We start from the raw sequence: 461373 nt of genomic DNA, 5'->3' as shown, positions 1-461373 counted from the left end.
AGAGATCGAGAATTGCGGTCTGAGTGCCTGGCTGCTGGTGCCGGAATGCGAGGGGATGAGCGTGCTGACGGCATGGGCCGCCGGCAAGTTCTCTGGTGCGGTCATCGGCAAATTCGCCCGGGAGATCGGGTTGAACGACCTCGTCACATCGCGTCAGATCATCATCCCGGGGTACGTGTCGCAGATCAGCGGGGAGCTGGAAGAAAGCATGCCGGGCTGGAAGGTCCGTGTCGGTCCACAGGAAGTTGCGGATCTGGAAAGCTTCATCCGGGCAGGGTTGAACTAGCATGCCCGCCATCACCTTTCTCCCGTCGGGCAGATTGCTGGAGGTTCCCTCCGGCACTCAACTGCTCGATGCAATGGGAAAGGCCGGCATCGAGATCGATCTGTCGTGTGGGGGTGAAGGGACCTGTGGCGATTGCATCGTGCGGGTGAAGACCGGTGACGTGGATTCCAGCAGTCAGGGGATGCTTTCCGGCTCGGCACTGAGTGACGGGCACGTGCTGGCGTGCAGGACCCGTGTACTGGACAAGGATGTTGTCATCGAGATCCCGCAGCAGTCGGGCAAGGATGGTGGCCAATTCATCGACGAGACAGATTCCGTGCTGCTCATCCGGCAGGATCTCTTTCCGAGAGAGTGGCAGCATGATCCACTGACCCTCAAATGGCTGGTGCAGGTTCCGCCTCCGCGCCTGGAAGATGGATTGTCCGATCTCGAGCGGTTGACACGCATGGTCCAGAAGGACTGGGGGAAGCGGGAGTTCCACTATGCGTTGCCGGTGATACAGAAGCTCGCCGGTGTTCTCCGCGAACACGAGGGGCTCGTGACGATCACCCTTGTGCGCTCGCTGCTCCTGTATCACATCGTGGACGTCGAGCCCGGGGACCAAACAACGAGGCACTACGGTATTGCCATCGATGTCGGGACCACGACCGTCGCAGTGCAGTTGGTGTCGCTCCCCCTGGCAAAGGTCGTCGGCACCCGCACCGCATACAACGACCAGGTGGTCTGTGGCCTTGACGTCATCAGCCGGATCAACTATGCGCAGAAGCCCGAGCGATTGAAGGAACTGTCGGTGCGGGTGCTGAAGACCATCAATACCCTGGTGACCGAAGTGTGCAGGGCGTATGATGTCGATCCTGGAGAGATCAGCAACGCGGTGATCGCCGGGAATACGACCATGACCCATTTGCTCCTGGGCCTGAACCCCGAATATCTCCGGCTGGCGCCGTATACGCCAACGCTCCTCGAAGCGCAGTATTTCACATCGCGCGAGATCGGGCTGGAGATCAATCCCAATTCATGGGTGTACATCTCTCCTGCGGTGGGCAGTTATGTGGGAGGGGACATCACATCGGGCCTTCTCTGTACGGATATCGCTACGGATTCCGATGCCGTGAATCTGTTCATCGACATAGGGACGAATGGGGAGATGGCGGTTGGCAACAGTGAGTTCCTTCTGACCTGTGCCTGTTCGGCGGGTCCTGCGTTCGAAGGAGGAGGGATCGAATTCGGCATGCGTGCGTCCCTGGGGGCCATCGAAAAGGTCCAGGTGGCTCCGGAGACCGGTGCATCGTCGTATCAAACCATCGGGAATGTGTTGCCGGTCGGGATATGCGGATCCGGCATGATCTCGCTCCTGGCGGGCCTCTCCATGACCGGATGGATCGACTCGGCAGGGAAGCTGGACAGGGTCAGAAGCTCTCCCGTGATCCGGGTCGTGGGCCGGCAGGCGATCTACATCATTGCCACGGCAGAGCAGAGTGGCATCGGCAAGGCGATCGTCATCAGTGAAACGGATATCGAGAACATCCTCCGCGCGAAGGCTGCGATCTTCTCGGCAGTCGCCATGATGCTGGAGGAGACAGGGCTTGATCCATCCGACCTGGCTCAGGTGTACATTGCGGGTGGCTTCGGCCGCTTCCTGGACATCGAAAAGGCGGTCTGCATCGGATTGCTCCCCGATCTGCCAAGAGAGAAGTACTTCTACATCGGGAACTCATCGCTCACCGGTGCATTCATGGTGCTGGTGTCGCAGGAGTTTCGGGAGAAACAGCGACAGCTGGCAGGGAGAATGACCTATATCGACCTCTCCTCGAAACCGGGGTACATGAATCAGTATGTCGGCGCTCTCTTTCTGCCGCACACGGATCTCGATCTCTTCCCGAGTGTGAAGAAAAGCCGGCACGTCTCAGGGCTGACGACGTGACTCCACGTGCCAATGTCCTATGATCAAATTCCCAGTATCAGGAAAGCCGCCTATGAGCGAGTCCCACTGTCCCGGTCAGGACATGCGCTACTGGACGCCCGACGACATCTTCGATGTCATCTGTCCTGAGTGCCAGAACGAGATCGAATTCTGGAAGGATGAACCGATAAGGGTGTGCTCGCGGTGCAAGAAGGAGATCCTGAATCCGAGGATCGACCTGAGTTGCACGGACTGGTGCAAGTCGTCGAACGCCTGCGTCGGCAGAAGGAAATAGTCGTATCCGCGATCGTGCAATGACGACCGGGCCCCGTCAGGCCAGGTTCTTTATCTGCCCCCAAGCGGCTGGTGGTGATCCGCTTCCCACTCCAATTCGTCGCAGTTTCCTTCCCCGGTCGGCCGGGCTACGCCCCGGCCACACAGCTCACCGGGGAGACCACCGGCGCCAGTTTCCTCCGAGGGATTAACTACTCTTTCATCCTTCCGGCTGATTTCTCCTTCCTTTCCGTGTGGTATACTTCCTCAAGAGTCGCGAGCACCTCTCCATGGGGGGAGGAGTACGTTCTCGCGAACATCATACGTGCCGGACCCCAAGAAACCTGGAGAACGTTGTATGAAGACCACAAAAGCACGGCCCCCGAAGAATGTGTTTCCGAAATCCCGCACGAGCATTCAAGGGTTGGACGAGATCACGAATGGGGGGCTTCCGAAAGGCAGAGCGACGCTGGTGTGCGGCGGAGCAGGGTGCGGGAAGACCCTCTTTGCCATGGAGTTCCTCGTCTACGGGGCAACGCGATACAATGAGAAGGGCGTCTTCGTGTCGTTCGAGGAAACGCCGAAAGAACTCATTGCGAACGTCGCTTCGCTGGGGTTCAACCTCGAAGATCTTGTGGAACGAAAGAAGATCCGGCTTGAATATATCAGCGTCGAAAAAAGCGAGATCAAACTGGGCAGCGAATACGATCTGGTCGGCCTGTTCGTCAGGATCCAGGAGGCCATCGAGAGCATCGGTGCAAAACGTATCGTGCTGGATACGATGGAGTCTCTCTTCTCTGAACTGCCTCACCCCGAGATGCTTCGGGCGGAACTGCGCCGTCTGCTGCGCTGGTTGAAACGGAAGGGCGTGACCGCGATCATCACCGCCGAGCGGGGAGATGGTACCCTGACCCGTCAGGGGCTGGAAGAATATGTGTCCGATTGCGTCATCCTCCTCGACCATCGCGTGGATGACCAGTCCTCGGTACGCCGGCTGCGCATCGTCAAGTATCGTGGCTCAACGCACGGCACGAATGAGTACCCCTTCCTGATCGACGAGGACGGTTTCTCTGTTCTACCCGTCACCTCCCTGGGATTGAACTACTCTTCTTCCCGCGCCCGCATCTCCAGCGGCATCCCACGGCTTGATACCATGCTTTCCGGACGCGGTTACTTCCGCGGCAGTACCGTACTCGTCTCGGGTACCGCCGGAACCGGCAAGACAAGCATCGCCTCCCAATTCGTTGAGGCCGCGTGCAAAAGGGGTGAACGCGTCCTCTTTTTTACCTTCGAAGAATCCCCGAGTCAGCTCACGCGCAATATGCGTTCGATCGGCATCGATCTGGACCCGTGGATACAGAAGGGATTGCTGCAGTTCCACGCGACCCGTCCTACACATTACGGCCTGGAGACCCATCTCGCAACAAGCATCAAGATGATCAATGCCTTCGATCCGAAGGTCGTGATCCTGGATCCGATCAACGCGTTCGTTACCGGGGAGAACCAGAACCAGGTCAAGACCATGCTGCTGCGCCTCGTGGATTTTCTGAAGATGAAGCAGATCACTTCGTTCTTCACCAGCCTCACGACCGCCGGTGATTCGCTGGAGCTGACGGATGTGTACATCTCGTCGTTGATCGATACCTGGTTGCTTCTCCGTGACATAGAGATCGGTGGGGAGCGGAACAGGGGATTGTACGTGCTGAAGTCGCGCGGCATGATACACTCCAACCAGATCCGTGAATTCAAGCTGACCAACCACGGGATCGAGCTGCTCGACGTGTACGTGGGTGCAGGCGGTGTATTGACCGGCTCGGCCCGCCTTTCGCAAGAGACCAAGGACGAAGCCGAGCAACTGCTGCACCAACAGGAGATCGTCCGCAAAGAGATCGGATTGGAGCGCAAACGGGAAGCCGTGGAGGCACAGATCCTGCTGTTGCGGGCAGAATTTGAGGCTGAGGAGTCCGAAGCGCTCAAGGCCATCGAGATCGACAGATCCAGGATCGAGCGGTTTGACCTGGACAAAAGGAAAATGGCGAAGAGCCGGAGGAGCGATGCGAATGTGAAGCATGGCCGCGCGTAAAAAGAAGACAACCTAGGACGTCATGGCGAGCGCGGAGATATTCTCGTGAAGGTGCTTCACTGTGAACACGAAACGTCGATCCCGGTGGCCACCGGGATCGGCCCGTATTACCATTGGAAGGATGTCAGCACCTACTACGGGCGAAAGCTCAGCCGGTAACGTGTGATGGCATTGTCACTTGTCGGTTGTCAAGGGGGAACTCTCCGGGCCACGTGTCTGTTGGGAAAAGAGGGGGTGAGATCCTGTTCTTCAGAGGAACAACGAGGAGTGACAATGAAGCGGAGACCGATACTGCTGATGGCCACGGCATTTCTCACCGCGGTGTCCTGCAGTTTTTCAGCCTACATCGAGCACACCGGAGAGTGGTGGCGGGGTCAGACTGTGGCCGCGAAGTACGAGTACATTGGCCTGACCTTCGAGGGGAACACCGTAGGATCGAACTTGCTTGGATTCGGTCTGTCGACGCAGATCCGGGTCAAGCCAGCCGGTCCGACGTCGAAAGGCCCGACCATGCCGGCCTCGCTCCAGGTCGATGGTGGGCAGCTCGTTGATGGACTGGACAGGTTCTACTCCGATCCGCGTAACGCCACGATCCCTGTCTCGAAGGCGTCGTTGGTGTTTGTCTATGGGCTCGCCGGAATGCCGCGTGCCACATTGCGCACCATGATCGAAGAGTTCCGTAAGCCCGGCTGCTGACGGTCGCTTCCCGGTAACATACCCTCCGCCTCATTGTCCTGTATGTTCTGGAGTCCCGACATCGCGATTCGGGATGTCGTCCTGCGGTTCGACCTTCGCTTGCGGACCTCTCGGGATTCGGTCGGTCCAGAGGCGCCTCACGACCGGATACAGGCCAAAACCGAGCAGCCACGCCACGACGGTGCCGTTCCTTCGTTGAGGGCGACGTACGGGCTGGTGCCCGTCCTTCATTTTCCGGGCACTCCGTTTCGGATCACCCTGAGCCCTCGGGTCTCTGGGTTGCGCGGCCAGGGCGCGGAGGAGATCGTGGACTTCGTCAATGCCTCCGAGATTGTATCGGGCGTGACTGTTGGCGATCCCAACTTTGATGGAGTACGCCGTCGGCGGGAGCACCTTGAAGAGGTCCTCGTCGGTCCAATCGTCACCGATCCCCAGCACGAATTCGTACTCCTCCTTCGCCATCCAATGGCGCGCAGCGACGCCTTTGTGGATCCCCGCATTGCGGACCTCAATGACTTTCTTCCCCTGAAGGATCTGCACATCGATGTTGGCCGTGAAGGCCACGAGATGGTCCGTGAGTTCACCGGCCAGGAGCTGGGCCTGTTCGGGGTGGGCATTCCGGTAGTGCCACACGACGGAATATTCCTTCTCTTCGATGCGCGAGCCCGGGAGACGATCGGCGTAGTGTTCAAGGATAGGGAAGATCCGTTCTTTCCATTCCCGTGGCAACGGCTTCAGCAGTTCCCACGCGCCTGCATACTCTTTGATCCATGTCCCGTGCTCTGCGACGAGATGCATGGGGATCGTCCCGAACCACTCCTCCAACGTTCCCCTGTCCCTCCCGCTCACGAGAACGAGCGTATTGCGCAGATCTGCCGCAAGTGCCTCGAGGAGCCCTATGAGGTCGCGATCGGGCCGCGACTCCTGCGGATCGGGCGCGAAAGGTACGAGCGTTCCATCATAGTCCAGCAGGATCAACCGGTGGTGGGAGGTGGAATAGGACTTCAGGAGGGTGTCGTGCGCGCCCTCAATCAGGAGCCGCGATGCGAACGTGTCCTGTGCTTCCCGGGTGGCGAACAGCAGATGCACGAAATCATTCGCCCACCGGAGCACATCGTACCGGCGCAGGCGATTCTGCATGATCTGATTCCGGCGCCTCTGCTCCTCCACCGGCATAGCAAGAGCCTCGCGCAACGCTTGCGCGATCTCCAGGGTCGTATGAGGGTTGATGGTGATGGCTTCCCCGAGTTCCTTTGCGGCCCCCGCCATTTCGCTGATGATGAGCACGCCGGTCAGATCGTTCCGTGACGCAACATATTCCTTGGCGACCAGATTCATTCCGTCGCGCAGCGGGGTGACCAGGGCAACGTCACTGACGCTGTAGAGCGCGACCAGGGGGCCGAAGGACATGTGCTTATACTGATAGAGGATGGGGGTCCACCCGATCCTCCCGAACTTGCCGTTGATCTTGCCGACAAGCTCCTCGATCTGGCGCTTCATATGATCATAGTGCGAGACGCCTGTGCGGGAGGGAACCACGATCATGATCATGACCACGTTGCCGTGGAGACTGGGATCACCCTCGAGCAGCACTTCGAATCCCTGCAGGCGGTTGAGAACCCCCTTGGTGTAGTCGAGCCGGTCAACGGAGAGGACGACCTTCACGCCGGGAAGAAGCGAGGCGAGGACGCCCTGCTCCTGCCTCACCCCTGGATCATCCAACGCATGGTTGAATTTGCTGAAATGGATGCCCATGGGGAGCGTCTCCACCCTGACGACGCGATCAGGAAGAAGGATCTGGCCGAGGTGGTGTTCGTGACCAAGGAGGCGGAGCGTGCACTGGAGAAAATACTGCATATAGCCGTAGGTATGGAATGCGACCAGGTCAGCACCGAGGAGCCCCGAGAGGATCTGTCGCCGCCAGGAATTGGGAAGGAGCCGGAACACCTCAAAGGTCGGAAACGGGATGTGCAAGAAGAACCCGATCGGCACATCGGGCACGCTCGCGCGGACCATGCCCGGGAGCAGCATCAGGTGGTAATCATGGATCCACACGACGTCCCCATCACGAAGGATCCCGTTCACCGCTTTGCAGAATATCTCGTTCACACGGATGTACTGTTCCCACTGCGTTTCGTCGAACATCGAATACGCTGTGAAATAATGGAAGAGTGGCCAGATGGTGGAGTTGCAGAAGCCGTGATAGAACTGCTCCATCTCTTCTTGTGCAAGGAACACCGGCACGGCATGGAACGCATCGCGTGCCGTTGCGATCACTTCCTCCTGGCGCGCCGGGTCGACGGTGCTCCCCGGCCACCCGACCCAGAGGTATTCGCCGAAGCTCCCGCTGCCGGTCTCGAGCGAGTCGAGGTACGTGCGCAGCCCGGTTGCCAGCCCGCCATCACTCTCCGTGAACACCAGAGAATCCTGACTTTGCGTGACGACGAACGGAAGACGGTTGGAGACGATCACCAGTCTCCGGTGGGTAAGAGGTGTGGATGTCATTGCGGTCCCTCCTCGTCAAGGTGCAGCGACAGGTCAGAGATACACCGTGTCGCCTTCGTGAAGCAGGGAGACGAACAGCAGGAGATAATCACGGATATGACGCGTGATCAGGAAATTCTCCCGGATATGCTCCCGTCCGTTGAGTCCGAGATGCCTGGCGTGGTCGGGCTCCCGGAGGAGCCGCTTGATCCAGTGGGCCGTACCCTCGATGGAGTGTGTGAGGATCCCGCCGTGATTGTGGGTGATCTGGAGGGGGATGCCGCCCACCGCGGAAGCGATGACCGGCTTGCCCTTCCAGAGAGCCTCGGCAACGGTGAGGCCGAAGCCTTCCCGAAGCGATTTCTGAAGCACGATCGTGGATCCTCGCTGAAGGGCGTTGATCTCCAGGTCGCTGGCCGGGGGAAGGAGCAAGATGAAGATATCCTTGTCATCCCCGGCGGCCTCCCGGACCTGTGCCAGAACGGTCATCCCTTCCGGGTCATCCGTTGCGCCTCCACCCGCCAGGACCAACTGACAGTCCACATGTCGCTTGGCGATCGCATACGCCCGGATCACACCGACGGGGTCCTTGAGAAAGTCGAACCTGGAGATCTGAGTGATGACGGGGCGCGATCGATCGATGCCAAAGCGCTCGAACACGGCCTGCACCGCCTCGTCCGGCAGAAGCTTATTCTTGTCACTGAGCGGATCGATCGACGGAGAGATCAGCACCTGGGTGATCAGGAGAACCCTGCCGAAGGCGGGAGCCGAAAAGACCGCCGCATCGTACCGCCGGACAAATGGCTTCAGGAATGACCAGGTCTTCATTTCGGGGTTAGACGAATCGATATGACACCTCCAGATCCATTTGCTCGCTGCGGTGCTTCGCCGCTCGACAAGTCCGACCGGCTGTGGGTCATGGACGACAACCATATCCTCAAAGGAGAGTTCGGCAGCATTCTCACGATTGACGGCAAGGAAGTATTCCATGTCCTCCGGGCTCAGAGCCACCTCCACGCCATGGAGAGCATTATGGATCTTCTTGGTGATCACATAGAACCGCTCATCCCCTTTGATGACATCCCATCGCACGTGAAGTCCCAGTTGGCGCATGAGCGGGACCATGCGCGAGAGGATCTCCGCCACGCCGCCACCAATGGCCGTGGAATTGATGTTCTGGATCCTGATGTCCTGGAGATGATCCGCCAGCAGGTGGAGATCTTGTATCACCGCGGGACCGGTGATGGTCGCGTAATCGTCAATGCTTGTCATAACCTCCTATGAGGACGAGGAGCCGTTTGCGTAGTCCTTCGAGGGTGCAGGTATAGGGGTCCAGCCGGAGCACCGCGTCGGCAAGGGTGGAGAGTGACTGAGACCGGAACCACTGCGAGAAGTCGTTCTCGCCATTGTCCAGTCGCAGACGCGCGTCGAAGACATGGTAGTAGAGCGAGGCAACGCTCACGTGCGCGAGATGTTCGGCGAACTCACTGAGAGTGTGCGCGAAGAGAGGAGTTTGCAGTACGAATAATCGGGATGCCATGAAATGGAACTCCTCCCCCTGAACGCACTGCCTCGGCCGTGGATCGTCGTCAAGGTGTCTTTCGATCAGAGAGACAAGATGCCTCTGCAAGTCCGTGACGGTGGGGAACCCGATGATATCAATGTTGGACAATTGCTCCCCCAACGTGTGGTCATTCAGGACCTCCGTTACCCAATACGCGAAGTCGTTGGATGGTTCCGGCGTGAGGTAGTTGTGGGTCAGAAGGAAACGGTGGGTGTGAAAGTAGATCGAGGAGCGCGGAGCAAGGCGCATGCACTGGAGCAACTCATGGACCGACCGTGCCTTCATGCCGAGAAGGAGGGTTTGGTCCAATTTCGTGCAAAACCGGAAATCGTCCATGGACATTCTCCACCTCCTTTGCAGGAAAGTGCGCGACTGCCATCGCACTTCCCGTTTCTCCGCCCCGGTCTCCGTCCAGCATCGTCTCCGTATCTCACAACAGGATCCCGTCCGTGTCGGTTCCCGTTGAGGTGCGGTCGTACCGCTCCGCGTTTCTGCCGTTCCGGCCACGGGTTCAGGGTGCGACCGAACAATCGATGGAGTTGCGCCTCTCAAGCGAAGTCCGTAGCATGCATGGTAATTGCTCCCGGCTCGATCCGGGTTACGGTGACCATTCACGACCACGGGCGCTCCTTGGGTGCGCTGGCCATGGGGGATCATGAAAACTTCGATCGTCATCTTTGGAGCATCCGGGGATCTCGCGTCACGGAAACTCATCCCCGCGCTGTATATGAATTTCCGCAAGAGACGTCTTCCGGAGAACACCCGGATCATCGGATTCTCCCGTCATCCGTTCTCGGATGGGTCGTTCCGCGAGAAGATGAAAGAGGGGCTGCGCGCCTTTGAACCAGGGGCCTTTTCGGAGGATGTGTGGCACGCATTCGCCGGATCGCTGTTCTACCATCAGGGTGATGTGGAAAGGCTCAACGACTACCTGAGTCTGGCCGGAAAGGTGAACGATGCCGACGGTGAACCGGCGAATGTATTGTTTTACCTGGCCGTCGCTCCGCAGCTGTATCCAGTCATCGTGCGCAAGCTGGATGAGGCGCGTCTGCTTCGGGCGATGGGCGACAAGGCATACAGGCGGATCGTCGTGGAAAAACCGTTCGGCAGTGACCTGGCATCGGCACAAGACCTCAATCGGGAGCTGGGGAAGGTCGCGAGCGAGGACCAGATCTATCGCATCGATCACTATCTCGGCAAGGAAACCGTCCAGAATCTCCTGGTGTTCCGTTTCGGCAACGCCATATTTGAGCCGCTCTGGAATCGGAATTACATCGATCATGTCCAGATCACCGTCGCCGAAACCGTCGGTGTCGGACATCGAGGGGGCTACTACGATCAGACCGGACATTTCCGCGACATGTTCCAGAATCACCTGATGCAGCTTCTCGCACTGGTGGCCATGGAGCCGCCGGCCGCGGTCGAAGCAAATGCACTGCGCGACGAAAAGGTGAAGGTACTCGGGTGTGTACGAGAGATCCCTGAAGAACTGTCGGCACGTATGACGGTCAGGGGACAATACACCGGCTACCGTGCCGAACAGGGGGTCGACCCGCAATCGTCCACCGAAACCTTCGCTGCGGTTCAGCTCTCCCTGGACAATTGGCGATGGCACGGGGTTCCGTTCTATCTCCGATCCGGGAAGATGCTGGCTGAGAAATCCTCCGGGATCGTGATCGCATTCCGGCGGCCACCCATGCAGATGTTCGATGTCCTCTCCGGGTCAACCGAACTCATCACGAACCATTTGAGCATGGCGATCCAGCCGAATGAGGGGATACGGCTGCGGTTCATGACGAAAGTGCCTGACGGCGGTATGGCGATGAGGGCGGCGGAGATGGATTTCGATTTCCGTGAGACATTTCAGAACACCCCCATGCCGGAGGCGTACGAGCGTCTGTTGCTGGATGCCTTGAATGGAGATGCGTCTCTGTTCGCGCGGAGTGATGAGATCGTTCTCGCATGGAAGCTTGTCGATACGATCCGGCGCGGATGGGAGGGCGATGCCGCTCCCGTGCTGCAATCGTATGAGCAGGGGTCCTGGGGTCCGGCTTCCGCGGAGCATTTACTTGGAAGGGACGGTCGGTGGTGGGTGCACGATAACGGATCGCCGCAGAGTGAAGGACACGGTGGACGCGCCTCATGAGGGATCGTTCCGTTGTGACAATAGCCCAAGATCGTGAGCAGCTTGCGCGCTGCGCTGCAGGGAAGATCCGTGAACGGATCGCCCTGGCGATCGCCGTGCGGGGGATATGCACCGTTGCACTCGCCGGCGGTGAGACCCCACGCCGTGTGTATCAGATCCTGGCCGGTGAGGAGCAGCGGTGTGCGATCCCGTGGGATCACGTGCACCTTTTCTTTGGCGATGAGCGGATGGTTCCACCCGATGACCCCGACAGCAACTACGGGATGGTCCACCGCGAACTCGTGAGCAGGATCCCGATCCTTCCCGGGAACGTCCATCGTATCCGCGGGGAGGCGGCGCCGGCAGATGCCGCCCGGGAGTATGGGGTGGATCTGAACGCGCATTTCGAAGGGCGGCCGCCACGTTTTGACATCGTTCTGCTTGGCGTGGGTCAAGACGGTCATACGGCATCGCTGTTCCCTGGGACGAGCGCACTCGCGGAGGTAACGGCACTGGCGGTGAGCTGCTTCGTGCCACAGCTCAGGAGCTGGCGCGTGACGCTGACAATTCCCGTCTTCGACAACGCGCGTGACATCGTATTCCTGGCTGCGGGTGAGGCGAAGTCCTCCGTGATCGCGAAGATCATGGCGACCGGTGGGCCGCACCGGGATCTTCCTGCCTCACTGATCCGGCCCACACAGGGGAGGGTAGAGTGGCTGCTGGACAGTGACGCTGCATCCCTGCTTCATTGACTTGACGGTGCTCTGGAGCGTCACAGCGGGACCCGATCCCGGGCCACCACCCACCCAATTTTCCAATATTGGCCGCCCCTTGAATCTTGACCAGCAGATTTGTATACTAAAAGATTGTCGTGCCTTCTGACGTGCAGTCCGGAGGCATGCTTACCCACTTCCTCGCATACAGTTCGAGTCCTTCCCCCAAAAAAGTTGTCATGTGCTGATGATCAGGCGGCCGGGATCGTCCCGGGTCGTGTGCATCCACTGTTCTTTGTCGGCACCATTCCTATCCCATCACCTGCGGTAGCATGCCTGCTTCCGGAGGGCGTTCCTCGTGGGTCTCCACCTGCGAAGACTCATCCGTACGTCCAACGATCCGCCAGGCGTGAACCATCGAGGGCATTCCGCGCGTTCGGGGCCGATCCATTTCATCCATTTTCAGGAGTTTCATATGAAGCGGTTGTTATTCCTCATGTTGAGCGCCACCACGCTGTTGGCCATGCCGGCCAAGCGGACACCCACCGTTGTATCGCAACCCGACGGCTCGACGCTTTCGGTCGTGGCTTTTGGAGATGAGCGCTACCACTTCAACGAGACTCTTGACGGCTACGTGGTGGTAAAAGGTGCGGATCGGTTCTGGTATTTTGCGGCACTGAATGCTGAAGGAGATTCGAACCGACATCCGTGCGTGTCCGTGGGGGGAGCCCGTCCGCATCGGACGCGGCGGTGCCGGGCATTGCGAAACATCTCCGGGAAGCCCGGTCGGTCGTCCATGAACAGCTCCTTGCGCGGCCCATGATCGTCCGCGGAAACGTGGAACACCGGCAGCTGAGCGGCATGCCGAAAGCGTCCTCGACCAACGCCACGGTGAAGCATGTGCTGGTTCTCTGCGTGAAATATCCCGATATGCCCTCGACCGAAACGGCCGTGAGCTACCAGTCGATGATCAATGACGACAACTGGCACAGTGGTGTTGGCGGCATGAGCAAGTACTATGAAGAGGTGTCGTACAACGCGCTCTCTATTGAGGCGGATTATCAGGAGTGGATCACTGCCGCCCACAATTTTCTGTATTACGCTGACAGCGATCCGAATGGCTCCGCTCACACGCAGGAACTCGTTGCCCAGTGCCTCGATTCCGCAGAGGCGCGGGGCGTCGATTTTTCGACCTATGACAACGACGGCGATGGTGAGGTCGATGGGGTGTTCATGATCCATGCGGGACCCGGAGCAGAAGAGGGGAATACCGACTACATCTGGTCGCATGCCGGCGGTCTTGGTGCATCCTCTGCACGCACATACGACGGCGTGAGCATCGCAAGCTTCATCACGATGCCGGAACTCTATGACGGTGGGCATGTGGACATCGGCGTTTTCAGCCATGAGTACGGTCATATGCTCGGACTGCCTGATACGTACGATGTTGACTACGCGACGAATGGCGAATCTTCGGGCCTCGGCGCTTACTGCCTCATGGCGGGTGGCAGCTGGGGTGGGAACGGAGACCCGGAACGTCCCGTGCAGATGTCGGCATACTGCAAAGCACTGCTCGGATTCGTGACCCCGACGGAAGTGGCGGCGAACGGAACGATCAGCGTTCCACAGGTGGAAACGAATCCCGTGGTGTACAAGATCTGGCTGGATGAAAACAGGTCCGACGAGTACGTGTTGATTGAGAATCGGCAGAAGACAGGCTTTGACCTGAATCTCCGCGGCTCGGGGTTGCTCATGTATCATATTGACCGGAATCTTGCGGATATCTGGCCTGCGTCCAATAGCATCAACGTGACCAATACGCACCTCGGCATCAAGCTCTACGAAGCAGATGGTGACGAGGACCTGGCGAATGGCACGAACAACGGCGACAGCGGCGATCCATATCCGGGGGCATCATCGAACACTGCGTTGGCCGGAAGCTCCACGCCGAACTCGGACCTCTGGAGCGGGACCCCGAGTGGCGTTGAGATCACCGGGATCTCTGCGTCGGCTGCCACCATGACGGCAGACGTTGTCGTCCCGACATACTATGGAAGTTCGCAGCAGTTCTTCCGCCAGACCACCGGAAGCGAGTACGGCAATGCATCGACGAACACGGCCTACGGGATGGTCAAGGTCGTGCCCACGGAATCGGGCAAGATCCTCGGTGTCCGCGTGTTCAGTTTTCGTAACCGTCACAGCAACATCACCGCGCAGGTCTTTTCAACCCTGTCGGGATCCACACTCTCAGGCGCGATCAGCGCGGCCGTATCGGGGGCCTCAGATGTGGTTGACAAGTTCATTGCGCTCGATTTTTCCCCCGGTGTTGATGTAACGGCCGGCGTGCCAGTGTATGTCCGCATTCGATACGACCGCACGTCCGGCGGGTATGTTGTGCCGATCGATCTCAATGGGCCGATCACAGGCCTGAGCTATTACTCTTCGAATGGCACATCCTTCACAAATCTGACGGCCTACGATGTGCTCGCCCGCGTGGTGTTGAAGAACAACAATCCACTCCCCGTGCAGCTTGCCTCCTTCCATGCCTCGCCCGGGATCGATGGCGTGACCCTCCGTTGGGAAACGGCATCGGAGATCGGCAACTTCGGGTTCCAACTTGAGCGTGATACCGTCCGTGTGGCACACGTATTCACGGCGGTAGCGGGGGCGTTCGTTCCTGGCCACGGAACGACGTTGCAGCCCCACACGTACAGCGTGGTGGATGGTACGGCACGGGCGGGTCGATGGGTGTACCGGCTGAAGCAGATCGACCTGGATGGCACGGTTCACCTGTCTGAACACGTCGAAGTCGACATCACGACGACGGATCTGCAGGGGGAGGCATCCCTCCCGATGGCGTTCTCCCTGGAGCAGAATTTCCCGAACCCCTTTAACCCCACGACGCAGATCACGTTCTCCTTGCCTGTGAACGCTGAGGTGCGGTTGGCGGTGTATGATGTGCTCGGGCGTGAGGTTGCGGTGCTTGCTACCGGCACCATGAACGCTGGCACATACGCTGTGCCGTTTCAAGCGTCGCACCTGTCCAGCGGGGCGTACTTCTATGCGCTGAAGGCCGGCACCTTCACGTCGTTGAAGAGGATGCTTCTGGTGCGATGAGTGTGTGATCTGTTGATGCAACCCTCCGGGTTCAACACCGCACCGGGGGGGTATGATAGCCGTGACGAAGGCCCTGGATCGATCCGGGGCCTTTCTTATTGGTACCAACTAAGGGATATTTCTCATATCTTTCCATGCACAACTTCGGAACATGCGTATGGCACCATCCAGGCGAGCGATCCTGTTCTTCCTGACCTCTTTCGCTGCAAGTACCCTTGCGTTGGGGCAGGATATTGAGATCGTTGAGACTATTCCTGTGGGGACTGCGCTGGAGAATCCCGATATCCGTGATGCAAAGGATGTCTGGGTCGCCATGATCGACCGCGCGGAGCGGACGCTGGACCTCGAGCAGTTCTATGTGTCGAATGCACCTGGCAGTGCCATGGAGCGTGTGCTTCTGGCGATCCAGCGTGCTGCGACGCGGGGTGTACGCGTCCGCCTCCTGGTGGATGCGCGCATGTACAAGACCTATCCGGAAACCGTAGACTCGCTGGGAAGGAAACCGAACATCGAGACACGTCGCCTTGATTTCAGCACGGCGGGAGGAGGGATCCAGCATGCGAAGTACTTCATTGTGGACGGGAGCGAGGTGTTCGTCGGAAGTCAGAACTTTGATTGGCGCGCGCTCGAGCATATCCACGAACTGGGGTTGCGAGTGAAGAGCAGTGCGTTCGCACGGGCGTACCAGGATGTGTTCGAGCTCGACTGGGATCTGGCAGGGGGCGGGGATGCGCGCTTTGACGGTTCCCGGGTGATCCCTCACATCTCATGCGCAGTGAATACCGGCGATACGGCATTGATCCGTCCGACGTTCAGTCCGCGGGGGTGGATCCCGGACTCTCTGCTGTGGGATGAACGTGCGATTCTCGGGGTGATCGACGGCGCCCGAAGTGGTTTGGTGCTCCAGTTCCTCGCCTATGGCACGCATGAGAGGAAGGGAGGGCCGTATACCGTGATCGATGATGCGATCCGGCGGGCGGCGCGGCGGGGAGTGAAGGTGCGGATGATCGTGTCCGACTGGATGAAGGGCAGTGCTTCGGAAGCAGACGTGAAGAGCCTCAGCAAAGAGCCGAATGTCGAGGTTGCGTTCACATGTATCCCGGAATGGGCCGGCGGCTACATTCCGTTTGCCCGCGTGGAACACTGCAAGTTCATCGTGGCGGATACAACCGGGTTCTGGCTTGGCACGAGCAATTGTGAAAAGGGGTACTTCTATGGTTCCCGGAACCTGGGCATCGTTGGAGCCAACCGGACCCTTGCGCAGCGCCTCGCCGCGATATTCGAAAAGAGCTGGCAGAGCCCGTACAAAGAGTCTGTCGTTGACGGCACGGTGTATCCGCCCCGGGTACATGGCGAGCGGGCTCCCTGAAAGTCCCATCGCCCTCCCGGCTCTCGCCCGGAGCATGAGGGGCATCTCCAGAATTCGTTGACAGTTCGTGCCTCCTGCGGTCCCGGCCTGCTGTTGGTCGGGACCTGCCACTTCCTCCCGTCAGACTCTTCCCCCCCTCGCTCTTCATGCAGAAATTTTGGACAAAGAAGTGGCGTATTCCGACCGGAATCGCTGCTTCGTGACGGACCGGGGATCCGCCACGAGAAAAGCCTTGACACGACGCGGGTGCAGCCTTATATTCGTAAAGCGAAACGTCGCGTGACCTCGTAAAGTAAGTACGACGATATACCAGACCTTAGAAACAACGGTGCTCGGTATGAAGACCATCAGCAGGCGTCCGGCAATGGCTGGTCCCGGTTCTTGATCAGCCTGGACGCGGAGGATCTCCCGATGGAAGGTCTGCCACGGATCGTCGGCAGAGAAGCGGTGCTGCTATTCACTATCACTCATGCATGGAGGTGCGATGAAGAAGATCGAAGCAATTATCCGTCCTCACAAGGTAGAAGATGTCCGTGAGGCGCTGGTCGAACTCGGGGTCCGGGGGATGACCATCATAGAGGTCCGTGGTATGGGACGACAAAAGGGCCATACGGAAGTGTACCGCGGATCGGAGTACCAGATCGACTTCCTGCCAAAGATCAAGCTGGAGGTGGTCGTTGCCGACCGCCTCGTGGATGGGGCGATCGCGGCGATCCTCAAATCGGCCAAGACCGGGAACATCGGGGATGGGAAGGTATTCGTGAGTACCATCGATGAAGCGATCCGCGTCCGCACCGAAGAGGTTGGAGAAAGCGCGCTGTAGCAGTGCGGACTGCCACTGCCATCATCCACATTCGAGGCCGGGATCGTGCCGGCATGAAGGAGAGCACATGCATCGTCTGAAACGCTTCAAGAGTGTCGCCTGGGGGATCGGGATATCCGTTCTGGCATTCTCTGTTGATCTTTCAGCTCAGGAGCAGCCCGCTGCACCGGCCATCACCACCTCCGGGTTCGTCGATGTCTATTTCAGCAAGAACCTGGGCAAGCCGGCAGGCAATGTGAACACGTACAGAAACTTTGACCTGGTGCAGAACCGGTTCGACGTCAGCCTCGCGGAGATCGTCTTCCAGAAAGCTGCTGCACCCATCGGTTTCAGGATCGATGCGGATTTCGGAAGCACGAATGACCTCGTGCAGGGATCCTCTTCCAGCACGCTCGCCCTGCTGCAGCAAGCGTACGTCACGGCGGTGCTCCCCCTGGGTGCAGGGCTGACCGTGGACATGGGCAAGTTCGTCACCCACATGGGGTATGAAGTGATCGAGTCGCGTGACAACTGGAACTATAGCCGGTCGTTCCTGTTCTCGTGGGCCATCCCGTATCACCACTTCGGGATCCGCGCCGCCTATCCCGTGCTTCCGATGCTCACCGTCACAGCCCACCTCTCCAATGGCTGGAATACTCTCGAAGACAACAACGACGCGAAGACCGCCGGGGCGAGCCTCTTCTTCACACCTTCGGACCAGATCACTCTGGCAGCCGGATGGATCGGCGGTAATGAGCAGCCGGATTCCCTCAACGCAGGAATGCGCAACGTCATCGATCTGACGCTGATCTACCGCCCTACGTCCAGTCTGTCGTTCGCCGTCAACGGGGACTATGGTTCGGAATCGTTCGCGGGAAGCTCCGTGTCGTGGAAAGGTATAGCGCTGTACGGCCGCTATGCTTTGTCGGATGCGAGCGCCCTCGCCCTGCGGACGGAAATCTATGACGACACCGACGGTGCAACGACGGGGACGGCGATGCGGCTTGGCGAACTGACCGCGACATTCGAACACCTTCTGCTGGGTGGACTCCTCCTCCGTGCGGAGTTCCGGCACGACTGGTCCACCGTGACCGTGTATGAGCAGAGTGACGGCGGCGCTCCCGTCGATCACCAGAGCACGATCGCTCTCGGGGCTGTGGTCAGCTTCTGAACTTTCAGGATTCTTGAACAACACTCACCTCATTGCAGGAGTCAGCATGGATAACAAGGTTCTCTTTGATACTCTCTGGGTTCTTGTCACCGCTATGTTGGTGTTCTTCATGAATCTTGGCTTTGCCATGGTGGAATCAGGCATGGCCCGGATGAAGAACACCGTGAATATCCTGTCAAAGAACTTCATCGTCTTTGCCGTTTCCTCGATCGCCTTCTGGGTCCTCGGCTGGGGCCTGATGTTCGGGAATGGCAACGGACTGATCGGGTGGGAAGGGCTCTTCGGCATCTCCGGGGCCGACAACAGTCCCGCCACCGGTGATGCCTATCAGGGTGTCTACACCGCCCTGAGCTGGGCAACGGTCCCACTCCTGGCGAAGTTCTTCTTCCAACTCGTGTTCGCCGGAACGGCGGCCACCATCGTGTCGGGAGCGGTCGCCGAACGTGTGAAGTACCTCTCCTTCATTCTCTTTTCCGTGATCCTCGTGGCAGTGATCTATCCGATCTCCGGGCATTGGATCTGGGGAGGCGGATGGCTCGCATCCCTCGGCTTCTGGGATTTTGCGGGCTCCACCGTCGTCCATTCGGTAGGCGGGTGGGCTGCTCTGGCCGGCGTGATCGTGCTCGGGCCCCGCATCGGGAAGTTCCGTGGTGGGAAGGTGCACCCCATCCCGGGACACAGCATGCCCCTTGCCACCATCGGCGTCTTCGTTCTGTGGCTTGGGTGGTTTGGCTTCAACCCTGGCAGCACGATGGCTCTCGATCCGGAGGCGATCGCGAGGATCTGCATCACAACGAACAGCGCCGCAGCAGCCGGGTTACTCAGCTCGACGATCGTCGCATGGCTCATGCTGGGCAAGCCTGACCTGAGCATGACCATCAATGGTTGCCTCGCCGGCCTCGTCGCCGTCACCGCCGGATGCGCCTATGTGAGCGTGGGAAGCTCGCTGATCATCGGTACCGTGGCAGGTGTCCTCGTCGTCTTCGCCGTTCTCGCGTTCGACCGGTGGAAACTCGACGATCCCGTCGGTGCACTGTCCGTGCACCTTGCCAACGGTCTCTTCGGAACCCTGGCCGTGGGACTGTTCGCCGAAGGGCATTTCATGCCCAACACAACGGGAGATGGACTGTTCTTTGGTGGTGGCACGTCACTTCTGGTGGCCCAGCTCACCGGCATGGGCGCCGTGGCGGTCTTCGCGTTCGTCATCTCACTGATAGGTTGGTATCTCATCAAGGTCACTCTCGGGGTCCGCGTCTCCGCCGAAGAGGAACTCGAAGGTCTTGATATCGGTGAGCATGGCATGTCCGCCTACCCCGAGTTCGCTGCGGCTCCTGACCGCTATTCCGAAACGACCCTTCCGAGGGGACCGGCATCGTCGCATGCTCGATAGACCGCGCACCGGATGGAGCTGTCCGGAGAGCCACATGGCATGATGCCCGCCTGTCAGCTCGGACGGATCACAGATCACGGCCTCTGTGGGCCCGGGGAGTACCCCGGGCCCGTGGGGTCCGGACGATGAACCCCACCGATACCTTCGCCCGATACGTTCGTTCGATACCTCCGGGACCGCGCACTGAAGTGATCCGTGTTTCCGCCTCCCGCCCTCGTTCTTGACATTGGCACGATCCTGCGGTACGTTCAGAAGGTGGCATCTCCTCGTCCTGGAACACCCCTCGATCGCTTAGGAGAGGGGGGGAACGAGTTCCGGCGGGGCTCCACTCGCCATGGCCTCATCTCAACACGTGAACCTCGCAGGGCACTCTATGCTTGAATCGATCTGGGAGCCAGGGCTGCGCGCCCTCTTCGTCGGTGCGGTGGCAACAGAACCATCGCCGACGTTGGAGTTCCACCACCTCCACCCGCGCGACCGTTTCTGGGAGTTGTTGGATCTCGGTGGCATCACGAAGGGACGCATCATCTCGAAAGAGGAGAGGAAGGCGATGGCGGAAGGCCACGCGCGCGGGACCATCACGGATCCCGTCCGGCAGATCTTCCTTGAGAAAAAGACGAATCAGCTTCTTCGCCTCGGGGTCGGTATCGCATACATGAACCCCCGAACGGGCATCGATACCGAGAAGGACAAAAGCGCCTGTCCGACGCCGGCCGAGTTCGAGCACTTTCTTGCCAGAGTACAGGCAACCCCTCCGCGGTGCCTGATATTCGTTATGGAGGGGACGATGTTCGTTGACCTCTTCAGCGCCCGGTATCCGGCGGTCTCGTCTGTCCCCGGAAAACAGTCCTTCACAATTGCCGCCGCCGGGGTGTGGTTCATGGGTTCTTCCCAGGCTTCCCTCAAGGGGGATGCGCTGCTGGCCCAGGAGGACCAGTTCCTTAACCTCGGCGATGAACTCGCCTCCATGTCCCCGGCGCCCGGGGCGGCATGACGCGTGAGGCCGCCTTGTTTCTGGCGGCATCCTCCAGTATATTCTTCCAGTTGCCTCCTTTCGGAGCACGCCGCACGTGACCATTCACGTGCCCTCTCTTCCAATTCCGGAATACCACGTGATGGATCGTCAGCATATGGAATGTTCAGACACGACCCCGCCGATAGAAGGGATGCGATGAGCAGGCCGGGCAGACTGACGGGCGACCGGCGTACATTCCTGCGTACGGTCGGCATGGGAGCGGCGGCGTGGGCGTGCGCCCCGGGGGCGCTCCTTCGTGATGCTCGAAGGCCGCCCAATGTTGTGGTGATCCTCACGGATGATCAGGGATACGCTGACCTTGGATGCTACGGCGCGACCGGATGGAAGACCCCGAACATCGACCGGATGGCGTCCGAAGGAGTGCGATTCACCGACTTCCATGTGTCGGAAGCGGTGTGCAGCGCTTCGCGAGCTTCTCTCCTGACAGGCTGCTACGCCCAGCGGATCGGCATACGCGGTGCGCTGATGCCTGCATCGACCGTGGGGTTGAGCGGTGCCGAAGAAACGATCGCATCCATGCTGAAGAAGGAAAGGTATGCGACCGGGATCTTCGGCAAGTGGCATCTGGGCCATCACCGGGAATTTCTGCCGCTGCAACATGGGTTCGATGAGTTCTTTGGATTGCCGTACTCGAATGATATGTGGCCGGTGGATTTTGACGGGCATCCGATCATGGATGGCACGAAAAGCGCTTATCCCCCCCTCCGGTTGTACGAAGGGGATGAGCCCGGCACAGAGGTCCGCACTCTTGCCGATCAGGATTCCTGACGACGGCGTATACCCGCCGTGCTGTTCGTTTCATCGAGAAGAACAGATCCCGTCCATTCTTCCTGTACCTTCCGCACTCGATGCCGCATGTCCCGCTCGGTGTCTCCTCCCGGTTTCGGGGCGCGAGTGCGCAGGGCAGGTATGGCGATGTGATCATGGAACTCGACTGGTCCGTTGGCGAGATCCTCGGCACGCTCAAGAAGCTCGGCATCGATGACCATACCATGGTCGTATTTGTGAGTGATAACGGCCCCTGGCTGAACTTCGGCGATCATGCCGGGTCTGCGGGGCCACTCCGGGAAGGAAAGGGGACGATGTGGGAAGGGGGGGCGAGAGTGCCGTGCATCATTCGATGGCCGGGCCATTGCGCAGAGGGGAGCACGGCAGGAAACCTTGCCACGACCATGGATCTGCTCCCATCCATTGCCGCAGCGTGCGGTGCCCGACTGCCTTCCCGCACCATCGATGGCGTGAATATTCTTTCGATGCTTTCCGGGGATCCGGGCGCGGCGCCACGCGAGGATCTCTACTATTATTATGATGGAGAGCTGCAAGCGGTCCGGAGCGGACCGTGGAAACTTCACTTCCCGCACACCTACCGTTCGTACGCCGGTGTCCCGGCCGGGAAGAATGGCCATCCGGGCGAATATTCCTCAGGCAGGACGGGACGTGAACTCTATGACCTGAACGCGGATCCGGGCGAGCGGCACGATGTGGCGTCAGCGTATCCTGCGATCGTTGACAGGCTGCAGCGGCTGGGGGATGCGGCACGGGGAGACTTGGGCGACCGGTTGACCGGTGCGAAGGGAAAGGGGACCCGGGAACCCGGTAGAGTGGGGGCTGATCGGGCACGCTCCGTTCGATCACTCGCCGTTGGAGCAGGGATCAGGCTGGAACTCCCGCCAAGTCCGCGGTATGCGGGGATGGGGCCAGGGACTCTCATCGACGGGGCCAGAGGATCTCTCGATCACGGGGATGGCGCGTGGTTGGGGTTCGAGGGGAGCGACCTGAATGCGGAGATCGACCTTGGTGGGCCCCGGGCGGTACGCCGCATCGTATGTTCGTTCCTGGAGAACCAGGCAGCGTGGATCTTCCCACCGGCGACGGTGGTTATTGAGGTGTCGGCCGATGGCAGGACCTACACCACCGTGGGTCACCTTGATGAGCCGCGGCAGAGCTTCGACCGAACCCTCCGTGCTCTGGACCATGCATCCGAGCTTTCCGGGTCGCCTGCTATCCGCTACATCCGCGTGAAGGCGAAGAGTGTCGGCACGTGTCCGCAATGGCATCCGGGCGCAGGTGGGAAAGCGTGGCTCTTCGCCGATGAGATTCTCGTCGAGTGATGCGCACATGACCACACGACGAATCCCGGATGGCCCTGACCCCATCGCCTGCATGCGTGATGGAGGACTGGCGTGAAGACGTTCAATCTTGTGCTTGTGAAGCCCGCAGGTCCTGACTGTAATCTTGATTGTTCGTATTGTTTCTATGTGCAGCACGGCACGGCTGTTCACGAGACGCACCGGATGAGCGACGAGGTGCTCGAGGAGATGATCCGTCAGGCATTGAACGGCAGGGAACAGCACATGAGTTTTGTCTGGCAGGGGGGAGAACCCACCCTGATGGGACTCCCGTTCTTCCAGCGCGTGGTGGCTCTTCAACAGAAGCATGGGAACGGAAAGAGCGTGAGCAATGCGCTTCAGACCAATGGACTTCTGCTGAATGAGGAGTGGGCTGAATTCCTCAGGGAATACAGATTCCTGGTCGGACTGTCGATCGATGGTCCGGAACATATCCATGACCATTATCGGAAGGCCCGGGGCGGACAGGGATCGTGGCATCAGGTGATGGACGCAGCCCGGTTGTTGCGGGCACACGACGTCGAAGTGAACGCCCTCTCCGTTGTGACCGACCTTGCTGCGCAGTTCCCTGAGGAGATCTACGCGTTCCATTGTTCGGCCGGGTTCGAGCACATGCAGTACATCCCATGTGTCGAATCTGACCCCGGCGATCCCGGCCGTGCTGCGCCGTACAGCGTCACGGCGCCTGCGTACGGCGAGTTCCTCGTGCGGCTCTTCGACCGGTGGCGGGCAGATTTCGATGGCCCCTATGCGCGGACCTCGATCCGTTGGTTCGATTCGGTGTTCCATGCGTACGTCGGACTTGATGCTCCGGAATGTACGTTGATGCAGACATGCGGAGTCTATCTGGTTGTCGAACACAATGGCGATGTCTTTGCGTGCGATTTCTTTGTTGAGCCAGAGTGGCGGCTGGGGAATCTGATGACCGCACCATTGAGGGACATGTTGCATGGGCCGGCGCAGGACCACTTTGGCCGGTGGAAGGCGGAGCTGCCCACGGCATGCAGGGAGTGCCCCTGGCTCACGATGTGCAGGGGAGGATGCACAAAGGACAGGATCCGGGATCCGCGCGATTCTGGTGTCAGCCATTTCTGCGAAGCGTACAAGGTGTTCTTTCACCATGCGGACCGGCCGTACCGTGACCTCGCTTCTGCCTGGGCTGCGAGTATCCGGAGTTAAGGTCCTGCGCCGCCAGGCGAACGTATCGTTCAACGGAAGAGGATGCATATGCGATCGATGGTTCTGCGGTTCACTCTGGCGGGCCTGGTTGTCCTCCTGAATGGGGTGGCATGCGCGATCACTGACGGGGAGCCGGCAGGTGATCCGATCTTGCAGATCGGTCTGGTAGACGAAGTCCTGGAAGTGTTCCCGGACATGGTCCCGGAAAGTATGACCGACCGGCTTCCGATCCACGTTCCCCGTAATGCGATCGCCGGTGTTCATGTGATGCTCGCCGGGCTGACTGGCAAGGAGCAGATCAGTGTTGTTGCCGTAGCTGGAAAGGGCAAGCGACTTGGAGTGGAGCGCTGGTATCGGTTGATCGACGTCCCCGTTGCAGAGAATACGGGGCTTGACAGGAATACCGAGAAGTACAGCGGCAAGATCAACCCGTTTGTTGTGCGCAGGGCACCGTTCAGGGTCTACGACCCGTTCCGCCCGGTCTCCCTGCCGCTGACCGCCGAGTCTTCGACTGTTGTCCTGCGTCTTGAGATCCCTGTTCCCGCGCATGTCCCGGAAGGCACGTACCCGTACAAGATCAGAGTGCGATGCGGCAACGTCACAAAGGAGCTGCAGTTCCCCGTCACCGTCCATCGGGTCACGGTCCCTTCTCTGGAACACGCGACCACGGCCTACATCAACTGGCACAGCCTCGACAATATCTGCTCTGCTCATGGTGTGGAGAAGTGGAGTGAGCCCTTCTGGAAGATGCTGGCAGAGTATGCACGCCTGATGACAAAGGGACGGCAGAATGCCTTCTGGTTCATCTGGGGAGAGTATTTCTCTTTCGACAGCAGCGGGACTGTCGTTGCTTTCGAGCGGGCAAGACTTGAGCGATATATCCGGTTGTTCCAGTCGGAAGGCCTGACGACGATCCACGGTGCGCCGCTTGTGGGGCGTCGCGATTGGCTTGGATCCACGGATATGCTGCTCGGCGTGAGAGCCGCCGATGGAAAGGAGGTGCATGCGACCTCACCACGCGGGAAGCACATGCTGAGGGGGATGGGGACCAGGGTCGTTGCCATGATGAAAGAGAACCATTGGGACACCCGGTGGCTCCAGGGGATCTTTGATGAACCAACGGACGAATTCCTCGACAGGTACCACGAACTCGTGGCACTCTTCCGGGACATGGACCCCTCGATCCAGATACTCGAAGCCACCCTGACCATGAGCGTTACAGGTGATGTGAACGTGTGGTGCCCACAGGTGCACGAATACCAGGCGAGCCGTGCGTTCTTCGACAAACGGAGGACGGCAGGGGACAGGGTGTGGGTGTATACCTGTCTTGCCCCCGGGGGGCCCTGGCTCAACAGGCTCCTGGATATGGAGCGGCTGCGTCAAGTGTACATAGGTTGGGCCCTTGCAAGGTATGACCTGCAGGGGTATCTCCATTGGGGGTTCAATCATCACACTGCGAAGCCGTTCGAAGAATTGGTCCGGTTCCACATGGAAGGGCAGTACCTGCCGGCGGGGGATTCCCACATCGTCTATCCTGTGAAGGAAGGACCGCTGTCGAGCCACCGCTTCGAAGCGCACAGGATCGGGATGGAGGATTGCGAGGTGCTCGCGCAGGTCAAACAACGCTCTCCCGGCCGCGCGGAGGAGATCATCGGCATGGTTGTTCGGGCATTTGATGAGTACGACAAGCGCGTACCGGAATACCGGCGTGCGCGGCAGGCATTGCTCGAGGCTGCCGATGTGCAGATCGCACCGTAGCGTTTTCGCGTTCCATGAGAGCTATTGGATTTCTGTGGTGAAATCAATACATTTCTGCGAATAATCAACGGACAGTTCCAACGGTAAGGAGACCCCATGAAGACGATTCTGCGCGCAGCACTTGTTCTTGTGATCGCCGGCCTTGTGCTGACGACCGGCACCGTGAGTGCACAGACGAAGACCATAAAAGCACCGACAGGACAGATCGATGCAGCGAAAACGAAGGCCGCTGAGCTTCTGGATCTGAACAGTGCCTCCCTTGACCAGCTCAAGGCACTTCCCGGCATCGGGGAAGCGTATGGCAAAGCCATCATCAAGAACCGTCCCTTCCGCGTCAAGACGGATCTCGTGACAAAGAACATCATTCCGCAGGGAACATACGACAAGATCGTGAACCTCGTTATCGCGAAACAGTCGAAATGATCTCCCGGTCTCAAGTGGTAGCACCCAAAGCCCCTGCGAAAGCCGGGGCTTTGTGGTATTTGCGCCTGAGGGCCGTCTGCGCGTGACCCGTGTGACCCGTCCCGTCAGGGGGGAATGGCGGAACTTGCGCGAACCTCATGATGCGCACCCCCCGTTCCAGATCGATGGGAATTTCGGCTGCACCGCAGGGATCGCGGAGATGCTCCTGCAGAGCCATGAAGATGCGGTCGATCTCCTGCCTGCTCTCCCCGGCAGCATGGGAGCATGGGACTGTTAAAGGTCTCGCAGCCTGAGGAGGGTTCCGGGTGGATATCGCATGGGCGAACGGGAAATTGATCCACTGCACCGTCCGGTCGACGAGAGGGGGAGAATGCATGATCAGATCTCTTGTACCGCTAGAAAGCAGAAACAGGTCGATTCTACATGATGTGCATGGACCTAACCCTAATCATATATTCATATTATCAGCAATCAAGGAGATTTGTTCTACTACTGCTGTCATAGTCCCTCTCATATCCGTACCCAGAAGCTACGAATATGATCTCCAAACAGAGCCCGCGGGGGAGTACGAATTGTCCGCGAGATGACCTGGAATCCCGATGCCGGGTCTAAAGTCCTGGGCCGAACCTGCCGATAATAGTAGTGAACCGGGAGGGTGTTGACATGGGAGTTCTGGATTCAGTAGCTGCTTCAGATCCTTTTGCATCTGCGACAGCGGCCGTGGAATCGCGCCGGGCACAGGTCGCCCAATATGCCATTTACAATGCCGCTCAGAAGATGGCCGCTGGCGACTATGAGCAGGCCACAAAATCCTTCAAGACCGCCCTCGCGTTCGATTCCCAGAATACCACCGCCCACACGTATCTTGGCAAGATCTATCAGAGCCAGGAGCGGCATGCGGAAGCCATCGCCGAATTCAAAAAGGTCGTTCAGCTGGACAATCTGTCCACCGAGGCCAGGAACAATCTCGGTAGCGCGTATATGCGGGACAAGCAGTATGAGCAGGCTGAAGTGGAATACAAGCAGTCGGCCAGCCTGGATCCCAGCGACCCTGTGGCGGACTACACCCTGGGGGTCATGTACACCGATACCGAACGATACAAGGAAGCGGAAGCCCAGTTCAAGAAGGTCCAGAAGAGTTCCCCGCGCGATGGCAACGTAGCGTACAGCCTCGGCGTCCTATATAATAAGATGGGCAATGCGGAAGAAGCCTCCAAGCAGCTGAAGCATGCCCTTGAACTGAAGCCCGATTTTGCGGCTGCGAACTACGAACTCGGAGCTGCATATGTGGCCACGGGTGATATGGAGAAGGCAGAGGACCAGCTGGATGTCCTGATCTCGAAGGACCTCGGACTGGCGAATGATCTCCTGTTCCTCATGGAGAAGCCGGAGATCTCCTACATCGAGGAGACGAACAATATCGGCTTCAACTCCCAGCTTGGCGGGGGAACGCCGCTCTGGATGCTGGACCCGTCGCAATTGTCGACCGCAGGCTCCACCGTGCGTGTGGCCGTCGCCATCCAGTTCTCGAATGAAATGGACGCGGCATCGGTGATGAACCCTTCGAACTGGGATATATCCCGTGCCCATGACAGCAAGGGCGGATACTACAACAATATGATGCCGGTCGGGTCGAATGAGGTGTCGATCCCGAACAGGCCGTTTTCGGTGAGCTACGACCCCTCAACACATCAGGCGCGCGTCTATTTTCTGTTGAATCAGAACAGCAGCATTGACCTGCTGAGCGGGAAATCCGGCGCCACCATCGACCCCAAGCATCTGGTCTTCAAATTCTCCGGCATCGACAAGGCGGGGAGAACGATGTCGACCACCGGAGATCAGATCACCGGCTATTCCATGAAGTCGTACTGACCCCATCGGTCCTGCACCCCGCATTTCCGTTGCTTCCCATCTGACATCCCCGTAGATGAATCGCCACGGCCGTCCCGGTACGGTTGAGACCGTACGGGCCTCACGGTGCCCCATTGCCTGAGCACTCTTGACAAGCGGTGGCAGGGGTCGTATACTATGATTCAATCAATCCTTGAGGACCGGATGTCTCCAGCGCTCTCCCGCGCGGCCAGGACCTGGCCGCTGTTCATGTTGCTTGCTCTGCACGCATGTCTCGTATTCGGCGAAGGTACGGAGGGCACAGGGATCACTCCTGCCGGGTATCCCGACCGGACAGGCGCATCGGACATCCTACGCGGCTTCAAGCAGCCGCCTCCAGGATACGGTGATGTCGCTTTCTACTGGTGGCTGGGGGATACGCTCACGCGGGAGCGCCTGACCTGGCAGATGGACCAGCTGGCCGGGCGGGGCGTGACCGGCCTCCAGGTCAACTACGCGCATACGGACACGGGCGGATTCTCGTACGGTCGAACGATGAAGAGTGCGCCGGCGCTGTTCAGCGAAGAGTGGTGGGATCTGTTCCATTGGTTCCTTGGTGAAGCCCGCAAGCGAGGGATGTCGGTAAGCCTGAGTGACTATACCCTGGGCCGTGCAGGGCAGGGGTGGTATGTGGACGAGATGCTCCGGGATCATCCCGAACTCGGAGGCTCGAAGCTCGCCTGCACGGAGATGCAGGTGCAGGGTGGTACGCGCTGTACCACCGTGGCACCACACGGCACGATCATCGCCTCGGCCTACCGCGTGAGCGGAGATACCCTGGTGACCGGATCACGGACCGACCTCGGCGGCTTCATGAAACAGAACCGTCTTGCCTGGGATGTGCCTGAGGGGATGTGGAAGATCCTGCTCGTTCACCGCGAGGTTGTTCCGGCATCGCTCGATCCGATGCACCCGTTGGCTGGCAAAGAGTACATCGCAAAATTCTTCCAACGCTTTGAGGACCGGTGTCCGGGGGAGGCAGGTAAGGGTCTGAATTTCTTCTTTTCCGATGAACTCGATTTCGGGATCCGTGGCTGGCTCTGGAACGACATTGTCGCGAAGGAGTTTCTGAAGAGGAAGGGATATGACATCCTCCCCGAGCTTCCGTTGCTCTTTGCGGATTGTGGCCCGCGCACGCCCAAGATCCGCCTGGACTACAATGATGTGATGGTCGCATTGAGCGAGGAGAACTTCTTCGCGCCGATCTACGGCTGGCATACGGAACGCGGGATGTTGTTCGGATGCGATCATGGTGGGCGCGGTGCCGATGTGACGGAGTTTGGCGACTACTTCCGGACGCAACGCTGGATGTCGGGGCCGGGGTGTGACCAGCCGGATCTCGCCCGCGACATCGTGAAGAACAAAGTGGCGAGTTCGATCGCGCATCTGTACGAGCGGCCGCGGACGTGGTTGGAAGGGTATCATAGCAGTGGATGGGGGACGAGCAGCGCGCAGATCGCGGATGCAACATTCGCGAATTTCGGTATGGGCCAGAATCTCCTGAGCCTTCACGGACTCTACTACAGCACGCACGGGAGCTGGTGGGAGTGGGCGCCGCCCGACAATCACTTCCGCCAGCCGTACTGGAAGGATATGCCTGCGTTCCTCGGGTGCGTGGAGCGCCTGAGCTATCTGCTGAGCCAGGGAGTGCACCGTTGCGATGTTGCGGTCCTGTACCCCGTTGCCCCCATGGTGGCAGGCGTACGAGGCGACAGCGCGGTGCAGAGTGCATTCCGTGCTGCCCGCGATCTGTACGCGGCAGGGATCGACCTGGACTTCATCGATGATGAGTCCGTGGAACGCGCGCAGGTCTCCCGCGGCGAGTTGCACGTGAGCGGCGAACGCTATCGCGTGCTGGTGCTGCCTGCCATGTCCGCCGTGCGCATGAGTGTGATGGAGAAAGCACAGGCCTTTGCGGCTGCCGGCGGTACCGTCATCGCTCTCGGTGAACTCCCGACGGTGAGCGATAGGCGCGGACGATACGACACCGGCCTTGATGCGATCGTTCGCGAGATGTTCGTCCATGGGTCCAACGGCTCTGGTGCAACCCGGGGGATCCCCCTTGCCGATCCCCTGGCGCTGGTCCGCGCCGTCGAGAAAGCTGTCCCGCGCGATGTTTCATGGCCTGGCGACCCGGCACACCCGGTGCAGGTCCTTCACCGCTCGATCGGGAAGCGCGATGTGTACTACGTGTACGGCGCGACGAAGGGAACCGAGTTCCGCTTCCGCATGCGTGGCAAGGTCGAATTGTGGGATCCCTGGAGCGGGGCCACGCGGCCGCTCGCAGTGCTCGGTGCCGATCAGCATGGGACACGGCTCCTCACGCCGCTCACCGAGTATGAGCCTCAGATCTTTGTGTTCAGTGCCGGCACACCCGCGATCGAAAAGGGTTCTGCCCGGCCTCAGGTGTACTCCACGATCCCGCTGGAAGGCGAGTGGCAATTCACTCTCATGCCAACGCTTGACAACCAATGGGGTGACTACCGGTTACCCGCATTCGCCGGAGCTATCGGACCAGAGGCATCCACATTCCTGTACAAGGAAGAGTGCGGGCAGCGTCAAGCATGGCAACTTCCCTGGACGGTCGTCGACAGCACGTGGAGGCCCGTGCAGGCCTCGTTCGGTCCACAATTCATGCAACTCGGCCCGCTTGCCTCGGATGCGCGGTCGATCGCACGGCGGTACGCACAGCTCGGGGTCATGGACCCTGCCGATTCGATCGAGGTGAATGGAACGATGCGTGGGTGGAGCGCGTACGAGTTCTCCTGGCGCTGGGGAGTGAAGGGGGATCCCGGTCATCAGGGGTATCATGGACTCAAAGGGATCGTGCATGACGAGCAGATACAATTGGGCCGACCGGTGAAACCCTGGCGCGGAGCGCCGGGCCCGAATTACGAACGTGAAGCCGGCGGAGACCTGTATTACCTCTGGTCGACGATACGATCGGCATCTCCAGGGTGGGGCACGATACGGCGCACGGGGATCACGCCCACGGCCATCTGGATCAACAATGAACCGGTCGATACCGCCGTCCAACGCGTGCGGCTGTTTCGCGGAGTGAACACGCTGCTCCTGCGTTACAAGGGGACCGGCGTAGGCGCCTTCGTCATCGACACCACCGGGCCGGCGCAGAGGTCCGTGGTGAACGTTCCGATGTCCTCTTCATGGTTCACACGCTCCTCGGTGATGCGGTTCGACCCGCAACCTGATGCGAGGGGGCGTGCCGGATGGTACCGGTGTGCGGCTCCTCCCGGACTCCGCGGGCTCCGTTTCGCGGCGCAGGGTGCGGTGCACCTCTGGGTGGATGGTGCTGCGGTCGGGGTTGTCCGCGATACGGTGCCATCGGATCGATTCCCCTGGCCTGGCATCCCGGTGTGGAGCGCAGAGTTGCCGGCCGCGGTACCGCGCGCGTCATCGGTGGTGATACGGATCGACCATGAAGCGGGGCAGTATGGCGGCGCAGCGATCCCTGAACCGGTCGAGTTCAGGTGCGACACCGGCCTGCTTGCGGCGGGCGATCTGTCGAAGGTCCGCGAACTCGCCCTGTACTCCGGCGGGATGTGCTACAGCAGGTCGGTCTCCCTGACGAAGGCCCAGGCGAATGGGAAACGAATCACGCTCGATCTTGGATCGCTCGTCTCCTCCGCGCGCGTCCGGGTCAATGGCGAGTCCGCAGGAATGCGCTTTGCTCCACCCTGGGAGTTCGACCTGAGCGGAAAAGTGCGCGCCGGGCAGAACCGGATCGAGGTCGAGGTACATACCACGCTCGGCAATCACTTCCGTACGGTGCCTTCGCCGTATCCCGGCGGAGGGAGCTCCGGCCTCATCGGGCCGGCCGTGATCCGGATCGGAGGATAGCCCGGCGATGCACACACTCCAGGACATCATCTCAAAGCGGGGAGCGATCGTCATCAAGGTCGGGACGAACCTCCTGACGGACAAACGGACCGGGGTACGCCGCAAGCGCATCATGCAGCTCGCGCGTGATGTCGCGTTCCTCCGTGGGCTGGGACACCAGGTGGTGATCGTGAGTTCGGGTGCGATCGGTGCAGGTGTGGCATCGTTGGGCCTTGCCCGGCGGCCGCGCACGATCCCGGAAAAGCAGGCCACTGCCGCGGTCGGACAGCCCGTGCTGATGGAGTCGTACCAGGCCGCCTTCCGGAAACTCGGGATGCATGTGGGGCAGATCCTGCTTACCGGCGACGACTTCACGGAGCGCAAGCGCTACACGAATGCCCGGAATACCCTCCGTGCGCTGTTCGCCCAGCGCGTCATTCCGATCATCAATGAGAATGATACCATCGCTGTCGACGAGATCAAACTGGGCGACAACGACAATCTCTCCGCTCTCGTCGCAAGCCTTCTCGGCGCCGATCTTCTTGTCATCCTCAGCGATGTCGGACGGGTTGTACACGGACGATCCGTCGAAGAACCCCGCTGCCGTGCGCATCCCGATCGTGCACTCGATCACACCGGACATCGAGAAACTTGCACGCAAGAGCGGGAGCGATCTGGGGACAGGCGGCATGGTGACCAAACTCCAGGCGGCGCGCCGGTGCGTTGCGTCGGGCGTTGCTATGGTGATCGCCAATGGCGAAGACCCGTCCGTGCTGAAGGACATCCTCACCGGCGAGATCCGGGGGACACTGTTTCTCCCGGGCAGCGGGCGCCTGTCGGGAAGGAAGAAGTGGATAGGGTACGTGGCGAAGCCACGGGGAAGCGTGACGGTCGACGATGGAGCGCGGAGCGCTCTGCTCGCGCGCCACACGAGCCTGCTCCCCTCAGGCATCATTGCCATCTCCGGAGAGTTCCGCGGTCAGGATACGGTCAGCATCCTCGACCGGGATGGACTGGAGATCGCACGTGGTGTGACGAACTATTCCTCTGCCGATCTCCATCGGATCCGTGGGAAGAGGAGCGGTGAGTTGCCTCAGATCCTGGGGCGTCCGTCCAGGGATGAGGTCATCCATAAAGACAATCTTGTGATCACCGGTGGGAAGTCCTGATGGAACGTTCGATCGAAGAGCTTGCACGCAGCGTCAAGGTGGCCGCAGGGGCTCTGTACGTGTGCCCTGCGGCGCAGAAGAACCGCTTGCTCCGCGCCATCGCTTCGCGTTTGCGCGAAGCGATGCCCGGAGTGCTCGCCGCCAATACCGCGGACCTCGATGCGGCACGGGGAGCGGGGCTCTCTCCGGTATTGCTCGACCGCCTGATGCTGAATGAAGCGAGGGTTGCGCAGATGGTGCGCGGCGTCAAGGATGTGACCGCCCTGCCAGACCCGGTGGGGGAGGTCACGGAATCCCGGAAGCGGCCGAACGGACTGAAGGTCACGCGTGTGCGGGTGCCTCTGGGCGCGATCGGCATCATTTACGAAGCCCGCCCGAACGTCACGGTCGACGCCGCTGTCCTCTGTCTGAAAGCGGGCAATGCCGTCCTCCTGCGTGGCGGATCGGAGGCCATCCGGACGAACACGGCCCTCGTGCGGGTCCTTCGCGAGGCTCTGGAAGATGTCGGGCTTCCGGCGGACGCCGTCGGATTCGTGGAGAGCACCGATCGCGAAGCCGTGCACCTGATGCTGAAGCAGGACCGCTCCCTGGATGTGATCATTCCCCGCGGAAGCCAGCAGCTTATCCGCTTCATACAGGAGCGGTCTTCGGTGCCCGTGATAGCGCATGGAGAAGGCAATTGCCATGTCTATGTGGATAGGTCGGCGGATATCGATATGGCGGAAGAGATCGTGTACAATGCGAAGACGCAACGCCCATCGGTCTGCAACGCCGCGGAGAAGCTCCTGATCCACCGTGACATCGCAGCGAAAGCACTTCCGCGTATCCTCGGCCGGCTGCGCGCGGCCGGCGTCGAGGTCCGGGGTGACGAGCGCGCCCGCGCGATCGATCCTCAGATCCTTCCTGCCCTGGAGGAGGATTGGGGAAAGGAATATCTGGACCTGATCATCGCCGTAAAGGTCGTGGATGATGTGGATGCTGCCATCCGGCACATCAATGCGTGGGGTTCGCATCACTCCGACGCGATCGTCACGCGCACGGAACGGAATGCAGAACGGTTCCTGCGTTCTGTGGACTCTGCCGCGGTGTACGTGAATGCATCGACGCGATTCACCGACGGGTATGAGTTCGGGCTCGGCGCAGAGATCGGGATCAGCACGCAGAAACTCCATGCGCGGGGCCCCATGGGGCTCGTCGAACTTACCACGACGAAGTTCGTTGTCCGTGGCCGGGGGCAGGTCCGGCGGTAGACTTCCCGTTCACACGTCGGTTGCGCCGCGTGATCCGGCGATGGGCCGGAAGTCCACCCGGTGTCAGCTGAGATTGCATCTTGATGGCCCCTGCAGTATCATACAGAGTGCCGGGAGAGTCATCGCGCTCCGCTCCGCCTGCATCATCAACACCCTTCTCATTCTCGGAAACCACTATGCGCTCTCTCTATCCTCTTCTTGCACTTGCACTCCTGTGGACAACGGCTCCGGCCGCGGATCAGGCATTCCGTCTCGGATCGCTCTTCACCGATCACATGGTCCTCCAACAACGGTCCGAAGTGCCGGTGTGGGGCCAGGGAACGCCCGGCAACATGGTAACGGTCCGGACGTCATGGCAGGAGCACGCCAGCGCCCTGGTCGCTGCAGATGGATCGTGGATGGTCCATCTCACCACCCCGGCTGCGGGGGGACCGCATGCGATCGATATCACGTGCGGCACATCATCGGCGCATCTCGGGAACATCCTGACGGGAGAAGTGTGGCTATGCTCCGGACAATCGAACATGGAAATGCCTCTCCGGGGCTGGCCGCCGAATGATACCATCAAGAACAGCGCGCAGGATATCAGCGCAGCGGACATCCCCGAGATCCGGTTGTTCAACGTTGCGCGGTCAACGGCTCCTGTGCCGGAAGCTTCATGCACCGGGTCCTGGTCGGTGTGTTCACCGGCGACGGCGGCCGGCTTCAGCGCCACGGCGTTCCACTTTGGCAGGGAACTCGCGCGCAAGCTCCATGTTCCCATTGGCTTGATCCAGACGACGTGGGGTGGGACACCCGTTGAAGCCTGGACCGATGCGGAGTATCTCTCGCGCCTCCCCAGGTACGATGCGACGCTGATCTGGCTACGCGCTGCAGAGAAGCAGTATCCGGCGTTCAAGGAATGGCTCGCACGCCTCCCGGAGATCAAACCAACGATCGTTGGCGGCGAGCCTGTGTGGGAGGCATCTGCGTTCCATGATGAGGCCCTTGCGGCACGTGTGGTGGCAGATAGCGCATGGTCCACGATGATGTTGCCGGCGCTGTGGGAGAATGCCGGACTCGGTCAGTTTGACGGCGTTGTCTGGTTCCGCCGGCAGATCACGATCCCGGCGGCATGGCTCCACAAAGAGCTCATCATGGAACCGGGGCCAATCGATGATATGGACATCACCTACGTCAACGGCGTACGCGTGGGAGGGGTGGAGAGCGCGGGGATGTGGAACAAGGACAGGAAGTACACGGTCCCCGCTTCGCTCGTCGACAGCACGGTCCTGACGGTTGCAGTGCGTGTGACCGACCAGATGGGCGGAGGTGGCATCTATGCACCGGGCGGCACGATGACACTCCGCCCGGCAGCGGGTGAGGGCGTGGTGTCCATGACCGGCGCGTGGCGCTTCCTGCCGACGGCGATCTGGAAGACATTGCGGTTCTATTCTCTGGGCACAGATGGCGCGGCCTTCGCTTCGCATCCCGGACTTCCGATGGAGGTTGGCCCCGCAACACCGACAGCGCTGTACAATGCCATGATCGCGCCGCTCGTGCCGTACGCCGTCCGTGGTGCTATCTGGTATCAGGGTGAGTCGAATACGCCCGATCCGGAATTCTATCAGCAGCAGTTCCCCCTTATGATCAGGAACTGGCGGACCGCCTTCGCCAACCCCACGATGCCATTCTACTATGTCCAGATCGCGCCCTTCGATTACGGTAAGGAAGTGAACTCTGCATTCCTGCGGGAATCCCAGTTGATGACCCTCTCCCTTCAAGGCACCGGGATGGCCGTGACCATGGATATCGGGGATCCGAAGAACATTCATCCTGCCAATAAGAGGGAGGTCGGCCGACGCCTCGCACTCTGGGCACTCGCACGCACCTACGGAATGGGCCTGGCATGTTCGGGTCCCGTCTATACCGGTTCGAGATCCTTGCGTGGGAAAATGATCCTGGCCTTCGATCATGCGGAGAGGGGGCTGGTGCTGAGGGCGAACAAGCAGGGGAATGGGTTCAGGATCGCCGGCCCGGACAGCGTCTTCCGCGACGCAAAGGTTGAGGTGAAGGGCAAGACCGTGACCGTTTGGCACCCCGCGATCACACATCCGCGTGCTGTGCGTTATGCGTTCACGAACACCGCGGAAAGCACGCTGTTCAACAAGGAAGGGCTGCCGGCATCGTCCTTCCGAACCGATGCCTGGCGGAAGTGACGGGAGACCGTCGAGGCCGCCCAACGCTCAAGGTGTTTGCACGGCCCCCGGATCCACATCCGGGGGCCGTTGCCGTTCCTGCCGTGGGACGGGTGAGTCAGTCTCGCTCGACAGCATGCTTATGCGCGACCCATGACGCGGCGGACTCGTAGGCATCGCGGGAGAGCTGTGCGACCGCGGTGACATCTTTGAGCATGGACATCTGCGCATCGGAGAGGATCTTCTGCGAAGAGAAATTCGGGGACGCGGCGGCATAGTCAGCGGTGATGAGTCTGGCTGAGAACGCCTCATACCGTGCGTGCACATGCCCGCGCTGGGCGGCCCACTCCTTGTTGAAAACAGCGAGGCGCTTGTTGGCAGCGGCAATGTGCTTGTCCGCGCCCTGCAGGCGGACCCGTTTGACGAGAACCGGATCGGGGGCGCTCATTTCCCCGGAACTGATCTGCGGCAGCTTCGCGATCTCTGCGTGTTCCCAGCGGGTGATCTCATCGTGGACACGCCGGTCAGCCTCCGTCGCGGCGGTCATGGCGTTCTGAAAAGCAACGCCACGGTTGAATTCCGTCTGGATGTCCGCCGCCAGTTTCTGCCATTCGGCGAGTGCCGCCTGGACCTCCGGGGGATCGGGCTTGAGCGCAGTGGTCCCCGGAGCTGGTGCGGAACTCATCATGGACATCGCGAGCTTCATGCGCTCTTCCTTGCTCATCGATTTCATCTTCTTCTTGAACTCGGGGTCCTGCGCCATCCGGGCCATATCGGGATTCACGCCGGGCGGTACCGCGTTCTTCACGGCGGCCTCCTGCGACTTGTACGCATCCACCGCGGCCTTCAACTGAGATTCTGCATTGGCAAAGAGCGCCGCGGCAGAAACCTCACCAGGAGGCGTTGTCTGGCCCGCGGTGATCCGGGTGAAAGCTTCTGTGGCCGTCGCGGGAGGTGCCGGGATATCTCCGAGGATCTTCAACACGTCCTGCTTCACGGGAACCTGCGCAAACATGGAGCTGATGAGGGTACAAAGAGCGATGATCGAGAGGTGGATCTTCATGCGTGTGTCCTTCGGGATGGTTGCCTGATGCGGACGGACGGTCCCATGATGATACTCACGCCGTATGGGAAAAGCAACACGGCGGTTCACCTATGGCACGCACCGAAAGTGCAAAAATGGCCCGGTGCCGTTGACATTCACTCCTCGGGTGGATACATTGACCACATCGTGACCCGCCTGCATCCTTGAAGTTCGTCCGAGGATGTTCAACATTTCTACCCCATCACTTTACTTTGAGGAGCACCATGATGAGACGTTTCTACGCCATTGCAGTGTTGGTCGTTCTCTCTGCCGTACCCCTCTTCGCCCAGACCTGGGCCCCTGTGTGGAAACTCACGACGCCCGCGTACCTGACCAGGGAGGACATCCTCGATATGGCCATGGTCAAGGCCGGATTCGATACGGACAAGGATGGGTGGGGGGAATTCCTCTGTACGTGGACGGACTCCGACTCGAACGCGGTGTGCATGTACGAAGCGACCGGGAATGACACATACAAGCTGGTGTGGTCCTGGCTCATGCCTGTGGCCGGCAACAGCTTCATGGGTGTCGCGGTCGGCGATGTGAACAACAACGGCACCGTGGATATCGTGGTGTCGTTCCCTTCCGTTCCCGCGACGGATGTCAACCCGCTGCGCCTCTGGTTCTTTGAATGGAATGGCGTCACGGGCACGAATGACTATGGCGTGAAGGATAACGTGACGGGCCAGTTCACGTACTCCGGTGGGTACAACCTCGGCGTGGCCGACAACTATGACATCCGCCCGTACAGCCTCGTCGTCGAGGACATGGACGGCGACGCAAAGAACGAACTCGTTGTGGGTGTCCGGCAGGAAGGCTCCTCGGTCCGCTCCGTCTATGTGGTGAAAGTGGACGGCGATTTCAACGGCTTCTATTTCTGCGAGATCAAGTGGAAATTCCAGGGCGGGTTCGGCGGTTCGAACTACAGCACGACCACCGGCGATCTCGACGGCGATGGGAAGAAAGAGATCTACATGTTCGTCTGGAACAAGTTCACCTTGCGGATCTTTGAGTGCACGGGAGACACGAGCTACGCCACACGCTTCGCGGTGGACACGTGGTCTGCCGCGGCGAACGTTGATCATGGCGCGCTGGACGCGGTGCGTGTCGATGATGTGAACAATGACGGGATGAAAGAGATGTACATCGCGTCGACGGAACCGAACAATGAGATCTTCATCATCACGGGGGTCACGGACATCGCCAACCTGACCCCGGCCAACATCAAACGCCTCTACACGATCCCCAAGACGGGCGCGGGTAAGTTCCGCTCGATGCAGATCGCGGATCCCGATCATGACGGCAAGCGGAACCTTATGATCGCCGGTGAGACGAATGGCCAGATCTTCAGCCTCGAATACAAAGGCACCGGCGATCCGGCGGATTCTTCCTCCTGGACGCATCAGGTGATCTTTGATCTCTGGAACGAAGCCGGTGCCTCGGCCAGTGTGATCTCACCGCGTTTGTTCTACGGACATCCGGCCGGTGACATGGACAAGGACGGGAAGGACGAGTATGTGTTCGTGAATTATGCCCCGGATTACACCACCTGGGCTGACGATGTGCCGTTGTGGGTGATCGAGATGTCGAGCACCTCCGACGTGCGCGACGAAGCCGCGGGCGTGCCCGCACAGGCCGGGTTGATGCAGAACTACCCGAATCCCTTCAACCCGTCCACGACCCTGCCGTACTCCCTCACCAACCGGAGCAAGGTACGCCTCGAGGTGTTCAACGTGTATGGCGAGCTTGTGGCCACGCTGGTAGATGGCGAACGCGAGCCCGGCATGTACCAGGCCACATGGACTGCGCGCGTGCCGAGCGGAACCTACTTCGCCCGCCTGTCCGTGGAACAGCTGGAGGGGAACGGCGGCGCCTTCCGCGACGTGAAGAAGATGGTCTTGCTGAAATGACGATGGTTGCTGCAGAAGGGCCGGGCGGCACGCCCGGCCCTTCTGTGTGATGTGCCCTTCACCGTGACGCCGTACCAGAGAAAGGTGTCCCATGATCAGTGAGAACGGTGTCCCACCTTGCGATTACGACCGCCGCGAGTTCATGGCGCGTGTAGGAAAGGGGATCGGCCTTGCCACGCTTGCCTCGTCGACCGTTGCCGGGTTGTATCAGGAGCTGCATGCCGCCACGTCCCGCGTCGCGGGGCTCTCCCCGGAGGCCGCTGCAACGGATGAGGATTTCTGGTTCGAGATCCAGCGCGCGTTCAACAGCACCCGCAGCATCATCAACCTGAACAATGGCGGCGTATCGCCTTCCCCACGCATCGTCACGGAAGCCCTGGTCCGCTACACATGGGAGCAGGAGGATGTCCCCCCGTATACGATGTGGCAGATCCTTGAGCCGCAGAGCGAGAACGTGCGGACGGGACTCGCGGGCGTGTTCGGGTGTGACGCCGAAGAGATCGCCATTGTGCGCAATGCTTCGGAGGCACTGGAGAACTGCCTGTTCGGCCTCGACCTGAAGGCGGGGGATGAGGTCCTGACCACCACGCAGGACTACCCCCGCATGATCACGACGATCAAGCAGCGCGAGCTGCGCGAGAAGATCGTGCTGAAACAGGTGAAGTACCCTACGCCGCCGAAGAGCCTGCAGGAAATCTACGACGCGATCGAAGGCGGGATCACGCCACGAACGAAAGTGATCCTCATCTCCCACGCCGTGTTCCTTACCGGACAGATCACGCCGGTCAAGGCGATCTGTGCCCTGGCGCGCAGCAAAGGCATCGAGTGCATCGTGGATGGTGCGCACTCGTTCGCGCATTTCGATTTCAGCTGGAAGGACCTGCAGTGCGATTACTTCGGCACCAGCCTTCACAAGTGGTTGTATGCCCCGAAAGGGACGGGACTCCTCTTCGTGAAACGCGACAAGATCGAAAAGATCTGGCCGTTGATGGCCGCCGAGCACAAGCAACGCAGCGATATCCGGAAGTTCGAGGAGATCGGCACGCACTCGGCAGCTATACGCCTGGCCATCGGGGAGGCGATCCTGTTCCACCAGGGCCTCGGAGCGAAGCGGAAGGAAGAGCGACTCCGGTTCCTCCGGTCGTACTGGGCGGGAAAGCTCGAGTCATTGCCGAACGTACGCTTCCATACATCGTTCGGCATAGACCAGTCATGCGGCATCGCGCTGGTTGAGATCCCGGGCGTCGATCCGGCAGAGATCACAAAGTATCTCATGGACAAGCATAAGATCTTCACCGTTGCGATCAACCACGAAGAGTTCAAAGGGAACCGGATCACGCCGAATGTGTACACGTCGCTCCGGGAACTCGACCGTTTCTGCGATGTCATGGAGACCATTGCCCGGAAAGGCATTCCCCGCAACTGATCACCCCCTGGCGAATACTGGCCACCCTGCGGATATCAGATAGGTGATACCGCAGGGTGGCCTCTCTCTTTTCATAAAATCCCCGATTTGCCGCCATTTCCGGCACCTTCCGAACGACATCGCTAGCATGCTTTTTGAGACCTGGACTGCCACGACCTCCGAGGTCCGACGCGGGGAAGTGGCTCGTGCGCCTGTGGGTTGGGAAAGCCCCGCACACCAGTTCGAGGAGACTCATGAAAAAATCTATCATCTGCATGTTCCTGTTGTCGACTGTTGCTTACGCGCAACAGCCCACGCTCTTTCCTCATGCCACGTGGTTGCAGGACGTCCATTTTGCCGGAACGGTGTATCAGGGGATCCCGGCACCGCTCATGCCAAGCGTCCAGGCTCATCTTGGTGGCCTCGAGTACATGTTCCATGTCAGGAGCGATGTCGAGAAGGCGCGGCCTCTGATCAGTGCTGTTCATGCCCAGGGAGGAAATACTGGGTCAATCTTGACGGCTCGTTCCTGGAAGGAAGCGTGGATTCGATCCTTGCGGATGGGCAGGGGATCACCGACCCATATTTTGGTGCGTGCAGGACTCTTGAAGGGCAGTACCTGATCATCGGCGGGAAGAACCAGCACTCGGTCGTGGATAGTGCGTGGCGCAACTTCCTGGTCGCCTGCATCAAACGGGCGATCGATGCCGGGGCGGACGGTTCCCAGCACGATTGCGCCTGGACCGAGCCACCCGATGCATTCAATGCCCACGACATGACTCCGTTCCGGGACTACATCACCGCACTCGGGGTGAGCACCGGTACCTGGGATCCGGCCACGCAAACAATCCGCCAATACCTGATCAGCATCGGAAAGACGGATGAAACGGTGATGAACACCGATGGCGACCCCGCGGAGGTCAAGGCGCTGCTGCAGCATTGGTACGAATTCAAAGCCGTCCGCACCCGGCAGGGATGGCAGGCGCTGAAGGACAGTTGCACCGCCTATGCCGCGACGAAGGGGAAAGAATATACGATCGCGTTGAACGGTGCCAGCAATATCGGCGGCGCCAGTGGTGCAGGGTACGCCGTCAGCGACTATGCGATCGGCGAATTCTTTGAGTGGGGGGAGCTGTTCCCGTATGACGGCGCATTGACGGCACGGGTGAAGGCATTCCATAGCATCGGGAAGCGCTTTGTCCTGTGGTCCCCGCCCACGCTCACCGACATCCCGCTCGCACAGCCGACCGATCTCTATCCCGAGCCGGTCCAGACGAATGCGGTCCTGCATACGGCAGCCACGATGTATGCCAGCGGCGGACTGCCGCAACTGGGGTATCCGTCCACAGGGACCTACCCCGCCTATTTCCTGGCGCAGACCCAGCGTGCCATCCTGAACAGTGTCAGTCCCGCAGGGGACATCGGTGTGGTCATGTCGCAGGCCCAGACCCTCGACGATGCACGGGGATTCACCGGTCTCCTCGATGCGGTGATCGACCTGAACCGCGCCTGCCGGGTGATCTGGTTCAAACCGGACAAGCTCGGTGTACCGGATGACCTGTCGCAGAATGACCTCACACCGTTCAAGGTCATCTTTCTCCTGAGTCATTCCGGTTGACCAACAATCAACGCACGCAATTGCTCACGTTCGTCCAGAACGGCGGTACCGTGATCGCGGTCCGCGGCAACGTTGAGTATGCCGGATGGCAGGACGAAAAGGGCGCAACGCAAGGAAATGCCACATGGGCAAGCCTGGCAGACAAGGCCGTGACGACGTCGTCAACATACGGGGGCGGCCGGTTCATTACGATCGCGCATCACATCAACGAGCCCAATGGATATCCCCCGCCGTTGTACGGCCAGGCATACACCTCCTGGCAACATGCGAGCGATCCTGACAAGCGTGCCGTCGCCACGGCCATCCGTGATACGTTGAGCAAGTGGTTCACGTACGCGCTTCCGGTGAACGATGTTGCCGGCACGGGGATACCGGCGACCATGCGCATCTTCCGGTTCCAGGATACTCTGGTGCACTCCTACGTGTATCAGATGCTGAACGACAGCGTGGAGATCCCTTCACGTGCAGGGATCGCCGTCGGGCCGACAGCCATCCACTTCGCTGTCTCCCCGTCGCTGCACGGGCAGTTGATGCAGGTGATGTTCTACTCGATCGACAACCCGCAGGGGGTGATGCTGGGTAGTGCGTATGGGGTGGACTCCGTGACGGGGCATGTGGGGCCCGTGACCGTGCCAGCGTTCAAGACCTGGGGATTCGTCCACCTTGTACCGGCGGGCCCCGGCGGCCCACCGGCGCTGGCCATCGGCGGATTCACCATCAATGATACAACCCGGGCATACCGGCTCAAGAGCGGAAGCGCTCTGAAACTGGGATGGAATGTGACCGCCGGAACACAATCGGCGTACGAGGTGGAGATCTGGACGAACGTGGATGAGAACGGGGCACCCGTGATCAGCGATCACCTGACACGGATGTCTGCGGGGGCCGCCGTGATCCCTGGGAAGACGCTGCTGAAGGCCGAGCGTATCGTGCGTGTTGCCGCACTCTCGTCCGGGACGACACACACCATTCCGGCAGGACTTGTGAAGGACAGCACGGTGTATATGGTTCGCATCCGGGCCATCTCTGCAGCGAATGACACGACCGCCTGGCTGGAGCAGTACTGTTATCGTAACTCGCCTCCCGCACCACCGGTCGAGCCCAGTATCTTCGTTCAGTCGCAATCGATGTGGTATCTCAGCACGAACGGAGATGTGTACGCGGGCATCGACACCGCATCACGGATGATCTATAGTTTCAAGAAAGGTGGCGACCGCCGGGGATCCTACGGCGGCGATTGGGAATTGGATACGCTCACCTACGGGATCATGCTGTACACGGACAGTCTCACCGCACGGCGGGGGGACACCTCCCATGCGCACCACACGGTGGGGGAACAGTTCCGCCTCCGGCTGGGGCCCTTCGAATCGAAAGGCGTGATCGACGATCAGCGTGACACGCTGCAGTTCTCGCTTGCCGCGTATGAGAACTTCGGCGTGTACTTCCGCCCGTATGCAACGGACGGACTGGACACGAGTGTCGCGGGCCAATGGTTCGGGTACTTCCTGGACCGGCAGAACGATCCACCGGACCCGTTCGTACTGATCTCACCGCCCGACAGCGGCTTTGTTCCGGGTCAGGTGCAGTTCCGCTGGAAGAACAACAAGGACCCCGATCCGTTCAACCAGACGAACAAGAACATCAGTCAGGTACGGATACTGTTCGACAGCGTGAGCACATTCACATCGCCGGGGCTGAAGACGTACACGAAGTCGCCGGGCGGGAATGAATTCGAAAGCGACACGATCGCATTGTCGCTCCCTGCGAACTATTTCACCGTCGAAGGATTGCAGCAGTACCGGCGGGTCTACTGGAAGGTGCAGATGTGGGACTACGACCGTGACGTGTCAGAAGGGGGAGGCTACGGACCGGCGATGCGCGAATGTACCCGTCCGTTCCTGCTCAACATCGGCACGAACCCCGGGGTCACCGCGCAGATCACGACGTCGGTGGACTCTGTGAACTTCGGGGCCGTGCGCGTGGGGAGCCAGCGCGACACGGTGATCACGATCCAGAATACCGGACAGGACACGTTGAGGGTCACGTCCATCACCGGGGTCGGGTCGATCTTCCGCAGCACCCGCACGGCCATGGTGGTGCCACCGGGTGCGTCGCGGCTCGATACACTCCGTTTTGCTCCGGGTGCTCCGGGACCTGCCGCAGGCAGCATCATCATCGCAAGCAATGCCCAGGGTGCGCCTGATACGATCAAGGTGCGCGGTGTTGGTGCCACGTATCTCCTGACGTTCTCGCGGTCGACGATCAACTTTGGCAATGTGCGTGTCGGGACGACACGTGATTCCGTCGTGAGCTTCGGCAACAGCGGGAATCAGCAGATCACGATCGCATCTGTCACGTCGTCGTTGCCGGTCTTCACACCGCGTCTCACCCAGTGCATGGTGCCGGTGGCAGGCTCGGTGGCCGATACGATACGGTTCGCCCCTGTGGCACAGGGCGCGGTAAGCGGATGGATCCTCGTGAGCAGCAACGCGCATCCGGGAGCGGACACGGTGTATGTGCAGGGGAACGGGACGCTGACCGGGATCGTGGAAGGGGAGACGCCGCCGGCGACATATCAGTTGCTGCCGGCGTACCCGAACCCGTTCAATCCTTCGACGACGATCCGGTATGGCGTTCCGGAGCGAAGCTCTGTTGTGCTCACGGTCTACAACCTGCTCGGACAGGAAGTGATGCGGGGTGTGGCAGGGGTGCGTGAAGCGGGGTTCTATGAGGAGCGCTTCGACGCGGTGGGGCTTTCATCGGGCGTCTACATATACCGGTTCGAAGCCTCATCCGAACAAACGCCCGGCCGCACGCACACTGAAACGAGAAAGATGGTGTTGATGAGGTGATGCCAGAGGACTCCTGAGGCCGCGTGCATTCATCCACGGGAATCAGGAGGCAGGTGGTGACGGAGGGCCCTCCGCACGATGCGGAGGGCCTTCGTCAATTGATTCTCGACCGTCTTCGGACTGATGTGGAGCTGCTTCGCTACCTCTGTTGTTGACAACCCCTCCAACCGGCTCAAGTGAAACACCGCGCGGCAACGTTCCGGGAGTTCCTCTCTCAGGATGCGCCGCAGCTCGTCCTGGAGGAGTGCGTGTGCCGTGGCGTTCACAGGATCCGCCCCTTCGGGCGGGAGCGGAGGTGGAACGTCTGCCGCGGTCCGCTGGCGCGTATCGGCATGCCGGTACATATCACGCACGAGGTTCAAACCGATACGGTACACCAGCGCCTGAAAGCTCAGTCCGGGTTTGAGGGACCCGCGGTGTTGCCAGATGCGGAGGAACGTCTCCTGCACGATATCATGCGCTGCTTCGACATCCCGTGTCTGAAAGGTGATGCTGCGCAGAAGGGCCGGCTGATACCGCGTGAAGAGCGTCTCGAATGCCTCGAGATCGCCTTCTTTCACTGCCGCTATGAGGTGCTGTTCGTCCTGCGTTCCTGCCACTCGCTCTCCTGAGGGGTTCAAACAAAATAGTGCTCACCGGCATCACTCGCAACAGGAATATAGGGGAGAACGGCATCTCATCCGTTATACACTCAGGAGGATGGATGCCATGAAGCGCACACTCATTGATCGCATGTGGGGCTGGTGGAAGGGGGAACCGAGAGGTCACGCGGCCGAGCAAGGGATCGACCGCCTCATCCACAGCGAGGCAGAGCGCCTGGGAACCATCGACCCGGACACGCACCGGCGGTGGCTGATGCTCCGCAATACGATCACCGCGGTCCCTGAGCCGCGGCAGACCCCGGCCACCCGCATCCCGGCACGGATCATCCGCCCGGCTCTTGTCACTGGGATACTTGCCTCTGCCGCAATGATGGTGTTCTTGCTCTGGCGTAGCACACCGGTTCTGGATCAGACATTTGCTACGGGGAGGGGACAGATGTCGACGATCACGCTCGCCGACAGCAGCGACGTGATCCTGAACCACACGTCGGAAGTCCTGGTCGCGGCAATGGAGCCTGGCAAAGTCCGCACCGTTCGACTCCACGGCGAAGCATTCTTCAAGGTTCGTAAGAACGGGTCGCCATTCCAGGTCATCACCCCCGCCGGGAGTGTTGAAGTCCTCGGCACGGAATTCAACGTCCGTGAAAGGCCCGGCGCATTCGAAGTGGCGGTCCTTTCCGGGAAGGTACGCGTGCGCGTTCCCTACAGAGACGGCGACCGGTCGGTGGAACTGACCAAAGGGATGGTGGTGCTGATCGCGGAAGGCGACACGTCGTGCGCGGCACGGGAGATCCGGTACGCAACGTATCCGGGCTGGATGCACAATCGGTTGATCTTCCAGGATACACCTCTGGCTTCTGTCTGCGAGGAGCTCGAAGCCCGGTTCGATGTCCGGGTCCGCGTCTCACGATCGGGCGCCGGGCGGGAGCGGATCAGTGGAACGCTTGAGAGTAGAACAGCTGATCAGGCGTTGGCATCGCTTGCAACACTCACGGGACTCTCCCTCCGGCATGAAACCGATGCGTTCATTCTGTACTAGCCTCCTGATCATACTCGGGATCTGTACGGCGCCGGCGCAGGACCCCGCCGGGCGAACGTTCTCGTTTGAGCGGCATCCGCTTGCCGCTGCCATCGATTCTCTGAGCCGGTGGTACGGCATCCCCATCATCTACCGGGAAGCGGATGTGCAAGAGTACCGTGTCTCATTCGCCTGCAGTGCATGTCCCTTCGATCGCGCCCTCACGGGGATCCTCGAGGGGATGCCACTCGATGCCATCGCGACGGGCCGGCAGGTGATCATCAGGCAGCGTCATATCATCGCGCGCGAGGACGACGGGACGGTTGCAGGGACCGTGCGCGATGCTGTCACCGGAGACGCGATCGCGGGGGCGGTCGTGGTTCTCCGGCGACAGGATCCTGCCGGGGCCGGGCCCGCTCTGCGGAGCTGTCCATCGAACGCCTTCGGATTCTTCTCACTGCGGTCGGTTGTCGCGGGAAGCTATCTCCTGGAGACCCGTTGCGTGGGCTACCTTGTTGATGTGAGGCCACTGGAGATCGACCCAAAACAGGAGTCACGATGCGAGATCGCGCTGCGCCAGAGCGGCATCGCGCTTGAAGAGATGACGGTGGAAGGGGAGCGGATGACGGGCGCGACGGGTACGGGCCTCTCCCGCGGCCTGTTCATCCGGTCGATCCCGGGTGATCCCAACGAATATATTCTGGATGGGGCACGGATCTATAATCCCGCGCACTTCGGGGGTGTGCTCAGCACGTTCCACCCCGAAGCCCTGAACGAGATCGAGATCGGGAGAACGGGACTCCCTGCCTCATTCGGTGGACGGATCGGGGGCATGCTCGACCTTTCGCTGCGCGATGGCATGCGTGAACGTGTGACGGGAACCGCCGGTGCGGATCTGCTCGGTATGCACGCCGCGGTCGAGGGGCCCATCGACGGTGCAACGTCCTTCCTGGTGACTGCACGGCGGGGTTGGCCGGATGCAGCGATCGGGGGACTTTCACAGCACGGCACCCCGACACGCCTGGGTACGCTCGAGTTCATTGCGAAGATGAATCACCGGCTCTCTGCGGGGTCCGGGGTCACCGCGAATGCCTACCTGAGTTCAGACCAGTACTCGAACGCGACGTCCTCCGCGGCGGGGGTCCTCAGCAACGACCTGCGTTGGTGGAACACGTCGTACAACGTCCGCTGGTCCGCGATCGTGTCGTCAACGCTGTTCGCTCATGCCGCCGCCTCCTACACACGGTATGGGTTCGGTTTGGACCACGCCTTCGCACCTGTGACCGGGACCATCGCGCCCTCGACGTACCGGATCGAGGATGTCACGGTGAAAGCTGAGGCAGAACAGTACTATGATGCGACGCACACCTTCGGCGGGGGCGTCGAGATCACAAGGCATGGCATCGAAGGATCGATCAGCGGATTTGATGCACTACTTGCACCATATCACCTCGATGCCCGGGAGGTCTGGGATCTTTCGGTGTACGCGAGGGACCGGATCGCCATGACCGAACACGTGAGTGCGGAGGTGGGCGTACGGGCGACCTCCTTCATCGGGCGGACAAGCACACTGTCGGGGATCGATCCCCGATTCGCTCTGCATATCGCATTCACGCCAGCCACGCGTGCCTATCTCACGTTCGCTTCGATCAACCAGTTCATGCATCCGTACCGGAACAGCGGCACGTTCCTCTTCTATCCGACGCCGTTCTGGTATCCGTCCGACGGGGATATTTCCCCGACCACCTCGGTACAATTTGCTCTCGGTATGACCCGTGATATGGGAAGTGGTGACGTCGTGCTCGGGATTGAAGGCTTCTACCGTTATGCATCACGCCTCCACGATGCACAATGGACCGGCACGGTTCCGCGCGATCTCCCGGACGTGATCATCACCGGAAATGGACGGGCGTACGGGGTGGATGCCTCGTTGCGGAAGCGAACGGGCCCGTTAAGCGGGGCCATCAGCTATACGATCAGTCACACCGAACGGTGGTTCGGTGAAGTGCGTGGGGGCGTTCCGTTCGTACCACCATTCTCTCCGTCCCACGAGATACATCTGTCGATCGGCTACGTCCCGGATGATGCCTGGCTTCTCGGAGCACTCGCCGTTCTTGATCCCGGGAGCTGGGAGTCGGAGGGGTTTGAGACGGGATCGGTCTCACCGAGTTCTCCGGCCGATGTCAGCGGCGTACGCTTCGCCGTGCAGGGCGAATTCAATGATGTGAACGGGAGCCGTCTTCCCGGTTTCGAACGGCTTGAACTTCACGTATCGCGGCGCATCGCCTTCGGCGGTTTCTCCGGCAGCGTGTCGTTCCGGCTCATCAACGGGTATGGGCTTCTTGATCCCGTGGAATGGATATACACACCCAACCCGGACCACCTGCTTGCGTGGCGCTCGCGCATACGGAAACTCGCGTTGTTCCCGCTGTTCCCGGTTATCGGGCTCTCGCTCCGGTTCTAAAGGCCATCGATGATGCATACGTGCAGCGTTCACATATGTGGTTCGCGATTCCTGCGGACGATCCCCGGCATCGTTGCCGTCCTCTGCTTTGTTCCGTTTGCGCTGGGGACATCGCCGTTGCCCCCGCCGTATCACCGGTACACGATCAGCGGGACGGTCACGTACCGGAATGGGGCCCCTGCCCGGGACATCATTATGGTGATGTTCACAAGAACGGCGAATGACACAGCCCTCCAGATCTCCCGGTCGGCCGTGATGGCGGAGGACCGGCCGCTTTCCGTGTCCTCCATCGATGGAGGTTTCGTTCTCTCTGTCCGGACGGACACGCCCGCCGAGTCGCTTGCGATCGGTGCTATCGCAACGGGCCGGCCGATGATGCGTGACGGTGCTTTTCACCCGGACACCCTCCTTGCGAATGCGATGAAGGGGAAGGGAACGAATAGTACAGACGTTGGGTGTGCGGGATGCGGGCCCGAGCCGTCCGAATACGAATATACGGTGTACTACGCAACGAGCATTTCCAGAAATGTGGTGGTCGACGAATGAGCGTGCAGAGGGATGCTCCTGACGTGAGACATGCGAACTGGCCGGGGCGATCCCGATCCCATCTCTGTGGGGTGGTCGCGATCGCATTTGTCAGTCTCGGTGTGGTTTGTGCTCAGGCGCAGACGAATGTGAATCATGTGTCGGTCAATGCGGGGATCATCCGGGCTCTTGATCCCCATTTGGCAGGTGCCCTTGGTGGAGAGTATGTATTCTATCCGGAGGTCCAGGTGGGTGGTGACCTCTTCACGCCCGGGCTTCGGTGGGTCGTATTCTGGGGGTACGCCGATGATGGTGCCCGGGCACCGTACTGGGGGCTTTTCGGAGCATATAGCAGTCATGCAGTAGGAGTACGGGTGCAGATCCGCCCCGAAGATCTTCTCCCGCATTGGGTCATTCCGGTCGGCATCTTCGCCGGGGCCGCGTATCATGCTGCGACCTACCGGATCGTTTCGAGGCGCGAGGTCGTCGAGACCGCGGGTCAGGGGCAGATCTCGCGGAGAGACCTTGCGGAAGAGATCCTGGCGTTCGAGGCGGGGGTGAATCTGGAGGTCCGCATCATCGGGGCGTTCGGCATCCGCATCGAAGGCCGGCAGTCGATCCCGCTGTCAAAGCAATTCCCCGACCGCATGATGGAAGAGCGCCGCTCGATAACAGGAGGAGTCTCCTACGCCCTGTAAAACAGAGAAGTGTCCTGACATTCGAAAGCGTTGTCAAACGAAGATACAGTGAAGGAGGAGTGATGATGAAAATTGTCGGTGTTGCGCTTGTGCTTGTGTGCCTCGCAGGAACGGGATTCGTATGCGAGGATGCAGGTGTGGAACCCGGGGCGATACACCCGATGTGGGTGGATAGCCTGATAGCGAAGTACAGCGCGGAACCTGTCGGAAACCCGCCGCAGGCCATCTGGCAGTACCGATACAACGAAGCGACCGTCTATTTCGTCCCGGCACAATGCTGCGACCAGTACAGCGATCTGTACGACTTTTCGGGGAAGATCATCGGGCACCCGGACGGTGGGATCGCGGGAACGGGCGACGGACGGTGCAGCGACTTCGTCAAAACGGCAACCGATCCGATCCTGATCTGGCGCGATCCGCGGTCACGCAACTGAAAACGATTCTTCCTTAAAGGGTATGACCATGAGGATACATCGCTGGAGCATAGTGTTGTTCGGCGTCACTCTCGCGCTCGCCGCTGCGAGTGCGCAGGCACAATACTGGGGCGAACGCGCCCAGGGAAAAGGTTTTGAGCAGAATGAATTCTACTTCACACCCGCGAACCTCGTTCCGTACGGCCTGGGGGCATTCGCCGGGACGACACCCGGGGTGCTGCGCGACCCGCTGCTCGATCTTGTGCTGAGCCCGGCGCACCTGCGGCTCGACAGCCTTCAAAACGAGTTCATGATCTACACGGACTTCCGGGCATCAAGGAACATGCGGAGCAACGATTCGTATGTCTTCCCTACATACCGGACCATGGACGCCATGTATTCGTCGATCTACCGTCCGTATCCGACGACATACCTGAGTACGCGCAAGGTGCTCGAGCCGGTCTTCTCCGGAGCCGTCATCGTGCGCCCGCTGGCGGATATCGCTCCTGAGCTTCTCGTCGGCGGCACATACCAGCTCATGCTCCAGGATGAGAAGTACTACGACGTCCCGTCGGACATCTATAAAAGTGTCATGGGGGCGGACTACACGGGGCGCAGCGCGGCTGCCGCGTCGGACATGCCCATCGTGGACCGATACAGCGGTGATGACAACATGCATCAGAATGGCCACTTCATCTCCCTGTTCGCGCGTTACGCACCCACGCCATGGCTTGAAGCCGGCGTGAAGTTTGGCCGTGTGTTGCACGATCGCAACGGTGCCTATGGATCCACGAACCTGTGGAACTCCTCCTACTCCTCCCAGGCCAGCTCGCTCTGGTCGAGCCGCGAAAAGCGGGATCAGGGATACCAGCATTCGGAACTGTCGGGAGGCCTGCTCTTCCACCTCTCGGATCGTGTAACGTTCGGTATCTCCGGCGGGCATCTCCGGGGCACGGGAACGCAGGCGCTGTCGAACGAAGACACGTCGTACTATGGATACGTCAGCAACAACCAGTACTCAAGCATGTATGTCCATTCTGGCGGGAAACTCAGCGAATGGGTGAACACCGGGTCGACAACGGATCTCGGATTTGAACTCCGTTCGCGTCTTGGCACCCGCACCGCGATGACACTGTTCTACCGGCCACGCTGGTCCACGGTCGCCCTGTCGACCGCCTCCTTCATCACCGATACGAACAGCAGCTCGTCTTCATGGACGAACAACGTCGAAACCGTGCACTCGCATTCGCGGTCTCAGTTGCTGGACCGTCGCACCGGGTCGGGCGAAGACAAGTCGAATACGGACCTGTTCCTGGCGACGTTCACATGGGACATCGATCAGAATATCACGCTTTCCCTCGGGGGACAGTTGGAGCTGTATTCGCGTGAGATCCGGACCGATGAAGGCGTTGAGGTGCGGGGAATGTCGGAGTATACCACAACGTCCACACAGAATCCCTATGCGTACCTGCATGAGAACATCGAATCGAAGAACCTGCACTGGGCATTCACGGCGAAGCGGAGTAGCTTCCGGGTTCCCGTGTTCGTCACCATCCGCGCATCACGGGTCGCGGGTATTCTCCTCGGGCTGTGCCGCGACATCTCGCGGTGGGAGATCAACGACATGACGCTGGCGACGTTTCAGCGCAGGTACGTGAACGAGAATGGCACGGTGACGGACAAATACAATTTCGGTGAACGGTATACCCAGCCGCAGGAAACGACGACGGACATCACAACGACCTTCATGGCAGGCCTCACGATCACACCTTCGCCGGTGTTCCAGGCGCGGGTCCTGATGGTGCCGGTGTTCGCCGAGCGTCCGGATGGGGGCGAGTTGGAACAACTCCAGTGGTGGCTCGGGTTGACGGTCACCCCGTAAGGGGACGACCGGCACATGGAAAGGGGAGACAGGGGCAGCAGTACGCTGCCCCTGTTTTCTTTCTGCGCAATCTTCGTTATCTTCTGCGGTCATCCTTCCGCTCACTTTCATCGGGACCACCATGCGCGTTCTCAACCCTTGTATCCTCATGGCCGTGCTTACCGTATCGCTTCCCGGTCCGGCTGCACAGTCGCAGACTCCAGGTTATCCGATCGCCCCCGTACGCTTCACGGAGGTCCGTGTCGAGGACGAGTTCTGGTCCAAACGTCTGGAGACCAACCGGACCGTCACGATCCCGCATACCATCGCCCAGTGCGAAGCGAACGGCAGGGTCCGCAACTTCGAGCTTGCTGACAGTGTACTGCGCGGGCTGCTTCCGGAAGGGAAGTTCTGCGGGCGCTACGGTTTTGATGATACGGATGTGTACAAGGTGATCGAGGGCGCGGCGTATGCAATGCATGTGCAGTATGACCCGTTGCTTGATGCGCGGGTGGACTCGCTGATCCTGAAGATCCGCAAAGCCCAGGAACCCGATGGCTACCTGTACACGATGCGTACCATGAAACCCGAAGCCTCCTGGGCACCGGAACGGTGGGTGAGAGACCGATTGAAGGGAAGTCATGAGCTGTACAACTCGGGGCACCTCTACGAGGCAGCCGTGGCCCACTTCTATGCAACGGGCAAACGCAATCTGCTGGACATCGCGCTGGCGAATGCCGATCTGCTGGTGAACACGTTCGGTCCGGACAAGATGCGCACGGTTCCCGGGCACGAGGTCACGGAACTCGGACTCGTGCGCCTCTACCAGGTGACGGGAAAGAAGGCCTATCTCGACCTCGCAGACTTTTTCATTCGTGAACGGGGCCACGGTACGCCCGAAGGCATGACGTACAATCAGGACCATATCCCCGTCCTTGAACAGACGGAAGCGGTCGGCCATGCGGTCCGCGCAGGATACCTGTACGCCGGCATGGCGGATGTCGCCGCGTATACCGGAGACACGGCGTTCCTCCCCGTGCTGCAGAAGATCTGGGATGATGTGGTATCGCGGAAACTGTATATCACCGGAGGCATTGGCGCCGCCGGGAACATTGAAGGGTTCGGGCCTGCCTACGATCTTCCGAATCTGACAGCATACTGCGAAACATGCGCCGGGATCGCTCTGGTGTACTGGGGGCACCGCATGTTTCTTCATACCGGCGATGCATCGTTCCTCGATGTCGTCGAACGCGTCCTGTACAACGGATTCCTTTCCGGGGTGGCGATGACCGGAGACCGCTTCTTCTATCCGAATCCGCTCGAATCCATTTCCGGCGAGGAACGGTCGGCATGGTTCACGTGCGCATGCTGCATCTCGAATGACACGCGCTTCGTGGCCTCGATCCCCGGGTATGCCTATGCGACAAGTGGGAGTTCGCTCTATGTGAACCTGTATATCGGAGGAAGCGCGTCGGTGGTCCTGAACGGACAGACACTCAAGGTGCGGCAACAGTCACGCTACCCCTGGGCAGGTGATATCAACCTTTCTCTCGGGCTTACATCGGCAGCCCCCTTCACCGTGCGCCTCCGCATCCCGGGCTGGGCACAGGGACACCCGGTACCTTCTGACCTCTACACGTATGATGACGCGATCACGTGCGCCATCGGATTGACCGTGAACGGCGCTCCACAGGCCGTGACCATCGAGAAGGGATTCGCTGTCGTGACCCGCACCTGGCAACCGGGAGACAAGATCGCACTTTCACTTCCCATGCCCATCCAACGCGTCCGTGCGCACAAGGAGATCGTGGATGACAGGGGGAAAGTCGCTCTCGAGCGAGGGCCGATCGTGTATTGCCTCGAGGGGCCCGACCAACCGGCGTCCTGGCTCCTGGATGGCGTCATACCGGATACTGCGCAGTTACAGTCGACCTTTGACCGGAACCTCCTTGGTGGGGTTCAGGTGATCAACGGCACCGCATTCGCGTCACAGCGCACGTCCGGAGGCGGACGGTCCCTCGGTGCAGCCCGGCCATTCAAGGCCATTCCGTATTACGCGTGGGCGCACAGGGGATTGCATCAGATGACCGTTTGGCCGGCGCGGACCCTTGAAGCGGCGAAGCCTGCCCCGGCAGCGACGCTTGCCTACACGAGTGCGCTGGCCACTTCGGGCGGGACGAGCCCGGACGCGATCAAGGATCAGCTCATCCCGGCATCTTCGAACGACCCTCTCACGCCGTACTTCCATTGGTGGCCGAAGAAAGGGAGCACGGAATGGGTGCAATACCATTTCCAGGAACCATCGAAGGTCTCCGGGGTGACGGTGTATTGGTTCGACGATACCGGATCAGGGGAATGCCGCGTACCACAGTCGTGGGAGATCCAGTACCATGACGGCACATCGTGGAAGCCCGTGCAGCTGACATCCCCGGTCGAAACCGCAGTGAATGTGCCGTCGCATGTGACATTCGTTCCCGTGAAGACCATGGATATCCGGCTGATGATCACACTGCCGGCAGGGTTCTCGGCAGGATTGTATGAATGGTCACTCGAATGAGCCGTTGCCCGTGACGGGGATGTCTGGAGATCGGGGCTAGGGAAAAGATACTAGAAGAATACTGTGTTTGTCCGATTTCCAAAGCGAGGTGAATTCACTACCTTTTCCCTCAGTGGCGAGCTGCGAGCGCCCGACATCCAACCGACACTGTGTAGGGAGGCAGTACTCATGAAGAGAGCCGTTCTGGGTCTCGCTTTGATCGCGCTTACGTTGCTGGGGGCAGGGAGTTCCTCCGCCGAAGACTTCACCATCTCACGACGCTTGGAGGGTACAAGGGCGGGGCAGGATTCCGTGTCGCCGGCAGCGTAGGGAACTTCGCCCAGGGATTTCCCCTCGCGATCGAACTCGGCATCACACACATCCGCCTCGATCCCGGACGGGCACTCGATGTTCGCAAGATCTTCATCAATGACGCGACGAACGGTACCCCCGACAAATCCGGTTGGATATGGGGCTTTCACCTGGACTTCTTGTTCCCGGTGAGGTGGCTGGGACTTCAGAACGCGCAATTCTATCTGGGGGTCAGGCGTTCACTCTTCACAGGCGAGTTCATCTACGTCGGCGGCAACGAGGATTTCGAGATCATCAGCAACCAATGGGGAGTGGGAACGGGCCTGCGGTCAACCTTTCCGATGGGACGGATCATGGGCCTCACGTTGAGTGCGGGGCTTGACTACTACCCGAACGCCGTGCTCACGGGGCACGACACGTCGTACGGGCCGGATGGAGACAATGTGAACGACCGGGAAGGATTCACCTTCAGGGAGGCCGATAGCGCTGTCAACCAGCCGAAGATCCAGCCGATGTTCATGGTGGGGCTTTCGTTCAGGCTCTAGGCAGGGCAGGGTCTTCCGTTTCAGATGACGTACGTACCGTTCAACCCCGGATCCGTCTGTGAGCGGACGAGCGTCCTGTGCTCTACCTGAACAAAGGAGTAGGGCGGGACGCTCTCCGTGAGCCAGACATTCCCACCGATGATGCTGTGATGGCCCACCGTCGTCGCGCCCCCGAGGATCACCGCCTGTGCGTAGATCACGACGTGGTCCTCGATCGTCGGGTGGCGCTTCGATTTCGCCAGCTTCTTGTCCACGCTCAAGGCACCGAGCGTCACGCCCTGATAGACCTTCACATGGTTTCCGATCACTGTTGATTCTCCGATCACCAGGCCTGTGCCATGATCGATCGCGAACGACGAGCCGATCGTTGCGCCGGGATGGATGTCAATGCCGGTAAGCTGATGAGCGTATTCGGTGAGCAGGCGGGGGAATACCGGGATCCCGAGAGCATAGAGCTTGTGTGCGAAGCGGTGGATGGCGATCGCGGTGAATCCGGGATACGCAAGCACGACCTCATCGATGCTTTCCGCCGCGGGGTCGCCTTCGTGGATCGCCGCCGCATCGAGCCACAACCGATCGTGGATCGAGGGAAGCGCCGCAACGAAGCTCTGCGAGGCTTCGGCAGCGATGTCCGGTTTGTCGTTCAGAAAGGGCCGGACCAGCAGGGTGAGATCCCGTTGGAGCAGGGTGATCCTCGCCGAGATCTCACCCGGATCATTGAATTCTTCCCTGCAAAAGTGTGGAAAGAGGAGGGCAAGGAGGTCCTGGACGAAGCGGGCGGTGCTTTCCTTGACCTGAAGCCCCAGTGCGTGCGAATCGCGGCGTTCTTTGAGTCGCGATGCGAATGTATGCGTATCCATTGTCGTAGTGTCCTGTCTCCTGATAGAACAGCAAGCCTTCGGAGTGGGTTCCGGTGGAACTTCCGGCAAAAAAAGTGTATGTTTTTAAAAGATCTTATGCAATGCCCGCACATTCTCAGAATCTGACCCATGGCATCCCGAATCTGCATTCTTTGCGTTGAGGACGAGGCCGAGGTCCTTGACGCGGTCGTCAAGGACCTCGCATCGCTCGAAGACCGGTTCCCGCTCTATACTGCGCGTTCCGTGGCCGAGGCCCGCGACTGTGTTGCACGGATCGAACAGGCGAAGGACAAACTCGGGATCGCATTGTGCGACCATGTGATGCCGGGCGATACGGGGGTGGAATTCCTCGTTGAACTCTACCGCGACCCGTATACGGCAACCTGCCGGAAGGTCCTGCTCACGGGGCAGGCCGGGCTTGAGGCGATGGTTCGTGCGGTCAATTTCGCAAAGCTCGATTACTATATCGGCAAGCCCTGGAACCAGGACGAACTGGTCGCCGTGGTCAGGAACCTGCTCGGTGAATACATCCGGGAGTATGCCCCGGACCCGGATGCCTACCGGGCCTTCCTCGAAGGACAATGACCTATACACTCCTCGAAGGCGAGAACGCAGCGGACCATCCTGCGATCGCCGCGCTTCACAGCGCCATCAACGACGGTCTCCCCGTCGGAACGGTACGAACGTACACGCATGGAGACCTGCTGATCCGCGAGGGTGATCTCAATGATGCACTCTTCGTCATTCTCGAGGGTCGCGTCCTGCTGCTGAAAGGATACGCGACGGCAGACGAAGTGGCGATCGGCACGCTGGAGGCGGGCGACCTCGTCGGCGTCCTGTCCTTCTATGGACGGGGGCAGGTCTTCTCGACGGCACGTGCAAAGACCGATGTCGTGGCGATGAGGATCAAGCGCCGGGAGTTCGACGTCCTCCCCCGGGAGCAGCCGGGCCTGGCGGAGCAACTGCAATCGCTGGTGATCACGAATCTCGCCGACCGTTACCGCCGCATCCTCAATCTCCATATTGAGGTCGCAGCGCTGACGCGCGAGGTGGAGATCGAGCGCAATCAACTGCAGCACGCACTGGACGAGTTGCAGAGCACGAGGAACCGCCTCATCCATCAGGAAAAGATGGCGATCCTCGGTCAACTCGTGGCCGGCATCGCCCATGAACTCAACAATCCCGTTTCTGCGCTGCTGCGCGGTGCGGAAACGATCTCATCCTTGCTGCCGGACGCCCTCGGTGCGGAGAATGCGATGCCGTACCGGATGCTCGCCCTGGGGCAGGCACGTTCCACGCCTGACACCGCCGCACAACAGGAGAGGATGAATCTTCTGGAGGGGCAGTTCCCCTCGATTCGGCGCAGCCTGATACGAACCCTCGCGCAGATCCCACCCGCGCATTTTGATGAGCTCTCTCATGCGCTGCGCCTTGACCAGCCGGACGCGGAGCAGCGCATCGGGGAGCTGATCCCGTGGTTCGAGATCGGGATGTTCCTGCGGAACATCGAGATCGCGAGCACGCGGATAGGCAATCTTGTCTCCAGCCTCAAGGGATACAGCCGTCAATCGAAGGACGATGTCGAACGCGTGGATGTGCGGCGCGGGATCGAAGAGACGCTTCTCCTCCTCGGGAATCGCCTGAAGAATGTGACCGTGCATCTCAAGCTCGACGATGTGCCGCCTGTGCAGGTCCGGCCGGGCGAGATCAATCAGGTGTGGACGAATGTGATCCTGAATGCCTGTGATGCGATGCACGACCGTGGAGAACTCACCGTGCAAACACAGGCGGGGGAGGAAGGCACCGTGGTCATCTCCTTCGTGGATTCAGGACCGGGGATCCCCGAGGATGTCCTGCCGAAGATCTTCGAAGCCCACTTCACGACGAAAACAGCGAGTGGTTCATTCGGACTGGGGTTAGGGCTGGCGATCTCGAACGAGATCGTCCGGAAGCATGGGGGAACGATCGTGTATGCCAACATGCCGGCACCGGCAACGGGCGCCCGGTGCACGGTCACGCTCCCGGGGGCCGACGGCGAACGACGGTAGACTCCGTGGCCGGGTACGAAACTCCGGCACGGGCGGCGGTGTGGTCTCCTGCTCCATCAACCTCCAGATACCTGGGCTCCGGGGCGCCTGCGCTCGACACGAAGATGCTGCAATGGCATGAATCCTGCCACCGCCCCCTGCACGTCCCTCCCATAGCCGCATACCCAACACCCATCGATCTCCAATGTGCTCGTCTCACCGTGTACGAGCATGGTCCCTTTGCTCCCGCACTTCGGACAATCAGCGATACCGTTCCAGCTTCCCATAGGCCCCTTTTCCTGGTGCTCCGTCATGATAGCGATTCCTGCATGAATGGATAGCAAACGGGATACCAGAAAGGACCCGCGACAACCGCAAGGTTTTGCGGATATGCTCATCGGATCGTCACCGATGTATGCACACGTGGCGAATAGCGGCCAGCAACTTGGAATTCGAAGGGATGCATTGTATATTGCACGCAGTGGCATGTCTCCCCCCACAGAAGGATCTCTTCATGCCAGCGAGTACCGTGGACCTGGAAAGTGTTGACAACGCCGCCAGCCGGGCGACACCGTCGATCATGATCGTCGAGGACGAAGTGATCGTCGCAGAGGATGTGCGACGGCGCCTGGAGGAGATGGGATATATCGTCACCGGCGTGGTCTCGCGCGGCGATCAGGCGCTCTCGCAAGTGCGCCGCACCCATCCCGATCTCATCCTGATGGATATCGGTTTGAAGGGGGCAGTGGACGGGATCGAAGCAGCGAAGACGATCCTCCACGAAGAGGATATCCCCATCGTCTTCGCAAGTGCCTACTCCGACGATGCAACGCTCCGCCGTGCCAAGACGATAGACCCCTTTGGATTCGTTCTCAAGCCCTTCGACGAACGAGAACTTCGTACGGCGATCGAGATCGGGCTGTATAAACATCAGACCGAGCGCCGGCTGCGCGAGCGCGAGGCGATGTACCGTTCCCTGGTCGAGCTTTCCACGGATGGCATCGCGACGCTCGATATGAGCGGCAACATCCTGTTCTGCAATTCCCAGAAGGCCACCATGCACGGGTGCGCCGATCCGGGGGAACTGGTCGGCCGCCACGCCCTTGAACTCGTCGCACCGGACGAGAAAGAGCGCGCGGGACTGATGCTTGCGGGAGTCATGCGCGGCGAGCCGCTGACCGACGGGGTGCTCACGCTCCTGCGTCTGGATGGGTCGCCGGTGACCGTGGAGGTGTCCGCGATGCTCCTCCATGCCGCCCCGAACCGCGCGATGCGCGTGATGTGTGTCGAGCACGATGTGACGCACCGTATGCAAACCGAGGCGGATCTCCGCCTCGCGGTCCGGCAGCTGCAATTCGTGGTGGAGAACCTGAATGACGGGATCATGTTCGAGGATGCCTCGGGGCGGATCCGCTTGACGAACTCCGCTTTCTGCCACATGTTCAACGTCGATGGTGAAAGCACGAGCGCAGGGGCCTCGTGCGAATTCTTTGCCCAGGCAACCAGCGTCCTCATGGCCGATCCCCCCGGATACGTCCGCCGTATAGGGGATGTCCGGTCCGCAGCGCAAGCCGTGCATGGCGATATCCTCAGGATGAAGGACGGACGGACCGTGCAACGCGACTATACGTCCCTGCACGTGGAAGGGAGCATCCTGGGACACGTCTGGCAATACCATCTGCTGCCATGAACTCCCGGCCGCTGGCCGGTCCCGGGTCCGGCACGGTTGCACCTGAGCCCTTTGCATCGTATGTTAGAGGGATGCGTTGTACCCCGGAATCAGAGAGGTCATGGCACAAGCTCCCACACCACGTACACGGCCCGGAACGGACCCGCCGATCAGGACCCAGGGCAAGACGTGCGTCCTGATCGTTGAAGATGAACAGATCGTCGCACGGGATATTCAGCTCGGCCTCACAAAGGCCGGGTATGATGTTCCCACGCCGGCAGGTACATTTGAAGAAGGCCTGGCTCAGGCCGAACGCCTCCATCCCGATATCGTCCTGCTGGACATCGGCCTGTCGAGCGACAGGGATGGTATCGCGCTGGGGAGCGAGATCTTCCAGCGGCTGGACATCCCCGTCGTCTTCGCGACCGCGTTCTCCGACGCTGCGACCGTGCAACGGGCCAAAGACGCCGCTCCGTCGGGCTATATCCTGAAGCCCTACGACGTGCGCGAGGTGCGCACGGTGATCGAGATCGCGATCTACAAGCATCGCCTCGGCCAGTCGCTGCGCATGAGCGAGGAGCGTTACCGGCTCCTGTTCCAACGCTCACCCGTCGGCATCGTGCATTTCGGCACAGATCTGGCGATCACCGATGCCAACGAACGCATGGCCGCCATCGCGGGCAGCCCCCTGTCTTCGCTTCTCCAGATCCCCGTGACCCGTATCTTCGACCATGCGGTACACAGTGTCCTCCTGGGGACGCTCCGTGGGGAGGCCGGAAGATTCTCCGGAGTGATGCACCGTCCGGCGGACCGCTCCATGGTGTGGGTGTCGGTGCGCACCTCTCCTCTCCATGATGGGAGGGGAAGGACGATCGGTGGCGTTGCCATCGTCGAAGACGTCTCCGATCAGCACACGATGGAAGAATCCCTCGTTCGCCGTATCACCCTCGAGAACATCGTCACGGGATCCGCCGCGCGGCTGATCAATGCCCCCGATGCCCGCCTGCAGAACGAATTGCAGCATACCCTCGATGCCGTGGGTACCTTCCTTGGTGCCGACCGTTGCTTTGTCGATCTCTTCGACATCACGAATACCTCCGTTGAAGCAACGCATGAGTGGGCCGCACAGGAGATCACCGTCCGCGGACAGAACCATAAAGGGACGAGCCTGGCCCGTTGGCCATGGGCTCTCACCAAATTGCACCAGGGAGAGCGCGTCTGTCTCCATAGCGTTGTGGATCTCCCGCCGGATGCGGACGAGGATGCCCGGTTCTGGCACGACGAAGGCGTGCGTTCTCTCTTGTTGTTCCCCTTGTCGGCCGCAACACGGCTCTTCGGTGTCTTCGGCGTTGTGGTGGAACAGGAAGAGCGGATCTGGGCCGGCGAGGATCTCCGCCTCCTGCAACTGCTCGGCGAAGTGCTGGCGGGCGTCCTCGCACGGCAGATCTCGGTGGGTGCATTGTACAAAAGTGAAGAGCGCTACCGCCGGATCACCTCCGAGATCACCGACTATATGTACACCGTGCGCCTCGAGCGCGGACACTGGCGCGAGACGATCCATGGTGGGGGGTGCCTGAACGTGACCGGGTATGCACCGGAGGAATACGAACGCGATCCGCACCTCTGGCTGCGGATGGTCGACGAACGCGACCGCCCCCAGATCCTCGATCAGGTCCGGCGTGTGCTGGCAGGGGAACCGGCCCCACCCCTCGAACACCGGATCGTCCGCAAGGACGGCGTCGTCCGGTGGGTGAAGAATACCCCGGTCCTCCATTTCTCGGCCGACGGCATGTTGCTGTCGTACGATGGCCTCATGCAGGACATCACGGAACGCCGTGAGGTGGAAGACGCTTTGCGCCTGTCCGAAGAACGCTTCCGCATGCTCGTGGAGAACCTGAACGATGTGGTCTTTGGCCTTGATCGGCGGGGATACTTCACGTACATCAGCCCCCGTATCATCGCCATGGCGGGATTCACGCCGGACGAGATCGTGGGCGAGCATTTCATTCGCTTTGTGCATCCCCATGACCGTCAGGGACTCCTCGAGGATTGGGAGCGGACCCTCACCGGACAGATCGGCGAGTATGAATTCAGGATCCTGACGAAGGATGGCGAGGAACGGTTCGTACGGACATCCAGCCGCGTACGGACCGACAGGGATGAAACGGTCGTTGTGGCCGGGATCATGCGCGACTGCACGGAGCAACTGCTGTCGCGTGCACGGATACGGGCATGGGAATCGCGGTTCTATGAGACCATGGACCGGCTCCGCATTCCGGTGGTGGAACTGGACGCTCAGGGGGCGCTGCAGTACTGGAACGAAGCCGGCGCGTCGCTCTGCGGCCGCCCTCACGGGTCCCTCATGCGGCATCGCTGGATCGACATCTGCGTCGCACCCGATGATCGCGCACGCGTGAACGGGTTGATGCGCGACATCCTCATCGGCGAATCGGTCCCCGCGCCGGTGGCGTTCGCTCTGCTCGATCCACAGGGAGGCCCGCTCTTCCCGGTCCGGTGGACCGTCAGGCCGCTCAGCGGGGAAGGAGATGTTCCGGTCGGCATTGCGTTCATGGGTGAGGCCCCGGTGCCCGTGGAAGGGCGGACACGATGATCTCTGCACAACCTGTCCTCGCCGTTGGCATCATGGAAGGCCGGAAGGAGATCGCCGGTGCCTTCAGCGGACCGTATGTTGATGCCGCCGGAGTGCACCGGGACGGGACATTCGTCTGCCGGCACAACGGCGCGGCCTGGGAATTCTCATGCGGTGGTTCTGTGACCGTATTCCGTGATGCCGATCTCCGTTTCAGCCCGGCATCGCCGGCTTCCGTCGTTCGCCTGGAAGACGTTACCATCGGGATCAACTTTCACTGGGAGAGGAAGGAACCGCAGATCTTCCACGGGGGATTACGCCTGCATCATATTCCGGAATACGGCATCACGGCGATCAATGAAGTTCCCCTCGAAGAGTATCTGAAGAGTGTCATCTCGTCCGAAATGAGTGCGACAGCACCGGCGGAACTCCTGCAGGCGCATGCGATCACGTCGCGAAGCTGGCTGGTCGCGATGCTTGAACGCCGTTCGCAGGAAGTGGTGCCACCGCCGGGGATCCGTACCGGATCCGGAGGGACGGAAGTCGTGCGCTGGTACACCCGTGAGGACCACACACATTTTGATGTATGCGCCGACGACCATTGCCAGCGCTACCATGGGGTCACGAAGATCATCTCTGCCGCAGCGGCAGAGGCCGTGGAAGCGACGCGGGGCATGTTCCTGGTGTACGGGAATGAGGTCTGTGACGCGCGATTCTACAAGGCGTGCGGTGGACGCACGGAGAACTTCGCCTCGGCATGGGAGGACCAGGAGATCCCGTACCTCGAGAGCGTGATGGATGCTGATACCATTCGTGCGCCCATCACGACCGAGGAGGCGATGCACCAGTGGCTCGTTGATCCGCCGGATGCCTACTGCAATACCGCTGATCCCGAGATCCTCCGCCAGGTCTTGCCTTCATTCGATCAGGAGACGACCGATTTCTTCCGGTGGACGGTCACCTATCCGGCGGCAGAATTGGATGCGCTCATCGAAGCGCGGTCCGGGCTTCACTTCGGCCGTATCCGTTCGCTCGAGCCTGTGCGCCGCGGCCCGTCCGGCCGCCTGACGGCACTCAGGATCGTCGGCGCAGCACAGACCGTGATCGTTGGCAAAGAACTGGAGATACGCCGCTGGCTGTCTCCGAGCCACCTGTACAGCTCCGCGTTCACCATTGCCACAACGCCGGGACCTGATGGCTTTCCTTCTGAATTCCGCCTCACGGGAGCTGGGTGGGGGCATGGCGTCGGGCTCTGCCAGATCGGCGCCGCCGTCATGGCCACCCGTGGCGTTCCGCCGGAGAAGATCGTTCTCCATTACTTTCCGCACGCCTCCCTCCAGCGCCTGTATTGAAGCCTGCATGACCAACTACGTCAATGCTGCTCCGATCCATCGGGCTTTGCCCCTGGCTTCTTCCTGTCAACAGCTCGATAGGCCCCTTGCATGAACCAGACCGTGCGCGTTGATACCGTATCTGCACGGGTTCGCGAAATGGGCGCTATGCTTCCAGGAGAGCTGTTCGCTCCGGTGCTCCTCAGGGGACAAGATTCGCTCGATCTGATCCATCGGATCTCCACGAACGATCTCACGCGTTGCCAACCCGGGGTCCCTGTCGCCACAGTGTTCACGACTGAAAAGGGGAGGATCATCGATCGGGTTGAAGCAATCCGGCTCCGCGAGGAAGTGTGGTTGCTGTGCCACAAGCCGGCAGCAGAGAAGGTAAAAGAATGGATCAGCAGATACATTATCACGGAAGAGGTTGAGCTCCCGGATGTAACTCATTCTTTTCATGTGTGTTCCATTGTTTTTCATCAAGCATCTTCAAGCCTCCTGCCTGCAGGCGGAGGTTCGGAGACCGGGATCGTCGGAACGTGGAACTCGACGTTCGGCCCGTTTTCCATACGCCGGTATCTTGTGACATCGGGATCGCTGCCCGCGCTCGAGGCATCAGTCCGGGAAGCCGGGATCGCTGTCCTGACCGTACCCGAATACCACGCACTCAGGGTCCTTGCGGGCGTCCCCTCGTATCCGGAGGAACTGAATGAAGGCCACAACCCTTTGGAGGCCGGCTTGCGCGCAGATGTATCGTTCACAAAGGGGTGCTACATCGGTCAGGAAGTGATCGCGCGGCTGGATTCGTATGAGAAGGTTCAACGAGCACTGACCGTTCTGACGGTACGATCTGGAGACGACGAGATCCCGGAGGGCGCCGGGATCATGATCGGAGAGGACACGGTGGGCGTTGTCACCTCGCGAGGCGGCACGCTCGGCCCCGGGGGTGACATCAACGTGATGGGATATGTCGAGAAGGGCGTCAAAGATCGTGAGGGGCTCCTGTCGGTGCAGACTGCAGCCGGTCCGAAACCTGCACGCATACATGGCTCAACCGGAACCGCTGAGGATGCAGGGAGCACGCCGGGATGAGCGTCCAGGTACACCGTAGTATGATCGACCAATGGCGCGACGCCACGCAGCGTCGAACTCCGAGGCTGGCTGTGCGGACGCGCCGCCAGGCGCTGAACTTCATCCATCGCGTGGGGTTCTGCTACCTGTACCGCGCAGAGAAGCCAGAAATACCCTCCTTGTGGCATGCCGTTCATGGCGTGAGGCCGGGCCTTGAAGGAGTCACAGAGGCTGAGCCCGGCATGGCGTCGTTGCTCTGGGAGCTGAAGGCGACCCTGCCGGCAGAACGTAAAGCATATGTCGGAAAACTGATCCTGCAGAAGCCAACCGTGTTGTCACCGGAATTCGTGCCATATTTTCTTGCGACGAGCGGAAGAGCGGGGGAACGGGATGATTTCGTGCGGGCGAACCTCCGGGGGACCCTCTCGGCGGCTGCCCGGCGGGTGATGGAACTCTTCCGGCGACGTTCATACCTTACGACGGCGAGGATCCGCGAACTCCTGGCGAAGGGCGGACATCCGGCACGATTCTCTGTGGATCAGGCGCTGACCGAACTCCAGGCCCATATGTACATCGCAAAGAGTGCCGATGCGCACACGCCGCATGCTTCAGGGTGGGCGCCGGTCCATATCCTCTTTCCGCGGGAAGTGCGTCGGTCGCGGACCATCACGCCGGAGCATGCACGATCGGTGATCCTCGAGCGCCATTTCCGGACTCAGTATGTGTCAACCCTCTCGGAGATCCGGCATACGTTCCGTTGGACCCGGCAGGAGATCTACCAGGCCCTGGGAGACCTTACCCGGCGCTGCATCGTGGGAAGTGAACAGTCCGTGGAAGGGATCTCCGGACACTCGTACATCTATCTAGGGGAAAGGACAGCAGCAGAATGAAAAGCCTCAACCAAAGCCACCCAAGTCGTATAAGGATATAGAGTTCCTGAGCAGCCCTGAAGCAAGAACTCTGCGTATCCTTTCTGAATTCCTCGGGCCTCAACGGCGTTTCCGTCTGGAGAAGGTCCGGGATACGATCGTGTTCTTTGGGTCCGCCCGGATCCTGTCGAAGAAGGATGCGCTCAAGGAATACCGGGCTCTTCAGAAAGGCACGGACGCACGGGGCCGGGGGGGGAGCGGCTTGAGTAAGGAGATGCAGGATGCTGCCGTGCGGGTGGATATGTCGAAGTACTACGAGGACACGGTACAGCTGGCGAAGCAGATGACGGAATGGTCGCGTTCGCTGCAGGAGCCCGGCCGTTTCATGATATGCTCCGGCGGCGGGCCGGGGATCATGGAAGCAGCGAACAAAGGGGCACACATGGGCGGCGGCAGGTCGGTCGGCTTGAACATCAGCCTTCCGTTTGAGCAGTTCGCGAATCCGTATGTGACCCCTGACCTGAGCCTGGAGTTCCATTATTTCTTCATGCGAAAATTCTGGTTCGCGTATCTGGCCAAGGCACTTGTCGTCATGCCGGGTGGTTTTGGGACGCTCGACGAGCTGATGGAGATGCTGACGCTCATTCAGACCCAGAAGATCACGAAGAAGATCGCAGTGATCATCTACGGAAGCGAGTACTGGAAGAACGTCCTCGACTTTGATTATTTGATCTCGCGTGGTGTCGTGAGCAAGAAGGACCTCTCGCTGTTCAAGGCATATGATGACGTGGACTCAGCGGCAGCCTACCTGAAAGAATTCCTTACGAGGCATTATGTGAAGGGGAGCAAGTAGCTGAGATCGTTGCCCCTTGGGGCGGTCCGGATGAAGTGCAATCGGGCAGACGCGGGAGGGGATCACCCCTCTTGACTTTGGGGGAGGGATTCAGTACGATATATGCATGGGGATGATCTGGTTTCGACGAGGATGAGGATGGTCCAGATCGCGTGCCGTGCTCTCCGTGGTGCACGTTAAAAAACGCGGAAACAACTAAGTGCAGACTACAACTACGCACTGGCCGCTTAACTAAACATTAGGTGACCCGTTGCCCGGGGTTCTTCCTGCCGGATCCCGACGCAGCGCCGACTTCAGACAGGATAGCGCATTGAGCCCCCTGGTGGCGATGCGCGAACCGTGCCACAAGCGCGGCTAGCCGGGGTGGTCCCGTGAATCGCCTGTCTGTCGGAGATCGCGGGATGAAGCTCAAAAGACTGACTACGCATGTAGTGCTCGGGATGGTCTTCTCCCCGGACGCGGGTTCGACTCCCGCCATCTCCACAAGACGCTCTCACGGTTACCGTGGGAGCGTTTTTGTATACGCACATCACTCCCATGATCCAGAGGCACGGGCCAATGGAACTCGCTTTCACAAAACTCAGCGGTGCAGGGAACGACTTCGTTGCTCTTGATGATCGTGACGGACGGCTTGGCACCATCGACAGGGGCGCCCTTGCGCGCACACTCTGCGACCGGCACCGTGGTATCGGTGCCGACGGGATCCTGATCATCGCGCCAAGCAACATCGCCGATGTGAAGATGCTGTATTATAACGCAGACGGCACAGACGGGGGCATGTGCGGGAACGGAGGACGGTGCGCAGCGGTCCACGCCCGCCACCTCGGCGTTCCCGGCACGGAACTGACGGTCGAAGCGTTGGATTTCGTCTATCGTGCGGAATTCACGGTTCACGGCGTTCGACTGCATATGAAGGATCCCGTGGGGATCGTTCGCGGGATACGGGTGACCGCCGGCGGTACGACGTACACCGTTCATGGGATCAACACCGGTTCGCCGCACATCGTGACGTTCGTCAAGGACCTCACAGCGCCTGACGTTGAAGGTACCGGCCGTGCGCTGCGGGAGCACGAGCGGTTCTCTCCCGCGGGGACGAACGTCAATTTCGTAGAGACGTTGGATACCTCGGCGCTTGCCATGCGGACGTACGAACGGGGCGTGGAGGCGGAAACGCTCGCGTGCGGCACAGGCTCGGTCGCGTCGGCAGTGATCGCGCATCTGGAATATGGACTGCGTCCACCGATCCGCGTGCAGACACACAGCGGTGAATCGCTTCGTGTCGACTTCACGGTCGTCGGAGCGCGCATCACCGATGTGATACTGGAGGGACCAGCAGTTATCGTGTTCTCCGGAAAGACGTTCTACGATCCGGTGAAACATTGTTTGAGGGGTGAAACAGATCTGGACCACAGATGACGACGGAATACACGTTCATCATGAATCCCATGGCCGGGAAAGGTTCCGGCCTCCGTGCAGATGAAGCGCTCGAGGGGTTCCTGAGGCATTCCGGCTTGAGCTACAGGGTCATGTATACCGAAGGTCCGGGCCACGCGACACACCTCGCGCGCAGGTCACGGAGCCGTGTTGTCGTTGCTGTCGGCGGTGACGGCACGATCAACGAGGTTGTGAATGGCCTTGCGGGATCCGAACGCATCATGGGGATCATTCCGACGGGATCGGGGAACGATCTGATCAAGTCGCTGGGGATCCCGCATTCCGTGGAGGAAGCCCTGGCGGTGCTCAAGGCCGGGCACGTGCGAACGATGGACGTTGGCAAGGTACAGACCGGGGTCCTGGAGAACGGGAGCATGCAGTATGCTCCGTGGCGGCTGTTCGGTAATGGTGTCGGGATCGGATTCGACGCTGCGGTCGCGCGGAAGGTCTCGGAGATCACATATCTCCGCGGAACGTTGTTGTATCTGGCCGCGGTGTTTCAGATCGTGGGTCGGTACCGGGCGCCGGAGTTCGCCGTCCGGGTCGATGAGCGGTCGTGGTCGGGACGCGAACTCTTGATGGCCGTCGGCAACGGCCGGTGTGCCGGAGGTGGGTTCTATTTGAACCCCGAGGCTGAGGTTGCTGACGGGCTTCTGGACATCACGGTGGTCGCGGATGTATCTGTGGTCCGGGTCCTGAGCCTGATCCCGGGAGTGATGGGTGGAAAGCCGGTGAAGCGGGACTTCGTAACATATTTGCGGGGCAAGGAGTTGGAAGCCACATCCTCAGACAAATTCAACGTGCATGCAGACGGAGAGATCGTCGGGCGAGAGGTACATGGCGTCCGGGTCGGGATCGAGGCGGGTGTGCTGAAAGTGATCGGTGGCAAGCGGAAGCCGTGATATTGCACCTGCCTGGACGGTCACTCTTTCATATAATGTGTATTATGTTAAGTGGGCTGCTTCATCTTTGAGGCGATGGATCCGTAGTATGCGTGCGCCAGCTCCTCCGCCGGTACGTCAAGTATCCCCTCTATCACCAGCCCATCTCCACCCGTGGTCCCGATCTTCGTACACGTGATGTCGTGCTTCTTCGCACACGCGCACACCGCAGATGTTTCCTCGGGCCTGCAGCTCAACACCACCCGCGATTGGTCCTCTCCAAAGAGCAGCTGATCCACGCGAAGGCCTGCTGCTTCGAGTCGCACCGTAACCCCGACCTTGCTGCTTTCGTCGATGATACAGCCCTCTGCAAGCGCCACCGCAAGCCCACCATCGGCACAATCATGCGCCGACTCGATCAAGCCACCATCCGCAAGCTCGGCAAGGACCTTGTACAGCCGGGCCTCCTCATGAAGATCCAGGGCCGGAGCATCTCCAGCCACTCTGCCATGGATCGCGGCGAGGTACGTTGAACCACCAAGATGCCCGCGCGTGACACCAAGAAGAAGCACGTCACGCCCTGGATGCAGGAATGCGGCGCGTGTCGAACGCCGGATGTCATCGAGAACCCCGAGCATCCCAATAACGGGCGTCGGATAGACGCTCGCCGTGGGGCTCTCGTTATAAAAGCTGACATTCCCGCCCGTCACCGGCGTGTCAAACACCCGGCACGCCTCGCCAATCCCTGCAATGGCCTCCTTGAACTGCCAGTAGACACCCGGTTTGTATGGATTGCCGAAATTCAAGCAGTTCGTGACCGCGACCGGCGTTGCCCCTGTGCACGCCACGTTCCTTGCCGATTCGGCTACGGCGATCTGCGCTCCCCGGCGCGGATTCAAATACACATACCGGCCATTGCAATCTGTCTTTACCGCGAGGCCCTTATGTCCTTCTTTGACATAGACTACAGCCGCATCACCTCCGGTCATTACGACGTTGTTCGTCCGCACCATGCTGTCGTATTGCTCGTACACCCAGCGCTTCGAGGCTATGTCCGGTGCCGCCATCAAGGCCAACAGGACCGCGGCCGGATCCACGGGCTCCGGCACGGACGCAAGATCCAGGGCGTTCACGCTGTCGAGGTAGTCGGGCCTGATCGCCTCACGGATATAGACGGGAGCACCGCCACCGAGGACCAGGGTCTCCGGAGGAAGGTCCGCCACGAGCTTTCCCCGGTACGAGATGTACAACCGGTCCTCATCGATGACCTCCCCGATGATCTCGGCGTGCAGATCCCACTTTTCGAAGATCGCACGGACCTTCGCCTCGTGTCCCCGTTCGACACAGACCAGCATCCGCTCCTGCGATTCCGAAAGCATCAATTCGTACGCGCTCATCCCCGTCTCGCGGGCCGGAACCTTGTCCAGGTCGATCCGCATCCCGCACTTCCCTTTCGCGCTCATCTCGGATGTCGAGCACGTGATCCCCGCGGCCCCCATGTCCTGAATGCCGACGACGAATCCGGACCGGATCGCCTCGAGTGTCGCCTCGAGGAGCAGCTTCTCGGTGAACGGATCACCCACCTGCACGGAGGGCCGCTTCTTCTCCGATGCTTCCGAGATCTCTTCCGAGGCGAACGTCGCCCCGTGAATGCCATCGCGGCCGGTCGAGGATCCCACGATCATCATGGGATTCCCGGCACCCTTGGCCACGGCACTTGCCCAGGCACCATGCTTGACGACGCCGACCGACATCGCATTCACCAGAGGGTTGTCATGATAGCAGGGGTCGAAATACACTTCCCCCGCGACCGTGGGAACGCCGAAGCTATTGCCGTAGTCACCAATCCCACGCACAACACCATCCACCAGATGGCGCGTCCGCGCGCTCTCGAGCGAGCCGAACCGCAGCGAGTTGAGGGCTGCGATCGGCCTCGCACCCATGGTGAAGATGTCGCGCATGATCCCGCCTACACCTGTCGCCGCTCCCTGGTATGGCTCGACCGCCGACGGATGGTTGTGGCTTTCGATCTTGAACGCGACCGCGAGTCCGTCCCCGATATCCACGAGACCGGCATTCTCTTCTCCGGCACCGACAAGCAGACGGCCGCCACTGCGCGGCAGCGTCTTGATCTGCGCGATCGAGTTCTTGTAACTGCAGTGCTCACTCCACATCACACTGTAGATCCCGAGTTCGGTGTACGTCGGAACCCGCCCGAGAATGCTGAGGATCTTCCCGTACTCCTCCTCCGTCAGGCCGTGCTGCTGGGCCGAGGCAAGGGTGGATTCCGGTTCACCGGGGAAATTGACGGGAGTGCTCATGTTCATTTCCAGGAATAGCTGAGTGTGAGGGCGAAGATCGTGCTCGACATCGCATAGGTACCATTGAAATACTTGTCTGTGCCATACAGGACGTGCGAATCGGTGATGGTCCGGTCCGCATACCGCTCCACCTGCAGTCCGAGATCAAGAACGAGTCCGTCCTCGACGGCGTACCCGACCCCGACGCTATAACGAAAACCGCTCGCGTCAGGCAACGAAGGCCGCAATTCAGCATCGGGCACCGGCGAAGGCTCGACGCCAAGGCCACCCCGCAACGTGACGTCCGCGATGGTGAATTCCACGCCTGCGCGGTACGCAAGCACATCCTTCCAGCCAGACTGATCGATCAGCCTGGTGGAGACCGGTGACCCGAGCCGGATGGTCACACCCTTGACCCCGGACCACCGCGTATACTCCACATCTCCTGTGACCAGGAATGCATCCAGGGGGCGGAGCATGAATCCGGCACGGACCCTCTCAGGCAGCGTCAGGGTCGTTGCGAAGCTTGTGCCGCCACCGGAGTTCGAAGACGGCTCCCCTATGTCGCCGGTATACGTCACCGTGCCGTTGATGATCTCCGCGGTCGTCTTGCTCCTGAGCGCCAGACCGAGCGAAAAAGCATCGCCTGGAGAATACATCAGGCCGATGTCGAAACCATAGGCCACATCAGCGCTTCCGGTCATTGACATCGTGGGAAATATACCGGTCTGCGCATCCGGCACATCACCATACCGACGCGAATGGTCCATCCGGACAAAGGTCGCCTGAATGCCTAACGCCGCAGCCAGGTTTTTTCCGATCTTGAACGCGACGCCGGGTGACACCTGCACTCCCCGTATCTCAGAGGAGATGACGATGGGGCTCCCCACCCAACTCTCTCCCCAGTTTGTCTTGATCTGATACGGGATGCTCGCTGAGATGCCGATCCCGAGTCCATTCGCGAACGTGTGCGAGAGGGATACGCTCGGAGGGAACATCGATTGGGGATTCATCTTGCTCGTTGCCGTGGACGGGAGCACGCCGCTGAACTGATACTCTGGCATCGTCACGGTTGCCCCCAGTGCGAGATTCGTCCCACGCATGAAGGACAACGAGGCGGTGTTGGAAAAGACACCCGCTTGATCACCGATGAGCGCGGTCGCTGCCCCACCGAGCCCGAGCGCACGAGCCGTGGGTGCCCCGGACTGGAATCCACCAGCGTTCGCTGAATGCTCCATTCCACCCAAGGCGATCAATACTAAGAGTATAGAATAGGAAAGCTTAGAGATCTTCATTCGAGTATGACCAGTACTTCACCTTTCTCAACAGGGCTCCCAACTCTTGCTGGCACTGAGGCGATCCTGCCCGCACGAGGGGCCCGTATCTCATTCTCCATCTTCATGGCTTCAAGCACGATAAGGCCCTGGCCTGCTGCCACCTCCTGGCCGGCCGTCACCTCGATCCGCATCACAAGCGCCGGCATGGGGGCGGATATCCGCGTTCCATGCTCCGGCCTGGGCGCGGATGCGCCGGCAAGCTTCAAGAGGCGTGACCGCTCCGATTCCATCTGCACCGCCACTTCGGGACCGCGGCCACGCATCCGCAATGCATCGGCGGTCCTTTTCACGTGGAGGGTGTACGAACGGCCTCCCAGGATCACCGACCAGCTTTCCCCATCCACAGGTACAATATCCGCAGTTCGGCCCGTATCTGCAAGGCAGATGCCCTTTTCAGGATCAGCATCGACCGGGATCCTCGCACCGCCAACCTCCACGTCATAGCGGATGGCGTTCATGCGGCACCTCCCCGCAGCGCCCGTATCCGCCCGGCCTTCCATCCTTCCCTGCCTGCGGGCGAGGCGGGAGAAACCACAACTCCGCTGCCAGAGATCTCGCCGCTCCCTGATGCCAGGTCTCCATTCCGCTCCAACCATACCGCAAGGAGTGCCATGGCTTCGGCTTCGCCTTGTTCCGGCCCGGGCTGCTCCTCCGGACGGTACCAGCGCTGGAAGAATCCCGTATCGTACGTCCCAGTCTCAAATGACGGATGAGCGAGGACGAAATTGCATGCCGGGATATTCGTTGTGACACCCTCGACCTCATACTCCGCCAGCGCCCGACGCATGCGCTCGATCGCAGCCCGTCGGTCCTTTGCCCACACGATCAACTTGGCGATCATCGGGTCGTAGTAGACAGAAACCTCACCGCCTTCGTTCACGCCGCGGTCCTCGCGGACGCCCGGACCCGCCGGAGCCCGGAGGCGGGTGATCCTGCCTGTGGAAGGCAGGAAGCCGTTGGCGGGGTCTTCTGCACAAATGCGGCATTCGATGGCATGTCCCGAAAACCGTACATCGTCCTGCGTGATCCCGAGCGGTTCGCCGGAGGCGATCCGGATCTGCTCGCGGACCAGATCCGATCCTGTACGGAGTTCCGTGATCGGATGTTCCACCTGCAGGCGTGTATTCATCTCGAGGAAATAGAACCTGCGGTCCCGATCCACGAGGAACTCGATCGTTCCTGCGCTCACATACCCGCATGCCTGTGCGGCACGGACCGCGGTCTGCCCCATGGTGTGGCGCAGCGCTTCATCGAGGACAACGGACGGGCTCTCTTCCACCACCTTCTGGTGGCGGCGCTGGATGGAGCATTCGCGCTCGCCGAGGTGGATCACGGCACCATGCGCATCGGCGAGTATCTGGAATTCGATATGACGTGGCTGTTCAAGGTAGCGTTCGATGTAGACCCGCGCATCCCCGAAGGCCGACCGGGCTTCCGACTGTGCCTGCTCCAGCGACCCGGCGAGTTCGGCTCCGGTCTGCACCACGCGCATCCCCTTGCCTCCACCGCCGGCGGCGGCTTTGATCAGGACGGGAAACCCCGCCGTCCGGCAGAACGCTTCGGCCTCCTCACGTGACCCCACGGGCCCGTCGGTCCCGGGAACCGTGGGCACACCTGCTTTGGTCATGAGCGCGCGCGCCGCCGTCTTGTCCCCCATCGCGCGGATGGCGCTTGCCGGCGGCCCGATCCAGATGAGTCCGGCATCTTGCACAGCCGCCGCGAACGCAGCGTTCTCGGAGAGAAAACCATAGCCCGGATGCACGGCATCGGTGCCGGACTCGCGGGCCACGGCAAGAAGCACATCCATCCGGAGATAGCTCTCGCGTGCAGGAGGCGGACCCAGCCGGTACGCGGCGTCGGCCATCAGCACGTGCGGACTCATCCGGTCGGCATCGGAATACACCGCGACCGTCCGGATCCCCATCTCGCGACAGGTACGGATGATCCGCACCGCGATCTCTCCGCGGTTCGCGATCAACACCGTTCGTATGGGGCGCTTCGTTGTCATGTCATTGGTCCGCGAGTTCCACCACCGTGGCACCGGTGCCGCCTTCGTTCCACTCACCGAGGCGGTACGAGCGCACCCGCGGGTGGTTCGCCAGGAATTCCGTCACGCGCCGGCGAAGGGCGCCGGTCCCCTTGCCGTGGATCACATCCACGCGGTGCAGCCCGGCAAGGATCGCCGCGTCGATGAACTTGTCGACCAGAGGAAGGGCTTCATCGCCGGTCATCCCGCGCAGGTCCAATTCCCGTTCGACCTCCTCCGGTTTCTCAAGGTAGGACGACGATGGCGTTGGGCGTGTGGCTTTTCGTTTCCGGGTGGCCTCGAGGTCATGAACGGGGACGCGCATCCGCACGATCCCGAACACCACCGTTGCGGTGCGGCCATCCGCGGAGATGGCTTCGATCTCTCCCGCTTCCGTCTTCCCGCTCAGGATCACCGTCATGCCGGCCTTCAACGGGCCTTCGGGCGAGGGATCCGCAACGGGTTCCGGATCGGGAAGGTGTGCTATCTCCTCGATCGCGGCCCGCACGGCAGAGACCTGTGATCGTGCTTCGCGCACCACCTCGCGCGATGCATGCTGTTCGCGGATCGCCTTCACCGCCTGTTCGATCGTCGCATTCGCACGCTCCACGATGGCACGCGCGTCTTCGGCGGCCTTGCGTTTCAGTTCGCGCGATTCCTTCGTGAGTGCGGCGAGTTTTGTCGTGTGCTCGGTGACGAGTGCTTCAGCACGCGCACGTTCACTCTTGAGGCGTTCCGAGGTCTCACGGTGTTCCTGGGCCGAGGCCTCCAGTTCCTGGAGCAGCGTATCGAGGCGCATATGATCGCCCCCGAGCAGGATACGGGACCGCTCCATGAGATCCGTCGGGAAGCCGAGCCGGTCGGCCATCTCCAGGGCATAACTGCTTCCGGGCACGCCCGGCCGGAAGCGGTATGTTGGCGCGAGCGTCTTCTGGTCGAATTCCATCGCGCCGTTCTCGATCCCCGGCGTTTCATGTGCGAACATCTTCAGTGCGCCGTGGTGCGTTGTCGCGATCGTGAGGGCTCTGATGTGCGTCAGACGCTCGAGCACTGCCGCGGCGAGTGCGCCGCCTTCCGCGGGATCCGTGCCTGTGCCGATCTCATCGATCAGCACGAGGCTGCGGGAAGTTGCGCCGCGTACGATGGTCTTGAGATTCGTGAGATGCGAGCTGAACGTGCTGAGATCGCTCTCGATCGATTGCTCGTCTCCGATATCCACGAACATATTCGCAAAGACCGGCATCACGGCATCTTCCCGTGCCGGGATATGCATCCCGCTTTGCGTCATGAGCGCGAAGACGCCGAGGCATTTGAGCGCAACGCTCTTGCCGCCCGCATTGGGACCGCTGATGAGGAGCGTCGTGTACGACCCTCCCAGGTCGAGGTCCAGCGGGATGGTCCCCTGCCGGCCATGATTCGCGATCAGCAGCGGGTGGCGCGCGTCACGGAGGTGCACGACACCGGCATCATCTACGCGTGGCTCAACGCCAAGGACCTCGATGGAATACTTCGCTTTCGCCTGCAAGACGTCCACGGTGGCCAGGACCTCGACCATGCGGAGGAGAGCCGGCTTCTGCGCGCCGACGGCCACGGTGAGTTCGCGCAGGATGCGCTCGATCTCGCGCTGCTCCTGGAATTGAAGGCTCCTGATCTCGTTGTTCAGCTCCAGCGTTTCCGTCGGCTCGATGAACACCGTTGCGCCGCTGGAAGAGGCGCTATGGATGAATCCCGGAACGCGTTTCTTGTGCTCCACCTTCACGGGGATCACCATCCGCCCTTCACGGGTGGTGATGATCTCATCCTGGCTGAAGCCGAGATCAGAGACGCCGCGCAGGACCGACTCCAGCCGTTTGCGGAGGTCGTCGTACCGGTCCGCGATCGCGCGCCGGATGGATTGCAGCTCGCGTGAGGCCGTGGCGCGTACGGCTCCGGTCTCATCGATGGCCTGGTCGATGTTGAATTCGAGAACCTTGTCGAACGGCAAGGCCTCCACGAGTTCCCAAACGGCCGGATGGGCGTCGCGCCGCTTGTGCACCGAGGAGCGGAGGATACGCGAGGCGCGGAGGGTGCTGCCCACCTGTGACAGCTCGCGGGGGGTGAGAATGCTCCCCTCGACGCCGGCTTTCTGCACAGCCGGACGGATATGCTGCATCCCTTCGAGGGGGAGCGAATCTTCAACCTCCAGGAGACGCTTGAGTGCAGTGACGCGCCCCAGTTCGGCCCTGACCGCATCAGCATCTCCGAGAGGAGGCGTGTTCTCGATCAAGTCCCTGGCTGCATCGGACACGGCATAGCGCGCGACACGCTGCCGCACCCTGACGAATTCCAGTTTCTCAATGGCGATGTCGAAGGGACCCATCCGCTCAGGCTCCAGCGAGGAGCTCCTTCACGATGTCCTGGATCAGTTTGCCGTCGGCCTTCCCTTTCAACTGCTTCATCGTCAGGGGCATCACCTTGCCGAAGTCGGCGGCGGACTTCGCTCCGGTCTGCGCGATCACGTCGCGGACGATGGCTTCGATCTCCGGACGGCCGAGCTGTTTCGGGAGATACTCCTGGATGATCGCGAGTTCTTCCGTTTCCTCCGCGACAAGGTCCTGCCTCCCGCCCTGGGCGAACATCTCGATCGATTCTTTCCGGCGCTTGGCAGCGCTCATGACCACGCCGAGCTCATCCTCAGGGGACATCTGCGTGGGACCACCACGCATCGAGATCTCTTTTTCCAGCATGGCCGCCTTGATCGAGCGTAGCGTTTCGAGGCGGCGGGTTTGACCGCTTTTCATGGCGGTTTTCATATCTTCAGCGATCTTTTCTCTCAGGGACATAGTTTCCTCGTCGTGCGGTCGTCATGGGAATATTAAATATATCCACACCGGCTCCGAATGTCAATAACCTTGCAACTCACCCCCTGTGAGAGTATATTGAGTCATTCACGTGACCATCCACAACGTTCATTGACGCCCATGCCTGTACTGCCGCTTCGCTCCGGGACGCGCACAGCTGTCCGGCACCTGATGATGCTGGCCTCGCTCACCCTCTGTTCGCTCCACGTGCCGGTCGCCACCGCGCAATCACCTGCACTGCTTCCCGGCGAGACCCACCTGGCCAACATCCGTCAGCTCACCTTTGGCGGCGAGAACGCTGAAGGCTACTTCTCTTTTGACGAGACCAGGCTGATCTTTCAAGCGACGCACGCTCCCCGCACATGCGATGCTCAGTACGTCATGAACCTCGCCGATGCTTCCTTCTCGATGGTCAGCACCGGAACCGGCAGGACGACCTGCGGCTATTTCCTCCCCGGGGACACGACCATTCTGTTTGCTTCGACCCATGCCGCAAGCGCGGATTGTCCGCCGGTGCCGGACCACTCCCAGGGATATGTCTGGGCGATCTATCCGTCCTACGACATCTACACCGCGCGTCTCGATGGCAGCGGCATCACGCCTCTTGCGGCGGCTCCCGGGTACGACGCTGAAGCAACGGTATCTCCCCGCGGAGACCGGATCGTCTTCACTTCCACGCGTGACGGAGACCTCGATCTGTATTCGATGAAGACCGATGGAAGCGATATCCGCAGGTTGACGAACGAATTGGGGTATGACGGCGGGGCATTCTACTCGTGGGATGGGGCAACGATCGTGTACCGCGCGTGGCACCAGGCGGACAGCGCATCCGCGGCGACGTACAAGGGGTTACTGGCATCGGATCTTGTGAAGCCTTCCAGGATGGAGTTGTTCGTCATGAACGCCGACGGTTCGGGGCGCCGCCAGATCACCAACAACGGTGCGGCGAATTTTGCACCGTTCTTCCACCCGGACAATAAGCACATCATCTTTGCCTCCAACCTTTCGGATACACGTGGAAGAAACTTTGATCTGTATATGATAGGTGTTGATGGACAAGGACTTACCCGCATCACCTTCAACGAGACGTTTGATGGTTTCCCGATGTTCACCCGCGATGGGAAGAAGCTGGTGTTCGCGTCCAACCGTGGCGCGAAGGTGCGGGGTGAGACGAATCTTTTCATCGCCGACTGGGTCACAGATTCGGTTACGCACAAGAAGCACGACCACCACTGACAACCAAGGATACCTTGTGAAGAACACCCTGCTGATATTGCTGCTGTGCGCGGCTACCCTGCCCGTGGCAGCGCAGACCAACCCGGCAGCCATCACTGCGGCAGAACTCCGGGAGCATGTCCGGTATCTGGCCTCGGACGAGCTGGCCGGGCGCGGGTCCGGGACGAAGGGCAACGATGAAGCAGCCATCTACATCGCGGCCAAGCTCAAGGTCGCTGGTTTGAAGCCGGCCGGCATCAACAACACCTATTTCCAGCCGTTCGAATTCGTGTCCGCGGTGAAACTTGGCGACAAGAATACCGCTGAACTCGAAGGGCCTGCGGGCGATCGCTCGTTGAAGGTGGACGTGGACTTCCGGCCCTTCGGATTCTCCGGGTCGGCCGCGGTGGAGGGCCCCCTGGTGTTCGTCGGATACGGCGTCGCCGCTCCCGAGAAACAGTATGACGATTTTGCGGGGATCGATGTGAAGGGAAAGGTCGTGGTCATGTTCCGCTACGGGCCGGACGGAGCCTCGCCGCGGAGCGAGTTCCAGCGTCACACAGGATTACGGAACAAGGCGCGTGTTGCGCGCGATAAAGGTGCGGTGGCCATGATCCTGATCAATGGCCCCGCGGACGAGGGCGAGGATGGGCTCTACAAGCTGGCGCTCGACCAGGGCGCAGGATCATCCGGGATCGTTGCCGTTTCGATGAAGCGCGACCTCCTCGAGCCGTACTTTCGCGCGGCAGGCTGGCCCCTGAAGGTCCTGCAGGACACCATGCGCGCACAGCTGCAGCCAAAAAGCTTCGAGTTGAAGGACTGCAGCGCTTCGTTCGATATCAGCGTGAACCGTGTGAGCAGCCAGACGTCGAACATCGTCGCGTATATCGAAGGCAACGATCCGCTCCTGAAGGATGAGGTCATCGTGCTGGGCGCCCACATGGATCACCTGGGCATGGGCGGGCCCGGGTCGGGTTCCATGGTTCCGGACACCCTGGCGATCCATAACGGGGCCGACGACAACGCGTCGGGCACCGCTTCCCTGCTCGAACTTGCACAGGCGATCGGGTCGCAAGCAGCCACCGTGCGCCGCTCGTATGTGTTCGCCTTCTTCTCGGGCGAAGAGCTCGGGACCCTCGGCTCGCAGGCGTATGTCTCGATGCCGTTCTTCCCGCTCGCACAGACGATCGCCATGCTGAACATGGATATGGTCGGTCGGCTGCAGAACAAGGCGCTGTCGATCGGGGGGACGGGAACCTCGACCATTTGGCCTGGCTTGATCACCCGCCATAGCGCCGACACTACGTTCTCGATCACGATGAACCCTGACGGGTTCGGCCCCAGTGACCATGCGAGCTTTTACGGCAAGGATGTTCCGGTGCTGTTCTTCTTCACCGGCACCCATGACGATTATCATAAGCCTTCGGATGATGCCGAAAAGATCAATTTTGCCGGCCACGAGAAGATCACGAAGCTTGTGAACGCGATCGTGAGCGATCTCGATACGATGTCGGCCCGCCCCCCTTTGTGCGTGTCCAGATCGCGGCAGCAGGCCGTGGCAGTGGAAGTGGCGACAGCCGGAGCTTCACCGTGACGCTCGGTATCGTGCCCGATGTGGGAGAGAGCAGCACGGGCATGAAGGTGAGCGGTGTGCGTCCGAACGGCGCGGGTGAGAAAGCCGGACTGAAAGCGGGAGATATCCTGATCGCGATGGGCGGCAAGAAGATCATGAACATCTACGATTACATGGGGATGCTGGGCGAACTGAAGGCGGGAGACGAAGTGATGTTGGAAGTGAACCGTGACGGCAAGGTGGTCCAGCTCAAGGCCGTGATGCAAAAACGCAACTGAGGTCCAACGGAAGTTCACCATAGGGCGGCTCGAAAGGCCGCCCTATGGTGTTCTGTGCCTACCCCTTCTTCACCCCGGCGTACGACTCTTTCGCCCCGCGGATGAACTCATGGACCAGCCGCACGCGGGCATCCTCGCTTCGTGCCGCAAGGAGTTCCGCACGCAGCGACCGCAGTTCTTCACGCAGTGAAGCCCGCTCTGTATCGCTCAATGATCCTACAAATCCCTCGAGGCATCGTATGCGGCCATGACCGTCCTGTCAGTCCTGTGATGGTGTCGGAGGCGCCTCGGCCCCCGGTTTCGTATAACGCCAGCCCGTGTCGCTCAGATGGAGCGGATTCCCCTCGATCCACCGCTCCTCGCCGAGCACCGTTCCGGTGACGAGCGTGTGGTCCCCTGTCGGGGTAAGCGCGCTGACCGTGCACCGCAGTGCTCCGAGGGCTCCGTGGGGTGCCCCATACCAGGAACTATCGGTCCGGAACAACTCTGCGAATGCCGGGGGAAGCGGCATAGCTCCAGCCTTCATGATGCGTTTGGCTATATCCTTCCCCCCCTCGCGCGGGAGCATCGCCAGCGTGAACGATCCATTGTTCCGCACCTGGCCGAGGAACTCGCTCCCCGTCTCCAGGGACATTCCAATAAGCTGCGGAGAAAATGAAAGTTGGGTCACCCAGGTGACAACGATCGAAGAGACGTGGCCGGCACCACCCGTTGAACAGATCCAGAGGGCATACGGGATAACCTCTATCGGACTTGAGCGTTCCATCCGTTGACTCACTGTGATCCTTCTCCTTGTGTCTCCCCCCGCGCGCTGACGCATTCCTCGCAGCAGCAGAGAGAACGGAGATGTTCCCATGTGTAGAGCCCCTGTTCATGCCCATCTTCCCAGATCAATTTGAGGGCATAACTGCCAACTGTCTCTGCCGCTTTCAAGTTGTATTTGCCCGGATGGGGGTTCGATTCCGGGACGGGCGCATAGTGATGAAGCAGGACAGTCTCGCCCTGGCACCCCGCACACGGACAGGCATCCCGCAGGAGCATAAGGGGCGACGGACCGATGTGGCCATCGTCCCATTGAAGCTGGAGAGTACTTGAGTCGAGACGTGTTAACTTCTTTAATTTCATGTTACTGCAGCGTCCATTGAATCATCGTTCTAGAGCTTACCGACCATGAGCCGTCCATCACGGATGATGGTCTCTTCTGATCCATCAGGGTAGATGAAATTCACATATCTCACCTGAATGGAAGGCTGCACCTCGGGGACATAGACCCAATCGATATGCACGACCTTGTCCGGCGCCGAGAACTGTGCCGGTCCCGTCTGGCCCCCGAAATGTTCGCTGCGCCCAAAGGCAATATGGAGCCCCAGTTTCTCGTCGAGGAGCGTGCTCCCAACGGGTTTCACGCCCCACTCGCTCAGGACCCCCACACCGAGTTCCGCGATATTCCCATAGGCGGGCTCCCCTGCCAGGAGTCGCGCCTGCTTCTCGGCAGCCGGTCCTTCGCTCAGGACCTCAACCGCCTTGTTCTCCTTGATCCGGAAGCGGACCACTTCGCTTCCGAATTGGACAGGAAGGACACCTGTGGTCTGGCTGCGCTCGCCCGGCTCCTCGCCTTCGTAAGGCACGATGTATGCCTCCCCGGAGGGGAGATTTGCGACACTGCCGGGCTGGCGGATCAGCCCGCCGCTCGCATGGCCATTGCGGAACCGCAGGTCGATGTGGAGCGGGAAGAGCGCGTCGTCACCCACGCCAAGCATAACATTCGCGCCGCTCGCCCGGTTCATTCGTTCCTGGATCTGGAGCACCCGGCGGTTCACGCTCTCATAGTTCAAACCCAGTGCAGGGATCATCGCGCGGGAGAAGCCGGGCATCGTAGCGCCACGGAAACCGAGACGCCGCGCCAGCACCTTCAGGGGGGCGGTGGAGGAGAGTTCTGTCGGCGCGAGAACGATACTGGAGTCATTCAGTACTTCTTCGAGGGTCGTGTCGAGGCCCGAGGCGATGGTCCCGTGGCGGTTCACCTGTTCGACAAGGAGAATCTCCTGCGGGAGGTCGCCGTTGTTCGTCCCGACATTCGGATACGCGCAGAAGGTCAACTTCTCGAACGGCATCGCATCCCAGCTATCCTGGAGCGTCAGGTACCACTCCGTGGCGATCCTGCGGCGGTCCATCCATGCGGAGCTGTCGTGCAGGCGGTCGCCCGGGAGATCCACCATGAATGTGAGCCCACGTTCCCGCGGGCCGCATTGGAATACCGCGTCAAGCAGTGCAATGAACTGGGAGGAGGAGAGGTTCCGGCTCATAGATGGTCCCGGGGTGGAATGTGGGTAGTTGCGGACTGCGGCTCACACCAGCCGGCGCGCTATCTCGCGTAGCGCATCCCGCGTCAGGAACTTCTGGACGAGCGGGAACAATATGTTATTTTCTTTGTGGATGTGGTTGACGAACTTCTGTATCACGGTCTGGGCATGCGTCCGGACGGCCTTGAGCGTTGCCGCGCGGGGACGTCCGGCGCCGAGCTTCTTCACTGCGCCCCTGAGCTTCTTCAATTCGCGCTTGAGGGCGCGATGCTCTTCCCGCATCACATCCGTCGGTCCTTCCACGTAGCGCTCCAGCACCGGAAAGAGCGCCTCTTCTTCATGTCTGTTATGCACGTCGACCTCATCCGCCAGAAAGCCGACCGCGTCGCGGACGCGAACGGCCGTCTCCTTCGAGTAGCCATGCTCCACGAGAGCGCGTGTCGCCCGGTTCAGCGAAGAGAGGTGCATCAGCGTCACATCGTGCTCTTGCATGAACCGCGCGATGGGGTCGACCGGGCGGCGCACGACCATGTCAGAACTTCTCGATGTACGTCGTATACTTCATCCCGCCCTTGTCCACCAGCGTTCCGACCTGCGAGATGAGCGCTTCCATCTCCGGCGTCATGCTATCCTCCAGCGCTTCATACTCCGCCTCGGTAGCGGTGACGAACATTTCCAGGAACTGATTCTTCTTTCCTTCGACCTCAAAGATGGTGTAGTCCTTGCCTGCCGCGGTGAGCAAAGACTTCAGTTGTGCGATGTGCTTCTCATATGCAGCCCGCGCTTCCGGCTTCACTGCATACGTGATCGTGGTAATGACCTTCGACATAGGTTCCTTTCTCTTTGCGTAGACATGCGCCGGGGCGCATCAATAACCGGCCCGTCGGATCTCCGCTTCCGACATGCCGAAGTAATGGCCGATCTCGTGGATGAGGGTCTCGCGGATGTGTTGCCGCAGGTCACCCTCCTGTGCCGCCAGATCTTCCAGGTTCAGCTGATACAGCGTGATCGTATCCGGCATCACCGGATACATACCGTACTCGGCACCCCGCTGTGTCAGCGGAATGCCGTGGTACTCTCCCAGCAACAGCCCCCTCTTCCTCCGCGATGCAGGCGGGAGGTCCTCCACGACGATCCGGATGTTCTCCATCGTTTCCCGGAACACCAGCGGAAGGTTGCTGTACTCCTCCTCCACCACACGTTCGAACGCTGCCTCTCCATCATTCACCGGAGCGGAATGAGAAAGAGTGCGCCCACCGCCGCAAGGCAGGCGGCCGTCAGCACGACGGCAACACCGGGACTGCACCCCGCCATCACGCGGATGCCGGTCCACACAAGCACCACCGACCAGAGCGCCGCGATCCCATCGAGCCCGATGAGGACGACATACGCCAGGGGATTGAGCACGATCGGCGGCGGGTTCGTGTCGAAGAGATAGATCCCGAACACCGCGATCTCGATCGGAAAGATGATGATGAGCGACAGCACCACCGGTACGACGGCGTATGCGAGCATGGCGAAGGCATTGCGGGGTGTGACCTTTCGACCACCGAGTGGCGTGACGACCGAAAGGAATCTCGACAAGACCAGGAACACCACCGCTCCGAGCACCGGGCCGGCAAGGATCCCGAGGCCCAGGATCGTCGCCAACTGCGGCTCGCGAACGCCGTAGTTCGCATTCCAGAGCAGCGCGTACACAAGCGCAACGCCGAACAGGACGGTAAGGGGCACGATGTAGTTCTTCGACCCTGCAAGCGCGATCCGGCGGAACGTGGCCGATGGGGACTCCATCAGGCCCCAGATCGTCTGGAACAGGTCAAGCGTATCGACCTTTGCCTGGATGTATCCTTTGCAGGACGAACAGACCACTGCAAGGTCGTCGTTCTCCGTACCACAGACGGGACATGCCCGCGTCAAGCCGCGTGCTTTCATATATCATATATGATACGGTTTTTCAGCACTTTATACAACTTTCTTGAACTTTGCGGTGAAGTGCCGGAGCATAGGTGGTTCCTCCACGATCCTGACCCCCCGCAAAGCCTCCCTGTTCTGGAATACCTCGATCACGGCTTCGATCACGTAGTCAATGTGGCTCTGGGTATAGACCCTCCGGGGGATGGCCAGGCGAACCAACTCCATCCGCGCCGGGATAAGGTGCCCCGCGGGGTCGTATTTCCCGAACATCACGCTTCCGATCTCCACAGAGCGGATCCCGGCCGCCAGATAGAGTTCGATCGACAGCGCCTGCCCGGGATACTCGGAAACCGGAATGTGCGGGAGGAATTTCTTCGCATTGAGATAGATCGCATGCCCCCCCGGGGGGCGGAGAATGGGAACCCCGGCGGCCACCAACCGGTCTCCGAGATAGGCCACGGAGCGGATCCGGTACTGTAAATAGTGCTCATCCAGGATCTCATCCAGCCCCTGGGCGATGGCTTCAAGGTCCCGCCCTGCCAAACCCCCGTACGTCGGAAACCCTTCCGTCACGATCAGCAAATTCCTGGCAGCGGCGGCCATGGCGTCGTCGTTGAGCGCCAGGAATCCACCCATGTTGACGAGCGCATCCTTCTTCGCACTCATCGTGACCCCATCCGCGTATGAGAACATCTCCCGGGCGATACTTGCCACGCTCGTGTCCGCGTAGCCGGGCTCGCGCAACTTGATGAAGTACGCATTCTCTGCGAACCGGCAGGCATCAAGGAACAGGGGGATGCCGTTGCGCGTACACACTTCACGGACGGCGCGGATGTTCGCCATCGAGACAGGCTGCCCCCCGCCGGAGTTGTTGGTGATGGTCAGCATACACAGGGGGATCCGTTCCCTCCCCGTGCGGGTGATGAAGGCATCCAACGCGGCGACATCCATGTTCCCCTTGAAGTCCGCGATGGTGTCCGGGTCCTTCCCCACTTCACACGGCAGGTCGACCGCCTCGGCGCCGGAGAATTCGACGTTCGCCCGTGTGGTATCAAAGTGAGAATTGTTGGGCACGACCTTTCCCGGCCCTCCCGCTATGGAGAAGAGGATCTTCTCGGCGGCGCGTCCCTGATGGGTCGGAATGATATGCCGCATGCCGGTGAGCGAACGCACCTTTTCCTCGAACCGATAGAAGCTGCGCGCCCCCGCATAGGATTCGTCGCCCCGCATCATCCCTGCCCACTGGTCGGCGCTCATTGCCGAGGTCCCGCTGTCCGTGAGGAGATCGATGAGCACATGCTCCGCGCGGATGAGGAACAGATTGTAGGAGCCTTCTGCCAGGATCAACTCCCGCTCTGCGCGCGAGGTGAATGTGATCGGCTCTACCGATTTGATGCGGAATGGTTCAATGATGGTTTTCATGGCTTCCGTCCTGTCGTGCATGGAAGGTACGCCGAATACGCGAAGATAGCAACGCCGCCCGCGCCGGCCCATCCATCTTGACAATGAGCCGTCGCTGCGGTATACTTCCTGTCATGACGACCGACACGCCTTTGACAGGAGAAGAAGCCGGAGCGCAGCTGTACGAATACATCCGGCGTGAAGTGGTGGGTGAGGGAGTGCTCTCTCTGGAGCGGCTCGGCGAAGCCCTGCACACATGTGAGGCGCCGCTGGGGGAACAAAGCGAGGGCGAGGTCATCATCGGGTGCATGTTCGCGGCCGTCCTTGCGATCGAGGAGCTTGTCGCGCCCGGGCAACGGGAGAAACTCCGTTCCGGGCTCGACGGCGAATTCATCCGGCATCTGCGTGAGCAAGGTGCCGACGAAGAACACATCGTCGAATGGCGGACGATACTGGGGGAGCACTTTGTGGATTACTACCGGAGTGTTGAGGGGCATTCCGGCCCTGCGTTGCCGGTCATGCTGGGCAAGGAGTTCCTCTGGAACCTGACAGGCATGGAACACGACGACCCGACACCGATCGAGATCGCCACATCCTATCTCGCCGCAGCACGCGCCCTCTCCCGCCGCGCGGTACGTGACCTTCTCGCCGCCCTTGCTCTCTGACCTGGTGCTTCACGGCCCGCGATGATCCGCGCGGGGCGTTCCCGCCCGATGCCGCCGATGATCACTCTTTGTTGTACCTGATGATCGAAAAGATGTCGAGGGCGCCAAGCTTGTCGCGGCCATTCAGGAATTCAAGTTCGATGAGGAAGGAGACGCCCACGATGACGCCCTCGAGGCGTTCGATCAGCCGGCAGGTTGCCGCAGCCGTGCCGCCCGTGGCCAGAAGGTCATCGTGGACGACCACCCGCTCCCCTTTCTGAAGGGCATCCGTGTGGATCTCAAGGGCATCGACGCCGTACTCGAGCTGATACTCCTCGCGGAAGGTTTTGGCGGGGAGCTTCCCGGGCTTGCGCACGGGCACGAAGCCGGCGTGAAGGCGCGATGCGAGAACGGCCCCGAGGATATACCCGCGGGACTCGACGCAAACGACCTTGTCGATGCGCTGGTCCTGATAGCGCTCCACGAGGATGTCGGCGGCCCGGGCGAACGCATCCTTATCCTTGAGCAACGTTGTGATGTCGCGAAACATGATCCCGGGCTTCGGGAAATCAGGAACGGTCCTGATGGTCCGGGCGAGTTCGCCTGCTGGTCCCTTCACCATTCCGGTTCCTCATCCTTGTTGATCGCCTGTGCACCCTTGCGGCATTCGGTGGTCATCCGCGCTGCAGCATAGACGTTGATCGTGAAATCGATCGTATCCGACCCGTTCATCCCGTTGAGTTTGCTGAGCAGATCCTTCGCCATACTCATGGCAACACTGCTGCTCTTCTCCACGAGCTCTGCGACGAGTGCGGATCCTTTTTTCTCCAGCTGGTCATCCGCGACGGCCGACGTGATGAGTCCCATATCCTGCGCCTCTGTCGCCGACACGGTATGCCCGCGAAGGATCAGCTCACGCGCGCGGCCTTCCCCCACCCGCCGCACAAGATACGGCGCGATGAGTGCCGGCACCATTCCGGTCCGCACCTCGGACACGGCGAACTTCGCACGGTCGCGCGAGGCAACGACGAAATCGCACACCGTGGCAAGTCCGCAACCAGCACCGAGTGCCGGGCCATGGACGAGTGCGCAGACGGGTTTGCGGATCTCGTAGATCGTCCGGAGAAGTGTGGCGAAGCGCAGGGAGTCTGCGCGGTTCTGCTCGAGATCGGCGCCACTCATCCGCTCCTGGTGGGCAGGGTCGATGCCGGCACAGAACGCAGCCCCCGCACCGGCAAGGACAACGACCTTGACGCCGGGGTCGCGCGCGGCAGTAATGAACGCAGCCGTGAGTTCGCCCACGGTTGCATCGTCAAGAGCATTGCGCTCTGAGGGACGGTTGAGCGTGATGCGAGCGACGCGCTCACCGGCGGCATATCGGATCGCGTGGAAGTCCATGCCCGAAAATAGCGAGAATATCGTGCAAAAACAAGGACGGCGCAGGGAGAGAAGGCGAAAAGACACGCGGCACCCGGACCCATCGTCCGGGTGCCGCCGTGTACCCGTGATGCTGATCTGCAGCGTGGCTGCTAGACGTCGTAGTACAGGCCGAACTCGTACGGATGCGGACGGAGGGCCATCGGTTTCACTTCCTTGTCCATCTTGTACGAGATCCATGCCTGGATGGTGTCCTCGGTGAACACATCGCCGCGCAACAGGAACTCATGGTCGCGTTCCAGTGCGTGCAAGGCTTCCTCGAGGGAGCCCGGGGTCGACGGCACGTTCTTCAGCTCCTCCGGCTCCAGATCATAGATGTCCTTGTCCAGCGGCTGTCCCGGATCGATCTTGTTCATGATGCCATCCAGGCCTGCCAGCAGCAGCGCCGAGAACGCAAGGTACGGGTTGCATGCCGGATCGGGGCACCGGAATTCCAGGCGCTTCGCCTTCGGGCTCTTGGAGTACATCGGGATGCGGATCGACGCACTGCGGTTGCGCTGCGAGTACGCGAGGTTCACCGGTGCTTCGAAGCCGGGGACCAGACGCTTGTACGAATTCGTCGTCGGGTTCGTGATCGCGCACAACGCAGGAGCGTGCTTCAACAGGCCGCCGATGTAGTGCATCGCCATCTCGCTCAGGTTGGCGTAGCCATTCCCGTAGAACAGCGGCTTGCCGCCCTTCCACAGGCTCTGATGGACGTGCATGCCGGACCCGTTGTCGCCGAACAGCGGCTTGGGCATGAAGGTGACGGTGTGGCCGTTCTGTGCGGCCGTGTTCTTGATGACGTACTTGAAGAGGAGCATGGCGTCCGCGCTGGCGAGCAACGGAGCGAACTTGAGGTCGATCTCCGACTGCCCTGCGGTTGCCACTTCATGGTGCTGTGCTTCCACGTGAAGGCCGACAGCCATCAGGTTCTTCGTCATCTCATTGCGAAGGTCCTGGAAATGATCCGTCGGTGCCACCGGAAAGTACCCTTCCTTGTAGCGCGGCTTGTATGCCAGATTCGGCATCTCTTCGCGGCCGGAGTTCCAACGGCCTTCGATCGAATCGACGTAATGATACGAGCAGTGTTCGTTCGTATCGAACCGCACATCGTCGAAGATGAAGAACTCGGCCTCGGCACCGAAGAACGCGGTATCCGCAATGCCGGTCGATTTCAGGAACGCTTCCGCCTTCTGGGCGATGTTGCGCGGGCACCGCTCGTACTTTTCCTTCGTCAACGGATCATAGACATCGCAGACGAGGCTGACGGTCTTCTCCTTGATGAAGAGGTCCACGAACGCCGTGGACGGGTCAGGGATGAGAAGCATGTCGCTTTCGTTGATCGCCTTCCAGCCGCGGATCGAGGATCCGTCGAAGCCGAAGCCATCCTCAAAGCTCGATTCCTCGAGCTGCTGGATGGGGACCGACAGATGCTGCCACTGTCCCGGCAGGTCCATGAACTTGAGATCGATCATCGTGGCGCCGCTGTCCTTGATCAGCTTGAAGACATTGCCGACCGCGCCTGACGCGTCTGCTGTTGCCATAGGGCTTATCCTCGTGATGTAGTTGATGGTGAAAGAAAGAACTTGATGCGTGATGTCTCTTTTGCGGTCGAAAGGACGAGCTGGGTGCGTGTATGGACCACGCCGGACCATGCCTGGATCTTCGCCAGGAGTTTCTCGAGCGAGGCGGTATTGCAGGTGCGCACCTTCAGCAGATGTGTGCCGTCGCCGGTGATGGCGTGGCATTCCATGATCTCGTCAAGGCCATGGGCGTGATCCAGGAACCCCGCATAGTGCCGCGAAGAGTCGACGGTCACGACAATGAATGCCGTGATATCGTTCCCCATCCGCTTGTGATCCACCCGGGCGTGATAGCCGGTGATCACGCTGGCCTCCTCCAGCTTTCGGAGGCGCTCGCTCACGGACGGCAGGGAGAGTCCGACAGATTCCGCGAGGTCGTTCCGGCGGGTACGCCCGGCCCGCTGGAGGATGTCCAGAATTTTCAGATCAATGTCATCGAGCATGTTTCGCCCCGTTGCCTTAGTTTCTAAAGATAGGCACAATGAGTACTTAAGAATATAAGGCGTACTGGAGGGAATGTCAAGGGGGATGCCTAAAAAAGTTAGGCGAGAAGTAAGAATGACCTCAGTTGGTCAGGCGAGGACGGCTCCGGCGGGAAGGCGGTCGTGCCCGGCGCTGTCGCGCAGGGCGCGCACGGCCGCGGCCCGGGAGGCGGCGGTGAGTATGTAATTGCCCGCGACAAGAACCGTCGCGCCCGCACTGACCACCGCACGGGAAGTGACGGCGTCGATCCCGCCGTCAACCTGGATCACGGCCTTCGAACCGGCGGCCGTGATCGCCGCTGCGGTCCGCCGGATCCGCTCAACAGACCCGGGGATGAATGACTGTCCGCCGAATCCAGGATTGACGGACATGATCAGGATCAGATCGGCCTCGCACAGGACCTCATCGATCATGGCAAGGGGCGTTGCCGGGTTCACACTCACCCCGGCGCGTGCTCCCGTCTCGCGAATGTGGTGGAGGGTCCGGTGCAGATGCGGACACGCCTCCGCGTGGACCGTGATCGAATCCGCCCCCGCCGTACGATACGCATCGATCCAACGGTCGGGGTCCTCGATCATCAAATGCGCATCCAGGGGGAGCTTTGTCGTCGCACGCACCGACTTCACGACAAGAGGCCCGAACGTCAGGTTCGGCACAAAATGTCCGTCCATGACATCCAGATGTATCCAGTCTGCTCCCGCAGCTTCGAGGGAGCGGATCTCCTCTTCAAGGCGCGCGAAGTTCGCTGTGAGGATCGATGGAGCAATGACAAGCATTCGTGTGGTCAATTCGTCGGTGGTGCGAATTCTTCTGTGGGGCGGCCGGCCTTCACCACGAACAGGTCCACCCCCTGTCCGGGCGCCGGCACTTCCCCGGCCCGCGGGAACTGATCGACAATGGTATTCGGTACAAGGTCGAAACTCGCCTGGTATGATATCGTGCCTACCTTCAGGCGCGCCTCTTCTATCAGCTTGGTCGCCTCGCCAAGGGTCTTGCCGATCACCAGCGGAACATGGAGGTCGCCGGCGCTCCGGCCCTGACTCACCGCGATGCCGACCGACGTCCCTCGCGCGACGCGTGTATCCGGCGCGATCGACTGGGCAATGATCGTGTTCTCCGGAAAGGTGTCTGATGTGTCGTATCCGATCCCGCCGAGTTTCAATCCGAATCGCTCGAGGGCAAAACGGGCATCGCGCAGTGAACGGCCACGGAGCGAAGGCACCACGACCTGAATTTCCCCTCCGCTCAACGTGAGATAGACGCGCCGCCCCTCTTTGACGACAGCATTTCCAAGAGGGTTCTGTTGTACGACGACACCAGGCGGATATGTCGGGTCGGGCCGGGTCTCGGCATCCACGACGCGGAGCCCTGCATTCTCGATCACCATCAGCGCAGAATCCTTGGACATCCCGACGACGGATGGGACGGAAATGCGTCCGGCATGATTGACATACAGGGGTAACACGATGTAATTCACCAGGATGAAAACGGCAAAGAGGATCCCCACGCCGGTCAGAAAGTTCTTCCGTGCCGGGGTGCGGAACCACTGGGCGAGCGATGCGATGGTCGGTGTCATGGTTGTATCAGAATATAATGAACCGTCGGCAGACCTACAAGGGAAACGGGCGGGTGCGCGGCCCATGACCCGTTCTCATGAAACTTCCCTCCCCTGCAGAGCGTTGTACACACTAAACCCCCGGAATGTCATGCCCATACGTGTGATCGTTGCTGTAATTCTGATCTCCCTGCAAGCCTATCTGTTGCGCCGCTTCTGGAGGTGGGCTGGAACGCGGTCCGGCCTCTTGCGCCGGTCTCAGATCCCCGGGCTCGCCCTGTTCGTCCTGTTCAACGGCGCCCTGATCGTGACAGCATTCACCGGCTTCCGAAGCGTCCACGTTTCGGGCGCATTTCTGTATTGGGGTGTCTACCCCTTTCTCCTCTGGCACTTTGCGACATTCATCATCGCACTCGTCTTGCTGGTGTTCCATATCCTCAAGCTTCCCTTGAAGGGGCTCTGGGCTGGAGCCAGACTGATCCCCGCATTACGGCCGCACGCTCATGCACTATCGAGCAATCCTGCCGTTCAGCGCTTCGACGCCGGTCGACGGGTGTTCCTGCGTCGCGGAGTGTACGGGCTGACCGCGGCATCGTTCGGGGGGGCCGCGTACGGCATGCTCGTCGAGCGGTCGGAATGCGAGGTCACGGAGCATATCGTCCGTATCCCGGGCTTGCCCCCTGAATTCTCAGGATACTCGATCGGCCTTGTCACCGATGTGCATTCCAGCCTCTACATGACGGAGGCCGATATGCGTAGGTATGTGAAGGTCCTGAATGGCATGGGAACCGACATGATCCTGGTCGGAGGCGATCTCGTGAATGGGATGGGTGATGAGATCGATCCCTTCGCGGAGGCCTTCAGTGCCTTGCGTGCTCCCGATGGCATCTTTGGCGTGCTGGGCAACCATGATTTCTACACGAGAGAAGCAGATCGTGTTGCCAGCACCGCGACCGAAGGAGGCGTGCATATCCTCCGGGATGAGTCGCGCGTCATCCACCGGGGAGGCTCATCCCTGACCTTGCTCGGGATCGACGATACCGGCACGGGGCCCCTCACTGTCCAGCGGATCCGGCGGGCTGCAGCACATGCAGCCGCATCTGGACCGCGTATCCTTCTCTGCCACCGCCCGTATTTCTTCCGGGAGGCTGCGGCTGAGGGCGTCGACCTCATGCTGAGCGGACACACCCATGGTGGGCAGGTCGTCCTTGGCGAAGTGGCTGGCATCGCGTTCACGCCGGCGGCACTCGCCTCGCCTTACCTTGCCGGGCCCTATCAGGAAGGCGCCGCCCGGATGTACGTCTCCCGTGGTATCGGAACCGTCGGCGTCCCCATGCGCATCAATTGCCCTCCGGAACTTACCCGCATCGTGCTGAAACCTGCGTGAACCCCCTGTTTTTCTTGCGTCTGGCGTGGGCATTTGGTATATTCCTTGAAGCTTCCAAAGCGGAGTGCAATGGACCACAAAACCCTGGTGTCCCGCGCGCGGGCAGCGAAGAAATTCTCGCATTCCCCGTATTCCCGGTTCCGGGTCGGTGCAGCAGTTCTGACAGCCAGCGGCAAGATCTACACTGGCTGCAATATTGAGAACAGTTCGTACGGCTTGACGGTATGCGCCGAACGGACCGCCCTGTTCAAGGCGGTCTCGGAAGGCGAGACCTCATTCACCGCCATTGCGATCACCTCGGATGAGAAAACGGCAACGCCGCCCTGCGGCGCGTGCAGGCAGGTGATCATGGATCTTGCCGGTGACATCGACGTCATTCTGACGACGAGTAACGGCAAGTACATGACCTTGAAGGCAACCGAGCTACTCCCCTACCCGTTCGGAGGCAAAAACCTCAAGAATGTCCGACGCTCACGACGATGACCATTCCAACGCTTCATGATTCCCCCCGTACCACCGGCTGGATCGAGGTGATCGCAGGCTGCATGTTCAGCGGCAAAACAGAAGAGCTGATCAGACGCCTGCGCCGCGCGCAGATCGCCCGGCAACAGGTTGCCATCTTCAAGCCTGAGATCGACACCCGGTACAGCAACGACCACATCGTTTCACATAGTGACGTGAAGTTCCCTTCGACGATGGTGGGACGCGCTTCCGAGATACTCCCGCTGGCACAGGATGCTCACGTCGTAGGCATCGACGAAGCCCAGTTCTTCGATATGACGCTCATCGATGTCGTGGAACAGCTCGCGAACGACGGCAAACGCGTGATCATCGCGGGACTGGACCAGGACTATCGGGGAAAGCCCTTCGAACCGATCCCCCAGCTCCTCGCCGTAGCGGAGTACATCACGAAGACGCTTGCGATCTGTGTCGTTTGCGGGAATCCTGCAGACCGCACCCAGCGTATCACCCTTGCGAGTGAGCGCGTGCTTGTGGGCGCCAAGGATGCGTATGAAGCCCGCTGCCGTCGCTGCTTCCAACCTCCGCCGGCTGGAAGTTGAACGCAGCCCTTTCGGCCCCGACCCGAGGCACATGAGCGACTCCGCGAACATCGATCAGGCCGTGGCATTCCTCCGGAAGCGTGTCACGTCATGCCCGGACCTCGCTATCGTGCTCGGATCTGGCCTCGGCGGTTTCGCCGATGCGCTCCAGGACCCGCTCACGATCCCCGCACACGACATCCCCCACTACCCTCGTTCAACGGTCGAAGGGCACAAGGGCGAGCTCGTTTGGGGAAGACTTGGCGAGAAGCACGTCCTGGCCGTCCGTGGCCGCGTCCACTTCTATGAATCAGGCTCCCTCGAGACCGTGCTTTTCCCCATACGCACGCTTGCAGCCCTGGGCACAAAGACCCTGGTGATCACGAATGCTGCGGGGGGCGTGAACCGGACGTTCGTTCCCGGTGACCTGATGGTCATCTCCGACCAACTCAATCTGACCGGCATGGGACTTCCCGCGGGTGCTCCGCGGGACCGGAGCACTGCCGACTATTACGTGCCCACGTTGCGAAAACTTGCGCTCGCCACCGCCGAGCGCCTCGGGATACGTGTTGTCACAGGGTCTTATGCAGGGGTGAAGGGCCCTTCGTACGAGACGGCGGCCGAAGTAGAGATGGTTCATCGCCTCGGTGGCGACGCCGTAGGGATGTCAACGGTGATGGAGACGGCCATGGCCGTTGCACACGGCATGGATGTTCTGGGGATCTCATGCATCACGAATAAGGCAACCGGCACCAGTTCGGCCAAACTGGACCACGCCGAAGTCACAGAAGTGGCTAACCGCGTCAAAGAGAACTTCGCTCTCCTCCTCCGCGAGATCATCGTCAATATCTGATCCCCACTGGCGGGTTCGCTGCATCAAATCCCCACGCCTTTGCAGCGCAGCTCAACAATACTCGATTCACGTTAAGGTGAATGCGGGAACTCTTGCTCCTGCATAGAGTAATGACTCACGTCGGAACAGACTTAGAGGCTTATCGCCCGGTCTATGCCGATCGAAAGGAAGAAAGCAGGGATGTAGATCAGCGAAGAACGGAACACCTTTCGTGCATTGGCATCGCTGATCTGTCTTGAATGCTGATAGGCGGGGACCATGAATGCCAGCCAGGCGGCACTTACGAGTACGAGAAAGACCGGTCCGGCCATCCCGAGGATGAACGGGAGCACGGACGCAGGGAGGAGTGCCCAGATATACACCATTATGATCCTCGCGGTCACCTCGCCGGTCGTGTCCAGCGAAGGCAGCAGCCTGTACCCCCCCGCCGCATAATCCTTCCTGTACATCCAGCCAAGCGCGAGGAAGTGCGGCATTTGCCAGAGGAATACCACGAGGAAGAGGACATACGCCTGTGGCGCAAATGTTCCGGTCACGGCCGTCCACCCGATCACCGGGGGGATCGCCCCCGGCAAGCCACCGACGGCCGTTGCGAAGTGCGAGGTGCGTTTCATGGGGGTGTACACCAGAACATAGCTTCCAAGAGTCAGCATGGCGAGCCCTGCAGCAAGGAGGGTCGTGCCTGCGAGCAGGGCCACGCCGAGAACCGCCAGGAGGCAGCCAAAGACCAGGCCCTTGCGGGGAGAGATCGCCCCGGATGGCAGCGGCCGTTTCCGGGTACGCTGCATGAGGGCGTCAAAGTCGCGTTCCAGGTACTGGTTCAGCGCCACGGCGACGCTGCCTACGAACAGGGTGCCTGCCGCAACGAGCGCCAGAGCTATGGATGGGAAAGGCCATCAGGGGCGAGCATCGCCCCCGCAAGGGCGGTACTCACGGACATAAGGGTCAGGCCGGGCTTTGCAAGGGAGGCATAGGCAGCGATGTGGTTTTGCGAAGCACTGCCCTTTTCCCCCTCCGCCTGCCCTTTCGGGGATGTCATCAGGATCCTTTAACGCCGACCTTCTTCAGGAGGAAGGCAGCGATCGAATCCGCTTCCGCCGGCCTCAATCCTTGCGACGGCATGTTCGGGAACGCCGGGTCCACCTTCACGGGATTCAGGATGAACCGCACGAGATCGGCTTTACGGCCAGCATACTTCGTTACGACGCTCTTGTACGCAGGGCCCACCTTTTTCTGGTCGAACAGGTGACAGGCCGAGCATTTGCCGTTATAGATATCCTCGCCGGTGAGCGGTTTTGCGCCGACGCCGAGGGCGGTCTTCAGAGCTTCTTCATTCCTGTCATACACGACGGCAAGGGCCACGGCATGATCGCGCGTCGCATTGTGCAAGGCGACCTGGTACATCGATGCGATGCAGGTCGTCCCCGCGATCACCAGTGCGAACGCATACGCCGTCGTTGCCGGACGGTCGAGCTGGACATACGCATACATCGCCTGCAGGGCGCCGAAGAGTGCGAGCACCGCGCCGGCCGCAAGCCCATAGACCCATCCTGACACCGCGAGGTCTTCCAGCCGGAGCAGACCCGCCGCAAGGAAGACCGGCATAGCGAGGATGGCCGAGGTGAGGATCTTGAGACCGAGGGCGCGGACATCGCTTTCGTAGTCCGATGCCACTTCCGGACCCGCCGGGCTGCGGTGATGGAAGAAGAGGACACCCACGCCGGTCATGGCTGCCGCGAGCGTCAGGAAGACCAGCCAGGTCAGCCATACATCCGGCGCAATGAGCAGTGCCGGGAGCGAGCCCAGACCTGTCCACGCAGACGGCCGTACGCCGATCGCGGTCCCCGCGCTGAAGAAGAACGAGGCGAGAACGATCGTCCACGCCGCCACCGTGCCGCTCTTCTCATGTGTTGACCGTGCTCCTGCCTGCAGCTCTGCAGTGGCGTCACCGGCCGGGCGCGTTGTTCCCAGAACCTCCGTCAGGCGGAACGTGTACTGGTAGGCGAACGCCGCCACCCCGGCGGCGATGAAGAAGACGACCGCGAGAAGCGCGCACCCGGCAGCCAGCGCGGGTGTCGACTGCAGCACCTGGGCATACACGAAGACGATCGCAAGTGCCGGCAGGACCGCGAAGAATGTGAAAAAGGTCCGCGACGGCAGGACCGCGTTGATCAGACGCCGGGCAAGGAGGCGCAGACTGCCCTCGCCTGCGGCGCGGCGGTCAGCATACACAGCGAGGAGGATCGAGCCCGTGATCAGCGCGGCGTATGGCAGGAGCACCGCCATCACGATGTTGTAGATGAACAGGAGCAGATGAAAATGCTCCGTGGACTGAGGGAGTGCTATGTTGTTCAGGACTTCCATGCCTGTCGGATCCTCATGTCAAATGTCAGCGTGTGCGTGTCCTCGTCCGTTGCCGCAGTTCACCGTGCCGGTGCAGCAGCTTGCAGCGGCGCATAGGTCTTTGAAGCCTTCGCGGACCGTTCGCGGTACCACTGGTCGAAGGATTCCGGTGTCATCGCCACGACCTTCGTATACATGTACGCATGCCGGAGGCCGCAATATTCCGCACATGCGACGTCATAGGACTTCGGTTCCGGCGTGCTGAACCACATCACGTTCGTGCGGTTCGGGATCACATCCTTCTTGATGCGGAACGCAGGGATATACATTGAATGATTCACGTCCATCGATGAGAGGGAGAGCTTGATCGGCACCTTGACCGGAACGAACAGGGTATCGGTCTGAAGCCCGTTCGGATACTCGAACGTCCATGTCCACATCCGTGCCGTCACATGGATCGGGACCGCGTTGTCCGGGACCGCACTCATCCGGCTATACCCTTCCCATCCCATGTAGAACATGCCCATGAACAGGATCAGCGGAATGACCGTCCAGGCCACCTCCAGCGGGACGTTCCCCTCGATGTTGGTCGGATGCGGATTCCGTTTCCGGCTGTACCGGAACAGGAAATAGATCATTGCCACGACCAGACCGAGGAGCACCAGCGAGGAGATCCCCACGATCATGAGGAACGTGGCATCGACATAATCTGCGAACGGTGATGAACCAGTGAACATGAGATCTTCTCCGGGCTCCGGCTCTCAGTGGAATGCGTAGTCAAAGAATGTCATGACGATGAAGATGAGGAACGTCACGAAGGCGACCACCGTGAACAGGCGGAAGACGCGGTCCTCGAACCGCAGGTGCATGAAGATGTTCAGCACGAGGACGCTCTTGATGCTGGCGATGACGAGTGCCGTGATGATCACCCAGCGTCCGAGTTCGATGCCGGCCATCGCAACGGTGAGGGCCGTGAGTGCAACGAGCCCGAACCAGATCACGACATACCGGCTGTAGGATACCACGTGCTGTCCCTGTGCGTGTGCAGAATGTTCCGTGTGGCTCATGGTCGGTCCTCAGTGCAACAGATAGAACAAGGGGAACAGGAAGATCCAGATGATGTCCACCAGGTGCCAGTAGAGTGCTCCCGATTCCAGGCGGACATACGAGCCGGCGTTGATCGTTCCGCGCCGGATCGCTTCAAAGACATACACCAGGACGCCGAGGCCGATGACCACGTGCAGCGCATGCAGTCCCGTCATGACGAAATAGAGGCCGAAATACAGGATCACTCCCTGGGGCTGGGCGAGGAGTTCCGGCGCCCCCGGAGAGAGTCCGACCTCGAACTTGTGTCCCCATTCAAAGTACTTGTTCACCAGGAAGGCGAGGCCCATGAGGATCGTCATCCCGAGAAGGGCAAGTGCGAACGCCTTCTTCCCTTCCTGGACGGCGGTGATCGACATCGCCACGGTCAGGCTGCTCGTGAGAAGGATCAGCGTGTTCACCGTCCCCACGAACGTGTCCAGTTCCGCAGCCGCGAGGTGGAATGCCTCGGCGTGGGTGAACCGGTAGACAGCGTACACGATGAAGAGACCGCCGAACAGGATCAGTTCGGTGAACAGGAACAACCACATACCCATGCGCGAACCGGTATCGTCGCGGTGGGCGTGCGTGGATGCTGCGGCGGATGGGGGCATGCTGCTCACGGGCGCTCCGCGGAACGTTGTTCGTATTCAGAATAGTCGTACGGACCGGTTGTAACGGTCGGGATCGTATGGAAATTCTCCATGGGCGGCGGCGAAGGCACCGTCCACTCGAGCGTCTTCCCTCCCCACGGGTTGGCCGGCGCAGCCGCTCCTCTGCGGAGGGACACCAGGAGATTGATGAGCATGATGATGATGCCGAGCGCAAGTATCCATGAGCCCACGGTCGCCACCACATGGACCCCCTGATACTCCGGCAGATAGTCGTAGTAGCGCCGGGGCATTCCCATATACCCCAGGATCAGGAACGGGAAATACAGCATGTTGAAGCCGAGCGTCAACAGCGCCCACGAGACGACCGCCGGACCCTTCTTGTACATCCGGCCGAACATCTTCGGGAACCAGTAGTGCATCGCCGCGAACAACCCGAACCCCGTCCCACCGAACATCACATAGTGAAAGTGCCCGACCACAAAATATGTGTCCTGCACATGGATGTTCACGGCCAGGGCGCCGAGCATCAGCCCGGTGAACCCACCGATCGAGAACTGGATGATGAAGGACAGGATGAAGAGCAGCGGTGGCTCCAGGGCGATCGAACCCTTGTAGAGGGTCGCGACCCAGTTAAAGACCTTGATGGCGCTCGGGATCGACACCAGGAATGTGAGGAGCGAGAACACGAACATCCCGGTGTTGCTCATGCCGACCGTGAACATGTGGTGCGCCCACACGAGAGAGCCCAGGAACGCGATCGCAAGGCTCGAGTAGGCGATGAACTTGTATCCGAAGATCGTGCGCCGCGCGAAGACCGGCAGGATCTCGGAGACCACGCCGAGTCCGGGCAGGACCATGATGTAGACGGCGGGGTGGGAGTAGATCCAGAAGAGATGCTGGAACAGGACCGGATCGCCGCCCAGGGCCGGATCGAAGATCCCGACGCCGAACATGCGTTCGATCCCGACGAGAGCAGGAGCGTGATCCCGATGATCGGTGTGGCGAGGATCTGAACCCAGGCCGTGGCATACAGCGACCACACGAACAAGGGCATCTTGAACCAGTCCATGCCCGGGGCACGCATGCGGTGAATGGTCGTGACGAAGTTCAATCCCGTGAGGATCGAAGAGAACCCGAGGATGAACGCTGCCCCGAGGGCCGGCAGAACGTTCGTCGATGTGCGGATGCTGTACGGGACGTAGAAGGTCCAGCCCGTATCTGTTGCCCCGCCGGGGAAGAAGACAGAAGCGAGCGCCAGCAAGCCGCCGGTGATGAACAACCACCACGAGAGGAGGTTCAGCCGCGGGAAGAAGACGTCCTTCGCGCCGATCAGGAGCGGCAGCATGAAATTGCCGAACACCGCCGGCAGCCCCGGGATGATGAAGAGGAAGATCATGATGATCCCGTGGAGCGTGAAGAAGGTGTTGTAGGTCTGCGGCTCCATGACGGTCCTCCCCGGCGTCAGCATCTCGAGACGCATGAGGACGCCGAACGTCACCGCCGTCAGGAAGAACACGATCATCGTCACGAGATACAGCAGTCCGATCCGTTTGTGATCGGTACTGAAGATCCATCCCCGTATCCCGCTGTACGTCCCCTTCTCGTCAAAGAACCCGCGTCCGCCGGGAAGGGTCTGTGCTGATGCCTGTGTCATACGTGTGTCACCTTTCGCCTGTCCGTTTCTTCGGCCTCACGATGAAGACCACGACGAACACTGCGACGAGCGCGACCACCAGCAGGCCACCGACGCGGGTGATGTTCATCGTGTACGACTGTGCATCCGGGTCGTACCGGTAACAATATTTGATCAACTTTGCGATCGTCGGACCGGTGCGGCCCTCCGCGGCCTCCATCACCGCCATTTTCACATCGAACGGCAGATACTGGATCCCGTTGATGTACCGCGTCACCTTCCCTTCCGGGGAGACGATGATCAACGCACCGGCATGAGCGTAATCGTTCCCTTCCGCACGGAAGTAGAATCCCGCAGCATCGGTGAGCTGCATGATCGTCGCACTGTCCGCCGTGAACCAGCGCCAGCCTGCAGGATCGATCGGCCTCTTCAATGCCGCCAGATAGCTCGCCTTCTTCTCGCCGGCCAGCGGGGGTTTCTCCCGATGGTCAAAACTCACGGTCACGATCTGATAATCCCGCCCGATCTCCAGGTCCATCTTATCCACCGTCCTCGCAAGCTCGGTCAGCAAGGGGCTGCAGATCCCCGGACAGCGATAGTACACGAACGTGAGGACGGTAGGCTTGTTCACGATATCCCGCAGTTGGACGGGATATCCTTTCTCGTCATACAGCGTCGCGCCCAGCGGCACCGTGTTGCCGAGTTTCTCCACGATGCCGATCGGCGGGTGTGCTGGCGATGCCTGATCCTGTGCACGTGCCGTGGCAGAAAGCACGCCCGACAGAACAGCAAGAAGGAGAAGGACGGAGGTCTTCATGGTCACAGCCCCACTCCTGTCAGTGTCCGGTGCAGAAGCACCCAGTTCTCACGTGAGAGCCGGGAGACGGACGCATGGAAGCCAAGGTCGATGGGATCGTAACTCACGATGCGGACGAAGTCATCCAAGGCGGCAAAGCGATCTGCCCTGGCGTGGATCGCCTGCAGGACACGCGTCGGGTTCTTCGCCGAGCGAAGGAACAGCATTGCCCCGGGATCCGAGCTTGCCTCGAACCGCTCGAGGGCGCGCGCGATCGTGTTCTGGGCCTGAACGTGCTCCCCGACCATGGACTTCATCGCGTTCACGATCGGCACCTGGGCAGGGATCGTTGTACCCTTCGACAACTGATACACGGTCTCAAGGTTCGCGATATCCGCTTCACTGTCCACCGGAGGCGCCGGATGGAACGACCGTATCAGGTGGATGAGCGCGAAACGGTCGGCCGGGGGCAGATACCCATACGACGCCATCCCGTTCTTGACGATCCCCTCCTGCAGCGTGCGATAGATGTCACTGATGCGTGCGCCGTTCGTCCATCCGTTGGCGGTATGGAAGTTCCGTGGCCGCGGGTTCAGCACGAGTCCGGCCGCCCCGTCACCAAGTCCGGTCTCGCCATGGCACGATGCGCATGCCGTGCGGTACACCTCGCGCCCATGTGCCAGGACGGAATCATTCGGCACGACCGCGAGCTTCACATCCACCGGCGGCAATACGCGTGGCGACTGGAACGGGATCTCCAGAACGAACGCCGAGGAGTCTTTGAGAGCCACCGGCACGATCGTACTGCGTCCGATGGCATCCAGCCGGTTCACATACAGGATCCCGATGATGACAAGCACCGTCAGGACGTAGACGTACGTGTAGCCGAACAGCTTGCGCGGGCTCCGCAGCATATCGCGGAAGTCCATTTCAGGTTTCAGATCCGACCTCTGGTCCATCCCAGGTCCTTCAATGAGTTACAGGTGGAAATCCAGGCCCCGTTGCAGCTTCGGATCACCGATCGGGACAAGGTTATAGCGTTTGCTCTTCCAGGATATGAGGAGCATGACGATACCGATGCCGACGAGCGGGAACCCGATCTCGGTCCAGCTCAGCGAAAGGTTCGGGCTGTGCGACGGCATGACAAGCCAGAACAGATCGATGAGCCGCGCGGCCAACAGCCAGATGGCCATGAACTTCAGGCGGCGCAGGTCCATCTTCGCCTCCTGGGGCAAGAGCACGATATACGGGACCGCGAACTGAACGATGATGAGGAGGACGGAGACGACCTGCCATCCGTTCTCCCAGCGCGCCATGAACCAGTACGTTTCTTCCGGCAGATTCGCATACCAGATGAGGAGGAACTGGCTGAACGCGATGTACGCCCAGAAATTCACGAAGCCGAACATGAGCGCGCCAAGACTGTAGAAATGGTCCCGGCGAAGTCCCGGCAGATGCCCGCTCTCATGCATCCATACGACGATGAGCGTGGTGGCTGCAAGTGCGGCGAGGACCGTCCCTGAGAAATAGTAGACGCCGTAGATCGTGGAGAACCAATGAGCTTCAAGGCTCATGGCCCAGTCGAAGGCCGTGAAGGTCAGTGTGATCGCGAACAGGGGCAGGAACGCCGCTGCGAGGCGGACGCTGGAGCGCGTCAACGAGGCCTCGCGGGTCACATCCTGCTTCGTTGAATTCCGGACGAAGAGCATGCCGAAGATGATCCATATCGCGAGGAACGCCGCGGTCCGGAGCGAAAAGAACTGCACATTCAGATATGCGGATTTCCCGGAGAGCACGGCATCCGCCTGCACCGCCTCTTCATGCGTCCAGTGGAACAGGTCGTGCAGATGCAGAAAGAGCGGCAGGACGAGCAGAACGAGGAACGGAGCGATGCCCGAGAGGAATTCCGGGATGCGGCGCATCGGCACGCTCCACACCGCACCGGTGATGTGCTCGAGCGCGACAAGGAAGATGGCGCCGACGCCGATACCGACCATGAACAGATAGAGGATCACTGCATCGAAGGATGCGCGAACCGGCTGAAGGATGAACGCGGCGATCACGAGCAGGACGCCCGCGGACAACAGCCCCATTCCCATGCGGTCGATGGACGAAGGCAAGCTTTTGCTCGGGGTCGCCGGGATATGTGTCGTGGTGCTCATTGCAGGTCGGACTCCTTCGCATTGTGTGCACGCTGCAGGACCCGGATATAGTGCACGACCGCCCAGCGTTCGTCACGCGTCAACTGCGAAGCGTACGAGGGCATCACATTCTGTCCTTCGGTCATGACGTGATAGATCGCGCCGTCGGTCCATGTGCGGACCTTGTCCGAATGGAGCGTAGGCGGATTCGGGAACTGGCCATTCAAGCGGCTGTCGCCGCGCCCGAAGTTGCCGTGGCAGGGACTGCAGAACGTGAGGAATTTCGCGCGTCCCTGCGCTACCGTGGCGTCGGTGAGGGGCAGCGGATTGGCGAGGAATTTCCCCGCATCGTCCGGCTTGCCCTTGTAGGCATACGGCATCAGGCCGCGTGCGATCGTCCCCTCGACGGGTGGGCGCATGCCGATGCCGTTCTTGAAGAGCGTACTCGCCTCCTGTGCGCCTAACTTCTTCTGAAGCATCATCCAGTCGAACGGCGGGGCGTACAGGATGATATTCAGTGTCACATACGTGGACATCGCCACGAGCAGAGCGACGACCGCGAGCAGCGCGATGAATTTCAGGTCGAACATCTTCGCGCCGTGGTTGCGGTCCTCGAGGTCGTAGTGGACCGCCGCGATCTCCGATCCGCCCACGGACGAGAAGAATGTGCGCACCTTCTGCTCATCGAACTGCGGATCGGCGGCTTCGATGCAGATCCCGAATCCATCGCTCGCAACGCGCTTCATGTACGGCGTGTCGTGCAGAGGATGACTGTTGTTCGGAAACTTGAAGAAGATGACGATCATGGCCACCACGGTGAGCACGGCGGCCAGCAGCACGGTGATCTCGAATGCCACCGGAACGAACGCAGGCCATGACCAGAACGGTTTGCCGCCGATCACGAGGGGTAGTCCACGAGGGTCACCCAGGTCATCAGGCCCACGGCCCCGACCGCGCCAAGAAGGCCGAAGGCAAGGGCGAAATAGCCCAGAGGCGAGGTCTTCAGTTTCATGGCCCGTTCGATGCCATGCACCGGGTACGGCGCGTGGACATCGTAGCGGGTGTACCCTGCCTTCACGGTGGCTGCCACCGCCTGCATCAAGGCGTCCGGCGTCGGGAAGAGCGCCGTGATACTGTATAAGGGAGTGTCCATGCTTCTCTGTGTCATGTCGATCTCACATTCACCGTTACGAGTGGTGTTCCGGCTGCGCACCCGGCACTACCGCTTTGATCTCCGCAAGCGAGATCACCGGCAGGACACGGACGAAGAGCAGGATCAGGGTGAAGAACAGGCCGAGACTGCCGATGAAGATCCCGATGTCGACGAGGCTCGGGGTGTAGTGGCCCCAGCTGGACGGCAAGTAGTCGCGCGACAGCGACGTCACGATGATCACGAACCGCTCGAACCACATGCCGACGTTGACGAAGACCGCGATGACGAACATCGCGGGGATCGAGCGGCGGATCCGTTTCGACCAGAACAGCTGCGGGAAGATCACGTTGCAGGAGATCATGGTCCAGTACGCCCAGGCATACGGCCCGAGGGCACGGTTGATGAACACGAACGTCTCGAACTGGCTCCCACTGTACCACGCGATGAAGAACTCCATCCCGTACGCATACCCCACCATGCTCCCGGTCAGGATCATGACCTTATTCATCTTCTCGAGCGTATCCAGAGTGATGAGATGCTTCAGGTTGAAGAGGTGTCGCACGACAATGAGCGAATTCTGCACCATCGCGAAGCCGGAGAACACGGCGCCTGCCACGAAGTACGGTGGGAAGATCGTCGTGTGCCATCCCGGAATGACGGAGACCGCGAAGTCAAAACTCACAATGGTGTGCACCGAGAGCACAAGCGGTGTAGCGAAACCGGCAAGGATCAGATACGCGCGCTCGAAGTGATGCCAGTGGCGGCTGGAATGGCGCCATCCGAGGCTGCAGATCGAATAGATCACCTTCTTCACCGGCTGGGTCGTACGATCCCGGAGCGTCGCGAAATCCGGTACCAGGCCAAGATACCAGAAGACCGCGGAGACGGTGAAATATGTCGACACCGCGAACACATCCCACAGCAGCGGGGACGTGAAGTTCACCCACAGCGCGTGCTGATTCGGATACGGGGACAGGTACAATGGCAGCCAGGGCCGCCCGGTGTGCAGCAACGGAAAGATCGCCGCGCACATGACGGCGAAGATCGTCATGGCCTCTGCGAAGCGGGCGATACCGTTTCTCCACCGCTGACGGAGAAGGAAAAGGATGGCGGAGATCAGCGTGCCGGCGTGCCCGATACCGACCCAGAACACGAAGTTCACGATATCGAAGCCCCAGGAGATCGGCTGATTCACGCCCCACATACCCAGGCCGTACCAGAAGCTGATCCCGAAACAGACAAGACCGATCGTGAGCATCGTGGAGGTCACACCGATGGCGATCCACCATGGGCGGGTCGGGATGCGGTCCAACGGTCCGCTGACGACCTGATCGATCTCCGATGCGGTCGGGCGTCCTGCGACAACAGATTCTTCGCGGGTGTAGTCGACGACGGCGGTACTCACGCGCTCTTCTCCGAGTGGATGTTCCGTAACCTTGCGATGTACGTGACGTTGGGGCGCACGTTCAGTTCGCCGAGCACATCATAGCCCAACGGGTGTTCACGCAGTCCGGACACCGGGGAGGCGGGGTCGAGGACGTTGCCGAACTCGATCGCGCGCGCCGGGCAGGCCTGCTGGCACGCCGTCTGCACATCTTTCCCCTCGATGGTCCTTCCCTGCTCCGTTGCCACCTGGCGGGCGTCCATGATCCGCTGTACGCAGAACGTGCATTTCTCCATGACACCGCGCGAACGCACAGTGACCTCCGGATTATGCATCAGGTTCAGCGGCTCTTCCTGCTGGTAGCCGTCCGCAAAGTGGTCGCGGAAGTTGAAGAAGTTGAACCGGCGCACTTTATACGGACAGTTGTTCGAACAGTACTTCGTTCCGACGCACCGGTTGTAGATCATCTGGTTCAGTCCATCCGGACTGTGGTTCGTCGCCACCACCGGACAGACATTCTCGCAGGGAGCATTGTCGCAGTGCTGACAGAGCATCGGCTGATGGCTCGCAACAGGCTCTTCCGGCGTGCCGCTGTAGTAACGGTCGATGCGGATCCACTGCATCTCCCGCCCCTTGGCGACCTGTTCGCGGCCCACGACCGGAAGATTATTCTCCACGTTACATCCGGCGACGCAGGCATTGCACCCCGTACACTTGTTCAGATCGATCGCCATCCCCCACTTCAGTCCGGTGTACTCCACGCGCGGACTGATGCTTTCGTACTCCTTGCGTTCGATCCCGAGAGAGTGCGGGTCCTTCCTGTACTGCTCAAGCGTTCCCTCCTGAATGATGTGCCGCTTCAGGTGGAAATCCTTCACGAAGGTGTCATCGAGCGAATGGTGTTCCTGGGTCGACGCCAGCGGATACGAACCCTCAACCTTCGTCACGGATGACGCAGCGATCACCCGCGCACCGTTCAGCGCCGCAAGCGACAGCAGAGGTGTCACGTCCGACCCGACACCGGAACCGACCGGGCCAGCGTTCGTCCGGCCATACCCGAGAGAGACGCTAATGAGGTCTTCTGCCGTGCCGGGCTGCTCGAACACCGGCAGGGTCACGTTCCCGTTGGCCGTCGTCACCGCGATCCGATCATCTGATTTCACGCCGAGCCGTTTCGCCGTCGCCGGCGCGATGGCAGCGTAGTTGTCCCAGACGATCTTGGAGACCGGATGCGGCAGTTCCTGCAGCCACCCGTTGTTGCTGAATGCGCCGTCGCCGATGTACGGAGCTGGCGTCACCAGCACGGCGAGACCGGCAGAAGCTGCGACCTGGATCCCTGCCAGGACATCCGCGCGCAGTGCCGGCCGTGTCGTCGGCGCCGGTGCGAGTTCGATCACACCATCGTGCAATGAGGACTGCCAGAACGCCGCGAAGTCGGCATTCGTACCGGCCAGAGGATAGATCGCCGTTTCCCAATACTTCTTCACGTGGTCGCGGTAGGCGGACTCGTTGAAGGGTCCGGAAGCGCTCATCCAGCGGAGAAGCACCGCTTCCTTCTGGCGTGTGGTATAGAGCGGCGCCACAACGGGTTGCTGGAGTGAGACCACGCCTTCGCGCACGCTGTGATCCCCCCATGCTTCGAACATCGAGTGGATCGGAAGCATGTATGTGCAGGCGGTGGCGGTCTCATTCTCCGATTCGACGAGGGCGATGGTCAACGGCACCTTCGCAAGCGCAGCGGCATAGCCGAGCGATGGCGGAAGATGGTAGACAGGATTCACATCGAGATGCGCAACGAAGCCGACCTTGCCGGCGTTCATATCCGCGACGACCGCGCTGAATTCTCCGGCCGGCGACACCGCGGCGGCATCGGCGCTGCGTGCTGCGCCATACAGCGCGGTATTCCCCAGGAGCTCATTCACGACATTGACGGCAGCATGCATGTCCGCGCCGTGCGCCGCACCTGCATACACGATCGCCTTGCCGCGTGCGGCGAGCAGATCGTCGACCATGTGCACAAGGGTTGCCCCGGCGATGCCATGGGCGCTCGCCAGCACATCGAGTCCCCGCCCCGAAGGATACTGCGTGGTCTTGATATTCAGTTTCCGCCCGATCTCGTGAAGAAGCGCAAGCACGAACTCGAGCTGTCCCGCAGGCGTCAACCGAATGCGATAGTCCGCGTTCGTACCGGTCAACGACATCGCACCTTCAACGGCGTACAGACGGATGAACTCATCCGGGCGTGCCACATCCCGGCCTGATGAGAACGCGCCCGTCTGTTCCACCACGGAACCTTCCGCTCCGAGAATATCCGCTTCCAGCGTCACGATCACGCGCGCTTTCTGCCACGCGATCGCGGGCACGGACCCGCCACCATAGGTGCGTTCCCACCCGCGGCGACGCGATTCCTCATGGAGTCGATCATACGTCAGCACGCGCGTTGTCGGGAATGCCGCTTTGAAATCGGCGATGACCTTCCTGGCCGAGGGGGATGTCTGCGGGCCGGTGACCAGGACCACCTGCTTTCCGTCGCGAATGCAGGCCGCCAGCTGCTGGACGGCTTCCGTGTCGACCCTCTCCCACGTAACATCGCCGGAGTGCGCGGAGGCCGCGCCGGTGTGCGGCTGACGCAGGCGTGCCGGGTCGTACATCTGCAGGAGCGTTGCCTGTCCGGTCGCACACAGCCGCCCGCGATTGATCGGATGGTCAGGATTGCCGTCCACTTTCACAGGACGTCCTTCGCGGGTCTTGATCAGGGTGCCGCACGACTGTTTGCAGCCCGTGCAGGTGGATGCGTAGTACAGCGGCCGGCCCGGGGTGATGTCTTCGGGCTTCTTGCTGTACGGGACGATCTCCCCTTTGTCGCGATAGTTCGTGCACCCCGCCGCACTGAAGGCAGCGGATGCGGCCATCAACGCAAGGAACTGCTTGCGTGACAGCGGCGACATCTCCGACGGATCGAACGCGTCGGTGACGCCCGGTTCGAATTCACGAGCCTTGCGTTCTTCCGTCGCCCCCGCATCCTGCAGGTCACGGAGACTGCGCCAGTGGTTCTTCTCATTCATGGGACGACGGCCTCGCATTGGTCCGTGGAACGGCGTGAGGATGAGGGCGGACGGTCACATGCGCATCGTTCTTGGATGCGGCGGACACGATCGCTGGAAGCCGGAAGATGTTGCCGGCAGCAACTCCGGCAACGATCGCGGCAGCTGTCCGCGCAAGAAACGATCTGCGGCGAACAGCGGTGCCAGGGTTCCTCGTTTCGGGCAACGACATCGGGTCTCTCCTACCGGTGACAGGCATTGCAGTATTCCGGGCCGCGCTTGACGTCCTTGATCGACGCGAGACGTGTGGGTGCGTTCCGGTGACAATCGAGACATGCGCCCATGGTGAACGGCTGGATCTGCGTGAGGACATCCATGTTCTGGACCGCACCGTGACAATGTGCGCAGTCGATCCCTTTGTTCACATGGGCGCTGTGGTTGAAGTAGGCGTAGTCCGGGACGCGATGGACACGCTTCCACGGAATGGCGGTACCTTCTTCGTAGAATTTTGTGAGCTTGATGATCTCAGGACGGGTCTTGCGTGCGACGGCATGGCAGTTCATGCAGGTGGAAGCTGCAGGCACGGTGGCGTGGCGCGATGAGGTGACGCCCGTATGACAGTACTTGCAGTCGATCTGCATCGTCCCCGCATGCAACTTGTGCGAGAACGCGATAGGCTGGACGGGGGCATAGCCCACGCCGTCCCTTTCGCTCCGCGAGAGGTAGTAGGTGGCAATGAACGATCCGACCGCAACCATCATGATCAACGGAACGCGGACCTTGAGGGTATGATCAAGCCATGCCTTCTTCATATGCACTCATGACAGGTGGAGCGAGGGGATGAAGCCGGACGCACCCCTGCGTGAACCGAGCGGTCGATGGACTGCATGAGCAGAGGGATCAACGACTTACAAGGAACACGAAATGAAGTACTCGACAGGAGCGTACCGGCGTTACGAATTCGCCAAATGTTACAAAAGTTTGGACTTGAAAGCAACGGGTATTTTGCCGATATTCGGCATATGACCTGGATAGAATACTCCCGCCTACCGTCCGCCGCAGGCGGATACTCTGAATTGTTCCTTGATTTCATTTCCGGGGCCCCTCCGTCCCGCCCGTTCTACCCGATCAGCTTCCGGGAGAACAGCGGGTTCGAGGCGATCCTCCGGCTGCAGCAGGAACACACCCGCGACCGCACCGTGGTTGCTGGCGTGCTCCGGGAACAGAACGAGCGCCTGGGAGCGTCGCCCAGGACCATGCAGCATATCGCTGCGCTCGAGAACCCGGCCACGTACGCCGTTGTGACAGGCCAGCAGGTCGGCATTCTGGGGGGCGCATTCTACACCGTGCTGAAGACCCTGACAACCATCCAGCTCGCGGCACGGCTGCAGGAGAAGTATCCCCTGTTCACATTCGTGCCGGTCTTCTGGCTCGAAGGTGAGGATCACGATTTCGCCGAAATGCACTACGCGCAGTTCCCGGATCCTTCCGGGACACTCGCGAAATTCGAGTACCTCCCCGGGGGCATCCTCCCGGAACGGAACCCGGGTCCGGTCGGTGAGATCCGCTTCGACTCCTCGATGGCCGGCGTCCTCGATGCAATGGAGAAGGGACTGCAACCCACCGAATTCACGGCGTCCCTCATGGCCTCGATCCGGGAATGCTACGCCGAAGGGGTCTCCTTCAATGAGGCGTTCGCACGCTGGCTCAACCGCCTCTTCCCCGATGATGGATTGGTCTTCATGTCCGTCAATCATCCGGCCCTGAAGAAGCAGCTCTCCCCTCTCTTCTTGCGGGAGATCACGGAATTCCCTGCATCATCGCAGATCGTGATCGGACAGAGCGCAGAGCTCGAGAAGACGTACCATGCGCAGGTGAAGCCGAAGTCCGTGAACCTCTTCCTCTTTCACAAGGGCGGACGGTACTCCATCGAACCCCGGGAGCACGATTTCAGTCTGCGGGGCACGCGGCATTTTCTCACGCCCGAAGAACTTGCAACGATCGCGAGGGACACACCGGAGCAATTGAGTCCGAATGTCATCCTGCGCCCGATCGTGCAGGACACGCTTCTCCCGACCGTCGCGTATGTTGCCGGCCCTTCCGAGGTTGCCTATCACGCGCAGCTCACGCCGCTGTATGCACACTTCGGGGTGCCGCAGCCGATCCTCTACCCGCGAGCGAGTGCAACGGTGGTCGAGGAACGCGTCCGGCGGGTTCTCGAGAAGTATTCCCTGGAGATCCAGGAACTGTATGGCGACCCCACGGTCCTGACGAACCGGATCCTCGAACAGATCTCCGAGATCAAACTGGACGATCTCTTCGATCGCACGGGAAAAGGCATTCAGACGCAGTTGAATGAACTGCGATTCGGCCTCAAGGAACTCGATCCGACGCTGCTGGGTGCACTGGAGAATGTCGCCGGGAAGATCGAAGGAAGCCTCGGCCAGTTGAAGGAGAAGAGCATCGGGGCACAGAAGAAGCGGAACGAGACCGCAGTACGGCAGATCGAACGTGCCGTAGCTTCGGTCCTCCCCGGAGGAACGCTGCAGGAACGTCAGGTCAACATCGTCTATTTCCTGAACAAGTACGGCCCCGGCTTCATGAAGTGGCTTGCAGGCGAGATCGATATCAACGGCTTCCAGCACCAGGTCCTTTCGCTCTAGGAGCCTTCCCGCTCTCCCCGCGGCGCTCGCCGCGGGAAAAACAGAGGACGCAACAGATCCCCGGTTCACCGGTTCCCTGTTGCGTCCTTGTTCGTTACAGCAGGTGGCGCTTAACCTTCAGAGTGTTCGCCACCCTTATTCTCACCACCACGCGGACCGCTGCTGTGAGGCCGGCGATCGCCGTGAGGCCTGTCGCCGCCTTCGCGTCTCGGTGCGGGACCGCGTTCGTACGGCACATCGGGCTGCAGCACCGCCTTGCGGCTGAGCTTCCAGCGCCCCTGGTCGTCCTTGTCCACGATCTTCACCTCGAACACATCGCCCACCTTGCACACATCGGCGGGGTTCGCGACGCGTTTCACATCGAGCTGCGACACGTGCACGAGGCCTTCCTTGCCCGGCAGGAATTCCACGAACACACCGAAGTCCATGATCTTCTTGACGGTGGAGTTGTAGACCTTCCCGACCTCGGGCACCTCGGTGATCCTGCTGATCTCGTTGATCGCGCGGTCCGCGGCTTCCTTGGACGTCGCCGCGATCACGACCGAACCATCATCTTCGATGTTGATCTCTGCACCGCTCTCGGCAACGATCCGGCGGATGTTCTTCCCGCCCGGTCCGATCAGCGCGCCGATCATATCGGTGGGGATCTTCAGGGTGGTGAGGCGCGGCGCATATTGCGACATTTCCGTGCGCGGCGTCGAGATCGTTTCCGCCATCTTCCCGAGGATGTGCATGCGGCCTTCACGCGCCTGCTCGAGAGCATTGCGCATGATGTCCAGCGAGATCCCGCGGATCTTGATGTCCATCTGGCACGCCGTGATACCATCCTTCGTGCCGGCGACCTTGAAATCCATGTCGCCCAGATGATCCTCGTTCCCGAGGATGTCACTCAGGATCGCGACGCGGTCATGTTCCTTCACGAGGCCCATCGCGATGCCTGCGACCGGCTTCTTGAGCGGTGCACCGCCGTCGAGCAACGCGAGCGTTGCCGCACAGACCGTCGCCATCGAGGATGAGCCGTTCGATTCGAGGATATCCGACACGATCCGGGTCGTGTACGGGAATTCCTTCGCATCCGGCATCATGATCTTGATCGCGCGTTCCGCCAGGTTCCCATGGCCGATCTCACGCCGACCCGTGGTCCCGAGGCGCCCTACTTCACCGACCGAGAACGGCGGGAAGTTGTAGTGCAGCATGAACCGCTTCGAATATTCCGGCAGCAGACCATCGATGATCTGCTCGTCCAGCTTCGTGCCGAGCGTCAGGGTCGTGAGACTCTGCGTCTCACCCCGCTGGAACAGCGCCGAACCGTGCGTGCGCGGCAGCAGACCCACCTCGATCGTGATCGGGCGGATCTCACGCAGCCCGCGCCCGTCGAGACGCTTGCCATGTGCCAGGATCATCTCGCGCATCTCGCGATACTCGAGGTCGTGCAGAATGGTCTTGATCTCGTCCGCCTGATCCGGATACTTCTCGGCCAGGGCTGCAACGACCTCTGCCTGCATCGTTGCGGTACGTTCCGCGCGCTCTTCTTTGAGGAGCGGGGTCATCGCAAGCTCACGCGTGCGTGCGGCACCGAGGGCTTCGACGTCCGTCTTCAGGGCGGATGCGCCTTCGCTGGCAGGGGCCTGGCGTTTCTTGGCGCCGACCTCTTTTGCCAGTGCGGACTGGATCGTGCACATCTGGCGGATATACTCATGCGCGAACGCCAGTGCCTCCAGCATCTCCTGTTCGGAGATCTCCTGTGCCTCACCCTCCACCATCACGATCGAATCGTCCGTGCCGGCAACGGTGATGTCCATGTCGCTGGTCTGCAGCTGCGTGAACGTCGGGTTGATCACGAGTTTGCCATCGATGCGGCCGACGCGGACCTCGCCGATCGGCCCTTCGAACGGGACGTCCGAGATCATCAGTGCGGCGGATGCGGCAACCGCACCCAGCACATCGCCGTCATGCTCCTGGTCCGACGAGTACACGGTCACGATCACCTGGGTCTCGCACTGGAACCACTCCGGGAACATCGGACGGATAGGCCGGTCGATGATACGGGCGGAGAGGATCTCCTTTTCGGAAGGGCGCGCTTCGCGCTTGAAGAACCCACCGGGGATCTTGCCGGCCGAGGCCGCCTTTTCCCGGTACTCCACCTGCAGCGGGAAATAATCGATGCCGGGCTTCGCTTCCTTGTTGGCCACCACGGTGGCGAGCACCATGGTATCGCCGAACCGCGCCATCACGGCGCCATCGGCCTGTTTTGCGAACCGCCCGGTTTCCAACGAAAAGATCTTTCCGCCGATCTCTACTTCTTTTGTGACTTTCATGCTCTCTTCTTTCTGGTCGCTTTCGACCCTTGTGTCCTACTTGCGCAGCTGCAGCGCTTCGATGACCTTCCGGTAGCGGTCGATGTTCTTCTCACGGAGATAATCCAGCAAGCGGCGACGCTTGCCGACCATCTTCAGGAGGCCGACGCGCGAATGGTGATCCTTCGGAAATTTCTCGAAGTGGGGTGTGAGGTCGTTGATGCGTGCGGTCAGCAATGCGACCTGAACCTCGGGCTTCCCCGTATCCGCCGAACCGTTCCCGAACTTCGTGACGATCTCGGCTTTCATCTCCTTCGTTACAGCCATGACGTATTACTCCTTGTTTTGAGTTGACGAGTACGACAATGCCGATATCAACCGACGCGCATCCTCGCGGTCCCTGTCCAGCTGCTCTACCAGTTCCTGCACGGAGCCGAACTTCTTTTCGTCGCGGAGCCGCCGCAGAAACGTGACCGCAATGCGTTCGCCGTAGATATCGCGTGAAAAATCCAACAGGTGCACTTCAATGACGCGTTGCACGCCGGAACTGACCGTCGGCCGCACGCCAATATTCATGATGCCATATGCCTGCGTGACACCGACGCCGGCACGCACCACATACACGCCGTTGCCGGGGACGATCTTCTTCGTCGCGTCCGGATCCAGGTTCGCTGTCGGGAACCCGAGGGTCCGGCCGCGCCTGTCGCCCCCCACCACCACACCTGCAAGCTGGTACGGATGGCCCAGCATCCCTTCGGCGCGCGTGACGTCGCCCGCCTCCAGTGCCTGACGGATCCTCGTGCTGCTGATCGCCTCTCCATCGAGCGTCAGCGGATGCGCCGTGAAGACCGAAAAATCCAGGTCCCGACCGAGCGCCATCAACGACTCCGTCCCGGCTTCCCTGTCGCGGCCGAACATGTGGTCATACCCGACGACCACCTCGCTCACGCCGACCCGTGCATCGATGATGCTGCGGTAGAACTCGCCTGCGGTCATCCGGGAGAACTCCCAGGTGAACGGGATGACGAGGAACATGTCCACGTGCAGAGCATCGAGCAAGGCGATGCGTTCATCGAGCGTCGACAGCAGTTGCACCGGCCCGCGCGAGCGGGTCACCACCTCTTTCGGGTGCGGATCGAATGTCACCACCACACTCCGTCCTTCGCGCATGCGGGCGCGATGGACCACCTCGCGGATGATCTCGCGGTGTGCCAGATGAATGCCGTCGAATGTCCCGACGGTGACCACCGAGTTCTTTTCCCGGCGGAGAGATTCAAAGGAACGAAGGACGATCATACCCGGCGTGATTCCCCTGCCCGTTCGACCAGTTCTTCTACCGTCCGCGCATCTTCGATCCGGTACGGACCGATCTTCGTGCGCCGCAGCGCCGTCATCGTTCCACCGCATCCAAGCCGCTCACCGATATCGTACACAAGCGTGCGGATATACGTCCCTTTTGAACATGCAACCGTCATCACCACCTCAGGCATCGCGACGCGGTCCACCGTGAGCGATCCGATCCGGATCTCGCGGGGAGCCCGCTCCACTTCGATCCCCTTCCGCGCAAGCTCGTACAACCGCCTGCCGTCCTTCTTCACTGCCGACCACATCGGGGGGAGCTGCTGCTGCGTCCCGACGAATGCTCCCGCTGCAGTGCGCACCGCCGCTTCATCGATCCCGTCCGTCGGACGTTCCCTGAGCACCGGTGTTTCCGTGTCGTAGCTTGCCGTGACGATCCCGAGCCGCATGGTGGCCACGTATTCCTTGTCGAGGCCCATGTACTGCTCGATCTGCTTGCGCTTCCGCCCGGTGCAGATGATGAGCAGCCCCGTCGCGATCGGATCCAGCGTTCCGGCATGCCCCATCTTCAGACCGCCATACGCACGGTGCAGCTTGTTCACGACATCGAAGGATGTCCACCCTGCGGGCTTGTCGACCAGCAGGAGTTCTCCCGGATCTGCTGCAGCATCAGGAGCCGCTGTCGTCACCGTGCCCGCTGTCATTCTTGTGGATCTCGTTGATCAGCGTATTGATACGGTGCACCCGGTCCATCGTTGTGTCATGATAGAACTGGAGGTCCGGAGTATAGCGCAACGTGAGCTTCCGCCCCACCATGCCCCGGAGATGGGAACGCTCCTGTTCCAGCATCGCCATCGTCTTCTTCTGGACATCGGCCGCACCCATGATGCTGAACATCACCTTCGCGATCTTCAGATCGGGGGTCACGCGGACATCGGTCACGGTGATGAAGCCATACGCCGGATCGTTGTACTCCCGGATCAGTATGGCCCCGATCTCCTCCTTGATCACCGATGCCACGCGCTCTGTGCGGATCGACATGTCAGAGTTTCCGTTTGCTTTCCACGATCTTGAAGGCTTCGATCGTATCGCCGACCTTCACATCGTTGAAGTTGTCCAGCCCGATACCGCATTCGAAGCCGGCTTCCACTTCGCGGGCGTCTTCCTTGAACCGCTTGAGCGAACTGATCGTCCCCTCGAACACCTGGATGCCGTCGCGCAACAGGCGCACGCGGTTGTGCCGCGCGATCTTGCCATCCTGCACGTAGCACCCGGCGATGAGGCCGATCTTCGGTACTTTGAAAACATCGCGCACATCGATCGTGGCGACGATCTCTTCCTTTTTCTCGGGCGAGAGCATCCCTTCGAGCGCCTTGTGGATATCGTCGATGGCGTCGTAGATGATGTTGTACGTCCGGATGTCGACCTTTTCCTTCTCGGCCAGACGGCGGGCGTTGAGGTTCGGGCGGACACGGAAGCCGATGATGACGGCATTCGACGCGGCGGCAAGGATGATATCCGATTCGGAGATCGTCCCGACGCCGCTGTGGATGACGTTCAGCTTCACTTCCTTGTGCTGGATCTTCATGAGCGAATCGGCGAGCGCTTCCACCGACCCGTCCACGTCGCCCTTCACGATGACGCCCAGCTCCTTCACCTGTCCATCCTTGATCTGGCGCGAGATATCGTCCAGCGTCGTGAGATGGATCTGACGGAAATCCTGCTCGCGCTTGAGCTGCTGCCGGCGCAAGGAGATCTCACGCGCCACACGGTCGGAGTCGACGACCATGAAGGTATCGCCTGCCTGCGGGAATCCATCCAGACCGGTGAGCTGCACCGGGGTCGACGGGCCCGCCACTTCCACACGGTTGCCGCGCTCGTCGTACATGGCGCGCACTTTGCCGCTGAAGATGCCGGCGATGAACGGATCGCCGACCTTGAGGGTTCCCTTCTGCACCAGGAGCGTCGCCGTGATGCCCTTCCCCTTGTCCAGCTGCGCTTCCACGATGGTGCCGGAAGCGAGACGGTCAGGGTTTGCCTTGAGATTCAGCACGTCCGATTCGAGAACGATCTTCTCGAGCAGGAGATCGACGTTCTTTCCCGTCTTGGCGGACAGTTCGACGCACTGGTACTTCCCGCCCCACTCCTCAACGAGGATATTCTTCTCGGAGAGCTGCTGGCGGATGCGGTCGGGATTGGAATCCGGCTTGTCCGTCTTGTTGACCGCGATGATGATCGGCACGGCGGCGGCCTGCGCGTGGCTGATCGCCTCCAGTGTCTGGGGCATGACGCTGTCATCCGCGGCCACCACCAGGACAACGATGTCGGTGATCTGCGCACCGCGCGCACGCATGGCCGTGAAAGCCGCGTGACCCGGCGTATCGAGGAAGGTGATCTTCTGATTCGATGCTGTCGTCACTTCATAGGCACCGATGTGCTGCGTGATACCGCCGGCTTCACCGGCGACGACGTTCGCACTGCGGATATAGTCCAGCAACGACGTCTTGCCGTGATCGACGTGGCCCATGATGGTCACGACGGGCGCGCGCGGCTGCAGGGTCTCGGGCTCATCCACGGGCTCCGGGATCTCCCCTTCCTCTTCGACACCCGAAGAGAAGGTCACCTGGAATCCGAACTCATCCGCGACGAGAAGGATCGTATCCTTGTCGAGGCGCTGGTTGATGGACACCATGATACCGAGTTCCATGCACTTCTTGATGACGTCGGAGACGTTCACCTTCATGAGGTTCGCGAGGTCGTTCACCGACACGAACTCGGTGACCCGCAGGATGCCTTGCTCGCGCAGGGCTTCCTCTTCCTTACGCAGCTCTTCCTCTTCACGCTCCTTACGCTTGCGTTTCTTGAAGGCGGTGCGTCCGCTGACCGGCGTGTCGTCCATGGCGGCGAACGTCCGGCGGATAGCCTCCTGCACTTCCGACTGATTGACTTCCTTGTGCCGGAGCTTCTTCTTCTTTTTCTTCTTCTTGTCCTGGTCCTCGGTCTCCGGTGCCTTGGTTTCGGGCACAGCATCCCGGACCTTCTTTTTGACCTTCTTCTTCTTGTGATCGTCCGATTCGGCGGTCGTGGTCGCAGCCGCTGGCTGCGCCCCCTTCGCTGCCTTGCCGGGCGCCGGCTTCTTCGGCGCAAGATCCATCTTCCCCTTGATCGTGAGGCCGATCTTGCCGCGACGGTCCTTCAGGCTATCGAGAGGCGAACGGACATCCGAACGCACTTTGGCCGGCGGCGCTTCGGGTTTCACTTCTGCCACCGGTTCGGTAGCGGGCTCACCAGCGTCGGGCTCCTCGGCGTCAGCCGCCTGCACGGGCGCTTCGTCCTCAACGGCGGCCTCGGGAGCTTCCTCTTCGGCCACCGGTTCGGGTTCCGCCTCAACAGGTTCCTCGACCGTTTCTTCGACCGCCTCTTCCTCCACCGGAGTGGTATCTTCGACGGGCGCGACCTCGGGTTCGGGGGTCTCGGCGGCGGGCTCCATCTCGGGGGCCTCCTCCTCCACGACGTCCTTCGCGGGCACGTCAGCACGCGGCGCACCGTCGGCCTCTTCGGCCGCCTTGCGCTCCGCACGCTTCTTGCTCTCGCGGATCTCCTGGATCTTGCGCTGGTGCTTCTCTGCGACGTCCTTATCCTTCTTGAAGTGGATGAGGATATCGCGCATCATGTCATCGTCCACCGACGACATGTGCCCCTTGACCTCATGCCCCTTCTTGCGCAGGAACTCGATCAGCGTCTCATGAGAGATGTTGAGTTCCGTCGCAACCTTGTAGATCTTCTTTTTCTTTTCTACCGTCTCGGCCATGCGATTCCTTTACGAGTTCTTGCCCCCATCACCGGGCGCAGGCTGCGCCTGGTCGGTGGCTCCCGCTGCGGGTGCGGTGCGCGGTGCGCTCACGCCGCCCGGCGGCACATCGTCGGGTGTGGCCGTGGCGATCGGCTTGCCCGGCTCCACCTGTTCCTCTTCGTCCTCCACCTCGGCCTCTTCGAGATCGCGGCGGATCATGTCGCGGATCTCCTTGATCCTCGCCTCGTCCAACCCCTCGATCGCGAGCAGCGAGTCCATGGTGGCATTCAATACGTCTTTGGCCGTTTCAAGGCCGGCATTGATCAGCTTGTCGTACAACTCCGCACCGAGCTCAGGTTTGAAGTCCACCAACTCGATGTCGTAATCGTCTTCGTCGCCGCCCTCCTTGATGAGATTGATCTCATAGCCCGTCAGCTTGCTCGCCAGACGGATGTTCTGGCCGTTGCGTCCGATGGCCAGCGATACCTGGTCCGAGGCCACGAGCACGTTCGCGGTCTGGGCATCCTTGTCAACTTCCACGCCCTTCAGCTTCGCCGGTGCAAGTGCACGCGCGATGAACAGCTCGGGCACCTCCGCGTAGTTGATGACGTCAATGTTCTCATTGTTCAATTCGCGCACGATCGTATGAATGCGGACACCCTTCATCCCGACGCACGCGCCGACAGCGTCGATGCGGTCGTCGTGGGATTCCACGGCCACCTTCGCACGCTCACCCGGCTCGCGGGCGATACGCTTGATCTCGATGATGCCGTCATAGATCTCGGGGATCTCCATCTCGAACAGCTTCGAGAGGAACATGGGATCCGCGCGCGAGACGATGACGGCCGGATTGCCATTGTTCTTCCGCACTTCCTTGACGGCCGCGCGGATCGTATCACCCTTCTTGTACCGCTCCTTGAAGATCTGCTCGGCCTTCGGGAGGATCAGTTCGTTCCGGTTGTGGTTGATCAGGATCTCGTTGCGGCGGATCTGATAGATCTCGCCCACGATGATGTCACCGACCGTGTTGTTGTATTCGTTGAACATCAACTCGCGCTCGATCTCCTTGATGCGCTGGTTGAGGTTCTGCTTCGCGCTCACCACCAGGCGGCGTCCGAAGGAGACGAGGGGGATGACCTCTACATAGTCCTCGCCGACATCCAGGTCCTCGCCCGAGAGCTCTTTTGCCGTCTCGCGGTCGATCTGGGTCGCGGAGTTCTCGACGGTCTCCACGACCTCACGCTCGAGGAAGATCTCGATGTCGCCCTTGTCCATGTTGACGACCACATCGAACTTCGCTTCCTGGCCGTACTTCTTGCGGACCATCATCGAGAAGACATCCTCGACAATGCCGGCGAGAATATCCTTGTCGATCCCCTTCTCGCGGACCATCTGCGCGAATGATTCGACGATCTCCGAATTCATTACACCCTCCACATATGAGAACAGATTGTGCCCGGTGTCATCACCAGGGCAACACGATTCGAGCTTCACTGATCCCGCTGAACGCAAGCCGCACCGCAGTGCCGGACTTGTCCGTCAGCACCACCACATCATCCTCCACCGCCTCGAGTTTCCCCGTGACCGGCTCCGTCTCAGGCGCACCCGTCATCATGATCCGGAACGGGCGGCCCATATGCTTCTTGTACTGCCAGAGATACCGCAAGGGGCGGTCCAGACCGGGTGACGAGACCTCGAGCCGGTACTCCTCGGCGATCAGATCTTTCCCGTCCAGCTCACCGCTGATGCGCCGGCTCACTTCCGAACACATGTCGGTCGTGACCGGGCCCGGGGCGTCAAGATAGACTTCGAGAACAGGCCTGCGGTAGTGGCCGCGCATGACGACGTCCACCAGAACGGCCTGACTCTCCGTTACACTTGCTTCGATGATCTGCCGGATGGTATCCGGTAGCTGCATGGAGTTCCTGCTTGTGCAAATGAAAATAGCCCGTTACGGGCTATCTCTACAAACCGCATTATAGTAAGGGTTTCGCGCGTCAAAAGCAAGCAAAATATGAAACAAGAGCCCGTTTGCCCGCATCACAGGGACGAACTCGTCTTGCACTTGGTGCCGCAGGACGCTATATTTGCGCTTCACATGACACGTTCATACACATTTCGCGCGTTTCTGGGCATTCTTGGGGCCGTTGCGCTTCTCCTCATGGTCAACACCGCATCAGCCCAGGAGCCGTCCGCACGCCCGCCGGGCATCGCTTCCCCGGCCCCCCTCCGCCTGTGGCAATGGGAGCTATCGATCGGCCTCAGCCTCAGCACGCTGCCCCGGGTGATCGTCGAAGAGGAACTGAATCAGTCCCCCGCCCTCGACCTCCGATCCCGCCTCGGCCTCCCGTGGGGATTCAGCGCGGACGCCCGCCTGCTCATCCAGGTGCTCACCAACCATTTCGAGTTCGGCGGCAGCTGGTCGTTCGCGATCGGCCGTTTCGCCGTTTCCCTCGGCGACAACTCCGCATGGTGGTTCGGATTCCTCACCATCGACGGCTTTGACAACAGCGCGAACGGCTGGCTGAATTATCCCAACGTCTCTCTCGGATACGATTTCGGTCGCTTCCGTGTCGTCCTGCGCGCGGAAATGCTACTCGTCCTCTCCTTTCGTTCCTACGCGGGAGACTATCTCCTTTCATCCGACAAGAATGGGTTCGGTGGTTTCTCCTCGAGCGTGACGATCGAGCAGCCGTTCTGGAAGAACACCCACGTCCTGATCGGGTTCAAGGCATCCTACCTGAAATATTTCTATCAGTCCTGGTTCACCTACGAGACGTTCAACCGCTACCTCTTCATCCCCGAACTCTCCTTCGGATTCATCCTGTGACGCACCGTGCCGCCATACTGGCAGGATGCCTCCTTGCATTCGCCTCCTGCACGCCCGAGGATTCCGTCGTGATGCCGGATGACGCGTCCTACGGATTGCCTGCCGGCACGACACCACTTGCACCCGCATCGCGTAAGGTGCTCGAGGGCGTCTATCAGGTGATCGACAATGCAAAGCCCTTCGGCGAATTCCTCGTCCTCCGTTGGAGCTATGTGGCCACAGGTACCGATACCACGCACTATCTCTCCATGTTCGGCGCGCGCGGGGTCTGCTATTTCATCCTCGAGGGAGCACGCAGCGACTCCACCGTCCACTTCTCCGGCTACTGGAGGAGAATGACCTCCTTCGAGACCGGCAATGCTTCGTTCACCATCTCTCCAACGAATGGCGGCAGAGCCGTCACGGCGCTCTCCCCGCGTGCACAGCGTGATACGCTCACGATCACAGGGCGGTATGACAACGGGAACGGAACCCAGGCCGAGACGTTGAATCTTCGTTACCTCCGGCCTCTCTACATCACGACGCCTTTCGCCATCATCGCACACCGGGCGGGGGGCCGCAATTCGGACCTCTTGCCGGCGAGCGAGAACACCGTGGACATGGCGCTGCACGCCGAACGCTTCGGTGCCAACGGGATCGAGATCGATGTGCGCATGACCACGGACAATGTTCCCATCCTCTTTCACGATGAGGACCTGAATCTCCGGCTCAACATCAAGAACGGCCTCACCGGGCCCGTGGAATCCTATTCGTATGTACAGTTGCAGGCGTTCGTCCGGCTCCTCCATGGCGAGAGTATCCCGACCCTGAAAGAGGTCCTGGATGCCGTCATCGACCGGACCAACCTCCGTATCGTCTGGCTCGACATGAAATCGGCACGGCCCTCCATGAGCGCTGTGCGTGCAGTGCAACGTGCAGCCATGGCCCGCGCCAATGCCCAGGCAGCCCTCGGGAAGCGAAATCCCCTGGTCATCCTCATCGGCCTTCCGGATGAAGAGAAAGTGGATGAATACATGACCCTGCCGGACCGCGCCGAGGCGTACGCCATCTGCGAACTCGGCCTGGATCAGGTCCGCCGTACTTCCGCGACAGTGTGGGCGCCGCGCTGGACCATGGGCACCCCCCCGGCGGACGTTGCACAAATGCACGCCGAGGGGCGCAAAGTCCTGGTCTGGACACTGGACGTCCCGCAATACATTGCGCAGTTCGTGCAACAGGGAGAGCTGGACGGGATCCTGTCGAATTATCCTTCCAGCGTCGCGTTCATGTATTTCGCCCGGCCTCCCCAATGAACCACATGAAGGCCATGTCCCGCATCTGCACCCTTGCCCTCGCGATCGCGATCTCCTTCGCCGACATGCCTGCCTATGCACAGCCGCAAACCGATTCTACGTTCGCGGTCGTTCTGTACGGTGGCGCGGGCATCACCCGCTACGTCGCAGCGATCAACACTCCCGTGGGGATCAGGGCTTCGCTCCACCCCGGCGGCGCCGCGTTCAGCTTCCGCGCGATGTGGTATCCTGACCATCTTCTCCGGATCGGGATAGAAACGGGATGGGTGCGGTTCTACTCGTACACACTCCATGGTGCTGCCGATGGGAACCTGTATACATCAGCGGCTCCCCTGCTCCTGGTGTTCTCCATGCCGGTGACAGATCGATTGAATGCGTACGTGGGGGGAGGCGGGTACTTCGTATCGTCGAAGCTGGACTTCGAAGGGGTCGTGCGTGAAACGCAGTTCAGTCAGGGGTATATGCTCGGGGCATCCTACCACTTCCCGCTGAACCAGGCGTTCGGCCTCGCCGCGGAAATGAAGTGGTACAACGCCAGCGAATTCGAGGATGGGACCTTCTGTGCTCAGGTGATGGTGGTCTGGCGATGCCTCTCCTGGTAGCCCCTCATGTGAGGGGGGACGTCAGGACGCGCACGAGACGCGTTGCAGCATCCTGCACATCCTGCGCACTGACATCCAGGTGCGTCACCGCCCGCAACGTATGGTCGCTCGCCTGACTGAGGCGTACGCCGGCATCTCCAAACCGCTTTGCCCATTCCCCCGCACCGATGCCCGTTCCCGTGGTATCCATGATGACGATGTTCGACTGCACCGTGGCCATGTCGATGGCGACGCCCGGTACGGCACCGACCGTTCCGGCGAATGCACGGGCACGTTCATGATCATCCGCGAGCCGGGCAACGTTGTGGTCCAATGCATAGAGCCCCGCCGCCGCAAGGATCCCGGCCTGCCGCATCCCCCCGCCAAAGATCTTCCGGTAGTGCCGTGCCTCATCGATGAAGTCCTTTGACCCGGCGATCACGGAGCCGACCGGAGCACCGAGCCCTTTCGAAAGGCACACCGACACGGAGTCCACGTGGCGGCAGTACCCGGCCGCATCCACTCCCGTTGCCGCACAGGCATTCCACAGGCGTGCACCGTCCAGGTGCACCTTCAGTCCCGCACCGTGGGCGAACTGCGCGATCGAGGCGAACGCCTCCAACGGATACACCGCGCCACCCGCACGATTGTGCGTATTCTCGAGGCAGAGGAGGCGGGTCTTCGGCATATAATAGATGTCCGGACGGATCGCCTGCTGCACATCGTCCGCCGACAGCACGCCGCGCGTCCCCTTCACCTGGAAGATCTGCACGGATGAGAGGAACGCCGCACCGGCCGTCTCGTAAAAGAACACATGCGCTCCGGCCTCTGCGATCACCTCATCGCCGGCATGGGTATGTGTCTTGATGCAGAGCTGATTCCCCATGGTCCCGCTCGCAACGAACAACGAGCGCTCCTTCCCGAGGAGTTCGGCCACCCGGTCCTGAAGCCGGTTCACCGTCGGATCTTCACCGAACACATCGTCACCGACCTCCGCTTCGGCCATCGCCTGGCGCATGGCCTTCGATGGACGCGTGAGGGTATCGCTTCTAAGATCGATCATTGCTGCTGCCATGCGAGCGTCCGTTTTCGGGTAAGGAACGATTGTCCGAGTCCTGCTGCGAGTGCGACCACCGAGAGCCAGAGGCACATGTCGCCCAGCAGGTCCCCATGTTTCGTATAGAACGTCTGGTCCGTGCTCCGCACGATGCGGCTGCTCAACAACCGCTCGGTGAACAACGTCGTGGCACCATGGGCACGCCCGAAAGGATCGATCGTGCACGAAATGCCCCCCACGGCACACCGTGCGATCCACCGGCGGTTCTCCACAGCACGCAGCACGGCGATCTGCTGGTGCTGATACGCACCCGACATGTGGTCCCACCAGCTGTCGATGGTGATGAGCGTCATAAATTCCGCCCCGCGCCGCACGAACCCGGCAACGAAGCCCGGATACGTGGATTCGTAACAGATGATCGTCGAGAAGCGGGCTCCGGTACGTACATCATGGAAGATCGTGGTGTCCGGCCCGATCTGCCACCCTCCGATGCCGACATCCCAGCGAAGGAAATCAAAGAACTGGAACATGTCCGCATAGGGAATTCGCTCGGCGAAGGGCACCATCTTCATCTTGCCGTACCACGCGGGAGCCACCGTGTCGGGCTGGATGAACGCTGCGGCGTTGTACCAGTCGTATCTCGTGCCGCTCACCTTCTCTCTCCGGGCACTCTTCGGCGCGCTCGCAGAGTCCGCATACACGACCTTATGCGGCAATCCTGTGAGAAGCGAGGTGTTCCAGGTGGAGAGGTGTTCTTTGATCGACGACAGGACCGGGGCATTCTGGGAGCCGAGCACATCAAGTGGTGCAGCGGTCTCCGGCCAGAGTACGATATCCGGCCCCGGAGACCCCACACTGTCCATGAGCCGTTTGGTCAGGTCCATATAGAGCGCATGGGTTTCGAACCCGTTTGCCTTCCACTTGTCCCAGGGGTCAACGTTCGACTGGATGATGCCTACGTTCAGCCCACGCGGATCATCCGGGGCAACCTCTCCGGCAGATGCGTTGGCAAGGACGAAGAGTCCATACACGGACGGTGCGAGTGCCACGACGATCGTCGCAACGGCGATCACCCGTGTCGACGTGCGCCAGCTCGCGCGGAGGTCTTCGATGACCCGGAAACAGACGATGTACACGAGGACATTCACCGCGAGGAGCCAGAACGAGAGCCCCCACACACCGGTGTACTCGATGAACTGGATCCTTGCAAGATCGAACGTTTGACTGTTGCCGAGGGTGAGCCACGGGAACGACCATTCACTCAACGAATGACTGTACTCGTAACCCACCCACAGGAAGGGCAGAAAGAACAATGCCCGTGCGGGGCCGAAGTGCTTCCGCAGGAGAAGGAATACGCCCATCGGCAGGTAATAGAAGAACGGATGGATGAGAATGGTGACGGTGCCGGCGATCATCATATAGGGATCGTTGCCGTGCGCATACCCGCCGGTCCAGTTGATCGTGATCGCGTGGAACACGAGCATGGCAAGATACACATAGCGCAGCGGTACACGAATGCCATCCAACCCCCGCAGGGCTGTCAGCAGAGGCACGAGTCCGAAGGCTGCAAGGAATCCAAGGTGGAACGGCGGGAAGGAAAAGCCGAGCATCACTCCCGACAGCATCGCGAGAAGGAGGCGGTGCCACCGTTTCAGGTCCACGACTTCGTCACGCATGCGGGGTTCCTCCTGCGGGTTCCAGCTTCAACCATGGTGCGACCGTACGCCCGGCGAGTGCCCAGGCCTGGAGGATGACCGATGCGACGCCCCACCCGATGAGCCCCCCGCCAACGATATCCAGAGGGAAGTGCACGCCCACCGCAACGCGGGAGAATGCAACGAGGGCGGCCCACACGAACAACCATATCCTGGCCCGCCGGTAGAAGAACGCGAAGAGCGTCGCCACCGCGAAATTGTTGACGGCGTGCGAGGAGGGGAACGCTCTCCCTCCCCCACAGCCCACGAGCAGATGCACATTCGCAACGACGGGGGCGCCCTCCACCGTATGACATGGGCGCGGCCGGTCCACAAGGGGCTTGATCACGAAACTACTGAGCTGGTCGGAGCACACGATCACCAGCACAAGGAGGAGCGCCGCGGTGCGGCCACGCTTCCCACCCCTGATCATGAGCGCGAGCCACACACCGACGAGAAGGATGCGGATGTACAGGTTCTTGTCGTAGTCCGTGATGAACGGCCACACCAGATCGCCGAGCGGCGTCGCGATCGTGGCATTCAGGAAAACGAACAGCGTCGTATCGACACCAAGGAGGATATCCATCAGAGTTTGGGCTTGCGGCCATTCGTCCGCTTGTACACGAACCGCGCCGCCCAGACAAGGACCACAAGAACGACGATGGTCGTCACGATCTGGCTGTACGTCGAGATGAAGAAGCTGATGCGGTCCCAGTTCTCCCCCAGATAGTATCCGGAAAGGATCAGGATCGCGTTCCACACCAGAGCACTGATGAAGCACAGGCCTGTTGTGGGCAGGAGTTTCAGCTCGGACATCCCGGCAAAGAACGAAACCACGGCGCGTGTTCCGGTCAGGAACCTGTTGATCACGATGATCATGTAGCCGTATTTCTGGAACCATCGCTCGACGCGGTGAACCTGTTCAAGGGGAAGGAACTTGATCTTTCCTTGCTCCAGGATGTGGTCACCGAACCAATCGCCGATCTTATACATGATCATGAAACCGAGCGTGCTGCCCGCGGTCGCGCTCAGCAAGGCGGGGATGAACGACACATGTCCCATGCCCACGAGCGTCCCGGCCGCGACGATCATCACGTCGCTGGGTGACGGCGGGAAGAGATTCTCCACCAGGGCCAGGCCCATGACCAGGGCATAGACATACAATGGATCGATGCTGCTCAGATACTGGAAGGCTTCTTGCACGGAACGTCCTTGCGTGTGAAGGGCTACGGGAGTTGGACGAGAGCCGCGACCGCATGGGCGGCCGCGCCTTCACGACGGCCGACGAAGCCCATGCCTTCGCCGGTGGTGGCTTTGATGGAGATGCGGCCGGGATCGACCCCCAGCGCTGCACCGATGTTCTCCTGCATCCGGGGAACATGCGGAAGGATCTTCGGAACCTCCAGGATGAGCGTGGCATCAATGTTCACGAGGGCGTACCCCTTCGCTTCGAGAAGCCGGCCGACATGTGCGAGGAGGTGAACACTGGAGATCCCCCGGTACTGCGGGTCGGTGTTCGGAAAATGCTTCCCGATGTCGCCCAGTGCCGCCGCGCCGAGCAGCGCGTCCATGATGGCATGGATCAAGACATCGGCATCCGAGTGGCCGTCGAGGCCATGCGTGTGCCCGATCTCCACACCGCCGAGCACGAGCGGACGGCCCGTGATGAGCCGATGGACGTCATAACCGAATCCGACGCGCGGAATGGAATTCTCAGCGGATCTCAAAGGGCCTCGTGTCCTTCCGTGGTTGTTGCCATTCGATGTGAAGGTCGCGCACCTGTGCGGAGCGCGGACCCACCTTCACGTGGGCGATCAACGCTTCGAGGAGCGACCGATCGCCTTCGGCCTCGATCTCCACGGTCCCCTCCGGCCGGTTGCTGACATGGCCGCGGAGGCCGAGCGCCCCCGCCTCGCGCGCCACGAACCACCGGAATCCGACACCGTGGACGAGTCCGTGGACGATGATGTGCACGCGCGCTTCCATTACACCGATCGCCCTATGATACACCTGCACTGTCTGAAAGTCAAGATGCACTCCCCAGCGAGCGATTGAGCAACGGGATGTTGTCCGAGAGTTCGGACAGCAGCACCCCGCCGATGATGAGGGCACCGCCGACGATGCCGGCGGTTCCCAGGACCTCGCCGAGGATGAAATACGAGAGGACCGCGGCAACGACCGGCTCGACCGAGAAGATCACCACCGCGCGCGTCGGTGTGGTCTCCTTCTGGTAACGGGTCTGGACGTATGTCGTGAGCAGGGTCGCGAACAGGGTCAGGTAGAGCATCCCGCTGACCGCCGTGATGTCGTAGACGAAATACACGTGCTCAAATCCGGCGGTGGCGATCACCGCGAACACCGTCGTCGCCGCCATCTGCATGAACAGCAATTGCACGGCGGACATATCCCGCGAGATGACATCGAGATAGACGATGTAGATCGCGAAGAGCACGGCACAGACCAGCGTGAGTGCATCCCCGCTGTTGAGCGCAGCCCCTTCTGGCGAGGTCAGCAGCCAGAGGCCGCCCACCACCACGAAGATGCCTGCAATGTTGCCGATCTTCGGCGGTTTCCGTTCGATCACGAACTGCAGGAGCGGAACAAACAACACCATGAGTCCGGTAATGAATGCCGATTTCGAGGCCGTGGTCACCGTCAGCCCGATATTCTGCGCCACGAATCCAAGGAAGAGGAAGAGCGCGAGCACACTCCCCTTCCCCACGGCACCCGGAGGGAGCGGGAAGATCCGCTTCCGGAAGAACAGGAGCAGGATCAGCGTCCCCAGCGAGAACCGGATCGCTACAAGCAAGACGGGCGAGACGAACTCCATCGTGAGTTTCACGATGGGGAACGTCCCGCCCCAGATGAGGGTCATGGACAGCAGCGCTGCCTCAGCCCGGGCCTTCGATGTCACGATGCGATCGCAGCTCCTTACATCTTCTCATACTGCTGGAACATCGTGCCCCATGGCGTTGTCGCACGCCAGTTCTCGAACGTCGCGCGGTCCTTCAGCGGCCAGCGGTAGTAATCGTGGTACGCTTCCGAGGCGAAGATGAACGCGTGGACGAGGGGGGTGTGAAAGAAGAGTTTCTGCGCGAACTTGAGGGGTCCGAACCACGCCAGGTTGCCGAACATGCTGGCGCCGTTGTTCCCGACCTTGAAGCCCCACGATTCGTTGCTGATGTCCGCACCCACGATCTCGATCTCGCGCGGATCCCCGACCCCGAGGCCGTCCTCGTGCGCGACGCGGATGAACTCGATCGACATGGGATCGAAGCCCATCATCTTCGCGGCAACGGCATCGATGGCGGTCTGGTCGGCACTCGCGAGGATGTAGTCCTTCACGACCGGGAACATCGTACGCGGCCCGGGGCCATTGCCGACCGTGGTGCCATCCATGAATGCGAACACGCCGGCATGGATCTCCTTCTGGATCGCCAGGAGGTCAACCAGCGTCCGATGGATCCAGGAATGCGTGTAGTGCCGCTTGGTATTCAACAGCCCGCCGAACGCGTTCTTCATGGCGCCGGTGGTCGTGGAGTAGATGTGGCACTTCACGGTCGGCAGGTGCACGATATTCTTGCCGGCGAAGTAATCCGGTATGCGGATCCCTTCGGGGAAGATCCGGTCGAGGACGTGCATCTTTTTCTTCGGCGTGATCGGGACCCACTTCATGTCCGCATCCCGGAAGTTGAAGAGCACGGGGATCTGATATTTCTTGAAGATGGGCACGTAGCGGTTCAGATCCTCGCCCTTGAAGGCATCCGTCACCACGGTCTTGTTCTGGACAGCGGTGATGTCCTTGTAGCCGGCGTTCTTCAGCGCGATAATGGACCCTTCCAATTGCCACGGCGTCGTATTCGCCGCCGGGAACGGGAAGTGCCATGAAATATTGTCCTTCAGGATCGTCGTCGCATTCTTGCTCAACGCCTGCTCCATCCCCGCCAGTTCTGCAAGACGCGCGTAGTCCTGCAACACGGTTGCAGGGGTCGTTTTCAAAACGGCGACTTTGGATCTGGTCATTGCTTCCTCATCATGTGATACGTTGCTGTACGCTGCTTAGAATGCCACACTCTCTTCGTGCGTGCCGAACACCGCAGCGAGCGTGCGGCACATCTCCCCCACCGTCGCGTACGCGCGGGCGCACGCGATGAGGGGCGGCATCAGATTCGCATCCCCCGCCGCGGCATCCCGCAGCGCGGCAAGGGCTTGTTCCACGGCATGTCCATCCCGGGAGGCGCGGACGGCAGCGATGCGCCTGCGCTGCGACGCCTCCACATCCGGTGAGATCGTCAGGATCGGGATCTCCACCTTCTCATGCTCTTCCGTGAAGCTGTTCACCCCGACCATCACCTTCTCCCCTTCGTCCAGCGCCCGCTGGTACCGGTACGCCGCATCGGCGATCTCGCGCTGGAAGAACCCCTGCTCGATGGCAGGGATCACGCCTCCGAGGGCATCGATCCGCCGGAAATACTCCTCCGCACCGGCCTCCATCGTGTCCGTCAACGACTCGATGAAATAACTCCCCCCCAACGGGTCCGCCGTGTTCACGACGCCCGTCTCATGCGCGATGATCTGCTGCGTGCGCAACGCGATCTTCACCGCCTTCTCGCCGGGAAGGGCGAGCGTCTCATCCATAGAATTGGTATGGAGCGACTGCGTCCCGCCGAGGACTCCGGCCAGCGCCTGGAACGCGGTACGGACGATGTTGTTCTCCGGCTGCTGCGCGGTGAGCGTGCATCCTGCGGTCTGCGTATGGAACCGCAACGTCATCGAACGGGGGTCACGCGCGCCGTAGCGCTCCTTCATCCGCTTCGCATAGATCCGGCGTGCGGCGCGGAACTTGGCGATCTCCTCGAAGAAGTCCAGATGCGAATTGAAAAAGAACGAGAGCCGCGGCGCAAAGGCATCCACATCCATGCCCCGCTCGATGCACGCTTCCACGTACGCGAACCCGTCCGCCAGCGTGAATGCCAGCTCCTGGATGGCGGTGGAACCCGCCTCCCGGATATGATACCCGCTCACCGACACCGGGTGCCAGAGCGGCATTTCCTGTGTGCAGTACTCGATCATGTCCGTCACGATCCGCATCGAAGGCCGCGGCGGGTAGATCCATTCCTTCTGCGCGATGTACTCCTTCAGAATATCCGCCTGGATCGTTCCGCGGAGCTCCGACGGCTTCGCGCCCTGCTGCCCGGCGACGACGATATACAACGCAAGGGCCATCGCCGCCGGCGCGTTGATCGTCATGGATGTGGAAACGTCCTTCAGCGTGATCCCGCGGAAGAGCGCTTCCATGTCCGCCAACGAACTCACCGAGACGCCACAGATCCCGACCTCGCCTTCGGCGAGCGGATCATCACAGTCGCACCCCATCAGCGTCGGAAGATCGAACGCCACCGAAAGGCCGGTCTGCCCGTGCCCGAGCAGGTAGTGGTAGCGCTCGTTCGTGTCCTCGGGTGTGCCGAACCCTGCGAACTGCCGCATGGTCCACAGCCTCCCGCGGTACATCGAACCATAGATCCCGCGCGTATACGGATACTCCCCGGGGTTGCCGAGCTCTCGTGAAGGATCCTTCCCCGCTACGTCAGCAGGGGTATACAGCGGCTTGATGTCCTGTCCGCTGACCGTCGTGAATCGCTGCCCACCCATCCATCCCTCCATCCATCATTCCCGCTCAGTATACATACTTTCGGCGAGACTTGCATCATTTCCGGCCGAACCGGCGGTCCAGTTCATCGGTCGAGATGCGGAGCACCACCGGGCGGCCATGAGGACAGACATACGGCATGGAGGTGGCGAAGAGCTGATCGATCAGGGAACGCATTTCCTTTTCCGTCAGGGGGTCACCCGACTTGATGGCGGATCGGCATGCGTACGCCTTCGCCATGTTGTCGCGCACTTCCGTCGGAGCGTGGTGCTGATACTCCTTGTACTGTTCCAGCATCTCCTGGAGGATGACCTGTTCATGCCCGGGTTTCACATCCACCGGGACCCCTTCCACGAGTACCGTGTGCTTTCCGAATGGTTTCGCATCGAAGCCGAGGGCGAGGAAGTGTGGCACGAGTTCCTCGAACAGCGCGAAGTCGCCGGGGGTGAGATCGATGGTGCACGGGAACAGCAATTGCTGCGACGAGCGCATGCCCTTCTCGAACATCTCCAGGGCGCGCTCATACAGGATCCGCTCGTGCGCAACGTGCTGGTCCACGATCATCACGCCGTTCCTGATCTGCGAGAAGATGTACCGGTCGTGCAACTGCCAGAGGAGAGATGATGCTCCGTCTTCAGGCGCGCCATCCCCTGCGCGCCCGGTGGGTGCACGTCCCGGAACGGAGGACGGCGCAGACCCGAACAGCATCTCGCCCTGACTCACCGCGGCCGGTGCCGGACGGGGTGTGATCTCTCCGGTGATCGGGTTCACCTGGTCCCGTGAGGGGAATTCCCACGCGGGCGGGACCGGAGGGTCCGCCGGTCCCCAGGCGTGCTGCCGGGGTGTGAACCTGAAGCCGACATCCGGCGAATCCGCGCCGCCGCTCGCGCTCAGGGCCGGCACGGCACCTGCAGCGCCGAGTGCCTTCCGCGCCAGGGATGCGATGAAGCGATGCACCCCCTGCTCATCATCGAACTTCGCTTCCATCTTCGATGGATGCACATTCACGTCGATGCGGTGCGGATCGATCTCCAGAAAGAGCAGGAAGAACGGAAAGCTTCCCTTGGTGAGGAGATGTTCATAGGCAGAGTAGACCGCATGGCTCACATTCCGGCTGACGATGAACCGGTCATTCAGGAAGAGGTATTGCCCGGACCGGGACCTCTGCCCGAACTGGGGCTTGCCGATGTATCCGGTCACACCGAGAAGTCCGTCGTTTCCTTCAGCGGGATCATCGATTCGAACGCACGCTGGCCGAACACCTCGACGAGACGTTCCTCCAACCCCGAAGGCTTCAGCCGGAAGACCGCATCGCCGTCGCTGATGAATTCGATCGCGAGACCGGGATGGGCGATCGCGGCACGTTGGACGACATCGAAGATGTGACGGAATTCCGTGTTCGTGCTCTTGAGGAACTTGCGGCGGGCGGGGACATTGAAGAAGAGATTCTGCACGATGACCGTCGTGCCGCGTCCATGAGCATCACGCGTGACAACGGGCCGCGCTTCACCGGCCACTTTGATGACGACCGCCATGTCGTCCTCGGCCCGTCGGGTCTTCATGGTCACCTGGGCCACGGCCGCGATCGATGCCAGTGCTTCGCCCCGGAATCCGTACGTACGGATCGCCTCGAGTTCGTCGTAGCTGGCGATCTTGCTCGTGGCATGGCGGAGGAACGAGAGCACCGCGTCCTGTTCATCCATGCCGATGCCGTCGTCGGACACCTGGATGTACTCTTTCCCCCCATCGCGCACCACGACCTGCAGCGTGGTCGCTCCCGCGTCCAGGGCGTTCTCCACGAGTTCCTTCACCACGGAATCCGGACGCTGGATCACCTCACCCGCGGCGATCTTATTCGCCAGGTGATCCGGAAGTACCGCCACACGGCGCCGTGGAGTGTCGGACACGGTCATGCCTGGAACAATGCCTCGGTGAAGTCCGTCGGACTGAACGGTTGCAGGTCATCCACTCCCTCGCCCACGCCGATGTAGCGGACCGGGAGTTTCATCTCACGGGCGATCGCAAGCACAATGCCACCTTTGGCGGTGCCGTCGAGCTTCGTCAGGACGATCCCGGTGACGGCGGAGGCAGCGCTGAACAGCTTCGCCTGCTGCAGCCCGTTCTGTCCGGTGGACGCATCGAGCACGAGCAGAACTTCGTGCGGGGCCGCGGGGTTCTGCTTCCCGATCACGCGCGATATCTTCTTGAGTTCTTCCATCAGGTTCACACGCGTATGCAAACGTCCGGCCGTGTCAATGATGACGACATCGATCTTCCGCGCGGTCGCAGCTGCCACGGCGTCGAATGCCACCGCAGCGGGATCCGCTCCCTGCTTCTGAATGACGATGTCCGCTCCGGCCCGCTTCGACCAGATCTCCAGCTGTTCGCCTGCCGCGGCACGGAAGGTATCCGCTGCGGCGATGAGGACCTTGTTGCCCGAGGCCACGTACCGCCGTGCAAGTTTGCCGATGGTCGTCGTCTTCCCCACACCGTTGATGCCGACCACAAGGATCACGTACGGCCGTTCCGGCGGGAGGGTGAACGGCTCGGATGCCGGGGCGGACCCCGATCCTGTGAGCTGTGCAGTCACTTCCGATTGGAGCAACGGCAGAACGCCGGAAGCATCTGCGGGGGGGGTCTCCTTCAGCCGGCGCCGGAGCCCCTGCATGATCTCCCCCGCCACGCCCGCACCAACGTCGGCTCCGATCAGGCTCTCTTCGAGGCGCTCGAGGAGTTCCTCATCGATGCGCGGTGCTCCGGTGAGGATGCGCGTCACGGTCCCAACGAGCCCCTCGCGTGTCTTCGACAGGCCTTCCTTTAATTTTCCAAAACCCAGCTTGTCAAGAATACCCATGAAGGGTCACCTTTTCGTACGAATGACGGAGAGAAATCGTTGGAAGTATCCTGCGGTCGAGATCGCCACCATGGCAACACTCAGCCACATCCCTATGGCGACGATGAGCATCGTGTTGTCGATGAGCGCGAACAGGAGCGTGAACCCGATCACCCCCACGGCCCACTTCCCCGCGATGTTCGAGGGGAGGATCTCGCCGGTGCGCGTGCGGACGTACATACCGCCGGCCAGGATGAGGAGGTCGCGCGCAAGGAGAAGCACCACGAACCACGCGGGCACGAGTCCGAGCCACAGGAGCACGAGTGCCATGGCCGCCACGGCGACCTTGTCGGCGAGCGGATCGAGGATCCGCCCCCACTCGCTCTCGCAGTGCATCCAGCGCGCGATGTCGCCGTCGAGTTTGTCCGTGATCACCCCGAGCACGATGATCCCGACGGCCCACCACCGCGCGTGGGGAACGCCGGCGATCATGACATACGTGAACGGTACCGCAAGGAAGAGGCGGAGAAGGCTCAGCGCGTTCGGTATGGTCCAGAACTCACGCTTCATGCTCTTCCTTGGATTGGCTCAGGTCCACCTTCACAGGATAGTGTCCGTTGAAGCAGGCCGTGCAGTACCGCTCCCCATTTTCCTGCGGCACCGCATCAAGCAATTCATCGATCGTCAGGTACCCCAGGCTGTCCACGCCGAGTTCCTCGGCGATCGCATCGATGTCCCCGTTCTTCTCATTCGCAATGAGCTCGTCCTGGGTTGGGAAGTCCATCCCATAGTGACACGGGTGCATGATGGGCGGCGCCGTGACCCGGAAGTGGACCTCTTTGGGTGCCGCCTGGCGGATGAGTTGCACGAGCTGCTTGGAGGTCGTCCCCCGCACGATCGAGTCGTCCACGATCACGACCACTTTGTCCTTGAGGACACCCTTCACGATGTTGAACTTGGTCTTCACCTTGTTCTGACGGATCTCCTGCACCGGCTGGATGAACGTGCGGCCGATGTAGTGGCTGCGGATGAGTCCGATCTCCAGTTTCGCGTTCCCGCCGAGCTTGTTCGTCTGCTGCACGAACCCCATCGTTGCAGTATTACTGGAGTCGGGGACGTTGATCACGATCAGCTTTTCGCCTTCGGTCTTCGGGGTTACGGGGCGCGCTGTGGCGAGGGCCTTGCCAAGCTTACGGCGCACCTTGTCCACACTGTGGCCGAAGATCTGGCTGTCGGGGCGCGAGAAGTAGATGTACTCGAACACGCAGTGTGATGGCCGCGCCGGCTTCGCATCGATGCGGGACGAATGCGGGACCCCGGTCTTCAGCGATTCGTCGTCGAACACGACGATCTCGCCCGGTTCCACATCGCGCACGTATTCTGCGTCGATGATATCGAACCCGACGGTCTCGGATGCCACCACGAACGCGCCTTCCTTCCTGCCGATGGCCAGCGGACGGAATCCCTGATGGTCGCGCGCAACGATCAGGCGGTTATCTGCCAGGATCACCAGGGAGAACGCACCTTCGACCTGCGCAAGCGCATCCCTGATCTGCTCGAGCTGGTCGGTCTGCGGACTGCGCGCGATCAGGTGGAGGATCACCTCGGTATCCGACGTGGTCTGGAAGATCGTCCCCGAATCCTGGAGGCGTTGACGGATCGTGCGGAAGTTCGTGAGATTGCCGTTGTGGGCGATGGCGAGGTTGCCGGACTTGTACAGCACCGTGAACGGCTGCACGTTCGCCTTGTTGTTCGCGGCGCCGGCGGTGGAATAGCGGTTATGCCCGATCGCCGCACTTCCCTTCAGGACATCGGTGAAGATGCGGTTGTCCGAGTACACATCATTGACGAGGCCGAAGTCCTTGTGCACGTGGAAGCGGGGGCGCTTCTGCTCCGGATCGAATTCCGACGTCACGATCCCCGACCCTTCCTGTCCGCGGTGCTGCTGTGCGAGCAGGCCGTAGTACGTGAGGTGCGCGGCGGATTGATGTCCGAAGACGCCGAACACGGCACAATGACAGCGGGGTTTGTCCAATGCAGGATCACTCATCGATGGTCTCCGGCCTCAGCCACGGTTGAACAGTGGGACATGGATAAAATGACGGCGGGCTCCCGGGTTGTCCGGCAGCCCGCACAGACACTCCTTCAGTGTGACGGGGGTGCGCGCGGTGCCGCGCACCTATTTCACCCCCACAGCGATCCAGTTGCCCCACACCGACCCGACACGCCCGTCACCCCAGGTCTTGATCCGCAGGGTGAACCCGGTCTTCGTCACGCGGAACGCGGAGGCATGCACGCGCACGGTATTGTCCGGACCCGCGGTCGCATCATAGCCCGACAACGAGACGAGCACGCGTGGGGGGATGGTGAACGCCTTCTCGAAGGTCACTTCCTCGATGTACGTCCGCTCGCCGGTGCCGCCGTTCAACGACCAGCCTTCCTTATCCGGCTCGCCACTGTATTCCCCGGTCAGGATCGTTTGCGCTCCGGCAGCTGCGGTGCAAAGACAGAGCAGGAACAAGGTCGAACATATCGTTTTGATCATGAAATGCGTTCCGGAACGGATGGGTTCGGCGCCCGTGCCATCAAGGAGGGGCTCCAATACGCCCAATATACGCAAATCGACCCAAGGTCGCAACCCGTCGTCCTTGCATCCGCGCTCGGAATTCAGTATCGTTTTTTGTTCATACGGTCCTCCACAACCCGCAGGTGTACGTGTTCGCTGCAGTCCTGATCACCCTCGCCATCCTCTACGCCGCCGGCATCCTGGTCAATGCTCTTGTCGCATTGCTGGCACGCCAGAGAACAGTGACCGCGACGCGTCCCTTCGTTTCGGTGATCGTTGCCGCACGCAATGAAGAGCACAATATCCGGCGCTGCCTTGAATCCATGGCCCGGCTCACGTGGCCCCGCGATCTGCTCGAGGTCATCATCGTCAACGACCGGTCGGACGACGCGACGCCGGCGATCGTTCGCGACTATGCGGCCCGGTTCCCTTTCATCTCCCTCCTTTCTGCCGCGCCCGGCACCGGACACCTTGCAGGAAAGACGAACGCTGTCACCCAGGGCATCGACGCCTCACAGGGAGAGATCATCATGATGACGGACGCCGATTGCGCCGTGCCCCCTTCATGGATCGAAGAGACGGTGAAGTACTATACATCGGAGAACATCGGCCTCGTACCGGGGTTCACCGCGATCCGCTACAAGAACCTGTTCGAGGCGATCCAGACCATCGATTGGTTCGCCCTGTTCACCGTTGCCTCCGCCACGAACTCCATGGGATTTCCTGTCACCGCCGTGGGAACGAACTTCTCCGTCCGCCGCGCTGCCTACGAAGCCGTGGGTGGGTACAGGAGGATCCCGTTCAGCGTCACGGAAGATTATGCGCTCTTCCATGCCGTCACGTCACACCCGTCCTACCGCGCCGTCTTCCCGATGGATCCGAAGGCGCTGGTCTCGAGTGAGCCATGTCCGACATGGAAGGACCTCTACCGGCAGAGGAAACGCTGGTTCACGGGCGGCAAAGGGATGGATCTCCAGAGCATCGGCATCTTCGCCATCATCTGGCTCATGCATGCCGGGATCATCGGCGGGCTGATCCTGAATGCCCCCGGGGCATTGGTCGCGCTCGGCATCAAGACCGCGGCGGACCTGGCACTCGTGCTCCCCGGGATCATCCGCTTCCACAAGCCATCGCTCCTTGCGGCGTTCCCCTTGTACGAGATCTATTTCTTCCTCTACGTGATGCTCTTCCCGCCGATCGTGCTTGTGCACCGGAATATCGTGTGGAAAGACCGGGACTTCAAAGCGAACGGTTAAGGAAGGACGGCCGGGGAGAGAAGAAAGGAAGGCCACCGCACGATGGCCGCGGAGTACAGCGCAAAGGGCGTCCCGTTCGCGGGACGCCCTTTGTGTATGTTCAGCACCGTATGTGTGGCCGCACGTTAGGACCGCGTGCGGGCACTCGCGATACCGAGGCGCTTCAGCTTGTAGCGGAACGTCTGCTCGGTCATGCCGAGGAACTGCGCGGCCTTCGACTGGTTGAAGCCGAACTTCTCGAGGGAGCGCTCGATGATCCCCTTTTCGATCACGTCCAGCGACTTGTCCAGAACGAACTCCTGGCCGGCCATGATGTTGTTGATCATCTTCACGACCTCGGTCTTCTCGTCGAGCAGCTCCGGTGGCAACACGAACCGGCCGTCCGTCGAGAACAACACGCACTTGTCGATCACCGACTTCAGTTCGCGCACGTTCTCCCGCCACGGCTGGCGCACGAGGACGTCCACGGCATTGATGTCGATGGCGAGTTCCGGCATGTTCATTTCGCGGCAGATCTCGGCCGTAAAATGCTTCACGAGGAGCGGGATGTCTTCCTGACGCTGCCGCAGCGGCGGGATCTCCACGCGGTCGAGGTCTTTGATCTTCGCATAGACATCATCCAACAGCTTCCGCTGATCGAGCAGCACCGACGGTTCGGCCTTCAGGGTGAAGATCACCCGGAGATCACCGGCGGGCGTCGACTCGGTGCGCCGGTTCTTCCGTTCGTTCATGAAGGTCAGGACCTTCATCTGGTTACGGAAGCTGGCGTCTTCGATGTTCTCGATGAGCAACGTACCGCGCGGCGGCAGATCCAGCACCGAAGCTTTGGTCGCCCCGGCTGCCTGCTGCATCCCCCTGTCGCCACCGAACAGGATCTGTTCCAGCTCCTGGTCATCGGCCACGGACAGATTCACGGACAGGAAGGGACCGTCGTTGCCTGCGGGCTTGCCATGCAGGTAGATGTTCTTCGCAACAGCGCCCTTGCCCACGCCACTTTCGCCGACGATCACCACATCGCGGCGGGATTTCGCGAGGACAGAGATCTGCTTCACGAGTGCATCCACCGCCTTCGATTTGCCGACGATCGGGTACTCGAACGCCTGTCTCCCCTTGCCGGCGTCGCTGCCCTTATGTTCTTTTGTTTCCATACGGTTCCCGTAGTGGGTTGGTCATTTCCCGGCGTCGGATTTCGGACGGGCTTGAAGGGCGAAGAGACGTCCGTGCACGAACTTCCGGTTGAAGAAACTTTCGACGACGATCGTATCGAAGGCGTCGCGCCAGCGCGTGATGCCGGCGGGACGTGCTTCGAGTTCGGTCTCGTAGAACTCTCCCTTCACCGACATGATGAAACGGAGGCGAAGAGCGAAGAACACTGCGATGAGAAAGAGCACCACGGACGTCGCATAGTGTCCGGCGACCATGATCTCAGCGAAGACGCTCCATTCCAGCGACTTCACGAGGCTGGCATGGTGGAGGATCTCCATGCTCGTCGACAGAAGGAACAGGAACATCATCTTCTCGATATAGGCCCCTTGTGGCGGGTCCTTCATGTACTGATAGCCAAAGAAGAGAAGGATAAATCCTACCGTCAGCACCCCCATGAAGATCATGAAATAGTGCGCGGGCTTCCAGAGCAACACGAGATAATTGTCCCCCTCGAGATACGGGAAAAGCTCGCGCACCCGGTCAAGACGGGCATCGTCATAGAGCGTCGCCACTTCAACGCCGTCCTTGTACACGAACAGATTGGTCCGCTCTGCCAGCTGCTCCGGACTCGGCTCGGCATCCTTGTGCGCCGTCTTGAAGTCCTTGAAGGCGGTCTCCATCTGCTTCCAATCCCGGGTGTCCTGCGTGGTATAGGCGTATTCCGGGTTGACGAGGAAGCCATTGAAGTACGCTGCGAAGAATGTACCCACGATGGCAAAGGTGATGAAATATTTCTGGGCGGTCTTGAAATCCCGGAGGAGCGTGTCCACAGAGAGATAGACGATGGCGAATGCAAGGAAGAATCCGTACGCACCGTACCCGACGTACTGATCGAAGTAATGGTTCGCCTTCTGGATCCCGGTAAAGAGCACGCGGTCCTTGCCAACAAAGGCTCCGATCCATGAGAGGATCGCTATCGAAAAGAAGATCCCAAAATTCGCAAAGATGAACTTATTTTTCGTTGAAGGTTCGTGACGCATGATCGCGAAGGAGATCAATGCAAGAAGGACCTGGAACGAGGTCAACACAAAGAGGGAAAGTTCAACCTCCTTGTGCGGAAGGGAAAGCAGCGACAGGATGTAGGTCGCAACGAGTGCCACCCACACCCAAAGTATCTTGCGAAGCGATATGGAAAATTGGGTCTTCATCGAATATATCCTTGGCAAATATAGGTAGTGACCCTATGGCAGTCAAGAGCAATCCGCAAAAAACCGTCTATCAGCGTAGAATTGTGCTACGTATCACATTGAGAAATGGTGAGAATTCGTAGAGAAGCAACATGAGTGCCACGAAAAATTGAAATTGAAATAGCGGAAAGTCGCCTATTTTCGGCATTATTTCAGAATTTTCTTGACAACTCCCACGCCGTTGGCTATATTTCTCCTCCAGATGGATGCCTTTAAGCACCTTCGTGTTCCACAGGGGGGGAGGCAATCGCAAGGGTCACTTCCCCGGTTCCTGCTTCGATGGTTCGCCCCAGTTTACCTGATCATGCGGTACTGAAGCCATAGCACACGTGTACCCCCTTCGTCCCGAGCAAGGCGCTGACCGTGCGGAGGATGCGCGCATCCGCACACGCGGATCCTGACGACCAATGAAAATACCACTCACCACAACATATCATTCATTTACCGACTTAACTCACGGAGGAGTCATGTCAACGAACGCCCGTCGTTTCCGCTCAATCGCCATCACGATCCTTGCTGTCGCCGCCACGAATGCTGCCATTGCCTTTGCAAGCGGTGTACCGGTCGGGAAGCCGGATTCCCCGCGGCCGAAGACGAGCGGCGTGCCCGTTGGCAAGCCCGACTCTCCGCGCCCGCATGCTGAGAAGACGAGTGGCGTGCCGGTCGGCAAGCCGGATTCTCCTCGCCCGTAATTCCCGCGCGGTACGCGGGAGACTCCGCGGACGAGAGCAGAAAGCATTGGGTCGAAGGGACTGAGCCCCGAGCAAGAGAGCATATGCGGAATTTGCGCATGACGTGCTTTTTCCGCATACTTTCTCTGAGTGCTATGCGTTTCCCTTACTCCATACTCCCTACTTCCCGCTCCCGTTCCTCATGCCGCTGAAGACGTTGCTGGTCCACATCGGACTTTTTGCTCTGACCTTTCTCACCACATCCTTCGCGGGTGTGGCGTGGTTGAACATGGACCCGCTGGAATTGACGAACCTTCCAGCGGGTTTCCTCTATGCATCACTCCTCGTCGTGATGTTGCTGAGTCACGAGATGGGACACTACATCGCCGCCCGCCTGCACGGCGTGGATGCGACACTCCCCTACTTCCTGCCGTTCCCGACGCACGTGGTACCCTTACCTGTCTTTCCCTTCGGTACTCTGGGTGCCGTGATCCAATTGCGCTCCCGCGTGCCGAGCCGCCGTGCGCTCCTCGACATCGGCGCAGCGGGGCCGATCGCGGGCTTCATCGTGAGCATCGTGTATCTCTCCATCGGCTTCCGGATGCTGCCATCGATCGAGTACCTGTACACGATCCATCCGCTGTACCGCGGACTCCCGGCGATCCCCACCGACGGACTGGCCTTCGGGTCGAGCCTCCTCTACGAGATCATGCAGGTGGCCGTGCCGGCGCAGGGCACATTCATTCCGCCGATGAACGAGATCTACCACTATCCATTCCTGTGCGTGGGGTGGTTCGGATTGTTCATCACGGCGATGAACCTGTTGCCTGTGGGACAACTCGATGGCGGGCACATCATCCGGGCGCTGTTCGGCGACAGGGCGCGCATCATCAGTCGCGTGGTACTCGGGGTGCTGGCGGTCGTAGGGGTATTGGGATTTTTACCGCTTGTAGGATTGCCGGACACATACGGATGGAGCGGCTGGCTGTTCTGGGCGGTGATGCTCTACTTCGTGTTCGAGCGGAAGAAGCGACGGCTGATGACAGCCGCACCACTGCGGGATGAAACACCTCCCGGGACCGTGCGGAAGGTCATCGGGTGGATCTGCATCGTGATACTGGCGGCCGGCTTCTCAGTCGCGCCTTTTTCGATCGGGATGTGATGCCAGGCGGCGGGGCCGTCGCCGCCAGAGGTATCCCAGCACCATGGAAAGAACCGTACCGATCCCCAGCAGGATCATCCATGGCTTCTCCCGCCCCGGCGTACCCGCGGTGTCATGCGGCACCAACGCACCGCCATCCCCGAACAGTTGGAATCCTGCCCAGACGTTGTAGGAATGATGTCCGCGGGCGATCATCGCGCGCATCGCGGTCTGCACGGCCATCCGTTTCGTCTCCCCCTTGCTCAGTGCGCCGTAGAACACGGAGAGGAATTCCACGGCCAGCTCATCATCCACGCTCCACCGGGCAGCAAGGACACTGGCTGCCCCGGCTTCAAGAAACGCATGCGCCATGCTTTCGACATCGTCCGTCAGGCTCGCCTGCCCTGAAGAGCACACGGGCAGGACGACCAGCGTTCCCTTCATCTCCAACGAGAGGATGTCCTCGAGATCCACTTCTCCATTCGAACCTGACGATGGAGAAAGATACAGGACATGAGATCTCCGGCCGGGGCCTCGTGCCGTACCGTGTGTCGCAAGGTGGACGATCCAATACTCTGGCGCGCTTGCACAGAACCGTGCGTCGGTAGCCGCATCTCCCCGAAGAACGTCCACCCGTGAACCGAAATGCTCTTCGACGATGGACATCTCCCTGATCGTTCCCGGGAGAAGCTGGACGATCGCTGACACCTGTCCAGCCCCCGGGGATCCCGGCTCATGATCCTCCGGACGTCCACCCACGTCGAGCGGGATGTCCACATCTCCCACCATGAGGACCCGGCCGTTGTCCGCTTGCGGCATCCATGCGGGAGGCAGGGATCTCCCGAGCGATGGCCGGTAGGAAACCGTGAAGCGGTCCACGAGTGGACGGGATCCCTTTCCATGATCGATCGTGAGAGCCTCAAACGGGATCATGGTGTGGGGCCCATCGCCGATGATCGCAAGGTGCTGCCGCTGTCCGGCGATCACCTCCACCAGGTCCACGAGCGGCTCGAACATCCCCATGCCGGCCGCCCAACCCGCGTATGCGGGGCCTCCACGTGGATCATCCTCCTGCCGCTTCTGAATATCCCGTGTCAGCGACACGAGTCCAGCCCGTCCTGCAGGCAACCGGCAGAAGGCGATCGTGTCCCGGGTGAAGCAGATAGCCTTCATGTGGTCCGCACCGAACAGGAGATCCACCGCGATCTCATCAGGATCGATGCCCGGCCCCGGATATCCGGCTGCAAGTTCCCTGAGATCGCACCGTGTCCGTTCCCGACCCAACACCTCATCGATCCGCATGAAGGCCGGGAGAGCATGCGAGAAGAAGGTGCACAGCGGGCGGAACACCGGATCGGAGTGTGCCGCATCCACCAGCGATCCACCGAGGATCGACCGATGGACGAGAGCCGCCGTGGCCCGCCGCGCCCGTTCCAGTGCGAGCAGGTCTCTGCCGGTCGCGCCATCCTGACCGACCATTGCAGTCGTGAGCGGCGAGAGCACGTCTCCGCGCGCACGCGCAAGCACGGCCGCGGCCTCACGGACCCCTCCGATATCGATGAGCGCATCAGCAAGGGCAGCGTGCTGCGCGATGTACCATTCCCGCATTTCGCGCGTGAGAGAACAGAGGAACCGGAGCCGGCGCACGGCTTCGAGACACGTGAAGGCCCGCTCGTATTCCACGAGCGCACCGGCGGTATCCCCGCGGGCAGCGGCGATGCGGCCACGCAGGAGCCTGCATTCCTTTTCGGAGTGCCGGTCCTCCGATCGGAGAGCGTCGTGCAGAGCGATATTCGCCCAGTGCTCTGCGGCGTTCGCGCCAGTACGCAGATCGTACGTGCCCGCCATCGCGAGTGCTGCAGCACGTTGCTCGCCCGGGTCCTGCCGTCGTCGGGCCAGGTCCCACTGCCTCGCGAAATGTCTGCGCGCAACACGCATGGCCCCGCGTTTCAGTTCGAGGTCACCGAGGACGCCCTCGCAGTTGCTCAGCAGTTCATCATCGGTCATTGTCGAACGGGCGAAGCGCATGGCCGTCCGGCCATACCGCATGGCAAGAGCCGTGTCCCCGAGGGATGCGTGGATCGATGCGAGCGTCGTATTCAGCCTGCATCGGTCATGCGAAGCATAGAGCATATTCTCAAGCGTGCTCTCGGCATGGATCCCGAGGACGATCGCGATCCGCTGGCCGCCGATCCTCGAGAGGATCCATGCAGCGTCGATGGCTGCGCCCGCATGAAGGCGGGGATCCGCGCGGTCATCGAGCTGCAGCAACATGCGCGAACAATAATCCAGCGCTTCTGCATAGCGGAATGATTCCAGCAGGAGGTCCAGCCGGAGGGCATAGGCGGCCAGGATCCCATCGTGCGCACCGGCGCGCCGAAAATGAGCGGCAGCGGAATCCGTCGCCACGATCGCCTCCTGCATATCGCCTCGCCCGGCGGCATTCCTCCCGCTTTGCAGCAGGAACTGCCCTTGCCATTCGAGCATTCCGAGATCCTTTGCCAGCACAAGCCCGTCATGGCAACTGGCCTCTGCGGAATCCGCACGGCCCGAGGTCAGGAATGCGTTCATTCGCACCCATTGCAGGAACGCCGTGCCCTCCCAATCTTCACGAAGAAGGGCCTCACGGTATGCCCTGTCCACCTGGTCCAGATTCGTACGACCGGGGTCAACCGCGCACCGGATCGCGAGGTGAAGGAACTGCACCCGCGCATCACGTGATCCACTCCGGAGCGCCTGCTCGGAGGCGAACTGCGCTTTCGTAAGGTCCCACTGACTCCAGTAGGCGAGGGCAAGGGCGTACCACACCGGACCCGACCGGTCATCCGCATGCGTCAACGCCAGCAAGTGAGAGATCGCGGCATCCCTCCCGTGCAATTTCTCGTGCATCTCCTGGATCCCCGCGTACGCCCGGTAACTGTTGCCTCCATACTCGATCGATGTCTGGAAGTGTGCGTACGCATCGATCCAGCGAGCCCGATGAACGTCGAGCCAGGCCATGGCAGCAACGGCATCACCAACACCCCAACCCTTCCGCACGCATGCGCCCAGTATCGAATCCGCTTCACTCCCGCGTCCAGCATACTGCCCCGCCTCCGCGAGGAGGGCATAGAATGTGGACCGCTCCGGCATCGTCTCGATGATCGTGCGCGTGTGCGCGAAAGCCTCGTCGTAACGGCCGGAGCCTAGAAGCCGGCGGATCCCAAGTTCGCGCCCGTCTGCCCCGCTCTCCGCGACCGTACCAACGGTGCACAGGAGGATGCCAAGAATGAAGGCGCTCCTCACTGTGGCCCCGGGTGCCGCGCGTCCAGATCGGCCAGGATCCGACGCGCATCCTGAACGCAGATGCCCCCGGCTTCCACGATCGATCGCAGCCGGACGCTTGCTTCCCCGGGATCCCCCTTCATCAGGAAGGCCTTCGCTTCGAACCATGCGATCTGTTCCATCTCGACCGACGAGGGCTGCCCCTCCCGTGCATTCGCCAGGGACACCATCGCGCTATCCACGAGCGCCGCGTCGTAGTGCATCCCAAATCCCATGACCGCTTTTCTGGCCCCCATGAGCATGGCAGCCGATCGGATCACAAAAACAGACTGGCGTCCGGTCGCGTCCGGATGAACCGAAAGGAACCAGTCCGCACGCCGGACGGCCTCCTCCCAATCGCCCTGGTAGAGGTACGCACGCATCGCTGCGACTTCATCCGTGGCCCCGTCCCGGATGCGGAGATGCAGATCCGCGGCCTCCACCTGTGCAAGGTCCGCATACGCCGGCGCAAGTGCAGCATCGATCAGCCGTCCTGCCCCGAACATCAGCAACAACGTGGCCGCCACGCGCAGGACGACAAGCGCAGGGCCGGCCGACTCCCGGAGTGTCCTGCCCTGTTCCTTCCCGGGTTCATACCGGGTCTCGCGTTCCTCACGAGCGCCTTCGCCCATCATCAGGATGACGAGATCCAGTTCCGCCGACAGCTCTTCATCAGCCGCCACACGGTCAAGGAGCTCCCGCGATTCGTCTGCGCTCAATCTCCCGTGGGCAAGTTCCACGAGGAGTGAACGGTCGATAGCAGTCCGCTCCCCGTCCCGTCGCACGTCGCTGTGGTCACCGCCGGTCGTCGTCATAGTCCACGCTCCGCAAAGAACCTGCGAATTCGTTTCAGCGCCGCATCCTCCCTGCTCTTCAGGGTGGACACGGGCGAGCCGAGGATCTGAGAGATCTCAATGAAGGTCAGGCCGGAGAAGAACCGGAGCTTCACGATCTGATAGTCCTGTTCACTCAGGGATTGAAGGACCGCTTTGAGTGCGTCCCGCTCTTCCCGCTGCTCCAACCCGGCCATGTCGATGGAGGATTCCAGGATCACGGGCGCACTCTCGTCGAATTCACACACCCGCTGACCGCGCTGGTACGCCTGTCCGGCCCTGTTGAGCATCGCCCGTGCGACGTAGTTGCGCACATGCGCGATGGACTCGAAGCGGACATCCCTTCGACTGAGGAGAGAGCCCATGATCGCCTGCAGAATATCCTCGGCATCCTCGGTGGGAAGCTTGGACGTGCGGCCGAGATTGATCCAGAACGAGCGGTAACGCTGATAGGCGGCCACGATCATGCTCGTGTACGCGTCAACGCAGAGCGGCTCATCGCTTTGCATCCGGTTGGTCCTGAGCATTCGTTCAGAGAATGGTGGGTGGCCGGTTGTACATGTATGACATGGAACGACCGTGTTCCCGGCCAGAAGCCTCTCCGGCCTCTGGTACTTGTACACATCACAAACAGGATTTCCGATACGGTGGGGCCGAGTCAGGGGTTCCCCTGCCGACTCTGAGGGAAAAGTAGGAACCAGAAAAAGAAGAATCAACAGACATGTTCGGCTCCGGCGACGGTCATCACACGATCCGCGACCCGCACGTGACTACCATCACCGCGTCCGCAAGGCCATGGTCCGGGATACGCCTCCCATGCTCCATCCGTGTCTGCACCCTTCGCATTGCATCTTCACGTCCCATTCCCTAGTTTCCGGTCACGTACCGAACTCCACCGTTCCATTCCTGACACCTTCGGCCATCATCCATGAACCATGCCCTCTTTCCTCTTCTTCGTTCCGTGCATCGCGTCGTCCTTGCCGTCCTCTTCGCCGTGCCGTCCGTCTTCGCCGGGGACGATCCCTTCCTGAGCGCGTTCGCCCCCGGCCGTGAATACTTCATCCTGCGCAGCGGCAACGTGCGCATGATCATCGAGGCCAACGCTGCCGGGACACAACCGGCCGTCACGTATCTTCTCTTCGATGCGAATAAGCCGTGCCAGACTCTCCGGAAGGAGCGGGCATTCAACTACGAACGGGGCCGCAACTGCACCTCGAGCGCACTCGAACTCATTCTGGGCGACACCCGCTTCACAGCAGTGCCGCACAACACGAGTGTCCGCTGGACACAGCACAACGGGATCCCCACGGTGGAAGCCCGATGGTGGGCAGGCGGCGTCCGCGTGACAGAATCGTTCCTGGCACTCGCCGATGCCGGCACATTCATCCGCCGCATTGCATTGGAAGGGGCCAACCTCGCCGGTCCCGATACCGTCCGTCTCCGCCTGGCTCTCCCGTCCGCACCGTACCACACTGCCGGGTCCATGCTCGCCGCGGTCACAGGCACCTCCGCCTTGGCGATCGGGGTCATGAACCCGGCGCATGGCAATGTGGATGTGAACAACGGGTGGATCACATCGGACCCCATCTTGATCCGCCCCGGCGGACGTGCGACACTCTCCACCTGTATCGCCGTGCGCACTCCTGCGCGCGGATTCGAGGCCGATCCGACATGTGCGGATGATATTCCCGTCCCCGCCTCGGCACTCCACACGGATACAAGCAGCTCCGCAACGCCGGGCCTCCACGGAGCATACTATAATAATGTCACGCTCAGCGGAAAGCCCGCATTCGTGCGGACGGATACGCTGCTCTCTCCTTACTGGGGCATAAAGAGTCCCGCCCCCACGATACGTCCCGATTCTTTCTCGGTGCGGTGGACGGGCACGATCACGGCGCCGCGTTCCGGCAGCTACCGGTTCTCTCTCAAGGCGGATGATGCCGCACGGCTCTCTGTGAATGGCTCCCTGCTGGTCGACCGCCCGGAGAACACCTGTAACGTCCGCGCGTTCGAGGACATCGCACTTCAGGGCGGGACACCGTACCCGATCACGCTCGAGTACACCGACATCACGGGGTACGCCGGCCTCCGCTTCCGATGGACGCTGCCCCCGCCCACACCCGACATGCAGGAGCGGGATGCCGGCATCAAGGACCTCTTCGCGTTCATGCACTCGTTGGCCGACGTGCCCGGAGACCCGCACCTGTTGAAGACGTCCGGCGCGTGGAAGAACGAAAGCACCATCACGTCGCATGATACGCTTCTCACCCGGCTCTACAATAACGCGCGCTACGCGCTCCCCGGCATGGTGGGCTCTCTCGGCAGAATGGATGCCGGCATCTTCGAGTATGGCGATCAGTGGGTGCGCGATGGGTCGAACGTTGCCCTCGGACTGATCCACGCTGGCCAATTCGAGCAGGCACGTGCCCTGATCTCGTATATCCTCACCGACCTCGTCGCGGAAGAAGGCGCAACGATGGTCTCGGGGGCGTTCGATGACCCGGACCGTGAGGAGTTCGATCAGATGGGCGAACTGATGCACGTGCTGAAATCCTGGCACGACTGGACGGGCGATACATCCCTGATCGTTCCTCACCGGAAGAAGATCCTCACGATGATCGAGCGCCCGATGCGCCCCTCCTTCCGCGATGCCACCGGGATGGTCCACAATCACCGCGAGTTCTGGGAACGGACGTTCAACGACGGCTACGAACTTGCCTACCAGACGTTCATGGTGCAGGGGCTCCGGGATGCCGCAGATCTTGCGCCTCTTCTTGGCGCACCAGAAAAGGCAACGCGGTGGCGTCAGGAGGCCGATGTGTTCCTCCAGGCAATGCTGCACCACCCCACGCACGCCCTCGTCGAGAACGGCCGGCTGATCAAGCGCCGTAATGTGGACGGATCCGTCGCCGATATGATCCCCGGATTTGCCCGGAGCTCCGGCCGCGACGACCCGGCATCCACCGAGGCATATCATCGCCTGAACCCGGATGCAAGTGCGGCGATCCCGATCTTCCTCGGCGTGGTTGCGCCGCGATCCGTGGTGGCGAAGAACACGCTCGATGCCCTGGAGGAGATCTGGAATGCGCGCTGGGACATGGGGGGCTACGAGCGTTATCATTCAAGCTCGCAGCAGGACCAGCCGGGGCCGTGGTGCTTCGCCACCGGATTCATGGCGCGCAAGCATGAGGCCGGTCTCTACGACCGGAGCTATCGCTCACTCGCCTGGCTTGCGAACATCCAGGGAGGCAACGCAGGTGCCTGGTTCGAGGAGATCCCGCTCAACCGCTCGCAGATCCCCACGGCAGGGATCGTTGTGTGGACCTCCGCCGAAGTCGCGGTGTTCATGGTACGGCACATGCTGGGAGTGCACTTCAAGGGGAACGATCTCGTGATCCGCCCGAACCTGTTCCCCGCGGACAGGGATTGTCACGCGGATCTGCGGTTCCGCACCGGCAGGATCGATCTCACCATTGAGGCAAGCGGTATGGCGAAGCACGCGATCGTGAACGGGACCAGGATCACCGCCGGAAAGGACGGCACGATCATCATTCCGGCGCGGATGCTCCGGGATGATCTGAAGGTATCAATCCTTCCTTGAGATCTTCCCCCCCCGGGGGGGGAAGCCGGGATCAGCGGCATACGGGGCCGGGGCCACGCAAGCAGATCAGGCAGCCTGCGTGGCCCGGGCGATCCCGCTACTTCATCAGTACCATCTTCTTCACCGCGGAGTAGTCGCCCGCCTGCAGACGGTAGTAGTATACTCCGGATGAGACAGCCGATGCGTTCCAGCGGGCGGTCTGTTGGCCGGCCTGCTGCACGCCATTCACAAGGACAGCGACCTGTTTGCCGAGTACGTCGTACACGGTCAGGGTGACGTGCTGGCTCTTCGGCAGGTCGTAGGCGATCTCCGTTGACGGGTTGAACGGATTGGGATAATTCTGCAGCAGAGCATAGGACGATGGAGCGGCAGGTTCCTCCGTCTGCACGTCCGTCGGGACCCGTGTGAACGTTGCGAACACCACCGCGCGCAACGCGAGCTGGAAGTTGTACGTGATGTACAGAACCCCCCAGGTATTTCCGCCGAGAGCAGCGATCCCATACCGCCAGTAGTGGGGCGAATAATCCGTGATGTTCTCCGCCGTCGACCAGCTGTTGGCATTGGAGTACGTCCGGAAGAGCACACGTCCTTCACGGGTGGTCGCCAGGTAGTGCCGGTAGAAGATCACCATGCCCTGCCCTTTCTCGAGCATGGCGGTGCCTGTTTCCGCCGTCACGGTCGAATCGATCGGGGCCCCTGTCAGCCATGAGGCACCCCGGGTATACGAGATGAAGTAGCGCGAGCTGGAGATGGTCGGACTGCTGTAGTCGTACACGCACAGCACCGTGTCGCCATGGGCACTGATCGACGTGCCCGTTCCTGCGTTCGATGCGGTCATCGCACGTTTGAAGAACGTGCCGTTGAGGCTCGAGGTGTCGATGCACACACGGTTGAGAGAATCCACATACGAGACATACAGCCGATGAACGCCGTTCCCTCTCGCGTAGGCGAGTGAGAGGCCACGGAGGACACCGGTAGCCGATGAGTCAAGGACCTCGGCCCATGTCGTGTCCGAGGTGGGTGCCGACCAGAAGACACGTGCCTTCCGGTTGTGGGTGCGCAGGGAAAAGTACATGCGGTTGTTCAACGTGAGGATGTTCGATGATCCGACGACGTCACGCACCGTATCCCCCGCGGCCATCGTGATGACACTCCTCGAGAAGCCTCCCCCGCCAGTGAATCCACCGTCCCCGTGTCCATACGGAACTTACGGAGCCGGAGGAACGTCGAGCTTCCTCCGGGAAGGTACCCGATGTAGAGGCTTGCATTCAGGGGTGCGAGTGCGAACGCGGGAGCTCCACCGATCCCCGTGATGGTCACCGTGGGCGTCCACGTCGAGCCCTTGTCGATGGACTGGTAGAGATGCAGCGATCCTCCCAGGGAAGCATGAGAAACCACCGCATACAAGAGTGTTGCGTCAGCGTTCGCTGCGAGCGACACTGCGGCCACGCTGTCCAGGGTACCGACCCGCACGTTGGCCGAAAGCAGGTTGCTGCCCGGTACGGGCGTTACGTCATGCCAATTCAGGCAGAGTTCGATCCCTGACGGATCGATGAGTCGGCCGAGATCATAGAGGGCCTGCGCCGCTGTCTTTTCATCGCCGGCATTCCAGGCGGAGGCCGCCTGCGTGGCAAGAGACTTCGCTGCCTCTGGTGCAGAGGGATCCGTCGTCACCGAAAGAGTTGCGTGCAAGCGTTCTTGCGCGCCCATGCGGGTGATGATCTGCCACGGCTGTTCCGGGGCCGCGGCGGGTTGGACGGGATGGTTGTCAGGAGCGAAGACCGGGGCAACGGCCACGGATGCCGGAGGATCGGCTGGCACAGGAATTTCCTGGGCCACCAACGGTACCGCAAGAACCATCACCATGACAAGCAACAGGTAGCCGCGTTTCATAGCACCTCCGCAGAGTGGATATGGGCTTGAATCCTGGAATATCCCCTGCCCTCACAACGGGTTGTTGCACCCACCAGGGATTGCGAATGTAGCGTTTCCTTCGCTCGAGTGCAAATGTTCCGTAAAATTTAGCGAGACCGGATCACGGAGCGACGGAACCGTCGAATGCAGGCGATTTTCGTCATTTTCGATGCGCCCCCATGGCCACCCGCAGCGTTGCTTGCGAGCCTCCGCTTGCGTACCTTGTTGCGGGGACCGTTTGCATTCGAGGACCGGTTCCTATCCACCCGCATCTCAGGGTGAAGGAGGTCACAATGAATCGCTTGATCGTCCTTTCGCTCGTACTTCTCGCAGGGTGCGCTTCTGCCCGATACACACCACCCACTACTCCCGCTCCCGAACTCATCACCATGTCATCGTTGCCGGCGTGCGCCACGGGATCGCTGACCGGGGACATCCAGATCGAAGTGATCTTCGAGGTTCGTTCCGATGGAAGCATTGCCGGAGCACGCATGCTCCGTTCGAGCGGAGATCCCGTGTGGGATCGCGCAGCTCTGGAGACCATGAAGCAATGGCGGTTTTCGCCGGTGTTGACTCTTGCCGATTCCTCCACGCTGGCGGTCCGCACACGTGTGATCGTTCATCCCGAGCAACGGATCGAGGTGCCGCTCGGGTCACTCGTTGTCCCGACGCAGGCTGAAGCGGAAGCGTTGTATGAGGTACTGAAGTCGGGTGCCAGTTTCGACTCGCTTGCGGGCACGGCGCGATGGGATTCCACGGAGAGGCGGGGCAGGCATCTTGGTATCACGGACATCGGGCGCTACCCGCATCACATCCGGAACGTACTCCGGGGACTTCGTCCGGGCAAGATCACGCCGCCACTCCGGCTCGGGACCGAGTACGTGATCTTCAAACGTTACGCAGTGGCGTTGTAGGGCCTAGGGGGACGGCGTCTCGAGCATCCGTACGGCCTGGGTGTTACGAACGGTTTCGTACCATGTCGCATCGCGGTGAAGGCGCGCGTGAAGCACCGCGCGCGCCGATTCTTCGGGCATGGCAACGATGACGTACGCCGTCCATGTGTTGCCACGCTTCACGGCCTTCTGAAGGATGGGAACGCTGCTTGCAAGCGTGACAGGTTCAGGAGTCCACTTGCGATGCACCCCCACCTCTCTCTCAATGGACCGCAGGAGCTCTTTCCAACGGTGGTCGATCGACCGGGCCAGAGCGGAACGAGCTTCTGCGACCGCCTTATCGACCGCCACCTGTTCATCGTGCGAGCGTCCCCTTCCCCGTGCAATGAGGGTGTCCCGGGGGGCCGGCGGAACACTGTACCAATCCGGGGGCCTCGCAGATGCACCGGGCTTGACTCTGCCCGGCACCTGCCCGAAGGTCTGGGGGAACGCCATCGTGATCCCGATGAGGGAGAGCACAAGCACTCGAAACGAGCGGGACATGTTCATGGTCATCTCAGTTGAGCCCGGAACACATTGGGACACCGGTGGTCGAGAGCGCATGGAAAGCCACCTCATCCACGCGATGAGGGGGCTCCGTTGTGCCGTCGGGCAGAGTCGAACTGCTGACCTGCGGTTTACGGAAGAAGATTCGAGCCATGACGTCGCCGGACATGAATTCCATTGAGGACATGGAGAGGCCACCTCTGGAGCCGGAGTCGGAAGACTCTTCGGATTCCCGGCAACATAAATCTATCCCCTCATCTTCGTAGTGCACTGGCGCACCGTCGCACGTGATCAGCGGATCACTACGGCACGAACAGCCGGACATCCCCGAACGCGAGGTCCAGCGTGTGCGTCGTGCTGGCGCGGCCACCCGTTTCAGAGCGAAGCGGGAACGGGAACGTCACATTGAACGGACCAGGTCGTGGACGCTCCGTGCCCCCGTTCGGTGCACCGAACGGCGTCGGTGGATCCGTGCACACGACAATGGCCCCGGCACGCGAACCCATGACGACGGCGGACCGGTCCGACCACGGCGCGGCTCCGGCGTCGGTTGCGAGCTGGCGCAGGAGATCCGTGGGGATGGGAGGCGTGGCACAATAGATCGATGTCCAGCCATCCATCTGCCGGCGCGCGAACGCTACGCTCGTGCTCCCCTTCCAAACGCCGAGAGTCTCGAACCCGTCGCCCTGGACGTTGAATCGCGGCGTGAAGAGATCGGTACTACGGAGGCCGAACGTGATCGGTGTGACGTTCGCCATGCGGACATCGATCAGCATCTCGCCCGGATCATCGATCTGCTTGAAGCGGAAGCCCGTCAGGCGCTGCATCTGCGCCAGGTCGATCGCACCGGGCCGGCTGCCCACCTGAGGACGCAGCAGCCCGGGTGCGTAGAGCCAGACCACTGTCGCGCCGGACCCACGCAGGCGCTCGTGCATCTGGTCGACACCGTCCGGCGTCATGAGAAACGCGTTGGGGACCAGCACCAGCTTGTACTTGCGGTAGTCCTCAGCGGTAAGGTCCTCGCGGTACAGCTGATCTATTGGCTGACCGGCGCGGTAGAGGGTCCGGCTTTGCGCGTTGAAGAACCAGTGGTTGACGACGTCCGTGTAACGGATCCCCTGCCCGGGCCAGGGGCGCGAAGCCATCCAGTGTTTCGACACGAGGAATCCGTCCGTGTCGCCGGCGATCGCGATCCGGGCCACCGACGAGACATCAACGCGCTTTCGCGCGTCCATCATCTTCAGCACGTCGCCGACCGCTTCGATGAGTTCGGGTGAGCCATACCAGCCGCCGGGCGTCGGCTCATCGAGGCCCCAGTCGGAAAAGTTGTACGGACCGAAGTCGTACAGCCAACCACCGGTGTTGGCGGCCATCACGGCGCCGAGGTCACGCCGGAGGATATTCTTCGTGCCCTCGGACGTCATCGAGCCCGAGCCGCCGATCTCCTTCCACTGGCGCGATCGGTGCAGGTACGAACCCGGGTCGATCTCCGAGATGTACAACTTGCCCTTCCTGCGGTAGCTCTCGACCGCAGACCGGAATGACGCGTCACCGCCGACACCGCGGGCGCGGCCCACCCAATTCCCGGCGCCGTCGTAGAGGTCGCTTTCCCACCGGGCCTTCGCCGGGTCGTTCGTGGCAAGGTACGTATAGGGACAAGCGATCACATCCACATGCGGACTGTCGAGCACCGCGCGGGGCGCAAGGTGTCCGCTCTCCTGGATGCGCGGATTCTCGGTGAGGTATCCGTAGAAGGTGCCCGTGATGACCGGACGGCTGGATTCGCTCTTGATCGCCGCTGCAAACGCCGCGATGCAGTCGGCGGATTGCCGGTGGTACCTCCGGTAGAAGTCAATGACGTGCTGTTCCTTCGCAGGGTCGCGCAGCAGTCCGAAGCCGGAGTTCAGACGCTCATGCGGCGGAGGCACGGGTCCGGCCTTCGCCTCCATCGGCGCTTCGTAGCCGGGCCAGAAGTTGTCGCCCGGGTTGTTCCACTCCTCGGTTGCGCCGTGGACAAAGAAATAGCCCATGAAGCGGCTCGCGAGCGGACTGTGATCGATGAACCGGACCAGCGCACGGAGCATGTTCGCCGTGTCGCGTCGCCAAACATCCGACGCCCACGATGCCTCCCACGCTTCGCCGTAGAAGTTGGTGAAGTGGTGATCTCCTTCGCGCAGCGGGTTCTCGTGCGGACGTGTCCGCCAACCGTCCCAATTCCGTGGCGCGACATCCATACCGTAGTGTATGCACTCATCCGGGTGTGCCTCTTTCCACCACACCGGCGTCAGCAGCTGGACGCGCGGAAAGAAGAACGCCTCCGGTGCGAGGCTCGCCACGCGCAGGAGGTACTCCTCAAGGGCCGTGAAGTCGTACGTGTCCGGACCCGTCCAGGCGCTCATCATCCCCATTTGAGGTTGAAGAAGCTGCATCCCCATGCCTTTGAAGTTCTCGATCACTTCGATCAGGCTGGTGCTGAGTCCCCAGAAGGGTGTGGTCTCGTTGCCGTTGACAAAGAGCCTGGGGCCGCCCCGTTCCGTGCGTATCTCTGCGCGACACGGACGCTCGGCCCGGAGGCGTGCGATGGTCCCGGCGAGCGTTCCGTCGGAGATGCCCGCGAGTCCGGCCGAACCGGGAAACACCATGTCGAGCGGCGCGAGGGCCATCGCAGCGCTTGCGGCAGTGGTCTGGTGGATGAACGTGCGTCGGTCCATAGGAGCGGTGGTTGTATGAGTCAGGTGGTCGATCGTGCCCGGTGGCCGGGTTGTTGCCATCCGCAGCGTCGTTGCTTACAGCGTCGAACAGGGTGAGGAGGTGTGTGCCCAAGTGTGCACCTGGTGTGCACCCATCGAGTTGGTCCCGGGCGGAAGAATTGAGCTATTTGTGCCCTCGGGCAGAGTCGAACTGCCGACCTGCGGTTTAGGAAACCGTCGCTCTATCCATACTGAGCTACGAGGGCGTTTATTAATGTACAAAAGGCCATGATGGGATTCAATATGCTTCAGCGAACAGTGAGCATCACGATCGGGAGCCGCCCCGTACGGTTCTTTAATGCCACAACGTGCTCGCCCCGCCGGTTCGGCGGACATACTCATGGATACAGCAACATACACAAGAGGCCTTTGAAGCGCAAACCCATGCGATGCGCTTCAAAGGCCCGGACATCTGCTCCTGCCGGAGACGGGGGCCGTTCTCAGCCAGCCCTCTTGTCGTGCTTCCGGAGAACAGTTACTTGATGAGGGTCATCACCCGCGTCGCGCTGTAGGAGCCGGACGAGATACGGTAAACGTACATCCCGCTGGATGCGGCCTGCGCGTGGAACGCAACGGCGTGCTCCCCCGCGCCCATTGTTTCATTCACCAGTTCAGCCACTTCACGCCCGAGCATGTCATACACGACGATCCGGACCTGGCCTGCAACAGGAAGCTGGAACGCGATCGTCGTCGAAGGATTGAACGGGTTCGGATAGTTCTGTGAGAGGCCGTACGCAAGAGGCTCCGCCCCACCGTTCTCCACCACACCCGTCGTGCCCAGGGTCTTCGTCAGCACGATTCCGCCTTCGCCCACCACAACGATCCTGTCCACCGCAGAATAGAAGACCTCATTCAGCGTCCGGGTGGTGCCGCTGACCTGGGTTTCCCACGTGGCTCCGCCATCCGTGGTGGCAATGATGGTTCCGTTCGTGCCAACAGCCGTGCCATGCATCGCATCATAGAAATGAACGGCCAGCAGGGTGTTGTTCGTAAGGCTCGCCTGACTCGTCCACGTGGCGCCGCCATCACTGGTGACCCGGATGAGCCCGAGTTCGCCCACGGCGATCCCCTTCTGCGCATCAAGGAAGAACACCGCATGGAAATCCAACTGCTGCTCTCCCGTTTCCTGGACCACCCAATGAGCACCACCGTCGATCGTACGGAGGATCGTCCCGTCCTGTCCGACCACTGTCCCGGTCAGGACATCAGTGAACTCCACTTCATAGAGGGTCACCGTTGTCGTGCTGCTCTGCGGGTTCCACGTCAGGCCACCGTCCGTGGTTCGCAGAATGGTACCCGCCTGACCCACGATAGTGCCGTTCTGATCATCCGTGAAACATGCTCCCCAGAGCGCAGCAGTCGTTCCGCTGACCACCGAACTCCATGTCATCCCGCCATCCGTCGTTCGAACGATGGTACCGTCATTGCCGTCGGCGATGCCAACCTGGGTCGTTGCCATTTCGACGGCATTCAGCATCACCGTCACTCCGCTTGTCACGGCATCCCAGTTCATCCCACCATCACTGGTCAGCAGGATCGCACCGCCTTCGCCGACCGCTATGCCTGCGGTGGCATCGATGAACTGAACTTCCATGAGGTTCTGGACAGAGCCGCTGGATTGAAGGACCCAACCAGGATCAGCCAGAAGATCGGCCCTGAAGGTGATCAACGCGGCCAGGATCGAAAGTAGTGTAAAAATGCGCGTCTTCATGATGCGCCTCGCTCAGTTGTTGGGAAATTTGAAAAGTATCGCCGGGTTCGTAAACCGATGTTTGGTGATGGTAATCTAATAGAAGCGAGACGGCATTGCCGTGAGCGAGCGCACAAAGGGAGATGGGTTAAAAAGAAGTACGATCAGAAGAAAAAAGTTGCTTCCGGGTGAACTTTTCGCAGGGACGGTGTGTTAGGAGGGTAGCATGACAAAGAAGACATCATATACGATCTGCAGACAATGCGGCAGGGATTTCCCCGGAAACCCGAGTATGCGCCGGTGTCCATTATGCAGGAAGAAAGAGGCTCAGTACCGGGCCCAGCGGGAGAAAATGAAGCGCAATCTCCCGTACTACCTCAAAACGGACATCTGACGGCTTTTCAGGGGTAACCGCGTTCTTTTCCTCATGGTGCTTGGAGAAGTGTCTCAGGCAAACGGCGGGAGTCTATGGACTCTCGCCTCTGGCTATTATTAGCCACCCGGATTGGCTGATGGGATCCTGACACGTACGGCGGTCCCCTCCCCCTTCAAGACCTCGATCCGCCCATCAAGTCCCCCTACCAATTCGTGAATGAACCTCATCGAGGGGTTCTTCGGCTTCTTCGCATCCAGATCCTTCCCCCCGGCAGGATTCTCGTCATCAACACCCAGAACGATCGCCCCATTCGCGTCGGTCCGTACGGAAACCTCGATCGTGCCTTTTCGCCCCGATGGCAACCCGCCCTCCAGGGAATGCACGACCAGTTCATTCAAGATCAGCAGAACATCGACAAGTGTCTCCTGCCCCGCATCCACAGCCCCGACTTCTACGGTATAGGTCAACCGCCCGGCACCCGCTCTCCGGAACGCATCGGCGACCACACTCTTCACGCTCTTTCCGAATGATGCCGATGATCCGCGTCCGCCTGCATACACCAGAGATTGGATGTGCACGAGTTCATGAAGATGGTCAGCCAGATCCCCGACATCATCTCCCTTCTGCGCTGTTGCGGAAACATCGCACTCGAGGAGCATCAGGACCCGCCGCCCCGCACTCAGTACGTGACTCCCGATCGCAGTGTCGCGATTGCTCCGGAGCCGGACGCCCTCCTCCGCAAGGTCCTCCGCGGTCTTCGATTGGGTGATATCCTGCACCGTCCCGGTCACATGGAGCGGTTCTCCCGGCTTCCGTGGCGAGGGATGGGCGTGATCACGGACCCACTGATAGCTGCCATCGCGAAGGCGGATCCGGTACTCCTCAACGACGCTCTCACCGGAAAGAAATTTCTTCATGCGCCCGGCCGGCGCCTCCACATCGTCCGGAAAGACGTAGTCCTCGCGGCGGATGATCGCGTTGGCAGGGAGTCCCGTCAGCCGTTCGAATGCTTCCGTGACCCACTCCACGGCGACGTTTCCTTCCGCCGGAACAAGAAGACTGTAACCATAGGAGGCGGTCAGCTCCGACAGCATCCGATACCGCTGTTCACTCTCGCGGATCTGGCGGTCCAGTGCATGCCGGTACAATGCCATCTCGATCGTGGTGCGCAGCTCCTTCTCCTCGAAGGGCTTGAGCACATATCCGAACGGGTTCGTTGCCCGCGCCCGGGCAAGGGTCCCGTCATCAGAATAGGCGGTCACATAGACGACCGGGATGTCCATCATCTCCCGGATCTTCTGTGCTGTCTGAATGCCGTCCATGCCACCCCTCAGACTCACATCCATCAACACGAGATCGGGTTTCACATGGGCGACCATCCGTAGAGCCTCCTCGCCAGACTGCGCGAGTCCCGCAACGCCATACCCCATTGTATGGAGACGCCGTTCGATGTCCCGTGCCATGATCAGCCCGTCTTCGACGACGAGAATACGTTTACCACTGCCTTCGTGGGACGATCGCACCATGTGCTCCTGCCTGGACTATTCCGTCCGTTTCGTGATCTCGATGATGGTGACCCGATGCTCCCCCAGCTGTGAAAAGTAGATCAGGACCGTTGCCTCGAACTGCGATCGCGTCTCGGGGTCTTCGATCCTCATGTGCGGATAGTGCCACCGCCCCTTCGCGTCGATCGTGTACAGCCCGCGGGGCTCTCCAAGATATTCTCGCACCTCATCGCGCGTGCGTCCCCTCAGCCCCTGGAGTTCGGCTTCCGTAAAGACCTTGTCGCTTGCCGGCCGCCACGACTTCTCCTTACACCCCGTGAGCATCGCTGTACAGAGCAGCAGGAAGCAGCATGCATGCACGATGCGCAGCACCGCGGCTCCTCTGCCCGACACCACCTGTGCCGTGACGTTCACCGGTACAATCCCTTCTCGTGTATGAAAGCCTCCACCAGGGGAGGAACCAGATACCGGATGCTCTTCCCCGCCGCCACACGGTGCCGGATACCCTGAGCAGCGATCCCGATATGCGGCACTTCACACAGGGTCATGTGCGGCAGATACGCCTCTCCGGCTCCGCCGGGGACGTACCCCGGCCGTGTCATCACCGCTACGGAAGCAAGATCCAGGATCCGGGAGGGATCGCGCCAGGCACCGAAGTCCACGAGATTGTCCATCCCGATCAGGACCGTGAGCGATGCTCCAGGGAAACACTCGAGCAATGCGCGGACGGTATCGATCGTATACGACACGCCTCCGCGGCGCACCTCCATATCCGAGACGCTGAAGCGTTGATCCCCTTCGATCGCCCGCTCCACCATCGCCAGGCGTATCACGCCCGGTGAGACCTCACGGTCCTGCTTGTGCGGCGGCGTCATCGCGGGCATGAACAAAATGCGGTCGAGGCCAAGCTCCTCCTGCACATGGGCAGCAACGATCAGGTGCCCCATGTGTGGCGGATCGAATGTCCCGCCGAAGAGCCCCAGGCGCTCGGGCCGTTTCCTCTCACTCACCATAACACCCCGATGGTACGATAGCGGACGCAGCCGCGGAGCAGAGCGGCAAGGTAGACGAACGGCACGGCAACGAACGCGATCGTTCTCCCGGCTTCGAGCGGCGAGAACGCGCGGATGCCATGGTACTTGTATCGAAACAGGACGCCACTCAGCAGGACCGCGATCACGCCGCCAGCCCACAGCACAGGAGCACCCAGAAGGCCCCCGGCAAGAACTGCAACGAGTCCGCACGCCCCGCCAAGCGCAACGTAATGTTGCGGCCGGTGCACAGTGAACCCGGCGATCTGCTTCACTTCGATGAACGCCCGATAACGCCGCGGATGCCGTTTGAACAGGAGCGGATCGAACGTGTAACGCCGGGCATGACGCAATGCTTCGCGCAGAGTGCTGAACTGAGGGGGATGTGCCACGCGAACATCCGAAGCAATATACATCGAAAAACCCATATCCAACAGCCGGAAGCCCAGATCGGCATCCTCCCGAAAATACAGTCCGGCCTCCCTGTCAAAGAACCCGCTCTCATACCCGCCGGCCTTCATGAAGCAACTCCGCCGGATGAACAAGTTACAGGGGATGAACGAGGCGATCCCCGGGGGCTCGAAACGCCTGACGTTTCCGCCCGTGGACTGATACTCCGTTCGACCTTCAAGCATGTCCAGATTCAACTTGATCAGCAACGCATAAGCTTTTGCTAACCAATCCGTTGCAGGTTGCACATCATCTTCTGTCAAGGCTATATACTCTCCCCCGGCGAGCGCGGCTCCGGCATTCCGGGCCCGACTCGCCCCCCCATTCTCCTGTTCCAGTACCTTCAGTGCATATGGCGGTGAGAACGTCCGGAGCATCTCGGCCGTCCCGTCCGTCGACCCGTCGATCACCACGATCACTTCGAACCCCCCGGGAACAGGTTCCTGACAGGACAGAGCATTCAGGACCTCTCTCAGGGATCCCTTCCGGTTGAACGTGGGGATGATCACTGAAAAGAAGGGACTACTCATGTCCGCCTCCAGAGCCCTGACGCGAGGCCCATGACCCTGACATACCCCCTCATCGCCGAGGCGGCTTGCTTCCGGAGCGAAGGGCGTGCGACCAGAACCAGTACCCACGCACATATCCTGATCGAGGAACGAGCGAGCATGAGCAGCCGGACGCTCACCCGGGAGATGCTCCCATGGTGCTTCCGGAAGTACCGGAAGAGGCTTTCGTGATAGTGGATCAGGCGACGCTCATCGTAGTGGCCGACCGCTCCCCCGCCGAAATGCGTGACCAGAGCTCCCGGGACCACGAACACGTGCCCTCCGTTCTCCGCAAAGCGCTTGCACCAATCGGTCTCTTCGAAATACATGAAGAACTCTTCGTCGAGCCCCCCCACGGACTTCACCGAGGAGGCACGGACCACCAGACATGAGCCCTGGACGAAGTCCACGGCACGAGGCGTCATCCCCTGTTCGTACAACTGGCGGTGCGCCCCGAAGATCAACGAATGGGGGAAGGCCCGGTCGAGGAACAATGCCTCAACGAAAAGATTCCAGAGCGATGGGAATCGCACACCCGTCCGCTGCGCCGATCCGTCCCCGTTCAACAGACCCGGGCCACAGGCCCACGCATCTTCGCCCTTCCCATCCATGAACGTGATGAGGGCATCGAAGGCTCCGGCATGCACAAGGGTGTCGGGATTCAGAAGACAGAAGTAACGCCCGCCTGCAGCACGAAATCCCTGATTATTCGCCCGTGCGAATCCATTGTTCCCCTCATTGGCGATGACCTTCACCCCGGGCATCACCTGTTCGGCATACGCCACGCTGTCGTCCGCGGACGCGTTGTCCACGAGGATGACTTCGTACGTATGCCTGGTGACTCCTTTCCGGACCGATGGGAGGCACAACTCAAGGTCGCGCCGCGAATTCCAGGTGACGATGATGATCGAGATATCAATCATGGAGTCCGAGTCCTGTGACACGCGCATACGTGCGCATGCAACCGTTCACCACACGGGCCACGGCACCATCCCCATCCAGAAGCCGCGCACTCATCCAGCACAGTATGTCACGATCGGGCACGACGCGCGACGCCTGGAGTTCTCTGCGGCGCGCCAGAACCCATCCCGCGTGGGACAGGATCCAAACATAGCCGCGGAGGATACCCAGAGGAGATTTCCTCCCCGACACAGTCCCCGCGATGAGCTTCGCTATCCCCTCCATGACCATGAGCGGGGCAAGCCGCAGAAGCGTCCAGCCGCCGAAAAGCAGCAGTGCGTTGAGAAGCTTGTTCCTCTCCTGGTAGAATGTGACGAATGCCGATGCCTGCGTCTTCGTCGTTGCGCTCCCGCGGTGGTACACCAGCGACCGCTGTGCCATCCTGACGTCACGCCCCAGCAGGCGCAAGCGCCACGACAGGAACACGTCCTCGTGATACAGAAAATACTCGTTCAGGAATGGGCGAGGTATCTCCGCGCGGCGGAACATGACCGAGGCCCCGCCCGCAAAAAAGATATGGCTGAGGTCAGCGAATACACGCATGATGTTGTAGCCCAGAGGGTTCAGCGAGCCGTTCATGCTGTAGAAACGGTCGGGAACGCCATCGGTCACCACCTTCGATGTGACGACAGCGACGGCAGGGTCCATCATGTACTCCAGAAGTCCCGGGAGCCAGTCCGCTGTCACTTCCGTGTCATTGTTCAGAAGGACCACATACTCGCCCGTGGCGGCTTCTACGCCCCGATTATTCCCCTCCGCAAAACCCAGATTTGTTCCCTGCGCAAGCACCCGGACCTCCGGGTATTTCACCCTCACCATGGCAATGCTGCCGTCGGATGACCCGTTGTCCACCAGGATCACCTCGACCGGCCGGTACACTTGAGCCTGCACGCTCGCGAGGCAGGCATCCAGGAGTCGTTCTCCGTTGTAATGGACGATGACAACACTGACCGATGGTCTCCCGGCCCCGGTCACTGTGCTCTCCGCCGCAGGACCATGATCACCTCCCCGTCAGTGAGCAGGAAGCTTTCGAAATCGACAGCGAGGCCCACATCTTCGCGGGCACGCAGCACCATCGCGACCAATGTCTCGAACGTCCATACGTGGTAATGAATGCTGTACGCCTCGGCCAGGAGCTGGTCGGTCCGGCGTTCCTGCGCCGATGGGTCGTCGATGTGCTCGACATGCTTCACCCAATCCCGCACATGGTCACGGCGTGACCAGACCGGTCCCTCACGGTGATCGCGCACGACATGCTCATAGCTCGTCAACTCCCGTTCCTGGTCGAACGTGAATCTCTTGTCGGGTACGCAGAGGAACAGGATCCCACCGGGCCTCACCACACGCTGATGTGCCAGCAGCGCTCCGAGCGGGTCCTCGCAATGCTCAAGGAAATGATTCGCGATGATGAAATCTTCCGAACCGTCGGGGAGGGTGGCCAGCGTCTCGCCGTCATCCACGATATCCACGGACGTGAGCGCCTTCGCAGCGAGCTCGGGATACTGAACTCGCAGGTCATCCACAGACATGCGGTCCACGTATCGCACCTGCGCATTCTTCGGGACACGAAGGGGGTTGTGCAGCCCTCCGATCTCGATCCCCCGTCCCGCGATCACGTGCGCAGCAACTGCCTCACGGTCCAGGGCGCGGAACATCCGCAGCATCTTCCTTGTATCCACGGTCAGTGATTTCAGCAAGCGGCGGATATCCATGGTCACACCTCCTCGATCTTCGCCGGCCGCCAGAATGCCAGGCCGAACAGCAATGATTTGAACGCGAATGTGCGCATGTGGCGATTTGCTTCGGACGGTTGCAGCGCGGCACGGATGGACCAGGCTACCGAGCGCACGGCGAACCCTGCGGCGAGAAGCAGGCGGTACACAATGATCGCGCCCCGGCCATAATGCTTCTGATAGAAGAACATCACGTTGTTATAGAGCATCGTGAAGAATGTGAACCGTTTGTTCACCGCCCCCACGGTCTTGCCGAGGTGATGCTCCACAACGGCATCCGGCACGTACCAGATCGACCAGCCGGCATGCACCATCCGGTAGCACCAATCCATGTCGTTGTAATAGATCGCAAAGCGTTCGTCCAGTGGCCCGACCTTCTCATAGGTTACCCTGCGAACAAGGAATGCCGCAGCCATCAGATGATCCGCGGTCCCTGCATGGTCGTAGTCGAACGATCTCAACTCGCCGCTCCCGAACAGGACGGTGCGCGGGAACAATCGATCCAGCCCGGTCATGTCGCAGAAGTGTGTCCAGAGGGTCGGAAAGCCTTTCGCGGAATACTGGAGCCTGCCATCGGGGTAAATGAGGCGTGGGCCGCACGCGCCGGCCTCCGGATGCGCATCAAGAAATTCGACCATGGTCCGGAATGCTCCAGGGCGGACGACGGTATCCGAGTTCAGCAGGAGCAGATGCCTGCCCTGTGCCCGACGGAGGCCTTCATTGTTCGGCCGTGCAAACCCCTCATTCCGCGCATTCTTCAGAAGGAGTGTGGCGGGGTACTTCTCCGCCACCATTGCCACACTGCCATCGGACGACCCGTTGTCGATGACGATGGCCTCAAGGGATATCGTGACCCGTTCGCGTTCCACGGAGGCAAGGCACGCATCCAACAGCTCACGCGTGTTCAGATTCACGATGATGACGGAAACATCCGGCGGCATCCCGCCCGTCCGGCTGCCCGCAATCTCCCGCCCTGCCTGATGCAGCTCGCTCACGGCGTCCCTCCCGTCCGGGGAATCTGTGTCCGGTGCGTTACCGGCGTGACGGGGGCAAGAAGGCGGTATCCCGGGAAGGCAAAGCCCGGCACATCGGCGAATGCCTTGCTCGCAATCAGTCCCTCGGCACTCACTTCGTGTTTCCACAGGGGATCATGAACCAGGAAATAGTCCGGCGAGTAATACTGCAGCCAGGCATCGAACCTGCGTTGGCCGATCAGGTCGGCGTTCGGCGGACTCACGAGTCCGAGTATATCGATGATATAGCGACGGGAGAACCAGCCGATGTGTCCGATCTCCGCCGTCGCGACCTTTGCGTCAGGCGGTGTGTGCCCGTCGATCCAGAGAGCGATCTCCGTGTACGAACCGTACCCTCCCGCGAGCGGGAGAGCGTGCGCGGAGAAGGTTGTCTGTCCCGCGAGCAACCCCGCTGACAGCAGGATCACCGCCGCTGCTCCCGCCCGGCGCGGCAACGTTCCCGGGATCCGCAAGATGTGGCGCAGGAGGGCATCAATGCACACGCCGGCGAGAATGAACATGAAGAAATAGTAGGCGGCATAGTACCAATGGTAGTTCGGAATGCTCAGGGCGATATAGAACGCCGTATAGAGCACGAGGAACGCAACGATGATCTGCGTGAGCAGATCCCTCCTCCCGGTGAGGATACCGCCGGCCGCGAGCAGGATCGGACATGACAGAAGCAGGACGTTGCCGGCAAAGTAGCGGTCAAAATGGTAACCCACACTGAGGAAGATCAGATGCTTTCCCCATCTCCCCGTTTCCCAGAGCCCCGATTCTCCCTGCTGGATCTTGGCCATGAGTGTCGCCGGGAACGGCGAACCAAAATACGCAAGATTGAAGGCATAGTGAGAGAGCAGCAGAACCATGGGAATGATCCACAGGCGCCAACCGGGCAACGGACGCCGCAGGCGGAAATGCGCTGCAATGAGGACAAGGATCAGAAAGAGAGATTCTCCTCTTGTCAGCAGCAGGAGCGCGGATACGGCCATCCAGCCCCCCGTTCGCCCGCGGAGAAACAATGCAATCACAAGCGCGAACAGAAAGAGCAGGAGCGGTGTCTCCAGTCCGACCACGGAATAGAAATACCGCATGCTCACGATCCCCAGGGCAGCGAACACTCCCCCCGGGGTGAACGATCCGTTCGCGGGGTGCAGGAACACGACGGTGACAGCAGCGCCGGTAAGGAGCAGCCACGCAAGGAACATTTGCGAGAAAGCAACATCGCGCATCACGAAGGCGACCGCCAGCGAAAGGTACGTATAGAGCGGAGAGGTCAACCCGTTGACATACTCACCGGCGTTGTACACCAGGCCCAGTCCGTCGATGGCATTCTGGATATACCGGTAATAGATGAGGGCATCGTCGAGCGTATACTGCCTGTTCAATACGCTCATCACGGCGCTCATCACCACCACCAAGGCCACTGCGGCGAGCCTCAGGGCATGGCTATGCCCTCCGCGCCCGAGCGCTGTGCGCGTCCCCCCGCGCGGCGTGGCCACGTGTTCTTCCATCATCGTGTCATATCCCGGCAAAGGCACGGTGCGCGGTATCGAGTGCATGAGCGCACATGAGGGTCACTTCCCGAATTTCCGTCGAATGGCACCGAACTTGCGATACACATCCCGGACAAACTTGATGCCGGGCCGGTTGTACACGGCACGGTAGTGTTCCATGGACTCGAGCCCATAAAAATAGGCATCTGCATTGCGCCTCAGCAGCATCCGGAAATCCTCCGTGTCGTGCAGGGCGGACGATCCGAACTCGATCACGAAGACCGCTGAAGGAAGCACATACGCGGTGAACCTGGCCTTCTCTGCTTCCAGATCCCTGACGATCTCCTGCAACGTCAGGTAGATGATGTTGGCATCGTGGAAGACGATGACGCCATTCTCCGCAACGAGTGGCCGGCAGAAGGCATAGTCCGATCGCGCAGCCTGATCCGTATGTTCGCCGTCAATGAAACAAATATCCGGGCGCGGGTCGATCACCGATGCCGGCACTTGCCGGGCATCCGTGTCGAACACGCTGATCCGGTCGATACGGTCCCCCTGAACACCACGCAGCAGGTCGAGCATATGTGCCGAGGAGTTCTTCGGGTACAGGATCGTCTCGCCGCGATCGTCCGCCACGGTCTCCGGACGCGGATCGATGGAGTAGATGCGGGCGCACCGCGGATCGCGCAGATGCGGCTGGATACTCCCGCCCAGGTGCGAACCGATCTCCAGGTAGGTATATGACGTAGCGCGTGTGCTCACTCCCTTTTGCACGGCCAGGAGCGAACGCTTGTCGGCATCGCTCAATTGCGACGGGATGGTCTGGAACAGGCCGAGGTCCAGCGAGTGCAGGGATGATTCAAAGGTACCGTTCATGAGCATCGAGTGGTTGTGTACGTTTCCGGTTCAACGAATGGCCAGCATATCACGTCCGCCGTGCAAGCAGTGCTGCTATACGTTGCGGGAGGACACCTTTCAGAAATCCTGCATCGTCCGCGGTCACGGTGCGGGTCCAGTACAGGAGCATTGCATACAGCGCCAGGAACACCGATCCTGCCGCCGCAAGCGCGGCCGCAAGGGCGATCCGTCCCGGGGGACCGCTGAGGGCCGCGGCCCCGCTGAAGACAAGCCAGCCGCTGAGGCCTGCCGCCAGCCCACATGCGACGGGACGTGCGATGATCCCCGCGAGAAGCCGCAACGGATGCTGAACGATCGTACGCCCATACATCCAGAAGAACAGGAGCGCCCCGAAGAGCGTCGCGGTGGCGGTCCCCGTCACGGCCCCATAGAATCCGAACAGCAGCACGAGCGTCGTGGACAGCGCGACGTTCACGATGGTCTGCGCCAGCATCGCACGCATCTGGAACTGGGGTTCACCCCGTCCGATGGAGATCATGGAGAGCGCGCTCACCACGGCACTCACAAAGAAGGCCGTGCTCAAGATGCGGAGGGTCATCGCTGCCATGGCGTGTCCGCTGCCAAGCCAAACCTCGACGAGCGGCCCAGCGAAGATGATGCAGAACCCGAAGAGCGGCGCCGAGACAATGGCCAGGTATCGCGTCGACCGGACCAGGGCGGCACGGATGCGCTCCTCGTTCGCTTCGGCATCGAGAGCGGAGACAGCAGCCACGAGTGAGGTGATCGCCGTTGCCGGAAGCTGGCGCAGTCGTCCTGCCGGCTTCGAGCCGAAATCATAGGTCGCCACCACGGACAGGCCGGACAACCGTGCAAGGAGCAGCTTGTCGAAATTCGCCATCACCATGTCCGAGATCCGGCTCACCTGCATCTGGGCGCCGAAGCGGACGAGTGAGCGCATCAAGGCATGGTCGTAGCCCTTCCACCGCAGCGAAAGGTACGGCATATACCGTCGCGTGAGCAGAACCATGACCGGGATGGTCAACATCGTCACGGCAAGGTCCGCGCCGAGAAGACCACGCAGACCCCAGCCGGCCTCCAGCGCGATGATGATGGCGCCGAACTTCACCGCGAGGGCGATCGTTGCCGCACCGTTCACCACATCCATGCGCTGCACGGCGGCCAGTGCATTCGTCAGGACGCTCCCGGTCGAGGTCATCGCGAATATGAGCAGGATCAGCACCAGGGCATCACGCGCAACGACCGTCTGATCGGCGGGAATGCGCAACAACGCGAACCCGAGAGGATACAGGAGCAGCGTGAGAACGATCAACACCAGGCTCACCGCAGCATAGAACAGCAACCCGAGATGGACGACACGCGACGCCTGATCGTACTTCTCCGTCGTCACGAACCGGGCGATGAACGTCACAAAGGATGTACTCACCCCGAAGTCGGCAAGCCCGATGTATGCCGTCAGCGCCGCAATGGTCATCCACAGACCGTACTGCTCCTGCCCGAGATATCCGACCGCCACCGGCACGATGAGGAACATGTACGCTGCGGAGGCAAAGAAGCCGAACAGGCTGTACATACCGCTGCGGACGACCGCCCGGGATGATGAGAGGCTTCCGGCGGGGGCGCCCATCACACGTGCGCTACGGCGTAGAGGCGGAAATAGAATGCCGGCGGGATGAGGTGCAGCCGCGCGGCCACCTTTCCGGCAAAACGCACCGGGGCAAGCGGGAACAGGCCAAGCGGGTTGATGCCGTTCCCCTTCCACACCTTGACATTGGTGAACTCCGCGCGCAGCAACGTTTCCAGTGACTCCTGCGTGAAGAAGTTCTTGTGGTCCATGTCGGCAAAATGCTCGAACAGCAGCCCTTGCGCGCGCAGGGCATCGATGTCTCCGCTGTGTGGCGTGGTCAGCAGCACCGTCCCACGGCAGAGGCGGCGGGCCTCCCGCAGGACCGCGGCGGGATCCGGCAAATGCTCCAGCACTTCGAACAACAGAACGGTATCGAAGGATCGGTCAGGAAGCGGCACCCCATTCTCAATGAGGAACGCCTCGACTCCACGGCTTTTCGCGATGCGGACATACTCCGGCTGTATGTCTGCACCGGCGATATCATAGCCCAGACCCTTGAGATGCAGGCAGTAGTTGCCTGTCGCGCAGCCGAGGTCCAGGATACGACCGGATGCATACTTCCGCACAAAACGGATGAGGGGCGGAGCAACGATGTGCTGTGGATACTCCAGATACAACCTGGTGGTATCCCGGAAGACGCTTGCGCGGATGTCCTCGCCGATCATGTCCGTTCCGTTCCCTCTCGTGGCACGGCCAACAATGAGAATGCACGCAATGAACGCGTCACCATGAACAACCTGACGCTCAGCAACGGAGCGAGGACCCACTGCGCGACCGGCCCGCGGTTCCGGCGGAAATACAGTAAGATGTTCCGGTACATTTCCATCCGGATGCCCGCTGGTGCGGAGCGTGTGGTGACGCTTCCGTAGTGCAGGACCTCCGTCTCCCCTGTGAAAAAGATCCTCCCTCCCATATCATGGAGGCGTTTGCACAGGTCGACGTCATTGTAGAGGATCCGGTACGATTCATCGAATCCCCGCAGTCCGTTCAGAACCTCCCGCCGGACCATCAGACACGTTGCTGCCGGCTGGTCCACTTCCCGGGATGCAAAAAAGTCGAACCCGTGCATCGTATACCGACGCGCGAGGAAATGCAGCGAGAGATATGTGGCAACGGCATCCCGCAGGCGGGGGAAGCGCCGGCAGGACATCTGGGGAGAGCCATCCGGATTCACGAGCCGGCAGGCAACCGCTGCTGCTTCGGGGCGCGCATCGAGGAATCCTGCCATGACGCGCAGAGTCTCCGGGCGCACTTCGGTGTCGCTCCCGAGGAGCAGGACATGGCGTCCTCTCGCTGCCGCGATGCCCTGATTGTTCGCGTGCGCATATCCGGTGTTCGCGGCATTGCACAGGAGGATCGTCGCCGGGAAACGCGCTTTGATGGCATCCACCGTGCCGTCCTGCGAACCGTTGTCGATGACGATCACTTCCCACGGATCCGGCAAATCCGTACGGCCGAGGGCTGCGAGCGCACCGCACACAAGGTCGCGGGTATTCCACGTGGCGATCACCACGGACACCGCAGGGTGCAGAGATGCGGCCGGGGGATCGGTCATGACGCGCTGGAGATCTTCACGGTCACCACGCGGATCCTGCGCTGGCTCTTCCGCACGATGGTGAAGACCATCTGCTTGTAGGGTATCACTTCGTTCACATCGGGGATCCGGCCTGCGAGCTTGAGGAGGAACCCACCGATGGTTTCAAACCCCGCATCTTCCGGGATCTCCGCCCCGAAACGCTCGTTGAACTCGAATATCGAAAGGCGCCCATTCAACAGGAAGGTCCCTTCCGCCGTCTGCTCAACGTCCTTCAATTCCTCGTCGTACTCATCGTGGATCTCCCCGACGATCTCCTCGATGATGTCCTCCATCGTGATGATCCCTTCGGTCCCGCCGAACTCATCCTTCACGACCGCCATGTGCAATTTGTGACGTTGCAGTTCCTGCATGAGCTGGGAGATCTTCATGCCTTCGGGGACGAAGAAGGGCGGACGGAGGATGTCCTGGAGGATGATCACGTTGCGGTATTCCAGCAGGCCCAGAAGGTCCTTGGTATACACGATCCCGACGATGTGATCGATGCTATCCTTGAAGACCGGGAGGCGCGAGTATCCTTCCTCGAGGACGATGCGCACGAGTTCCTCACGTGGCGTCGTGATGTTCACTGCGACGACATCGGGCCGGGGGACCATCACCTCGCGCACGGTGGTCTCGGTGAACTCAAAGATGCTGGTGATGAGCCGGTGTTCCGTCTTGTCGATCACCCCCGACTTCGTCCCCTCTTCCAGCATCAGCTTGAACTCCTCCTCGGACATGCGGGATTCCGTGAAGGTGGTCGTGTCCTTGAAGGGGCGCAACACGAAATTGCTGGCGAAGGTCATGGTACGGGCGGGGACACGAAAGACCGTGGCAAAGAAGCGGATCGGGCCGGCAAGGGCGAGCGCCACCGGCTCGGCCGAACGCAGGGCAAGGGATTTCGGGACGAGTTCACCGAAGATCACGACGAGCGAACCGACGCTCACGACGATCGCCACCAGGGCGATCCAGTTGCTCATCTCGACGATCCACGGGCTCGAGCTTGCGCCCAGGGCGGGAACGATGACCTGGAATCCGATCACGCCGCCGAGAACGGACGCGAGGATCATGGCGAAGATGTTGCCGACGTGGACGGTGGCGAGGAAATGTTCGGGGTTGGTCTGGAAGCCCAGGATGATCGCCGCGGCGGCGTTGCCTTCGTCGGCGAGTTCCTGCATCCGGCTCTTGCGCGTGGCAAGCACCGACACTTCCGCTGCGGAGAAGAAGGCAACGAGAAGGACGAGCAGGATGACGCCGATGAACTCGATCCAGAAGGTTTCCATGGGACTTTCTGTCCGGGCGTCCGCTTACCGTGCCTGGCGCAGGAATTCGAGACGCGTCTTCAGTCTGTCCGTCGACATCAGCAGCTTGTCCTTACCATAGACCGCGTCCTCCGTCTTCAGGAACGCCAGCTCGTACTCATCGCTCATCACGATCGCCTCTTCGGGGCAGGCTTCTTCACAGAAGCCGCAGAAGATGCAGCGGAGCATGTTGATCTCGAAACGGACGGGATACCGTTCCTTCGGCAATTCGGTCTCCGAGGCCTGGACCTCGATCGCCAGCGCGGGGCAAACGCGCGCGCAGAGGCCGCAGGCAACGCAGCGCTCCACGCCGGCCTCTTCCACCAGCACCGGGCGCCCGCGGAACGATGCCGGCGGATTCCAGCGCTCCTCGGGGTACTGCCGCGTGAATTTCGGGCGGAACATGTGCTTCAGCGTGAGCACCATCCCCTTCACGATCTCCGGGATGTACGTCTTCTGGAACAAGGTCAGGTCCTTGCTGCGGACCTGCGGTGCTGCCTGTGTCTGCGACTCGTGCATTGCCGGTTCTTCTCCTGTTACTCAGACGGGCTCAGTGCCCGAACCACCACAACCATGCGCCGGTGACCACGACATTGAGCAGGGCCAGTGGCAACATCACCTTCCACCCCAGATTCATCAGCTGGTCATAGCGGAACCGCGGGATCGTCCAGCGGATCCACATGTAGAACACCAGCATCGCGCCTACTTTCGCAACGAAGGCGAGGATCTGCAGGATGCTCAGCCAGAACGCCGGCAGGCCCCAGGTTTCGGCATACGGGATCTGCCATCCGCCGAGGAACAATGTCACGATCACCGCGCTGGAGGTGATCATGTTCGCATACTCGGCCATGAAGAACGATCCGAACTTCATGCCGCTGTATTCCGTGTGATAACCGCCGACCAGTTCCGGTTCGGCCTCAGGAAGGTCGAACGGGAGGCGGTTCGTTTCCGCGAACGACGCAACGACGAACGTGATGAAGCCGATCGGGGTCAGGAAGGCGTTCCATGCCAGGCCGGACTGCAGTTCAACGATCCTGTCCAGTTCGAGGGTGCCGGCGATCATGATCACCCCCACCACCGAGAGGCCCATGGAGAGTTCATAACTGATCATCTGCGCGGACGACCGTAGTCCGCCCAGGAGCGAGTACTTGTTGTTCGAAGCCCAGCCGCTCAGCGTGAGGCCGTACACGCCGACCGAGGTCATCGCCAGGACATACAGGATGCCGATATTGACGTCCGCGATGATCAGCCGGATCTCATGCCCGAAGAGCGTGATCGTGTTGCCGAAGGGCACCACAGCGAATGTGCTCAGGGCAACGGTGATCGCTATGACCGGGGCAAGCGTGTGGACGAACTTGTTCGCCTGGGCCGGAACGATGTCCTCTTTGATGAACAGCTTCAGCACATCGGCCGGGGCTGCAGGAGTCCCCACGGACCAACGCGATTGGGCCCGATGCGGTCCTGTATGAACGCGCTGATGCGCCGTTCCATGTACACCAGGTTCGCAACGGTCGTGAGGATGACCAGGAGCACGATGACGATCTTCACGAGAGCTATGATGAAGAATTCCATGACCGGGGACCTTCTTTCCTATGCCGTGATCAGGACCGGACCGTGTGTTCGCGTGCGGGGACGAGCATCTGCCCGCGGCTGCCCAACGAACGGTAGGTCATGCCTTTGAATGCCTCCACCACCGATGCCAGCTCTGCGAACACATCCTCTGCCTGGAGGTACTTGTACTTCATGCCCATCACGGATGCGATGCCCGCGATGACCTTCCATCCCGGCCTGGCGTCGCGCTTCGCGCCGCGCCCCCACCGGTCGAATGCCGTGCCGAACTTGTCCCACCGGCTCATCGCAAGCCCGTCCGATGCACGGTCCTGGTCCAGGGTCGTCACCGACGGACGGATCCTCTGCACGACCCCCTGGAAATTCGTATACGTCCCGTTCCTCTCGGCGAATGTCGCCGCCGGGAACACCACATCGGCAAGCCGTGTGGTCTCCGATTCATTCGACGCGTGCACGGCGAGGAAATCCAGTTTCGGCAGCGCCGCGGCGATGGCAGGATCGGCAGCGATGTCATCTTCCATGACGAACGCGGCACGGATCTCTCCGGCTTCGATCCTCCTGAGCACATCCACCAGTGCGCCCGACGACGTGGCGCCCATCAATGCCACACCACGGGCATTCGGCGTCTTGTCCGCACGGAGGAGCAACGCATCGTCGTCGCCCGGTACGACATGGGGCAGGACGATGACCTGTTTGGTTCCCAGGACCTCACGCGCGAATTTCTGAAGGAGGAAATGATCCTCGTTGGTCGCGCGGGCAGAGCCGAACACCGCGATCTCCGCCTTGCGGTAGACCCGGAACTCGGAAGCCGTCCGTGCGATCGCCTCGTCCCACCCGACCTCGACGCACTCTGCTTCCTTGCGGATCAGCGGCGCCTTGATACGGTCGTCGGCATTGACATGCCTGAACGTCTCGAGCCTGCCCTGGTCACACATCCAGTGGTCGTTCACATCGGGATTATACCGTGGGGTCTGCCGCAGGATCTCGTTGTTCCTGACCCATGAGTACATCGAGCAGCCGCGGGCACACCCCGGACAGACCGTCTCCGTGGACGACATCTCCCACACACGCGCCTTGAACCGGAAATCCCGGTTCGTCAGGGCGCCCACGGGACAGATATCGATCGTGTTCATCGAGTAGGGATTGTCCAGCTGCTCACCCGGGAAGGTCGTCAACTCCACGCGGTCCCCGCGCTGGGAGAACGTGAGTTGCGGCTTCGCGGCGATCTCGGAGCAGAAGCGCACGCAGCGGGAGCACATGATGCACCGTTCGGTATCCAGCATCACCCGAGGCCCGAGTTCCACGCGCTTCGGCTTGTGAACCTTGTCCTCCGTGAAGCGGCTCGCGCCTGTACTATGGGCGTACGCGTAATCCTGCAGCTTGCACTCGCCCGCCTCGTCGCAGATCGGGCAATCCAGAGGGTGATTGATCAGCAGGAATTCCATCACCGCTTCACGCGCCTTCGCCACACGCGGGTTCACGGTGTTCACCACCATGCCATCCACAACACGCGTGGCGCAGGCAATGACGAGTTTCGGGAGTTTCTCGACCTCAACGAGGCACATACGGCAATTGCCGGAGACCGACAGCTTCGGGTGCCAGCAGAAATGCGGGATCTCGATACCGTTCTCGCGCGCCGCTTCGATGATCGTGCGCCCGTCCTCAACCTCGAACTGCTTGCCGTCTAGAGTGATCTTTGCCATGGTCACGCTTCTTCCAGAACGTGGACATATTTCTCGTGAAATGTCTTCAGCCGGTGCACGAGGCTCTCGATCTCGTCCTGCGGGGGGAGGAACGTCGTACGGAAATGGAAGGTCCCGGCCTTCTGTCCGAATCCGGACCCCGGCACCACGCAGATCCCCGTCTCCTCCAGGAGGGCCAGGCAATAGGCGGAATCGCGCCGGGCCTCATGCTGCTCCCGCTCCTCGGGCGAGAGCCTGGCGACATCGACGGTCCGGTCGGGCGGCAGCTCGAACCGGACGAACGCATACATCGAACCCTGAGGAATATCCACGGTCATCCCCGCGATCCGGTTGATGCCCTCCCCCAGGATCCCCGCTTTCCGCTTGAGCGCCGCCAGGATGCCATCGCGCTCCCTGACGTACGTGGGATGACTTTCGTCGCCGTCCTGCGGTGGAGCTACCATGAAGTAGGTCGCGAACTGTCCGCTCACATTCGCACACAAACTGATCGATTGCAGCTTGATGAACTGCCCGAGCACATCATCGGGGATGTTCCGCAACTCCAGATATCCTCCGCGGTGACCACATTCGCCGAGGAACCCCTTGGACACCGAGTGCAGGGTGAAGAGCGAGATGTCCGTCACCCCCATCTCCCCCATCACGCGGGTGAAGGAGACGAACCGCGCCCCCGTGTCGTACACGTTCTCCTGATACACCTCATCGGCGATGACCGAAAGTCCATGCGTTCGTGCGAAGCGGACGATCATCTCGATGTTCTCGCGCGAGAGCACGGCCCCCGTGGGGTTGCCGGGATTGATCACGACGATCGCCACGGGCCGGACCCCTTCGCCCTTCGCCTTCGTGATGCTCGCCTCGAGGATCTGCTCATTCAGCTGCCAGCGGTTCTCTTCGTCGAGATAGTATCCGATCTGCCGCCCGCCATAGAGAGCGAGGCTCGCGCTGTACAGGGGGTACTGCGGGATCGGCACCATCACGCCGTCCTGCGGGGTCTTCAATAACGCCGTCAGGACCGCCTGCACGCCTTTGCTCGCACCGTCCGTCAGGATGATGTGGTCCTTGTCCGCCTTCACACCGTCCCGCTTCTGGATGAAGTCGGCAACGGCCTGCCGCACGAACGGAATGCCGGGGCTCTGCGTGTACGCGCCCGTTCCGAACGGATGCTTCTCGAGCAGCATGCGCACCCGGGCGACGATGTCGCGGGGATACGATGCGGTCAGGGAGGCATCGTTCAGCAGCGCGGGATTCTCAAGAAGGCTGAGCGCCTGGCGCAGGTACGTGAGCGGCTGCTGTTTCAGCGCCTGGGGGTTGCCGATATTGCAGTAGATGATCTTGTGCCCCTGCGCCTCCATCTCCTGGGCGCGTTGCACGATCGGTCCGCGCACAGCGTACTGGGCGTGAAGCAATCGGGGGTTCAGGTCGTTCAACGTTATCATGGATCAGGGTCAGGTAGGTCGTATGATCACGGATGAAAAGCGCTTCTCATCAAAAACATCATTCGCAACACGCAGGATGTCCTCCGGGGTCACCGCATCGACCCACGACAGGATGGTGTCAAGGGAAACATACCGTTCGACGTAGAGCTCCGCACTTCCCAGGCGTATCATGCGGCCCGACATGTTCTCGAGCCCCAGCATGAGGGTGCCTTTGATCTGCGACTTCGTGCGGTTGAGTTCCGCCAGCGGGACAGCCCTGCGTTTGAGGCGGTCGAGTTCTTTGAACACCAGGCCGATCGCATTCTGGATGTTCTTCCGGTCCGTGCCCAGGTAGGCTCCGAACACCCCCGTATCACTCAGAAGGTTCACGAACGAGTACACCGTATATGCCATCCCATGCTTTTCACGGATGGTCTGATACAGGCGTGAGCTCATGCCCTCCCCGAGCAAGGCATTCGTCAGCATCAGCGTATACCGGTCAGGATGGCCGATGCTGTAGGAGAGCGTCCCGAGACAGATGTGCGCCTGATTGATCGGCCGGCGATATTCGACGGTATCGCCATCGGTAGAGCGCACGGGCCCCGCAATGCGTGAGTGTTCTCCGGAGGCCTTGCGTACCCGGTTGAAATACTTCCGGCTCAGGCGCACGAGGGCCTCATGGTCCACATTCCCTGCAGCAGAGATCACGATGCGGTCGGACTGATAGTGGTGTGCGATATGGGCGCGGAGATCATCCTGCCGGAACCGGCGGACATTCTCTTCCGTCCCGATGATCGGATACCCCAGGGAATGGTCCGGAAAGATGGACCGTTCGAAATAGTCGTGGATGATATCCTCGGGATCGTCTTCGGCGTTCTTCAGTTCCTCGATGACGACCTGTTTCTCGCGCTCCATCTCCTTCTTGTCGAAGGTCGCGTGCAGGACGATATCGGCAAGGACGTCCATCGCTTCGCTGATGTTCGTATCGAGCACACGGGCGTAGAAGCACGTCTGCTCCTTTGTCGTGAAGGCGTTGAGATAGCCGCCGAGGGATTCCAGGCTTTGTGCGATCTCCCGGACGTTGCGGTTCTTTGTCCCCTTGAACACCATGTGCTCAAGGAAGTGACTGATACCGTTCTGGGTAGGTCCTTCATCACGCGATCCCACATTTGCCCATATCCCGAGGGAGACCGAGCGTACATGCGGGATCGATTCGCTTACAACCCGGACACCGTTCTCCAGAGTTGTCTTGCGATACTGTGAATTTTCGACCTGCCGGTGAGTCTTGACGGACGTGCGCGTGGCGTATGGCATGTGAAAATATATCCATTTTGGCCACTATAGTCAAGGTAAGCGATTTCGGGCCGATTCGGGCACTTCGGCCTCCCCCGTCGAGCGCCCGATCTTCTTCTAAGGGAGGATCGTATCTCTCATGAATGCCGCGTCATTCCGTTGACGGTAGTCCGTGGTCACGTGCAACCCCCGGCTCTCCTTCCGCATCATCGCGCAGCGGATGACCAGCATGGCGCATTGGGCGAGATTACGTAGCTCGATCAGGCCTTCCGTTACCCGTGTGCGCTTGTAGAAATCCTCGACCTCGTCACGGATCAATTCCATGCGGCGGAGCGCCCGCTCAAGACGCAGATCGGAGCGGACGATGCCGACGTAGTCCCACATGATCTGCTGGATCTCGCGGCGGTTGTGGGCGATCAGAATCCATTCTTCGCTGTTCAGCGTGCCGCTGTCGTCCCACGGCCCGACATCCGGGAGAGAGGTCCCCTTCTGACGGAGCTGCTCGGCCGTCAGGCGGCAGGCGCGATCGGAGAACACCAGGGCCTCGAGCAAGGAATTGCTTGCCAGCCGGTTCGCGCCGTGAACACCGGTCATGCTCACCTCACCCGCGGCGAACAATCCGCCGATGCTGGTGCGCCCGTCGATGTCCGTGACTACGCCCCCACACGAGTAGTGCGCGGCCGGGACAACCGGAACGGGCTCGCGGGTGATGTCCAGCTTGAATTTCTCGAGGCAGGTGTTGTAGATGTGCGGGAACTTCTCGCGCACCTGATCCGCGGGCAAATGCCGGAGGTCCAGGAGCACGTGGTCATCACCCCGTTTCTTGAGCTCCGTATCGATCGCGTACGCGACGATGTCCCGGGGGGCGAGTTCTTTGCGCGGATCGTAGTTGTGCATGAACTCATCGCCGTTCGCCGCGCGCAGCACGGCACCGAACCCGCGCACCGCTTCGGAGATGAGGAATGAGGGGGAACCCGAGTTGAACAGCGTGGTCGGATGGAACTGGATGAACTCCATGTTCCCGATGGTTGCGCCGGCGCGGCAGGCCATGGCCACGCCATCGCCCGTCGCGATCGGCGGGTTCGTCGTGTGCAGATACACCTGCCCCAGTCCTCCGGTGGCCAGCATCACCACATGCGCGAGGAAGGTGTCCACCCGGCGCTCCTCCGTATCGAGCACATACGCGCCCCAGCAATGGATAGGGCCATCGGGACGCCTGCCGTGGACATGGTGCTCGGTGATGAGTTCCAGGCCCACATGGTTCTCAAAGATCGTGATGCGGGGGTCGGTGGTCACCGCATGAAGCAACGCCCGTTCGATCTCACGTCCCGTGAAGTCATGCGCGTGGACGATCCTGTTCGTTGAATGTCCCCCCTCACGCCCGAGATCAAGCTGCGCCCCGGCATACGTGAATTGGGCGCCGATGGAGATCAGGTCGCGCAGGCGGTCAGGCCCCTCACGGACCATGGTCTCAACGGCATCGCGATGCGAGAGCCCGACACCCGTCGCCAGGGTGTCCTGAACGTGCATCTCGAAAGAATCGATCTGGGACATCACGGCAGCGACGCCGCCCTGGGCGTAGTTCGTGTTCGACTCTGCCTGTTCCTTCTTGGTCACGATGGCAACGGAGCCGTAGCGTGCAGCTTTCACAGCGTAGGAGAGGCCGGCGATGCCGGTGCCGATGACGAGGACATCATAGCGGTGTGTCATGCTACCCCGGGGAGATGGATACACAAAGGGGCGTCCCGCACGCGGGACGCCCCTGTCGTACCGCCATCAGGCGGATCAGAAATAGACAGCGAGGGTCAAAGCACCTGCATTGGCGGAGCCAAGGCCCAACGAGGTCTGGCTGGGAGCATCTGCGCTCGTCGAGGTCGTAGCGGTCTTCGACTCGGCCTTACCAGTGGTCGTGCTGAAGCCGAAGCGGTATTCGCCGGCAAGACTGATATTGTCCCATGCGAACCATTCCACACCAACGAAGGCGGCGACGCCGAACGTGGTATTCGATTCGTTGTAGCTGTGGTCCTTCGTGAAGCCGGTGCCGAAGCTGTTCGCATTCCCCTTGCGCTCCTGGCTGCCGGTCGTGAATGCCACCTGTGCACCGACGTACCCGACGACCGCATTGCTGGTCGCAACGTTGTACTGGATGCCCGGGGCGATCGTGAAGCTCGTACCGGTGAATTTGCTCTCGTCAAGCTGATTGGCCGGGGTCGGCGTCACCGGGTTCTTCGTGGTGGTGCTGGACGAATTGAAGCCGAGTCCCAGCCGTGCCGAGAATCCGTTGGCGATGTAGTACTTCACGCCGAGGCCACCCTGGTAATTGCCTGCGCCAAGATTCGCGAGACCGCTCAGGTCGAACAGCAACGCGGTGCTGCCAGCCTTCTGGATCGGCTTGGCATTGTCACCAGCCTGTGCAAGTCCGAACGCAAACGCGAGAACGAGGACGAGAGCTAATGTTTTCTTCATAGAATCCTCCACAGATATTGAATGAGAAAGGTTCAACGCAACTGAACCAACAGAACAACAACGCTTAACGTAACGAAAAACCGCAGGAGAATCAACCGGCCATGCTCGTGAAGAGCACATCGAAGAACGCCACCCGGCTCTCGAGGGATTCCAGCGGGCCGTCATTCATGATCACAAAATCCGCGTTTTCGCGCTTCTCCCCGGCCGGCATCTGCGCTTTCATGCGGCTCACGACCTGTTCGCGCGTCAGCCCCCCCCGTGCAAGCACCCGCTCGATCCTCACCGCATCGCTTGCGTGGACCACGAGCACGGCGTCCAGGTCCTTCTCCATACCGCTCTCATAAAGCAGGGCCGCCTCCACGAGCACGTACGGACGGCGGCGGGCGGCGGGCAGCGCTTCGATCTCCTGTCCGATCCGCCGGAGAACGGCAGGATGAACGGCGGCATTCAACCTCGTCCGCTTCTTCTCGTCGTCGAAGATCACGCGTGCGACATGCGGGACGTTCAATGTCCCGCCGGGGTGATACGCATCCGGGCCGCAGATGGTGGTGACCCGTTTCCGGACCGCCGCGTCGGTCTCCATCAACGTGCGGGCGATGGTATCCGCTGCGAGCACCACGCGCCCTTTGCGCGCGAACGCCGCGCACACCTCACTCTTCCCCGCCCCGATGCCACCGGTCACGCCGATGCGGAGGAAGCCGCTGTCATTTGGCATACGCGACCGAACGGTACTCGCGGATCACCGTCACCTTGATCTGTCCGGGATACTCCATCTCTTCCTGGATCTTCCGGCTGATATCATGTGCGAGCTGGTCGGCATGGACATCATCCACCCTGTCCTGCTCCACGACCACGCGGACTTCCCGTCCGGCCTGGATCGCATAGGTTTTCGACACGCCACGGAACGACTGGGCGAGTTCTTCGAGTTTCTCGAGGCGCTTCACGTATCCCTCCACGGATTCGCGCCGGGCGCCCGGGCGGGCGCCGCTGATCGCATCAGCGGCCTGAACGAGCGCGGCGATGGGCGATTCCATAGGGATGTCTTCATGGTGTGATCCGATCGCGTTCGCCACCACAGGATGCTCGCCGTACTTCTTCGCGATCTCGTATCCGAGCAGGGCGTGCGGGCCTTCGATGCTCTTGTCCACGCATTTCCCGACATCATGGAGCAGGCCTGCCCGCTTGGCAAGCACCGCATCGAGCCGGAGCTCCGCCGCGAGTGCGCCGGTGAGGAACGCGACCTCGATGCTGTGCTGGAGCATGTTCTGGCCGTAGCTCGACCGGTATTTCATCTTGCCGATCAGACGCAGGATCTCCTTGTGCGCACCATGCAGGCCGACCTCCAGCATCGTGTTCTCGCCCACCTTCAGGACCTCCTCCTCCAGTTCGGCGCGGACCTTTTCGACGACCTCTTCGATGCGGGCAGGATGGATGCGGCCGTCGGCGATCAGCCGCTCGAGCGCAACGCGCGCCACCTCACGGCGGAAGGGATCGAATGCAGAGAGGATCACTGCTTCCGGCGTGTCGTCCACGATCACATCGACACCCGTCGCGGCTTCGAAGGCACGTATATTGCGGCCTTCGCGGCCGATGATACGGCCCTTCATTTCATCGCTCTGGATATTCAGCACGCTGACCGTGGTCTCCACGGAGTGGTCTGCGGCGGTGCGCTGGATGGCCTGGACGATGAGCTTTTGCGCTTCGCGCTTGGCTTCATCGCGGGCCGTGTCGCGGATCTCTTTGAGCTGGAGAGCAGCTTCGGCCCTGGCCTCATTCGTGAGATTCTCGATGAGCTGGCGTTTCGCTTCGTCCCGGCTCAGGCCCGAGAGCCGCTCGAGGCGGTCGTTCTCTTCCTGCAGGAGCCTGTCGAGGTCCGTCTGCCGTGTCTCGAGCGCCTTCATCCGTTCATCGATGGAGCGCTTCAGCACAACCTGCTCGCGCTCCTTCTTGCCGAGGAGTTCGACCTTGCGGTCGATGTTCTCCTCGCGCACTTCCAGCGCCTTTTCCTGGGCCTGGAGCTTGTTCCGCTTGTTCTGGACGTCGGTGTCGAAGTCCTTCTTCTTCTGGTACCACTCGTCCTTCACCTCAAGCAGTTTCTCCCGTTTGAGGGTATCGGCTTCCTTCTCCGCGTCGGTGATGATGCGGGTGGACTGTTCCCGCGCTGCCAGCACCTTCACTTTCGATGCGCGTGCGATCATGAACCATCCCGCGGCGAGGCCGAAGAGGCCCGACGCAACCAAGTACCAGCGGGACGGTCAAACTGAGTTCCATACATCCTCCAGCGCCTATGGTCAGTGTGCATTCCGGGGCGACGCGGCAGGGAGCGGAACGGGCATAAAAAATCCGCAGCCGGCAACCGTCCAGGGAAGGCACGAATAGAAGAACCCTTCCGACACAGTGGGTGCTCGCCCGGACGTCTTTTACTTCCACGCACTCGCTCGATCCGCCGGAGCGGATGTCATCGCAAGAATCCCGCCTGAGCGGGATGAGGCATGTAATCGACGCCCGTGAGTCGGGCTCCCAAGACTACAAGTGTTGGTTCTTTATTAGTGTAGTGAAACGGTTGACGCTGCGGATATCATTTCCGTGCGTCGTACATACAACGGGAACATTCCAAAGAACAGTCAGGGCTCGCGCAGGATCGCGTCCAGATGATTCGACATCAGATCGATCTCATGTTCGACCGACGTCGTCAGCGACCGTGCACGGTCCCGCTCCTTGAAGAGATCTTCCGTGATATTCAGTGCCGAGAGGACCGCAACCGTCAGTGTAGGCTGCTCCGGGATCTTGCCATGGATGGTATTGATCATCTCATCCACGTACACCGCCACCCGCCGCGTGAACTCTTCGCTCTCGCCGCGGAGCGGATACTCGGAACCGAAGATCCTTACTTTTATGCTCTTCTTATCCGTTGTCATGTGTGCTCACCGTCCACCACATCACAGATATGCGTCGAGTTTTAGCAGCAACTCCTTGACCTTGCGCGCCATCGCTTCCCTGTCCCCGTTCGACAGGGACACGGCATCGACGGCGGCGGCCGGAACAGCCCGCTCGCTCTGGGCTTTCCGGAGCATCTGGTCCTTGCGGGCCAGATCCTCCTGGAGATTCTGCATATCACCACGCAACTGCTCGACCTGCGACAACAATGCCCGGCGTTCCTCCCGCAACTGCTGGATGATGTCGCCTGCCCGCCGAACACGCTCCCACAATCCCTTGAGGGCGTGCTCCACAGCCCGCACGTCGGCGGGTTGTTGCGATGGAGTTGAGACCGGTGCGTTGTCCACGCTGGTGCCGTTGTCGTTGTCGATTCTGTGTTACCCCTTCACACCCCGCAACGTGGCGCCGCAGACTTCCTGCACACGGCCGATCACACGCTGCATCACAGCTTCGATCTCCACTTCCGTCAGCGTATGTTCACGCGACAGAAGCTCGAGGGTGAAGGCGAGACTCTTCATCCCTGCAGCGAGATGCGCACCCTGGTACACATCAAACACGTCGACGGACTGCAAAAGTTCACCCGCAGACTCCCGGATGACCGCGGCAACGTCCCCCGCGGGCAGGTTCTGACGCAGTTCGAAGGCAACATCCCTGCGCACTTTCGGGAACCGCGGCAGCGGCTGGTACTTCTGGTCCCGCCTCTGCCCGAATGGCGCAAGAGCGATCTCTGCTACAGCGACGTCCTGTTCAATACCAAAGAACTTCAGCACTTCACTTCGAACAGTTCCAAGGAAACCGGCATAACTCCCATGAATTTCAATGGCTAGAGCGTCACCGGTTAAACCATTTGCGGTAGAATAAGAAATAAAGCGCCATTTGTCAAGTGCCAGGGACCGCAACAGGGCCCCCGCCTCCCCCTTGATGTCGAACAGGTCCACCTGGCGGGGGGCGGCAGACCAATGCCGGACGGTGGCCGATCCTGTCAGAACGACAGCGATGCGCTCTTCCTCGTGATATCCTGGCACCAGCTCCCGCTCCCCGTCCTCAGCCAGAGAAAACACATGCCCGATCTCGAACAACCGGAGGTCCGGCTCGCCATTCCTGATGTTGCGGGCAACCACGTCGAGCATCCCGGGGAGCAGGCTCCCGCGGAGCATCTGCATGTCCTGATTCTGCGGGTTCAGGATCCGTACGGCCGGCTTGCCTCCCATGCCGGCACGCTGCTCGTCCTGCATGGAATTCGTGATCACTTCCGTGAGGCCGGCCGCCACCGCACGCTCACGCACGCGATCCGCAGGCGTGAGCTTCGGCAGGTCCTGCACGAACTCGACGCTGCTCCGCGTCTTGTCCTCGATATTGTTGTAGCCGTGCACGCGGGCGACCTCTTCGATCAGATCGATCTCGCGGTCCAGGTCCACACGGAACGTGGGGACCGAGAACGTCAACTTCGTTGCACTCTTCTTCACGACACCCAATCCGAGCGAACGCAGGTGCTTCACCATCGCCGCCGGCGCGAGGTCCGTTCCCAGGACAGCATTCACGCGGGCCGGGCGAAGATCTACCGTGTGTGGCTTGATCGGTTTCGGATACACATCGATGGCACCTCGGAGCAGGACGCCACCGGCGAGTTCCAGGACAAGTGCTGCCGCGCGGTCAAGAGCAAAGCGCACGGCATTCGGATCTGCGCCCCGCTCGAAGCGCTGCGACGCATCCGTGCTCATCCCCAGCGCCTTCGCGGTCTTGCGAATGCTCGAGGGGTTCCAGTACGCCGCCTCCAGGACCACGTCCACGGTCTCGGGGCGGATCTCGGAGTTGGCGCCACCCATGACACCGGCAACCGACACGGGCTTGACGGCGTCGCACACCATCATCGATGACGCCGGGAGCTCGTGTTCCTTGCCGTCGAGCGTTGTGAACTTCTGTCCCGCACCCGCCTGACGCACCACGATCTTCCCACCTTCGAGCAATGCATGGTCGAAGGCATGCATCGGGTGGCCGCACTCGTACATCACGAAGTTGGTGATGTCCACCACGTTGTTGATCGGACGGAGCCCGGCCAACGTCAACCACTGCTGCAGCCACACCGGCGACGGGCCGATCGTCACGCCCCGGATCATGCGCGCGGCGAAGCGCGGACAGTTCACGCGGTCCTCGACGATGACCGAGAGATACTTCCGGATCGGCTCCTTCCCTTCTTTCAGCCGTACGGCCGGGAGCTTCACCGGCTTGCCGGTGAGCACGGCGAGTTCGCGCGCAAACCCGAGATGGCTCAGCCAATCCGGACGGTTCGGCGTGATCTCGATATCATACACGACGTCGTTCATCCCGAGATGATCCGCCAGCGGGCGGCCGATCTTCGCATCCTTGTCCAGCACCATGATCCCGTCGGCGTCCTTCCCGAGATCGAGTTCATGGGCCGAGCAGATCATGCCGGACGATTCCACACCGCGCAGCGTCACCTTCGAAAGAACGAACGGATTCCCCGCGGGGTCGTGCTGGTTCTTCGGAACGGTTGCCCCGATGAGCCCGACGGGCACCTTCTGCCCCGCCGCGACATTCGGAGCACCGCACACGATCTGCAGCACATCCTTTCCGACATTCACGCGACACACCGTCAGTCTGTCGGCCTTCGGATGTTTCTGCGTCTCGAGCACCTCACCGACCACGAAGCCATCGTAGCGAGCTCCGGGCCGATTGACCGACTCGAATTCGAGGCCGGTCATGGTGAGGCGTTCGGCGATCTCTTCCGGCGACCAGCGGACGTCGGTGTACTGCTTCAGCCAACTTTGGACGATATGCATAGGTCAGAACTGGTTGAGGAAACGGACGTCATTCTCATAGAACAGCCGGATGTCGTCGATGCCCAGGCGGAGCATCGCGATACGCTCGATGCCCATCCCGAACGCATACCCGGTATATTTCTCGGGGTCATAGCCCACCGAGGTGAACACATTCGGGTCCACCATACCGCACCCGAGGATCTCCAGCCATCCCGCCTGCTTGCACAGGCGGCACCCTTTACCACCGCACACGAAACACGAGATGTAGATATCCGCGCTCGGTTCCGTGAACGGGAAGAAGGTCGGCCGGAAACGGTATTTCGTCTGCGGCCCGTAGAACTGCTTGATGAACGAGATCAGCGTCCCCTTCAGGTCGCTGAACGTTACGCCCTCGTCGACGTGCAGCCCTTCGAGCTGATGAAAGAGGCAGTAGCTGCGCGCACTGATGGCTTCGTTGCGATACACTTTGCCGGGCATGATGGCGCGGACGGGCGGCTTGCGGTCCTTCATCACGCGGATCTGCACCGGGGATGTGTGGGTGCGCAGCAGCGCGTTCTTGCTCAGGAAGAACGTATCCTGCATATCCCGCGCCGGATGGTCCGGCGGAAAGTTCAAGGCTTCAAAATTATGATAGTCATCCTCGACCTCGGGGCCGTCGGCGATGCCGAAGCCCATGGAGACGAAGATGGATTTCATCTCATCGAGGACCTGCGTGAGCGGATGGCGCGAACCGGCATGGACGCTGCGGCCCGGGAGCGAGAGGTCGATCCGGGAGGCACGCGGACGGTCCTGCGCTGCACCGGCGAGCTTCAGGTCGAAGGCCTGCTGGACGGTGGTACGGAGGGCATTCAGGTGCTTGCCGAGGACCGGGCGCTGGTCGGGCGGTGCCATGCGGAGAGCGTCAAAGAGTTCTGCGATCTTTCCCTTGCGGGCGAGGTACACGACGCGGAAGGATTCGAGAGCTGCCGCATCGCTGGCGGCGGCCAGGTCCTGTTCCGCCTGCTGGCGCAGGGATTCAATCTGTTCGAGCATGGGGGGCGGACTCCGGTAAAAGCGCAACTTCCCACACGCAGGCGTTCAGGCCCGGCGTGTGGGAAGCTGCATGAGAGATCAGGCGAGGGCGAACTTCACCACTTCGGCGAATGCCGGGGGGTTGTTCGCCGCGAGATCGGCAAGGATCTTGCGGTTGATATCGATCTCTTTTTTGTTCATCGCGGAGATGAGCCGCGAATAGGTCGTACCGTGCAGGCGGGCCCCCGCATTGATGCGGGCGATCCACAGCTGACGGAAGGTCCGTTTCTTCGCCTTGCGATCACGATAGGCGTATTGTCCGCCTTTGTCGATGTGATGCTTGGCAACGGTCAGGACCTTGCTTCTCGCTCCCCAGTAGCCTTTTGCACGCGCGAGAATGCGCTTGCGGCGGCGATGGGAGGCAACTTTATTCTGCGAGCGGGGCATAAGTTGCTCTTCGTCCTTCTGTTGTGTGAGTGATTGAAACGGCGGACGGTCAGCCCGCCGTGGGCCTCAGGCCCGTTAGATATTCAACATCCCGCGCACCGACTTCAGGTCGGGCGTTGCCACGTAGTGCGTGCCGCGCAGCTTGCGCTTGCGCTTCGTCGACTTCGACGTGAGGATGTGGCTGCGATAGGCAGTGGCGCGCTTCACCTTACCGCTGGAGGTCACGCTGAACCTCTTCTTCGCGCCGCTGCGCGTCTTCATCTTGGGCATCGTACTTCCCTTTCGCGAATGGATCTCGTTGCGCCGCCGGCTCAGCCGGCAACAGGCTTAACTTCCACTTTCGGTGCGGCCTTCGCCTCTTCCGCCGCTTTCGCGTCGGCCTCCGCTTTGGCTTCCGCCTTCTTCTTGCTCCGGTCGGGCACGAGGATGATGATCATGCTCCGGCCTTCCATGTGTGCCGGCTGGTCGACCTTCGAGATGTCCGTCAGCTGTTCGACCAGGCGGGCCAGGAGCACCTCGCCTTTTTCCTTGTACGTGATCTCACGGCCCTTGAATACCACGGTCGCCTTGACCTTGTGCCCTTCGCCGAGGAAGTTCTTGGCATGGCGGACCTTGAAATCGAAATCGTGCACATCGGTATTCGGATGGAACCGTAGCTCTTTCAGGAGAGAGACATGCTGATGCTTCTTCTGCAGCTTGTCTTTCTTCGCCAGCTCGTACTTGAACTTCCCGAAATTGATGATCTTGCAGACCGGCGGTACCGCGTTGGGCACGATCTCCACGAGATCGGCTTCCCGCTCGCGGGCCATGCCGATGGCCTGCGCCGGTGTCATGACGCCTAACTGGCCGCCGTGCTGATCGATGACCCGGACCTCAGGGACCCGGATCTCTTCGTTGATGCGAGCGCGCTTCTCCTTGCTAATGGATCGCCCTCCTACGGTGTGATTGCTTTGGCGTCGACGTTCTCCCGGAGCATCCGGATGACGTCAGCTGTTGCCTGTGACCCCTGATCGCCGGCCTTGTGCCGGCGTACTGCGACCGTACCATTCTGCCGTTCCTTGTCGCCCACGACCAGCATGTACGGGACCTTCTTTGTTTCCCACTCCCTGATCTTGTACCCGATCTTCTCGTTCCGCTCATCGATCTCCACCCGCAGTCCCGCCTCCGCGAACGCCCGCAGTACTTCGCGCGCATACTCGTGCTGCGCATCGGTGATCGGCAGGATCACCGCATGCACCGGCGCAAGCCACAGCGGGAACTCGCCCGCATAATGCTCGATGAGGATCCCGATGAACCGTTCCAGCGACCCGAACGGCGCACGATGGATGATCACCGGACGATGCTTCTGCCCATCGGCACCCGTGTACTCAAGGTCGAACCGCTCCGGCATCACATAGTCCACCTGGACCGTACCGAGCTGCCACGTGCGGCCCAGCGCATCCTGGACCATGAAATCGATCTTCGGACCGTAGAATGCGGCCTCGCCAATCCCGATGAAGTAGTTGAGCTTCATCGCGTCGGCCGCTTCTTTGATGTCCTTCTCGGCCTGCACCCACTGCTCGTCGGCGCCGCCATATTTCGCCGTGTTCCCCGGATCGCGGAACGACAGGCGTGTCTTGAAATCCTTGAACCCGAGCGTGCTGAACACGAGCTGGATCAGCTCGATCACATTGCAGAGCTCATCCTTCAGCTGGTCCTGACGCGCATAGATGTGCGAATCGTCCTGGGTGAACGAACGCACACGCGTGAGGCCATTCAATTCACCCGACTGCTCGTACCGGTAGACCGTGCCGAACTCCGCCAGCCGTACCGGAAGATCGCGATAACTCCGCGGCTTCGCCAGGTACACCTGGTGGTGGTGCGGACAGTTCATGGGCTTGAGCATGAACTCCTCGTCCTCCACCTTCATCGGCGCGAACTGGCTGTCCTTGTAATACGGATAGTGCCCGCTCTTCTTGTACAGCTTCAGATTCGCAATGTGCGGCGTCACCACCGGCAGATAGCCCCGCTTGCGCTGCTCCGTGCGGAGGAACGCCTCGAGCGACTCCCGGATGATCGTGCCCTTCGGCAACCAGATCGGCAGCCCCCCGCCCACTTCGGGCGTGAGGAGGAACAGCTCCAGCTCGGCACCGAGCTTCCGGTGGTCGCGGCGCTTCGCTTCTTCCAGCCGGTGAAGGTACTCATCGAGTTCCTTCTGGTTCGGGAACGTGACCCCGTAGATGCGCTGCAGCATCTTGTTCTTCTCGTTGCCGCGCCAGTACGCGCCGGCAACACTCAGCAGCTTGATCGCCTTGATGCGTCCGGTACCCGGGATATGCGGCCCGGCACAGAGGTCCGTGAACTCCCCCGAGTGGTAGAACGTGATCGTTTGACCCTTCAACCCCTCAAGGAGGTCCAGCTTGTACTGATCGCCCTTGGTGGTGAAGTAGGCGACCGCGTCGTCCCATCCGCGCTCTTCGCGCGTGTACGGAACATCACGCTTCGAAAGCTCGAGCATACGGGCTTCGATGCGCCCGAGATCCTCCTGCGTGAGCGAATGCTCGCCGAGGTCCAGGTCGTAGTAGAACCCGATGTCGATCGCCGGACCGATGCCGAACTTCGCACCGGGGAACAACGACTCGATGGCCTCCGCCATGAGATGCGCGGAGCTATGCCAGTAGGCACGGCGCCCCGCCTCATCCTTCCAGGTCAGGATGCGGATCGATGCCTGGTCCGGCAGTGGACGTGCAAGATCCCATGTATCGCCGTTCACCGCAATAGCGAGCGCCTCACGGGCGAGGCCTTTGCTGATGCTCTCGGCGACCTGTATGCCGGTCGTCCCGCGATCGTAGGATCGCTGCGAGCCGTCCGGAAGTGATATGGTGATCGGGTCCATGCCTGAAAGAAAACGTGTTATAAAAAAAATGTCCCTGACGTCGGGGACGCGCGGGACATTGGATGAAACGCGCTGTGGGCGATACAGGAGTTGAACCTGTGACCTCTACCATGTCAAGGTAGCGCTCTAACCAACTGAGCTAACCGCCCGGTATCCACACGAAGCGACCTCACGCTGCTCGTACCGAGGGCCGGACTTGAACCGGCACGGGCCTTGCAGCCCAAAGGATTTTAAGTCCCTTGCGTCTACCAATTCCGCCACCCCGGCCCGTGTACCTTTGTGCCACCCAGCTGCCGCTGCAGGGCAGGTTCGGGATGTCGGTGCCCGTTGTTCGCGATCGAAGCAACCTCCCGCGGTACAAGGCATTGTCGCAATAATGTAAAGTATTCGTCTCGAAAAAGCAAGTCAAATACACCGCATAAAACGAGCAACGGCCCGTTTCTGGCGGACCGCTGCGATACACGACTCTTTGAGGCGACGATCGGATTCGAACCGATGCATAGAGGTTTTGCAGACCTCCCCCTTAACCACTTGGGTACGTCGCCGGGACCCCTCCCCCCTATAAAAAAAAACCCCGCCACCTGGTGGGATGGGGGCGGCGGGGTTGTCATAGAATGAGGAAGAGTACAACGGTGGCCCGGCGCGATTGCCAGACCGCCTGTCCCGTTGACGCGGGACAGAGCGGGAAACGGGATTCGAACCCGCGACATCAACCTTGGCAAGGTTGCGCTCTACCAACTGAGCTATTCCCGCATTACCTACGTCAATATACCCATTCAGCGAATGTCATGCAAGCAATTTCTGAACCGCCGCCGCTTCTGCCATCCACTGGTGCAAATATACACTCGGACTCCCGAAAAGTCAAGAGGGGTTTTCCTCGACTTTGGGACCCTCGAGCATCTCTCCGTAAGATCCCGCGATGATATCCTCCTGCCGTACCCGAAATGCCGCTTTCAACTCCCCCATCAGCTCCGACGCCTCTCCCGGTGGCGTCTCCACGACCTCAAATTCCAGAAAGCTCCCGAGACCCTTCACATCATCGATGTGGATGCGCGCGGTTTTGTACAGATACACCGCCCGCACCTTCTCGACAACGCACCGCACACCCAGCGCATTGCCCAGCGCGAGCATCATGCCCTGGGGATCAGCCACCGGGACACGCGTGTACGTGCTCCACCGGTCACCCTGTGCATCCGGACGGTCGTACTGGATCAACTCGGCATGCGTGCCATCGATGCTCCGCAGCTTCAGCCTGCCCCGGGGTACGTGGAAATACGTATCGGTCTGTGTGAGCGTGGCGTGAAACGCCGCTCCGAGCTGCCGCGCCATCTGATGGAGCTCCGCACACGATGTGCTGCGGCATTTCAACTCGAGGTTCGACGCCACGATGATGTCAGCGGGAGATGTCGAGGATCTCGTAACGCAGCTTTCCTACCGGGACCGTCACTTCCACCGAATCCCCCGGCTTCTTGCCCAGGAGCGCCTTCCCGATCGGCGAGGTCACGGAGATCTTGTTCGCTTCGAAATCCGATTCCTCCGGAGAGACGAGCAGGTACTCAAAATCCTGGCCCGACTTCAGGTCCTTGAGTTTTACCCGGGTGAGGATGTAGATCTTGTCGTTCGGCAGATCGCTCGCCTGGATGATCTTCGCGCGAGAGAGCGTGAGTTCCAGCCTGGCGATCTTCAGCTCATGATGCTGCTGCTCTTCCTTCGCGGCATCGTACTCGGCATTCTCGGAGAGGTCCCCATGGCCACGAGCCTCGGCGATCTTTGCCGCGATCGACTTGCGTCCGTTGGTCTTCAATTCGCGGAGTTCCGCTTCGATCTCTGACAGACGCTCACGCGTCAAATAGACGTTGGTCCCGATCTCGTCGCCCTGCATAAGCACACCTCACTGATGGAAACGGACAAAAAGAATAGCCATCATCCGTTGACGAATGGTGGCTACGCTGGTGACAGTTGCATTACCTATCGCAAATGTACGATTTCCTGTACCACAAATGCAAGGGGAAAGTGCACCCTAGCTCCCTGCCGAGCCCTTCTGCAGGATGATGTGCCCGAGCTTGTCCCTCTTGGTCTTCAGGTACCGCTCATTCTCCGCGGTCGGATCGATCTCCAGCGGCACGCGCTCCACGATGTCCAACCCGTATCCCTGAAGCCCGATCACCTTCTTCGGGTTGTTCGTCAACAACCTCATCTTCCCCACCCCGACATCCCGGAGGATCTGAGCGCCGATCCCATAATCCCGCAGATCCGCCCGGAATCCCAGTTTCTCATTCGCTTCCACCGTATCCAGCCCTTCATCCTGCAGCCGGTACGCATGGAGCTTGTTGAGAAGCCCGATCCCCCGCCCTTCCTGACGCATGTACACCACAACGCCCGCACCTTCGCGCCCGACGAGCGCAAGCGCGGCATTGAGCTGCTCGTTGCAGTCACAGCGTCGCGAGCCGAACACATCGCCCGTCAGGCATTCGGAGTGGACACGCACCAGTGCCGGCACGTCGGGCCGGGGCTCGCCCATGACGATGGCAATGTGCTCCTTCTGGTCGAGGGAGTTGCGGTACAGATGCATCTTGAATGTCCCATGCCGCGTGGGAAGGTTGGCCGTGACCACCCTTTCCACCATCGTCTCCCGGCGCATCCGGTACGCGATGAGGTCCTTCACCGTGATGATGCGCAGCCCGTGGTGCGCGGCGATCGCGAAGAGCTCATCGCGCCTCGCCATCGTCCCATCGGGATTCATGATCTCGCAGAGTACCCCGACGGGCTGGAGCCCCGCCAGGCGGCAAAGGTCGACCACGGCCTCGGTGTGCCCTGCGCGCCGCAGGACACCGCCGTCCGCTGCACGCAGCGGGAAGATGTGGCCGGGACGCGCAAGATCGTCCGCCTCGGTCGACGCATCCGCAAGCGCCCGCACCGTGGCCGCCCGATCGGCCGCCGAAACACCCGTGGTCGTGCCGTGGATCAGGTCCACGCTCACGGTGAAGGGGGTCTCGTGCGACGAGGTGTTCACGTCCACCATGAGGGCAAGCCCGAGCGACTCAGCCCGCGCCGCCTCGAGGGGCGCACAGATGATCCCGCGCCCGTTGGCCGCGATGAAGTTGATGGTCTCCGGCGTGGCGTGTTCGGCCGCGCATACGAAGTCGCCTTCGTTCTCACGGTCCTCGTCGTCCACGACGATGAGCATACGCCCCTGCCGGAGCTCGGCAAGGGCGTCGTCGATGGTGTCAAAGGATCTCATACCGCTCCCTGGCTCAGGCCTTCTCTCCGCTCGTTTCGCCTTCACGCAGAACGACGTTGACCGCGGAACGGTCGAACTTCATCTTCACATTGTCGGCGACCTGGAGAAGAATGGTCTTCTCGTCGATGCCGGCCACGGTGCCGTGCAGACCACCGGCCGTCACCACTTTGTCGCCCTTCTTCACCTGGTCCAGCATCTTCTGGCGTTCCTTCTGCCGCTTCTGCTGCGGACGCAGGATCATGAAGTAGAAGATGCCGATGATGAGCGCGAACATGATCAGGGTACTGATCAGGCTGTCCGTCGGGTTCTGTCCGCCCTGCGGCTGAGACATCAGGATCATTGCAAGCTGTGTCACGTGGTCCTCCGATTATGGATCATGGTAATGAAACGGTGTCTGCGGCCTCCTCACGGCGCATCGCGGCAAGCAGGGCATCCTTCCAGGGCGTGAACCGCTCCTCGAGGATCGCCTCCCGGGCTGCCGACGTCAGCCAGAGGTAGAACGCAAGGTTATGTATCGAAGCCAGTTGCAGTCCCAGGATCTCGCGCGCGCGAAAAAGATGATGGAGGTACGAGCGCGAAAAGGTCCTGCAGGTATAACACGAGCATCCGGCATCCAACGGCGCAGGGTCCATCCTGTGCCGGGCATTGCGCAGATTGAGCTTGCCGGTGCGCGTGAACACGACGGCATTGCGCCCGTTCCGCGTGGGCATGACGCAATCGAACATGTCGACGCCGCGCGCGATCCCCTCAAGGATGTTCTCAGGGGTCCCCACACCCATCAGATACCGGGGTTTCTCCGCCGGCAGGATCGCCGTACAGAGTTCGGTGATCCGGTACATCTCTTCGGTCGGCTCGCCCACGGCCAACCCGCCGATGGCATAGCCCTCAAAATCCATGGCAACCAACGCCCGTGCAGAGGCCTCGCGGATCCCGGGGTACACACTTCCCTGCACGATCGCGAACAGGGTCTGGTCCTTGCCGTAGAGCGGTGCCGTCCGTTCCAACTTCTCTCTGCACCGCGCGGCCCAGCGGACGGTCATGGCGTTGGACGTGCGCGCATACTCTTCTTCGCACGGATGCGGCGTGCATTCATCCAGCACCATCATCACATCCGACCCGAGGGAACGCTGAATGTCGATCACGCCCTCGGGCGTGAATTTATGCACGGACCCATCGAGATGCGACTTGAACGTGATGCCCTCTTCCGCGATGCCCCGCAGATCGGCAAGGCTGTACACCTGAAACCCGCCGCTGTCCGTCAGGATCGGACGCCCCCACCTGTTGAACCCATGCAGGCCGCCCGCGGCTTCCAGGACCTCACACGCCGGACGGAGGTACAGGTGATACGTGTTGCCCAGGATGATCTGCGCGTTGATCTCTTCAAGTTCACGCGGTTCCACGGCTTTCACCGTCCCCTGTGTGCCGACCGGCATGAAGACAGGGGTCAGGACCTCGCCATGGCCAAGCGACATCCTCGCGGCCCGCGCCGCACCATCGGTATGTTCCACTCTGAATTTCAAGACAGGAAATTTACGCAATTCCGGAGGCAGAATCAACGAACCCGGCACACGCCCGATACGGCGTCACGCCGGCCGTGTCCGCCGGCGTTCCAGATACCGGGCCACCCCGATCGCGCAAGCCACACCGACCGCATCGGCGAGAAGGTCATACACATCCATGCTCCGCCCCGGAACGAAATGCTGATGGAACTCATCGCTGGCGCCATACAGGACACCGACGCCGAACGTGACCCACCCCGCGATTTCCCACCGCCAGTCCTGCCCCCGCCGGATCCCGCGATAGAGCACGAACCCGAGGACCGCATAGACCCCCATGTGGAGGAGCTTGTCCTGTGACAGGATAATGGATCTCGGCATGGCATTGGACGGGATCGAGGAAGCAACGAAGATCGCAAGAGCCCAGAGTACCGCCGGGGCATATGCCCGCAGCATGGAAGGGCCGGAAGGAACGGATGTCATTGATTCTCCACTGTGAGAAGCGCCGGGGATAGCATATCAAGAAGATCGGAAGCGAGGAGCGACCGCTGGCCGAAGCGCTGCGCCGCCAGGTCGCCGGCACGGCCATGAAGATACACGCCTGCCGAGGCGGCCTCGTGCGCCGGCATCCCCTGCGCGGCCAGGCCACCGATCACCCCGGCCAGCACGTCGCCTGTGCCGATCGTTGCCATGCCGGGATTCCCGGTCGTGTTCACGATGGCGGTCCCGCCCGGAGCTACGCTCAGGGTAGATGCCCCCTTCAAGACGAGGATACTCGCGAATCGCCGGGCACTCCGCAGTGCCGTATGCAAACGGTCGGCCTCGATATCCCCGGCGCTCGTACCAAGCAGCCGCGCGAGCTCCCCGCTATGAGGCGTGAGGATCGTGGCGGCGGGCCTCCCCCACTCCCGTGCGGATCGGTTGCAGAGCGCGGTCAGGCCATCCGCGTCCACCAGGAGCGGGACGGGGCACACCGAGAAGACCTCCTGCACGAGCTCGTCGGTCTCTGCGTTTCGCCCGAGGCCGGGACCGATGACCACCGCATCAGCCCATGCCATACGCTCGGTCAATTCATCCAACCCGGATCGGGCGATGGTGCCGTCCTGGGTCTCCGGAAGAGCATGAAGAAGCACATCCCGCGTGCGGGAGGCGATCGCCTGTCGCACGCCGGAAGGGACAGCGAGGACAACAGCACCGGCACCCGAACGCAGGGCGGCGAGCGCAGCATACGCCGGCGCGCCGGTGTACTGCCTTGATCCTCCGATCACGAGCACCTTCCCAACGCTGTACTTGTGTACATCGCGCGTACGGCGCGGGAGGATGCGTGCCACGCTTGCATCGTCGTGCCGGAACACCTGCACGTTCTTCACCGGGCTCATCGTCGGGTTGATCCCGATATCCACAACGTCGATGCGTCCGCAGAGCTCCGGACCCGCACCGATGTACTGTCCGACCTTCTCAGCGGCCATCGTCACAGTACATTGTGCCCGCACCGCGTCGCCTGCAGCCATCCCCGATCCCCCATCGAGCCCGGAGGGGATATCGATCGCGACCACATACGCGCCGCTTGCATTCATCCAGCGGATGGCAGCAGCTCCCGGCCCTCGAGGCACGCCGCTGAAGCCAGTGCCGAAGAGCGCGTCGATAATGAGTGCGGGGGGGTTGCCGGAGTGAGGTGCAAATTGAGTGGGTTGGAAGCTGAGCCTCAAGGACGGACTCGAGGCCTTGAGGAGTCTCTGGAGGATCGAAAGATGAAGGCGCGCATCGCCGGTCACCGCTGCGGGGCGCGCCAGAAGGATGACATCGACATGTGCCCCACGCAGGAGGAGATGCCGTGCGGCCACGAACCCGTCGCCGCCATTGTTCCCCTTCCCGCAGATGACCGTCACCCGCTTCCCCGCGACATCGCCAACCGTGGCAACGATCCTGTCGGCAACACCCCGGCCCGCGTTCTCCATGAGGACGGAGCCAGGGATCCCGAAGCGACCGGCAGCGGCCGCATCGAACGCCTTCATCTGTTCCGGTGTCGTCAGTATGTGCATGGCCGCTCCCGAATGGTCCGGCGTCCGGGCCGGGCGACCGTATCTAGAAGCACAGCGTCGTGAGGTTCACGATCGTGGACGGGAGGAGGCCGAGGAGCAGCAGGGCGATCGCCGGGAGGAGGAGCGACACAAGGCCGATCCCCGTCGACGTCCCCACCTGATCCGGTGACCCCTCCTGGAAATACATCACCACCACCAGGCGGAGATAGTAGTATGCCGACACCACGCTCATGATCACGCCGACGATGGCGAGCCAGGTATAGCCGGCCTCGATCGCGCCGGTGAAGACATAATACTTGCCGAAAAAGCCGGCAAAGGGCGGGATGCCTGTCAGCGAAAACATGAACAGCGCCATCAGGCCGGCAAGCCACGGGCGCGTACGGGCAAGCCCGGAAAGATCGTCGATACGGACATTGTCGACGGTGGCGGTCTCAAGGATCGAGAGCACACCGAAGGCACCGACGTTCATGAGGGTGTACGCCAGGAGGTAGAACATCACACCGTTGGTGCCGTCAGCGTTGGCGGCGATGACTCCGGTCAGTATGTATCCCGCATGGGCAACGCTGGAGTACGCGAGCATCCGTTTCACACTCGTCTGCGAGATCGCCACGACATTCCCGACGATCATGGAAAGTGCGGCGAGGACCGCCATCACTTCGCGGATAGGTGCGGCAGCCCCCAGCACGTCAGGACCGAAGACCAGCAGGAATGCAGCGAACGCCGCCGATTTGCCGCCCGTGGACATGAGTCCACTCACCATGGTGGGTGCGCCCTCATAGACATCGGGTGCCCACATGTGGAACGGCACGGCCGCGACCTTGAACACGAAGCCGACCAGAAGCAGGCCGAGGCCGATGAGGAACAGCGGCTCGCCTGCATGAGCGGCGGCTGAGGACCGGAGCACATCGATGTGCGTCGACGCCAGGGTACCGTAGACCAGCGCCATGCCATAGAGCAGAAACCCCGTTGCGAATGCCCCGAGCAGGAAGTACTTCATGGCCGACTCATTGCTCGTCATCGACTGGCGCGTGAAGCCTGCCAGCACGTAGAAGGCCACGGACATTGTTTCCAGTCCGAGGAAGAAGACCACCAGATCGTTGGACGCGGCCATCACCATCATCCCGGTCACCGCGGCAAGCAGGAGAATGTAGTATTCGGTGAACTCCGTTGCGCGCTTGACGAGAGAGGCCCGCGAAAGCAGTGTCACGAGGAGCGCGCCTGCGCTGAACACGAGCGCGAAGTACGAGGCGTACCCGCCGGTGATCACGGTCGCGCCGAATGCGGTCCCCTTCACGCCGATGGTCGAAAAGGCACATGCGCCGGCAACAGCCAGGATGACGACGGTCACCCAGAACATCAGGGACGATGCCTTACGGAAGATACTTTCCAGAATGACAAGCAGGAGGGCGCCGCCGAAGACAACAGCGATGGGCCCGAGGGCGAGGACGTCATTCCAGGTGATGGGCAGGTTCATGGTCTTCCTGTCTTAAGCAACTGTCAGCAAAGGGCTCACCCGTGGAAATGGATGAGCCAGAGGATCGTGAAGATCGGGAGCAGCACGGGCAGCGTATAGCGAACGACGTACCCGAAGAAGGACGGGCAATCCACGCCGGCCTGTTCCGCGATGGACTTCACCATAAAGTTCGGGCCGTTCCCGATATACGTCGCCGCACCAAAGAAGACCGCGGCGATGGAGATCGACTCCAGATGCACCGGATGGTTCCCGATGATGTAGCACACGGCGATGTCGCTCACCGGCACGGAGCCGGCCGCGATCAGATCGTAATGATGGCGCAGCAGTGTCTGGTAGGTCGCCAGGATGTCCGCCGGAAGGTTCGCCGGCAGCGACGAAGCGATGCCTGCCTTTGCAGCGACCAGCGCCTGGACCGAGGAGACGGTCTCGGGCGACACGAAGAGGCCGATCTGCGCACTGAGGAAGTTCAGGTACGTCGGCGCATTATCCAGGAAGGATGAGAGGATCCCGGTGGCCCAGTAGAACTGCCCTGCGCTCTGGATCCCGAGCACCGTGGCGTTCGCCTCCAACCAATCGAGCGCGGGGATCATCGTGGCAAAGATGCCGACGAAGAGTATCGCGACCTCCTTGATCGGAAGGAAATTGAAATCGTTCTTCCGGTGGATCTCCTTCTTCGTGGTGAAGTAGGAGCCTGCGGCAGCGGCGGCCATGAGCGCTTCACGGACGAACGGCGGATCCGTGATGAACACCGCAACGAGGATCACCGCAAGGAAGAAGATGTTCTGCATCCCCTCCGTGCTTGCCTCCTCCGGGTGTTGATCGGCTTCCCTCTGGACGCCCTTCGGGAGGGCACGGAACGACCGGCTATCGAGGACATAGAACACGGCGAGCAGCAGGGTCATCCCGATGAGCCAGTACTCCCAGAGTTCCTGGAGCACCCAGAAGAACGGCACACCCTTCAGATAGCCGAGGAAGAGCGGCGGATCGCCGATGGGCGTGAGTGCGCCTCCCATGTTGCTCACCGCGAAGATGAAGAACACGACGTGGAACGGCCTGATCCGATACCTGTTCGCGCGGAGGTACGGGCGGATGAGGATCATCGATGCGCCCGTGGTGCCAACGATGTTCGACAGGACAGCACCGATCGCCAGGACAAAGAGGTTCGAGAGGGGCTCGGACTTCCCGCGGATCCGGATGTGGATCCCCCCCGCGACGACGAACAGCGACCCGATCAGCATGATGAAGCTGACGTACTCGATCAGCGTGTGCACCAGCCGCGTCGGCGCCTGCAGGACCGCAAGATAGTACACCACCGTGACCAATCCGAGGCCGAACGCGACGTAGGGATAGTTGTGTTCCCACCAGTGCTTGTTGATGAACGGAGCGACCGCGATCGCCAGCAACAGCGTGATGAACGGGATGATCATCCACGGCGACACCGCGACGGGCGCAGCCCCCTCATTCGCGAGCAGCGTGCCCGGCACCAGGGCCGTGAGCGCCAGAAGGATCAGAACGATGACGAGCAGAGATCTCATGGGGTCATCGGGGTTCTGTTGGACTGCGGAACGAGTGCGATGCCGGCGGGGCCGCCCCGGCGTGCATCCTCAAGCCGCTGCACCACCTGCTTGGTGGCCACGGCGGACCTGTCGAGGAATGTCTTCGGGTAGACGCCGATCCACACGATGAAGATCAGCACGGGCACCAGCACCACCCATTCACGGACCGAGAGGTCCTTCAATTTCTCGTTCTCGGGATTCTCTGCCTTCCCGAAGAACACGCGCTGGTAACTCCACAGCAGATACACGGCGGCGAGGATCACGCCACTCGCACCGATCACCGCGTACCAGCGTGAGCCGAGGAACGTGGACTTGAACGCACCGAGCAGGATCAGGAACTCGCCTACGAAACCGTTCAACCCGGGAAGCCCCACGGAGGAGAGCATCACGATCATGAACATCGTTGCATAGACCGGCACGATGCGTGCGATCCCGCCATAGTCCTTGATCATGCGCGTGTGGCGGCGGTCGTAGATCATACCCACCAGGAGGAAGAGACCGCCTGTCGAAAGGCCGTGACTGATCATCTGGAGCACGGCACCCTGAACGCCTTCCTCGGTGAGGGACATCAGTCCGAGAACGACGAATCCGAGGTGGGACACCGAGGAGTATGCCACGAGCTTCTTGAGGTCGGGCTGGACGGTGGATACCAGCGCGCCGTAGATGATGCCGATCACCGCGAGCGCGGCAACATAGGGAAGATAGGCAATGGCCGCGGCCGGGAACAACGGGAGGCTGAACCGCACGAGTCCGTACGTGCCCATCTTCAGGAGCACGCCGGCAAGGATGACCGAGCCGGCGGTCGGCGCCTGCACGTGAGCATCCGGCAACCACGTGTGCAGCGGGAAGATCGGCACCTTGATGGCAAAGCTCAGCGTGAAGGCCAGGAACATCCAGCCCTGGATCCCGAAGGGGATCCCCGGCGCCACACGGTAGAGCGTCAGGAGGTTCGTGGTGAAATGCCCGCCTTCAACGGTCGACGCATAGTAGCCGAGCCAGATGATCGCGACGAGCATGAGCAGGCTTCCTGCCATCGTATACAGGAAGAACTTGACCGCCGCGTACACGCGTTCAGCGCCCCCCCAGATGCCGATGATGAAATACATCGGGATCAGCATGAACTCCCAGAACACATAGAACAGGAACAGGTCGAGCGACAGGAACACGCCGAGCGTTCCCATCTCAAGAAGCAGCATCAGGGCAACGAACCCCTTCAGGCGGTCCTTCACGGAATCCCACGACGCCAGGAGCGCGATGGGGGTCAGGAACGTGGTGAGGACCACAAGCAAGAGCGAGATCCCATCGATGCCGACGTGATAGCTGACATCGAGTGAAGGGATCCAGGGGATGCACTCGACGAACTGCATATCCGGCGCGGTGGTATCGAACGCCAGGAAGAGCCAGACGGAGAGCACAAAGGCCACGAGGGAGAACGCGATCCCGGTGACTTTGATCGCTCCGGCCGCCTGTCGCGGGAGGAGGAACACCGCGGCGGCGCCGAGCAGGGGCAACACCAGGATGATACTGAGTATGTTCTGCGTGATCATCGAACGTCCGGAAGTTTAGTGTACAAGGAGCCATCCCAGGATGGCCACCACGCCAAGGACAAACGCCAGAGCATAGCCCTGCGCAACGCCGGTCTGCACCACCCGCACCGTGCGGCTCACGTATCCGACGAAGCGGGCCGACGCGTTCACGAACCAGTCGATCACACCGACATCGATCCCCTTCCAGAGGACCCGCTCCGAGCCTTTCTGGAGCGGGTTCACCACCACCGCATCGTACGCTTCATCGATGTAATATTTGTTGAAGAGCACCCGGTGGACGGCCGGGAACCGCGCTGCGATCGCTTCGGGGACGCCTGTGCTCGTGCGGTACCAGCGCCGCGCGACCAGGATGCCACCCAGGGCGACGCCGACGGAGACGACCATGAGCGTGTACTCCAGGGCATGACTCTGGTGCCCTTCATGGGGCAGCTTGTCGAGCGCAGGGCGGAACACGGGTTCGAGCCATTGCTCGAGGGCGTTCCCGCCGCCGAGGGCCGCGGGGATCCCGAGCACCCCGCCGAACACCGACAGGAATGCGAGGACCATGAGCGGGATGGTCATGGTTGCGGGGGCTTCATGGGGATGTTTCCCATGCGCCCAGCGCGGCTCGCCGTCGAAGGTGAGCGACACGAGGCGGAACATATAGAACGCGGTGAGGACGGCCCCGAACAGGCCCATGGCCCAGAGCACGACATGACCGCCCGCGAATGCCTTCCAGAGGATCTCATCCTTGCTGAAGAAACCCGAGAACGGGAAGATGCCCGCGATCGCAAGCGACGCGAGGAGGAACGTGCGATAGGTGATGGGCACGTACTTCTTCAGCCCGCCCATCTTCTGAATGTCCTGCTCTTCATGCATCGCATGGATCACCGACCCCGCACCGAGGAAGAGCAACGCCTTGAAGAACGCGTGCGTCATCACGTGGAAGATGCCCGCCGTGAATGCGCCGACGCCGAGGGCAAGGAACATATAGCCGAGCTGGCTGACGGTCGAGTACGCGAGCACTTTCTTGATATCGTTCTGGACGAGCCCGATCGTTGCCGCAAAGAGGGCGGTCGATGCGCCGATGACGGCCACAACGGTCATCGTCGCTGGCGCAAGGGCGTACAGGAGAGAGCAGCGGGCGACCATGTAGACGCCCGCGGTCACCATGGTTGCCGCATGGATGAGCGCGCTGACGGGTGTGGGGCCTGCCATGGCATCGGGGAGCCAGACGAACAGCGGGATCTGCGCGGACTTGCCGGTGGCGCCGACGAAGAGTGCGAGCGTGATGGCGAGCATGATGGGTGCGCCCACCGGATACGCTTCTGCCTGCGCGAACACCGGCGCGAAGCGGAGCGTACCAAACGTCGTGAAGATCAGGAACATCCCGATCAGGAAGCCGAAATCGCCGATCCGGTTCACGATGAAGGCCTTCTTCGCCGCGTCGCCCGTGGTCCCCTTCTCGAACTTCCGGTCGTACCAGAACCCGATCAGCAGATACGAACAGAGTCCGACACCTTCCCAGCCGAGGAAGAGGAGGAGGAAGTTGTCGGCGAGGACCAGGTTGAGCATGGCAAAGATGAACAGGTTCAGATAGGCGAAGAAACGCCAGAAGCCCGGGTCGCCATGCATGTACCCCATGGCATACACATGGATCAGGAACCCGACGCCGGTCACGATCAGCAGCATCACGACCGAGAGCGGATCGATCTGATAGGCGATGCTGGTCTGCAGGCCACCGGCCGAGATCCAGGGAAAGAGCTCAACAACATGGGTGCGGTGTTCCGGATCGGCGGCGAGCATGGCAAACAGCGCATTCAGCCCGATCAGGAACCCGATGCCGACGGCGGCGCTGCCGATCGCGCCGATCACGGCTTCCCGTTTGATGAGCCTGCCGAGAAGGCCGTTGATCAGGAATCCGATGAACGGCAGCAGGACCGCGAGAGGGACCAGTTCGTAGGTCATCACCACTTCAGGATGTTGATGTCATCGAGATGAACGGTTTGCTTGTTGCGGTACACAGCGATCACGATCGCGAGCCCGACGGCAGCCTCCGCGGCAGCCACGGCCATCACGAAGAAGACCAGGGCTTGCCCGGTGACGTCACCGAGGAATGACGAGAACGCGACCAGGGTCAGGTTCACGGAGTTGAGCATGAGCTCGATCGCCATGAACACCACGATCACGTTCCGGCGGATCAGGACGCCCACCACGCCGATCGTGAACAGCACGGCGCTGAGGGCAAGATAGTACGGCAAGGGGACGGACATGGGGTTCTCTCAGGACTGGCGACGTTTGGCAAGGACCACCGCACCGACCACGGCGATGAGCAGAAGCAAGCCGGTGATCTGGAGCGGGAAGAGGAAGTCGGAGTACAATGCATGCCCCATCGACTCCACCGTACCGATCTGCGGTGACCGGGTTGCGGCCACAACGATGGTGCCGGCCCCGGGGGCCATCGTGAACAGGTACAGGAGTTCGAGCAGGAGACCCACGACGAGCACGCCACCGGAGATCATGCGGAGATTCGGCTTGAACGAGAGGCCCATCTCATCACCGATATTGAGGAGCATGATCACGAAGACCACAAGGACCATGATGGCACCTGCGTAGACCGCGATCTCCAGGACAGCGAGCAACTGGGCTTCCAGGAGCAGGTACAGGGCGGCAAGGCAGAAAAAATTGCCGATCAGACTGATGGCGCTGTTCACGGGATTGCGCTGGAAGACCATCAGGACGGCAGTTGTCACCGCACAGGCGGCGAGGAACGCGAAAAGGAGTTGTTCTGCTATCACGGGAGCGGTTGTCCGTTTTGCGCACAAACGTTTATGGAAGAGAAAACATACGACAAAATGCCCAGAGAAGCAAAGAACGGGCCTTCCGGCCCGTTAGAAATAGTAATGCAGCCCGAATTGGGGCAATGGCAGGACCGTTGCGTCGGAGAAGTACGTGAAGATCAGTTCCAGCGTCGCATGGAACCCCTGCCCGGTATACATCTCCCCACCCAACCCCAGGCCCACCCGCTCCGGGGCCGCCATCTCATTGTGGTTCGCGCTTCCGGAATAATAGTAGGCAAAGGCACCGGCAACGAAGAACCTCGTGGAACCACTCCGTGAGAGGTCGACCTGCAGCTCCCCGCCGATATCGTACAGGAGCCGGTCATCCACCTTGATGATCCCACCGTTGATCTCGTAGCTGATCACCGAGGGAAGGTGATGGCGGAAGCTCAGCCCGAGGCCCGACGCAGGTCCGGCGGCAATGCCCAGGCCAAAGACGCTCTCCCGCAACCGTCCCGCACTCCCGGGTTCCGGGGTCACCACCTGGGTCAACGCCGTTGCGGCCAGGCACACCATACCGACAAGAACCATCAATGCGCGAGTGATCATGGTCATCCTATCCCGTTCGTATCCAGCGGAGGATCTCTTTGAATCCCGGCGTCTTCCCGGTCGCGAGGATCCCGATCCGGAAGATGCGCCCGGCGACGATCATACCGAAGTAGATCGAGACGACCATGATCACCGTGGTGAGAAGGATCTCCCACCACTCCGGCATGAGGATCGGAATGCGCAACGCCATCATCGTGGGCGTGAGGAGTGGAATGAAACTGAGCACCTTGATCCACGGCGCACCGGGGTCCTTCATCGCGGGGATGGCCAGCACGATCGGCAGGATCAGGAACATGACGAGATAGGACGTCACCTGCTGGGCCTCCTGCTCCGTATTGAACGGCGCACCCGCAGCGATGAAGACGGCGGCATAGAACAGGTAGCCCAGGACGAAGTACAGGATGAGGAGCCCCGCCTGCGACGGTTCGATGAACGTCATGTTGAATTTCGAGGAGACCGCGACGGCGATCGCCGCCCAGAACGCCATCTGCGTGAGACCGAGCCCGCTGAGCCCGAGCACCTTGCCGACCATCAGATCCGTCGGCGAACACGACGATACCAGTACTTCAACGATACGATTGGATTTCTCCTCGATCATGGAACGCACAAGCATCTGGCCTGAACTCATGATGAGCAGGAAGAGCATCATGAGGAACACGTACGCCGAGATGAACACCTTCTCGAACCCACCGCCGTCCTTCCCCTCTTCCGCGATCTTCACGATCCGCACGTCGAGCGGCACATCCAGCTTCCTGAGGATGTCCTTGTCCAGCCCCAGGTCCTTCACGCGTTGCTCGGCAAGGATCCCGTGGAGGGTCTCGCGGATGCGCGAGCGGATCTCGAAGTCACCGACGACCTTGGAACGGTACTCCACGACCGAATCACCGGGCGAGAGAACGATGAAGCCTTCGAATTCTCCCTGCTCCAGGCGCTGGAGCGCCTCGGCCTCAAGCGATCTCATCCCCATCGCGGGAGGCGCGATGAGCGGGAGGACGACATAATTGGGGAGCCCGTTCTGCAACTTGTACGATCCCTGCAAACGCTGGGCGAGGACCGGCGCGACCACATTGTCCGTGGCGAGCACGGCGATCGTCCGGCTCGAGTCATCCGGCTGAGAGGCAAAGAACCCCGGCAACACCCCCATGGCGATCATGATGATCGGCGTGAGGAAGAGGCCGATGAGGAAGGCCTTGCTCTTGACCTTTTCGAGGTACTCCCACCGCGCGACGGCGAATGCTTTGGTCATGGTGCCACCTCCCCCTTCACATCGGCAGGATCTCCGACGACCTGCAGGAAGATCGAATGCAGCGACGGTTCCAGCAGCTCGACCTTGCGCAATTCAACGCGTGGATTGATGGCCTCGATGACCGTCCGCGTCGTCGCACCGGCCTCCAGTTCGAGTTCCGCGCTCCGTTCATACAGCAGTGCGCGCTGGACCCCGGGCAAGGTCTCCATGAAACCACCGTCACCATCGAATTCGACGTGGAGCGTGTTCTTGCCGTACCGCTGCTTCACCTCCCGTACGGAACCGCCGAGCACGACGGCACCACGATTGATGAGGCAGAGGGAATCGCTCAAACGCTCTGCCTGATCCATCTGGTGCGTGGACAGGATGATCGCCTTCCCTTCCTGTTTCATGTCCAGCAGGATGTCCTTGAAGAGAAGCTGGTTCACGGGATCGAGCCCGGAGAACGGCTCATCCAGGATGACGAGGGCCGGATCGTGAATGACCGATGCAATGAATTGGATCTTCTGCTGATTGCCTTTGGAGAACTCCTCCACCTTCCGGTTCTCCTGGCCGGACAGCTCGAAACGCTGCAGCCACGCCCGCGCACGTTCGCGCGCCCCCGTACGCGTGAGCCCCCGCAGCTCACCGAAGTAGAGGAGCGTATCGATCACCTTGCTCTTCTTATACAGGCCGCGCTCTTCCGGAAGATACCCCAGAACATTGCGCGTCTGCTCTGTGAACGGGTTCCCGTGATACAGGATCGCTCCGCCATCCGGCTCGAGGATGTGCAGGATCATGCGGATCGTGGTGGTCTTCCCTGCTCCATTGGGGCCGAGAAGGCCGAAGATCTCTCCGGCATTCACGGTGAACGAGACGCCGTTCACCGCAACGACGGACGAGAAACGCTTCACAAGATGCTGAACGGTCAACATGGATGCAGTGCGTCCTTCTCCGGTATCACGGTGTGAGGCGATAGATCATCCGCGGGAACGGAATGGCTTCACGCAAATGGTCGAGCCCGCAGATCCAGGAGACCGTGCGCTCGATGCCCAGGCCGAAGCCGGCATGCGGCACCGACCCATACCGCCGCAGGTCCAGATACCAGTCGAATGCCGATTGCGGGAGGTTGTGTTCCTTGATGCGGCCGAGCAGTGCATCGAAATCGTCCTCACGCTGGCTCCCGCCGATGATCTCGCCGTAGCCTTCCGGTGCGAGGACGTCCACGGCCAGCGCGACCTTCGGATTCTGCGGGTCACGCTTCATATAGAACGCCTTCACCTCCGACGGATACCGGTGCACCATCACCGGGCGGTCGAACTGCTGCGACACCACCGTCTCGTCCGTGCCACCGAGGTCGTTCCCCCACTCGAAGGCGATCCCGTTCTTGTGCAGGATCTCCACCGCTTCGTCGTACGTGATGCGCGGCAGCGGTGCCTTGACGTTCTCGAGCATCGCGGTATTCCGCTCGAGCAGCTTCAGTTCCGCGGCCCGGTTCTTCAGGCACGATTGGACCACATGCTCCAGCATCGCCTCGGCGAGGTCCATGTTGTCGTTCAGGTCGTTGAACGCCACCTCGGGTTCCACCATCCAGAACTCGGTGAGGTGGCGGCGTGTCTTGGATTTCTCCGCACGGAACGTCGGGCCAAAGACGTACACTTTGCCGAACGCCATAGCGCCCGCCTCGCCGTACAGCTGGCCCGACTGCGTGAGGTAGGCGCTCCCCAGGTCGAAGTACTTGGTCTCGAACAGCGTGGACGTCCCCTCGCACGCTGCGGGCGTGAAGATCGGAGCGTCAACCAGGGTGAACCCCCTGCCGTCGAAGAATTCGCGTATCGATTTGATGACCTGATGGCGAACGCGGAGGATCGCATGCTGGCGGCTCGAACGGAGCCACAGGTGACGGCGGTCCATGAGGAAGTCGGTGCCGTGTTCCTTCGGGGTGATCGGATAGTCATGCGCGATGTGCAGGATCTTCAGGTCCGTGACATCCATTTCGAACCCGCCGGGCGACCGCTTTTCTGCCCGCACGGTCCCGGTCATCGTGAACGCCGACTCCTGGGTAAGTTCATCGAAGCGCGCGAAGACCTCATCGGATACCGCGCCCTTGGCGATGACGCCCTGCACGAAACCCGTACCGTCCCTCATCACGAGGAACCGGATCTTGCCGCTGGATCTCTTGTTATAGAGCCAGCCATGCAGGGTCACCTGCTGTCCGGCAACTTCGTGCAGTTGTTCGATATAGATGCGACTCATCGGGAGTACCTTTGCAAACACAATGGAAGAGGAAGGAATCGGGCGAAATATACTAAATGATCACACCATGGTCAATCCGGCTCAACTCATGGCAAGCATCCGCTGGATCGGGCGTAGCGCCCTCGCACGCGTCGCCTCGTCCATGATGATCTCCGGGGCCCGGTTCTTCATGCAGAGGTAGAGCTTTTCCAGCGTGTTCAGTTTCATGTACGGGCACTCATTGCATGCACAATTCGCAAGCGGAGGTGCCGGGATATACTCCTTCTCCGGGGCGGCTTTCTTCATCTGGTGGATGATGCCGGGCTCGGTGGCGACGATGAACCGTCGCGCGGAAGCTTTCTGAACGTACGCGAGCAGCGCCGAGGTCGAGCCGATGTACGAGGCACGCGACAGGAGCGCCGACTCGCACTCCGGGTGTGCGATCAGTTCTGCGTCAGGATGCGCCATCTGCAGTTCGATGACCTTCGCCTCGCTGAACGTTTCATGCACCACGCAGGAACCATCCCACAGGACCATGTCCCGACCCGTCTTCTTGCTCAGGTACCGCCCCAGGTTCCGGTCCGGAGCGAACAGGATCGGCTGGTCCAGAGGTATCTGCCGGATGATCTTTTCGGCATTGCTCGACGTACAGATGATATCGCTTTCTGCTTTCACCTCCGCGGAACAATTGATATAGGTGATGGACACGTGCCCGGGATGGGCCTCGCGCCATGCCCGGAATGCCGGTCCGGGCGCCCCTTCCGCGAGCGAACATCCGGCTGCAAGGTCCGGCAGCAGGACCAATTTGTCGGGATTGAGGATCTTGGCCGTCTCCGCCATGAAATGAACACCCGCGAACACGATCACGTCAGCACTCGTCGAAGCGGCCCGCCGGGATAGTTCAAGACTATCACCAATGACATCCGCGAGGTCCTGGATCTCGGAATCCTGATAGTAATGCGCCAGGAGGACCGCGTTCATCTCTCCTTTGAGCCGGAGGATCTCTTTGCGGTAGTCGATCCCCGCATTCTTGCCTATCATCATTGCGCCCTTCTCCCTGCCGGTGCTCCCGTGCTCCCGGTCATCTCTGTTATGTGCTTCAGCACCTCTTCGGCTGTGATATCGGCGATATCACTGGTCCTGCTCTTTATACAACGATGCCGGGGTCCGACTGGTGCCCACTGCTGGGGGTCAGTAGGACCAAACAATGACAGCACGGGGATCCCTACTGCGGCCCCGACATGCATGATCCCGGTGTCGTTCGAGACCAGGAGATCGACACGGGAAAGACATGAAGCAACTGCCCTAATTGACTCATTTACAACACGTTGTACATCAACGTGTAAAGCCGAAAACACTGCCTCAACGGGGCCTTCATCCATCGGCCCACAGATCAGAATCGCATCATACCCGAGGTTCCCAACCACCGCATCTATTATATTAGCGAACCGATCGGCAGGCCACCGATTCGGGACCTTCCCTGCTCCCACATGGAAGGCCATCATCCGCCGGCCTCCCCGGTTCGGCCATTTTCTTGCAGCAGAGGCTTTCTCTTCCTCTGTCAGCTCAAGGTTCAGGGCCTGCCCCGGGTCAGGGAGGGACAACGAACGGGCGACATCCATGTTCCGGATGGTCTGGTGAACAGGTCCCTTCCCTGTCCAGGAAAGCACCACTCCCTCCGTATAGAAGAACGCCGAGGGGTTCTCCACCCCCTCCAGGGAACCGACGCCGAGGCGCCATCGCGCACCCGTGGCATAGGCCAGGAAGTCGCTGGTTGCGGACATCGAGACGGTGGCAGGGACGAGGACGAGGTCGAACGTGCGTGCGCGCAGCGATCGCACGAACCGTATCAAACGGAGGGGGTGAAGGCGCCCCCCGGCCAGGAACTGCCGCTTGTCGAACAGGATCGTTTCATCCAGGGCCGGATGGTGCATCATGACGGCATGATTCACCGGGCTGGTCAGCAGTGCAATGAAGGCATCGGGGAAACGGGACCGGACGGCACGCAGGAGAGGCGTCGCACACAGCATGTCGCCCAGCTGATTGTGCTGCCGTATGATGAGGATCCGGCGGATCGCATCACTCTGGAGCGGATCGTGCCGGCGCTGACGGAACAGCGCACGTGCCACTGTCAGCGCCATCCTCTTCACACCCCGCTCCATCCGGCGAAGATGGCCTGGCGCAGGACTCATGCGCGGGGTTGTTCCTGCTTCTTGTCGCCGGCAGGCGGCGGGGTCAGGTCTTCGAATTCCGCGTCCTGGATCGTGCGCCGGACCCTGGAAGCGCCCGGCGCCGACGGCGTGTCCATATCGATGCCGGCGTTGTCAGTGTTGCGGGACGATGCACCCATCCGCAACATGACCCGGATGATCCTCCACAGGATCCATCCGGTGATAAAGAACAATATCAAACGCATGATACCCATGCCTCCTCCGCTTACGGCTGAACCCTGGGGTTGTAATACTCGACCGGTGCACGCGTCGGCCGGAGGATCTCGCGCACGAGCTGGTCATAATGATCCTTGTTCCCGACGAAATCGATCTCCGTGCCATTCACGATCAGCAACGGCGTGGCCTTGTACCGGAAGAAGAAGTAGTTGTACGCTTCGTTCAGTTCCTTGATGTACGATTCGGACATGTGGTTCTCGAACGAACGTCCACGCTGCTTGATGTTGGACATCAGCCGCGGTACACTGGACTGCAGGTACACCACGAGATCGGGCGTCGGAATGTTGTGTTCGATGCTGTTCACCAGCGTCTCGTACAGCTTCAGCTCCTCGTCCTGCAGGTTGAGGTACGCGAAGATCTTGTCCTTTTCAAAGATGTAATCCGTGACGATGAAACTCTGGAACAGATCCCCCTGGAACAGGTTCCGTTGCTGCTTGTAGCGCGTCAAGAGGAAAAAGATCTGTGTCTGGAAGGCATATCGCTCCGGATCACGATAGAAATCCTTCAGGAACGGATTCTCTTCGAACTGTTCGAGGACGACACGGGCACCCAGGGTCTCGCCCACCATACGGGCAAGCGTCGTCTTTCCGGCGCCGATCACGCCTTCGATCGCGATGTACCGGAGGTCGGTCTGTGGTGCGGGGGCGTTATGGTCCTGTGGTGACACGCGTTCTTCCTTGATGCATTGACGGAGGCTACACGGTGATGTAATGGTTGGATCTGACCACACGTCCCTGATCCGAACACGCCGAGGCCATCTCTTCGACCGTCAACCCTGAGATCGGATGGACAAGGTCGGGCGCGATGTCCCTGAGCGGAACAAGCACGAATCTCCGGTTCGCAAGGTCGCGGTGCGGAACACAGACCTCCGGCGTCTCCACGACCATGCCATCATACAGCAGGATATCCAGGTCGATTTCGCGTGGCCCCCAGTGCTCGTGCATCGTACGGCCCAGGCGTGTCTCGATCTCCTTCAGCGCCGCCAGGAGTTCTGCAGGCTCCAGTTCCGTCGAGACCTCACACGCTGCGTTCAGGAATCGCGCCTGGTCGGTCTTGCCCCATGCATCGGTGTCATAGACCGGGGAGAACCATACCACCGAGGTCCTGGGGATGCCACGCAACGCAACGGCAGCATCCGTGATGTGATGGAAGCGCTCCCCCACATTCGACCCGAGGCCTATGAACGCCCGGTAGGTGCTCATCGGTGCTCGCTCGTCTCAACCTCCACATAGTCGACGACCCCGCGGACCGGTGGATGCGGTTTCCGGATCCGGACCGTCACCGCGCTCAACGGCGGGAACTCTGCGATGAGTCCCGTGGCGATCACCCGTCCGAGCGCTTCGAGCAGGTAGTACTTCTTCGCCAGCACGGTGGCGCCAATGAACCCGTACACGCGTTCGTAATCGACCGTGTTCTTGAGTGAATCCGTTCGGGCAGCCTCAGAGAAATCACCGTAGAGGTCCACATCGATCTCAAACTTGCCGCCCAGATTCTGTTCGTCCGCCATGACGCCGTGATAAGCATAAAAGACCGCATTTCTGATGCGGATCACGTGGCTGGCGGTACTGCTCCCGGCTGGTTCCATATGTGGTAATATAGCCATAGGGAGCGGGAGAATCAACCGAGAGCGGCCAGTGCCCGCCCGATCCGGCGAACGCAGGCATCCCGGCCGAGGAGTTCCATCATCTCAAACAACCCTGGGCCTTTGGAAGTACCGCTGACCGCGAGGCGGAGCGGATGAATGAGTTTTCCTGCCCCGACACCGATCACGGTGGCCCGTTCTTTGACAATGGATTCCAGGGACGAGGCCGTGAATCCGTCGGCGCCCGGCAAGAGGGGCAGCAACTCACGCAACCATCCCCCGGTCTCGGGTTTCCAGTTCTTCTTGATGGCCTCCTCGTCATACGCCGCAGGGTCCGCGTAGAGGTAGCCGCATCCCGTGACGAATTCCTCCAGCGTGGCGACCCGCTCCTTCATCAGCACGATCACGCCGGCGATATGGTGATCCGGAGGTACGGCCATCCCGTGCGCGGTGAGGCGGTGACGGATCTCCTCCGTCAGCCGTGCCGTGGAAGCCGCCTTGATATACTCCTTGTTCACCGAGTCCAGTTTCTCGATGTTGAATACCGCCCCGGACTTCCCTACCCGTTCCAACGTGAACTCGCGGACAAGTTCCTCCAGCGAGAATATCTCCCGCTCGTCGCCCGGATTCCACCCGAGGAAGGCGATGAAGTTCAGCAAGGCTTCAGGGAGATATCCCTTCCGCATATAATCTTCGACCGCAACATCCCCCTGGCGTTTGCTCAACTTCGATCGGTCGGGGTTCAACAAGAGCGGAAGATGGGCGAATACCGGCATTGCCCACCCGAACGCCTGATAGAGAAGGACGTGCTTGGGCGTACTTGAGAGCCATTCCTCCCCGCGGATCACATGGGTGATGCGCATGAGATGGTCATCCACAACGTTCGCCAGGTGGTACGTCGGGTAGCCATCGGATTTCAGCAGCACCTGATCGTCGATCATGGCACTCTCGAACTCCACATGGCCCCGGACCACGTCCTCGATCACCACCGTCGTCGCATCCGGCACGCGCAGGCGCACGACAGAGGGGGCGCCCGAGGCGAGTTTCGCCTCCACCTCCGCGGCAGAGAGCTTCAATGCGCGCCGGTCGTACTTCGGCGTGAGCTTCAGCCGCTCCTGCTCCGCCTTCATCAGCTCCAACTCTTCGGCCGTATCGAATGCGTAGTACGCGTGGCCGTCGCGGATCAACTGTTCCGCGTACGTGCGATACAACGAAAGGCGCTCGGACTGAACGTAGGGACCACGGTCCCCTCCGGCGCCGGGTCCTTCGTCAAACCGGAGCCCTGCCCATCCGAGGGTCCGGATGAGATTCTCGACGGCCCCTTCAACGAGGCGTGTGCGGTCCGTGTCTTCGATGCGCAGCAGGAAGGCCCCGCCGTGCTTCTTCGCAAAGAGATAGTTGTACAACGCCGTGCGGAGGCCTCCGACATGAAGGTAACCCGTCGGACTCGGGGCGAAGCGAACTCGGACCGTGGACACAGCTGACCTGTGATAATGAGAGAGGATGAAGCTCTCCCGCCACCTGAAACGTGGCGGGATTCATTCTTAAATGTAGAGAAATCGGGGGGAAATTGCCACCTATCAGCGCTTGAATGCAAAGACCGCAGGCCCCCTCTGAACGGCGAGGGTCCGCTTCAACGTCAATGCCTGCGAATAGATCCGGACCTCGCCCCTGCTTGCAAAGTTCTTCGCATCCGCAACGTACAGATCACCCGACGATGCGTCCACGGCCATCCCGTAATGCGTTCCGCCGACGACAGATGTGCTAAGCGTTTTCGATGCAGCACTATACCGATGCACCGGGCCACCGTAGAAGCTCCCCGGGGTCACGCCGATGAAGAAGATCTCCCCGGCGTTTCCCGCACACACCGTCCCCCAGAGGGGGTCGGTCATGACCACGGAATCCTGGACCGACCTCGTGGTGGTGTTGATCCTGTACACACCCCCCGGGACGGCGGGCACACTGTACGGATTTCCCGTGCAGGCGATGAAGATCGACCCATCACTGGACCGGGTGATACCTGTTGGGCCTTCACGCAGCGTGAGGGTCTTGACGACGCTCAGGGGTGACAGCCCCACCACGCTCACGGTCTTGCTCGACCCGTACCCGGAATTGCACACATAGAGGACATCCCCCTCCAGGAGCATCTCTTGGGGGTTCGCTCCCACGGCGACAGTATCCACCACATTCAGCGTCGCCAGATCAACGGCGACCACGGCATTGCGGTAGAGCTCCGTGAGATACAGGCGGTTCCGGGCGGAATCCAGGACCATGCTATGCGGGACCCTCCCCGGGAAGTAGGCGGATTGGATGATGTGATGGTCCGCCGTGCTGACGACGACGATATTCTCCGAGCCGCTCATGAGGAGATAGATTCGGTCCCGGAAGACGATCATATCATCGCCGGTGTTGCCCAGGTGCTGCCCGGCGTTGGCCCCTTCAACGACATCGATGGATACCGTATCGCGAGCCAGGTCGTACAGCGAGAGCCTGGCTCCGGTTGCATCACTGAAATCCCCTTCGTTCAGGATGAATACTCCCCTCGCAGCGGGGACCGCCGCAGCGGACGTTTCCGGTGTCACCGGGTCCTTGGTGCACGAAGACAGCACGACAAGCAAAGGGAGGCAGAGCAGTGAGACACGTTTCATGGACTTCGTCCTTTCTGATACAGAGAACGCCGACCCGCAGGCGGCGGTGAGCACACAGATCAATAGGAGACATCACACGACAGCCGGAACGACCGCGGAGGCATCGGGTATCCCGCCATCACCTCATACGAGGCGCCAAGCGCATTGTCCACCTGAAGCTGAAGATGCATGCGCACATCCCGGACCGCCAGAGACACCCCAACACCTCCGCTCATCACATGGTACGCCGGCAGGAATCCCTGAGCGTCCTCCGTAATGAACCGATGGCCCACAAAAGTGAACCCGGCGGAGAGATCGATCGCGCTGATGGCATGCACTCCCGTTTCGTACGTCCAGGCTCCCTGCAGCCCCGCGGTCTCTTCGGGGGCATAGATGACAGGGACATGCGTGTTGGGATCGCCGGGATAGTCCTCTGACATTTTGAGTGATCTCTGCCGGGTGTAGCGGGCATCTACGTGAAGGACTCCCGCATCGAATGCATACGTGACCTCAACGCCCCTGGAATCGACCCGCCGCAGATTGCGCGGAGTGACATTGCCCCCCGGTGCGGACACCCATACGATCCTGTCGGTCATGTCGGTGACGAATCCGGTGACATCGACGCGGTGTTCGCCAAGCCATCGGCCCGACCAACCCACGCCGGCCTCGTAGCCGGTCGACCGCTCCGGGCGCAGGTCCGGATTGCCGATACCTCCACCGCCTGCATAGTACAGCTCGTTGAACGTCGGCGTGCGGAAGTTCCTGCTGGTCATGGCCCGGACCCGGAACGATGCGTCACGAAAAAGGAATGACAGATCCACCGGACAGTGCAACAAGAGTCCAAGCTGGGGACTCCAGGCTTCGAGCGATGACGAAACGTGGTCGTACCGGAGCGCGGGGAAGGCAACGATATGGAACACCTTGTTCGATCCGAGAATGATGTGCTCCGCGGCGACCGCTCCCCCCCACGCATCACGCCGGGCCTCACGGCGATAGGTGTTCCCGTCACCCTTCACCAGGGTCACGTCGCCACCCACGTACAGCTGCGTACCGGTGCCGACCTGCACGCCGGCATGCGATTCAACATGCACTTCACGGGTGGTCGTGTAGTTGTCCACGGGAACGAACCCGATGGTCAATCCGGGATCACGGTAGCGCTGGTACCCATACTGCCCCTGGACGCGCGTTTCCCACGACACCGACGGCCCGGGCACCACCGTCAGCGATGCCTGCACCAGCGCCGTCCTGTCGACCTGCCGCCCCTGTCCTGCACTATACGGTCCTGTCACAACACCGGGGACACCCCGTTCTGCATCGAGCACGGCGGCCATGGCCTCGAACCGGAGATCCGTACCGAGAGGGCCCGTGCAGGAGGCCGACAACCGGTCTGCATACACGTCGGCATTCGTACGGACGAGGGGATACACGACGGGGCCATTCCTGAGATCGAACGGAAAATCTTCTGTACTCGTCTCGCGGGAAGCACTCACTCTCCAGCGGACCGACGATGCGCCGTCACCTGCTGCAAGATGATAGTTGCGGTATCCAAACGAACCGACCGAAACTCCGCCTTCCAACGACGTTCCCACGTCCATCGTGCGGGTGAGCACATTCACCACACCCGCCACTGCATGAGCTCCCTGCAAAGCGGACTGTCCGCCCTGAACGATCTCCACCGATCCGATATCAAATATTGAGAACAGGCCCAGATCGAACCCGCCGTTGTGGGTGCTGTTCGCGGGAAGACCGTTCAGAAGGAGGAGCGTGTGTTCGGTGCCAAGTCCCCGCTGGGAAATGGTTTTCAGCCCGGAAACACCTCCGTAATCCTTGACGAAGAGTCCGCTCGCGACCGAAAGCACAGAGGCCAGAGAGGTCGCGCCAGTGGCTTCGATGGTCCTGCGTGAGAGGACAACGGCGCGGGATGGCGATGCGAGAGCAGGCCGGGGGATGCGCTGGCTCGTAACGATCATCTCATGGAGGAGGTATGTACGGACTGTATCCGTACCCGTGGCGCGGGAGGAATCCTGTTGGGCGAGCGCGGGGCCGGTGGACAGTACGGTGCACGCGGCAAGGAGAATGCAGACGGCGAGTCTATGTGGTGGGCAAGGATGCAACGAAAAAGCCTCTCCCTTCATCACGAAGAAAGAGGCCGCACGCATGCGGGCACACGCGTGCCACATGCTCACGTCCCTCTCCTTCCCGCGAAGGTTTGTGTGGACCTGGCACCGGCAGGTCTCCTGGCTCGTGACCGGAACTCTCGAGTTGTCTTCCCGATGCCTGGGCATCGGTGACACACTCGCCGTTTGTCACTTACAGTTGCGGGGCAGCTTCCGCTTATACGGAATTCCCTACACCGGTACCATTGATGCAAATGAACTTGACCCAATATACTTCACGTAGTACCGAAAGTCAAGCGGCCTTTTCCCACCACCTGGCGAATATTAGCCGCAACACACCGCTCGTGCATCCTGTTTTCGGCGTATGCTTGCGGGAGACAGGTTCCGGATTCTGGCACGATGAATGCACTTTTCCGTTGTGGATACATGGCTATGGCACGACGGAACATACGACGAGCACTTCAAGCGGCCCTCTTCCTGTTCGGGACTTCGATGGCGTGGAGCATTGACCCACCCGTCCTGGTGAGTCCGACGAATGGAGCAACAGGACAACCTGTCCTCATTACGCTGAGCTGGAACGCGGTGGCGTTCGCGGACTCGTATCTCGTCCAAGTCGCGGATGATTCCCTGTTCGAAACGATCATCATCGCGCGCTCGGTGGCCCACACCGCCGTAGCGCTGCAGTCGACCCAGGTCGGCCCGCTCGTCGGCGACTCGACATACTTCTGGCGCATCAAGACACGCGAGAGCGGCACGGGGACACTCAGTTCCTGGTCCACGGCATGGCGTTTCCGGACGGTGGCCGCAAAGCCGGGCACGCCGGTCCTTTCCGCACCGGTAACGAACGCCACAGGTATCGCGCTCACGGACTCGGTGCGCTGGAATGCGGATGCGATCGCTGACGCTTACCGTATCGAGATCTCCACCTCAACCGGGTTCACCGCGGGCACAATGATCGTCGATACGATCGTTGCGGTCCAATGGGGTTTCACCGTCCAGAAGCTCCCCGTGCGGAACCTCGTCAACAAGACAAAATATTACTGGCGCGTCCAGTCGAGGAGAGGGACCGACACCAGCGCGTGGGCGGCGGCATGGAACTTCACGACGATCGTCGATACACCGGGTGTCCCGACCCAGTTGACTCCGGCGTCCGGTGCGCAAAGCATTGCGATCAATACCACGAGCTTCACATGGTCCGCCGTACCGGACGCAGCGTCCTACCGGCTGCAGATCGCCACCGACGCGGGGTTCACATCACTGGTGTACAACGACTCGGCCATAACAGCGGCGACCAAGGCCGTGCCTGGTCTGCTGTTCGGCAGCACATACTACTGGCGTCTGAGTGCCAAGAACGTGGCCGCAACCTCTGCGTTCTCCGGGGTCCGGTCGTTCTCGACCAAACTCGCCCCTCCAGGGGTGACCTCCCCTGCCACTGGGGCAACCAATACTCCGATAATCCAAGTCCTGGATTGGGATACCGTCGCCTCCGCCTCAAGTTACCGGCTTCAGGTGTCCACGGCAACATCGTTCTCGCCCCTCTTGTACAATGTGATCCTGACGAGCGACACGCTCACCTTGAATGGCCTAGCCAATAAGACGAAGTATTATTGGCGGGTGAGCGCACGGAATGCGTCTGGCGATACCAGCGCTTATCCTACGACCCCCTGGAATTTCACGACCATCGTTGATACCCCGGCGGTCCCGGTCCTCTCAGGACCGGTCAATCGAGCGACAAGCCAGCCCGTCCCTCCAACGCTCTCATGGATCGCGGCAACGGACGCTGCGAACTATCGCCTGCAAGTGGCAACCGATTCCCTGTTCACGATCATCGCCTTTGATGATAGTGCGGTGACGGGTGTCTCCAAATCGGTGACCGGACTCTCGTACGGTGCGAAGTACTACTGGAGGGTTCGTTCCAAGAACGCAGCAACGACATCCGACTATTCCGGCGTATGGACATTCAGCACCAAACCCGTCGCACCGTCGGCAGTGAGCCCTGCCAGTGGGGCCACAGGAACAGCGACGACACCATTGCTCTCCTGGACCCCCATCGCCGGCGCAACATCGTATTGCGGCCAGGTCTCGACCGCAACGGGGTTCTCCCCGCTGCTTCTGGACGCCACCATTCCGCAGGATACGCTCCGCCTCGGCCCCCTCGCCAACAAGACCAAGTACTACTGGAGGGTCAGCGCCCGGAACACGAACGGGGATACAAGCGCGTATCCATCCACTGCGTGGAACTTCACCACGATCGTCTCGGGTGCCGGAGAACCGTCACTCGTTGTTCCCCTGGACGGGGCGAAGAGCATCCCACCTGCAGCAGCAGCCTTCTCCTGGGTGCAGGTCCCGGATGCGGCGACATACCGGCTCCAGGTCTCTCTGGATATGGCATTCGGGTCGACGGTGTTCGATGACTCCACCCTCACCACTTCTTCGAAGACGGTGGCGACACTCCTGACCGCAAAGCAGTACTTCTGGCGCGTCAATGCGAAAAATGCCGCGAGCGTAAGCCCGTGGTCCGAGGTCCGCTCGTTCACCACGAATCTTGCACAACCCTCGGTCTCCGCACCAACGAACGGGGCCACCGACCAACTCGTGGGTCCAACATTGAAATGGTCCGCCAGCCCGACGGCCACATCGTACCTCGTACAGGTGTCGCGTACATCGGCACTCAAGATCCTGATCGTTGAAACGACGGTCAGCGCCGAGTCCCTGCAGATCGCCGGACTCGGCAACGATTCCGTGTACTACTGGCGTGTGAGCGCGCGCAACTCTGGCGGCGATTCGAGCGTTTATCCGGCGGCCGTATGGTCGTTCCGGACCAAGATCGCGACGCCATATCTGAACCAACCGCTCTCCAATGCCCCGGGGCAGGTCCTCAACCCGACACTGAGCTGGCTTGCCTCACCCGCCGCAGCGATGTACCGGCTGCAGGTGTCCGAAGACCCGGCATTTCCCGGCGCCGTTGTGTTCGACGATGCCGCGATCACCGGCATCTCGCGTCAGATCGGTCCACTCGGCAGCGCACGCACATACTATTGGCGTGTCAATGCCCGCAACGCCACGGGGACTTCTACAAGCCTCTGGTCCGAGGTAAGGGCCTTCACGACCCGGATCGACACTCCCGCCGTGCCTGTGCTGATAACACCTGCGAGTGGTGCACTCGACCAGGGGTTCTCACCCACCATGCAATGGAATCCGGCGACCGGAGCTTCATTCTACGGCCTGCAGGTGGCTCTCGATTCCCTCTTCACCCGGGTGGTCTTCGAGCGTTTCCCCCTCGTTGCAACGTCGTTCCAGGTCGGGCCATTGCAGAGCAACACAACCTTCTGGTGGCGCGTTCAGGCAACCAACTCCACGGGTACCGCGAGCAGCGCCTATTCGCAGCCCCGGTGGTTCAAGACCATGCTCGAGAAGCCCGCGGTTCCAACGCTGTACACCCCGGTCAGCAGGAGCATGGCACAGACACTGATCCCGGTGCTCCGATGGTCCTCGTTCTCTTCTTCGGAGTGGTACCGTCTCCAGCTATCAACAGACTCCTACTTCCCGACAACGTTGATCGACACAACGGGCCTGACCGATACGGTCTTCGCGGTCACACCCCAGGCCGGACTCGGACACAACACGGCGTACTATTGGCGCGTGAAGGGCGTCAACCGTCTTGACAGCAGCGCGTTCGCCTTGCCTTTCAATTTCACGACGGTCATCGCCACACCCACGCTCACCACGCCGCCGAATCAGGCGTCGGAATACACCCCGGCGAATGTGTCGTTCCAATGGTTGCCCGTATCCGGTGCGCGGACGTACGCCTACCGGCTCAGCATGGACTCAACGATGAGCACGATCGTCCGGAGCGATTCGGGACTGTCGGGCACGTCCGTCCTCGTGGATTCACTCTCGGTGAGCACGCGGTACTACTGGCAGGTCTCTGCTCGCAGTGATAGCAACGGGGTGACCGTATCTCCTCTCTGGTCGTTCACCACCCTGATCACGGTCCCCGGGGTCCCACTCCTGACGTCGCCGGTAGCCGGAGCGCTGAACCAGCCAACAAGCATGACGTTCCAATGGCGCCCATCGTTGGGCGCGAATTCGTACAGGCTGCAGATCTCCACCGATTCTGCCTTTGGATCGGTCCTGTACGATTTTCCGGCGCTCGCCGCGACAAGCCACCAGGTAACATCGCTTGCCTACAACACGACATATTTCTGGCGCGTGAATGCATCCAACGGCAATGGGCCAAGCGCATACTCACCTGTGCGGCGCTTGACGGTCACGGTGCCTCCCCCGGCGGTTCCTTCTCTGACCGCACCGACGGATGGTCAGAACGACGTCGGCCTTCCCGTGTTGCTCTCATGGGGACAGACCTCCGGATCAACGCAATTCCGTGTCCGCATCTCGTCAACCCCGGACTTCTCGACGGTCGTCTACGATTCGCTGGCACTCGACAATTGGGTCACGGTGAGCAGCATCCCCTATGGTGCGAAGTTCTACTGGCAGGTCACCGCGATCAACGCCGGTGGTGCGCAGTCTTCGGCGGTCTGGAGTTTCACGACACGTATCAACATCCCTGCCGTGCCGGTCCTCGTCATGCCGACGAACGGGACCATCAACACCCCCATCACCCTCGCCCTCGAGTGGAGTGGTGCAACAGGGGCATCGCGCTATCATCTGCAGGTGGCCAGGGATTCGGTCTTCTCGATCCTGATCCTGAGCGATTCGCTGCTGACGGCCCCGCTCTGCACATTGAGTACGCTCGACAACTATTCCCGCTTCTTCTGGCGGGTCCGGGCCATCAATGCCGGGGGCTCCAGCACCTTTTCGCAGGGATGGTCCTTCCGGACGATCATCGGGACACCCGTTCCGGTCTCCCCCGCCCTCGCAGCGTTGCATCAACCGCATGCAACGGTCTTCCGCTGGCACCGTCTGCCTGCCCCGGCCGGATACCGTCTGCAGTTGTCTCGACTCCCGGACTTCTCGGCCCTGGAACTTGATGCTGCCGGGATCGCGGACACGGTGTATCAAGCCCCGCCGATGGTCGGATTCACGCGATACTACTGGCGCGTGAGCGCACGGTCCATCGATGGGTCAAGCACCAGCGCCTACTCGGGGGCTCGCTACTACACGACCGTGCTCGATACCCCGGCCATACTTGCTCCGACTCCCGACATCATCGAGCAGCCTGTGACCATGCACGTCCGGTGGCGGCGCGTACAGTACGCGGAGACATACCGGCTCGAGCTTGCAAAGGATGAGCACTTCACCACGCCCGCCTTCGTCGACTCGAGCTCTCTGGATACCGTGCGTACGGTCGGCCCGCTTGAAGGCATGACCAGCTACTGGTGGCGCCTCCGTGCTCAGAATCCGGCTGATGCGAGCGAGTACACGGCAACGCGCAAATTCATCACGACCATCGCAACCCCCGTGCAACACTTGCCGGTGAATGGGGAACTGTTCGCGCCGCTTTCGCCAACCCTCTCCTGGCAGGATGTCCCGGGAGCAGCGCGATACCGCGTTCAGGTCGCGACAGATACACTTATGACCCAGATCGTTCTGGATGATTCCCTCGTGGCAACAACGAGCAGAAGCGTCGGCCCACTCCCGCGCCTCATGAAACACTACTGGCGGGTGCGGGCGAAGTCAGCAGATGGCCGTTCGATAGGGTCATACTCTCCGGTCTGGTCGTTCAGGACCGTGCCTGCCCCTCCGTCGGCAACAACACTGGTGGCGCCAACCAGCGGCCTGCTTGATCAGTCCCGTACCGTACCGCTCAAGTGGCGCCGGGCCTCAGGTGCCGACACGTACGGCCTTCTCGTCGGGACGGATTCTCTCTTCACGCAGATCGTGATCGACGATACGACCATCACGGATACGGTGTACACCCCCAAGCCGTTGGAAGGGTTGTTGAGACATTACTGGCGGGTCCGGAGCATAAACCCGGGCGGGACCAGTGCACCGACAAGCTATTGGCACTTCACCACGATCATCGCTACACCGTTGGCCGTAGCGCCGGTGAACGGTGTACCGGATCAACCCGTCAACACCCGTCTCGTCTGGTCGAAGGTGCCCCGTGCCACGACCTATCGCCTGCAGCTCTCAACGGATTCCCTGTTCAGGACGGCGATCTTCGACGATTCCACACTTGTGGACACCGCCAGGATGGTGAGCAGTCTCGGCCGCTCCACAACCTATTTCTGGCGCATCCGCGCCCGGGCGGCCGGAGGCGCGAGTACGAGCAGTTGGAGCCCGGCACAACGGTTCATCACGGTGCCCGATCCCCCGGCGCTCCCGGTGCTTACGGCCCCGGTCGTCAACGCGAAGAACGTCCCGGTCAGTACGACGCTCTCCTGGCAATATGCGGCCCGCGCTGCCAGATATCAGGTGCAGCTTGCAGCAGATACGGCCTTCGAGTTCATCATCCGGCAGGACTCCACGATAGCCGATACGCTCTGGGCGTTGGATTCGCTCGACTACTACGCCGTCTACTACTGGCGCGTGAAAGCGACCAATGTCGGTGGCACCAGCGCATGGACGCTGCGCAGACAATTCCTGACCACCCTTGCCACGCCTGTTGCCACCGCTCCGGCACAGGATGCGATCAACCAGCCGATCCAGGTCGCCCTCTCGTGGACATCGTCCAAGGGTGCGACACGCTATCGCCTGGTACTCTCGAGCGATTCGCTCCTGCGCGCTCCGCTGGTGGACGATTCCACTATTACGGGTCCGGGCAAGACCGTCAGCGGTCTCGCATATACAACGAGCTACTTCTGGCGTGTGGTTGGCCGCAGTGCCGACGGCGCCTGTATCAGTCAGCCGTCCGCCATACGCAAATTCACGACGATCATCGAAAAGCCACCGGTCCCGCAACCCGTCTCCCCGGCACATCTCGCCGAAGGGATCCCTGCCGGCGAAGCGTTGGTATGGAACACTGCGGACCGTGCCACGCGGTATCATCTCCAGGTAAGCACCGATTCGCAGTTCATACAATTGCGCCTGAACGACTCGACCTCGACCGATACATCGCGCGTCGCGTCCGCCTTGCTGCCCCACACAACATACTGGTGGAAGATACGCGCCGGCAACCTGGCGGGATTCAGCGCGTTCTCCACGCCGAGAAAATATACCACCAGTATAGCGACGCCGGAATCCGTTGCCCCGCCGGATTCCGCGACCGGCGTTGCTGCTTCACTGACGATGCGTTGGACCGCTTCGCCGGGCGCCGCCAACTATGTCCTCGAGATATCGCAGGACCCGTCCTTCGGCACATTCTTCTTCCGGGACAGCGCCGTCACAGGTGTCACGCGGGATGTCGCGGGATTGGAGCCCTTTACGAACTACTACTGGCGGGTCAAGGCGGTTGACGCCCGCGGAGCAGGTGCATATTCACGTACCGCGACGTTCGTGACCAAACTCGTGGCGCCCCTGGCGCCTCTCCAGGAATCGCCGCACAGCGGTGCCGGGCTCATTGCTCACAGGTCTAACCTTCCGGTGGCATCCAAGCCGGCTTGCCGATTCATATCATATGCAGATCGCAACGGACTCGCCGTTCGATTCAACCGTGTACGAACAGACCGGGATCCGGGACACCAGCGTGACCGTCTCCACCCTGACATACGACACCCGCTATTTCTGGCGCGTGCGCGGAACCAACATCGAAGGAGACGGGACGTTCTCTTCCGTTTGGACATTCTCCACGGTGGTGGCCCCACCGGTCACGCCCATGTTGCTCATGCCGGGCAGCGCTTCGTCCGGACAACTGCCCAATGTGAAGTTCCTCTGGCGGGCCTCACAGCATGCCCAGCGGTATCATCTGCAGGTGGCGACCGATGCGCCGTTCACCACGCCCATCGTGAGCGATTCGACCCTGACCGACACTGTCACGACAGTTGGGCCGCTCCAGTATACGACGACCTACTACTGGCGCGTTCGTGCCGTCAACTCGGATTGGTCCACACCATGGTCACCGGTGTGGAGCCTGACGATCATGTCGCCGCCCGTCGTGTACGATCTGTTCCAGAATTTCCCGAACCCGGGGAATCCATCCACCGTGATCCGCTACGATATTCCCGCGGAGGCGGAGGTGGTCCTGACGCTCCATAATCTCCTGGGGCAGACCGTGCGGGTCCTTGTCAATGCCGTGCAGAAGCCGGGACGCTACGATCTCACCCTTGATGGCGGTAATCTGCCGAGTGGCGTCTATTTCTACCGGATCAGCGCACGTTCCATCGGGCTGGACGCCGGGAATCCGGCCCCACCGGTCGATCCGTTCGTGAAGACAATCAAGATGTTGATCCTTAAATAACTCTCTCTCTCTGTACATGGAGGTACACCATGAGTGATCTGAGCATCCAGGCAGCATCGGGACTGGCAACCATGAAGGTGGCGCAGACCCATCAGGAGCTTGGGATGAAGATGATGAAGATGCAACTCCAGCAGGACCAGCAGCTCGTTGCCATGCTGATGGAGCAGGCACAGCAGATCCAGGACGCAGGATATAACGGGTCGGGTGGCGCCGTTGCGCCTGTAGGGGGTGGAAGTGTGGACGTGACGATGTGACCGGAAGCGCAGAACGCCCTGCATCACGAGATGTGACACAGGGCGTTCTGATCTGAAGACGACGACCCTCTGCTTACCGCACGTACACCATCCGGCGGGTCTGTACCTGCTCCCCCGCCGTCAACCGATAGATGTACACCCCGCTCGCAAGCTGCGAGCCATCCCAGGACACCTGGTGCATACCCGCGGCCATCGGCCCTTCCACAAGGGTACGGACTTCATGACCGAGCACATCATAGACGGTCAGCGCCACGGTGGCCGTTGAGGGCAGCGTGAAGCGGATCACCGTACCCGCATTGAACGGGTTCGGGTAGTTCTGCTCAAGAGTGAACGCGAGCGGGGCCGACTCCACCACCGACGTGAGGACATCGACACTCACTTCCGGGGTATAGTGCTTTGCGCCATTCAGGTCCACCTGCTCCAACCTGTACCACCAACGCCCGGCACCGCGGCCAGCATCCACGAAACCATAGTCATGCGGCGTGACAGCGGTACCCTGTCCGGCGACAAAGCTGTTCTCGATGGTCTGGAAGGCGGTCTCACCTTCGCGGCGGATCTGAACGTAGAACCCGAAGTTCTCCGTCTCCGACAGGGTCGACCAACGAAGCGTCACATCGGTCCCGTTGGAACCGGGCGTTGCATTGAACGATGCGATCTGCACCGGCAGCTGGGCGTCGTCGAAGGTGACGATCGCGGTGATCGGCAGGTGGTCGGAGGCGTACTCAAGGGCATATGCAAGCGTTGCATCGATGAGCGCTGTTCGGCATGGTACCGATGGACATGTTGAAATGCGCGCCGTCATTCCCAACGGGGGTGATCGTCCCGGATTGATAGGTGATCCCGCCGGGTTCGACCATCGCGCGGGAGAAGAGCATGAGATCGAAACGGTCGTCCAGCCCTCCCGAAGACCCCCCATCACTGTAGGGCGCCGTCCGGGTGGATTGGGTATGATACGCCGTGTACCCGGACGAATTCCAGGTGCCGCTCAAGGGTTCGGTATCCACGAAGTGGCCATCATTTGCCGGCTGGTCAACGATCAGTGCCTGATACCCGGCCTCGGAAGAGGAATAGATATTGAAATCGCCCGTGACGAGGAAATTTGATCCTGCCGGGAGACCGTTCGTCCACGTGCGGAGGTTGGCGACTTCCCGCGCGCGTTGGGCCGCGTTAGCGCTGCCGGTGCTGGCCTTCAGGTGCACGGAGTACACGCGCAGTGTTTCCGCGGATGCAGCGTGATAGAATTTGAATTCATTGATGTCGCGCAATTCCGTCGGAATGCGGGTATTCGCAATGAAGGTGACCTTGTCCGCCTTATAGAAAATGGCGTTCTCCGTGTCCGTCGTGCCATCGATGGAACGGGCCGGCCGAGAATGTTCCGATACCAGCGGCGTTCAGAACGTTGCTCAGATACAGGCTCACCCCTGCGGAGGTCAGCATTTCCTGGACGACCACGATATCCGGAGCCGTTGTTTGCATGACGGTCTTGAAATAGCCATCGCGCGTCCGGTCACTGCCCGGATAGTTCAACGCGTTGTACGACATGATCTTGAGTGTTTCCTGGCCATTGGCAGAGACAACAAGGCACAATAGCGCAGCAAGCAACGTTCTGGTCTTCATTGCTGATGCGACTCCATTGAGAAATGTGTTAGGGGTGTGATACAATATACGACACGCATACGAGTCGTGCAACACCGATGCATTGACATCGTCCACACTCTTGCGTATACTTCAAGCTATGGATCTCTTCGAGACGATACACGGACGCAGGGCGATCCGGCAATTCCTGCCTGGCACGGTGGACGATGACACGTTGCGCCGCATCCTTGCGGCCGCAATGTCGGCCCCCTCTGCCGGCAATGAACAACCCTGGCACTTCATCGTCATCCACAACCGCGCCACGCTTGCTGCGCTCAGCGCTGCGCACCCGTATGCCGAGATGGTGCAACATGCAGCATGCGCCATCCTGGTATGCGTCGATCTGAAACTGGTGAAGCACCAGGACTATTGGCCGGCCGATTGCGCGGCAGCGACCCAGAACATCCTCCTCGCGGTGCACGGCCTTGGATTGGGCAGCGTCTGGGTGGGTGTCTATCCCCGTGAATCCCGGATGAACGAGATCCGCCGGGTGGTCACACTGCCCGAGAATATCATTCCTTTCTCCCTGCTGCCCATCGGCGTGCCGGGGGAAGAAAAACCAGCGGAAGACCGGTACAGGTCAGAACGCGTACACGAGGACCGATGGTAGAGAACCCGACAGGCGAGCATGTCCGGTGGATGGCCTATGCTATCCGCGAGGCTGAACAGGCGTTGAAACGCAAAGAGGTCCCCGTGGGAGCGATCATCGTCCGCGACAACCGGATCATCGGCAAGGGATACAACCAGATCGAATCCCTCCAGGACCCGACGGCACATGCCGAGATGATCGCTATCACTGCCGCGTCCACCCACCTGGAGAGCCGCCGGCTGGAAGCGTGCACCCTGTACGTGACCCTGGAACCCTGCGCTATGTGCGCGGGCGCGATCGTCCAGGCCCGCATCCCGACCCTGGTCTTCGGGGCCTATGACCCCAAAGCAGGCGCCTGCGGCACGCTCTTCAATATCGTTCAGGATGACAGATTGAATCACCGCGTGGAGATGTTCGGGGTATCGAAGAGGCACGGTGCGGGGCCATGCTCAAGGACTTCTTTGCGGGGGTACGCGGCAATACGGTAGGCAAGCCGGGAAGCAAACGCACGGAAGAGTAGGTGTTACCCCTCGGCGTTCTTCAACCGCTCCGCCCTGTCAGCGACACGAAGCTGCTCCACCAATTCGTCCATCCGGCCATCGATGATCTCACCAAGGTTGTAGAGGGTCAATCCGATCCTGTGATCGGTCACCCGGTTCTGCGGAAAGTTGTACGTGCGGATCTTGTCACTCCGGTCACCACTCTTCACCATCATCTTCCGCTGTGCCGCCACATCCCCTACCTGCGCGGCGATGGCGTTCTCATACAATTTCGCGCGCAGCATCTTCATCGCGCGTTCGCGGTTCTGCAGCTGTGATCGTTCCTGGCGGCAGACCACAATGATCCCTGACGGCTTGTGCGTGATCCGCACAGCGGTTTCCACCTTGTTCACATTCTGCCCGCCCTTCCCTCCCGACCGGAAGGTATCCATTTCCAGGTCGGCGGGATTGATCTCCACACCATCCACCTGCTCCACCTCAGGCAGGATCGCGACCGTCGCAGCGGAAGTGTGCACCCTGCCCTGCGCCTCGGTCTCCGGCACGCGCTGTACCCGGTGGACACCACTCTCGAACTTCATGGTGCCGTAGACCTCATTGCCGCTCAGGGAGAACGAGATCTCCTTCATGCCCCCGATGCCGGTATCATTCGCATCAAGCACTTCCACCTTCCACCCACGCTTCTCTGCGAAGCGCGAATACATCCGGAACAGATCCGCAGCAAACAGCGCGGCCTCATCACCACCCGTGCCGGCCCGGATCTCCACGATCACGTTGCGCGTATCGTTCGGATCCTTCGGCACCAGCAGGACCTTCAATTCTTCTTCCAATGCGGTCACGGCGTCGCGGGCGCCATCGAACTCCGCATACGCAAGCTGCTTCATCTCCGGATCGGCCGACGACTCCGTCAGCTCCTTCAGTCCTTCGAGGTCTTTCTTTGCCCTGGCGTACCGGTCATACGTCTTCATCAGCGGGGTTAGATCACTGTGTTCTTTGCTGACTTCCCGCAGCCGGTCCTGGCTTCCGAGCACCGACGGGTCTCCCAGGAGCATCGTGAGCTCCTCGTAGCGGGCGCGGACATGTTCAAGCCGGTCAAGCATATCAGGCCACCCCTGTGATGGACCCACCGACCGTCTCGATCGTACCCTCGGCCCCCGGTTCCAGCGCCGCCTGAAGCGCGGCGATCGCCACCTCCAGTTGCGCTGCGTCGGGCTCTGCCGTGGTGATCCTCTGCAACAGCAGGCCCGGGGCAACGACCCAGCGTCCGGCGCCATCGGCAGCGAGCCTGGCAGAAAGCCTGATGAATTCATACGACAACCCGCCGACCAGCGGGATCAGCGGGATATGGGTGATCAAGCGCACCGGCAAGGTGATCGTACCGAGTTGCAGGATGAGCAGGCCATCGACGATCGCAAAAAGAATGATGGACGACAACATGACCACCAGCAGGAAGCTTGTGCCGCACCGGGGATGGAACCGGCTCTGGCACGCCGCGACATCGACCGAGAGCGGCGATCCTGATTCATACGCGAACACGGTCTTGTGTTCTGCCCCGTGATACGCGAACAGCCTCTGCACATCCTTCATCCGGGAGATCGCGAGAAGATATCCCAGGAACAGGAGGAGGCGGATCAGGCCGGCCAGTGCGTTGAAGAGCAGCGGATCCTGATCGACGGAGAACGCAAGCGACGTGAGGATCAGCGGCGTCACAAAGAAGAGGGCGACCCCGAGGAGGAGTGCAACACCGACGGTCACTCCCAGCATGACCTTTGATTGCTTCTGTTCCGGAGCGGCCACCCCTTCGGCCACAGCCTGGTCAGCGACCGCGATCTCTGCTGAGAAATTCAGCGTCCGGATGCCGATCATCAGCATTTCAATGATCCCCACCGCTCCCCGGAGGATGGGGGCAGCAAGGACGGGATAGCGCTTGCCGATCGGAGTGAACTTCTCCCGGCGTACGACGATGGTCCCATCGGCACGGCGCACCGCGGTGGCGATGCGGCCCTGGGCCCGCATCATGACTCCTTCGATCACGGCTTGCCCTCCGACCATGGCGAGGGCATGCGGATCACCACTATTCAGGTCTTTGCTCATAAGTAGTATGATACGGTTTTTGAGAGTGAGATTCTAGGAGGCCGAAGAGGTATCGTCCGCCACCGGCTTTGCCCTGCGCGCGCCCGGGATCGCGCGTACGAGCCGCATCGCTGCCGCCCCTTCATGAGGCTCGAAGAACCGCGTGGCGTACAAGAATGCCACGAAGGCAGGGAGCAAACCCACCTTGATCCACAGCGCCGCCGTCCCCGTACCTGCCGCGTATGCCGCCACGGACACCACGACGGCCGCTCCGGCGATCTTGCCCAACCGCGCGAGTTCATACGGCACGGGATAGATCCGCTGAACGATCACATACATCATCCCCGCCATGACCACGTAGCTCACGAGTGTCGCGATGGCGGCCCCCATCAGTCCGAAGGGCGGGATCAACGCATAGTTCGCGACGACATGGAGCGCCGCGGCGGTGAAGGTCACAAGCGGCAACTTCCCCGTCTTCTTCTCGATATAGATGCCCGCGATCAGGTTGTTGTAGATCCCCAGGAACACATACGCAAGCAAGATCACGGGAATGATGTCCATCCCCTCCCAGAATCGCGGATCGATGATCGAGCGCCCTCCGAAGATCGGCCATCGGACGATGTCCGCGAGGAAAAAGCTCAGGACAAAGAAGACACTCGTGGCGATCAAAACGAAGTAGATCATGACACACGCGAAGAGCGGCCGGGCATCCGCATCGTGCGCATGCTGGAGCAGGAACGGCCGCCAGGCGAAGTCGAACATCGATACCAGCAGCATCATGAAGATCCCGAGGCGGTAATTCGCCTGGAAGATCCCCACCTCGGCATCGCCGCGCAACGAAGCCAGGATAGGACGGTTGATCACCTGGAGCATCATGCCGGCAATGCCCGCGGGAACCGATGGGAGCCCGAACCGGAGCAAGGCAGGGAAGATGCCCCGTGGCCACGTGGGCACGAGATTCCGGATGATGGTCGGGATCAGCAGCACCACCGTGAATCCCGAGGAGATCAATCCGCTGATGAAGATCCCCTCCACACCGGTGTGCCACAGGAACAGGAGGAGAATATTCGCAACGACGTTCACGACGATGCCCGCGATCTTCACTCCTGCGAAGATCTTCGCCTGTGAGGCCATCCGCAGTGCGGCGAAGGGTACTATGGAGATCGTATCAAGGAAGAGGATGCCCGCGGCCATCGTTACCAGCGATTGGAACCGCGGAGGAATGCCGGAGACCGCAGCGACCGGTTCATAGAATACTGCCAATAGTCCGGAGAACAGAAGTCCGCTCACCGCGACCGCCACGAACGGCACGGTGAAGACACGCTTCCGGTCGCCGAGTTCCAGGGTGGACACATACTTCATGTACGCCCCTTCCATGCCATACCCGTACACAACATTCAGGAATGCAATGTACGCATAGACCGTGGCGACAACGCCGAGATCGGACGGATCGAGCGCATGGGTGTAGATGGGCGTGAGGACGAACGTGAGGAAGCGGCCGAGGATCGTACTGATGCCATAGACCGCCGTGTCCGATCCGAGCCGCTTGATCCGGTCAAACCTGGGAGACGAAGTCAAGGGAGATATCCAGCGCCCGTACGGAGTGAGTGAGTGCACCGACCGAAATGAGGTCGACACCGGTCTCGGCAACCGGCCTGATCGTCTCCAGCGTGATCCCGCCGGAGGCTTCGACCTCGACCCGGTGGCCGATCAGCTCTACCGCCTCGCGCATGGCGGCGAGATCGAAGTTGTCCAGCATGATGCGCGTGATCCCTGTGCATGCAAGGGCTTCCCGGACCTGAGCCAGGGATGTCGTTTCCACCTCGACCGCCAGTCGCAGACCGTGGACCTCGAGATGGGCATTGCAGCGGCGTACCGCCTCGGTGATCCCGCCTGCCGATGCGATATGATTGTCCTTGATGAGCACCATGTCGTCGAGCCCGAAGCGGTGATTCACGCCTCCGCCGGCCCGGACCGCTGCCTTATCCAGGACCCGGAGTCCCGGAACGGTCTTGCGCGTGTCCGTGATGCGTGCGCCCGTCCCCTGCACGGCTTCCACATAACGCCGCGTCGTCGTGGCGATCCCACTCATGCGCTGCAGCAGGTTGAGCGCGGTGCGCTCGGCCTTCAGCATGCCGCGCGCAGACCCACTGACCACGGCGATGATCTCGCCGGCAGTGACGGCGGCCCCGTCCTCGTAGCGCGGACCGAACGTGGCGGTCGCATCGCAGTACTGAAAGACCAGCGCGGCAACATCAAGACCGGCAATGGTCCCCGGCTCTTTACACAGGAATTCCGCAACGCCCCCGGCATCTTCGGTGATCGTTGCATCGCCGGTAATGTCGCCCATGCCGGCATCTTCCCGGAGCGCATCCTCGATGATCTGATGGATCCTGCCGTGTTCTGCGGTGGTCATATGCTCTTCTGTGCCTGCCTGGGAGAACGGTCGGACATCGCTGCGTCCAGGGTCTCAAGAAAGACCACGGGTGCCCGCGTCGGTCTTCCCGTCTGCGCATTGAGGAAGCTGTGGATCGTGTACCCGGTGGCGATCAACTCATTCCGGTCGGCGTTGTACACCTCATAGTCCAAACGTACGCGGGCTACCGGGCGGGCCTGAAGGATCGTCACGATATGCAGGAGGTCGTCGTAGTGCGCCGACCGTTTATATTCGGCATGCGCTTCGATCACCGGAAGCAGGAATCCCATGCTCTCCAGGGTGGCATACGGAAGGCCAACGCTTCGCAGCAGGTCCGACCGCCCCTGCTCGAAGTATTCGAAATAGACACCGTAATACGCGAACTTCATCTGGTCGGTGTCGGCATACCGCACACGCAGATCCGTTTCATACCGCAGCATCACACGCTCCCTATCCTACGGTGACACCCATCCTGGAGAATTTGTCGATGCGCTTTTCGACAAGCTTATCCGGTTTCAGTTTCCGCAGCGCCTTCAGCTCCTGCAACAGGGTTTCTTTGAGGATCGTGGCCATTTGTTGATGGTCACGGTGTGCCCCTCCCAGCGGCTCGGGAACGATGGCATCGATGATCCCCTGCTTCTTGAGATCGGGTGCGGTCAACTGGAGAGCTTCCGCGGCTTGTTCCTTATACTCCCAGCTTCTCCACAGGATACTCGAGCAGGATTCCGGCGAGATCACGGAGTACCACGCATATTCGAGCATGAGGATCCGGTCCCCGATCCCGAGGCCGAGCGCGCCGCCCGACGCCCCTTCGCCGATGATCACGACGATGATCGGGACCTTCAGCCGCGCCATTTCGAACAGATTGCGCGCGATCGCTTCCGCCTGTCCGCGTTCTTCCGCCTCGAGGCCCGGGAACGCCCCCGGGGTATCCAACAGGGTGATCACCGGCCGGCCGAACTTTTCGGCGAGCTTCATCAGGCGCAACGCTTTCCGGTAGCCTTCCGGATTCGGCATCCCGAAATTCCGGTACAGATTGGATTTGGTATCGCGGCCCTTCTGCTGCCCCATGATCATGACCGAGGTATCGCCGAGTCGCGCAAGTCCGCCGACGATCGCCTTGTCATCCTTGAACGCACGGTCGCCGTGGAGCTCAACGAAGTCGGTGGTCATGAGCTGGATGTAGTCCAGAGTGTACGGACGGTCCGCATGCCGTGCCATCTGCACCTTCTGCCACCGCGTGAGACCGGAGTAGACACTCTGCTGGAGCTGGCGCACGCGCTTCTCGATGCGTGCGATCTCCTGCGCGATGTCCGGATTGTCCGCGTAGCGGCGCATCTCCTCCACTTTCTTCTCGAGCTCAAGGATCGGCTTTTCGAAGTCGAGTATCATTTTTGCCATGAGTGATCTCCCTGTCGTCTGAGCAACTGCAACATCGCCTTGAGCATGATCTCCATATCCAGTACGAACGACTGATTCTTCGCGTAATAGAGTTCGTACCGCTCACGTTCCTCCACCGGCAGGTTCGCGCGCCGATTCACCTGCACAAGGCCCGTCAGGCCCCGCGGCCCCAGGTATGGCCCCCCGCTGTTCCGGGGATCGACGCCGCCGGATTCAACGCCGACAAAGCTCTTCCTCCCCGCAACGACCTCGCTGAGGCCCGTGAGGAACGTTGCGAACGGTCCCTCACGGCGCACACGTCCGAGCACCCGCAGGGGGGTGAGGACGATCAGCAGGAGCGCCGCCACCGTGACATCGAACAGCCGTTTACCCATCCGGTTCGCCGGACGATGAATATTGTACTCGATCTCCACCAACGGCAACGGATCGAGGTCATCGATGCGTGTCTTGCCGATGATCGCTTCCAGGCTCGTCGGCACGAGCCGGAAGTTCACATCCCGCCGCGTACTTCTGCCGATCACGCCGAGGATACCAGCATAGGAGAGCTCGTCGGTCGCAAAGATCACATCCGTGATCTGCCGTTCGTCGATCACCTTGCCGACATTCTCCACGCTGCCAACGATCTCCACCCCGGCGACGGATTCTCCGATCCGCGCGCTCGTTGCATCGATGAACCCCAGCACATCATACCCATCATCCACCCTGGCCCGGAGCTTGCGGAGCACTTCCTGGCCACTCGGGCCGCATCCAACGATCAGCGTCCGGCTCCCGAACAGGGTCTTTTCGCGGCCACGGTCCGCACTGCGTTTCCCCCAGGCGCGCGCCACGATGCGCCATCCGGGGAGAAGCACCATCGACAGCATGCCGGAGATCAGGACCACTGCTCTGCTGAAGGCGAACGTCTTGATGAAGAACACCATCGCCGAGATCACGAAGTAGCTCACGAAAACGGTCATCGCAGCGCGGAATGCGGCAAGCCTGTGCGTCGAATAGAGCCGTGATGCCGCACCCACCACCACGACCATCAATCCCGGAACGGTCCAGACGATCGGATATGCATACGCAGGATAGGAAAAAATCCGCCCGAAGTACAGCCATTCCGCCGCGATCATAGCGATGGCCACGAGAATGAAATCCAACGATCCCGACAGAAGCGGTTGCAGTGCCCGCCTCAACCACGCCACCCCCCCCCGCAGAAAGATCCCGAGACGAAGGAACAACAGCCCGATCCGTGAATGGCTGAAGTGTTTCTGGACGAACAGGACCATTGCCCCGTAGAACACCCGGACCTCATCCAGATTACTGCGGCGAGTGCTTTCACCTTTGAAATGGATGATGCGCGTCGTGTGCACATAGGAGACACTCCATCCGGCCTGCTTCACGCGGTAACACCAATCGAGGTCTTCGCCGTACATGAAGAACGCCTCGTCCAGCCCCCCGATCTTCTCATACACCTCACGGCGCAGCATCATGAACGACCCGCTGACCGCGTCCACCTCGTACGAGGCATCGGGGTCCAGATACGTCAGATTGTATCTCCCGAACATCCTCGACCGCGGGAAGAGCGAACTCAAACCAACGGTCTTGGTGAACGCTACCCATGGCGTCGGGAAGCTCCGCCGGCAGGGCAACTGGAAGGAGCCGTCCGGATTGAGGATCTTGCACCCCGCCAGGCCAACTTCCGGATGCGCGTCCAGGAAGTCCACCATCACGCGGCACGTATCCTCCTGGACGATCGTGTCAGGGTTGATCAACAGCAGATGGCGGCCGCGTGCCTCGCGCAGGGCGAGATTATTCGCGCGCGCGAATCCGAGATTTTCCGCGCTCTCGATAAGCCGCACGGCCGGAAACTTTGCCCGGACCATCGCTGCCGAGCCATCGTCCGACGCATTGTCCACCACGATGATCTCGCCCGTCAGCCCCTCCAGCGCACGTCCGATCGACGTCAGCGCATTCTCCAGGAACTGCCGGACATTGTAGTTGACGATGATGACGGAAAGGTCCATGGAACGATCAGAGCCTGCCGATAAGACTGCGCAACCGTAATTTCCAGAGCATGAACAGCGCTTCATACACGATCGAGCGGGACATCTTGGAGAACCCCGAGCGCCGATCATGGAAGACGATCGGGATCTCGACCAGGCGGAACCCCTTCTTCCATGCCTTGTAGCTCATCTCGATCTGAAAGGCATAGCCGTTCGAGCGGATCCGGTCGAGGTTGATGGCTTCCAGGACCGCACGGTGGTAGCACTTGAATCCTCCGGTCGCATCATGCAGGGGGAGGCCGATCATGAACCGGGTATAGACGTTGGCAAAGTAACTGAGCAGGAGCCGCTTGATCGGCCAGTTCAGTACCCGCACGCCATTCGTGTAGCGGGAACCTATCACGAGGTCCGCTGTTTCCGAGGTCTTCAGGAAGTTTGTGATCTCGGCGGGATCATGCGAGAAATCAGCATCCATCTCGAAAACCAGGTCGTAGCGATTCTTGATCGCGAATCTGAACCCTTCCACATAGGCGGTCCCCAGACCCATTTTGCCGGGGCGCTCGAGGAGATGGATCCGGGCCGAGTCCTTCTGCATCGCCTTCACAAGGTTCGCCGTACCGTCCGGCGATCCGTCGTCCACGATGAGGACGTCGATGAACGATGCTTGCGAAAGGATCGTGGGGATGAGACGCGGCACGTTGTCCGCCTCGTCGTACGTCGGTACGACAACGAGGGCGCGGATGCCGGTTGCTTCAGCGGCCTGCATAGAACTCCCTGATGGTGGTGCTCACGAATTGCTGCTGTTCTTCGGTCAGCTCGGTATGCATCGGCAACGAGACAACCTCGCGGCACGCCTGCTCCGTGACCGGAAAATCGCCCTCATGGTACCCGGACATCGCGAACGCCTTCTGCAGGTGCAATGGCACCGGATAGTAGATCGCGTGCGGAATGCCCTTCTCTTTCAAACGCTCATCCAGACCATCCCGTTCCGGCACACGCAGGTGTACTGGTGGAATATGTGCTCCCCTGCCGGATCGATGAACGGCGTCACCACCGGCGTACCTGCCAGCAGTTCGGTATACCGCGCCGCCGCTCTGCGACGCTCGGCATTCCAGGCGTCCAGGTATCGCGCTTTCACCCGGAGGATCGCGGCCTGGATCGTATCGAGGCGGCTGTTGACCCCCAGGACCTCATGATAGTAGCGGACGCGCGAACCGTGCGCGGCGATCATCCGCAGCCGGTCGGCGAGTGCCGGATCGCTGGTGACGATCATCCCACCGTCGCCAAAGGCACCGAGATTCTTGCTCGGGAAGAAACTGATGCAGCCGCAGTCGCCTATCGCGCACACTTTCTTGCCGCGATACGTTGCGCCCAGTCCCTGAGCGCTGTCCTCGATCACCTGGAGTCCGCGCGCATGGGCGATCGCCATGATCGCGTCCATGTTCGCCGGCTGACCGTACAGATGCACGGGAATGATCGCCTTGGTCCTCGGGGTGATCGCCGCCTCGATCCGGGCGGGATCGATGTTGTACGTCTTCGGGTCGATATCCACATAGACCGGCCTCGCCCCGAGAATGCCGATCGTCTCGGCGGTCGCAACGAACGTGAACGGCGTCGTGATCACTTCGTCGCCGGGCCCGATGTTCATTGCCATCATCGCGATCTGCAGAGCATCGGTCCCTGAAGCGCAGGCGACCCCATGCTTCACGCCGAGGTATGCTGCGATCTCATTCTCCAGGTCCGCAACATCCTTCCCCATGATGAATTGCCCCGAGGCGAGCACGCGATGTATCGCCTCATCGACCTCGGTCTTGATCTTCGCATATTGTCCGACAACATCCACCATTTGCATTTTCATAGCACGCTCCCATCTTTGCGCGACGTCATTGACACCACGGGGTGCACGCGTCCCCCGATCAATACTCCATGGTGATCCCGGCACGAAGGCCGAGGGTGGAAGCACTACCCGGGGTGTGATCCACGACCCGGTGCAGCCACTCGGCCGAACCGGTAAGGTACAGTTCGCGCACCGGCTCATATTTCAATGCGAGCGTGACACGCGTCAGGGTCTCCTTGACACCATCCAGGAACATCGCCGTTTCGGGATCGGAGCCCCGGTGCCCCTGCACCGCGGAACCTCCGACATTCCGGAGGAGCGAATCGCCCTGCATCACATTCATCCCATGCCGGCGATACGCCGCCTGCACGCGCATGGTCAACCATGGGGACGCCAGCCAGCGGCATTCCGCCATCACCTCATCCGCGTTGGGGGGAAGCCCGGTACCGAGGGCGACGTTGCTGTGCGTCATATCGTTGCCCGCCGTCCTGTTGCTGTACACGTACGGTTCAAGGCGCTGATACTCCACGATGGCGTCCACATCCCGCCAACCGAGAATGTCCGTGGCGCAGACCCCCGCCTGCCAGCCGAATTCGTTGCCCCACCAGCCCGTGCCCATCCGGGAGATGGTGATATCGTCAATGACCCACGTTCCGTAGAACTTCCAGTCGGAAAGCGGGAAGACCTCAATATCAAAGGCGAGTAAGGCGTTATCACGGTCCCGCAACTGGTGCTCGGCCGATTTGAAGAAATTGATCGGGAGGAGATAGGCATACTCCGGCGTGAGGCGTTGGTAGACGACCATCTCACTCGCCCCGATGTTCATCACATCGAAGAGGGAAAACTGAAAACGATGCATCGCGAGGTATTTCGAAGCATTGGCCGGTGCCTGTTCGATCAGACCTGTACCGGGGCGGTCGTCCCCCCGGATCGCGCCATGTAGAAAGAAAAAGCGGAACGAACGGTAGCGGGCATCCACGCTGAAAAAGTCAAGCGCGGGCGCATTGCCCGAGAGGAGTAAACGGTCGCCATATCCCGTACCCACAGATGTGAACTCCCTGCCGAACTGAATCCCGGCCCAGCCAAAAGAGAGTCGGAGATAGGCCTCGGTAAAATCGAAATTCGCACTTTCCAGATCATTGAATTTGAAGTTTCCTGCCAGGCGCGGATCAGCAAGCGCCAAGGCACGGTCACCCATCATCACCCCATTGGTGGCCTGCAGCATATACCCCAGCTGCCCTCCGATCGTCCCCCGGAACCGCCCCCCGATGTTCCCGAGGGTCACGTCCGTCGACCGCCCTGTGCGATGGAAAGCGATTTCCACCGACGCGAGAAGGTCCACGACCAGGTTCGCCGCACTGAATCGAACACAGCGAAGAGGTGTTTCTCCTTATCCGACACGAGGTCAGCGGCAAGCGCGCCGAACGACCGTTGCGGACCCAGGAGCACAACATCCTGGTCGGGCCGTGCGCCGAGGTCGGCGCGAATTCCGTGCGGAATTTCTCCAGCGTGGCACGTTCTACCGATGAGAGGGCTCCCGATGACCGTGCGCGGCAGCGAGAAGGCGTCGAGCCTCCCGCGGCGCTCGATCGGCCGGACCGAAAACACTCCAGCGGCAAAATACCGCGGACCCCGAGCCGGTCGAGAAAATCCTGGATCGGGTGAGCGTACGGCGTACATCGTGCTGAGCATGATCTTGAAATCCATTCTCAGCGACATATTCTCGATGTAGAAGAGATCGTACTGTACTTTCTTCTTGACGTCGTCGATGGACTCATCATACTTGTGCTTGACCTGCGCCCAGCCGGTGATGCCGGGCCGGACCTTGAGCCGGCGCCGGTAGAGCGGGATCTGTTTCGCAAGCTGTTCCACGAACACCGGCCGCTCAGGACGCGGGCCGACCAGACTCATGTGTCCGCGCAGCACATTCCATAGCTGGGGGAATTCGTCAAGGTGCAGGCGCCGGAGCCAGTACCCAACGCTGGTCACGCGCGGGTCGCGCTTCTGCGCCCACTGCGCACCCTGTTTTTCGGCATCCACGCGCATCGAACGGAACTTGATGATATTGAATGTCCCGCCACGCCCCCACGCTCCTGCTTGTAAAGCACCGGCCCGCGGATCAGTTTGATCACGACCGCAATGCGGCCCAGAGGGGGCACCCGTGACAAGCGCCATCGCGGACGGCTCCAACGTCGATCATCCGCTTCGTCACTTCTTCCCACGGCGGCATGATCTGGGGGAGATCGCGATCAAGGGAATCCATAGATCTGATTCGTCCGAGCCTGCCCGCTGATGATATCGTACAGATCGGGCACGATCTTCAAGCCGACCGCGTGGCCGGAGCACTTCCCCACGATATCCAGGAGGCGGTTATGATCCTTCGAATCCAGTGCGATGAGCACCTCACGGATGCCTTCATGGTCCAGGATCTCGGGCAGTTCTTCAAGGCCTCCGAGGATGCGGACGCCATGGTCCCAGCGCGCAGCCTTCCCCCGCGGCGGGCGGTCAATCCGGACATACCCGGCCACACGATAACCAAGAGCAGGATACAGGGCGACCTGATCATACAGCTCACGGGAGCGCGCTGGACTGCCGACGATCACGGTAGGATGGGCGCCGATCCCCGCGATCAGCATCCGTCGCTGGATGCTCCGGAGGACCAGGCGTCCTCCGCCACGAACGCAGCATGATCCCCAGTAGAGGAGGATCAACAACCGTGCGCCTGTGCCGACCGTCGTCCCCTCATCATCAACGAAGATCATGAAGAACAGCATCAGGCATCCGAGGAGGCTCGTCTTGAAAATGAGGGTGACCTCATCGAAGCGGGACGCAGCATACCAGGGACGATACAGGCCGACGATGAAAAAGAGGACAAGCCAGAACAGGGTGACCACCCCCATCGGCGAAGGAAGTCCGGCTGGCACACCGAGAGCGATCCCGCTCTCACGCGGACGACGTAGTACACCGTCCAGGCGAGCGAGACGCTGAGGATGTCCGTCAGCACAAGGATCGGTATTTCATGTCGCGAGATCATGATCTCCGGATCAGCGGGGTCCCCTCTCGGCAACGCATCACCCACCAGGGCGCGATAGGCCTCCATCGTCCTGGCCACCATGCGCTCTGTTGTGAACTCCTCCAGCGCGCGCCGTCTCGCAGCAGCCCCCATCCGTAGCCGCAGATCGTTGTTCTCGAGGATGCGCCGTATCGCGTCGGCCAGGCATCCGGCGTCACGCGGGGGAACGGCATACCCGGTGACATCGTGTTGATTTACAAACGTCGTGCCTGTACGGATCTCCGTACACACAACCGGTTTGCCGCACGCCATGGCCTCGATCTGGACCAATCCGTAGGCCTCACTCCGTTCCGTGGATGGGAGGACGAAGACCTCGCTAAGCCTCATAGTATGCGTGGAGTTCCTCGGCGTCGAGGTGTGGCAACACGGTGATCCTGGCGGAGAGGCCGGAAGTCTGGATCTGTAGGTCAACCACATCCTGCAGCGGCCCCTGACCGATGATCACAAGGTGGGCGTCCGGCACACCGGACATCGCTGCGATAAGGTACTCCAGGCCCTTGTAGTATACAAGTCGTCCGACGAAGAGCACGATAGGCATGGTGTACGAGTTCCGGATCTGCTCGACGCGCGATGCCCGTTCCGCGCTTCTGGCCGTCCACGCAAGGTCGAGGCCCAGCGGCAAGACCTCGCATTTGGCCCGGTACGGCGTCAGGTACTCGGACCCCTCGATGAGCGCCGGCGAACTGACGAAGATCCTATCGACCTGCGCGAGGAAATTACGTATGAACGGCGCATAGATCCCGAGGGCCCATTGCTGGCGAACGATGTCGGAATGCCACGTCACCACGATGCGCCTGAAGTTCTTCCGGATCCGGGGGAAAAGGTGCATGGCAATATCGACAAGCGGAAATGGCTCGTGCACATGAAGGATGTCGCCTTTCAGTCCGGCCAGATGCCAGAAGTACCCGGGGCTGAGCGGCAGGGAAGCGAACGTACCCCATCGGGGCAAATAGAACACGGGAACACCCTGCAATTCGCTGCGGTGCATCACAAACGAGCGGTTCCCATTGCAGACGTGCGCCTCCACTTCCACCCCGGGGGTTCGCGACAGCCCTGCCGCAAGCCCGGCGATGGTCGTCTCCACGCCACCGATCAGCGGGAGATATGCCTTGTTGGTCTGGATGACCCTCATGAGTCGGCTCCCCCCCCCTGTCGGGCCGCTTCCCGATACATGGCGAGCATGGCGTCTGCCGTAGCACTCCATTGGAACGACGCCGCCCGACGGCGCCCCTGTTCCTGGAGACTCTTCCGCATCGCTCCATCCTTCATGATCCTTGCCATGCCATCGGCAAAGCCACGCGCATCGTCAGGATCGGCATACAGGACAGCATCCCCACCTAATTCCGGCAACGATGCCGCGGTGGAGGAAACCACGGCTGCCCCTGCAGCCATTGCTTCCACGAGAGGAAAGCCGAACCCTTCGTACCGTGAGGGATAGACGAAGGCGATCGCCTGCGACATCAGCGCCGTCACGGTCGCGTCATCCTGATAGCCGAGGATCCTGATGTTCTCGGCCGCGAGCATTTGCGGGTCGCCCAGCCCCCCCGCCAACCCACGGGCGTCAGCACCTATGATAGCAAGAGCAGCTTCCGGGTGTGTTTGCCGGACCAGGCGAAAGGCCTCCACAAGGCGGCCGGTGTTCTTATGCGGTTTGAAATTCGTGACCGTGACAAAGAACGGCCCATGCAAACCCAGCCTTGCGGGCACAACCCCCGCCTCCGGCGGCGGAGCGAACTCTGCGACATTGATCCCCAGATATGCCTTCCTGAGCTTCTGCGGATCGGCATGGAGATGAGTGACCACATCTCGCAAGGTATTCTCGGAAGATACCGCAACCAATCTGGAGCGGCGGATCGAAGCACGGATCAGCAGATTGATATAGGTGGATGCAACAGCGTTCCCCACGGCTCCCCGTCCGAAGCTCCAAGGGCTCAGGATCGGCAGGATATCATGGACCGTCATGACCATCGCTCCGCGGTATGCAAGTGGAAGCGAGAAATGGAGTGCGTGAAAGACATCCAGGCGGAGCCGGTCGCAACAGCCGCGGGAGAGACAGTTGCGCACCTGCGCCGAACCGACCGGCATCGACGACGATCTCATGGAACCGTTCATCCAATGCGAACGAAACGCGGGTCAGTGGATTCTTCAGCACGATATACTCATCGGCGCTGTCGCGCTTCGCATACTCGGCGAGGAGTTCACAGGCATACCGCCCAATGCCGTCATTCACGGCCATGGCAGCACGGGCATCAATGCCGATGCGCATGGGTACCTCCCTGTCGTACAGCATTCTCAGACGTCATAAAGCTCCCTCCCCCGGATCGGCCGGTCAGGTAGTCGCGCACGCCGGCAATGGCCGCACGTGCATTCGCCGGATCCATGAGCAACCAGCGGGGGACCCGAACGGCAAGCACAGCAAGTACGAACAGCCGCCCCAGCACACGGTCCATTACGCCGGAGGCACCATCCAGCAATTTTAATCTGTTGCGCGTCACAAAGTACGTCTTCAACGGCGTCTGTTCGTCCATCTCCATGCGATGGAAGAACCGGGCCCCGGGGAGGTACAGCAACGAGTGACCGGCCGCCAGCAAACGCCTCGACAGGTCCACATCTTCGAGATACATGAAATAGTCTTCGTCGAACATGCCTGCCGCACGAACCGCCTCGACCCTCAACATCAACGCACATCCGGTCAGAAAGGTCACATGGACGGCACCTTCATCCTGCGGTACGATACGGTTCGTGACCGCGTGGGCCCGCCGGTAGGCGATCATGCCTCCCGCGTACCACACCCGGTCCTTCGCGGGATAGTAATAGATCGTGCCGCTAACGCCGCTAACCGAGGTTCCCGGCGAGACACTGCGCCAACTTCGCCACCGTGTGGATCGACAAGAGTATCACTGTTGATGAGCAATACGAACTCGTACCTGCCGCTTTCGATCACCCGCCGGAGGCCTGCATTCATGCCACCCGCATACCCCCGGTTCCTCCCCGTCTGGATCACCTCAACATCCGGCCGGGCCTTCCTGATCGCATCTTCAGATCCGTCCCCCGACGCGTTGTCGACCACCAGGAGATCGAGGTCAACCCCTCTCGTCGACGAAAGTGCCGCAAGACAGTCCAACGTCTCTGCAGCCCGCCGGTAGTTCAAGACGACTGCTGCCACTCTGGTCACGTGCACCTCACCAGGGACGCGCAGAGGTCGATGACCGACGTGAGATTCCTCTCTGCGTCGAACGAGGCGGTCGCCTTCACACGGCCGGCGTCACCCAGGCATCCGGCCAGATCGGGATCGGCGATCACCCGGAGTATCGCGTCGCCCAGGGCAACCGTGTTCCCCCGTTCGACCAGCAGTCCATCCACGCCATCACGGATGAGATCATCCATATGCGGCCCATGGAATGCCACAACAGGCTTCCCTGCACGCCAGGCTTCCACAATGGGGCGGGAGAAGTGGCTCTCCATCAACGGGGCGATCATGACCGCAGCGGAGGCGATATACCCTGCCGTGTCCGCGACCTCCCCAACATACTCGAAGCGTCCCGATCGTGCGAGGTCCGCGATCAGACCCCGGCAGGCCTCTCGGTAGGCAGGCGCCGACGTGTTGCCGCCAACACGATCGTTTCCGGCCAGGACGAAACGAACGCGGGGGTGCTGAGCAAGGACCCGGCCGGCCGCTTCGAGAAACTCCTTACTCCCTGTCACATCACGTATGCCGGAGAGGCAGAGCACCATCGGTCCGTCACCCTGGCCAGACAGGTCAGCGGCCCCTGGTGTTCCACCGCCGGGCCGCCGGGAATGATCTTCGATGAACTCTCCGATCACATGTACCCCCGATGCCGGACCGGGATCGGGAACAAACTGCCGGGCATCGGTCAGCGTGATCGCAACGACCGCATCGGCAGACATGCGCACGATGTGGCGGAGCGCCCATCGTCGCAGCCAGAATCGCTCATTCACCATCTGACTGCGCACGTGAGTCACCGCAGGAACGCGGCTGAGCCGTGCGGCGAGCGCGGACTGGATCACGGAATATTCGTTCGCGTACACGAGATCAGGGCGCACGTGCCGTATCATTCGCCGGAGCAGGAGAATGCCTCCCAGGAACTTCACGACGTCCTTTATCGCTGACTTCACCCCGGCACGCGACATCAACCGGTCCGTATACATGAAATGCGTGCTCAACGTCAGGGTCGTCAGGAACCCCCATCTGCCATCGATCACGGTCGCTGACGCACGCAGGCGTTCCCGCGTCCACTCCTCGTGCTTCCAGGTCAACACGAACGTTTCCCACCCGGCAGCGGCGAACGCGCGGAGCATCAACTCCATACTGACCGTTGATCCGTTGCGTTCCTGGTCTTCGTCAATGAAGAGGATCCGTCGTTTCATGACGGGGTCTTCCGGGGATGACGGGACCGCCACCATCCATGGATCCGTTTCACGGCCGGGAACGAGAGGGCGTATTTTGTGCCCAGGAAGCGGAGAATGCCCGCCGTCAGCGGGATACGATTCTTCCGATACACGCGCAGCATCTCTCGCACCTGCAGGCGAGAAAGAGACAGGCTCTTGTTTTCTTCATAGCAACGGTACTGACTGAGCACCCGGGGGAGGTAGTGAAACCGCTCCCCGTATCCTATCCGGAGGAAGAAATCCAGGTCCATCACAACATGGAGTGATTCGTCCACTCCCCCCCGCTCTTCCAGGAGAGAGCGACGCCAGAACGTGCTCGGTTGGCGGACCAGGTCCGGGCACGCAACGATCGATGCGTAGCTGAGCTTGTCCCCCGTCAGGTCGTACAGCGGCACCCCATCACGGTCTATGAAGGTGATGTCCCCGTAGAGGATGCGGCATTCCGGATGTGCCGCGAAGTAGCGCATGACATCCCCGAGGATCTTTGGTGCGTACCGATCGTCGGAATTCAACCACGCCACGACCTCGCCGGTGGCGATGCGAAACCCCTTGTTGATCGCATCGCTCTGGCCCCGGTCACGCTCGGATACCCAATGGATCTGCGGATACTTCTTGAGCACTTCGACTGTTCCGTCCTTCGATCCGCCGTCCATCACGATATGTTCAATGTCGCCGTGGTCTTGCTCCAACACTGACCGGATCGTTTCCTCGATGAAGATCCCCTGATTGAACGACGGCGTAATGATCGAGATGCGCATAGTGCTTCAGGCCCCGCCGCCGTTGAATCCAACACGGGTGGGCCGAACGAGAAGCCGCTCCGCAAAGGCCGCCAGCCGGGAGCCCGCTCCCAGGTAGCGCTCGATATCCGTCCGAGAGAATGCCTGACCCAGGCGATAGACGATGAGAGAGCCCGCACACACCACCACGCCGCCCAGGAAGGCGCTCCCGCATCCCCCATCACCAGCGGCAGGAGCTGTGCGAACGTGATCGAACCGGTCAGCAGGCCGAGCACGATCCACCGCAAGCGCCAGACGGAGAACAGCGTACCCATGCCCTGCTCCCTCTGGTATGCGAGCAAGAGTATCCAGGAGGCCAGTGTGCTGGCAGCGATCCCCAGGAGCACCGCGTAGTATCCCAGCCATGCATAGGTGGTGAGGAATACCAGTGCATTGACCGCGACGTTCACGATCTGCACGACGACGGTCTTCCCGGCATGGCCGCGGGCCATGAGGTACACGTAGATGGGCAGGACCGTGAAGCTCCACAGGATGTAGGATGAGATCATCCAGACCATCGTCGTGCTGATGCTTTCATTACCCGGTCCGAAGATCAGACGCACGATCGGGCCTGTCGTGAGGATCAACAGCCCGGGGATCGGGGCCGAGATCAAGAGCAACTTCTCCTCAACATCCACGACAAGCGATCGCATGCGGTCCGGCTCGTCCGATCGGGAGAACCAGGGATACAGGGGATACAGGGCCTTGAGCGCGAGGCTACTCGCGAGATTTCGTGCGCGCATCCCTATGTCAAAGATCCCCACCTGACCGACGCCCAGAAAATGTGCAAGGAGGAGCTTCGTCAGGGGTTCATAGAAGAAGCCGATCACCCCGGCGGAGAACAGCTGCGCGCCGTACGCCACCTGCATTCTCGCGCGTTCAATGCCGCGTTCGCGGATCCCGATCAGGGACAGAGGCCCCCAGGCCTTCCTCATGCCGATCACCGCAGCAATGAACCAGAGGAGGGTCGCGGCGACGGTCGCCGCTCCCAGGGCTGCGAGGGGCCATCCCAGAAGCAACACCACCAGGATGAGCCCCCAGTACGACACCGAGTAGATGATCTGCAGCACATTCGTGACGTGGACACGCTCGCGGGCGTCAAGCACCGCAGTGCAGGTCCCGCCCAAGAGTACCAGGACATTGCTGATAAGCATGCTCCGGTACAGCCAGCGAGCATCCTCCATGAACGCCGGTGGCACACTCAGGAGCGACCGCAGAGCAGGCTCTTCAAAGAAGAATGCTACGACCGTGAGAGGAGCGATGATGCACAACAGCATGAAGAACGTGACCGCGATATCCAGGTCCGCATCGGCTGCATGGCCCTGCTCGGACAGCGAGCGCACGAGAGATGCATTCAGCCCGAGATTGGCGAAAGCGTTCACATTGCCGACCACGGCGATCAGGGAGAACACCCCGAATGCTTCCGTACCCCGGAGCCTGACAAAGAGCGGCACCGCGATAAGGACGAGGATGGTCGTGAGAACAACCTGCAGAACACCCGTCAGGGACCCCTGTGTGAGAGCAGACCTCACGCGGTCGCCTCCGCAGAGGCTGGCGCCGCATCGTCGGGCTGCGGCTCACTGTACATCCTGTGGATCGCAAGCACCATCCCCGCGATCAAGCCGAGAAGCACGATCCCCTGTCCCCACAGCCAGGCATCGGTGAAGAACATGGAGACCATGATGTAGACGACGGCGACCAGGCCGATGAACGCCGCTCGCCTCCCCTCGAGGTCGCGGGCCGTACGCACAGAACGCAAAGCAACCCGGAGAAGCGAACCCACAAAAAAGAGAAATCCCGCGAAGCCAAGAAGCCCCGTCTCCGAAAGGACTGCGAACACCGCCACGTGGGGGGACATGTCGCGGACATAGAAATCGTACAGTGCGGCCGGCAAGTGAGAGTATTGCCGCGATGCCATGGCGAAGCCGTACACGCCAACCCCGGCCCAGGGATGTGCAAGGAAGGCGTTCAACGCCGCATCCCAGATCATCATGCGTGATATCAGCGAGTTCCGCACGATGAGGGTCTCGCCCGATTCCACCGATTCACTCTCGGCAATGCTGGCCGCCCGTCCTTGCAGGTCCGGATTCAGGGCCAGCGCGCCGGCCACGAGGAGGACGAGAGCAAGGGCGCCGATCCCTGCGTACCGGATCATATGGCGTCGGGAGATGCCCGCGAGTTCGGGACTCCGGATCAGATACGCCACGGCGAAGGAGAGCGTCACGAAGGCCGAGATCCAGGCATTGCGTGTTTGCGTCATGATCAGTGCGACCCCGACAACCGCGGCGACGGCACCCAGGATCATACGCGAGCGCCCGCGGCTCACCATCAATGCCACGGCAGCGGTATTCACGGCGATCCCGGCATAGTCGCCGTACATGAGCCCCGAAAAGCCATATTCCCTTCGTCCGGTGCTGAGCGACATCAGGATCAGCTGAATGCCATTGACGACCGCCATACCGAGATAGATCCCTGTGAACCGGCGGACCACCGGCATCGAAGTTGCCAGCAGGTACGGGACGTGGAGGGCGATCAGAAAGGCGACCACGTTATACGTGAATGCGATGCAGCGGAGCGGATTCCCGGCATTGAGGAGCGATGGCAGAACGGCCAGACCATAGACCACGATCGGGACCGTCAAGGGGGTCCGCAACGATCTCCAGGCAAAACGCCGGGTCACAAGAAACGACACAGCCACAAGCGCGGAAAAGACCACCGCGCTGCTATACAGGGAAATGGGATACACGATGAACAGGACAACGATCAGCGCCCACACGGTACGTTCGACATCCCGTATAACGATGAGTCCGGCGGCGAGAAGAGGAAGGACGAGGAGGGACTCACGGCGTCCCCCGCCGAGCACCACCAGCCCCACAAATGCCGCGGTGAAAACAACAGAGGCGATGAGCATGGTCCGCCATTCGCGTCGCATGTCCACTGCTGCCATGTCTCCCATACCGGTCATGGCCGGAATTTCCACGCCCCCCATGACCATCGCTTGATGTCCGCAAGGACCATGCGCAATTGCGGATCAGAAGAGCGTTCGATGGCAAGCCGCAACCTGAGGACCATGAAGACCAGGACCGTGACGGACAATGCGCCAACGAGGGCAAAGATGGTCCTCGGCGGATACGACTTCCTGGCTGGAGGGATCGCAGGATCGATGATCTGAAGGACGGGATGATCCTTCTTCTCCTCGATCTTCGCCTGCTCGTTGAGAGGGATAATATACTCAAGCAGGAGGCCATTGATCTCGACCTCACGATAGCGTCGAACGAGGTCCACGGCGGCTTTGGGCAGGGACCTCAGCGCAAGGACCGGACTTCCCTGGTCGTTTCGCTGACGCATCTCGTTCAATTTCTTCTCGAAGGCCAGGATCTGAAGACGATTCTCCCGGACCTGTGGCGAGCCGCGTCGTACATCTGCTCCAGGATCCCTTCCTGGATCCGCCGTGCTTCCAACTCGGACTCGAGGGTCGTGTGGGCAGCGAGGATCCCCTGCACCTGAGCCTTCGCATCAAGCAGGCCCGTCCGTTCCTGGTAGAAGCGCAGAGAATCCTCCGCGGCGCGGAGGGTCAGGCGCACTTCTTCCACACGTTTGTCAAGGAATTCACGGTTCTGGCGGGAGCGGCTGATGTTGAGCTCGACGATCCGCTCGTTCATCCGCCGGACGATCATATTCGCCATTGCGGCGGCCCGGTCACGCGTGCTGGCACGCGCTGTGACGACGTACGCAGACTCGTCGGTCTCCTGGGTGAAGACCTCCTTGCGCAGCCGCTTCACCGCTTTCTCCATGTGGTCCGGTTTCGTGGAGTCCAGATCGTACACCGCAACGAGGCTGAACGCACGTACCACATCTTCCATCATCGTGCGGCTGTAGATGATCGTGGTGTACAGGTCCGTCTCGGACTTCGGCGCTTTGGCGCCCAATCCCATCGAGACTCCCTTCACACTCCTGAGAAGGCTTCCGACCGCGGACATCCCGTCCTCTGAACGGGGAATAAGGACCGCGGTCGCCTCATACTGTTCTTCGATGAGGAAGTAGATCCCGACGAAGGAAAGCACGAAAGAAAGCAGAAAGATCCCTACGAAGAGTTCCTTCCGCTTGACTGCGTACTCCAGGAGTCCGATGAAGCTGAACTCGTGCGATCCGGATTCTGACATGGAGGTATCGGCGCTGTGACGGTTCATGTTCGCTATCGGGGAGAGGCTGCCGGGTACTCCGGACAGACGCCCTACTTTCCGATCTGTATGGCAAGCAGGGCGATGCTGACAGCCGCGCTCAGGATCGCCGCGGACTGTGCGATCACGCCGAGATAATATCCGAACGGCCGTTCGGTGACCTTTGGCACCCACACATAGTCGCCCTCTTCGACAACCCCCTCATCCGCGGGCAGCCATTGCCGTGTTTTTGCCTTCACGATCCGGATATCCGAATCCCTCGCCCGGTCCGTCAATCCTCCCGCCATCTGGAGGTAGTAGTCCACATTCTGTCCGCCCTTGAATTGGATATGCCCCGGGCTGACGACCTGCCCGAAGACATAGATCGAACGTGTGCTCGTAGGAACGGTGATGATATCCCCCATCCCGCAAGACGACATTCTGTGTCGTATCCCCCCGGAGGAACAGCCCGACGAAATCGCAATACACGGTCTCTTTCCTGAGACGCAACGAGGTCTCAAGATAGTAGTAGGAACTATCCTCGTCAGGGACACCACCCCGGACACTCTGGAGGCGCTCGGTTTCGATCTCTCCTTCCGCTACCGAACGGCGGATGAGCTCCGTACTTGCGAGCGCGGCCTCATCGGTGAATCCACCAGCGGCTTTGATCACTTCGGTCATGCGTGTCGAATTCCTCGTGATCGGGTATACACCGGGGGCCTTCACCTGACCCCGGATGGTCACCGCATAGTCACCCCGGAGATCCGGATGACCCGGGACCATAAGCCGGTCCCCAGGCTCCATCGGGACGTCGGGATCGAGTCCGGCAAGGATGCGCGCGCCGTTGACCACCGTCCGCAAGATGATCTCCCCGGATTCGTCCTGCCGCAGGAGCAGCACGCTATCGGCAATTGCTCGCGGCGTGAAGCCGAAGGCGATCTGGAGGACATTCTTCACCCCATCACCCTCTGCATATTCGAACCGTCCGGGCGTATTCACTTCGCCATAGACGCCGAACACATTACGCGTGAAATCGTTCCGCGGAACCACCACGACGTCACCCTCGCGCAGGTACGGATTCCACCGATCGTCCTGCGTCGCCATGAATCGCCGCAGATCCGCCCGGCTCTCCGAACGATCGGCATGACGGACGATGACCCGGCGCGTCGACATCTCCGATCGCATATAGCGTGATTCATCGAATGTCTGCGGGGCAAGGGGCCTATTGGCCTCTTCAAGTGCCTTGTCAACCCTGTTGTACGCGGGGAGCGTGTAGAACCCCGGATTGAGAACACGCCCCTGCACCGAGATGATCACCGACCGCGGGGCAACAAGGGTCACAGAACTCTCGCCGAACCGGTAGCGCTTCTTCTCCTCCGTCAAAATGCGCGTCCGGGCATCCGTGAGTGTCAGGCCTGCCACCGGTGCCTCACCGGTACAGGGGATGACCAGCGTCCCCTCCGGCGTCACACTCAGCCTGAAGGTGAGCGGCGGATCGGTCCAGACGTTCACGCTGAATACATCCGACGGGCCCACAACATAGTGATCGGGGTTGATCACGGACTCCATGGCGGGTGCTGGAGGTGCTGCTACCTGCGCTCCTTGAGCCTTGTCGCGCAACGACTGCAGGTCCTGCATGGAAGACGGTTGCGGTTGTTTCAGCTGTGCCCACGCCGTCGCTGCGATCAGCGCCCACGACACCGCGATACCCGCGCGTCTAGCGACCATGGTACATGTCCCGATAATAGTCCTGATAAGCACCGCTCATCACGTTCTTCCACCACGATTCATTCACCAGATACCAATCAACGGTCTGTGCGATCCCCTGATCGAACGTCACCGACGGGGACCAACCGAGCTCGGTCCGGATCTTCGTCGCATCGATCGCGTACCGGAGATCGTGCCCGGGCCTGTCCTTGACGTACCGGATCAGGCTTTCCGGCTTCTGGAGGCGCTTCAACAGGAGATGGACAATATCAATATTCTTCCACTCGTTCTCGCCGCCGATATTGTACACCTCGCCCTCTTTCCCCTTTCGGAGGACCGTATCGATCGCAGAGCAATGATCACCCACGAACAACCAATCCCGGACGTTCAATCCCTGGCCGTAGACCGGCAATTCCTTGTCATTCAGGATGTTGGCGATCATCAACGGTATAAGTTTCTCGGGGAACTGGTACGGTCCGTAATTGTTCGAGCAACGGGTCACGATCACCGGCAGTCCGAAGGTGTGCTGATAGGCGAGAGCCAGCAGATCGGACGAAGCCTTGGACGCCGCGTACGGGCTATTGGGATGGAGCGGGGTCTGCTCGGTGAACTTCCCGGTCGCCCCCAATGAGCCGTACACCTCATCCGTTGAGACATGCAGGAAGCGCTCCACGCCATGCGCTCTGGAGGCCTCCAGAAGGACCTGGGTCCCGACGACGTTCGTCGTGACGAACACCGTAGCGCCGGTGATACTGCGATCGACATGGGACTCTGCGGCAAAATGGACGACCGTATCGATCGCATGCTCCTGCATCACGCGATCCACCGCCGCGCGGTCGCAAATATCCCCCTTGACGAAGGTATAGCGAGGATCGGACGCGACGGCCACCAGATTCCCGAGATTCCCTGCGTACGTGAGATCGTCGAAATTCACGAGCTTCACATCAGAGTGTGCACCGAGGAAATACTGCACGAAGTTGCTGCCAATGAAGCCCGCACCGCCGGTGACAAGTACGTTGCGCATAGATCAGTCCAGTGTGAATGGTGAATCGGCAGCTTCTTCGTGCCGGATCTCGTCGACGGGTTCCTTCTTTCCCCGTCCGGCATACAGCCGGTTCGGGAGGTTCACCACCATGCCGTCTTTTCCTCCAACATTGCGGTAGGCATGGACGACACCCGGCGGAATGACAACAACCCGCGGAGAGTCCTGCCCTGCATACACGACCTGGCGGACCATATACGTCGGCGATGCCTTACGATTGTCCCAAAGATATACCTTAAAATTGGAAGGGCCGATGAAACCAAAGCAGTCGGCCTGATCCACGTGCTCATGCGGCCCGCGGGCTATCCCGGGGAGGGTCACGGAAATATAGGACATCACCGGCATGAATTCCGCAGGGATCTCATCCTCACGGAACAATTCGACAAGCCAACCGCGCTCATCGATGTACTTCATAAGGTTTTTCACGATCACATCATGGATCTTGCCGTTGGTGAACATGTGCGGTCCTTGGTGGTGGCTCTCTGCGTGTTTCCTCCGGACAGAGCAGCGCGGAAAAGCAGGCGTGACGCACGCCAAGTGTCTCTGCTGGATGGCTTGCGAGGTCCCAAAAAGCGAGCGAGATTCGTCCTTACCTATTGAATTCTTTAAAGTTATGAAATTCGGCTTGGAAAGTCAATGAAGCGTCCCCTCCCAATGGGGGGGGGGCGGTAGGATGTCCCGATACCTCCGCGACCCCAAAAATGAACACGAAAGCACCCGAGGAGGGGTCCTTTTCCCCTTTGGCTACATCTGCTCGGGCGCGGAGATTCCGAGGATCGTGAACCCGTTCCGCAACACGATCTGGACGGCCTGCACGAGCGCGAGGCGCGCAGTGGTCAGAGCCCCATCCGGCGTCACCACGCGGTGGTGGTGGTAGAATACATGGAACATCGCAGCCACGTCGTGCAGATAGTCCGCGACGCGGTGCGGTTCATGCGTCATGGCACAGGACTCCACGATCTCGGGGAATTGCAGAAGCTGCTTGATCAGCGCGAGTTCCTCCGGTGCTGCCAGCAGGTCGAAATTCGGGGCCGCACCGGAGAGACGGCTCCCTTCCTTTTCGGCGAACCGCAGGATGCTGGAGATGCGCGCATGGGCATACTGCACGTAGTACACCGGATTCTCATCGGACTTCTGCTTCGCGAGTTCGATGTCGAAGTTCAGGTGGCTCGACACGGTGCGCATGATGAAGAAGAACCGCACGGCGTCGCACCCGGCGTCGGCGATCAGTTCGTCGAGCGTGATGAAGTTGGCCTTACGGGTGGACATCTTCACCACTTCCGTCCCCTGCATCACCGTCACGAACTGATGGATCAGGACCTTCACCTTGCTGCTGTCATAGCCGAGGGCTTTCAACGCGGCAAGAACATCCGGATACGTCGCCACATGATCGGCACCGAACACATCGATCATCAGATCGTAGCCGCGCCTGAACTTCTCGCAATGGTAGGCGATATCCGGAAGCCGGTACGTCGGCTCTCCCGTGCTCTTGATGATCACCTTGTCTTTCTCGTTGCCGAGCGCCGACGCCTTGAACCAGAGCGCGCCGTCCTGCTCGTAGGTCAGGTCCTTCGCCTTCAGCGCATCCACAACCTCCGTGATCTTGCCATCGGTGTAGAGCGAGTGCTCATTGTAGTACGAGGCGAACGTGATCCCGATCGACCCGAGCGTCTTGCGGATATCGGCGAAGATCTCTTCTTCGGCGACCGCTTTGAAGAGCCCTTCTGCCGGCTCCGACCGTTTGCTGTCGCCGTGCTTTTCCATGACACCCCGGGCGATGTCTTTGATGTATTCGCCCTGGTAGTAGTCTCCGGGAAATTCGATCGGGTCCCCGAGCAGCTCCAGATACCGGAGGCGCACGGAGTCGCCCAGGATGCGCATCTGGCGTCCGGCGTTGTTGAAATAGTATTCGCGCTCCACATCATGCCCCGTCCACTCCAGCAGGCGCGCGATCGTATCGCCGAACACCGCGCCGCGACCATGCCCGACGGTCAGGGGACCGGTCGGATTGGCGCTCACGAATTCGACCTGCACACGGCGTCCGTTGCCGGCGGCCGACCTCCCGAAAGTGTCCTTCGCCTGCAGCAACAGGGCGAGCTGACGGCGATGGAAGGTCTCGGTGAAGCTGATGTTGATGAAGCCGGGCCCGGCGATCTCGATGCCTGCGATCAGTTCCGGATCGCGCGGGAGTTGTGCGACGATCTCCTCGGCAAGCGCACGGGGTTTCTTCCCTGCCGCCTTCGCCAGGACCATCGCACAGTTCGTCGTCAGATCACCGTGGCCGTCCTGCCGGGGGCGTTCGACGGTAATGGTGGCAGGGATGTCATAGCCGGCCTTCGTGAGTGCCGAGGCAAGTGCTGTACGCAGGTACGACTTCATGATGCGACTTTTCTCCGCGGGCTACGGGGTTTCGCCGGAGTGGTGGCAGCCTTCTTTTTCGGCGCTGCCTTTTTCTTCGCGGCGGGTTTCTTCTCCGATGCAGATCTCTTTGCCGGCGCAGGCTTCTTTGCCGTGGCAGGCTTCTTTCCCGCGGCAGGCTTCTTCACCGGTGCGGGAGGCGTGTCCTGGATGTGCGTGATCACCGCATCGCCCCAGAGTTTTTCAAGGTTGTAGAATGGACGTGTGCTCTTGTGAAACACGTGCAACACGACGTCGACGTAGTCGACCACGACCCAGTTCGGACTTCCCCGTTCCACCTGATACGGCCGTTCGCCCTCGAGCTTGAGCCCGTCTTCCACCGCCGCAGCGATCGCACGGACCTGCGTGTCGGACTCAGCGGAGCAGATCACGAAGAAGTCCGTCACGGTACTGAGCCCCCTCAGATTCATCAGCACGACATCCTGCGCCTTCTTCGTGAGCGCCAGTTCGGCAATGTGCTTCGCAAGGATTGCGGGTTTCACTCGGACACCTTTCTATTGTGCATGCTTCAGTGAGGCGTGATCCTGCCCCACCACGACGGAAACGTCGACGTAATAATCGGGATTCAATTGCTGAATGATCTGCGCCCTGTCGATGCCCAGAGCGCGCGCCACTTTTTCGGCATTCTTCATCTGCCCGGTGCGTTCGATGACCAGAGACCGTTTGACATCGAAACGGTGGTAGTTCCGTATCTCCACGACATCATAGCCGCGCGACCGCAGATACGAGGTCATGGCCGTGCCCGCACGTGCCACGCCACATCCGTTCAGGACATCGATCTGAATGACACGTCCGCGCGCATCGCCCTCGCGGAGGGTGTCGACCTGTGGGGCGAAGAACATGCGCACGATCAGGGCATAGCTCAGGTAGAGGACGACGACACCGAGGATACCGATAGCGATGTTGAGCCAGAGACCGGAGGACGGTCTCTTGAGCCGCGACAGGAGTGTATGGAGTGGAGCGGGTGGTATGCGTTCGTTCATTGTGTCAGATCAGATGCTGCAAACAGAAAAACCGGGAACGGCCCGCCAGGGCCGTCCCGGTTTCAAGACTGTGAACCGGAACACCTGTGTGGACCATAGATCCGTCAGAACCCATCCCCACCGTACCAGGGGGAGGAGAACGGCGAGTAATAGTACATCCCATACGGGACCTGCCGGAACTGCAACCTGACGGCGACATTCTCCCACGGCTGGTAGTTGAGCTCCGCCCGGCTCAGATAGATCGAACTCAACGAGTTGTTCGTCCCCTTCCCGAATGCTCCGGAGAAGGAGTTGAACGGCGAATAGCTCATGCTGACATCGGCCCGGGCGTTGAGGTTCTCCGCGAACTCGTACATCATGCTGTTCGTGTACGTCCCCAACGACAGGGATTGGTCGCCCATCGTCGTGTACTGAAAGCTCACCGAATGGCGCATCGTGAACTTATCCGGATTGAACCATCCGAACAGGAACGACGGCTCACTTTGTTGCATGATGCCGTTCGAAATGCGGGATTCCTGCTCGACCTGGGTCTTGAATTGCGCGCAAGCGCCGGCGGCTGTGCCAAGAACCAGCGCCGCCACGAGAAAATAGCGGACCATTGTCATCACCCTGCCCTTTCCCTATCCGACCGATCCTATACAATAAAATACGCAAAACAGCGGGGTTTGTCAACCATGCCGCTGCGCATAGACCCCGCGTGCATCCTCCAACTGCTGCACCGTGTTGATCCCCTGGATCTCGATGGGATCGTCGGCCGCGATCGCCCGTACCGGCAGCTTCTTGCTCCAGAGATACTGGAACACATCCGTCAGGTAATACTCCTTTTGTACGTTGTTCGGGGTGATATGTTTGAGCCCCTCGAACAGATGGGCGCTATCGAACACGTAGATGCCGGAATTGATCTCGCGGATCGCACGCTGTTCCTCGGTCGCGTCCTTGTGCTCCACGATGCCCGTCACATCGCCGGTGCCGTTCGCGCGGAGGATGCGCCCGTACCCGGTGGCATCCGCCAACACTGCCGTCAGCACGGTCGCGGCCGCGGGCGAGGACCGGTGGTGGTCCAGAAGCCGCTGCACGGTCTTCATCGTGAGCAGCGGAACATCACCCGAGAGAACGAGCACATCGCCGGTGAACCCCTGCAGCGGCTTCTCGGCCTGCATCACCGCATGCCCGGTCCCGAGCTGGGGGCTCTGTTCCACGCAATCCACCCTCTTCCCGGTCCCCCCCAGATGGTCGATCACCGAGTCCTTCTGCCAGCCGACGATCGCGACGACGCGCTCCGCGTGAAGTGCATACGCGAGGTCCACAACGTGTTCAACCATCGGCTTGTCGGCGATGGTGTACATCACTTTGGCCATACCGGGGTTGTTCATGCGGGTCCCCTTCCCGGCTGCCATGATCACAACTGCCAGTGGACGTGCCATGATGTTCCTATACAGTGAGAGAGATGTTATCGATGAGACGTGTGGCGCCGAACCGGACCGCCATGGAAACGAGCACGGACTGGCCGCCAGCCAGCGTGGGGAGCTCTTCCAGCGTGCCGGCATCCGCCACGGAGACATAGTCGATGGTCGCAAGCGGTGCCGCGGCGATCGTGGATGTCATGAGCCCCCGCAGCACATCGCCGTTCCTCTCGCCCGAGGCCACGCGGCTCGCGACCGCGTGGAGGGCCTTCGACAGGACCGGGGCCTGCGCCCGTTGTTCAGGTGACAGGTAGGCATTCCGCGAACTCATGGCGAGCCCGTCCGCCTCGCGGACGGTCGGGACAATGACGGTCTTCACGCCGGTGTTCAAATCCTCCAGCATCCTGCGAATGACGACGACCTGCTGGGCGTCTTTCTGTCCCAGGAGCATCACATGAGGCCGGACGATATTGGCAAGCTTTGCGACCACGGTGGCGACCCCCCGGAAATGCCCGGGCCGGGCGCGCCCTTCGAGCACTGCGGTCACACGTTCGACATCCACGGCGGTGGCGTATCCGTGTGGATACATCGCTTCGGCGGATGGCGCAAAGAGGATATCGGTACCTGCCTCCGCCGCCAGCCGTCCATCACGATCCAGGTCGCGCGGATACCGCGTAAAATCCTCCCCCTGCCCGAACTGCGTGGGATTCACGAACACCGAGGTCACGACCACATCGCCGTGCTCGCGGGCGCGGCGGATGAGCGTGCAATGCCCATCATGGAGAGCACCCATCGTGGGGACGAACGCCACTTCCTTTCCCTGCCGGCGGGCATCATCCGAGAGGCGCTGCATCTCCCGGGGATCGGTGACGAGGATCATGCGAGGTGCACGAGGATCGAATGGACCGTATCGCGCATCTCACGGCGATGCACGACCAGGTCCAGGAATCCGTGCTCGAGCAGGAATTCCGACCGCTGGAATCCGGGCGGCAAGTCCTTGCCGATGGTCTGCTTGATCACGCGGGGTCCGGCAAACCCGATGAGGGCATTCGGTTCGCCGATGATCACATCCCCGAGCATCGCAAAAGAGGCGGTCACACCACCGGTGGTCGGGTCCGTCAGGATCGAAATATACGGCTTCTTCACATCGGCAAGGCGCGTAAGTTTGGCGCTGGTCTTCGCCATCTGCATCAGCGACAGGGCTCCTTCCATCATGCGCGCGCCGCCGCTTGACGAGACGATGATGAGCGGGGTCTTCGTCTTCCAGGCTCTGTCCACGGCACGGGCGATCTTCTCGCCGACCACGGATCCCATACTGCCTCCGATGAACGAGAAGTCCATCACCGCCAGCACGACCGGCATATCCTTGATCGTCCCCGTCCCCCACCGGAGCGCATCATACAGCCGCGTCTTCTTGATCGCGTCATTCGTACGGTCGCGGTACTTCTTCGTATCGACGAACTTCAACGGGTCGCCGGAACGCATCTTCTTGTCGCTCTCCTTGAACGAATCCTCATCCAGGAGCACGTTGATGTATTCCTCGCTGCCCACACGGAAGTGGGCGTTACATTTGCTGCAGGTAAAGAAGTTCTTCTGCAGTTCCTTCTTATGGATGATCTCCCCGCATGCATCGCACTTCGTCCAGAGGCCGTCAGGGATCTCTTTCTTCTGGGTTTCGGCAGCGATGTTTTCCTTGGAGCGTCGGAACCAGGACATGGGTGGTGCCTCGAGTTAATGAGAAGAACGCAGGAAGACCTCTTTCACATACATCGGTTCCAGGGTGCCGGCGTCGGCGACCTCGCCCCGGACCAACATGGCAGCTCCCACCTGTGCGACCGCACCAGCGGAACACCGCGCCGTCGCATCATCGGCAAGCACAACGCTCCGGCCTCCGGTGAGCCCCGCCGCGATCTTCTGCCGTGCATCGCCGGTCACAAGGATCGTCCCCGTCGGCAGCGCACGGACGATCTCGGCGACCGTCCGTGCATCCGCATCGCCGGTAGCGGTCATCGTGCCGTTGGCAACGCTGAATGTCTGGCAATACGCTTCGTCGCGCCGCGCATCGAGGACTGCGAGGATGTGGCCACCCTCCTCTGCAAGTGCGGGGACGCATCGGTGCGCCAGCGCCCGGAGCGTCGGCACCGCGATCACCGGCTTCCCGAGTGCGAGGTGGAATCCCTTCGCCGCGCTCAGCCCGATCCGGAGGCCCGTGAATGACCCCGGCCCGATCGAAACCGCCAGAGCGTCGAGGTCGCGGGGGTCCACGCCTGCACCGCGGAGAACGCTGTCGGTCAGCCCGAAGAGCTTCTCGGCGTGCGCGGACCGCTCATCGATCCATTGGTCTGCAATGACGGCGCCATCGCGCAAGAGAGCCACGCCGCACACGGTCGTCGCCGTTTCAATGGCCAGCAGGATCATGGGCGCCCCTCTCTGGAACGCCGGACCGCTATTTCCCGTTCGCCCGGATCGATCCGGTGGCGCAATTCTACAAGATAGTGTTCCTCGGGGAGCAGGTCAAGGATACGGTCGGCCCATTCGATCAGGGTGATGTACGGTGGCTGGAAATACTCCGCAAGCCCGAGATCGAACGCCTCCCGGACGCTTCCGATCCGGTACATATCGGCATGGATCACGGTGCATCCCGGAGCACGGTATTCATGGATCAGGGTGAACGTTGGACTGGCGATATGCCCCTCTGCCGCCAGCCCGGCGCACACACCGGTGACAAAATGCGTCTTCCCCGCCCCCAGCTCTCCGATCATCGCCACAACATCCCCGGGACGCAGCGTGTCCGCAAAGGCCCGCCCGGCGGCGGTGGTCTCATCCACGGAACGTGTGATCGCGAGGGTCACCCGCGCGGCTCCATGCGGATAACGGGCAGGATCATCTCTTCCATCGACACGCCGCCATGCTGGAAGCTGTCGCGGTATTGATTCAAATATTTATGATAGTCCGTCGGATACACGAAATAGAAATCTTCTTTCGCGATGATATAGTTCGCCGCCACACCGCGATTCGGCAACTTGAAATCATGCGGGTTCTTCACGAAGATCGCCGCCTTTTCGTCACACTTGAGGTTCCGGCCATACTTGTACCGGAGGTTCGTCGATGCCTCCCGGTCGCCGAGCACCTTCGACCCGCGCAAGCTGCGGATACTGCCATGGTCGGTGGTCAGAATGACGGTCACGTTCTTGTGTCGTGAGAGCGTCTTGAGCATGCCGAACAGCGACGAATGCACGAACCAGCTCCTCGTGAGCGAGCGGTACGCGGATTCATCCGGCGCGATCTCCTTGAGCAACGAGGAATCCGATCGGCCGTGCGCGAGCATATCGACGAAGTTCACGACGATCGACGTGAGGCGCGACTGGGTGTAGGAGCTGATGGTGCTCTCGATGCTCCTCCCGAACTCCGGGTCGAGGATCTTGATGTACTTCGGCTCGGGTTTCAGGATCACCTTGCGCCGTTCGAGAAGTTTCTCCAGGAACTGGCGTTCATACCTGTTCCGGCTGCTCTCATCATCCTCATTCTTGTCCCAGAGGTCAGGATGCCGCAGTTCGACGTCGCACGGATACGAACCGCTGAAGATGGCATTGCGGGAATACGGCGTCGCGGTCGGCAGGATGCTGTAGTAATACTCCCGCGCGATCGTGAAGTACTCCTGCAACAGCTCTTCGAACACCAGCCACTGGTCGAGCCGCATGCAATCGATCACGAAGAACACCACGGAACGCCCGGTCTGCAACTCCGGCAACACGTAGCGATCCACGATCTCGGGCGACAGCGGGGGGCGTCCACCGGTCTGTTCCACCCAATCACGGTAGTTGCGCTCGACGTACTTCCCGAAGGCGAGATTGCACTCACGCATCTGATCGCTGAGCGTTTGCTTCAATCCGAGTTCCGGGTGCTTGTCGAACTCCAGCCCCCAGCCTACGAGCCGGGTGTAGATATCGATCCACTCCTTATAATCCGGCCCGGTATTCAGCGCGAGAGCGATCTCGTTGAACTCTTTGATATAGTCCTTCGAGAGTGCCGCACCGGTGATCTTCCGTCCCTCCAGGAATTTCTTGCACGCCATCAGGACCTGGCTCGGATTCACGGGCTTCGTGAGGTAGTCGCTGATCTTCCCGCCGATGGCCTCTTCCATCAGCGACTCTTCTTCGTTCTTGGTGATCATGACCACCGGCACCGCCGGCTGCAGGTCCTTGATCCCGGCAAGCGTCTTCAGGCCACCCATGCCCGGCATCATCTCATCGAGGAAGACAAGGTCGTACAGGTTCTCCCGGACGAGGGCAACCGCATCCTCACCGTTCGTCACGGTCTCGACGTGGTACCCGCGTTCGCGGAGGAACGCAACGTGGGAACGCAGCAGATCGATCTCATCATCGACCCACAGCACCCGTCCCTTGGACTCTTCCATCAGCACACTGCCCTTTCTCTGTCCTGCCCCACCTACTGGATGGAGATATGGATATCCAGACCGGCCTCGTTGGTCGTGCTGCCGGGGATACGTGAACCGGAGTCGTCCGGTGCGATCTTGGTGTACCGGTAGTACACGGATGCATTCACCCGGAGACTGAGCACGTATTTGATACGGGGCTCGATCACCGTTCGGGTGGTCCCCTCCAACGGGGTTCCCGTCACATTCACATCCAACTTTGAAACATCGTAGGTCACGCGGGAGTTCTTGGTGACCGAATACGAGAAGCTCATATCCACGTCATTGTTCAATGCCAGGCCAAAGAACGGGATCTCGAACCCGCGCCGGGCATAAGAGGCCGTCACCGAGATCTCCTGCGAAAGGGCTTCCACGATGTTGCGCGATGATGTGGTCAGGTCGTACGAGGTCGTCGAGTTATAGCGCAAATTCGCGCCGAATGAGCCCTTCCACAGCTCCTTGAACGTGAAGTTCGCGCCGATGAGCGGCGAAAACCCATACATCACGCGCTGCCCGTCGGTCCGCTCGCCGCCACCACCCGGCCGGTTCTGATACTGGCGCGTAAAGTTCGAGTTGTACGAATGGTCCAGCGACAGGCGGGTGACGAACTTCTGGAACAACGGCAGTTTTTCGAGGCCATCCCACCGCAACGCCCAGTTCACACGCGGAGCAAAATCGCCGAAGACCTTCCGCATGAACGGCAGCGCCTCAAATCCTTCTTCGAACGCCTGATTCAGCTTCTCTTCGTCGCTCTTGGTGTTGTCTTTGTCGTTCTTCAGTTCACCATACCGCTTGCTGACCTCCTTGAGGCTCGTCTTGAAGGACCCGAGGAAGAGGACGTCCGGGAACGTCAGGAAGGAACGATCCACACTCCCTGACGTGGTCGTATTGAACACTGTCGGAATACCATAGACCGAGTCGGTGGTGATGTTCTGCGACCTGTTGTACGCCCATCCGACGGTCCAGTTCAGGTCCAGACGCGCGCCTTCCCAGAGTCCGCGTGAGGTCTTCAATGCCAGCCGGTTGTTCTGGCGGAAATTGTTCACGAGCACGCCCCCGGGTGCCCTGAGGCCCTGCTCCACATCCCATCCGAACCAGGGGAATTTTGGCCGGGTGCCGAAGTTCGTGAGCGAACCTGCCGGGTCGGAGATCAGGCCAAGCTGATAGAGGCGCGACGGTCCGTTCTTCGGATCGGCATCCTGCGCGAACGGGATACGCCCCCAGAAGTTCAGGAATCCTGCACGGCCCACCACGCCGCTGTTCTGCGTGTTGTTCGTCTGGGTGAAGGTGACGTTGATGTTGTCGTAATCCAGGAGCGGCACCTTGATGAACAGCTTCGCGAGGTTCGTCAACTGGCCGACCAACTTTGCGAGGCCGCCCCCTGAGCTCGTCGAATCTGCGACGCGCGTCGTATCGCCTTCCTGTTCGCGCAACGCTGCCCCTTCCACGCTGCCACGCCTGCCGCGTCCGCCTGTGGGAGGCTGGGGCGCTCCAGGCGCACCCGGCTTATCCTCGAAGAGCGGATCGAACAACTGCTTCATCCGGAAGTTGAACGTCATGTTGATGTTCGAATTCCATCCGGCCGATTTCCCGATATCACCGCGCGTCAGGGTGTTCTGCCATGAGTAATCCACGCCATAGGAAAACGACACATCCAGGAATTTCTTGATGTTGAACAGGTTCGGGATGTTGGGTTTGGAATTGAACGACATCCGCTGCCCGTAGCGCGTATCCTGCCCGAAGTTGATGAACTTGTCGCCGAAGAAGATATCGCTCAGGATCGACGAGAACGGCCGCTGCTGCTTCCGCTGATCGAGCTCGAAATCCAGAAGGCTGGATTCCACGCTGACGCTGTAATCGCCCGACAGGTTCGTGAGCCCGCCTTCGGTCAGCTTGTAGCCGAATCCGAACTGCCGCGAGGCCGAGAAATTGCGCGAGATGATCTCCTGCGCCCCGGCCGCACGCTGCAGGGAATTGTCGCGCGCACGGGTGGCGCTGATCGACCAGGTGAAATTGGACGGAGCATAGAAGATCTTGAAATCCTTGTAGTCGTCCAGCAACCAGATGCCCTCAAAGAGGTCGCGGAAGGGCTGGATGAACGCATCTGCCGGGAAGGTGATCGCGTACTGGATGCGCGCGTTCCAGGACCAGGATGTGCGGGACACCACCGAGGGGCTCCGCTCCGTGGATTTCGTATACGTGAATCCGAAGTTGAGCCTGTTGAACGTGTCGCGGATGTACCAGGCATCCGACGGAAGATTGATCCGGAAGTTCGGCGCGGCATAGGTGTCGGTCACGCGGCGCGTCTCCGATTCGCGGACGATCGCATCCGCCGCTTCCTGCCCGGCCTGTTCCGTCCCCCCCGCACGGATGACCTTCTCCCGCGTCTGCGTCGCCGCCTCGGTCACGAGCACGTCCGAATTCGGCAGATAGCGCGGTTCGGCCATACTCTCGGTATGCGAATACGACAGGGGCAGCGAGGTACCGGCCCAGTTCTCATCCAGGAATTTCTCGGCCTGGATCGCTGCGCTCATACCCCAGTTCGTCGAGAGCTGACGCGAACCGAAGCGCTGCTCCAGCGTGTGGAAGTTCGGGTCGACCCGCGAATAATTGAAGGCCACCGATCCGAGGTCGGCGAGTTTCACCTGGGTGTCGAACCTGTAGGCCCATCCCGGCGTGTCATCCACCGATGTCAACCGCAATTCATCCAGCCAGATCTCCCCCGACAACGGACGTCCTGATCCCTTCCCTTGCGGGTTCTCGATGCCTGCGGCAAGATAGACGACCTGCGTCAACGACGGACTGCCGAGCACACGATAGACCGCACCCGGAGGGCCGCCCTTCACGGGGATCGGGGGGGATATGGTCCTCACGGAATCCCGTGCCTGCTTCACGGCAGTGAGGTCTTCAAAATTGATGATCACCTCATTCTGCCCGTCCCACCCCGCGTGGATCGGCGCGCGGTATTCGTAGTAGTTCAAACTGTCGAGACCGAACCGGAAGTAGAACTCGGCATCATACCGGTTCTCATCGATGTAGACAAAGTTCTTATCGCCGTGCAGGAACATCTTCATCTTCTTGTAATTGAAGAGGTCCAATGCGCGATACGTATAGAACTTCACCGCCTGTCGCGACTGCCCCACCGGGAGGTCCTTCACGACGAGCGCGAGCGACTGCTCGTTGGCGTACACTTCTTCATCGGGACGTGTCCGGTCGCGTTCGCGGATAACGAACGGCGGGCTCTGGTACTCGGGATTGTCCTCGATATTCACGACCGTCACTTCGAACGTGGTGTCGTTCTGATCCGCAAGGGCCTTCTGCCACTGGTTGCCGACGAGGTTGAAGTCCGCGATGCGTACCGCGATCGTGTCGGACTCGTTTGCGAAGGCAACACGAATGAACTCGATGTTTTCCTGCGACGGTGTGCCGACCGTGAGGACGTAGTCGCGGATGGGGATCCTGAACTGGTACCATCCCTTGTTCCCACCGCCAACGATCAGGGGATTGCGTGACGGCACGGTATCAAGGGGGACCTCATACTCGTAGTACGAGTTCGCGAGGTCCACGACGCCGTTGGCGTTGAGGTCTTCGGTGTCCGGGATGCGCCCGCTCGGGCCGTCCTTGTTGCCGTCAGTGCCGTTGATGCGCGAAAAATCCTCCTGCGCGGTACTTACCGTGGAATTGTTGTACGCATAGTTGTCGCCGCTGGGGTCCCCGGCCATCTCCGGGTAGGCCGCGATCATGGCCTGATAGCGCAGCTTCTCCTGACCATCGGAAAGCATATCGATACCGACGTCCTCTCCATCCTGGAGCACACCGTTCGGATAGGAACTGACGACGAGGTCTTCGGAATTCAGGATGCGGTTCGGGATCGCGTCTTCGCTGATGGCGCCGATATCGATCAGCATCTTTGCTCCGACGGGGGCCCGGTTCACCTGCATCCAGAGTTCGATGAAGTTGATGTTCTCCTTCGACAGGTTGATCGCGGAGACCGACAGCGGCTTCATCACGCTCGCCCAGTTCCTGTTCGGGCGCAGCGTGGTGCCAAGGTCAGGACTGTAATTGAACATACCCCGTCGGTCCGGATAATACCGGAAATCCAGCACCGTCGCCTGATCGTTCGCCGCGTTCCCGGGTTCCTTACGCGGGTAGATATCTCGTGAGCTTGACATCGGTCGGCAGGCGGTTGAACCACTCCATCCTCGCGCGCGAGTACATTTTCACCGAATCGGCAAAGCCCGGGAAATGAAAATTGTCGCCCAGCGGACTCCCCATCGTCCACGCCGCATAGGAGATACCGACGGGGATGGAACGGCGCGCCGCTTCGAAGTCGTCGATGTACGCGATGCCTTCGCTGTTGTCGGTCGGGATCGGGCTCTTTTTCGTATTCGGATCGGGAAGCATATAGGCCGCTTCGCCCGAGATTTTGATCATCGAGGGTTCGCGCGTCTGCAGGAGCGGCAACGCATCCAGAGCACGGGTCAGGAACGGCAGATCGAACGTCGCGCTCCCGTCCACCCCGAAGATGGTGTTGTTGTTCGGTTCTTCGCCCAGGCGCACCTTGTCGCTCAAGGTCTGCTGATTGAGGTTCATCACGGTGAAACCGAAGTTCACGTTCGGCGCGATCGCGATGTCGCCCCGCGCACCGAGCAGCGTCTTGGAAGCGAGCTGGAACAGATCGTTCTGCTCGTATTTGATCTGCAGGTTCGCCCCGGGCACCAATGCCCGGTCGTTCTTGATCACCACTTCACCGATGATATAGTCAACGGTATAATCGACGTTCGCCAGCAAGGTGCGGCCATCCAGGATCACCTGCACGCTGCCTTCAACGACGTTGAATCCGAGGGCATAGCGCGAGGTCGCTTCACCGGTCGCCTTGCCGCGGATGACGTACCTGTTGCGCAACGCCTGTTCGGCAAAGGTACGCGTGGTGTCATACACCTCAGGATAGAAGTACTCGGACGAATCCTTCAGGATCGTCCCCTGGATACCCAAATAGTCGTTCACGCCCCAGTAAAAGGGCTTGAGGCTCGGGAAGATGATCTCGGCACGGGCCTGATTGATCGTGCGGCCCGGACGATAATCGAACTGGCCGTCACCGGTCTGTGCCGGGGTATCATCGCTGTTGAACTTGTCAAGGCCGAAGACGCGGAGCAATGGCTCGTTCAGAATGCTGTTCTGGTCTTCGCCCCCCGGCACGCGCCGGAAGATGTCCAGCGAGAAGCCGGTCTTCTTCACATTGCGCCCGATACCCTGGATGGGATAGATGTTCTTGAGCAGTTTCTCCCAGGCATGGGCATACGACCTGCCGCTCGACAGAAGGTTCTTCGGCTTCACAAGAACAAGCACGAGGCGTTTCGCGATCGCGATGCTGTCGTTGCCAACATCGCGCGTCAGTTCGCCGAACTGCACTCCATTGGTCGCCCGGCGGTAGGCGATGGCCACGATCTGCTGGTCGCCCACGGCAGCATTCAAGGACAGCACGCCAAGGTAGCCGTCGCCATCCAGTTCATACTGCGACCGGTCCAGCCGGATCATGGGGCCTGTTTCGATCTGCCCTGGCACATCGGTGGCATTCCGGTACGATTCGTCATACCCGACGTACCCGGCCGGGTCGGGAGATCGATAAATGCCACGCCAAGCCGCTCATTGGGATCAGGGATGCCGCCCTGCCGCTGGATCCAGACCTCTTCTTCCACGATCTGGTTGTCGCCGTCCACCAGCGGCGGCTCATTGAGGTAGTACTGCTCGTAGAGACTCCGGTATGTCGTATCGACGAAGAAGTGGTTCGTGGCGAACTCGAACGCCTTCATCTCGAAGGTCTGTTCCTTGGAACCACCGGAGACGGCGACCTCTTTGATCTGACCTTTCTTCTGCGAGGCGAGCGCCGTCAGGGTCAACGGCCCCATCTGGAACTGCGCTTTGACGCCGAACAGGGCCTGCGAGCTTCCGATGAACGCCGAGGGCGTTTGCAGCGACACGTTACCGGCCTCGACGCTCCGCACGATCTCATCGTCGTACCCGGTGTATTTGATCTTCAACTGGTTCTCGTACTCGAACGTGCGCTGGGTGTTCCAGTCGGCGGCGATCACCAGCTTGTCGCCGATGGTGCCGTTCACATTCACCTGTACGTCCTGACTGAAGTCCGGCTCGTTCCGGCTCTGGTCCAGCCGCGAGATCGTCGTCTGGTCCGTCTGCGTATTGCGGAATCCGGCCTTGATGTCCACGGCTCCGCTGATATTCAGATTGATCTGGGGTTTGCCGAAGATGCTGAAGATCGGATTCGGCGGGATCGGGATGCTGATCTGGGTGATCGTGCTGAGCAGTTCGCCGAGGTCATTGCGCGCCGTCAGCGCCTTGGGCTTCCGCGCTTCATCGGCGAACATTTTCCGCATTTCCACCTTCCGCCGATGCGTGATGTACTCCTTCAGCGGCATCCCGACAGGGATGCGTACGGGATCACCGGATTGTGTCTCCCGGAAATTCACCCGCGTGCCGGAGGAATCCAGCACCACCTCTCTGCGGAACTGCCCGCCTTTCGGTGTGCCAAAGAGCGGATAGGTGCGCTCGGGGAAGGTCTGAACGGCGACGGGGTCATGGCGGACCGGATTGAACTGGCGGAGCCGCGCAGTGGAATCCAGATACACAACGTACGTGGTGTCTTTGATCAGCGAACTATTGTCGACACGGCGACCGAGGGAGTCGACGCGGTACCCCAGGGAATCGATCCGGAACCCGAGAGAGTCGACCCGGTGCCCGATGGAATCGACCCTGCGTCCGAGAGAATCCACCCAGCGGCCCAGTGAATCGACGCGGCGCCCGAGGGAATCCACGCGGAAGCCGAACTTGTCGCGGTAGCTTGTATCCTGACCCGCAAGCCATCCCGGAAGACGGTTCTGTCCCTGCTGTCCGGTCCTGGTGTCTTGCGGGCGTATCTGTGCGGACGGTTCGGACGGAGCTGCAGGTTCGAACGGGTTGATGGAGCCAGTGAGCGGGAACGCACCGAGAAGGACGGCGCTCAGGATGCTCGCAACGATGGCCACCTGCCGCAACGGAAGGCGGAGAAGACGTGGCATAGGATATCGGAGTAAGGAGTTCAATTCGATTCTCGCACGGTGCTGTCAGTACCATCTGCCTCAAACCCGCGCATAACCATTACCAACAGAGATCGATATTGGACTCCTCATGCTGTGTAGTGGGAGTAACATAGAGATTTGGAGGGAAAATAGCAAGGAAACTTGGAAAAACATGGCTGGAAAGTTATATTTAACAATGCCCTTGCTCTACCGGTATATCGTGCGTGCCCATGCAGGCCCCTTCATCTTTTCGCTGGTCACGCTCATGTTCATCTTCCTCCTCCAGTTCGTCATGAAATTCATCGATCAACTGGTCGGGAAAGGGCTGTCCGGTGTGGTGATCATCGAACTGGTGATCCTCAACCTCTCCTGGATGCTGGTCCTCGCTGTACCCATGTCTGTCCTCGTGGCGATCCTGATGGCATTCGGCGACCTCTCCTCCCGCAACGAGATCACCGCCATGAAGGCAGGCGGCGTGAGCATCTACCGCATGATGGCACCCGTGTTCGTCGTGGGTACCATCGTCGCGCTCATCATGGTCTGGTTCAACAACAGCGTCCTCCCCGAGACCAACCACCGGCTGAAGGCGCTGACCACGGACATCCGACGGAAGAAGCCCACCATCGCACTGATGAATGGGGTCTTCTCCCAGGATCTCCCCGGCTACAGTATGCTGGTCCGGAAGACCTCCGAGAATTCGAACGACCTCGAAGGCGTGACGCTCTACGACTACACGAACCCGACAAAGAACATCGTGATCACCGCCGAGCGCGGTGCGATCTCATTCTCCCCCGATTTCCGCAAGATCATCATGTTGCTCAACCGGGGAGAGATCCACGAACTGGACATGCAGGAACGCTCGGGCTACCGGAAGGTGCGGTTCGAAAAACACCGCATCGCCATGGATGTGGAAGGGTTCGACTTTGAACGGTCGCAGGCAGCCACCTTCACCCGCGGCGACCGGGAACTCAGCGCGCCGGCAATGATGCTGGTCGTCGACAGTCTGTCCGGAGAGCTGGCGCAACAGCGTGCCGAGGTTCAGAAACTGATGACGGATGAGATGGAAGGGGCGCTTGCGGGGGCATGGCATGCAGGCTTGAACAACCCGATCATCCCTCACGGGCCGGTACCGACCACGGCACTGATCCGGGCACGGACACTCAGCTCGACGATCGCCACGGCCGCATTCCGGATCGAGGCGCTCGAGCGGCAGATCGATCAGTATTGGGTGGAGATCCACAAGAAGTACGCGATCCCCACCGCATGCATCATCTTCGTGCTGGTCGGCGCCCCGCTGGGCATCATGGCGCGCCGGGGCGGATTCGGTATCGCGGCCACGCTCAGTCTCGGCTTCTTCGTCCTGTACTGGGCGTTCCTCATCGGCGGTGAGAAGCTCGCCGACCGCAACATCCTTTCTCCGTTCTGGGGAATGTGGGGCGCGAACATCATCATCGGGCTCATGGGGATGTACCTGACGTTCAAGATCGGACGTGAGACGATCCTCATCAACTGGAGCGTCTTCGAACGGTTCATCCCCCGCCGCTGGCGGCAACAGCTTCCTCCGGCCCCTCCATCAACGGCGCGCGCCGGATGAAACTGATCGACCGCTATATCATCCGGCAGTTCCTCGTCACCGCCCTCTTCTCCCTCGTGGCCGTGCTCGTGGTCTTCATCGTGATCGATGCGATGGAGAAGATGGACGATTTCATCGACAAACAGGCGGGATGGGACATCATCGTCCTCTATTATGTGTACTTCGTCCCCGAGATCATCAAGCTCATCATTCCCGTGGCCATGCTGCTCGCCAGCCTGTTCGTCACGGCACGGCTCTCGGCCCAGGGCGAATGGACCGCATTCAAGTCCGGCGGCGTCAGCCTCTATCGCCTTCTCGTTCCCTACATCGGCGTCGCCCTCGTGATCAGCGCACTGTCCGTCTACTTCAATGGCTGGATCGTCCCGAGCGCGAACAAGAAGAAATTCACGATCGAGCGGGTCTACCTCCACAAGGATGTGGTGAATGCCTCCGGCGCGAACATCTATGTCCAGGACAGCCCGACCCGCATCCTCTCGCTCGGGTACTTCGATGACACGCGCAACATCGCCTCGCGCGTCAGCATCCAGGATTTCAGCGTCGCGGACCCGACCGTGATGGTCGAACGCGTGGACGCCCTCACCATGGTGTGGGATACCAGCGGCGCGCAGTGGATGCTGAACAACGGCACACGGCGCTGGTTCGCCCGCGGACGCGAACGGATGGATGAGTTCGCGGTCCAGCCGGCAGGCGCATTGCATTTCAACCCTGACGACCTCCGCAAGAAGCAGCAAAAGCCGGACGAGATGAGTTTCGGCGACCTTGCATCATTCATCGACAGCCAGCAGCGCGCCGGCCAGGATGTCGCCCGGTGGCAGGTGGATTACTACAGCAAGATCTCATTCCCCTTTGCAACCGTGATCGTGGTGCTGTTCGGCGTGCCCTTCTCTTCCATCCGCCGGCGCGGCGGCGTCGGGGTGCAACTCGGCATCAGTTTGCTGATCTGCTTCGTCTACCTTATCTTCATGAAGGTGAGCCAGGTGTTCGGCTACAATGGCGACATCCATCCCCTGCTCACGGCATGGGCAGCGAATCTGCTGTTCCTGGGGGGTGCGGTGCTGAGATGGATGACCATTTCCGCATCCGGGCTTCGCTGTGGACCTTGAACCAACTACAATCCGTAACTCAACTTGAGCATGCTCATCGTTGTGTACCCCTCCGGCGTCGGCACGATGCGCGTACTCATCGACGCCTGTGCCTTATTGTAAAGGCTCGCAGACCACGCCGCATCCACCGCACTGAGGATATGATTGATCGCCGCAATGGTCACCCAGCGTGTAGCGGTCTCGTAGTAGGTGTTCGCCTTCCCCCGCTCATTCGCATACCAGAGGAAGTTGGGTGTGAGCGGATCGCCATACGCGAAGGCCGCCGGCGCATCATTCCATCCCTGATTGAACTGGGGATACTTGCCGATCAACTCAAAGTACTGTTGCTCACCATAGGGCGGCAGCGTGTGGGAATAATATCCCGCGATGTCGCGCTCCATCCGGTTCAACTCGGACCAGTTCACCTGCGTCCACGGCCTGTCCCAGGGGCTCATCCCCTCCGTCCCCGGAACCCTCCATGCATACGTCCTCCCCGTTGGCGCCAGCGTCTGCGCGTACTCCGCATACTTGACCGCGCTCCAATGGCCGTCCGCGTAGTTCCGGTAGAACGACGTCTGGTCGTTCCCCTTCTTGTCATTGTTCAACGCGATGGTGATGGCGGCAACATCGATCGCCAGGAAGATCGCTGCCTTCCAGTAACTTTCGGCGTAGAACTCTCCCGCCCCGGGGACAAGCAGGGAGAGGCCCGCAGCGAGCCATCCCGATTTGCGGGGAGTCGGAAGGGCCATGTCATCCGCGACCGTAAGCAACCGCGGCCCGGCGGACAACGCGTCCAGCCCGAACAGATCGATCCGCACATTCCCCGTGAGCACGGGCACCGCTTCCGCCTTCTCTCCGGCATGCGCCGGGGCCACGAGGCCGGCAAGCACACACCCGAGCATGAGAAGCAGAACCGAACGACCAGCCACTCGTTTCATCACATCGCCTGTTCCATGTGAGGTGAACATGTCACGATCCGAACCACCCGCCATCAATCCAGTTCGAATCCAAAGAGGATCCCGAAATAGATCCTCCACTCCTGCCCGTACGTTACGTACTGGTCTCTGCTCCTGATATAGCGCTCGAACTTATCGAGCCCGTACGCCGCGCTCAGGAAGATGCGCGTCGGGTAGGCATAATACGAGAAGGACTCCAGTCGCAGCTCGACCCCGACATCCTTCTTGAAGTCCTTGAGCCGGGGACGGAAATCCGTCCATGCATAGCCTGCATCCGCAAACACTGCAGCGTACAGCTTGTCGAAGTACAGGTGCGCGAGCCGCACATCGATATTATGCACGAGCGGGAAACGCCATGTCACGCCCATCGTTGCCAGCTCGTTCCCGCCGATGGCGTAGAACGGATAGCCCTTCATGCCGATGAGCCCACCCGCATAGAAATCAAAGAACTCGTCCACCGGCGGACCGATGATGCTCCCGCCCCGGAGGTTCATGGACAAGGTATGGTTCTTGAAAAGGAACGGTAGGTATTCGCGCCACTGCAGTTCCGCGCGGGTGATGTTCACATTCTTATACAACGGGTGCAGGCCGGTAGACGTCACTTCGTACTCCCCGTCCCCGTTGAACTTGTTCCACTCTCTGCCCAACCGGAACTTGATCTTTCGTCCGACCGGGTTGATCTCCTGAGTGCGCGACGGCAGGAGCGCATCCACACGGAACGTCAACGACAGGTCGTTCGCGATGAGATACAGGTCGCTGGAGCTGGACACGAGCGACGGCGGAGTGGTCTCCGGGTTGATGAACGATTCAATGATGGAGGTGTAGCGGCTATGCATGAACCTCAACTCCGCATTCGCGAACTGGGAGAACACCGGCTGCGCGAGCGCGAGGTCGACCTCCAACAAATTGTAACCGACATCCACGGGGATCGTCGACGCGGGGAGACTGATCACATTGTTCGTCTTCCGCGTGATGTTGTAGAGCTCGAGCGATGCCACGGGCTCGAGTCCGAGCTCGTACAGCAAGGGCAGCCTGCCGCGATACGTGAACTGCAGGAAGAGATCGCGCTCCAGCCGTGCGTTCAGCGTCGCACCGGCAAAGAAACTGGTCCGGTCCAGAACGTCCGTCGAAAAGACGTAGGCGCCAACCTTGATGACATCGATGCCTTTGCTCTTCGGATTGTAGTTGTCCACGCGAATGACCGGGACCACGGACAGGTTTGTGAACACGCTGCGGTAGGCCCGGGAGGAATCGGTCAGCCCCTTCGTGTCATCATAGTCTCTGAGGGCGGACCAATCGAACCGCCCCTGGGCATTCGAAGCGACGACCGGTGCAGGGAATCGGCCGTCCAGCGGCCCGGGTTCGTAGCGATGTTCCCCTGCCGGCACGGGAGGAGGTGCCGTGTACCGATAGATCTTGTACCCTCCCGACGTATATGCCGCATACACGAGGTCACCGCCGGCGCTGACCGTCGGGTAAAAAGCACCGCCCAGCACATTCGTCATCTGATCGATCCGCTGGCTCGCAATGTCGTACCGGTAGATATTGAAGATGCCGCCACGGTCGGCACTGAACCAGAAGGTCTTGCCATCCGGTGCAAAGCGTGCTGCGCGCTGGTCATCATCGCCGGTGACGAGGAATGCCAGATCGCTCCCATCCGGACGTATCCATGCGATATCCCGGCCATCCTTGATCGAGTGATCGAACACGATCCGCGATCCATCCGGGCTCCAGCAGGGATTGTAGACCTGTTCCCCGTTCGCGTACAGTGTGATCTCCCGGTAGCCGCTGCCATCGCGGTTGGTCACCGCAAGGTTCGCGGTGCCGTCGCGGGAGACGACGAATGCGATCTTCTCTCCATCCGGCGAAACCGTCGGACTGATCGCACGTCGTCCAAAGGTAACCCGCCGTTCTTCTTCGCTCTTGAGATCATACTCGTAGATGTCGAACTGCAGCGACCAGTGGGGGTTGTCCCTCCCGGACCTGCCATAGTACAGTTTCGTGCCATCGGGCGACCAGGCGGGGGCGGTGCGGACGCCGGGTTGCACCAGGGTTTCTTTGTGCGTCGTGAAATCGTAGACGAACAGCGACGAGAGGCCGAAATAGTCCCCGTTCTTCGCGCTCGTGAACGCAAGCTTCGATCCGTCGGGTGAATATACCGGATAGAGGTTCGCAAAGCCCACCGTGGCGTCGCGCCGCCCGGCGCCGGGCATGAGCGGGTTCCGCATCATGCTCTCGAGCCGGATCCCCTCACCCGGATCGATGACCTCATACAGAGAATCGGTCACGAGCGCCGCCCCCTCACGGAGCAGAGCACGGACAGGAGCCACGCGTTCGCGATAGCTGCGCGTCAGTTCGGCCTTCCACTCGTCGTACAGGTCCGCGCCACGGATCCCCACCGCTCTCTCGATCGCACCATCGATGGTTGCAGCATCGAACCTGGACAGATTGCGCGACACCTCCCGCAATTTCGCCTCACCGAAACGTTCGCCGAAATAGCGGATGAATGCGAACCCGGCATTGTATGATGACTCGTTCCCGAGGCTGGTCTTGCCGAAGACACCCATCTGCTCCCAGGTGAGCATATTCCCGTCCAGGGCGTAGGACCGCAGGATCATGTCGCGATGCGTATCCCAGTAATCGTACTGCAACTCGCGCCGGTTGTGCTGCGCCACGCCCTCGGCGAACCACGCCGGAACGACAAAACCGGAAATGGGATAGGAGGCAACGATGTTCGGATAGCCGTAGAGCACGTCCACGCGGCGCTCGGACTCATATCCGAGCCACTGGAGATACACGGCCGGGACCTTCCGGCCGAACTTCATCGAGGTCTGGATCTGGATGATGTGCGTGAACTCATGGGTGATGACGTTCCGCAACCAGTTGTGGGTCCCGCGCAATTCAAAATCCATGCTCGGAGCGTAGATCTCGATCCGATTGTCGTAGAAGTACGCCGCACCATTGGAGATGTCGTCATAATCCTTGACGATGAAGCTCACCTTCGAATCGGGCTCGTGCTCGTAGAACGAGGTCACCGGGCCGTAGATGTCCTCGGCGATCTTGGCGATCACCCTGGCGGTCCGCTCCGCACCCTCATGATAGTGCACGAAGAAATGCTTCGTGTCGATGGTCCGCCATGAGAGTTCAGGATGCGGGAAGTCCTCCTGCGCGCGCAGGGGACAGGCAAGGAGAAGGAATGCTGCGAGGAGCACGACACCACGATGGTACACGGACACAGGACGTCCCCGTTATTTCACGACTGCGATTTTCACGACCGCCGACCCGCTTGCGGCGGTTCCTGCGGCGTCAATGTGAGCAAAATAGATACCGCTCTGAACATCGGAGAGATCCCACGCGACCTCGTTGTCCATGCCCGCGATCCCCGGGCCCTGCAACGTTGCAACGAGATCCCCGGCCATGTCATAGATCTTCACTGTGACCGTCGCCGCTTCCTTGACGAAATAGCGTATCATGGTCTTGCCGTCATACGCGGGGTTCGGCCAGTTGTATGCGCGGGATGGCGGGAAGAATTCCGACGTCTGCGGTGCGACCACGGCCGGCGTGGCATCGTATCCGGTATGTGCGGCGTCGTGCCATGCCTGGGGCCACGGCATCATCGTTCCAGCAACCGGCGACGTCGACTTCCCCGTCAGCCAGCCGGACACGGATCCGTCGGCGGAGGATGCGGCAAAGACCAGAAGCGAATCGGCGACGGTCGTGACACCGATCGATTGCTTGCCGCGGCCTGCCAGGAGCGGAAATCCATCGACGGTCTTCCCCGTCCGATCGTATGCAACGATCAGACCGAGGTCCGTTCCCCCGAGAATATCCACCCGCTGATCCCCATTCGCATCGGCGACCACCGGTGCCGCGTTCAGTGTGTCGGCGACGTCGAGCGTCACAGGGAAATTGTCGAGCATGGACCCGGAGGCATTCCAGACGAGGATCCTGTTCCCCGCAAAGACCACCACGTCACGGCTGCCATCCCCGTTCACATCCGCGAGCACCGGAGCAAGCGACAACGGCTGACCTACGCTGACCGGGAAGCCGGGAACCGGCGCGAGAGCGCCATCGAGCAGATACACAAGGCCGTCCCGGGTCGCCACCGCGATGCGTACAGATGCTCCGGTCCCGGCGACCGATGGAGCTCCGACGATCGGATGCCCGATCGCACGATAGCCAAGATCGGTCACCACGCCGCCCGTTGCCGTCCGCGCAGTGATCGCGATCGAGCCCTGCACACCCGCCACGACGAAGGCATCCTGCGCGGGATACACGGCGATCCCGGCCACATCCTCCGACGAACCCGGAAAAACGAAATCCGAGCGAAGCGCGGGAGCGTTCCGGGATACCCAATGAACATAACTGGTGAGTCCGCCCGTCGCGATCATGACCGATCCGATCACCGGCGGAGGGACGAGCGTACTTCCTCCGAACCGATACCGGAACAGAGAATCCGCACGCCCATCGGCGTTCTGATCACGCAGACTCCATGCGCGGACGCGGAAGGCCCCATCATCCGCCACGACGAAGTCCGTGACACCATCGCCATTGATATCGCTGACCGCAACACCCGAGGAAAACCCCGACGAATCATCACCCACGGCGATGAGTCCGTCCGCTGAGCCTCCCGCAAGTACCGGGCGGCCATCGACGGTCCACCCGAAGATCCGCGGAGGCTGCTTCTGCGACGGTCGCGAAGGCAGTGTGGTCCATGTCGTAGCATTCGACGTCGCGACGAACACTGCCGGTCTGCCGTTCAGCGTGGAGAGCGTGAGCGCACCAGGAGGAAGCGCCATCGCAACACCGGTCTCGCCGGTGAGCGACGTCGACCGGGGAAATCCCGCCAGGGGGCCCTTCATCCCATCGCCGAGCGTCAGCCCAACGGTCATGTGGGGTCCGCGAGCGCTAAAGTCTTTGAGCGCTACGTAACTCATCGCGCCGTCGTTGCTCGCGGTCCCGGGCGTGGACGTGGCATTGAAGATATTCTTATTCACCGGCGACGCGTTCCCGACATACCAGAAGTCCAGTGCCGTTCCGATCTCACTACCGCTTCCTGCAGAGAGAAACCCATATTCCTGTCCGAGGTCCTGCGAGCCATCGGCCTCTTCGAGATCGATACCCCGGCGGTTCATGTTCGCGTTCACGGTGTTCGTGGCAAGTCCCGCCGCGATCACGCTCTCATCGATATGCCACACCAGAACACCGCCGTCGTAAAACACACCCTTCGTGTCAACGCCACCGGGAAGGCTCCAGTCCAGATCCTCCACGTCGGTCACCGTGCCCTGAAGCCCGGCGATATCGAACGCATTGAACCCGGTCGTGTCGCGCGGATAGGTCTTCACCACGGTCGCGCCGTTGTACACCATCGTGATGCGCTGGCCGTTCTGGAGGGGGTCGCGGTTGCGGTTCTCGACCAGATAATATTCCCGGGCGCCGATCGGGATACGATAGACCGTGTCTGCGAGCGCCACTGCCGGCAGAGACAGTGTCCGCTGTCCCGGCGCTACCACGATCGGATCGATCCAGCCCAACCAGTATTTCTCCCAGGCGGAGGGCTCCGGCGGGAAGACGCCGTTGAAACTGAAGATCGACTGCCCATCCATCAGGCCGAACCGGCCGATGGCGGTGCGGCCGGTCTTGGTATCGAAGAGATCCGGAAGGCCGAAGAAATTGCCGAGCGAAGCACAGAGGAGACCGTTGATGCTGTACTCGAGAAAGACATCGCCGCCGAGTCCGGGCACAGAACGGCTTTCCGTTTCCGGAATGACGATCGAGTTCGGGATCACGAACGAGCCGTTGCGTACCGGGACGCCCGCCACGCCGTGCGCGTCCTGGAACGCTGACGGGCCGAGATAGAGCGACGGGATATCCAGGGGCGCCGGATCGTACCCGAGCGATGCGACCAGGTCGATATCGCGTCCCACGCCTGCATGGAAGACGACGAAGGCATCGTACGAGGAGAATGCGGCGAAGAGTCCGAGGGAATCCGCCGCGCGCCAGGCATCGCGGGCGAGGTCCGCCACCGGCGTGTTCCCGGTATTCTTGGGAGGGCTATAGCGCACCATCGTTGCAGGGAGTGTGATCACCGTAGGGATCAATTGCGAGCGGACCACCACCTTCCCCTTTGAGGCCTTCGCGTAATAATTCGCAAGGAAGGAGAGGTGCGCATCGAAATAGTCGCGATCACGCGGTGGCGCATCCACCGGGATATCGGCGGCAGTGACACGGGAGGTATCAAATCGACCGTTGCCTGTCGTCCTGTCGTCCTTGTCCTCCTGGAACTGGACCATGACGGCAAGGACATGCACGGTATCGGCCGCGGCGCGCACGGCACGCCTGGCCTGCGGAAGATCGGAGGGTGAAGCCATCAGGCTGTGCGATACCGGCTGCGCGGCAAGCGCTGCCGGTATCATCACGAAGCCCAGGACCCGCCAGAGCATGTTCATCATAGACGCTATTGTCCGGATTCGGGTTGCAGGTCGCTTATTTCGACTCTTCTCCACCCCATGCGATCAGCAGCGAGAACCTGATCGTATCAGAGAGCGGATGACCATCCGCCGCGGAAATGTAGCTGAAGTCGAAGCCGTAGATATCGTACCGGATACCGGCGCCGAAGGTGAGGAACTTGCGTGCGCCATAATCCGGATGCTCGTAGAAGTAGCCAAGGCGCAGCGCGATGAGCCGGGGGGCGCCATACCAGTACTCGGCACCACCGCTGACGATCACTTTCTTCATGCCCGAGCCATCGCCCCACGCACTGAACAGCGCCTTGTAGAACGGATCGGACGTCTGGTCATCGCGCCGGCGCACCAGCAGGCGGCTGAAATCGAAGCCCAGGGTCAGGTTATTGTATTCATCGTTGAGCAGCTTATACCCGAGGCCGATACGCAGGTTCGTCGGGAGCGGATCCGCCTGATCGGCGTCCACATAGGTCACCTTCGGGCCAAGGTTGGACAGATTCACGCCAACACTGAACGCATTCCCGATGTCGCCGAGCAAGGGAACCTCCAGCTTCACCGGACGGTACATGAGCGCAAGGTCGGCGCTGACGGTCGACGAGATCCCGTTCCCCTGTTCCGACTCGGTCCCGATCGGCGAGAGGGCGCTATGAATGTAGCGGACGTTCACGCCGATGCCGAGATCCTCGGAAGCCTTCGTTGCATATCCCACCGTCACCGCATACTCGAACGATTTGAACTTGTCGATGACCGTCGGGCCCGACGAATTGGTGACCGCGAACTCACCGAGGCTCAGGTAGGTCACACTGGCACCAACGGTCCCGCCGATAGCGTCGACGTCCATTCGGTAATTCAGGTGGTCGTAGAAGAGGTCCGGCAGATTGAACTGCGGCAGCCAGTTGGCATGCGTGATACTGACCTCCTGCCCCTTCAAGAATGCAAGGGCCGCAGGGTTCCAATAGATCGCCGACGCATCGTCCACCGTCCCGGTTCCGGATTCACCCATACCGGAGGCACGCGAGTTCGGGGCGATGAGCAGGAAGGGCACAGCCGACTCACCCTGAGCGCGCGCCTCTGACACAAGGCCTGCCAGCGCGAACGCCACAAGGAGCAGCGCGATGAATTGTGGTACCCGATTCTGCGTTTTCATGTGAACAACTCCTCCTGATCGATCAAGATAGACAATGACCACGTCGGGTGCGACTAGCGCAACACGGTCAATTTGCCGAGGGCCTCACTGCTGAAGCGGCCATCGGTGGTGCGTACAACGAGCTTATAAAGGTACACGCCGTTCGCGAGCGTGTCGCCATCCCGGTCGCGGCCATCCCATGGCACGCGGACCATCGGTTCGCCGGCCGTGATGGTGTGCAGCGCCTGGATCAGGCGCCCGGCGATCGTATAGATCTTCACGTCCACATCGAGTGGATCGCTCAAATTCTGCCGGAACGTGAACTGTGTCTCGCCTGCGAAGGGGTTCGGATAATTGAAGACGTCGTTGATGCTCAGGTTCCCGGAACTCGCAACCTCGAAGAAGGTCTCGGCTACGGACGAGTTGTTCTGCGAGTCCCACGCCCTGATACGGATGGTGTTCTTGCCGGACGCGAGACCGGTCAGCGGGTACTCCACCGTTCCGGCGCGGAAGTCATCCAGCGTGCTCGTGTAATTCTCGGTGAGGTCCTTGCTCTGCGTGGCACCATTGACCCATGCCTCGATTCGGTGCCCGATACCGGCGGTGGACGTATTCACGCCGCTCGAGTCCCGGAGATCGACAAGCAGGGTCGGTGCTTCGGTCACCACGTCCCCCGGTCTGAATGCCCGGGAGTTCAGGTATATCTGCATCGACGGCCCGGTGCCGTCATTGATCGCCGATGTATCGGTCCCGCCCACCCGCACCATGCCGGTGAACCCCGCTCCATCCGACCCGGCGCCGGAGAAGTAGGCAACCAGGCGGCCCCGGCCGGTCGTGTCCGCGTAGGAGATATCCTTCGGCACCATGAACGTCGCACGGAAGCGGCCGGCATTCACGGAATTCTCCCCCCGGTAGATCGTTCCGCCGGTGGAGGTGTATGCCCAGTTCCTGCCCGGGACGAAGTTCACGATCAACTGTTCCCGGCTCACATCATTCACATGCAACTGCACAACGCCGTTGAACGTTGAATCGATCCTGTTGCCGGCATTCCGGATCGTGCCGCCGACGGTCACCTTGCTCATCGCCTTCAGTACGATCGGGGTGCTGCGCGGCGCACCGCCGACACTATCCACCGGTTCGCCGTTGATGCTGTCGACCCGTGCGTAGCCGCGCGGATACGCGAGCTGGGTGGTTGGATCGCCCATGTACAGGTACTTCGCATCATTCACGGGCTCTCCCCCACCCGTCACCTTGTACAGAAACAGAGCGGTCGCCGGCCGATCCACGACCACGCGTCCATACGCGTCACGCAGGAACATCCGGCGATAGGTCCCCAGGTTGAGATCCCTGTTGCTCGAGGCGTACACTTTGCGTGATGCCGAGACGACGCCGATCGCCCCACCATCCGTTTTGTTCAGCAGCAGCTCGCTGCCTGTGTAGTTGCGGGGGTCATCGAACTGCGAGAAGTTGCAGGTCGCAAGGATGAACAATGCGAGCCGGTTCGCATTCACCATCGGCGGGATCGAGGTGTTCACCTCGAAGATCATCTCATGCGCCCACACCTTCGGGTTGCCGTGCCCCGAGTAGTTCAGGATCAGCACGCCCTGATTCACCTGGTCGATGATATCCTGCGCCGCACCCGGTTTGCGCCGCCCCTGGGCCGTGAAGACGGTGGGATACTCTGCGATGTAGATCTTCTTCTTCTCGAATTCATCCGGCGTGTACGCCGGACTGCTCAGCGTCTCGGCATCGTCACTGTGCATCGTGCCGTCCTCGCCCTCACTCGTCCACGAGTCATCGCCGACGTAGAGGATGCGCATCTTCCATCCATCGTCCGCACCCTCGGCCCGATACCGGATGGTCTTGTCCACGACGACGTTCGCCTCACGGACCGTCCGTGCAGAGATGCGTCCGAAGACCATCGAAGGCGGCGCCCCCTGCGTGAACCGTGAGAAGAAATCGTCGGTGGCATAACTGGAGATCTCGTTGCGGGATTCGATGGACTGCCAGGTCGGCACGTAACTGGATTTCGAACCCAGGATGTTCTTGTAGTCGTAGGAGGCACCACCCAGGAACAACACGAAGGTGGGCTTCACTGTCCAGGTGTCGTAGGCATACTTGAGGTAGTCACGGATCGCGGAGATATCCGGCAACCCGCCACCGAATTCGTTGTACACATTCGCGACATCCACAACGATGGACTTCAGCCCACCGTTCGTGGGCTGTTCGCGGAAGGTCTTGATGCGATCGGCGACGCTCTTGAACTCTTCACTCGTCAGGATGATGAAATCCGCCCCACCGGCGTATCCGCGGAGGTCCTGATTGGCGACCTTCTGTGCACCCGCGATCGACTTCCATGCGCCGACCGACGTCGCCCAGTATTCCGTGACCCGCCCGGCCCACAGCGTATCCCGGAAGGTGTACGAGCCAGCCACGCCGGAGATCAGGCGGACATTCGCAGGGTCAGAGACATTGAAAACCATCGGCTTGGATGTGAACTGTTGCAGCATATACTCGGCGATGCCGGTGGCATCAGGTGAACGGAAGCGCAATGCATTGTTCACGCCCCAGAGCATCCGGGGATACAGGATCTCCACCCAATCGATCCATGCCTCCGACGCCGCGCTCGACGATTGAAAACTTACGCTGAACTGGCTTGAGGTCCCGGAGAGCGACGACGAAGCCGACGCTTCGAAGGTCGCAGCATGCGCATACTGATATGATGCCTCGGACGATGACGGGAGCGCATGGGACCCGAGTACCGTGGTCCCTTCCCGCACCGTGAACCGCGGATAGGTCTCATCGTGCGCAACAAGTGTGTACCGGTAATTGATGACATCGTTCGCCACAAGGCCGGGCAGAGGGGTGACATGGGTGAACGAACCGGACGGGCCACTGATCGATTGCCCGTACCAGGCCTTTCCCGAGTTCAGTTTGTTCACCTTCTCTTCTTCGATCGCGACCATGTCGGTGAACTTCTCAACCACCACCGAGGGGGTCATCGCCGATGAGGGCTGGTCCGCCATACGCTTCCCCCGTGCCCCCCCGAACGTCAGCCAGTAATAGTTCGTCTCGGTGTAATGATTGAGGTAATGGTCCCATGTCCGGCGCGCCGGCGCATAGGTCCACCCCCGCGGCGAACGGCCATAGAAGAGGATGAAGTCCGAAGAACCCAGCTGGCCATCAGCCTCGCCTTCCACGTAGATGGCATTCTCCACGAGGTCCGACGGCCGGGCATCACCGGGATTCTCGGAGAGTTCATAGCCACCGTTCCCATAGATCCGGATCGTCCGCGGATCGAGGGATGCGACCGTGATGCCCATGGCCGTCAGCGAAGCCGCATCGAGTTTGTAGATCCCCTCTTCCGTCACGGCAAGCCGGTACCAATCGCCGGAAGCGAGGACGCTCGATGTGAGCATGGTCTTCGCCAGCGTTCGCGTTGCGCGCGGCATGGAGGAGAGCATCGAGGCATTGACGATCCCGCTGCCAAGCAGTCTCACGTCGGCCTCGTCGATGGCCTGGGCGATGCCGGGCGCGAAGGTGACCTCAACGACGATGCGGGAATACAGTCGCACGGTGCGCGCGACCGGATCATACTGGATGGGTGTGAACGTGACCGGCCCGATGAGCAGGCTTCGCACCTGTGCCGGCATCCCGGCCTCGGCAATGGCCGCGGGTGCAAAGCCGGAACGCGCATACGCCTCGCGGTCCTCGGCATAGACGGACATCTCCGGCATGCCGTCGCGGTATCGGATCTGAGGAACGGGAAGCAGGTCGACGCCCTTCCGTTCTTCATGGTCGGCCGCAAGGACCCTGACCGAAGCGGCACCCGGGGTCGGGAAGGCAATACCGGCGACGCGCCTGACCAGGTCGGGAATGCCGTGGTCGTCCGGCGATGCCGATCCTTTGCCCTCTCCGATATTGAAACGGATGCAGGTACGTCCATCGACAACCACCGTGTCGATGGAGGTGTACCGGGGCGTATATTCGAGCACGAGGACGGAAGGTGTGGAATTGAGAACGCGGATATCCGGCGTGGGGACACCGGTCCGCGCTGAAGCCGCGGCGGCCTCGCCAGCCGATGCCGCCGGCAGACACACCGGCCAGAGCATCGCCGTGACAAGGGCAATCATCGCGACCCGGACCATGTGGAACCTGACTGGACGCACGAAAGAGATCGCCTCCCGATAAATAAAAAACCGAACGTTATCTAACATCTATAACATTCGGCGGCGGACATGGTTCATGGAGCCACCAGCGTGTCATAGAATGTTCGTTAAAGGACCTTACCTGCTTGCGCAGACAATCAGCACAAACCTTTAACCGAACACTTCTATAGGCTGCACTCCAGAATGATCGATGTCTTTATCTGTGGCAATATAGCCATTGCGACCCTCTTTGTCAAGCATCAGCGACCGGAGGGCGCTCATTTGATTCTCAGACCGGAATTGGGTACATTACAATGATTGATGCAAGAAGAAGTTTATCTCCCCACGCCAATGTTCACGGAATGCCTCGTCCTCTGAATATCCTGTTCATTTCCAGCGAAGTGGAGCCGTTCGCGAAAACGGGCGGTCTCGCCGACGTGTCGGGCGCCCTTCCGCAAACCATTCGCCAGTTGGGCCATGAGATACGCGTCATGCTCCCCCGCTACGGCTCTATCAATGAGCGGAAAGCCCGGCTGCATGACATGATCAGGATGAAGGAGATCGACATTCCGGTCGGCGACCGTCATTTCCCGGCGAGCGTGAAGTCCTCGTTCATCTCGAACCCGCAGGTCAAGGTCCAGGTCTACCTCCTTGACAACAGCACCCTCTTCGGACGGACCGGTCTGTACGTCCATCCTGAAACCAAGAAGGACTTCCCCGACAACGATGCGCGGTTCACATTCTTCAACCGCGGCATCCTCGAGGTGCTGAAGAAGCTTGGCTGGCAGCCGGATATCATTCACTGCAACGACTGGCCGACCGGACTGGTTCCGGCGTACCTGAAGACCCTGTACAAGAACGATCCCTTTTATAAAGAGACGAAGACGGTCTTCACGATCCACAACATGGCGTATCAGGGGACGTACCCTCATAAGTCGTTTACCCAGACCGGCCTCCCTGCCGAACAGGATGCCGAAAGCGGCGTGATCGCCTGGGGGAACCTGAACTTCCTCAAAGCCGGACTCGTACATGCTGACGCACTCACAACGGTCAGCGAGAAGTATGCGCAGGAGATCCGCAGTTCCGACGAGTACGGGTGCGGCCTGCAGGGATTGCTCGAGAAGCGGAAACACGATCTGACCGGGATCCTGAATGGGGTCGACTACACCGTGTGGGATCCGTCGGCCGACGAGCTCATTCCCCAGCGATATGATGTGCGCTCGCTGGACCTGAAGGTCGAGAACAAGAAGATCCTGCTCGATCGTCTGGGTCTCCCCTTCGACGAGCGGGTGCCGGTGATCGGGATCATTTCCCGCCTGGCGGACCAGAAGGGATTCGATCTGATCGGCGACGTGTTGGACGAAATGATCGCGATGAAGGTCCAGCTGGTGGTCCTCGGCACAGGCGAAAAGAAGTATCACGATCTGTTCGAGAAAGCCACGAAGAAGTACCCGCGCAACGTCGGGATCTCCCTGACGTTCAACGAAGAGCTGGCGCATCTGATCGAAGCCGGGAGCGATATGTTCCTCATGCCCTCCCGCTACGAACCGTGTGGCCTCAACCAGATCTACAGCTTGCGCTACGGCACGATCCCGGTGGTCAGGGCAACGGGCGGACTCGACGACACCATCGAGGAGTATCATGCATCTGCCGGCACGGGAACGGGGTTCAAGTTCGCGCGGTATGAGAGCAGTGAGATGCTCAAGGCGCTCGGCCGCGCGGTCAAGGCCTGGGGCGACCAGAACGGCTGGCGCAAATTGATGAAGAACGGCATGGCGAAGGACTTCTCGTGGGAAGCGTCGGCACGCAAGTACGTCCAGTTGTACAGGAGCCTTGCACGCAAGTGAGTGAAGGACGCGCCGCCGTATTCTTCGATCGGGACGGCACGCTGATCGAAGATGTGGGATACCTCAGCAACGCCGCAGGGCTCAGGATGATCCCCGGCGCTGCCGAAGGAGTGCGCCGCCTGAATGACCATGGCTTCCTCACCTTCGTCATCTCCAACCAGTCCGGCGTCGCCCGCGGGTACTTCAGCGAGCAGGCGCTGGTCCCGATCCATCAGCGGCTGGAAGCGGAACTGTCCTCCGCCGGAGCGCACCTCGACCACATTTATTACTGTCCGCACCATCCGACCCGCGGCACCCCTCCCTACAATGTCGAGTGCGCCTGCCGCAAGCCCCGCACCGGCATGCTGGAGCAGGCCGTGAAGGAATTCAATGTCGATCTCCGCCGGTCATATGTCATCGGAGACAAGTTTGCGGATGTCAAAGTAGGACACACCGCCGGGACACGCACAGTGCTTGTGCTGACCGGTTACGGCCCCTCGGCCGTGCAGGAATGCCGTGAGGCAGGAATCACGCCGGATGCCGTCCGCCCTTCCGTTGCGGAAGCGGTGGCATTCATTATGGAACACACCGAAGGAGATGCACATCATCATGCGTGACGGGAAACGACGATGGCTGCCCTTGATCCTTGCAGTCGTCGTCATTGCGTGCAGTGAGGATCCCACAGAAGAGAATGCACTCGTCGCCCCCCTCCCCCTCGTGGGAGTCGCGGTGCGCGAAACCACCATCACCGCAACATCGGGTTCGTCGTTCATGCGGGTCCTCCCGATGAACGGGCCGGTCAATCTCATCGGCAAGAGCGGGAACTACACCGCCATCGGTGCGTTCGCCTTCTACTCGAACTACTTTCCGGCACGCGATACCGTGAATGTGTTGTCGGCACGGCTGTACCTTCGCGCCGCATCCTTCTTCGGCGATTCCACCGCGCAGTTCGGCTTCACCGTCCACCGGATCACTCGCACATGGACCGCCGGAGGTTCGACCTGGGACACGGTGCAGACGGGGTTCTATGACGCGGCGACGCTCCGCGGGACGTATACCGGAGGCGTCGGGGCAGACACCCAGCGCATCGTTGTCCAACTCGATACCGCCATGGCACGTGAATGGCTCAAGACCACGGACACCGACAACAAGTATGGCTTCGTCCTCGTGCCTACGCCCGGCACGAATGTCGTCCGCGGCTTCACGTCGTTCGAGGCCGATTCCGCGAAGGATTACCCGACACTCGAGATCATCGCGCAGAATGTCGCAGGCACGGTCCGCGACACCTCGACGTACTCTCTCGGCATCGACACCTTCGTTGGCAACAACGACGGGGTCATCACATCGCCATCGCTCATGGTCGCACAGGCGGGGATCGTGTACCGCAGCATCGTGAAGTTCGATGTGAGCTTCATCCCCCGCGGGTCGACCGTCCATGTCGCGGAACTGCAATTACAGCGCGACCCGGCGACCTCGAAGATCAACCGGTTCTCCGGCGACGCATCGATCGCGGCGCACATCATGCTGGCCGATTCGGCTACGGGCACCTTCAGCACCACAGGCAGCACGGGCTCGGTGAAAGCGGGGACCACCGACACCTATGCCGCCGAGATCTATTCCACCGTGCAATCCTGGGTACGCGGATCGAACTACGGCCTCCTCCTGCGGGTCAACGGCGATCAGGAGTTCGCAAGCTTCGACCTGATCACGTTCCATAGTGTCGGAGCCACGAACGCCGCCCTGCGGCCCAGGCTCCGCATACTCTATTCCATTCCCCAGAACTGACCGGTGAGGCGATCGTGAGAAGGCTCTTCCGTGGTACATTGATCATCCCTCTCCTTCTGGCAGCAGTGCACGCCTATGCCGGCAGTGGCGGGTCCATCTACTCATTCCTCGGCATCGGCGACCTCCACATGTCGCCCAGCGTCCGCTCGGCCGGCATGGGCTATACCGGCTACGCCACGCCGGCGCCCTATGTCATCAATACCATGTCGCCGGCTACCTGGTCCCGGATCGATCGCGCTCGTATCGAGGGCGGCCTCCAGTATGAGGGCTTCAGCTCCTCCAACGGATCAACGTCCCGTTTTCTGGCCAGGGCCGATGTCAGCGCGGCGCTGCTCGCGCTGCCCCTCTCGCAAGCGCAGGGCATCGTTGTGGTTGCGGGGTTCACGCCGTTCAGCAAGGTGGACTACAACACCTACACGAACGGCACGTTCATCGGGTCCGCCGACACGCTGGCCTACGCGATCAACCATACCGGCCGCGGCGGGATCAGCAAAGCCATCCTGGGCTCATCCTGGGCACCGACGAAGAGCCTCGCCTTCGGCGCGAACCTGAATTACCTCTTTGGTACCGTGGAACGAACGAGCTCCATCATTCCACGATCATCCACGTTCCCCGGCAGCGACCAGACCGAAGAATCGACGATGAGCGGCACGACGTTCACGATCAGCACCGTCGTCGACAGCCTCGGGGAAGTGAGCCCCCTGCTTGCACCGTTCTCCTTCGGGATCGCCTTCACCACGGGCACGAACCTGACCACGACCCATCGGTACACCTACCTCTTCACGGACCAGCGTGATACGACGCAGGAAACGGAAGAGGCCTTCGGCATCCCCACAACCTTCGGATTCGGACTCTCGTACCGCGCGAGCGATCGCGTGGTGCTGGCGGCCGACGTGGTGACCCAGGCCTGGTCCGGCTCGCTGTTCCGGGGGAAGACGCCCTCCGGGCTCAGGAATTCCACCATGATCGGGATCGGGATGGAACGCACGCCCGCCCGCGAATCAGGACAACCACTGCTCGATCGCATCGCCTACCGGTTCGGGGCGATGTATCATCAGACCTACATTGCGCCCAACGGCGATCCGATCAATGCCTGGGCGGTCACCGCGGGGCTCGGTATCCCCGTCAGCGCCGACACGCGGTTGAATCTCGCCATAGAATACGGCAGCAGGGGCACGACGGACAAGAACATGATCAGGGACAACATCATCCGGTTCTCCGCGTCACTGACGATCAGCGAATTGTGGTTCCAGCGCTACGAAGAGGAGTGAGATGAAGAACCTTGTGCAGCATGATCCTGAGATCGCCGCAGCGATACGGAGCGAGATCCACAGGCAGAATACCAAGCTCGAGCTCATCGCGTCCGAGAACTTCGTCAGCCTCGCTATCCTTGAAGCGGTCGGCTCCCCGCTCACCAACAAATACGCCGAAGGATATCCTGGGAAACGCTACTACGGCGGCTGCGAGTTCGTGGACATCGCCGAGGAGCTTGCGCGTGACCGGGCTAAAGAGCTCTTCGGCGCTGACTATGCCAACGTCCAGCCGCATTCCGGCTCACAGGCGAACATGGCGGTGTACTTCACCTTCGTGAAGCCCGGCGACACGCTGATGGGCATGAACCTCTCCCATGGGGGTCATCTCACGCACGGCTCACCGGTGAACTTCTCGGGGCAATTCTACAAGTTCATACCCTACGGTGTGAACCCGCAGACCGGGATGATCGACTTCAACGAGGTCGAAGACCTCGCGAAGAAGGAACGTCCCAGAATGATCACGGTCGGCGCCAGCGCGTATTCCCGGAACATCGACTACAAGGCGTTCCGGACGATCGCGGATTCGGTTGGCGCATTCCTCTTTGCGGATATCGCACACCCGGCCGGACTCATCGCGCGGAAGCTGCTGAACGATCCGATCCCCCATTGCCATGTGGTGACATCGACGACACACAAGACGCTGCGCGGCCCCCGCGGAGGGTTGATCCTCCTCGGCAAGGACTTTGACAATCCGTTCGGGCTCGTTGCTCCGAAATCCGGCCGCACGAAACGCATGTCGGAGCTGCTCGATTCCATGGTCATCCCCGGCATCCAGGGCGGACCCCTCATGCATGTGATCGCTGGCAAGGCCGTCGCCTTCCGCGAAGCACTCCAACCTTCGTTCGAAGTGTACGGCCGCCAGGTCATCAGCAATGCGCAGACGCTCGCGAAGGCGCTGACGGCCCGCGGCTACAACATCGTTTCCGGCGGCACGGACAACCACCTCATGCTCATCGACCTCCGTAACAAGAACATCACCGGGAAGGATGCGCAGGAGGCACTGGACGAGTCGGGCATCACGGTGAACAAGAACGCGGTGCCGTTCGATGACAAGAGCCCGCTGATCACCAGCGGTATCCGCGTCGGCACACCGGCACTGACGACCCGCGGGATGCGTGAGCCCGAGATGGAACGCGTGGCAGCACTCATCGATCGCGTGATCAAGGATGCAGCCTCGTCGACGGTCCACGCACAGGTCGCAGCGGATGTGGAACGCCTCTGCCTCGAATTCCCTCTTTATCCCGAGCTCCAATCATGACGTCGTCGGAAGGGCTGAGGCATGGCTGACATGCCGGACACCGGACCGGGAAACGAAACCGGCAATGAGATGTCGTTCCTCGATCACCTCGAGGAACTCCGCTGGCGTGTGATCAAAGCCATCATCGGTGTGGCACTGGGCATGATCCTGTGCTGGGTCTTCATTGACTGGATCATGGACGATGTGCTGCTGCGGCCCATCGTCCGCGTCAATGCATCGCTCCTTCCCGGACAGCCACCCATCAAGCTTCAGAACCTGAAGCCGTTCGGTCAGCTCTTCCTGTACATGCAGGTGGCGATCATCGGCGGTGCCATTCTGAGCCTGCCCAACATCCTGTATCAGGTCTGGGCATTCATCGCCCCGGGACTCCTCCCGAAGGAACGGGGAACGGCACGTGCCGTTGTTGCGTTCTCGTCGCTCTGCTTCCTCGGCGGTGTGGCGTTCGCCTACTTCGTGATGCTGCCGGCGGCGCTCAGCTTCTTCGCGACGTTCGGGACCGCCACGATCGAGAACAACATCGCCGTGAACGAGTACATGAATTTCATCATCAGCGTGATGCTCGCGGCCGGCGTCGTCTTCGAACTCCCGATGGTATCCTGGTTCCTCTCGCGGATCGGGATCCTGACCCCGAAGTTCATGCGTCAGTACCGCAGGCACGCCATCGTGATCATCTTCGTCCTGGCAGCATTCCTGACGCCAGGCACCGATCCTGTCAGCCAGATCCTCCTTGCGGTCCCGCTGCTCGTGCTGTATGAGATCAGCATCTTCGTGTCCGCCTGGGCCTCCCGCAAACGGGATGCCGCAGCAACACCCTAACGAATCCCCGCGCACCAGCAAAGGCAAGTTGTGGACCTGCAGGCCATAGCGTCACCGATCCAGCATCACCTCCCGCTCTTCGACCGGGTCTTCCGCGAGGCGATACGTTCCCGCATCGGGTTGGTCGACCTCGTGACGAAGTACCTCGTGCGGCAAAAGGGCAAGAAGGTCCGCCCGATCCTCGTCCTCCTCAGCGCCGAACTCTGCGGCGGGGTGAACGAGAAGAGCCACCGGGGCGCAGCACTGGTGGAGATCCTGCACACCGCCACCCTCGTCCACGACGACGTGGTGGACGACGCGGACACGCGGCGCGGACTCGCCTCCATCAATGCGGTGTGGAAGAACAAGATCGCGGTGCTGATGGGCGATTACCTTCTGTCGCGCGGGCTGCTTGTTGCGCTCGACCACGATGACTTTGCGTTCCTGAAGATCAACTCCAACGCCGTCCGGCGGATGATCGAGGGCGAACTCCATCAGATCCAGCGCAGCAGGAAACTGGATATGGATGAAGAGAAGTATCTGCGCATCATCGGCGACAAGACCGCATCACTGCTTTCCACATGCTGCGAGATCGGGGCGACCAGTGCGACAGATGACCCCGAGTCGCAGCGCCGGCTGCGCGAGTACGGTGAACTCGTCGGGCTGGCATTCCAGATCCGCGACGACATCCTCGATTACACGGGACGCAGATCGATCACCGGCAAACCGACAGGCCTCGACCTCAGCGAAAAGAAGCTGACCCTGCCGCTCGTGCACGCCCTTGCCCATGCCCAGGCGTCGGAACGAAAAGAGATCCTCGGTATGATCAAGGCCGGCGGCAAAAAGATCGACGTCCGCCGCATCGTGCGCTTCGCGGAGGAGCGCGGCGGCATCGCCTACGCGACCGAACGGGCGCGCCACTACGCGGCGGAGGCGAAGGAGCAGATCGCGGCTTTCCCGGACTCGCCCAGCAAGGCATCGCTCGCGGCGTTCGCGGATTTCGTCGTCGACCGCGACAAGTGACTGTTGCGCACCCCTTGAAATGACGCGGGGCGGTCCGTTGGACCGCCCCGTTCTTTTTTCCTGCCTCTGTCCAGCGGCGCGCTATGCGGGCCTGATCGTCAGGACCGGACACGGCGCATGATGCACAATGCGGTCCGCTGTGCTCCCGAACAGTATATGCTCAACACCGCTGTGCCCGTGCGTGGCCACGATGATGAGATCCACCGCCTGCGCTTCCGCTTCCGCGAGGATCTCGTGATGCGGGTTGCCTGTCCGCACTGCGTACGTCGCGGGTACCGATCGGCCGATCTCACGCTCGATCAATGTCTGCAACTCCTCCGCACCCTTCTGCCGCAGCTCTTCTTCAACGCGGGGCAACACCACCTGCCCGAAACCGAGATCGGCGGGATAAATGGTGGGTTCCACGACGTAGACCAGATGCAGCGCTGCTTTGAACTGGCCGGCCATCGGCACGGCGTACTTCAACGCATTCTTGGAGTGGACAGAGAAATCGATCGGGACGAGGATCCGGCGGATGCCCAGCGCGGTCACAGGAGCGGCTGCCCGCTTCGGACCCGGGGATTTCCTCCGCACCGCCGGGGACGTGTGGGCCGCCCGGCGGGGTGTTCGTGCAGCCGTTCGCGTTGTTTTTTTCATCGCATTCCTCCCTTGGCTGTGAGGATGGATTACTTCGTGTACACGAACTTCAGCCAGTTGTGGGGATCGTTGGCCTTGGTTACAATATCGAAAAATGCTTTCTGCAATGCCATCGTGACCGGGCCGGGCTTTCCGGTCCCGACCACATTTTTGTCCACCGACCGGATCGGCGTGATCTCCGCCGCGGTCCCGGTGAAGAACATCTCATCAGCGACATACAGCGATTCGCGCGGCATGGCGCCCTCGCGGATCTCGATGCCCATCTCGCGCGCAAGCTGCATGACGGATGAACGGGTGATACCGGGGAGCAAGGACGCAGCGAGGTGTGGCGTAAACATGATGCCGTCGCGGACAAGGAACAGGTTCTCCCCGCTCCCTTCGCTCAGGTTCCCCGACACATCCAGTGCGATCGCTTCCGCAAAGCCGTTCTGGATCGCTTCTACTTTCATCAACTGCGAGAGCAGGTAATTGCCGCCGGCTTTCGCCATCGTCGGGAAGGTGTTCGGTGCCGGGCGGTTCCAGGTGGAGACGCAGACGTCGATACCATTGCCGAGGGCCTCGGGGCCGAGATACGCCCCCCATTCCCACACGGCTATGGTAAGGTCCACCGGACAGGCCAGCGGATTCACGCCAACATCACCGTACCCGCGATAGGCGACCGGACGGATATAGCACGCCTTCATCTTGTTCACCTGGATCGTATCCAGGATGCCCTGCTCCACCTGCGCCTGGGTCCATGGGAGCGGGGTACGGTAGATCTTCAGGGAATCCAGCAACCGACGGACGTGAAGGTCGAGCCGGAAGATCGCCGGACCTTTCTCGGTATTGTAACAGCGGATCCCTTCGAACCAACTGGTGCCATAATGGATAACGTGCGAGAGAACGTGGATCCGGGCATCATCCCAGTTGACCATCGTGCCGTTCATCCAGATCTTATCGACTTTTTGTACTGGCATAACGTCCTCGTCAGGGGGTGGTAGTATTACAACTCCATTTGATAGAGACGATGGCGCTTGATGAGCTCACCCTTCAGCATATGCGCCCCGCGGTTCATCATGACATTGTCTTCAAGCACCCAGCTCGCTTCGCCGCGCGGGATCCCGGTGTTCGTGATCCGGCGTGCGATCTCGTAGAACAACACACCGCCGATGCCGGAGTTGAGGTACTCGGGGAGCACTCCCAGCATGACGATGCGCGAATCATCGATCCGCTTTTTGAGGAACAGCATGCGGAGGATGGCCGGGAGGAGCCATCCGCGCTTGTTCCCCTTCAGAATGATATTGTAGTCCGGCAGCGCGAGGGCGAACCCGACGGGTCTCCCTTTCACCTCAACAAAGATCACGAATTCAGGATTGACGATGGCCTTGAGGTCCTTGGCCATGTAATTGAATTCCTCATCCGTCAACGGAACTTCACCCCAGTTGTGGATCCAACCCTTCGAGTAGAGCTCGTGGATCCGCTTGACCTCGTTGTCGAAGTCCTTCATGTTGAACTTCCGGAAGACCAGACCCTGCCGCTGCCGTGCGGCTTCCGAGACACGAACCAGTTTGTCCGTGAATACCTGATCCTGGTGCAGACCCCAGGAATAGAGGTCCTTCACCTTCGTGAATCCGTAGGTCTCGACGAGTTTGGGATAGTACGGTGGATTGTACGCCATGAGGATCGCCGGACTGCGGTCGAAGCCTTCGACAAGCATTCCGACCTCGTCATTGACGGACGGACTTACGGGCCCGCGCACCGCGGTCACCCCGCGCGCCTTGAGCCAACGGACAGCCTCGTCGAAGAGCGAACTTGCCACTTCCTGGTCATCGAGACATTCAAAGAAACCGAAGAATCCTATGTTCTCGTTGTGCTCGCGGTTGTGATTGTGGTTGATGATGGCGCCAATGCGCCCGACCACTTCCCCGTTGCGCTCCGCCAGAAAGAATTCCGCATCCGCATGCTTGTAGAACGGGTTATGCTCCCGGTCCATCAGCTTGCGCCTGTCCATCAACAGGGGCGGCACCCAGTACGGATTCCCCTCATAGGGCTTCCACTGGAACTTGATGAAAACCTTCTCGTCTTTTTTCGAACGCAGGGGACGAACAGTGACGGAACTCATGCGGTCACGGCCTCACAGAGATAGGACGGGGAATAGACTTGCAACGGCCCGGAGGGCACCGGTGAACGGAATGAGCCGGCCCGCCCCCTGATACGGGGCGGGACCGGTCTCCGTGACGATCAGCTGATCACACCGAGCTTCTTGCCGATGACCGTGAAGGTTTCGAGGATGCGGTCGAGGTGCTTGTCCTCATGGGTGGCCATGTAGCTGGTCCGCAGCATCGCCATGCCCGGAGGCACACCGGGGCTGACGAACGCATTCACAAACACGCCGGCATCGAACAGCTCGCGCCAGAACTTGAAGGTCAGCATGTCCTCGCCGATGATCACCGGCACGATCGCGGTCTGGGCATCAAGGACGTGGAAGCCAAGTGCCTTGAACCCCTGACGCATCTTGTCCGCGTTGCGGATCAGGTTGTCCATCCGCTGCGGCTCCGCCTCCAGAATGGTCAGCGAGGCAAGCGCAGCCGCCACTGATGCCGGGGTCGGGCTTGCAGAAAAGATCAGTGCCGGAGCATGGTGCTTGAGATAATTGATGACGGGACCGTCGCCGGCGACGAACCCGCCGAGAGACGAAAAGGTCTTCGAGAAGGTCCCCATCGTCATATCCACTTCTTTTTCCAGGCCGTAGTGGCTCGCGGTCCCGCGGCCCCCCTTGCCGATCACACCGGTGGAGTGGGCATCGTCGATGAGGATCCGCCCATTGTATTTTCGGGCGACCTCGACCAGACGGGGCAGGTCAACGATCAGACCGGTCGTGCTGAACACGCCATCGGAGACGACCAATTTGGGCACTTCGAGTGGCAGCTTGCTCATCACCCGCTCGAGGTCATCCATGTCATTGTGCTTGAAACGGATCATCTCGGCGAAGGCACCCTTTGCCATCAGGTTGCCGGCGACGATGCATGCGTGGTTGTCTTTGTCAGACAACACATACTCGCCCTTCTGGACCAGCGTGGGGATGATCCCCTGCGCAGTCTGGTACCCGGTACTGAAGAGCAGACAGGCTTCCTTGTGGAAGAACTTCGCAAGGCGCGCTTCAAGCTCGATGTGCAGATCGAGTGTACCGGTGAGGTAGCGCGAACCGGAGCACCCCGTGCCGTACTTCTCGATGGCCTTGATCGCCGCTTCCTTCACACGCGGATCGGCGGTGAGGCCCAGATAGTTATTGGAACCGGCCATGATGATCTTGCGCCCCTCGATCGTCACCACCGGCCCCTCATTTTCCTCGATCGGCCTGAAATAGGGGTAGAACCCCGCGGCTTTGATCTCATCCGCACGGGTGAAAGCCAAGCACTTCTGGAAGAGGTCAACGGGTTTCTTGGCGGTCGCTTCAGGAGGTGTCATCAGCGTTCTCTTGGAAATCTCTAACACGAAGGTTTGATTAGATGAAAGTATTTTAATATACTTTACCACCGTCTGAAAGTCAATTGAGAACCCCCATGAAAACAGCACTCGTTACCGGTGGCAGCGGCTTCATCGGCAGCCACCTTGTTGAACTCCTTCTTCAAAAGGGCTACGCAGTCCGTTGTCTCCTCAGGAAGACAAGCAGTACCGCCTGGCTCAAAGATCTCCCGATCACGGTCATCCAGGGGGATGTGTACGATGAGCAGGCGCTCGCCGCGGCAGTGGCCGGCGTCGACTATATCTATCATTCCGCAGGGCTGACCAAAGCCAAAGAGAAATCGGAATACTATCGGGCCAATGCCGGGGGGACGCGCAACCTCCTGCAGGCGGCGATCCGTCACGCGCCCAACCTGAGCCGTTTCGTACAGATCAGCAGCCAGACGGCGGCAGGCCCCAGCCCCACGGCAACACCGATCACCGAGGATCAATCCGGCGAACCCATCACCACGTATGGGAAGTCCAAACTCCAGGCGGAAAAGGAATGCCTCGCGCTGCTCGACAAACTACCGATCACCATCGTCCGCCCCCCCGCCGTCTTCGGTCCGCGGGACAAGGACGTGTTCGAGTTCTTTGCAACGATGCAGAAGGGGCTCCAGCCCGTGGTGGGTTTCGGGGAGAAATACGTGACCCTCATCCACGTGAAGGACCTCGTCCGTGGCATCGTCATGGCCGGCGAAAGCCCGAACAGCGTGGGAAAGACCTATTTCATCGGCAGCAAGAAGACGTATGGATGGAAGGAAGTCGGACAACTCACGCGCAAGGCCCTTGGCCGCGGCGCCGTGACGCTCCGCGTCCCCGAAGCCGGGGTCTACGTGATCGCAGCGTTCGCCGAGTTCTTCTCGCTGTTCTCGTCCAAGCCGGCGCTGATCAACTTTGAAAAAGCCCGGGACATGGTTCAGGATTACTGGACGTGTGATTCAGCGAAGGCGAAGCGCGATTTCGGTTATGAGCAGGAGATCACTCTTGAGGCCGGCATCAACGATACGATCGCGTGGTGCAGGCAGCAGGGGTGGTTGAAGTAACACCGCGGCATCCGTTGTGGGGCGGTGCATGCACCGCCCCAGCACCATCGGCAGCCCCGCGTCCAGATCCATTGCACCAATGGTGCACCCCGCACCGCGTGCCAATGGCGCCGTCGTCCATTTGTGTAGGGCGGTGCATGCCCGCCCCACACCACCCCGCGCCCATATCCATTGCACCAATGGTACCCCATCCCTGCCCCGTCGTCCATTCTTGTGTAGGGCGGTGCATGCACCGCCCCCCAACACCATCGGTACACCGCACATTCAGCGGTCGCGCAAGACCTTGATCAACGCCTCCCTGTTCTGCTCCCACCCTTCATCGCCGCTGACGCCCGGCAATTCCAGGGTGATGATTGGGATCTGCCGTTCCAGACCGGCATAGGTGCCAAGAGATCCCGGCGTCGGATACCCGATGCTACCGCTCACCGGATATCCGTTGAGGGCACCGATGCGCTCCGCGATCTCTTTCCCCGGCCCGTCGTAGTTCACAACGTGGAGAGCAGCGTGCAGGGTGATGATGAGGCACGGCTTGAAGCGGTCGATCAGTGACATCACCAATTTCGTTTCCGGTTCCGACGCTGGTTCTGTGCCGTGGCGCGCGATCCCCTTCCGCTCTCCATTCTCCCAGTTGGCTGTAGGGAAGTTCCTGTTGATGTCCACGCCATGAGCATTCCAGCGGGTCCCCCGTTCCACTCCATCCGGATTCACCACTGGCACGAACACGATCCGCCGATGCAGCGGATCACCCGCCCCCGCCGCGAACGCCTCTGCCAACCTCACCACAACGGTGCCGCCGGCGGCCTCGTCGCCATGCATACTCCCGAGCACCAACACGGTACTGTCGCCCCGCCCTTCTTCGCGGAAAACGATGGCACGCCCCTCCACGGATCTACCGCACTCAGTCCAGAGTCCGGGGTGGCGACCGATGTCGGCGAGCGGATCACTCCCCCGGCCGATCCCCGAGGAAGAACAACCATTCGACATCAGCATCAGAAGCACTACAAGGGAAGTAGAGTGCCGGTGTTTGCCAAGGGAACTCATGGTTCCTCGAGCTGGAGAGAAGATGAATGAAGGCCAATGCATGGCAGGAAAATACCCAAAAACGCATCCGGTGTCAAACCTTGCGCCATTTCTTTCCACGGGTTCGGAATTCTTTCGGCGTCCTCCCCCGGTACCATGAAAACCTTGCGCCTCGAGAACGCGCTACCGTCGTGGGCTGTACTTCGTGAGATGGCTCAGGACGATGTAGAGGGACTTTCCGAACTCGTGGCGTGGGGTGGGGGACCTCCATTCCTCCAAAGTCGACCCTATAGACTGCTGATCCGTTGGGTTCCTCGGGTGCGGCCCTTCCAGGCTGAAGTGCGTCGGCGGGTGTAATCGTACCTAGGGCGACGGGGCCCCCGCCCCCTGCGCGGGCCCCGCCCCCCACCCGCCCCCGCCCCGGGGGCGGTGCACCCGCCCCTACCCCCGACACCTCTGTGTTCCGATGAACTTGTACCAATGGTGCCGCGTCCCGTTTGGATTTTCCCTATCACTTGGCTATCATGCAGGGGTGAGGCTCTCTACCCCCCCCCCGTTCAGGTTCCGAAGGAAACCCATGCGACGATCCCTGATGATGCTTCTCCTCTACACTCTTCCCCTGTTCACGTTCGGCCAGGCGAAGTACTCTACTCCCCACTTCACCCTGGCTATCAGCAAGTCCGGACAACTGACCAGTCTCTTCGATGTCGCCGGCAAGAAGGAGTACATCGCCGCTCGCCAGCCTGCACCGTTCGTATCCATCCGGACCACAGCCGGGATCGAAGCCCCCTCAACAGTGATCCGTATGGGAGGCGATACACTCCGGTTCACCTACCAGCGCAGCAAGACGGTCGCAGACGTCAGCGTTTCCATGCATCCGACCCACCTGACCTTCGAAGTAGTCCGTGTCTCTCCGCCCGGTGTGGTCGATGCCGTCATCTGGGGACCCTACCCCACCCGCATCACCAAGACCATCGGAGAGATCGTGGGCGTCGTGCGGGATGGCCGGTATGCCATCGGGATCCAGGCGCTCAACCCGAAGACGATCGGGAGCTACCCCGACAATGCCGAGGGGTTCGATATGTCGCGCGGCCGCGCGGCGGAGCCCCGCCCCTGGGGGAGCGTGCTGCAGTGTTACAGCCTGGACCGCTCACGGCCACGCCAGGCGGATGTGTGGCTGGGATCCTTCCCCGCAATGCCCATCGAGCCGATACCGGGCGAGACCGTTGTGGGTTCGAAGATCGCACTGTTCGGCTGCCGTGAGGCCGATGCGCTCGACATGATCGGTGCCATCGAGATCGCCGAGGGCCTCCCCCATCCCATGCTCAACGGCGTGTGGTTCAAGAGATCCCCGGAGCAGGGTCGCTCCTACCTCATTGCGGACTTCGACGAGGCCATGCTGGATACGTTGCTGACGTGCACAGAGCGCGCCGGCCTCATGTCGCTCTATCATATGCAGCCGTTCGCGAGCTGGGGGCACTATCAGGTGAACACGAAGATCTTCCCCGCGGGGGCAGCCGGACTCCGTGCCTGCGTCGCGAAAGCACAGGCCCGCGGCATACGCCTCGGTGCCCACACGCTCACCACGTTCATTCAAACCAACGACCCCTACGTCACACCCGTTCCCGATCCACGCCTTGCAAAGACCGGATACAGCACGCTCACCGCTGCCGTGGACACGACGGCAACAGAGATCCCGGTGGAGTCCCCGGTGTACTTCGCAAACGAGAAGGCGAACTGGCTGCATGCAGTGGTGGTCGGCGATGAGATCATACGGTACCGGACAGTGTCCGAGAGAGCACCCTGGATCCTCCTGGACTGCCAGCGGGGGGCATTCGGTACCCGCATGGCATCCCATCCACAGGGGGCGGTGATCGGGAAACTGCTCGATCACCCGTACGAGGTATTCTTCCCGAACTTCGAACTCCAGCGCGAGATCGCGCGGAATCTTGCGCGCACCTTCAATGAGACCGGACTCGGACAGATGGATTTCGATGGACACGAAGGATGTGCGTCGTCGGGTCAGGGAGACTATGCCTACACGCTCTTCGCGCAGGATTTCCACGAGAATCTGGATCACCCGGTGATCAACGGCACCAGCAACTCGAAGCACTACTACTGGCATGTGAATTCGTATTGCAACTGGGGGGAACCGTGGACGGAAGGGTTCCGTGAGAGCATGCAGGAGTACCGGATCAGCAACCAGGCGCTGTTCGAACGGAACTACCTGCCGAACATGCTCGGATGGTATCTCCTCACGCCGGCGACAACCCTCTCGGACATGGAATGGATGCTGGCACGGGCTGCCGGGTTCAATGCCGGCTTTGCGCTTGCGACGAACATGGAGGCCATCCGGGGCAACGCCGAGCTTGGCCCGATCCTGGATGCGATCCGCGAGTGGGAGACGGCCCGCCGTGCGGGCGTGTTCACCCCGGCCCAGCGGGCGCTCATGAAGGACCCGAAGAATGAATTCCATCTGGAGGCCGCGGGGAGCGGTTCATGGCGACTCTACCCGTACCACGAGACGGCCCCTTTCCGCCACGAGCGGATCGTCCGGCAACCCGGAGAACCAACGTCCGCCCGTTGGGCCTTCACAACGGCGGATACGAAGCAGCCAATGCAGTTCAAGCTGCGTGCTGTTGGCGATGGAGGAAGTATCGCCAACCCTTCGTTCGAGGTCGACCGCTCCGCGCGGATCACATTTGCCGTGGAGCTGCAACCCGGACAGACGCTGGTATGTGAAGGCGCAACAACTGCGAGGGTCTATGACAACAAGGGCAGGCAGGTGAGCACGGCGATAGCCGCCGGCGCGGTGCCCTTGATGGCGGCAGGTGCGCACGAAGTGAAGTTCGCATGTGAGTTCAAGGGCACGAGCTCACCGGCAGTTGCGGTGACATTCAAGACGCGGGGGGAAGCGGTGGTGGTGCGCTAAGCAAGAAGTACATGGTTCCGGTCCATGCCCGGGGGCGGTGCTTGCACCGCCCCGGTAACGATCGGAAGACTGCTTCTTATAGAGGTTCAAGCATCGCCCTGGTGAACGCACTCCCGTGCTACCGCACAGGATCCAGCAACGGGATATACAACCCTCCCAGAACGCTCCGCGCCTGAAACCCGCACTGCTTCGCTGTCTGTGTATCATACCAATCCGAGAACGGAACCCGGTCGGGTGTGGCGTTCACGTATGCAACAATGGTACGCGCATACTCTGCCACAACAGTCCGGTCGCCGCTCATCGTCGCGACCCACAGCATCCACTCCGGTTTCGTGAATGCCGCCCGGTTGTCCAGTGGCAACCCGTAGGTCTGCATCTTCGTCCGGTAATACGCCAATTCCTTTGTCGCGATCTCAGGCGAGAAGAGGTGGAGCCCGAGCAGGCGGTCCCAGACGAGATTGTACTTCATACTCCACGTCCCCGGCCGGTCGAATGCGAGCCGATAGTGGTCGCCGTCACGCGCCATGGTCTCCCACTCCACAGCATACTTCTTCGCAAGGGCCTGATACGAGGACGCCTCCGCGCCCTCTCCCGCGAGCTCACACAACTTCGCATAACAGCCAAGCGCGACGATCGCCTTCACGGACAGATTGGTGTTGTGCGCCAGGTGCCCGGTGAAGTCGTCCGTGCACAACTGGTTCTCGGGATCGAGGCCTTTCTCCTTCAGATATGTTGCCCATGTCTGCAGCAGCGGACGATAGCGCAGGGCGAACGATCTGTCCTTCGTGATCTTTGCCAGAGCATATGTCAGGATGATCATGTTCCCGGATTCCTCCACCGGCATCTGATCGGATTCATCAAGCTCACCGCCGCCGTACACCTGCCCGTTGGCCAGCGGGTACGTCCCGATATCATGCGGAGCGAACGGAAACCGCCAGCGCGGGAGTCGCGCATATTCGAAGACCGGCCTCAGCATCGCTTCCAGCAGGGCCGGATTGAACGCGAGAAAGATCGGGGCCGACGGATAGATGACGTCCACGGTGCTGATGCAGCCGTTGCTGAAGTTCTCTTTGGGAAACAGCATCGCATCCCCCTCGAGATCGATCGCCAGTTTGTGTGCAGCGATCGTGTGACGGTACGCCAGGATGCACAGCCGGGCGAACTCACTTCCGCCCCTTTCCTCACAGCGCCGCGTCAAGTCGCGGTCGAACGCCGCGCACACACCGGCGAGGGTCCGGTACGAGGCCTCACCGTCGCGCAGCACGTCCACGATCGTCTTTCCCCCTTTCGTCCAATACGCAGGGATGCGCCGGCGGAGGAACTCGATCGAGTACCGGTCATCATACGCGAGCAATGCGTGGACGGACACGGGGGAAGAGCCGACCGATCGCAGATCGAACGCACAGGCCTGCACGATCCAATCGTCGTTCGCCGGGCGGGGCATCATCAGATCGTCCGACTCCGGTACGGTGCCGGTCGTCCGGAATGCTCGCCGGGACACCCGGGCGGGGGCGATGGCGCCGCTGCCATTCTGCCCGTGCGGGACCGCAAGGTACACGGAGCCCCAATCGATGCGGAGGTCATCCCCCCGCTTGCCAAGGATCTTCTGATCCGAGGACCCCATCCTCAGCACTTCCATCCCCTTCACGCGCACGCGCCCCCAGGCAACTTCCTGATCGTGGGTGTTGATACAAAGCTCGGCGGTATGCTCGAGGTAGACCTTCACTGCATGAGGCTTGCCATCTGTCGACTGAGCCGACCAGGTGACATACGTCAGCGGGCGTGAGAGGATCTCGAGGGAATCCGGAAGAAGCGGACTCAGGAACGTCAGGGTGATGGAAACCCCCGCACCGTCGAACACATACGATGTACTCGTCGGCGTCACGCTGAGCGCGCCACCATCCATCGCCGGCACATCAGGCGGATTCGGTCCGAGCAGCCGGTAGCAAGCACCATCAATGGACACCATCGAGAACACGCCCATGGTCTTGCCGGTCCAATGCCGCGTGATGTCTGTCTGAGGCCGGTCAGCAAAGGACCAGATGCTGAAGTACGGGTCGTGCGTCACGAGCGGTACCGCAGGTGGACGGAAACCTGAGGGTTGAGCCATCGTGATACCCGGAAGCGTGGCGGCAAGGATGAAGAGGATCATCAGTTTCATGGATGGGTCGCGATGTGAATGATGAAAGGCGGAGAATGAAGGCTTTCGCAACCTCAAGATCGCTGATCGAACGCACTATTTCAAGTGCAGGCGTTGCTTTCATATCCCCGATGTCATATGCCCGACGATGTCCCTTGCATTGCCATGTGGATATGCTCACGCAGGCGATCTCCACAGAGCACCCGAACAGTTGATTTTGCAGCGAGAATCTCCGTTCTTTGGGCAACCCTAACCAGAGGTGAAGAGGCGATGACGATGGCAGTTGGATCCCGCTTAGCTCCTGTGCTTTCGATACCCCACGGTGGCGGCCCGCTCCCGCTGATGGGAGACCCCGGCCACCAGACCATGGTGGATTTCCTCACGCGCGTTCCGCGTGAACTCCCCCGCCCCGAAGCGATCCTGGTGATCAGCGCTCACTGGGAGGAAATGGCGCCCACCGTAACGAGCGGAGCCGCCCCGGGATTGATCTACGACTATTACGGTTTTCCCGAAGAGTCGTACCACATTCAGTACCCCGCCCCGGGGCAACCGGCTCTCGCGCATGAGATCGTACGGCTGCTGGGAGTGAAGCAGATCGAATGCCGCCCCGACGGCGAACGGGGCTTCGATCACGGCATGTTCGTGCCGCTCAAGCTGATGTACCCACGGGCGGATATCCCTGTCGTCCAGCTTTCCCTCGTCGAGGGGCTCGACCCTGCGCTCCATCTGGCGGTCGGCAGCGCGCTCGCACCGTTGCGTGGACAGAACGTCATGATCCTCGGCTCCGGATTTTCGTTCCACAACCTACGGGCGTTCTTTTCCACAGGGGCAGATGCCATGGATCCCGGCAACGAGGCGTTCCAGAACTGGGTCGTGCAGACCTGCAACAGCGCGGCAATGACAACCGAGCAACGCGCGTCCGCTCTGGTCCATTGGGAGGATGCGCCGTCCGCCAGGTATTGCCATCCGCGCGAAGAGCACCTGCTCCCCTTGCACGTATGCGCGGGCGCTGCCAGCGGACCGGCACACATCGCCTTCGACGACCGCATCCTCGGCAAACGAGCCATCGGACTCCTCTGGCAATGAAAAGACCTCTCGCGTTGATCGCCTGGTGCCTGTGCGGATCGATCCTTCCCGCCTCCGGATCTCCACAAGAGTGGCCGGTCCTCAGACATTACGACCAGGATCACCTGGTCAGCATTGCACTTCCCCTCGGCGGCATCGGAACCGGGACCGTCTCTCTCGGCGGACGCGGCGAGTTGCGCGACTGGCAGATCATGAACAGGCCGGCGATCGGGTTCAGTACGGTCGTCAAAGGCAACAATGCCCCGTTCTTCGCGATCTACGTGAAGCCTGCAGGCGGATCCGCGCAGACCAAGGCACTCATCGGTCCTGTCCACCCTTCAGAGTATCTCCATGCAGAAGGCCGGCCCGCCAACAACCATGGCATGCCGCGATTTGCGCACGCTTCCTTCGATGCGGCGTATCCTTTCGGACAGGTCCGACTCTCCGACGATAGCCTTCCGGTCAACGTGACCATCCAGGGATTCAACCCATTCATCCCCGGCAACAGCGACGACAGCAGCATCCCGATCGCGGTCCTCCGCTACGTCGTCGCGAACCCCACCGACACGACGATGGAAGTGGCCGTGTGCGGCACCATGCGTAACTTCATCGGCATGGACGGGAGCAAGATCTCGCGTGATTGGAAAGGCGACCCTGTTCCGATCGGAGCGAGCAAGAATCGCAATGCATATCGCGATGGAGGGGGTGTCCGCGGCATCTTCATGAGCACCGACGGTGTCGACCGGGAGGATGCCGCCTGGGGGACGATGGCACTCACGACCCCCGAAGCCGAGAACGTGACCTATCGCCGTTCATCCACGCCGAACGATTGGGAGAATGCCACGCTGGACCTCTGGGACGACCTCTCGGAGGACGGACTGCTCACGGACAAGCAGGCGCTTGCCGATGACAATCCCATGGCATCGCTTGCCGTGAAGCGGCTCATTCCCCCGCGGACAACCTCGACATTCACGTTCTATCTCACATGGCACTTCCCCAACCGCCGCAACTGGAATGAGAGCGAGGTCATCGGGAATTACTACACGTCCCGGTATGCGGATGCGTGGGATGTGATCCTGCGCGAAGAGCCGCGGCTCGCCCGCCTCGAGGAAGAGACCGTCCTCTTCGTCCGTGCATTCCTCGGCACCACGGTGCCGGACGTCGTGAAGGAAGCGGCCCTCTTCAATCTCTCGACCCTCAGGACCCAGACGGTGTTCCGGATCCCTTCCGGCCACCTTCTCGGATGGGAAGGCATGATGGACGGCGTCGGGTCATGTTCCGGGAGTTGCACGCATGTCTGGAACTACGAAACGGCAACATCCTTCCTGTTCGGTGACCTTGCGCGCACCATGCGGGACGTCGAATTCACCTATGGCACCACCCGCGCGGGGCATATGAGGAACCGCGTCGAGCTGCCCCTCGAAGACAACTGCGGCACTACACATGTCGCGGCAGCCGACGGCCAGATGGGAACGATCATGCGCTTCTACCGCGACTGGAAGCTCTCCGGCGACATGGCGTTCCTCGAGCACCATTGGCCGCGTGTCCGCGCTGCGATGGCGTATGCATGGACGCCGGGCGGATGGGATGCGAACGCCGATGGCGTGGAGGAAGGCGAGCAACACAACACGATGGATGTGAACTACTACGGCCCCAATCCGCAAATGCAGTTCTGGTATTTCGGCGCGCTCCGTGCATCCGCCCGGATGGCACGCGCCATGCACGATACCGCGTTCGCCGACCGGTGCGATGAGGTCTTCCGGAATGGCAGCACCTGGGTGGACCAGCACTTGTTCAATGGTGACTACTACGAGCACCGGATCACCGATCCGAAGACGCGGGACTTCCTGAACATGAGCGACACATCTGTCGTGATCCCTCCCTATCAACTCGGATCAGGATGCCTCGTGGATCAGCTTGTGGGACAGTATATGTCGCACGTCTGCGGCCTCGGGTATCTGGCGGACAGGGAGCATGTGCGGACCGCACTCAGGACGATCATGCAGCACAACTTCGTGGAGGGTTTCGGGAACCGGTTCAACAACATGCGCTCGTACGTCATGGGTGATGAGTCCGGCCTCATCATGGCAAGCTGGCCGAAAGGGCGGTTGAAGGTCCCCTTCCCGTACTTCGCCGAATCCATGACCGGGTTCGAATATGCTGCCGCGATCGGCATGCTCTATGAAGGCCAGACCGACGCGGGGCTGCGATGCATCAGGGCCATCCGTGCCCGGTTCGATGGCGCCAGACGGAATCCGTTCGACGAACCGGAATGCGGTCACCATTATGCACGTGCGATGGCGGCGTGGTCCGCGCCGCTGGCGATCAGCGGCTTCCAGTACGACGGGCCCGACCGGTCGATCAGCTTCACCTCCACGCCCGGCACCTGGTTCTGGAGCAACGGGTCAGCATGGGGGACATGCACACCCGTGGACGCACAGCAACGTTGCGCATTCTTCACGGCTCACTGAACGTCTCCTCCATCACGCTGGAGGGGAGCGGTTCAGCAGAGATACCGGGCGGTGCACTGAGTGCTGCGGGGACGTCCGAGGTGACGGTCACCGTCCGCTGATGCTTGAGTGCCGGCGTATCGTGAAGACGGTCCACCAACTATCGTATCACACACAAACAGGCAACTGCCATGAAGACATCGCTGATACTGCTGTCGCTGATCGTGCTGTCGTTCCATGGCTGTTGCACCAAGAATGCAGGGAGTTCTGAGATGACATCCGCACCGCATTGGCAGACATCCGTCCGTGATCACCTTCCGTTGCTGGGACACAGGAATTGGATCCTGGTTGTGGACAAGGCGTTCCCCGAACAGAACGCACCTGGACTTATCACCATCAATACGGATGCCGACCTCCTCACTGTCCTGGATTTCACGTTGGCGCAGATCGACAGCAGCACACATGTCAAGCCCATCATCTACTGTGATGCCGAGCTCCAGCACATCACGAAAGAACAAGTGTCCGGGATCGACGCCTTCCGCGATTCGCTCGCGCGTACGCTGAACGGTGCAACGCCTGAGGTGATACTCCATGAATCGGTCTTCGCAAAGATCGATGAAGCCTCCAGGCTGTTCAAGGTCCTTGTCCTGAAAACCAACGGGACCATCGCCTACTCTTCCGTATTTCTCCAACTGGACTGCAAGTACTGGTCGGCCGGGAAAGAAGCAACGCTCCGCCAGGCGATGAAGGCGGGGAAGATGTAGTCACAGGAGAATTTTCTGATCCCGGGGCCCCTGACCGGGAACTCTTTTCTTTTATCCTGGGTTAGAGAATATATCAATGAGCACCATGTCCGACCATATCGTAGGCGCATTCTCCGCAGCGTGTTGTTGCTGTCACCCTCCCGCGAGGGGCAGATGGAGAACGTCCGTGCGATAGTGCGTTTGCGCATCGGCATTTGGCCAGAGCCCTTCATGATCATGAAGGGCTTTTTTATTGCCCTTTGCGCACGTCCAGGAACAGGAATACATGAGGAACATCAGCCATGGCAGCAAAGACCGTCGACACCTCCGCACTGCAGTTCAACCAGATCAGCATCATCGTGCTGGTCCTGGCGGGATACATCTTTGACTTCCCCATCCTCCCGGCCATCGTGGCAGTGATCCTGCTGGCAGGGGTCATCGATCAGCGATTGTCGCTTTTCCAGTGGATCTACAGGGCCACGATCCTGCCGGCCGGGGTTCTCACACCCCGGATCGTGGAAGACGACGGGTCCGCACACAGGTTCGCACAGATGCTTGGTGGGGTGACGCTGACCGCTGCTTCCGTCGCCCTGTTCACCGGCGCCACCGCTGCCGGCTGGATCCTCGCGTGGGTGGTCGTTGTCCTCGCGGGTGTGAACCTCGCCTTCGGATTCTGCGCTGGCTGCTTCCTCTATTATCAGATCCGGAAATTCCGGTCGGCGCACGCTGCCGGCAACACACAGGGAGCGTGAGCAGATGACGGCGATAGACAGAGTATTGCTGAGCGCGAGTATCACGGGCGCACTGCTCCTGCTGGGATATGCTCTTCGCTTTCTGTGGCGCTCACGCGTCATCGCTGCGTTGCGGTCCGGTGAACGCGGACGATCGCCCGGAAGCAGCGTTCCCACACTTCACTACTTCTGGTCCGGGAGTTGTGCTCCGTGCAAAGTCCAGGAAGCAGAGATCCGCGAGCTGCAGACGGTGCTTGCCGCTGAAGGAAGAGCAGTCGCCCTGTCACGCCACGACGCAGTGGCTGAAGCAGATCTCGCCCGGAGGATGCGCATCGTCACCGTGCCGACAACCCTGTTGATCGGCGCGGACGGGCAGGTCGTCGCATGGAATCCGGGCCTGATCGGTGCACACGCCTTGCTCGGGCAGATCCGGAGGCATTTCGGAAGCCCGTCAGGCTGAACGATACTCCCTTGAAAACGCAAACGACGCACCCCTGTCAACGCCCGACGGGGATCTCCATCGCACCATCACACATACAGGAACAGGACATGAGCGCAACCGAACAGAAACGCACGTATCGATTCGAAACCCTGCAACTGCATGCGGGCCAGATTCCGGACCCTACAACGAATGCCCGCGCCGTGCCGATCTATCAGACCACGTCGTACGTCTTCAACAATGCGAACCATGCAGCGGCGTTGTTTGGCTTGCAGGAGTTCGGAAATATCTACACACGCATCATGAATCCGACCAATGCCGTCTTCGAGGAGCGCATCGCCGCGCTGGAAGGCGGGGTCGCGGCACTGGCAGTGGCATCGGGACAGGCGGCGCAGTTCATCGCCATATCCACGATCGCGGAAGCAGGCGACAACATCGTGTCGACCAGCCTTCTCTACGGTGGGACCTACAACCAGTTCAAAGTGACCCTCCCCCGCCTCGGGATCAACGTGAAGTTCGTCGAAGGCGACGACCCCGCCGGATTCGAAAAGCAGATCGACGCAAAGACCAAGGCACTCTACCTTGAAACCATCGGCAATCCGCGGTTGAACGTGCCCGACTTCGAGGCCATTGCCGCCGTTGCCCACAAGCACAAGATCCCGCTCATCGTGGATAATACCTTCGGTGCGGGTGGGTATCTGGCGCAACCCATGAAGCACGGAGCGGACATAGTCGTCCATTCCGCGACGAAGTGGATCGGCGGGCATGGCACGTCGATCGGCGGGGTCATCGTGGATTCCGGGAAGTTCGATTGGGGGAACGGCAAATTCCCGCTCTTCACCGAACCGAGTCCGGGATATCACGGGTTGAAGTTCTGGGACGTCTTCGGCACACCCGGCCAGCTGGGCAATATCGCGTTCATCATCCGCGCGCGCGTGGAGCAGTTGCGTGATCTCGGACCGGCACTGAGCCCCTTCAATGCATTCCTGCTCCTGCAGGGACTTGAGACCCTTTCGCTCCGTGTGCAGCGGCACAGCGACAACGCGCTGGCACTTGCCCGATGGCTGAAGAAGCATCCCCTGGTGACGTGGGTATCCTATCCGGGCCTTGAAGACCACCCCTACCACAAGAACGCGAAGAAGTATCTTCGCGAAGGCCAGTTCGGCGGGGTACTCGTATTCGGGATCAAGGGCGGACATGATGCAGGCCGCGCACTCATCGACAACCTGAAGCTGGCAAGTCTCCTTGCCAACGTCGGCGATGCCAAGACGCTCGTGATCCATCCTGCATCGACGACGCATCAACAGTTGTCCGCTAAGGAGCAGGCCGATTCGGGCGTGACACCGGAACTCGTGCGGGTGTCAGTGGGGATCGAGCACATCGATGACATCATCGAAGATTTCCGCATCGCCTCGATGCGGTCGGAGGGTGCCGCAGCGAAGCAGGAACATGCCAGAAGATGCCGACCGTACCGGACCTTTCGGGGTCCGGTACGGCATCCGGTGCCGTGCCCGAGTGGTCAAGGGGAGAGTCTGCAAAACTCTTTTTCGGCGGTTCGAATCCGCCCGGCACCTCATTGGGACGTGCGGTCGCCTCTCACTCCCCTCCCGGGATCGACCCGAAGAACACCTGCCATCGCCATTGCATCCCGCGCATTGCTTTTCCACGAAGATTGGGCGTTCTTGTGGGAAGCCATTCCACAGGAGGCCGCTTGAAGACGACGAACTTCCGGCAGGTTGCTGTCGTGATCTCGATACTTGCGTGCACGCTGCAATCGAACGTCCACGGACAGGATCAGCCCGCCGGCGCGATCATGGTAGAGACCGCTTCCCGCTTCACGCAGATCGCTTTGCGATGCGTTCAACGCGAGTATCCGAACAAGCTCGACCACGTGATGAACGACTCCAGCGAAGTTCGTTCCCCACGCTCTCTTCATCCTAGTTTCTATGGCTGCTACGATTGGCATTCCTCGGTGCATGGCCACTGGATGCTTGTCCGGCTTCTCCGCTCCGTCCCCGGCCTGCCGGGAAGCAGGCCGGATACGGGCCGTCATCAATAGAATCTCGACCCCGCCAATGTACGCATGGAAGCATCGTATCTCGATCAACGCGGACGAACATCGTTCGAGCGGACGTACGGGTGGGCGTGGCTCCTCAAGCTCGCTCAGGAGCTTCACGAATGGGACGACCCTGACGCACAGCGCTGGTCTTCTGCACTCGAACCGCTCACCCGGGCCATCGTGAAGCGGTACATGGCATTCCTCCCCAAACAGAACTACCCGATCCGCACTGGTGTTCATCCCAATACAGCATTCGGACTCATCTTTGCCTTGGACTATGCACGATCAGTAAAGGATTCCGCACTTGTGGCGCTTGTGGATGCCCGGAGCAAGGAGTATTTCGGTAAGGATTCGGAGTATCCTCTCACCTGGGAACCGGGTGGTGAGGATTTCTTCTCCCCGGCATTGATGGAAGCGGATCTGATGAGGCGCGTCCTGCCTCAGGGTGATTTCCGGAGCTGGTTCAAGACCTTCGGGCGCGAGCTTGCCGGTCCCGAGAGACCGGCGCTGTTGCATCCGGCAATCGTCACGGACCGGTCAGATCCTAAGCTCGTCCATCTGGATGGATTGAACCTGAGCCGGGCCTGGGCCATGCGTGGTATCGCATCGGCACTCGCGAACGATGATCCGCTCAAGGCCACGCTGCTCGCATCGGCCCGTGTCCATGAAACAGCCGGCCTGTCATATGTCGCCAGCGGCAACTACGAAGGAGAGCATTGGCTTGCGTCCTTTGCAGTTCTGCTGTTAACTCAGCCTTGATCGGGGTCTGCGCTGGCCACCACGTTCTTACGGGTGCAGCCGGCACGGGGTCCATGTACCAGTGAAGGTTTTTCCAGAAGGGATGAGCATGGGATCACATCGCATCGCGGTATTCGTCGGAAGTCTGAGGAAGGAAGCCTACAGTCGCAAGACGGCGAAGGCACTGATGGCTGTCGCGCCCGCGTCTCTGACGATGGAGATCCTTGAGATCGGCCATCTCTCCTTCTATAATGAGGACCGTGAAAGCGCGCCACCGCCGGAGTGGGTGGAGTTCCGTGCTCGCCTCAAACCGTTCGACGGCGTTCTCTTCATTACGCCGGAGTTCAACCGGTCGATCCCGGCGGCGCTCAAGAACGCGATCGATGTCGCATCGCGCCCGAAGGGGCAGAACGTATGGGACGGGAAACCTGGTGGAGTCGTCAGTATCTCCACCGGAGGGATCAGTGGATTCGGGGCACACCACCACCTCCGGCAGATGCTCGTCTGCCTGAACGTTCCCGCAATGGCGGGACCGGAGGCCTACATCGGCAATGTCGGAAAGCTCTTCGACGAGCAGGGTCTGCTGATCAATGACTCGACGAAGGCCTTCCTGACGAAATTCATGCAGAGCTTCGCGCGCTGGGTGGACGTGAACACTCAATAGATTCCCACCCGCTCATTTGACCACGGCAAGCGACCAGTACCGAAAGGATTCTTGTTCAGATCGTGCGCGCGCCCCCCGCGAAGAGACAAGAAATGCTCTAAAAGCCACGAGAACTGGGGTCGAACTGGTTGTGAGGCACTATAAAAGATATCGGTTGCCGGACTTGACTCTGACCCCCGGAGTTGTTATATTTATTCGCTGTTAAAGATGTACACACCGCGGGGTGGAGCAATTGGTAGCTCGTCGGGCTCATAACCCGAAGGTTGCAGGTTCAAGTCCTGGCCCCGCTACAACCGCTGTACGAAAAGGCATCCCTCAACCGGATGCCTTTTTCGCTTTCAGGCGCTTACTCCAGGTTCCGGCCCCATCTACCCCCTGTTCCATTCAATGGCCGGCACTTCTTCTATAGCCAATGATCGGGATCTGAGGAAATGAACCTACCAACGGTACTCGAAATCTGCCTCGACTCTGTCGAATCGTGCATCGCTGCTGAGCGGGGAGGCGCCCAACGGGTTGAACTCTGCGCGGATCTCGCTGAGGACGGCATAACCCCGAGTGCCGGCATGATCGCCGCGGCCCGGAGTACCACAAGCATAGGCATCCATGTCATGATCAGGCCGCGGGCCGGGGACTTCTGCTACAGCGATGCGGAATATGAGGTGATGAAGAGGGATGTAACCTTTGCACGGGAGCTCGGGGCGGATGGCGTAGTGTTTGGCATCCTGACACGGGATGGCGTGGTCGACGAGCCCAGGACACGCGAGCTGGTTGCGCTCGCAAGCCCGATGATCGTCACGTTTCACCGCGCCTTCGACGCTACCACCGATCCTCTCCGATCCCTTGAAGTCCTGATCGCCTCCGGCGTCCGTCGGGTGCTGACCTCAGGCCAGGCGCCATCGGCGGCAAGGGGCATCGAGGTGTTACGACAACTGATCTTGCAGGCCAGCGGCCGCATCGAGATCATGGCGGGGGTCGGGATCACAGCCGGGAATGCCCGGGAGATAAGGGAGAAGACCGGCGTGAGGGATATCCATGTGGGATCGGGAGCGACATCTCCGGCACATGAGGAGATCTCTGGCGGTCTCTTCCGGACGGGAGAACGCAGAGTGGTGGACGCCGACAAAGTGTCGCGCATCATCGAAGCACTCCGCTCTTGAGATCCACGATTTGATCCCCCGGACCGGGACATCAAGCGCCCGGGCAAATTGAACCCTGCTCCTCCCCCGCCGGGAATCCTCTGACCGGAGGACAACCGGACGTGCATTTCTTAGCCACAACCAAGAAATTCCGCTTGACAAGTCGGTTCGAGAGCACTATATTGCTCACGAAACGAAAGTTTCACCTCCCCCCTCATCCGAGAAAACATTCACACCATGCATTCAGATCTGGTTTCACTCTTTGTCAATGCAGTCAAGGTGGAAGCCCAGTCGCTCCGCGAACGCCCGATGGCGGAATTCGTCAGGGCATACCTGGACGGGCTCTCGGTGAAGGTCGTGGAGGACAACACCGCTCCGCATTTCCAGGGAGAGTGTGGCAACCTCATTTGTATTCCCGCGGGGTTCGACCCGGCTCTTCCGGCGGTCGCTCTTCTGGCCCATATGGATACACCCCGCCCGACACTCCATGTCAATCCGGTGGTGACCGACACCCGCATCTCCAGTGACGGGACAACGGCCCTGGGCGTGGACAACCGCGCCGGCACGGCAGTGCTCATGCACGCCCTCCGCCAGCATGCCCTTTCGGGAGCGAAAGCCAATTTCATCGTCGTGTTCAGTGTCGGCGAAGAACTCGGCCTCTACGGCTCGAAGTACGTCGACCTTGCTCCGTATAATGTCAAGCAGTGCTTCGTGTTTGATTGCTCGAAACGGCCCGGCACGTACATTCAGTCATGTGTCGGTTGCTCCCTGTACACCGCGACCTTCATCGGCAAGCCCTCGCATGCCGCCGTCGCACCCGAAAAGGGTGTGAGCGCCATTACCATGGCCGCAGAGGCCATCCGCCGGATCCCGCAGGGGCGCCTGAGCCCGACGATGACCACGAATATCGGCATGATCCACGGTGGGACGGCGACGAACGTTGTTCCCGCGCAATGCAAGCTCGAAGGCGAAGTGCGTGAATATGACAAGCGCGTCATCGAGGAACACCTCGCGTTCCTTCGCGAGACCTTCCAGTCCGTGGCTTCGGAGTTCGGTGGTGCCGTAGAGTTCCAGGCGCAGGAAGACTTCGCCCCGTTCAGGCTCGCGACGGACAGCGATCTCATCCGCATGACGGATGAGATCCTGCTTTCCGTTGGCCTGAAACCCAATCCTATCGAATACCTCGGCGGTAGCGACGCCAACATGCTGAACGGCAAGGGAGTTCCGGCCGTCAATCTCGGCATCGGCGCCCAGAACCCGCACGGCGACGATGAATTCATCCTCATCGAGGACCTCGTCAAGACCGAAGAAATTGCATTCGAGATCATCAAACGTGTATCGGGACGCACATGAGACCATTCCGCACGCTCCTCCCTCTTCTCCTCAGTCTCATCGCGGGACTGGCGCTGACGTCTGCAGTGGCCGGTGAAGCCAAAGGGCATCTGGTGATCATCGGGGGCGGTGAGCGCACGACCGCGATCATGAAGCATTTTGTGGATCTCGCCGGCGGGCCCGGCCGTGCGAAGATCATCGTCATACCGCTTGCCAGCAGCGAACCCGAGCAGACCGGGAAGGACTATGTGGCGGAATTCCACGGGCTCGGCGTCACGGATGTCCGGGCACTCATCCCAACCCGCGCGGAGGCGATGGCGGAAAGCACGTCCGCCACACTGAGCGGCGTGACGGGGGTGTTCTTTTCCGGCGGCGATCAGGTGTTCATCACACGGGTGATCGTTGGTACCCCTCTTCAGAAGAAACTGCACAGCCTTTACCATGCGGGAGCCGTCATCGGCGGTACCAGCGCCGGTGCGGCGATCATGAGCAGAGTGATGATCACGGGGGACGAACTGATCAACAAGGACAGCTCCAACATCTTCGTGTCGATCCTGAAGGGCAACGTCCAAACGATCGAAGGACTCGGGTTCCTCGACAACGTCATCATCGACCAGCATTTCGTCAAACGGAAGAGACTGAACCGCTTGATCAGCGTGGTATTCGAGAACCCCACCCTCCCCGGGATCGGTATCGACGAATCCACGGCACTCATTGTAAAACCGGGTGGAACGGCGGAAGTGATGGGCGAAGGTACAGCGGTCGTGCTGGATCCCCGCAAAGCCCGCAACATCCACACCGACCCTCATGGCAACCTTGCAGCGCGCAACATCACCACGCACATCTTCAGCACGGGCGAATCCTTCGACCTGAAAACGCTCCAGGTCCGCCCGGGACGGAAGAACTGATGAAACAGTCCTTTACCTTCAATACGCTCGTCATGATCTACGCGGTCGTCGTCCTCGTGGCGATCGCGACGTGGTTCGTCCCCGGTGGTGAATATAAGCGCGAGACCCATGACGGCCGGACGCTCGTGGTCCCGGGCTCCTTCACCTACGCACCCAGCGCGCCTCAGGGCATCGGCGCCATTTTCACCGCCCCGGTCAAAGGCTTCCTGCAGGCATCCTCCATCATTGTGTTCGTCTTTATCATCGGCGGCGCGTTCGCCGTCGTGCAAAAGACCGGGGCAGTCGCCGTTTCGGTGCAACGCATCGGCTACACCTTCGCGCACAAACCGCACCTCCAGAAGTTCTTCATCCCTGTCACCATGACCCTCTTCTCCATCGGGGGGACGGTGTTCGGTATGTCCGAGGAGGTCATGCCGTTCGTCCTGATCTTCATCCCCCTGGCGATCTCGCTTGGCTACGACTCGCTCGTGGGAACAGCGATCCCCTTTCTCGGTGCGGCCGCCGGCTTCGCGGGTGCAACACTGAACCCCTTCACGGTGGGCATCGCCCAGGGCATTGCCGAAGTGCCGCTCTACTCCGGCCTGGAATACCGGGTGGTCGTCTGGGTGATCAGCACGGCGTCCATGATCACGTTCGTCATGCTCTATGCGAACAGGATCCGCAAGGATCCGGCGCGCAGCCCCGTGGCGGATCTCGACCAGCAGCGGAAACATGACTTCCAATTGTCCGGCGATGCCGAGGTCCGCTTCACCGTCCGGCAACGCATCGTGCTCATCACCTTCGTCCTCACGATCGTCACACTCGTCTTCGGCATCCTTCGCTACGAATGGTTCATCACCGAGATCGCCGGGCTGTTCCTCGCCCTCGGCATCGTTGCCGGCGCTCTGGGCGGACTCAAGGCAGGTGAGATCACCGAGAGTTTCAAGGACGGGGCGAAGGACATGATGGGCGTCGCGTTCATCATCGGCCTGGCCCGTGCGCTGCTGGTGATCGCCAACGACGGCAGGGTCATGGATACGCTTCTCTACGGCCTCGCGAGCGTCATTTCCGGCCTGCACCCGATCCTCGCCGCGCAGGTCATGTTCATCGCCCACGGGGTCATCAACTTCTTCGTGCATTCCGGATCGGGGCAGGCGGCGATGACCATGCCGATCATGGCACCGCTCTCCGACGTCGTGGGTGTCAGCCGTCAGACCGCCGTGCTCGCATTCCAGTTCGGTGATGGATGGGTCAATCCCATCCTTCCCACCTCGGGGGTCACCATGGGCGTCCTCGGGCTCGCGGGCATCCCGTGGGAACGATGGTTCAAGTGGATGCTCCCCGTTCAGATCTATTTCTTCATCATTGCGTTGCTACTCCTCATACCACCCTTTCTGTTCAACTATCACTGACAGGAGGACCGATGAATCGGACCTTTGGTACACTTGTGCTGTTGCTCGCGCTGATGCTGTCGCTGCCCGCGGACCTGCTGGCGCAGAAGAATGTGTACGGCGGGACGAACAACGTGCGCTTCAAGCTGAACCGGGCAGGAAGTATCGCACTGTACGATGCCGACTTCACCACGCAGCTCGGGCGCGCATCGCTCGTGATCGCGCGCGATGCCTCCAGTGTCTTCGACTACGAACAGGATGCGAATTATCTGACCACGTCGGTCATCCTCTCGGCTCCCGGGATCACCGATAGCGTCGCAACGGCGCTGTTCGACAATTCCTGGCTGGAACCACCGGCACCGCCCGATGTGCAGATCCTGGCAAATGCCTACGCTACGATCAAAGATTCCTTCGTGGTGGTGGACTACAAAGTGACGAATACGGCGGCGACCGCGCAGACGCTCCACGTGGGCATCGGGTGCGTGGCCCAGCCCTCCGAAACGTATGGCGGTGAAACGGTCGCGTATGATGCGACCAAGAAGATCGCCTACTTCTACCGCGCGGGCGAAACACCGTATATCGGCGTGAAATTCCTCGGGGCCGATCCGGCATCGTTCCACGCACTCGACTGGGATGTCTATTCTCCCGCCGACGCCAATGCGGACGCTGCGACCGATTCCACCCGCTGGCTGATGACCGCGACCCCGGGGTTTGACGCCCAGATAACGGCGGGCGTGAACGGGTCGTTCTTCAACCTGAACTACGCCTCGGCAACGCTCGACGTCAGGGGATCGGCTTCCTATACCATCGCGTATCTTCGCAGCACCAGTCTGGCCGGCCTCCGCAAGCTTGCCGACTCTGCCGATGCACGGTATACCCAGCTCCAGGCCGCAACAGCCGTACGGAACGTGTACGGCGGCACCGACAAGGTCATGTTCAAACTCAACCGTGCCGGCAGTCTCGCCCTGTATGACAAGGACTTCTACACCCAGCTCGGCCGGGCGTCGCTGGTTATCGGAGAAGATGCCGGACACGTGTTCGACTACGAACAGGATGCCTACTACATGATGACATCAGCGGCTCTCAGCACCGGCGGGATGGCGGACACGGTGGCCGTGGCGCTCTTTGACAACACGTGGCAGGAGCCCCCGGCCCAGCCCGATGTGCGCGCTCTCGCGGAAGTGCATGCATGGAAGAATGATCCGTTCGTGCTCGTCGATTACACCATCACGAACTACGCCGCGGTAGCAAAGACACTATACATCGGCATGGGCTGTGTGCCGGAACCCTCCGAAACCTACGGCGGAGAGATCGTCGCGTACGACAACGTCCAGAAAATGGCGTACTTCTTCCGGACCGGCGAAACTCCCTACATTGGCGTGAAGCTCATCGGCGGCGACCCGATCTCCTTCCATGCCCTGGACTGGGACACCTATTCGCCTGGCGGATGCCAACGCCGATGCCGCCGCGGATTCCACCCGCTGGCGGATGACCGCCATGCCGGGCTTTGACTCCCCGGTCGGCGCGGGCGTGAATGGTTCGTTCTTCAATCTGAACTTCGGCTCCCCGACGTTAAACCCCAAGAGCTCTATCACGTATACGGTTGCATACCTGTACGCGACCAGCCTTGCGGAACTCCGCACCGTCGCCGCTGCAGCGGTTGCACGCTACAACCTGGCGACATCGGTCGAAACTGCGAACGCCCAGATCCCCGACCGCTTCTCGCTGAGCCAGAACTACCCCAATCCGTTCAACCCATCGACCGTGATCAGCCTTCAGCTCCCGGTCTCCGGACAGGCGAAGCTGGTCGTATTCGATCTGCTGGGTCGGGAAGTGGCAACGCTCACCAACGGCTACCTCGCCGCCGGTGAACACTCGTTCCGGTTCGACGGCAGCAAGCTGTCCAGTGGCATCTACTTCTGTCGCCTCACCGCGGGCTCGTTCGTCGCGACCACCAAGATGGTCCTGCAGAAGTGATGGTGCATGACACGCAAAAGTAAAGGGGAGCGGGAGACCCCTATCGATCTCCCGCTTCTCGTCCAGTCCGCGTATCCTCACCTCCCGGAGAACCAGCGCAAGGTAGCCGACGTGCTGCTCGAGCGGATCCGGGAGGTTCCTTTCCTTTCGGTGATCGAACTGGAGGGCCTGAGCGGCACGAGCAAGGCAACGGTGGTGCGGCTCGCGCAAAGCCTCGGGTTCTCCGGGTATCACGAACTGAGGGAACGGGTGCGCGAAGGTGCCCAGTCGGAGATCTCCGAGGCCAGGACCTTCCCGCTCCTGTCGGAGGAAACCGATGAGGAGACGTTCACGACGGTGGCACGCCAGGATGTGCAGAACATCAATCAAACGATCACCCAGATCGACCGCGAGGTCTTCGCCCGGGTGACGCAGATGTTCCTCACGGCGTCCAGGGTGTACACCTTCGGCCTGGGCATCTCCTCTCTGCTCGCACGGGTGCTGTCGTATTCGCTCAACCAGGTGGCGGTACGCTCGACGCCGTTCGCGCACGAGCACGAAACCTTTTTCGAACAGATCCATCAGGTCACGCCATCGGATGTCGCCGTCGCATTCTCGTTCCACCCGTATTCACGGGAGACGATCGACACGGCACAGGCGCTGGCGGCAAAAGGGGTCCCCGTCGTGGCGGTGACCGACCGGGTAACCTCGCCGGTCGCCTTTGTCAGTACAGCAGTGCTGCCGATCGCCAGTCAGAATCGGCTCTTTACCAACTCCATCTCCGCCGTCTCCGTGCTGATCAATGCTCTGACCACGGAGGTCGCCCTGCGCAGCAAGAACCGGGCGACCGACAATCTGAGGAAGACGGAAGATCTGCTCCAGCAAGCGGGACACTACTTCACTGAGTAGAGGTGCGACCATGAGATCACTTCTGTATCTGACCCTGGCAGTGGTGCTGTTCTGCTCCACGCTCATTGCCGGCACAACGGGCAAGATCGCCGGCACCGTGACCGAGCAGGGCCACGGAGAACCGCTGGCCGGCGCGAACGTCACCGTCGTCGGCACCCGCCTCGGCGCATCCACCGGGCCGGACGGATCGTATTTCATTCTCAACGTTCCGCCCGGCGTGTACGATCTCCGCGTCACGTTGATCGGGTACGCCTCCACAACGGTCAAGAACGTCAGGGTCGAGGTCGACCGGACCACGAAGATCGACATTCAGGCAGCATCATCGTCGGTCGATTTCGACGAGGTCGTCATCCGGGCCGTCGCTCCTCCCTTCCAACGCGATGCCACGGCATCCGTCTCCGTGATAAGCAGCGAACAGATCGCCAACCTTCCCGCGAAGGACTTCTCCGAGATCCTGGCCCTGCAGGCAGGCGTGTCGGGCTCGGGGAACAACCTGTACATTCGCGGCGGACGCAGCAACGAGGTCGCGTATCTCATCGACGGCATGTACGTCAAAGATCCCGTCCTCGGGTCACGCGGGACCACGATCCACAATGACGCGATCTCCGAGCTCCAGCTGATGAGCGGCACGTTCAATGCCGAATATGGTGGAGCGATGAGCGGCGTCGTGAACATCGTGACCAAAGAAGGCGGGAAGCAATTCTCCGGGTTCCTGGAGGGGCGGACGAGCGACTTCTTCCTGAAGCCCTTCTCGACGTACCATGAGAACCGCTATACCGGGTCACTGAGCGGACCGATCATGGGCGACGAGCTCGGATTCTATCTCAGCGGGGAGCGGGATTCCCGCGGGAGCTGGCTCCCCTTCGGGTCCGATCACACGATCTCCCTCATCGGCAAGCTCACCGCACGACCGATCGCAGCCGTGAAGTCCAATCTGACCTGGCGCTACACGGAAGAAGAGAATCACCCGTACAACCACCGGTGGAAATACATCCCGGACCAGTACCTCCGGGTGCGGGACAAAAGCCGCCAGGCGATCCTCGGCATCACGCATACGGTCTCCCCCTCCTTCTTCTATGATGTCCGGGCCTCGTACTTCTCCCAGTCGTACTATTCCGGCATCGACAAGGACACCGCGGAGTACATCCCCGTTGGCGGCTACGAATACGCCGCCTCCGCGGGCAACGCGCATGAGTTCTACTCGTTGCAGGACCCCGTCTCGATGACGAGGAACAGCACAACGACGATCGACATCAAAGGCGACGGCACGTGGCAGGCGAATTCGTGGAACGAGATCCGTGTGGGGTTTGAATTCAAAAAGCACTCGATCGACTTCTTTGACGTGTACGATCCCAAACGCGTGAATCCGTACATCACGTCCTTCCAGCAGAATCCTCTGGAGGGCTCGGCCTACATCCAGGACCAGATCGCCCTGGCGGCACTCGTGGTCAACCTTGGCCTCCGGTACGACTACGTGAATCAGCGCTCTCCCTTCCGTTCGAACCCGCTCGACCCGACCTCGATCATCCAATCGCGGCCGAAGCAACAATGGAGCCCCCGCCTCGGCGTTGCGCACCCGATCAGCGACCGCACGTCGTTGCATTTCTCGTACGGGAGGTTCTTCCAGAACCCCGACTATTTCCGCTTGTTCGAGAATTCGCAGTACGACATTGGCACCAAGGATCCCCTGTTCGGCCAACCCGATCTGGATCCGGAGCGGACCACCGCGTATGAGGTCGGCATCAGCCACCAGTTCACCGATGCACTATCCGGCTCGTTCACCGCTGCGTACAAGGACGTGGCCGGGCTGATCGGAACCCAGTACTACAGCCCCTATGTTGGGGGACGCTATGTCGCGTACTCGGTCTACGTGAATGAGGCATACGCGAATATCAAGTCGTTCGAGGTGCGGCTGAACATGCGCCGCGTCGGGTACGTGGGAGGCATGATCACGTACACCTACTCCGTCGCCAGGGGAAGCGCATCGTCGGAGCAGGAAGATTATCCGGGGACGACCGAGTCCACGCTGCTGTACCCGCTCAATTGGGACCGGACGCACATGTTCAACATGAACCTGGTCTTCGGCATCCCCGACGGGGACGGTCCCGCCATCTTCGGCGCATACCCTCTGGAGAACACGACGCTGGACGTCCTGGTGAAAGCCGCCAGCGGGGAGCCGTACACACCCTCGGCACGCAGGAGCAATTACATCCCCAAGAACTCCGGCCGGATGCCCGCAACGTTCTCGGTCGACCTCGAGGCCAGCAAGTCCTTCACGATCGGCCCCCTCTCCTTCGATGCCTTCGTTGAGGTCTTGAACCTGACGAACGCCAGGAATGTCGTGTACGTCTGGTCCGACACCGGCGATCCGGATGTGACGTATGACGGAGGGCACTCCCTGGAGTATCAGCTCGATCCGAGCAACTATGGTCCGCCGCGCCGGATGCGTATCGGCGCGCGCCTGAAATTCTGATTGTGCACCGTTCTCTGATCACTCACGAGATGATTATGAATCGAAGTGCGTTCATTGTCTGCCTTCTGATAGGATCGCTGATCGCAGCCGCCCCGGCGCCTGCGCAAAAGCGCGGGCCCAAGTCCATGGCACCGCTCGTCCTCCCGAAGACCAGCGGCATCCTGAGCCGCGGCAGCGGAAACCACAACCGCAGCAATCTCGGTTCAGCGTTCGAGAACCGTGGAAAACTCTATCCCCATCAGATCTCTCTCGGCCCCACATTCGAGTGGCCGATCAAGAGCCAGCACGAATACGTGTACAGGGCGAACCCGTACGTCGGCATTCCCGGAAACATGATCCAGGGGCGCTTCACCACCAACGAGGAGTGGGAGGCCGCGGCTGGCTACAACAATCCCGAGAACGTGACCGTGGCGATGAGCGACAAGCCCAACACCTGGCCGGGCACCGGCTGGCCTGTCAAAGCGCCCGATGGAAGCCCGGTCTTCGTCTCGAGCCAGGACAGCTACTGCGTGTACAACGATTCCACCAACAGCCGGAAGGTCCTTGGGCTCGAGGTGATCCAGACCGGCTATGCATTCGGCGGGAAGGCGGTCCGCGACATGATCGTGTACCGCTTCGACCTCGTCAACAGGTCTCAGACCACCTACGATTCCGTGTATTTCGGTATGTACCTGGATGCAGACATCGGCGGCTCGGAGAGCGCGGTCGATTACGCCAATGACAAGCTGACCTTCGATAAAGCCCTCCAGCGCGTCGTGTACTATGACGCGGGCACGTCCGTTCAGTGGGGCGGATCATCTGGCCGCTTCGGCTTCCTGATGCTCCAGACACCGATGATCAACGGGGTGCAGGCCGGCATCACCGACCTGCATTACCTCCGATACGACGATGACATCGACATTGATTCCGTGCAGTTCGGGATCTATTCCAGCTCCCCGTCCTTGTATTCCTCGAAGTACAAGAACACCTACTTCCACCCCGGAGCAAATCTCCCGGATATACACTACGACGATCCCAACACGTTCCCGGCGGCAGGTATCGATCTGGTCTCCTGCATCGGCTCCGGGCCATATCGCATGGCCCCCGGTGACACGCTCCACTTCACCACGGCGTTCGTTGCAGCGATCGATGCCGCGGGCATGGAAACGATCACCAGGAACGCCTGGGACCTGTTCAGGGCCAATTTTGCCACACCGAAGCCACCGGCGACACCAACGGTGAAGGTCGTGTCGGGTGACGGACGTGCCACGATCACCTGGGACAATGCGGCGGAGTCGTCGCGAGACCCGATCACCCATGAATCCAATTTCGGCGGTTATCGCATCTACAAGAGCATGGACTTCGGCCAGCATTGGGACCAGATCGACCGGAATGCCAATCCGTCTGCCGGGTCCGACCCGGTACCGCTGGCTGCGTTCGATGTGTCGGGCGGGATCCAGAGTTCATACGTCGATTCAACGCTCATCAACGGGTTCACCTACTGGTACTCTGTGACCTCCTATGCCGTCACGCAGGATGGCACGGTACTCGAGAGCAGCCTGGGATACACCGCAGAAGAACAGAACGTTGGGATCGCGACGCCCTCGACCCCTGCTGTTGGCCGGATACCGGCACGGGTCTCCAGCATCACGCATCCCTCCGGGACGGCAAAGGTCTCCCTCGAGGTGTCTCAGCTTGATGTTCCCGGTGGCGGCGGCAAAGAGTACACGGTCGGCTTCGCTCCCGCATACACGATCGCCAAAGGGAACCTGAAGTCGACGATCACCCTGACGAGGGTGGAGGGGGTGAGAACCGACCCTGGAACGTACGCGTTCATCTTTAAATCTCCCACGACCTATTCGATCATCAGCATCACCACCGGAAAAGTGATCCGCGCCTCCGGACCCTACACCTCCGGGGTCCCGATCGTGATGGGAGGGACGGGCCTGCGGATCACGGTGACCGATGCGGATACCGCCGCGGATCTCCGGCCGCAGACGGGCGACTCCATCATCGTCGCCCCGGGGATCTTCGCTACGACGGGAACGATACCGGTGCTGAGCCTGCGGCCGTTCTCGTACGGTACGCACTACGCGTCGGACGATGGCATGGTGTTCGCCGTCAGGCGGGACAACGATTCTGCTTCAAGCCTCATCTCGTATGCGGATTCCTTCCTGGTCGCGACCCAGCCGGTGCAGGTGCGGAACGATATCTCGAAGGCAGAACTGGAGAACGTCAAGGTCGTCCCGAACCCGTATCTGGTGGGATCACTGTACGAACGTGAGTACGGCGTCCTGCGGAGAGAACCCATCCGCGAATTGAAGTTCACGCACCTCCCTGCCCGCTGTACGATCACCATCTTCAGCCTGGCCGGTGACAAGCTCAAGGTCATCAACCATGATGGAGCAACAGGCATGGAAAGCTGGGATCTCCGCACGGATGGGAACAGAGTGATCGCTGCAGGCATGTATGTGTATCTGGTCAAGACCGACACCGCGGAAAAGCTCGGTCGATTCGCGGTGATCAAGTAGGAGGCCAGCCATGAGACGATATGCATTGATCTGTGTCGCAGCAATCATGACCGCGGGTATGCTTCACGCCCAGAACCCCAATCTCGGCACGTCCGGAGCGCTGTTCCTGAAGATCCCGGTCGGCCCCAGGGCCGCCGCGCTCGGCGGTGCATTCACATCGTCCGGCGACGACGCCAGCTCCCTGTTCTGGAACCCTGCCGGCACCGTGGGCGTCAAGGGGAGCGCGCTGATCGCATCGCACGAAGAATGGTGGGCCGGCACCCGGCTCAACCACGCTGCGTTCGTGCAGTCGTTCGGTGAGATCGGATCGTTCGGACTCTCGTTCACCACGATGAGCATGGACAAACTTTCCGTCACGACAGAGGAAGACCCGGAAGGATCTTCCGGGCTCACGTTCGACGCACAGGACCTGATGCTCGGGATCACATACGCCCGGGACCTGACCGAGGATTTCAGTGTCGGCATCACCGCAAAGTACATCCACCAGCGCATCTGGAACGAGAGTGCCAGCGGCCTCGCCATTGACATAGGCACCCTGTACCATATCGGATTTCGTGACCTCAAACTCGGCATGAGCGTCACGAACTTCGGTGGGGACCTCACGTTCGAAGGACGCGATCTCCTGGTCGACTACGACGCGAGGTCCACGACAGCCACCGAACGGCTGTTGCCCGCCCAGATCCAGGCGGAAGGGTATCCCCTTCCGCTGCAGTTCCAGGTGGGCCTCTCAGTGTCGCCCTATATCAGCGACGAATTCTCGGTGCTCGTCGCAGCCGACGTCGTCCATCCGAACGACAACGACGAGCTTGTTTGCGCAGGGATCGAAGCGACCATCCTGCAGCGCCTTTCCCTCCGGGGAGGATACCGCTTCGGGGATGACACCGCGCGATGGTCTGCAGGCGTCGGCGCGTCGGTTCCGGCGGGCACTCTGAGCATCGGATTCGACTACGCGTATGTGGACTACGATCTCCTCCCGTCCGTCCATCGGTTCGGCATTGCCGTGGCGTTCTAGGCCGCGGCTGAACCCCCACACGCAGCACCCTGACGGTTGAACGCATGAAGCCCGGAACGATCCGGGCTTCATGCATTCTCACCCTCATGCTGGTGAATGATGCGGTGAATCCTTATCTTTCGAGAACCATTCGTCGTGGCACGCCCCTCCCCTTCCAGATCAAGGACCGTTCCATATGCGCTCACTTCTCCTGAGCTTCATCGTCTTCGTACCTCTTGCCGCACTGGCCGGCGACCTGGAAGCGCGGACCGATTCCCTGTTGTCGTCCCTGTATCGCCCTGGCCTCCCCGGGGCAGTGATCGGCATCGTGAAGAATGGGACTGCCGTGTTCACGAAGGGATACGGCGTCGCGAACCTCAACACGAAGGCCCCGATCACCAGCACGACGAACTTCAACATCTGCTCGATGACGAAGCAGTTCACCGCGCACGCGATCCTGCAAGCTGGAACAGGAAGGACGTCTGTCACTCAATGATCCTCTCGCCCGGTTCTTTCCCGGTTTCGTGCCGCGCATCGCGGGCACGGTGACGGTGCGCCATCTGCTCACGCATTCTTCGGGCATCGTGGAGCACTATGATCACGTCGACCGGAGCCAGTTCACGACGTTCCGGGATACGGACGTTCTCACCGCGATCCAGAACGTGGACACGCTCAACTTCACTCCCGGATCGCGCTACCGGTACAGCAATGCCGCCTTCTGCCTTCTCTCGTTGATCATCGAACAGGTTTCCGGTGAATCCTACCCTGACTATCTCGAGAAGCACGTCCTGTTGCCGGCGGGCATGACGCGGAGCAAGGTGATCCAGCCCGGCTTCACGATCGATGAACGGGCGTACGGATATGATTGTGACCATGATACCATCATGATCGCGGATGCGAAGGAGAGTCTGTTCTTCTCAACGATGGGTGATGGCGGGCTTTATACATCGATGGACGACTATCTGCGGTGGATCGCCGGGATCCAGGGAGGGTTATCGTTGGATCCCGCCCTGACAGACAGGGCGCGTTCTCCCCAGTTCGCTATCGACACGACCAGGGGACTCTCCTATGGATACGGATGGTTCGTGGCCGGCTCAGGCCTTGCGCGGGTGATCTATCACACCGGCTCTAATGGTGGGTTCAGGACCATCGTGTTCACCAAGCCGTCGGAGAAATATGCCGTCGTCATCTTCTCCAACCGCACAGGGATCGAGCTCGAGGACCTTATGCGCGAGATCAACCGTATCTATGGGATCGATGACGGAGCATTTGTGAAGTTGGAGTCGTTGATCTCGTAAGAAGGATCACTTTTTCGGCGCTTCGAGGGCTTCCCGGGGATACTCCTTCAAGGTCTGCCGCCCCTCCGGCGTGTCCGCATACTTCGTCGTCAGGATAGTGTAGTACTTCGCCGCTTTGATATCCTGGTCCGCATTGAACGCGATCACGAACTCGTTGAACAAGACCCTCCGACGAACCACAGGATCCGGGTGGCGATCCATCGCGGTCTTGACGTACCGCTCGATGGCGGTGTGTTCCCACTTCGCATTGCGGGCCGCATAGCACAGGGTATTCGGGCTGTAGCTCCATGCGCTCGATGTGGCGCCCATGCGGGCCAGGGAACGGGAGAACTTCTCGATGGTGCGGCTCTTGGACTTCATGGTCGTGCAGACGAAGCCCAGATCCCAGAATGCACGCACGAGCGTATCCTTTTCGGCTTCGGCCCGACGAACGAGCCCGCCAACGAACGCGTTCCAATCCGGCATCGGCGTGCCTGCCGACACCCGTTCAAGCGCATGGTCATTCTGATGCGCAAAATAGTCCTCTTCGCCTGACCACCATGCGTGGATCGCCTGCGCGATCCGCTGCGTCCGCGGCGCACCCTGAACGAAGGTGATGGTTCCTCGTGTCTCTGACCGATAGAGCTTTCGCGGATCGACCTGGACGTGCGCCTTCCCATTGACCACCGGAAGCCGGGCGTCATACAACCCCTGCGCGTTGAGGACGTACGAAGCGTTCGTGATCCCCTCCACACCCTCGTCATCCCGATAGCCACGCAGCCGGATGGTCACGGTGTCCGTGGTCGCCGGAAGCTCCGCTTCAAAGAGGCCATTCGTGGTCTGCCTCAGCGCGATCGCCTTCGGAATGCTCCAGAGATTGAAATCACCGATCACCTGCATCGCGGGATCCCCCGCAAGGTACCGATGGGTCGGGAGCGAGACCGTCATGCGTATCGGGCGCGTGTCCGGTACATAGAGGGCAACGTCCATGAGCCTCCCGCCCACGCCCATACAGCGAACAACCCAGAGTCCCTTCGACGGCACCGCCAGAGTGAAACTTCCGTCCATCCCGGCCCGTTGCGTAGCGACAATGGTGACGCGATCCGGGGTCAACAGCACCACGTCGGCACGAGGCAAAGACTTACCGTCGGGTCCCGTGATCATCCCGCGACATTCGATCGGAGCAGCGAGTGAAGCGCTTCTGCCAATGAGGAGGGCGATGAGGAACAGGATATGGTGAACTCGCATTGCGTATCTTTCTTCTCAGGGACACTGGTTCATTGGCCGTCGGACGTCAGGAAGAGTCTGTGGATCGGGATCCTCTGACGCACGATACCGGGCCCCTGATAGCGCACGATCAGCGAGGCCCCGCCGCGTGACTGGAAGTAGCGTGCCTCGATCGGGTGATACCCCTTCGTCAAGGTCACCGTTGCGCTCTTCTCGCGCGCGCCGTGATACCCGCCATTGTCGACGATACACTTCCCGTCGAGCAGGAGGCAACTCCCGTCATCCGATTCAATACTCAATGTATACTCTCCCGCCGTCTCAATCAACAGATATCCGGTGTATCCTATGGCGTAGTTCTGCAGCCGTTCTGCATCCGGCCGCGCGGAAAAATCAAACACCCGGCCCGCGATCCCTCCGGTCAGTTGCGACCAGGCAGAATCCGACAGATCGGAGACCGGTGCCGGGAAATAGAGCGATCGCAGGCCATTGTTCCTCCCGACCCTGACGAGAAGCAGCGAGGCGATCGTGCTTTTCCAGCGGTTCGGAGACAAAGCCCGCACCCGGATCTCCTGCCCCGTCCGGAACGTCACAGGCCCGGTGTACCGTGCACTCCCGGCCGTTGGTTCAGAACCATCCACGGTGAAGTGGATCTCCGACGCAGGGGCGGCGGTGATAGTGACGACCGACGAATCGCCATCCATGAAGACAGGTGCTGATGCATGTATCACCGGCTCCGGTGACACCTGCGTCATCGACCGTTCCGCCGCCAGGAGGCTGGCGACCGCTGAAGCGACATCCTGTACCGGCACGGGCGCAGACAGGCCTGGGTGCTGCCACCACTGCTCATCCCACTCACGGATCTGTGCCTGCGCCTGTTCCGCATCGGCGCCGTTCCGGAGAAGGCTGAAGAAGAGCTGCCAGCGCGCTGCATAATGGTCGCGCACCATGCCACTCCAGATCTTCGCCGCATACTCATGCAGGTCCGGGCCACCCCACACGGTGATCTGACGACGGGCATTCTGTTCGAACAGAAGCTTGTCCGAACGTGTCTTCCCTGCCGCCCTCGCCATCTCGATCCAGCGCTCCAGACGGGCATCCGGTCGTGTGGAGATGATCGCATCGAGTTGCGCCAGCAAGAGGTCCGCTTCACCGGCCAGTACATCCCGCAACGTCGCATCCCCGGAGAGATGCGCTCTGCACGCCTCGGAGATCTTCCTGTCGATGCGGTTCCCGACCACATAGACGGCCAGGTCGACCAGGTCGTTCCTATACAATGCCGATCCGCGAAGTGCATCACGTTCGGCGAGCAACAGATCGAGCGCTTCATCGATCCGCCCATCAACCGCCGCATCGCTATGGGGGGCAAGTGAAGGACGGTATTGAAAGGCGAACAGCATGTGGTGCCCCGCCGAGCGGGAATACACGGCCTCCCTGAGAAGCTGCCAGGCATGTTCGATACGCGGTGATGTGGCTCCGTACCGGGCATGCGCATAGCCCCGGAGCCAAGGTGCAAGGTCCATGGGTGTGGTTGTCCACGCCATATCCGTCTGCAACTCGAACACCACTTCATTGTTGTCCAGCCCCTCGGGCGACAGGCCGAATCCGGCGAGCGCACCCCTGGCAGGATCGTGCAAGAGCGTTGCGGGATCGGTCGCAACGAACCCGAGCCTGCCGCGGATGGAGTTGTTGCCCCCGAAGTTGTGGATCATGCTGTAGATCCACGGTTTCCCATAGAAGCCCTTATGAAGCCGCCAGCCCTGGAACTCCTCATTGGCCAGATCCAGGATGATCATCCTGTCGTTAGGGACGCGGCTCAGAAGCGAGGCAGTGGAGGCGCTGTCCCAGAACGCCGTCCTGTCGTTGAAGAGCCACCCCTGCATCACCCAGACACCATCCGGATCCCCACGCGTGATCGTCTCATAGACCGCGGCACCATAGCCTGCGAGTTCGTCATATCTGCTGGCGCTGCTCACAGGCACGTCCAGTTCGTTGAACGTGTCAGCCAGGTAGTGCCGGCACGGGCCAAAGGTGCGGCGGTATTCCTTGATGAATCGTTCTCCGATGTCTATGAAAGCGGGAGTTCCCGGCGTAAGGGCAAGGGTCTTCACATCTTCGGAGAGTCCGCTCCAATGTACATTTTCAAACACGGGCTCGTTGGGATATCTCGTATGGAACGCAGGTGGAACGAACCCCGAGAACGCCGGTACGATGGGCTTCATCCCGAGTTCTCTCATCCTCCCGAGGATCCGCTTCTGCAGTTGCTCCTGGGCATCGATCCACGATTGCGGGAGCGGGCCGCCATGGCCATTGATATTTCCCATCCAGTGCCAGGGCAGAAAGGCGGGTCCGGTGAAGAACGAACGGAGGCTGTCATTCGGGATGCCGTAGGAGTTCCAGACCCGTTGCCACACCCCCATATGCCCCACCAGCGCCAGCGGCATATTGATCCCGTGCAGCGCCATCCAATCGATCTCACGCTCCCACCGGGGCCAATCCCACCACACCGTGGAGTAGCCGAACGTACACACGTTGTAGTACTGCCGCAGCCGATACGGTGAGTGCACAACGACCCGGGAGAGGTCCGGGAACCGCGCTGGCAATCTGAGCTGCGTCCCGCTCCATGTGACCATGCAATGACAGGCGGTGCGGAGGTAGTGATATGCCCCACGTACCAGCGCCACGGGGCTTGTCGCGCGAACACGGGACCGTTCCCCCCACCGCTTCCACGTCGAATGTATCACCGGTGGTGTCTCCCTTGATCAGCACCAGCTCGAAGGAGGCAGCACGCCGATCGAGCAGACGTTCGAGCACGCGCCGCGCTGCGACGACACCGTCTTCGTGCTTGCCGGCCCCGGCCAGTGCAGATGTCGTGGCAAGTCCGTGCAGGGCAAGCGCCAGGATGCACAGAACGACACGGAAACGGGGGGTCAGATCTTGACGAACCATTTCTTTTTCCAGAGGATGAGTCCAAGGAGGTACATGATGAACACGAAGGAGAGTGCGTACGCAAGCGACGCATTGTAGGGAGAGAGCACGGGCGCGAACACATGCTGCATGAGCATGGCCTTCACGGAGATCCCCGTCGCCTCCCCGGCGGGGCCGACGGACGCAACGGTCACAACGTCGACGAGAGACTCCAGCACGGACGACACGGCATAGATGAATATCGCGTTCATGCCGAAGACCAGGAACGGTGTTGTGCCTTTGCGGATACCCTTCACATCGATAAGGAAGTAGCAGGAAGCGAAGACAAGATGAGCCCAACCGGCCATCATCATGGCATACGAGGGGGTCCAGAGGCGCTTGTTGATCGGTACCCACATATCGAGCACAACGGATGCCACGAGAAGGATGCACCCGCTCACGAAGAACCAGGAGGTCTTCTCCTCCGCACTGGACTTCGCCCCGCGGAGGAAATTGCCGGCAAGCACACCGAAGAGGAACGTCCCGAGAGCCGGCAGGGTGCTGATGATCCCCTCCGGATCCCACGGACGGGTCCGCATATAGGCGTGCGAGCCGATGACCACCTCATCGATGTACGCGGCGAAATTCCTTCCCCGCTCCCATGATCCTGCTCCCACGCCCGGCACAGGCAGGAACTCCATCATGAGCCAGTACGCAAGGAAGAGTCCCGCGATGACATACCAGAACCGGCGCGCAGGCAACCAGAGATACAGCAATGAACCTAACAGGTAACAGATGGCGATCCGCTGCAGAACCCCCGGAATGCGCCAGGTCGCGAACGAGAACGCGGAGTCACCGATCATGCCGAACGGGAACCCGTTGAGGAACACACCAATGAGGAAGATCAGGGCCGAGCGGCGGAGCACCTGCAGTACCAGATCCTGTGTCGTGGCACCACGCGACCGTCGTACAGCAACGGCATACGTGGTGGACATCCCCGAGATCCACAGGAAGAACGGAAAGATCCAATCCGTGAAGGTCCACCCATGCCAATACGAATGAGCAAGCTGCGGATAGAGGTGGTTCCCGTCGCCGCCATTGTTGACGAGCACCATCGCTGCCATGGTGAACCCGCGGAACACATCGAGCGAGACCAGGCGTTGTGAGGCGCGGGGATCGGAGGCAAGTGCACTCATGAGTATCCTCTGGATCGTCAGCTACGGAAGTGTGACAAGTTTGTAGAACGCGACGCCGAGGGGGTGCGACCACGGCACGCACCGAACGCTCGACCGTCCCGAGCGTCTCTCCCTTCCAGATATCCCGCACCGCATACCGGCCTTCCATTCCAGCCGAATCAGGGAAGGTGAACCCCAGGGTGCACCTCCCGACAACCCGGCGTCAGTAGACATTCACGACGGCGTAGAGCATGCCAAGCACAACGAAAACCACACCGATGGAGAACAGAAATCCATAGAAATCCTGGTTGTTCCAGCGATAGAATTCCCACTCCGTGCGGGGGAACAGGAGCAGCTCCTTCGTCTTCTCGGGGTCCGCATAGGCTTTCCGGAGATCTTCCGCATCCGCCTGCGGCCCCATGCCCCGCACTTTCGTCCTCATCTTCACGAAGAATCTGGCGGTCACCTCATCCTGGTCGGGCCGTGTGAACAATGCTACAACGACCACCATCAGGAAGGAGAAGGCCAGAGGGACCAGCATGACGACAGTCTGGCTTACGGCGTAGGGTTGCAGTTCGAGCTGGAATCCGATCAATTCCGCAACGATCAGCTGCGGGTAGAGATACCCACGCGCCTCGATCTTGCCATCGGACCCAACGGCAGGCTGCTTCGACCAGAAGATCGCTTTGGATGGAAGCTGATACTCCTTCGCAAATTGCTCTCCGGCCTTCAGGGCGGGAGGGCACGCCGTGACCGCGGTCTGAGCAGCATCCCGCACCTGCCACTCCGCGATCTCCTTGTTCCGCTGCGCAACATCCCGCTGGCTGGCCACGTACGTCCTCACGACCGGTTGAGGCTCGGTCTTGAGGAGGAGAAATTCGTTCTGCCGGAGCGATGGGGCGATCATCGGCACCAGGAATGGCAGGATGTAGAACAACGTCAGCGTGGCAAGGATCGACGCCCACGCACCCATCCGGTTCGCACGGCGCCATTTCAATCCCAACCAGAACGCGCCGGCGAAGATGACAAAGAATGTCCAGATGAACTTGAGCAATTCGAACACGCTGCTGAACGTGAGCGTGATGATCGCACCACCGATCAGGAACGCGCACCGAGGACGCGGCCGGCCCAGATGTAGTGCGACTCGCTCTTTCCGGGGATCAGCGGGCGATAGATGTTGCGCATGAGCAGACCGGAGACCGTGAGCATCAGTGCGCTGCCGGCAGACATGAGTGCGGCCATCATGGACGCGATCATCAATCCTATCAGGCCGAATCCGACCGACCCAAGGAGGTCGTGCGTTGCATGGCCCCAGATGAGATCGGAGTTGCGCACTTTGCCGGTGTAGAGGAGCACGGCCGCAAGACCTACGACACCCCAGAGGATCGTGCAGAAGCGTTTCATGAACACCCCGGTCACGAATCCGACCCGCGCCGTGTGTTCATCCTTCGCCGCGGCGTTGGCCACCATCTGGTTGGGCTGTGTCACGACCGTGACGCCCGCCACAAGAGATGCGGCGAGGATGAAGTACCAGGTGAAATCGATGAGCGTCGGCGACCCGAAGATCTCAAAGAAGGAGGCCGGCAGCTGTTGATGGAGGACCGCAGGTGCGGAAAGGATATTGCCGTCAGCGTAGAGGAGCGAGATCTTCGCCCACGCGAAGGGGATCAGGATGATCGAGAGGGCGATGATGAACACCCCCTGGAGGAGATCGGTATAGAATGCCGCGGCCAGCCCCCCGGTCGTGGCATACAGGAGCACGATGATACACACGATCCATACGATCATCGCCTCATCGATATGCGAGAAACTGCTCTCAGGCTGCAGAAGGCGGAGTTCGTTCAACCGTGATCTCTCTGCCGCGGTCAGGGACTCAAAGTCACGTTCTTCGAGGGCGTTCGCTTCCTGCGCGAGGACGTACTCCTGTTTCTCTGCCGGCGTGAACTGATGCACCTCCTTCGGAGTGATGGCCATGATGGTACGGCTCATTGCCGTGAATCCGACCGACAGAAGACCCATCATACCTACTGCCGCGACGATCGCGTAGGTCGCGGCCATCCTCCCCGAGCCGTAACGCTCTTCGTAGAAGTCGCCCATCGTCATGAGCCGCATCCGGCGCAACCACGGGGAGGTGATCCAGAAGACCGGCGTGAAGAACACCATCAACAGAGCGCTCCATATGCCGGCAGCGCCATTGTGGAACGTGGTCGTTGCCACCCCCACAGGTCCATCGGCCGACGTGGCCGACCCGAAACTGGCGAAGGTCTGAAGTAATTTGCCGAAATTCCGTCCACCCAGGAGATAGTCCTCCTGGCTCTTGATCTTCCGGGCAGCCCATATGCCAACCGCGATCAGAATGGAAAAATACACGGCGATGACGATGATATCGGGAAGTTGAAGACCGAACATAGTGGACCTGCTACTTTCTGATCACGTTGGTGCAATTCTCGATCCGGACCGCCTCCGTGGCATCGGATGCCCCCGTTCCGGTGAAATTCTCAAGAGTGAGCCCGTTCACATCGGCCGCGAACAATGCGGATCCAAAATGCGGCGCCTTGCGTTCTCCCCACCGGACCCCCGAATTGCGGATGACCACCCCTTCCGCTGTCTGGATGTACACGCCGCATGTCGGCGCGGCGAGCAGGCCGACCGTGTCGGAGGGACGGAGGTCATAGATGCCCCCGGGGAACGTCGTCGTCCGCTCAAGTGTGATAGCGACACCATCAAGGAACACCTCGCTCACCTTTCCAGCTTCCCCCCCGATGAAGGCACCGTTCTCGCTGGTGCACGTGATGTTCTCGAACCGGATGTCGTGCACGAAGCCCACCCTTCCGACGGTCTGCCCTTCGGCGAACCGGATATTCGCATCTTTGTGTGCCGAGGCCTTACGCTTGTAGGCGGTCACGTAGATCGGCTCTGCCTTTCCCCACCACACGTCGTCGAAGAGCCGTCCCCCGACGGTGATGTTCTTGAAAAGCACGTTCTCGACGACACCTTCGTCGCGGTTCTGGATCCCGATCCCCCGGTTGCTCGAGCGGATGACACAATCGCGCACTTCAATGTTCCTGATCGCATCCATGTTCTCGCTGCCGAGTTTCACCGAGCACGACGTGGAGATCATGGTGCAGTTGGTCACCAGCACGTTCTCCGTGGGCCCGTACTCCTGATACTCCCGCCGGGTCTTGAAACAGATACAATCATCACCCGATTCGATGTAACAGTCACGGATCCGTACGTTCCGCGTGTGATCCAGGTCGATCCCATCGGAGTTCCTGATCTTCAGGTGATTCTCGATCCGCATGTCGTGGATGTCGACATCCACGCAGCCGATGAGGTGCACGCACCAGTACGAGGAGTTCTTGAGGGTCACGCCGGTGATCTCCAGCCCACGGATGTCCACGAGGGTCAGGACATGGGGACGGCGGTCGAACACATGAAACTCCTTCAGGACGAACGCGGCCTTTTCTTCCGGCCCCATGAACGCGATGCCGTTGCCGTCGATGATTCCTTCACCGCTGATCCTGATGTTCTCCGCGTGTTCCCCGCCGATCCAGATGCTCCCTTCGCCAGGATTCGCGCGGAACGCACTCCGGGTGTATGCCGCCTCGTCCGGGTTCGCGAAGATCCTCGCGCCACGTTCCACATGAAGGTCGACACCCGACCGCAGGTCGAACGGTCCGGTCATGAACGCCCCCCCTGCAGGGACACGGACCCTTCCGCCTCCGGCAGCCGAACAGGCGTCAAGAGCCTTCTGGATGGCAACGGCGTTGTCCGTCCGGCCATCAGCCACTGCACCGTATTCTGTGATATCAAGCACGCGCATGATCGTATCCAACGTTGGAGATGCTAGTGGTAGGACGGGGGGATACTCGCTGCCCCCCATGCCGTGGGCTTCGGGCCCATGGTGAACGTCAGGGTCCCTCCCTTCATGATCTCTTCATGACCGATCCAGGAACGATCGAAGGGCTTGCCATTCTGCGTGGCGGACTGTATATGGACGTTCTCCGCGGACAGGGACTCCGCAACGATCTCGAACTGCAGGCCGTTCTCGAGGTGCATGATCGAACGCGCGAGGAGCGGCGCTGTCAGCAGGTAGTACGGCTGCCCGGCGTTCGGAAAGAATCCCATCATGTGGAATGCAAGCCATGAAGACATGGCACCGGAGTCGTCATTGCCGGGAATGCCGGAGGCGGAGGTGTTATAGTTCTGCAAGATGATCTCCCGCGTCCGTTGGCTGCTCACATCCGGTCTGCCCACCCAATGATAGAGGCAGGACGTGAGGAACCCGGGTTCGTTACTGACGTTGTAGTACCCATTGTTGAAATACGTATCCAGGCGAGCGGTGAAGGCCTTCGGTCCGCCGGAACGTTTGATCAGCCCGGGAACATCGTGCGGCACGAAGAAGGAATACTCCCAGGAGGTCCCTTCGTAGAAGAACCCACACCACCAGCAGATGCAAATGGGCCATTCAAACGCGAGGGGTGTATAGCGCACATAGCGGCGCATGCCGTTGACAATATCGCACTGGATGCTGTCCACCCATGCCCCGGCGGGATCCCGTGGCATGATGAAGCCACGGGCACCATGATCTTCGACATCGCGCCAGAGGTTCTGCCAGTTCGCGGACCTCTTCATGAAGTGCTGGTATTCACCCTTGCGGCCAAGCCCCCTGGCGACCTGTGCCAGGCAGAAATCATTGTAGGAATATTCAAGCGTGCGTGTTCCCGCCCGAACGAACGACGATGACACATAGCCCAACCGCTGGTAATCGGTCAACCCTCCCCTGCCTTCCTTCTCTTCATTCCCGCCGGGGAATCATCGCATCCTTCATCATGGCCTCAAGGCCGAGGCGGTAATTGATCCCTTTCAGCCCTTTCACATAGGCATCCGCGATGACAACCTCCGCGTTGGATCCCCCCTGCGTCCGCCCGTTGCAGTCCCCGCTTCTCCCTTCGGGGAGGTAACCATCATGCTCGTAGATGTTCAGCATGGCATTGATGATCTCCACCTGGCGCGCGGGCGCGACAAAGGTGATCAGGGGCAGACTGGACCGGAAGGTGTCCCAGAGAGTGTAGAAGTCGTCGTAGTACGGTGCGGACGAGCGCCAGCCCGGGTTCTCCCCCGTCTTGTCCACCGGCATGAGCATCGTGTGATAGAGCGCCGTGTAGAACATGGTCTTCTGTTCCACCGTCCCGTCGATCTCTATGCGCCGGAAGAGCTGTTCCCACGCATCGCACGCCCGTCCAACGACGCCTTCGAAGTCCCACGCCGGAACGTCATGCTGCGCATTGTATTCCGCGCGCCCGGCGCTGACGTAGGAAATACCCACCTTCACAAGGATCGTGTCGCCTGCAGGGCCATCGAAGGAAAGGTAGGCGCCGGTCTTCTCGCCGGTATCGGTCTGGACGCCGGGCCCCGGAACGACCACGCCGCCCTTCCACGTCCCGCGCACATTCGCGGGACGGTTGAACACCGCGCAGAAGTAGACGGTGTACGCGCTTCCATTGTTCCATCCCCCGAGGATACGGCTATGTCCCTGGACCACCGTATCGGCAATGACGCGAACCTCGGAGCCGACGAATTGCTGTGCCTCACGGGCGTTGGGCACTGGCGATTCGCCGAGGAATGAACCGGCATCGATCCTGATCCCGTGCTTTCCCGGATCCGTGAAGACATACCGATGCAGCGCTGCCCGCGGAGCAGTCGTCAATTCCACCCGAACGGCGGGCCGCGTCAGGGTCACGGCATAATAGCCCGTGCGCGCGCGCTCGTCGGCCCGCAGCGAAGGCTGATGCACAGCGTTGAATTCGCCCATGAAGGGGAAGAGCGAGACGTTGCCATACTTGGGCCCCCCACCGGTGCCGCTCACATGCGTCTGGCTGAACCCGAACACAGGTTTCGTTGAGTCCGCAGCATAGCCGCTGTTCGCCCCGAGATCGCAGTCGGGGCCGGGCTTCACCATGCCGAACGGGCACGCGGGACCGACGAACACGTTGCCCTTCCCCTGAGATCCGATGAAGGGATCAACGAACATATGAAGGGGCTGGGCGGCGACGACGGAGCGGAGGCCAACGGCTGCGAGGATGAGCGCACAGGACATCGCCCACAGCCGCACGCGATGCCACCCGGCATCGGCGCGGTGATCACACACACGACGCGTCATTTCTTGCCTTCCAGAACCTCTGCGACCTTCACCGGCCGATGCTCGAGCAGCGAGCGCTTTGCCGCAAGGCCTATCGCAACCGACATCAATCCGTCGCGCCCGCCCACGGACACAGGCTTGTTCTCGCCCACCGCCTGGCAGAACTCCTTGATCTCGCTCGCATACGCATCGATATACCGGTCCATGAAGAAGTTCAACGGCAACGACGAATGGACGCCGTCCGGACCATAGTAGTCGTGCGTGTCAGGTGCGGTATTGTCCACCTTCACCATGCCACCCGACCCGAACACTTCAAGCCGCTGGTCGTACCCGTACACCGCCTTACGGCTGTTGTCGATGATGCCCAGGGCTCCGCCTTCGAAGATCAACGTGATCACGGCAGTGTCGATGTCACCGGCCTTCCCGATTGCCGGATCCACCATCACCCCCCCCACGGCGAAGACCTCCTCGACATCCCGGCCCACGATGAACCGCGCCATGTCGAAATCATGGATCGTCATGTCCAGGAACATCCCGCCCGACACGGCGATGTACTCGGTAGGCGGAGGGCCGGGATCGCGGGAGGTGATCTTGATCACGTGGAGATCCCCGACCTTCCGCTCGACCACCATCTGCTTGACCTTCTTGAAATTGGCGTCGAAGCGGCGGTTGAACCCGACCATGAACTTCACACCGCAACGATCCACGGTGTCGTTCACTCTCTTGATCGTCGCCAGATCGAGGGCGATCGGCTTCTCGCAAAACACATGCTTCCCCGCTTCCGCGGTTTCGATGGTGTGCTGCGCGTGCGCATCCGTGGGCGAACAGATGATCACCGCATCCACCCCGGGGTTCTGGATCACCTTCCGGTAGTCATCCGAGACAGAGGTGACGTTCACACGTGCCGCGAGTTCTTGTGCGGCGGCCAGATTGACATCCGCGATCGCAACGACGCGTGCTTCCGGAACACTCCGGGCAATGGTTTCCGTATGCACTTTGCCGATACGTCCGGCACCGATGACTCGATCTTCAACGTACTCATAGTGTGTCCTTGCTCTCAGGATAGCCCGAGGGTCTTGATGTATTCGAGGTTATGACGCGCACACTCTTTCGGCCTGCCCATCCCGGGCAGCACATCCTGTTCCACGACGATCCACCCATCATACCGCTGGGCCTTCAGTTCCCGTGCCACCGCCGGAAAATCGACCGCCCCTTGACCCAGTTCACAGAACACGCCATGACGCACCGATGTGAAATAGTCCCACTGTTCGCTGCGCGACCGCGCCGCGAGCTCTTTGCTGCAATCCTTGAAATGCACATGCCAGATGCGACGTGCGTGGTCGCGGAGGGCCTTCACCGGATCCCCTCCGCCGAACAGCCAATGCCCCATGTCGAGGACAAGGCCCAGCACATCCGGGTCGGTGCTCTGCAGCAGCATCGCCACTTCGTCCGGAGTCTCAACATACCCCCCGCAATGATGATGGAACACCGTGCGGAGGCCGGCTTCGGCCTTCACCCTCCGGGCGAGTTCATTCGCTCCGTCAGCGAAGACCTTCCATTCCTCTGTGCTCAGGCCGAGTTCCGGCGTGACCCTCCCTGCGTTCTTCGTCCGCTCCGGGATGGAGCCGTTCTCATCAGCAAGGACGATGAACGCGGAGGTATTCCCCGAATCCCGCAGGAGCTTCGCCGTCTTCACGGCAACGTCGATCCCGGCCTGGTGCTTGCTCCCGTCCTTGAGCAGCACCGGCACAAATGCTCCGGGGATGACGAACCCGCGCTTCTGGATCTCGCCCTTTAGCGAGGCAGGATCGGTCGGCATGAAACCCCAATCGCCCAACTCCGAACCCACGTAGCCAACGTCTTTCATTTCATCCAGCACCTGGACGTAGTCCGGGGCCTTGCCGTCCAGCTCAAATTCCAGCACCCCCCAGGAACAGGGGGCGTTTGCTATGCGAATCATGGGGTTTCCCCGTTCAGTATCCTAGAAAGTCCTGGTCCACTCATCGTACCAGCGTTCAACAACAACCTTGGTCTGCGTGAAGAACTCCACAGCGTGCTTCGCCTGCCCGTGCAGGTCTCCAAAGAAGGATTCCTTCCATCCGCTGAACGGGAAGAATGCCATCGGTGCGGGGATGCCGATGTTCACACCGATGTTCCCGGCAAGGACATCCCTGCGGAAGGTGCGGGCCGCCGATCCGTTGCGGGTGAAGATACACGCTGCATTCCCGTACTGGCCTGCGTTGATGGAGGCGATCGCATCGGACAGAGTATCACAGTATTTGAGATTCATCACCGGGCCGAAGATCTCCGCCGTGGCCGCCTCAGCAGTGTCCGGTACATTCTCGATGACGGTAGGAAGGACGAAGTTGCCCCCCTCGCACCCTGCGAGGGGGCCTGTCCGGCCATCGACCAATATCGTCGCACCCTTGCGGGCGGCATCATCGATGATGGCTTCGATGCGCATCCGGCTTTCCCGCGTGATCACGGCACCCATCTGCGAATTCCGGTCCAGTCCGTGGCAGGTCGTTCGCGTCCGCGCGGCCTCCACCAGGAGATCCTTGAATGCCGCCTGCGCAGCACCGACAAGAATGACCGTTGAAGCGGCAAGGCAGCGTTGACCGGCACATCCATAGACGCTATCGGCGATGATCCTCGTGGTCGTGACCACATCCGCATCCGGCATCACCACCAGACAGTTCTTCGCTCCTCCCTGTGCCTGCACACGTTTGCCGTGCTCCGCCCCTTTCGCATACACATAGCGCGCAACCTTCGTCGATCCCACAAAACTGATCGCCCTGATAGCATCGTGGGTCAGGATCGCATCCACGGTTTCCTTTCCTCCGTGCACGAGGTTCAGCACCCCGTTGGGAAGGCCTGCGCCTTCGAGGAGTTCGAAGATGCGCGTCATGGTCCCGGGCACCTTCTCCGAGGGCTTGACGATATAGGTATTGCCGGTCGCGATGGCATACGGAAAGAACCAGAACGCGATCATCACCGGAAAATTGAACGGCGCAATGCACGCCCCCACCCCGAGCGGTTGGCGTATGACGAACTCATCAATACCCTGTGCAACATCTTCGGAGAAGTCCCCCTGCAACAGCATCGGAATACCGCATGCGACTTCGATATTCTCGACGGCACGGACGATCTCCGCCCGGGACTCCGCCACGGTCTTTCCGCTCTCACGCGTGCACAGTGCTGCGATCTCGTCGGCATGCTCTTCAAGTATCCGCTTCATCGCGAACAGATATTGTATCCTCTGCTCCGCGGGAACGTTCCGCCACGTACGCTGCGCGATCGCTGCCCGCGCGGCCGCCCGTTCGATGTCCTCTTTGCACCCAGCGGGTACCTTGCACAGGGCCTCACCGTTCCCCGGGTCCACGACATCGAGATAGGTGCCTGACAGCGTGTCCACCCATGCCCCGTCAATGAAATTCTTCAGCGTGTTCATCGTGCCACCGTGTCCTTACAGGTAATACCGCTGTTGCTTCTTCTGCTCGACATACTCCGCATATGCCTTCTGCACCGTTGGCATCTCGGAGACCTCGGCCACGGCCACCTCCCACCACGCATACCCCTCGATGCCTTTCACGCCATCCGTTTCGATCACGATCACCGTCGTTCTGTCGATCGCCTTCGTGTCGTGCAACGCCCGGGTGAGCGATGCAATGCTGTCCACCTCGATCACGTGGGCACCGAGGCTCCGTGCATTCATGGCAAAATCCACGGGAAGGTTCGCCCCATCCAGGTCACCGCTCGCATCATTGCGATAGCGGTAGCTCGTCCCGAAACGCTGGCTCCCCACGGCTTCCGAGAGCGAGCCGATGCTCTTGAACCCGTGATTATCCAGCAGGATGATCACCATCTTCACGCGTTCCTGGACCGCGGTGATGATCTCATGATTGTTCATGAGATAGTTGCCGTCACCGACCATCACATAGATCTCCCGGTCCGGGCAGGCCATCTTCGCCCCGAGGCCGGCAGCGATCTCATACCCCATCGTGGAATATCCGTACTCCAGATGAAACCCTTTCGGGTCCCGCGTGCGCCAGAGTTTGTGCAGATCGCCCGGCAGACTCCCCGCGGCACAGACCACGACATCCTGCGGTCCGGAGAAGGTGTTCACGGCACCGACCACCTCGGCCTGCGTTGCGGGGATCTGGTTGGTCTCCCGGTAGATCTCCGTCACTTTCGCGTCCCACGCCGACTGGTGCTGGAGCGCAGCCTGCGCCCAGCCGGCCTCGGCCCTGTAGCCGCCGAGTGCGGCCTCCAGCTCTTCGAGGCAGACCTTTGCATCACTGACCAGCGGCAGGGCGGCATGCTTGAACGCATCGAATGCAGCGACATTGATATTGATGAACCGGACGTGGGGATGCTGGAATGCCGTTTTCGATGCGGTCGTGAAGTCCGAGTACCGCGTGCCGATCCCGATAACGAGATCAGCCTCCGCCGCCATAGCCGCAGCGCCGGGTGTCCCCGTGGCGCCAACAGCACCGAGGTTCCCCGGTGTCGAGTATGGCACCACCCCCTTCCCCGCAAAGGTCTCTGTGAGGGGTATTCCCGTTGAAGCCATGAAGGCGGCAAGGGCGCGCTCCGCTCCACTGTAGATCGTGCCGCCGCCGGATACGATCACCGGGTTCCGGCTCGCCCTGATCCACTCCACGGCTTTGCGCAGGAGCGCGGCGTCCGGCCGTGGCCGTTGCACCGTCCATACACGCTTCTCAAACAATTCCACGGGAAAGTCGAATGCCTCCGCCTGCACATCCTGCGGCAATGCAAGGACCACCGCTCCGGTGTCGGCCGGCGACGTCAGCACGCGCATGACCTCCGGAAGCGCCGTGATCAATTGTTCCGCCCTGGTGATGCGGTCCCAGTACCGGGCGACCGGCTTGAAGCAATCGTTGACGGAGATGTCCTGCGTCGATCCGCTCTCGAGCTGTTGCAGCACGGGTGCCACATTCCTGCGGGCGAAGATATCGCCGGGAATGAGGAGCACCGGAAGGCGGTTGATCGTCGCCATCGCCGCACCCGTGAGCATATTCGTTGCGCCGGGACCAATGGACGAGGTGCACACGAAGGTGGCGAGCCGATTCTTCATCTTCGCATAGGCGACCGCCGTATGCACCATCGACTGTTCGTTGCGGGTCTGATAGTACCGGAAGTCCGGATTCTGCTGAAGGGCCTGGCCGATCCCGGCAACAATCCCGTGGCCGAAGATCCCGAAGCACCCCGCGAAGAATCGCTGCTCGATGCCGTCGCGTTCCACATACTGCGCCTTGAGGAACGCGATCGTTGCCTGTCCTACCGTCATTCGTTTCGTCGCCATGTCAGAAGCCGCCCTGTGATTCAATGAAACTGATCGCTTCCTGATACGTGGGATTGAAATTCGCACATCCATGCTTGGTCACCAGGATCCCGCCACAGGCATTGCCGAGCCGGCAGCATTTGTACCAGTCCCATCCCTGCAGATACCCGTAGATGAAGCCCGCCGCAAACGCATCGCCCGCGCCCAGCACGTTCACCACCTCGACCTTGAATCCCGGGACATCGATGATAGAACCGTCTTTCAGATAGACCGAAGAACCCTTGGCGCCGCGTTTCACGACGAGCGCCTGCACACCGGTACGCAGCACTGCCTTGATGGCCTCATCGATATTGCCCGTGATCTCCGGTGCGGAGATCTGCTGGTTCCTGATCGTGATCTGGGCCGGATCCTTCACCATGGTGGCGAGGATCTCCTCTTCCGTACCGACGGCCAGCGTACAATAATTGAGGAAGGCCCGCGTGGTGACGCCATACGCCCGGGGATCGTGCCACTGGTCGGCCCGGAAATCCAGATCCACCAACACCGGCACCCCCGCCTCCACTGCCCTTTCTGCCGCGAAGAAAGCGGCCGAGCGCGAAGGCTCGATATTCAGTGCCGTTGCGGACACTTCCAGCAGCCGCGAACCTGCGATGTCCGCCTTCATGACGTCATCGATCGTCATCTTGGAATCGGCGCAATTGTCGCGATAGTATACCAGCGGGAATTTCGCCGGTGGCTCGATCCCGAGGATCACGGCACTCGTCCGCGCACCCTCCTTGACGGGGATGAATGCCGTTTCGACGCCTTCGTTCTTGAGGAAGTGCAACAGGAACTTCCCCACCATGTCGTTTCCGACAGCGGTCAGCAGCGCGCTCCGCAGGCCCAGACGCTTTGCCCCAACCGCGATGTTCAACGGGGAACCCCCGACGAACGCGCCGAACTCCTTGATCTCTTCGAACGGACTGCCAATATTGTTGCTGTACAGGTCGATGGAAGATCTGCCATACGTGATCACATCGTACGTCTTCATCGTCATGGGGCTTTCTTGTTCATTGCGAGCGTGACCAGCGGCAAACGGGGGTCCATCCCTTTCCACGTACCGTAGATCCACGCGTGGTCAGGGTCGTCCGTATTGACGAGGGACTGGTCGCTGCCGGCAAGACAGTTCAAGTAGTAGGCATGATACCCGTGTCCCGCCACGACCGGATGATACCCTCTCGGCACCAGCACCACATCATCAGTTTGGGGTTCCGCGATCTCGTTCAACGAACGGTCGCCGGTGTAGATCCGCTGAAGCGCAAACCCCTGGGGCCTATCGAATTTGTAGAAATACGTCTCGTCGAGACTCGCCTCGATCAGCTTCCCTTGCTCGCTGATCTTCCGGCTGTCGTGTTTGTGGGCGGGGAACGAACTCCAGTTGCCCGAGGGGGTATAGACTTCGACACACACAAGCCGGTGGACCGGTGATCCCGGCGGAAGGATCGAGTTGATCTGACGCGACGCATTGTCGCCGCCGCGCATTTCGATACCATGGCGCTGCACATCGTCCGGCGTGATGAAGAACCCCGCGAGTGCGGGGTCGCCGACCGTATGCCCATAGCCGATATCCGCCATTGCGCTCTCCGCAGTGAGCGTGAATTCGGTGTGCGGCGGAAGATATGCGGCGTGCGGGAGCCCGGCAAAGACGTGCTCCCTGCCACCGCTGGTCTTCCATGTACCCCACTTCGACGTGATGGAAAAACTCCCCCCCAGCAGCACAATACACATCTCGTGGTCACCCGTGTCATGCCGCCACACAGCGCCCCGGGTGAGCCGGCGGGCCCCGAAATGCAGGTGCTGCCACCCGGCTCCCTGTGGGGTGATCCGCTGGTATTCACCCGAGGTATCATCGAGAGGATGGACCAGGAGTTTGCAGCGCGGGTCGACATTCATGCTTTCACCACTGCGAGGACCTTCATAGTGACTGCTCATACCCCTCAACGATCAATTCCCGGCACTTCACAACCACCAGCTGTTGAAGTGCTTCCATATATCTCTTGCCGGGCACGAGCGGATCGAACAGGTCCGGCGTGTCGCGGAAGAACTCCCGGCAGATGCGGGTCCACAGGAGCCGCATATCGGTGGCGATGTTCACTTTTGCCACGCCAAGCCGGATCGCCTTCTGGAGTTCCCCGCGTGCGATGCCCCTGCTATCAGTCCTGAGACGCCCGCCTGCGAGATTGATCCGCTCGATCTCATGCGCCGGAACCGCCGAGGCACCATGCAGGACGAGCGGAAATCCGGGAAGTGCCTGCCGTATCTTCGCCAGGACCTCGAGATTCAGCGACATATTTCCGCGGAACTTGTACGCACCGTGGCTCGTACCGATGGCGATGGCGAGACTGTCGCACCCTGTGCGTGCAACGAACTCCTCTGCCTGATCGGGATCGGTACAGCGCGCCTGATCTTCCCCTGCCGCCATGTCATCTTCTACACCGCTGAGCACGCCGAGTTCCGCCTCCACCGCGATACCCCGGTCATGAGCCCGATCAACGATGTCCTTCGTCACAGCGATGTTCTTTTCGAAGGGTTCATGCGAGGCATCGATCATCACCGAATCGTAGAACCCCGAGGCGATCGCATCCATGCAGTGGGCCGTATCACCGTGATCGAGGTGGATGCACACCCCTGCCTCCGGATACACGTGCTCGGCGCCTTCCACCATCCCCTGCAGTATTTCGGGTGTCATGTAACGCCGGGCAGCAGGCGTGATCTGCATGATCACGGGGCACTGTGCTGTTGTTGCACCGGCAAGAACACCGTGGACCTGTTCGGCGGTGAACACATTGAAGGCCCCGATGCCGGCTTTTCCGTATGCCTTCGCAAGAGTATCCCGCATCGGCATCCTCATTGCTTCGCCCCTTCCCGCTCGCCCCGCAGTGGCCCTCGCACACGGTAGGTCAGGGTGCCCCCTTTGACGAGTTCGTCATGCCGCACCTTCCCATCGGTTATGGCCCGCCCATTCAACACCCCCGAACGGATGACATACTTGCCCGCGCTGACACCATCGGCACGTATGGTAAGGGTCCTGCCACGGGCCAGATGGAGCGTGATCCGGTCGAACGCCGGCGAGGTCACGGCATAGTCCTGTGTTCCCGGGCAGACTGGATAGAGACCCAGAGCGGCGAAGACATACCATGCAGAGATCTGTCCGGCGTCGTCATTGCCGCACAGCCCTCCCGGTGTGGCGCTGTATTCTTCCTCACGGATCCGGTGGACGATCTGATGGGTCTTCCACGGGTTGCGTGTATAGGTGTAAAGGAATGGGACCTGTTGGTCCGGCTCGTTGCCATGCCAGTACTGCCCGGCGGCGAAGAAGGCATCGAGTTCCTTCTCAAAAGCGTCCTCCCCCCCCATCAGCGCGATAAGCCCGGGAACATCATGGGGCACATACCATGTGTACTGCCAGGGAGTGCCTTCGGTGATATAGGGCATACGCTGAGTCTTCTCGAATTCCTCGGTGAACGTCCCGTCGGCATACCTGCCCGCAACACACATGCGCGTGGTATCAAAGACATTCCGGTAGTTCTGCGACCTGCGGAGGAAGTACTCTGTATCGTCGGTCCGGCCCATCGCACGTGCGATCTGGGCCATGGCGAAATCGTCATACGCATATTCCAGGGTGCGTGATACCTGTTCGCCCTTGTGGAACGAATCGCTGACGCTGTCTTCGAGGGGTATGTACCCGTACTGCATGTAGGAATCCAGTGCCCGCACGCCTTTGCCGTTCCGGTAGTCCTTCGTGTCCGCGGGGAGCTCCAGAGCATTCTTCCGCACGGAGGCGTACTCATCGGCCGTCAGCGTGATCGCGCCTTCACGACCGCATCAGCGAGCACCGCGATCGCATGGTCTCCGATCATCGCCGATGTGTAACTGTTCCAGCATGGGAAGATCGGAAGCCAGCCTCCCTGCTTCGCCTTGAGCAGCAACGAGCGCATCATCGCGGCATTGATCTCAGGGATAAGGAGATTGAAGAGCGGATGGAGAGCGCGATAGGTATCCCACAACGAAAAGTCACAATAGTAGACGCCATCGGTCGCCGTGCAGATGGAATCGCCGCCACCGAAGCTCGGATAGGAGCCGTCGCGATCGCTGAACGTGCGCGGGAGCTGAAATGCGTGGTAGAGCGCCGTGTAGAACTTCACCCTGTCGACGTCACTGCCTCCGGCGACCGTGACGCGGGAGAGCATTCCATGCCAGCGTTCTTTTAAGCGCTGTGCGGCCGCATCGAAATTCAGCCGCGCGGTCTCATGTTCAAGATTCCTGCGTGCCCCGGCCAGACTGGTGAAGGACGTGCCGATCCGGACGACGATCCGCTTGCGTGCCCCGGGTGCAAAGCGGACAAAGGCCCCGATACCCGGCCGGCCGTTGATGGCCCTGGACGATTCGTGGAGTTCATGCCCCTCATACGTCCCGTGCGACGTGAAGGGTTCGCTGAACTGCGCAACGAAGTACCCGGAGAACCCCGCAGGTTCTCCCCACCCCTGGTAGATACGGTGCACGGGGTTGTACCCTTCGATCTCATTCCGGCCAGGGATGATCCGCACAAAGCCTTTCCCTTCATCGCTGTTCGGTTCGATGAGGATGGCAGCGGTATCGTTGCCGGCGAACGTGAACCGGGCATACCCGCACCGCTCCGTGGCCGTCAGCTCGACGTCGATGCGGACAGCCTGAAGGCTCACCTTATAATAGTACGGCGTGGAGGTTTCCCTGCCATGGTCGAAACGGACGGCACGGTGTGCCGGTGCAGGATCGAACCTGCCACGGACGGGCATCAGCGTCACACTGCCATAGTCCTGCGTACAGGACCCGCTGAGCCAATGCGAACCGCGGAACCCGGAGAGTGTGGAGTCGGCAAAGTAATACGGCGCGATGCACTTGGTTTCCACGGAGCGGGTTTGAGGGGTCCAGCTTGTCATGCCGAACGGTGCGGTGACGGCGGGAACGACGTGTGCGCTATTCTCCGTACCGATCCCGTGGGCAAGGGCACTTCGTGTTGTGGACGGCGCGGTACCGATGATCGGGTGAACAAAGCTGACCGGTGATCCTCCTCCGGGCGTCATCCCCAGGGCAACAATGCCCGGCATGGTCAAACACATCACGACGGGTATGACGAGGAGCCGGCGCATGGTCACACAACGGCGCCAGAGAGGACCGGAGTGGTCATCCGGGCGACCGACCTCCTCTCGATGAGCGTATACGCAAGCGTGATACGCTCGATGCGGGGAGAAGCTCCCTCCGCGAGCCGGGAGATCAGCAGATCGGCGGCAGAGGTGCCGATCTCATAGGAGGGCATACGCACGGTCGAGAGTGGGATACGGAGATGCTCCGCGATATCGATATCGTCGAAGCCCATGATCGATACACGTCCGGGGACATCGATGCCCAGATCGAGGAGCGCATTCATCAGGCCGATCGCCACGAGGTCATTGTAGCAGAACACGGCGGTCGGGGATCCCTGGGTCAGAGCGAACAGCTCCTTTCCCGCCTGATATCCATGGGGTGTGTAGGGCTGTACAGAGATGATGCTGTGCTTCTGCAGCGGAAGTCCGTACTCCTGCATCGCAGCACGGAATCCTTCAAGGCGTTTCAACCCGTGGCCTGATGGGCCTGCCAGATGCGTGATATTCTTGTGCCCGAGCCGGATCAGATGTGAGGTCGCGTCGAACGCGGCCGCGAAATTGTCGATGTCGACGCTGTTGGTCGGGAAGTTCGGCATGGATCCAAGGATCACCAGCGGAAAGGCATCTTTTGTCAGGTCGACAAGGTACGAATAGTCCGCATCCTCGTTCTGGATGGGGGAGATGATCAGTCCATCCACGCGCTTGCTCAGCATGGTGCGGATGATCTCCGCTTCCTTTTCCGTCGACTGCTCCGAGCTCCCGAGAAGAACCGTGTAGCCGAGCTTCGAGCATGCGTCATAGACCCCGCGCATCAGCCGGCCGAAATAGGGGTTGTCAATTTCCTTGACGATCAGACCGATGCTCTTGGTCTCGCCGCCGGCCAGCGATTGGGCGATCTGGTTCGGGCGGTACCTGTACTTCTTGATGATGCCGAGCACCTTCGCCCGCGTGCGTTCCGACACCCCGGGTTTGTTGTTGAGCACCAACGAAACTGATGACTTTGAGACGTTCGCCAGTTTCGCGATTTCCGTGATCGTCATGTTCACAGTACAGCCCTGTCAATGGAGCATAGGAGTGAACTCGTTGTCATCCTGCGGTGTGCAGGAGCAACTGAGGTGAGCCGTTCCGGCCTGTTCCGGCCAGGTGGTGCGGAGCCACCCTCGTGCATTGTCGCGGACAAGCTCTGAACGGTACCTCAAGAACGTCAAAATCCTCTACTACGTCAAGCGGCATCGGACCCGGTCATCCGAACCGCCACTCATGGAAACCTGCCTCGAAAAGTCTGGAAGGGGTGCCGGACGGCACCCCTTCCGACTGACGCAGATACGGCGTGAACGACACTTACTTCAGCAACATCATTTTCCGGGTGCTGGTGAAATTGCCGGCGCGGATCGTGTAGAAGTACACGCCGCTCGACAGGGTTCCGGCATTGAAGCTGGCCGTGTGCTCGCCCGCGTTGAGGTTCTCGTTCACGAGGCTTGCCACTTCCTGGCCGATCAGATTGTAGACCTTCAGCGTGACCTGCGATGCCTTCGGGATCGAGAATGCGATCTTGGTCGACGGGTTGAAGGGGTTCGGATAGTTCTGCGACAGCGTATAGACCTCGGCCACACCGCTGACCGGCTGGTCGTCAACGCCGTTGAGCACTGCCCATGCTGCCTTCCGGGCCGGGAACCAGTTCAGATCGCCTGCCGGGAAACCACCCGTGCCACCCGCGTATGCCGGGGAGCTCGTGGAGTACGATGCATCGAGCGTGTCACGATAGTACTCCGTCATGCGTTTGTCATAGCCCGGCCACACGCCACCTGACGAGGCACCGGCGGTGCCACCGAGGGCTTCCGGCATCGTTGCATAGAGGGCAACCGAGGTAAGAGGAGCAGTGATCTTCGTGAAAGCAAAAGAGGTCAGCTTGATGAAGGCATTGGCAGTATCCGCGATCTTGGACTTGATCGAGTCCGACACCGGACGGCCGGCCCAGATCGCCGGATCCCAGCCCATGGCGCGGCAGGAATCATAGACTGCCTGCATCTGCGGCGTCACGTACCAGTAGTTCTTGGCGATGTTCCACTGCGTATTCGGCTTGCCGCCGCCGAGGGTATCGGCCGCCGCATTCGCCATGTGGAAGATCCACGCCATCTTCGCCTTGCCCTGAGCGTCAAACTCATTCATCTCGGCGAAGTCGCTCTGGCGCCTCGAGCTGGTGTCGGCACCAAAGAACATCGGGTCGACCAGCAGGTTGTTCGTGATCTGGACCTTCGAGCCAACCGCACCCAGAGAGATCAAACCGTACCGGCCACCGTTCTGATAAATGGTGTTGTGATCGATGATGTACACACCGGTGCGGCCAACACTGTTCCTCTTGCGGATGGCACGGTCAAAGCCGTTCACCAGCGTGTTGTTGACGAAGATCGCGCTGTCGAGCGACACATTGCGGAAGTCGACGATGCGTCCGTTGCCGAGGTCGGCCGTCGGAGGAACACCATCGTTTCCGATCTTGTTGTCCACGAATTTCGCGACACTGAACGAACCGAACGTACCGAGGATCGCCTGACCGGAGTTCCCGAAGACGTTGTTGTAGAACTCTGCGCGGTCGGGGCTCGGATTTGCACGGCGGAAGAAAATGAACGTGCAGCCATAGGTATTCAGTGCCGAGGTGTCGCGGTCATAATATCCCACGATCTGCAACCCCTTGATGTAGATCGGACCTGCGACATCGACCATTTGATACGGCACAGCGGTCGTGGTCGGAACCGGGCGCGTATAGATCCTCGGCATCGCGCCGGAACCCGTGTCCGCGGCCTGGATATTCAGGCTCCAGCCGAGGTTAACGACGACATTGTGCCAGTACCACACGCCGCCGCGCTGCAGCACATACACCCGCTGCGCATCCGCGCGCGTACCGTTCGCCAGCGTATCGCCAATGATGATGTCATCAAGATACGTCGTCGTGGTCGGCTTCGGCAGGAACATCGTGTGCTGCCCGAACACTGATGTGGCCGCAAGGACCAGCAGCAGGATCGGCAACACTGTCCGTAACGATCGTTGCATGTGAACCTCCTTCTGAAACGGTGATTGTGGATTGATGGTGATGGTGGTTTATGGTGTCGCGCGCTTCCTGGTACGCTCCTACAAGGAGATCCGGAGCCAGAGATCGGCCGTGGTGCCGAACCGGTAACTGTTCACTTCCAGGCGATACCCCTCAGGAACGTTCTCGAGGATCGTCCCCTCGGTCGTATTCGTCACATTGTTGATATTCAATCCGACCGAGAACATCTCGTCGATGTCCTGCTTGAACGACAGATCCCACCGTTCGAACGAACGTTGAAGGATGTTCGACCGCTGGTCCGCGGAGAACGAGTTGTAGAACTCACCCTGGTGGAAGTAGGACAGTCGGGCCGAGAATCCGCCGATGTCGTACCCGATCACCGCATTGGCAAAGAACTCCGGCGCACTCGGGATGCGCGTCTTCGACTCGGCCAGAACAACACGCGGATTCTCCAGGGGGAAGCCGTCCTCATTGAACGTCGTATCGTACACGATCTTGGCGTAGGGCGTCCAGGTCTCGTTCCGTACCAGGGAAAGGTTATAGGAGAGCGTGATGCCGCTCAGCAAACCGGGCAGATACCGGAAGTTCAACTGATGCTCGAGTTCGAACCCCCAGACCTTCGTCGGTTCGGGCGAGTTGTAGGGGTAGAAGAGAAGGTACTTGAAATTGAAAGGCACCCTGCCGCCTCTGAACTTGACACCCATGCTGTCCGGGATCCTGCTCCCGGGAAAGATCGGCATCCCGTTCAGGTATTCCACCTGATCAGCGATCTCTTTGTAATACCCGGACATCGAGAGCAGACCGATCTTGTCGCCGTAGAACTGGACGTTGGCTTCGTAATTCCATGCGGTGGCGTTCTTCAGGCCGGGATTGCCGAGTTTCAGCTGCCACGCGTCGACGTACGATGCGATACCGACCGTGACGTACGTCGGCAGGCGGAGGTTGAAGTCCGGGCGCAGGACGCCGCGGTACGCCGCCAGACGGACGTTCATGAAGTCCGTTGGGCGGAGGATCAGGTGCGCGTTCGGCAGCACCAGCGATTCCGTGTGGGTGCCTGCCGTGTCACGGAAGGTTGAGAACTGCGACAGGATGGTCGGCGAGTAGAGGGCGTTGTAATCGTTGTCATCTGCCTCGACGCGCACGCCCGCGATCAATGTCGCGAACGTCCCGAAGTTCAGGGTGTTCATGAGGTAGCCGGAGGTCACCCCCTCCATCGCCCCGTAGTCCCCTCCCGCATCCTCGGTGTTATCGGAATATTCGCGCGTAGTGTTGTTCGGGTCGTAGCCCCGCCGCGTCATCTCGTAGAAGCTCCGCATCTTGTCCGCGATGAAGAGCGGATTCAGTGCGTACTGCCCGAAGACGTCCCGGGACTCGCCCGCGATGAAGTTCGTCAGGAAGATGAGTCCGGCGTTCTGACTGAGCGGCCCGAAGCCGTATGCCGCGAGGTCCTTCGGCACCACCTGGCCATCGTTGTTGAGCATGTGGCTCTTGTACTGCACGCCGTTGTAGTACGGGGAGAAGAACGAGGTACTGTACCGCCGGGGGAACCGTGCGGAGAACTTGCCACCAAACTTCACTTCGCCGGCATAATCAAAGAGTGTGTAGGCGCGCTTCACGTCAAGCCGTGCCGTCCGCTGCAGGTCCAGCCTGCTGTTCGTCGAGATGTACGCGTACTGGACGGACGCATAGTTGAAGTTATTCATGGCGAACGGGATGAGCGCCTCGTACGGGCCCTTCCGAAGATCCACCGGTACACCACGCATCCCCGAGATCGTGACACCGTTCTGGATCAATGCCGGCTCGACGAAATTCAGGTTGTAGTTGTACGGCATATCCGTCTTCGATTGCGTGAACGACAGTCCCCAGTCGACATCGAACCCCGCAAGGTGGTTCTCTCCCTGCAGCGAGAGCGCAAGAATGTCCGTATTGAAGTCCTGTCCTCCGAAATTGTAGCTGACCTCCCCGGAGTTGGTGGGATAGGAGCGGGACATATACGACAAGCGTCGCTCCGTCCGGTTCGCATCGATCGCGAGCTTCACCACACCCTCATCCGGTGTGTTCGCATCGAGGATGATCTTCGCACCGCTGCGCCGGCGCTGCTCCGGCACATACTGGACGCCGAAGCTGGTGATGTTCCAATCCATCTTCCCCGCCCTCGGGACGTTCAGGTTGTACGCGACACTGAAGTTCTCGCTGCTGCGGACGCGTCGTTCGATGTTTCCGAAGACCTGGACGCCGAAGACATTGTCGAAGAACCGTTCGCCGTAATTGCCGTACAGGTTGAACTGGCCGTACGCCTTGTCCATACCGTTGTACATCCCCTGCGCCGTCAGCTGGATGGTGCGCTCGGACGGTGCGGCCTTCGTCATGAAGTTCACGTTGCCGGCGATGGCCTGACCGTCCATATCGGAGGTGATGGCCTTGGTCAGCGTGATACCGGAGAGGGATCCCTGCGCGATGGTGCTGAGGTCGACGCCGCGCGAGTCCGCATCGGTCGCCGAGAGCTGCACGCCGTCCACGGTGATCGTCGTCATCGTCTCACTCAACCCGCGGAGGATGATCTTGTTCGCCTCGCCGCCGGACCGTGTCACCGAGACGCCCGGGAGACGGCCGATCGCTTCAGCGGCATTCGCGTCGGGCAGCTCCTTGATCTTCTGCTCGGAGATCACATTCACGATCCGTGTCGAGTTCAACTGCTGGTTGATCGCCGCCACCTGCCCGACGGCCTGCCCGGTGATGACCACCTCCTGGCCCTCGACCATGATTGCCTTGAGGCCGAAGTTCTGCGTGAGGATCGCATCATCCGCGATCGTCACCTTCACCTCTTTGGAGTCGTACCCGACGTACGAGCATCTCACCGTGTACGTGCCCGCCGGTACGTTACGCACCATGTACTGACCGTTGAGGTCGGTTGCCCCGCCAATGGCCGTGCCGACGAGCAGGATGTGCGCACCCGCGAGTGCCTCGTTCGTTGACGCGTCAACGACGAGACCCTTGAGGGTACCGGAGGCCAGAGCAAGCGAAGGAAGGAGGAGGAGCAACAGTACCGCCAGCCGCAGAGCGAAAGAAGGTCTCACGCCATCACCTTTGTGCAATTGAGAAGGAGAACGAAGATACTGCCAGCTACGACGTCAAAAGGCGAACCGCTTTATTTGCTCGGAAACCTGGAAGTGGCCTGATTTTTGCACTGTGGAAAGAGAATTCTGGGTGTGTAACTAAACCGCTCCAGAAAATACTCCGCAGAATCTAAAATGTCAAGATAAATCTTGAACATTTTGTCTCTGGAGCGGTTTAGTTCATAAGTGCAGAGATTTTAAGCAGTTAGTACGACCCGCCGATGCTACTTTTCATGAAAGAGCATGCCCGCCGGAATGATCTGCTTGTCCATGTGCGGCCCTTTGATGGAGGCACTGAGCTCCATCCCACCACCACCCTGGAAGAACATCACCCTGACCGCATGATACCCGGCATCGAGCATCATGACCCCCGACCGCTCGATCGGCGCATGGCGTCCATCATTGTTCACGACCATCTTGCCGTCAACGAACAACACCGTCCCATCATCCGAGTTGGTGTACAACGTGTACACTCCCCGTTCCGGTACCTTGATGAACCCTTCGATCTCGAGACCGAAATCGCTGTCGCGAACGAGTGAGGGGAATACCACGCCCTCAACAACGCCCGATGCCACCGGGGTGAGCTTCGAAAAAACCGGCATCGACGCGTCCGTGATCTCATAGTACCTGAATTTCAGCCCGCGAGCGGGGTCCTTCGGGGTGACCGCCGCTTTGGGCGGCATGACCAATTCTCCGTTCACCGTGAGCACCACGACCGACATCGGGGGCATGGTGACGGTCAACTCCTTCCCTGCCAGCTTCGCTCCCGTGAACGCCGCCGGCGAGACGACGCCGGGTGCATCGAAGGTGTTGTGTGCGTTCATCGCCTTCGCGGTCAGCACCTCACCCTTCACATTCTTCGCTGCAAAGCTGTTGAAACGGAGTGCAACGGTGGATGGCGCGGTGGGGTCAATGTTGCAGAGCGACACATGCATCACGCCGTTGCTGTCAATGGACGCGGAGCAGTTCACCGCAGGAACGCTCTCCTTCCCGTGCGTGTACAATCGCGATGCGACCTGCACGGGAACCATCATCGCATCCTGATGCACCTTGTACATCGCGAACGCATGATACGTGGGCGTCAGGACCATCTTCTTCCCATCGGTCAGGATCATCGCCTGCAACACATTCACGACCTGCGCGATGTTCGCCATGCGCACACGATCGCAGTGATTGTTGAAGATGTTCAGATTCGTGCCCGCCACCACCGCATCACGGATCGTGTTCTGCTGGTACAGGAAGCCCGGATTCGTTCCGGGTTCCACTTTGTACCACGTCCCCCACTCATCCACACACAACGCGGCGTTCTTGAACTGATCGTACTCGTCCATGATCGCCGAATGCTTCCGGATGAGTTCGTCCATCCGGAGCGTCTTCCGCATGATGTCGAACCACCCCGCAGGATCCACGTCCGTCGCTGTCCGGGTACCGTTGGTGTAGTAATGCAGCGACAGCCCATCAAGAGATGACCCCCCATCCCTCATCACGACCCGGGTCCAGTTGTAGTCGTCCGCGTTCGGCCCCACGGCGATCTTGAATGGCCGGTGTCCCCCATAATTCCTCATGAACGTGCCATACTTCCGCGCTTCATTCACATAGTACTCGGGCGTCATCCTGCCGCCGCACCCCCAGCTTTCATTGCCCACACCCCAGTATTTCACGCCCCACGCTGCTTCACGGCCGTTCTGCTTGCGCTTCTCGGTCATCGGACTCACATTGTCCGAGTTCACGTACTCCACCCACTGCGACAGCTCCTGCACCGAGCCGCTGCCGAGATTGCCCGAGATGTATGGCTCCGTCTTGAGGAGCCTGCACAACTCCAGGAATTCGTGCGTCCCGAAGCTGTTGTCTTCCGTCACCCCACCCCAGTTGGTGTTGATCATCTTCGGACGCGCAGCACGCGGGCCGATCCCATCCATCCAGTGGTATTCATCCGCAAAGCAGCCGCCGGGCCACCGGAGGATGGGGATCTTCAGCCCCTGCAACGCCTCGAGCACGTCCGTTCGGTATCCATTGACGTTCGGGATCTCCGAACCAGGCCCGACCCAGATGCCACCATAGACCAGGCTACCGAGGTGTTCAGCAAACTGCCCGTAGATATTCTTGTTGATCTGATACTCCTGCGCCGCCGCATCTGCGACGATCGTGGTGCTCGCCACCTGCGCGATCACCGTGCATGGCATCAGGAGACATGCAGCGAAGAGACACATGACCATTTTCATGATCGCACTCCTTTGAGAATTGATGAAGCCGGAGTATGGTGAAATAAAAGCCGAAATTCAACAGGCTGGTTGCAGCCCATCCCCCGCTTCGCTATATTTCACAGAGGTGGTTGCATGCACCGCGGGCCGGACGTTCACCATCCGCTCCACTCCACTCCATCACAGGCCGGGGGTACGCGATGATCCGATCATGGATGTTCCTGCTGCTCACCGGATGCGCGACATCCGCGCTTGCCCAGAACTTTTCCCTCACTGTTGCTGTCGATCCCTCCGCCGATACTGCACGGATCTCCCCGTACATGTATGGCACGAACGGCCAATCGAATGACCGCGGACTGAACATCACGGCCCGCCGCCTGGGCGCCAACCGGATGACGTGAGATCCCGTGCGCCCACCTCTCGCAGTGATACTCCTTCTGGCTTCTGCCTGTCTCTTCGCCGGTTGCGAAGCGGATCAGGGAATAGATACCCCGTCGACACACGGCGCAGGGCCTACGCTGTTCCCCGACCCGGTTCCCGTGACTCTCTCTTCGAGCCCCATCGTCGGAGTAGGATTTCTGCCCAATGGCACCGCCTGCGCTGTCAGCAGGGAAGCGATGTTCCTCTCTGCCGATGGGGGCACGACATGGAGCACCGCAGGCCATCTCCCTGCCGGCGAGAATATCCGGGTCCTCGCGCTCGATGGATCGGGGACCATCTACCTCGGGGCGGACAGTGCACTGGAGCGCCTTGACCCCCATGAGATCAATCCCCTCTCACTCGACATCCTCCGCTCGACCGATACCGGTACCACCTGGAAGATCGTATCTTCATTCCCCAGGCCGATCGTGAACGCGATGGTGCTCGCCTGCAATGGGGCAGGTGATGTCATCGTAGGATACCATGCTTCGGGGTTCGCTCTTTCGCACAACAAGGGAGAGAGCTGGACCAGAGTGCCAGGGTATTGGTGCAGTGGTGCGGCAGCTTCATCCTCCCGTGTCCTGTTCACGGCCTCTGCCAAAGGCAACGTCAGGCGTTCGGATGATCACGGCGCGACATGGTCGACCTGTCCGGGACTGCCCGGGGAAGGACTCGGGAGCTACGGGCAGATCTTCACCTCGTCCAATGCCGACACGGTCTTCGTTGCGGAACTGTCTGAACCAGGAACGATCTACCGTTCCACGAACGGGGGGTGGGGCTGGACGCCCGTGTGGACGGGGTATGGAACGAACGTGTGCCGCTCTGCGCGGGGAGTCTACTACTTTGCGACGGCCGATGAGCTACGCCGTTCGACCGATGGGGGAACTCACTGGACCCTTGCAGCACGGGCGGGAGCCGAGATCGCGTCACTTGCCGTCAGTGATAGCGGCGCTGTCCTCGTGGGCACCAAACGCGGAACAGTCATCCGATGGAATGGCGAGTAGAATGGGGACGGGAGCAGGTACGCACAAAACGCGCGAGCACTGGACCGGGGGAGCACACGAGCGGCGCCTGGCAGCACGGCGCTTGATTGACTTTATGATGCATGTTCCCTAGCATATGCTGTACCCTTGTCCCACTCTGGATCCTCGACCATGCACCGCCCCGTACGCCTCCTTCTGTACGCCCTGTATCTGTTCGCGTCCTTCTGCTCGTATGCGGCAGACCCTCCCTATTATGTCCGCACGCCCACCTGGCATGAAACGCTCCGCCTTTCACGCGATGCACTCGCGAAGGCGCGAGATGCCAGCCGGCCCGGACTCGCGATCACGCTGTCCGCCATGGAAATACTGCGGCTCGTTCTCCCTCCCCTCACCATTCACCGACGCCTTTCCACCGGAACAGAGGATCTCTCTCGACACAAGCTACGGCGGCAAGCGGTGGTTCACCAGACACGAATGGGTGGACGGTGTCATTCAGGATCTCGGCCCCGACACCATGTGCGCACATTACCTGTGCCGGACGCTCACCAGTCCGCGCGACACGATGGTCACCGTATCACTCGGCAGCGACGATGGCATCAACGTCTGGGTGAACGGGACGAAGCTCATCTCGAAGGATGAAAGCCGCGCAGCCGGGGCGGATCAGGAGATCCTCACGGTGGCATTGAAGAAGGGTGACAACGCATTCCTGATGAAGGTCAACAACGGCTACGGCCCAAGCGGATTCTACTTCGCGCTCTATGACAATGACCTCCGCGAACTCATGGGTCTTGTCCGCCGCGACTTCCCCGATGAGGCAAGCGTGCGCGAAATGGCATGGGAGGAGGCGGATACCATCTGGAGTGGGCCATGGATCCCGGGGGACATGCAGGCCCTTGCGCTGAAGTACGCCGCCCATGCACCATGCACCACAAAGGATGAACAAGATGCCCTGACGGCACGGGCCGCCGCGGTGACTTCCGCGGAAGAACTGACCGCTGTCCGGACTCACTATGTAAACTCGCGTGTATCAGAGCTTGTCCCGATCATCCTCACCCCGAAGCCGCCTGCAACGCCCCGTATCAACGGAGCGCGTCGGGTGGGCGCACGCCCGGGGAGCCCGTTCCTCCATATCGTCCCCGTTACGGGCGACAGGCCCATGAAGATCAGCGCAAGCGGGCTTCCACGCGGACTCGCGCTCGATGGTGCCACGGGGATCATCACCGGCACGGCGAAGAACGCAGGAACATACCACGTCCGCGTTACAGCAACGAACGCACGCGGGACCGCACGCAGCACCCTCACGATCGTGATCGGCAAGACCATCGCGCTCACTCCCCGCTCGGATGGAACAGCTGGAACTGTTTCGCGACCGCGGTGGACGACGGGCGTATTCGCGCCGCCGCCGAAGCAATGGTCGCCGCCGGACTTACGCAGCACGGCTGGAGCTATATCAACATCGACGATTGCTGGGAGATCAAACCGGGGAGTACCGATCCACTGGTCAGTGGCGAACCCAGGAAGCCCGACGGCACGATCAATACGAACAAGAAATTCCCGGACATGCACGCGCTCAGCACGTACGTCCATGCAAAGGGATTGAAACTGGGGATCTATTCTTCTCCCGGTCCCCTCACGTGCGGCGGTTACACGGCAAGCTATCAGCACGAACTGCTCGATGCGAAGCAATACGACGCATGGGGCATCGATTACCTGAAGTACGATTGGTGTTCCTACGGTCAGATCGCGCCCAATGCCAGCCTTCCGGAATTGAAAAGACCGTACACGGTGATGCGGGCGGCACTGGACAGCGTGAGGCGCGATATCGTCTATTCGTTGTGCCAGTACGGCATGGGCAAGGTGTGGGAATGGGGCGCGACCGTCGGTGGCAATTGTTGGCGGACCACCGGCGACATCACCGACACCTGGGAGAGCATGGCAGGTATCGGGTTCTCACAGGGCGGCCAGGAGGCCTTCGCCGGGCCGGGACGTTGGAACGATCCGGACATGCTGGTCGTGGGAAAGGTCGGCTGGGGCCCTGCACTCCATCCCACACGCCTCACGCCGAACGAGCAATACACGCATATCAGCCTGTGGTGCCTCCTTGCCTCACCGCTCCTGATCGGCTGCGACATGACGCAGATGGACGACTTCACGCTCTCCCTTCTCACGAACGATGAAGTGCTCGCAGTGAACCAGGATCCGTTGGGAAAGCAGGCCGGACGCATCGCGACGGAGGGAGACACAGAGGTATGGGCGAAGAAGATGGAGGATGGATCCTACGCCGTCGGACTTTTCAACCGTGGCCGTTGGCAGCAGGACGTTACGGTCCTCTGGTCTGAACTCGGACTCAAGAAAGGATCACATGCGGTCCGTGATCTCTGGAGGCAGAAGGATCTTGGGTCGTTCGATGGAGGGTTTACGGCGACGATAGCGAAGCATGGAGTGGTCTTGATCCGCGTCACGCAGTGAGGAATGGGGACCGCCGATCGACGAACGCAGTTCAGATATCAGATATCTGAATTCAGATCTCTGAACTGAAGCACGCATCGTAGACGCGACCAACCCCGTCGAGTTGCACGTCAACGACGGGTGTACGCAGGGCGGCGGCAAGGGCCGCGCGACCGGAGGGCGCATCGAGCGTGGCCGCGCGGTAGGTGGTTCCGTCGAAGGCGGGATAATACGGGTTGAACGTGAAGGCACACAGGTCTGACGGACGCCGGTACCGCACATCCACAGACATGGCGTGAAGCCGCTGCAATAGAGCCGCGATACGCACCGGATCACCGGCCAGCAACATCTTGAACGGATCATCAAAGACGAGCGTCACACCCTGCCCCCCGGCCTTTTCCATCCGCTCGCACACCACGCCCAGGCCATCCGCGGTGATCAGTCCGGGCAGGACGATCTCTTCCAGCCCCTCCGGCATTCTCTCGAACACACGCGCGATCTCGCTGATACCATGCACCGGGGTTGCCGGAGCCTGCACGCTGAGGTCCCGGGAACGCATGCGAATGCCTGTGATGGCAGAGAGATCTCCGGCGCTTGCCACGTGGGCGAAGATACGTTCGATCGCGCACGTCTCTTCGGTGAGATAGTGAACATCCGTGCTCCGCGCGCCTCCGGTGGCGAAGACCACCCTGTCCGCTACGGCCATCGGCGCGATACGGTTCAGTGAACCATCCACAAGAAGGTCCGCGACACCCAGCGAGAGCATCTGCTGCGACACGGCGGCGAGGTCGGCGGTCTTGTTGGGTCCGGCAACGACGACGAGTCCGCCCTCTTCCACACGGCAGATGACCACGTTGCCCAGAGCGGTGATGTACTCTGTGGAGCGGAGGACACGAAGACGGGCTGTCGAAGCGGAAAGGCACTTCTCGGAGGTGGTGACGATCATTCCGGGGCGAACTGCGATGCGCGGTTTGGGAAGGAGGGTCACGTTGTCCCGCTCTTCTCCGTCATATCCGATCCCGGTCACGCCGGGGATCCTGCCGCGACGATAGGCTTCATCGATGAGCGCGCACAGCGCCGTTGTCTTCCCGGTGTTCTTGGCCGTTCCCGCGACGCCGATGATCATGGCCTAGGCAACCGTCCCCCTGCCGAACGTCCCGGGATATGCTCCGTCTTCCCGGTCGCCGAGCAACCCTGAAGAGATGGCGGCTGGAAGGTCCGGTGCCTGCCGCACACGGTCCAGCACCTCTGCGATCTTTGCATGCATGTCCGCCGTCATCGCGTCGGCGGCGGAGGTCGGCGTGACCGCCGCCTTCCCCATGAAGCGCGCGGCCTCATGCAACGCCTGCAGACTGTCGATGCGTGACGCCATGCAGATCGGTCCGCGCGAGTACGCTTCGTCCGTGGACGCGATGGTCATGGCATCCACGTGCAGCGACGTGCCGAGGGCAGCGTGGAAGGAGGAAGCGGTTGCCGACTGGACGCGGTCTTCCGTCTGTGTCATGAACGCGATCGGTTCCCCCGGCCAGATCGGGCAATCCACGATCGAACGCAGGGCGTGGATCTTCGCCGCGTTGTAGTCCACGAATGTCTGCTCCATCAGCCCGTTGATGACGATGTGCGGCCCATAGCAGAAGAGCGGTTTCAGGATCGCGCGCGCGCCGAGGCGCGTGCCGAGATGCACATTGATCAACAACCCCGCGAGGGTCTTCCAGGCCGGTACACCACTCAGTTCGTCGTTGCCCGGGATATCGTACGGCATCCTGAACTTCGCAGCGAGCCGGATCGCTTCGACACCGTCGACCGCCAGGCGCGCCGGATCCGTACCCGCTCCGAGCGAACCGTACACCAGGTCGATCTTGGTCATATCCGCCCCTGCCAGCCCCGCCAGCAGGACGGTCTCAGGTGTATTCAATCCGCGGTGGGCGCGGACGGTCAGCAAGGTCGATGGCTCCAGAAGCTCACGGACCAGCCGGATGTTCTCTCCGGAGGTCACGGTCCCATCGTTCTGGTGCGTCAGTGTCCCTTCCAACAGTCCTTCATACCGGGCTTCCCACGACGGATTGATCAGGAGGAATCCATCCACTCCCCATCGTTCGCACACTTTGGCGTGCATGATGTCCATGACCGGGCAGCCGGAGCCGAGGAACTTGAAGAAGAGTGGCCTCTCGCCTGCATGGCGGAGCGACACCGGCCGATGCTGGTGGCGGTCGGCAAGGAGTTCCTTCAATCTGGTCCGTTCGGTTTCCGAAACGACGCGCACACCTTTGGGGAGGATCCCTTTGCGGAACGCATCGGCGATCACCGGGTCGGAGACACTCAGGTAGCGGTCCAGCAATGCCGCGTGCTGTGCCGCGTTCCGCTCTTCGAACATCGAAGCCCGCAGGCGCGCACGCTCGATGCCCGGCGAACTTTTCCCTTCGGTCCAGCGGAGCAGCTTGTCCACGATCTCATCCAGGGCCGCAGCGATGCGTGCATCATGCACCTTGTACGAATACCCGGCGGTGATATCGGGCTTCGGCTTCGCGGCGGCTGTTGCACCGCTCTCGGCCGGTTTCCCTTCCAGATAGGCAACAACATCTTCAATGCGCGAATGCTCATCGAACCCGCGGTCGAACCCGAGTTCTGCAGCCAGCTCCGCCGTGATCGCTTTGCCGCCGAGCGTGACCCGCGCACGGGACCGGACGCCGGCCGCATCGAGCAGGTCGACGAACCGCCCGAGCAGTTCCGCCACACCATATCCCAGCGTACGGCTGACGAGGATCTCGTCGTACGAACCCTGCGCGGCGATACGGACGACATCCTCAAGCGGGAGGTCCGGCGACAGGAGTTCCGTATCAAACCCGCGTTGCGCGAGGGCGTTCCGGATGATCTTGATGCCCACATCATGAACAGGATCAAGGGGCACACAGAGGATACGCTTCTTTTTCACGACGGTCCCCCCTTCGCTGCCGCCGGCGCAAGCCAGCGGTACGGATCACCGGGTTTGTGCACGTACTTCCGCACGCGCACCCGGACACCGTAACCATCGAACTCGCAGAACATCACGTCCACCTGTCCGAGCCCGAGTTCTAGCCCCAGCCTGAGCGCGAGGTCCTTCCCCTCCTGCTCACTGCCGCACAAGAGATAGGTCTCGATATCGAGGCCATCCATCACCGCATCGAGTGCTTGCATAGCCATTCATCAGCGGAGCGGCCCGGAGGCCGCCCCGTCGATGCCTTCTTATTCGAAGATACCTGCTTCGTTACAGACGATCTCGATCAGCATCACGAGTCCGCGGATGATCATGCGGGCCCGTTCCGGGATCACCTGACCGTGCTCATCGGTGGTACCGAGGCCGGGAGAGATGAAGAAATTCGCATCGTACGAAATGGTCGGGATGATGCCCATTTGCGACATCCCGTCCTGGAACAGATGCGAGCCGGAGTACATATCCTCGATCGAGAAGATCGGGATACCCAGCTTGCCGTCCTTCCAGCTATCTTCGTAGTTGATCTCGACCGTCCCCGAGTTGTAGCTCTTCGCGAACTGGAAGTCGCCGCGGATCCGGCTGTCGATCTTGCTGAACTCGTCCACGACGATCGCATACAGGTCATCGATGGGCTTCTTCATCAGTTCCGGTTTGTCGCGAAGGACCTTCAGTGCCGCGACCTGGCCCGACAGGCCTTCCTTGCCCGGGTCCTGGCCGACATAAGCGGCCTTGCCGTACGACGAGGTGGTGCCATAGCGTGCACCGTGATAGCCGAGTCCGCGGCGGACCGCGACCATGACATCCTCACGGCCGATGATGAGCGCGCTTGTCGGGGAGCCCGTGGCCTTGTCCATGCTGAAGATCATGCAGTCGGCGCCGACCTTCTTGATGCTCGTGCCGATGAACGGCATGCCCCACGCGTTGTCGATGATGTAGGGGACGTCGTACGAACGGGCGATCTCGGCGATGCCCTTCTGGATGAGCGGCGTGCCCTCGGCGTCCTTGGCGCTGTACCCGTAGCCGGCCGTGTCATAGCCGAGCGAGGCAAAGCCACCGAGCAGAATTTCATGCTGCTTCGCGGCGGTCCGCATGGCAGCGATCGCGCCCTTGGCGTCCGTGTTCTTCATGAGAGGAACCGGATGGTAGTTGATGCCGTGCACCGGATAGGCGGCACCCGGGAGCGGGACGTACACGACGTCCAGGTTGTTCTGGCGCTTGCCGGAGAAGCCCAACTCGCCCGCCGTGCTGCCGCGTTCGGCAAGGATGTCCTTGTACTTCGGCGGATACGGACGGCCGTAGCCACCCTGGTGATGGATATGACGCTCGTAGGGAGCGATGTAGCGCGTGCGGTAGTTGTCACCGCGGCCGGTGATCGGCGCGGTCACCAGCGTGTCGAAGCATGTCCAAAGCCCGCCTTCGCAGGTGTTCACCGGAGCCGCATCATAGCCGTCGCCGTACACGTCCTTCACGATCTCACGGATCTGATCCACGTACACCGTCAGGGGCACGACCTTCCGCGATTCGACCGCCATCACTTTTTCGATGTCCTCGCGGAGCGGGGACGGGCAGCCGGAGATGGCACCGGTCAGGCCGATGGCACCCTTCAGTTCGGCGGGCATATTCAGGGACTCTGCGGCTTTCTTCGCGGCTGCATAGATCTTCGGGGTGTTCACCTGCAGACGCTTGTACATTTGGAACTTATACGCTGGCTTCGCCATGTGGCGTGTCCTTTCTAGGATTGAAGTGATGGAAAACCGGGAATGGCGACGGGGTCACCGGGGTGGAGGCCCAGTTCGTCGCCCGGAATGCGTTTCTCCACGCGGAGAATGGTATTCTGATGGTTCGGCACGTGCGTATCGTCGAAGCCGACGATCGTGCCGATCTCGTTGCCATTGATCACGACCGGGTCACCCGCCAGCAGCACGCCGCCGTCGAGCAGTTCCACGAACGCGATGTACGCGATTCGCTGCACGGTGGCGCCGGGGCCTGCGTTCTGTTCGTCGGTGCCGATGAGTTCGATGATGCTCCCGGCGGGGAAGGCACGGGAGATCGGCGCGATGAGCGAGAGGCTGCGGTTCTCGAGCGTGCCGCGGAGCACGACGACGACCCTCCCCTTCATCGGCGTCTTCGCTGCGAAGAACGAGCGGTTGGTCATCTTCTGGGTGTACGGATCGGCCATGGGGTCCTCCTACACGAACCGTGTCACGAAGCTGTCCACATCGCCGTACAGGAAATCCACCACCGGCAATTCGATCATCGTATAGCACCCGGGCTGTTGCCGCATGGCGGCGCGGGCGGCGGAGACCATGACCTGTGCGGTGAGGGCGGGGTTGTTCACTTTGAGCTGGAAGCGCATCGACTGGTTATGCGTCACGCCCGAAACACCATTGCGTTCCAGCAGGACACCGTGCCCCGTATCCATGAGCAACGCAACGTCCTCGACCTCGAAGACATACGTGCGGTCCTTCACGAAATACGGATCGGTCTTGATGCGTTGTTCCACTTCCTCGAACTTCGCACCGGACTGGAGCTGCACATAGACCATGCGGCGATGGATCCCCATGCCCGCCGGTACGGTGATCGAGATCGCATCCTTCACGCCGGCGATCGCACGGACGGCGACCGAATGTCCCATGGACATGCCCGGGCCGTAGTTCGTATAGGTGATGCCGCGCGGGGCCATGGCCTGGAACCATCCGCGCATGACGGAATCGATGCCCGGATCCCACCCTGCGGAGAGGATCGAGACCGTGTTGTGTTCCTTCGCGATCGCGCCGAGCTCTTTCCGCACGGCGGGAATGTCATGATGGATGTCGAAACTGTCGACCGTGCGAATGCCGTACGCGAGGATCTTGCCCGCTGTCTCGCGGACGATGCGCGAGGGACAGGACAGGACGGCGACGTCGATCGAGTCCAGTTCTTTGACATCGGACACGATGCGCACGTTGCGCAGGGCCATCGGGTCGCGCTCCGTATACGGGCAATCTTTGGACACCACTTCGGCCACTTCAACGATGCCGACCAGTTCCATGTCGGGTTCAACGAGGATGGATTCCACTGCACAGCGTCCGACATTGCCATAACCGAGGACGGCGACGCGGGTCTTCTTCATCGGCTGCTCCGTTGAGGTTCCTGGGGTTGATGTCCGCCCGTCTGACTGTCGATGTACGCGCACAGGGCCTTTCCTGCGGCATCGCCATGGGCACGGACGAGGCGCTCGACGAGCGCCGCATCGCGTTTGGCGAGCGCGGCGAGGATCCGCTCGTGTTCTTTCATCGATGGTGTCAGGTGCGACAGGACGGACAGGTAGATATAGTTGTAGCGCAGCGCCTGGGCGCGGAGCGACCGGATATAGCCGGCCAGCTTTTCGTTGCCCGAGGCGTCGCTGAGGGTCTGGTGGAACTCCGCATTGAGCTGCAGGAGCGTGCGCACGTCCTTGGTACGGGCGGCGGCGATGCGGCGCATCCGTTCGTGCAGGGCACGCAGCGCCTCCATCGTCTCCGGTTGCAGTTGCGCGCAGGCCAGACGGGCAGCGAACGCTTCGAGGACGCCCTTCACCTGATACGTTTCGGCGGCATCGGCATGCGACAGCACGCTGACGACGGCGCCGCGGCGCGGGGTGACGCGGACGAACCCTTCCGAGTCCAGCTGGAGGAGTGCTTCACGCAGCGGTGTACGGCTCACGCCGAGCCGCGTGGCGAGGTCCGGCTCCACGAGACGGTCGCCCGGCGTCAGGCCACCGTCGATGATGAGCGTGCGGATCCGGTCGGCGATGCGGTCGCGCAGCGTCCGCACCTCTTCCCGGTCGAATGCCAGCCCCCCGGGCCGGCCCGCATCCTCCTGCCGCATAACGCGTCCCTTCTGCATATTGTATACAATATACAATATGCAAATATCGGGAACCGGCAGCAGAAAGTCAAGGGAGTTGACTTTCACACCCCTGTTTCGTATGGTACAGCACGGTCAGGACATACTTGCCGTTCATCAAGAGTGGTGGAGGGACAGACCCTGCGAAGCCACAGCAACCGGAGCCAACCGCGCTCGTCAGGTGCTAAGTTCTGTTCCCGCTTTCGGGCGGGAGAAGATGAATCCGCAAGGGCTGCGCCCTCACAGCGCATACCCCATTCGGATTTCATCGCCCCGGATGGGGATTTTTCGTTGCATTCACCGGACAGAGAGGAGCCAGCATGGCGGAAGAGCGAGCATACAGATTCGAGACACTGCAGTTGCACGCGGGACAGACACCCGACCCCGCCACCAACGCCCGGGCCGTCCCGATCTACCAGACCACGTCCTATATCTTCAACGACGCGGCCCACGCTGCCGACCTCTTCGCGCTCCAGAAATTCGGGAACATCTACACCCGTCTCATGAACCCCACCACCGGGGTGTTCGAGGCCCGGGTCGCTGCCCTCGAAGGCGGCGTTGCAGCCCTCGCCACCGCATCCGGCCAGGCCGCACAACTCATCGCGATCACGACCTTCGTCGTCGCGGGTGAGAATATCGTCGCCACCAGCAACCTCTACGGTGGCACCTACAATCAGTTCGCCGTGGCCTTCCCCCGCCTCGGCATCGATGTGAAGTTCGTGAACGGCGACTCCCCCGCCGATTTCGAAAAGGCCATCGATGCGAAGACCAAGGCCCTTTATATAGAGACCATAAAAAATCCGCGCCTGAACATTCCCGATATCCGCGCGATCGCCGATGTGGCGCACAACCATGGCATCCCGCTGGTCGTGGATAATACCTTCGGCGCCGGCGGATACCTCGCCCGCCCCATCGACTGGGGTGCCGATATCGTGGTGGAGTCGGCCACCAAGTGGATCGGCGGCCATGGAACCTCCATCGGCGGCGTGATCGTGGATTCCGGCAAGTTCAACTGGGGGAACGGCAACTTCCCCATCTTCACCGAACCGAGCCCCGGCTACCATGGACTGAAATTCTGGGACGTGTTCGGCACGCCGGGGCAGTTCGGGAACATCGCCTTCATCATCCGCGCCCGCGTGGAAGGACTGCGCGATCTGGGCCCGTGCATCAGCCCGTTCAACTCCTTCCTGCTCCTGCAAGGACTGAGACGCTCTCGCTCCGCATTGACCGCCACAACGACAACGCCCTGGCCCTCGCACAGTGGCTCAAGCGCCATCCGCGTGTGGCATGGGTCTCCTATCCCGGCCTGCCCGACCATCCACACCATGCCCTCGCGAAGCGTTACCTGCGTCAGGATCATTTCGGCTCGATGCTGGTCTTCGGCATCAAGGGCGGACTCGAAGCCGGCAAGACGTTCATCAACAGCGTCAAACTTGCGAGCCTCCTCGCCAACGTCGGCGATGCCAAGACACTGGTGATCCACCCCTCATCCACGACCCATCAGCAGCTCCCGGAAGCCGAACAGGCGGCAGCGGGCGTCACGCCCGATCTCATACGCGTGTCGGTCGGCCTCGAACATATCGAAGACATCCTCTGGGACTTCGATCAGGCCCTTGCTGCCACAGGAGCCGGCGCATGACGTCGCACCAGGGTGGCGAGATCGTCGGGACACGCAGTGTCACGTTCTTCCCGGGCGGATTCCTTGATACGCCCGGGGCGTGTGCCTCGTTGCCCGACCTCACGGTCGCCTATGAGACCTACGGCACGCTCAACGCCGCGGGCGACAACGCCATTCTGGTATGTCATGCCCTCACCGGCAACGCCCATGCGGCGGGGCTGTCGTCTCCCGATCCACGCTCGGTCGGCTGGTGGGACCCGATGATCGGCCCGGGCCGGCCGCTCGACACCGACCGCTATTGCGTGATCGCATCGAACTTCCTGGGCGGATGCTACGGCACCACCGGCCCCACGTCGATCAACCCGCGCACCGGAAAGCGGTACACGATGTCCTTCCCCGCATACACCGTCCGCGACATGGTCCATGTGCAGAAAGGATTGCTGGACCACCTCGGTGTGAAGAGTCTTGTCTCAGTCATCGGTGGGTCGCTGGGTGGTATGCAGGTCCTGGAGTGGCCGCTGTGCTACCCGGCCATGGTCCGCTCGATCATTCCCATCGCTACAGCGGCGCAGCATTCCGCCTGGTGCATCGGATTGAACGACCTGACGCGACAGGCGATCATGATGGACCCGGCCTGGCGTGACGGCGAGTACGATCCATCGGCACAGCCCGCGGCCGGGCTTTCCCTTGCGCGTCAGATCGCGATGATCACCTACCGGAGCGACATCTCGTTCACACGGAGGTTCCACCGCACTGTCGCCGCCGCGGGTCCCGGCGGCCGGGAACGAAGGTTCGAAGTGGAGAATTACCTGCGCTACCAGGGCGAGAAGCTGGTGGCCAGGTTCGATGCGAACACGTACCTGTACATCACCCGGGCAATGGATGCGCACGACGTTGCGGCAGGGCGAGCGCCACTGGCCGATGTCCTTGGTTCGATCCGCGTGCCGTCCCTCAACGTCGGCATTTCATCCGACATCCTTTACCCCGCACACGAACAGCAGGCCATCGCAACGGCGCTCCCCCGTTCAACGTACCGGGAGATCGATTCACCCGACGGACACGATGCGTTCCTGATCGCCTATGAGCAGCTCGGTCCGTTCGTTCATGAGTTTCTGAAGGAGATACAATGAGTCTCATCGTCATGAAGTTCGGCGGCACCTCCGTTGAAAGTGCGGAGGCCATGCGCCGGGTCAGAGATATCATCCGGAACAGCGCGGGAACCTCGACCTGTGTCGTCCTGTCCGCCTGCTCCGGCGTCACGAATCAACTCCTGCGCATCGGCACGGTAGCATCCGAAGGGAATGCCGAAGAGGCCGCGGGGATCGTGCGGACCATCATCACGCGGCATACCGGGATCATGGAAGAGCTTCTGCCGCCGGCGCAACGCACCGAGGTGCAGGCCGCCATCGATGTCTGGGCACGCGAGCTGCTCGCGCTCGTCCGCGGGATCAGCATCCTCGGTGAACTGACCAACCGGTCCCTGGACCTCCTTGCGTCGTACGGCGAACGGTTCTCGACACTCATTTTCGAGGCCTACCTCCGCCATGCGGGGACGCCGGCGGCACTGGTGGATGCACGCACCTTCATGGTCACCAACGCCCAGTTCACGAAAGCCGCCCCCGACCTCGTTGCCACGGCCGAACGATTGCAGCAGAACGTCCGCCCGTTGCTGAACGACGGCAAGGTCGTCGTCACGCAGGGCTTCATCGGCTCCACACCCACCGGGATCACGACCACCATCGGGCGTGGGGGTTCGGACCACTCCGCGGCGCTCATCGGTGCCCTGATGGATGCGAACGAGATCCAGATCTGGACCGATGTGGACGGCATTCTCACCGCAGACCCGTCGATCATCAAGAACGCGCGGCGCATCCGCATCATGTCGTTCCGCGAGGCGTCCGAGCTTGCCTACTTCGGTGCGAGGGTCCTCCATCCGGAGACCATCCTCCCCGCCATCGAAAAGAACATCCCGGTCCTGGTGTTGAATTCGCACCGGCCGTCGTCGCCCGGCACACGCATCGTTGCCCGCCCGGATACCGCGCAGCACTGCACCATCAAATCCGTGGCGTACAAAGAGAGCATCTCCCTGATCAGCATCGTCTCCACCCGCATGTTCATGGCGCACGGGTTCCTGGAGAACATCTTCGACGTCTTCCATAAGTACCGCACCGTCGTCCACACGGTGGCCACGTCGGACGTCAGCGTGTCGGTGACGGTGAACGATGTGTCCCACCTCAGCGAGATCCTGGAGGAACTCCGCCAGTTCTCCACGGTGACGGTCGATGGCGGCAAGGCGATCGTGTGTGTGGTCGGCGACAATCTGAGGAACAGTATCGGCGTCGCGGCCCGCATCCTCCTGCCGCTCAGCAGGCTCAACGTGAACATCAACATGATCTCCCAGGGGGCATCCGAGATCAACCTGAGCTTTGTGATCGACGAAAGCAATGTGCCGATCGCGGTACAGGCACTGCATGCGGAGTTCTTTGATAACGGCAACCCGGACCCGGAGATCTTTGACTGATGGAAGCGAAAGGATATACGGTGATCGTCGCCGGCGCGACCGGCATGGTCGGGCGCACGATGATCCAGGTTCTCGAAGAACGGAACTTCCCTGTTGCCCGGCTCATACCCATGGCCTCGGCCCGCTCCGCCGGATACACCGTGAAGTTCCGCGGGCAGGACATCCCCGTACAGGAATTATCGGAAGCCGCACTCCGCGATGCCCGCGCCGGGGTCGCGCTCTTCTCCGCCGGGGCGTCGGTGAGCCGCACCTTCTCGCCCATTGCGGTGAAGTTCGGCACGGTGGTCATCGACAACAGCAGTGCGTTCCGCACCGACCCGGACATCCCGCTTGTCGTCCCCGAGGTCAACCCGGGCGCATTGCAGCGTCATCACGGCATCATCGCGAATCCCAACTGCTCCACGATCCAGATGGTGGTGGCGCTGAAGCCTCTCCACGACGCGTTCGGGATCACGCGGGTCGTCGTTGCCACCTATCAGTCCGTGACCGGCGCCGGCCAGCGCGGATATGAGCAGCTGATGGCGGAGATGCGCGGCGAGACGCTGAACCCGCCGAAATTCCCGCACCCTATCGCATTGAATCTGATCCCGCACATCGATGAGTTCGAAGCCGATGGCTATACCAGGGAAGAGATCAAGATGATGCGGGAGACCGTGAAGATCATGGAGGACCCATCGATCAAGGTCAACGCCACCTGTGTGCGCGTCCCCGTGGTCGGCGGTCATAGCGAAGCGGTCACGATCGAGTGCGCCCGTCCCTTAACACTTGCTGCGGCACGGGAGTTGCTCCGGACCGCGCCGGGTGTTATCTTGCAGGACGACCCCTCGCAGAAGCACTACCCCATGCCCAGGAATGCCGGTGGCAAAGACGAGGTGTTCGTCGGACGGCTCCGCCTTGATGCGACCGTCCCCAACGGCCTGTCGCTCTGGATCGTTTCGGACAATCTGAGGAAAGGGGCGGCGACCAACGCCGTACAGATCGCTGAAGCCATGGCCGCACAGGGGCTGCTCCGGAAGGCATGACATCGCTCCCCTGCCCTCCATCATGGAAGGTGCCGGGGGAACGTCCAGGACACATTCGCTGTTACAACGGCGGGGCTTCTCATTGCTGCCGCCCGCCACACCGTGCAATCCATCATCCATTCCTTCACACTAGCCAGGAGAATTCCCATGCCTCCTCATCCCGGATCGGATGGTCCCATCGATTTTTCTGATGTGACCAGCGGGGCGACAACGTCCGGCGAACCGCGGACGTACGTGGTCAAAGCGGGCGATTCCCTTTCCAAGATCGCCAAGCTGATGTACAAAGATGCCAAGCAGTGGAAAAAGATCTACGAGGCGAACAAGGATAAGATCAAGAATCCCGATCTGATCCGCCCCGGACAGGAATTCATCATCCCGTAACCACATTGTCATCCACAGAAGGTGATGCTATGACCCGCTCATTGCTGTTCCTCATGATCATCGCTCTCTCGGCGACGGTCGCATTCGTTGGTTGCGGCAAGAAAGAAGAACCGAAGCCCGTCGTGCAGGAAGCTCCGCCTCCTGCCCCGCCGGCGCCTTCCATCGCCGATGTGGTCCTGGCAAAGGGATTTGATGCTTCATGGAATGCCGTAGAGCCCACCACGGCCTTCAAGCCGAAGGATCGGATCAATGCACTCGTCAAGACCGCGAACGCCGTGCCTGGCAATGCCGTGGCAGCTACATGGTGGTACGTGAAGACGAACCAGATTGTCAAGTCGGACACCATTGCCCTCGTGCAGCCCGGCACCAACAACACCCAGTTCTTCATCGAACGTGCAAAGGGGTGGCCGACAGGTGACTATCGCCTCGACGTTACCCTCAATGGCGGTGCACCGCGCTCGACCGCATTCCAGGTGCAATGATGCAAGTTCCCGTCCGTTCCGCGATCCGTTCCGGGTCGCGGAACGGACCCTTCTCCTCTTTGAACAGGAGTACATGATATGAGTGCATTGTTGGAGATCCTCGCCGGGTCGCTCGGGCGCGGGGCGGTCGATCAGATCAGCTCCAAGCTCGGCCTCAACCCCAACACCACCGGCCGTATCGTCCAGGCCGCGATCCCGTTGCTCGTCGGTGCGCTCGCCCGCAACTCGGCCTCGCCGTCGGGTGCGACCGCCCTGCAGGGCGCCTTGAGCAAGGACCATGACGGCTCGGTACTGGACGATGTCCTCGGCTTCCTCGGATCCTCGCAGCAAGGGCCGGGTGCCGGTATCCTCCGTCACGTCCTCGGCGATCAGCAATCGAATGTACAATCGTCGATCGGCCAGGTGGCCGGGGTTGATGGCGCGCAGGCAGGCCAGGTGCTCGAGATGCTTGCCCCGCTGGTCATGGGCGCGCTTGGCAAGAAGTCGGCGCAGGAAGGCCTCGATGCAGGTGGACTGTCGCAGTTCCTGCAAGGTGAGGCGCAGGCCGTTCAGCAGCCACAGCCGGATATCATGGGTTCCCTGCTCGGGATGCTCGATCAGAACAAAGACGGCAATGTGGTGGATGATGTCAGCAGTTTGCTCGGCAAGCTGCTGAATAACAGGTGATCAAGGAGGATTGAACCGTTGGAAACAGCGCTGAGCATCGCACTGGGTATCGCTCTCAGCGCAGCGGCGGGGTTCCGGGTCTTTGTTCCCCTCCTTGCGCTCAGCATTGGTGGTTACACGGATGTTGTCCACCTCACCCCGGGGTTCGCCTGGATCGGCACGATCCCATCGATGATCGCGTTCGGCACGGCAACGATCGCCGAGGTGGGGGCGTACTATGTGCCGTGGGTCGACAATGCGTTGGACACGATAGCAGCGCCTGCGGCGGTCATCGCCGGCACCGTCATCTCCGCGTCGGTGATCACGGACCTCCCTCCCCTGGTCCGTTGGTCGCTCGCCCTCATGGGTGGCGGAGGCATCGCAGGCATCCTTCAGGGGGCGACGGCATTCCTTCGCCTGAAGTCGTCCACATTCACCGCCGGCCTCGGCAATCCGGCCCTTGCGACCATGGAACTCGGTGGTTCTGTCATCACGGTGATACTGGGGATACTGGTACCGGCAGTAGTGGCGGGCGTTATGGCGTTGCTGGCCATCGGGATCTTCCTCGTAGCGCGCCGGCTCCTGTTCAGCAGACCGGCGCGCCAGGTCAAACGGGGGTGATCACTTCTTGTAGTACTTCATGGCATCGGGGATCAACTTCGTCAGGTTGGCGATGCGGGTCTCATCCGAGGGATGCGTGCTCATGAACTCGGGGGGGGCCTGGCCGCCGCTGGCAGCGGACATCCGCTGCCAGAACGCGACCGCCTCATGCGGATCGTACCCTGCCATCGCCATGAACACCAGTCCGAGGTGGTCCGCTTCACTCTCCTGTGTCCGGCCGAACGGCAGGAGCGCCCCGTATTGCGCGCCTACCCCGTAGACCGTCATCCACAGGTTCTTCGTTTCTTCCGGCTTCTTCGCCAACGCCGCCGACAACGCCGCCGCTCCATACTGGGCGATGAGCCCCTGGCTCATCCGTTCGTTCCCGTGCTCTGCGATCGCGTGCGCGACCTCATGGCCCATGACCACGGCGAGACCCGCTTCGGTCTTCGTGATCGGCAGGATGCCTGTATAGAACACGACCTTCCCGCCCGGCATGCACCAGGCGTTCACTTCCTTGCTCTCGACGAGATTGAACTCCCACTTGTAATCTTTCAACGCATCGCCGTACCCATTCTGCTGCATGTAGCTTTCCACAGCATGCTGGATCTTCACGCCGACGCCGCGGACCATGGCGGTCTGCTGCTGGTTCGTACTCAGCGGATTGGCCTTCAGGAATGCGCCGTACTCCTGATAACTCATGCCAAGCATCTCCCCCGCGGGTATGAGGCTGAGCTGCTTTCTGCCGGTGATCGGCACCGTGCTGCAGGCCACCAGGACCAGTGCAAGGACGGTAACGACAAGAACGCTTTTCGTGAACAGTTGCATGCGACGGTCTCCTTGTTCCATGGCCGACCCTAGTCGGTCAGATGGAGCTTCTTGAGTTTGGGATGGATGACGAATCTGCAATACGGAGCATCGGGATGGTTCCTGAAATAATCCTGATGGTAATTCTCCGCCGGATAGAGCACATCGAGGTCCTGGATCTCCGTGACGATCGGGTCGTCGAAATCCTTCCCGGCCGCTGCACGCGACCTCTCGGCCGTAGCGCGTTGTTCCGGGGAATGCGTGAAGATCACCGAGCGGTACTGGGTCCCCTGATCGGCTCCCTGCCGGTTCAGGGTCGTCGGGTCGTGCGCGCGCCAGAACATCTCGAGCAGTTTCTCGTACGAGATCTTTTTCGGGTCGAACGTGATCTCGGCCACTTCGGCATGGCCGGTGGTCCCGGTACACACCTGATCATAGGTCGGGTTCTTGACATGCCCGCCAGCATAGCCGGCCATCACCGACTGCACACCATCGAGGCGTTCAAAGACCGCTTCCACACACCAGAAACATCCTGCACCCAATGTCGCTTTCTCCATGGCCGCATGTCCGTTCGGTTGCCCCGGCGCGCCCATCGGGAAGGCCAGGATCACGAGGATAAGGATCAGTGTTCTCATAGAGATATAACACGTTTGCGGGGTCATGAGTTCATCGCCCGGAAACAGGACACTGCCTCGTTCGGCTCATGCCGGAACGTTTCCAGTACCCGGACACTCCCCGCACCGTGATCCCGCAGGGCCAGCGCCATCGAATCCACGGCCCGGGCGTTGGTATTGCAGTCCTTGCTGACATGCGCGAGCACCACCGCTTCCGGATAGAACGAGGAAGCAGAAAGGATATCGCGGACGAACTTGCCTGATTGCTCGTTGGAGAGATGGCCGATGGTGCGGATCCGGTCCTTGAGCCAGTCGGGCCGTTGCGATGTCGCGAGCATCACCGGGTCATGGTTCGACTCCACCACCAGGACATGGGAATTCGCACAATGCGCGACCAGCCCATCGGGAACATAGCCGAGATCCGTCGCGATGGTCGCCTTGGCACTTCCCGCGAGGGAGTCCAGGTGGACCGTATACGAGAAGCACCCTCCCGCGGCATCATGCGGGACCGGGAACGCGTTCACGAGGAATGGGCCGATCTCTGTCCTTGCGCTGTGCATGGGCCGGAGAAGCGGGGTGCCCTGAACCTTTCGCACATCACGATACTGCTCGGCGAGAACCTGCAGTATCGACGGGGGCGCATGGACGGGGATCCGCAGGGCGAGGAACCCCACAAGCGTTTGAGCAAGCACGTGATCCGCATGGGCGTGCGTGATCACCACGCCCTCGACCTCCCGGAGGGTGAGGCCGAGTGGTCGCAGGTGCCGGCTGATATACCGCTGGCTGAAACCGCAATCGACGAGCAGTGCACGGTGCTCTTCCCAGATCACCGTACAATTGCCCGCACTCGAACTCCCGAGAACGCACACATGCATCAGCGTGCACTCCCGGCGGCTGTGACAGAACAACGCTGCCTATGCACCGCGCTGGCCTCCCCGCCGGGGCGCCTGAAAGCTGGGTCCACGTGCACCCTGCCCGCGTGCACCTCCGCGCGCACCTCCCTCGGTCTTCTTCCCGTGTCCACTCACCCCGCCATGCTGCTTCTCATCGGCCTTCGGAGCGGTGATGTCCTTCAACGAGAGCGGGTAGTCCGTCAGCTTCGTACCATGCAGGCCTTCGATCGCCTTCTTTCCCTGCTCGTCATCCGCGATCTCTACTTCGGCAAAGCCTGTCGGCTTTCCGGTCACGCGGTCCAGATCGATGCGGGTGGAAGCGAGCGGCCCGTACGGCTTGAACAGATCCGCAAGCTTCTTTTCGTCGATCTCGCGTGGAAGATTGGCAACATGGATATGCATTGGTGTACTCCTGTAGTGAACGTAGAAATGACCGCTTCAGCTCTTTTCTGGAGGCGGATCCGGCAACTTCACCGGCGGCGGGGCGTAGCCCACAACCGACCCAGCCCGCACCCTTGCAAGATACGGAGAAATCGTGGTCCCCGGTAGTGTCCTGACGTTGTTCTCGATACGGACCGGGCCGATGCCCGTGCCCGCTCCTATGGTACAGTGTGCACCGATCTCAATCAAGCCGTACCTGAATTTTCCGCACCCTTCATAGGCGTGCACCGTCAGGCGGCTGAATGCCCCGATCAGCGTGTTATCGCCCACAAAGACCAGTTCCGGGCGATAGTGGTCCAGCCAGACCATCTGCATGATCTCGACGTTGCTGCCAATATGGGCGCCCATCCATCGATACAGTTTATTCTTCAGCGGGGTCCCCTTCATGAAGAACGAAATGCCAACCTGGAACAGCACGAGGATCCGGCGGCCAAACGGGAGATTGATCTGACGCCAGTTGATGGCATTCGGCTCCTCGGGAGCCCCGAGGCCTGAGAACGTGTAGTACCGCTGACCGGGCGTGAGATATGCCTTCAACCGTTCGGCCCCATCCGCCGTCGCCGGGTCCAGCGTCGCGATGTCGACACCCTTCCCGTTGGCGGTCTTCGAGATGTGGATCGTCCGCCTTTTCTTGCGGGCAAGCCGCAGGGCACGCACGATCATATCGGTGGTCACTTCACGCATGACCCGGTCAGGGTCCGGCAGCTGCACATCATGCGATGTCATACGGATCCTCCTCGCCATTCTCCGCCGGTACGATATCCGGCTGCCATGAGAACAACTCCGGTTCGTCCATCACGCCTCCGGCCACGGGCATGATATTCCTCCGGTTCGATGGTTGTGTGAGATACCGCAACAGGATCTTGTACGTGTCGTAATCGAAGCGCACCGCTTTGGAGCGCTGTACCAGTTCCATGTCGCCGCCGGACCTGGCGGAACCGACGAGGCACCAGTTATCGACGAAGAAAACCTCCGTGTCGCCGCCGGCGGGATCCAGTTCCTTGATGGCAATGGTGCCCTTGAACGGCCACGCGACGACGCGGCGACGGCTGAACGCCGCATCCACCCGGTGGTTGTAGGCACCCGCCGGTTCTTCCCCCACGCACGCTCCATGACACTGATGAAGGTGGTACGCGAAGCAGGCACCCTTCGAGCGTTCCAACCCGAGCAGCTTCGAACACAGATCATGTTCCTGAATGGCGGTGTGCAGAAACTCCTCGGCCTGCTTGCGGGATTTGAACACCGCCAGGATCGTCCCGCTGTCATCGGCACCGATCGATTCGGTCTCTTCGAGCTTGACGCTCGTGTATCCCTGCGCGGTGGTCAAGCCTCGGGCCAGGAGAACCCGCCGCGTGCGGCGGGACATCACATTATAGATCGGACGCAGGTCCTTGATGAGGGACGACTCCAGGAGCAACGCCCCCAGCTCCCCCGGGGTCGGGCGTGTCTCGATCCGCACGACGCACCTGCTGAGTTCCATCTCCTTGGCAGAACGGGTATCCGCGGAGAAATGACTCAGCACACGCGTCCGGATGGTCTTGCTCTTGCCGACATACAGGAGTTCATCCTTCGCGCCATAGAACAGATACACGCCACAGCAGTCCGGGATCTTCTTCACATCCGCCCGGTCGATGTGCGGCGGCAGGCGCATATCTTTGACCACATGTTTGTACGCACCGGACAGGCGCTCCTCCGGTTCATGGTCGCGGAGGTACTCGAGGAATGCGAGAACAGCGCGCGCATCGCCGAGGGCCCTGTGCCGTGCCGGACATTCCAGCTGATACCGCTCGATGATGCTGCCGAGATCGTGCCGGCGATGCTCCGGAAAGAGGCGCCGGGAAAGTTTCATGGTGCACAGACTGCGCGGCGTGAACGTACGTCCGACCCGGGCAAATTCCTGCTTGAGGAATCCTTCGTCGAAACGCGCATTGTGGGCGACGAAGACGGCGCCTTCCAGCAGCTTCGCCACTTCGCGCGAGATCTCGGAGAACACGGGTGCCCCAACGACATCGCGATTGGAGATCCCCGTGAGTTGCTCGATCATCGGATGGATATAGCATTCGGGGTTCACAAGCGATTCGTACACGCGTTGCACCTTCCCGCGCTCTACGCGTATGATCCCGATCTCGATGATGCGTCCGTATGTCGCACTCGTCCCCGTGGTCTCGAGGTCGACGATCGCCATCGGCTCGTTCATGCGTTCCCCACATGGATCACGCCATCGCCGAATTTAGCCCGGAGGTCATCGACCGCCTTGAGCATCCTCTCGCGGTTCCCGTCCCGTTCCGAGAACTGCATTGCGAGCTGCTCTCCCGCGGAAAAGTTCGAAAGGTGGACCCCGATGAGGCGCACCGGACGGCCGTCGTGCAGGCTACGCAGCAGTTCGCGCGCCGTGCGGAACACGATCGTATCATCATTCGTCGGCTCGATCGTACGCGCCGTGGAATGCGTCGAAAAATCCTGGTACCGCACCTTCACCTGGATCGTGGCGGTATTCCACGCCTTCGAGCGGAGGGTGGAGCAGACATCCTCCACGAGTGTGAACATCTCATGTTCCAGGTCTTCCTTCCTCTGCAGGTCCTTCGAGAACGTCTCTTCCCGACTGATACTTTTCCGCACCGAGTCGGTCACGAGTTCATTTGAACCTCCACCATTGGCAACCTCCAGCAGCCAGTTCCCATGCACGCCGAGCAATGCTGTCACCTTCTCACGGGAGAGGTTCTGGAGATCCGCCACCGTGCGGATGCCGCGCGAGTGAAGCCGGGCTTCGGTCTTCGCGCCGACCCCCGGAATGACACCAACAGGAAGGGGTGCGAGGAAGACCTTCTCTTCCCCGGGGCGGACGATACAGACGCCGGATGGTTTCACCGTCCCCACCGCGATCTTCGCAAGGGTCTTGCCCGTGGCCAGCGCGATGGAGCACGGCAACTCCAACTCCTTCAACACAAGGTCCTTCAACGAACGGATGAACCCCGGGAGATCATTATTGTACAGGGCCTCGCACCCTGTCAGGTCCAAATAGAACTCATCGATCGAGGCGCGCTCAACAACTGGCGCCAACCGGGTGAGACGCTCGTACAGCCGGTCCGAGTATTCGCCGTATTCGTGGTGCCGCCCGCGAACCATGAGAAGCTGGGGACACAGGCGCAATGCGCGGGCCGCCGACATCGCCGAGCGCACACCGAACGCACGGGCTTCATAGGATGCCGAGGCAACAACGCCGCGCCCCTGCGGCGACCCGCCGACCGCAACGGGCTTTCCCCGGAGCGACGGGTCCTTGATCCGCTCGACGGAGACGAAGAAACAATCGAGGTCGAGATGCGCTATGTGCTTCGGGCGATCGGTCATTGAGGGGGGCCAGGGAAAAAATACCAACTTCCTCTGGAAAATGCTACCGGCGTTCCGTTGCCCGCCGGAAGATCGCATAAGTCCCGAAACGGCGGGCGGGAACGTAGCGCCCCTCTCTGATGAGGGGGTCGTACAGTCCTGTACCGAATGCACCGATGATCAGATACTCTGCATTCACTGTCAGGGGATCATAGGTCCTGGTGTCCGACCCCCCGAGCCAATTCCTTCTGATGACGTCGACGTTCAATTGAGCGGGTGGGACATGGACTGGCCTGTCGAGGAGGAAGAGTAATTCGCTTTCATAGGTTTCCACCGACGCTCCGGGAGGCGTAGCATGATTGATGAATGCCGCGGTCTCCTCCAGACCGGATGCGGGCACACCCTGGACCAGTGCCTGCACACCGACCGATCCCTGCCTGCCGGCCATCAGACAGAAGAATATCAGAAGTCCGCCTGCGCCCCAGCGGATACGTGGCGTGGCGATCCCGGACAGCGTGCCGCGCACGGCCCGGACCAGCCGGAGGATCAGCTCTGCCGAGAATGGTGCTATGAGGAAGAACGCAGGGAACCCGTAGCGCCCCCAGCCGATCGACAACGTGATGAACCACAGGTACCAACTGCCGGCGAGAAGAGCGAGCATCATCCGGACGACCTCGTTCCAGGACATTTCCTTTCCCGCGCGAAGGCTCGAAACGATCCCGGTCAATGCGACACCCAGTGCAAGCGTGAGCGGCGCCCCCGTGAAGAAGGCGAAGCGGAGCATTGAGCCGCGGATCGCAGGGTCCAACACCATTGCCGTCACTTCGGTCAGACCAACCACGGGATCCGAAGGAACTCCCGGAGTGACAAGCAGCATGGATCTGATGAGTCCGATGAGATACATCACCAGGACCGCGAGCCCGATGACCATGCCGGCATGGAGGCCACGCCGGCGCTGACGGACCAGGAGTACCGCCGAAGTACTGCCGAGTCCGAAGAGGACGAAAGGAACGACCTGAGCCTTCGTCGCGAGTGCCAGACCGAACACGATCCCTGAAGCAACGAGCAGGAGCGGGCGGTTGCCGCGGCTTTCCAGGAACAGATACGAGCCGGTCAAGATGAACATGAGCGAGGGCACTTCGCCCAGCACATTCCTGCCGAGGACAAGGATGGAAAGGTCCCATTGCACAGGAACGATCGAGACCAGCACGACTGCCACCAAAGCAGCAGAGCGGCCAAACACCCGCCTGCTCAGCACATAGAACAGCACGAGCGTGATGACGGCACAGGTGATCATTGCCATCCTGGCCTGTGCGAGTCCGACGCCAAAGGCAATGAACGAGGCAGACACGATGGCAACAACGGGGAGATGAGCGGAGAGCGAAGGCCCGGCGGGCAGGCCGTTCAGGATATGCCCGTAGTGCCCGGTGGCAACCCAATTCTTCGCGACGCTCAACGTCCACCCTTCGTCCCACCACGGAAGGGGGAATCGTGTGATCCCGATCGACGACAGGAAGAGGATGAGGACTGCGCCGGCAGCCATCACGGCCACTTCCATGCGGCTCAAACGATCATCGTCCATGGCGGATCGTCCCCCACAGATAGCCAAGACTCTGGAATTTCTCCGCGGTCCAATGGATCAGGAAGTGCTTTCGTTCACGAAATGCCCCGGCATTGAGCGGGCCGAGAACCTTCGCCTTGAACACATTCAGGAGTCGTTCCGCGCGCGAGCGTTCAGGATCCCAGAGGATACTCTGTTGCGGCGACGCCCCCGGCCCGTGCCGGCGAATCGATCGATGGAGGAGCGCAACACCGATCCCCCGGAAGAACTGGTGACGGAAATAGCCGGCAACGGTCACCCGCCGCAGATGGCTGACGTGGACAGGGGACGTACACGAGGCGGAAGCCAGCACCCCGGATCCTCATGATCAATTCCCAATCCTCGGACCCATACCTGCCCCAGGATTCGATGAACACATGGCCATGACGATCCCGCATTGCATCCACCACTATTCTCCGGAGGACGAGGTTGCCGGAGTTGCCCACCAGACCGAACCCATCGAGGACCCGCTCGCATGGCAGCGGACGCGTATTCCGTACATCGTTGAGCAATGGGTCGGTCTCCAGGAAGGACCCACCGGCGCAGTCTGCATCTGTCTCATCGAGCGCTGAGACCATCGACGCGAGCCAATCCGGCGGCGGTACGGTGTCGTCATCAAGCAAGGCGATGATATCGCCACTCGCCTGTTCCATGCCGCGGTTCCTCGCCCACCCGGGGCCGCGCCGGTCACGGTCGACGATGACGCAGATCTCCTGTGGGACGACCGATTGCACAGAGAGACCAACCTGCACCGCGGCCAGCGATGGACGGCCAGATGTCGGAATGACCACGGAGATACGATGCGGTTGAGCGCTCATGGGGTATCGGGGCTTGTCCCCTTCTCGAGAGGAAGGAGCAGGGGCGCGGTGGAATAGAATACGATCCGCCGTGTGGCGGCACGGACTCTTTCGTCGATCAGTGCGCAGGCCGCTTCCCACGTCGGGCACAGGGTCCCACGCGGGAACACGCGCCGGACCTCCTCCTCTCCAACCCCTTCGGCCATGATGATGATCCGGCGTTTTCGTTCTGCGCGCAGGGCGAGGGCATTGGCAAGGATCTCCGGAATGCGTCGTAGATCGTTTGTGTTCACCTGCCGTACACGCCTCACCACCCGTTCCGTGAAAGGATCGGCGGCCGGAAAGAACTCATGGGTTCCTGCCCCCCGCTGGCACTTCGCGATCAGAACGACCGGCATCTCGGCCGGGAGATCCTTGAGCGGCCAGAGTGCCCGGTCGTGCGCGAACTGCAGGGTCCCATCGAACGGATACGCGTCCACGATCACCGCATCGATCTCCTCCCGCGCTGGCAAGGACACTGAGGCCAACGGACGATAGAGATGCGCGGCGTACTCGAGAGCAGATTCCGGATGCCCTGCAACGCACGCAACTGCGTGGCGGTCTGCGCCCGGCACGGCCAATATCACAGAGGCCAACCCTCCCATGCCAGCGATCTCGTTCATCTCCCTGCGGATATCGGAGTCGAGCGGGCCCCCTCGAGCGCGGGCAGGCCGGAGATGGTCGTGCAGGTGCCGGATGGTTGCCGCCCCGCACATGCCCGGAGCGAGGAGTTTTGTCCCTCCCGAGAATGCGGCCGCGGGGTGAGGAAAGACGGACCCGACACCGATCCGGAGATCGCACGCCATGAGGGAAGCATTGATGGACACCGGGGTACCATGCCGGGTCTTTCCGAGGTCCACACACGCCGCGTGGCAATCGTGGATGACGACACGCCGGAACATCGCGAGTGAAACGCCGGCCTTGCGGGCGACATCGGCCGGAGGAGGGCCCTCATGACTCCCGCAGGCAATGAACAGCGTCAGGTGTTCCCGGGTCACCCCTGCGGCAGCGAGATGCTCGAGGAGAGGCCCGAGGAGTTCGTCAGCGCGTGTTGGCCTCGTGAGGTCATCGATGATGACTCCAATATCCTTTTTCCCTGACGCGAGTTCCCTGAGAAGCGGACCTCCAACGGGACGCTCGAGCGCCTCGCTGATCTGGCGCGATCCGAGCGGTGGAGAGATCGCGAGCCGTAGATCAGTGACCCGCCAGTGATCAGGAACATGGAGAGACGTTTCGCCGTCTTCGTCCCAGGCGCCGCGCCGAAGTTGGATCGCCGCTGACGTATCAGACATCCCCTTCCCTCCTCCCTGCAACAAAGAGCAGCAATGGGCGAACGCGGCCAAACGCCATGCGACCGGGTGCAGATATCGACGGTGGCAGGCTTGCGATGAGGGCGTCAAACTCCGGAACTCTCACAAGCCCCAGTCGCAGCACAAGTGACGCGAAGACGATCCCGCCGGCAACGCCTCCGAGCACCATGCGCAGGACTGCCGGCACAGGGGCATGCGCGATGGTGGCCATCACGAGTCCGGTCGCAAGAAGACTGAGGAGTTGCTTTGCAGGGCTGAAGCCGTGGAACGCCGCGACGCCGGCCGAACGAAGCGAGATCGCATACGGAAGCAGCACCACGGCGTAGGCGGTGCCGGTCGACACCGCTGCGCCCTTGATGCCCCATGCCGGCACCAGTACGTATGCCAGCAGGGCGTTGAGTGCGGTCGCACCCCCGACCACCGCGGCAAGACGGAGGACACCTCCGCGCGCATGGAGAACGGGGCCGATCAGACGGCCGAGGGAGAAGCTGAACACCCCGGGGATCAGGATCCGGAGGACGGGAGCCGCGCCGACGAACGCCCTCCCGAAGTAGAGCGCGAGCAGATCCTCGGCGAAGACGAAGACACAGGTCAGGAGAAATCCTGTCACGAGAGCCACCGCGCGGAGGGCCCGGCTCACAAGGAGGCTGATCTCCGCGGTGCGTCCTTCGTGCCACAACCGGGCGGTGGATTGGAGCATGACACCCTCGACGGCGATCACCAGGACCCATACGAATTCCGCCATTTGCAGTGCGGTCGCGAACAATCCTGTCGCCGTATTGTCACGTGTCAGATGGTGAACGAGCACGACACCCGATCGGTAGAGCATCATACTGAACGATGCATAGAGCATGGTCATCAGGGTGAACCCCACCAGGTCACGGGGTCGGGGATCATCCGAAGCCAGAGCGGTCCGCAGTGTGGTCCGCGGGATCAACCGGCGGGCTGCGACCAGCGACCTGATCGCCATGAATGCATTCCCGAGGAGAAGCCCGAGGAACACGCCCGGGATCCCGAAGCCCTGCACCGCCAGCACGGCGCTCACCGCGGCGGTCACGAGCGAGGCGGTGGCGCCGGCAGTTCCGGCGAGTTCCTCGCGGTGCAGCCCATACAGTATCCCGCGGGCATAGAACCAGAGAACATCAAAGCCGAGACAGCCAAGGAGGATCGCGATAAGGGGCCACCCCTGATCATCAGGGATGTCCGGAGCAATGATCCAGCCCGTGATGGATCCCACCAGGATGAATCCCAAGAAGCACAGCCATCCGCTGAGCAGAGCGATGCGTGCACGGCGGTTCTGATCCGGCCGCTCGGCGAGAGAGCGCGAGAGGGATTGCAGCGTGCCGGCATTCGCAAGAGGGGCAGCGAGGAACAACACCGAGAGGTAGTATGCGTACTGCCCGTAGCCTTCGGTCCCGAGCGCACGCGAAATGAAAGGGGTCGCAAGCATCGACGCGGTCACGCGCGTGATCGTCCACAACCCGACCGACAGGACCCCCTTAGAGATGTTTGAGGCGGGCATGCCGTTCGTACTCCACGATATGCGCTGCGAGAGCGGCGGACTTCTCGTACGTTGCCATGACGTATTCCCGTGCCCGGGAACCGAGGGATTCCGGATCCGCATCCAGGATGCGTCGGACGCCGGCGGCAAAATCGTCATCGGCGACCATGACCCCAAAACGTTCCGCGAACCCGTCGGGGTTGACCGCGCTGAGGATCGCACAGCCGTGGGCTGCCGCTTCGAGGAACGTCAGCGGGAGGCCCTCACGCGCCGCGGTGTTCACGAACACGTGTGCCCTGCAGAGGAGTGCGTGCATCCGCTCCGGCTCGGTGAAGCGATTGATGAATCCCGGCATTTCAAGGTTCGGGATCCCCTCGTACCGTTTCCGCAGGGCGGCATCGTAGGAACTCTCGGCGGATGCGCTTCCGCGGCCGACGGCAACGAACGTGTACTGCGGGAACAGCGCCGCAAGGTCAAGGAATACTTCCGGGCGCTTACGACGGTCCCATCGCGCGACCGAGACGAACACCGGGGGACCTGACCGCCCCGGCATTGTGGCCGGCACCTCGATCAGATTCGGGATGAATCCCGCCGGTTCCGGCAACCGGTACATCCGCTGTACTTTGGTCCTGAGGAAGTGCGCCGGAACGTACACACCGTCAGCACGGCGAACAGCCGCAGCAATGAGGGGGCCCGACTCCGAAAGATAGTTGAGGGGTGTGAGCACGCGGCGTGCCGGTGTCGCGTACAGGAATTCCGTCCACCAATCGTTCCTATCCCGTGGATCGCGGCACGTGATCAGGTGCACCCGCCGGGGATGCATGGCGCGCGCGGCCGCACTGAGCACCGTCGGATCCTGAGAATGAAAGATCCGCGCCCGGGAGGCGCGGAGGAGACGATACGCTTCGTGAGGCCGGGAGATCGGGAAACTCCTCACCTGAACGCCGTTGATCTCCTCGAGAGGTTCCTGCCCCTGTCTGCGCGGAACAATGACCTCGACCTCGAACCCGGATGCAGCAAGCGACTCGGCCAGCATGCGCGACATGCTGCCGAAGCCGCCATAGATGCCCCATCCGAAATACTGGCTTGCAAGGATGCATATCGGAACGGACGGGTGACGCATCAGGAGACCCTCCGGACAGGTGGCGTTGAGGCCAGGACCCCTTCCATGAGATCAAGGTATTCCCGGGTGATCGTGGACCAGGAGAAGCGGCTCGCACGGGCACGTGAGGCCGCGCCCATTGCCGGAAGAATGGACCGGTCTTCGAGGCAGTCGCGCATCGCTGTGGCCAGTCCTTCCACATCCGCCCATCGGACGATGCGGCCATTCACCCGGTCTGTCACGAGTTCCTCGGAACCACCCGTTGCGGTCACGATCACGGGAAGGCCTGCTGCCATAGCCTCCAGCAGTGCCATCGACATCCCCTCACTCTGCGACGGCAGAACGAACATGTCGGCGTCGGCGTACACGCCCGGCATCCGTGCACGTTCCACATAGCCCAGGAACGTGACGTGATCCGTCAGTCCCGATCGCCGGCACTGTTCGTGGAGCGCCCCCTCCATGTCGCCGGTCCCCGCAAAGACCAGGTGCAGGTCGGTGACTCCTTCGCGCCGGAGTCGTGAGACCGCTTCGAGCAAATGGTGCTGGCCCTTGCGCTCGATGAGTCGACCCGAGCAGAGTATCCGCACAGGGCCTTCCGGACGCCTGACCCGCTCCGTCTTGAACGCATGGAGGTCCACACCGTTATGGATGATCCGGATCGGGATCTCCGGCATGAATGCTGCCGCAAGTGCACGATGGGCGTTGCTGATCGCGATCACCGACCGTGCCTCACGCCATACCCGGCGGAGGAGCGGAGCCAGGAGCGGATAGAGCCGGGCGTACCGGGCTTCGAAACCCGGAACATCCGGACCTTGCAGGGAGACGACATAGGGAAGGCGATACAACTTCCAGAGGGCGAGGCTCATCGCGCCTGCCGGGACGCCGGCGAACGCGAACGAGATCTCAAAGGGGCGCGACCGGACGAGACCCCGTGCCGTGCGGAGCCCGCGCATGACGTACCGGACAAGCTCAGGGTTCGTTGCGTGGTGGATATTGCGGTTGTCGACCGGCACCTTATGGATACGGATCCGCGACGAGAACTCTTCGTACTCGTAGTCCGACCTCGTGCGCGACGACGTCACCAGGTCGACATGCACATCCGGATACGCGGCAAGTTCCTCGAAGAGATGGAGGTTGACCACTCCTGTCCCCCCGCCGAGAGGTGGGAACTCGTTGTCGAACATCAGGATGGTGATGTGCCACCCCCCCGGAAGAGGCGTCGGACAATGAAGACCGGACGGCGTTTCACCTCATCGGAGATGCGCCCGACGTACTCCGCCATCACGCCGATGGTGATGAGCTGCACCCCTGCAAGGAAGAAGACGGCAACGATGAGCGTGGCGAACCCGGGAGGGTCGAGCGCAAAGAGCAGCTTTCTCATGAAGTAGTATGCCGCCAGGCCAAGGGAAAAGACCGAGACCCCCATCCCCATCACGGAGATCACGCGGAGCGGCATATAGCTGAACGACAGCAGGCCATCGGCGGCAAGATAGATCAGCTTGCGCAGGGTATATTTTGGTTTTCCGGCGGCCCGGGCATGGCGTTCATAGGCGAGTCCCACCTGCCTGAATCCCAGCCAGCTTCTGATCCCGCGCAGGAACCTGTTCCTCTCCGGCATTTGCACCAGGAGGTCCACGACACGCCTGTCCATGAGACAGAAATCACCGGAATCGAGGGGCATGTTGACGTGCGCTATCCATTGGAGTATCCGGTAGAACGCCGCATATGCGGAACGCTTGAAGATGTTCTCCTTCCTCTGTTGCCGGATGGCATAGACAACGTCATATCCTTCACGCCATTTCTCGACGAACGAGGGGAGCACCTCGGGCGGGTCCTGCAGGTCGCCGTCCATGATGATGACGGCCTTTCCCCTGCTGCATTCCAGGCCTGCGCTGATGGCAACCTGGTGGCCGAAGTTGCGTGACAGGTCAACCACAACGAACCTGGCATCGGCCTGTGCGGTGGACTCCAGCATCGAGAGTGAACGGTCCGTGCTGCCGTCATTGACCAGAAGCACTTCAAAGGTGATCCCGAACGCCCCGAGGGAAGCGGAGATCCGCGACGTGAGCTCCGGGATGTTCTCCTGTTCATTGAAGATGGGAACGACGACGCTCAGTTCGGGTGGAGGCAGTGCCTCACCCCCCTCGACAGGCCAGCGCAGTGTCTGTTCCTGGGACACTGCGCTGGCAAGTTTTTTGCAGAACTCGAGCGCGGCAGCCGGATCACTTGTTGGAATGGTCGCCACGGTTTCTCATCCCCTCGATCAGTTGGTCGGCGGAGCGGGTTGCTGTTGTTTCTTCCACTCTTCGTACCGCTGCACCTCTGTATCCAGATCCCTGTACGCCTCGCTCGCACGGAAGCGCGTGTAGAGTTCCTTGTTCTTCTTGATCTCATCCATCAGGGCCTGCATTGGCCGCGCCGAGCGGGAGTTCCATCAGGACGTAGGCGCGCCACATCGATCCATCGCGCACGGTCTTCTGGTCCTTCATACGACTGCCGTTCAGCGTGGTCGACACGACCAGCTTGGTCGCCTGGGTGAACTGCTGGATCAGCGTCGCTTCCTGCGCCGTTCCCGTTTCCTCCTCGAACCGCTTCTGCATCGTATTCACTTTGGTCTCCACCAGGCGTCCGAGCTCTGCGCGGGCACCCGTGCTTGCTTTGTCCACGGCGATCTGCAGGTCCTGCGACACGGCCGTGTTCGCCGCACGCGCATACAACGGATCTTGCGGAGCGTTCGGATACCAATCAGGAATGTCACCGGTCTTCGACGCCTGGAGCGTCTCAGGACTGCCGCCGCATCCGGCAAGCATCACCAGTGAGAACAGGATCACCGCGGTGAGAGCAACGAAACGCATGACTGCCTCCTTCGGTTGTGAATGTGTGTGCGTCTGCCCAGCGTGAATTGAGTGCTATTCGAGTGCGTTCTTCATTTCTTCGCGTATCTGTTCGGAAGCGCTGCGGGCCATCTTCTCCAGGAGTTTCCGCCCGGCCTGCTCGTACGTCGGCCCACCCTCCTTCTGATCCTCCATGACCACACTGCCGAGGACCCGCCCGCTCTTGCAGTCGAGGATCCGGAGCAGCACGCGCCCCGCTCCGAAGTACATTTGCGGGAAAGGATTGCTCCGTTCGGCCGCGGATGCTTCCCCGACGATCACGACATCGGCCCGCTTCCGCACCGTGGCGAGGATCGAACGATAGTCGCCGCTCGCCAGTGCACCGTGGATCTGCTCCTCCGTCATATTCTCCAGGGCCTGGGAATCGTCGAGGATGCTGTACTGGCTGCCCAGCAATCCCTTCTGTATCGCTTCCTGGACAGAGGATTTCGGACGGGCAGTGCCCATGTTCGTTTCCAGCACCCTGATCGCCAGAGTGATATTCGTCCGGCTCTTCATCTTGAAGGTGAAGTCGACGTACGCCGTGGACCAACAACGGGCAAGGTCAGGCGACTGCGCCTTCAGCACCGCGGCACCCGCCACGCCCGGTGCGATACGGATCCTGTTCGCCGATTCCCCGTTCTTCACTTCGATCACATCGAGGGAGAATTCGCCGGCGGCATTGGTCCGGATATCCTCGGGAACCCGGCCCGCCGCGGGAGCCACGAACAACGGCACGAGGACAGCATTCTTCACGGGATACACTCCGTGATCCGACTTGAACGAGAGTCTGCCATGCAACGGAACGGCGAGGCCTTTGCCGCGTTCTGCATCCTGTTCGTTACCATCGAGGATCTCGAACTGCAATTTGCTCAGGATCCCGCAGAGCTGTGTCTGCAGCACAGGCAGCACCGGCGCCGGTGCGGCCGCATCGTCAAGAGCGGCGGTCAACGTGCGGTCAAGCGCACCTTCCGCAAGGGCGACGACCAGCATGGCCTCCGACAATTGTCCGAGTGCGGTGAACGGGTCGTTGCGCTCGAGCGCCTTCCGCGCACCGGCATGGTAGACGCGGGCGGACGCGACAGCGTCCTCCATCTTTTCGCGGAAGCGGCGCTCGACCTCTGCCTGAGAGATCGCGCCATAGGCATACAGCAGGCCAGCATCCTCATCGAACCAGCGTTCCAGGACGATCCCTTCGAGAGATGCCGTCGTGATCTGGTCGGTCGTCGAAGCATAGGCCTCGGCGACGGTGATATCGGATCCCGAGGCGGTCTCCTGCACCGCACGCGACACGGTGTTGGAGATGCGCACGCGGATCTGCGACGAGATCTGCGCCCGGGCTTTCCCCGATGCATCGTTCCAGTCGGCAGAACCATCGGCGGTCACTTTCGTGATCCCGAGCCCCTGGTAGTAGCCCTGCCGCTGGGGCAGATTCGGAAGATCGGATGCCCACCGGGGCTTCTCCTGAGCTCCGGCCCTGGGGACTGCCATGCCGAAAAGCAGGAGAGCCGCGATGCACGCGGCAACGAGCGATGATGATGATACGGTCAGGCGCATGGTCATTGTGCGATGGTGGATACGAGCATATTGATGGCGTCGTACATATCCTGATCACGGCATTCTTCGCAGATCACCTCCCGCCCCTTCAACACCTTTCCTGTCTCCACCGAGATGAGCTTCACGGAAAAGACAACGCTGCTGCCGAGCTTGCCGGCATTCCCGATAAGGATCACATCGGCTTCCACGAGTTTGCCAACGTTCACACTCTGCGCCTCGGTGAGGCCGCTCAACTGGAGCTGTTGCTCCTTGAGGATGGTTTCGATCTGCCGCCGTTCCACCAGGGTGATGTAGTCGAAGTTCGCGAGGGCATTGGCTATCGAACTCATCGCGACATCGGCGACGTCCTGGGACACGCCCTTCGCTTCAAAGCCGACGATCGCCAGCTTCACCGGCTGTCCCGGTGTGAGCGCTGGCTGCGTGGATCCGCGCGCGCGGATGCGCCCGGCGAGAGAAGGCGTACCGGACGTGGCAACGTTCGCGTCGCCTTTGTACTGAAGAGACCATACCATGATGCTACCGTCGCTCCCTCCACCGGCGAGCCAACGGTTGTCATCGGCAACAGCAACCACCTTCGGCGGCTCATGCATGGTCACAACACTGCCGGCTTCTCCCTTGCGCAGGTCCACCATGGTAATGGTATTCGCATCGTCGCCTGCAACCGCCAGGTGGTCGTTCCCCGGACCCATGGCCATACGCTCGACCGATTCTGGGATCTTGACGCGCTTGAGTTCGGTGCCGGTGGACCAATCGTAGGCGATCAGCATGGCGCGGCGCTCGAGATCGCGTGCACCATGAATGCCACCTTTGGGGATCGCCACCTCTTCCAGTGCTGCAGCAAAGACATTCGTGGCGCGATTGGTCGCGGCAGCATGGATCACCGTGCGCGAACCGTGGAGCTCTCCCCCGGCGAGGACGAAGCTCCGCAGAGGCTTCAGGGTGGCAGGGTTCCAGCTATGCACATCGCCATACGCGAGCACGGCGACCAGTTGCTGTCCGAGCCGATCGAACCCGAGGAACAGGATGTCTTCCACCTTGTCGCCTGCCTTGATGGTCCCCGCCGGCACCATCGCCTTCAGGTCGAACATCTCGATCTCACCGTCGGTATTTGCCACCGCAAGATACTGCCGGCCGGCATCGACCGCCGTGCGGACCGGCTTACCCGTTGTGGTGAACGTCGCGGCAGCGGTGCGTTTCATCAGATCGAAGATCCTGACGGTGCCCGCGTTGTCCACAGCGACGAAGCTCTGATCGTTGGAGAGAAAACACAGGAACTGGATACCGCTCTCGAGTCTGGTCGACACCACCGCGACTTTCCTGGAGAGGTCCCAGCAGACGGCCGCACCGGCGTCGTCGCCGGAGAGCAGATAGGTGCCTTTGGAGGAGAACGCGAGGGCGGTGACATCGTCCCCATCATCCATGGTCAGCGCTCCATGCGCGGAGAGGCGCATGTCCTGAGCAAGGACGACGTTCGTACAGAAGAGGTAGACCACAAGGAATGCACCCGGAAACGCAAACTGCCGGATACGCCTGAGTGCGAGGGTCGAGAACAATTTCTTCATGATCGTGAAAGCTCCCGGCACAGGTACGGACACAGAACCCCGCAGACGCCGCGCGAGCGGCGCCTGCGGGTAGGCAATGTGGAAGAACGGAAGACTACAACAGGAAGCTGAGGCCGACGGCGAAGTACAGCATACCGCCATCCTGACCTTCATTCAAGGTGAACAGGTAGTTCCCACTCACATCGAATGCGGTCTTCTTGCTGAAATAAAACTTCACGCCGGCATTAACGCCGACACTCCCCTTGTCGTCAGAATCACTGAAATCCTGCTTGAAGTACTGCGCGCCAACGTACGGCACAGCCTTGGCGCCGCGGGTCAGGAATGACGCGACAATGAACATCGTGGAGCCGAACGTGGTCGTCGTTTCGGATGACTTTTCAACCTCGAAGGTCGTCGGATTGAATGTCCTGGGTCGTCATCGTTGTGATCGACAGGGTTGGCCCAACGCCGACCTGGAGCCAATCCGTGAGATACGGCCCGATCTTCCCGGCAAGGTTGCCTGACCCGAATTCGAGATCGGAACCTACGGTCCTGAAGTAATACCCCTGAAACTGCAGTTCAACGTCCCCCTTTTGCTGCTGGGCCACTGCCGGCACGGAGAAAACGACCGCACACAGCATAAGGCACAAGAACAAGGACTTCATGGGATCCTCTTTTCTATGGTTCGATCACCCGTCGCCGTGGTGGCCCCGGGTTAACGCTGAGAATGTACAGGATTTCAGTTCAAGTAGCAAACCTGCGCAAAGCTTGCGTTTTTTCAAGGGAACACGTATGTTTGATTCTGATGATCGCACTCCGGTCGCTTGCTGAACAGCTCCAGAAGAACCGCCAGGCCCTTGCCCTGGCCATTGCACTGGTGGGAACCCTCGGCGCCCTGGGGCTCTCCACCCTCTCGCTATTCGATACGCTTGAACGTAAGACGCTGGACCTCCGCTTCCGCACGGCAGCGCATGCCGAGTGGGCCGACACGTCCATCGTGTTGAGCGCGGTGGATCAGAACAGCCTGGATTTCGTCGAGCGCCAGTGGCAGATGAAGTGGCCATGGCCCCGCGAGTATTACGGCCTGCTCCTGCAGTATCTGAACCGTGCACACCCCCGGCTGATCGCCTTCGACTACGACCTGTCGCAGCATGACGCCAACCGTCTTGAAGTCGACGGTGCGGAGTCGGACCGTGCGTTCGCGGATGCCATCGCCGTCTCGGGCAACGTCCTCCTCGGCGTCAACCTGAGCATCCAGGAGCAGGGCGATCTTCCCGGCGATTCGGTGCACGCCCGCCACCTGATCGGGTACCCACCGATGCACCGACCCCACAACACATTCGACCGCGCCGCCGTTCCCATCCCGGAGTTCCAGCATGCCGCCGCCGCCCTCGGCGTGACGAACTTCGGAGTGGACGACGACGGCATTGCGCGGCGCATCATGCCGGTCTATGCGTACCGCTCGGATGCACTCTACCAGTTCTCCGCCGCCTGCTACGCTCTCGCCCGGAACGGCCTCCATGACCGCCCGGAACGAATGCTCAACAATGTTCCACGCACACGGGACGGATCGGTCCTGATCTACTGGTATGGACGCGGTGGGCCCGCGGGCGTCTTCACCTACTATTCTGCGCACAGCCTTCTCGTCAGCTCCGTGAAGATGCAGCAGGGCATGCAACCCGACATCCCTCCCGAAGTGTTCCGGGACAAGGTCATCATCGTCGGAGGTTCAGCCGCGGGGTTGTACGATTTCAAGCCAACACCCTTCACGTATCTCGAGCAGTATCCCGGGATGGAGATCCAGGCAACGGTCCTGAGCAACCTTCTGAACGGGCATCATGTCCATGAGACCCCGTTCTGGCTCTCGTTGCTCCTGACCTTCGGTATCGCGATGGTGACCGCATGGATCTTCTTCCGTATCCGGCGGCCCGCCATCTCGTCACTGCTCGTCGCCTTCACCGCGATCGTCTTCCTCGCCGCGGCATTCGTGGCATTCCGGTCTGCAACCACATGGCTCCCGGTGATCGCGCCGATGCTCGCGCTGGTCATCACCTTCGCCCTCTCGGCCGTGGTGAGCTATGCCTCCGAAGGTCAACAGAAACGCGTCCTGCGCCGCGCATTCAACCGGTACTTCAGTCCGCATGTGGTCACGGATATCCTGAACAACGCCGGCGAGGTGGAACTGGGGGGCAAGACCATCGAAGCGACGGTCTTCTTCTCGGATATCAAGGACTTCACATCCATCGCGGAAAAGTTCACGCCGAAGGACCTGGTCCACTTCCTGAACGGGTATTTCTCGCTGGCGAGCGACATCATCCTGAAGAATGAAGCGATGCTGGACAAGTACATCGGCGATGCGATCATGGCGATCTTCGGCGCACCGATCCCCCGTCCGGACAACGCCAGGGTCGCCTGCCTGACCGCACTCGAGATCCAGCATGCCCTTGCCGAACACCACAGCAGGCCGGACCGCGATCCGAACATGCCGACCTTCGTGACGCGCATCGGGTTGCACACCGGCAAGATGGTCGTCGGGAACATCGGCAGTTCGACCCGCCTCGACTACACGGCCATCGGCGACACGGTGAATCTCGCGTCGCGGCTTGAAGGCGTCAACAAGGTCTTCGGGACGAAGATCATCATCAGCGAGACGACCTACGAAGGAGCGAAGGAGTGGATCGTTGCCCGCCCTCTCGATTTCCTCCGCGTGAAAGGGAAAGCCATCCCTGTCCGCATCTTCGAACTCGTCGGTGCCCGCGGGACCGTCGCCCCGGAGATCGAAACGAAGATCGCCCGCTTTGAAGAGGGACTCGCATTGTATCACCGGAAGGCGTTCGCGGAGGCACGGCAGATCTTTGAAGCGATCCTGGCGGGTGATCCAACCGACGGGCCGTCTTCGACCTACGTTACACGGTGTCAGGAGCTTTCACAGGTGTCACTCCCCGAGCAATGGGACGGGGTCTACACGTTGACTTCGAAATAAACGGAGAACCATCATGAGATACGTGCTCGCATGCTGCATCGCATTGGCAACGGTCGCCGCGGCCATCATGCCCGGACCGTCGTACACCAAGCGCGCGGACAATTATATCCGGGAGGGCCCCGGATCCTATTTCGGGCTGATCGCTGTCGTCCCGGAGAACACCCAGGTCGGCGTGCTCGAAACCAAAGGGACCTGGCTCAAGGTCCGGCTCTCCGACAGCAAGAGTGGCTGGATGGCAGCGAACTCCCTGACAGAGACGAAGCCTGCCAGCGCCCGCATCCTCCCCGTCGAGAACGTCTGGAGTTCGGCGAAAGCATCCCGCGCAGGCGTTTCGGCCGCGATCCGGGGATTTGCCGAGAAACGGGACAAGACGCCTCCCGGCAGCGTCGAGACGGTGCTGAAGAATGCGGTCAAGACCTTCTCCGATGCCGACGTTGCCGCGCTGCGCCAGCCGCTCCTTGTCACGAGGGATCCTCTTGCCGGGATCATGAGCTTCGATGATCTCGACCTGGGCGAGATCGCCTACGATGCCGGCATCAGCGAGCAACAGGTCGGACTCGGTGTCGCGGCCCGGCTCGCCTCACACGGATTTGTCCAGAGTAAGACCTTGAGTGCGTATGCGAACATGCTCTGCGCTATCCTCGCCGAGAACTCCCCGGCATATGATTGGGACTTCACGGTGTTCGTGCTGAACGACCCCACGATGAACGGGTTCGCCCTCCCCGGAGGATATATCTTCATCACGAGGGGGGCTCTTGCCATGTGTGCGGATGAATCCGAGGCTGCCGCGATCATCGCGCATGAGATGGCCCACGTCATCCGCAAACACGGGGTGCAGGAGATGAGCAAGCGCAAGGTGCACATCAAGGCCGATGATGCCTTTGCCGAGCTCGAGGAAGAGACCGGCGAGAAGTCGGCCGAGGAAGCCGACCTGGACGATCTGGTCCACAAGACCTATGAGAACATCGTCGCACCGCGGCTGTTCGCCTATGAACTCGAAGCGGACCGCTACGCGGCCGTGCTGCTCGCAAAGGCCGGGTACGACCCGTTCGGACTCGTCCGCATCGGCCAGAAGGCGGCGCTGATCCCGAAGGAAAAGCCCGGGCTCTTTGACCCGGGCTACATGTCTCCCGACCATCTCGCCGAACGCGCGAAGGCCACGGAGGAATTCGTCCGTGCCCACTATGCCGATGCTACCAATGGCGCGCGGCTGCGCGAACGGTTCGTGAACAAGACCTCAGCACTCAGGTAACAGGGAGCTCCATGCACGCACTCGACTGCGTTCAACTGTCCAAAACCTACAAGACCGGCGTCAGATCACGGCGTGAGGTGCAGGCACTGCAGGACCTCACGCTGAGCGTTGACCGCGGGGAGATCTTCAGCCTTCTCGGGCCCAATGGTGCAGGGAAGACCACCTGCATCAAGATCCTCCTGTCGCTCGTCCACCCCACCACAGGTTCCGCCTCACTCCTCGGGCTCCCGGTCAGCGATCCCCATGCGCGGCGCCGCATCGGTTACCTGCCCGAGAACCATCGCTTCCCCGGGTACCTGACAGGCGAACAAGTGCTCACCTCATTCGGTGCTCTTGCCGGCGTGCGGAGCACAGATCTTGCTTCCCGCACGACACAGTTGCTCGGGATGGTGGGGATGCAGGATTGGCGCAAGGTGAAGGTCAAGAGATATTCCAAGGGCATGATGCAACGGCTCGGCCTCGCCCAGGCGCTGATCAATGATCCGGACGTGCTCTTCCTCGATGAGCCCACGGACGGGGTGGATCCCGTCGGCCGCAAAGAGATCCGCGATGTCCTGCGTACGCTCAAGGCCGCCGGTAAGACCATTTTCCTGAACTCCCATCTGCTGTCGGAGGTGGAACTCGTTTCGGACCGCGTTGCGATCCTGGACCACGGCAAGCTCCTGAAAGTAGGAACCGTGGACGAACTCACCGTCACCGATTCTTCGTACCAGATCGGCGTCGAAGGAGCGGTCCCCGAGGCATTCCTCACGGAAGCGACCGCGCGCGTGCTCGGCGTGACGGCCGGCCCCGATGGACTGATCACACGCGTTGCGGACGTCCGTGGCCTGAATGCGGTGATCGATCTGCTCCGCACCCATGGGGTCAGCATCACCTCCATTCAAAAGCAACGCAGCACGCTCGAAGAATCGTTCATCAATCTGATCACGCGGGAGATACCGTCATGACGCTCCTTGCCGTTGTGCGCCTGACCCTCCGCGAGCTGGCGTCGAAAGCAACGATGTACATCCTCGCCGGGATCTCCACCGTCGTCCTCATCGGTACCGCCTTTGCGGTCTCCGCTTCGCAGACCGACGCCGGCTCCCTCGTGACGGTGTTCGGTCAACCGCTGATGGAAGTGCCGATACCGCAGGACGCGCTCGTCCATTTCGTCCGGCAGATGCAGGCGGGGCTGGCCGGCGGCCTGTTCACCGGGATCATGCTCTTCGGTGTCTTTGCCACCGCAGGGATCGTTCCGGATATGATGGAACGGGGCACGGTGGACCTCTACCTTTCCAAGCCGATCGCCCGGTGGGAACTCCTGCTCGGGAAATATCTCGGCGGCGTCGCGGCGATCGGCGTGAACATCCTGTACTTCCTCGTCGGGGCATGGCTGGTCTTCGGTATCCGCACCGGCGTGTGGGACCCCGCGCTGATGCTGACGGCCCTCGTCATGATCTTCATGTTCGCATGCCTCTTTGGGCTTGTCACATTCATCGGCACATGGACACGGAACACTGCGACGACGATCGTTCTGACATTCCTCTTCCTTTTCATCATTGAAGGGCCGCTCCTCGCCCACCGCGAGTCAACACTGTTCAGGCTCTCCGAGAACACCGTCTACCGGACGGTCATCGATGGACTCTTCTACCTCTTCCCGCAGATCTCCGGGATGCAGGCCGGCGCCGCGTCTCAGTTGAGCGGGGCAACGGAGATCGACTGGAAACCGTTCCTGCAGGCTTTCCTGTCAGGTGCGGCGTTCTTCCTCGGCGGGGCGGTCCTGTTCAAGAAACGGGATTTCTGATGAGGCACGCGGCGTGGATCCGGGCGCTCGCGCTGGTGCTCATGATGAGCTTCACCATCATCGCCCGCGCACAGTCTCCGGATCCCCGCTCATCAGTCACCGACTCCGCCGCTGCCGCCTATACCGCGGCCATCAGCCGTTTGACATCTCCCGAGTTCGAGCAGCGGAAGGCGCGGCGGCTTGAACTCCAACGACGGGGATACGCGTCCGTGCTTCACCAAACCCTGGCACGCGACACATGGGGGGCGGTGCTCGCCCTGCTGAAGATGGAAGCACAATTGGACTACCATCTGCCCTCGAACACCCTTGTCACCACCGTGTACCTCGACCAGCCGGCGGTCTTGCCCCGGGGACCAGCCTCCCTGTCAGCCCCGCCACCCACAAAGTACATGCAATTCCCTCTGATCGAAGACCGCCGCTTCCCCCGTGACCCATGGCACAAGTGACCGGACCCTCCACTCTCCGGCTCATGCTGGAGGCAACGGATCGGCGCCAGCTCCGGCATTCTGCATGGTGGAGCGTCGGGATCGCGGCGCTCGGGCTCCTCAACCTGTTCGCATGCGCCTATCTTGAACGATTCGTCGAGGGTGACCAGACAGGCGAAGGATTCATGCTGTTCCTTGCAACGGAGTCTTTCTTCCTGCTCCTGACGGGCGGCGCGGTCGTGAACAGCGGCCTGGAAACCATTGCGCGCCGGACACGCATCCTCCCCCTCGCCGCAGCGTCGCGCTACGATTTCATCGTTCTCGCGTTGCTGAGGCACAGGGCAATGCTGATGATCGCCGGGACCGCGGTCTTCGCCGCCGCGATACTGGGGCCCGCCAACGCTATGGCCATCACGGGAAGGATCGTGATGGTGTCCCTGTTGATGCTCCTGCTCTTCACGCTCATGAGCACCCTCACGATCCTCCGGATCCGCCCGGGTGCTGCCGCACGGTCGGTCATGGCGTTCATAGGGCTTGCCGCAGCCGGAGCCTTCCTGGTTGCAGCGGTGGCCTCGCCGGGTCCGGTACTGAATATCCTGGTACCGCTCCGCTGGACGGCACTGGCGGTGGCAGAGATGCATCATGGCAACGTTCTTTCCGCGTTGCCGTACGCGGTGTACCTGACCGCATCCGCCGGCGTATGCGCGTGGGCAGGGCGCCACGATGCGTGACCTCAGGATGATCATCATCGAACTCCGCGGCATGATGGCGACAGGACACCTCCTCCGGATGGTCCCGCTTGCCATCATTGCACCGATCCTCTCCCTGTGGCCGTACATCGGTTCGATGTTCGCTCCCGCCGTGATCGCGACACTGATCACACTCGAGCCCTTCTATAACAACGCATTGAATCTCTGGCATGGACAGGTGACGGCCGGCGCGGTCCTCCCCGCCGACCTCGCACGGGTTCTGCGGCAGAAGAACGCGGCACTGATCGTGGTGACGTGGGGTTGTGCGGTGGTCTTCATCGCTCTGGTCTCCTACATACAGCCTGAACCACCCTCTCCCTCCATGCTCATATCCATCGCCCTCTTTCTGGCAGCGCTCCAGTTCCCCCTCTTGATGATCGGGAACAGCCTTTCCTGGCAGCAGATCCGGGTACGGTCGCGATGGACGCTGGAGGATGCAGCGGGAGCGGTGCTCATGGTGATCGGCGGCGGTGTGGCATCCGTGCCGCCGGTGTTGCTGGCGCAACTCCCCGGGGATGAGGTCCTCCTTGCCGCGTACACCGTCGCGATGGGCGCCGTCTGGTGGCGCGTCGCGGTCCCGCACGCAGCACATGCCATTCACGAACGACGGGCGGATCTATGGCAGCAGATACATCGGATATAGTGCTTGAACGTGTGACGAAGAGCTACGAGAACGGTCACCGCGCGCTCGGTGGCCTGAGCCTCGCGGTCCCACGCGGATCGATCATGGGATTTGTCGGACTCAACGGAGCGGGCAAGTCCACGACCATCCGCCTCCTCGCCGGACTCGAACACGCGGACGAGGGAACGGTCACGGTCCTCGGCCACCCCGCCATGTCCCGCCCGCCCGCAGTTGCCGCACGCATTGGCTTCGTCCTCGACGATCCCTTCTACTTCGACTGGCTCTCCGGCCGGGAATATTGCATCTGGACGGGAATGATGTATGGCCTGCACAGGGATGAAAGTGAACGGCGGACAGCAGAACTGCTCGCACTGCTTGACCTTCCGGCAGACGACAGGCAGTTGATCGGGACCTATTCCACGGGGATGAAGAAGAAGATATCCCTCGCCGCGGCTCTCATCCATGCGCCGTCGCTCCTGATCCTCGATGAACCGCTTGAAGCCGTGGATGCCGTCGCTGCCCGGACCATCAAAGACATCCTGACGGATCTCGCCTCCCGGGGCGCCACCGTGTTCATCACGTCACACGCGCTCGATACCGTCGAACGATTCTGCACCGATGTCTGCATCATCCACGAAGGGCGCATCATGGTGCAGAGTCCCATGGCCTCGTTGGCTGATGCAGTCCAACCGCTTCTGGGCGAGCACGCGGGATCAACGCTCGAGGAGAATTTCGTCTCGCTGGTAGCGCCATCCTCCACACGCAGGCGGTTATCGTATGTTTGATCGCCTCGCTCCGATCGTTCTCCCCTTCTTGCCTGCACGGGCAGCGGCCCGGATCGGACACGCGCCGCACTGGGCCGTTCCACTCCTCGTTGTGGTGCTGGCTCAGATCGTCATCGGGCTCCTGGCACACCCGCTGAGCGTGGAGCAGACCATCGCCCACATCCCACGGTCGGCGACGCCGGCGGAGCTCGCCATCGTACGCGAAGAGCTGGATCGGGCACTCCCGTGGGATCTGGCCATCGTACCGCTCAAGGAGACCGCCGGAGCGGCTGCGGGAGCGGTCGTCCTCGGACTCGTCATTGCAGCATTGGGGATCGCGCAGAGACCCCGATTCGCGATGCTTTTCGCGCTGTGCATCGGGCTGGCCGGGATAGGCATTGCGGAAAAGGGTGCGGAAATCGCATTTCTATCGACCACAGGGCATGTTTCCGCCGTCCCTCCCTATCCGTGGAGCGGACTCGTGTTCGCAGACTCCCGTGCGGTATCCTATCCTGTGGGGCTTTTGCTTACCACGATTAATCTCTTTACATTATGGTATGTTCGTGCGCTTGCCAGGGCACTCGCCGTTCTCTGCAACATAAGCAAAGCACACGCCGTCCTGATCGCTGTCGTGTTCTGGGCGGTTACCGCGGGTTGCGCCATCGCAGTCCTCCACCTCCTCCGGAATGCCTACGTGTTCACTTTCTGACCCCGTCTGGCGAGGTAGGAGCGGACCGTTGAAGCGGTGCGTGATCACGGAATGGATCGTGACTGAAAAGGAAAGACATGGCACAAAAACTTAGATTTGAGGATCTCGAGTCCCCGATCGTGCGCAAGCGCACGGGGGACGACAAGTTCCATACGGTCGGCGTCATCGGCCTGGGGGTGATGGGTCAGGGTATCGTTGAGACCATCGCCGGAGCCGGCCTCGAGGTGATCGGGGTCGAACGGGACGAAGCATCGTTGAAGGCCGGAATGGATGGCCTGAACAAAGCGATGGATATCGAGATCAAGCGCTGGGGCAAGACCGCCTCGGAAAAACGCGCCGTCCTCTCACGCGTCAAGGGTACGGTGAGCGTCGCCGACCTCAAGGGATGCGAGGTGGTCATCGAAGCGGTGGATGAGAACTTCGCCCTGAAGCAGAGGCTTATCGAATCCTTCTATGGCATCGGCAAAGAAGACGCGGTCTTCATCTCCAACACGGCGACGCTCAGCCTGTCGAAGTTGGCCGAGACCGCGCGCCACCCTGAACGCATCATCGGTATGCACTTCCTCAATCCCGTCCCCATCGTCCCACTCGTCGAGATCGTCCGCGGGATGAAGACCTCGAACGAGACCTTCGCTCTCGTGAAGGCGTTCGCGACGCGCATCGGCAAGACCCCGGTCGAGGTGTTCGAATACCCCGGGTTCATCACGACCCGCACGATCCTGCCGATGCTGAACGAAGCCATGCACGCGTTGATGGAAGGGATCGCCAGCGCCGAGGACATCGACACGGCCATGCGGCTCGGCTATGCGATGCAGAACGGCCCGCTTGAGATGTCGGATAACATGGGCCTGGATGAGGTCCTGATGTGGATGGAAACACTCTGGCACGAACTCGGTGAACCGCGCTACCGCCCCTGTCCCCTGCTCCGCCGGATGGTGCGTGAAGGCAAACTCGGCAAGAAAACCGGCGAGGGCTTCTTCAAGTACAACGAGGACGGCAAACGGCTATGAATATCCTGGTCCTGAATTGCGGCAGCTCATCGGTCAAATATCAACTTATCGACGACACGGCACGCAAGCGCCTGGCGGGCGGGTCCGTGGAGCGCATCGGCATGTCCGGTGCCACACTGTCCAACACGCGTTTCGACGGCGATGAGATCAAGATCGCCGGCGAGATCGTGGATCACACGGTCGCGATCGAATACATCCTGGCCATCCTGTTGAGCAGGAATCACGGCGTCATCAGCGACAAGTCGGATATCCATGCCGTCGGGCACCGCGTGGTGCACGGAGGCGAGGCCTTCGCCGGCGCCGTGCTGATCACCGACGAGGTGACCAAGACCCTCCGGGAGAATATCGAGCTTGCGCCGCTCCACAACCCGCACAATCTGCGCGGGATCTCGGCGTGCCAGGCGAATCTTCCGGGTATCCCTCAGGTCGGCGTGTTCGACACGGCCTTCCACCAGAAGATGCCCAAGAAGGCATACCTGTACGGCATCCCGTATGCCCTCTACTCGCAATACAAGATCCGCCGGTACGGCTTCCATGGCACGTCGCACCGCTATGTCGCCGATCGCGCGGCGAAGATGCTCGGGAAGGACCTGTCGTCGCTCAAGCTCATCACGACCCACCTCGGCAACGGCTGCAGCATGGCCGCTGTCGATCACGGCGTGTCCGTCGACACCTCGATGGGATTCACGCCGTTGGAAGGGCTGTTGATGGGAACGCGCTGCGGCGACATCGATACGTCGATCATCCTCTACATCATGGCGAAAGAGGGGCTGACGATGAACGAGGCGGGCACGCTCCTCCAGAAGCATAGTGGCCTGCAGGGGATCTCCGGCATCAGCAGCGACATGCGTGAGATCATCGCGGAGATGAAGAACGACGACCGGAAGGCGCGGTACGCGTTTGAAGTGTTCACCTACCGTGTGAAGAAGTACATCGGGGCCTACGCGGCGGCGATGGGCGGCGTGGATGCTGTGGTGTTCACCGGTGGCATCGGCGAGAACAGCTCCGAAGTGCGCACCGCAAGCTGCGAGAACATGGCGTTCCTCGGCATCGAGGTCGATGAAGCGAAGAATGCCGCCGGCCCGAAAGAGAAGAACATCTCGAAAGACGGGACCCGGACACAGGTCCTCGTGGTGCCGACCAACGAAGAGCTCGTCATCGCTCTTGATACGGCGGAGATCGTCAAGGCCCAGCAGCACGCCTGAGTCATTCAGAGTACCGACGGCGGATCGACCGCAAGCTGCCCATGGGTGGCTTCGATCAGGTCCGCCGTCAGTCGTTCCAACCCTCCCCGACGCACCTCCAGGCGCATCAGGACCTGTTCATCGTAGGCCGTTGCGAGGATCTTCACCTGTCTGGCCGAGCACATGCGCATCACCGTACCGATGTGCGCATGCGGGAACCGGATGATGCATTCCGCTGTCAGATAGCAGGTCAGGGTCCCGGCGCCCGCAAGGGCTTCCGCAGCAGCATCGCCGTAGGCGCGAACGAGGCCTCCCACGCCCAGCTTGGTCCCCCCGAACCACCGTGTCACGACCACGATGAGGTTGGTCAACGAACCGTGGTCGATCGCGGCCAGGATCGGGCGCCCCGCGGAGTTGCCGGGTTCGCCGTCATCATGGATCCTGTACGTTTCCCCGCCCGGTCCGAGCCGGTATGCGTAACAATGATGGGTGGCATCGTAGAACCGCTTGCGGATATCGTCCAGGACCGCCTCGGCCGCCGGACGATCGTCCACGGGAACGGCATCCGCAAGGAACCGCGAGCCCCGGATCTTGGTTTCAACGGTATGACGGCGGGGTATGGTTTGGTACGTATCGACCATTCCGTAATATATTCATTCCCTGCGCGTCTTCAAAGTCCTTGCGCCTTATATCCACCTTGAGTATCTTCCTCCGACCATGAAACGACCGTTGAAGATCGGCATCGTCTGCTACCCGACCTATGGTGGCAGCGGCGTAGTTGCCACGGAACTCGGCAAGGCGCTCGCCGGGCGAGGCCATCAGATCCACTTCATCAGCTATGCCCTGCCGATGCGGCTGGATTCCTATGAGGGGAACATCTTCTACCACGAAGTGGAGATGTCCAGCTACCCTCTCTTTGAATTCCCCCTGTATACGCCGGCCCTGGCGAGCAAGATCGTGGAGGTCGCGCAGTTCGAGCAGTTGGACATCGTCCACGCGCACTACGCGATCCCCCACGCAACGAGCGCGTACCTCGCCCGCCAGATCCTCGGGGGCACACTCAAGGTCATCACGACGCTGCACGGTACGGATATCACGCTCGTCGGACTCGAGCCGAGTTTCCTGTCGGTGATGAAGTTCAGCATCGAGCAGAGCGACGGTGTCACCGCCGTCTCCCGGTTCCTGAAGGAAAAGACGCTGACCAATTACGGGATCGACAAGGACATCCGGGTGATCCCGAACTTCGTGGACACCGACAAATATCGCCGTGTGGAATGCACCCAGGTTCGCGAGAGATTCGCTCCCCCGGAAGAGAAGATCCTGATCCACGTCTCGAATTTCCGCGCCGTGAAGCGCGTCGCCGATGTGATCCGGATCTTCGACGAAGTGCAGAAGAAGGTCCCGGCACATCTCATCCTGGCCGGCGACGGCCCCGACCGGTCGGTATGCGAACTGCTGGTCCGGGAACTCGGGATCCAGGACAAGGTCCGCTTCCTTGGCAAGCAGACCGAGCTCGTGCGCATCCTCTCCGCGGCGGATCTCATGCTGATGCCGAGCCAGTCCGAGAGCTTCGGCCTCGCTGCCCTTGAAGCCATGGCGTGCGGTGTGCCGGTGATCTCATCGAGTGTCGGCGGCCTGCCGGAACTCCAGGTGCACGGACAGACCGGCTATATCGCGGAGATCGGGGATATCGATCGGATGGCAAAGTATGCCGTGGACCTGCTCACCAACGATACACGCATGGCGATCTTCCGCCAGGCATGCCGCGCCAGGGCTGTGGATAATTTTGATGTGGGAAAGATCGTGTCGATGTACGAGGAGTATTACCGGGAGAGTTGTTCAGAAACGTGATGGACAGTGAGGAGTGACGATATGCTGGATGTGATCCGGTGGAACAAACCCAAGAAACCAACGCTTGAAGAGCTGCAGAAAATGCTCACCGCTGAAGGGCTGGAGCATGATCTGTATTCGGATAGTCCGGGCACCAAGTACGGGCGCCACAAGCACGCCTTCGATGATTTCATCGTGATCGTGTCAGGGAAGATGCGCATCGTGACCGACGCGCAGGACTGGGTGATGAAGCCCGGGGACCGGCTCAATCTCCCGCCGAACACGGCACATTCAGCCGAGGTTGTCGGGCGCGAAGAAGTTCAGTACCTCTCTGCTGCGAAGTAGTGCGGCCTGCGGCGACATTTCGTCAACGCAGGCGATCACCCCATCACCCGCCGCTTTGCCAGGACCCGATCTGCGCACAGGAACAGCGGCACCAGAAGGACCACGGCCAGGCTCACCTGCAGCGCCCCTTGACTGAATACTTGCGGGAGGAATGCGGTCAGCCACGACGCGAGAGCGTCCGGTCCCCCGGCGATCCCTCCGGCGATCGCATCGAGTGACGCACCCCACCGGGAGCCCGTCCCTGCACCTGCGCCACCCGGCCGCGAGAGGAGGATCGCATTCACCGTCCCCGCGATACCGAACAGTGTGAACGTCGTCCCTGCGATGATCCGGGGTTCGAGCATGCGATCCAGCCATGTCAGCGGCCCGCGGCGATCAAGTCGCGCAAACACCCGGGCAGTAATATCCCCGTCCGGCCGCTCAAGAGGGACCATGCGCATCGCCCGCTCGAACGCCATCACTCGCCGGTTACGGGCGGTGCATGTGGGGCACACCTCACAATGCGCGAGGAGCGCTGCCCGCTCCGCCTGACCCAGCACTCCGTCATGGTACTCCTGAAAGGCCGATTCCTCATAGTGACCGTTCATGCTGCTTTCTCCTCTTCGTGCACAGCATCTGCCAGAAGCACCTTCAATCGCATCCGCCCCCGGAACAGATAGGTCTTCACCGTCCCCAGCGGGATACCCATGATCGTTGCGATCTCTTCGTACGACTGCTCCTGCAAATAGAAGAGTTCCACTGCGATACGGTGATGGTGCGGGAGCTTCGCGAGCCCCTTTGCCAGTAAGGCCGCCGCTTCCTGCCGCTCCAGGTGCTCCAGGATCCCTCCCCCCTCGGTCTCACGAACGATATCCCCGGGTTCCTCCCCGTGGGCGTCAAGGCTCTCCGCGGGCGTTCTCCTCCGCTTCACACGTGTCATACTGAGATTGAACACGATCCTGTACAGCCAGGTGGCGAACCGGGAGTCCCCCCGGAATCCGGCAAGCCCGCGATACACGCGAAGGAACGCATCCTGGACGGTCTCCTCGGCTTCCTCACGGGAGTTCAGGATCCTGAGGGCAAGCGTGTACGCGCCCTCTTTGTGGCGTTCAATGAGGAGCCCGAAAGCGCGAGTATCTCCGCTCCTGACCCGATCGAGTATCGTCTGTTCTGCATCCATGGACTACCTCTTGGACGGCATCCCGGAATGGATTGTTTCACCGTGCCTCTGAAACATGCGGGAAGGAGCTGCGGTCTAACAGGCAAGAGTTCAATCACACTATGCAAGGAGAAGCCCATGGAACCAGTTGCCATCACTCTGATCATCTTCCTTTCGATCACACTCATCGTCGGGACATTCCTGCTGACCCGCCACCGCGAACGCATCCAGATGATCGAAAAGGGGATGACCGCAGAAGAGATCCGGAGCATGATCCAATTCGGTGGGTACAAGACCGATCCACTCTCCTCACTCAAATGGGGCATGGTGTTCATCGGGGTAGGTCTTGCCGCCGTTATCGGCATGTGGCTGCATAGCACCTTCATGGTGGATGAAGGGGTGATACCGGGATTGATCGCGGTCTTCGGAGGAATAGGTCTGGTGGTCTTTTACTTCATCGCGGACCGCAAGGCACGTTCCGCGGCCAAATGAGGTGTGCTGCGTACTACGACCGGGGCCGGCAGAAGCCGGCCCCGGTCAGGTCTCTCAGTGGTACCCCGCTGCACGCTTGACCTCTTCCAACACCCTGATATTCGAAAGACTCCCCTCCCCGTTGCTTTCCGGCTGCACATTCTGCTCGATGCACCGGGCAAAGTGATCCATCTCCGCGACATAGGGGTTCTCTGCGGGGAACACCTCCTCCGAACGCTGATCATTCTCAAAAAGGTGCATGTGCACCGCATTCGGGACAACGCGCCCGGCCAGCGACCCCGAAACGTAGACCGATCCCTTCTCTCCCCCCAGGGCATAATAGTTCGCATCACAGGTGAATCCGGCCGTCAGTGTCATGAGCGTGGCTCCCGACCGGAGCACGACGTGCGCAAAACTGTCCACGCCATCCCCACCGTGACGTTCGATCGTTGCGTGGATGACCGATGGCACGGGCATACCGAGGTACCGGAGAAAATCCACGCCGTAGATGCCCAGATCGTTCAAAGCGCCGCCGCCATGGGAAGGATCGAGACGGAACAGGCTCCGCTTGAGCGCTTCGATATTGAAACACCAACTGAAGTCGATGAACCGCAGCGGACCCAGCGTCCCACCGGCAACAAGTTCCCGGACATGGCGGTGAATGGATTTGAAGCGGTACATGAATGCTTCCATGTAGAGCACCCGGGCAGCCGCACAGGCTTCCAACATCCGCTCGACATCCGCCGATGACGGTGCGGCAGGTTTCTCAAGGAGGACATGCTTGCCTGCGCGTGCAGCGCGGATGGTCCACTCGGCATGAAGGGCAGGCGGAAGAGGTATATACACCGCATCGATGTCCGGGTCGGCGAGCAGTGCATCGTAACTCCCGAAATGCGCAGGGATCCCGAACTCCCTGGCGAAGGCTGCGGCCTGCGACGCATTGCGGCTTGCGATCGCTGCGATGGACGCATGGCGTAGCGGCGCACCAAAGAAGGGACGCGCGATGGCGGCTGTACCCAGGATGCCGATCCGGACCATCAGGTGTTCGTATCCTGCCCGGGGGTCTCTCCGGCTTTGCCCTCAGCGCCCTGCAACTCCTGGTGGTCCTTCCGGGCCTGCCTTGCCAGGATGAGGCGGAGGGTGATCCGGACAAGGTACAATGCGAGCGCCACCGCGAAGAGCGGCATGTGCCAGGATTGCGGCACGGCCTTCAGCAGGACCATTGCCAGCAGGACGACCATGATCGCGATGGCAATGTACCCATAGGTGTTTGCCGCCTTATGCGTGATCTTCATGGCACGTCTCTCGTCATTCGATGTGGTAACATTTCGATCTTGTTCGCGTTCTGTCTCCCCGATCCGATACTGATCTTTGCAGCGAATGCGCTTCGTGCGGGGTACCCGGCAGGGCCAGGGTCACGCGCACTCTAAAGTAAGAAATCTGTGCGACCTTCACAAGGTCGGCCAGTGGACGCTCAGAACCGCGGAGTTCGCGTGGGTGACGGACATCGGGGAACAGCCAAGGCTCACCCGGTGTGGCGTTTCACCTCAGGAATTCGTATATATTGAGGTGATTAGAACAGCACCGAAGAAATGTTGACCGTCCATCGATGAGATCATCCCCCCTTCACGAGCGAGACCATCAATCGCAGACGACCCCGGAGGAGGACGATCCAGCCCCTTCCTCAGACCAAACAGTCAGGCTTCTGGCACACGCAGAGATACCATCCCTTGAGGGGTCTCCGATACGCGCCAGGTACCAGGCCAGAGTGAAGCAGTACATCGTCGACAGGATCACCACTCCCCGAATACCCGACGATTTCATCCCCACCCACGATAGGACCCAGACCAAAGCCCTCTGTGAGGAGCTTCCGCGCAACCTCAAAGGACCCACCCCCAATACCGCCCCGGTGAACCGCCATGGATGATTGGGGAACTGTGCAAACGGCGGCTCTCACGGTCATGCTGGGAGGATATCTGCTGGGAGGGGCGGTCCCGGCGATTCTGAGCATCCTGTGGAGAAGTCGCACGAAACCCGGAGGATCCCTCACCGGAGCAGTGAAGAACATCGGATTCGGTCTGGCACTGGTCGCAGCACTCGCGGGGTGTGTCCTCTCTCTCTCGGTCCTCATTTCCGGCACAACGTTGCATGTGGAGCTACTCCCATCCCGCCACTTCGGGCCACTGGGATTTCATGCGGATGGATTGTCCGCACTCTTCATCGGGGCTATTTCCCTTCTCGGAACAGCGGTTGCTTTGTTTTCACTCGGGTATGCGACGGAGTTCTTTCTGCGCAGGAATATGGTCCTGCTCGTGATCCTGTACAATTTCTTCGTCCTCTCGATGATCGGCGTCCTGCTCGCAGACCATGCCCTCCTGTTCCTTTTTCTCTGGGAATGCATGTCGCTGACGACCTATTTCCTGATCACATTTGAACATGAAGAGCATGCGGCACGCCGGGCGGGATTTCTCTACATCGTCATGACCCACATCGGAACCGCCTTTCTTCTCGTCATGTTCCTCCTGCTCTATTCTGCCGCGGGATCCTTCACTTTCGAAGCATTCCGCATGGGGGGAGCCCAGCTCCCGCCCCGGCACAATCACTGGTTTTTCTCTTTGCCACCATCGGCTTCGGCATCAAAGCGGGAATCATCCCCTTCCACATCTGGCTCCCGGAAGCCCACCCCGCGGCACCGAGCAATGTCTCGGCAATGATGTCCGGCGTGATGATCAAGACGGGCATCTACGGGATGGTCCGGGTCTTCTTCGATTTCCTCGGTCCCGTCATTCCCGGATGGTGGGGAGTCCTCATTCTCGCCATTGCTGTAACGTCGTCCGTGCTCGGCGTGCTCTACGCATTGATGGAGCACGACCTCAAACGCCTGCTGGCATTTCACAGCATTGAGAATATCGGGATCATTCTGATGGGAGTCGGTGCGGCGCTCCTGTTCGCCTCCTGGGGGAACAAACCTCTTGCCGTGATCGCGCTGATCGCGGGCCTGTACCATGTGCTGAATCACGCCATATTCAAAGGGCTCCTCTTTCTTGGTGCCGGCTCCGTTCTCCACGCCACGCATTCACGAAACATTGAAGATCTCGGGGGACTGATCAAGAGGATGCCGTGGACCGCATTCTTCTTTCTCGTCGGGGCAGTCGCCATCTCGGGACTTCCTCCGCTCAACGGTTTCATCAGCGAGTGGCTGACCTTTCAGGCCCTGCTGCTTGGATTCCACATTCCAGACCTCACCGTGAAGATCGTCATCCCACTCACGGTCGCACTTCTCGCGCTTACAGGCGCCCTCGCCGCGGCCTGTTTCGTGAAGGCTTTTGGCATCACCTTTCTCGGACTTCCCCGATCAGGGCACGCAGCCCGGGCAGGCGAATCATCGTTCACCATGCTCGCCGCCATGGGCCTCCTCGCCCTGCTGTGCATCTTCCTGGGAATTGCCCCGGGTCTCGTTGTATCAGTATTGAGTCCCCTTGCCAATTCATTACTGGAAGAGACCTCCACCGGTCAGATCGTCATGCAAGCGGGCACCGTGCTCATCCCCCGGAGCGCCTCCGCGAGCATTTCTCCGGCGGCGCTGACCGGATTGCTTGTCGTGATCGCTGCGATCCCCCTCGCGGGGATCTCCATCTTCGTTCTCAGGTCGCGCTCCCGCATTGCCCCCACCTGGGCGTGCGGACTGGAGAGGATCGATCCCAGGATGCAGTATACTGCGACGGGATTCAGCAAGCCCCTGCGCATCATCTTCTCGGATATCTTTCGTGCGACACATGAGGTCGGCATTTCCGAAGAGCCCTCTCCCTATTTCCGGCCGACCATCACGTATGAACTCAAGACCGAGTCCGTATTCCTGAAATACCTCTACGAGCCGGTCTTCCGTAGCATCGTTTCCGGCGCGCGCATCGTTCGCCGGATCCAGACCGGGCGTATCCAGACCTACCTGGCGTACATTTTCGTCACGCTCATCCTTCTTCTCCTCTTCGCCCGGTGAGTATGGCCACGACACTACTCCTGTCGTTCCTCTTCCAGATCATCCTGGTGATCGCGCTCGCCCCGCTGATCACCGGCATCATCCGAAAGACAAAGGCGCGCTTCCAGCACCGCCGGGGTGCGACCGTCCTTCAGCCGTACTACGATCTGGTAAAACTGATGAGGAAAGACGTCGTCGTCTCTTCCGTCGCCTCGTGGCTCTTCCATTGTACACCGTATGTGGTCTTCAGCTCCATGGTCGTCATTTCCCTGCTTGTGCCGACCGTGGTGACCCCTGTGCCGCTGCACTGGGTCGGCGACATCATCGCTGTCATTTACCTTTTTGCCCTCGGGCGGTTCTTCATGGCCCTCGTGGGACTTGATACCGGTAGTGCCTTCGGCGGACTTGGTTCGAGCCGTGAGATGTCCATCGCATCGATCGTCGAACCCGCGATGATGCTCGCGATCTTCACGGCCGCCGTGACCGCCGGCTCCACGGACCTGAGCGTCATCGTCGACCGGCTCTCCACCACCCCCGCGTCGATGCTGAACCCCTCTCATCTTCTGGCATTTGCGGGTCTCTTTGTCGTTTCCCTGGCAGAAACAGGGCGGATCCCGGTTGATAACCCGGCAACGCATCTCGAACTCACCATGATCCATGAAGCGATGATCCTGGAGTATTCGGGGCCATATCTAGCTCTCATCGAATGGGCCTCGCAGGTGAAACTGGTCATCTTTCTGGCACTGATGGCCAACATGTTCTTCCCCCTCGGGATGGCCACAACATGGTCACCATCGGCATTGGCCGTTGGCGCCGGGGCCTTCCTTCTCAAAGTCACCGGCCTCGCACTGATCGTCGCACTCGTCGAATCCACGAACGCCAAGCTTCGCCTGTTCCGCGTTCCGGAACTCCTCGTGGTGGCATTCATTCTCTCCCTGCTGTCGTTGATCCTCTATTTCATTGTGGGAGCATGACGATGAGCCCCGTCCATTTGCCACTGGTTGAGTTGCTCATCGACATTTTCGCTGCCTCCATCCTGGTCACGGCATTCCTCATCGTGTCCAGCAGAAGTCTCGTGTTCTACATCCGGCTGTTCGCCCTGCAGTCGCTCCTTCTCGGCATGGTCGCCCTGCTTGTGGTGATCGGCTACGGCGAAACGCACATCCTCATCGCAGCGATTCTGACGATCGCGATCAAGGCGATCGCCATTCCGGTCGTACTCACGCGCGTCATCGAACGCATTCACGTGCAGAAGGAGATCCGCTTCAGGATGAGTATCACCGCATCGCTCATGTTCTGCGGTGGCATCGTCATACTCGCAGACTCCGTCGCCCAGTCGATCCTCCGCTCTCCCCACGCAGAGGCGTCCGCGGTCACACGTGTTCTCTCCGTGTCCATTGCGATGATGCTCATCGGTCTTTTCATCATGATGACACGACAGAAGGCCCTCACCCAGATCATCGGACTGTTGACCATGGAAAACGGCGTCTTCCTCTCGGGTCTTTCCATTACGTACGGCATGCCGCTGATCGTGGAGATAGGCATCTTCTTTGACATTCTCGTCGCTGTCCTGATCCTGGGGGTCTTCGTGTTCCGTATCAACAAAACGTTCGAATCGATCAGTATCGATTCGCTCAGGAGCCTTCGACATTGAGCACGATCATCCTGGGCCTGCTCCTGGGTCTGCCGGTGGCAGGAACCCTCCTCTGTGCGGTCCTGCACCAGCGCAGAATTCTGGAGACCGTCACGGTGTCGGTCGGTGGCCTGACCTTTCTTTCTGCACTCTGGCTCGTTACGGAAGTCATGCAGGGGACCACGATCAGCTCTTCGGAAGGCTGGTTGTATGCTGATGGGTTGTCGGCGTACATCATCATCATCATCTCCGGCAGCGCACTGGTGGTTGCGCTCTATTCCACCGGATATCTGCGCCGCCAGATCCGTGACGGAAAGGTCGGTGACCGGCAGTTGTGGCTGTACTACCTGCTGCTCAACGCCTTCCTCTTTACCATGATGGTGGTGCTTCTCTCCAACAATCTTGGATTCCTGTGGATCGGATCCGAAGCGACCACCCTGGCGACGGCATTCCTCGTGGCCTTCTATGAACGGGAGCGATCGATCGAGGCTGCATGGAAATACGTGATCATCTGCTCGGTCGGCATCGGCTTTGCCTTGTTCGGGATCATTCTCACCTACTATTCTGCCCTCCACGTGGTTCCGGGTTCCGGGAACGCCCTGAACTGGTCATCGCTCATGCTGGTCGCAAAGGATCTTGACCCTGCCGTGCTCAAACTCGCGTTCATCTTCATCCTCGTTGGATTCGGGACGAAGGCCGGGTTGGCACCCCTGCATACGTGGAAACCCGACGCCTACGGCGAGGCACCGACACCGATCAGTGCCCTGATGGCCGCCGGACTTGTCAATGTCGCTCTCTACTCGCTCATGCGGTTCTATGTGCTGGTGAATACTGCCGTGGGTGGCACCTATGCACCGACCCTCTTCATGGTGTTCGGCCTCGTCTCCATGGGCATCGCTCTGCCGTTCATCCTGTTGCAGAAGGATTTCAAGAGAATGCTGGCGTATTCCAGCGTGGAGCATGTTGGCATCATTGTGTTTGCCATTGGCATCGGGACCCCCCTGGCCTATTTCGGTGCACTCCTGCATCTTCTCAACAACGCCCTCGCCAAGATGGTCCTCTTCCTGACGGCCGGCAACGTACGCCTCGCGTACGGGTCACGACTGATGCGCAAAGTGACCGGTGCGATCAAGGTCATTCCCGTTTCGGCATCGTTCCTCATCGTCGGGGTTTTTGCCCTTACGGGATGGCCGCCGTTCGGCGTGTTCATCAGCGAATTCACGATCGTCACGGCCGGATTCGACCGTGGCTATGTGGTCCCCGTGATCTTCTTCATCGCGATTATCGCAGCTGTGTTTGTCGGGTTCATCTACTACACCTCGCGGATGGTGTTCGGTGAGCCCAACGTCCCTGTCACGGGCGGCGAGGCTGAACCGCTTGCATTGTGGGTGCTCGGACTCCTGCTCGCGGCACTGCTCCTGCTCGGGGTCTATCTGCCCCCTCCGCTCGAGCAGGTCATCGAGAATGCGGCCCGGGTACTGAAGGGTTGACGGGAATGACCACCAAACAAGAGTATATGGCGTTGCTCGAAAAGTCGCTGGGAGACCGTCTGACCATTCGCGAGGCTCCGGCACCGAACGAGCTGTACCTCTCGCTGCACGAAGATTCCCTGGCCTTACTTCCGGAGACATGTTCCCTGCTCACCCGATCACTCAAGGCGCACTTCACAACGCTCGCTGCCAACGATGAACGGATGCTGAATGGCAGGTTCTCTCTGTACTACATCTTCTCCATCCCCCTGGCCGATCTCTTTCTGATCCTCCAGGTGCCGGTGGACCCCCGTCATATGGAAGTGCCTTCGATCAGTCATATCATCGAAGCTGCGAATTGGTTCGAACGCGAGGTGAAGGACTGCTTCGGGATCATCGCCTTTCCGAACATCTACAAACTGGCAGCACATCCTGACTGGCCCGAGGATATGCACGTGATGCTGAAGGATGTCGACCCCGGACAGTCTGTTCCACGCGTGAAGGGGAGTTTCGACTTCAAAGAGGTCGAAGGTGAAGGAGTATTCGAGATCCCTGTCGGACCTGTGCATGCAGGCATCATCGAACCGGGACATTTCCGTTTCAGTGTCGCCGGGGAACCCATCATCAGCCTTGCTCTCCAGCTTTCTATACGCACAAGGGAACCGAAAAGATCGCAGAAGGCAGGTCTCCACGGCACGCTGTCTTCCTTGCCGAACGCGTTTCCGGCGACTCTTCCTTCGGGCATGCCCTTGCGTTCTGCCATGCCATCGAACGGCTGAGCGGTTTCGACCCCCCGCCCCGGGCCATCGTGATCCGAACCATGCTGCTTGAGCTGGAGCGATTGTGTAACCACATCGGTGATATCGGGGCCATTCTGCTGGACGTCGGTTTCGCCGTCGGCGCCGCGACCGCGTTCGAACTCAAGGAACAGTTCCTCGCTCTCAACGAGATCCTGACGGGGAGCAGACTCCTCCGCGGCGTCGCTGCCATCGGTGGCGTCAGGAGGGATCCGGAGAATGGTCCGTCCCGTCACGAGGCACTGCGCAAGACGCTCGAGCACGGGAAACGGTCCTTTGAGGAACTCGTGAGCCTGATCATGACGAGTTCTTCGGTCATGGACCGGCTGGAAACGACGGGGGTTCTGAGCCCTCTGGACGCGTATCGCCTGGGCATCACCGGTATCGCGGGGAGAGCCTCAGGCATCGACCGGGACTACAGACGCGACCACCCACACTGTGCATATCCGGACAGCCACGTCCACGTCGCGACGCGCACGGAAGGAGACGTTCTTGCCCGGGTCCGCATCCGCATCGACGAGATCCGCGATGCGTTCGCGCTGGTGGAGGAACTGCAGGGACGACACGCGGGCGAGCCGATTCTCGCAGAGGTCACACCCGTTCCTCCCGGACGCTCTGCCCTCGGATATGTGGAGGGCTGGCGCGGAGAGATCATCCACTGGGTCATGACCGACAAGGCCGGGAACCTATACCGCTGGAAGATCACCGATCCATCGTTTCATAACTGGCGGGCACTCACGCTCGCCGTGAGAAACAACATTGTGCCGGATTTCCCCGTGATCAACAAGAGCTTCAATCTATCGTATTCCGGGAATGACCGGTAAGACCTGTTTCGATGCAATTCATATCGTATGAGAGGGAGGACAGCAGCGCAATGAGAACAGTTGTTCGAAAGCTCGATCCAAGACACATGGATCTCGCGGCATACTTCCGCGAATTCAATTTCCCGGAGCTCTCCCGCTTTTCCCTGACACACATCAAGGGCGACCTTATCGGCGGCCTGACGGCAGCGATCGTCGCACTCCCCCTCGCGCTGGGGTTTGGTCTGCTGGCATTCAACGGTGATCCGCGGGGAGCCGTTGCGGGTCTGTACGGCGCCATTTTTACCGGTATCCTTGCGTCCCTGTTCGGCGGAACCCAGCAGCAGATCACCGGCCCGACCGGGGGAATGACCGTCATTCTGACCTCCGTGTATATCGAATACGGTGGCCCGGAAGCTCTTCTCGCCGCATGCATTCTCGCGGGCGTTTTTCAATTCATCTATGGCCTTCTGAAGGTGGGCAAATACGTCCACCTGGTCCCGTATCCTGTCACGGTGGGTTTTACCAATGGCATCGCTATTCTCATTTTCCTGCAGCAATTCGGGACATTCAATACCGCGCCGGTCATTGCCCTCGTCACGATGGGCACCATCTACCTCGTACCACGGATCAGCCGCTCACTCCCGAAAGCACTCATCGGATTGATCGTGGGATCGGTGGTCGCATACGCATTCTCTTCCCTCGATATCTTCCGGACTGTGTACGACCCGGCCGCAGGCGGACTCACGGTCGCTTCCGCGATCAGGGTGATCGGCGAGATCCCGTCGAATTTTCAACTGCCGAATCTCCCTGGCATCACGTGGGAAACATGGAGAAAGCTCCTTCCCGCAGCGTTCACGATCTCCCTCCTCGGGTCTATCGAGACCCTCCTCGCGTCGGTCGTGGCCGACAATGCAACACACTCACGCCACAACAGCAACCGGGAGCTGCTCGGTCAGGGCATCGGCAACTTTGTGGCAGGCATCTTCGGTGGCGTTGCCGGTACCGGTGCCATTGTGCGGACGATGGTCAATGTGCGTGCGGGGGGCATGACGCGTCTGTCAGGGATCATCCACGGGCTGGTTCTGGTCCTGGTCATGCTTTTTCTCGGCACGCTGGCCTCCGCCATCCCGCTCGCAGCACTTGCTGGCGTCCTCATGATGACAGCCCTTGGCATGCTCGAGCTTGAACCGATCAAGTTGCTCCCCCGGACCCCCCTCCCGGATGCAGCGGTCATGGTTGCGACGATCCTGATCACGGTGTTCACCGACCTGATCACCGCGGTCGAGGTCGGCATGGTCATGGCATCGTTCCTCTTCGTCTATCGCATGAGCGAAATGGGCATGGACCACAAGCTCCTTGAGGAGGTGAAAGGCGTCGCGCTCGATGAGCCAACGCGCAAGCTCCTGAAGGAGAACAAGATCGTCATCTTCGACGTTGAAGGCCCCCTCTTCTTCGGTGCGGCCAAGAGCTTCGTGACCGCCCTCGAGAACAACTTCGACGTCAAGGTTGTCATCCTGGACATGGAGAACGTCCCGGTGATCGATACCACGGGCATCGTGGCCATTGAGAACATCGTTGAACGGTTGCACCATGACAAGAAGCGCCTCTTGATCGTCGGTATGCGCGACAATGTGCGGAAGATCGTGTATGACCTTGGCGTGACCCGGAAGATCGGCATCGGGAACTTCCTCAATACCACGGACGAGGCGATCCGGTATGCCCTGGAGATCACAAAGGATGAGGTGGAACGGACGTATCTCGGTGGCTTCGTCTCCGAATCCCTGATCATGCTTGACGTCAGCGTCGGGGACCGCAACGAGCTGCTCGGAAAAATGGTCGCGCAGGCGTACAACGCAGGGATCGTGAAAAACAAGGAGACCTTCATGGAGAATCTCCTGCAGCGGGAAGATCTCACGCCCACGATCATCGGCAGAGGCGTTGCCGTCCCGCACGCGCACTCGGGCGACGCCGACGCCCATGTGGTTGTGGTCTTTGCCCGGCTGCGTGAACCGATCCGCTATAGCCAGGAGAACCCCGAACTCGTCCGGATGGTGTTCATGGTGGCAACAGGCACGAATGAACGCGAGTATCTCAACGTCCTGCGCCTTATCGCAACCAATATCGGTCACGCGGGCGTACACAAGCGCCTCCTGGAAGCACACGATGTGCACGAGGTGCATCATCTTCTCTCAGAGTTGAAGACAACCCAACCCCTGACCGTGCAGAGCGAATAATGACCGTGCCACCCCTCATGCAGACATCGGCTCGATATGTGCGCGGGAACCGCCCGGGAGGAGACTCTTGCTGAAGATCGTGAAACGGGTACTGTGGGGAGGTGTCGCGACGAATGCATTTCCCACGACCATCGCGGAGCCACCGGACGGATTCCGCGGGAAGCCGGTCATCGATTTCGCACGGTGCACTGCCTGCGGTGACTGCGCGCTGGCGTGCCCGACCTCTGCCCTTACGGTCAGCACGAATCCGGACGAAATGGATGGGAAGGTTCTGACACTTGACTACGGTGCCTGCGTGTTCTGCGGGGAGTGCGAAGCGGCGTGCCCGGATACGATCCGGCTGACGAAAGAGTTCCAACTGGCGGCCGCCGACAGGAATGCGCTGTGTTCGCAGGCGCTCTATCGTGTCGGGCCGGATGGTGCATACCGGTACACCGGACTTCGTATCACGGCTCCAGCGCCTGTCGATGGCATCCAGGCATCTGGACTCGCACTCAAACAGAAGATCCGGAACGTACTCGGGCGCTCGCTCCACATCCGGGAGGTCGATGCAGGATCGTGCAACGGATGCGAGGTCGAGATCACCGCCCTGAACAACCCCATCTATGATATCGAACGATTCGGGATACACTTCGTTGCATCCCCCCGTCACGCAGACATGCTGCTCGTGACAGGGCCCGTCACCCGGAACATGGAGATCGCCCTCAGACAGACCTACGAGGCGACGCCGGAACCAAAGTTGGTAGTGGCAGTGGGAGCGTGCGGGATCAGCGGAGGGATATTCGGATCAAGCTATGCTTCACTCGGTGGAGTTGCGAACGTCATCCCGGTGGATGTGTACATTCCGGGCTGTCCTCCGCGCCCGGAAGCACTGCTGCACGGGATCTTTGTTGCCCTTGATCGATACGGGACGAAACGTCAGGACGACATCATCCCGCCCCGGTGAACGGCGGTCCGAGGGCCAGTCACCTTCAGCATGCTCCGTCGATGATACCCCCACCAACCACGTCGTCACCCTCGTAAAGAACCACGGATTGCCCCGGGGTGATCGCCCGCCGCGGCTCATCGAACCGCACCTCCAGACGACCGTCGTCGAGCGTCGCCGCCGTTGCTGCCCCGCCCTTGTCCAGATACCTGATCCGCGCCAGCACGCGCCGTGGTTCACGGCAATCAGCGTACCTGATCATGTTCACATGCGATGCGCGAAGGCCATTCGCGTACAGGTCCGCATCGCGGCCGAGCTCCACCCGGTTCGATGCCGGGTCGATGCTCTTCACGAACACCGGCTCTCCTGCCGCGAACCCCAGGCCCCGCCGCTGTCCGATCGTAAAAAAGGGATAGCCGCGGTGTGTACCCACCACGTCGCCATCCATCATCAACGACCCGCCCTGCACTTTCGCCTCAAGCCCGGGAACGGCTTCCTTGAGGAAGCGTTCATAGTTGTTGTCTGTGACGAAACAGATCTCAAAACTCTCGCCCTTCCCGGCGGTGGTGAGCCCGAATCTCCGCGCGGCCTCGCGCACCTCCGCTTTGGTCATCGCACCCAGAGGGAACAGGGTCCGTGCCAGCGACTCCTGGGTCAGCCCCCAGAGCGCATACGACTGGTCCTTTGATGCGTCCACACCCCGCTGGAGCCGGTACCGGCCTGTCGTGTCATCCTGAAGAACACGCGCATAGTGTCCGGTGGCAATGGCCTCCGCGCCAAGCGCCGTACTCTTCCGCAACAGTTCTTCCCACTTGATCGTCCGGTTGCAGAGCACGCACGGGTTCGGTGTCCTCCCGGCAAGGTACTCTGCAATGAACGGTTGTATCACCTGCGTATCGAACGGTTCGCTGAGGTCCAGCACGTAGTGCGGGATCCCCAGCTGCGCTGCAACGGCACGGGCATCGTTGATCCCATCGAGCGAGCAACAGCTCGAATCTCCCGACGGCGCGCCACCCACATCTTCATAGCGAAAGGTCTTCAGCGTGATGCCGATGACCTCACAGCCTTGCTCCACGAGGAGCGCGGCAGCGGCCGACGAATCCACGCCTCCGCTCATCGCCACAACGACCCTGCGTTTCACGGTTCCCATCTCTCCCTCCTGCCCTTCCTGCACACCGTCAGCGCTCCAGCTCTTTCCAGATCAACGCACTTGCGCCGAGGACTGCCGTGTTCCCCTCCGTCAGTCCGGACGGAAGGATCTTCACCTTGTTCCGGAAGATGTTCAGCATGAACTCTTCCATGTACATCTTTGTCGGCCCGATGATCAGGTCCCCTGCATTCGCCAGCCCACCGAACAGGATGATCGCTTCCGGACTCGTATGCGTCACGGCGTCCGCAAGCTTCATGCCGAGGATGCGGGCAGTACGGTCGAATGCGGCGCGTGCCACCTTGTCGCCTTTCAGCGCAGCATCCGCCAGCTTCTTTGCGGTCAGCTCATCGAAGGCAATGTGCCGCAGCGGGCTGTCGTCGCGGCTCTCCGCAAGGAGTTCAAATGCCGTGCGACAAATGCCCCCCGCGGACGCATAGGCCTCCAGGCACCCGCGGCGCCCACAGCCACACCAACGCCCCGCAGGATCGACGATCGTGTGCCCGAGCTCGCCGGCGAAGCCATCCGCACCATAGATGAGCTGTCCGTTCGCGACGAGCCCGCTCCCGACCCCCGTGCCCAGCGTGATGACGATGTAGTCCTTCATACCCCTGGCTGCGCCGAACATGCCTTCACCGAGGGCGGCGGCATTCGCGTCATTCGTGATGGCCACCGGTACGTCAAAGTACTTCCGGACAAGCCCGACCACATCGACGACACCCTTCCAATTGAGGTTGGGCGGATACTCTACCGTCCCACGGTAGTAGTTCGCATTCGGGGCTCCGATCCCGATCCCGCGTATCACCGGTTGCAGAGGGATGCTCGTATGCATCCTGGTGATCGCTGTATGCAGACGTTCAATGAGCTGCTCGGGCGGATCCTGTGCTCTGGTCTCGATGGACGATTCCGCAAGGCACGTTCCATTGCGTTCAACGAATCCGAACACCGTATTGGTGCCGCCGATATCAACGCCGACGGTCACATCAGTTGTGGGCATGGGTGTCTCTTCCATTTCATAGTGATGCTATCTTTATAATGAAGAAAAACGATGGACAAATATCAACCCGGGGACGGGCAGCGGACCCCGCGATGGTCAAAAGGAAGGCACAAATGAGGCAGGATCGGCATCACACTGGAATGTCAGCATCGACCCATCCGCGCGAAGACGGAGGCGGACATCGCGCAGTGTCACGGCATAGCGCACCGAGAGGTTGAGCCCGTGCATGATCCCTGTTCGGAATAGTGCGTACCAGCGGATGCCTGTCCCGTACACCGGAGGCGCCGAATACACGCCATCAACATCCCGCTCGATCAGGTAGACCCGGGAGGCATAGGAATCTGTTGTGAAGTTCTCCCACCGCACGTCGATCGCCGTCCCCGGCGTGAACACCACGTGAAGATCGTTGCCCATCACCCATCCCCCCTCCTCCCCACTCCCCGGATCGGCAGCAGACGAATGGACATGCCCTATCCGCACCTGGAAACGGACCGCAGGGGTCACAGAATGATCGAGCGAAAGGAGAAATGATCGGCGTATGGAGGGGAGCGAACCGCTGCAAGGCAACCGGGCCGGTCCATCCCACCGTTCCCACGATTCGGTGGTGGACGACCTCAGTGCAACGGAGATCGTCAGGGGGCGCGAGACCCGCTGCGTGATCCGTAACGAGATCTCATTCCCTTCCGGCGGCAGATGATCGAAGGAGGTCCTCCACAGCTTCCCGTGGCGGATCACGGCCCCCGTACACAACATGCCGGATACGGGTGCACATTCCCACCGGATCGCAACCCCGGCATCGTTGACCATCTCGGCGCCCGTCATGCCTTGACCGCCCTTTCTGTTCCGATATCCCGGTGACGCGTACCACGCAGCGACGGAGAGGACAGTCTGAGGATCCAGCGTGAGGCCCAGGCGGCCGGAGAGGGCGTATCCTTCCCTCATCCATGCTCCCTCGGCAGCGATGCTCGCGCGGCCGGTGATCATGGAAAGATCCGCCCCAACGATCTGCGCCGCTTGCACATCGCCGAAACGAACATCACCGCTGAACGGCCGGGACATGCGGCTCCACAGGACCGACACCCCCGCCGCCGGCCCCACCGGTGGGACCCACGCAACGTGTCCACCCGCCGACCATTCGTACACGACCGGGTGTGCGGCATCCGGTGCCTGACCTGGATCCCGCCGGAGAGCGAGCGAGGTGATATTCCCATCCTGATCAAGCGACGCAACGAACGGAGTTCGTCCGGCAACTCCGCCGAAAGAGACGACCCCTGCCGTGGATCTCAGCCGCATCGTTGCTCCCACCCCTCGAATGACACGCGTCCCGGAGGTCCCATGAAACGCATCGAGCTGAAGCGGCCCTGACCATCCCCACCCGCGGGGCCCATCAGACATTCCCGTTCCCGCTCTGCCGAAGACAAGGCCCTGCCCGCATCCCACAGACAGATCGCCGGCCACCAGGCGCTCGATGGATCCGCCAGGCCAAACGAAGCCGACACTCCCCGTGACGAATGCCTCTGTGTACGTCTGCCCCGGCTCCCGCAGAACGGTCATCTCTCCGCTCGCGCCATCACCACGCCGGAGCATCAACCGATGGTATTCGCGGGCACCGGCCCGCTGCATTTCCGCGGATCCTCCCGGAACCTGTCCCGGTAATTTCCAGAGGAACCGTGACCGGAGCCGGGCGTGGGTCGCCGTGGACGTGGAGACCGTGACAAATGGCGCCAACACGTGGTACAGCCTCACCCCATCCACTCCACGCCGTCGCAGCTGCTCCACATCGTTGAATCGGCCGCCCCTGCTCCGCCAGCGGATCACGAGCCGCGCATCGTCCGGAGACATGCCGGGAAGTCCGGCAAGTGCAGACTCATCCGCGGTATTCAGATCAAGAGGGTGTTCCAGCATCCACAGGAGGCGTTCATGATAGGCTTCCATGGTTGCCTCATCCTCTGAGAGTTCCGTTAAGCGAAAGATCTCGAGCGGATGCAACGTACTCTCGGATCGGAGCGTGTCGGCTTCGCGTGGCGATGCGGACATCGGGAGCAGGAGCACGGGGGCGAGCAGAAAGAGCGGAAGCCAACGCCTCTCACTCAAGGTCGATGCTCACGGACAGATAGTGTGTTTCCCCGAGTTGCCGGTGATGGGTCAGGCCATACTCGACCGCAACGGGAGCGAGATAGATACCGACCCCACCACAGACAAGCGAAGGTTCTGTAGACATGCCAAGGCGAAGAGTGAGTTCAGGAACGACGACGTATTCGGCGCCGAGATTCCATTCCAGGGGCGACAGGAGCTCTTTGGAGCATCGTGCATACAGAGTCGCCCCCGTCCCCCCGGGTGCATACGCACAGCCGACGGCCAGGGACAGGGGCAGTGGTTCTCCAGCGGCACCGATGCGCGCGGCGGACGCATTGGTAAGCAAGAGTGCGATCGAATACCCCGGTGCGATCGCACAGGAGACACCGGCATCAAGAGCAGGCACCGACGTCTGACCGTACCCCTCGATACCGAGCATCTCGACCCGGAGGCGGAGGCCAGCCGCCCATGCGCCGCCTCCGGAGATCGCCGCAGCCAGGGAAAGAGAGGTTTCTTTGTACCCCCGGAGCCTCAGGGTGGACACAGAGAGGGCAACGGGTACTGAGGCGATGGGGAGACCGACAGAGAAGCCCATCCTGCTGAGCCCCTCGATCCCGAAGAGTGATGGCACGGTCCACGCAGCTATTGCCAATCCGCGGAGCCCCCGGAGCCCCGCCGGGGTGATCGCCCCGGCGACAAGGCCCCCCTCCACGGCGAGCGCTGAGCCTCCCAGTGCCGCCGCCCGTGCCCCGGGAACCAGGGATTCAAATGCGGTGAACCCGCGGGACGGGCACAGCAGCGCCACCAGGACAACGGCTTTCAGGGTCTTCATCTCTCTCCCTCCGTTCTCACTACCCGTCAGCGCAGCACTTTACGGAGGGCATTGAACACCGGCTGCAAAAAATGTATATTCTTTCACACCCCAAGATCTTCCAGGAGAGCACATGCCCGTCAAGAGCACGCTTCGTTTTCTCTCAGCGATCCTCGCCCTGCTAGCCCTGTGCACCCCGGCACCGGCTCAGCAGCTCGAATGCACCGTCAAGGTGAACTATGAATCCGTGGGCGCGTCGCACAAAGACCTGCTGATCAATTTTGAAGAGGACATCCGCTCCTACCTGAACAACTACCAGTGGGGTCCGGAGCAGCTCGAGGAGAAGATCAAGCTCTCATTCGACGTCTTCATCCAGAATGCCTCGGGTGACAACAAGTACATGGCGCAGGTGTTCATCGGAAGCCAGCGGATGATCTACGGGGCCAACAAGAACACTGCGGTGATGCGGATCTTCGATGAAGCATGGGAATTCTCGTACATCAAGGACCGCCCGATCAATCACGCCCCGAACAGCTTCTCGGATCTGGCGAGTTTCCTCGATTTCTACGTGTACCTCGCGCTGGGATACGACTATGACACCTACGACCCGATGGGAGGGACCCCGTGGTTCCAGAAGGCTTCGGACATCGCAAGCCTGGGGCGCACGAGTGCGCAGAAAGGATGGCAACAGGCCACCACGGGCTATAGCCGCTCGCAGCTCGTCACCGACCTGCTGAACCCGACCGTCGGGCCGATCCGGGAGGCATCATACCAGTATCATTTCATGGGGTTGGATTCGATCTCGGCGAACAAGCAGAGGGGATTGGCGAACATCGCTCGCGCGATCGAGAAGATCGGGGTGGCGCGCAAGACCCTGGACCCGCGGAACCTGGCGTTCAAGACCTTCTTCGATACGAAGTATATGGAACTCGCAGAGGTGATGCGGGAATACCCCGACCGGACCATCTATATGACCCTCTCACGCGTCGACCCGTACCACCAGTCGACGTACGACGAGTTCAAGGCGAAGTAGCGGCAAGCATCGACTTCACAGCAGCGAACACTTCTTCTTCCCCTATCTGCCGCATGCATGCGGATCCGAACCGGGTGCCCTCCGGCACCCGGTCCTGACACACCCCGGGTTCACACAACCGGCACTCATCCGCTCCGGTGAGCGTCCTGCAACGGTCTGTTTCCTCATACACCGCCCACTCTTTGCCGTGATGGCGCCGGAACAGCGCAATGGTTGGTGCACCCACCGCGACCGCCAGATGACGGGGACCGGAGTCATTCGTGAGGCAGACCCCCGCACGCATGAGGAATCCCGCAAGCACGGAAATATCGGAACCCGGTTCCAGCACCGGCACGCGTGACCCGAGCGATCCGGCTATGCCCCGGAGTATCTCTTCATCTCCCCTTCCCGCACAGAGCGCGACGGGGATGTCCGCCCGTTGAAGACGCCCCACCAGTCCGGCGAAACGATCCGGTGGCCATTGCTTGTACTCGCCGGTCGCACCGGGATGGATCGCGACATAGCGCTTCCCGGCAAGTCCTTCCCGGAGGAGCCATGCTTCCACCTCCCGCAACCCTTCCGCCGAAGGCCCGAACTCTGTTGTGTACGATCCCGCACGGCCGCCCATGGCTTCCGCGATGGTGCAGTAGTAGCGAAGGACACCGGCGGAGCCGCGTGTCACCGCGGGCGTTACATTGAGCAACCGCGAAGCGCCTCTCCCCTCTTCCCCCGCGCGTACGCGGGCTCCTGAAAGATACGCGAGCACGGAGAACCGGTCTTCGGGGAACGTGCAGAACACGCCATCATAGTGATCCGCATGGATCGATCTCGCAATGCGGACCTCCTCCCTCAGGCGGCGGAGAGGCGAGAGTGTGCGGAGCTGCGCACGGTCCACTTCAAAGACCCGGTCGACGCCCGGAAGCCGGGACATGACAGCGGCAGTCCCCATTCCCTCTGATGGAAACAACACGGGAGAACCGGGATGCCCCGGTGGCAGCCGGCGCTGATAGATGATGACGGTGATGGTGGCCCGGGGGTGCCCCGCGCGCAGCGAGCGCATGGCAGGAGTGAGAAGCAGGAGGTCGCCGAGCTGACCCTCGGCGAGAACAAGGATGTTCCTGAGTTCCATCAGAAGAAGGGCCGCTTCGCGAAGATCGCCCCGACCTCCTTCTCGACGAACGTCCGCGCCTTCTCCTCATCCACGTCATCGAGGTCCACGATGGTGAGGACAACGCGTGGCAGGAACCGGACAGCATCTTTCGCGAACTCGACCATCGCCGCGAAGTTTTTCGGCCCATCGATGCGCATGAGGGCGCCATATTGCTGTGGATCGGTTGAATTCAGGCTGATGGAGACGGAATCCACGAGTCCCGCAAGCTCCGGCACGATGTTGCGCTTGTTGATGATATTCCCGTGCCCGTCCGTATTCAGCCGCGTGCGGCCGCCACGGTCCTTCACGAACCGGGCGACCTGCTTCAAGGCTTCGAGCCGGATGGTGGGCTCACCATAACCACAGAAGACCACTTCTTCGTACCGGAGCGGGTCACCGATCTCGGCGATCACCTCTTCCGCTTCAGGTTCACGCGTGATCTTCAGGTTGTGCCCCTTCACCATCGCTTCGCCCTTGCGGTCGCAAAAAATGCAGTCGGCGTCACACCGGTTCGTGAGGTTGATATAGAGCGATCGCTTGAGCGGGTAGGTGAAGCGGGGCATCGGCTTCTCGCCGATGCCGAACAATTGATAGGCGGCGACATTCGTCGACCGCGCGACATCCTCGACAGACAGATGCTGAACGTCCGCGATGCGCTGAGCGATCACGGGGATGTGCATGGGCTCGTTGCGGGTGCCCCGGTGAGGGACCGGTGCAAGATACGGGCTATCGGTCTCCAGAAGCTGATGCTCGATCGAGATCGCCGCGGCTACATCCACGGCATTCCCGGGTTTCTTGAACGTTACGATCCCCGGCAGCGACACCATGAATCCCATCCCGACGAGCTTCCATGCGATCGCCACGTCCCCGGGATAGCAGTGAAAGACACCACGCGGCCCGGGGTTGCGCGCGCCCCGGGGTCGTTTGCTCTCCCGCCAGGCGGGACATGCCTCAATGCTCGCCGAGAGCATGGCGATCGTCTGCTCGAGTGATTCGCGCGTGTGGATGATGACGGGAAGATCCCGGCGTTGGGCAATGGCAAGCTGTTCCGCGAAGACACGTTCCTGGGCATCGCGGGGCGACAGATCGTAGTGGAAATCCAGCCCGATCTCCCCTATCGCGACAACGCGGGGGTGCTTGCTGAGGGCTTCGATCTCCGCCAGGCCGGCATCATCGGCGAGCCGGGCATCATGAGGATGGTACCCGACGGCTGCATAGACCATCGGATGCCGGTCTGCGAGTTCTACAGCACGACGGCTGTCATCGAGATTGGTGCCGGGATTGATGATGAAGCGGACCCCGGCATCGGCCGCGCGGGCAATGACCTCATCGCGGTCAGCATCGAATTCCCGCGCCGTGAGATGCGCGTGGGTGTCAATGAACGTCATAGTGCTCCGGCCTATTTTACGATCCCGCCGCTCGCAATGTCGCCGGACGGGGTGACAAACGCGAGCTTGCCGCTTGCATCCGATGCTGCGAGGAGCATGCCCTGCGACTCCTGTCCCATGAGTTTCGCCGGTGCAAGGTTGTAGACGACGATGATGGACTTCCCGACGAGCGCCTCGGGGGCGTAGTGCTGCGCGATACCGGCCACGATCTGGCGCTGTTCGGTCCCGATCTCCACCTGCAGTTTCAGGAGCTTCTCGGACTTCGTCACGCGTTCCGCGGCCACGATCGTTGCCACCCGCAGATCCACCTTCTTGAAGTCATCGAACGTGATGGTCGGCTTGGGCGGCTCTTGTGCCGGAACGGCAGGCGCAGCGGCCGGTTCTGCAGGTTGATCCAATTTGCCAAGTTCAGCAGCGATCACTTCATCCTCGATCTTTGTGACAAGAATTCCCGGTGTACCAAGCACATGGCCATCGGGGATCATGGGTTCACCGGCTGTATCCCAGCTCTGCGACGCGGCAGTACCGGCCAGTTGCAGCATCCCCCAGAGCCGTTCCGACGTCGCCGGTGTGAACGGACACATCAGGACGGCCAGGGTCCGCGCCACCTGCGTGCAGACATTGATCGTCGTGGCACACCGGGCCGGATCGCTCTTGGCGGTCTTCCACGGCTCGCTGTCGTTGAAGTACTTGTTCGCCGCGCGCGCGAGGTTCATCACCTCAGCGAGACCGTCGCGGAAATGATAGCCGTCCATCAGGACTCCGACGGCCTCCGGTGTCCGCGCTGCGAGTGCAAGCATCTCGGTGTCACGGGCATCCGGTGCGCCGCGGGGCGGGACACTTCCCTTGAACGTCCGGACGGCGAACGCGAGTGTCCGGTTGATGAAGTTGCCGAAGATGTCGGCCAGTTCATTGTTGTTCTTCGCCTGGAATTCTTTCCAGGTGAAGTCGGAATCCCGGTATTCCGGCAGCGTCATGGTCAGATAATAGCGGAGCGGGTCCGCCGGGTAGCGGTCAAGAAATTCGTCCACATTGATGCCCCATCCACGGCTCTTCGAGAACTTCTGTCCTTCATAGTTGAAGAACTCGTTCGCGGGGACATTGGCGGGAAGGACGTACTTCTCGGCGTGCGTGTCATTCCATGCCATGAGCATCGCGGGGAAGACGATGCAATGGAACACGACGTTGTCCTTGCCGATGAATGCAACGTACTTCGTGTCCGGCGAGAGCCAGTACTTCTTCCAGTCGTCCGGCGCACCCTTCGCCGCCGCCCATTCTCGCGTCGAGGTGATGTACCCGAGCACGGCATCGAACCAGACATAGACCACTTTCTGTTCATACCCGGTGACGGGGACACGCACACCCCAATCGAGGTCGCGGGTCACGGCACGGTCCTTCAATCCATCCTTGAACCACCCCCGGCAATAGTTCAGGACGTTCTCTTTCCATTCTTCACGCGCGCTGCGGTCCTTGAGGTACTCTTCGAGCCGTACCTGGAAATCCCCGAGGGGGAAATACCAGTGCGAGGTCTCCCGCACCTCGGGCGTGCCGCCCGAAAGCTTGCTCCGCGGCTCCTTCAATTCCATGGGGTTCAGATACGATCCGCATTTCTCGCACTGGTCACCGCGGGCATCGGGCGAACCGCACACCGGACAGATGCCTTCCACGTAGCGGTCGGGCAGGAATTTCTTCGCGACCGGATCGTAGAACTGTTTCTCCTTCTTCTCCTTCAGGATCCCGCGGGCATGGAAATCGGCGAAGAACTCCTGCGTGGTCTGATGGTGCAGAGGGATGGAGGTCCGGGAATAGTTGTCGAAGCTCATGCCGAACCGCTCGAACGCCTTGCTGTTCATTGCGTGGTAACGATCGACGACGGTCTGCGGATGGACGTGCTCTTTATCGGCAGTGATCGTGATCGCAACGCCATGCTCATCCGACCCACAAATGAACAGGACATCGCGCCCTTTCATGCGCTGGAACCGGACGTAGAGGTCGGCAGGAAGGTACGCGCCGGCGAGATGCCCCAGATGCAGGGGGTTGTTCGCGTACGGCAACGCGGCGGTCACCAGGATACGATCGGGGTTCATCGTGCTCGTTTCAACGGATATTGGCTTTCATCTGTCCTGCCAGGTTATACAGGATCAGTTTAATGTAGACATTTCTTTCCACAAGCGAAATCGCCCGGTCGATGTCCGCGAGGATGACGGGGATATCGGCAGCCGGGTAGCGTCCGATGAACCGTTCGAGCGGTTCGCGCTGGTCGATATTGATGATGCTCCCCTGTTTCCCCAGGACGAGTGCATCGCGGAACCAGAGGAGCAGGAGATGCAGGAAGCGTGTCACCCGCGTCCGGTCCTTTTCATCGGTCACCGTGTCGATGATCTTCCCCACATCTGCATGATGACCGGCCACGGTGCGTCGCACGAACTCCAGCACATGCTCGCGCTCCCCCATCAGGTCATCACCCGTCAACTCGCGTGCGCGCGAGTAGCTCCCGCCTGACAGCCGGGCCAGGAGCGCCGCGTGGTTCGCCTCCACGCCATCCCGGCTCATGAGTGCATCCTGGATCTGCGCATCGGACAGCGGGTCGAACCGCACCTGCTGGCAGCGCGACAGGATCGTGGGGAGCAGTTCCTCCCGGTACGATGTGGTCAGGATGAACATGCAGTGCGCGGGAGGTTCTTCCAGCGTCTTGAGCAGCGTGTTCGCCGCCACATCCGCGAGCATATCCGCATTCGACAGGATGAAGATCCGCCGCCTGTTTCCCGCGCTTGCCAGCGGTGCTTCGCGCCGTATCTCGCGGATGCTGTTCACCTTGATGCCTGTCGCGCGCGGGATGCCGATCCGGTGATACGGATCCTGCGCTTTCGCCAGGAACTCCGACCGCACGGCCTTCATCTCTTCCTGCGTCAGACGGTCGAACGGGCCATCGCCGCCCTCTTCATTCTTGCCCACCGGCAGAGCGGTGATCAGGTGCACATCGGGATGCTGCAGTGTCGCCATCTTCGCACAGGAGTCGCATTTCCCGCATGCCTCCACGCCGCCGTTCTCGCACTGCAGCACACGTGCGAATTCGATGGCCATGGCATCCTTGCCGACCCCTTCGGGGCCGTGGAACAGGTAGGCGTGAGGGAGGCGCGCAGTGCGCATCGCATTCTGGAGCAGGAGCTTGACGCGCCGTTGCCCGAGCACGCGCGGCCAGGGCATGGATGTCTGATGGTCAGAAGGCATGGCCGATCCCGAAATGGAACACCCCTGCCTGGAAGGTCTCTTTGAGCAGACGCCGTTCGGTGATCCATTGCTGTCCCTTGGGCGCGGCGGGATCGAACACACGGATCCCCCAGTCCAGACGGAACGGCCCGAAGGGCGTCTCGTATCGGATACCGACGCCGGTGGCAACGGCAACAGTGTTGAGCCGGAAGTCCTTGATCTCTCCCCACACATTGCCAACATCCACGAATCCGACCACCCACGTCTTGTCCAACCAGCCATCACGGAGACTCTGCAGGACGTTCACGCGCGCTTCGAGGCTCGCTTCGATCGAGACGTTCCCGCCCAGCCCCGGTTCGCCGCTCGCGATGAGACTGCGCGATGCCCAGCCCCGGATACTGCTGCCGCCGCCGCCGTAGAAGCGGTGGGTCTGCGGGATCTGCGTGGTATCGTTCTTGTTCGCCCCGTACTTGCCTTCGATGCCGGCCTTCACTTTGCTGGCAAGGATCAAGAACCGGTGGTCGGTCCTGTCCGCATACCAGCGTCCGACGATCACGGCGCGAAGGAACTGCGTGAACGGCAATTGCGGGAACACATTCTTGAGCACCAGCGGCAGGAGCCCCGCCTCTTCCACCGTGAGGGCGTGTACGAACCCGGACGACGGCGAGAACAGGTCATTGGTCAAATCGCGCTGGATGGTGAACGACAGGATCGAGTTGAACTGCTGCGCCTGCAAGGCCCTCACCTGTGCCAGGATCACCGGATCGCTGAGAGACTCTTCGAACGTCCTGTTCCGTTTCAGCTCGACGGCTTCCAGCGTCCACTCCAGGTTGCCCGACGTGAACTCCGCGAACTGGCTGGTGAACCCGAACCTGTTGCGCACGATCGTCTGCAGGTAGGGCTTCTGCTTGTCCAGGATGTACGACAGCGACCAGGTCCCCTTCGTCTTGTTGTTGAAGACGTAGGGCTGGACGAACTCGAAGGTGAGGTCGAGGGTCGACACGGCATCCTTGTCGACGGCAAAATAGTCGGGGAACTTTCCGAGGGTCTGCGACTGGAAGCGGACGCGCGCGTTGAAGATCCGCGCGCCGCCGAGGAAGTTCCGGCTCGTGTAGCCGAGGCCGGCACCGAGGTTGAACGCGCCGTCCTGATCGCTCATCACCAGTTCCGGGGCGAGCTCATGCTTGTCGCGCGGTCGTATCGTCACCCTGCTGGGGACGAAGATGCTGGAGTCCGTCGCAGGCGGAATGAACGTCTCGATGGAACGGAGGTCGAACACGCCCATGCGGTTCAGGTTCCGCTCGCTGCTCAAACGGCGCGACAGGCTGAAGAACTCACCGGGAGAATAATCGAGCTGGCGACGGATGATCTCATCCGTGATATCGTCGCGGGTGGCCTCGCCACGCAGCGTGTCCACCTCCTGCCGGATCGTGATGTCACCGAAGAGGTAACGGTGCCCGGGATCGAACACCAGCTTCACGAAGTAGTTCCTGGAGCTCGTGTAGCGGCGGGCGTAGGAGCTGTCCTGCAGGAAGCGTGCGTTCGCGAACCCGTTGTCGGCGAAGATGCGCAGCACCCGGCGGACCTCCTCCTCCAGGAGGATGCTCGAATAGGGATCACCGGGATAGATCTTCGGCGAGCCCGCAAGGTCCTCCTTCACGGTGGGCGGCTGATCGACGACCCCCTGGTACTTCACCTGCTCGATGAGGGAACGGTACCCTTCGGTGATCCTGACGACCAGGTCCACGCTTCCGTTGTCCGCGTTCACGCGATGGAGCGTATCGATGCGCACCAGGGAGAACCCGCGGTTCTCATAGAAGCGTTTCAGCCGTTCGCAATCGGCGCCGAAGCCTATGGCGTTGAAGTACTCATTCTTCCGGCCGAGGCGTTCACTGATCGAGGAGTAGAGGAATTTGTTGAACCATCCCGGCGTCTCGCGGGTGGTCATCTGGGCGCGGAGTTCGCCGGTCGTGAAGGATTCGTTGCCTTCGAGGGTGATCGAGGAGATCTCGAGCTGGCGGTTACCGGATTGCGGGGCGCTGCCCGGGGCGGCCGGGCAGACGGCGCAGGTGCACGCGAGCAGGGTGGCGAGGCAGGCGCACCACCATGCACACAGGGCAGCAGCATTGCGGGTCGGTGGATGTGTCACGCTCGTAGTTGCCGGGAGTTGATCGCCAGTTCACATAAAAAAACCCAGCCGGTGGCTGGGTTTGTAACGTAATGAATTTGGAGCAGAGAATCAACGCGCCGCCGGGCGTGTCAGTACTCGCCTTCATCCTCGTAGAAGAAATCCTCACCGGTGGGATAATCAGGCCAGATATCCTCCATGCTGTCGTAGGGCTCTTCGCCGTCCTCCAGCTCCTGCAGATTCTCCACCACCTCGACCGGCGCCCCGGTGCGCATCGCGTAATCGATGAGCTCATCCTTCGTTGCGGGCCACGGCGCATCGTCGAGATACGATGCAAGTTCCATTGTCCAGATCACAGCTTCACCTCGTGTGTGCTACTGCTGCGCGTTGTTGGTTCCGGACTGTGCAAGCATGGCCCGGTAGCGCGCCGCATCGATGTCGTCAAAGAAGAAATCCACGGGGTTCTGGCTCACGCCGCCGCGGCGGATCTCGTAGTGCAGATGGGGGCCACTCACCAGGCCGGTGCGACCGCACCGCCCGATCAGGTCACCCCGCTTCACCTGTTGCCCGGGCGATACATGAACCTGGGAAAGGTGCGCATACAGACTGGCGTAGCCATAACCGTGTGAAATTTCCACGAGCACTCCGAGACCTCCCTGCGTGCGTCCTGCCGTACGAATGACGCCATCGCCGGAAGCATACACCGGTGTGCCCACGTCGTTGATAATGTCAAGACCATAGTGCATACGATAGACATGCAGCACGGGATGCAGGCGCATACCGAAACCACCGACGGTGTACCCGCCGGCCATCGGCTTGATGGCGGGAAGGTGCGAGAAGAAGGCCTTGTTCTGCTCCATCCGCGACTGAATGTCCGCATAGCTCTGCTGCTGCAACTTCACCTCCCGGCTGAGCCGTTCGATGAGCGAACGGGACTCCGACAGGATAACACTTGCTTCCCCCGTGAGGAACGGATTTGTCGCTGCGGGTGCGGCACCGCCCACTGCGGCCGACCGGGTATCATCATCGATACGACGCATGTCCGCCATCAGCCGCAACTCATTCCCCCTCTCCGACAGATCCTCCAGCGTCTGCTGCACGAGTTGAAGCTTCTTGCCGAGATCCCTGATATGCTCCTTCAGGAGCCGATTCTCGGTTGAAAGCGACGAGATCTGGCCATAGCCGATACCCAACACGTCGCCCGCAAGCATATTGCCCACGAAGACCACACCAAGAAACAGCACACCAAACACCAGACCGGATCCAAGAAGCTTGCTCTTGAAAAAGCGGATCTCGCGCAGATCGAGAGACGTGCCGGAGAAAACAAAGAACCTCATATTTCGGAACATCGGTACCTCCTTTGTTTTTCCGCAGTGACCCGCTGAGGGAATCGCAAACGATGTGCCACATCACACAACACGGGGTCACCCCCTTCCAACGCCTGCTGCCCAACGCCCACATGAGGAGGTTTCTGCAAATGCAGCGGAAAAATAAAGAATTTCCAGAGTGATGTCAAGCGAAAACTTGAGTTTTCACTCGAAATCATGCTCAAAATAGTCGATTGCCCGGCTACCTTTGGCCTTCTGACCGATCATGCTCTCCAAACGCTTTGCGAAGACCTTGGCAGCATCATAGCCGTAATGCTTCAGCAAGTAGTTCAGCGAGATGACCTCTGTGATCACGGTTACATTCTTACCGGGGAAGATTGGCAATTTTACAAGCGGAATATCCACATCCAGCATGGTTACCGTGAGGTCGTCGAGCCCGGTCCTCGTATAATCCTGGTCAGGCCGCCATTCTTCCAATTCTATGACGATTTCGACCCTTTTGTGGTATCGGATGGCACGAATGCCGAACATACTCCGCACATCGATGAGTCCGAGCCCACGAACCTCCATAAAATGCTTCACCAGGTCGGTTCCGGCCCCGATCAGGATCCCCTCCCCCTTCCGGGTGATCATGACCACATCATCGGCCACCAGCCTGTGCCCCCGCTCCACCAGGTCCAGAGCGATCTCGCTCTTCCCAATGCCCGACCTGCTGATGAGCAATACCCCGACCCCGTAGACGTCGGCCAGCGACCCATGCATCACCATCTGAGGGGCGAACTGGTCGTCAAGGAAGTCGGCCAGCAGATACGCGATCTTCGTCGTGCTGAACGGCGTGCCGAAGACGGGGATCCCTTTGGCGGCCGCGGCCTCAAGGAGCCCGTCTTCGATCGTATTTCCGTTCGTCAGAATGATGCAGGGAATAGTGAACTCGAGCAGGGTCGTGAACGCCAGGTGCCGCGCCAGCGGTTCCAGCGACTTCAGGTACCGGATCTCCGTGTTCCCCATGATCTGGACGCGATCGAAGGTGAACAGTTCGACATACCCGGCCAACGCAAGCCCGGGCCGGTGCAGGTTCTTGTCCTTGACCTCATTCGCAAAGCCGCTCTCGCCGTTCAATTGTTGGAGCTTGAACTTCTCGCACGTGGTCTCGTACAGGAACCCGACCGTGATGCTGCGCTTCCGCGTTTCCCCGCCCGGATCGACCTTCATGCTTCTTTTTCCTTGATCGAACGTACTTTGACCTTGTCCTTCGCACGCAACTTCGTCTTATACTTCTCGAGCTGCAGCGTCAACTTCTCTGCCGCCTTATCGATGGATTTGTGATAGTCGTCCGTTTTCACTTTGGCCGTCAGCACGCCACCATGGACGTGCAGATTGATCTCGGCCTCCTTCACGCTATTGACCGCACGTTCGTAACTCAAAATGACATTCGCAGCAACGATGCCATCGAAAAACTTCCCAAGCTTCTTCACGGTGTCCAGCGCATGCTCCTTGATGTCAGGATGAGGCCGGAAATGCCGCGCGGTGAAGGTAATGTTCATGGTGGATCTCCTTTCAGTCACGTTGAACGAGTATCACGTTCCTTTAGGGTGCGCCTGGGTATAGACTTTCTTCAACCGATCGATGCCCACGTGGGTATAGATCTGCGTCGTCGAAAGACTCGCGTGGCCGAGGAGCTCCCGCACCGCCTGGAGGTCCGCCCCCCGGTTCACAAGATGTGTAGCGAATGTATGCCGCAATACGTGAGGACTGGTCTTGCGCAATTCCGACACGCTGCGGATGTACCTGTTGACGATGATATTGACGCCCTTCGGACTGAGTGCCTTCCCGCGGTCCGAGAGGAACAGCGTCCCCGGATCCGGCCTGCCCTGCAGAAGCTCCGGGCGGGCCCTGAGCCAGGCCTGGACCGCCTCTCCTGCCTTCACACCGAAAGGAACGATCCGCTGCTTGCTCCCCTTGCCGGTCACCTTGAGCACGCGCTCGCGCATCTGCATATCCGCAGGACGCAACGAGAGCAACTCGCTCAGGCGCAACCCGGTACTGTAGAACACTTCAAGGATGGCGGCATCGCGCACTCCGCGGGGCGTCGACCTGTCGGGGAGCCCGAGCACAGTGCCGATCGTCTGCTCATCGAGGAATGTCGGAAGACGGCGTGCCCTGCGGGGCGTGGCAACGAGCAACGTGGGATTGGTGTCGCGCAACCCGCGACGCCGGAGGAAACGGTAGAGTGAGCGGACACAGGCGAGTTTCCGCGCGGCGGTGGATTTCTCCAGGCCGCGGTCCAGCAGGACACCCAGAAAACGGCGGATGAGGATGTGGTCCGCATCCTCAATGGTCCGCCCTGCAGCGACGAGGAACTCGTCGAACTGCGCGAGGTCCTCCGTATAGGCGAGGATGGTGTGGGGCGAGTATCGCCGCTCCGCCGCCAGATAGCTCAGGAATGTTGCGATGTACCCGGTGTTCTGCGTACGCTCACCTTTCATTCACCGCCGGTGCCACCTCGTCACGGGCGATCTCCGCCTTGCACGACGGGCACGCGAGGAACTCGCCGCGCGTCTGATTGTACTTCTGGACCATGTACTCGTTGCCGCACGTATCGCATGCACGTGCCACAGGCTTCTCCCACGATGCGAAATCGCAATCCGGATACTTCGAACATCCGTAGAATACCCGCTTGCGTTTCGTCTTCCGCTCGATGATGTCGCCATCCTTGCAGCGCGGACACTTCACACCGATGGAGAGCGGGCGCGTGTTCTTGCACGTCGGATAGTTCGAGCAGCCGAGGAACGCACCGAACCGCCCGCCCTTCACCACCATGTCGCCGCCGCACTGGTCGCATTTGATGCCGACCGCATGCTTTGTCAGTTCCGCTTCTTCGGGGAGCGGTTTCGTGGTCTTGCAGGTCGGATAGCCGCTGCACGCCATGAACCTGCCATTCCGTCCCCATTTGATGATCATGGGTTTGCCGCACGTCTCACAGACCTCGGTGGTGGCTTCCTGCATCGACTTCTTGATCGCCGCGCTGTTCTTGTCGACACCCTCGAGGTCTCGCACGAACGGATGGTAGAAGTCCTCCATCACCTGGGCGTACGTCTGCTTCCCCGACGCGATGGTGTCCAGCTCCTCTTCCATCCGTGCGGTGAAGCCCACGGTGAAGATATGCGGGAAGTTCTGGACGAGCAGGCGGTTCACCGCCTTGCCCAGCTCCGTGGGATACAGGCGGCGTTCGCGCTGCTCCACATATTTGCGTGCCTGGATCGTATCCACGATGAGCGCGTACGTGCTCGGGCGCCCGATACCGAGGGCTTCCAGTTCACGCACCAGACTCGATTCCGTGAACCGCCCCGGGGGCTTCGTGAAATGCTGATTGGGGATGAGGTTCGTCAGCGCCGCCTGATCACCCGCACGCAGGTGGCCCGGCAGCTTCGATGAGGGATCCTCGTCGGCCAGCTTCTCCGTCTCATCCACGAGATCGTCGTACACCTGCAGGAACCCGCGGAATGTCGGGATCGAATCCGTCGCCCGGAAGGTATACTCGCCGCCCTTGATGTCGACGGTGGTCTGTTCGGCGATCGCCTGGCTCATCTGGCACGCCACGAAGCGGTTCCAGATCAGCTCATACAGCGCGAACATCTCGGGTTCGAGGAATTTCTTGACCTCCTTCGGACTGTACTTCATCGACGTCGGGCGGATCGCTTCGTGGGCGTCCTGTGAGGACTTCCCCTTTTTGAACTGCCGCGCCTCGGGGGGACGTATTCTTTCCCGTAGTTCTGATAGATGTACTCGCGCACCTCTTTCACGGCGTCGTCGCTCAAACGCGTGGAGTCGGTACGCATGTAGGTGATGAGGCCGACGCGTCCTTCTTCGCCGAGTTCGATGCCCTCATAGAGTTTCTGCGCGAACATCATCGTCCGCTTGGCCGGGTAGCGGAGCCGCCGGGCGGCTTCCTGCTGCAACGTACTCGTGATGAATGGCGGCGGCGGGTTGCGGCGTACCGGCTTCTTCTGGACGTCGGCCACCGCGAATTGCTGCGCGCGGATGGCGTTCACGTACCCTTCCGCCGTGGTCCGGTCCCCGATCGTCGGGTCCTCGCCTTCCACCTTAAACAGCTTCGCCAGGAAGGGCTCGCTCCCCGCAGCGGTGAACTCGCCGATGATCGACCAGTATTCCTGCGGAATGAACGCGTTCACTTCCGCCTCGCGCTCGCAGATCAGGCGGACGGCAACGGATTGCACGCGGCCGGCGGACAGGCCGTAGTAGACGGTCTTCCAGACGAACGGCGAGACCTTGTAACCGACCAGGCGGTCCATCGCGCGGCGTGCCTGCTGGGAATTCACAAGATGCTCGTCGATGCGCGACGGCTTTTCCATCGCTTCGGCGATCCCGCGCTCGGTGATCTCATGGAAGAGCACGCGGTAGATGTTCTTCGCGCACCCCTCGACCTCCCGGGCGATGTGCCACGCGATCGCCTCGCCTTCACGGTCAGGGTCAGTCGCGATATACACGGACGTGGCCTTCGCGGCATGGCTCTTGAGACGGTTGATCACGTCATCCTTCCCCGTGATCGTTTCGTACTCGGGGGTGAAGCCGTTCTCCACATCGATGCCGATCTTGCTCTTCGGCAGGTTCTTGATGTGCCCGACCGAGGCCTCGACGTGGAAGTTCTTGCCGAGGTACTTGTTGATGGTCTTGGCCTTCGCCGGCGACTCAACAATGATCAGGGCCTTCCCACTCGTATCGGTGTCCGCGATGACGGCACGCTTGCGCCGCTTCGGGGCGGCGGTCTCCTCAACGACCGGAGCCGTGCCCACCGTATCCTTATCTGCAGCAACTGCGCGCTTACGCCTCTTGGGCGCGACACTCTCATCTGCAGGGAGCGTCTCCGCGGGCGCCGCGGTCTTTTTCTTTGCCGCCATCAGTGGATCGTATCCTCATTATTCAACATCGAATGGCCTCCGGCAACGCCGGGTCGCTCACGGGAAGACAACACCGCAGCCACGATCTCCTTCACCTCCAGTACCGAGAGCCCCGCGTATCCCGTGCCGATGGCACGTTCGATGACCGTCTCGATATCACGGTCATCCAGCAGCCCGAGTTCCGCCAGCTGGATGAGGTACCCCTGGGCTTCCCGCGACAGCACACTGCGCTCCACCTCATGGAAGATGCGGCGCGAGCCGCGGGCAGCACGGGCGTGGGAAGTCGATTCCGCACCACCCGCTCCCATCGTCTCGTACAACCAGCTGAATGCCGCACTGATCTCCGAGGTCGTGTACCCCCGGTCGCGCAACGGCGCCAGATCGATGTCGTGCAGCTGCTTGTCGTCCCGCAACTCGGTCATCAGGAATACCAGTATCTCAACAACACGTTCTTTCATGCAATTCCTCTCTTCGCCCGCCGGCGGCGGAGCCGCGCAAGAACCGCATCCTCGCGCGCGTGCATCCGTACGGCCTGGGCACGCGTCCGGTCATCAAACCCGGTCAGGTGGAGCGTTCCGTGAATTGCGAGGCGGGCGAGTTCGTGCCGTGTGCTGACGCTGTACTCCCCTGCCTGCACACGGGCACGGTCCAGATTGATATAGATCTCCCCTTCCAACCGCGGCACATCTTCCAGCGGAAAACTGATGACGTCGGTCACGTAGTCATGCCCCAGAAACGTCCTGTTCAGGCGTCTGCAACGCCCGTCGTTGACACCGACGATACTGATGACCGCACTGCGCACCCCTTCACCCTCCAGCGCCGCCCGCACGGCATCCCTGAGCAGCGTGCGCGGCATCCTCCGGCTCCCGTGGGCGTTCACCACCTGGATGGTGATCATGCCCGCGAGGCCTTGCTCCTCGTTCGTGTGGACCGCACCTTCTTGACCGCGGCCTTCTTTCCTTTGGTACGCCTGGCGGCGGAACGGCGCGGCGCAGACTTCGGCGGCGCGGCGTCCGCACCCTGATCCAGGATCCCGTCCGTCAGCGACAGTGCGATGCCGGATAACATCACTTCCGGCCCGAGCTGCGTGAAGTCCCCGGAGACCAGCGAGCGGTCCACATTGGCGAAGAGCGAACACCCGCCCTGCCGCTCGATGATCAGTCCCGACACCTTGCCATCCTGTTCCGCAACGAACGTCACTTCGCCGAGGAGATCGCTCACCACATAGCCCGAACAGAAATGGAGCTGCAGGTGCGCGTTCTCCGTATATACGGAGACGAGCGTGCCTTTCCGATGTCCGATCGGGATCTGCGCGTAGATCTCCAGCGCGAGCTTCCGGTGTTCTTCCGCCGGCGCAAGCTCGAAACGAATGCTGTCCCCGATCGTCCGCGCCGGTACGCCGAAGACCTTCTCCAGCTTCTTGATGTCGGACGGTCCTATCGAAAACGCCATGCGATCCTCATCTGGTGGATAATAGCCATGAATAGGCTGATTGTCAAGCTGCCTCCTGCCTCACCAGTCCAACTCCAACCCTTCTGCCGCAGCAAGACAGTCGAAGTTGTATCCCCGCTGCGTGATCTCTTTCCTGCACTTCAGGACGATCTCGTCGAGCCGGTCATCCGTTCGTGTCTGTTCGTGATGGAACAGTACGAGTTTCCCGACGCCGGCCTCGGAGGCGACCTTCAGCGCGAAGAGGTAGTCCGAGTGCCCCCACCCCACGTGCTGCAGGTATTCTTCCGGCGTGTACGTCGCATCATGGATCAGGATGTCCGCACCCCGCGCGAAGTCGAACACGCGCTGGTTCGGGTCACCTTTCTGCGCCATGAACAGGTCAACAATGTTCCGGTCCACATTCTTCGCGGTGCGCGCAACCTCGCGGTCGAACGGTTCATTGTCGGTCATGTACACGATCGATCTGCCGCCATACGACAGACGGAACCCGAGCGCGAACGCCGGATGATTCAGGTACTGCGAGGTCAGCGTGCCCCCGAACACCGGCACCGTCTCCTCACGCACGGGCTGAAAGCGGATCTTCGCCTTCAGTTCGTTCAACTGGATCGGGAAATACACCTTGTCCATCTGCGATGCGATCACCTGGCGCAGCGTGATGTTCCGTGTCTGCGCACCGATGATCGTCAACTCGTTCCCCGCCACGAACGCCGGCTTGAAGAACGGGAACCCCTGGATGTGGTCCCAGTGCGGGTGACTGATCGCGAGATAGGCGTTCACCGATGCGCCCGTCGCCATCAGCGCATCCCCGAGCCCCCGGAGACCGGTCCCCGCATCAAAGATCACGATGTGGTCGTCCGAAAGCCGTGCCTCGATGCACGGCGTGTTCCCTCCATACCTGACCGTATCGCGGCCGGGTGAAGGGATCGACCCGCGTACACCCCAGAACCTGAGTTTCATGGCCGGTCATAGCTCCGCGCATACCGCACGTATCTGTCAGCCGAATCCTGCAGGGCGCGCTTTTCATCATCCGTCAGGGGCCGGATGATCTTCGCCGGCACGCCCGCGACGAGCATGCCATCCGGGACAACGAAATGTTCCTTCACGACGGACCCGGCTGCGACGAGCGCCTGTTCGCCCACCTGTGCATCGTCAAGCACAACAGCGTTCATGCCAATAAGGGTTCCCCGGCCGATCCTGCAGCCGTGGATCATGGCCTGATGGCCGAGGGTCACATCCTCCGCGATCTCCACCGGATACTGCGCCGTCACGTGCAGGATGCAGCCGTCCTGGACATTCGTCCGGGCGCCGATCCTGACAGCGTTGATGTCACCACGCAACACACTGTTGAACCAGATGCTGGCATCCTCGCCGACCTCCACCTCACCGATCACACAGGCGCCCGCTGCCACGAACACCGACGGGTGGATGCGCGGGGTGACGCCGTGATGGGTGATGATGTGCATGGCACCTGCTCAGTTGGTGGCACGGGGCGGCGCCCAGCCGGGACGCTTCCACGACATGAGTTCGAGGGTAACGCTCCCGAGGATCACCTTCATGTGGGCGACGATCGGTACGCGTGCCTCGTCATTGGAGAACCATCCATCAAATCCCCCGGTCAGGCCGAAGATCCCGACGAACTCCGCGTTCCCTTCAAATCCCACCACATCGATGGGATAGTCGACCGCATCGACCTCCACATCGTCCCGGCGCTTGTCGAATCGGATGAACGTGTTCACTTTCTTCTCGGTGACGATCGCCGGCACGTTCATATCCCGCCCGGCGAAGAGATGCTGCCGCGCGTAGAAGAAGAGCGACAAACCATCCTGACAGGTGCCATCGACCCACAACGTTTCACGCCGGGCGATCACCGTGTCCTTCTGCCCCATCTCCATCGCCACCATCCGGCGATCATAGTCGAACGTATACCGGGAGAAGTCCCAGACATCGTCCTGTTTCATCTTCCCGGTGAACCCGCGGGAGAAGACCGTGGAATCGATCTTGCTCTGAAAGATCGCATGCAAATCGACAAGAGGGACATTCTTGTAGGAGTCGATGTACGCGATACCCGAGAACGTCGTCATCCCGGGCTTGCGTTCTCGCGCGATCGTCTTGATGCGGATCTGACCGAGGTCCAGGAACGCGTAGCGGACGTTGTACGTGAGTTCCTCGCCCTCCATGAGGACGTGCGAGGGAGGATCGGTGTGTGCCGGCGACTGGGCCATGGCCGGCGTTCCAGCGAACAGGAACAGAACGGGGAGGACCCAGCCTCCCCGACGTGTTGTGAGCTTCACTACTTCAGACTCGTCAATGTTCGGGCGATCTTTTCGGCCTCCGGCAGCAGCGACACGGCCTTCTTGAATTGTGAATCCTCCTGCAGCATCACGCGCGCATACCCTTCGTTCCCCCACATCGCGCGCGCCATATAGGCCTTCGTGTACCCCACGATGTACCGCCGGTCCTGCTCCATCGATTCCTTGTTCTCCGCGACACCCTTCTGCACACCGAGCGCGATGATCTCGCCGACCGTCGCTTCGTCCACCACGAAATCCTTCACGAACCTCTCGACGTCCTTGCCATAGGCCGCACGGATCTCCACCCCACGGCGGTCCATGATCCTGTCGGCGATCTGGAAGAACACCTGCTTCGCACGCAACTGGGCGGTGTAACTGTTCAGGCGGTCCGACTTGACGATGTAGTCCGGCGTGATGCCACCACCGCCGTACACGATGCGTCCACCCATGGTCTTGTACTTCGGCCGCGTCGAGTCCTTCTCCGCCACATGCTCGAGGTTCTCCCCCTCGGTCTCCTCACGCTCGAACGCCTCACGCTGATACTTCGCCTTGTCATCACCGTACGGCCGCTGGATCAGGCGCCCGCTGGGCGTATAGTACCGGGCCGTGGTCAGGCGGAACGCCGAACCGTCCTTCAATTCGAATTGGCGCTGCACGAGACCCTTCCCGAAGGAGGTCTCCCCGACGATCAGACCGCGGTCCCAATCCTGCACAGCACCGGCAACGATCTCGCTCGCCGAGGCCGAGCCGTTGTTGACAAGAATGATGACAGTGAGGTTCTGGAACTTCCCGGACCCGGTCGACAGGAACTCGTCATCGAACTCCGTGCGGCGGCCCTTGGTGTACACGATCTTCTTCCCGCCCGGCAAGAACTCATCCACCATCCGGAACGCCTGCTCCAGATACCCGCCGGCATTGCTGCGGAGATCGAGGATCAGCCTCTTCACTCCCTGATCGCGCAGGTTGGACACTGCGGTAAAGAACTCCTCGTGCGTGGTGGCAGCGAAACGGTTCACATTGATGTACCCCACGCCGGGCTCCACCAGGAAGGACGCGTCCACGGTATAGATCGGGATCTTGTCGCGCGTGATCTCGAACTCCAACGGATCCTTCAGGCCGGATCGAACGATCGATACGGTGACCTTTGTCCCCTTCGGCCCGCGCAGCCGCTTCTGCACACCTTCCTGCGTGATCCCGACCGCGGTCGAGTCATTGATCTTCACGATCTTGTCGCCAGCCATGATGCCGAGTGCCTCGCTCGGCCCGCCAACGATCGGCGCCACCACCAGCAAGGTGTCGTTGAGCACCTGATACTCGACGCCGATACCCTCAAAGCTCCCCTGAAAATCCTCGGTGACCCTCGCCATCGCGGATGCCGGGATGTAGACGGAATGGGGGTCGAGCTGTCCGAGGAGCCCGTTGACCGCCGACTCGGTGAGCTTCTGCGTGTCGACGTCATCGACATAGTACTTATAGGTGATGCTGAGGACGTCGGAGAACTTCGAGACCTGCGGGAGGAGGCTGTCTCCCGAGAACAGATCGTTCAACTGGGCCCCGGCCAACATGCTGAGGACCACCAACACACCCACCGTCACCAACGAAAAGCGCTTGCGCATTCCCGTGCTCCCTGTTCTGCACATTTATAGACGTACCCGTGGGAATGTTATCCATTTTCCCCCTCAAAGTCAAACTTCAGCGAATGGGCTTCCATTCGCTCAATATCGACCTCCGGAGGAAGAATACCGAGAGGAAATTGAGGAACCACGATGCGGTCACATACGCGTAGCCATAGCGGCGATATCTGCGGGGTGATTCGTAGACGACGACGTCACGGAGGAACTTGATCCGGCCCTGGCTCTCAAGCCGCCGGAACATATCATAATCCTCGCCAGCTGCGATCCGGGATGCATACCCATGAAGAGCTTCAAATGTCTCTCTCCTGATCACATGGCATTCCCCCCTCCCCATCCCCATACCCACCTGGTTCATCATATAAAAGAACCAGTTGTAGAATCCGTGGTACCACCGGTCGATCCGCCGCTCCTCCTCAGGGTAGACGAGCACACTGCTCGTCAGCGCGACGATATCCTTCACCGGAAGCTCCTCCCCGATCCTCCTGAAGAAATAGTCGGGGTCCTGCAGGAGCGTGTCGGCATTCAGGAAAATGAAGACCTCCCCCTGCGCCGCCTGTGCCCCCGCATTCCTCCCCATGGAGATGGTCTGTTTGACGTACGGCTCATTCCGGACCACCCGGTGGGCATAGGAGCCCGCGATCGCCAGGGTCCGGTCCGTACTCCCGCCATCGCTCACGATGATCTCCACAGAATACCGGGAGACGATCTCCGGAGTGAATTGCCGGAGCATCCGCTCGATCAGCTTTTCCTCGTTCACCGCGGGGACGATGACACTGAACCGCACACCCACATCCTTCATCGGTGCTCCGCAGACATCGTGATCCGCATTGTCCAGCGCTCCCCACCTCCGCTGTCCTTCCCGGACAGGGAGATATTCCACGATGGAACCATGACCGATCCCTGATAGAGCCGCTCAAAGCCCGATTCCGACAGGGAAACGGTCTCCAGGGGGAAGCGCCAGAGTTCAGCGTTCCTGTCGAGGGTGTACGCTACCTTCACACCCATCCATTCATCGCGCACCCCGAAACCCGCAACATCCTTCTCGATGCCAACACTCTGGAGGAGGCCATCTGCCGGCTTCTTGCCATCGATGAGATAATAACGGTCTGGGGCACTCCCTGCCATCCCCCCGGCGACCAATTCAACCCCGAATCGAAACTCAACTGGGGCCACCTCGCGGTTCTCCAGCACGTAGTCACAGGTCATGGACCCGTCCGGTGGACTGATCCTGAATGTTTTGGTGATGCACAACCCGTGTCTGGTCCCATTCCGCCAGATCCCACCCTCCCGCTGAAGGGTGAGCACAACATGCTCCCCTTCGGTGGTCACCGTGCTCCGGTAGGGCTGATTCACAAAATCGCCCCATTCTTCATACCCTGCATGCTGGAACCTCTCCAGGGTCACTCCCGTACCGAAAATGTGGTCCAGAAAACTCGCATGCCTGTACCAGTCAAAAAAGAGCCGCGAAAGGAGATCCGGCTCTTTCGAGAGCAGTTCATCCCACCCGCCCCGGGAACCCTCTCCCTGACCGGCCTCGCGCAGCCTCCTATGGGTCCCTTCCTCACGACGGCTGAGCACATCCAGCAGATTCACCCTGCCCGGCTTGTAGCTCCATTCCACGAGACAGCCGCCGAGAGAAGGCTTGAAGCAGTAGTCGTTAACTCGCGTCTCTACAACAAGTTCGTTCGATCCATCTCCATCGAAGTCCGTTTCTTCCACAACGATGTCGTTGAACTTCTGCAAGGCATCGAGACCATGTTCCGCCTCGACGAGGTTTCTATATATATTGAAGCGAAGGGCCGGGAGATACAACCCGCCGAAGAGGCCATGCCAGTAGGGATCGTTGCACTGGGCCGCCCAGACGTGATCCCGAACCGCTCCGGGAACAGCGTGCTCCCGATCGAGCGAAGCCATCCTCCGGGATACCCTCAGCATCTTCTTGTGCATGTGATTCGCTTCGGGATATTTCGCAAGGAAATTCCTCCAGAATCCACCCCGGATGTGGTGTTCGTGCCCGGGGATGAGGTCGGCATCGACCACCCTCTTCTCAAAGCGGTCAAAACTCACCTGATCATGGGATGGAAGGGCCCACAGGGTCATCTCCACGTAACTGTCCGTGGGCAGGTACACGATCCCCTGCGGCTCCGTGGCATCGATCACCTCCCCGGCATGCATCATCTTCACGGGGGCGTCTGGAGCCTCGAGCGCAGCATAGAACCGCTCCAGCCAGCCTTCCTCGTAGACGTGAGCATAGGTGCGTGGCCATACACCGAACTTCTCGCCATCATCGGCATGAACGATGAGTCCGCCCGGATGAAGAGCAGCGGTGGTCCGGAGATGATCCATGGTATCGGCGGTATCCCGGAACGGAATGGTGTACCGGAGGGTCTTGTCCATCGGCAGCACCTTCAGCTGCGCGCCCAGCTCCTCGGTCATGTAGTACCCGGCCAACCGGTCCGCCGGCACTCCGGCATGACGGAAATGAAGGTCATCGAGCATGACGAATTCGACATCGGCATGGACGAGCGAGGAGACGAGATGCGGCTCCCACACCCTCTCCGCGAGCCACATGCCGCGGGGATGCACATCGAACAGGCGGTGGATGGTGTCCGTGAGCTTGAGGATCTGTCCGATGCGGTCCTTCTCGGGGATCACCGCGAGGATCGCTTCGTAGTACGCCCCGGTCAGAAGCTCGACCTGCCCGCGTTGCACCAGGTCCCGCAACAGCTCGATGCAGTCCGGATGATGCTTCTCGATCCATTCCAGCAGGATGCCCGTCCAGTGCTGGGTCGATCTCACCCCCGGATGCCGGTGTAACACATCGAGGAACGGGCGATAGGCATGCGCGTACGCCTCCTCGAACACCGAATCGAAATTGCCGACCGGCTGGTGGTTATGTATCGCGTAGACAAAGTTCAGGGGATCCATGGCTGTCAACCAGGCGTAGGGAATGATGGGAAGCGACGGGATCTCACCGCTCAGGTTTCATCTGGGGGAAGAGGATCACATCGCGTATGGATTCCTGTCCGGTGAGGAGCATCGTGATGCGGTCAATGCCGATCCCGAGCCCCGCCGTGGGAGGCATGCCGTATTCCAGAGCGCGCAGGAAATCCTCATCCAGCGGCTGGACCTCCTCTTCCCCGCGCGCACGCGCCTTCATCTGTTCCTCGAACCGTGCCCGCTGATCGAGCGGATCATTCAATTCGCTGAACGCATTGCAGATCTCATGTCCGTTGCAGATGGCTTCAAAACGTTCCACCAGCCCCGGCGCACTCCGGTGGCGCTTCGCCAGCGGCGACATCTCGACCGGATAGTCGGTGATGAACGTGGGCTGGATGAGGTGGTGTTCCACCTTCTCGCTGAAGATCTCATCGATGATCCGCCCGAACCCATCCGCCGGAGCCACCTCCACATGGAGCCGCTTCGCCGTTGCGCGCAGGTCAGCTTCCGACATCCCGGTGATGTCCACGTCGGTATACGTCTTGATGGCCCCGGCCATCGTGAGGCGCTTCCATGGAGGGGTGAAATCGATCTCGGTCCCGCCGATGGTGACCTTCAGCGAGCCGTTCACGGCGCGGGCCACCTCGGCCATCATGGACTCGACCATGCCCATCATCCAGATATAATCCCGGTACGGGACGTACACTTCCAGCATCGTGAATTCGGGGTTGTGCGACTTGTCCATCCCCTCGTTCCGGAAGTCCTTGGAGATCTCATACACCCCGTCGAACCCGCCCACGATGAGGCGCTTCAGGTAGAGCTCATCGGCGATGCGCAGGTACAGTTCGATGTCCAGCGCGTTATGATGCGTGATGAAGGGCCGCGCGAACGCGCCGCCGTACTGCGGCTGCAAGATCGGGGTCTCCACCTCGAGGAACCCCTGCCCGTCCAGGAACCGGCGCACCGCGGAGACGATGCGTGCGCGCTTGATGAACACGTCCCGGACGTCCGGGTTCACGATCAGGTCCACATACCGCTGCCGGTACCGCATCTCCTTGTCCGCGAAGCCGTCGTAGACGGTCTTGTTCCCCTGTTCATCCACCACTTCTTTCGGCGTGGGGATGGGGCGCAGCGACTTGGCAAGCAGTTCGAAGGATCGCGCATGGATGGACACCTCGCCGGTGCGCGTCTTGAACACGAACCCCTGCACACCGATGATATCGCCGATATCCATGAGCCGGAAGGTATCATACGCTTCCCCGAGATCGTCCTTCTTGAGGTAGATCTGGATACGGCCCTCGGGATCTTCAATGTGGCAGAACGATGCCTTCCCCATCCTGCGGAGGGACATGATGCGGCCGGCAACGGCCACATCGCGCGGCGGAGCGTCATCCGTGAATCCGGACTTGATCCCGCCGGACAACGCCGTGCGGTCGAACGAGTACGGATACGGGTTCACGCCGCGCTGCAGCAATTCCTGCAATTCTTCGCGGCGGCGCGTCATCAGGGCATTCAGGTCTTCCTGTTCAGGCAACGGGGTTGTCACTCAGCTCTCCAGGTCGATACGTGTGTCAATGTGGTAAGAAATATGATACCGAGAAACCGCCAGAGAATCAACAAATACGGCGTGCCCGCCCTTCGTCGCCGCTCCCCGCACACCGGTCTTCACTCCTCACTTCTCGATCCTCGTTCCTCTATCCTCGATCTTCAATCTTCGATCCTCGATCTTCCATTGAGCTCTTATCTTTTGATCCGCGCGCTCCCACCCTTCATCACATGCTTGATCTCTTCCATCGTCACCATGCTCGTGTCGCCGCGTGTGCTCTGGAGCAACGCACCGTGCGCAGCCCCCATCTCGATGCACTCCTGCGGCGTCATGCCGTGCAACAAACCGTACACGAACCCGGAGCAAAACCCGTCCCCGCCCCCGACCCGGTCCTCGATCTCCAGATGTTCATACTGGCGCGAACTGTAGAAGGTCCCATCATAATACATGATCGCGGACCAGTTGTTCACGAGCCCCGACACCACTTCGCGCAGGGTCGTCCCCACCGCCTTGATGTGCGGATAGGTCTTCACCACGCGTTCGACCATCTTCTTGTAGCCTTCGACCGGGAGCGACTTCAGACTCTCGTCCGTTCCTTCCACATCGAAGCCCAGGACCTTCTGGAAGTCCTCTTCATTGCCGATGAGCACGTCGATGTACGGCACCAGTTTCTTCGTCACCTCGATCGCCTTCTTGCTCGGCCAGAGTTTGCTCCGGAAGTTCAGATCGTAACTCACGATCGTTCCCGCCTCATGGGCAGCCTTCATCGCCTCCAGCACGGCATCAGCACAGGAGTCGCTCAGCGCGGTATAGATCCCCCCGGTGTGGAACCACCGCACCCCGCGCTGCGTGAAGATCCGCTTCCAGTCCACGTCGCCCGGCTTCATATGCGCCACCGCCGTATGGCCGCGGTCGTAGAGCGTGACGCTCGCACGTACACCGATCCCAACCTCGGTGAAATTGAGTCCCACCCGGTCTGACCGCCCGACCCCATCATACGGCACCCACAGCACCTCGCTGATGTCCATGCCGCTGGTGCGTGCATGGTTCTTGATGATGTGCCCCAGCGGATTGTCCACGAGCGCCGAGACCCATCCTGTGCGCAGGCCGTACCGTGAGAGCGCGTAGGCGACGTTATACTCCCCACCGCCCGCATACACTTCCAGGACCGGTGTCAGTTCGATGCGCTGATGTCCCGGCGGACTCAGGCGGATCATGCATTCGCCGAGGGCGAGGAGGTCGAACTGGGTTTCTGCAGCGCTCTTGATGGTCAATGGCATGGGACTGTCTTTCTCAGATGATGATTCGTTCGGTCATGTCGTCAATGCATCCGGCCGCACTCGTTCATCGCTACGGCTGGATGAGGTGCACGGAAAACCCGGCGAGGTCCATGTCGAGGTAGATCACATGCAACTTGCCGTCCTTCTCCACCCGCGTCTCCGGTATCGTGCGCACGCCCCGGCGCTCGAAGTACGCGACGGCCCGTTCGATGGAGTTGGTCTTGATCGCAATGTGCCCGTGCGCACCGCGGCCCGGCGTGTAGAGGAATTCCAGTCCGCTCCCCACGAACTCCGAGGTCGCCCCCTGGCGGATCGCCATGGAGAACGACGCTGAGGCCAGGGATGCGGCAGCACTGGCCTCCGCCTGTGCCGCACAGTTCACGCCGAGATGCCAGAATTCGAACCCGAGCATGGTCGCAACAGCTTTCGCCGTGAGCGACCGGATCTCGTCGAACTTCCCGGCATTGATCAGTTCGGGTTTCACCATCCAGCTGCCCCCGCAGGCCAGCACGCGCGGCAGTTTGAGATACGAGAGCAGGTTGTTCTCGTCGATCCCGCCGGTGGGGATGAATTTCACCGACCGGTACGGTGCGCTGATGGCATTCAGGAACTTCACACCACCCGCCGCCTCCGCGGGAAAGAATTTGACCACATCCAGTCCCAATTCGAGAGCAGCTTCCACATCTGACGGCGTGGACACCCCCGGGGTAACGGGCATCCCTTCAGCGATACATGCCTCCACGACCTTGCGGTTCAGGCCCGGTGCAACGATGAACTTCGCGCCGTTCGCTTTCGCCTTCTTCACCTGCTCCACAGTCAGCACCGTTCCCGCACCGGCAAGCATCGTCGGACATTCCTTCGCGATCGCAGCGAGCGCATCCGCCGCCGCGGCCGTCCGGAACGTGATCTCGATGCAGTTCAAACCGCCGTCCTGCAGCGCCTGTGCAAGCGGCACGGCATCGGCGGCATTGTCAATGGCCACAACCGGGATGATCCCGTACTGCCCTAATGTGCGAATGGTCTCGTGCATGGTCCCTGTCTTTCCTTACCGGTTCTCGAATCGACGTTTCAGATCGGCGAGCGTGTAGTGCGGCGCCTTGTCCGCCTGCTTCTCCTTCTTGCCGTGGTGCTTCTGGTGGCTCCCTTTTTCCGCGCCACCCTTCTCCGTCCCGCCCTTCTTCATGGTCAGGCTGATACGCTTGAGCTGTTCATTCACCTCCAGCACACGCACCTTCACGACCTGACCGACGTGCACTGCCGTGGTCGGGTCCTGCACGAAACGATCGGCGATCTGCGACACGTGAACGAGCCCGTCCTGATGCACCCCGATGTCCACGAATGCACCGAAATTCGTTACGTTCGTGACGACACCCTCCAGCTCCATCCCTGCCGCAAGATCCCTGATCTCATTCACGCCTTCTTTGAACGTCGCATAGTGGAACTCCGCCCGCGGATCACGTCCCGGCTTCTTGAGCTCATTGATGATATCGCGGACGGTCGGCTCCCCCGCCTTGTCGGTCACATAGGCAGCAGGCTTCACAAGGGCGAGCTTTCCGGGGTCGCGCGCGAGGTCTTCCACCTTCACGGCAAGGTCCGTGAGGATACGTTCCGCCACCGGGTAGCTTTCCGGATGGACGGCAGAATTGTCCAACGGATTGTCTCCCCCCCGGATACGCAGGAACCCCGCGGCCTGCTCGAACGTCTTCGGGCCAAACTTCGGCACCTGCCGCAATGCTTCGCGGTTCTTGTACGGCCCATGCTCGTCCCGATACGCGACAATGCTTTTGGCGAGGGTCGTGTTCACGCCCGCCACGTACTTGAGCAGCTCACGGGAAGCCATATTGACGTCCACGCCAACGTAGTTCACGCAACTCTCGACCGTCTCATCGAGCCGCTTTTTCAGCAGCTTCTGGTCCACGTCGTGCTGGTATTGCCCCACACCGATGGACTTCGGGTCGATCTTGACGAGCTCCGAAAGCGGGTCCTGCAACCGCCGGCCGATGCTCACAGCGCCGCGGATGGTCACATCCAGCTCGGGAAATTCCTCGCGCGCCAGCATGCTGGCAGAATAGACAGAGGCACCCGCCTCGCTCACCATGACGCGGGTGGGTTGCCTGTCGAGTGCGGAGAGGACCTCCGCAACGAAGGTCTCCGTCTCCCGGCCACCCGTCCCGTTGCCGACCGCGATCAGGTCCACGCCATGCTTCAGGATCAGTCCGCCGAGTTTGCGTGCCGCCGCCTTCCGTTCTCCATCCGACCTCGACGGATAGATCGTCTCATATTCAAGGAGCTTCCCTGTGGCGTCGAGCACGGCGAGCTTGCACCCGGTCCGGAGTCCGGGGTCCACACCCATGGTCGGCTTCATCCCCGCCGGTGGCGAGAGCAGGAGCTGCCGGAGGTTCGCTTCGAAGGTGGTGATGGATTCACGATCCGACCGTTCCTTGCACATCGCGCGCACTTCCCCGGCAAGCGAGACACGCATGAGGCGCTCGAAGGCGTCAAGGAGCAGACCCTGATACAGGTCTCTGACCGATGAGGCCCCCGCGTGGATCTCCCGCTCCCGCAGATACGTGACGACCGGATCCAGTTCGAATCCGAGATCGACGGTGAGGATCTCCTCCTTCTCGCCGCGGAGGAGCGCCAGAACGTTGTGCGGATGGATATCGGAAGCCTTCACTTTGTATCCACGATACATCTCGAACTTGGTCGAACCGGCGGCGAACTCGGGTTTCACTTCGGACGTAAAGAAGCCATTGGCAAGGATCCATTCGCGCAGGTGTGCCCGGTGCTCGGCCTTTTCCGCGACCTCCTCGGCGATGATATCTGCAGCACCGGCGATCGCTTCATCGGCTGTTACGACGCCCTTCTCTTCCGACACATACGGAGCGGCGACCGCGGGAAGATCGAACGACTTCACGGCCGGCACATTCGCAGCCTTGATCGCTTCGGCCAGCGGTTCGAGGCCCTTCTCCTTGGCGATGGTCGCCCGGGTACGCTTCTTCGGTCGGTACGGAAGGTACAGATCCTCCAGTTCCGTCTTCTGGGTACAGCCCTCGACCTTCGCGCGCAGCTCGGCCGTGAGCTTTCCCTGCTTCTCGATCGACTCGAGCACAACAGCCTTGCGGTCCTCGAGGTCCACAAGATACGCGTGGCGGTCGAAGAGCATGTGCAACTGCAATTCATCCATCTCTCCCGTCCGCTCCTTGCGGTAGCGTGCAATGAACGGGACCGTCCCCCCTTCACTCTTCAATTGGAGAGCACTGCGGACCTGGGCCGGCTGCAGCGAGAGTTCCGCCGCCAGGAGTTTCTCTATATCGATCATTGAAGCATCATCCTTTCGTGCATCGGTGCACCGTGTTCCTGGCCCGTGCGGGCCGGCATGCTACTGCACCGGTAGCATGCGCCGATACCTGTCTTTGTAGAGCCCCATCGATGCGAAGGGCGGGGCCTGGAAACCCGGGATCGCCTTGAAGACCGGCGCGTCACCGTCGAGCCGGAAATCCATCGCCTGCATATCCATGAACCCCGGATCACCCCGCACCACGAAGTTGTCCCGGAAATCACACTGCGCATACTCACCGACGAGCCGGTAGGTCTCTTCATAATTCACCACAAGATTCCGCTCGAAGACGTTGCGCCGCGGACGCATCCCCACATAGGTCACGCTGTCAGGCATGAGATCGAACCAATCCTTCAGGAGCGGGTAGTGCGTGCTGTACGGCGGACGCGTGATGTCCAGGTCGCGGGTCAACCGGCGCCGGTACACACCCTTCGGCCCGAAGAAGTACGGGATCTCGAACCGCCCGAAGTCGTACCACATCGATTTCAACTGGAACACCGGGCCATACCCCTCAATGAAGATGTTGTCCCGGACCACGATGTCATGCCCGCCGTTGCTGTAGACGGTCCCGTAGGACGCCACCTTATAAAAGACGTTCCCGGTCACGCTCACATTGCACGTGGCATCATCGCAATACACGCCCATCATCCACTTCCGGTCCGGGCGGCCGACGTGATGGAAGAAGTTGTTGCGCACGATGTTCCCCTGGTCGCTCGGATCACGTCCGAGATACCATGCCGAGGCGTCGTTGGAGTTCAGTGCAACATGATGAATGTTGTTGTATTCGAAGACGTGGTCATTGCCGCGCACGAAGATCGCCTGCAGGTCGGCATCGAAGATCTCATTGTGGGCGATCAGCACCCCGCAGCCGTCCACGTTGATCCCCGCCCACTGTGCCTTGTAGTGGCGGTTGTACTTGTGCACACGGCAATTCTCCACGGACGACCCGGAGGGAACGAGGTCTTTCTTGCTCCCGCCGCCGATCGTAATCCCGCCGGCTCCGGTGTTGTACACGTCACAGGAGAGCACATGATGTCCGCTTCCGCACTGCCGGTCCCATGTGGTGTACTTATAATAGTGCATCTGGAACGCACCCAGCGTACGCGCCGCGGGTACACCGTCATAGTCGTCGGCCGTGAGGTGCGGGAACGTCTGGCGCGCACCCTGCCCGAACACGATCCCGCAGGTTCCGACATTCCGGATGGTGCACCCTCCGATGGTGACACGTTCACCACCTTCAACCGAGATGCCCATCCCCCGCCCGAGTTCCACCGTGCAGCCTTCGAGCAGGATATCCGAGACCCGGTCGAATGCGATGAGAGGCGCCTCCAGGACCGATACCGAGAAGGCGAGATCCGTCTGGCCGGACGGAGGCCACACATACAACATTCCGGTGGCCCGATCGAGATACCATTCGCCGGGCATCGTCAGTTCTTCGAGAAGGTTGAGGGCGACGTACTGATTGAATGGCTCGCCGTTGCCCACACCATACATGTGCGGCGTCGCGAGGGTGACGCGCTGGCGCTCCGTATCCGTGGAGAGAACACGGATCTTGTCGTCCGCGAACCCCCATTTGAAGAACCCCTGCAGCCAGACATCATCCGCTCCGGCCCACGCCGCATGACGCTGATCGGTGTACACGAACGTGCCGCCGCGGATGTTCACGTAGTCCCCGATGCGCGGCACTGATCCGGGATCGATCACCTCGCCGATCGTGATCGCACCGCTGTCAGGATAGTGCGCCAGTGGGAGCACCGAGCCGTTGCAGTACAATTCGAGTGGTGCCGGCTCCACGGCATGGCCGTGTCCGGCCTGACGGTGGTTGCCGAACGATCGCACACCCGCTTCGTTCAGATCACACGCAAGCACATGGGCCCGGGCGGACGCGGGCATGCGCTTGAGGGCCGCAGGATCCGTCGCCGGTCGGAACAACGACCGCGGAAGGTCCATGCCGCCAATGATCCTGACCTGCTCTCCGGGGGCGGCCGTGTAGTGGACCGGGAACGGCCGGGATCCACCATCCCGCGATTCAAGCACGAACGTGGAATCCAGGCGATA

388 protein-coding genes, 7 tRNA genes, 1 other RNA gene, 13 pseudogenes and 2 riboswitches (2 of these 411 only partly in view) are annotated in these 461373 nt (G+C 60.8%); of the genes and pseudogenes, 139 read left to right on the top strand and 270 right to left on the bottom strand.

The genetic code is table 11. The features are described from left to right. The 5 genes from IPI01_02940 to IPI01_02920 all read left to right on the top strand — a co-directional run. On the top strand, positions 1–286 hold the final stretch of the coding sequence (locus tag IPI01_02940) for an acetyl-CoA decarbonylase/synthase complex subunit gamma (GenBank protein MBK7256777.1). The gene continues 1052 nt to the left of window position 1, outside the view; only the last 286 of its 1338 coding nucleotides appear in the window; its start codon lies off the left edge, out of view; its stop codon occupies positions 284–286. A gap of 1 nt (position 287) precedes the next feature. Continuing rightward, the gene (locus IPI01_02935) at positions 288–2210 is read left to right on the top strand and encodes a DUF4445 domain-containing protein (GenBank protein ID MBK7256776.1); all 1923 of its coding nucleotides are present in this window, start codon (positions 288–290) and stop codon (positions 2208–2210) included. A gap of 52 nt (positions 2211–2262) precedes the next feature. After that, positions 2263–2484: a hypothetical protein gene (locus IPI01_02930; GenBank protein MBK7256775.1), complete on the top strand. Its 222-nt coding sequence runs from the start codon at positions 2263–2265 to the stop codon at positions 2482–2484. Positions 2485–2820: 336 nt separating this feature from the next. Next, entirely contained in the window at positions 2821–4545 is a 1725-nt protein-coding gene (kaiC, locus tag IPI01_02925; protein MBK7256774.1) for a circadian clock protein KaiC, read from the top strand. A gap of 273 nt (positions 4546–4818) precedes the next feature. Further along, positions 4819–5241: a hypothetical protein gene (locus tag IPI01_02920; protein MBK7256773.1), complete on the top strand. Its 423-nt coding sequence runs from the start codon at positions 4819–4821 to the stop codon at positions 5239–5241. A gap of 30 nt (positions 5242–5271) precedes the next feature. Here the strand turns inward: IPI01_02920 and IPI01_02915 are convergent, their stop codons facing one another. The 3 genes from IPI01_02915 to IPI01_02905 are packed head-to-tail and all read right to left on the bottom strand — an operon-like array spanning position 5272 to position 9625. Further along, the gene (locus tag IPI01_02915) at positions 5272–7746 is read right to left on the bottom strand and encodes a bifunctional alpha,alpha-trehalose-phosphate synthase (UDP-forming)/trehalose-phosphatase (GenBank protein MBK7256772.1); all 2475 of its coding nucleotides are present in this window, start codon (positions 7744–7746) and stop codon (positions 5272–5274) included. Positions 7747–7779: 33 nt separating this feature from the next. After that, positions 7780–8997 carry a glycosyltransferase gene (locus IPI01_02910; protein ID MBK7256771.1) on the bottom strand — a complete coding sequence of 406 codons (1218 nt, stop codon included), beginning with the start codon at positions 8995–8997 and terminating at the stop codon, positions 7780–7782. Beyond that, a complete protein-coding gene (locus IPI01_02905; protein ID MBK7256770.1) occupies positions 8984–9625 on the bottom strand; it encodes a hypothetical protein in 642 nt (213 codons plus the stop codon). Before IPI01_02905 ends, IPI01_02910 begins: the two co-directional genes overlap by 14 nt. Positions 9626–9944: 319 nt before the next feature. Here IPI01_02905 and zwf point away from each other — a divergent pair, with 319 nt between their 5' ends. From zwf to IPI01_02810, 19 genes and pseudogenes are all read left to right on the top strand, one after another. Beyond that, complete coding sequence (zwf, locus tag IPI01_02900; GenBank protein MBK7256769.1) at positions 9945–11435, top strand: glucose-6-phosphate dehydrogenase; 1491 nt, start codon at positions 9945–9947, stop codon at positions 11433–11435. Between the two features lie 14 nt (positions 11436–11449). Beyond that, positions 11450–12166, top strand: a complete 717-nt coding sequence (gene pgl / locus IPI01_02895) for a 6-phosphogluconolactonase (GenBank protein MBK7256768.1) — start codon at positions 11450–11452, stop codon at positions 12164–12166. 436 nt (positions 12167–12602) lie between these two features. Then, a complete protein-coding gene (locus IPI01_02890; protein ID MBK7256767.1) occupies positions 12603–12950 on the top strand; it encodes a hypothetical protein in 348 nt (115 codons plus the stop codon). Continuing rightward, positions 12878–15244, top strand: coding sequence for a M6 family metalloprotease domain-containing protein (locus tag IPI01_02885; protein ID MBK7256766.1), 2367 nt, complete (start codon positions 12878–12880; stop codon positions 15242–15244). The genes IPI01_02890 and IPI01_02885 overlap by 73 nt, the downstream gene beginning before the upstream one ends. A 157-nt stretch (positions 15245–15401) precedes the next feature. Beyond that, a complete protein-coding gene (locus tag IPI01_02880) occupies positions 15402–16613 on the top strand; it encodes a phospholipase (GenBank protein MBK7256765.1) in 1212 nt (403 codons plus the stop codon). 484 nt (positions 16614–17097) lie between these two features. Then, positions 17098–17436: a P-II family nitrogen regulator gene (locus tag IPI01_02875; protein MBK7256764.1), complete on the top strand. Its 339-nt coding sequence runs from the start codon at positions 17098–17100 to the stop codon at positions 17434–17436. 67 nt (positions 17437–17503) lie between these two features. After that, positions 17504–18586 (top strand): porin, encoded by a 1083-nt coding sequence (locus IPI01_02870; protein ID MBK7256763.1) that lies wholly within the window; start codon positions 17504–17506, stop codon positions 18584–18586. A 46-nt stretch (positions 18587–18632) separates the two neighbouring features. After that, positions 18633–19976: an ammonium transporter gene (gene amt, locus IPI01_02865; GenBank protein MBK7256762.1), complete on the top strand. Its 1344-nt coding sequence runs from the start codon at positions 18633–18635 to the stop codon at positions 19974–19976. A 373-nt stretch (positions 19977–20349) separates the two neighbouring features. Continuing rightward, positions 20350–20970 (top strand): hypothetical protein, encoded by a 621-nt coding sequence (locus IPI01_02860; GenBank protein MBK7256761.1) that lies wholly within the window; start codon positions 20350–20352, stop codon positions 20968–20970. Between the two features lie 234 nt (positions 20971–21204). Further along, a pseudogene (locus IPI01_02855) lies at positions 21205–23123 on the top strand (sulfatase-like hydrolase/transferase). 72 nt (positions 23124–23195) lie between these two features. Next, positions 23196–24320, top strand: a complete 1125-nt coding sequence (locus tag IPI01_02850; GenBank protein ID MBK7256760.1) for an anaerobic sulfatase maturase — start codon at positions 23196–23198, stop codon at positions 24318–24320. 48 nt (positions 24321–24368) lie between these two features. Beyond that, positions 24369–26078 carry a DUF4091 domain-containing protein gene (locus IPI01_02845; protein ID MBK7256759.1) on the top strand — a complete coding sequence of 570 codons (1710 nt, stop codon included), beginning with the start codon at positions 24369–24371 and terminating at the stop codon, positions 26076–26078. Between the two features lie 96 nt (positions 26079–26174). Next, a complete protein-coding gene (locus tag IPI01_02840) occupies positions 26175–26501 on the top strand; it encodes a helix-hairpin-helix domain-containing protein (GenBank protein ID MBK7256758.1) in 327 nt (108 codons plus the stop codon). 109 nt (positions 26502–26610) lie between these two features. After that, a pseudogene (locus tag IPI01_02835) lies at positions 26611–26791 on the top strand (hypothetical protein). A 430-nt stretch (positions 26792–27221) separates the two neighbouring features. Further along, positions 27222–28373 carry a tetratricopeptide repeat protein gene (locus tag IPI01_02830; GenBank protein MBK7256757.1) on the top strand — a complete coding sequence of 384 codons (1152 nt, stop codon included), beginning with the start codon at positions 27222–27224 and terminating at the stop codon, positions 28371–28373. Between the two features lie 183 nt (positions 28374–28556). Then, entirely contained in the window at positions 28557–32249 is a 3693-nt protein-coding gene (locus IPI01_02825) for a hypothetical protein (GenBank protein MBK7256756.1), read from the top strand. A 7-nt stretch (positions 32250–32256) separates the two neighbouring features. Continuing rightward, positions 32257–33397, top strand: a pseudogene (gene proB / locus IPI01_02820) (glutamate 5-kinase). Next, on the top strand, positions 33397–34647 hold the full coding sequence (locus tag IPI01_02815) for a glutamate-5-semialdehyde dehydrogenase (GenBank protein MBK7256755.1): 1251 nt from the start codon (positions 33397–33399) through the stop codon (positions 34645–34647). Before proB ends, IPI01_02815 begins: the two are co-directional and overlap by 1 nt. A gap of 176 nt (positions 34648–34823) precedes the next feature. After that, positions 34824–36845, top strand: a complete 2022-nt coding sequence (locus IPI01_02810; GenBank protein ID MBK7256754.1) for a glycosyl hydrolase family 2 — start codon at positions 34824–34826, stop codon at positions 36843–36845. A 97-nt stretch (positions 36846–36942) separates the two neighbouring features. On the opposite strand, the gene IPI01_02805 is transcribed toward IPI01_02810, so the two are convergent. Further along, entirely contained in the window at positions 36943–37887 is a 945-nt protein-coding gene (locus tag IPI01_02805; GenBank protein ID MBK7256753.1) for a hypothetical protein, read from the bottom strand. A gap of 245 nt (positions 37888–38132) precedes the next feature. Between IPI01_02805 and IPI01_02800 the strand changes: the two genes are divergently transcribed. From IPI01_02800 to IPI01_02785, 4 genes are all read left to right on the top strand, one after another. Then, positions 38133–39818, top strand: coding sequence for a T9SS type A sorting domain-containing protein (locus IPI01_02800; protein MBK7256752.1), 1686 nt, complete (start codon positions 38133–38135; stop codon positions 39816–39818). Positions 39819–39909: 91 nt separating this feature from the next. Beyond that, the gene (locus IPI01_02795; protein ID MBK7256751.1) at positions 39910–41244 is read left to right on the top strand and encodes an aminotransferase class V-fold PLP-dependent enzyme; all 1335 of its coding nucleotides are present in this window, start codon (positions 39910–39912) and stop codon (positions 41242–41244) included. Positions 41245–41764: 520 nt separating this feature from the next. Beyond that, complete coding sequence (locus IPI01_02790; GenBank protein MBK7256750.1) at positions 41765–42841, top strand: hypothetical protein; 1077 nt, start codon at positions 41765–41767, stop codon at positions 42839–42841. Next, positions 42838–45693 carry a choice-of-anchor D domain-containing protein gene (locus IPI01_02785; GenBank protein MBK7256749.1) on the top strand — a complete coding sequence of 952 codons (2856 nt, stop codon included), beginning with the start codon at positions 42838–42840 and terminating at the stop codon, positions 45691–45693. The genes IPI01_02790 and IPI01_02785 overlap by 4 nt, the downstream gene beginning before the upstream one ends. A gap of 29 nt (positions 45694–45722) precedes the next feature. Here the strand turns inward: IPI01_02785 and IPI01_02780 are convergent, their stop codons facing one another. Next, entirely contained in the window at positions 45723–46292 is a 570-nt protein-coding gene (locus IPI01_02780) for a sigma-70 family RNA polymerase sigma factor (protein ID MBK7256748.1), read from the bottom strand. 109 nt (positions 46293–46401) lie between these two features. Here IPI01_02780 and IPI01_02775 point away from each other — a divergent pair, with 109 nt between their 5' ends. From IPI01_02775 to IPI01_02740, 8 genes are all read left to right on the top strand, one after another. Further along, positions 46402–47334, top strand: a complete 933-nt coding sequence (locus IPI01_02775; GenBank protein ID MBK7256747.1) for a FecR domain-containing protein — start codon at positions 46402–46404, stop codon at positions 47332–47334. Continuing rightward, the gene (locus IPI01_02770) at positions 47306–49777 is read left to right on the top strand and encodes a carboxypeptidase regulatory-like domain-containing protein (protein ID MBK7256746.1); all 2472 of its coding nucleotides are present in this window, start codon (positions 47306–47308) and stop codon (positions 49775–49777) included. Before IPI01_02775 ends, IPI01_02770 begins: the two co-directional genes overlap by 29 nt. Before the next feature lie 9 nt (positions 49778–49786). Continuing rightward, positions 49787–50323, top strand: coding sequence for a hypothetical protein (locus tag IPI01_02765; protein MBK7256745.1), 537 nt, complete (start codon positions 49787–49789; stop codon positions 50321–50323). 23 nt (positions 50324–50346) lie between these two features. Next, positions 50347–51000, top strand: coding sequence for a hypothetical protein (locus IPI01_02760; protein ID MBK7256744.1), 654 nt, complete (start codon positions 50347–50349; stop codon positions 50998–51000). Between the two features lie 161 nt (positions 51001–51161). Then, a complete protein-coding gene (locus tag IPI01_02755; GenBank protein MBK7256743.1) occupies positions 51162–51434 on the top strand; it encodes a hypothetical protein in 273 nt (90 codons plus the stop codon). 28 nt (positions 51435–51462) lie between these two features. Continuing rightward, positions 51463–53295 carry a hypothetical protein gene (locus IPI01_02750; GenBank protein MBK7256742.1) on the top strand — a complete coding sequence of 611 codons (1833 nt, stop codon included), beginning with the start codon at positions 51463–51465 and terminating at the stop codon, positions 53293–53295. A 148-nt stretch (positions 53296–53443) separates the two neighbouring features. Next, positions 53444–55831: a glycoside hydrolase family 127 protein gene (locus IPI01_02745; GenBank protein ID MBK7256741.1), complete on the top strand. Its 2388-nt coding sequence runs from the start codon at positions 53444–53446 to the stop codon at positions 55829–55831. A gap of 470 nt (positions 55832–56301) precedes the next feature. Continuing rightward, on the top strand, positions 56302–56667 hold the full coding sequence (locus IPI01_02740; protein ID MBK7256740.1) for a hypothetical protein: 366 nt from the start codon (positions 56302–56304) through the stop codon (positions 56665–56667). A 20-nt stretch (positions 56668–56687) separates the two neighbouring features. Here the strand turns inward: IPI01_02740 and IPI01_02735 are convergent, their stop codons facing one another. Next, the gene (locus IPI01_02735) at positions 56688–57527 is read right to left on the bottom strand and encodes a serine acetyltransferase (GenBank protein ID MBK7256739.1); all 840 of its coding nucleotides are present in this window, start codon (positions 57525–57527) and stop codon (positions 56688–56690) included. A 129-nt stretch (positions 57528–57656) separates the two neighbouring features. Here IPI01_02735 and IPI01_02730 point away from each other — a divergent pair, with 129 nt between their 5' ends. The 11 genes from IPI01_02730 to IPI01_02680 all read left to right on the top strand — a co-directional run bounded on the left by IPI01_02730 (position 57657) and on the right by IPI01_02680 (position 70273). After that, complete coding sequence (locus tag IPI01_02730) at positions 57657–58112, top strand: response regulator (GenBank protein ID MBK7256738.1); 456 nt, start codon at positions 57657–57659, stop codon at positions 58110–58112. Continuing rightward, positions 58109–59575, top strand: coding sequence for a cyclic nucleotide-binding domain-containing protein (locus IPI01_02725; protein ID MBK7256737.1), 1467 nt, complete (start codon positions 58109–58111; stop codon positions 59573–59575). Before IPI01_02730 ends, IPI01_02725 begins: the two co-directional genes overlap by 4 nt. Before the next feature lie 493 nt (positions 59576–60068). Further along, positions 60069–61244, top strand: a complete 1176-nt coding sequence (locus IPI01_02720; protein ID MBK7256736.1) for a response regulator — start codon at positions 60069–60071, stop codon at positions 61242–61244. Positions 61245–61344: 100 nt separating this feature from the next. Continuing rightward, on the top strand, positions 61345–63834 hold the full coding sequence (locus IPI01_02715) for a PAS domain S-box protein (GenBank protein MBK7256735.1): 2490 nt from the start codon (positions 61345–61347) through the stop codon (positions 63832–63834). Continuing rightward, positions 63831–65165 carry a SpoIID/LytB domain-containing protein gene (locus IPI01_02710; protein MBK7256734.1) on the top strand — a complete coding sequence of 445 codons (1335 nt, stop codon included), beginning with the start codon at positions 63831–63833 and terminating at the stop codon, positions 65163–65165. The genes IPI01_02715 and IPI01_02710 overlap by 4 nt, the downstream gene beginning before the upstream one ends. A gap of 147 nt (positions 65166–65312) precedes the next feature. Beyond that, on the top strand, positions 65313–66236 hold the full coding sequence (locus IPI01_02705) for a hypothetical protein (GenBank protein ID MBK7256733.1): 924 nt from the start codon (positions 65313–65315) through the stop codon (positions 66234–66236). Then, positions 66233–67105, top strand: a complete 873-nt coding sequence (locus IPI01_02700) for a hypothetical protein (protein MBK7256732.1) — start codon at positions 66233–66235, stop codon at positions 67103–67105. Before IPI01_02705 ends, IPI01_02700 begins: the two co-directional genes overlap by 4 nt. 37 nt (positions 67106–67142) lie before the next feature. Then, positions 67143–67937, top strand: a complete 795-nt coding sequence (locus tag IPI01_02695) for a TIGR00730 family Rossman fold protein (protein ID MBK7256731.1) — start codon at positions 67143–67145, stop codon at positions 67935–67937. A gap of 108 nt (positions 67938–68045) precedes the next feature. Further along, positions 68046–68423: a transfer-messenger RNA gene (ssrA, locus tag IPI01_02690) on the top strand. A 72-nt stretch (positions 68424–68495) separates the two neighbouring features. After that, entirely contained in the window at positions 68496–69353 is an 858-nt protein-coding gene (locus tag IPI01_02685) for a diaminopimelate epimerase (protein MBK7256730.1), read from the top strand. Continuing rightward, entirely contained in the window at positions 69350–70273 is a 924-nt protein-coding gene (locus IPI01_02680) for a diacylglycerol kinase family lipid kinase (GenBank protein MBK7256729.1), read from the top strand. Before IPI01_02685 ends, IPI01_02680 begins: the two co-directional genes overlap by 4 nt. Positions 70274–70320: 47 nt before the next feature. On the opposite strand, the gene purL is transcribed toward IPI01_02680, so the two are convergent. Genes purL through IPI01_02650 form a run of 6 tightly spaced genes read right to left on the bottom strand, consistent with a single transcriptional unit; the run spans position 70321 to position 78737 of the window. Beyond that, the gene (gene purL / locus IPI01_02675; GenBank protein MBK7256728.1) at positions 70321–72573 is read right to left on the bottom strand and encodes a phosphoribosylformylglycinamidine synthase subunit PurL; all 2253 of its coding nucleotides are present in this window, start codon (positions 72571–72573) and stop codon (positions 70321–70323) included. Positions 72574–72575: 2 nt separating this feature from the next. Further along, positions 72576–73790 (bottom strand): outer membrane protein transport protein, encoded by a 1215-nt coding sequence (locus tag IPI01_02670; protein ID MBK7256727.1) that lies wholly within the window; start codon positions 73788–73790, stop codon positions 72576–72578. 53 nt (positions 73791–73843) lie between these two features. Continuing rightward, on the bottom strand, positions 73844–74347 hold the full coding sequence (locus IPI01_02665) for a biotin/lipoyl-binding protein (GenBank protein MBK7256726.1): 504 nt from the start codon (positions 74345–74347) through the stop codon (positions 73844–73846). After that, positions 74344–75897: an acetyl-CoA carboxylase biotin carboxylase subunit gene (gene accC, locus IPI01_02660; protein ID MBK7256725.1), complete on the bottom strand. Its 1554-nt coding sequence runs from the start codon at positions 75895–75897 to the stop codon at positions 74344–74346. The genes IPI01_02665 and accC overlap by 4 nt, the downstream gene beginning before the upstream one ends. A gap of 1 nt (position 75898) precedes the next feature. Next, positions 75899–78274, bottom strand: a complete 2376-nt coding sequence (locus IPI01_02655) for an endonuclease MutS2 (GenBank protein ID MBK7256724.1) — start codon at positions 78272–78274, stop codon at positions 75899–75901. A gap of 4 nt (positions 78275–78278) precedes the next feature. Beyond that, positions 78279–78737, bottom strand: coding sequence for a GatB/YqeY domain-containing protein (locus tag IPI01_02650; GenBank protein ID MBK7256723.1), 459 nt, complete (start codon positions 78735–78737; stop codon positions 78279–78281). 189 nt (positions 78738–78926) lie between these two features. Between IPI01_02650 and IPI01_02645 the strand changes: the two genes are divergently transcribed. From IPI01_02645 to IPI01_02635, 3 genes are read left to right on the top strand one after another with little or no spacing between them, the layout of a single operon-like run. Beyond that, positions 78927–79991 carry a PD40 domain-containing protein gene (locus IPI01_02645; GenBank protein MBK7256722.1) on the top strand — a complete coding sequence of 355 codons (1065 nt, stop codon included), beginning with the start codon at positions 78927–78929 and terminating at the stop codon, positions 79989–79991. Between the two features lie 16 nt (positions 79992–80007). Beyond that, positions 80008–81564, top strand: coding sequence for a M28 family peptidase (locus IPI01_02640; GenBank protein MBK7256721.1), 1557 nt, complete (start codon positions 80008–80010; stop codon positions 81562–81564). After that, positions 81561–81821, top strand: a complete 261-nt coding sequence (locus IPI01_02635; GenBank protein ID MBK7256720.1) for a PDZ domain-containing protein — start codon at positions 81561–81563, stop codon at positions 81819–81821. The genes IPI01_02640 and IPI01_02635 overlap by 4 nt, the downstream gene beginning before the upstream one ends. A gap of 58 nt (positions 81822–81879) precedes the next feature. Here IPI01_02635 and IPI01_02630 read toward each other — a convergent pair whose 3' ends face one another. Genes IPI01_02630 through IPI01_02590 form a run of 9 tightly spaced genes read right to left on the bottom strand, consistent with a single transcriptional unit; the run spans position 81880 to position 87460 of the window. Continuing rightward, on the bottom strand, positions 81880–82032 hold the full coding sequence (locus IPI01_02630) for a hypothetical protein (GenBank protein MBK7256719.1): 153 nt from the start codon (positions 82030–82032) through the stop codon (positions 81880–81882). A 48-nt stretch (positions 82033–82080) separates the two neighbouring features. After that, positions 82081–82587, bottom strand: a complete 507-nt coding sequence (locus tag IPI01_02625; GenBank protein ID MBK7256718.1) for a flavin reductase — start codon at positions 82585–82587, stop codon at positions 82081–82083. An 8-nt stretch (positions 82588–82595) separates the two neighbouring features. Next, positions 82596–82946, bottom strand: a complete 351-nt coding sequence (locus IPI01_02620) for a DUF971 domain-containing protein (protein MBK7256717.1) — start codon at positions 82944–82946, stop codon at positions 82596–82598. 29 nt (positions 82947–82975) lie between these two features. Continuing rightward, positions 82976–84127, bottom strand: a complete 1152-nt coding sequence (locus IPI01_02615) for a hypothetical protein (protein ID MBK7256716.1) — start codon at positions 84125–84127, stop codon at positions 82976–82978. A gap of 42 nt (positions 84128–84169) precedes the next feature. After that, complete coding sequence (locus IPI01_02610; GenBank protein ID MBK7256715.1) at positions 84170–84655, bottom strand: hemerythrin domain-containing protein; 486 nt, start codon at positions 84653–84655, stop codon at positions 84170–84172. A 1-nt stretch (position 84656) separates the two neighbouring features. Next, positions 84657–84953 carry a hypothetical protein gene (locus IPI01_02605; GenBank protein MBK7256714.1) on the bottom strand — a complete coding sequence of 99 codons (297 nt, stop codon included), beginning with the start codon at positions 84951–84953 and terminating at the stop codon, positions 84657–84659. 39 nt (positions 84954–84992) lie between these two features. Further along, a complete protein-coding gene (locus IPI01_02600; protein ID MBK7256713.1) occupies positions 84993–85352 on the bottom strand; it encodes a metallopeptidase family protein in 360 nt (119 codons plus the stop codon). Next, a complete protein-coding gene (locus IPI01_02595) occupies positions 85349–86056 on the bottom strand; it encodes a YIP1 family protein (protein ID MBK7256712.1) in 708 nt (235 codons plus the stop codon). Before IPI01_02595 ends, IPI01_02600 begins: the two co-directional genes overlap by 4 nt. A 30-nt stretch (positions 86057–86086) precedes the next feature. Beyond that, positions 86087–87460: a tryptophanase gene (locus IPI01_02590; GenBank protein ID MBK7256711.1), complete on the bottom strand. Its 1374-nt coding sequence runs from the start codon at positions 87458–87460 to the stop codon at positions 86087–86089. 113 nt (positions 87461–87573) lie between these two features. Between IPI01_02590 and IPI01_02585 the strand changes: the two genes are divergently transcribed. After that, positions 87574–88104, top strand: coding sequence for a hypothetical protein (locus IPI01_02585; protein ID MBK7256710.1), 531 nt, complete (start codon positions 87574–87576; stop codon positions 88102–88104). A 61-nt stretch (positions 88105–88165) separates the two neighbouring features. Here the strand turns inward: IPI01_02585 and IPI01_02580 are convergent, their stop codons facing one another. The 6 genes from IPI01_02580 to IPI01_02555 all read right to left on the bottom strand — a co-directional run bounded on the left by IPI01_02580 (position 88166) and on the right by IPI01_02555 (position 93144). Beyond that, the gene (locus tag IPI01_02580; protein ID MBK7256709.1) at positions 88166–88705 is read right to left on the bottom strand and encodes an adenine phosphoribosyltransferase; all 540 of its coding nucleotides are present in this window, start codon (positions 88703–88705) and stop codon (positions 88166–88168) included. Beyond that, positions 88699–89481: an enoyl-CoA hydratase/isomerase family protein gene (locus tag IPI01_02575; protein MBK7256708.1), complete on the bottom strand. Its 783-nt coding sequence runs from the start codon at positions 89479–89481 to the stop codon at positions 88699–88701. The genes IPI01_02580 and IPI01_02575 overlap by 7 nt, the downstream gene beginning before the upstream one ends. 131 nt (positions 89482–89612) lie before the next feature. Next, positions 89613–91046, bottom strand: coding sequence for a type I glutamate--ammonia ligase (glnA, locus tag IPI01_02570; protein ID MBK7256707.1), 1434 nt, complete (start codon positions 91044–91046; stop codon positions 89613–89615). 5 nt (positions 91047–91051) lie between these two features. After that, positions 91052–91528 (bottom strand): Lrp/AsnC family transcriptional regulator, encoded by a 477-nt coding sequence (locus tag IPI01_02565; GenBank protein ID MBK7256706.1) that lies wholly within the window; start codon positions 91526–91528, stop codon positions 91052–91054. A gap of 129 nt (positions 91529–91657) precedes the next feature. Then, positions 91658–92344, bottom strand: coding sequence for a ribulose-phosphate 3-epimerase (locus IPI01_02560; GenBank protein ID MBK7256705.1), 687 nt, complete (start codon positions 92342–92344; stop codon positions 91658–91660). 8 nt (positions 92345–92352) lie between these two features. After that, positions 92353–93144 carry a PASTA domain-containing protein gene (locus IPI01_02555; protein MBK7256704.1) on the bottom strand — a complete coding sequence of 264 codons (792 nt, stop codon included), beginning with the start codon at positions 93142–93144 and terminating at the stop codon, positions 92353–92355. Between the two features lie 130 nt (positions 93145–93274). Between IPI01_02555 and IPI01_02550 the strand changes: the two genes are divergently transcribed. The 4 genes from IPI01_02550 (at position 93275) to IPI01_02535 (ending at position 96403) form a co-directional block, all read left to right on the top strand. Further along, complete coding sequence (locus IPI01_02550; protein MBK7256703.1) at positions 93275–94510, top strand: metallophosphoesterase; 1236 nt, start codon at positions 93275–93277, stop codon at positions 94508–94510. 69 nt (positions 94511–94579) lie between these two features. Further along, positions 94580–94993, top strand: coding sequence for a cytidine deaminase (gene cdd, locus IPI01_02545; protein ID MBK7256702.1), 414 nt, complete (start codon positions 94580–94582; stop codon positions 94991–94993). Next, positions 94990–95571: a thymidine kinase gene (locus IPI01_02540; GenBank protein MBK7256701.1), complete on the top strand. Its 582-nt coding sequence runs from the start codon at positions 94990–94992 to the stop codon at positions 95569–95571. The genes cdd and IPI01_02540 overlap by 4 nt, the downstream gene beginning before the upstream one ends. A gap of 31 nt (positions 95572–95602) precedes the next feature. After that, the gene (locus IPI01_02535) at positions 95603–96403 is read left to right on the top strand and encodes a purine-nucleoside phosphorylase (GenBank protein MBK7256700.1); all 801 of its coding nucleotides are present in this window, start codon (positions 95603–95605) and stop codon (positions 96401–96403) included. Between the two features lie 131 nt (positions 96404–96534). On the opposite strand, the gene cyoE is transcribed toward IPI01_02535, so the two are convergent. The 15 genes and pseudogenes from cyoE to IPI01_02460 all read right to left on the bottom strand — a co-directional run bounded on the left by cyoE (position 96535) and on the right by IPI01_02460 (position 111406). After that, entirely contained in the window at positions 96535–97284 is a 750-nt protein-coding gene (cyoE, locus tag IPI01_02530) for a protoheme IX farnesyltransferase (GenBank protein MBK7256699.1), read from the bottom strand. Then, complete coding sequence (locus IPI01_02525) at positions 97281–97442, bottom strand: hypothetical protein (GenBank protein MBK7256698.1); 162 nt, start codon at positions 97440–97442, stop codon at positions 97281–97283. Before IPI01_02525 ends, cyoE begins: the two co-directional genes overlap by 4 nt. After that, entirely contained in the window at positions 97442–98767 is a 1326-nt protein-coding gene (locus IPI01_02520; protein ID MBK7256697.1) for a hypothetical protein, read from the bottom strand. The genes IPI01_02525 and IPI01_02520 overlap by 1 nt, the downstream gene beginning before the upstream one ends. Before the next feature lie 59 nt (positions 98768–98826). Further along, positions 98827–99483, bottom strand: coding sequence for a cytochrome c oxidase subunit II (gene coxB, locus IPI01_02515; protein ID MBK7256696.1), 657 nt, complete (start codon positions 99481–99483; stop codon positions 98827–98829). Between the two features lie 24 nt (positions 99484–99507). Beyond that, positions 99508–99813 carry a cytochrome C oxidase subunit IV family protein gene (locus IPI01_02510; GenBank protein MBK7256695.1) on the bottom strand — a complete coding sequence of 102 codons (306 nt, stop codon included), beginning with the start codon at positions 99811–99813 and terminating at the stop codon, positions 99508–99510. 9 nt (positions 99814–99822) lie between these two features. Continuing rightward, positions 99823–100443 carry a cytochrome c oxidase subunit 3 family protein gene (locus IPI01_02505; protein ID MBK7256694.1) on the bottom strand — a complete coding sequence of 207 codons (621 nt, stop codon included), beginning with the start codon at positions 100441–100443 and terminating at the stop codon, positions 99823–99825. A gap of 5 nt (positions 100444–100448) precedes the next feature. Continuing rightward, positions 100449–102097 (bottom strand): annotated as a pseudogene (locus IPI01_02500) (cbb3-type cytochrome c oxidase subunit I). A gap of 7 nt (positions 102098–102104) precedes the next feature. Beyond that, a complete protein-coding gene (locus tag IPI01_02495; GenBank protein MBK7256693.1) occupies positions 102105–102899 on the bottom strand; it encodes an SCO family protein in 795 nt (264 codons plus the stop codon). Continuing rightward, complete coding sequence (locus IPI01_02490; protein MBK7256692.1) at positions 102896–103831, bottom strand: cytochrome c; 936 nt, start codon at positions 103829–103831, stop codon at positions 102896–102898. Before IPI01_02490 ends, IPI01_02495 begins: the two co-directional genes overlap by 4 nt. 18 nt (positions 103832–103849) lie before the next feature. Then, positions 103850–104965, bottom strand: a complete 1116-nt coding sequence (locus IPI01_02485; protein ID MBK7256691.1) for a quinol:cytochrome C oxidoreductase — start codon at positions 104963–104965, stop codon at positions 103850–103852. A gap of 65 nt (positions 104966–105030) precedes the next feature. Then, positions 105031–106166 (bottom strand): annotated as a pseudogene (locus IPI01_02480) (DUF3341 domain-containing protein). 34 nt (positions 106167–106200) lie between these two features. Further along, positions 106201–107424 (bottom strand): polysulfide reductase NrfD, encoded by a 1224-nt coding sequence (gene nrfD / locus IPI01_02475; GenBank protein MBK7256690.1) that lies wholly within the window; start codon positions 107422–107424, stop codon positions 106201–106203. 143 nt (positions 107425–107567) lie between these two features. Next, the gene (locus tag IPI01_02470; GenBank protein MBK7256689.1) at positions 107568–110615 is read right to left on the bottom strand and encodes a 4Fe-4S dicluster domain-containing protein; all 3048 of its coding nucleotides are present in this window, start codon (positions 110613–110615) and stop codon (positions 107568–107570) included. Further along, on the bottom strand, positions 110608–110826 hold the full coding sequence (locus IPI01_02465) for a hypothetical protein (protein ID MBK7256688.1): 219 nt from the start codon (positions 110824–110826) through the stop codon (positions 110608–110610). Before IPI01_02465 ends, IPI01_02470 begins: the two co-directional genes overlap by 8 nt. Positions 110827–110836: 10 nt before the next feature. Beyond that, positions 110837–111406 (bottom strand): cytochrome c3 family protein, encoded by a 570-nt coding sequence (locus IPI01_02460; protein ID MBK7256687.1) that lies wholly within the window; start codon positions 111404–111406, stop codon positions 110837–110839. A gap of 210 nt (positions 111407–111616) precedes the next feature. Here IPI01_02460 and bshC point away from each other — a divergent pair, with 210 nt between their 5' ends. Further along, on the top strand, positions 111617–113257 hold the full coding sequence (gene bshC, locus IPI01_02455) for a bacillithiol biosynthesis cysteine-adding enzyme BshC (GenBank protein ID MBK7256686.1): 1641 nt from the start codon (positions 111617–111619) through the stop codon (positions 113255–113257). Positions 113258–113367: 110 nt separating this feature from the next. Here the strand turns inward: bshC and pnp are convergent, their stop codons facing one another. From pnp to IPI01_02415, 8 genes are read right to left on the bottom strand one after another with little or no spacing between them, the layout of a single operon-like run. Next, positions 113368–115575, bottom strand: a complete 2208-nt coding sequence (pnp, locus tag IPI01_02450; protein MBK7256685.1) for a polyribonucleotide nucleotidyltransferase — start codon at positions 115573–115575, stop codon at positions 113368–113370. Between the two features lie 36 nt (positions 115576–115611). Continuing rightward, on the bottom strand, positions 115612–115881 hold the full coding sequence (gene rpsO / locus IPI01_02445; GenBank protein MBK7256684.1) for a 30S ribosomal protein S15: 270 nt from the start codon (positions 115879–115881) through the stop codon (positions 115612–115614). Between the two features lie 6 nt (positions 115882–115887). Next, positions 115888–116850, bottom strand: coding sequence for a bifunctional riboflavin kinase/FAD synthetase (locus IPI01_02440; GenBank protein MBK7256683.1), 963 nt, complete (start codon positions 116848–116850; stop codon positions 115888–115890). After that, positions 116847–117557, bottom strand: coding sequence for a tRNA pseudouridine(55) synthase TruB (gene truB / locus IPI01_02435; GenBank protein MBK7256682.1), 711 nt, complete (start codon positions 117555–117557; stop codon positions 116847–116849). The genes IPI01_02440 and truB overlap by 4 nt, the downstream gene beginning before the upstream one ends. Next, positions 117523–117894 carry a 30S ribosome-binding factor RbfA gene (gene rbfA, locus IPI01_02430; GenBank protein ID MBK7256681.1) on the bottom strand — a complete coding sequence of 124 codons (372 nt, stop codon included), beginning with the start codon at positions 117892–117894 and terminating at the stop codon, positions 117523–117525. The genes truB and rbfA overlap by 35 nt, the downstream gene beginning before the upstream one ends. 1 nt (position 117895) lies before the next feature. Further along, positions 117896–120664: a translation initiation factor IF-2 gene (infB, locus tag IPI01_02425; protein MBK7256680.1), complete on the bottom strand. Its 2769-nt coding sequence runs from the start codon at positions 120662–120664 to the stop codon at positions 117896–117898. A gap of 9 nt (positions 120665–120673) precedes the next feature. Further along, on the bottom strand, positions 120674–122071 hold the full coding sequence (nusA, locus tag IPI01_02420; GenBank protein MBK7256679.1) for a transcription termination/antitermination protein NusA: 1398 nt from the start codon (positions 122069–122071) through the stop codon (positions 120674–120676). A 40-nt stretch (positions 122072–122111) separates the two neighbouring features. Continuing rightward, complete coding sequence (locus IPI01_02415) at positions 122112–122564, bottom strand: hypothetical protein (protein ID MBK7256678.1); 453 nt, start codon at positions 122562–122564, stop codon at positions 122112–122114. A gap of 180 nt (positions 122565–122744) precedes the next feature. On the opposite strand from IPI01_02415, the gene IPI01_02410 reads away from it, so the two are divergent. The 3 genes from IPI01_02410 to IPI01_02400 are packed head-to-tail and all read left to right on the top strand — an operon-like array spanning position 122745 to position 125370. Further along, entirely contained in the window at positions 122745–123476 is a 732-nt protein-coding gene (locus tag IPI01_02410; protein MBK7256677.1) for a hypothetical protein, read from the top strand. Continuing rightward, positions 123473–124768, top strand: a complete 1296-nt coding sequence (locus tag IPI01_02405) for a glycerophosphodiester phosphodiesterase (GenBank protein MBK7256676.1) — start codon at positions 123473–123475, stop codon at positions 124766–124768. Before IPI01_02410 ends, IPI01_02405 begins: the two co-directional genes overlap by 4 nt. Before the next feature lie 5 nt (positions 124769–124773). Then, on the top strand, positions 124774–125370 hold the full coding sequence (locus tag IPI01_02400) for an outer membrane beta-barrel protein (protein MBK7256675.1): 597 nt from the start codon (positions 124774–124776) through the stop codon (positions 125368–125370). A 4-nt stretch (positions 125371–125374) separates the two neighbouring features. Here IPI01_02400 and ltaE read toward each other — a convergent pair whose 3' ends face one another. The 15 genes from ltaE to IPI01_02325 form a co-directional block, all read right to left on the bottom strand. Beyond that, a complete protein-coding gene (gene ltaE, locus IPI01_02395) occupies positions 125375–126424 on the bottom strand; it encodes a low-specificity L-threonine aldolase (protein ID MBK7256674.1) in 1050 nt (349 codons plus the stop codon). Further along, entirely contained in the window at positions 126409–128082 is a 1674-nt protein-coding gene (gene lnt, locus IPI01_02390; GenBank protein ID MBK7256673.1) for an apolipoprotein N-acyltransferase, read from the bottom strand. Before lnt ends, ltaE begins: the two co-directional genes overlap by 16 nt. After that, complete coding sequence (locus tag IPI01_02385; GenBank protein ID MBK7256672.1) at positions 128075–128686, bottom strand: phosphatase PAP2 family protein; 612 nt, start codon at positions 128684–128686, stop codon at positions 128075–128077. Before IPI01_02385 ends, lnt begins: the two co-directional genes overlap by 8 nt. Then, on the bottom strand, positions 128686–129303 hold the full coding sequence (locus IPI01_02380) for a DedA family protein (protein MBK7256671.1): 618 nt from the start codon (positions 129301–129303) through the stop codon (positions 128686–128688). Before IPI01_02380 ends, IPI01_02385 begins: the two co-directional genes overlap by 1 nt. A gap of 23 nt (positions 129304–129326) precedes the next feature. Continuing rightward, positions 129327–129806: a 2-C-methyl-D-erythritol 2,4-cyclodiphosphate synthase gene (locus IPI01_02375; protein ID MBK7256670.1), complete on the bottom strand. Its 480-nt coding sequence runs from the start codon at positions 129804–129806 to the stop codon at positions 129327–129329. A gap of 7 nt (positions 129807–129813) precedes the next feature. After that, on the bottom strand, positions 129814–130074 hold the full coding sequence (locus tag IPI01_02370) for an acylphosphatase (GenBank protein MBK7256669.1): 261 nt from the start codon (positions 130072–130074) through the stop codon (positions 129814–129816). A gap of 52 nt (positions 130075–130126) precedes the next feature. Continuing rightward, a complete protein-coding gene (locus tag IPI01_02365) occupies positions 130127–131014 on the bottom strand; it encodes a DMT family transporter (protein MBK7256668.1) in 888 nt (295 codons plus the stop codon). Positions 131015–131031: 17 nt separating this feature from the next. After that, complete coding sequence (locus IPI01_02360) at positions 131032–132123, bottom strand: DUF362 domain-containing protein (GenBank protein MBK7256667.1); 1092 nt, start codon at positions 132121–132123, stop codon at positions 131032–131034. 36 nt (positions 132124–132159) lie between these two features. Then, complete coding sequence (locus IPI01_02355; GenBank protein ID MBK7256666.1) at positions 132160–133764, bottom strand: methylmalonyl-CoA mutase family protein; 1605 nt, start codon at positions 133762–133764, stop codon at positions 132160–132162. Between the two features lie 43 nt (positions 133765–133807). Beyond that, positions 133808–134950, bottom strand: a complete 1143-nt coding sequence (locus IPI01_02350; protein ID MBK7256665.1) for a hypothetical protein — start codon at positions 134948–134950, stop codon at positions 133808–133810. Next, positions 134947–135663: an ATP-binding protein gene (locus IPI01_02345; GenBank protein MBK7256664.1), complete on the bottom strand. Its 717-nt coding sequence runs from the start codon at positions 135661–135663 to the stop codon at positions 134947–134949. Before IPI01_02345 ends, IPI01_02350 begins: the two co-directional genes overlap by 4 nt. Beyond that, a complete protein-coding gene (ftsY, locus tag IPI01_02340) occupies positions 135660–136604 on the bottom strand; it encodes a signal recognition particle-docking protein FtsY (protein ID MBK7256663.1) in 945 nt (314 codons plus the stop codon). The genes IPI01_02345 and ftsY overlap by 4 nt, the downstream gene beginning before the upstream one ends. A gap of 6 nt (positions 136605–136610) precedes the next feature. Next, entirely contained in the window at positions 136611–137153 is a 543-nt protein-coding gene (locus tag IPI01_02335; GenBank protein MBK7256662.1) for a CDP-alcohol phosphatidyltransferase family protein, read from the bottom strand. Beyond that, positions 137143–138633: an amidophosphoribosyltransferase gene (locus IPI01_02330; protein ID MBK7256661.1), complete on the bottom strand. Its 1491-nt coding sequence runs from the start codon at positions 138631–138633 to the stop codon at positions 137143–137145. Before IPI01_02330 ends, IPI01_02335 begins: the two co-directional genes overlap by 11 nt. Positions 138634–138762: 129 nt before the next feature. Next, complete coding sequence (locus tag IPI01_02325) at positions 138763–139128, bottom strand: H-type lectin domain-containing protein (protein ID MBK7256660.1); 366 nt, start codon at positions 139126–139128, stop codon at positions 138763–138765. 170 nt (positions 139129–139298) lie between these two features. On the opposite strand from IPI01_02325, the gene IPI01_02320 reads away from it, so the two are divergent. After that, complete coding sequence (locus tag IPI01_02320) at positions 139299–140405, top strand: glycosyltransferase (protein ID MBK7256659.1); 1107 nt, start codon at positions 139299–139301, stop codon at positions 140403–140405. Positions 140406–140530: 125 nt separating this feature from the next. Here IPI01_02320 and IPI01_02315 read toward each other — a convergent pair whose 3' ends face one another. Together IPI01_02315 and IPI01_02310 are read right to left on the bottom strand one after the other, a co-directional pair. Beyond that, on the bottom strand, positions 140531–141553 hold the full coding sequence (locus tag IPI01_02315; GenBank protein ID MBK7256658.1) for a sigma-54-dependent Fis family transcriptional regulator: 1023 nt from the start codon (positions 141551–141553) through the stop codon (positions 140531–140533). Between the two features lie 21 nt (positions 141554–141574). Next, positions 141575–142759 carry a hypothetical protein gene (locus IPI01_02310; protein ID MBK7256657.1) on the bottom strand — a complete coding sequence of 395 codons (1185 nt, stop codon included), beginning with the start codon at positions 142757–142759 and terminating at the stop codon, positions 141575–141577. Between the two features lie 506 nt (positions 142760–143265). On the opposite strand from IPI01_02310, the gene IPI01_02305 reads away from it, so the two are divergent. Then, positions 143266–143490, top strand: a complete 225-nt coding sequence (locus tag IPI01_02305) for a hypothetical protein (protein MBK7256656.1) — start codon at positions 143266–143268, stop codon at positions 143488–143490. Positions 143491–143671: 181 nt separating this feature from the next. Then, the gene (locus IPI01_02300) at positions 143672–144631 is read left to right on the top strand and encodes a site-2 protease family protein (protein ID MBK7256655.1); all 960 of its coding nucleotides are present in this window, start codon (positions 143672–143674) and stop codon (positions 144629–144631) included. On the opposite strand, the gene IPI01_02295 is transcribed toward IPI01_02300, so the two are convergent. From IPI01_02295 to IPI01_02285, 3 genes are read right to left on the bottom strand one after another with little or no spacing between them, the layout of a single operon-like run. Further along, entirely contained in the window at positions 144602–147895 is a 3294-nt protein-coding gene (locus IPI01_02295; GenBank protein MBK7256654.1) for a CHAT domain-containing protein, read from the bottom strand. The two genes, IPI01_02300 and IPI01_02295, sit on opposite strands and share 30 nt — an antisense overlap. Continuing rightward, positions 147892–148728 carry a hypothetical protein gene (locus IPI01_02290; GenBank protein MBK7256653.1) on the bottom strand — a complete coding sequence of 279 codons (837 nt, stop codon included), beginning with the start codon at positions 148726–148728 and terminating at the stop codon, positions 147892–147894. The genes IPI01_02295 and IPI01_02290 overlap by 4 nt, the downstream gene beginning before the upstream one ends. Next, positions 148725–149255 (bottom strand): sigma-70 family RNA polymerase sigma factor, encoded by a 531-nt coding sequence (locus IPI01_02285; GenBank protein ID MBK7256652.1) that lies wholly within the window; start codon positions 149253–149255, stop codon positions 148725–148727. Before IPI01_02285 ends, IPI01_02290 begins: the two co-directional genes overlap by 4 nt. A gap of 419 nt (positions 149256–149674) precedes the next feature. Here IPI01_02285 and IPI01_02280 point away from each other — a divergent pair, with 419 nt between their 5' ends. Then, positions 149675–152347, top strand: coding sequence for a hypothetical protein (locus IPI01_02280; GenBank protein MBK7256651.1), 2673 nt, complete (start codon positions 149675–149677; stop codon positions 152345–152347). Between the two features lie 97 nt (positions 152348–152444). Here the strand turns inward: IPI01_02280 and IPI01_02275 are convergent, their stop codons facing one another. Continuing rightward, the gene (locus IPI01_02275; protein ID MBK7256650.1) at positions 152445–153488 is read right to left on the bottom strand and encodes a T9SS type A sorting domain-containing protein; all 1044 of its coding nucleotides are present in this window, start codon (positions 153486–153488) and stop codon (positions 152445–152447) included. Beyond that, positions 153431–154240, bottom strand: coding sequence for a hypothetical protein (locus IPI01_02270; GenBank protein MBK7256649.1), 810 nt, complete (start codon positions 154238–154240; stop codon positions 153431–153433). The genes IPI01_02275 and IPI01_02270 overlap by 58 nt, the downstream gene beginning before the upstream one ends. Positions 154241–154554: 314 nt before the next feature. Between IPI01_02270 and IPI01_02265 the strand changes: the two genes are divergently transcribed. Beyond that, positions 154555–155175 carry a TonB family protein gene (locus tag IPI01_02265; GenBank protein MBK7256648.1) on the top strand — a complete coding sequence of 207 codons (621 nt, stop codon included), beginning with the start codon at positions 154555–154557 and terminating at the stop codon, positions 155173–155175. 3 nt (positions 155176–155178) lie between these two features. Here IPI01_02265 and IPI01_02260 read toward each other — a convergent pair whose 3' ends face one another. The 65 genes and pseudogenes from IPI01_02260 to IPI01_01940 all read right to left on the bottom strand — a co-directional run bounded on the left by IPI01_02260 (position 155179) and on the right by IPI01_01940 (position 220148). Then, positions 155179–155703 carry a hypothetical protein gene (locus tag IPI01_02260; protein ID MBK7256647.1) on the bottom strand — a complete coding sequence of 175 codons (525 nt, stop codon included), beginning with the start codon at positions 155701–155703 and terminating at the stop codon, positions 155179–155181. A gap of 299 nt (positions 155704–156002) precedes the next feature. After that, on the bottom strand, positions 156003–158411 hold the full coding sequence (locus tag IPI01_02255; GenBank protein MBK7256646.1) for a hypothetical protein: 2409 nt from the start codon (positions 158409–158411) through the stop codon (positions 156003–156005). A gap of 170 nt (positions 158412–158581) precedes the next feature. Continuing rightward, positions 158582–158656, bottom strand: a tRNA-Arg gene (locus IPI01_02250). A 269-nt stretch (positions 158657–158925) separates the two neighbouring features. Next, on the bottom strand, positions 158926–160161 hold the full coding sequence (locus IPI01_02245) for a T9SS type A sorting domain-containing protein (protein ID MBK7256645.1): 1236 nt from the start codon (positions 160159–160161) through the stop codon (positions 158926–158928). A gap of 471 nt (positions 160162–160632) precedes the next feature. Continuing rightward, entirely contained in the window at positions 160633–162042 is a 1410-nt protein-coding gene (locus IPI01_02240) for a response regulator (GenBank protein MBK7256644.1), read from the bottom strand. Between the two features lie 15 nt (positions 162043–162057). Next, positions 162058–162435: a hypothetical protein gene (locus IPI01_02235; protein ID MBK7256643.1), complete on the bottom strand. Its 378-nt coding sequence runs from the start codon at positions 162433–162435 to the stop codon at positions 162058–162060. Next, positions 162432–163034, bottom strand: a complete 603-nt coding sequence (gene nadD / locus IPI01_02230; protein ID MBK7256642.1) for a nicotinate (nicotinamide) nucleotide adenylyltransferase — start codon at positions 163032–163034, stop codon at positions 162432–162434. The genes IPI01_02235 and nadD overlap by 4 nt, the downstream gene beginning before the upstream one ends. Continuing rightward, complete coding sequence (locus IPI01_02225; protein ID MBK7256641.1) at positions 163028–164032, bottom strand: glycosyltransferase family 2 protein; 1005 nt, start codon at positions 164030–164032, stop codon at positions 163028–163030. Before IPI01_02225 ends, nadD begins: the two co-directional genes overlap by 7 nt. After that, the gene (locus IPI01_02220; protein MBK7256640.1) at positions 164029–164973 is read right to left on the bottom strand and encodes a glycosyltransferase family 2 protein; all 945 of its coding nucleotides are present in this window, start codon (positions 164971–164973) and stop codon (positions 164029–164031) included. The genes IPI01_02225 and IPI01_02220 overlap by 4 nt, the downstream gene beginning before the upstream one ends. After that, entirely contained in the window at positions 164966–165985 is a 1020-nt protein-coding gene (locus IPI01_02215; GenBank protein MBK7256639.1) for a glycosyltransferase family 2 protein, read from the bottom strand. The genes IPI01_02220 and IPI01_02215 overlap by 8 nt, the downstream gene beginning before the upstream one ends. Then, the gene (locus IPI01_02210) at positions 165982–166722 is read right to left on the bottom strand and encodes a methyltransferase domain-containing protein (GenBank protein MBK7256638.1); all 741 of its coding nucleotides are present in this window, start codon (positions 166720–166722) and stop codon (positions 165982–165984) included. Before IPI01_02210 ends, IPI01_02215 begins: the two co-directional genes overlap by 4 nt. Before the next feature lie 2 nt (positions 166723–166724). Further along, positions 166725–167738 (bottom strand): glycosyltransferase family 2 protein, encoded by a 1014-nt coding sequence (locus tag IPI01_02205; protein MBK7256637.1) that lies wholly within the window; start codon positions 167736–167738, stop codon positions 166725–166727. Further along, positions 167735–169273: a hypothetical protein gene (locus tag IPI01_02200; GenBank protein ID MBK7256636.1), complete on the bottom strand. Its 1539-nt coding sequence runs from the start codon at positions 169271–169273 to the stop codon at positions 167735–167737. Before IPI01_02200 ends, IPI01_02205 begins: the two co-directional genes overlap by 4 nt. A 60-nt stretch (positions 169274–169333) precedes the next feature. After that, positions 169334–170128, bottom strand: a complete 795-nt coding sequence (locus tag IPI01_02195; GenBank protein MBK7256635.1) for a class I SAM-dependent methyltransferase — start codon at positions 170126–170128, stop codon at positions 169334–169336. A gap of 49 nt (positions 170129–170177) precedes the next feature. Further along, on the bottom strand, positions 170178–171758 hold the full coding sequence (locus IPI01_02190; GenBank protein ID MBK7256634.1) for a polysaccharide biosynthesis C-terminal domain-containing protein: 1581 nt from the start codon (positions 171756–171758) through the stop codon (positions 170178–170180). Further along, entirely contained in the window at positions 171755–172420 is a 666-nt protein-coding gene (locus IPI01_02185; protein MBK7256633.1) for a class I SAM-dependent methyltransferase, read from the bottom strand. The genes IPI01_02190 and IPI01_02185 overlap by 4 nt, the downstream gene beginning before the upstream one ends. Then, positions 172417–173310, bottom strand: a complete 894-nt coding sequence (locus IPI01_02180) for a glycosyltransferase family 2 protein (GenBank protein MBK7256632.1) — start codon at positions 173308–173310, stop codon at positions 172417–172419. Before IPI01_02180 ends, IPI01_02185 begins: the two co-directional genes overlap by 4 nt. Next, entirely contained in the window at positions 173307–174611 is a 1305-nt protein-coding gene (locus tag IPI01_02175) for an HlyC/CorC family transporter (GenBank protein MBK7256631.1), read from the bottom strand. The genes IPI01_02180 and IPI01_02175 overlap by 4 nt, the downstream gene beginning before the upstream one ends. Before the next feature lie 24 nt (positions 174612–174635). Continuing rightward, a complete protein-coding gene (nuoI, locus tag IPI01_02170; protein MBK7256630.1) occupies positions 174636–175148 on the bottom strand; it encodes an NADH-quinone oxidoreductase subunit NuoI in 513 nt (170 codons plus the stop codon). Positions 175149–175179: 31 nt separating this feature from the next. After that, positions 175180–176201, bottom strand: a pseudogene (nuoH, locus tag IPI01_02165) (NADH-quinone oxidoreductase subunit NuoH). 29 nt (positions 176202–176230) lie between these two features. Next, positions 176231–177901: a (2Fe-2S)-binding protein gene (locus IPI01_02160; protein ID MBK7256629.1), complete on the bottom strand. Its 1671-nt coding sequence runs from the start codon at positions 177899–177901 to the stop codon at positions 176231–176233. Between the two features lie 2 nt (positions 177902–177903). Then, a complete protein-coding gene (locus tag IPI01_02155) occupies positions 177904–179334 on the bottom strand; it encodes an aminotransferase class I/II-fold pyridoxal phosphate-dependent enzyme (GenBank protein ID MBK7256628.1) in 1431 nt (476 codons plus the stop codon). A gap of 9 nt (positions 179335–179343) precedes the next feature. After that, complete coding sequence (locus IPI01_02150) at positions 179344–180627, bottom strand: insulinase family protein (GenBank protein MBK7256627.1); 1284 nt, start codon at positions 180625–180627, stop codon at positions 179344–179346. Positions 180628–180723: 96 nt separating this feature from the next. Continuing rightward, on the bottom strand, positions 180724–182316 hold the full coding sequence (gene nadB / locus IPI01_02145; GenBank protein MBK7256626.1) for an L-aspartate oxidase: 1593 nt from the start codon (positions 182314–182316) through the stop codon (positions 180724–180726). Positions 182317–182391: 75 nt separating this feature from the next. After that, positions 182392–183072, bottom strand: a complete 681-nt coding sequence (locus tag IPI01_02140; protein ID MBK7256625.1) for a PorT family protein — start codon at positions 183070–183072, stop codon at positions 182392–182394. A 91-nt stretch (positions 183073–183163) separates the two neighbouring features. Further along, a complete protein-coding gene (locus tag IPI01_02135; protein ID MBK7256624.1) occupies positions 183164–183787 on the bottom strand; it encodes a dephospho-CoA kinase in 624 nt (207 codons plus the stop codon). Further along, on the bottom strand, positions 183777–185270 hold the full coding sequence (gene rny / locus IPI01_02130; GenBank protein MBK7256623.1) for a ribonuclease Y: 1494 nt from the start codon (positions 185268–185270) through the stop codon (positions 183777–183779). The genes IPI01_02135 and rny overlap by 11 nt, the downstream gene beginning before the upstream one ends. Before the next feature lie 426 nt (positions 185271–185696). Further along, a complete protein-coding gene (locus IPI01_02125; GenBank protein ID MBK7256622.1) occupies positions 185697–185990 on the bottom strand; it encodes a cell division protein ZapA in 294 nt (97 codons plus the stop codon). A 21-nt stretch (positions 185991–186011) separates the two neighbouring features. Then, complete coding sequence (locus IPI01_02120) at positions 186012–186356, bottom strand: hypothetical protein (protein ID MBK7256621.1); 345 nt, start codon at positions 186354–186356, stop codon at positions 186012–186014. 30 nt (positions 186357–186386) lie between these two features. Continuing rightward, on the bottom strand, positions 186387–188810 hold the full coding sequence (locus IPI01_02115) for a phenylalanine--tRNA ligase subunit beta (GenBank protein ID MBK7256620.1): 2424 nt from the start codon (positions 188808–188810) through the stop codon (positions 186387–186389). A gap of 3 nt (positions 188811–188813) precedes the next feature. Further along, entirely contained in the window at positions 188814–189821 is a 1008-nt protein-coding gene (gene pheS / locus IPI01_02110; GenBank protein ID MBK7256619.1) for a phenylalanine--tRNA ligase subunit alpha, read from the bottom strand. 78 nt (positions 189822–189899) lie between these two features. Further along, positions 189900–190247 carry a 50S ribosomal protein L20 gene (gene rplT, locus IPI01_02105; GenBank protein MBK7256618.1) on the bottom strand — a complete coding sequence of 116 codons (348 nt, stop codon included), beginning with the start codon at positions 190245–190247 and terminating at the stop codon, positions 189900–189902. Between the two features lie 75 nt (positions 190248–190322). Beyond that, positions 190323–190517, bottom strand: a complete 195-nt coding sequence (gene rpmI / locus IPI01_02100) for a 50S ribosomal protein L35 (GenBank protein ID MBK7256617.1) — start codon at positions 190515–190517, stop codon at positions 190323–190325. A gap of 41 nt (positions 190518–190558) precedes the next feature. Further along, positions 190559–191146: a translation initiation factor IF-3 gene (locus tag IPI01_02095; GenBank protein MBK7256616.1), complete on the bottom strand. Its 588-nt coding sequence runs from the start codon at positions 191144–191146 to the stop codon at positions 190559–190561. Between the two features lie 35 nt (positions 191147–191181). Beyond that, positions 191182–193122, bottom strand: a complete 1941-nt coding sequence (gene thrS, locus IPI01_02090; protein ID MBK7256615.1) for a threonine--tRNA ligase — start codon at positions 193120–193122, stop codon at positions 191182–191184. A 75-nt stretch (positions 193123–193197) separates the two neighbouring features. Then, positions 193198–193271 (bottom strand) — tRNA-Val (locus IPI01_02085). Between the two features lie 32 nt (positions 193272–193303). After that, positions 193304–193389 (bottom strand) — tRNA-Leu (locus IPI01_02080). A 205-nt stretch (positions 193390–193594) separates the two neighbouring features. Continuing rightward, positions 193595–193667: transfer RNA gene (locus IPI01_02075), tRNA-Cys, on the bottom strand. A 135-nt stretch (positions 193668–193802) separates the two neighbouring features. Then, positions 193803–193875: transfer RNA gene (locus IPI01_02070), tRNA-Gly, on the bottom strand. Positions 193876–193983: 108 nt separating this feature from the next. Next, the gene (locus IPI01_02065) at positions 193984–194508 is read right to left on the bottom strand and encodes a class IV adenylate cyclase (GenBank protein MBK7256614.1); all 525 of its coding nucleotides are present in this window, start codon (positions 194506–194508) and stop codon (positions 193984–193986) included. 7 nt (positions 194509–194515) lie between these two features. Next, the gene (gene greA, locus IPI01_02060) at positions 194516–195004 is read right to left on the bottom strand and encodes a transcription elongation factor GreA (GenBank protein ID MBK7256613.1); all 489 of its coding nucleotides are present in this window, start codon (positions 195002–195004) and stop codon (positions 194516–194518) included. Positions 195005–195142: 138 nt separating this feature from the next. Continuing rightward, positions 195143–196363, bottom strand: coding sequence for a bifunctional 3,4-dihydroxy-2-butanone-4-phosphate synthase/GTP cyclohydrolase II (locus IPI01_02055; GenBank protein ID MBK7256612.1), 1221 nt, complete (start codon positions 196361–196363; stop codon positions 195143–195145). Positions 196364–196376: 13 nt separating this feature from the next. Further along, positions 196377–196703 (bottom strand): preprotein translocase subunit YajC, encoded by a 327-nt coding sequence (gene yajC, locus IPI01_02050; protein ID MBK7256611.1) that lies wholly within the window; start codon positions 196701–196703, stop codon positions 196377–196379. 34 nt (positions 196704–196737) lie between these two features. Beyond that, positions 196738–197883, bottom strand: coding sequence for a tRNA guanosine(34) transglycosylase Tgt (tgt, locus tag IPI01_02045; GenBank protein MBK7256610.1), 1146 nt, complete (start codon positions 197881–197883; stop codon positions 196738–196740). A 63-nt stretch (positions 197884–197946) separates the two neighbouring features. Beyond that, complete coding sequence (locus IPI01_02040; protein ID MBK7256609.1) at positions 197947–198315, bottom strand: VanZ family protein; 369 nt, start codon at positions 198313–198315, stop codon at positions 197947–197949. 23 nt (positions 198316–198338) lie between these two features. After that, complete coding sequence (locus tag IPI01_02035; protein MBK7256608.1) at positions 198339–199901, bottom strand: NAD(P)H-hydrate dehydratase; 1563 nt, start codon at positions 199899–199901, stop codon at positions 198339–198341. Positions 199902–199944: 43 nt separating this feature from the next. Further along, positions 199945–201375 (bottom strand): NADH-quinone oxidoreductase subunit N, encoded by a 1431-nt coding sequence (locus IPI01_02030; protein MBK7256607.1) that lies wholly within the window; start codon positions 201373–201375, stop codon positions 199945–199947. A 35-nt stretch (positions 201376–201410) separates the two neighbouring features. After that, positions 201411–202802 carry a sodium:proton antiporter gene (locus tag IPI01_02025; GenBank protein MBK7256606.1) on the bottom strand — a complete coding sequence of 464 codons (1392 nt, stop codon included), beginning with the start codon at positions 202800–202802 and terminating at the stop codon, positions 201411–201413. A 104-nt stretch (positions 202803–202906) separates the two neighbouring features. Then, positions 202907–204478 (bottom strand): NADH-quinone oxidoreductase subunit M, encoded by a 1572-nt coding sequence (locus IPI01_02020; protein ID MBK7256605.1) that lies wholly within the window; start codon positions 204476–204478, stop codon positions 202907–202909. A 15-nt stretch (positions 204479–204493) separates the two neighbouring features. Further along, entirely contained in the window at positions 204494–206425 is a 1932-nt protein-coding gene (nuoL, locus tag IPI01_02015) for an NADH-quinone oxidoreductase subunit L (GenBank protein ID MBK7256604.1), read from the bottom strand. Then, positions 206425–206730, bottom strand: coding sequence for an NADH-quinone oxidoreductase subunit NuoK (gene nuoK / locus IPI01_02010; GenBank protein MBK7256603.1), 306 nt, complete (start codon positions 206728–206730; stop codon positions 206425–206427). Before nuoK ends, nuoL begins: the two co-directional genes overlap by 1 nt. Positions 206731–206739: 9 nt before the next feature. Next, the gene (locus IPI01_02005) at positions 206740–207255 is read right to left on the bottom strand and encodes an NADH-quinone oxidoreductase subunit J (GenBank protein MBK7256602.1); all 516 of its coding nucleotides are present in this window, start codon (positions 207253–207255) and stop codon (positions 206740–206742) included. A 93-nt stretch (positions 207256–207348) separates the two neighbouring features. Next, the gene (locus tag IPI01_02000) at positions 207349–207852 is read right to left on the bottom strand and encodes a hypothetical protein (protein MBK7256601.1); all 504 of its coding nucleotides are present in this window, start codon (positions 207850–207852) and stop codon (positions 207349–207351) included. A gap of 1 nt (position 207853) precedes the next feature. Next, on the bottom strand, positions 207854–209092 hold the full coding sequence (locus IPI01_01995; protein ID MBK7256600.1) for an ABC transporter permease: 1239 nt from the start codon (positions 209090–209092) through the stop codon (positions 207854–207856). Continuing rightward, positions 209089–210006, bottom strand: coding sequence for an ATP-binding cassette domain-containing protein (locus IPI01_01990; GenBank protein MBK7256599.1), 918 nt, complete (start codon positions 210004–210006; stop codon positions 209089–209091). The genes IPI01_01995 and IPI01_01990 overlap by 4 nt, the downstream gene beginning before the upstream one ends. A 25-nt stretch (positions 210007–210031) precedes the next feature. Next, positions 210032–211327, bottom strand: coding sequence for an asparagine--tRNA ligase (asnS, locus tag IPI01_01985; GenBank protein MBK7256598.1), 1296 nt, complete (start codon positions 211325–211327; stop codon positions 210032–210034). An 81-nt stretch (positions 211328–211408) separates the two neighbouring features. After that, positions 211409–212350 carry a quinolinate synthase NadA gene (nadA, locus tag IPI01_01980; protein ID MBK7256597.1) on the bottom strand — a complete coding sequence of 314 codons (942 nt, stop codon included), beginning with the start codon at positions 212348–212350 and terminating at the stop codon, positions 211409–211411. Beyond that, entirely contained in the window at positions 212347–213498 is a 1152-nt protein-coding gene (locus IPI01_01975) for a glycosyltransferase family 9 protein (GenBank protein ID MBK7256596.1), read from the bottom strand. Before IPI01_01975 ends, nadA begins: the two co-directional genes overlap by 4 nt. Continuing rightward, positions 213495–213722 (bottom strand): hypothetical protein, encoded by a 228-nt coding sequence (locus IPI01_01970; protein ID MBK7256595.1) that lies wholly within the window; start codon positions 213720–213722, stop codon positions 213495–213497. Before IPI01_01970 ends, IPI01_01975 begins: the two co-directional genes overlap by 4 nt. 20 nt (positions 213723–213742) lie before the next feature. After that, a complete protein-coding gene (locus IPI01_01965) occupies positions 213743–214420 on the bottom strand; it encodes a deoxynucleoside kinase (GenBank protein ID MBK7256594.1) in 678 nt (225 codons plus the stop codon). A 28-nt stretch (positions 214421–214448) separates the two neighbouring features. Then, entirely contained in the window at positions 214449–214955 is a 507-nt protein-coding gene (gene folK, locus IPI01_01960; protein ID MBK7256593.1) for a 2-amino-4-hydroxy-6-hydroxymethyldihydropteridine diphosphokinase, read from the bottom strand. Beyond that, positions 214952–215338 (bottom strand): dihydroneopterin aldolase, encoded by a 387-nt coding sequence (gene folB / locus IPI01_01955; protein MBK7256592.1) that lies wholly within the window; start codon positions 215336–215338, stop codon positions 214952–214954. The genes folK and folB overlap by 4 nt, the downstream gene beginning before the upstream one ends. A 32-nt stretch (positions 215339–215370) precedes the next feature. Then, positions 215371–216813, bottom strand: a complete 1443-nt coding sequence (locus IPI01_01950) for a glutamate--tRNA ligase (protein MBK7256591.1) — start codon at positions 216811–216813, stop codon at positions 215371–215373. 102 nt (positions 216814–216915) lie between these two features. Next, on the bottom strand, positions 216916–217983 hold the full coding sequence (locus IPI01_01945) for a hypothetical protein (protein ID MBK7256590.1): 1068 nt from the start codon (positions 217981–217983) through the stop codon (positions 216916–216918). A 59-nt stretch (positions 217984–218042) separates the two neighbouring features. Then, positions 218043–220148, bottom strand: coding sequence for a TonB-dependent receptor (locus tag IPI01_01940; protein MBK7256589.1), 2106 nt, complete (start codon positions 220146–220148; stop codon positions 218043–218045). A 23-nt stretch (positions 220149–220171) separates the two neighbouring features. Then, positions 220172–220341: riboswitch (cobalamin riboswitch) on the bottom strand. Positions 220342–220511: 170 nt separating this feature from the next. On the opposite strand from IPI01_01940, the gene IPI01_01935 reads away from it, so the two are divergent. Genes IPI01_01935 through IPI01_01925 form a run of 3 tightly spaced genes read left to right on the top strand, consistent with a single transcriptional unit; the run spans position 220512 to position 228632 of the window. Continuing rightward, positions 220512–228176, top strand: a complete 7665-nt coding sequence (locus tag IPI01_01935; protein MBK7256588.1) for a fibronectin type III domain-containing protein — start codon at positions 220512–220514, stop codon at positions 228174–228176. After that, on the top strand, positions 228124–228378 hold the full coding sequence (locus tag IPI01_01930; protein ID MBK7256587.1) for a T9SS type A sorting domain-containing protein: 255 nt from the start codon (positions 228124–228126) through the stop codon (positions 228376–228378). The genes IPI01_01935 and IPI01_01930 overlap by 53 nt, the downstream gene beginning before the upstream one ends. A gap of 29 nt (positions 228379–228407) precedes the next feature. Continuing rightward, positions 228408–228632, top strand: a complete 225-nt coding sequence (locus IPI01_01925; protein MBK7256586.1) for a hypothetical protein — start codon at positions 228408–228410, stop codon at positions 228630–228632. Positions 228633–228705: 73 nt separating this feature from the next. On the opposite strand, the gene IPI01_01920 is transcribed toward IPI01_01925, so the two are convergent. The 3 genes from IPI01_01920 to IPI01_01910 form a co-directional block, all read right to left on the bottom strand. Then, positions 228706–229434: a T9SS type A sorting domain-containing protein gene (locus tag IPI01_01920; GenBank protein MBK7256585.1), complete on the bottom strand. Its 729-nt coding sequence runs from the start codon at positions 229432–229434 to the stop codon at positions 228706–228708. Further along, positions 229355–229840, bottom strand: coding sequence for a hypothetical protein (locus IPI01_01915; GenBank protein ID MBK7256584.1), 486 nt, complete (start codon positions 229838–229840; stop codon positions 229355–229357). Before IPI01_01915 ends, IPI01_01920 begins: the two co-directional genes overlap by 80 nt. A 103-nt stretch (positions 229841–229943) precedes the next feature. Next, the gene (locus tag IPI01_01910; protein ID MBK7256583.1) at positions 229944–230249 is read right to left on the bottom strand and encodes a hypothetical protein; all 306 of its coding nucleotides are present in this window, start codon (positions 230247–230249) and stop codon (positions 229944–229946) included. A 118-nt stretch (positions 230250–230367) separates the two neighbouring features. On the opposite strand from IPI01_01910, the gene IPI01_01905 reads away from it, so the two are divergent. Both IPI01_01905 and IPI01_01900 read left to right on the top strand, forming a co-directional pair. Further along, positions 230368–230877: a nitroreductase family protein gene (locus IPI01_01905; GenBank protein ID MBK7256582.1), complete on the top strand. Its 510-nt coding sequence runs from the start codon at positions 230368–230370 to the stop codon at positions 230875–230877. Continuing rightward, a pseudogene (locus tag IPI01_01900) lies at positions 230871–231376 on the top strand (nucleoside deaminase). Before IPI01_01905 ends, IPI01_01900 begins: the two are co-directional and overlap by 7 nt. A gap of 3 nt (positions 231377–231379) precedes the next feature. Here IPI01_01900 and prfA read toward each other — a convergent pair. The 39 genes and pseudogenes from prfA to sprA (IPI01_01705) form a co-directional block, all read right to left on the bottom strand. Next, complete coding sequence (gene prfA / locus IPI01_01895) at positions 231380–232453, bottom strand: peptide chain release factor 1 (GenBank protein ID MBK7256581.1); 1074 nt, start codon at positions 232451–232453, stop codon at positions 231380–231382. 1 nt (position 232454) lies between these two features. Further along, the gene (locus tag IPI01_01890) at positions 232455–233447 is read right to left on the bottom strand and encodes a DUF1385 domain-containing protein (protein MBK7256580.1); all 993 of its coding nucleotides are present in this window, start codon (positions 233445–233447) and stop codon (positions 232455–232457) included. A gap of 33 nt (positions 233448–233480) precedes the next feature. Continuing rightward, entirely contained in the window at positions 233481–235004 is a 1524-nt protein-coding gene (locus IPI01_01885; protein MBK7256579.1) for an oligosaccharide flippase family protein, read from the bottom strand. Next, complete coding sequence (gene nadC / locus IPI01_01880; protein MBK7256578.1) at positions 234982–235842, bottom strand: carboxylating nicotinate-nucleotide diphosphorylase; 861 nt, start codon at positions 235840–235842, stop codon at positions 234982–234984. The genes IPI01_01885 and nadC overlap by 23 nt, the downstream gene beginning before the upstream one ends. Then, complete coding sequence (locus IPI01_01875; protein ID MBK7256577.1) at positions 235839–236282, bottom strand: acyl-CoA thioesterase; 444 nt, start codon at positions 236280–236282, stop codon at positions 235839–235841. Before IPI01_01875 ends, nadC begins: the two co-directional genes overlap by 4 nt. Positions 236283–236292: 10 nt before the next feature. Then, positions 236293–237243: an acetyl-CoA carboxylase carboxyltransferase subunit alpha gene (locus tag IPI01_01870; protein ID MBK7256576.1), complete on the bottom strand. Its 951-nt coding sequence runs from the start codon at positions 237241–237243 to the stop codon at positions 236293–236295. After that, positions 237231–239249, bottom strand: a complete 2019-nt coding sequence (locus IPI01_01865; GenBank protein ID MBK7256575.1) for a glycosyltransferase — start codon at positions 239247–239249, stop codon at positions 237231–237233. Before IPI01_01865 ends, IPI01_01870 begins: the two co-directional genes overlap by 13 nt. 7 nt (positions 239250–239256) lie before the next feature. Beyond that, positions 239257–239970 carry a polyprenol monophosphomannose synthase gene (locus IPI01_01860; protein ID MBK7256574.1) on the bottom strand — a complete coding sequence of 238 codons (714 nt, stop codon included), beginning with the start codon at positions 239968–239970 and terminating at the stop codon, positions 239257–239259. Between the two features lie 10 nt (positions 239971–239980). Then, positions 239981–241086, bottom strand: a pseudogene (locus IPI01_01855) (DegT/DnrJ/EryC1/StrS family aminotransferase). 58 nt (positions 241087–241144) lie between these two features. After that, positions 241145–242389 (bottom strand): hypothetical protein, encoded by a 1245-nt coding sequence (locus IPI01_01850; protein ID MBK7256573.1) that lies wholly within the window; start codon positions 242387–242389, stop codon positions 241145–241147. Continuing rightward, positions 242347–243105, bottom strand: coding sequence for a sugar transferase (locus IPI01_01845; protein MBK7256572.1), 759 nt, complete (start codon positions 243103–243105; stop codon positions 242347–242349). Before IPI01_01845 ends, IPI01_01850 begins: the two co-directional genes overlap by 43 nt. 209 nt (positions 243106–243314) lie before the next feature. Next, complete coding sequence (locus IPI01_01840; protein MBK7256571.1) at positions 243315–243965, bottom strand: hypothetical protein; 651 nt, start codon at positions 243963–243965, stop codon at positions 243315–243317. Positions 243966–244454: 489 nt separating this feature from the next. Further along, the gene (locus IPI01_01835; protein ID MBK7256570.1) at positions 244455–245270 is read right to left on the bottom strand and encodes a glycosyltransferase; all 816 of its coding nucleotides are present in this window, start codon (positions 245268–245270) and stop codon (positions 244455–244457) included. Then, positions 245267–246238, bottom strand: coding sequence for a glycosyltransferase family 4 protein (locus tag IPI01_01830; GenBank protein ID MBK7256569.1), 972 nt, complete (start codon positions 246236–246238; stop codon positions 245267–245269). Before IPI01_01830 ends, IPI01_01835 begins: the two co-directional genes overlap by 4 nt. A 149-nt stretch (positions 246239–246387) precedes the next feature. Then, positions 246388–246957: a glycosyltransferase family 2 protein gene (locus IPI01_01825; GenBank protein ID MBK7256568.1), complete on the bottom strand. Its 570-nt coding sequence runs from the start codon at positions 246955–246957 to the stop codon at positions 246388–246390. Continuing rightward, on the bottom strand, positions 246909–247304 hold the full coding sequence (locus tag IPI01_01820; protein MBK7256567.1) for a glycosyltransferase: 396 nt from the start codon (positions 247302–247304) through the stop codon (positions 246909–246911). Before IPI01_01820 ends, IPI01_01825 begins: the two co-directional genes overlap by 49 nt. A 5-nt stretch (positions 247305–247309) precedes the next feature. Then, on the bottom strand, positions 247310–248527 hold the full coding sequence (locus tag IPI01_01815) for a glycosyltransferase family 4 protein (GenBank protein MBK7256566.1): 1218 nt from the start codon (positions 248525–248527) through the stop codon (positions 247310–247312). Continuing rightward, a complete protein-coding gene (locus tag IPI01_01810; GenBank protein ID MBK7256565.1) occupies positions 248524–249306 on the bottom strand; it encodes a glycosyltransferase in 783 nt (260 codons plus the stop codon). Before IPI01_01810 ends, IPI01_01815 begins: the two co-directional genes overlap by 4 nt. Continuing rightward, on the bottom strand, positions 249201–250856 hold the full coding sequence (locus IPI01_01805; protein ID MBK7256564.1) for an oligosaccharide flippase family protein: 1656 nt from the start codon (positions 250854–250856) through the stop codon (positions 249201–249203). The genes IPI01_01810 and IPI01_01805 overlap by 106 nt, the downstream gene beginning before the upstream one ends. Further along, positions 250853–252289, bottom strand: coding sequence for an O-antigen ligase family protein (locus IPI01_01800; GenBank protein ID MBK7256563.1), 1437 nt, complete (start codon positions 252287–252289; stop codon positions 250853–250855). Before IPI01_01800 ends, IPI01_01805 begins: the two co-directional genes overlap by 4 nt. Continuing rightward, entirely contained in the window at positions 252286–252672 is a 387-nt protein-coding gene (locus IPI01_01795) for a hypothetical protein (GenBank protein MBK7256562.1), read from the bottom strand. The genes IPI01_01800 and IPI01_01795 overlap by 4 nt, the downstream gene beginning before the upstream one ends. Positions 252673–252677: 5 nt before the next feature. Further along, on the bottom strand, positions 252678–253514 hold the full coding sequence (locus IPI01_01790; protein ID MBK7256561.1) for a hypothetical protein: 837 nt from the start codon (positions 253512–253514) through the stop codon (positions 252678–252680). A gap of 44 nt (positions 253515–253558) precedes the next feature. Beyond that, a complete protein-coding gene (locus tag IPI01_01785) occupies positions 253559–253744 on the bottom strand; it encodes a hypothetical protein (GenBank protein MBK7256560.1) in 186 nt (61 codons plus the stop codon). Beyond that, positions 253707–255212, bottom strand: a complete 1506-nt coding sequence (locus IPI01_01780; protein ID MBK7256559.1) for an SLBB domain-containing protein — start codon at positions 255210–255212, stop codon at positions 253707–253709. Before IPI01_01780 ends, IPI01_01785 begins: the two co-directional genes overlap by 38 nt. After that, entirely contained in the window at positions 255202–256215 is a 1014-nt protein-coding gene (rfbB, locus tag IPI01_01775) for a dTDP-glucose 4,6-dehydratase (protein ID MBK7256558.1), read from the bottom strand. The genes IPI01_01780 and rfbB overlap by 11 nt, the downstream gene beginning before the upstream one ends. A 3-nt stretch (positions 256216–256218) precedes the next feature. Further along, positions 256219–256692, bottom strand: coding sequence for a dTDP-4-dehydrorhamnose 3,5-epimerase family protein (locus IPI01_01770; GenBank protein MBK7256557.1), 474 nt, complete (start codon positions 256690–256692; stop codon positions 256219–256221). A 285-nt stretch (positions 256693–256977) separates the two neighbouring features. Further along, positions 256978–258612, bottom strand: a complete 1635-nt coding sequence (locus IPI01_01765; GenBank protein MBK7256556.1) for an arginine--tRNA ligase — start codon at positions 258610–258612, stop codon at positions 256978–256980. Beyond that, on the bottom strand, positions 258609–259133 hold the full coding sequence (gene rsfS, locus IPI01_01760) for a ribosome silencing factor (protein MBK7256555.1): 525 nt from the start codon (positions 259131–259133) through the stop codon (positions 258609–258611). The genes IPI01_01765 and rsfS overlap by 4 nt, the downstream gene beginning before the upstream one ends. A gap of 12 nt (positions 259134–259145) precedes the next feature. Beyond that, positions 259146–259634 (bottom strand): LytR C-terminal domain-containing protein, encoded by a 489-nt coding sequence (locus tag IPI01_01755; GenBank protein ID MBK7256554.1) that lies wholly within the window; start codon positions 259632–259634, stop codon positions 259146–259148. A 104-nt stretch (positions 259635–259738) separates the two neighbouring features. Next, entirely contained in the window at positions 259739–260233 is a 495-nt protein-coding gene (locus tag IPI01_01750) for a hypothetical protein (GenBank protein MBK7256553.1), read from the bottom strand. A gap of 69 nt (positions 260234–260302) precedes the next feature. After that, entirely contained in the window at positions 260303–261058 is a 756-nt protein-coding gene (locus IPI01_01745; GenBank protein MBK7256552.1) for an NTP transferase domain-containing protein, read from the bottom strand. Positions 261059–261065: 7 nt separating this feature from the next. Beyond that, on the bottom strand, positions 261066–261917 hold the full coding sequence (locus tag IPI01_01740) for a pantoate--beta-alanine ligase (GenBank protein ID MBK7256551.1): 852 nt from the start codon (positions 261915–261917) through the stop codon (positions 261066–261068). Beyond that, on the bottom strand, positions 261914–262753 hold the full coding sequence (locus IPI01_01735) for an acetyl-CoA carboxylase carboxyltransferase subunit beta (GenBank protein MBK7256550.1): 840 nt from the start codon (positions 262751–262753) through the stop codon (positions 261914–261916). Before IPI01_01735 ends, IPI01_01740 begins: the two co-directional genes overlap by 4 nt. A gap of 15 nt (positions 262754–262768) precedes the next feature. Further along, complete coding sequence (gene tsaB / locus IPI01_01730) at positions 262769–263455, bottom strand: tRNA (adenosine(37)-N6)-threonylcarbamoyltransferase complex dimerization subunit type 1 TsaB (protein ID MBK7256549.1); 687 nt, start codon at positions 263453–263455, stop codon at positions 262769–262771. Further along, positions 263452–263889: a tRNA (adenosine(37)-N6)-threonylcarbamoyltransferase complex ATPase subunit type 1 TsaE gene (gene tsaE, locus IPI01_01725; GenBank protein ID MBK7256548.1), complete on the bottom strand. Its 438-nt coding sequence runs from the start codon at positions 263887–263889 to the stop codon at positions 263452–263454. Before tsaE ends, tsaB begins: the two co-directional genes overlap by 4 nt. Continuing rightward, positions 263886–265454 carry a bifunctional response regulator/alkaline phosphatase family protein gene (locus IPI01_01720; protein MBK7256547.1) on the bottom strand — a complete coding sequence of 523 codons (1569 nt, stop codon included), beginning with the start codon at positions 265452–265454 and terminating at the stop codon, positions 263886–263888. The genes tsaE and IPI01_01720 overlap by 4 nt, the downstream gene beginning before the upstream one ends. Before the next feature lie 32 nt (positions 265455–265486). After that, a complete protein-coding gene (gene sprA, locus IPI01_01715; protein MBK7256546.1) occupies positions 265487–269644 on the bottom strand; it encodes a cell surface protein SprA in 4158 nt (1385 codons plus the stop codon). After that, complete coding sequence (gene sprA / locus IPI01_01710; protein MBK7256545.1) at positions 269613–271010, bottom strand: cell surface protein SprA; 1398 nt, start codon at positions 271008–271010, stop codon at positions 269613–269615. Before sprA (IPI01_01710) ends, sprA (IPI01_01715) begins: the two co-directional genes overlap by 32 nt. After that, entirely contained in the window at positions 271007–272548 is a 1542-nt protein-coding gene (gene sprA / locus IPI01_01705; protein ID MBK7256544.1) for a cell surface protein SprA, read from the bottom strand. The genes sprA (IPI01_01710) and sprA (IPI01_01705) overlap by 4 nt, the downstream gene beginning before the upstream one ends. 172 nt (positions 272549–272720) lie before the next feature. On the opposite strand from sprA (IPI01_01705), the gene IPI01_01700 reads away from it, so the two are divergent. Beyond that, on the top strand, positions 272721–274142 hold the full coding sequence (locus IPI01_01700) for an LptF/LptG family permease (protein ID MBK7256543.1): 1422 nt from the start codon (positions 272721–272723) through the stop codon (positions 274140–274142). Then, entirely contained in the window at positions 274139–275245 is a 1107-nt protein-coding gene (locus IPI01_01695; GenBank protein MBK7256542.1) for an LptF/LptG family permease, read from the top strand. Before IPI01_01700 ends, IPI01_01695 begins: the two co-directional genes overlap by 4 nt. 5 nt (positions 275246–275250) lie before the next feature. On the opposite strand, the gene IPI01_01690 is transcribed toward IPI01_01695, so the two are convergent. Genes IPI01_01690 through porU form a run of 5 tightly spaced genes read right to left on the bottom strand, consistent with a single transcriptional unit; the run spans position 275251 to position 287939 of the window. Further along, positions 275251–276162 (bottom strand): hypothetical protein, encoded by a 912-nt coding sequence (locus IPI01_01690; GenBank protein MBK7256541.1) that lies wholly within the window; start codon positions 276160–276162, stop codon positions 275251–275253. A gap of 53 nt (positions 276163–276215) precedes the next feature. Further along, on the bottom strand, positions 276216–279416 hold the full coding sequence (locus IPI01_01685; GenBank protein ID MBK7256540.1) for a PD40 domain-containing protein: 3201 nt from the start codon (positions 279414–279416) through the stop codon (positions 276216–276218). Positions 279417–279428: 12 nt separating this feature from the next. Next, positions 279429–282632: a T9SS type A sorting domain-containing protein gene (locus IPI01_01680; protein ID MBK7256539.1), complete on the bottom strand. Its 3204-nt coding sequence runs from the start codon at positions 282630–282632 to the stop codon at positions 279429–279431. A 34-nt stretch (positions 282633–282666) separates the two neighbouring features. Further along, on the bottom strand, positions 282667–283791 hold the full coding sequence (gene porV / locus IPI01_01675; protein MBK7256538.1) for a type IX secretion system outer membrane channel protein PorV: 1125 nt from the start codon (positions 283789–283791) through the stop codon (positions 282667–282669). Between the two features lie 53 nt (positions 283792–283844). Then, positions 283845–287939 carry a type IX secretion system sortase PorU gene (porU, locus tag IPI01_01670; GenBank protein MBK7256537.1) on the bottom strand — a complete coding sequence of 1365 codons (4095 nt, stop codon included), beginning with the start codon at positions 287937–287939 and terminating at the stop codon, positions 283845–283847. 341 nt (positions 287940–288280) lie between these two features. On the opposite strand from porU, the gene glgA reads away from it, so the two are divergent. The 7 genes from glgA to IPI01_01635 are packed head-to-tail and all read left to right on the top strand — an operon-like array spanning position 288281 to position 295918. Next, positions 288281–289765: a glycogen synthase GlgA gene (glgA, locus tag IPI01_01665; GenBank protein MBK7256536.1), complete on the top strand. Its 1485-nt coding sequence runs from the start codon at positions 288281–288283 to the stop codon at positions 289763–289765. Further along, a complete protein-coding gene (locus IPI01_01660) occupies positions 289762–290361 on the top strand; it encodes an HAD family hydrolase (protein MBK7256535.1) in 600 nt (199 codons plus the stop codon). The genes glgA and IPI01_01660 overlap by 4 nt, the downstream gene beginning before the upstream one ends. Then, positions 290354–291529, top strand: coding sequence for a DNRLRE domain-containing protein (locus IPI01_01655; GenBank protein ID MBK7256534.1), 1176 nt, complete (start codon positions 290354–290356; stop codon positions 291527–291529). The genes IPI01_01660 and IPI01_01655 overlap by 8 nt, the downstream gene beginning before the upstream one ends. 14 nt (positions 291530–291543) lie before the next feature. After that, on the top strand, positions 291544–292800 hold the full coding sequence (locus tag IPI01_01650) for a hypothetical protein (protein MBK7256533.1): 1257 nt from the start codon (positions 291544–291546) through the stop codon (positions 292798–292800). A gap of 1 nt (position 292801) precedes the next feature. Further along, positions 292802–294100 (top strand): serine hydroxymethyltransferase, encoded by a 1299-nt coding sequence (locus tag IPI01_01645; GenBank protein ID MBK7256532.1) that lies wholly within the window; start codon positions 292802–292804, stop codon positions 294098–294100. Between the two features lie 21 nt (positions 294101–294121). After that, positions 294122–294916, top strand: coding sequence for a twin-arginine translocase subunit TatC (gene tatC / locus IPI01_01640; GenBank protein MBK7256531.1), 795 nt, complete (start codon positions 294122–294124; stop codon positions 294914–294916). Positions 294917–294946: 30 nt separating this feature from the next. After that, the gene (locus IPI01_01635) at positions 294947–295918 is read left to right on the top strand and encodes a polyprenyl synthetase family protein (protein MBK7256530.1); all 972 of its coding nucleotides are present in this window, start codon (positions 294947–294949) and stop codon (positions 295916–295918) included. An 81-nt stretch (positions 295919–295999) separates the two neighbouring features. Here IPI01_01635 and IPI01_01630 read toward each other — a convergent pair whose 3' ends face one another. The 4 genes from IPI01_01630 to IPI01_01615 all read right to left on the bottom strand — a co-directional run bounded on the left by IPI01_01630 (position 296000) and on the right by IPI01_01615 (position 300001). Then, positions 296000–296554: a universal stress protein gene (locus IPI01_01630; protein MBK7256529.1), complete on the bottom strand. Its 555-nt coding sequence runs from the start codon at positions 296552–296554 to the stop codon at positions 296000–296002. A gap of 29 nt (positions 296555–296583) precedes the next feature. Continuing rightward, positions 296584–297510, bottom strand: a complete 927-nt coding sequence (locus IPI01_01625; GenBank protein ID MBK7256528.1) for a branched-chain amino acid transaminase — start codon at positions 297508–297510, stop codon at positions 296584–296586. 26 nt (positions 297511–297536) lie between these two features. Next, complete coding sequence (locus IPI01_01620) at positions 297537–298655, bottom strand: GNAT family N-acetyltransferase (protein MBK7256527.1); 1119 nt, start codon at positions 298653–298655, stop codon at positions 297537–297539. Between the two features lie 119 nt (positions 298656–298774). Continuing rightward, the gene (locus tag IPI01_01615) at positions 298775–300001 is read right to left on the bottom strand and encodes a pyridoxal phosphate-dependent aminotransferase family protein (GenBank protein MBK7256526.1); all 1227 of its coding nucleotides are present in this window, start codon (positions 299999–300001) and stop codon (positions 298775–298777) included. A gap of 95 nt (positions 300002–300096) precedes the next feature. On the opposite strand from IPI01_01615, the gene IPI01_01610 reads away from it, so the two are divergent. Beyond that, positions 300097–301083, top strand: a complete 987-nt coding sequence (locus IPI01_01610) for an SDR family NAD(P)-dependent oxidoreductase (GenBank protein ID MBK7256525.1) — start codon at positions 300097–300099, stop codon at positions 301081–301083. A 264-nt stretch (positions 301084–301347) separates the two neighbouring features. Here IPI01_01610 and IPI01_01605 read toward each other — a convergent pair whose 3' ends face one another. Next, positions 301348–302124, bottom strand: a complete 777-nt coding sequence (locus IPI01_01605; protein ID MBK7256524.1) for a DUF2817 domain-containing protein — start codon at positions 302122–302124, stop codon at positions 301348–301350. Positions 302125–302680: 556 nt separating this feature from the next. Between IPI01_01605 and IPI01_01600 the strand changes: the two genes are divergently transcribed. Continuing rightward, positions 302681–305035 (top strand): hypothetical protein, encoded by a 2355-nt coding sequence (locus IPI01_01600; GenBank protein MBK7256523.1) that lies wholly within the window; start codon positions 302681–302683, stop codon positions 305033–305035. Positions 305036–305153: 118 nt separating this feature from the next. Here the strand turns inward: IPI01_01600 and IPI01_01595 are convergent, their stop codons facing one another. Beyond that, entirely contained in the window at positions 305154–307196 is a 2043-nt protein-coding gene (locus tag IPI01_01595) for a DUF4965 domain-containing protein (GenBank protein MBK7256522.1), read from the bottom strand. Between the two features lie 249 nt (positions 307197–307445). Between IPI01_01595 and IPI01_01590 the strand changes: the two genes are divergently transcribed. The 23 genes and pseudogenes from IPI01_01590 (at position 307446) to IPI01_01480 (ending at position 330947) form a co-directional block, all read left to right on the top strand. Further along, on the top strand, positions 307446–308261 hold the full coding sequence (locus IPI01_01590) for a dioxygenase (protein ID MBK7256521.1): 816 nt from the start codon (positions 307446–307448) through the stop codon (positions 308259–308261). After that, positions 308258–310812 (top strand): annotated as a pseudogene (locus IPI01_01585) (hypothetical protein). Before IPI01_01590 ends, IPI01_01585 begins: the two are co-directional and overlap by 4 nt. A 69-nt stretch (positions 310813–310881) precedes the next feature. Continuing rightward, positions 310882–311454: a hypothetical protein gene (locus IPI01_01580; GenBank protein MBK7256520.1), complete on the top strand. Its 573-nt coding sequence runs from the start codon at positions 310882–310884 to the stop codon at positions 311452–311454. Positions 311455–311735: 281 nt separating this feature from the next. Further along, positions 311736–312185: a DUF4395 domain-containing protein gene (locus IPI01_01575; protein ID MBK7256519.1), complete on the top strand. Its 450-nt coding sequence runs from the start codon at positions 311736–311738 to the stop codon at positions 312183–312185. A gap of 4 nt (positions 312186–312189) precedes the next feature. After that, on the top strand, positions 312190–312624 hold the full coding sequence (locus tag IPI01_01570; GenBank protein MBK7256518.1) for a thioredoxin family protein: 435 nt from the start codon (positions 312190–312192) through the stop codon (positions 312622–312624). A gap of 89 nt (positions 312625–312713) precedes the next feature. Next, positions 312714–314015, top strand: a pseudogene (locus IPI01_01565) (O-acetylhomoserine aminocarboxypropyltransferase/cysteine synthase). 89 nt (positions 314016–314104) lie between these two features. Beyond that, positions 314105–314177 (top strand) — tRNA-Cys (locus IPI01_01560). Positions 314178–314314: 137 nt separating this feature from the next. Beyond that, the gene (locus IPI01_01555; GenBank protein ID MBK7256517.1) at positions 314315–314662 is read left to right on the top strand and encodes a DUF2891 family protein; all 348 of its coding nucleotides are present in this window, start codon (positions 314315–314317) and stop codon (positions 314660–314662) included. A gap of 24 nt (positions 314663–314686) precedes the next feature. After that, entirely contained in the window at positions 314687–315421 is a 735-nt protein-coding gene (locus IPI01_01550) for a DUF2891 domain-containing protein (protein ID MBK7256516.1), read from the top strand. 88 nt (positions 315422–315509) lie between these two features. Next, a complete protein-coding gene (locus IPI01_01545; GenBank protein ID MBK7256515.1) occupies positions 315510–316064 on the top strand; it encodes an NAD(P)H-dependent oxidoreductase in 555 nt (184 codons plus the stop codon). Between the two features lie 217 nt (positions 316065–316281). After that, positions 316282–316354, top strand: a tRNA-Met gene (locus IPI01_01540). A gap of 141 nt (positions 316355–316495) precedes the next feature. After that, positions 316496–317221 carry a copper homeostasis protein CutC gene (locus IPI01_01535; GenBank protein ID MBK7256514.1) on the top strand — a complete coding sequence of 242 codons (726 nt, stop codon included), beginning with the start codon at positions 316496–316498 and terminating at the stop codon, positions 317219–317221. Positions 317222–317437: 216 nt separating this feature from the next. Next, on the top strand, positions 317438–318553 hold the full coding sequence (locus IPI01_01530) for a M20/M25/M40 family metallo-hydrolase (protein MBK7256513.1): 1116 nt from the start codon (positions 317438–317440) through the stop codon (positions 318551–318553). Further along, entirely contained in the window at positions 318550–319440 is an 891-nt protein-coding gene (locus tag IPI01_01525; protein MBK7256512.1) for a cyanophycinase, read from the top strand. Before IPI01_01530 ends, IPI01_01525 begins: the two co-directional genes overlap by 4 nt. After that, positions 319440–320831: a putative basic amino acid antiporter YfcC gene (gene yfcC, locus IPI01_01520; GenBank protein MBK7256511.1), complete on the top strand. Its 1392-nt coding sequence runs from the start codon at positions 319440–319442 to the stop codon at positions 320829–320831. The genes IPI01_01525 and yfcC overlap by 1 nt, the downstream gene beginning before the upstream one ends. Before the next feature lie 11 nt (positions 320832–320842). After that, positions 320843–322321, top strand: a complete 1479-nt coding sequence (locus IPI01_01515) for a hypothetical protein (GenBank protein MBK7256510.1) — start codon at positions 320843–320845, stop codon at positions 322319–322321. Next, on the top strand, positions 322308–322787 hold the full coding sequence (locus IPI01_01510) for a T9SS type A sorting domain-containing protein (protein MBK7256509.1): 480 nt from the start codon (positions 322308–322310) through the stop codon (positions 322785–322787). Before IPI01_01515 ends, IPI01_01510 begins: the two co-directional genes overlap by 14 nt. 6 nt (positions 322788–322793) lie before the next feature. Continuing rightward, entirely contained in the window at positions 322794–323675 is an 882-nt protein-coding gene (locus tag IPI01_01505; GenBank protein ID MBK7256508.1) for a MurR/RpiR family transcriptional regulator, read from the top strand. 10 nt (positions 323676–323685) lie between these two features. Beyond that, positions 323686–326148: a TonB-dependent receptor gene (locus IPI01_01500; GenBank protein MBK7256507.1), complete on the top strand. Its 2463-nt coding sequence runs from the start codon at positions 323686–323688 to the stop codon at positions 326146–326148. A gap of 35 nt (positions 326149–326183) precedes the next feature. After that, a complete protein-coding gene (locus tag IPI01_01495) occupies positions 326184–328658 on the top strand; it encodes a hypothetical protein (protein ID MBK7256506.1) in 2475 nt (824 codons plus the stop codon). A gap of 10 nt (positions 328659–328668) precedes the next feature. Beyond that, complete coding sequence (locus IPI01_01490) at positions 328669–329670, top strand: PorV/PorQ family protein (GenBank protein ID MBK7256505.1); 1002 nt, start codon at positions 328669–328671, stop codon at positions 329668–329670. Between the two features lie 175 nt (positions 329671–329845). Beyond that, positions 329846–330145 (top strand): serine hydrolase, encoded by a 300-nt coding sequence (locus IPI01_01485; protein MBK7256504.1) that lies wholly within the window; start codon positions 329846–329848, stop codon positions 330143–330145. Then, positions 330114–330947, top strand: a complete 834-nt coding sequence (locus IPI01_01480; GenBank protein ID MBK7256503.1) for a beta-lactamase family protein — start codon at positions 330114–330116, stop codon at positions 330945–330947. The genes IPI01_01485 and IPI01_01480 overlap by 32 nt, the downstream gene beginning before the upstream one ends. 6 nt (positions 330948–330953) lie before the next feature. Here IPI01_01480 and IPI01_01475 read toward each other — a convergent pair whose 3' ends face one another. The 20 genes and pseudogenes from IPI01_01475 to IPI01_01380 all read right to left on the bottom strand — a co-directional run bounded on the left by IPI01_01475 (position 330954) and on the right by IPI01_01380 (position 361225). Next, on the bottom strand, positions 330954–332174 hold the full coding sequence (locus tag IPI01_01475) for a hypothetical protein (GenBank protein MBK7256502.1): 1221 nt from the start codon (positions 332172–332174) through the stop codon (positions 330954–330956). 29 nt (positions 332175–332203) lie between these two features. Continuing rightward, entirely contained in the window at positions 332204–334894 is a 2691-nt protein-coding gene (locus IPI01_01470) for an alpha-N-acetylglucosaminidase C-terminal domain-containing protein (GenBank protein MBK7256501.1), read from the bottom strand. A 186-nt stretch (positions 334895–335080) separates the two neighbouring features. After that, positions 335081–336253 (bottom strand): DUF5009 domain-containing protein, encoded by a 1173-nt coding sequence (locus IPI01_01465; GenBank protein MBK7256500.1) that lies wholly within the window; start codon positions 336251–336253, stop codon positions 335081–335083. 202 nt (positions 336254–336455) lie between these two features. Beyond that, complete coding sequence (locus IPI01_01460) at positions 336456–337295, bottom strand: hypothetical protein (GenBank protein ID MBK7256499.1); 840 nt, start codon at positions 337293–337295, stop codon at positions 336456–336458. Positions 337296–337330: 35 nt separating this feature from the next. Then, complete coding sequence (locus IPI01_01455) at positions 337331–338641, bottom strand: hypothetical protein (GenBank protein ID MBK7256498.1); 1311 nt, start codon at positions 338639–338641, stop codon at positions 337331–337333. 10 nt (positions 338642–338651) lie between these two features. Beyond that, a complete protein-coding gene (locus IPI01_01450) occupies positions 338652–340055 on the bottom strand; it encodes a glycoside hydrolase family 28 protein (protein MBK7256497.1) in 1404 nt (467 codons plus the stop codon). Between the two features lie 23 nt (positions 340056–340078). Continuing rightward, positions 340079–342332: pseudogene (locus IPI01_01445) on the bottom strand (GH92 family glycosyl hydrolase). Positions 342333–342391: 59 nt separating this feature from the next. Next, complete coding sequence (gene iolG, locus IPI01_01440; GenBank protein ID MBK7256496.1) at positions 342392–343435, bottom strand: inositol 2-dehydrogenase; 1044 nt, start codon at positions 343433–343435, stop codon at positions 342392–342394. Beyond that, a complete protein-coding gene (locus IPI01_01435) occupies positions 343432–344334 on the bottom strand; it encodes a TIM barrel protein (GenBank protein MBK7256495.1) in 903 nt (300 codons plus the stop codon). Before IPI01_01435 ends, iolG begins: the two co-directional genes overlap by 4 nt. Positions 344335–344355: 21 nt before the next feature. Further along, positions 344356–345825 (bottom strand): CoA-acylating methylmalonate-semialdehyde dehydrogenase, encoded by a 1470-nt coding sequence (locus IPI01_01430; GenBank protein MBK7256494.1) that lies wholly within the window; start codon positions 345823–345825, stop codon positions 344356–344358. 15 nt (positions 345826–345840) lie between these two features. Continuing rightward, a complete protein-coding gene (gene iolD, locus IPI01_01425; protein ID MBK7256493.1) occupies positions 345841–347700 on the bottom strand; it encodes a 3D-(3,5/4)-trihydroxycyclohexane-1,2-dione acylhydrolase (decyclizing) in 1860 nt (619 codons plus the stop codon). A 1-nt stretch (position 347701) separates the two neighbouring features. Continuing rightward, entirely contained in the window at positions 347702–348709 is a 1008-nt protein-coding gene (gene iolC / locus IPI01_01420; protein ID MBK7256492.1) for a 5-dehydro-2-deoxygluconokinase, read from the bottom strand. Between the two features lie 2 nt (positions 348710–348711). After that, entirely contained in the window at positions 348712–349611 is a 900-nt protein-coding gene (gene iolB / locus IPI01_01415) for a 5-deoxy-glucuronate isomerase (GenBank protein MBK7256491.1), read from the bottom strand. A gap of 22 nt (positions 349612–349633) precedes the next feature. Then, positions 349634–350569: a class II fructose-bisphosphate aldolase gene (locus IPI01_01410; protein ID MBK7256490.1), complete on the bottom strand. Its 936-nt coding sequence runs from the start codon at positions 350567–350569 to the stop codon at positions 349634–349636. After that, positions 350566–351495, bottom strand: a complete 930-nt coding sequence (locus IPI01_01405; GenBank protein MBK7256489.1) for a glycoside hydrolase family 92 protein — start codon at positions 351493–351495, stop codon at positions 350566–350568. Before IPI01_01405 ends, IPI01_01410 begins: the two co-directional genes overlap by 4 nt. Positions 351496–351515: 20 nt before the next feature. Then, a complete protein-coding gene (locus tag IPI01_01400; GenBank protein MBK7256488.1) occupies positions 351516–352853 on the bottom strand; it encodes a GH92 family glycosyl hydrolase in 1338 nt (445 codons plus the stop codon). Next, positions 352850–353881, bottom strand: coding sequence for a LacI family DNA-binding transcriptional regulator (locus IPI01_01395; GenBank protein MBK7256487.1), 1032 nt, complete (start codon positions 353879–353881; stop codon positions 352850–352852). The genes IPI01_01400 and IPI01_01395 overlap by 4 nt, the downstream gene beginning before the upstream one ends. A gap of 301 nt (positions 353882–354182) precedes the next feature. Then, positions 354183–355889, bottom strand: coding sequence for a T9SS type A sorting domain-containing protein (locus IPI01_01390; GenBank protein ID MBK7256486.1), 1707 nt, complete (start codon positions 355887–355889; stop codon positions 354183–354185). A gap of 78 nt (positions 355890–355967) precedes the next feature. After that, positions 355968–358964: a TonB-dependent receptor gene (locus IPI01_01385; protein ID MBK7256485.1), complete on the bottom strand. Its 2997-nt coding sequence runs from the start codon at positions 358962–358964 to the stop codon at positions 355968–355970. A gap of 263 nt (positions 358965–359227) precedes the next feature. After that, entirely contained in the window at positions 359228–361225 is a 1998-nt protein-coding gene (locus IPI01_01380) for an alpha-N-arabinofuranosidase (protein MBK7256484.1), read from the bottom strand. Between the two features lie 179 nt (positions 361226–361404). On the opposite strand from IPI01_01380, the gene IPI01_01375 reads away from it, so the two are divergent. The 4 genes from IPI01_01375 (at position 361405) to IPI01_01360 (ending at position 365076) form a co-directional block, all read left to right on the top strand. Next, a complete protein-coding gene (locus IPI01_01375; protein ID MBK7256483.1) occupies positions 361405–361605 on the top strand; it encodes a hypothetical protein in 201 nt (66 codons plus the stop codon). Between the two features lie 216 nt (positions 361606–361821). Next, the gene (locus tag IPI01_01370) at positions 361822–362628 is read left to right on the top strand and encodes an exo-alpha-sialidase (GenBank protein ID MBK7256482.1); all 807 of its coding nucleotides are present in this window, start codon (positions 361822–361824) and stop codon (positions 362626–362628) included. A gap of 298 nt (positions 362629–362926) precedes the next feature. After that, positions 362927–364207, top strand: a complete 1281-nt coding sequence (locus IPI01_01365; GenBank protein ID MBK7256481.1) for a putative Ig domain-containing protein — start codon at positions 362927–362929, stop codon at positions 364205–364207. Continuing rightward, positions 364168–365076, top strand: a complete 909-nt coding sequence (locus IPI01_01360; protein ID MBK7256480.1) for a glycoside hydrolase family 27 protein — start codon at positions 364168–364170, stop codon at positions 365074–365076. Before IPI01_01365 ends, IPI01_01360 begins: the two co-directional genes overlap by 40 nt. Positions 365077–365128: 52 nt before the next feature. On the opposite strand, the gene IPI01_01355 is transcribed toward IPI01_01360, so the two are convergent. From IPI01_01355 to IPI01_01325, 7 genes are read right to left on the bottom strand one after another with little or no spacing between them, the layout of a single operon-like run. Beyond that, positions 365129–366181, bottom strand: coding sequence for a hypothetical protein (locus IPI01_01355; GenBank protein ID MBK7256479.1), 1053 nt, complete (start codon positions 366179–366181; stop codon positions 365129–365131). A 3-nt stretch (positions 366182–366184) separates the two neighbouring features. Continuing rightward, positions 366185–367987 (bottom strand): cobalamin-dependent protein, encoded by a 1803-nt coding sequence (locus IPI01_01350; protein MBK7256478.1) that lies wholly within the window; start codon positions 367985–367987, stop codon positions 366185–366187. Beyond that, on the bottom strand, positions 367984–368229 hold the full coding sequence (locus tag IPI01_01345; protein MBK7256477.1) for a hypothetical protein: 246 nt from the start codon (positions 368227–368229) through the stop codon (positions 367984–367986). Before IPI01_01345 ends, IPI01_01350 begins: the two co-directional genes overlap by 4 nt. Positions 368230–368277: 48 nt before the next feature. Beyond that, entirely contained in the window at positions 368278–369744 is a 1467-nt protein-coding gene (locus tag IPI01_01340; GenBank protein ID MBK7256476.1) for a hypothetical protein, read from the bottom strand. Between the two features lie 14 nt (positions 369745–369758). Beyond that, a complete protein-coding gene (locus IPI01_01335) occupies positions 369759–370205 on the bottom strand; it encodes a hypothetical protein (GenBank protein MBK7256475.1) in 447 nt (148 codons plus the stop codon). Between the two features lie 9 nt (positions 370206–370214). Continuing rightward, positions 370215–371138 (bottom strand): diaminopimelate dehydrogenase, encoded by a 924-nt coding sequence (locus tag IPI01_01330; protein MBK7256474.1) that lies wholly within the window; start codon positions 371136–371138, stop codon positions 370215–370217. Then, positions 371135–371875: a GntR family transcriptional regulator gene (locus tag IPI01_01325; GenBank protein ID MBK7256473.1), complete on the bottom strand. Its 741-nt coding sequence runs from the start codon at positions 371873–371875 to the stop codon at positions 371135–371137. The genes IPI01_01330 and IPI01_01325 overlap by 4 nt, the downstream gene beginning before the upstream one ends. Before the next feature lie 129 nt (positions 371876–372004). Then, a riboswitch (SAM riboswitch) is annotated at positions 372005–372117 on the top strand. Positions 372118–372213: 96 nt separating this feature from the next. On the opposite strand from IPI01_01325, the pseudogene IPI01_01320 reads away from it, so the two are divergent. The 8 genes and pseudogenes from IPI01_01320 (at position 372214) to IPI01_01285 (ending at position 379183) form a co-directional block, all read left to right on the top strand. Next, a pseudogene (locus IPI01_01320) lies at positions 372214–373532 on the top strand (O-acetylhomoserine aminocarboxypropyltransferase/cysteine synthase). Continuing rightward, entirely contained in the window at positions 373529–374641 is a 1113-nt protein-coding gene (locus tag IPI01_01315; protein MBK7256472.1) for a homoserine O-acetyltransferase, read from the top strand. The pseudogene IPI01_01320 and the gene IPI01_01315 overlap by 4 nt, the downstream one beginning before the upstream one ends. Further along, positions 374638–376032 carry a lysine-sensitive aspartokinase 3 gene (gene lysC, locus IPI01_01310; GenBank protein ID MBK7256471.1) on the top strand — a complete coding sequence of 465 codons (1395 nt, stop codon included), beginning with the start codon at positions 374638–374640 and terminating at the stop codon, positions 376030–376032. Before IPI01_01315 ends, lysC begins: the two co-directional genes overlap by 4 nt. Continuing rightward, positions 376032–377054, top strand: coding sequence for an aspartate-semialdehyde dehydrogenase (locus IPI01_01305; GenBank protein ID MBK7256470.1), 1023 nt, complete (start codon positions 376032–376034; stop codon positions 377052–377054). The genes lysC and IPI01_01305 overlap by 1 nt, the downstream gene beginning before the upstream one ends. Before the next feature lie 147 nt (positions 377055–377201). Next, the gene (locus IPI01_01300) at positions 377202–377435 is read left to right on the top strand and encodes a LysM peptidoglycan-binding domain-containing protein (protein ID MBK7256469.1); all 234 of its coding nucleotides are present in this window, start codon (positions 377202–377204) and stop codon (positions 377433–377435) included. Between the two features lie 29 nt (positions 377436–377464). Then, positions 377465–377917 (top strand): hypothetical protein, encoded by a 453-nt coding sequence (locus IPI01_01295; protein MBK7256468.1) that lies wholly within the window; start codon positions 377465–377467, stop codon positions 377915–377917. A 78-nt stretch (positions 377918–377995) separates the two neighbouring features. Next, the gene (locus IPI01_01290) at positions 377996–378583 is read left to right on the top strand and encodes a DUF937 domain-containing protein (protein ID MBK7256467.1); all 588 of its coding nucleotides are present in this window, start codon (positions 377996–377998) and stop codon (positions 378581–378583) included. An 18-nt stretch (positions 378584–378601) separates the two neighbouring features. Beyond that, on the top strand, positions 378602–379183 hold the full coding sequence (locus tag IPI01_01285) for a DUF4126 domain-containing protein (GenBank protein ID MBK7256466.1): 582 nt from the start codon (positions 378602–378604) through the stop codon (positions 379181–379183). Here IPI01_01285 and IPI01_01280 read toward each other — a convergent pair whose 3' ends face one another. The 19 genes from IPI01_01280 to IPI01_01190 form a co-directional block, all read right to left on the bottom strand. Next, on the bottom strand, positions 379184–379990 hold the full coding sequence (locus IPI01_01280) for a M48 family metallopeptidase (protein ID MBK7256465.1): 807 nt from the start codon (positions 379988–379990) through the stop codon (positions 379184–379186). Positions 379991–380019: 29 nt separating this feature from the next. Beyond that, a complete protein-coding gene (msrA, locus tag IPI01_01275; GenBank protein MBK7256464.1) occupies positions 380020–380526 on the bottom strand; it encodes a peptide-methionine (S)-S-oxide reductase MsrA in 507 nt (168 codons plus the stop codon). A 101-nt stretch (positions 380527–380627) separates the two neighbouring features. Then, positions 380628–381458, bottom strand: a complete 831-nt coding sequence (locus IPI01_01270; GenBank protein MBK7256463.1) for an MBL fold metallo-hydrolase — start codon at positions 381456–381458, stop codon at positions 380628–380630. 39 nt (positions 381459–381497) lie between these two features. Beyond that, positions 381498–381878, bottom strand: coding sequence for an RNA-binding protein (locus IPI01_01265; protein ID MBK7256462.1), 381 nt, complete (start codon positions 381876–381878; stop codon positions 381498–381500). Positions 381879–381914: 36 nt separating this feature from the next. Beyond that, positions 381915–382643, bottom strand: a complete 729-nt coding sequence (locus IPI01_01260) for a hypothetical protein (GenBank protein MBK7256461.1) — start codon at positions 382641–382643, stop codon at positions 381915–381917. After that, positions 382630–384114: a GIY-YIG nuclease family protein gene (locus tag IPI01_01255; protein ID MBK7256460.1), complete on the bottom strand. Its 1485-nt coding sequence runs from the start codon at positions 384112–384114 to the stop codon at positions 382630–382632. The genes IPI01_01260 and IPI01_01255 overlap by 14 nt, the downstream gene beginning before the upstream one ends. Then, positions 384111–385265 (bottom strand): DNA polymerase IV, encoded by a 1155-nt coding sequence (gene dinB / locus IPI01_01250; GenBank protein MBK7256459.1) that lies wholly within the window; start codon positions 385263–385265, stop codon positions 384111–384113. The genes IPI01_01255 and dinB overlap by 4 nt, the downstream gene beginning before the upstream one ends. A 43-nt stretch (positions 385266–385308) precedes the next feature. Further along, on the bottom strand, positions 385309–386826 hold the full coding sequence (locus IPI01_01245; GenBank protein ID MBK7256458.1) for a glycosyltransferase family 39 protein: 1518 nt from the start codon (positions 386824–386826) through the stop codon (positions 385309–385311). A 152-nt stretch (positions 386827–386978) separates the two neighbouring features. Then, positions 386979–387662: a glycosyltransferase gene (locus tag IPI01_01240; GenBank protein MBK7256457.1), complete on the bottom strand. Its 684-nt coding sequence runs from the start codon at positions 387660–387662 to the stop codon at positions 386979–386981. After that, positions 387659–388972 carry a DUF2088 domain-containing protein gene (locus IPI01_01235; GenBank protein MBK7256456.1) on the bottom strand — a complete coding sequence of 438 codons (1314 nt, stop codon included), beginning with the start codon at positions 388970–388972 and terminating at the stop codon, positions 387659–387661. Before IPI01_01235 ends, IPI01_01240 begins: the two co-directional genes overlap by 4 nt. Further along, positions 388965–390512: a polysaccharide biosynthesis C-terminal domain-containing protein gene (locus tag IPI01_01230; protein MBK7256455.1), complete on the bottom strand. Its 1548-nt coding sequence runs from the start codon at positions 390510–390512 to the stop codon at positions 388965–388967. The genes IPI01_01235 and IPI01_01230 overlap by 8 nt, the downstream gene beginning before the upstream one ends. After that, positions 390490–391614, bottom strand: a complete 1125-nt coding sequence (locus IPI01_01225) for a glycosyltransferase family 4 protein (protein MBK7256454.1) — start codon at positions 391612–391614, stop codon at positions 390490–390492. The genes IPI01_01230 and IPI01_01225 overlap by 23 nt, the downstream gene beginning before the upstream one ends. After that, positions 391614–392777, bottom strand: a complete 1164-nt coding sequence (locus tag IPI01_01220) for a glycosyltransferase family 4 protein (GenBank protein ID MBK7256453.1) — start codon at positions 392775–392777, stop codon at positions 391614–391616. Before IPI01_01220 ends, IPI01_01225 begins: the two co-directional genes overlap by 1 nt. Then, positions 392777–393829 carry a glycosyltransferase family 2 protein gene (locus IPI01_01215; GenBank protein ID MBK7256452.1) on the bottom strand — a complete coding sequence of 351 codons (1053 nt, stop codon included), beginning with the start codon at positions 393827–393829 and terminating at the stop codon, positions 392777–392779. The genes IPI01_01220 and IPI01_01215 overlap by 1 nt, the downstream gene beginning before the upstream one ends. A 154-nt stretch (positions 393830–393983) precedes the next feature. Continuing rightward, a complete protein-coding gene (locus IPI01_01210) occupies positions 393984–394448 on the bottom strand; it encodes a hypothetical protein (protein MBK7256451.1) in 465 nt (154 codons plus the stop codon). A 54-nt stretch (positions 394449–394502) separates the two neighbouring features. Next, complete coding sequence (locus IPI01_01205; protein MBK7256450.1) at positions 394503–396023, bottom strand: LPP20 family lipoprotein; 1521 nt, start codon at positions 396021–396023, stop codon at positions 394503–394505. A 2-nt stretch (positions 396024–396025) separates the two neighbouring features. Beyond that, positions 396026–397585: a hypothetical protein gene (locus IPI01_01200; GenBank protein MBK7256449.1), complete on the bottom strand. Its 1560-nt coding sequence runs from the start codon at positions 397583–397585 to the stop codon at positions 396026–396028. Positions 397586–397679: 94 nt separating this feature from the next. Beyond that, the gene (locus IPI01_01195) at positions 397680–397925 is read right to left on the bottom strand and encodes a hypothetical protein (protein ID MBK7256448.1); all 246 of its coding nucleotides are present in this window, start codon (positions 397923–397925) and stop codon (positions 397680–397682) included. A gap of 37 nt (positions 397926–397962) precedes the next feature. Beyond that, a complete protein-coding gene (locus tag IPI01_01190) occupies positions 397963–398229 on the bottom strand; it encodes a hypothetical protein (GenBank protein MBK7256447.1) in 267 nt (88 codons plus the stop codon). A gap of 140 nt (positions 398230–398369) precedes the next feature. Here IPI01_01190 and IPI01_01185 point away from each other — a divergent pair, with 140 nt between their 5' ends. From IPI01_01185 to IPI01_01135, 11 genes are all read left to right on the top strand, one after another. Next, positions 398370–400547: an adenylate/guanylate cyclase domain-containing protein gene (locus tag IPI01_01185; GenBank protein MBK7256446.1), complete on the top strand. Its 2178-nt coding sequence runs from the start codon at positions 398370–398372 to the stop codon at positions 400545–400547. A gap of 13 nt (positions 400548–400560) precedes the next feature. Further along, positions 400561–401799, top strand: coding sequence for a M48 family metalloprotease (locus IPI01_01180; GenBank protein ID MBK7256445.1), 1239 nt, complete (start codon positions 400561–400563; stop codon positions 401797–401799). Between the two features lie 11 nt (positions 401800–401810). Beyond that, the gene (locus tag IPI01_01175) at positions 401811–402746 is read left to right on the top strand and encodes an ABC transporter ATP-binding protein (protein MBK7256444.1); all 936 of its coding nucleotides are present in this window, start codon (positions 401811–401813) and stop codon (positions 402744–402746) included. After that, complete coding sequence (locus IPI01_01170; GenBank protein ID MBK7256443.1) at positions 402743–403582, top strand: ABC transporter permease subunit; 840 nt, start codon at positions 402743–402745, stop codon at positions 403580–403582. The genes IPI01_01175 and IPI01_01170 overlap by 4 nt, the downstream gene beginning before the upstream one ends. Next, positions 403582–404028, top strand: a complete 447-nt coding sequence (locus tag IPI01_01165; protein ID MBK7256442.1) for a hypothetical protein — start codon at positions 403582–403584, stop codon at positions 404026–404028. The genes IPI01_01170 and IPI01_01165 overlap by 1 nt, the downstream gene beginning before the upstream one ends. Beyond that, on the top strand, positions 404016–404738 hold the full coding sequence (locus IPI01_01160) for a hypothetical protein (protein ID MBK7256441.1): 723 nt from the start codon (positions 404016–404018) through the stop codon (positions 404736–404738). The genes IPI01_01165 and IPI01_01160 overlap by 13 nt, the downstream gene beginning before the upstream one ends. Beyond that, complete coding sequence (locus IPI01_01155) at positions 404731–405399, top strand: hypothetical protein (GenBank protein ID MBK7256440.1); 669 nt, start codon at positions 404731–404733, stop codon at positions 405397–405399. The genes IPI01_01160 and IPI01_01155 overlap by 8 nt, the downstream gene beginning before the upstream one ends. Next, positions 405375–406163: an ABC transporter ATP-binding protein gene (locus tag IPI01_01150; protein ID MBK7256439.1), complete on the top strand. Its 789-nt coding sequence runs from the start codon at positions 405375–405377 to the stop codon at positions 406161–406163. The genes IPI01_01155 and IPI01_01150 overlap by 25 nt, the downstream gene beginning before the upstream one ends. Continuing rightward, positions 406156–406851 carry a hypothetical protein gene (locus IPI01_01145; protein MBK7256438.1) on the top strand — a complete coding sequence of 232 codons (696 nt, stop codon included), beginning with the start codon at positions 406156–406158 and terminating at the stop codon, positions 406849–406851. Before IPI01_01150 ends, IPI01_01145 begins: the two co-directional genes overlap by 8 nt. Positions 406852–406928: 77 nt before the next feature. Next, positions 406929–407861, top strand: a complete 933-nt coding sequence (locus tag IPI01_01140; GenBank protein ID MBK7256437.1) for a 3-hydroxybutyryl-CoA dehydrogenase — start codon at positions 406929–406931, stop codon at positions 407859–407861. Continuing rightward, a complete protein-coding gene (locus tag IPI01_01135; protein MBK7256436.1) occupies positions 407858–409066 on the top strand; it encodes an acetate kinase in 1209 nt (402 codons plus the stop codon). The genes IPI01_01140 and IPI01_01135 overlap by 4 nt, the downstream gene beginning before the upstream one ends. Positions 409067–409071: 5 nt before the next feature. Here the strand turns inward: IPI01_01135 and IPI01_01130 are convergent, their stop codons facing one another. Continuing rightward, positions 409072–409686 (bottom strand): YigZ family protein, encoded by a 615-nt coding sequence (locus tag IPI01_01130; GenBank protein ID MBK7256435.1) that lies wholly within the window; start codon positions 409684–409686, stop codon positions 409072–409074. Between the two features lie 88 nt (positions 409687–409774). On the opposite strand from IPI01_01130, the gene bshA reads away from it, so the two are divergent. Then, entirely contained in the window at positions 409775–410896 is a 1122-nt protein-coding gene (gene bshA, locus IPI01_01125) for an N-acetyl-alpha-D-glucosaminyl L-malate synthase BshA (GenBank protein MBK7256434.1), read from the top strand. Between the two features lie 21 nt (positions 410897–410917). Beyond that, positions 410918–411220, top strand: a complete 303-nt coding sequence (locus tag IPI01_01120) for a cupin domain-containing protein (protein ID MBK7256433.1) — start codon at positions 410918–410920, stop codon at positions 411218–411220. A gap of 35 nt (positions 411221–411255) precedes the next feature. On the opposite strand, the gene IPI01_01115 is transcribed toward IPI01_01120, so the two are convergent. Together IPI01_01115 and IPI01_01110 are read right to left on the bottom strand one after the other, a co-directional pair. Continuing rightward, a complete protein-coding gene (locus IPI01_01115) occupies positions 411256–411807 on the bottom strand; it encodes a hypothetical protein (GenBank protein MBK7256432.1) in 552 nt (183 codons plus the stop codon). Continuing rightward, positions 411804–412379 carry a sigma-70 family RNA polymerase sigma factor gene (locus tag IPI01_01110; protein MBK7256431.1) on the bottom strand — a complete coding sequence of 192 codons (576 nt, stop codon included), beginning with the start codon at positions 412377–412379 and terminating at the stop codon, positions 411804–411806. The genes IPI01_01115 and IPI01_01110 overlap by 4 nt, the downstream gene beginning before the upstream one ends. Before the next feature lie 117 nt (positions 412380–412496). Between IPI01_01110 and IPI01_01105 the strand changes: the two genes are divergently transcribed. Continuing rightward, complete coding sequence (locus IPI01_01105; GenBank protein MBK7256430.1) at positions 412497–412850, top strand: hypothetical protein; 354 nt, start codon at positions 412497–412499, stop codon at positions 412848–412850. Between the two features lie 54 nt (positions 412851–412904). On the opposite strand, the gene IPI01_01100 is transcribed toward IPI01_01105, so the two are convergent. After that, positions 412905–413867 (bottom strand): Gfo/Idh/MocA family oxidoreductase, encoded by a 963-nt coding sequence (locus IPI01_01100; protein ID MBK7256429.1) that lies wholly within the window; start codon positions 413865–413867, stop codon positions 412905–412907. Beyond that, the gene (locus IPI01_01095; GenBank protein ID MBK7256428.1) at positions 413867–414124 is read right to left on the bottom strand and encodes a hypothetical protein; all 258 of its coding nucleotides are present in this window, start codon (positions 414122–414124) and stop codon (positions 413867–413869) included. Before IPI01_01095 ends, IPI01_01100 begins: the two co-directional genes overlap by 1 nt. Before the next feature lie 642 nt (positions 414125–414766). Between IPI01_01095 and IPI01_01090 the strand changes: the two genes are divergently transcribed. The 9 genes from IPI01_01090 to nuoB all read left to right on the top strand — a co-directional run bounded on the left by IPI01_01090 (position 414767) and on the right by nuoB (position 424687). Continuing rightward, complete coding sequence (locus IPI01_01090) at positions 414767–415543, top strand: hypothetical protein (protein ID MBK7256427.1); 777 nt, start codon at positions 414767–414769, stop codon at positions 415541–415543. Positions 415544–415551: 8 nt separating this feature from the next. After that, positions 415552–416826, top strand: coding sequence for a hypothetical protein (locus tag IPI01_01085; GenBank protein MBK7256426.1), 1275 nt, complete (start codon positions 415552–415554; stop codon positions 416824–416826). Positions 416827–416828: 2 nt separating this feature from the next. Then, positions 416829–417779, top strand: coding sequence for a respiratory chain complex I subunit 1 family protein (locus IPI01_01080; protein MBK7256425.1), 951 nt, complete (start codon positions 416829–416831; stop codon positions 417777–417779). A gap of 2 nt (positions 417780–417781) precedes the next feature. Beyond that, on the top strand, positions 417782–418459 hold the full coding sequence (locus IPI01_01075; protein ID MBK7256424.1) for a hydrogenase: 678 nt from the start codon (positions 417782–417784) through the stop codon (positions 418457–418459). After that, entirely contained in the window at positions 418456–419928 is a 1473-nt protein-coding gene (locus IPI01_01070; GenBank protein MBK7256423.1) for a hydrogenase 4 subunit F, read from the top strand. Before IPI01_01075 ends, IPI01_01070 begins: the two co-directional genes overlap by 4 nt. Positions 419929–419933: 5 nt before the next feature. Then, the gene (locus tag IPI01_01065; protein ID MBK7256422.1) at positions 419934–420686 is read left to right on the top strand and encodes an NADH-quinone oxidoreductase subunit C; all 753 of its coding nucleotides are present in this window, start codon (positions 419934–419936) and stop codon (positions 420684–420686) included. Positions 420687–420727: 41 nt separating this feature from the next. Continuing rightward, positions 420728–421528 (top strand): hypothetical protein, encoded by an 801-nt coding sequence (locus IPI01_01060; GenBank protein MBK7256421.1) that lies wholly within the window; start codon positions 420728–420730, stop codon positions 421526–421528. A gap of 50 nt (positions 421529–421578) precedes the next feature. Beyond that, positions 421579–423741, top strand: coding sequence for a PTS sugar transporter subunit IIA (locus IPI01_01055; protein MBK7256420.1), 2163 nt, complete (start codon positions 421579–421581; stop codon positions 423739–423741). 67 nt (positions 423742–423808) lie between these two features. Next, the gene (gene nuoB / locus IPI01_01050; GenBank protein ID MBK7256419.1) at positions 423809–424687 is read left to right on the top strand and encodes an NADH-quinone oxidoreductase subunit NuoB; all 879 of its coding nucleotides are present in this window, start codon (positions 423809–423811) and stop codon (positions 424685–424687) included. A 25-nt stretch (positions 424688–424712) separates the two neighbouring features. On the opposite strand, the gene mnmA is transcribed toward nuoB, so the two are convergent. From mnmA to IPI01_01030, 4 genes are all read right to left on the bottom strand, one after another. Beyond that, entirely contained in the window at positions 424713–425816 is a 1104-nt protein-coding gene (gene mnmA, locus IPI01_01045) for a tRNA 2-thiouridine(34) synthase MnmA (protein MBK7256418.1), read from the bottom strand. Between the two features lie 28 nt (positions 425817–425844). Beyond that, positions 425845–426810, bottom strand: a complete 966-nt coding sequence (locus IPI01_01040; GenBank protein MBK7256417.1) for an ROK family protein — start codon at positions 426808–426810, stop codon at positions 425845–425847. 96 nt (positions 426811–426906) lie between these two features. Further along, positions 426907–428904, bottom strand: coding sequence for a helix-hairpin-helix domain-containing protein (locus tag IPI01_01035; GenBank protein MBK7256416.1), 1998 nt, complete (start codon positions 428902–428904; stop codon positions 426907–426909). Further along, positions 428897–429718 carry a hypothetical protein gene (locus tag IPI01_01030; GenBank protein MBK7256415.1) on the bottom strand — a complete coding sequence of 274 codons (822 nt, stop codon included), beginning with the start codon at positions 429716–429718 and terminating at the stop codon, positions 428897–428899. The genes IPI01_01035 and IPI01_01030 overlap by 8 nt, the downstream gene beginning before the upstream one ends. A 112-nt stretch (positions 429719–429830) precedes the next feature. On the opposite strand from IPI01_01030, the gene IPI01_01025 reads away from it, so the two are divergent. After that, entirely contained in the window at positions 429831–430730 is a 900-nt protein-coding gene (locus tag IPI01_01025; protein ID MBK7256414.1) for a DUF4835 family protein, read from the top strand. Here the strand turns inward: IPI01_01025 and IPI01_01020 are convergent. The 25 genes and pseudogenes from IPI01_01020 to IPI01_00900 form a co-directional block, all read right to left on the bottom strand. After that, positions 430717–431838, bottom strand: a complete 1122-nt coding sequence (locus IPI01_01020; protein ID MBK7256413.1) for a glycosyltransferase family 9 protein — start codon at positions 431836–431838, stop codon at positions 430717–430719. The genes IPI01_01025 and IPI01_01020 overlap by 14 nt on opposite strands. Continuing rightward, the gene (locus IPI01_01015; protein MBK7256412.1) at positions 431838–433247 is read right to left on the bottom strand and encodes a YchF/TatD family DNA exonuclease; all 1410 of its coding nucleotides are present in this window, start codon (positions 433245–433247) and stop codon (positions 431838–431840) included. The genes IPI01_01020 and IPI01_01015 overlap by 1 nt, the downstream gene beginning before the upstream one ends. Positions 433248–433258: 11 nt before the next feature. After that, complete coding sequence (metG, locus tag IPI01_01010; protein MBK7256411.1) at positions 433259–435334, bottom strand: methionine--tRNA ligase; 2076 nt, start codon at positions 435332–435334, stop codon at positions 433259–433261. A gap of 10 nt (positions 435335–435344) precedes the next feature. After that, positions 435345–436478: a DNA polymerase III subunit delta' gene (holB, locus tag IPI01_01005; GenBank protein ID MBK7256410.1), complete on the bottom strand. Its 1134-nt coding sequence runs from the start codon at positions 436476–436478 to the stop codon at positions 435345–435347. Continuing rightward, entirely contained in the window at positions 436468–438606 is a 2139-nt protein-coding gene (locus IPI01_01000) for a BamA/TamA family outer membrane protein (GenBank protein ID MBK7256409.1), read from the bottom strand. The genes holB and IPI01_01000 overlap by 11 nt, the downstream gene beginning before the upstream one ends. 110 nt (positions 438607–438716) lie before the next feature. Then, positions 438717–438941: a DUF2795 domain-containing protein gene (locus IPI01_00995; protein ID MBK7256408.1), complete on the bottom strand. Its 225-nt coding sequence runs from the start codon at positions 438939–438941 to the stop codon at positions 438717–438719. Between the two features lie 18 nt (positions 438942–438959). Next, a complete protein-coding gene (locus IPI01_00990; protein MBK7256407.1) occupies positions 438960–439934 on the bottom strand; it encodes a M23 family metallopeptidase in 975 nt (324 codons plus the stop codon). Between the two features lie 183 nt (positions 439935–440117). Next, complete coding sequence (locus tag IPI01_00985; GenBank protein MBK7256406.1) at positions 440118–441125, bottom strand: HPr kinase/phosphorylase; 1008 nt, start codon at positions 441123–441125, stop codon at positions 440118–440120. Continuing rightward, the gene (raiA, locus tag IPI01_00980; GenBank protein ID MBK7256405.1) at positions 441122–441457 is read right to left on the bottom strand and encodes a ribosome-associated translation inhibitor RaiA; all 336 of its coding nucleotides are present in this window, start codon (positions 441455–441457) and stop codon (positions 441122–441124) included. Before raiA ends, IPI01_00985 begins: the two co-directional genes overlap by 4 nt. Positions 441458–441490: 33 nt before the next feature. Beyond that, on the bottom strand, positions 441491–442399 hold the full coding sequence (locus tag IPI01_00975; protein ID MBK7256404.1) for a tyrosine recombinase: 909 nt from the start codon (positions 442397–442399) through the stop codon (positions 441491–441493). Next, a pseudogene (gene topA, locus IPI01_00970) lies at positions 442389–444832 on the bottom strand (type I DNA topoisomerase). Before topA ends, IPI01_00975 begins: the two are co-directional and overlap by 11 nt. Beyond that, positions 444832–445290: a DUF494 family protein gene (locus tag IPI01_00965; protein ID MBK7256403.1), complete on the bottom strand. Its 459-nt coding sequence runs from the start codon at positions 445288–445290 to the stop codon at positions 444832–444834. Before IPI01_00965 ends, topA begins: the two are co-directional and overlap by 1 nt. Beyond that, the gene (gene ybeY, locus IPI01_00960) at positions 445287–445730 is read right to left on the bottom strand and encodes an rRNA maturation RNase YbeY (protein ID MBK7256402.1); all 444 of its coding nucleotides are present in this window, start codon (positions 445728–445730) and stop codon (positions 445287–445289) included. Before ybeY ends, IPI01_00965 begins: the two co-directional genes overlap by 4 nt. Then, positions 445727–446284 carry a hypothetical protein gene (locus IPI01_00955; protein MBK7256401.1) on the bottom strand — a complete coding sequence of 186 codons (558 nt, stop codon included), beginning with the start codon at positions 446282–446284 and terminating at the stop codon, positions 445727–445729. Before IPI01_00955 ends, ybeY begins: the two co-directional genes overlap by 4 nt. Before the next feature lie 60 nt (positions 446285–446344). After that, complete coding sequence (locus IPI01_00950) at positions 446345–447241, bottom strand: MBL fold metallo-hydrolase (protein ID MBK7256400.1); 897 nt, start codon at positions 447239–447241, stop codon at positions 446345–446347. Further along, the gene (locus tag IPI01_00945) at positions 447238–447747 is read right to left on the bottom strand and encodes a gamma carbonic anhydrase family protein (GenBank protein MBK7256399.1); all 510 of its coding nucleotides are present in this window, start codon (positions 447745–447747) and stop codon (positions 447238–447240) included. Before IPI01_00945 ends, IPI01_00950 begins: the two co-directional genes overlap by 4 nt. 9 nt (positions 447748–447756) lie before the next feature. Then, positions 447757–448575: a DUF3108 domain-containing protein gene (locus IPI01_00940; GenBank protein ID MBK7256398.1), complete on the bottom strand. Its 819-nt coding sequence runs from the start codon at positions 448573–448575 to the stop codon at positions 447757–447759. Beyond that, positions 448575–450191, bottom strand: a complete 1617-nt coding sequence (locus IPI01_00935) for a S41 family peptidase (GenBank protein ID MBK7256397.1) — start codon at positions 450189–450191, stop codon at positions 448575–448577. Before IPI01_00935 ends, IPI01_00940 begins: the two co-directional genes overlap by 1 nt. Before the next feature lie 76 nt (positions 450192–450267). Continuing rightward, positions 450268–451008, bottom strand: coding sequence for a glycosyltransferase (locus IPI01_00930; protein MBK7256396.1), 741 nt, complete (start codon positions 451006–451008; stop codon positions 450268–450270). Then, positions 451005–453137 carry a DUF1926 domain-containing protein gene (locus tag IPI01_00925; protein MBK7256395.1) on the bottom strand — a complete coding sequence of 711 codons (2133 nt, stop codon included), beginning with the start codon at positions 453135–453137 and terminating at the stop codon, positions 451005–451007. Before IPI01_00925 ends, IPI01_00930 begins: the two co-directional genes overlap by 4 nt. 43 nt (positions 453138–453180) lie before the next feature. After that, on the bottom strand, positions 453181–454653 hold the full coding sequence (gene lysS, locus IPI01_00920; GenBank protein ID MBK7256394.1) for a lysine--tRNA ligase: 1473 nt from the start codon (positions 454651–454653) through the stop codon (positions 453181–453183). A 236-nt stretch (positions 454654–454889) separates the two neighbouring features. Beyond that, a complete protein-coding gene (locus IPI01_00915) occupies positions 454890–455975 on the bottom strand; it encodes a sugar kinase (GenBank protein ID MBK7256393.1) in 1086 nt (361 codons plus the stop codon). A gap of 70 nt (positions 455976–456045) precedes the next feature. Then, positions 456046–457005, bottom strand: coding sequence for a bifunctional 4-hydroxy-2-oxoglutarate aldolase/2-dehydro-3-deoxy-phosphogluconate aldolase (gene eda, locus IPI01_00910; GenBank protein ID MBK7256392.1), 960 nt, complete (start codon positions 457003–457005; stop codon positions 456046–456048). Positions 457006–457020: 15 nt separating this feature from the next. Beyond that, entirely contained in the window at positions 457021–459297 is a 2277-nt protein-coding gene (locus tag IPI01_00905) for an RNA-binding transcriptional accessory protein (GenBank protein MBK7256391.1), read from the bottom strand. A 60-nt stretch (positions 459298–459357) separates the two neighbouring features. Next, on the bottom strand, positions 459358–461373 hold the 3' portion of the coding sequence (locus tag IPI01_00900; protein MBK7256390.1) for a right-handed parallel beta-helix repeat-containing protein. 330 nt of this gene lie beyond the right edge of the window; only the last 2016 of its 2346 coding nucleotides appear in the window; its start codon lies off the right edge, out of view; its stop codon occupies positions 459358–459360.

The sequence above is a fragment of the Ignavibacteriota bacterium genome, from assembly GCA_016707525.1.
In the GTDB taxonomy this organism is placed as follows: Bacteria; Bacteroidota; Ignavibacteria; order UBA10030; family UBA6906; genus JAGDMK01.
Note: the sequence above shows the minus strand (reverse complement) of the source record. Positions and strands in the feature narration are given on the sequence as shown.

Excerpts from the sequence above, each read along its gene's own strand:
- IPI01_02345 (MBK7256664.1), bottom strand. The coding sequence starts at position 135,663 with ATGACCGTGTCCGACACTCCACGGCGCCGTGTGGCGGTACTTCCGGAT.
- IPI01_01765 (MBK7256556.1), bottom strand. The coding sequence starts at position 258,612 with ATGAAGTCGTACCTGCGTACAGCACTTGCCTCGGCACTCACGAAGGCC.
- IPI01_01395 (MBK7256487.1), bottom strand. The coding sequence starts at position 353,881 with ATGACGATCACGGAAATCGCGAAACTGGCGAACGTCTCAAAGTCATCA.
- purL (MBK7256728.1), bottom strand. The coding sequence starts at position 72,573 with ATGAGCACTCCCGTCAATTTCCCCGGTGAACCGGAATCCACCCTTGCC.
- IPI01_01390 (MBK7256486.1), bottom strand. The coding sequence starts at position 355,889 with ATGCAACGATCGTTACGGACAGTGTTGCCGATCCTGCTGCTGGTCCTT.
- IPI01_01830 (MBK7256569.1), bottom strand. The coding sequence starts at position 246,238 with ATGAGATCGTCGTCGATGCCGGTCGGTTCGGCGCAGGTGCGCAACTGT.
- IPI01_01475 (MBK7256502.1), bottom strand. The coding sequence starts at position 332,174 with ATGCGAGTTCACCATATCCTGTTCCTCATCGCCCTCCTCATTGGCAGA.
- IPI01_01410 (MBK7256490.1), bottom strand. The coding sequence starts at position 350,569 with ATGAGGATGCCGATGCGGGATACTCTTGCGAAGGCATACGGAAAAGCC.
- rfbB (MBK7256558.1), bottom strand. The coding sequence starts at position 256,215 with ATGCGCAACGTACTTGTCACCGGCGGTGCGGGCTTCATTGGCAGCAAC.
- IPI01_01795 (MBK7256562.1), bottom strand. The coding sequence starts at position 252,672 with ATGCGTCAGCGAAACGACCAGGGAAGTCCGGTCCTTGCGCTGAGGTCC.
- cdd (MBK7256702.1), top strand. The coding sequence starts at position 94,580 with ATGGACCACAAAACCCTGGTGTCCCGCGCGCGGGCAGCGAAGAAATTC.
- rpmI (MBK7256617.1), bottom strand. The coding sequence starts at position 190,517 with ATGCCCAAGATGAAGACGCGCAGCGGCGCGAAGAAGAGGTTCAGCGTG.
- bshC (MBK7256686.1), top strand. The coding sequence starts at position 111,617 with ATGACCTGGATAGAATACTCCCGCCTACCGTCCGCCGCAGGCGGATAC.
- IPI01_02615 (MBK7256716.1), bottom strand. The coding sequence starts at position 84,127 with ATGAGCCGGAACCTCTCCTCCTCCCAGTTCATTGCACTGCTTGACGCG.
- IPI01_01615 (MBK7256526.1), bottom strand. The coding sequence starts at position 300,001 with ATGACACCTCCTGAAGCGACCGCCAAGAAACCCGTTGACCTCTTCCAG.
- rbfA (MBK7256681.1), bottom strand. The coding sequence starts at position 117,894 with ATGTCGATCCGCACAGAGCGCGTGGCATCGGTGATCAAGGAGGAGATC.
- IPI01_02905 (MBK7256770.1), bottom strand. The coding sequence starts at position 9,625 with ATGGACGATTTCCGGTTTTGCACGAAATTGGACCAAACCCTCCTTCTC.
- iolD (MBK7256493.1), bottom strand. The coding sequence starts at position 347,700 with ATGGCGACGAAACGAATGACGGTAGGACAGGCAACGATCGCGTTCCTC.
- IPI01_02410 (MBK7256677.1), top strand. The coding sequence starts at position 122,745 with ATGACACGTTCATACACATTTCGCGCGTTTCTGGGCATTCTTGGGGCC.
- IPI01_02240 (MBK7256644.1), bottom strand. The coding sequence starts at position 162,042 with ATGGTGCGATCGTCCCACGAAGGCAGTGGTAAACGTATTCTCGTCGTC.
- IPI01_01525 (MBK7256512.1), top strand. The coding sequence starts at position 318,550 with ATGAGACCATTCCGCACGCTCCTCCCTCTTCTCCTCAGTCTCATCGCG.
- porV (MBK7256538.1), bottom strand. The coding sequence starts at position 283,791 with ATGAAAACGCAGAATCGGGTACCACAATTCATCGCGCTGCTCCTTGTG.
- IPI01_02775 (MBK7256747.1), top strand. The coding sequence starts at position 46,402 with ATGAAGCGCACACTCATTGATCGCATGTGGGGCTGGTGGAAGGGGGAA.
- IPI01_02310 (MBK7256657.1), bottom strand. The coding sequence starts at position 142,759 with ATGAAGACCCAATTTTCCATATCGCTTCGCAAGATACTTTGGGTGTGG.
- IPI01_01305 (MBK7256470.1), top strand. The coding sequence starts at position 376,032 with ATGGAAGCGAAAGGATATACGGTGATCGTCGCCGGCGCGACCGGCATG.
- IPI01_02655 (MBK7256724.1), bottom strand. The coding sequence starts at position 78,274 with ATGGGTCCCTTCGACATCGCCATTGAGAAACTGGAATTCGTCAGGGTG.
- IPI01_02200 (MBK7256636.1), bottom strand. The coding sequence starts at position 169,273 with ATGATGGAAGAACACGTGGCCACGCCGCGCGGGGGGACGCGCACAGCG.
- IPI01_02555 (MBK7256704.1), bottom strand. The coding sequence starts at position 93,144 with ATGACACCGACCATCGCATCGCTCGCCCAGTGGTTCCGCACCCCGGCA.
- amt (MBK7256762.1), top strand. The coding sequence starts at position 18,633 with ATGGATAACAAGGTTCTCTTTGATACTCTCTGGGTTCTTGTCACCGCT.
- IPI01_02935 (MBK7256776.1), top strand. The coding sequence starts at position 288 with ATGCCCGCCATCACCTTTCTCCCGTCGGGCAGATTGCTGGAGGTTCCC.
- kaiC (MBK7256774.1), top strand. The coding sequence starts at position 2,821 with ATGAAGACCACAAAAGCACGGCCCCCGAAGAATGTGTTTCCGAAATCC.
- IPI01_01190 (MBK7256447.1), bottom strand. The coding sequence starts at position 398,229 with ATGAAGTCCTTGTTCTTGTGCCTTATGCTGTGTGCGGTCGTTTTCTCC.
- IPI01_01485 (MBK7256504.1), top strand. The coding sequence starts at position 329,846 with ATGCGCTCACTTCTCCTGAGCTTCATCGTCTTCGTACCTCTTGCCGCA.
- IPI01_01925 (MBK7256586.1), top strand. The coding sequence starts at position 228,408 with ATGAGTGATCTGAGCATCCAGGCAGCATCGGGACTGGCAACCATGAAG.
- IPI01_02000 (MBK7256601.1), bottom strand. The coding sequence starts at position 207,852 with ATGACCATGATCACTCGCGCATTGATGGTTCTTGTCGGTATGGTGTGC.
- IPI01_02860 (MBK7256761.1), top strand. The coding sequence starts at position 20,350 with ATGCTTGAATCGATCTGGGAGCCAGGGCTGCGCGCCCTCTTCGTCGGT.
- IPI01_01105 (MBK7256430.1), top strand. The coding sequence starts at position 412,497 with ATGGAACCAGTTGCCATCACTCTGATCATCTTCCTTTCGATCACACTC.
- IPI01_01500 (MBK7256507.1), top strand. The coding sequence starts at position 323,686 with ATGAGATCACTTCTGTATCTGACCCTGGCAGTGGTGCTGTTCTGCTCC.
- IPI01_02255 (MBK7256646.1), bottom strand. The coding sequence starts at position 158,411 with ATGGACCGACGCACGTTCATCCACCAGACCACTGCCGCAAGCGCTGCG.
- IPI01_01330 (MBK7256474.1), bottom strand. The coding sequence starts at position 371,138 with ATGAAGAAGACCCGCGTCGCCGTCCTCGGTTATGGCAATGTCGGACGC.
- IPI01_01235 (MBK7256456.1), bottom strand. The coding sequence starts at position 388,972 with ATGTCTGATACGTCAGCGGCGATCCAACTTCGGCGCGGCGCCTGGGAC.
- IPI01_02175 (MBK7256631.1), bottom strand. The coding sequence starts at position 174,611 with ATGGAAACCTTCTGGATCGAGTTCATCGGCGTCATCCTGCTCGTCCTT.
- IPI01_01360 (MBK7256480.1), top strand. The coding sequence starts at position 364,168 with ATGCACGCGCTCAGCACGTACGTCCATGCAAAGGGATTGAAACTGGGG.
- accC (MBK7256725.1), bottom strand. The coding sequence starts at position 75,897 with ATGACAACGAAGCGCCCCATACGAACGGTGTTGATCGCGAACCGCGGA.
- IPI01_02870 (MBK7256763.1), top strand. The coding sequence starts at position 17,504 with ATGCATCGTCTGAAACGCTTCAAGAGTGTCGCCTGGGGGATCGGGATA.
- folB (MBK7256592.1), bottom strand. The coding sequence starts at position 215,338 with ATGGAACCAGCCGGGAGCAGTACCGCCAGCCACGTGATCCGCATCAGA.
- IPI01_01155 (MBK7256440.1), top strand. The coding sequence starts at position 404,731 with ATGCGTGACCTCAGGATGATCATCATCGAACTCCGCGGCATGATGGCG.
- IPI01_01130 (MBK7256435.1), bottom strand. The coding sequence starts at position 409,686 with ATGGTCGATACGTACCAAACCATACCCCGCCGTCATACCGTTGAAACC.
- IPI01_02385 (MBK7256672.1), bottom strand. The coding sequence starts at position 128,686 with ATGGATATCCTCCTTGGTGTCGATACGACGCTGTTCGTTTTCCTGAAT.
- IPI01_01505 (MBK7256508.1), top strand. The coding sequence starts at position 322,794 with ATGACACGCAAAAGTAAAGGGGAGCGGGAGACCCCTATCGATCTCCCG.
- infB (MBK7256680.1), bottom strand. The coding sequence starts at position 120,664 with ATGGCCGAGACGGTAGAAAAGAAAAAGAAGATCTACAAGGTTGCGACG.
- IPI01_02315 (MBK7256658.1), bottom strand. The coding sequence starts at position 141,553 with ATGGAAACAAAAGAACATAAGGGCAGCGACGCCGGCAAGGGGAGACAG.
- IPI01_01455 (MBK7256498.1), bottom strand. The coding sequence starts at position 338,641 with ATGTTCGGTCTTCAACTTCCCGATATCATCGTCATCGCCGTGTATTTT.
- IPI01_01370 (MBK7256482.1), top strand. The coding sequence starts at position 361,822 with ATGTTCCTCTCTGCCGATGGGGGCACGACATGGAGCACCGCAGGCCAT.
- IPI01_01610 (MBK7256525.1), top strand. The coding sequence starts at position 300,097 with ATGAAAACAGCACTCGTTACCGGTGGCAGCGGCTTCATCGGCAGCCAC.
- IPI01_02620 (MBK7256717.1), bottom strand. The coding sequence starts at position 82,946 with ATGAAATTAAAGAAGTTAACACGTCTCGACTCAAGTACTCTCCAGCTT.
- IPI01_01790 (MBK7256561.1), bottom strand. The coding sequence starts at position 253,514 with ATGAACCGTCACAGCGCCGATACCTCCATGTCAGAATCCGGATCGCAC.
- nadA (MBK7256597.1), bottom strand. The coding sequence starts at position 212,350 with ATGATGATAGGCAAGAATGCGGGGATCGACTACCGCAAAGAGATCCTC.
- IPI01_01135 (MBK7256436.1), top strand. The coding sequence starts at position 407,858 with ATGAATATCCTGGTCCTGAATTGCGGCAGCTCATCGGTCAAATATCAA.
- IPI01_02715 (MBK7256735.1), top strand. The coding sequence starts at position 61,345 with ATGGCACAAGCTCCCACACCACGTACACGGCCCGGAACGGACCCGCCG.
- ftsY (MBK7256663.1), bottom strand. The coding sequence starts at position 136,604 with ATGGGTATTCTTGACAAGCTGGGTTTTGGAAAATTAAAGGAAGGCCTG.
- IPI01_01435 (MBK7256495.1), bottom strand. The coding sequence starts at position 344,334 with ATGATTCGCATAGCAAACGCCCCCTGTTCCTGGGGGGTGCTGGAATTT.
- prfA (MBK7256581.1), bottom strand. The coding sequence starts at position 232,453 with ATGCTTGACCGGCTTGAACATGTCCGCGCCCGCTACGAGGAGCTCACG.
- IPI01_01325 (MBK7256473.1), bottom strand. The coding sequence starts at position 371,875 with ATGCGGCAGGAGGATGCGGGCCGGCCCGGGGGGCTGGCATTCGACCGG.
- IPI01_01975 (MBK7256596.1), bottom strand. The coding sequence starts at position 213,498 with ATGAGTCCTGCGCCAGGCCATCTTCGCCGGATGGAGCGGGGTGTGAAG.
- IPI01_01890 (MBK7256580.1), bottom strand. The coding sequence starts at position 233,447 with ATGAGCAAAGACCTGAATAGTGGTGATCCGCATGCCCTCGCCATGGTC.
- IPI01_02685 (MBK7256730.1), top strand. The coding sequence starts at position 68,496 with ATGGAACTCGCTTTCACAAAACTCAGCGGTGCAGGGAACGACTTCGTT.
- IPI01_02520 (MBK7256697.1), bottom strand. The coding sequence starts at position 98,767 with ATGGAAGTCCTGAACAACATAGCACTCCCTCAGTCCACGGAGCATTTT.
- thrS (MBK7256615.1), bottom strand. The coding sequence starts at position 193,122 with ATGGACCCGATCACCATATCACTTCCGGACGGCTCGCAGCGATCCTAC.
- IPI01_02330 (MBK7256661.1), bottom strand. The coding sequence starts at position 138,633 with ATGAGTGATCCTGCATTGGACAAACCCCGCTGTCATTGTGCCGTGTTC.
- IPI01_02720 (MBK7256736.1), top strand. The coding sequence starts at position 60,069 with ATGCCAGCGAGTACCGTGGACCTGGAAAGTGTTGACAACGCCGCCAGC.
- IPI01_01020 (MBK7256413.1), bottom strand. The coding sequence starts at position 431,838 with ATGGAACTCAGGAACATCCTTGTTCTCGCCGAGGGTCAGCTCGGCGAC.
- IPI01_01065 (MBK7256422.1), top strand. The coding sequence starts at position 419,934 with ATGACCACCAAACAAGAGTATATGGCGTTGCTCGAAAAGTCGCTGGGA.
- IPI01_01040 (MBK7256417.1), bottom strand. The coding sequence starts at position 426,810 with ATGCCCACAACTGATGTGACCGTCGGCGTTGATATCGGCGGCACCAAT.
- rpsO (MBK7256684.1), bottom strand. The coding sequence starts at position 115,881 with ATGGCTGTAACGAAGGAGATGAAAGCCGAGATCGTCACGAAGTTCGGG.
- IPI01_00985 (MBK7256406.1), bottom strand. The coding sequence starts at position 441,125 with ATGAAGGTCGATCCGGGCGGGGAAACGCGGAAGCGCAGCATCACGGTC.
- IPI01_02465 (MBK7256688.1), bottom strand. The coding sequence starts at position 110,826 with ATGTCGTTGCCCGAAACGAGGAACCCTGGCACCGCTGTTCGCCGCAGA.
- sprA (MBK7256545.1), bottom strand. The coding sequence starts at position 271,010 with ATGATCCGGCTGGACCGGTCGCAGTATGAACTGGATGGCGACGGCTAC.
- IPI01_01210 (MBK7256451.1), bottom strand. The coding sequence starts at position 394,448 with ATGCGTTTCGTTGCTCTCACCGCGGTGATCCTGTTCTCACTGGTGATG.
- rplT (MBK7256618.1), bottom strand. The coding sequence starts at position 190,247 with ATGCCCCGCTCGCAGAATAAAGTTGCCTCCCATCGCCGCCGCAAGCGC.
- iolB (MBK7256491.1), bottom strand. The coding sequence starts at position 349,611 with ATGAATGTCGACCCGCGCTGCAAACTCCTGGTCCATCCTCTCGATGAT.
- IPI01_02125 (MBK7256622.1), bottom strand. The coding sequence starts at position 185,990 with ATGACAACGGATAAGAAGAGCATAAAAGTAAGGATCTTCGGTTCCGAG.
- IPI01_01720 (MBK7256547.1), bottom strand. The coding sequence starts at position 265,454 with ATGGAAGAGTCCAAGGGACGGGTGCTGTGGGTCGATGATGAGATCGAT.
- IPI01_02730 (MBK7256738.1), top strand. The coding sequence starts at position 57,657 with ATGGCATCCCGAATCTGCATTCTTTGCGTTGAGGACGAGGCCGAGGTC.
- IPI01_01495 (MBK7256506.1), top strand. The coding sequence starts at position 326,184 with ATGAATCGAAGTGCGTTCATTGTCTGCCTTCTGATAGGATCGCTGATC.
- yfcC (MBK7256511.1), top strand. The coding sequence starts at position 319,440 with ATGAAACAGTCCTTTACCTTCAATACGCTCGTCATGATCTACGCGGTC.
- coxB (MBK7256696.1), bottom strand. The coding sequence starts at position 99,483 with ATGTTCACTGGTTCATCACCGTTCGCAGATTATGTCGATGCCACGTTC.
- IPI01_02725 (MBK7256737.1), top strand. The coding sequence starts at position 58,109 with ATGACCTATACACTCCTCGAAGGCGAGAACGCAGCGGACCATCCTGCG.
- lnt (MBK7256673.1), bottom strand. The coding sequence starts at position 128,082 with ATGCGTGACGAAGTCGTGGACCTGAAACGGTGGCACCGCCTCCTTCTC.
- msrA (MBK7256464.1), bottom strand. The coding sequence starts at position 380,526 with ATGGAGAAAGCGACATTGGGTGCAGGATGTTTCTGGTGTGTGGAAGCG.
- IPI01_01260 (MBK7256461.1), bottom strand. The coding sequence starts at position 382,643 with ATGACATCGCATGATGTGCAGCTGCCGGACCCTGACCGGGTCATGCGT.
- IPI01_02910 (MBK7256771.1), bottom strand. The coding sequence starts at position 8,997 with ATGACAAGCATTGACGATTACGCGACCATCACCGGTCCCGCGGTGATA.
- IPI01_01815 (MBK7256566.1), bottom strand. The coding sequence starts at position 248,527 with ATGAAACGACGGATCCTCTTCATTGACGAAGACCAGGAACGCAACGGA.
- IPI01_01840 (MBK7256571.1), bottom strand. The coding sequence starts at position 243,965 with ATGGGGGTGGTCACCCTGTTCTGGCTTGTCCTCTTTTTCATCGTCGGC.
- IPI01_00955 (MBK7256401.1), bottom strand. The coding sequence starts at position 446,284 with ATGGCGTTTTCGATAGGACCGTCCGACATCAAGAAGCTGGAGAAGGTC.
- IPI01_02265 (MBK7256648.1), top strand. The coding sequence starts at position 154,555 with ATGAATCGCTTGATCGTCCTTTCGCTCGTACTTCTCGCAGGGTGCGCT.
- IPI01_01110 (MBK7256431.1), bottom strand. The coding sequence starts at position 412,379 with ATGGATGCAGAACAGACGATACTCGATCGGGTCAGGAGCGGAGATACT.
- IPI01_02560 (MBK7256705.1), bottom strand. The coding sequence starts at position 92,344 with ATGCTTGTCATTGCTCCATCGATCCTCACAGCGAACTTCGCGCGCCTT.
- IPI01_01175 (MBK7256444.1), top strand. The coding sequence starts at position 401,811 with ATGCACGCACTCGACTGCGTTCAACTGTCCAAAACCTACAAGACCGGC.
- IPI01_01905 (MBK7256582.1), top strand. The coding sequence starts at position 230,368 with ATGGATCTCTTCGAGACGATACACGGACGCAGGGCGATCCGGCAATTC.
- IPI01_02550 (MBK7256703.1), top strand. The coding sequence starts at position 93,275 with ATGCCCATACGTGTGATCGTTGCTGTAATTCTGATCTCCCTGCAAGCC.
- IPI01_01755 (MBK7256554.1), bottom strand. The coding sequence starts at position 259,634 with ATGAACGAACGCATACCACCCGCTCCACTCCATACACTCCTGTCGCGG.
- lysC (MBK7256471.1), top strand. The coding sequence starts at position 374,638 with ATGAGTCTCATCGTCATGAAGTTCGGCGGCACCTCCGTTGAAAGTGCG.
- IPI01_01180 (MBK7256445.1), top strand. The coding sequence starts at position 400,561 with ATGAGATACGTGCTCGCATGCTGCATCGCATTGGCAACGGTCGCCGCG.
- holB (MBK7256410.1), bottom strand. The coding sequence starts at position 436,478 with ATGCCTTCTGACCATCAGACATCCATGCCCTGGCCGCGCGTGCTCGGG.
- IPI01_02535 (MBK7256700.1), top strand. The coding sequence starts at position 95,603 with ATGAGCGACTCCGCGAACATCGATCAGGCCGTGGCATTCCTCCGGAAG.
- nuoI (MBK7256630.1), bottom strand. The coding sequence starts at position 175,148 with ATGCACGAGTCGCAGACACAGGCAGCACCGCAGGTCCGCAGCAAGGAC.
- IPI01_02225 (MBK7256641.1), bottom strand. The coding sequence starts at position 164,032 with ATGAGTAGTCCCTTCTTTTCAGTGATCATCCCCACGTTCAACCGGAAG.
- IPI01_01060 (MBK7256421.1), top strand. The coding sequence starts at position 420,728 with ATGCTGCTTGAGCTGGAGCGATTGTGTAACCACATCGGTGATATCGGG.
- nrfD (MBK7256690.1), bottom strand. The coding sequence starts at position 107,424 with ATGCTCACGATCGGTCTTGTCTGTTTCGGGATCAGCTTCTGGTACGGC.
- IPI01_02035 (MBK7256608.1), bottom strand. The coding sequence starts at position 199,901 with ATGCACATACTGACGACACCGGAACAGATGAAGGCGTTCGATGCGGCC.
- IPI01_01945 (MBK7256590.1), bottom strand. The coding sequence starts at position 217,983 with ATGAAACGTGTCTCACTGCTCTGCCTCCCTTTGCTTGTCGTGCTGTCT.
- IPI01_02750 (MBK7256742.1), top strand. The coding sequence starts at position 51,463 with ATGAGGATACATCGCTGGAGCATAGTGTTGTTCGGCGTCACTCTCGCG.
- IPI01_02845 (MBK7256759.1), top strand. The coding sequence starts at position 24,369 with ATGCGATCGATGGTTCTGCGGTTCACTCTGGCGGGCCTGGTTGTCCTC.
- metG (MBK7256411.1), bottom strand. The coding sequence starts at position 435,334 with ATGAACCCCGATCGTATCCTGGTGACCGCCGCGTTGCCGTACGCGAAC.
- IPI01_01120 (MBK7256433.1), top strand. The coding sequence starts at position 410,918 with ATGCTGGATGTGATCCGGTGGAACAAACCCAAGAAACCAACGCTTGAA.
- IPI01_02650 (MBK7256723.1), bottom strand. The coding sequence starts at position 78,737 with ATGTCCCTGAGAGAAAAGATCGCTGAAGATATGAAAACCGCCATGAAA.
- IPI01_02285 (MBK7256652.1), bottom strand. The coding sequence starts at position 149,255 with ATGCAAAGCGATGAGCCGCTCTGCGTTGACGCGTACACGAGCATGATC.
- IPI01_01095 (MBK7256428.1), bottom strand. The coding sequence starts at position 414,124 with ATGAAGATCACGCATAAGGCGGCAAACACCTATGGGTACATTGCCATC.
- IPI01_02160 (MBK7256629.1), bottom strand. The coding sequence starts at position 177,901 with ATGGCAAAGATCACTCTAGACGGCAAGCAGTTCGAGGTTGAGGACGGG.
- IPI01_01160 (MBK7256441.1), top strand. The coding sequence starts at position 404,016 with ATGGCACAAGTGACCGGACCCTCCACTCTCCGGCTCATGCTGGAGGCA.
- IPI01_01165 (MBK7256442.1), top strand. The coding sequence starts at position 403,582 with ATGAGGCACGCGGCGTGGATCCGGGCGCTCGCGCTGGTGCTCATGATG.
- IPI01_01935 (MBK7256588.1), top strand. The coding sequence starts at position 220,512 with ATGGCACGACGGAACATACGACGAGCACTTCAAGCGGCCCTCTTCCTG.
- IPI01_00930 (MBK7256396.1), bottom strand. The coding sequence starts at position 451,008 with ATGAAGGATGTGGGTGTGCGGTTCAGTGTCATCGTCCCCGCGGTGAAC.
- nusA (MBK7256679.1), bottom strand. The coding sequence starts at position 122,071 with ATGAATTCGGAGATCGTCGAATCATTCGCGCAGATGGTCCGCGAGAAG.
- ltaE (MBK7256674.1), bottom strand. The coding sequence starts at position 126,424 with ATGGCAGCAGCAATGATCGATCTTAGAAGCGATACCCTCACGCGTCCA.
- IPI01_02290 (MBK7256653.1), bottom strand. The coding sequence starts at position 148,728 with ATGACGACGACCGGCGGTGACCACAGCGACGTGCGACGGGACGGGGAG.
- IPI01_01870 (MBK7256576.1), bottom strand. The coding sequence starts at position 237,243 with ATGGCAAAAATGATACTCGACTTCGAAAAGCCGATCCTTGAGCTCGAG.
- IPI01_01770 (MBK7256557.1), bottom strand. The coding sequence starts at position 256,692 with ATGTTCACCAACGGCAAGATCCATGATGTGATCGTGAAAAACCTTATG.
- IPI01_00925 (MBK7256395.1), bottom strand. The coding sequence starts at position 453,137 with ATGGATCCCCTGAACTTTGTCTACGCGATACATAACCACCAGCCGGTC.
- IPI01_01630 (MBK7256529.1), bottom strand. The coding sequence starts at position 296,554 with ATGAAAAAAACAACGCGAACGGCTGCACGAACACCCCGCCGGGCGGCC.
- IPI01_01255 (MBK7256460.1), bottom strand. The coding sequence starts at position 384,114 with ATGAACGAGCCGATGGCGATCGTCGACCTCGAGACCACGGGGACGAGT.
- lysS (MBK7256394.1), bottom strand. The coding sequence starts at position 454,653 with ATGACGCGCCGCCGCGAAGAATTGCAGGAATTGCTGCAGCGCGGCGTG.
- IPI01_02210 (MBK7256638.1), bottom strand. The coding sequence starts at position 166,722 with ATGGATATCCGCCGCTTGCTGAAATCACTGACCGTGGATACAAGGAAG.
- IPI01_02930 (MBK7256775.1), top strand. The coding sequence starts at position 2,263 with ATGAGCGAGTCCCACTGTCCCGGTCAGGACATGCGCTACTGGACGCCC.
- glgA (MBK7256536.1), top strand. The coding sequence starts at position 288,281 with ATGCCTCGTCCTCTGAATATCCTGTTCATTTCCAGCGAAGTGGAGCCG.
- IPI01_02325 (MBK7256660.1), bottom strand. The coding sequence starts at position 139,128 with ATGATCAAAACGATATGTTCGACCTTGTTCCTGCTCTGTCTTTGCACC.
- IPI01_01515 (MBK7256510.1), top strand. The coding sequence starts at position 320,843 with ATGAATCGGACCTTTGGTACACTTGTGCTGTTGCTCGCGCTGATGCTG.
- IPI01_01735 (MBK7256550.1), bottom strand. The coding sequence starts at position 262,753 with ATGTCCTGGTTCCGACGCTCCAAGGAAAACATCGCTGCCGAAACCCAG.
- IPI01_02840 (MBK7256758.1), top strand. The coding sequence starts at position 26,175 with ATGAAGACGATTCTGCGCGCAGCACTTGTTCTTGTGATCGCCGGCCTT.
- raiA (MBK7256405.1), bottom strand. The coding sequence starts at position 441,457 with ATGAACATTACCTTCACCGCGCGGCATTTCCGGCCTCATCCTGACATC.
- IPI01_01115 (MBK7256432.1), bottom strand. The coding sequence starts at position 411,807 with ATGAACGGTCACTATGAGGAATCGGCCTTTCAGGAGTACCATGACGGA.
- IPI01_02245 (MBK7256645.1), bottom strand. The coding sequence starts at position 160,161 with ATGAAGACGCGCATTTTTACACTACTTTCGATCCTGGCCGCGTTGATC.
- IPI01_01680 (MBK7256539.1), bottom strand. The coding sequence starts at position 282,632 with ATGATGAACATGCTCTGGCGGGTCCTGGGCTTCGTGATGATACCGGCA.
- IPI01_02670 (MBK7256727.1), bottom strand. The coding sequence starts at position 73,790 with ATGGAGCATTCAGCGAACGCTGGTGGATTCCAGTCCGGGGCACCCACG.
- nadD (MBK7256642.1), bottom strand. The coding sequence starts at position 163,034 with ATGGTGAGTGAGAGGAAACGGCCCGAGCGCCTGGGGCTCTTCGGCGGG.
- IPI01_02400 (MBK7256675.1), top strand. The coding sequence starts at position 124,774 with ATGAAGGCCATGTCCCGCATCTGCACCCTTGCCCTCGCGATCGCGATC.
- IPI01_01145 (MBK7256438.1), top strand. The coding sequence starts at position 406,156 with ATGTTTGATCGCCTCGCTCCGATCGTTCTCCCCTTCTTGCCTGCACGG.
- IPI01_02805 (MBK7256753.1), bottom strand. The coding sequence starts at position 37,887 with ATGAAGATCCACCTCTCGATCATCGCTCTTTGTACCCTCATCAGCTCC.
- IPI01_01690 (MBK7256541.1), bottom strand. The coding sequence starts at position 276,162 with ATGAAACGAGTGGCTGGTCGTTCGGTTCTGCTTCTCATGCTCGGGTGT.
- IPI01_02220 (MBK7256640.1), bottom strand. The coding sequence starts at position 164,973 with ATGATTGATATCTCGATCATCATCGTCACCTGGAATTCGCGGCGCGAC.
- IPI01_02040 (MBK7256609.1), bottom strand. The coding sequence starts at position 198,315 with ATGCTGCGGGCATATGCCCCGGCGGTACTCTGGGCTCTTGCGATCTTC.
- IPI01_02185 (MBK7256633.1), bottom strand. The coding sequence starts at position 172,420 with ATGATCGGCGAGGACATCCGCGCAAGCGTCTTCCGGGATACCACCAGG.
- IPI01_02710 (MBK7256734.1), top strand. The coding sequence starts at position 63,831 with ATGATCTCTGCACAACCTGTCCTCGCCGTTGGCATCATGGAAGGCCGG.
- IPI01_02825 (MBK7256756.1), top strand. The coding sequence starts at position 28,557 with ATGTCTCCAGCGCTCTCCCGCGCGGCCAGGACCTGGCCGCTGTTCATG.
- nuoK (MBK7256603.1), bottom strand. The coding sequence starts at position 206,730 with ATGTCCGTCCCCTTGCCGTACTATCTTGCCCTCAGCGCCGTGCTGTTC.
- IPI01_01780 (MBK7256559.1), bottom strand. The coding sequence starts at position 255,212 with ATGGTCGCTAGACGCGCGGGTATCGCGGTGTCGTGGGCGCTGATCGCA.
- IPI01_02575 (MBK7256708.1), bottom strand. The coding sequence starts at position 89,481 with ATGGACTTCCACGCGATCCGATATGCCGCCGGTGAGCGCGTCGCTCGC.
- IPI01_01030 (MBK7256415.1), bottom strand. The coding sequence starts at position 429,718 with ATGAAGACCCTGAAAGCCGTTGTCCTGGTGGCGCTGCTGTGCCCGTCC.
- IPI01_01345 (MBK7256477.1), bottom strand. The coding sequence starts at position 368,229 with ATGCAAGCACTCGATGCGGTGATGGATGGCCTCGATATCGAGACCTAT.
- IPI01_02180 (MBK7256632.1), bottom strand. The coding sequence starts at position 173,310 with ATGACCGATCCCCCGGCCGCATCTCTGCACCCTGCGGTGTCCGTGGTG.
- IPI01_01570 (MBK7256518.1), top strand. The coding sequence starts at position 312,190 with ATGACGGCGATAGACAGAGTATTGCTGAGCGCGAGTATCACGGGCGCA.
- IPI01_01580 (MBK7256520.1), top strand. The coding sequence starts at position 310,882 with ATGAAGACATCGCTGATACTGCTGTCGCTGATCGTGCTGTCGTTCCAT.
- IPI01_01355 (MBK7256479.1), bottom strand. The coding sequence starts at position 366,181 with ATGATCATCGGCGTCGCGGGAACGGCCAAGAACACCGGGAAGACAACG.
- IPI01_01295 (MBK7256468.1), top strand. The coding sequence starts at position 377,465 with ATGACCCGCTCATTGCTGTTCCTCATGATCATCGCTCTCTCGGCGACG.
- IPI01_02735 (MBK7256739.1), bottom strand. The coding sequence starts at position 57,527 with ATGGATACGCATACATTCGCATCGCGACTCAAAGAACGCCGCGATTCG.
- IPI01_01300 (MBK7256469.1), top strand. The coding sequence starts at position 377,202 with ATGCCTCCTCATCCCGGATCGGATGGTCCCATCGATTTTTCTGATGTG.
- IPI01_02705 (MBK7256733.1), top strand. The coding sequence starts at position 65,313 with ATGCTTCCAGGAGAGCTGTTCGCTCCGGTGCTCCTCAGGGGACAAGAT.
- IPI01_02605 (MBK7256714.1), bottom strand. The coding sequence starts at position 84,953 with ATGTCGAAGGTCATTACCACGATCACGTATGCAGTGAAGCCGGAAGCG.
- IPI01_01080 (MBK7256425.1), top strand. The coding sequence starts at position 416,829 with ATGGCCACGACACTACTCCTGTCGTTCCTCTTCCAGATCATCCTGGTG.
- IPI01_01170 (MBK7256443.1), top strand. The coding sequence starts at position 402,743 with ATGACGCTCCTTGCCGTTGTGCGCCTGACCCTCCGCGAGCTGGCGTCG.
- nadB (MBK7256626.1), bottom strand. The coding sequence starts at position 182,316 with ATGACACACCGCTATGATGTCCTCGTCATCGGCACCGGCATCGCCGGC.
- zwf (MBK7256769.1), top strand. The coding sequence starts at position 9,945 with ATGAAAACTTCGATCGTCATCTTTGGAGCATCCGGGGATCTCGCGTCA.
- IPI01_02890 (MBK7256767.1), top strand. The coding sequence starts at position 12,603 with ATGAAGCGGTTGTTATTCCTCATGTTGAGCGCCACCACGCTGTTGGCC.
- IPI01_02470 (MBK7256689.1), bottom strand. The coding sequence starts at position 110,615 with ATGAATGAGAAGAACCACTGGCGCAGTCTCCGTGACCTGCAGGATGCG.
- IPI01_01970 (MBK7256595.1), bottom strand. The coding sequence starts at position 213,722 with ATGCGTTTGATATTGTTCTTTATCACCGGATGGATCCTGTGGAGGATC.
- IPI01_00990 (MBK7256407.1), bottom strand. The coding sequence starts at position 439,934 with ATGTTCCGAAATATGAGGTTCTTTGTTTTCTCCGGCACGTCTCTCGAT.
- IPI01_01575 (MBK7256519.1), top strand. The coding sequence starts at position 311,736 with ATGGCAGCAAAGACCGTCGACACCTCCGCACTGCAGTTCAACCAGATC.
- IPI01_02665 (MBK7256726.1), bottom strand. The coding sequence starts at position 74,347 with ATGAACGCCATCCGCTATGACGTGGAGGTTGGCGGTGCGAGGATCCCG.
- IPI01_01535 (MBK7256514.1), top strand. The coding sequence starts at position 316,496 with ATGAACCTACCAACGGTACTCGAAATCTGCCTCGACTCTGTCGAATCG.
- IPI01_01910 (MBK7256583.1), bottom strand. The coding sequence starts at position 230,249 with ATGAAGACCAGAACGTTGCTTGCTGCGCTATTGTGCCTTGTTGTCTCT.
- IPI01_01625 (MBK7256528.1), bottom strand. The coding sequence starts at position 297,510 with ATGCCAGTACAAAAAGTCGATAAGATCTGGATGAACGGCACGATGGTC.
- greA (MBK7256613.1), bottom strand. The coding sequence starts at position 195,004 with ATGCAGGGCGACGAGATCGGGACCAACGTCTATTTGACGCGTGAGCGT.
- IPI01_02415 (MBK7256678.1), bottom strand. The coding sequence starts at position 122,564 with ATGCAGCTACCGGATACCATCCGGCAGATCATCGAAGCAAGTGTAACG.
- IPI01_01750 (MBK7256553.1), bottom strand. The coding sequence starts at position 260,233 with ATGGTCCGCTATTTTCTCGTGGCGGCGCTGGTTCTTGGCACAGCCGCC.
- IPI01_01230 (MBK7256455.1), bottom strand. The coding sequence starts at position 390,512 with ATGCCCGCCTCAAACATCTCTAAGGGGGTCCTGTCGGTCGGGTTGTGG.
- IPI01_01740 (MBK7256551.1), bottom strand. The coding sequence starts at position 261,917 with ATGATCCTCGTCACCGATCCCCGGGAGATGCAGCGCCTCTCGGATGAT.
- IPI01_02155 (MBK7256628.1), bottom strand. The coding sequence starts at position 179,334 with ATGATAACGTTGAACGACCTGAACCCCCGATTGCTTCACGCCCAGTAC.
- IPI01_02645 (MBK7256722.1), top strand. The coding sequence starts at position 78,927 with ATGATGCTGGCCTCGCTCACCCTCTGTTCGCTCCACGTGCCGGTCGCC.
- IPI01_01430 (MBK7256494.1), bottom strand. The coding sequence starts at position 345,825 with ATGAACACGCTGAAGAATTTCATTGACGGGGCATGGGTGGACACGCTG.
- IPI01_00965 (MBK7256403.1), bottom strand. The coding sequence starts at position 445,290 with ATGAAAGAACGTGTTGTTGAGATACTGGTATTCCTGATGACCGAGTTG.
- IPI01_01240 (MBK7256457.1), bottom strand. The coding sequence starts at position 387,662 with ATGAGCGCTCAACCGCATCGTATCTCCGTGGTCATTCCGACATCTGGC.
- IPI01_00915 (MBK7256393.1), bottom strand. The coding sequence starts at position 455,975 with ATGCCATTGACCATCAAGAGCGCTGCAGAAACCCAGTTCGACCTCCTC.
- IPI01_02485 (MBK7256691.1), bottom strand. The coding sequence starts at position 104,965 with ATGGGGCTGTTGTCCGCGGGCGTCCTGCTCGTGATCGCCGCGTTCATC.
- IPI01_02700 (MBK7256732.1), top strand. The coding sequence starts at position 66,233 with ATGAGCGTCCAGGTACACCGTAGTATGATCGACCAATGGCGCGACGCC.
- IPI01_02440 (MBK7256683.1), bottom strand. The coding sequence starts at position 116,850 with ATGATCGTCCTTCGTTCCTTTGAATCTCTCCGCCGGGAAAAGAACTCG.
- IPI01_02875 (MBK7256764.1), top strand. The coding sequence starts at position 17,098 with ATGAAGAAGATCGAAGCAATTATCCGTCCTCACAAGGTAGAAGATGTC.
- IPI01_00950 (MBK7256400.1), bottom strand. The coding sequence starts at position 447,241 with ATGAAACTCAGGTTCTGGGGTGTACGCGGGTCGATCCCTTCACCCGGC.
- IPI01_02920 (MBK7256773.1), top strand. The coding sequence starts at position 4,819 with ATGAAGCGGAGACCGATACTGCTGATGGCCACGGCATTTCTCACCGCG.
- IPI01_01530 (MBK7256513.1), top strand. The coding sequence starts at position 317,438 with ATGCATTCAGATCTGGTTTCACTCTTTGTCAATGCAGTCAAGGTGGAA.
- IPI01_02795 (MBK7256751.1), top strand. The coding sequence starts at position 39,910 with ATGATCAGTGAGAACGGTGTCCCACCTTGCGATTACGACCGCCGCGAG.
- IPI01_02505 (MBK7256694.1), bottom strand. The coding sequence starts at position 100,443 with ATGCCCCCATCCGCCGCAGCATCCACGCACGCCCACCGCGACGATACC.
- IPI01_02270 (MBK7256649.1), bottom strand. The coding sequence starts at position 154,240 with ATGAAACGCGGCTACCTGTTGCTTGTCATGGTGATGGTTCTTGCGGTA.
- IPI01_01990 (MBK7256599.1), bottom strand. The coding sequence starts at position 210,006 with ATGTTGACCGTTCAGCATCTTGTGAAGCGTTTCTCGTCCGTCGTTGCG.
- nadC (MBK7256578.1), bottom strand. The coding sequence starts at position 235,842 with ATGACCACCGCAGAACACGGCAGGATCCATCAGATCATCGAGGATGCG.
- IPI01_02625 (MBK7256718.1), bottom strand. The coding sequence starts at position 82,587 with ATGGAACGCTCAAGTCCGATAGAGGTTATCCCGTATGCCCTCTGGATC.
- asnS (MBK7256598.1), bottom strand. The coding sequence starts at position 211,327 with ATGAGTCGCATCTATATCGAACAACTGCACGAAGTTGCCGGACAGCAG.
- IPI01_02590 (MBK7256711.1), bottom strand. The coding sequence starts at position 87,460 with ATGAAAACCATCATTGAACCATTCCGCATCAAATCGGTAGAGCCGATC.
- IPI01_02355 (MBK7256666.1), bottom strand. The coding sequence starts at position 133,764 with ATGGAGGGATGGATGGGTGGGCAGCGATTCACGACGGTCAGCGGACAG.
- IPI01_02300 (MBK7256655.1), top strand. The coding sequence starts at position 143,672 with ATGCCGCTGAAGACGTTGCTGGTCCACATCGGACTTTTTGCTCTGACC.
- IPI01_01995 (MBK7256600.1), bottom strand. The coding sequence starts at position 209,092 with ATGACCAAAGCATTCGCCGTCGCGCGGTGGGAGTACCTCGAAAAGGTC.
- IPI01_01055 (MBK7256420.1), top strand. The coding sequence starts at position 421,579 with ATGAGAACAGTTGTTCGAAAGCTCGATCCAAGACACATGGATCTCGCG.
- IPI01_01655 (MBK7256534.1), top strand. The coding sequence starts at position 290,354 with ATGCGTGACGGGAAACGACGATGGCTGCCCTTGATCCTTGCAGTCGTC.
- IPI01_01550 (MBK7256516.1), top strand. The coding sequence starts at position 314,687 with ATGGAAGCATCGTATCTCGATCAACGCGGACGAACATCGTTCGAGCGG.
- IPI01_01195 (MBK7256448.1), bottom strand. The coding sequence starts at position 397,925 with ATGTTCATTGTCGCGTCATTCCTGACCCGCGGCGCCAAGGCTGTGCCG.
- pnp (MBK7256685.1), bottom strand. The coding sequence starts at position 115,575 with ATGAAAGTCACAAAAGAAGTAGAGATCGGCGGAAAGATCTTTTCGTTG.
- IPI01_01340 (MBK7256476.1), bottom strand. The coding sequence starts at position 369,744 with ATGGCGAAGCCAGCGTATAAGTTCCAAATGTACAAGCGTCTGCAGGTG.
- IPI01_02585 (MBK7256710.1), top strand. The coding sequence starts at position 87,574 with ATGACGACCGACACGCCTTTGACAGGAGAAGAAGCCGGAGCGCAGCTG.
- IPI01_01695 (MBK7256542.1), top strand. The coding sequence starts at position 274,139 with ATGAAACTGATCGACCGCTATATCATCCGGCAGTTCCTCGTCACCGCC.
- IPI01_01200 (MBK7256449.1), bottom strand. The coding sequence starts at position 397,585 with ATGAAGAAATTGTTCTCGACCCTCGCACTCAGGCGTATCCGGCAGTTT.
- IPI01_01015 (MBK7256412.1), bottom strand. The coding sequence starts at position 433,247 with ATGACGTTCATTGACACCCACGCGCATCTCACGGCGCGGGAATTCGAT.
- IPI01_01225 (MBK7256454.1), bottom strand. The coding sequence starts at position 391,614 with ATGCGTCACCCGTCCGTTCCGATATGCATCCTTGCAAGCCAGTATTTC.
- IPI01_02580 (MBK7256709.1), bottom strand. The coding sequence starts at position 88,705 with ATGGTGAAGGGACCAGCAGGCGAACTCGCCCGGACCATCAGGACCGTT.
- IPI01_02810 (MBK7256754.1), top strand. The coding sequence starts at position 34,824 with ATGCGCTCTCTCTATCCTCTTCTTGCACTTGCACTCCTGTGGACAACG.
- IPI01_00935 (MBK7256397.1), bottom strand. The coding sequence starts at position 450,191 with ATGCGCAAGCGCTTTTCGTTGGTGACGGTGGGTGTGTTGGTGGTCCTC.
- IPI01_02020 (MBK7256605.1), bottom strand. The coding sequence starts at position 204,478 with ATGATCACGCAGAACATACTCAGTATCATCCTGGTGTTGCCCCTGCTC.
- IPI01_01465 (MBK7256500.1), bottom strand. The coding sequence starts at position 336,253 with ATGAGTGCACTTGCCTCCGATCCCCGCGCCTCACAACGCCTGGTCTCG.
- IPI01_02745 (MBK7256741.1), top strand. The coding sequence starts at position 53,444 with ATGGCCGTGCTTACCGTATCGCTTCCCGGTCCGGCTGCACAGTCGCAG.
- IPI01_02305 (MBK7256656.1), top strand. The coding sequence starts at position 143,266 with ATGTCAACGAACGCCCGTCGTTTCCGCTCAATCGCCATCACGATCCTT.
- IPI01_01620 (MBK7256527.1), bottom strand. The coding sequence starts at position 298,655 with ATGAGTTCCGTCACTGTTCGTCCCCTGCGTTCGAAAAAAGACGAGAAG.
- IPI01_01490 (MBK7256505.1), top strand. The coding sequence starts at position 328,669 with ATGAGACGATATGCATTGATCTGTGTCGCAGCAATCATGACCGCGGGT.
- IPI01_01450 (MBK7256497.1), bottom strand. The coding sequence starts at position 340,055 with ATGCGCGTGCTTGATATCACAGAATACGGTGCAGTGGCTGATGGCCGG.
- IPI01_01835 (MBK7256570.1), bottom strand. The coding sequence starts at position 245,270 with ATGAGGGTCATCCAGACCAACAAGGCATATCTCCCGCTGATCGGTGGC.
- IPI01_02680 (MBK7256729.1), top strand. The coding sequence starts at position 69,350 with ATGACGACGGAATACACGTTCATCATGAATCCCATGGCCGGGAAAGGT.
- sprA (MBK7256544.1), bottom strand. The coding sequence starts at position 272,548 with ATGCCACGTCTTCTCCGCCTTCCGTTGCGGCAGGTGGCCATCGTTGCG.
- IPI01_01800 (MBK7256563.1), bottom strand. The coding sequence starts at position 252,289 with ATGACCGGTATGGGAGACATGGCAGCAGTGGACATGCGACGCGAATGG.
- IPI01_01150 (MBK7256439.1), top strand. The coding sequence starts at position 405,375 with ATGGCAGCAGATACATCGGATATAGTGCTTGAACGTGTGACGAAGAGC.
- IPI01_02490 (MBK7256692.1), bottom strand. The coding sequence starts at position 103,831 with ATGGACCAGAGGTCGGATCTGAAACCTGAAATGGACTTCCGCGATATG.
- IPI01_01700 (MBK7256543.1), top strand. The coding sequence starts at position 272,721 with ATGGCTGGAAAGTTATATTTAACAATGCCCTTGCTCTACCGGTATATC.
- IPI01_00945 (MBK7256399.1), bottom strand. The coding sequence starts at position 447,747 with ATGCACATCATCACCCATCACGGCGTCACCCCGCGCATCCACCCGTCG.
- mnmA (MBK7256418.1), bottom strand. The coding sequence starts at position 425,816 with ATGGGAACCGTGAAACGCAGGGTCGTTGTGGCGATGAGCGGAGGCGTG.
- IPI01_02815 (MBK7256755.1), top strand. The coding sequence starts at position 33,397 with ATGGAACGTTCGATCGAAGAGCTTGCACGCAGCGTCAAGGTGGCCGCA.
- IPI01_02765 (MBK7256745.1), top strand. The coding sequence starts at position 49,787 with ATGATGCATACGTGCAGCGTTCACATATGTGGTTCGCGATTCCTGCGG.
- IPI01_02565 (MBK7256706.1), bottom strand. The coding sequence starts at position 91,528 with ATGCTCGATGACATTGATCTGAAAATTCTGGACATCCTCCAGCGGGCC.
- IPI01_02195 (MBK7256635.1), bottom strand. The coding sequence starts at position 170,128 with ATGAACGGTACCTTTGAATCATCCCTGCACTCGCTGGACCTCGGCCTG.
- IPI01_01185 (MBK7256446.1), top strand. The coding sequence starts at position 398,370 with ATGATCGCACTCCGGTCGCTTGCTGAACAGCTCCAGAAGAACCGCCAG.
- IPI01_01605 (MBK7256524.1), bottom strand. The coding sequence starts at position 302,124 with ATGAGTTCCCTTGGCAAACACCGGCACTCTACTTCCCTTGTAGTGCTT.
- IPI01_02540 (MBK7256701.1), top strand. The coding sequence starts at position 94,990 with ATGACCATTCCAACGCTTCATGATTCCCCCCGTACCACCGGCTGGATC.
- IPI01_02915 (MBK7256772.1), bottom strand. The coding sequence starts at position 7,746 with ATGACATCCACACCTCTTACCCACCGGAGACTGGTGATCGTCTCCAAC.
- pheS (MBK7256619.1), bottom strand. The coding sequence starts at position 189,821 with ATGCTCGAACAGATTGAATCCCTGCGCCAGCAGGCGGAACAGGACCTG.
- sprA (MBK7256546.1), bottom strand. The coding sequence starts at position 269,644 with ATGTCAAGCTCACGAGATATCTACCCGCGTAAGGAACCCGGGAACGCG.
- IPI01_01265 (MBK7256462.1), bottom strand. The coding sequence starts at position 381,878 with ATGCATATCCATGTTGCCAATCTTCCACGCGAGATCGACGAAAAGAAG.
- IPI01_01920 (MBK7256585.1), bottom strand. The coding sequence starts at position 229,434 with ATGACGGCGCGCATTTCAACATGTCCATCGGTACCATGCCGAACAGCG.
- IPI01_01245 (MBK7256458.1), bottom strand. The coding sequence starts at position 386,826 with ATGGACGATGATCGTTTGAGCCGCATGGAAGTGGCCGTGATGGCTGCC.
- IPI01_02525 (MBK7256698.1), bottom strand. The coding sequence starts at position 97,442 with ATGACATCCCCGAAAGGGCAGGCGGAGGGGGAAAAGGGCAGTGCTTCG.
- eda (MBK7256392.1), bottom strand. The coding sequence starts at position 457,005 with ATGCACGAGACCATTCGCACATTAGGGCAGTACGGGATCATCCCGGTT.
- IPI01_01645 (MBK7256532.1), top strand. The coding sequence starts at position 292,802 with ATGAAGAACCTTGTGCAGCATGATCCTGAGATCGCCGCAGCGATACGG.
- IPI01_01875 (MBK7256577.1), bottom strand. The coding sequence starts at position 236,282 with ATGCTGCGGTATGAAACGGATCTGCGTGTGCGGTATGCCGACACCGAC.
- iolC (MBK7256492.1), bottom strand. The coding sequence starts at position 348,709 with ATGAAGACGTACGATGTGATCACGTATGGCAGATCTTCCATCGACCTG.
- IPI01_01205 (MBK7256450.1), bottom strand. The coding sequence starts at position 396,023 with ATGCGCCTGACCGTATCATCATCATCGCTCGTTGCCGCGTGCATCGCG.
- tatC (MBK7256531.1), top strand. The coding sequence starts at position 294,122 with ATGGCTGACATGCCGGACACCGGACCGGGAAACGAAACCGGCAATGAG.
- IPI01_02030 (MBK7256607.1), bottom strand. The coding sequence starts at position 201,375 with ATGAACCTGCCCATCACCTGGAATGACGTCCTCGCCCTCGGGCCCATC.
- IPI01_02335 (MBK7256662.1), bottom strand. The coding sequence starts at position 137,153 with ATGAAGCGTGAGTTCTGGACCATACCGAACGCGCTGAGCCTTCTCCGC.
- IPI01_02140 (MBK7256625.1), bottom strand. The coding sequence starts at position 183,072 with ATGAAGAAAACATTAGCTCTCGTCCTCGTTCTCGCGTTTGCGTTCGGA.
- tsaB (MBK7256549.1), bottom strand. The coding sequence starts at position 263,455 with ATGATCCTGCTGGCCATTGAAACGGCGACGACCGTGTGCGGCGTGGCT.
- IPI01_01595 (MBK7256522.1), bottom strand. The coding sequence starts at position 307,196 with ATGAAACTGATGATCCTCTTCATCCTTGCCGCCACGCTTCCGGGTATC.
- IPI01_01100 (MBK7256429.1), bottom strand. The coding sequence starts at position 413,867 with ATGGTCCGGATCGGCATCCTGGGTACAGCCGCCATCGCGCGTCCCTTC.
- IPI01_02025 (MBK7256606.1), bottom strand. The coding sequence starts at position 202,802 with ATGATCATCCCGTTCATCACGCTGTTGCTGGCGATCGCGGTCGCTCCG.
- IPI01_02610 (MBK7256715.1), bottom strand. The coding sequence starts at position 84,655 with ATGGTCGTGCGCCGCCCGGTCGACCCCATCGCGCGGTTCATGCAAGAG.
- IPI01_02260 (MBK7256647.1), bottom strand. The coding sequence starts at position 155,703 with ATGAACATGTCCCGCTCGTTTCGAGTGCTTGTGCTCTCCCTCATCGGG.
- IPI01_01745 (MBK7256552.1), bottom strand. The coding sequence starts at position 261,058 with ATGGCACGTCCACTGGCAGTTGTGATCATGGCAGCCGGGAAGGGGACC.
- IPI01_01335 (MBK7256475.1), bottom strand. The coding sequence starts at position 370,205 with ATGGCCGATCCGTACACCCAGAAGATGACCAACCGCTCGTTCTTCGCA.
- IPI01_01865 (MBK7256575.1), bottom strand. The coding sequence starts at position 239,249 with ATGGACCTTTCCGTCATCATCGTCAACTACAATGTCCGGCAGTTCCTG.
- IPI01_02055 (MBK7256612.1), bottom strand. The coding sequence starts at position 196,363 with ATGAGATCCTTTGACACCATCGACGACGCCCTTGCCGAGCTCCGGCAG.
- IPI01_02595 (MBK7256712.1), bottom strand. The coding sequence starts at position 86,056 with ATGAAAGCACGCGGCTTGACGCGGGCATGTCCCGTCTGTGGTACGGAG.
- IPI01_01545 (MBK7256515.1), top strand. The coding sequence starts at position 315,510 with ATGGGATCACATCGCATCGCGGTATTCGTCGGAAGTCTGAGGAAGGAA.
- glnA (MBK7256707.1), bottom strand. The coding sequence starts at position 91,046 with ATGGCAACAGCAGACGCGTCAGGCGCGGTCGGCAATGTCTTCAAGCTG.
- IPI01_02280 (MBK7256651.1), top strand. The coding sequence starts at position 149,675 with ATGAACCATGCCCTCTTTCCTCTTCTTCGTTCCGTGCATCGCGTCGTC.
- IPI01_01270 (MBK7256463.1), bottom strand. The coding sequence starts at position 381,458 with ATGCATGTGTGCGTTCTCGGGAGTTCGAGTGCGGGCAATTGTACGGTG.
- IPI01_01810 (MBK7256565.1), bottom strand. The coding sequence starts at position 249,306 with ATGCGCATCTCGATCATTACGCCGTCGTTCAATCAGGGGATCTTCATC.
- yajC (MBK7256611.1), bottom strand. The coding sequence starts at position 196,703 with ATGATCCTGATGTCTCAGCCGCAGGGCGGACAGAACCCGACGGACAGC.
- IPI01_01600 (MBK7256523.1), top strand. The coding sequence starts at position 302,681 with ATGCGACGATCCCTGATGATGCTTCTCCTCTACACTCTTCCCCTGTTC.
- IPI01_02135 (MBK7256624.1), bottom strand. The coding sequence starts at position 183,787 with ATGCCAAATGACAGCGGCTTCCTCCGCATCGGCGTGACCGGTGGCATC.
- IPI01_00905 (MBK7256391.1), bottom strand. The coding sequence starts at position 459,297 with ATGATCGATATAGAGAAACTCCTGGCGGCGGAACTCTCGCTGCAGCCG.
- IPI01_01590 (MBK7256521.1), top strand. The coding sequence starts at position 307,446 with ATGACGATGGCAGTTGGATCCCGCTTAGCTCCTGTGCTTTCGATACCC.
- IPI01_01220 (MBK7256453.1), bottom strand. The coding sequence starts at position 392,777 with ATGTTCGACAACGAGTTCCCACCTCTCGGCGGGGGGACAGGAGTGGTC.
- IPI01_02150 (MBK7256627.1), bottom strand. The coding sequence starts at position 180,627 with ATGCCATACGCCACGCGCACGTCCGTCAAGACTCACCGGCAGGTCGAA.
- IPI01_01365 (MBK7256481.1), top strand. The coding sequence starts at position 362,927 with ATGCCAGCCGGCCCGGACTCGCGATCACGCTGTCCGCCATGGAAATAC.
- IPI01_02510 (MBK7256695.1), bottom strand. The coding sequence starts at position 99,813 with ATGAGCCACACGGAACATTCTGCACACGCACAGGGACAGCACGTGGTA.
- IPI01_00975 (MBK7256404.1), bottom strand. The coding sequence starts at position 442,399 with ATGAAAGGTGAGCGTACGCAGAACACCGGGTACATCGCAACATTCCTG.
- nuoL (MBK7256604.1), bottom strand. The coding sequence starts at position 206,425 with ATGACCTACGAACTGGTCCCTCTCGCGGTCCTGCTGCCGTTCATCGGA.
- IPI01_01380 (MBK7256484.1), bottom strand. The coding sequence starts at position 361,225 with ATGAAAATGGTCATGTGTCTCTTCGCTGCATGTCTCCTGATGCCATGC.
- IPI01_02360 (MBK7256667.1), bottom strand. The coding sequence starts at position 132,123 with ATGACCAGATCCAAAGTCGCCGTTTTGAAAACGACCCCTGCAACCGTG.
- IPI01_02460 (MBK7256687.1), bottom strand. The coding sequence starts at position 111,406 with ATGAAGAAGGCATGGCTTGATCATACCCTCAAGGTCCGCGTTCCGTTG.
- folK (MBK7256593.1), bottom strand. The coding sequence starts at position 214,955 with ATGAGCACCTACCGGGCGTTCATAGGCCTCGGGTCGAATGTGGGGGAG.
- IPI01_02880 (MBK7256765.1), top strand. The coding sequence starts at position 15,402 with ATGGCACCATCCAGGCGAGCGATCCTGTTCTTCCTGACCTCTTTCGCT.
- IPI01_01075 (MBK7256424.1), top strand. The coding sequence starts at position 417,782 with ATGAGCCCCGTCCATTTGCCACTGGTTGAGTTGCTCATCGACATTTTC.
- IPI01_02755 (MBK7256743.1), top strand. The coding sequence starts at position 51,162 with ATGTGGGTGGATAGCCTGATAGCGAAGTACAGCGCGGAACCTGTCGGA.
- ybeY (MBK7256402.1), bottom strand. The coding sequence starts at position 445,730 with ATGATCACCATCCAGGTGGTGAACGCCCACGGGAGCCGGAGGATGCCG.
- IPI01_02115 (MBK7256620.1), bottom strand. The coding sequence starts at position 188,810 with ATGCATATCGTCCAAAGTTGGCTGAAGCAGTACACCGACGTCCGCTGG.
- IPI01_01280 (MBK7256465.1), bottom strand. The coding sequence starts at position 379,990 with ATGCAACTGTTCACGAAAAGCGTTCTTGTCGTTACCGTCCTTGCACTG.
- truB (MBK7256682.1), bottom strand. The coding sequence starts at position 117,557 with ATGACAGCGGGCACGGTGACGACAGCGGCTCCTGATGCTGCAGCAGAT.
- IPI01_02770 (MBK7256746.1), top strand. The coding sequence starts at position 47,306 with ATGAAACCGATGCGTTCATTCTGTACTAGCCTCCTGATCATACTCGGG.
- IPI01_02800 (MBK7256752.1), top strand. The coding sequence starts at position 38,133 with ATGATGAGACGTTTCTACGCCATTGCAGTGTTGGTCGTTCTCTCTGCC.
- dinB (MBK7256459.1), bottom strand. The coding sequence starts at position 385,265 with ATGACCGATCGCCCGAAGCACATAGCGCATCTCGACCTCGATTGTTTC.
- IPI01_02275 (MBK7256650.1), bottom strand. The coding sequence starts at position 153,488 with ATGGCCGCGGGGGATACGGTGCGTGACGTCGTCGGATCATCGAACATC.
- IPI01_01510 (MBK7256509.1), top strand. The coding sequence starts at position 322,308 with ATGCCGGGCTTTGACTCCCCGGTCGGCGCGGGCGTGAATGGTTCGTTC.
- IPI01_01290 (MBK7256467.1), top strand. The coding sequence starts at position 377,996 with ATGAGTGCATTGTTGGAGATCCTCGCCGGGTCGCTCGGGCGCGGGGCG.
- rny (MBK7256623.1), bottom strand. The coding sequence starts at position 185,270 with ATGATCGCACGCGCATCGAAAGTGAAGGTGCTGGCAGCGCGGGAACAG.
- IPI01_01315 (MBK7256472.1), top strand. The coding sequence starts at position 373,529 with ATGACGTCGCACCAGGGTGGCGAGATCGTCGGGACACGCAGTGTCACG.
- IPI01_01025 (MBK7256414.1), top strand. The coding sequence starts at position 429,831 with ATGCCCGTCAAGAGCACGCTTCGTTTTCTCTCAGCGATCCTCGCCCTG.
- IPI01_01375 (MBK7256483.1), top strand. The coding sequence starts at position 361,405 with ATGATCCGATCATGGATGTTCCTGCTGCTCACCGGATGCGCGACATCC.
- IPI01_01140 (MBK7256437.1), top strand. The coding sequence starts at position 406,929 with ATGGCACAAAAACTTAGATTTGAGGATCTCGAGTCCCCGATCGTGCGC.